This window comes from Leclercia sp. Marseille-Q4284 (assembly GCF_916618945.1).
Classification (GTDB): Bacteria; Pseudomonadota; Gammaproteobacteria; order Enterobacterales; family Enterobacteriaceae; genus Enterobacter; species Enterobacter tamurae.
The window spans coordinates 1,954,145-2,410,341 of record NZ_CAKAKG010000001.1; the positions used below are offsets into that span (position 1 = coordinate 1,954,145).

The window sequence follows — 456,197 nt, forward strand, 5'->3', positions numbered from 1 at the left end:
GTGGCAACCAGCGCAGCGCCTGGTGCCTCCGTTGCCGGTGTGGGCCGTTTCTTTGAAACCCAGACCACCAAAGGCGGCCGTTACAGCGTTACCCTCAACGACGGCACTAAAATTGAAGAGCTGAACAACGCCACTGCTGCGCAGATGGTGCCGTTCGACAGCATCAAGTTCACCGGTAACTACGGCAACATGACCGAAATCTCCTACCAGGTGGCGAAGCGTGCGGCGAAGAAAGGGGCCAAGTATTACCACATCACCCGCCAGTGGCAGGAACGCGGTAATAACATCACCATCAGCGCCGATCTGTACAAATAAGTCATCAGATACCCGAAGGCGGCGTATGCCGCCTTTTTTTTGGCTTTTTAAGCACAATTCAGCCCTTCCTCATTGCATGCCTTCGTGACACTCCGTAAAATCCCGCGCCTTAGTGTGATCCACCATTTTTATGCGCTTCGACGAAATAATTATTCTGGATCTGACCCTTTTTAAAAAGGAAGCCAATGGAAAAGAAACTTGGCCTGAGCGCTTTAACTGCGCTTGTTTTAAGCTCCATGCTCGGTGCAGGTGTATTCAGTCTGCCGCAGAATATGGCAGCCGTTGCCAGCCCGTCCGCGCTGCTTATCGGCTGGGGGATCACCGGTGTCGGGATCCTGCTGCTGGCCTTCGCCATGCTGCTGCTGACGCGCATCCGTCCCGATCTCGACGGCGGCATTTTCACCTACGCCCGTGAAGGCTTTGGTGAGCTGGTGGGCTTCTGTTCCGCATGGGGTTACTGGCTGTGCGCGGTGATCGCCAACGTCTCTTATCTGGTGATCGTCTTCTCTGCGCTGAGTTTCTTTACCGATACGCCTGAACTGCGCCTGTTTGGCGATGGCAATACCTGGCAGTCCATCGTCGGCTCCTCGGTACTGCTGTGGTTCGTCCATTTCCTGGTGCTGCGCGGCGTGCAGACCGCTGCGAGCATCAACCTGGTCGCGACCCTGGCGAAGCTGGTGCCGCTGGGGCTGTTTGTGGTGCTGGCGTTTATCGCGTTTCGTCTCGATGTGTTCAGCATGGACTTTTCCGGCGTGGCGCTGGGCGTCCCGGTCTGGGAGCAGGTGAAAAACACCATGCTCATCACCCTGTGGGTGTTTATCGGGGTGGAAGGCGCGGTGGTGGTGTCGGCCCGGGCGCGCAATAAGCAGGATGTTGGCCGCGCCACGCTGCTGGCGGTGCTGGCTGCGCTGACCGTTTATCTGCTGGTTACCCTGCTCTCCCTGGGCGTGGTCGCCCGCCCTGAGCTGGCGGAGATGCGTAACCCGTCGATGGCGGGCCTGATGGTCAACATGATGGGTTCCTGGGGCGAAGTGGTGATTGCCGCCGGGCTGATCGTGTCGGTCTGCGGGGCCTATCTGAGCTGGACCATTATGGCGGCCGAAGTGCCGTTCCTGGCCGCGACGCATAAAGCGTTTCCCCGTCTGTTTGCCCGTCAGAACAAAAACAGTGCCCCTTCCGCCTCGCTGTGGCTGACCAACATCAGCGTGCAGGTTTGTCTGGTGCTGATCTGGCTCACAGGTTCGGACTATAACACGCTGTTAACCATCGCCTCAGAGATGATTCTGGTACCCTATTTCCTGGTGGGCGCATATTTGTTAAAAATAGCGACCCGCCCAATGCACACCGTCGTGGGAATGGGAGCCTGTATTTATGGCTTATGGCTGCTGTATGCCTCTGGTCCGATGCATCTGCTGCTCTCCGTGGTACTTTATGCGCCTGGGCTGCTGGTGTTTATTTACGCCCGACGTACGCATCAGCTGCAACACGCGCTTAAACGCCGTGAAATGGTGTTGATTGGAATGTTACTGGTTGCCGCATTACCGGCAACGTGGATGCTGATGGGATAAGCGACTTTTCCCATCGTCGAACGGATAAGGAGAATACGATGGGACACGCAAAGCCGCTCCCGATCCTGATTACTGGCGGAGGCCGTCGCATCGGCCTCGCGCTTGCCCACCACTTTCTGAATCTTCATCAGCCGGTGATCGTCAGCTATCGGACGAAATATCCCGCGATTGCCACCCTGTGCGAGGCGGGCGCGACCTGCATTCAGGCCGATTTTTCCACTGACGAGGGAATTCTGGCCTTTGCCGAGCGCGTGAAAGCCGAAACCCCGGCGTTACGCGGTATCATTCATAACGCCAGCGCATGGATGTCGGAAACTCCGGGGACCTCGCTCAGCGAAACCCTCTCCTGCATGCTGCAGATCCACGTTCACGCCCCCTACCTGCTGAACCATGCCCTGCAGGATCTGCTTCGCGGTCATGGCCATGCTGCCAGCGACATCATCCACTTCACCGACTACGTGGTGGAACGGGGCAGCGACAAGCATATTGCCTATGCCGCCAGCAAAGCCGCGCTGGATAACATGACCCGCTCGTTTGCCCGCAAGCTGGCGCCGGAGGTGAAGGTCAACGCTATCGCCCCGTCGCTAATCCTGTTTAACGAGCACGACGATGCCGACTATCGCCAGCAGGCGCTGAATAAATCGCTGATGAAGATCGCCCCCGGTGAAAAAGAGGTGATCGACTTAATCGACTACATTCTGACCAGCTGCTATGTGACCGGCCGGTCGTTCGGTGTCGATGGCGGGCGGCCGTTACGCTAGTGAAAACGGCTCCAGCAGAAGATTAACACCCAGGCGCTGAGGCACCAGCAGACCACTGCCCCGCCCAGCGCCAGGGGCAGACGCATCACGCCGATGAAGTACCACAGCGACAGCAGATAGAGGAAGTACGGAATAATTGCCCACATGCCAAAGATAATGGTGGTGCGCAGCGCCTCGATGCCGCGCTCGGAGGCGACAATATAGTGCGCAATCAGGGCAAAAGTCGGGAACAGCGGCAGCAACCCGGCGATGTAATAATTTTTCGTTTTTGCCAGTAAGCCAATCAGTAAAACCACCAGCGCGCCGATGGCCGCTTTTATCACCAGTCCCATCCCTTTTCCCTTAACAACTGAATAACAATTCTGGGCAGCATAGCGGAACGGCAACTATTTGCGAATGATTAATGTAAGGTTAAGGTTATGCGGTGTATGTTGGTTTTTTTCGCAGACGCAGACTGGCTATGAACAAGATCGTATACGTTGAAGATGAACCCGAAGTCGGCCAGTTGATAGCCGCGTATCTGGCTAAACATGATATGGACGTTATCGTCGAACCGCGCGGGGATCGTGCCGAAGAGCTAGTGGCGAGCGAAAAACCCGATCTGGTGCTGCTGGATATTATGTTACCCGGTAAAGACGGTATGACCCTGTGCCGGGATCTGCGTGCCCGCTGGCAAGGCCCGATTGTGCTGCTGACCTCCCTCGACAGCGACATGAACCATATTTTGTCCCTCGAGATGGGGGCCAACGACTATATTCTAAAAACCACCCCACCGGCAGTGCTGCTCGCACGCCTGCGCCTGCATCTGCGCCAGCACGTTGCGGCCTCCAGTGATGCCCCCGCCCCGCTGTTAACCCCGCATAAAGCCCTGAGATTTGGCACGCTGTCCATCGATCCGGTGAATCGTCAGGTTCTGCTGTCCGGTCAGCAGGTGGCGCTGTCGACGGCGGATTTCGATCTGCTGTGGGAGCTGGCGACCCATGCCGGACAGATCATGGACCGGGACGCGCTGCTGAAAAACCTGCGCGGCGTCAGCTACGATGGCATGGACCGCAGCGTGGACGTGGCGATCTCACGCCTGCGCAAAAAACTGCTGGATAACGCCACCGAACCCTTCCGGATTAAAACCGTGCGTAATAAAGGCTATCTTTTCGCGCCGCACGCCTGGGATATCTGACTCTCTCCTGCTGATTAATCTTTTGCGCCCGCCCGCATAATATGTATTATGTTATAACATAACAATTATGAGGATGGGATTGTGGTAATCAAAAAGATGGTGCTGGCGTCGGTTCTGGCAACCTTCGCGCATTCGGTTATTGCGGCACCGGTTTATCCGCTGACGATAGAAAACTGCGGGATCAAAGAGACCTTTACGCACGCCCCGCAGCGGGTGGTGACTGTCGGGCAGCACGAGACGGAGCTCCTGCTGGCGCTGGGGCTTGAAAAGAAGATCAGCGCCACGTCAGTCTGGTTTGGTCCACTCCCCGATACGCTGGCGGAGCGCGGTAAGGGAATAAAAAAACTGGCAGATAACGCCCCATCCTTTGAAGCGGTGACTGCACAAAATCCCGATCTGGTGCTGGCGCAATATCACTGGCATATCGGGCCGCAGGGTGAAACAGGCACCCGTGAGCAGTTTGCCACGCTGGGTATTCCGACCTGGATTTCCCCCGCCGACTGCATCGGCAAAAGCGTCACCGACAGCTCGAATGCCGACGGCGCCCGCAGCACACCGTTCTCCATCGCGGAAATCGAACGTGAAATCGATGAGCTGGCTACCCTTTTCGATGTCCAGACGCAGGGAAAAAAACTCAACGAGGCGCTGAACCTGCGTATTCAGAAGGCACAGACGCGCGTTGCTTCTCAGCACGTCAAACCGTTGAAAGTGGTGTTCTGGTTCTCCAGCAGCCGTCTGAAAGGCGACCCCTGGGTGGCGGGCGATTATGGCGCGCCGGGCTGGATCAGCCACACCCTGGGACTGAAGAACATTATTGATTCCCGTGATGAATGGCCCGCCGTGACCTGGGAACACATTGTCCAGGCGCAGCCTGACGTGATCGTGATTGCAGAGATGTCCCGGCGGCTTTACCCGGCTGATGATGTGGCTGTTAAAAAAGCCTTTTTGTACGATGATCCGGTAACCAGAAACTTACCCGCCGTGAAAAAAGGGCACATTATTGTCGTGCCTGCGATGTCCCTGAATCCATCATTGCGCAATGTCGATGCCGTCGAGGCGATCAGTGAAAAACTGGCGGCGTTTCAGGCTGAACGATGAACATAGTGACTCTCCGTGTTCCCTTTATCGCGCCGCGCTGGCGACAGCCTGGCCTGATGGCTGTTGGGTTACTGACGCTGCCGTTAATGCTGGTTTTCGCCGCGACCGTGGGTGATATGCCGGTTTCGTATACCACTGCGGGCAAAGCCATCCTCAACGGTCTGGGGCTGGGCACCTGGCCTCTGCCGCAGGTTGAGGAAGGCATTGTCTGGCAGTACCGCATGAGCCGGGCCCTGATGGCGGCCTGCAGCGGAGGGGGGCTGGCACTGTGCGGTCTGGTGATGCAGGCGATCCTGCGTAACCCGCTGGCCGAGCCCTATCTGCTGGGGATCTCCTCGGGGGCGTCGCTGGGCGCGGTCTGCGTCATGTTGCTGGGGTTGGGTGGCAGTACGCTGGGTATCAGTGGGGGTGCCTTTCTGGGTGCCTGCTGCGCCTTTGGGCTTATCATGCTGATCACCCACGGCATGACCGACAGCCCACCACGCATCTTGCTGGCGGGCATTGCCGGCACGCAGCTGTTCAACGCCATGACCGCGTACATTGTCAGCACCTCCGCAAATGCGGAGCAGTCGCGCAGCGTGATGTTCTGGCTGCTGGGGAGTCTGAGCGGCGTTCGCTGGCCGGATGCCCTGCTGGCTCTGGCGGTGGTGTTGGCCGGATTTACGGTGATATTCACCTTTTCGCGTTCGCTGGATACCTTCACCTTTGGGGATGATGTTTCGACCACGCTGGGCGTGCCGGTAGCCCTCATGCGCATGATGCTGCTCCTCACCTGTGCGCTGGTGACCGCAGTGATGGTCAGTATCATTGGTGCGGTAGGGTTTGTCGGGCTGGTGATCCCGCATATTACCCGGATGCTGTGCGGTCCCGGGCATCGCCGCGCCATTCCCCTGACCTTCCTGATCGGCAGTCATTTTATGATCCTCGCCGATGTGGTTTCCCGGACGCTTATTACTCATCAGGTGCTGCCCATTGGCGTGGTGACCGCGCTGGTGGGCGCGCCCGCTTTTGTGGTCCTGCTGTATCGCAGCCGGGAGAAAAGAGTATGACTATTTCATTACGCGGACTACAGGTAACCCTGCAGTCGCGAAAAATCCTGCACGATATCGACCTGGATCTGGCGACGGGTGAAGTTGTTGGCCTGCTGGGGCCGAATGGCTCGGGTAAATCCACGCTGCTGCGCTGTCTGGCCGGGTTATTGCCGCGTCATGCCCACCACATCCGGCTCGACGGTACCCCACTCAACGAGATCCCCCTGCGGGAGCGGGCCAAACGGCTGGCGTTTGTGCCTCAGCACGCTGAGGTCGACGGCGAGCTTTGCGTTGAGCAGATTGTTCGTCTGGGACGCACCCCGCACCGCAGGGGACTTTTTGGCTGGAACGAAACCGACGACATCGCGGTTGAGAACGCGATCCGGCTGATGAAACTCTCCGGTCTGCGTCACCGGCTGTGGCGGCAACTCTCCGGCGGGGAGCGGCAGCGGACGCAAATCGCCCGCGCCCTGGCCCAGCAGCCGGGGCTACTGATCCTCGACGAGCCCACTAACCACCTGGATATTGAGTATCAGCTGGAGCTGATGACGTTGATAACGCAGCTGCCCGTCACGGTGGTGGTGGCGCTGCACGATCTTAATCTCGCCGCCAACTACTGCCAGCGGCTGGTCCTGCTGAAATCAGGTACAGTGATGGCCAGCGGGCCGCCTGATGCCGTGTTGACTCCGGATCTGATCGAGAATGCCTGGCATGTCAAAGCGAACGTCATTACGCAAGGCGCTACGTTAAATATTCGCTATGCCATGAGGCAGCCGATTGCGTAAAGTGTGCCATGTCCCTTCCTGTGGCGGGGCAGCATCATTAACGCGTTGTAGTTGGGTGATATGTAATGAAAAAACTGTTCGTGCAGTTTTACCTCCTGCTGTTTGTCTGCTTCCTGGTGATGACCATGCTGGTCGGGCTGGTCTACAAGTTCACCGCCGAGCGCGCAGGCAGGCAGTCGCTGGATGATTTGATGAAAAGCTCGCTCTATCTGATGCGCAGCGAACTGCGTGAGATCCCCCCTCACGACTGGGCGCGCACCATCAAAGAGCTGGATCTGAATCTCTCCTTCAAGCTGCGCATCGAGCCGCTGAAGAAGTACAGCCTGGATGCCCCGACCATGCAGCGCCTGCGCAGCGGTGACATCGTGGCGCTGGACGATCAATACACCTTCATCCAGCGTATCCCGCGCAGCCACTACGTGCTGGCGGTTGGTCCGGTGCCCTACCTCTACTTCCTGCACCAGATGCGCCTGCTGGATATCGCCCTGCTGGCCTTTATCGCCATTTCGCTGGCCTTCCCGGTGTTTATCTGGATGCGGCCTCACTGGCAGGACATGCTGCGCCTCGAGGCCGCCGCCCAGCGCTTTGGCGACGGACATCTGACCGAGCGGATCCATTTCGACAGCGGGTCCAGCTTTGAGCGCCTCGGGGTGGCCTTTAACCAGATGGCCGACAACATTAATGCTTTGATCGCCAGTAAAAAACAGCTGATCGACGGTATCGCCCACGAGCTGCGCACTCCCCTGGTGCGGCTGCGCTACCGGCTGGAGATGAGTGAAAACCTGACCGCGGCGGAGTCGCAGGCGCTGAACCGTGATATCGGCCAGCTTGAAGCGTTGATAGAGGAGCTGCTGACCTATGCCCGCCTCGACCGTCCACAGAATGAACTAAAGCTCACCACCCCGGACCTGCCCGGCTGGCTGCGCAGCTACGTTGAGGACGTCCAGAGCGTCAACCCCCAGCGCAGGCTGCTGATCGACAGCATGAACGGGGACTATGGCGCGCTGGATATGCGTTTGATGGAGCGGGTGCTGGATAACCTGGTCAATAACGCCCTGCGCTACAGCGATAACACCCTGCGGATTACGCTGCAGTTGAACGGCAGTCGCGCCACGCTGTCGGTGGAAGATGATGGCCCCGGTATCGCGCCAGAGGCTCGCCAGCAGGTGTTTGAGCCTTTTGTTCGTCTCGACCCGAGCCGGGACCGCGCCACCGGTGGCTGCGGCCTCGGGCTGGCGATCGTCCACTCTATTGCCCAGGCGCTGGGGGGCGACGTCAGCTGTGACGCGAGCGATCTCGGCGGAGCCCGGTTCTGCTTTACCTGGCCCGTCTGGCACCACATCGCCCTGCCAATCCCTGACTGACCCAAACCGCACGCTGGCCTGAGCCGGCGTGCTGTGCTATAAATTGAGTATGTTGTAACTAATGTGGTGTGCTATGGCAACTTACGATCTGCTCGAACGCTTAAACTCAACCTTCCGCCAGATGGAGCATGAGCTGGCACAACTCACGGACGATCTGCAGTCATGCCGCTTACTGGCGGGCCGCGTCTTTTCCCTGCCTGACGTCGCCAAAGGCGCCGAGCACGATCCGCTCAACGCCATCGCGGTGAAGCAGCACATCGGCAAGGAGGCGCTGGCGATGGCGCTGCAACATTACCGCCACCTGTTTATTCAGCAGCAGTCGGAAACCCGCAGCAGCAAGGCCGCCGTGCGCCTGCCGGGGGTGATCTGCCTGCAGAGCGATGCCGCCCACAGGGCGCAGCTGACGGACCAGATCGCGAGCATTAACGCCCTGAAGGCGGAATTTGAAAAAATCGTCACCGAGGAGTCGGGACTGGCCCCTGCCGCCCGCTTTGAGTGGGTGCATCATCAGTTGCCGGGGTTGATTACTCTCAACGCCTACCGCACGTTAACGGTCATCAACCACCCCGCCACCCTGCGCTTCGGCTGGGCCAATAAGCACATCATCAAAAACTTCACCCGCGATGAAGTGCTGGCGATGCTGGAGAAAAGCCTCAAGTCCCCGCGCGCCGTGGCGCCCTGGTCCCGGGATCAGTGGGTGGAGCGACTGGAGGCGGAGTACACCGCCATTCATTCCCTGCCGGCGGAGGCGCGGCTGAAGATCAAACGGCCGGTGAAGGTGCAACCCATCGCCCGGGTCTGGTATGCCGGACAGCAGAAGCAGGTCCAGTACGCCTGCCCGACGCCGCTGATCGCCCTGTACGACGCTGACCAGGGGGCGGTGATCCCGGATATTGGTGAACTGCTGAATTACGATGCTGATAACGTTCAGCACCGCTATAAACCGCAGGCACAGCCGCTGCGCTTGATCATCCCGCGGCTGCACCTGTACGTTGCGGAGTAACTATTTCAGGCTGCCGACCATCTCTTCCGGGCGAACCCAGCTGTCGAACTCGGCCTCGGTGAGATACCCCAGCGCCAGGGCGGCGGCTTTCAGGGTCAGCCCCTCTTTGTGCGCTTTTTTAGCAATTTCTGCCGCCTTGTCGTAGCCGATATGGGTATTGAGCGCGGTCACCAGCATTAGCGACTCATTGAGCAGCTGGCTGATGCGCTCGCGGTTCGGCTCAATGCCCACCGCGCAGTGCTCGTTGAAGCTCTCCATGCCATCCGCCAGCAGTCGCACCGACTGCAGGAAATTATGGATCACCATCGGGCGATAGACGTTCAGCTCAAAGTTGCCCGAGGCACCGCCCATGTTCACCGCCACGTCGTTGCCCATCACCTGACAGCAGAGCATGGTCATGGCTTCGCACTGGGTCGGGTTAACCTTGCCCGGCATGATGGAGCTGCCCGGCTCGTTCTCAGGAATGCTGATCTCGCCGATGCCGCAGCGCGGCCCGGAGGCCAGCCAGCGCACGTCGTTGGCGATTTTCATCAGCGAGGCCGCCAGCCCTTTCAGCGCCCCGTGGGCATGGACCAGCGCATCGCAGGTGGCCAGCGCTTCGAACTTGTTCGGCGCGGTGACAAACGGCTGGCCGGTGATGGTCGCCAGCTCTTCCGCCACGCGCACCGCGTACTCAGGATGGGTATTGAGCCCGGTCCCCACCGCGGTACCGCCCAGCGCCAGCTCCGCCAGGTGCGGCAGGCTATGGTCGATATGGCGCAGGTTGTGGTCGAGCATCGCTACCCAGCCAGAGATCTCCTGGCCGAGGGTCAGGGGCGTGGCATCCTGCAGATGAGTACGGCCAATTTTGACGATATCGGCAAAGGCCCGGGCTTTGTCGTCGAGGGTCTGTTTAAGCACGTTCAACTGGGGGATCAGCTGTTCGCGCAGGGCAATCAGCGCCGCCACGTGCATCGCCGTCGGGAAAACGTCGTTGGAACTCTGGCTTTTGTTGACGTCATCGTTGGGGTGGATCTTGCGCTCCATACCGCGCACGCCGCCGAGCAGTTCGCTCCCGCGGTTGGCCAGCACCTCGTTCATGTTCATGTTGCTCTGGGTGCCAGAGCCGGTCTGCCAGATGGCGAGCGGGAATTCATCGGGATGCTTGCCGGCAAGCACTTCATCGGCAGCGTTGATAATAGCGGTGGCTTTTTCCGCCGCCAGCAGGCCTAAATCCTGGTTTACTTTGGCGGCTGCACGTTTGGTCAGCGCCAGAGCCTGGATCAGCGAAACCGGCATTTTTTCAGTGGAAATGCGGAAATGTTCCAGCGAACGCTGGGTTTGCGCGCCCCAGAGTTTGTTCTGCGGGACGTCGATGGCACCCATCGAATCTTTCTCACTGCGTGAGGTGGTCATTACTTTCTCCTTGATAACACTGAAGTGGATTGCTCACAGCTCAAAGAAACAAGTATTGATGAGAACGGGGAAAGGGTATGGCGCTTTGTGCGCTCTTTTTGTTGCCGGGTGGCGCAGCGCCACCCGGCGGGTTTTCAAACTACTTCACACAGGCCGCACACTGAGAGGACTGGATCTGTTTGAAGAAGTCGTTGCCTTTGTCATCCACGAGGATAAAGGCCGGGAAATCTTCTACTTCAATTTTCCAGATTGCTTCCATCCCCAGCTCCGGGTACTCCACGCACTCGAGGCTCTTGATGCTGCCCTGCGCCAGCACCGCGGCCGGGCCGCCGATGCTGCCGAGGTAGAAGCCGCCGTGTTTGTGGCAGGCGTCGGTCACCTGCTGGCTGCGGTTGCCCTTCGCCAGCATGATCATGCTCCCGCCGTTGGCCTGGAGCTGATCCACGTAGGAGTCCATGCGTCCGGCGGTGGTTGGGCCCAGGGAGCCAGAGGCATAGCCGTCCGGCGTTTTCGCCGGGCCTGCGTAGTAGATCGGGTGATCTTTAACGTACTGCGGCAGCCCTTCGCCGTTATCCAGACGCTCCTGCAGCTTGGCATGCGCGATGTCGCGACCGACGATAATGGTGCCGTTCAGCGACAGGCGGGTGGAGACCGGGTACTGGGACAGCTGGGCGAGGATCTCGCTCATCGGACGGTTAAGGTCAACGTGGACCGCTTCGCCCTCGCCCGCTTTACGCAGTTCTTCCGGGATGTACTTGCCTGGGTTGTTTTCCAGTTTTTCGATCCAGATACCGTCGCGGTTGATTTTGGCCTTGATGTTGCGGTCTGCAGAACACGACACGCCCATTCCGACCGGGCAGGATGCGCCGTGACGCGGGAGGCGGATCACGCGGATATCGTGGGCAAAATATTTGCCGCCAAACTGCGCGCCGAGGCCGAGGTTCTGCGCTTCCACCAGCAGCTCCTGCTCAAGCTGGATGTCGCGGAACGCCTGACCGTGCTCGTTACCTTCGGTTGGCAGGCCGTCGTAGTATTTGGTGGAGGCCAGCTTGACGGTTTTCAGGGTGCTTTCTGCCGAGGTGCCGCCGATGACAAACGCGATATGGTACGGCGGGCAAGCCGCGGTGCCGAGGGTGCGCATCTTCTCCACCAGGTAGTTTTTCAGCTTGCCCGGAGAGAGCAGCGCCTTGGTTTCCTGATAAAGATAGGTTTTGTTGGCTGAACCGCCGCCTTTGGCGATGCAGAGGAATTTGTATTCGTCGCCGTCGACGCTGTAGATGTCGATCTGCGCCGGCAGGTTGGTGCCGGTATTCACCTCTTTGTACATATCCAGCGCGGCGTTTTGCGAGTAGCGCAGGTTGTCTTCGATGTAGGTGTTGTATACGCCATGCGCCAGAGCCGCTTCGTCGCCGCCGCCGGTCCAGACGCGCTGGCCTTTTTTACCGGTGATGATGGCGGTGCCGGTGTCCTGACAGGTCGGCAGAATGCCTTTCGCGGCGATATCGGAGTTACGCAGGAACTGCAGGGCGACGTATTTGTCGTTCTCACTGGCCTGCGGGTCGCTGAGGATATCCGCCACCTGCTGCTGATGCGCCGGGCGCAGCATGAAGGAGGCATCGTGGAAGGCGTGTTGCGCCAGTAAGGTCAGCGCCTGCGGGTCAACCTTCAGGATCTCCTGTCCTTCAAACTCAGAGACAGAGACGTGGTCGCGGGTTAACAGGTAATACTCGGTCTGATCCTTTGCCAGCGGGAAAGGATCCTGATAATGGAAGGGTTTATTCGACATTGATCTCTCACTTACGACATTGCTGATTATGGTTCAGGCAGATGTTCCGTTTGCCCTGCTTAAAAGCGAGTTGGCTTATCCTACACAATTTTTTAACAAAAACTGAGACTAGTACGACTTTTTCCGTGCGCAGGTTACTTCCGGACGGTTTATTGCTTTAATACGGGCAGTTAATTCCACATTTGAAACAGGGCTTGATAATGCAAAAACTCATCAACTCAGTGCAGAACTACGCCTGGGGAAGTAAAACTGCGTTAACGGATCTCTACGGTATCGCCAACCCGGACAATCTGCCGATGGCAGAGTTGTGGATGGGCGCGCATCCGAAGAGCAGCTCAAAAATTTCCGATGCCCGTGGGGTGCGTTCCCTGCGCGAGGTCATCGACGCAGATAAAACCACGCTGCTGGGCAGTAAAGTCGCCGATCGTTTTGGCGAACTGCCGTTCCTCTTTAAGGTGCTGTGCGCCGATCAGCCGCTCTCCATTCAGGTTCACCCGAACAAGCAGGCCTCCGAAGTGGGCTTTGCCAAAGAGAATGCGGCGGGTATTCCCCTAGATGCCGCCGAGCGTAACTATAAAGACCCGAACCACAAACCAGAGCTGGTGTTTGCCTTAACGCCGTTCCTGGCGATGAACGCCTTCCGCGAATTCTCTGAAATTGTCTCCCTGCTGCAGCCGGTGGCCGGGGCGCACAGCGCCATTGCTCACTTCCTCGAAAAGCCGGATGCCGATCGCCTGAGCCACCTCTTTGCCAGCCTGCTGAATATGCAGGGCGACGAAAAATCCCGCGCGCTGGGGGTGCTGAAAGCGGCGCTTAACAGCCAGCAGGGTGAGCCGTGGCAGACCATCCGCGTCATTTCTGAATTCTACCCGGACGACAGCGGCCTGTTCTCGCCGCTGCTGCTGAACGTGGTCAAACTGGAGCCGGGTGAAGCGATGTTCCTGTTCGCCGAAACGCCGCACGCCTATCTCAAGGGCGTGGCGCTGGAGGTGATGGCCAACTCCGATAACGTGCTGCGTGCGGGCCTGACGCCGAAATACATCGATATTCCTGAGCTGGTGGCTAACGTTAAATTTGTCGCCAAACCGGCGGCAGAGCTGCTGACCCAGCCGGTGAAAAATGGCCCGGAGCTGGACTTCCCGATCCCGGTGGAGGATTTTGCCTTCTCACTGCACGACCTCAGCAGCGCCGAAGCTGAGATTGCCCAGCAGAGCGCGGCAATCCTCTTCTGCGTCGAGGGCGAAGCGGTGGTCAGCAAAGGCGACGAGCGTCTGGTGCTGAAGCCGGGCGAGTCGGCGTTTATTGCCGCCAGTGACTCGCCGGTCAGCGTCGGCGGCGTGGGCCGTCTGGCTCGGGTTTTCAACAAGCTCTAGTGGTCTACTGAATTTTTTAACAATTGTTGCTAAGCTATTGGTAATCTTATGACCTCACCGGGCGGTTTTTACCGCTCGGTTTCATTTTAGGGATAATCACGATGAAGAAATCGGTTATAGCTGCAGGCGTTATTGTTGCATTAGGGGTGGTCTGGACAGGTGCGGCCTGGTATACCGGGAAACAGCTGGAGAGCCATCTGGCAGAGATGGTGGCGCAGGCCAATAGCGAACTGAAGCGTACCGCACCGGAAGCCGGTCTGGAGCTGGGCTATCAGGATTACCAGCGCGGGCTGTTCAAAAGCCATCTGCAGCTGGTGCTGAAACCAGCCGCTGGCACGCAAAGTCCATGGCTGCAGCCAGGGCAGAGCCTGATCCTGAACGAAGTGGTTGATCACGGCCCCTTCCCGCTTGCCCAGCTGAAGCATTTTAACCTTATCCCGTCCATGGCCTCGGTAAAATCGACGCTGGTGAATAACGAAGCCTCTAAGCCGCTGTTCGATCTGGCGAAGAATGAATCCCCGTTCGAGGCCAATACCCGCATCAGCTATTCCGGTGATACAAGCTCCGACATCGCGCTGAAAGCGCTGAATTACGAGAATGGTGATGAAAAAGTGGCCTTCAGCGGCGGCAATTTCCAGCTGGATGCCGATCGTGATGGCAAGGCCTTCTCCCTGAAAGGTGAAGCGGCAAGCGGCCTGGTGAATGCCGTCAATGAGTACGGCCAGAAAGTGCAGCTTACCTTCAACAACCTGAAAACCGAGGGCAACAGCCATCTGACCGACTTTAACGAGCGGATCGGCGATCAGAAAGTGACTCTCGATAAGCTGGCTATCGCCATTGAAGGCAAAGAGATGGCGGTGCTTGAAGGGACAGATCTGAACGGTAAGGCTGAGCTGTCGAAAGACGGTAAGAGCGTCAACAGCCAGCTGGATTACAGCCTGAAGAGCCTGAAAGTGCAGAACCAGGATCTGGGTACTGGCAAGCTGACGTTGAAAATCGGCAATATCGACGGCCAGGCGTGGCATCAGTTCAGCCAGCAGTATCGTACCCAGAGCCAGGCGTTGATGGCAGATAAAACGCTGATGGAAAACCCGGCCCTGTATCAGCAGAAAGCGACAGAAGTCTTCTTCAGCAGCCTGCCGATCCTGCTGAAAGGCGAACCAGTGGTGACCCTGGCGCCGCTGAGCTGGAAAAACAGCAAAGGCGAGACCAACTTCAACCTGTCGCTGTTCCTGAAAGATCCGGCCACCGCTACGGGTGAAGCCCAGACCCTGACTCAGGAAGTGGATCGCAGCGTGAAATCGCTGGAGAGCAAGCTGACCATCCCGATGGACATGGCGACCGAGTTCATGACCCAGATTGCGAAGCTGGAAGGTTATAACGAAGATGACGCTGGCAAGCTGGCCAGCCAGCAGGTTAAAGGCCTGGCGGCGATGGGTCAGATGTTCCGCATCACCACCGTGGAAGATAACGTGATCAGCACCAGCCTGCAGTACAGCAACGGTCAGGTCACCCTGAACGGTCAGAAAATGCCGCTGGAAGAGTTTGTCGGCATGTTTGGCGTTCCGACGCTGAACCTGGGCGTACCGGGCGCACCTGCCGCGCCAGCGGTTCCGGCACCACCGGCCGCACCGGTTGTACCGCAGCAGTAAGCGTATAAAACCCCTCTTCGAGGGGTTTTTTATTGCGGGTCATCCTTTCCAGCCGGTGAGGAAGTCCATCAGCAGGGCGTTCACTTTCTCCGGCTGTTCCTCCTGCGGCAGATGGCCGCACTCTTCAATGGCATAAGCCCTGAGATCGTCCGCCATTTCTGCCCAGACGCTCTGCATATCGAACAGTTTCCCTACGGCGTGAAAATCATTGCCCCACAGCGACATCACCGCGCAGGCAATTTTCACCTCCGCATCGGCCAGATCCTGCGCTACATCCTCGGCGTTGGCACGATAGTCCGCCATCGCTCCGCGAACGGCACCGGGCGCCTGATACGCCCGTACGTAGGTATCAAATGCCTCACCGCTGATGGTGGCGGGATCGTAGGTCCAGTCCGAGAAGAAATGGCGTAACCAGATATGCTCCCGACCGGCAATCAGGGCTTCCGGCAGATCGGGCACCAGATGGAACAGGAAGAACCAGTAGGCGCGGGCGATAGAGGCGTTGAGATCTCGCGCCACGATACGCGTCGGCACGTTATCCATCACCACCAGACGGTCCACCAGCTCAGGGTAATCTTTCGCAAAGCGTGTCGCGACGCGCGCCCCGCGGTCGTGCCCCACCAGCACCACTTTCTCCAGACCCAGGGCGCGCATCAGCTCCCGGATATCCCGCGCCATGTTGCGTTTATCGTAGCCGGAGGCCGGTTTATCGGTCTCCCCGTAGCCGCGCAAATCCGGGGCAATAACCCGGTAATGTTTTGCCAGGACGGGAATTTGATAGCGCCAGGCGTAGTGGGTTTCCGGAAAACCGTGGAGCAGGATCACCGGGGCGCCTTCTCCCTCTTCAACCACGAACTGACGAATGCCATTAGCCGTTACGGTGTAACTTTTCATGATGTTTTCCTCGTCTTATTTCAGCAGGGGCACGTCGGCCGCACGTTGATAAGGGCCATATATTGCCGGGTTCCAGCTGTAACCCTGGGCACTGGTGGTGATATGCCCGATGCCCGGGAAGGCCAGGTGTGCCGCCGCCATCCACTCCCCATCTTTTGCCAGGGCGTTAAACTCCTGCCCCCGGGAGACGGTGGCTTTTTTGCCATCCACATCAAAGCGAATCGACACTTCCGGGTGCGGGAACTGCACGGCCGGGGCGTGGATCAGATCCCCGATAAAGTTGATAGCCTTCCCTTCAGAGGCAAAGCGATACACTGTGCTGCCAGGGGTATGGCCAACTGCATAGGCGGTCTGAACTTCAGGAATGGGTGAGGCTGGCGGAACGAAGGTTTTCAGATGTCCGGTCGCTTTATAGGCTGCCAGGGCATGCTGTGCGATAGCGAAATACTCCTTCGCATTGGCGGGCGCGCTGGCCTCTTTCGCCGGATCCAGCCAGTAATCGGCTTCACCCTGCGGCACATAAACGGTGGCATTGGGGAACAGCGCCTTACCCGAGGCATCGCTCAGGCCGCAGACGTGGTCCAGATGGAGGTGGGTCAGGAAGATGGTATCCACCTGCTCAGGGCGATATCCGGAGGCCTCCATATTGGGAATCAGTTGCCCGGCGGTTTGCGGCACGCAGTGGCCCGCCCCGCTATCAATCATCACCAGATGTTTCCCGGTATTCACCAGAAAGGCGTTAAACGAGGTGGGCATGCGTTCGGCATCGATCTTATGCTGCGCCAGCAGATCGCGAATTTTGTCGGCCGCGAGCCCTTTCAACAGCGACGGCGAGAGATCGTTATAGCCATCGAACAGCGCCGTCACCTCATTTTGCCCCACCGCCAGGCGGTAATACCCCGGCACCTGCTGACGCACCTGAGCGGGGGCATCTGCCCATGTTGAGCCCATCAGAAACAGGCTGCTGAGGGCCAGAACCGCTGTCATCTTTTTCATTGTCACTCCGAATTCACTGTTTATCAGGATGTGGAGAGACTATGGCGCTATAACGATAATTAGTGTAGATGTGTAATTTGATAGGTCAGTATAACGGGATGCGAGATAATGAGACTGGACGATGTGGAAGTCTTCGTTGAAGCGATAAAAGCGGGCAGCCTGGCGGGTGCCGCGCGTCGACTGTCGATGAGCGCTATGGCGGCGTCGCGCTGCCTCAATAACCTGGAAGCCGAGCTGGGAGTCCGACTGGTGCATCGCACCACGCGATCCCTGTCGCCGACCAGCGATGGCGACGTCTTTTTACCCCACGCCCAGGCGCTGCTGGAAGATAAAACCAATGCCCTGGCCGACCTGTTTCCCGATGGCGTCCACCTTTCCGGGCGGCTGCGCATCACCGCCTCGGCGGCGTTTGGCCGCAAGATCATCGCCCCGATGCTGCCCGACTTTATGCGCCAGCATCCGGCCCTGCAGGTCGATCTGCTCGCCACCGACGAGCAGGTGGATATTGTCGGGAAAGGGATCGACGTGGCGTTGCGTATCGCCCCGCTGCGGGACAACCGGCTGGTTGCCCATCGGCTGTGTGACAATCCCCGCGACCTGTGCGCCAGTGTCGATTACCTGGCGGCGAACGGCTATCCGCAAACGCTCAACGATCTGGCGGCGCACAGCTGCTTAACCACCTCTGACACTACCCACTGGTCGTTCGACCAGGCCGGGCAGCGGAGCAGGCAAAAAGTGTCGGGGCGGTTTTCGGCGAACTCGATTGAGGCGATCTTTGAAGCCTGCGCGGGGGGAATGGGGATCGCTAACTTATCCCGCTGGTACGTTGCCCCCGCTCTGGCGCAAGGCCAGCTGGAGCGGATCGTTCTGCAGGATGCCGAGCCGGAAGCGCTGGCCGTCTGGGCCGTTTACCCTACGTCGCGGCTGATCCCTGCGAAAGTGCGAAAATTTGTCGAGGCGCTGGAGGCGCGGCTGGTGCTGAACCCGCTCACGCCATAACCCTGAGGCTACTTCACCGTCACCAGCCGGGCCGACACAATCTGGTGCCCGGCCGGCACGTCGGATTTCTCAATTCGCTGCATCATGCGGTCCGCCAGGGTATAGCCCATCTCCCGCGCCGGAGTCGTCGCCCAGACGATAGGCAGATCGTCCAGCGCATTTTCTGATACATCCGCAAAGGCACCCAGCGCCACCTGATGGCCAAAGAAAGTTTCCACTCCGCCGTCCCCGCTCTGGCGTCCGGCGCGGATCAGGCCAAACCAGGCCCCCATGGCGATGACGTCGTTGTAGCAAATCACGGCGCTAATGGTGGGGCTGGCACGCAGTAACGTGCCGATCGCCTCTGCCGCCTGCTTCTGGCTGGAACCACACTCCACCACCCACTCGCTGTGAAACGGCAGGCCATATTTGATCAGCGTCGAGCAGTAGCCGCCCACCCGTTCGGCGCGGGTCAGCGACGAGCTTTGCCCACCCAGCCAGGCAATTCGTTGATGGCCGCGACGAATAAGATGTTCGGTCAGCATTTGTGCTGCCTGCATGTTGTCCGGACGCAGGGTGTCGGCTTCGTCCAGATAGCTGGCGCGAGAGGCGAACACCAGCGGCACGCCCTTCTCCGCCGCCCGCTCGCACAGTTCATTGCTCGCCCCGGAGGCACCGGCAACGATCACGCCGTCCACTCCCTGGGTCAGGAGCATATCGAGGCGCTGAAGCAGCTGATCGGCTTCACGCCCGCCGTGGAGCAAAAAGACCATCCGCCCCTGGGCTTCCAGCGCTTCGGTCAGGCCCACCGTCAGTTCAGCATAGAACGGCGAGGTCAGGTCGCGGACGATCAGGCCAATCACCCCGCTCTGCCCACCGCGCAGCGCCGAGGCCTGGCGATTGCGCACAAATCCCAGCTGTTCAACCGCATCGTTGACGCGCTGTCCCGTCGCGGAGGAGATCCGCCCTTTCCCGCTCAGCACCAGCGAAACGGTGCTAACGGAAACGCCCGCCGCCAGGGCGACGTCATTGATGGTGATCTTTTTCGCTACAGCCATGTGGTGGCGTGACTCCCTGATAATGAGATCGGTAAAACGTTTTATCAATACGTTATCTTTATACTCTCTGCCAAAGCCTGAGAATGTGATTTAGCGCGCACTAAACTTTGATAAAACGTTTTATCTTCTCGCAGCACTGAGGCAGGTAAATCTATTTTAACAATAAAGGAGTCGTTTTATGACGGCGAAAGCAGCACAAAAAATCTCGCTATGGGAGTTTTTCCAGCAACTGGGTAAAACCTTTATGCTGCCCGTGGCACTGCTCTCCTTCTGCGGGATCATGCTGGGGATCGGCAGCTCGCTCAGCAGCCACGATGTCGTTACGCTGATCCCGTTCCTCGGCAATCCTGTGCTGCAGGCGATCTTTATCTGGATGAGCAAGGTCGGCTCCTTTGCCTTTAGCTTCCTGCCGGTGATGTTCTGTATCGCTATCCCGCTGGGGCTGGCCCGCGAAAACAAAGGCGTGGCGGCGTTTGCCGGTTTCGTTGGCTATGCGGTGATGAACCTGGCGGTTAACTTCTGGCTGACCGCGAAAGGCATCCTGCCGACCACCGACGCGGCGGTGCTGAAAGCTAACAACATTCAGAGCGTGATCGGGATTCAGTCTATTGATACCGGGATCCTCGGGGCGGTGATCGCCGGGGTGATCATCTGGATGCTGCACGAGCGTTTCCACAATATCCGCCTGCCGGACGCGCTGGCCTTCTTCGGGGGTACCCGCTTTGTGCCGATCATCACCCTGGTGGTGATGGGGCTGTTTGGTCTGATCATTCCGCTGGTCTGGCCGGTCTTTGCCATGGGCATTACCGGCATTGGCCGTATCATTAACAGTGCCGGTGACTTTGGCCCGATGATCTTCGGTACCGGCGAACGCCTGCTGCTGCCGTTTGGACTCCAGCATATCCTCGTGGCGCTGATCCGCTTCACGGAAGCAGGCGGCACCATGGACGTCTGCGGGCACGATGTCAGCGGCGCGCTGACCATCTTCCAGGCGCAGCTGAGCTGCCCGACCACCCACGGCTTCTCTGAGAGCGCCACCCGCTTCCTGTCTCAGGGTAAGATGCCGGCCTTCCTCGGCGGCCTGCCGGGTGCCGCGCTGGCGATGTACCACTGCGCTCGTCCGGAAAACCGTCATAAGATTAAAGGATTGCTGATCTCCGGCGTGATTGCCTGCGTGGTGGGCGGCACCACTGAACCGATCGAGTTCCTGTTCCTGTTCGTCGCGCCGGTGCTGTACCTCATTCACGCCGTACTGACCGGTCTGGGCTTTACCACCATGGCGGTGCTGGGCGTGACCATCGGTAACACCGACGGCAACGTGATCGACTTTGTGGTGTTCGGGATCCTGCACGGTCTGTCGACCAAGTGGTATCTGGTCCCGGTAGTGGCGGCGATCTGGTTCGCGGTGTACTACGGCATCTTCCGCTTCGCCATCACCCGCTTTAATCTGAAAACGCCGGGTCGCGATACTGATACGGCCACCAGCGTTGAACAGGCTGTGGTGGGTACGGTGGGTAAATCTGGCTATAACACCCCTGCCATTCTGGCGGCGCTGGGTGGTACGGATAACATTACCTCGCTGGATAACTGCATCACCCGTCTGCGCCTGTCGGTGGCGGATATGTCCAAAGTGGATACCAACGCCCTGAAGGCCAACCGCGCTATCGGCGTGGTACAGTTGAATCAGCATAATTTGCAGGTGGTCATCGGCCCACAGGTGCAGTCAGTGAAAGACGAGCTGGCGACCCTGATGCGAACAGTAGAAGCCTGATGCCGCAGCCCCCTCGTCATGAGGGGGTTTTATTTTAAGGACCAACGTCATGTTTGATTTTTCTGCCGTCGTGGATCGTCACGGCACCTGGTGTACCCAGTGGGACTATATTGCTGACCGCTTCGGCGCCGCCGATCTGCTGCCTTTTACCATCTCAGATATGGATTTTGCCACCGCCCCCTGCATCATCGACGCCCTGCAGACCCGCATCGGCCACGGGGTGTTTGGTTACAGCCGCTGGAAGAACGACGAATTCCTCGCCGCGGTGGCCCACTGGTTCCGCCAGCGCTTTAACAGCGAGATTGATACCCGCGCTCTGGTGTATGGCCCCTCGGTGATCTACATGGTCTCTGAGCTTATTCGTCAGTGGTCCGACGCTGGCGATGGGGTGGTGATCCACACTCCCGCCTACGACGCGTTTTACCATGCCATTGCAGGCAATAACCGTCAGGTTGTCTCCGTCGGCCTGCACAAAGCAGCGGAAGGCTGGCAGTGCGATATGGCCGAACTGGAAGCGGTGCTGGCCCAGCCACAGAACAACATTTTATTACTTTGTAGCCCGCACAACCCGACCGGCAAGGTCTGGACCCGGGCCGAGTTAACGACCATGGCTGAACTCTGCGCCCGCCACAACGTGGCGGTGATCAGCGATGAGATCCATATGGACATGGTGTGGGGCAATCATAAACATACGCCATGGTGCGACGTGGCGCAGGGCAAATGGGCGCTGCTGACCTCCGGCTCCAAGAGCTTTAACATTCCGGCCCTCACCGGGGCATATGGCCTGATCGGGGATGAGGCCAGCCGCACGGCGTATCTGCAGGCGCTGAAAGGACGCGACGGACTCTCCTCACCCTCGGTGCTGGCATTGGTGGCACATATCGCCGCCTACCAGCAGGGTGAAGCCTGGCTGGATGAACTGCGCGCGTATCTGGAGGCCAATTTACGCTATGTGGCCGACAGGCTGAATGCCGCTTTCCCGACGTTAAACTGGCAGCCGCCGGAGGCGACCTATCTGGCATGGATCGATCTTCGTCCGCTCAATATTGACGATAATGCGCTGCAAAAGGTGCTGATTGAGCAGGAGAAGGTAGCGATCATGCCGGGATATACCTATGGCGACGAAGGTAACGGCTTTATCCGCCTCAACGCCGGTTGTCCGCGCAGCAAGCTTGAGGAAGGGGTTAAGCGACTGATTGCCGGGATCACCGCCCTGGTGTAATTTACTTGCGCAACGGAATTATCCATTGCGCAAATAGCTTTTTACTCCGTTTTGTTTTTATAATGGCCCGCACTTCTACTTATAAAGAGTGCGACCATGATTGATACCACCCTCCCGCTAACTGACGTTCATCGCCACCTTGATGGCAACATCCGCGCCCAGACCATCCTTGACCTCGGTCGTCAGTATAATTTAACCCTGCCCGCACAAAGCCTTGAGACACTGATCCCGCACGTGCAGGTCACGGAGAACGAGCCGGATCTGGTCAGCTTCCTGAGCAAACTCGACTGGGGGGTAAAAGTGCTGGCCTCGCTGGATGCCTGCCGTCGCGTCGCCTTCGAGAATATTGAAGATGCCGCGCGCAACGGTCTGCACTACGTCGAGCTGCGTTTCTCCCCGGGCTACATGGCGATGACCCATCAGCTGCCGGTCGCGGGTGTGGTAGAAGCGGTGATCGCCGGCGTGCGCGAAGGCTGCAAGACCTTCAACGTGGAAGCGCGCCTGATTGGCATCATGAGCCGCACCTTCGGGGAAGATGCCTGCCTGCAGGAGCTTGAAGCCCTGCTGGCCCACCGGGACCATATCACCGCCGTGGATCTGGCGGGCGACGAGCTGGGCTTCCCGGGCAGTCTGTTCCTCTCCCACTTCAACCGCGCCCGCGATGCAGGCTGGCACATTACCGTCCATGCCGGTGAAGCGGCAGGTCCGGAGAGCATCTGGCAGGCCATTCGTGAGCTGGGAGCCGAACGTATTGGTCATGGGGTAAAGGCGGTCGAAGACCCGGCCCTGATGGACTTCCTGGCGGAACAGCGCATCGGGATTGAATCCTGTCTGACCTCAAACATTCAGACCAGCACCGTGGCGACGCTGGCGCAGCATCCCCTGAAAACCTTCCTTGAGCACGGGGTGATGGCCTCGCTGAACACCGACGATCCGGCGGTTCAGGGTGTGGATATTATTCACGAGTATACGGTTGCCGCCTCGCTGGCTGGGCTCAGCCAGGCGCAGATCCGTCAGGCGCAGATCAACGGTCTGGAGATGGCCTTCCTGACCCCTGCCGAGAAGCAGGCGTTGCGCGATAAGGTCGCACACGGATAACAAAAAGCCCGGCAATGTTGCCGGGCTCTGTTTTTACGCGAGGCACAAGGTCGCGCGATGCTTCGCGGACTCTATCCCCAGCTCGATCAGTTCCATAATCTGGATCGCCTGGCTTGCCGGGACCGGGTTTTCCCCGTTGCCGTTCAGCGCATCGCGGATCCCGGCATAATAGGCCGGATAGTTGCCCGGCAGCGTCAGCCAGGTTTCTTCCACACGCTCTTCCCCTTCAACGCGGGTCAGCACGCCGTCACGCATGTCATAGCCCCAGTCTTCCTGCGGCAGACGCTCGCCGTTCTTGAGACGATCTTCCTGCGGGTCGAGCCCAAACTTCACGTAGCTGCCGCGGGTGCCGTGCACGATATAGCGGGCCGATTCCGCTGCGGCCATCATGGTGCCATGCAGCACCACGCGACGCTGCGGATAGCTCAGGACGGCATGGAAGTAGTCGGTTGCCTGCGCGCCTGGGCGCAGCTGGGCCAGATCGACGTTGAGGCTCACCGGCAGACCGAACAGGTTAACGGCCTGGTCAAGCAGATGCGGGGCCAGATCGTACCAGATGCCGCTGCCCGGGCCCGCCTGCTCACGCCAGCGGTTACGCACCTGGGGACGGAAGCGATCGAAGTGAGATTCAAAGAAAGCCACTTCCCCGAGGGAACCGTCGGCAATCAACGCCTTCACGGTCAGGAAGTCGCTGTCCCAACGGCGGTTATGGAAGACGGAAAGCAGTTTGCCAAGGCTTTTTGCCAGCGCGTCCAGCTCTCGGGCCTGTGACAGTGTCACGGTAAAAGGCTTATCCACCACCACATGTTTGCCCGCCTCCAGCGCCGCTTTCGCCAGCGGGAAGTGAGTGTCATTCGGGGTCGGGATAACAATCAAATCGATATCAGGATCGTTAAACAGATGCTTCGGCTCGGAAACCACCGGAACCGTCGGCCAGTCGGCATGCACTTTTGTTGCATCGCTGCTGGAAATTGCCGCCAGCTCCATCCCCGGGGTGCCGTCAATCAGCGGGGCATGAAACGTTTTACTCGCATAACCATAACCTATTAATCCAACACGGATTTTATCGCTCATGAAGTCGCCTCTCATCTTTTGACACCTATATTTCACACCATCTCTTATCTGGTCACAATAGATTAATCCGGGGTTTCGCGCCTTACGGCGACACATGCAATCAGTAATTTCTGATTAACAATTATAACTCGCTGAATACAATCGCAAAACATCGCTGCAAAGCGCTTGCCCGACCGCATTGCGCACTGTAAAATTCTTAATCTGTATTTATGGATAAAACAAAATAACGAATCATGACGACAATTATTAATCGAATTATTGAGTTAGCCGGTTGGATTGTGTTGGGGGTGTCAGTGATATTGCTGGGAGTCGCCAGCCATATTGACAACTATCAGCCGCCGGAGCCGGTCAACAGCGTCACTCACGCTAAGCCGCATGCACTACTCAAAAATAGTGACATATGATGTCAGTTGCGTATTGCCAGCCGTCATGAACAGCGTTAACCTTCATCGCCAGGCGTCGACCGACGCCTGATTTCACCAGTAAAGAAAATTCTTATTTTTGCCGATGCGCTTTGGCAGCTGTTTACGTCTTTTTTGAACCGTTTATTATTCGCTCGAATTACTCCTTTGGTATCACTCCTCTTATATGGAAAATTATTAATATGACTGTTCAGGACTACTTATTAAAATTTCGCAAAATTAATTCCCTCGAAAGTCTGGAAAAATTGTTTGATCATCTGAACTACAGCCTGAGCGATAACCAGGAGATTATCAGCATGTACCGTGCCGCGGATCATCGCCGCGCTGAGCTGGTCTCTGGCGGACGTTTGTTCAACATTGGCGAAGTGCCTAAGTCCGTGTGGCGTTACGTGCTCTAAGAGGGTAGTCATTCCCCGGAAATGTTATATACTCTCGCCCCTGCAAATTTGCAGTTTGCGCTGTTACTGAATTGGGAGAGAACATGACCACAATGGCTGGAGAAAGAATTAGCGGCTGGTTACTGGCTCCGCTTGCCTGGCTGCTGGTAGCATTATTAAGCGCCTCGCTGGCGTTGGTCCTTTACTCCACGGCATTAATTACGCCACATGCGTTAAAAACGCTGGGCGCGCAAAATACCGTTAATATTGTCATGTGGTTTATTTCTTTCGCCTTCGCGATTGCGATGTGGTACTACACGCTCTGGCTGACCATTGCGTTTTTCAAACGCCGTCGCAGCGTGCCTAAACACTATATTATCTGGCTGCTGGTTTCCGTATTACTGGCCGTGAAAGCCTTTGCGTTCTCGCCCGTCTCCGATGCGCTGGCGGTGCGTCAGTTACTCTTCCCTCTGCTGGTGACCGCGCTGTTTGTGCCCTACTTTAAGCGTTCGGCACGCGTGAAGAACACCTTTGTGAACCCGTAATAACCTTACAGTTAACCTGTTGTCGCCTGCGGTGGTTTGTCCGATAATAGGCGGCTTTTTTATTTCAGGCTGAATAATGACCGATTACTTACTGCTCTTTGTCGGCACGGTGCTGGTAAACAACTTCGTCCTCGTGAAGTTCCTCGGCCTGTGCCCGTTTATGGGCGTGTCCAAAAAGCTGGAAACAGCGATGGGGATGGGGCTGGCGACCACCTTCGTGATGACCCTTGCCTCGATCAGCGCCTGGTTGATTGACACCTGGATCCTGATCCCCCTCGGCCTGATCTATCTGCGCACGCTGGCCTTTATTCTGGTTATCGCGGTGGTAGTGCAGTTCACCGAAATGGTGGTGCGTAAAACCAGCCCGGCGTTATACCGCCTGCTCGGCATCTTCCTGCCGCTGATCACCACCAACTGTGCGGTGCTTGGCGTGGCGCTGCTCAACATTAACCTTGGGCACAATTTCCTGCAGTCGGCGCTGTACGGCTTTTCGGCTGCGGTCGGCTTCTCGCTGGTAATGGTGCTGTTTGCGGCGATCCGCGAACGCCTGGTTGCCGCCGATATCCCGGCACCGTTCCGCGGTAACGCCATCGCGCTTGTTACCGCCGGTCTTATGTCTCTGGCCTTTATGGGCTTTAGTGGTCTGGTGAAGTTGTAATGAATGCAATCTGGATCGCCATCGCAGCCATCAGCGTACTGGGGCTGCTTTTTGGCATCATACTCGGTTACGCCTCACGCCGCTTCGCGGTTGAGGACGATCCGATCGTTGAAAAAATTGATGAGCTGCTGCCGCAAAGCCAGTGCGGGCAGTGCGGCTTTCCTGGCTGTCGCCCCTACGCCGAGGCGGTGGGCAACGGCGGGGAGAAAATTAACCGCTGTGCCCCCGGTGGCGAAGCGGTAATGCTGAAGATTGCCGCGCTGCTGAACGTCGACCCACAACCGGTCGATGGCGATGAGAGCGCGCAGGAGCCGGTTCGCATGCTGGCGGTGATCGATGAACCCAACTGCATCGGCTGTACCAAATGTATTCAGGCCTGTCCGGTGGATGCCATTGTCGGCGCGACGCGCGCCATGCACACCGTGATTGAGGATCTCTGTACCGGCTGCAACCTCTGCGTTGCCCCCTGCCCGACGCAGTGCATTGAGTTACGCCCGGTAGCGACGACGACAGACAGCTGGAAGTGGGATCTTCAGACCATTCCAGTGCGCAATATTCCTGTGGAACAACATGCTTAAGTTATTTTCTGCCTTCAGAAAAGAGAAGATCTGGGATTTCGACGGTGGTATTCATCCGCCGGAGATGAAAACCCAGTCCAGCGGCACGCCGCTGCGCCAGATCCCACTGGCTAACCGTTTTGTTATCCCGCTCAAGCAGCACATCGGTGCTGAGGGCGAGCTGTGCGTTAAGGTCGGTGATCGGGTATTACGCGGTCAGCCGCTGACCTTTGGCCGCGGGCGTATGCTGCCGGTGCATGCCCCAACCTCCGGCACCGTCGTGGCGATTACCCCGCACACCGTGGCCCACCCTTCTGCCCTCTCCGAGCTGTGCGTGGTGATTGACGCCGATGGCGAAGACCGCTGGATCGAACGCGACGGCTGGAGCGATTTCCGCAGCCGCAGCCGGGAAGAGCTGATTACCCGCATCCACCAGTCTGGTGTCGCCGGTCTGGGCGGCGCGGGCTTCCCGACCGGCAATAAACTGCAGGGCGGTGGCGACAAGATCCAGACCCTGATTATTAACGCCGCCGAGTGTGAGCCGTACATCACCGCCGACGATCGTCTGATGCAGGACTGCGCCGCGCAGATCGTCGAGGGTATTCGTATCCTCGCCCATGTTCTGCAGCCGAAGGAAGTGCTGATCGGCATTGAAGACAACAAGCCGCAGGCGATCTCCATGCTGCGTGCGGTGCTGGCGGGCAGCCACGATATCAGCCTGCGGGTGGTCCCGACCAAATACCCCTCCGGCGGCGCCAAGCAGTTGACCCAGATTTTAACCGGCAAGCAGGTTCCGCACGGCGGACGTTCCTCGGATATCGGCGTGCTGATGCAGAACGTCGGCACCGCCTATGCGGTGAAACGCGCCGTTATTGACGGCGAGCCGCTGACCGAGCGCGTCGTCACCCTGACCGGGGAAGCCGTCAGCCGCCCTGGCAACGTCTGGGCGCGCCTGGGCACGCCGGTTCGGCATCTGCTGGACCAGGCCGGGTTCTGCCCGAGCGCCGAACAGATGGTGATCATGGGCGGGCCGCTGATGGGCTTTACCCTGCCGTGGCTGGACGTTCCGGTGGTAAAAATCACTAACTGCCTGCTGGCCCCGTCCGCCAGCGAGATGGGCGAAGAGCAGGAAGAGAAAGGCTGCATTCGCTGCAGCGCCTGCGCCGATGCCTGTCCGGCGGATCTGCTGCCCCAGCAGTTGTACTGGTTCAGCAAAGGACAGATCCACGACAAAGCGAAAGCCCATAACCTGGCCGACTGCATTGAGTGCGGCGCCTGCGCCTGGGTCTGCCCAAGCAATATCCCGCTGGTGCAATATTTCCGCGTCGAGAAGGCCGAAATTTACGCCATCGCTCAGGAAGAGAAACGCGCTGCCGAGGCCAAAGCACGCTTTGAAGCCCGCCAGCAGCGTCTGGAGCGTGAAAAAGCCGCCCGCGAAGAGCGCCATAAGAAAGCCACGGTTCAGCCTGCGGCCAAAGATCAGGATGCGATCGCTGCCGCCCTGGCCCGCGTGCGTGAGAAGAACGCCACCGCCGCCCAGGATGTGGTGATCCCGGCCGGGGTTCGTCCGGACAACAGCGAGGTTATTGCTGCCCGCGAGGCACGTAAAGCCGAGGCCCGCGCCCGTCAGGCCGAGAAAGCCCAGACTACCGCCGCGCAGCCAGAAGCCGATCCGCGTAAAGCCGCCGTCGAGGCCGCTATCGCCCGGGCGAAGGCCCGTAAAGCAGCCCAGCCGGACGAGATTCAGTTAGCACCGACCCCGGTGGACCCGCGTAAAGCGGCCGTCGAAGCGGCGATTGCCCGGGCGAAGGCCCGCAAAGCGGCGCAGACGGACGAGACAAAGGCAGAACCGACTCCCGTCGATCCGCGTAAAGCCGCGGTCGAAGCCGCCATTGCTCGTGCGAAAGCACGTAAAGCGGCACAACAAGAAGAAGAACCTGCGGCCAATGACGATCCGCGCAAGGCGGCAGTCGCTGCTGCTATCGCGCGCGTTCAGGCGAAGAAAGCCGCACAGAAGGCAGTCAACGAGGATTAAATGGTTTTCAGAATCGCAAGCTCCCCTTATACCCACAACCAGCGCCAGACATCGCGCATTATGATGCTGGTCTGTCTGGCCGCGCTGCCGGGCATCGCCGTGCAGGTCTGGTTCTTTGGCTGGGGTACGCTGCTGCAGATCCTTCTCGGCTGTGTGAGCGCGCTGGCGGCTGAAGCCCTGGTCCTCAAACTGCGTAAGATGACGGTAAGCAAGATCCTGGCGGATAACTCTGCCCTGCTCACCGGCCTGCTGCTGGCGATCAGTATTCCGCCGTTCGCCCCCTGGTGGATGGTGGTGCTCGGCACCGTCTTCGCGGTGATCATCGCTAAACAGCTCTACGGCGGTCTCGGGCATAACCCCTTTAACCCGGCGATGATTGGCTACGTGGTGCTGCTGATCTCGTTCCCGGTGCAGATGACCAGCTGGCTCCCGCCGCACGACATCGCCGCAACGGTGCCGGGCTTTATGGATGCCCTGCAGGTAATCTTCTCCGGCCATACCGCCAGCGGCGCGGATATGAACACCTTGCGCATGGGCGTGGACGGTGTCAGCCAGGCCACCCCGCTCGATACCTTTAAAACCTCTCTGCACGCCGGTCACAGCGTGGAGCAGATCCTTAATTACCCGATTTACAGCGGCGTGCTGGCCGGTGCGGGCTGGCAGTGGGTTAACCTGGCGTATCTGGCCGGGGGGCTGTTCCTGCTGTGGCAGAAAACGATCCGCTGGCATATTCCGGTGAGCTTCCTGGTTACTCTCGCAATCTGTTCCGGTCTGGGCTGGGCATTCTCACCGGAATCGCTGGCGTCGCCGCAAATTCATCTGCTTTCCGGCGCGACTATGCTGGGGGCGTTCTTTATTCTGACCGATCCGGTGACGGCTTCGACTACCAACCGGGGTCGCCTGATTTTCGGTACGCTGGCCGGTCTGCTGGTATGGCTGATCCGCAGCTTTGGTGGCTATCCGGATGGCGTGGCCTTCGCCGTGCTGCTGGCGAACATCACCGTACCGTTAATCGACTACTACACGCGTCCGCGCGTGTACGGCCATCGCTAAGGGACTCGCCATGTTAAAAACGATGCAAAAACACGGCGTGACGCTGGCGCTGTTTGCCGCGGTACTGACCGGTCTGACCGCCCTGGTCAACGGCTTAACCAAATCCACCATCGACGAGCAGGCGGCCCTTCAGCAAAAGGCGCTGTTCGATCAGGTGATCCCGGCGGAGCTCTACGATAACGACCTGCAAAAAAGCTGTTATCTTGTCGAGGCTGCGCCGTTAGGCAAAGGGACCCACCGTATCTTTATCGCCCGGAAAGGGGATGCCCCGGTGGGCGCGGTGATGGAAACGACCGCCCCGGACGGCTATTCCGGCGCCATCCAGCTGCTGGTGGGTACCGACTTCTCTGGCACCGTGCTGGGGACCCGCGTCACTGAGCATCACGAGACGCCAGGGCTTGGGGACAAAATCGAAACCCGTCTTAGCGACTGGATTTTGCATTTTGCCGGTAAAACCATTCACGGCAGTAACGATCCGGCGTTTGCGGTGAAGAAAGACGGCGGTGAAATCGATCAGTTTACCGGGGCGACCATCACCCCGCGTGCGGTGGTGAATGCCGTTAAACGTGCGGGCGTCTATGCCCAAACGCTGCCGTCGCAACTTAACAATCTGCCCGCCTGTGAGGAGTGATCATGAGCCAGGTTAAAGAGGTTATCGTCCAGGGGCTGTGGAAGAACAACTCCGCCCTGGTGCAGCTGCTGGGGATGTGTCCCCTGCTGGCCGTCACGTCGACCGCCACCAACGCGCTGGGTTTGGGTCTGGCCACTACCCTGGTACTGACCCTGACCAACCTGTCGATCTCTGCCCTGCGTCGCTGGACGCCGTCAGAAATTCGTATTCCGATCTACGTGATGATCATCGCTTCGGTGGTGAGCGTCGTGCAGATGCTGATTAACGCCTACGCCTTTGGCCTCTATCAGTCGCTGGGGATCTTTATCCCGCTGATCGTGACCAACTGCATCGTGGTGGGCCGCGCCGAAGCCTTTGCGGTGAAGAACGATCCGCTGATTTCGGCCCTCGATGGTTTTGCCATCGGCATGGGGGCCACCGGGGCAATGTTCGTGCTGGGCTCGATGCGTGAAATCCTCGGCAACGGCACCCTGTTCGACGGCGCAGACGCGCTGCTGGGCGGCTGGGCGAAATCGCTGCGCATTGAGGTGTTCCACACCGATACCCCGTTCCTGCTGGCGATGCTGCCGCCGGGCGCGTTTATCGGCCTCGGCATGATGCTGGCGGTAAAATACCTGATTGATGAGAAACGTAAGCGCCGCGCTGCTGCACGCAGCGTAGAGGAAGGGATCCCTGAGAAGGCCTCATGAATAAAGAGAAGCGTTTAACCATTTTGCAGCGCCTGCGGAATAACAACCCGCACCCGACCACCGAGTTGAACTTTACCTCGCCGTTTGAACTGTTGATAGCGGTCCTGCTCTCTGCGCAGGCCACCGACGTGAGCGTGAATAAAGCCACTGCGAAGCTCTATCCCGTCGCCAACACCCCGCAGGCGATGCTGGAGCTGGGCGTAGAGGGTGTGAAGTCGTATATCAAGACCATCGGCCTGTTTAACAGTAAAGCCGAGAACGTGATCAAGACCTGCCGCATGCTGCTGGAGCTGCACGGTGGCGAGGTGCCGGAAGATCGTGCTGCGCTGGAAGCCCTGCCCGGCGTCGGGCGTAAAACCGCTAACGTGGTGCTGAATACCGCCTTCGGCTGGCCGACCATCGCCGTGGATACCCATATCTTCCGCGTCTGTAACCGCACCAACTTCGCCCCCGGCAAGAATGTCGAACTGGTGGAAGAGAAGCTGCTGAAGGTGGTTCCGGCGGAGTTTAAGGTCGACTGCCATCACTGGCTGATCCTCCACGGGCGCTACACCTGTATCGCGCGTAAACCGCGCTGCGGCTCCTGTATCATTGAAGATCTCTGTGAATATAAAGAGAAAACTGACCTCTGAAACCGTCTTACGACGGTTTTTTTATGCGCTATATTCCTTACGCAAAGTATGACTTCCTGCTGATAACACCTTTTACAGCCATTCCCCCTGAGCCACACTCCCTTCCTTGCGGATTGTTCGGCTATATAACAATCAAACAGGTTAATTGTTTTTTCGTCAGCGAAATTTTCTATATAAATGTGATCGAGATCACCCTGTTCACACGGTGTTAATTTTATGTATCGCAAATGCCGATAAAGCCTTATTGCATTGAGAAATCAACCCTGATAACCCGAAGATATGACCGGATATATTTCAGAACTTAGCCCATATCACTGCATAACACCTTTTACAGCAGAACATATCGCCACCTGCGCACTTTTTCGGCTAACGGATAGTGAAAAAAACCAGTTTCAACGCAACGGTGAAATTTAACGCTAAATAACATTTAGGTTTCTGGCGCATTATAGCGCTGGAGTTATATGTAACAGAGTATTACAAATGCCTTGCCAGACGGGTCAGGATAGTGAACATTACCCGCCGTTTCCCCTCCCACTATAACTATAAAGCGGATGGACTACGGTCATCACGCTATGAACACCCCCGTTAATATGGGATGTAAAAAAAGAGGTATATGTGTCTACTGCAAACAATAAACCAGCTGAGGAAAGCGTAAGTCTTAACGCTTTCAAACAACCGAAATCGTTCTATCTCATTTTCTCCATTGAGCTGTGGGAACGTTTTGGTTACTACGGTCTGCAAGGGATCATGGCGGTTTACCTGGTTAAACAACTGGGTATGTCCGAAGCTGATTCCATCACGCTGTTCTCTTCTTTCAGTGCTCTGGTGTACGGTCTGGTCGCAATCGGCGGCTGGCTGGGCGATAAAGTGCTGGGGACCAAACGTGTTATTCTGCTGGGCGCCATCGTTCTGGCGATCGGTTACGGTCTGGTTGCCTGGTCTGGTCATGATGCCGGCGTGGTGTATATGGGTATGGCGACCATCGCGGTCGGTAACGGCCTGTTCAAGGCGAACCCATCGTCCCTGCTCTCGACCTGCTACAACAAAGATGACCCACGTCTTGATGGCGCATTCACCATGTACTACATGGCCATCAACATCGGTTCCTTCTTCTCTATGCTGGCGACCCCGTGGCTGGCAGCGAAATTCGGCTGGAGCGTGGCGTTTGCCCTGAGCTTCGTCGGGATGCTGATCACCGTGGTGAACTTCCTGTTCTGCCGCGGCTGGGTGAAAGACTACGGTTCCAGGCCTGACTTTGCCCCGGTACAGATGGGCAAACTGCTGGCGACCATCGTCGGTGTTGTCATTCTGGTTGCCGTTGCCACCTGGCTGCTGCACAACCAGGGTATCGCCCGTGCGGTGCTGGGCGTGGTTGCGCTGGGTATCGTCTGCATCTTCGCGAAAGAAGCTTTCGCTATGCATGGCGCAGCGCGTCGTAAAATGATTGTTGCCTTCATCCTGATGGTTCAGGCAATTGTCTTCTTCGTTCTGTACAGCCAGATGCCAACCTCGCTGAACTTCTTCGCCATCCGTAACGTTGAGCACTCTATCCTCGGTATCGCGTTCGAACCGGAGCAGTTCCAGGCCCTGAATCCGTTCTGGATCATGATTGGTAGCCCGATTCTGGCCGCTATCTACAACAAGATGGGCGACCGTCTGCCAATGCCGCACAAGTTCGCGGTGGGTATGGTGCTGTGCTCAGGCGCCTTCCTGGTGCTGCCGCTGGGTGCGGAATTCGCCAGCGACGCCGGTATCGTCTCCGTCAACTGGCTGATCCTGAGCTACGCTCTGCAGTCCATCGGTGAACTGATGATCTCCGGTCTGGGTCTGGCAATGGTTGCGCAGCTGGTTCCACAGCGTCTGATGGGCTTCATCATGGGTAGCTGGTTCCTGACCACTGCCGGTGCCGCCATCATCGCCGGTAAGATCGCGAACCTGATGGCCGTGCCGTCCGACGTGACCGATCCGCTGCAGTCTCTACATGTTTACGGCGACGTATTCCTGCAGATTGGTATCGCCACCGCGGTTATCGCCGTGCTGATGATGCTGATCGCACCGAAACTGAATCGCATGACTCAGGACGACGACATCGACGCCAAAGCGAAAACCGCGACCGCGTAATGTCATCGGGAAACGACTGAATTGAAGCCGCTAACTGTGCGTTAGCGGCTTTTTTTTTATTCTGTGCCGCACTACCATAGAGTAAACCTACGTAAACAGGAGTGACCGATGAAACTGTTCTATAAACCAGGCGCCTGCTCTCTTGCCTCCCATATTACGCTGCGCGAGAGCGGTAAAGACTTCACCCTCAACGGGGTGGATCTGATGAAGAAGCGTCTGGAAAACGGCGATGATTTTTTCGCGGTGAATCCTAAAGGCCAGGTCCCGGCCCTGCTGCTGGAAGACGGCACCCTGCTGACCGAAGGGGTGGCGATCATGCAATACCTGGCGGATGGCGTCGCCGATCGCCAGCTGCTGGCCCCGACCGGCAGCATCGCGCGCTATAAAACCCTCGAATGGATGAACTACATCGCCACCGAGCTGCACAAAGGCTTCACCCCGCTGTTCCGTCCGGATACGCCGGAAGAGTACAAGCCGACCGTTCGCGCCCTGCTGGAGAAAAAGCTGCAGTATGTGAACGAGTCCCTGAAAGACGAGCAGTGGATTTGCGGTCAACGCTTTACCATTGCCGATGCCTATCTGTTTACCGTTCTGCGCTGGGCTAAAGCCGTGAAGCTGAATATGGAAGGGTTGAGCCATATCGATGCGTACATGCAACGTATGGCGGAGCGTCCTGCCGTGGCGGCAGCGCTGGAAGCGGAAGGGTTGAAGTAAGTTTTTGCCGGGTGGCGCTGACGCTTACCCGGCCTACGGTTTTCCAGGCCCGAGCAAGCGCAGCGCCGCCGGGCATTATGATGCTAAAGCTGGGTCGCGCTAAAGAGGTGCTCCGGCTTCGCAATCTGGTCCTGAGCGGCCACCACCTGCAGCTCATACTCCTGCATATTTTTCGTGGCGATCATAATCTCATACACCGCTGCCGTGACGTGCTCCAGCGCATCACGCACCGTTGCCCCCTGCAGCAGTTTCACCAGCAGCAGGCCGCTGGTCACATCCCCGACACCCACCGGCTGACGGCTGCCGAAATCCACCAGCGGACGGCTGATGTGCCAGGCTTCGTCTTTCGTCACCAGCAGCATCTCAAAGCGGTCCGGGCTGATCCCGGCGCGGGCCAGGTGCTTCACCAGTACGATCTCCGGGCCCTGAGCAATCAGTTCCCGTGACGCCGCAATAGCCTCTTCCACGCTGTTGACCGGATGCTCGCAGAGGATCTCCAGCTCAATAAGATTCGGGGCGATGATGTCGCTGGCCGGTAAGGCATGACGAACATGAAACTCCGCAACGCCGGGGGCCACGATGCAGCCCTTTTCCGGGTGACCCATCACCGGATCGCAGAAGTATTTAGCCGCCGGATTGGCCGCCTTCACCTGTCGAACAATGCCCAGAATATGCTCGCCCTGCTCGGCTGAACCCAGATAGCCACTCAGCACGGCGTCACAGGTTTTGAGTTTGTCGATCTCCGCGATGCCCTGGACAATCTCTGTCAGATGAGCAGGCGGCATCACGCAACCGGTCCACTTACCGTATTGCGTATGGTTGGAGAACTGAACGGTATTTAATGGCCAGACGTTGGCCCCGAGACGACGCATCGGAAATTCCGCGGCGCTGTTGCCAGCATGCCCAAACACGACGTGGGACTGGATGGCGAGGATATTCTTCATTTTCTTACCACAACCCTGAAAAAATAAAGGGGCATGGTTTCCCATGCCCCTGTGCTTTTATGATGACTTCCAGCAGATCAGACAGTAATTCTTTTTGCCGCGACGCAGTAAGGTGTAGCGGCCAAACAGGCGATCGCTCTCCACGAAGGTATACTCCTCGTTGGACTGTTTTTCGCCATTGATGGTGATTGCGTTCGAGGCGATAGTTTTACGCGCCTGACCACGGGACGGCTGCAGCCCGGAGTCCACCAGCGCCTGCATCAGGTCTGCCCCTTTCTCCATCTCAACCATCGGCACGCCATCCTGCGCCAGCTGTTCGAAGTCAGCTTCGCTCAGATCGCTCAGGGTACCGTTGAACAGGCTGGCGGTAATGCGCTTCGCGGCCGCCAGGCCCTCTTCACCGTGCACCAGCTTCGTGACCTGCTCCGCCAGCACGTACTGGGCGCGCGGGGCTTTGCCGCTGTTCTTGTCTTCTTCTTCCAGGGCGTTGATCTCTTCCAGATCCATAAAGGTGAAGAACTTCAGGAAGCGATAGACGTCAGCATCTGCGGTGTTGATCCAGAACTGGTAGAACTTGTACGGGCTGGTTTTCTTCGGATCGAGCCATACCGCGCCGCCTTCGGTTTTACCGAATTTGGTGCCGTCAGCTTTGGTGATCAGCGGTACGGTCAGACCGAAGACCTGGTTCTGGTGCAGACGACGGGTCAGGTCGATACCGGAGGTGATGTTACCCCACTGATCGGAGCCGCCAATCTGCAGCGACACGCCGTGCAGGTTGTTCAGGCAGGCGAAGTCATAACCCTGCAGCAGGTTGTAAGAGAACTCGGTGAACGAGATCCCCTGGTCGTCACGGTTCAGGCGCTGTTTCACCGCTTCTTTGTTGATCATCTGATTAACGGAGAAGTGCTTGCCGATATCACGCAGGAAGGTCAGCACGTTCATGCCGCCAAACCAGTCGTAGTTGTTGGCAGCGATCGCGGAGTTTTCACCACAGTCGAAATCGAGGAACGGGGCAACCTGTTTGCGGATCTTATCCACCCACTCCTGCACGGTGTCTGCCGTATTCAGTTTACGCTCAGCGGCTTTAAAGCTCGGATCGCCAATCAGACCCGTTGCGCCGCCCACCAGCGCCACAGGTTTATGACCTGCCAGCTGGAAGCGTTTCAGGCATAACAATGGAACAAGATGCCCCAAATGCAAGCTGTCGGCGGTAGGATCGAAGCCGCAATAGAGCGCGATCGGGCCTTGCGCCAGTCGCTCTGCTAACGCTTCCTCGTCCGTCACCTGGGCTACCAGCCCCCGCTCTTGCAATTGTTTAATCAAGTTACTGCTTGCCATCAAATTCTCCATGTATAAAACGACTGCACCTCTGCCGGTACACGACTTTTCGCCAGACGCGAAAGGTACATAGAATAAAGCGCTGACACCCGTTGTACCAGCGCTTAAAAGAACAAATTTAGGGGATTAAGGGGCCAGACGATCGATTTTCCACGCGCTGTTCTCGCGCTGGTATAAAAAGCGGTCGTGAAGGCGGTGCTCACCGCCCTGCCAGAACTCCATCTGTTGGACAGAGACACGGAAACCGCCCCAGAAACTCGGCAGGGGCACTTCGCCCTGCTGGAACTTCTGTTTCAGCTCGAGGAATTTGCTCTCCAGCACGCCGCGGGCCGAAATGCGGCTCGACTGCTTCGAGACCCAGGCCCCAATCTGGCTGTCGCGCGGACGGCTGTGGAAATACTTCACCACTTCCAGGGTGGAGAGGCGCTCAACGGTGCCGGTGACCATCACCTGACGCTCCAGCATATGCCAGGGGAAGAGCAGACTGATGCGCGGGTTGTTTTCGAGGTGGTGCGCTTTGCGGCTGCCGAGGTTGGTGTAAAACACCAGCCCTTTCTCATCGTAGTGCTTGAGCAGCACAATGCGCTGGTAAGGTTGACCCTGTTCGTCGACCGTCGCCACCACCATCGCGGTGGGATCGGCCAGCCGGGCGTCACAGGCCTGTTTCAGCCAGTGCTCAAACAGCACCAGCGGCTCGGCGGGGAGATCCTGGCGACGCAGGCCGCCTTTGGTGTATTCGCGCCTGAGGTGCGCGATGTTCTGCAATTCGTCGTTATCTGACATGGCGTTAGCTGACATTGACAATGGGTGACGCTATTGTGCGCCGCCCCCTGCAAAATCTCAACGCTTCGGATTTTCGATCTGACAATTGTTCAGCACAACGCGATCGCGCTTGTAGACCGTCGCGCTGTCGCCCTTCGACCAGAACACATAGACGCCGTCGCTGTAGCGGGTGCCGGAGGCAGACATCCCCTGCTTAAGCGTCAGCAGCTTGTTGTCATAGACGAAACTGACTTCCTGACGGGGATTGTTGAGCTTCACGGTGAGCGGCTTTTCGTCGCACTGGTACGCCAGGGAGTCGGTTTGCATGCGCTCAACAAACTGGTTGTAGACGCTACAGCTCGCCAGCAGGAAGGGGGTTAAAGCAAGAAGCAGTTTTTTCATGGGTGAGTTCCGAAGACTTTCCTGGTCCCGGAGGGCGCGAACGCCCTCCCGTTTTTTCGTGTCATTCTACCCAGTGCGCCTTTAAGCGAAATTCGGTTAACTCTGATTTTGCCGCGGATTGGCTGGAAAAACAGCACCTAACACGCTGGCTTCCCGCGCGCCGGTCACGGAAGGGAGATTTCCCGGCAGACCCGCCACCGTTCGCCACGCCAGCCAGGCGAAGGCCAGCGCTTCCATATCATCGCCGCTGATCCCGGCCTTGTCGGTGCTGCTTACCTCCGTGCCCGGCAGCAGTCCGGCCAGCCGCGCCATCAGCAGCGGATTACGGCTACCGCCCCCGCACACCAGCAGCCGATCGCAGCCGCCACTCAGCAATACCTGTTCGGATACGGAGACGGCGGTGAGCTCTGCCAGCGTGGCCTGCACGTCCTGCGGCGCCAGGCCCGGGAAGTTCGCCAGCTGGCGTTCCAGCCAGCCGTAATTGAAATACTCGCGGCCGGTGCTTTTTGGTGCCGGAGCGGCAAAATAGGGATCACACAGCATGCTTTGCAGCAGGGGGATAATAACCTTGCCGCTGCAGGCCCACTGAGCATCTTTATCATAGGGTTTGCCCGACTGACGCCAGATCCAGGCATCCATCAGCATATTTCCCGGCCCGGTGTCGAACCCGCGTACCGGCTGCCCGGGGATCAATAAGGAGAGATTGGCGATCCCGCCAATGTTAAGCACCATGCGGCGCTCCGTCGGATGCGCAAGCAGCGCCTGGTGGAAGGCTGGCACCAGCGGCGCGCCCTGCCCGCCAAGGGCCATATCCCGGCGGCGGAAGTCACCTACCACCGTCACCCCGGTTTTGGCCACAATCTGGTTGTTATCCCCAATCTGCAGAGTATGAGGCGCATCGCCCACCGGCTCATGCCAGACGGTTTGCCCGTGACAGCCAATCGCCACCACATCCTGAGGGCGCAGATCTTCCTGTTTCATCAGCGCCAGCACGGCATCAGCGAACAGACGGCCCAGCTGCGTATCCAGCTGACCCAGCTGCGACAGCGTCAGCTGTTGTCCCTGGCAGATATTCAGGATCGCTTGTTTGGTTTGCTGGGGAATGGGCCAGCTCAGGCTTGCCTGCTGCGCCACCATATTCTCGTCGATAGCTGCGAGAACAACATCCACGCCATCCAGACTGGTTCCTGACATTACGCCAATATAGCGACCCGATTTCATCCGTTTTCCTTACTCCGCTGGGTTGATGGCCCACTCCACCATAAACCCGGCATCAATTCCATGACGCGATAATACTTTTTAACAATACCTGGACGTAACGGTCATTCCAGGAATTATCCTCATCAGCTGTGGGGTGAACTCAGAGCCTGTTTATATCTGGTTAAGCCAGAATCAAGTACTATTCTCCTATTGTTTAGGCGAAGATAGGATCTATGGCACCTGATGCCATATAATTTAGCCATAACGGATGCTCACAGAGCGTTTTTTGGTGAACAGGAGATTCAAATGATTTTACGTGTACTGGCCGTTTCGCTGGTTGGATTCACTCTGGCTGGCTGTGTTAATGATAGCTCCCTCTCCGGGGATGTTTACAGTGCATCTGAGGCGAAGCAGGTACAGCAAGTCACCTACGGCACCATTGTGAACACGCGCCCGGTGCAGATTCAGGGTGGTGATGAGAACAACGTGATCGGTGCTCTTGGCGGTGCGGTACTGGGTGGCTTCCTCGGTAACACCGTGGGCGGCGGTACGGGCCGTTCCCTGGCAACTGCGGCAGGTGCCGTCGCCGGTGGCGTTGCCGGTCAGGGCGTTCAGGGTTCGATGAACAAATCCCAGGGCGTTGAGTTAGAAATCCGCAAAGACGACGGCAACACCATTATGGTGGTGCAGAAACAGGGCAACACCAAATTTGCCGCTGGTCAACGTGTCGTGCTGGCAAGCAATGGCAGCCAGGTTACCGTCTCCCCGCGTTAATGACATTATGGGCGTGGTCCTATGACCACGTCCATTTACAATATATAACACTGCACTGAATATATTTACACAATACATTCAGCAAACATATAATTAACATCCGCTTCTCTTGCTCCTGCGCAAAGTATTCCCCCTGTGTTCATGAGACTATTCGCAAACCCTCTTTTTCTATTTATTACTAACACACAACATCCAGGGTTTCGATGAGCCGTTATATAAAGAATAACTACGTCCAGTTTTGGCTGGGATGCATTATTGTTATCGGAATTTTACATTTTCTGTTTACCGGACTGGAAGACAAGGCCACCTCATTTTCACCGCTTTTATTTCCGATGCTGACCATATTTTTACTGGTCTTTCATCTCTTTATTGCCTGCTTTATGGTTATGAAATACTGGTGTGACAGGCAGCGCTTATATCTGCTCGCGTTTGCTTTCGCCTATGTCGGTTCCGCCATGCTGATGGTAGGGACGCTCTCCAGCTACCCGGCATGGCTGGACCAGCATCAGTTCAACGTTGTGAACTACAACGACGCGATGATCTTCTTTACGTTTCGTCATCTGTTAATGGCGGTAATGTTTATTGCTTCGGCCCTGCTCTATTTTATACGTAACAGACCGCTCACCCGGACGTTTCATGTGTCCGTTATTGTTGGGGCAGCTATTTATACTGCCGTGATAGTGATCCTGGCCTGGCTATATTCCAGCTATTCGCCTTTGTTATCATTAGATCTGGTGGATAATGAAACCCGGCAATATATGCTGCTGTGGAAAGAGGCGATAAGCGTTGCCTTACTCCTCGTCTGGATTGTTTCATTAGCTACCCTGATGATTATTACCCGCGTGCGCAATATGTTCTGGGTCGGGGGTAATTTTATATGCGTCTGCTATATCGTGACGCTGGCGATGCTGTTTCTGGGCGGTCACGCGGAAGATATTACCTGGTATCGCGCCCGGTTATTTGAAACCGTCGCCACTCTGCTGATTATTTTCGTCCTGCTGTATGACGTATTTAATCTGTATCGCAACTCGCATCTGAAGTACCAGCAGTCTTACCAGAATTCGATTCGCGATCCCCTGACCCGCCTCTACAATCGTAGCTATTTTTACGACGCGTTGAACCAGTCGCTGCGCACGGCCAGTGATAACCACCCGGTCTCGGTTATCGTCAGCGATCTCGATCGGTTTAAGCGTATTAACGACAACTATGGGCATCTACAGGGGGACAAAGTGCTGCAGTTTGTCTCCCAGCTGCTGATGGATTCGGTACGCCCCCAGGACATTGCGGCGCGTATTGGCGGGGAGGAGTTTGTCCTGATGTTAACCCATACCTCTTCCGACGCAGCCCGCCAGGTTGCAGAGCGGATACGGTTAAAACTGAGCAGCGTTGACAAAGCCAGCTCAGAAGGACAACTCCCCGAGCCTGTTACCATCAGTATGGGCGTGTTTACCGCCACCTCGCCGGAAACCAGCGCGGAAGCGTGCGTCGAATGCGCAGATAAGGCGATGTACGAGGCGAAAGAGACCGGGCGTAACCGGGTAGTGGTGTTTCAGTAAAGAAAAAGCCTTGCATTCGCAAGGCTTTTTTAGAGGTTAGTCACGGGATTGTAGCTCGTGGATATTGCTTTCAAGCCGGGCGACCAGCGAGATCAGCAGTTCCAGTTCAGCCGGGCTGATCCCGGCGAGGATTTCACCGCGCGTTTTGCAGATCACGGCTTCCATCTCAGTGATAATCGGCGTGGCTTTCTCGGTAAGTTTAATCCGCTTGGCGCGACGATCGCTGGCGCAGGTCTGACGCGAAATCAGCCCCTTCTCTTCCAGTTGGTCGAGCGTGCGTACCAGTGATGGCTGCTCAATGCCAATCGCTTTTGCCAGTTGGATCTGTGACTGGTCGGGTGGCAGCTGATGGATATTATGCAGCGTGACCCAATGCGTCTGTGTCAACTCCAGAGGTTTCAGGCGATGGTCAATCAGAGCACGCCAGATGCGTACTAACCTTGCCAGATCAGAACCTAGTGGCGATTCCAATTTCATCTCCTTATAATTAGCTTGCTAAGTTATTATACTGATTTTAGAATAGTGTGCAGCATTTATATTGCCAAAACAAATGCAATACTGGATAAAAACAAAATGACTCTCTGCTTTACATTGAGTTAAGACGCCCCCGGGCGATATGCGGCTACTTTTAGTCACTTCCCCCAATGCAAAGGAACCGGCTCGTGAATTTCACGTTTAACGCCACGGGGTTACCGCTTCAGGATCTGATTGTCGGCGCCTCGGTTTACTTTCCTCCCTTATTCAAGGCGGTAATGCTGGGTTTTCTAATCTGGCTTGTCACCCACCGCTTGTTGCGCGACTGGATCTATTCCGGTGAAATCTGGCACCCGATGTTGATGGATCTCTCGCTGTTTGTGCTCGCGGTGTGCCTGAGTCTGGCTCTGTTGATTGTGTGGTGACGATACCTGTGAAAACCATTAAATATTTCTCATCCTTACTCGTTCTGTCCCTGGCGGTGATCGCGGGCTGGTGGCTATGGAACTATTATATGCAGTCGCCCTGGACCCGTGACGGCAAGGTACGCGCCGAGCAGGTTAGCGTGACGCCGCAGGTGTCCGGCACCATTACCCGGCTGCAGGTCAAAGACAACCAGTTCGTTCATGCCGGTGACGTGCTGTTTTATATCGATGAGACCCCCTATCACATCGCGGTCCTCAATGCTGAAGCGCAGCTGGCGAAATCCCAGTCCGATCTGGCGAAAGCCAATAACGAAGCCAACCGCCGCCGCCATCTTTCCCGGAACTATATCTCTGCAGAAGATCTAGATACCGCCAATATCAACGTCAAAGCGATGCAGGCCAGCGTGGCCGTGGCCGAAGCCACCCTCAAGCAGGCCCAGTGGCAGTTGACCCAGACGGTGGTCAAAGCCCCGGTTGATGGCTGGGTCACCAATCTTTCTACCCGCCCGGGCGATTACGCGTCTACCGGTCAGCCAGTTTTCGCCCTCGTCGACAGCCATTCATTCTATGTGGTGGGCTATTTTGAGGAGACCAAACTCCGGCATATCCGCGAGGGCGCCCCGGCGCAGATCGTACTCTACAGCAGCTCGAAAAGGTTACAGGGGCATGTGTCCAGTATCGGACGCGCCATCTATGATCAGAGCGTGGAGACCGATTCAGGACTGGTTCCCGACGTTAAACCCAACATTCCCTGGGTGCGGCTGGCGCAGCGTATCCCGGTGCGCATCGCCTTTGACCAGCTGCCGACGGACCTGACGCTGGTCTCCGGCACCACCTGCACCGTCTCCATCGGACGCGCCCGGTGAGTGTGCCCGCATTATCCTGGCGCAACCTGCCGTGGCTCAAGGCGACCCCGGCGCAGTGGCGCTATGCCCTGCGCAACGGGATTGCGATGTGCCTGGCGCTCACCGTCGCCTATTGTCTCAACCTGGATGAACCCTACTGGGCGATGACCTCGGCGGCGGTGGTCAGCTTCCCCACCGTCGGAGGGGTGATCAGTAAAAGCCTGGGCCGGGTGGCGGGCAGCCTGCTGGGGGCCACCGCGGCACTGATCATTGCCGGACATACGCTTAACGACCCGTGGCTGTTTCTGTTCAGTATGGCGGCCTGGCTGGCGATCTGCACCTGGGCCTGCGCCCATTTCAGCAATAACGTCGCCTACGCCTTTCAGCTGGCCGGTTACACCGCGGCGATCATCGCCTTCCCGGTGATCGATATTGTCGACATGACCCAGCTGTGGGATATCGCCCAGGCGCGCGTGTGTGAAGTCATTATCGGCATCCTGAGCGGCGGGGTGATGATGATGATCCTGCCCAGCACTTCCGACGGTACCGCCCTTATCAGCGCCCTGAAAGCGATGCACGCCCGGCTGCTGGAGCACGCCAGCCTGCTGTGGCAGCCCGACAGCAACGATGCCATTCGTCTGGCCCATGAGAAGGTCATCGCCCAGATCCTGACCATGAACCTGCTGCGAATTCAGGCCTTCTGGAGTCACTACCGTTTCCGTCGGCAAAATGCCCTGCTCAACTATCTGCTCCACCAGCAGCTGCGGATGACCAGCGCTATCTCCAGCCTGCGCCGTATGCTGCTGAACTGGCCTGACCCACCGGCACAGACCCGGGAGGTCATCGACGAGCTGCTGGCCGCCCTCGCCCGGCCCGATGCCGATTTCTATACCCTGGCCCGCATCATCGCTCCGCTCAACCCGGGTGCTGAGGGCGACTATCGCCATCGTGCCGTCTGGCAGCGGCTGCGCTATTTCTGCCGCCTCTATTTGCGCAGCAGCCGCTGGATAACGGCAGTTGAAACGGCCACCCCGGTAACGGAGTTCGCCGTCCCGCGCAGCCCGGCACTGGCCCGGCATACCGATAACCTGGAGGCGCTGTGGAGCGGCTTTCGCACCTTTTGCGCTCTGAGCCTGGTAGGTGCCTGGACCATTACCGCCCAGTGGGACGCCGGGGGAGCAGCCCTGACGCTGGCGGCGATCAGCAGCGTGTTGTACTCGGTGGCGGCCTCGCCCTTCAACTCCCTGACACTGCTGCTGCGCACCCTGATCCTGCTCTCGCTGTTCAGCTTTGTGGTCAAATTCGGCCTGATGGTGCAGATCTCCGATCTGTGGCTGTTCCTGCTGTTCCTGTTCCCGTTGCTGACCACCATGCAGCTGCTGAAGCTGCAGATGCCCGCCCTCGCCGGACTGTGGGGACAGCTGATAGTCTTTATGGGATCGTTTATTTCAGTAACCAACCCACCGGTGTATGACTTTGCCGATTTCCTGAATGACGATCTGGCAAAAATTCTTGGCGTGGGGCTGACGTGGCTGGCCTTTGCGGTATTACGCCCAGGCTCGGATGAACGGAAGAGCCGCCGTCACATCCGCGAGCTGAGGCGGGGATTTGTCGATCAGCTCAGTCGTAAACCGCAGCTGAGTGAAAATGGTTATGAATCGCTGGTCTATCACCATGTGAGCCAGCTCAACAGCAGTCAGGATGCGCTCTCGCGCCGCTGGCTGTTGCGCTGGGGCGTGGTCCTGCTCAACTGCAGCCACGTGGTGTGGCAGCTGCGCGGCTGGGAGACTCGCTCCGATCCACTGGCACAGGTGCGGGATGTCGCGGTGTCGTTGCTGCGCGATATCATGAGCGAACGCGGGGTACAGCAGCGGCCGCTGGCCGCCACTCTTGATGAGCTACAGCGCATCTGCGATGTCCTTGGGCGTCATTCGCAACCGGCCGGTCAGGAGCTGGCGGCCCTGATCTGGCGCCTGCACTGCTCGCTGTCCCAGCTGGAACAGGCGCCCGCTCCGGGCACCTTAAGCGATCAAATTACGCCGCAGGCGTAACGCGCCCCACCACCGCCAAGCGGTTTAGGGTGATCGGACATGTTGTCGCCGCCAACGTGGATCATCAGTGCTTTACCTTTGACCTCATCCAGCTTTTTCAGGCGCGGCGCCACCACCGGGTCGGTGGCTTTTCCGTCGTTATTGACCACCAGCGCGGGGAGATCGCCGAGGTGGCCCATGCCTTCCGGCCCTTCATGCTTGCCGGTGTTCTGGGGATCGAGGTGCCCGCCCGCAGCCTCAGCGGCGGAAGGTTTACCCTCTTTCATGGCGGGTTCGCAGGAGCCTTTGGCGTGGACGTGATAACCGTGTTCGCCCGGCGGGAGGGCTTTGAGATCGGGGGAAAACTCCAGGCCTTTATCCGTTTCGGTAATTTTCACCGTCCCGATAGACTGGCCAATCCCCCCAGAGGTGACGAGGTTCATTTTGACTTCTTCACTGGCAGCCTGCGCACCTGCGCAGACCACCAGCGTCAACGCTGCCAGAGTAAAACGCTTCATATGACCTCCTTCGGTTATTTTTTGCCCCTTAAGTTTATACCAGGGGCAAGAATTTCACCGGAAAGTCAGATAAATACGGAATTACGGCACGTCGTAACCCAGCGCGGCTTTCCGGATGCGGAACCACTGCTGGCGCGTCATCTGCAGCTGCTCTGCCGCCAGGGCTGAACGCACCCGTTCGATTTTACCGGAACCGATAATCGGCAGCGGCTGCGACGGCAGACGTAAAATCCAGGCGTACACCACCTGCTCGATGGTTTCGGCATTCAGCTCCTGGGCGACCTGAGCGAGTTCATCGCGCAGCGGCTGGAAGGATTCGTCATTAAACAGACGACCGCCGCCAAGGCAGGACCAGGCCATCGGCCGGATGCGCAGCTGCTGGAGCTGATCGAGAGTCCCGTCCAGCAGCAGTGGCTGGTATACCGGCGAGATTTCGACCTGGTTGGTCGCCAGGGTGAACGGCAGACGCGACTGGAGCAGGGCAAACTGCGCCGGGGTAAAGTTGGACACGCCGAAATGGCGCACCTTGCCGCTCTGGTGCAGGGCGAGGAAGGCTTCAGCAACCTCGTCGGCATCCATCAGCGGATCCGGGCGATGGATCAGCAGCAGGTCAAGATAATCGGTTGCCAGATTGGTAAGGGACTGCTCTGCACTGCTGATGATGTGGTCGCGGTCGGTAATGTAATGACCGAGGGCATGCTCTGGTTTGGCCGTGGTGGCAATGCCGCATTTGGTGACGATCTCCATCCGCTGACGCAGCGCGGGAGAGAGCTTCATGGCTTCACCGAAGGCCGCTTCACACTGGTAGCCGCCGTAGATATCGGCATGGTCTACGGTGGTGATCCCCAGATCAAGATGTTGTTCAATAAAGCTGACCAGCTGTTGGGCGGACATGTTCCAGTCCATCAGACGCCAGTAACCCATCACAAAACGAGAAAACTCAGGGCCCTGCGGGGCAAGGGTAATACGCTGAACCATAGCAATTTCCTTAAAAAAAGTCTGGGGAGAGTATACGCATTCGCGGCGCTAAAAAAGTGAGGGTTGCTGCGGTTCTTCGCTTTCGGGGACTTTGTTTGCGCGTAATTTACGCAACAGACGCTGACGGCACAGGCGCAGGACCTCCTGCTTCTGGGCATCGCTAAAGGATTGCCAGTTAAAACGCTCTTCCCGACTGCGCATGCAGCCGCGACAGAATCCCCGCTCGTCAGACTGGCAGATACCCCGGCAGGGACTCTGGACGGGAAAGAACTCCAGTTGTTCAGCCACACGACCCTCCCGACACCCAAGATTTAGTAAAGTGAAGACCTTAAGCCGGGGTAACGCAAGGCGTCAATCACAGAATTGTGGCATTAAGGTTTCACTAATCTTCGCTCCCTATACTCGCCTCATCAATACGATGCAGGCTTAATGATGATGATCACCTTAAAAAAGTTACAGTGTAATGATACAAGATTCACGCTGGGCTGTGCCCTCTTATTTACGCTGTTAAATGCCCTGTTTATTCATCGCAGCTGGCAGGTGATCTCCCCCGCCCGACTGCATGACGTGCTCTTCGCCCTCACCGTGCCGCTGGTGCTGTTCTGCGGCTGGGTGATTGTATTCAGCATTCTGAATATCCCGCTGATCCGCAAACCGTTGCTGGTGCTGCTAACCCTCGGCTGCGCGGCAGCGACCTGGTTTATGTTTACCTACGGCGCGGTAATCGACCAGAACATGATGGTCAACGTTTTTGAGACCAACTCCCAGGAAGCCACGGCGCTGGTCACCCCGCAGCTGGTGCTGTGGCTGGTTGTCGCCGGGCTGGTACCTGCCAGCGTGCTGGCAATGATCCGTATCCGCCCCGGTAAGTGGTGGCAAATCCTGTTAATGCGTCTCGCGGCCATTCTCGGAAGCACAGTAGTGATTATTCTGGTAGCGGCGGTCTTTTATAAGGACTACGCCTCGCTGTTCCGCAACAACAAAGGCATCGTCAAAATGGTCACGCCGGCTAATTACGTCAGCGCCATCGCCAAATACAGCAAGGCCCGCTGGTTCGCCGGCGATCAGACCTTAATCCGCCTCGGTGAAGATGCCCGTAAAGGCCCGGTGCTGCTGGCGGAGCAGAAAAAGACCGTGCTGGTGCTGGTGCTCGGGGAAGCCTCCCGGGCGGAGAACTACTCCCTGAACGGTTACCACCGTGAGACCAACCCTGAGCTGAAAAAAGAGAATGTGATTAACTTCCCGCAGGCCTCCTCCTGCGGCACCGAAACCGCCGTCTCGGTGCCATGCATGTTTTCGGGAATGCCGCGGAAAAAATATGATGCCGACCTGGCGCATCATCAGGAAGGGTTAATGGATGTGCTGAATCACGCCGGGATCAACCTGCTGTGGCGGGATAACGATGGGGGCTGTAAAGGCGCATGCAACCGCATTCCCCACACCGACATGACCCAGTGGAAGCTGGATCAGTTCTGTAAGGATAAATCCTGCATCGATGACGTGGACCTTTACCGCCTGAATGAGACGCTGGATGGCCTGAAACAGGATACAGTTCTGGTTATCCACCTGATGGGCAGCCACGGCCCGGCCTATTATCAACGTTATCCGGCGCAGTACCGTCGCTTTACCCCAACCTGCGACACCAATGAGATCCAGGACTGCGATCATCAGGCGCTGATGAATACCTACGACAATACCATTCTGTATACCGACAGCGTAGTGAGCAGAACCATCGATGCCCTGAAAGCTCGTCAGGGAACGATGAACACGGCGCTGGTCTATCTCTCGGATCATGGCGAATCGCTGGGGGAAAATGGCCTGTATCTGCACGGCACGCCGTACCTGCTGGCACCGGAGCAGCAGACCCATATTCCGTTTATGTTCTGGCTGTCCAGGAACTACCAACAGAGCTTCGGCGTTGACGAGCAGTGTCTGCGCGACCAGGCGGCAAAAGAGACGGTCTCGCAGGACAATTTGTTCTCCACGATGCTGGGAATGATGAACATCCAGACGTCGGTCTATCAGCCGGAAATGGATCTGCTCAGCCACTGCCGTCGAACATAAGCTTGCATTAGACCGATTGGTCTACTACATTGACGACATGAATAAGCATACTGAACACGATACACGCGAACACCTTCTGGCAACCGGGGAGCGGCTCTGCATGCACCGCGGGTTTACCGGAATGGGGCTGAGCGAGCTGCTGAAAACCGCCGATGTGCCGAAGGGGTCGTTCTATCACTACTTCCGCTCTAAAGAGGCGTTTGGCGTGGCGCTGCTGGAGCGCCACTATGCGGGTTACCATCAGCGCCTGGCGGCGCATTTCGCCAGCGGCGAGGGTAACTGTCGGGATCGTGTTCTGGCTTATTATCAGGAGACGCTGGCCCAGTTTTGTGCCCAGGGCATTATCAGCGGCTGTCTGACGGTAAAACTCTCTGCCGAGGTCTGCGATCTCTCCGAAGATATGCGCACCGCGATGGATAAAGGGGCCACGGGTGTGATCACCCTGCTGGCACAGGCGCTGGCGAAAGGTCGGGATGAGAAGTCACTCGCTTTCACTGGCGAACCGCTCACTCAGGCGCAGGTGCTCTACTCCCTGTGGCTGGGCGCCAATCTGCAGGCCAAAATGTCCCGCAGTGCGCTGCCGCTGGAGAGCGCGCTGGACCATGTTAAAAACATCATTGCTACGCCTGGCGTTTAACAGGCGTTTTTATTTCACGAATTACTAGACGACCGGTCTACTCAGGAGCCACTATGTCAGCCGAAAAACTCTTCACCCCGCTTAAAGTGGGCGCGATCGTTGCACCAAACCGTGTCTTTATGGCACCGCTTACGCGTCTGCGCAGCATTGAGCCGGGCGATATCCCCACCCCACTGATGGGCGAATACTATCGCCAGCGCGTCAGCTCGGGTCTGATCATCTCTGAAGCCACTCAGATCTCCGCCCAGGCCAAAGGCTATGCCGGCGCACCTGGCCTGCACAGCCCGGAGCAGATCGCGGCGTGGAAGAAGATCACCGACGGCGTGCACGCCGAAGATGGCCGCATCGCGGTCCAGCTGTGGCACACCGGCCGCATCTCGCACAGCAGCATCCAGCCTGGCGGCGAGGCACCGGTTTCGGCCTCTGCCCTCAACGCGGGAACCCGCACCTCCCTGCGCGATGAAAATGGCCACGCGATCCGCGTTGATACCACCACGCCGCGCGCGCTGGAGCTGGACGAGATCCCCGGCATCGTCAACGACTTCCGCCAGGCCGTCGCCAATGCCCGTGAAGCCGGTTTCGACCTGGTCGAGCTGCACGGTGCCCACGGCTATCTGCTGCACCAGTTCCTGTCCCCGTCTTCTAACCAGCGTACCGATCAGTACGGCGGCAGCGTAGAAAACCGCGCCCGTCTGGTGCTGGAAGTGATTGATGCTGTTTCAAAAGAGTGGAGCGCCGATCGCATCGGGATCCGCGTCTCGCCAATCGGCTCCTTCCAGAACGTCGATAACGGCCCGAACGAAGAAGCGGACGCGCTGTATCTGATCGAAGAGCTGGCTAAACGCGGCATCGCCTACCTGCACATGTCCGAGCCAGACTGGGCGGGTGGTGAGCCATACACCGACGCCTTCCGCCAGAAAGTGCGCGACCGCTTCCCGGGCGTGATCATCGGTGCAGGCGCGTATACGCCGGAAAAAGCAGAAGATCTGATCAACAAGGGGCTGATTGATGCCGTGGCCTTTGGCCGCGCCTACATCGCCAACCCGGATCTGGTGGCACGCCTGGAGCGTAAAGCCGAGCTGAACCCGCAGCGTCCGGAGAGCTTCTACGGCGGCGGCGCGGAAGGTTATACCGATTACCCTTCTTTATAATCCCTTCATTGATAGCGGCGACGATTCGCCGCTATACTAAAACATCGTTTCTGTTCAAGATGATAAAAAGCTAAGAGGATACTATGCGCCTACTTCACACCATGCTGCGCGTTGGCGACCTGCAACGTTCTATCGAGTTCTACACCAACGTACTGGGCATGACCCTGCTGCGCACCAGCGAAAACCCGGAGTACAAATACTCTCTGGCGTTTGTCGGTTACGGTCCTGAGAGTGACGAAGCCGTTATCGAACTCACCTATAACTGGGGCGTTGAGAGCTACGACCTGGGCAACGCTTACGGCCATATCGCGCTGGAAGTGGATAACGCGGCCGAAGCCTGCGAGCGTATCCGCAGCAACGGCGGTAACGTCACCCGCGAAGCGGGTCCGGTTAAAGGCGGCACTACGGTGATCGCGTTTGTTGAAGATCCAGACGGTTACAAAATCGAACTGATCGAAGCCAAAGACGCGGGTCGCGGTCTGGGCAACTGATCCCTGCGGGCGCGCCATGCGCCCGTTGTTTTACTGCATCTCATAGCAAAATTTGCCATAATGCCCACTGCTTTTTTCCCCTTGTAAGAGATCCAGATGTCCGATAACGCTCAACTTACCGGTCTGTGCGACCGTTTTCGTGGTTTTTATCCTGTAGTCATTGATGTCGAAACCGCTGGATTTAATGCCAAAACCGATGCGCTGCTGGAGATTGCCGCCATCACGTTGAAAATGGATGAACAGGGCGATTTGCTGCCGGACTCCACGCTGCACTTTCACGTTGAACCCTTTGAAGGGGCCAATCTGCAGCCTGAGGCGCTGGCGTTTAACGGCATTGATCCGCATAACCCGCTGCGTGGGGCGGTCAGCGAATATGAAGCGCTGCATGCCATTTTCAAAATGGTGCGCAAGGGCATGAAAGACCAGAACTGTAACCGGGCCATTATGGTGGCGCATAACGCGACCTTCGATCACAGCTTTATGATGGCCGCCGCCGAACGTGCGTCACTGAAGCGGAACCCGTTCCACCCGTTTGTCACCTTCGATACCGCCGCATTAAGCGGGCTGGCGCTGGGACAAACCGTACTGTCGAAAGCCTGCATTACCGCCGGGATTGAGTTTGACGGCACCCAGGCGCACTCTGCCCTCTACGATACCGAGCGGACCACTGAACTGTTCTGTGAAATTGTGAACCGCTGGAAACGCCTTGGCGGCTGGCCGCTGCCGGAAGCCGACAACAACGCATAAAAAAAGCGACCATAAGGTCGCTTTTTTATTTACCGGGCGCGGTGGATCACTCGGCGCCTGGCTCTTCTGATTTGTATTTTGCAGCCGTCTCTTTGATCAGCTGTTGCAGTTCGCCACGCTGATACATCTCAATCAGGATGTCGCAGCCGCCAACCAGTTCGCCGTCAACCCACAACTGCGGGAAGGTCGGCCAGTTCGCGTATTTTGGCAGCTCAGCGCGGATATCCGGGTTCTGCAGAATATCAACGTAAGCAAAACGTTCGCCACAGGCCGACAGCGCCTGGACCGCCTGAGCGGAGAAACCACAGCTTGGCAGCTTCGGAGAACCTTTCATGTACAGCAGGATCGGGTTTTCAGCAATCTGCTGCTGAATTTTTTCAATAGTAGTGCTCATGTTTTGCTTCCTTTAACTTCTGTTACGGCAATCGTCTGACATTGTAGCGTTTCAGACCGACAACGGAAAATAACATTTTTGTCACTTATATGATTTTACCGCGCGTCCCTTAAAGTTGCATTCACAACCTAACTTATCGCGCGATTACCGGCGCTTTTGTTCAGGTAATGCACAAATCGCCCCAATGAAATTCTGATTTTTTGCACTCGCTAACGAAACACAGTTTTAGATGCAAAAAGTTTATTAACGCCGGGCCTTTTTATAGATTAGAATCGACGAGTTTTGTAAATCATAAGCCGGTTTATTTATAACCTGCAATTACCAGAGGATTGCCCAGTGGCGCGAATAAATACATTCTCGATCACGCTCTGTGCTTTGCTGTTTACTTCTCTCACATTCACGCCGATGGCTAACGCCTCAGAGCAGGCGCGGCCTTCTGCCGCGCATAAAACGCATCTGGCGAAAGCGACCGAACCCAAGAAAAAAAGCAGTACCAGCAAAACCGCAAAAAAAGAGAGCACCAGTAAAAAGAGCAGCACCAAAAAAAGCCTCGCTAAAACACAGTCAACGAATTCCAGTAAAAAAAGCCGAACCACCTCCCGCAGCGCCAGCCGAACCACGCAAACCGCCTCCCGCGTTGTGACAGAAAAATGCACTGCCCGCAAAGGGCGTAAAGCGCATTGCGTTAAAAGCAGCAAAACCACCACCCTTGCCGAAGCGCATAAAGTCCGGGTGCAAAAAGCCCAGAAGACGGCAATGAATAAACTGATGGGTCAGATTGGTAAACCTTATCGCTGGGGTGGCAGTTCGCCGCGTACTGGCTTCGACTGCAGCGGTCTGGTCTATTACGCCTATAAAGATCTGGTTAAATTCCGCATTCCGCGCACCGCCAACGAAATGTACCACCTGCGTGACGCCTCTCCGGTCGATCGCGGTGAGCTCGAGAGCGGCGACCTGGTGTTCTTCCGCACCCAGGGTCGCGGCACCGCCGATCACGTCGGCGTCTACGTTGGCAATGGCAAATTTATTCAGTCGCCACGCACCGGCCAGGACATTCAGATCACCTCCCTGAGCGAAGACTACTGGCAACGTCATTACGTTGGCGCACGTCGCGTGATGAAGGCCAATACCCTCCGTTAATCCCCTGCCCCGCTGGCGTCTCAGCGGGGTAAGTTCCTCTTTTGCATACGCTTTCAATTTGCTACTCTACCCCTTCATTCAATAGGGTTATTGAATGGATCACTATAATAAGGAGAGAAGCAATGTCGTTTGAATTACCTGCATTACCGTATGCAAAAGACGCCCTGGCCCCGCATATCTCGGCGGAGACCCTGGAATACCACTACGGCAAACACCATCAGACCTACGTCACTAACCTGAACAACCTGATCGGCGGTACCGCCTTCGAAGGGAAAACCCTGGAAGAGATCGTGCGCACGTCCGACGGCGGCGTATTCAACAATGCTGCTCAGGTGTGGAACCACACCTTCTACTGGCACTGCCTGGCACCCAATGCAGGCGGCGAACCGACGGGCGAACTGGCTGCGGCCATCGCTGCTGCATTCGGCAGCTTCGCGGAATTTAAAGCGAAGTTTACCGATGCCGCGGTGAAAAACTTTGGCGCAGGCTGGACCTGGCTGGTTAAAGAGGCCGACGGCAAGCTGGCCATCGTCTCTACGTCTAACGCGGGAACGCCGTTAACCACCAGCGCTACCCCGCTGCTGACCGTCGACGTCTGGGAACATGCGTATTACATCGATTACCGTAATGCGCGCCCGAACTACCTTGAGCACTTCTGGGCGCTGGTAAACTGGGAATTTGTGGCGAAGAACTTCGCGGCATAATGAAAACGCCGAAGGGAACTCCTTCGGCGTTATTTTTATTCGGTGGCGCAAACCGGCTCGGGTTGTTTTCGCCCGGAGGCAAAGACCAGAATAAGTCCCAGGGCTGCAATAATCGCCCCCATCACCGGGACAAAGCTGTAACCCATCCCGCTGGAAATAACTGCCCCACCGGCAGCCGCCCCCAGCGCATTCCCCAGGTTAAAAGCACCGATATTTACCGACGACGATAAGCCTGGCGCATCGCTGGCCACGCGCATAACGCGCATCTGCAGCGGCGGAACCACCGCAAAGGTCGCCATACCCCATATCACCATCGCCACGGCCGCGCCCACTTCATTACGCGCCAGCCACGGAATAGCCAGCATGATCACGATCAGCAGGAGTAAAAAGCCTTTCAGGGTGCCGCTCACAGACTTGTCCGCCAGTTTGCCGCCGAGATAGTTGCCGATGGAGAAACCAACGCCAATCAGCACCAGCATGGCGGTGATAAAGGCCGGAGTCGCCTGGTTGATATCATGCAGCACCGGGGCAATGTAGGTGTAGAGCGTAAACATCGCGCCAGCCCCGAGGACGGTAGTCAGCAAGGCAGATAACACCTGCGGACGCAGCAGGACCGCCAGCTCTTTGCGCACCTCCGGCTTTTCACCCGCCCCGCCCGCTGGCAGGGAGAAGAACAGCGCGATCATCGAGACCACGCCCAGCAGCGCGGTGGCCAGGAAGGACATCCGCCAGCCAATCACTTCACCCATCCAGGTTGCGGCCGGCACGCCGCCGATATTGGCGATGGTCAGGCCCATAAACATGGTGGCGACGGCGCTGGCCTGCTTGTGCTTCGGCACTACGCTGGCAGCGACCACCGACCCGAGGCCAAAGAAGGCGCCGTGGTTCAGGCTGGTCAGAATTCGGGACAGCATCAGGGTGGTGTAATCCGGGGAGAGCGCCGACAGCACGTTACCGACGGTAAAGATCGCCATCAGGAAGATCAGCGCGTTACGGCGACCGCGATGGGACAGCAGCAGGGTCATCAGCGGCGCACCCACCATCACGCCGATGGCGTAGGCGCTGATCAGCATGCCCGCAGCGGGAATTGAGACATCCACGCCCCGGGCGATAACCGGCAGCAGGCCCATCGGGGAAAATTCGGTTGTGCCGATACCAAAGGCGCCAATGGCCAGGGCCAGCAGCGGAAAATTGATTCTCATACTTCAACTCCAGACACCGTGTCGTCAGGCGACACAGAACAATGAAGGCGAAAGCATGACACCAATCACAAAAAATGAGAAGTTAACAATTTGGCAAAAGATTTTTGCCGGGCGCGTAACAATCAGCGCAGGAACGAGGGAGAGCGGAACTCTCCCGCATCAATCAGTGCAGTGCCGCAGTCAGACCGCTGGCAACAATCAGACTCAGAACAATAATGGTGGTAATCAGCGAAAACTTAAGATCGGTACTCATCAATTTTTCTCCTTTTAATCACCCTATGAAGAGTGAGCCTGCTCATTTTTACACAGTTCCGGGTAAAAATCTTGCTGGATTTAGATTGATATCGGTTTTTGCTCTTCCCCTTTTGGCCAAGATAAGACAAAATTCCACGCTAAATTTATTAGCGTACCGGCCATTGACCCCCTCCTGACGTCCTGTGTCGTTTTCCCGGCGTACCGCAATTCAAATTGCGCAATTAGGGCGAGTGAAGGCAAACGTTTACCTATTGGTTTTTCAGGAGCTTAGATATGGTCTGGAGTGACATCTGATGGCAACAATTAAAGACGTGGCGAAACGCGCAAACGTTTCCACTACAACCGTATCACATGTTATTAACAAAACCCGCTTTGTCGCGGAAGAGACCCGTAACAACGTCTGGGCGGCCATTAAAGAGCTGCACTACTCTCCCAGCGCCGTAGCCCGCAGTCTGAAGGTTAATCACACCAAATCGATCGGCCTGCTGGCGACCAGCAGCGAAGCGCCCTATTTTGCGGAAATTATTGAAGCAGTTGAGAAGAACTGCTTCCAGAAGGGCTACACCCTGATCCTCGGCAACGCCTGGAACAGCCAGGAAAAACAGCGCGCCTATCTGTCGATGATGGCGCAGAAGCGCGTCGACGGCCTGATGGTGATGTGTTCCGAATACCCGGAATCCTTGCTGTCGATGCTGGAAGAGTATCGCAATATTCCGATGGTGGTGATGGACTGGGGCGAAGCGAAGGCCGACTTTACCGACTCGGTGATCGATAACGCCTTTGAGGGCGGCTACATGGCCGGACGTTATCTGATTGAACGCGGTCACCGCGAAATCGGGGTGATCCCGGGAGCGCTGGAGCGCAACACCGGTGCCGGACGTCTGGCGGGCTTCATGAAAGCGATGGAAGAGGCCTTAATCACGGTCCCGGAAAACTGGATTGTGCAGGGCGACTTTGAACCGGAGTCCGGCTACCGCGCCATGCAGCAGATCCTCTCCCAGAGTCCGCGCCCGACCGCCATCTTCTGTGGCGGAGACATTATGGCAATGGGTGCGCTCTGTGCTGCCGATGAGATGGGCCTGCGCGTTCCGCAGGACGTTTCGCTGATCGGGTATGATAACGTGCGCAACGCCCGCTTCTTTACCCCGGCGCTGACCACCATCCACCAGCCAAAAGATTCGCTGGGGGAGACCGCCTTCAACATGCTGCTGGACCGTATCGTCAATAAGCGCGAAGAGTCCCAGTCAATTGAGGTGCATCCGCGCCTGATCGAACGCCGTTCCGTGGCGGATGGCCCGTTCCGCGACTACCGCCGTTAATCCTCTCCGGGAGCCAGCACCTCTGGCTCCCGCAGCCACTCCCGGTTCATCGTTTCACTGTCTCCCAGATACTCCAGCAGCCAGGCCAGGGCCGGTGACATATCGTTTTGTTGCCAGGTCAGGCAGCAGGCCGCATCCGGGAAGGGATTTTCCAGCGTCAGCTCGACCCACTTCCCGCTGTCGATCCACGGCCGGGCAAAATGCACCGGCACCATCCCCACGCACAGACCAGCCGAGAGGCAGGTGGCGGACGATTCCCAGTCCGGGGTGACGATCCGCCGCTGGTTATCCAGCAGCCAGGTGATGCGTTTCGGCAGCGAGCGGGAGGTGTCCTCGCGCACCAGCGAGGGCCAGTTGCGCAGGGTATCATCGCTGAGCGGTCCTTCCATGGCGGCCAGCGGATGATGGCTGGCGACCACGCAGATCCAGCTCAGGGTGCCCATATCACGAAACGCATAGCGTCCCCCGACCGGGATCGCCTGGGTGGCGCCGATCGCCATCTCTACCCTGCCGTCCGCCAGCGCATCCCAGACGCCGTTGAAGACCTCCTGCGAGACCCGCAGCTCGACGTCGGAAAAGTGGCGGTAAAAATCGACAATCATCTGCCGGGTGCGCTCGGGGCGCACGATATTATCCACCGCAATGGAGATATGGCTCCGCCAGCCGTTGGCGATCTGCTGGCACTGTTCGCGGGTGATCTGCATTTTTTTGATAACAGACCGCCCCTCTTTGAGAAACCACGTCCCGGCAGGCGTGAGTTCCACGTCCCGGTGACGCCGCTCAAACAGCGGTACTGCCAGCCACTCCTCCAGCTGACGCACGGTGTAGCTGATGGCGGACGGGACGCGATGCAGTTCCTGCGCTGCTCCGCTGAAGCTGCCGTTACGCGCCACGGCATCCACCACTTCAAGAGAATATTCTGACCACATTTTCTGCCTGCAAAATTTTTGAATGCAACCGCCAAATATTAGCGTTTCACAAGCGGGTTTGCACTCCCTACACTCAGCGGCTACCCAAACCTGCGCCCAAACGGAGTAATAAAATAATGACACCCGGGAAAGGATTTTTAGTCTGGCTCGGCGGCTTAAGCGTGCTGGGCTTTCTCGCCACCGATATGTACCTGCCTGCCTTCGCGATCATGCAGGAAGATCTGCAAACCCCGGCGGCGGCCATCAGCGCCAGCCTGAGCCTGTTCCTGGCGGGCTTTGCCTTTGCTCAGCTGCTGTGGGGACCGATGTCCGACCGCTTCGGCCGTAAGCCGGTTTTACTGGCGGGCTTAGCCATTTTCGCTCTCGGCTGCCTCGGTATGCTGTGGGTTCGCGATGCCACCTGGCTGCTGGTGCTGCGCTTCATCCAGGCGGTGGGGGTTTGTGCCGCAGCGGTCACCTGGCAGGCGCTGGTGACCGACTACTACCCGGCCTCGCGCACTAACCGTATTTTTGCCACCATCATGCCGCTGGTCGGACTCTCTCCGGCGCTGGCCCCGTTGCTCGGCAGCTGGATCCTCGCCCATTTCAGCTGGCAGGCGATTTTTGCGGTGCTGTTTGTTATCACCCTGGTGCTGATGATCCCGGCCTTTAGCCTGAAGCCAGCGGCAGTGAAAAATGAACAACCTAAACAACGCGTCACCTTTTTATCGCTGTTGCGCTCGCGTACCTATCGCGGCAACGTCCTGATTTATGCCGCCTGCTCTGCGAGCTTCTTCGCCTGGCTGACCGGCTCGCCATTTATCCTCAGCGACATGGGCTACAGCCCGGCAGCGATCGGCCTGAGCTACGTCCCGCAGACCATCGCCTTCCTGATTGGTGGCTATGGCTGCCGTGCCGCGCTACAGAAATGGCAGGGTCATCAGATGCTGCCGTGGCTGCTGGGCCTGTTTGCCGTCAGCGTGATCGGCACCTGGGCGGTCGGGTTTATCCCGGGCGTGGGTCTGACTGAGCTGCTGATCCCCTTCTGTCTGATGGCGGTGGCGAACGGTGCGATCTACCCAATTGTGGTGGCCCAGGCCCTGCGTCCTTTCCCACAGGCGACCGGCAGCGCCGCCGCGCTGCAGAACACCCTGCAGTTGGGTCTCTGCTTCCTGGCGAGCCTGCTGGTGTCGTGGCTGATTGCCACCCCGCTGCTGACCACTACCAGCGTGATGGTGGCGACTGTGGTGCTGGCGGCGCTGGGCTATCGGATGCAGTACATCCCCGCCAGCCAGCGGGATGACAGCCTGCAGGCCGAATCGTCACGCGCCTGACAGGATATGTAGTTAGCTTGCTAACGATATCCTGTTGAATCACTGCGATATCAGTCCTATACTCACTGAAGCGTTCTGATAAATACTACAAATATTAAGTGTTAACGGGAGCCGGAGCGCTCCCGTTTTACCATGGATGGCCTTTCGGCAAGGGTCCTCTCCCTTCCTCTGTTCTACGTCGGATATTAGCCTCACGGGTCACTCCCGTGAAATTTCTCACTGTCCATAAAGAGCGTCTACGCTGTTTATGGGTTCTGATCACATCAGGTGATGGAGAAGCTATGAGTTCATCGTGTATAGAAGAAGTCAGCATCCGAAATGATGACTGGTTCCGGATCGTCAACGAATTGCTGAGCCGCGCGGGTATCACCATCAACGGCCCGGCATCCTCCGATCTACAAATTAAACACCCCGATTTTTTTAAACGCGTCCTGCAGCAGGGCTCGCTGGGTCTTGGCGAGAGCTATATGGACGGCTGGTGGGAGTGCGAGCGACTGGATATCTTTTTCAACAACGTCCTGCGGGCGGGCCTGGAAACACAGCTTCCCAGCCACCTGAAGGATACGCTACGGATCGCCACTGCCCGCCTGTTCAACCTGCAGAGTAAAAAACGTGCCTGGATCGTGGGTAAAGAGCATTACGATCTCGGGAACGACCTGTTCAGCCGCATGCTCGACCCCACCATGCAGTACTCCTGCGGTTACTGGAAAGAGGCGACCACCCTCGAGCAGGCCCAGCAGGATAAATTACGTCTGATCTGTGAAAAACTGCAGCTGAAACCCGGCATGCGGGTGCTCGATATCGGCTGTGGCTGGGGTGGGCTGGCGCACTTTATGGCGCATCACTATGGCGTCAGCGTGGTGGGCGTGACCATCTCCGCTGAACAGCAAAAAATGGCTCAGGCGCGCTGTGAGGGGCTTGATGTCACCATCCTGTTGCAGGATTACCGCGACCTGCGCGACCAGTTCGATCGTATTGTTTCTGTAGGGATGTTTGAACATGTCGGGCCGAAGAACTACCGCACCTATTTTGAGGTGGTGGATCGCAACCTCAAGCCGGATGGTCTGTTTCTGCTGCACACCATAGGTTCACAAAAAACCGATCATCACGTCGACCCGTGGATCGATAAATACATCTTTCCGAATGGCTGTTTACCCTCAGTTCGCCAGATTGCCAATGCCAGCGAAGCCCATTTTGTGATGGAAGACTGGCATAATTTTGGTGCTGATTACGATACGACCCTGATGGCATGGCATGAACGTTTCCTCGCCGCCTGGCCGGAGATCGCAGACAACTATTCCGAACGATTTAAACGGATGTTCAGTTATTACCTGAATGCCTGCGCCGGGGCGTTTCGCGCCCGTGATATTCATCTGTGGCAGGTGGTGTTCAGCCGCGGCGTGGAGAACGGTTTGCGGGTGGCCCGCTAAACAAAACACCCCGGCTTGCCGGGGTGTTTTTTATCACGCGTCGTTGAGCGTCTGTTGGATGGCGGCTGCCTCTTTGGCCGCCAGTACGCGCTCCACGGTATCGACCACCGCCTGGGTTTGCGGATCGATTTCAATATTGACCCGATGGCCCAGCTTTTTATTGCCGAGGGTGGTGCGCTGCAGGGTCTCCGGGATCAGGTGCACGCAGAAACGGGTTGGGGTTACTTCCCCCACCGTCAGGCTGATGCCGTCCACGCCAATAAATCCTTTATAAAGGATGTATTTCATTAATGACGGATCCTGAACTTTAAACCAGATCTGGCGGTTATTTTCTGAGGTCAGGATTTTAGAAATTTCCGCCGTGGTCATAATATGGCCCGACATTAAATGTCCGCCGATTTCATCGCTGAATTTCGCCGCGCGCTCAACGTTAACGATATCGCCTTCAGCCAGTTCACCCAGGTTGGTGATGCGCAGCGTTTCCTTCATTAAATCGAAACTGATCAGGTTCCCGTTGATCTCGGTGACCGTCAGACAACAACCGTTATGCGCAACCGATGCCCCGGTCTCCAGCCCATCGAGCATCTCATCCGGCAGGGCCACAACATGGGTTCGGAAGTTGGGTTTTTCATCAATGGACACCAGTTTCGCGGTGCCCTGCACAATACCAGTAAACATGCTTACAACTCCTGTTTGTTCCTTCGGTGATGACACCGTTTAATCTCACCACAATAACAGTTGAAAATAGAGGTTGCCAGTACCCCCCCTTTTCTGGCGATTTTTTCACTAGATAATTAGCTTATCCCCGCTACAATAGCTGGAATTCCCCTCATCTTTTTCTTGCTGCATTTCGCAGCGGCTTTTTCTTTATCAAATAACAACAATATCAAAGGTGTTCACGTGCAGAAGTACTTGATTGAAGCGCGTCAGTTATTAGCCCTGGCGATCCCGGTAATACTTGCGCAAATTGCCCAGACCTCGATGGGATTCGTCGATACCGTAATGGCGGGCGGTTACAGCGCCACTGATATGGCCGCGGTCGCCATCGGCACCTCTATCTGGCTGCCGGCTATTTTATTCGGTCACGGCCTGCTGCTGGCGTTAACCCCTACTGTTGCCCAGCTCAACGGCTCCGGACGTCGGGAACGTATCGCCCATCAGATCCGCCAGGGCTTCTGGCTGGCGGGTTTTGTCTCGGTGCTGATCATGATTGTCCTCTGGAACGCGGGCTATATTATTCACGCCATGCGCAATATTGATCCGGCCCTGGCAGATAAAGCCGTCGGCTATTTACGCGCCCTGCTCTGGGGGACGCCAGGTTATTTATTCTTCCAGGTGGCGCGTAACCAGTGCGAAGGCCTGGCGAAGACCAAACCGGGCATGGTGATGGGATTCATTGGCCTGCTGGTGAATATTCCGGTGAACTACATTTTTATTTACGGTCATTTCGGCATGCCGGAACTGGGTGGCGTCGGCTGCGGCGTGGCGACAGCGGCGGTGTACTGGGTCATGTTCTTCGGCATGCTCTCATACGTGAAGCGCGCCCGTTCCATGCGCGATATTCGCTACGAAGCCGGTTTCAGCAAACCGGACATGGCGGTGGTGAAACGTCTGATGCAGCTGGGCCTGCCCATCGCCCTGGCGCTGTTCTTCGAAGTGACGCTGTTCGCGGTGGTTGCCCTGCTGGTCTCCCCGCTGGGGATTGTCGACGTGGCCGGTCACCAGATCGCCCTTAACTTCAGCTCGCTGATGTTCGTTCTACCGCTGTCCCTCGCTGCCTCCGTGACCATTCGCGTCGGCTATCGCCTCGGCCAGGGCTCAACGCTGGAGGCGCAAACCGCGGCCCGCACCGGAATTGGCGTTGGGGTTTGTATGGCGGTCTGCACCGCGCTGTTTACCGTTACGCTGCGGGAGCAGATCGCCCTGCTGTATAACGACAATCCGGAAGTGGTGATCCTCGCCTCCCAGTTGATGCTGCTGGCGGCGGTGTATCAGATCTCCGACTCGATTCAGGTGATCGGCAGCGGCGTGCTGCGTGGCTATAAGGATACCCGCTCGATCTTCTTTATTACCTTTATCGCCTACTGGGTGCTGGGGCTGCCGAGCGGTTATATTCTGGCCCTCACCGACCTGGTGGTGGATCGGATGGGCCCCGCCGGCTTCTGGATGGGCTTTATTATCGGCTTAACCTCTGCCGCGATCATGATGATGCTGCGCATGCGCTTCCTGCAGCGTCAGCCATCAAGCGTGATTTTGCAACGCGCTGCACGCTAACTGCGCACCAGCCGCCTGCGGGCGGCTACTTTCTCTTCGTTTTGCGCGGGAATACAGCAATCGCGTGAAATATGGAAGAAATTTGCAGTTTTCCTCTTGCCTGATGCCCGCACTGCCGCTAATATTCGTCCCCGTTGTCACACACAACAATGCGTTCATAGCTCAGTTGGTTAGAGCACCACCTTGACATGGTGGGGGTCGTTGGTTCGAGTCCAATTGAACGCACCATTCTCTACAGTGCGTCCGTAGCTCAGTTGGTTAGAGCACCACCTTGACATGGTGGGGGTCGGTGGTTCGAGTCCACTCGGACGCACCATTTCAGTCAGTCCTCAGCAGTTCCTTTTTTACTTTCTCGCTAATCAAACACCGTTTAAACATCTTACTTATGCTTCCCGCATACCGTACTGATGCCGCTGACACACCGCGCAGCGTTCCTTTTCCGTATCAAAGGTATAAAACGCCCGCTGGCAGCAATGGCAGGATTTTTGTATCCAGCTAAAGCACTGCACCCTGTTTTCACTTAACTGTTTTTCAATGCGAACCGCCTTCACGGGACAGACCACCGCACAGCTGTTGCAGCCGGTACAGGATGACGACGAGAACGTCAGCGCCCCCTCGCTCAGGCTCAGCGCCCTCTCTCCACAGACCCTGGCGCAGGCGCCGCAAACCGTACACTGCCCCTGATCCAGCGACAGCTGATATTCGCTGATCGCAGAAAAAGCCTGACGACGGGCCCGAAGCCCGATGCTCACGGTGGCAGACTGTACGTCCGTTTCGCTGGCCTTGATAAAGTGTCGCCGCCCGGTGTTGATCGCTTTTGGCGGTGGGGGGAGGATCTGCCAGACCGGGGCATTCAGCGCCCGGAGCCGGATATTCAGTGTCGCAACGGCGCGCACCCAGCCGGGAAAGGCGTCCATTTCCATCTCCACCGCGCGGATCCCGTGCTGCTGATGCCACATCAGTAACTCCTCAACGGACGGCTCCAGCGTGGAAAAAGGCGCCACCAGCGTCGATGCGGTATAGCGACGGGTTTCAGGTCGAATGTTTTGCAGCGCATCCGCCGGACAGACAAACAGGCAGCGGCCGCATTGCAGGCAATCCAGCTCGTTAATGGTCGGCGTGCTGGACGTTGCGGTGATAGCCTGCACCGGACATGCCGCCACGCAGGCCCGGCAGTCGTGGCGGGGAAATTGCTTGCGCAAGCAGGACTCCCCCACGCCGGGCGGCGCGGGGGGCTGCGTCAGGCGAAATAGCGCCATCAGTTAATGCAGAAGAACATAAAGCGGAATAACACTTCAGACAGCACCAGCAGCAGGCTGCCGACCATCAACCCGAGCTTACCCTGACGCCAGGCGCTTATTGCAAACAGCAGCGCGCCGACCACGGATAAGGTCCAGCTAAACAGTCGCAGACCGCTGAGCTGGTTGAAGATCGCCATCGGCTGGTGCGGCAGCGTCACCACTCCGCTCAGGCTGGCGTTGGCCAGATACGCGATATAGTCCGGCTGCGCCAGCAGACGGATGGCGACAATCGCCACCACCATCGCCGCCGCGAAGCGCATCACCGACTGCCGCTCCCGGGCAACGGACCGGGCTTTCAGCATTGGCAGCCATGCCAGCGCCACCGCGCCCAGCACGCCAACGGCGCCGTAAAACATCAGCCAGGTGTTGAAATGGCTCCAGGTAATGACCGACGTATGGGCATAGATCGCGCTCATGCACCAGACATCGATCAGCCCCAGCACCGCGGCAACGGGCAGTAACAGCGGGATCAGCTGCTTTCTGACCAGCATCACCAGCGTGCAAAGCCCTAACGCCGCCAGATACAGGCTGGCGAAGACGATCTCACGACTCAGCCATGAGCTGGCGACGTGGCGCAGAGCGTTAAACGCGTTCAGCGGATAGCCGAGGTGCAGAGTAGAAACCACCAGCCCCAGGCCCCCTGCCACGCAGGCGATCAGCATCCCCGGCAACAGCTGGGGTTTCACCTCCGGCACGCGCGAACCCGCCCGGGCGGACAAGGCCAGGAAGAGGGTCATGCCCACCGAGCCCTGAACCAGCAGGGTAAAGATCAGAAGCGGTAACTCATGCATGCGGCTGTTCCTCTTTTTCTGCACCCTGATGCGCTTTAATCACCAGGTTAGGCCTGGTAATGGACGAATCCGGCAGGCCTTGCACGTCACAGAGGTTGCCGTACTTCGCACGCAGCTCCTCGATCGGCCCGAACTGGATCGCCCCCAGTGGACAGGTGGCAACACAAATCGGCTGTTCGCCTTTGGCCTGCAAATCCACGCAAAAATCGCATTTTGACATCTGCCCGGCCTCCTCATTCATCTGCGGCGCGCCGTAAGGACAGGACCAGGCGCAGTACCCGCAGCCGACGCATTTATTGGTATCGACGCGCACAATGCCGTCCCCCGGGCGTTTATGCATCGCCGTGGTCGGGCAGTTTTTGGTGCAAATCGGATCCGCGCAGTGGTTGCAGGAGATCGACAGGGTGAAGGCATAGACGTTATTGGTATAGCCGCCCTGCCCGGTCGGGATAAACCCGCCGCCCTTCACCTCATAGACGCGCCGGAAACGGCGTCCCACCTCAAGGTTATGCTTGTCCTTACAGGCCACCTGGCAGGCTTTACACCCGGAGCAACGTGACGAGTCAATGAAAAAGCCAAGCTGCTTATCGCTGACCGGTGGGTATTCCTTATACTGCTGACTCATACTTTGCGACCTCCACAAGCATGGTTTGATGAGAATTGCCTTTCGCAAGCGGAGTAATGCGTGCGGAGCTCAGGACGTTGGCACATCCGCCGTGGTCAACGCCCTCGGCATCCGGCTGCCACCAGGCCCCGGCCTGCATGGCGACTACCCCAGGCATAATGCGCTGGGTGACTTCTGCCGGGACTTGGCAGACACCGCGCTGGTTGTGAATACGCACGCTATCCCCCTGACGGATCCCGCGCTTCCGGGCATCCTCCGGGTTGATCCACAGTTTCTGGACCTGCACTTCCTGCAGCCAGGGGTTGGCATACTGCGTGGAGTTGGCGCGGTTTTTCCCTTTCCAGGTGATCAGCTGGAGTGGGAACTGCTTCGCGAGCGCATCTTCCGGGCCTTCGTGCGCCGGAACGTAATGCGACAGCGCCGGGATCTCCGGATTATTCATGTCGTACAGACGCTTCGAGAAGATCTCAATTTTCCCGGACGGCGTCGGGAAGGGATGATTCTGCGGATCGCGGATGTTGTCTTCAAAGGCGATATGCGGCTTGCTTTTAAACAGATGCTGACGTTTTTCCCGCAGCTCGGCGAACGTCGGCAGATGTTCATCCGGCATGGAGAGACGGGTCTGCTCCCAGATATGCTCAATCCACGCCTGCTCGGTGCGGCCTTCGCTGAACCGCGGCTCAATCCCCAGCTTAGCGGCCACTTCACGCTGCCAGTCATAGTCAGAGCGGCGTTCAAACTCCGGCTCAATCAGCTTCTCTGACAGGATCAGATAGCTTGCGGTCCCCCAGGTTTCCCCGATGTTCCAACGTTCCATAAAGCTGGTTTCCGGCAACAGCAGATCCGCATAGCGGGCGCTCGGGGTCATATAGAGGTCGCTGGCGACGATAAACTCGATCTTCGACTCATCCTCCAGCACCTTCACCGCCTGATGCAGATCCGGGTTCTGGTTCGCCAGGTAGTTGCCCGCCAGCGAGAAGAGGATCCGGATATTGCTCTGGAGCTTATCCCCGCCTTTCAGCCCCTGCTCTGCCGTCACCTTGCTGGCATCGTCGGCGGCCTGCACCCAGTTCATGATCGAGATGCTCTCTTTGACCGGGTTATCTGGCATCTCCGGGCCTGCGGCGAATTTACGGTTGCTGCTGCCGCCATAGCCTGCTGCCCAGCCGCCCTTAATGCCGACGTTACCGGTAAGGGTTGCCAGCAGCGTCGACCCGCGGGCAGTGCGCTCGCCGCAGTTGTGGCGCTGCGGACCCCAGCCCTGAATCAGGGCCGCCGGTTTGGTGTTGGCGTAATCCCGCGCCAGCTGGCGAATCGTCTGGGCCGGAACCCGGGTGATCTTTTCCGCCCACTCGGGGGTTTTAACCTGACCGTCTTTATCCCCCATCAGGTAGGCCACCAGCGATTCGTTGGCGGGCACCCCTTCCGGCATGGAGGCCTCGTCAAAGCCCAGGGTATAGCGATCGATAAAGGCTTTATCGTGCAGATTTTCGCTGACGATGACGTACATCATCGCGTCCATCAGGGCATTGTCGGTAGCGGGCAGCAGCGGGATCCACTCATCGGCCAGCGACGCCACGGTATCGGAGTAGCGCGGATCGACGACGATAAAGCGGGTGCCGTTCTGTTTCATCTGCTGAAAATAGTGGTTGGTATGGCCGAAGATGGTTTCGGTCGGGTTGTGCCCCCACAAAATCACCAGCTTTGTATCGGCGAGCGTATCCAGCGAATTACCGCTGGCGGCCGTGCCGTAGGTATAAGGCGTGGCGGCGGCGGTGTTGCCCATACTCACCGAGTGGTAGTACTCCAGATAGCCCCCGGTGAGATTGAGCAGACGACGCATCATCTTATCGCCGGAGAAGGTGCCCCCGCTGGTGGCGGTATTGTTGTGCACAAAGCGGCACGCCGGGCCATATTTGGCGGTAATGCGTTGCAGGTTGTCGGCAATCAGCGTGGTGGTTTCTTCCCAGGAGATGCGCTCAAACTTCCCCTCGCCCCGTTTGCCGACGCGCTTCATCGGATATTTCAGGCGATCCGGGTGGTAGACAAACTTGCGATAGCTGCGACCGCGCACGCAGGCGCGCATCACCGGCATCTCTGGATCAAGCGCGCTGTCCGGGCGAGTGGTGATCTGGGTGACCACGCCGTCGGCGACGTGGGCGCGGATATCGCATTTACCACCGCAGTCAAAGGTGCTGCAGGTCTGGACGACGCGTTCCGCAGTGCCAGCGGCTTCGGATGCCGTTCCGGCTTCGCTTTTGGCGGCAAAGGCCTTGCCGGACATCACAAAGGGCAGCGTCACCAGCGCTGAGCTGGCCTTGAGCAGTCCCCGGCGCGTGATTTCGGGAAAAAGCGCGTCCCTTTTTTCTTTGCGTTCTGACATGTTGTTCCCTCTCAAAAAAGAGGTGCATTCTTCCCTATAACCCCAATTTGGTATTTGATATGAATCAATTGAGAAAATGTGCTCTGTACTACACACGTTATTTTTATTTTATTTAGCTAAAACAATTGAGTATGCGAATGCTATTTTTCATATACATTCACAAAACTAATGAGTCAGGAGTATGCCTGAGCTACTGATTTGCTCATTTTGCGTTTTCAACCACACTTATTTTTCATGGATTAATAACGCGCGTGCCTGAGACGATTGTCAGGCAGGCAAAAAAAGGGTGAGCATTGATGAAAAGGATCGCCATTATCGGCGCAGGGCCGACCGGCATTTATACGTTTTTTTCACTACTGAACCATCGGACGCCGCTTTGCATCACTGTTTATGAGCAGGCTGAAAAAGCCGGGGTTGGCATGCCCTACAGCGACGAAGACAACTCAAGACTGATGCTGGCCAACATCGCCAGCATTGAAATCCCGCCCATCTTTTCCACCTATATTGACTGGCTGCGTACCCAGGACGATGCCCATCTGGCGCGCTACGGTGTGGAGAAATCGACCCTGCACGTGCGCCAGTTCCTGCCGCGTATCCTGCTGGGGGAATATTTCCGCGATCAGTTTGTACAGCTGGTCGAGGAGGCGAAAAAAGCGGACTTTGAAGTGGAAGTGCGCGAGTCCTGCCAGGTCACCGACGTGGAGGCCACGCCTGAGGGGGTTAATCTCTGGGCCGAAGGTGAGCCCACGCCGAAGCAGTTCGATCTGGCGGTAATTGCCACCGGGCACGTCTGGCCGGATGAGGAGGCCGCATCGCGATCCTTCTTCCCGAGTCCGTGGTCCGGGCTGATGGAGGCCAGAATCCCCGCCTGCGACGTCGGCATTATGGGCACCTCGCTGAGCGGGCTGGATGCGGCGATGGCGGTGGCCGTTCAGCACGGCACATTTATTGAATCCGAAGATGAACAGATCCAGTTCCGGCTGGATGAGGGCAGCGAGGCGCTGAAGATTGTGCTGATGTCCCGCTCGGGGATCCTGCCCGAAGCCGACTTTTACTGCCCGATCCCCTACGAGCCGCTGACCATCGCCACGGAAGCGGCAATAGATGCCGCTATCGAACAGGGCTCAGAGGGATTACTGGACCGCATCTTTGACCTCATTGTGGCCGAGCTGCAGCACGCCGACCCGCAGTGGAGCAAGGCGGTGGCGTTAGAGACCCTGACGGCTGACACCATCCGCGAGGCCTGGTTTGCCGACCGGGAAAAACACGGCCCGTTCCGCTGGGCGGTCTCTAACCTTGATGAAGTGGAACGCAACAAGCGCGACAAACGCACGGTGCCGTGGCGCTACACCATCCTGCGCCTGCACGAGGCCGTGGAGAAGATTGTTCCCCATCTGACTGAAGAGGACAGAGAGCGTTTCAAGGTCGGTCTGGCGCGTATTTTCATCGACAACTATGCGGCGATCCCGTCCCAGTCGATCCGCCGTCTGCTGGCCCTGCGCGAAGCGGGCGTTATCAGCATCCTTACCCTGGGGGCTGATTATGAGCTGGCGTTGAAAGAGGATCGGACGGTGATCCATGTCGAGGGCGAAGCCTGGTATTTCGATGTGTTTATTGACGCGCGCGGGCAGCAACCGCTCAAAACCAAAGACCTGCCGTTTCCGGTCCTGCGCCACCAGCTGGAGTCCGCCGGAGAGGATATTCCCGACGTCGGGGACGATTACACCCTGCTGGCCCCCGACTACCTGCGCGGGAAAATTGCTTTCGGCGCCCTGCCGTACCTGATGCACGATCGCCCCTTTGTGCAGGGGCTGGTGGTGTGCGCCGAGATCGGCGAGGCGATGGCCAAAGCCGCCGTGCAACCCGCCTCGCGCGTGCGCAAATGGCTGCGGTTTACTCCAGACTGAAGGCGGTTTCGCAGGCGGCGGCCAGCGCCAGTAAGGAGTATTCATCTCCGGCACAGGAGAGTATTTCGAGCCCTACGGGGAAGCCGGTTTGCGTGCGACCGCAGGGAAGCGTGATGGCGGCACACCCGCTGATGGCCGCCAGTTCGGGGCCGCAGCCGGGGGGCATTTTCTCAAGGCTGTCGGCAATCCGGCTCACCGTTGGGTAGAGAAAACCGTCGAGCCGCCCCTGCTCTGCTACCTGCCCCAGGGCCTGTTGCAGCCGACGCCGCAGCTGCCGTCCGGCAAACCACTCCGGCGTTTTTAACCTCTCGCTGGCGAGCATCCGGGTCAGGAGCGGCATAAACTCAGGCAAAAACTGCCCGGAGGTCACAATCCCCCGGAGCCCCGCAGGCGCGCCGGGCTGCTGCTGTAACCAGACGTCAAACCCCACGCGAAACTCATACAGGCTCAGACAGGTCGCTTTTGCCAGTTCAGGCAGGATCGGCAGGTCAATCTCCACGATCGTCGCGCCGTGCCGCCTCAAGGTGGCGATGGCGTCATGCCAGACGGCCAGTTGCTGAGGATCACGCCCTTCCAGGGCTCGGATAACGCCTAACCGCACGCCTTTCAGCGACAGAGGTTGAACAGTGTCAGGCGTCTGGCCATGGATAATCGCGTGCAGCAGAGCCGCGTCCTGGACGCTGTGCACCATCGGCCCTACCGTGTCTTTACTCAGGGAGAGCGGCGCGATGCCCTGCATTTGCGCCCTGCGTACCCGCGGCCTCAACCCCACCAGTCCGGTATAGCTGCACGGGATCCGGATCGAGCCGCCGGTATCGGTGCCGAGCGCACCTTCCGCCATCCCGGCCGCCACCGCCGCCGCGCTTCCCCCGCTGGAGCCGCCTGCGGTGATACCCGGAAACTGCGGGTGATGCACATCCCCGCCCAGCGTGCTGCGGGAGCGGACGTCGAAGGCAAACTCAGACATATTCGCCCGGGCGAGAATAATCGCTCCGGCCTGGCGCAGCCGACGCACCACCAGGGCATCGGTGGTGGCCCGTAGCTGCGCCAGCGCGGCGCAACCTAATGTCAGGGGCAGCCCGGCGCAGGCGATATTATCTTTGACGATCAGCGGCACACCGTGCAGCGGGCCTAACAGATTACCATCACGCCGCTGCCTCTGGCGCTCAGCGGCCTCAGCAAGGGCATTCGGGTTGATCCCGAGAATGGCGTTCAGCTGCGGGTTCGCATCAATAGTCGCCAGCCGTCGGGTTATCTCCGCCACACAATCCGCGGGGGGGATCAGCCGTTGTTTTTTCATAGCATCCTTTAGCCTGCCGGAGGCCAGGCTCGCGCCCGACCTCCTGTCGCCTTTAGTCGCGCAGCCCGGAGGTGATGGCATCCAGTGCCTCTGGACGCAGACGGATCTCCGCCGCACGACGGTGGCCCTGCATCCCCTCGGTACGGCTCTGGCGGATCGCCGGTTCGGCAATGGCGGCGATACCCTGCTCGTCGATCCACTGATGGGTACAGATCTTAACGTAAGCCCCTACCCACAGCCCGCCGGTATAGCGCGCCGCCGCCATGGTCGGCAGAGTATGGTTGGTGCCGCAGCATTTATCCGAGAACACCACACTGGCATTCTGGCCGATAAACAGCGAGCCGTAATTGCGGATTTTCGCCGCCGTGCCGTGCGGATCCCGGGTATGGACCTGCAGATGCTCGGTGGCCATGTAGTCTGCGAAGGCGATTAGTTGCTCCTCGCTGTCACAGACCACAATTTCACCCTGACGACGCCAGGCCTCGCCCGCCGTAGCGGCGGTAGGCAGGTTTTTCAGCTGGCGTTCAATCTCTGCCAGCGTGCCTTCGGCAATCGCCCGGCTGGTGGTCGCCAGCCCGACGCGAGTATGGACATCATGCTCGGCCTGGGCCAGCAGGTCGGCGGCAATAATGCGCGCATCGGCGCTGTCGTCGGCGATGGTGAAGATCTCGCTCGGTCCGGCCAGGGCGTCGATCCCCACCTTGCCGAACACCTGGCGCTTGGCCTCGTTCACAAAGGCGTTGCCCGGCCCGACAATTTTATCCACCGCCGGGACGCTTTCGGTTCCCCAGGCCATGGCCGCGATGGCCTGCGCCCCGCCGATTTTAAAGATCCGATGCGCCCCGGCGAGGTGACAGACCGCAATCATCGCCGGGTGCGCCGCGGGCGGCAGACAGGCAATGATCTGCTCACATCCGGCCACCGTCGCCGGCACGATGGACATCACCGGCGCGGAGAGGATCGGGTAGCGGCCCCCCGGGACGTAACAGCCCACCGTCTGGACGGGGATAATGCGGTGCCCCAGATGGACGCCGGGCAGGGTTTCCACCTCCAGCGGCTGCATGGTGGCGAGCTGGGCCTCGGCAAAGCGGCGCACCTGCTGGATGGCAAACTCGCTGTCGCGGCGGGTCTGGGGATCCATCTCCCTGAGCGCGGTTTCGATCTCCTGAGCGCTGACTTCAAACTGCGCCGGCACCACCTTATCAAACTGCTGAGAATAGCTTCTCAGGGCCGCGTCGCCGTCAGCTTTTACGCGCTCAATAATGGCGCTCACCGTGTCGGTTAACGACCTGTCGGCCTGCGCATCCTGCCCCTGGGGACGTTTAATCCAGCTCACCTGGTCAACAATTGACTGTACAGACATTACGCTTCCTCCATTTGACCCAGTTTGATTTGCGCCAGCAGCGCCAGGTGATCGTAAACCACCCACTCGTCGACGATTTTGCCGTTAATAATGTGGTAGTGAGACATGCCCATCACGAACAGGCGTTCACCGGTCGGTTTACCCAGCTCGCCGTAGCCCAGATGATGTCCCTCAATAATCCAGCGCACCGCCACCTTGGTGCCGCCCTCCTCGCACGGGTTGGAGCAGATATGCTGCGGCAGCCAGGCGCCGTCCGGGATCATGCCGATCAGGGCCAGGGTCTGATGGGTGACCGACGCCGTGCCGTACAGCTCTTTCATCAGCGGGCCGTGCCACTGGACGTTCGGGGCGTAGACCTCTTTGATCTTGCCCAGCATCCGGCGGTTGTAGATTTCGTGCAGCCAGCGCAGGCATTGCTCTTCGGTGTCGGTGTGGGCAATGGAGACGTCGCAGACCATTTCCGGCGGATACTGCCCCAGCATGCGGCCGTTTTCGCCGATGTCGGTGACGCGAAAGCCCTTGTCGAACTGCTCTTTCGCCATGTTAAAGGCGATCTCGTCGGTATTGAGCCCGAGCTGTTTCATCAGGGACATGTTGTCGCTCACCACCCACTCCCGGTAGATTTTGTTCTCGTGGATCATGCAGTCGGCCACGGTGCGGGTGACGAAGGTGCGGTTGGTCGGCTTGCCCAGATGGCTGAACTGGGTATGACGTCCGCTGCCGGTCACCAGGTGCGAGGTATAGAAACCGTCCACGTCGTTACCATTCCAGATCACCTGGGTAGCCATGCCGCGGCGCTCCGGGAAGGCCACCAGACGCTGGAGGGTATCCTGCACCACCTGCTCGCGGGTATAGAGCGTGCCCAGCGCGTTATATAACACGCAGTTGTGGGTATAGTGGGTGTAAATTAATCCCACGTCGCGTTCATCCCATATTTTATGGGTACAGCGAACGATGTAATCGACAATATCGGTATAACACTCATCGAATCCACGTAATGATTGTACGCGCGGACGTTTCTCCGGGACTAAATCAATAAAGTCCCGGCGTTCAATTTGTAATACCGGTTCGTCGCGGGTAAGTTTACTGTTTTTTTCGGGTACGGCTGGCGCTTTATTTGTTGCTTCGGTTGAAGACATATAAACTCCTGCATCTATTTTCAGACAATACGATCCCGCACCCGGAATGGATGGAGAAGAGAGCCGCAACAGGTATTGCGGCAGAATTAAAAACGTTTTTTAGATAACGGTATTTCGCTTAATTAACGAGTTGTGACCAGATAGCTAATTCATCAATGCCTAAATATTCGCGAATAATTAACCCATCGCGTAATTCCAGCTGGCTGATACCGGTAATAGAGACCGGTTTACGGGTCGGTACGCCAAATTTTCCGTAGCCGTCGTGCCAGGTCAGCAGCGACCAGCGCAGGGAAATGCGCACCGGCTCGTTGGGGTCCCGACGCACGATCAGGTGGTGCAACTGCACTTCGCTGTCAGCAAAGGATGCCCGGTAGCCCGACAGCAGCGCGGCGATCTCCTGCTCGCCGGTACCGATGCAGTGCCCCGGCGCATAGAGCGTTGCGGCTGGATGGTACAGGCCCGGCACGGTGCCGCTGTTGCCCCCCGCCCACATCGTCAGATAGCGTTCCACCACGCCGGCAATCGGCCCGTCGACATCGTCGCCTTCAGGCCCACCCGCCCAGCGCGCGTCGAGGGTTTCCGCGCTTTCGCGCACCATTCCCAGCTGATCCTGCATCACGCCCAGGTTGCGCGCGAACGCCTGCACGTTGAGTCCTAACTGGGCCACAATCGCCGCCCGGTCCTGCAGGAGCCACTCCTGGCGCACAGCGCCCTCGGCGCAAATCCGGTCGGCCCAGGTACGCACCCAGACGGTTTTCCCGGTTGGCGGGCCGAAGAAGCCCTCCCCCTGATGGCGGATGCAGGCAATTGTGCGCTGAGCAGCGTAATGCTCATCCCCGGGGTTTTGCGTCACCAGAATATCTTCCGTCAGCACGGTACGCTGGGGGAAGCTGTGCATCGCCTCCAGGGTCAGGCGCATAAACTGCGAGAGATCGTTAAGCTGCTTCTCCGGGGTGATAAACACCACCGGCGTGGCGTAAAAGTCGGCCAGTTGGCCAATGTCCTTCTGCTCCCAGACCACATGCGTCAGGGTGAGAATAAACTGCTGGATAGAGTCGAACTGGGGGCTGAATCCCGGCAATCTGCTCATTTGTCCTCCTGGGTCTGGAACACGTAATTACCCTCTGCATCAATAGTGCCCGTATGCGGGCGGCGTGCAGAGTGGCGTACCACCAGCCTGCCCGGGACGATGACCTGTTCAGGTTCGATGGTGCCGCTGTCGATCTGCTTCATCAGTAGTTCCACAGTGGCGGCAACCATCGCCTCTACCGGCTGCGAGGCAGAGGTTAAGGCGTAGGATGCCCAGCCGGACGGGCCAATATCGTCGTAGCCAATAATCGAGACGTCCTCCGGGATGCGCAGGCCAAACTCGTACCGCGCCACATCCATTACGATGACGGCCATATGATCGTTGGCGACGAAAATGGCATCCGGCGCGGGCGTGGCAGAGAAGAGCGCGTATGCCGCGCGGGCAGTCTGCTGCGCATCGTAATTACCGTTAACCACCCGGACGTCGTCAGCCCCCTGCTCCTGCAGCGCCGCCAGATACCCGTGCTGGCGAGCTATGTTGACGGACGAGTCCGCCACGCCGCCCACGTAAGCAAAGCGCTGATGACCAGCGGCCAGTAAAAATTCAGCAATCTGGCGGGCAGCCGCCTCGTTATTGCTGTTGACGCTGGAGGCCATGCCGCTCTCTTCGCTGCGGTTAAACAGCACCACCGGGATCCCGGCAGCGAGACACTCCTCGGAGAGATCCAGCGACAGCGTCACCGAAGCCAGCACGATGCCGTCCACGCGGTACTGCATAATCTGGTCGAAAATCCGATCCACGTTCCCCTCGCGATCGCCGACAAACAGCAGCAGGTGGTAGTTGAGGGTGTCCAGCTTTTGCGCCAGCGCCTCCAGCACCTGGGGGTAAAACTGATTATCAAAATAGGAGATCACCACCCCGATGATCCGCGACCGGGCGGTGTTAAGCGAACGCGCAATGGCGTTCGGCCGATAGCCCAGCTCCCGCGCCGCCTTGAGCACTTTTTCACGCGTGGCCGGCGAGATGCTGGCCCCCGGCGTGAAAGTGCGCGACACCGCCGACTGTGATACGCCCGCCAGCTGCGCCACCTGCTGAGAGGTCACCGCTGTAAAAGTCTTACGTTTCATTGCCCTGAGTCCTTATCCCTTTCGCTTCCCCATTCTGGCACAGATTCAAGGCGTTAAGCCGATCACCTGCGATGTTCCCCCGCAAAACTGTGCCTCAGGAAGCGGGTACTTTTTAGTCTTACACCATCTTTGCATGCGTATGCAACAACCTAAATTATTTTTTTCACAATGGTGACAAACGACCTTTACAAAATTGAAACCTTTTCGTAACTTCAATTTTTGAATACGTATGCAGCGCAGTTTTCACACCGTCAATGGTACCGGGCAGATTGGGCAGTCACCAAAAGGAGTGAGCCGGTAAAAGTTGTACTTGACTGGTTTTAACCCATTACGTTTTAAGAGGTTCACAACCATGTTTCGAGCACTGTTACGCCGACCGGAAGCCCGGCTGTTCTTTATCATCAGCGTGTTGTTTTTTATCTGTATTCATAGCATCGATGCGTTTCTGGCCCCGATGATGATTAATCAGGGGATGGAGCCGCAGGTGATGGGGATCATCATGGGGGCCAGCGGGCTGGCGACCCTGCTGATCCGCTTCCCGCTGGGGATTGTCTCCGACGTGGTGAAGAGTCGGAAAATCTTTATCCAGTTCGCGCTGGTCCTGCCGATCATCGCCTGGCCGCTGGCCTGGCTGGAGCCGAATGCCATTACCCTGTATCTGGCGAAAGCGGCGGACGGGGTGACTGCCGCCACCTGGGTGCTCTACAACATCCTGTTTATTCGCTACTTTGATCGCAAAGAGGCCCCCGCTGCCGTGGCGCTGCTGGCGCTGGCCGGGCCGGTGGGGGTGTTTCTCGGCAACTGCATCGGCGGCCTGTTGATTCACTATTTTGATAACAACATCGCCTTCTTCGTCTCCTGCGTGTCGGCGCTGGTGGCGCTGTATCTCACCACCCGCATTCGCGATGTCCACGACCCGGTCAAAGCCCCGACGCTGAAAGCCTGTATCGCCGGAGCCCGCCTGCAGCTGGCCGACCGTTCGGTGTGGCTGATCGGCATTCTGGCGACCCTCGTCATCCTGGTGCCTTTTGCCACCCGCGATACCCTGACGCCGATCTACGCCGAGCAACTGGGCGGGCGGGCCGGAATTTTAACCCTGCTGAGCAACATCCATCTGATCTTCTACGCTCTCGCCATTGCCCTGTGCAGCAGCGTGTTCTACCAGCGCCTGGGCCTGATGAAGACCGCGGTGCTGGGCATTGTGCTGCAGGTGGTGTCGACCTTTGGCATCCCCTTCACCAGCAATCTGTATCTGATCTATCTCTTGCAGGCGCTGGCCGGCTTCTCCTTCGGGATGGCGTTCGCGGCCTTTATGTCCCTGAGCGTGGTTAACACTACCTCCGATGAGCAGTCGACGCGGATGGGGCTGTTCCAGACCATTTATTCCTGCGGCATGTTTGCCGGGCCGGTGATCATGGGGGTGATGATGCAGCACATTAATCTGTCGTCCGGGTATCTGTTTATCGCCGCCCTGTCGATTGTCGCGGCAATTGCCACCCCGCTTTCGGTGCGCTGGGTCTATTCCCGTAAAACACCGGCCACGGCTGAATTATCTCTTAACAGTTCCCTCGCGCCCGCGCGCGACCAGTAATTTTTATTGCCGATAAATTTATCCCGGCCCGCCGGGCGGGTACCCCTCATCATAAATAGAGAAGGAAGATAGTGTGGCTTATATACTTAAAACCAGTAAACCGGTTCAGGAACGTCAGGATGCGCAGCGACAAATAAGGGAAACGGTAGAGCTTATCCTTGCGGATATTGAAAAGCGCGGCAATAAAGCCATTCGCGAATTATCCGTTAAGTTCGATCGCTATGACCGGCAGGATTATCGCCTGACCGATGCAGAAATTAATGCCTGTATCAAAAAATTAAGCCGTCAGGATATTCACGATATCGAATTCGCCCAGGAGCAGGTCTTTAATTTTGCTCGCGCGCAAAAAGCATGTCTGCTTGACCTGGAAATTGAGACCCGCCCCGGGGTGATCCTCGGCCATAAAAATATTCCGATTAACGCGGTGGGCTGTTATGTCCCGGGCGGAAAATATCCGCTGCTGGCCTCGGCGCACATGTCGATTATTACCGCCAACGTGGCGGGCTGCTCCCGCATCGTCAGCTGCGCCCCGCCGTTCGGCGGCGAGCCTGCCCCGGCGATCGTGGCGGCGCAGAAAATGGCCGGCGCCACCGAGATCTACGCCCTCGGCGGCATTCAGGCGATTGGCGCGATGGCGCTTGGCACCGATTCCCTGGCCCCGGTGGATATGCTGGTCGGGCCGGGTAACGCCTTTGTCGCAGAAGCCAAACGCCAGCTGTTTGGTCGGGTTGGCATTGATCTCTTCGCTGGACCCACCGAAACCCTGGTGATTGCCGACGACACCGTCGACGCCGAGATCTGCGCCACCGACCTGCTGGGACAGGCCGAACACGGGGTTACAACACCTGCGATCCTGCTGACCAATTCGATGACCCTGGCCAAAGAGACGCTGCGGGAGATCGACCGCCTGCTGGAAAAACTGCCCACCGCCGACATCGCCCGCCAGGCCTGGCACGACTACGGGGAGATCATCGTCTGCGACAGCTACGACGAAATGCTCGCCGAAGCGGACCGCATCGCCTCTGAACATGTCCAGGTGATGACCGACCGCGACGACTGGTTCCTTGCGAACCTGACCAACTTCGGCGCCCTGTTCCTCGGCCCGCGTACCAACGTTGCCTATGGCGACAAGGTTATCGGCACTAACCACACCCTGCCGACGCAAAAGGCGGCGCGTTACACCGGCGGCCTGTGGGTCGGCAAGTTTATGAAAACCTGCACCTGGCAGAAGGTGCTCAGCGATGAGGCCACCACGGAGATCGGCAGCTACTGCTCGCGGCTGTCGCTGCTGGAGGGCTTTGCTGGTCACGCCGAGCAGGCCAACGTTCGCGTGCGCCGCTACGGTCAGGTGGAGGTGCCTTACGCCACTCCGGCCCCGGTCAGAGAGAAGGTATAACCCATGACCTTTCCTGAGATGCCCTCCTTTGGCCTGCACGGCAAGCGCGCCCTGGTGACGGGCGGCTCCAGAGGGCTGGGGTTCGCCTGCGCCGTCGCCCTGGCCCACGCCGGGGCAGAGGTGTGGATCGCTGCCCGGGATCGCCAGGGGCTCGACGGTGCCGCCACCCTCGCCTCTCAGCACGACCTGGTGCTGCACCCGGTGGCGCTGGATATCACCGACGTGTCGCAGGTCGAGTCGGCGCTCGCCGGGCTGCCCGCATTCGACATTCTGGTGAACAGCGCCGGGCTGGCGCGCCACGAAGCATTTCTTACCGTCAGTGAGGAGAATTTCGATGCGGTAATGGCAATTAACCTGCGGGCGACCTTCTTTATCAGCCAGCGGGTGGCGGCGCGGATGCGCGACCAGCAGATCGCCGGGTCGATCGTTCACCTCTCCTCGCAGATGGGGCACGTCGGCGGTCCGCGGCGCAGCGTCTACTGCGCCTCCAAATTCGCCCTGGAGGGGCTCACGAAAGCCATGGCGCTGGAGCTGGGCGAGGACGGGATCCGGGTCAACACCCTGTGTCCGACCTTTATCGAGACCGCGCTCTCGGCGCCGTCGCTGGCCGACCCCGATTTTCGCCGCTACGTGCTGGACAACATCAAGCTGCCCCGGCTGGGCAAGGTGGAAGACGTCATGGGGCCGGTGGTGTTTCTGGCCTCCGATGCTGCAGGAATGATCACCGGCAGCGCGCTGATGGTCGACGGCGGCTGGACCGCAACGTGAGGACGGAGATGGAGACAGATAATCACGCCCTGCCGCTGGTGCTGCTCGGCGGCACGCTGTGTAACGCCCGGCTCTGGCAGCCCGTTCTGGCCCGGCTCAATCTGTCGGCCGTGATCTGCCCCCGGCTGACGGCGGACACCTCGGCGGAGCAGGCCTCGCAGCGGCTGCTCGAACAGCTGCCACCGCGCTTTCTGCTGGCCGGATTTTCGCTGGGGGCGATTGTGGCGCTGCAGATGGTCGCCGACGCACCCGGGCGCATTGCCGGGCTGGCGCTGCTGTCGGTCAACCCGCTTGCCGATAGACCGGAAAATGGCGCCTTGCGGCGCGAGGCGGTGCGCGACGCGCAGGAGCAGGGGCTGACGACGTGGCTGTCCGCCAGCCTGTGGCCGAAGTTCGTTGCGCCGTCGCGTGTGGACGACCAGGCCTTACAGGACCTTATCTGCCGGATGGCAGAGGAGAGTGGCCTCGATAGCTTAGTGACGCAGACCGAGATCGCCATTACCCGGCGGGATAATCGCGGGGCGCTGGCCGCCCTTGCCTGCCCGATCATTATTATCAACGGCGTGCACGACCCAATCTGCACGCCCCACCACCACCAGCTGGCTGCACAGAGCGCCCCGCAGGCGAGATGCGTTACCCTCGCCGCGGCCGGGCACTTCACCCTTCTCGAAGTACCCGATGAGGTCGCGCCCCCGCTAGGCCAGTGGATTCAGGAGTGTTCAAATGCGCAAGAATAAACTCAGGGCGGTGCAGGAAAACGCCGCCATTATCAACGGCTGGCTGGCGATCCCCTCCGGCTACAGCGCCGAAATCCTCGGCCATCAGGGCTATGACGCGGTGACCGTCGATCTCCAGCACGGGATGATCGACTTCGCCAGCGCGCTCGCCATGTTACAGGCCCTCTCCGCCACCCCGGCGGTACCGCTGGTGCGGGTGGCCGATAACGATCCGGCGCAGATCATGCGCATGCTGGATGCCGGTGCCTACGGCATTATCTGCCCGATGATCTCCACCCCGGAAGAGGCCCGACGCTTTGTCGCCGCCTGCCGCTATCCGCCGCTGGGCAATCGCTCTTTTGGCCCGGCCCGGGGCTTGCTGTACGGCGGGGCCGATTACCCTCAGCACGCCAATGATGAAATTCTGACCCTGGCGATGATCGAAACCCGCGAAGGGCTGGCGAACCTTGATGCCATTCTGGCCACCGAGGGGCTGGACGGAGTGTTTATCGGCCCTAACGATCTCTCCCTCACCCTGACCGGCAGCGCCAGCGCCGAATCCCGTCACCCGCAGATGCTGGCGGCCATTGAGCTGGTGGTCAGCCGCTGTCGTCAGCAGCAAAAAATCGCCGGGATCTTTTGTACCTCCGGCGAGGCCGCTGCCCGCCGTATCAGCGAAGGCTTCCAGTTTGTCACCCCCGCCAACGATGTCATGCAACTTGGCCGCGCCTCACGTGAAGCCGTCGCCCAGGCGCGCGGCAACGCGATCCCCACCACCGGCGCATCAGGCTATTAACAGGAGAGAATAATGAAAGCACGTCACATTACCCCGGAACAGGCCAGAAGCCGTCTGGTTGCCCCCGAAGATATGGTCTCCTGCAATCTGGCGTTTATTGATTGCAAACTTCCCGGCTCGCACCTGAAGCAGAACTACTCCTTTATTGGTCCGGGCGTAACCCAGTCCTCGGCCCAGGTGGTGAATATCCCGGAACCGCACGGCTTTAACATTGGTGCCGCGGCGATGCCCAAAGGGGTGACCAATAATCTGCACCTGCATTTCACCGCCGAAGTGTTTTTGATCCATGAGGGGACCTGGCGATTCCGCTGGGGAGCTAACGGCGAAAACGAAGCCGAGTTCAGCGCCCCGGCCATTCTCTCCATTCCGACCTGGATCTTCCGCGGCTTTACCAACGTCAGCAAAGAAGAGACGTCCGGCATGGTCTATACGGTGCTGGGCGGCAACCATACCGGGGGGATCATCTGGCATCCGTCGATTCTGAACGCCGCCAGCGAGTACGGCCTCTATCTGAGCAAAGAGAACATGCTGATCGACGTCAACGCGGGGGATACCCTGCCGGAACCGGCGGGGCTGCTGGCCCCGCTGCCTCCGGAAGAGATAGCCGCCCTGCGCCACTACTCTGTCGACGAGATGCGCCAGCGGGCGGTCACCGGTGAGGATCGCCGCTGGTCTGCGGCGGGGTTACTTGATTCGGTGCTGCCGGGCCACGGGGGGGAGATTGCCCCGGTGATTGGCTTCGGCATCAGCCAGGATAAACACGCCGGGCCCGCCATCGTCAATCCGCACGGCTTCTCGGTGGAGTGGCTGCGCCTGAAATCCGATCATGTGGTCGGCCGCCACTTGTGCCCGGACGTGCAGGTGATCATGGTCTTTAAGGGCACCCTGGAGGTGACCTGGAACCTGGAGGGCGAAGAGGTGAGCATTATCGCCCCGGAACGCTCGGTGATTTCGGTCCCGGAGAACAGCTGGCGGCGTTATCGCGCTCTGGACGGCGACATGGAGTGCATTCTCACCACCCAGGGCGATCAACGTAAGCGGGTTTACTGGGATGAGACGATCCTGGAGCAGGCCAGAGCGGCCAATCGCTGCCTCGATCCGGATGGCTACGTGACGGCGGTGGAGCTGCTGCCGGAAACGGCGAAGCGGGCGGGTCTGAGACTGGAAGTGATGCCTTAAACGGATGCAGGGCGGGAGATCCCGCCCTGCGCGCTGACAATTACTCGAAGTAAACGCCAGGATTGTCTGACAGAGAGACGAAGGATTTTGACTCTTTATCCAGGGCGAGGATTGCCCCGCTTTCAATATCGTAAACCCAGCCGTGCAGGCGGATAGCGTTGTTACGCAGGCCGACCGCCACCGAAGGGTGAGTTTTGATGTTGCTCAGCTGGGCGAAGACGTTTTCCTGCACCATGGCATTCACTTTGTCAGTCGGGTTATCCCAGGTTTTATTCTCGACAACTGCTTTCGCCGCATCGGAGTAACGCAGCCAGTGGGATACCGCCGGCATCGGATCGAGGTTGGCGTTGTCGGCAATGGCCTTCATCGCGCCGCAGTTAGAGTGGCCGCAGATCACGATGTCGGTAACGCCCAGTGCCACCACCGCGTATTCGATAGTTGCGGAGACGCCGCCTGGCTCAGGCCCAAACGGCGGCACGATGTTGCCAGCATTACGAATGACAAAGAGCTGTCCCGGATCCTGCTGGGTCACTAACTCCGGCACCAGACGGCTGTCGGAACAGGAGATGAAAAGCGCTTTGGGATTCTGGCTGGAGGCCAGACTGCGGAAGAGGTCTTTACGTTGCGGAAAAACTTCTTTTTGAAAGCTGAGGAAACCTTCAATGATATGTTGCATAGCAATGTCTCATTTTATTGTGATTGTACAGGCATGATCGAGATCACGGTTTTTTGAGTTTACCCACCGTCCCCGAGTTCAGACAAGCAATATATTTCTGGACCGACCCCATGACAATCTCCCGCGCATTGGTGGAAATGTTCTGCCCTTCAAAGGCGCCGTAGAGCCGTTCAAAGCGTACATTCTCCAGACGCGCGGCGATCGCGCTTACCTCATCTGCCGGCAACGGAAGCATATTCGGGTAGCTCCACATAAAGGAGACCGCGTCTTTTCCGGGGGTCACCTGCAGGATATCCCCCGCCAGCAATACGCCCCCCTCGACATTCCAGTGCAGCACCGTCCCACCCGCAAAGTGACCGCCCAGCCGCATGAGCGTAACGCCAGAGGCGATCTCGAGGGAATCCCCCTCCCAGAAGCGCAGGGCGGGACTGTCCCGCATCACCCACTGCCGATCGCTGGCATGCAGATACACCGGGGCATTAAAGGCCGCGGCCCACTCCTGCATGGTGGTGTAGTAGTGCGGATGGGAGATGGCGATAGCGTCAATCCCGCCCAGCGCCGACACCAGGGCATGGGTGGCGGGATCGAGGTTGGCGATGCAGTCCCAGAGCACATTGCCCTGCGGGGTACGTAGCAGGATCGCCCGCTGGCTGATGGCAAACGCCGGGACGGTTTTGATGCTCAGAAGGTTGGCCTCAAGCTGTTGCCACTTATTGGTGTGGGTGGTGGTCAGGGTGGCGAAATCGACCCATTCCTGCCCCGTCGCGGGCACGTACTGGCGTTCATCCTCGCAAATGGCGCACTGTTGCGGTTCGAGGTCATAAGACGTGCCGCAGGTTTTACAGATGGCGATCATGACTCCTCCTTTGTCGGATAAGTGATGAGTATGGCAAGGATTATCCTTATGTGCGCTGGGGTGCCTCAGGCTATGGTTTTGCTCTATAATACGACCTGGAACAAAAATCGAACAAAGCAGGTAAATGATGGAAATTGATCTCAACAATCTGGTGTTTGACGGGCTGGATGAAGCGGAAGAACGTAACGCAGAACGCCTTGAAGATGCGGATAAAAAAGCCCAGGCGATTGTAGCGGACGATGACTGCGGCGACGCCTGCAAGATCTGATGTAAAAAGCCGGGTGGCGGCTGCCGCCTTACCCGGCCTACAACATCTGTAGCAATTAATTATTACGACGTAGTCATACTGTCGATTGCTTGCTGGGCGCAGGCTTCATCCAGATGCCCACCCGGCGCGCCGCCAATCCCGATAGCCCCGATCACTTCATCCCCTTCCTTAACCGGTAAACCACCCGCCAGCAGCAGCAGGCCCGGGATATCACGCAGGTTCTGTGCCCCCGCATTGCTTTGCGCGGACTCCATCACTTTGCCCGAGGCATTTTTGGTGCTGAGCGCGGTAAAGGCTTTCATCTCACTGGCTTTCAGGGTGTGCGGACCGGCGTTGTCGGTGCGCTGAACCGCTTTAACCACCCCGGCACGATCCACCACCGTGACGCTGACCTGATAATTTTTGGTCGTACAGGCCTGAATGGCCGCGCTGGCTAAAGCGTTCGCCTGGGTCAGGGAGAGACTTTTTTGCGTCACGGACTGGGCGTGCGCCGATACGCTGACCATCCCGGCTACACACACTGCTGCCATCATTAACTTTTTCATCGCACATCCTCGGGTAAGTGGAAACAGATGCAGCGTACCGATATGCGTACTGAAATGTTATTCGGTCGATTACGCAGTTACCCTGGTAGTTCTACGGATTGCAATTTGTCGTATTCCCGAATGGCCTGCACCAGGCTGGAGACCCCCAGCTTGACGAACACCGCGGCGCGGTGCGCCTCCACCGTTCGGGGCGAGAGGTTCAGCCGGGCGGCGACCTCTTTATTACTGCTCCCTTCCATCAGGGCCAGCAGCACCTCGTGTTCCCGGGCGGTAAGCTGCTCAAACAGCGCTCTGACCCGTCTGGCCTCCTGCCAGCGCCCCACCCGCTGCTGGCTCTCGGCCAGCGCGGAGGTAATGGATTCGATCAGCTTGTCAGCATCCAGCGGCTTGGTGAAAAACTCAAACACCCCGTTATGAAACGCCCGCCGACAGGCATCGATAGTGCCGTGGCCGGTCATCAGGATCACCGGCAGCAGCGGCCAGAGCCAGGCCCCCTCCTCCAGCCAGGCCAGACCGCCTTTGCCCGGCATACGCATGTCCAGCAGCAGGCAGCCGGTCAGGGCCTTTTCGTCGCCGTGGGCGGCGGTAAAAGCCGCAATACTCTCGTAAGGTTCAACGCGCCAGTGCATCCCGGAGAGCAGAAAAACCAGCGACTCCCTGACCGAGGCATCATCGTCAATTAACCAGATGACGTTATCCATTTTCCTGACTCCCGTGATAAGCAAACTGCAACCGGACCCTGGCCCCGCCCTGCGGGGCATTATCCAGGGTCAGGGTGCCATTCATTCTGGTGACTAATGACTCGGTTAAGGTCATGCCCAGGCCGATGCCGCCCTGCCGCCCGCTGTAAAAGGGCATAAAGGCGTTGAGTAAGGCCTCCGGGGTAAAGCCCGGCCCGCCGTCAGTGATCTCTATCCTGATAAATTCGCCGCTGCGCTGGCTGTGGATATGCACCCAGCCCGCCACCCGCTCCTGCTGCGCCTGGATGGCGTTGCCGAGGAGGTTGTGCAGCACCTGCTCCAGCCACAGCCGATCGGCGCAGAGCGTGCGGGCATCGGGGGCGAAATCATGGGTGAGACGAATATGACGGGCGGAGCGCTCGTGCTCCAGCAAGTTGCCAACCTGCTGCCAGCAGCTGGCCAGATCCACCTCGCCCAGGTCTACTCTCTCCTCGGTGACATGTTCGCGAAAGCGGGTCAGCAGCTCGGCTATCCGCTGGGTCTGTACCAGCGCCGAGCCGAGGGCCTGGGATACCGCATCGGGATTGCCCTGATGCAACTGGCGCTGAGCCCCCTGGATCCAGGTCTGCACCGCCGTCAGGGGCTGGTTAATCTCGTGCACGATCCCGGCGGTGATCTCCCCCAGGGTATTGAGCCGGACATGCTGATAGTAGCGGGCGCGCTGGTCGGCGTTCTGGCGCTGCTTACGCTGCCAGAGGATCACCCCACCCGCCGCAATCACCCCGGCCCATCCCAGCCACAGCAGCATAAACGGCATCGGGGCAACATTCAGCCACGCCGGTCGGGCCTCGGCCCGCAGGATAAAGGGCTGAGTGTGCTGGGAGAACTGCCGCTGCCAGTGCCAGAAGGCCTCTTCGGAGGGGGGCGATGCGTCGCCGCGCAGATCCAGACTGAGGCGGGTAAAGTGCGGCCAGGCACCGATCACCGACCGGGTATCGATCAGCACCCGGATCTGACGCCAGGGGTTATAGAGCCAGTATTGCGTGTCGCCCACGGGTTCAACCCGCGCGGCGTCGAGGGCGCGCCCCTGGGTCTTTTGCAGGTCGCGTATTTGCGGGAATTTTTTACGCAGCGCGGCCAGATCTTCATCGCCATTCAACAGGGGCAGCACCGACTCATTCTGGGTGAGGACCGCTCCGGTTTCAGCAAAGGCGGTGGCAAACGCCCGGTCCAGATCCCAGAACTGACGGCGGATCTGTTCAGCATACAGCAGCACGCTGCTCAGCAGACAGGCAATCAGCCAGATCAGAAGCCCACGTTTTAAAAATTTTCGGCTGTTCATTTAGTTAACTGGCGCTGGTAAAGGACGCCAGAGACCTTAGCAGGAAGCTAAGCCGGGGACAAAACTTGCGGAGATTTTTGGATGTTAGCGTCCAGAATGACGGGGCGTGCGCGGAAGAACGCACACCTCATTCCAGTAGGTTTCCCGCACATGGCGGTGCTCAGCGTTGCGTTTGCTCATGGAACCACTCCGGATCGATATTGGCGATGTCCACGCCATACAGGCTGGCAACCGGCAAAATGGATTCAATAATACGCTGCGCGCTGTTCTCTTCCGGTTTTGCGGCAAAAAACCGCCGTAACGTACTCATCAATTTGCCCATTGCCTGTTCCTCATCTGTTCAGCCTGAATGCAGTAAACCAGCAATCTGCCCGCGGTGGAAATGCCGATTCCGGCAATAGTAAAGACGATATTGGCATTTGGCGGTCGGGGTCGGTTATGGGAGCGTAACAGGACAAAACAAAAAACAGACTCAGAGGAACTTATGGCAATACAGACAAAACTGGCGCTGGCACTTAGTTTGTTGGCCGCAGGCGGGATCGTTTCTGGTCAGGCGCAGGCAGATCAACTGGCCGATATCAAGGCGGCGGGGGTGGTGAAAGTTGCCACCTTCGATGCCAACCCGCCGTTTGGCTCGGTGGATGCCAAAAGCCACGAGATCGTCGGCTACGACGTGGATTTCGCTAAAGCATTAGCCAAAACGCTCGGGGTCAAGCTGGAGCTGGTCGCCACCAACCCGGCGAACCGCATCCCGCTGCTGCAGTCGGGCAAGGCGGATCTGATCGTGGCGGATATCACCATCACCCCGGAGCGCGCGCAGGTGATCGATTTTTCCACCCCCTACTTCGTGACCGGGCAGCAGTTCCTGGTTCCGGCAAAAGGGGCAGATACTCTGGATGCGTACAGCAAGGCGCGGATCGGGGCGGTAAAGGGCACCACCGGGGAGCAGGCGCTGCATCAGCGTTTCCCGCAGTCCCGGGTGCTCTCCTATGATGATATCCCGCTGGCGCTGACGGCGTTGCGCAACGGCAACGTGCAGGCCATCACCCAGGACAGCACCATTCTGGCGGGGCTGCTGGCCCAGGCGCCGGACAAAGCGAACTTTAAAATTCTTCCTGACCTGCTGAGTAAGGAGGAGATCGGCGTCGGGGTGAAGAAGGGCGAAACCGCGCTGCTGAAAGTGGTGAACGACGAGCTGGTGAAGCTGGAGAGCAACGGCGAGGCGGCGAAGATCTACGATGTCTGGTTTGGACCGCAGACCCCCTCCCCGCAGCTTCGCGCCTTTATAATAGAAGCCCAGTAAGATGTCAGGTTTATTCTCACGCTCCGCGGCACCTGCCGCGGATTTTTCACATCTGGCGCAGGCCAGCGTCACCTTTTCAGAGGTGGCAAAACGCTACGGCGATCGTCCGGTGCTGAAGGGCATCAACCTCAGCGTCACGCCCGGTGAAGTGGTGGCGATCCTCGGCCCTTCGGGTTCCGGTAAATCGACGCTGATCCGCCTTATCAATCAGCTGGAAACCCTGACCTCCGGCGACATCCTGATCGACGGCAAATCGACGCGTCAGCTCTCCCGCCAGGCGTTGCGGCAGTTGCGCAGCCGGGTCGGGTTTGTCTTTCAGCAATTCAATCTCTACAGCCATCTGACGGCGCGGCAAAACATCGCCCTGGCGCTGAAGCACGTGCACGGCTGGCGGCCCGCCGAGGCCGACACCCGCGCCGAAGCGCTGCTGGCGCAGGTGGGCCTGGCGGACAAAGCCGACCACTATCCGGAGGCGCTGTCCGGGGGACAGCAGCAGCGGGTGGCGATCGCCCGGGCGCTGGCCTCCTCCCCGCAGATCATCCTGTTTGATGAGCCCACCTCGGCTCTCGATCCCGAGATGATTGGCGAAGTGCTGCTGGTGATGAAAGCCCTCGCCCACAGCGGGATCACCATGATTGTCGTCACCCATGAGATGCAGTTTGCCCGGGAGATTGCCGACCGGGTGGTGTTCATCGACGGCGGACACATTCTGGAGGTGGCCCCGCCGGAGCAGTTCTTTCAGCATCCGTCCCATCCGCGCACCCAGCGTTTTCTGCAGAAGGTGCTCAACCCGCTGCATCCGGGTGCGGTGTGATGCCGGCCCTCGACTGGCAAGGGGTGCTGACCGGCCAGCCCTTGCAGTGGATCCTGTCCGGTTTTCTCACCACCCTGTGGGTGACCCTGGCGGGAATGGTGGTCGCCAGCCTCATCACCCTCGCCTGCCTGGGATTGCGTCTCGCCGGGGGCCGCATCGGCGCAAACATCGTGGTCCTGTGGGTCTCGCTGTTTCGCAACACCCCTCTGCTGGTGCAGCTCCTGTTCTGGTATTTCGCCGCATGGAGCGGACTGCCTCAGGATTTTCGCACCTTCGTGATGGATGAGCATGCCTGGGCGCTGCTGCCGGGCCAGGTCTGGTGGTTTACACCCGAATTTCTCTGCTCTGCCTGGGGGCTGGGGGTCTTTACCTCGGCCTTTCTGACCGAAGAGATCGCCGCCGGATTACGCGCCGTCTCTGCCGGACAGCGGGAAGCCGCTCTGGCACAGGGTTTTTCCGCCTGGCCGCTGCTGCGCTACATCCTCCTGCCGCAGGGGCTGGCCAACGCCTGGCAACCGGTGGTGGGTCAGTATCTCAACCTGATGAAGCTCTCGTCGCTGGCAAGCGGAATTGGCTTTGCGGAACTGACCTATCAGGTGCGGCAGATAGAGAGCTATAACGCCCACGCGCTGGAAGCGTTCAGCGTCGGCACGGTGCTGTATCTGCTCACCGGCGTGGCGATGGGCGTACTGTTGACGAAACTGGGTCCCACAACTGAACGGCGTAAAAAAGTCGCCCTTACCACCCGGAGTGAAGAGAAATGTTGGCCGGACTGACCGTAATTACCGATAACCTGGATTATCTGCTGTGGGGGCGGGCCGCAGCCGGTCAGCCCGGCGGCGTGCTGCTGACGCTGCTGATGGCCTTCGGCGCGGCGGCACTGGCATTACCCGCCGGGATTGGGCTGGCGGGTCTGGCGTGGCGATTTCCGGGGGCAATCCGCAAGGCGCTGTTCCTGTGGGCTGAGATTATCCGCGGGATCCCGCTGATATTTGTTATTTTCTGGCTGTGGTATCTGCTGCCACTCATTACCGGGGGCGACCTGCCGGGGGCGCTGACCGTCACCCTGGCGCTGGCGTGGTTTACCGCGGCGGCGGTGATGCACTCGGTGCTGGCCGGACTGCGGGCGTTGCCCGGCGGGCAAACTGAAGCGGCGCAGGCGCAGGGATTTAGCGCGCTGCAAACCCTGGGGTGGGTGCTGCTGCCGCAGACGTTGCGCAACATCTTGCCGTCGCTGGTGGGAATTTTTATCAGCCTGCTGAAAGATACCTCGCTGGCCTTTATCGTCAACGTGCCGGAGCTGACCACCGTCGCAGGCCAGGTGAACAACCGGGTGCAGATCTACCCGGGGGCGATTTTTGTCTTTACGGGGGTGGTCTATTACCTGCTGTGCTGCGGGATTGAACAGCTGGTAAAACGCTGGCAGTTTAACCGGCCAGCGCTTTAACCACGGTTTCCATCGCCTGGGTCGTCAATTCACTGCGCTTTACCCGCTGGTTCGCCAGCGAGGTACGCAGGACCCCGGCGATGACAATATGCTTTGGCTCCTGCCCGAGATCGCGCATCTCCAGAACGACTTTGCCTACCACGCGACACATCTCCTGATACAGCGCTTCGTCTTTGGTTACATTGCCCATGATCTTCACTCCATTGCCTGAAAACGTCAGCTTAAAGCATTCATAAGCCTTATACAAAAAAGAAGCCCGGCGAGAGACTCACCGGGCTTTTTAAAAGCAGAATCAGGGGATTAGTTGTTAACCGGGATCACCGCGCCTTTGTATTTGGTGCGGATCCAGTCCTGAATTTCTTTAGAGTGCAGCACGTCCACCAGCGCCACGATATCCTTCTTCTTCTCATCGCCACGGTGCACGGTGATGATGTTGGCGTACGGGTTGTTTTCACCGCTCTCTACCGCGATCGGGTCGTGAACCGGATCCAGACCGGCGTCGATGGCGTAGTTGGCATTAATCACCACCGCCGCGCCTTCGTCATTGTTGTACATCTGCGGCAGCAGAGAGGCTTCAACGTTCGGGGTGAACTGCAGTTTTTTCGGGTTCTCAACGATATCGCTGATGCGCGCGGTCACTTTGTCGATGCCCGGCTTCAGCTTGATCACACCCTCTTTCTCGAAGATAGAGAGGATACGGCCCTCTTCAGAGACGGCATCACGCATGATGATTTTGCCGCCTTCCGGCAGATCTTTCAGCGACTTGTATTTTTTGGAGTAGATACCGATCGGCTCGATATGGATCGCCCCGGCACTGACGAAATCATACTCTTTATCCCCGGCGTGATCTTTCAGTACGCTGTTCAGGTACGGAATGTGCTGGAAGTAGTTGGCGTCGATGTCACGGCCGGCCAGAGCGGTGTTCGGCAGGATGTAATCCTGGAAGGGTTTGATCTCCAGGTCGATACCCTGCTTCGCCAGAATCGGCTTCGCCTGCTCCAGAATTTCCGCATGCGGGGTGTTGGACGCGCCCACGGTCAGGGTGTCAGCCCAGGAGGCGAAGCTCAGGGCGCTGAGGGTTGCTGCGGCGATCAACGTCAGTGTCTTTTTCATGATGATGGTTCCTGTATATGTATTATTAGCGTTTATCTAACAGTGAAGTAATGATGTCGCCGCAGAACTGGATAATGAAAACGATGATCAAAATGGTCACCGTTGCCACCAGCGTGACGTCACCATGGTTGCGCTGGAATCCTTCCAGATAAGCCAGATTTCCCAGACCACCGGCACCAATCACCCCCGCCATTGCGCTGTAACTGACCAGCGCAATCAGCGTCACCGTGATCCCTGAGACCAGAGCGGGTGATGATTCCGGCAGTAAAACCCGAAAAATTAAGGTGCTCAGTCGGGCACCCATTGAGCGCGTCGCCTCGATCACCCCTTTGTCCACTTCACGCAGGGCAATCTCCACCAGACGGGCATAGAACGGCGCGGCGCCAACAATCAGCGCGGGCAGCGCGGCATTCGCCCCGAGGATGGTTCCCACCACGGTTTTGGTGAAGGGGATCAACAGTACAATCAGGATGATGAACGGGATCGAGCGGAACACGTTCACCACAATCGAAATCACGCTGTAGACCGTACGGTTGTGGAACATGCCACCCCGGGCGGTTAAAAACAGCGCCAGGCCGAGAACCAGCCCGAGGACAAAGGTTGCGACGCCGGAGAGTGCCGTCATGTACAGCGTCTCCAGGGTGGCGGCCCAGAGCTGGTCCCATTTCAGGTGCGGGAAGAGATTCTCAGCCATGTTTAATTACCTCGCCTTCAATATCACTGTGCTGCAAATCGGCGAGGATATTGTTCAGTTGTTCTTCTGTTGCCACCACGTGCAGCCAGAGCTGGCCGAACACGCCGTGGGCGGTTTGCGTCATTTTGCCGTGCAGGATGTTGAACGGCAGGCCGTAGCGCAGGGTAAGCTCCCCGACAATCGGCTTGTGGGTACTGTGTCCGGTAAAGGTCAGCTTGATGACGGTGCCTTCCAGCTCGTTCGCCAGCTCGGTGTTAAAGGTCTCCTCTTCGGCGTACTGGCTCACCTGACGGACAAACTGTTGCGTAATCGGCTGCTGCGGATGGGTAAAGACCTGCAGCACTTCACCCTCTTCCACCACTTTGCCGTTTTCCATCACCGCCACGCGGTCACAGATTTTGCGCACCACGTGCATTTCATGGGTGATAAGAACGATGGTCAGCTTGAAGCGACGGTTAATGTCGAGGAGCAGATCGAGGATCTGATCGGTGGTCTGGGGGTCCAGCGCCGAGGTGGCCTCGTCGCAGAGCAGCACATCCGGGTTATTAGCCAGCGCGCGGGCAATGCCGACGCGCTGCTTCTGCCCACCGCTGAGCTGGGACGGGTAGGCCTGTTCGCGGCCCTTCAGCCCCACCAGCTCCACCAGTTCCGCCACGCGGGCGTTAATTTTGGCTTTTGGCACCCCGGCGATCTGCATCGAGAAGGCGATGTTCTCGTTCACAGTGCGGGACCACAGCAGGTTGAAGTGCTGAAACACCATACTGATCTTCAGCCGCGCCTGGCGCAGGGCCTCGCCTTTCGCCGCGGAGATATCCTGGCCGTTAATCGTCACGCTGCCGGTGGTCGGTTTTTCCAGACCATTCAGCAGACGAATTAAGGTACTTTTACCTGCGCCGCTGTAGCCAATAATTCCATAAATCTGTCCCTGCTCTATCGCCAGGTTTACGTTGTCAACGGCGGTCAGCGCCACTTTTCCGTTGTCAAAAATCTTCGAAATATTCCTGAGTACTATCATTCTTAGAGTAATCCGTTCGCCTGTGGCGGTTTAGCAGTATGGATGTCCAAACGATAGTAAACAGCCGTTATTAGCTTTTAAACGACTGAAAAGGAATATCTTATAACTTACAGCGATATACCCCGTGCGCACTGGTAATAACCGTAAAGCGAATTTTCGGCAATCAATAGTTACGGAATGAATATGTGGACTCGCCCAAACACTTTGCGGCGTTTGACGTAAGGATTTCTACTGGCGCAACATCCTGAGGGGGAACCTTAACGCATTGATAACAATCTATTGTGAAACGCCATATAAAATTTTTGAAACGCTGTTTTTCTTTCCCTTTTGCGCATCTTTCAGCGTATAATGCGCGCCTAATCCCTGATGAATGGTTTCAGCGCTTGGACTACAAAAAACAACGCAATCAACTTTCCCTCTCTCCCTGGGCTGAACCACAGGCACACATTCTTCTGCACGCTCATTTGATGTCTCCTATCCTTAGTGCGTGTCACAAAAAATTTCGCAACACAGGTTTGACTCTGAGGCCCTGCGCCCCCGGAGCGATATTTCCATATCCTTCTCAACTTAAAGACTAAGACTGTCATGAAAAAGACGAAAATTGTTTGCACCATCGGCCCGAAAACCGAATCTGAAGAGATGCTGACCAAAATGCTGGAAGCCGGCATGAACGTTATGCGTCTGAACTTCTCTCACGGTGACTATGCTGAACACGGTCAGCGCATCCAGAACCTGCGCAACGTGATGAGCAAGACCGGTAAAAAAGCAGCAATCCTGCTGGATACCAAAGGTCCAGAAATTCGTACCATCAAACTGGAAGGCGGTAATGACGTTTCGCTGAAAGCGGGACAGACCTTCACCTTCACCACTGACAAGTCCGTTGTCGGCAACAGCGACATCGTTGCTGTAACCTATGAAGGCTTCACCAGCGACCTCTCCGTTGGCAACACCGTACTGGTGGACGACGGCCTGATCGGTATGGAAGTCACCGCTATCGAAGGCAAAAACGTTGTTTGTAAAGTGCTGAACAACGGCGACCTGGGTGAAAACAAAGGCGTTAACCTGCCAGGCGTTTCCATTGCCCTGCCTGCGCTGGCAGAGAAAGACAAACAGGACCTGATCTTCGGTTGCGAGCAAGGCGTTGACTTCGTTGCTGCCTCCTTCATCCGTAAACGTTCTGACGTGGTTGAAATCCGTGAGCACCTGAAAGCGCACGGCGGCGAGCACATCCAGATCATCTCCAAAATCGAAAACCAGGAAGGCCTGAACAACTTCGACGAGATCCTCGAAGCGTCTGACGGCATCATGGTTGCACGTGGTGACCTGGGCGTTGAAATCCCGGTTGAAGAAGTGATCTTCGCGCAGAAGATGATGATCGAGAAGTGCGTTCGCGCACGTAAAGTGGTTATCACCGCGACCCAGATGCTGGACTCGATGATCAAAAACCCACGTCCGACCCGCGCTGAAGCCGGCGACGTGGCGAACGCCATCCTCGACGGTACCGATGCAGTAATGCTGTCCGGTGAGTCCGCGAAGGGTAAATACCCGCTGGAAGCTGTTTCCATCATGGCCACCATCTGCGAGCGTACCGACCGCGTGATGCCAAGCCGTCTTGATAACAACAACGACAGCCGTAAACTGCGTATCACCGAAGCGGTGTGCCGTGGCGCGGTAGAAACTGCCGAGAAACTGGAAGCACCACTGATCGTGGTTGCCACCCAGGGCGGTAAATCTGCGAAAGCCGTGCGTAAATACTTCCCGAACGCGACCATCCTGGCTCTGACCACTAACGAGATCACTGCTCGTCAGCTGGTACTGAGCAAAGGCGTGGTGCCACACCTGGTGAAAGAGATCGCCTCTACGGATGATTTCTACCGTCTGGGTAAAGAAGTTGCCCTGCAGCTGGTTGAGCGTGGCCTGGCGCAGAAAGGTGACGTTGTGGTGATGGTTTCCGGTGCGCTGGTACCAAGCGGCACCACTAATACCGCATCTGTTCACGTCCTGTAATAATACCGAACGAATTAATTTGTATAAAAAGCGTCCTTCGGGGCGCTTTTTTTATTTCCGCTATCAACCAAACTTATTAAAAAAGCAAATCGGGTTTTTCTATTTAACGGGCACGTAATCTAAGATGAATCCGATGAAAATTGTCTGTTTTTGCACAATATTTTTCACGAAATAGTCAAAACAGGTGTTTCTTTGAGCGAACGATCAAAAATAGGCATATTCCCATCAAAAAAATATTCTCAACCTAAAAAACTTTGTGTAATACTTGTAACGCTACATGGAGATTAACTCAATCTAGAGGGTATTAATAATGAATCGTACTAAACTGGTACTGGGCGCGGTAATCCTGGCTTCTACTATGCTGGCTGGTTGTTCTAGCAATGCTAAAATCGACCAACTGTCTTCTGACGTTCAGACTCTGAACGCTAAAGTTGACCAGCTGAGCAACGACGTGAACGCAATGCGTTCTGACGTTCAGGCTGCTAAAGACGACGCAGCACGCGCTAACCAGCGTCTGGACAACCAGGCTACTAAATACCGTAAGTAATAGTACCTGTGTTAATAAAATGGCGCACATTGTGCGCCATTTTTTTTTGCCCCGTATTTCGCTTTACTGAATCGCCTGTTCATGCCCGCCTTCCGGCAAGCGACTGTTCTGCGCTGACAAGCTACCGCTCTGTACCTGCGACTCGCCACCTGCCGAGACCACCACCGGGATCCCCGCCCGACGCGCCAGGGCTTTATTCACCAGCTGTTTATCGCTTCCGTCCTGCGTGATAAACGAGCTTAGCCCGGCAGATTGCGCGATGGTCAGGGTTTGTGGGTTTTCCCCCTCCGCCGTCGCCAGCGGACGATGCACTTCAACATAGCGCTTACCGTCCGGCTCCACCGAGAACTTCACCGGCTCATTGATGATCTGCACCCGTGTACCCACCGACGCCTGGGCGAATAGCGCCTTGATATCCGCGGCATTCATACGCATACAGCCGGAGCTGACGCGCAGCCCGACGCTATCCGGTGCGCTGGTGCCGTGAATGAGGTATTCGCCGTTACCCACGCCCAGACGCATTGCAAAGCGCCCTAACGGGTTATTGGGCCCTGCCGGCACCACCGGGGGCAGTTTGATGCCCTGCTCCAGCGAGCGCGCTCTGATGCCCGCTGTGGGGGTCCAGGTTGGATTGGGGATTTTCTGGCTGATGCGGGTGACGGTGACCGGTGTATCCAGCCCCAGTTGACCAATGCCCAGCGGATAGACCTGGACGCTGTTTTCACCCGGCGGATAGTAGTAAAGCCGCAGTTCTGCCAGATTCACCACAATCCCTTCACGTGGGGTGTCCGGGAGCAACATTTGCGAGGGAATAGTGATTACCGTGCCCGGGGCCGGGTAGACCGGGGCGATGGTATTATTGGTTTCGAGTATTAAGTGCGCAGCGGTATTAAACCGGCGCGCAATGGCCTGCAGGTTATTATCCCCTTCCTGAATGACATACGTCTGGTTTTGCCCGATAAGCCGACTGCCCGCCGGTGGCAAGGGATAATCCATCGCCAGGGCGCTATTAATCGCGCTGAGCGAACCAAAGAAAATGAGAGAGACCAGGGACGCGCGCTTCATACTGAGATTCCTTATTCACTGACTGAACGTCAGAAAGCTGAAAAACCCACGAGGCGGGAACCGCCTCGTGAAACAGAATGATAGCTGTCTGGTAAGTTTAGCTAATGTTGGCGGCTTTGGTGCGGATTGCGCGGATCATTGCCTCAAGCCCCTGAGAGCGGGAAGGCGTTAAATGCTGGGCCAGCGCCATTTTTTCAAACCACGGGCGCACATCAAAGGCGACAATATCCTGAGGGGACATCTGCTGATATAAAATAAACACGACAGCAATAAGGCCTTTCACTATTGCCGCATCACTGTCGCCCGCTAATTCAATCATTCCGGCGTCATTCTGGTGCATTATTATCCACACCTGGCTCTGACAGCCCTGAATACTGTTTTCCGGGCTGTGCGCCTCCTGGCTCAACTCAGGCAGACGCTGCCCCAGCTCAATAATGTAGAGGTATTTCTCTTCCCAGTTTGCGCAACGCGTAAAGTTACGCAGCAATTTGTCTCTGTCTGGCAACGCAGCCATCTTTTCCCCTCTTTCAGCCCAGCAGATGGTGGATACGTTTCAGCCCTGCCACCAGTCTGTCGACCTCTTCCATTGTGTTGTACATCACCAGCGATGCGCGGCACATCGCCGGTACCTGATAGAACGCCATCAGCGGCATGGCGCAGTGGTGTCCGGTGCGCACCGCCACCCCGTAGTTATCGAGAAAACTGCCGACGTCATAGGCGTGGTGTTTCCCCAGATTAAAGGCGATCACCCCCTGACGATTTGCGGGGCCATACAGGGTCAGATCCGGCACGCTGGCCAACTCTGCCAGCGCGTAGTGCATCAGCGTCTGCTCATATTCGGCAATGGCATCCAGGCCAATGGACGAGACATACTCTATCGCCGCCCCGAGGCCGATAATCCCCCCGGTGTTGGGCGTCCCGGCTTCAAAACGCCAGGGCGCCCGGGCGTAGGTGGTGCCTTCGCTCAGGCTGACGGTAGCGATCATCGATCCGCCCCCTTCCCACGGTGGCATCTTCTGCAGGATGTCGTCTTTAACGTACAGCACGCCGATCCCGGTCGGGCCGTACAGTTTGTGCCCGGAGAAAACGTAGAAATCGCAGTCCAGCGCCTGCACGTCCACGGTGTGGTGCATCACCGCCTGGGCCCCGTCCACCAGCACTTTTGCGCCGACCTGGTGCGCTTTAGCAATGATCTCCGCCACCGGGTTTTCGGTACCCAGCACGTTGGAGATTTGGGTGAGGGTCACCAGCCGGGTGCGCTCGTCCAGCAGCGTTTCCAGCCGTTCGAGCTGGAGCGTGCCGTCCTGATTGAGCGGGATCACCCGCAGTTCGGCTCCGACGCGTTCGCACAGCATCTGCCACGGGACGATATTAGCGTGGTGCTCCATCTGGGTGATGATGATGTTATCCCCCGCATGGACCTCGGCACTGCCCCAGCTGTTGGCCACCAGGTTGATCCCTTCGGTGGTGCCGCGGACAAACACCAGCTCTTCCGGGGAGCGGGCATTCAAAAACGCCGCCGCCCGGGTACGGACGTTCTCCATCCGCTGCGTGGCTTCGGCGCTGAGGGTGTGGATCCCCCGGTGCACCGCGGCATAACCGTGCCGGTAAAACTCTGCCTCGGCCTCGATCACCTGCGCGGGCTTTTGCGCGCTGGCGGCGCTGTCGAGATAGGCAAGCGGCAGACCGTTCACTTCACGGGTCAGGACCGGAAAATCCGCCCGCACTCTCTCTACAGGAAAACTCATGCCACACCTCCAGGCAGACGCTGACCGATACGCGCCAACACCTGCTGTCTTAAGGTTTCATCCCAGAGCGCTTCGGTCAGCTCGGCGGCAAAGGCGTAGATGATCATCTTCTCTGCCGCCTGCTTGTCGATCCCGCGGGAGCGCAGATAGAACATCTGCTCGTCATCAATCCGTCCCACCGTTGCCCCGTGGCTGCACTTCACATCATCGGCATAGATCTCCAGCTGCGGTTTGGTGTCCACCTCCGCCAGCCGACCCATCAGCAGATTGTTGTTGGTCATCTGCCCGTCGGTTTTGATGGCATGCTGCGCCACGTTAATCAACCCGTTAAAGACCGCCCGGCCCTTATCGCTGACGATGGTTTTGTGCAGCTGACGGCTGTTGCAGTAGCCCTTGTTGTGCTCGAGCCAGGTGCGAGTGTCGCACACTTCGGTTTTCACCGGCATCGCCAGGCTGTTAATACGCAGCGTGGTGTTTTCGCCGTTCAGCTGGGTGCTGGTGTTATGGCGCAGTACCGCCCCACCCAGCAGGAAGCTGTGGCTGTAGGCCGCCGCATCGGCGGCAAGCAGCAGATCGTTATGGGCGAAGTGATGGCTTGCCGCATTCTCAAACGCCAGCTTGATATGGTGCAGCTGAGCGTTGGCCGCCACGTTCATGGTCAGGCGCGAGCCGGTGAAGTGCCGTGCCGGGGTCAGGCTGGCGTAGTGTTCCACAACCGTCGCCTCCGCCCCTTCGCCCAGTTCCAGATGGTGACGATAGTGGGCGGTGTTGATCTCCTCCCCGTCGAGCCCCTGGGTGATATGCATCAGCAGCAGCGGCTTCGCCGGGCGTGTATTCCGCTTCACGCGGATATGGGTCACGCTCTGGGCCAGGCTCTCGGTGAGGTGCAGAAACAGCTCCGGCTGCACCGGTGCCGCCAGGCTCTGACGCTCATCATTAATAATGACCTCAAACCCGCTATCGTCAGGGCTGTCGCTCAGTTCGGGGCTAAAGCGCCCGTCCACAAACACCAGCCGGGTGGCATCAAGGCTCAGCGCCAGTGCATCCCGATCGGCGGAGGTTACGCTGGCAGGCCGGGTAACGAACTCGCCGTTGAGCAGCCCGTCCAGCGGGGTGTATTTCCAGTTCTCATGCTTACGCGTCGGCAAGCCGAGGCGCAGCATCTGCTGCAGGTGCTGCTGGGCTTGCTCAGAGCGCGTCCCGCCCTGGGCCTCAAACAGACGGTGCCACTGCTGCAGCGCGTTACTGCTGTTCGCTAAGCCAGCCATAGCCCTGCTCCTCCAGCTGTTTCACCAGCGTGAAATCACCGGATTTCACAATCCGCCCCTGATAGAGCACATGCACGTAGTCCGGCTTGATGTAATCGAGAATACGCTGGTAGTGAGTGACGATGATGAATGACCGCTTGCCGTCACGCAGGGCGTTGACGCCGTCGGCGACAATCTTCAGGGCGTCGATATCCAGCCCGGAGTCAGTTTCATCGAGAATGCACAGCTCCGGCTCCAGCACCGCCATCTGCAAAATGTCGTTACGCTTCTTCTCCCCGCCGGAGAAACCAACGTTGACCGAGCGGGTGAGCAGGTCTTCTGGCATCTTCAGCAGCTGGATCTTCTCTTCCATCAGATCCTGAAAATCAAAGCGATCCAGCTCCTCTTCGCTGCGGTATTTGCGCACCGCATTCAGCGCGGTCTGCAGGAAGAACTGGTTGCTGACGCCCGGGATCTCCACCGGATACTGGAAGGCCATAAAAATGCCTTCCCCCGCACGGTCTTCCGGTGACATCTCCAGCAGATCTTTACCCTTAAAGTCTACCGAGCCGCCCACCACTTCGTAATCTTCGCGCCCGGCAAGGGTCGCCGAGAGCGTACTTTTCCCTGAGCCGTTCGGCCCCATAATGGCGTGGACTTCGCCCGGACGAACCTCCAGGCTCAGGCCGCGCAGGATCGCTTTATCTTCCACACTGACCTGCAAATCTTTAATGCTTAACATGTGCTTTCCTTAATCCTTAACCGACGCTGTGTTCAAGGCTAATCGCCAGTAATTTCTGCGCTTCAACGGCAAATTCCAGCGGCAGTTCAGAGAACACATCCTTACAGAAGCCGTTCACGATCATTGAAATCGCATCCTCTTCGCTGATGCCGCGCTGCAGGCAGTAGAAGAGTTGATCTTCCCCGATCCGCGAGGTGGTTGCTTCGTGCTCCAACTGGGCGCTGTTGTTCCGGCACTCGACGTACGGGAAGGTATGCGCCCCGCAGTCCGGGCCAATCAGCATTGAGTCACACTGGGTAAAGTTGCGCGCGTTAGTCGCCGTCGGCATGATCTTGACCAGTCCGCGGTAGCTGTTCTGGCTTTTACCCGCCGAGATCCCTTTCGAGATGATGGTCGATTTAGTGTTCTTGCCGATGTGGATCATCTTGGTGCCGGTGTCGGCCTGCTGATGTCCGCTGGTAAGCGCCACCGAGTAGAACTCGCCGATGGAGTTATCCCCGCGCAGAATGCAGCTTGGGTATTTCCAGGTGATGGCCGAGCCGGTTTCCGACTGGGTCCAGGACATCTTGCTGTTTTCGCCTTCGCACAGGGCGCGCTTGGTGACGAAGTTCAGAATGCCGCCGGTATTGTTATCCCCCGGGAACCAGTTCTGCACCGTCGAGTATTTTACCTCGGCGTCTTTATGGATGATCACTTCCACAACCGCCGCGTGCAGCTGATAGCTGTCGCGAACCGGGGCGGAACAACCCTCGATATAGCTGACGTAGCTGCCCTCATCCGCCACCAGAATGGTGCGTTCAAACTGACCGGTCTTCTCGGCGTTAATGCGGAAATAGGTTGAAAGCTCCATCGGGCAGCGCACGCCCTTCGGCACATAGATAAAGGTGCCGTCGGAAGCCACCGCCGCGTTGAGCGCCGCAAAGAAGTTATCGTTGCTGGGCACCACGGTGCCGATGTACTTCTTCACCAGTTCCGGGTGGTCGTGGATGGCTTCGCCAAAGGAGCAGAAGATGATCCCCTGCTCGCCCAGCTTTTCCCGGTAGGTGGTGGCCACCGAGACGGAGTCGAAGATGGCATCTACCGCCACCTCACGCCCTTCCCGCACCGGCACGCCGAGCTGCTCGAAGGCCTCTTCCACCTCTTTGCTTAAATAGGCGTTGGCCCCGGTCTGCTGCACCGCACCCGGTTCCGAGGCGCAGGTGTCGTCGCAGTTGCCGCACGACGGCGCCGAGTAGTAGCTGTAATCCTGATAGTTCAGCTTGTCGTAGTGCGCCTTCAGCCAGTGGGGCTCTTCCATCTCCAGCCAGGCTTTAAAGGCATTGAGACGGAACTCCAGCATCCAGTCAGGTTCATTACGTTTTGCAGAAATGGCGCGGATGACCTCTTCATTGATCCCTTTTGCCAGCTCATCGGTCTGCAATTGGGTGAAGAAGCCCTCTTTGTAATTAATGTGGCCGCCGGACCAGGTGTTGACGTCGTCACTTGCTTCAGTATGTCGAGACATAATACCGCCTATACCCCAAAACTTTCGCCGCAGCCGCATTCGTTCTGGGCTTTCGGGTTATTGAATTTGAATAACTGGTTTAAGCCTTCGCGCACGTAGTCCACTTCGGTACCGTCAATAAACGGCATCGCCTGCAAGGGGACATAGAGTCGGGCGCCGTCCTGCTCAAAAAGCAGATCGTCCTTAGCCGGTTCGCTGACGGTATCCAGAACATAACCAAAACCGGCGCACCCGGTCGTCTTAACGCCTAACCGCACGCCCAGCATGCCCGCCTGCTTGCTCACCAGCTCGCGAATATGCGCCGCTGCGGCAGGTGTAAGCGACAATCCACGCCACGCAAATTCCGTCGGATCAAATGTTTCTGAATGCTGTTGCATATATTCACCTCTTGTAGTGCGCCCCCAGGGCATAACACCATGTTAGTGATAATGATTATCACTTCAACCCCTCAGTTGCAGGGGCATTCGGCTTAACCGCCCTTTTTGGCTACTTTCATTAAGCATAGACCCTGCTACGGGGGTTAACAGGGTTGATCACATTTACTTAAACGACTGATAAAAAGCGTTATTTCCCCGTTATTCGCGGCTGAATGGGATAAATGCAAAATATGTATAGAAAATGCCTATTTTTGAGATAGGGAGTTGGCCGACGCGGCTGCTCATACCTGTAAGCGTATTCTGAAAGGGCCGGGGCACTGGCGATGGATGGCCTTCGGGTGCGCTATCCTTGCCTTACAGGACCAGCATCAGGAGGGGATATGCTTACTGCACTATTGATAGTCGCCATCCTTACCGTGGTCATTACGGGTCTGGTTATTGTGTCTGCCATGCAGGATGTAAGAGACGATTACTGAAGGGAAAAGATCGCGAGTGGGGTGCACAAAAAAGAAAGCCCTTAAGACTACCGGAGGTAATCTTCAGGGCTTCTTGCTCCATCCGGCGCTTATCTCCGGCACTCATACTGGCTTAGCTCTTGAAGGAGCATAGGAATAGTCTCATAAACTTTGAGGCGCGAATTAACATAAATTGCTGCCCGCCAGGAAGCGCTGCAATTTCAACAAGATAGAAAGAGAAAAAAGGCCGCTGTCGCGGCCTTTCGTTTTATACCACCGCGGTGGTCAGCCGCGACGAGCAGCACAGACGCTGCTGTTCATCGAAGATGTCAATCTGCCACACCTGATGCCGCCCGCCGGTATGCAGCGCGCGACAGACACCACGTACCCGCCCGCTGCGCACGGAACGGATGTGGTTGGCATTCACCTCCAGCCCCACCACCTTCTGCTCCCCTTCGGTACAGAGATAGCCTGCCACCGAGCCCAGGGTTTCGACCAGCACTACTGACGCGCCGCCGTGCAGCAGGCCAAAGGGCTGATGGGTACGGCTGTCCACCGGCATGGTCGCCTCCAGCTCATCCTCGCCGATGCGGGTAAACTGAATGTCCAGCAGCCCCACCATGTTCCCGTCGCTCATGGCGTTTAGCGCCTGCAGGGTCACCGCACGTTTCCAGATCATCCCATAATCTCCAGTAAGGCCTGCAATGGATGGCGCACGCCGCTACCCTCGACGCGCTTGACCTGGCTGCGACACGAATAGCCGGTCGCCAGACAGCGATTGCGCGGCAGGCGCTGCATCGCCTGGTGCCAGGAGAGCTCATAGATCCCCAGCGAGTTTTTATGATTCACCACCTCATGGCCGTAGGTTCCGGCCATGCCGCAGCAGCCGACGCTCACGCTCTCGAGCTTCGCGCCAAAGCGAGCAAAGATCGTCGCCCACTGGGCAGGCGCGCCCGGCAGCGCGGTCACTTCGGTGCAGTGGCCGAACAGATACCAGGATTCGCCGCTGGTCTCCTGGGCAGTTTGCGTTTCGACAATCGTCGGGAGCCACTCATGCACCAGCATCACGTGGAATTCGCCACGCTTGTCGCCGAGGGTCTGCTTGTACTCGTCGCGGTAGCAGAGCACCAGCGCCGGATCGACCCCGACCATCGGCATTCCCAGCAGCGCCACCCGGCTGAGGAAGTCAGAGGTTTTTTGCGCCGTTTTGGCGAAACGATTGAGGAATCCTTTGATGTGCTGGGCTTTGCCGTTCGGTGAGAATGGCAGGAGTACCGGCTGATAGCCTAACCGCTCGACCAGGCGAATAAAGTCAGCCACCACCTGCGCATCGTAATAGCTGGTAAAGGGATCCTGCACCACCAGCACAGTTTTCGCTTTTTTCTCCGGACTCAGGGCTTCCAGTTGCTCCAGAGTCAGATTGGCGGAGCGGTGGCCCACCAGCTGACGCTGCAGGGACGGGGTGGAGAGCAGCGGCAGGTCAATCATGCCGATATGCTTCTCGGACAGCTTGCGCACCAGCGGCTGGTTGATAAAGAAGTTGAAGGTCTTCGGTGCGCGGGCCATCAGCGGGGCATAGCTCTCAACCGTCGCCACCAGGTGATCGCGCACCGGGCGCAGGTAACGGCTGTGATAGAGCTGCAGGAAACGCGAGCGGAACTCCGGCACGTCGATCTTAATCGGGCACTGGGTGGAGCAGGCTTTACAGGCGAGACAGCCCGACATCGCCTCTTTCACTTCGTGGGAGAAATCGTACTCCCCTTTGCGCGCATGCCAGCTGTTGCGGGTGCGTTCGACAAGGGTGCGCAGGCTGGCGCGTTTTTCCGGCAACTCTTTCTCCAGCGCCAGGGGATCCACGCCGCGGTCGGCCAGCAGACGCAGCCACTCGCGCACCAGCGTCGCACGCCCTTTCGGGGAGTGGATACGGTTGCTGGTGATCTTCATTGACGGGCACATCGGGCTTTTGGCATCGAAGTTAAAGCACAGGCCGTTGCCGTTACACTCCATCGCGCCGCGCCAGGAGGCGCGCACCGCAATCGGGATCTGACGATCGAAGGTGCCGCGTTTAACCGCGTCCACCTGCATCATCGGGGCATCGACGCCCGCTGGCGGGCAGATTTTACCCGGATTAAGGCGGTTGTCCGGATCGAAGGCCGCCTTGATTTTGCGCAGCTCGCCAAACAGCGCCTCGCCAAAGAAGGCCGGGCTGTACTCTGCGCGGAACCCTTTCCCGTGCTCGCCCCACAGCAGACCGCCGTACTTCGCGGTGAGCGCGACGACCTCATCGGAAATCCGCTTCATCAGCATCTCCTGCTGCGGATCGCACATGTCCAGCGCCGGACGAACGTGTAGCACCCCGGCGTCGACATGGCCGAACATGCCGTAGCTCAGGCCGTGGCTGTCCAGCAGGGCGCGGAATTCCACAATGTAGTCGGCAAGGTGTTCCGGCGGAACGCAGGTATCCTCGGCAAAGGGGATCGGCTTGGCTGCGCCTTTGGCGTTACCCAGCAGGCCCACCGCTTTTTTACGCATCGCATAGATACGCTCGATACCGGCCAGCTCGTTGCACAGTTGCCAGCCAATCACTCCGCCCTCGCCCCGGGCGATCAGCTCGTCCAGCCGCTGGCACAGGGCATCGACCTGGCTTTCGATAAGCGCAGCGTCATCACCGGCAAACTCAACGATATTCAGGCCCAGCATCTCTTTGTCGGGCACGTCGGTAATCAGCTCGCTGACCGAGTGCCAGACGATATCTTCCCGCGCCAGGTTGAGCACTTTCGAGTCGACGGTTTCAACCGACAGCGCGCGGGCATCCACCATAAAGGGAGCGTTGCGCAGCGCGGAATCAAAGGAGTTGTACTTGACGTTCACCAGGCGGCGCACTTTTGGCAGTCGGGTGATGTCGAGACGCGCTTCGGTGATAAAGGCCAGTGTGCCTTCGGAACCGGTCAGGATGCGGGTCAGATCGAACTGGCTCAGGTCGTCATTAAAGACGTGGCGCAGATCGTAGCCGGTCAGGAAGCGGTTCAGTTTCGGGAATTTATCGATAATCAGCTGACGGTTATCACGGCAGCTCTCCAGCACGGTGCGGTAGATGCGTCCGGCGGTGGTGTTGTCCTTGCCGAGCGTCTCGGCCAGTTCGACCGGCACGGGCTGGGTATCAAGGATATCGCCCCCCAGCAGCACCGCCCGCACGCCAAGGACGTGATCGGAGGTTTTGCCATACACCAGCGAGCCCTGACCCGAGGCGTCGGTGTTGATCATCCCGCCGAGGGTGGCGCGGTTACTGGTCGAGAGCTCCGGGGCAAAGAAGTAGCCGTAGGGCTTCAGATACTGGTTGAGCTGATCCTTGATCACCCCGGCTTCTACCCGCACCCACCCCTCTTCCGGGTTGATCTCGATGATGCGGTTCATATAGCGGGACATATCGACAACGATGCCGGTGTTCAGCGCCTGGCCGTTGGTGCCGGTGCCGCCACCGCGGGGGGTAAAGATCAGCGAAGCGAAACGCTCCTGGGAGGCCAGACGGGCCAGCAGGGCCACATCAGCGGTAGAACGGGGAAACACGACGGCATCGGGAAGTAGCTGGTAGATACTGTTGTCGGTCGCCATAGTCAGCCTGTCGGCATAACTGGTGGCGGTATCGCCGGTAAAACCCTGTTGCTCCAAAGCCTGCAAAAAATTGACCACCAGCTGAACGACGCCAGGTGCCTGAGAAATTTGTGGGATCATTACTGTCGACCCTGCCCCATCTGAATTGTTGTAGATAATCGTTTGCGTTGTATCTCACATTTTGTATCACATTTTATTCATATGCGCCCGACAGAATTACAGGCAGAATCAGCCTGTTAAAAATCGCTGAAATCACTAATGATTAGAGTGATGCGGTTTCCTGTTCTCACCGGCCTTTCCGGTGTATTTCAAAGGTAAATTTCAACTATGGTCAATCGACACCAGCCCAGGGACGTTGCACAAGTTTTGCTGTCGGTGCTGTTTCTGGCAATCATGATTATTGCGTGTCTGTGGATTGTTCAACCCTTCATTCTTGGCTTCGCCTGGGCGGGGACGGTGGTTATCGCCACCTGGCCGCTTTTTCTCCGGCTGGAGCGTTTGCTGTTTGGTCGCCGTGCGCTGGCCGTGCTGGTAATGACGCTGCTGCTGGTGCTGCTGTTTGTTATTCCTGTCGCCTTACTCGTTAACAGCCTGGTGGACGGCAGCGGTCCGCTGATCGCTAACTTCACCAGCGGGGAGATGACGCTCCCGACGCTGGACTGGCTGAACGACATTCCGCTGATTGGCGATAAGCTCTATGCAGGCTGGCATAACCTGCTGGACATGGGCGGCAGCGCGATCATGGCAAAAGTGCGGCCCTACATTGGCGCAACCACCACCTGGTTTGTCGGTACCGCCGCACACCTGGGCCGCTTTGTGGTCCACTGCGTGTTGATGCTGCTGTTCAGCGCCCTGCTCTACTGGCGCGGCGAGCAGGTGGCGCTCGGGGTTCGTCATTTTGCGACACGTCTGGCGTCGGCCCGTGGCGATGCGGCGATGCTGCTGGCGGCGCAGGCCGTGCGCGCGGTGGCGTTAGGCGTGGTGGTAACGGCGCTGGTGCAGTCGGTGCTGGGAGGGATTGGTCTGGCGATCGCCGGCGTGCCGTACGCCACCCTGTTTACGGTGCTGATGCTGTTAACCTGTCTGATGCAGCTGGGTCCATTGCTGGTACTGGTCCCGGCGATTGTCTGGCTCTACTGGAGCGGTGATACCACCTGGGGCACGGTGCTGCTGGTCTGGAGCTGCGTGGTGGGTACGATGGATAACGTCATTCGCCCAATCCTGATCAAGATGGGTGCCGACCTGCCGTTAATCCTGATCCTCTCCGGCGTTATTGGCGGCTTGATTGCCTTCGGGATGATCGGTCTGTTTATCGGGCCGGTGCTGCTGGCGGTCTCCTGGCGGCTGTTCTCCGCATGGGTGCAGGAAGTGCCGCTCCCGCCAACTGACCCGGATGTCCTGCTCCAGAGGCTTCAGGACGAGCGAGAGCTGAGAAAGTAATTTCCCTCGTTCTGGTGGGTTCGCCCACCAGAATGTTAAGCGCCACTTATCATTTGGATTTCCCTTAAGCGCGGCTTAACCCGCTTTTATCTGCAATTGCCTCATTCCCCTCATAAAATCTTCACTTTCTTTAAACTATTGAGACGAATCTGATCGACGCAAAAATTCACCATGCCTACTATTAGGTCACGGTTATGAATCAACAACACCTTGATTTATAAGCATGGAAATCCCCTGAGTGAAACAACGAATTGCTGTGTGTAGTCTTTGCCCGCCTCCCACGGTGGGCTTTTTTTTATCCAGAATTCGGCAACTATAAAGAAAAACTCGTCATTACAGCGGGTTAGTGCGCTCTGAATAAAAAAGGCGAGGACCGAAGTCCTCGCCTTTATGCGTTGCAGAAACGTGACGTTACTTGTTCAGTTCCGCCAGGCTCAGCCAGGTCTGCACCACGGTGTCCGGGTTCAGGGACAGACTGTCGATCCCCTCTTCCATCAGCCAGGCTGCAAAGTCTTCATGGTCGGAAGGTCCCTGACCGCAGATGCCAACGTATTTACCCTGTTTCTTCGCCGCGCGGATGGCCATCGACAGCAGCGCTTTCACCGCTTCGTTACGCTCATCAAACAGCGCAGAGACTACGCCAGAGTCACGGTCCAGACCCAGCGCCAGCTGCGTCATATCGTTGGAGCCGATAGAGAAGCCGTCGAAGTGTTCCAGGAACTGATCGGCCAACAGGGCGTTGGACGGGATCTCACACATCATGATGATTTTGAGCCCGTTCTCGCCGCGCTTCAGCCCCTGACGGGCCAGCTCGTCGACAACCGCTTTCGCCTGATCGACGGTACGCACAAACGGCACCATGATCTCGACGTTGGTCAGCCCCATGTCGTTGCGCACGCGTTTCACCGCCTCGCACTCCAGCGCAAAGCAGTCGCGGAAGCTGTCAGAGACATAGCGACCGGCGCCGCGGAAGCCCAGCATCGGGTTCTCTTCTTCCGGCTCGTAACGCTCGCCGCCTACCAGGTTGGCATATTCGTTAGATTTGAAGTCGGAAAGACGCACAATGACGCGTTTCGGGTAGAAGGCTGCGCCCAGAGTGGCGATCCCTTCGGTCAGACGGCCAACGTAGAACTCTTTCGGCGAGTCGTAACCCTTCATCATCTCGCGGATCTCTTTCTGCAGCTTCGGATCCTGGTCGTCAAACTCCAGCAGCGCGCGCGGGTGAACCCCGATCATGCGGTTGATGATGAACTCCAGACGCGCCAGGCCAACGCCTTCGTTTGGCAGACAGGCGAAGTCAAAGGCGCGGTCCGGGTTACCGACGTTCATCATGATCTTCAGCGGCAGATCCGGCATGGTGTCCACGCTGGAGCTCTTCACGCTAAAGTCGAGGATCTCGGCGTAGACGTAGCCGGTATCGCCTTCGGCACAGGAGACGGTCACGTTCTGATCGTCCTTCATGCGCTCGGTGGCGTCACCGCAGCCCACCACGGCCGGGATACCCAGCTCGCGGGCGATGATCGCTGCGTGACAGGTACGCCCGCCACGGTTGGTGACAATCGCCGCCGCCTTTTTCATGATCGGTTCCCAGTCCGGGTCGGTCATGTCGGTCACCAGCACGTCGCCCGGCTGGATACGGTTCATTTCGCTGATGTCATGGATGACTTTCACCGGGCCAGCGCCGATGCGGTGGCCGATGGCGCGGCCTTCCGCGATGATGTTGCCCTGGGCATGCAGCGTATAACGCTCCATCACCTGACCGCGGGAACGCACGGTTTCAGGTCGCGCCTGGACGATAAACAGTTTGCCGGTGTTGCCATCTTTGGCCCACTCGATATCCATCGGACGGCCATAGTGCTTCTCGATCTGCACTGCCTGCTTCGCCAGCTCCTGCACTTCGGCATCGGTCAGCGAGAAGCGGTCGCACTGCTCCTGCGGCACATCTTCAATCCGCACCTGCTTGCCATGCTCCTGAGTCGGAGCATAGATCATGCGGATTTTTTTCGAGCCCATGGTGCGACGCACGATAGCCGGGCGATCCGCTGCCAGGGTTGGCTTGTGAACGTAGAACTCGTCCGGGTTAACGGCACCCTGCACCACCATCTCGCCCAGACCCCAGGCGGAGGTGATAAAGACCACCTGATCGAAGCCCGACTCGGTATCAATAGAGAACATCACGCCTGACGAGGCCAGATCCGAACGCACCATGCGCTGCACGCCAGCCGACAGCGCCACGCCGCGGTGGTCATAACCCTGATGCACGCGGTAGGAGATCGCGCGGTCGTTAAACAGGGAGGCAAACACATGTTTTACTGCCACCAGCACGGCATCGTAGCCCTGCACGTTGAGGAAGGTCTCCTGCTGCCCGGCGAACGAGGCGTCCGGCATATCTTCTGCGGTAGCAGAGGAGCGCACGGCAAAGGAGGCCTGCGCATCATCAGCAGAGAGCTGGTTGTAGGCGTCGTGAATGGCTTGTTCCAGTTCAGGCTGGAAAGGTGTATCGATGATCCACTGACGGATTTGGGTCCCGGCCTTTGCAAGCTCAGAGACATCATCAATGTCCGTGTTATCCAGTAGTTCGTAAATGCGCTGGTTTACGCCGCTTTGGTCCAGAAAATAGTTAAAGGCATCGGCGGTAGTCGCAAATCCATTCGGTACGGAGACACCCATACTGGACAGATTCGTAATCATTTCACCCAGGGAGGCATTTTTGCCTCCAACTCTGTCTACATCATTCATGCCGAGTTGGTTATACCAAAGCACCAGCGGTGACGAGCCATTGTTGGACATCGAAACAATCCTTTTGTGATATATGAACGGGTTTTAAGAAACTCCTTACTGCGTATTTATACTGTCATATTTATTCGCGCTAAAAAAACGGTGAATCGTGTAAGCACTTTTATTTTTTAGCTTTTCAGACTGTTCCCGCTTAAATCCTAACCTGATGATTCTTATGGAATCCCACAAAAAAACTCAGACTTTAGGGTGATTTTGAAAAATGAAACACCCCTTTCATTAAAAATAAAAATAGCGTTTCATTTTTAATTTCCGTCCGGCGTTGACTGTTGTATTTTACTTTTTTAATTTATGCTTTCAGTCAATTACATCTGATATACAGAGTGTGCAAAATGGATAATGCTGTCGATCGCCACGTTTTTTATATTTCCGATGGTACGGCAATCACCGCCGAAGTGTTGGGCCATGCGGTGATGTCGCAATTCCCGGTTTCTATCAACAGCATCACGCTGCCGTTCGTGGAAAACGAGAGCCGTGCCCGAGCGGTGAAAGATCAAATTGACGCCATTTTCCAGCAGACCGGTGAACGTCCGCTGGTGTTCTACTCGATCGTGATCCCGGAAATCCGCAATATCATTCTGCAAAGTGAAGGCTTCTGTCAGGACATTGTCCAGGCGCTGGTGGCCCCATTGCAGGAGGAGCTGAAGCTGGATCCGACCCCGGTGGCACACCGTACCCACGGCCTGAACCCGGCGAATATCATCAAGTATGACGCCCGTATCGCCGCCATTGATTACACCCTCGCCCACGATGACGGTATCTCAATGCGTAATCTCGATCAGGCCCAGGTCATTCTGCTCGGCGTTTCGCGCTGCGGTAAAACCCCCACCAGCCTCTATCTGGCGCTTCAGTTCGGGATCCGCGCGGCGAACTACCCCTTTATTGCCGACGACATGGACAATCTCGTCCTCCCGGCAGCGCTGAAACCCCTGCAGCATAAGCTCTTCGGCCTGACCATTAACCCGGAACGGCTGGCGGCGATTCGCGAAGAGCGCCGGGAGAACAGCCGCTACGCCTCAATGCGCCAGTGCCGTCTGGAAGTCGCCGAAGTCGAAGCCCTGTACCGCAAGAACAACATTCCGTGGCTGAACAGTACTAACTATTCGGTAGAAGAGATCGCCACCAAAATCCTCGACATTATGGGCCTCAACCGCCGCATGTACTAACAGGCTAGTACACAAGTCCATAATCCTTTATACTCCCACTCCATCACAGGGCACGCAGGTGCCCTGCACTTGAATTCAGCGGGGATTGGTTTAAGGTGATGCCCATCACTTCCCGGTAAGCTACCGATGAAGCACTACATTCTGAGAAATACCATGAATAAAACCGATGAACTCCGCACAGCGCGTATCGATAGTCTGGTCACGCCAGCTGAACTGGCCCAGCGGTACCCTGTTTCTGCGGCAGTGGCAGAAAACGTGACAACGTCACGCAAACGTATTGAAAAAATCCTTAACGGGGAAGATCGCCGCCTGCTGGTGATTGTTGGCCCCTGCTCTATTCACGACCTTGATGCCGCAATGGACTACGCCCAGCGCCTGAAGGGACTGCGGGATAAACACCACTCCCGTCTGGAAATCGTGATGCGCACTTACTTCGAGAAGCCGCGCACCGTGGTGGGCTGGAAAGGGCTGATCTCCGATCCCGATCTGAACGGCAGCTACCGGGTGAATCACGGCATTCAGCTGGCGCGCAAGCTGCTGCTGCAGGTCAACGAGCTGGGCGTGCCTACCGCCACCGAATTCCTCGATATGGTGACCGGACAGTTTATCGCCGATCTGATTAGCTGGGGGGCCATTGGCGCCCGCACCACCGAAAGCCAGATCCACCGTGAAATGGCCTCGGCGCTCTCCTGCCCGGTGGGCTTTAAAAACGGTACCGACGGTAATACCCGTATCGCGGTGGACGCCATCCGCGCCGCGCGGGCCAGCCATATGTTCCTGTCTCCGGACAAGACCGGTCAGATGACTATCTATCAGACCAGCGGCAACCCTTACGGGCACATCATCATGCGCGGCGGCAAACAGCCGAATTATCACTCTCAGGATCTGGCGGAAGCCTGCGATACCCTGCGTGAGTTCGACCTACCCGAGCAGCTGGTGGTGGATTTCAGCCACGGCAACTGCCAGAAACAGCACCGCCGTCAGCTGGACGTCTGCGATGAGATTTGCCAGCAGATCCGCAACGGCTCAACCGCTATCGCCGGGATCATGGCCGAAAGCTTCCTGCGCGAAGGCACGCAAAAAGTGGTGGTCGGTCAGCCCATCACCTACGGTCAGTCGATTACCGACCCTTGCCTGAGCTGGGAAGATACCGAGGTGTTGCTGGATAAACTTGCCTCTGCAGTTGATAGTCGTTTTTAAAAACCATGCCGGGTGGCGTTGTGCTTACCCGGCTTTTTCCCAGGCCGCACCATTCCCACCTCATTGTTTTTTCATAAAACGCTTGCCGTCAAAATCGATTTGTTGATAATGATTATCATTGTTACATTGATTGCTATTTTGAAAAACATTATGTCACGTATGGATAACACTGCAGCAACGCTCACTCGTCCTGAAGACAAAACACAGCCTGCCCCAGGCGCAACCGACCGTCGCATCGACAGTAAACAGCTGTTGGGCGAGGAAGGCCGCGTCATAATTGAGCATGACGGCCAGCACTACCTGCTGCGTCAGACACATGCCGGAAAATTGATCCTCACAAAATAAGTTCCCCCCGCCAGCCACCCAGGTTCCCCCAGGCAGCCAGCGCTTTTCACTTTTAAATGGAGAGTGGCTCATGCCATACCTGAATACCGCGTCTTTAGGCCCGTCGCTGCTGGCGCTGGCGATTGTCAGTGCCCTGCCAGGAGTAGCGGTTGCCGCCACCGACGACATGACCGTTACCGCCACCGGCAATGCCCGCAGCGCCTTTGAAGCCCCGATGATGGTCAGCGTCATTGATGCTACCGACCCGGAAAATCAAACCGCCAGCTCCGCCGCCGATCTGCTGCGCCACGTGCCCGGCCTGACTCTGGACGGCACCGGGCGCACCAACGGCCAGGACGTCAATCTGCGCGGATACGATCGTCGCGGCGTACTGGTGCTGGTGGACGGCGTGCGTCAGGGCACCGATACCGGTCACCTGAACAGTACCTTCCTCGACCCGGCGCTGATCAAGCGTATCGAGATCGTGCGCGGACCCTCGGCGCTGCTGTACGGCAGCGGCGCGATGGGCGGGGTGATCGCCTATGACACCGCCGACGCGAAAGATCTGCACCAGGCCGGACAAACCAGCGGCTACCGCGTATTTGGTACCGCCGCCACCGGCGATCACAGCCTCGGCATGGGGGCCAGCGCCTTTGGCCGTACCGACACCCTCGACGGTCTGGTGGCCTGGTCAAGCCGGGATCGCGGAGATATCCGCCAGGGCGGCGGCGGCACCGCGCCGAATGACGAATCGATCAACAATATGCTGGCGAAAGGCAGCTGGCAGATGGATCAGGCCCAGTCCCTGAGCGGCTCGCTGCGTTACTACAACAACGCCGCACAGGAGCCAAAAAACCCGCAGACCATCGAGGCGGATGACAGCAGCAACCCGATGACCGACCGCTCCACCATTCAGCGGGACGTGCAGCTCGGGTATCACCTCGCCCCGGCAGGCAACGACTGGCTGAACGCCGATGCCCGCCTTTACTGGTCTGAAGCGCGTATCAATGCCCAGAATATCGACGGCAGCGGCGAATTCCGCCAGCAGACCACCAAAGGCGGCAAAGTGGAGAACCGCACCCGCCTGTTCGCCGACTCCTTCGCCTCGCACCTGCTGACCTACGGCGGGGAGTATTACCGTCAGGAGCAGGAGCCGTCCGGTGCCACTACCGGCTTCCCGGATGCGAGCATCGATTTCAGCTCCGGCTGGATCCAGGATGAGATCACCCTGCGCGATCTGCCGATCACCCTGCTGGGCGGTACCCGCTACGATAACTACCGCGGCAGCAGCGATGGCTATGACGATGTGGACGCCGATAAATGGTCCTCGCGCGCCGGGATCACCGTCTCCCCCGCGGACTGGCTGATGCTATTCGGCTCTTATGCCCAGGCCTTCCGCGCCCCGACGATGGGCGAAATGTATAACGACGCCAAACACTTCTCCATTGGCCGGTTCTACACCAACTACTGGGTGCCGAACCCGAACCTGCGCCCGGAAACTAACGAAACCCAGGAGTACGGGTTTGGTCTGCGCTTTGACGATCTACTGCTGGCAAACGATGCACTGGAGTTCAAAGCCAGCTACTTTGATACCCATGCCAAAGATTACATCTCCACCACCGTCGATTTTGCCGCTGCGACCACCATGTCGTACAACGTGCCGAACGCCAAAATCTGGGGCTGGGACCTGATGGCGAAATACTCCGCCAGCCTGTTCAACCTCGACCTGGCCTATAACCGCACCCGCGGCAAAGACAGCGACACCGGCGAGTACATCTCCAGCATCAGCCCGGACACCGTCTCCAGCAAGCTGGATGTCCCGCTGGCGCAAAGCGGCTTTAGCGTCGGCTGGATCGGTACCTTCGCCGATCGTTCCACCCACGTGAGCAGCAGCTACAGCCACCAGCCGGGCTACGCGGTGAATGATTTCTACGTCAGCTATCAGGGGCAGCAGGCGCTGAAAGGTGTGACCACCACCCTGGTACTCGGCAACGCTTTCGACAAAGAGTACTGGTCTCCGCAGGGCATCCCGCAGGATGGCCGCAACGGCAAGATTTTTGTGAGTTATCAGTGGTAATTACCCTGCCCCGGTTCGGCCGGGGCATTTATCCCGAAGGAAGAGACAATGAATCACTACACACGCTGGCTTGAACTAAAAGAACAGAATCCCGGGAAATACGCGCGTGATATCGCTGCCCTGATGAACATCAGCGAAGCCGAACTGACCTGGGCCCGGGTAGGCCACAATGCGTGGCGTCTGCACGGCGAAATCCGCGAGATCCTCGGCGCGCTGGAAGCCGTGGGTGAAACCAAATGCATCTGCCGCAACCAATACGCGGTCCACGAGCAGGTAGGCACCTTTACCCATCAGCACCTGAACGGCCACGCCGGACTGATACTCAACCCGCGCGCCCTCGATCTGCGTCTGTTCCTCCACCAGTGGGCGAGCGCGTTTCATATCACCGAGACCAACGCCCGTGGCGAACGTCAGAGTATCCAGTTTTTCGACCATCAGGGCGACGCCCTGCTGAAGGTCTACACCACCGATAACACCGACGTCTCAGCCTGGGGCGACGTGCTGTCGCGCTTTATCTTTGCCGATAACCCGCCGCTGGCGCTGAAAGCTGCCGATCCGGCAGTCAACGTGGCCAGCGCTGATGCGCTAACGGTGGACAGCGAGTGGCGCGCCATGACTGACGTGCATCAGTTCTTTGGCCTGCTGAAGCGCCACAGTCTGACCCGTCAGCAGGCGTTCCGTCTGGTGGGTGACGATCTGGCCTGTCAGGTGGATAACAGCGCCCTGTCCCAGCTGCTGAACAGCGCCCGTGAGGATGGCAACGAGATCATGATTTTCGTCGGCAACCGCGGCTGCGTGCAGATCTTCACCGGCGCGGTCGAGAAAGTGGTGCCGATGAAGGGCTGGCTGAACATCTTCAACCCGGCTTTTACCCTGCATCTGCTGGAGGAGACCATCGCCGAAAGCTGGGTGACGCGCAAACCCACCGCCGATGGCCATGTCACCAGCCTCGAACTCTTTGCCGCCGACGGAACCCAGATCGCCCAGCTGTACGGTCAGCGCACGGAAGGCGAGCCTGAACAGAGCCAGTGGCGTTCGCAGATCGACGCCCTGACGGTAAAAGGGCTGGCCGCATGAGAAAACTGCTCGCCGTCCTTGTCGCGCTCCCGCTGGCCGCCTTTGGCGCCGCGCAGGAGAAGATCGTTGCCCTCGGCGGCGACGTGACGGAGATTGTCTACGCCCTGGGGGCCGAAGGTTCGCTGGTGGCGCGCGACAGCACCAGCCAGTGGCCGGAGCAGGTCACCGCCCTGCCGGACGTGGGCTACCTGCGCCAGCTCAATGCCGAGGGGATCCTGGCGATGCGCCCGACGCTGGTGTTAGCCAGCGCCCAGGCGCAGCCGTCTCTGGCCCTGAAACAGGTCGGGCAGAGTCAGGTTAATGTGGTGACGGTGCCGGGCAGTAACGCCCTCAGCGTAATCGACGAGAAAGTGCGGGTGGTGGCCCAGGCGACGCACCGCGTTGCACAAGGGGAAGCCTTGCGCCAGCGCCTGCAGCAGGAGCTGGCCGCACTGCCCACCTCACCGATCAATAAGCGGGTGCTGTTTATCCTCAACCACGGCGGGATGACCGCTATGGCCGCCGGGCAGGATACCGGTGCTGATGCGGCGATCCGCGCGGCCGGTCTACAAAACGCCATGCAGGGGTTCTCCCGCTATCAGCCGCTCTCCCAGGAAGGGGTGATTGCCAGCCAGCCCGATCTGGTGGTGATTTCACAGGATGGCGTAAAGGCGATGGGCGGAGAAGCGAATCTGTGGAAGCTGCCAGGTCTGGCGCAAACCCCGGCCGGGCGTAATAAACAGGTGTTGCAGATTGACGATATGGCGCTGCTCGGGTTTAGCGTGCGCACCCCGCAGGCCATCGGGCAGCTGCGCAGCAAAGCCGGGCAGTTGCCCTGATGCCTCGCCGGATCGGCTATTCCCTGTGGGGACTGGCAATGGCGCTGGCGATGATGACGCTGCTGGCCACCGGTTTTGGCGCGTTGCGCCTGCCGGTGACTTTGCTGTGGAGCAACAGTGACGAGGCGCTGCGCCAGATCTGGCTCACCATTCGCCTGCCCCGGGTGCTGCTGGCGCTGGTGATTGGCGGCTCGCTGGCGCTGGCGGGCTGTGTGATGCAGGGGCTGTTCCGCAACCCCCTCGCCGATCCTGGATTGCTGGGGATCAGCAGCGGTGCCGCCTGCGCCGTCGCCCTGTGGGTGGTGTTGCCAATAACCCTCCCCGCCCTGCTGATGCTTTACGCCCCGATGCTGGCGGCCTTTCTCGGCGCGCTGGCGGCAACAATCGTGATCTTCCTGCTCAGCCAGCAGCGGGAGAGTTCGCTCTCGCGGCTGCTGCTGGTGGGGATCGCCATCAACGCCCTGTGCGGCGCGGCGGTGGGCGTGCTCTCCTGGGTCAGTAACGACGCCCAGCTGCGCCAGCTCTCACTGTGGGGAATGGGCAGCCTCGGCCAGGCCCAGTGGTCCACTCTGCTGGCGGTCACCTCGCTGATGATCCCCACCGTGCTGGTGATCTGGCGGCTGGCATCGGCCCTTAATCTGCTGCAACTGGGCGAGGAGGAAGCGCACTATCTGGGTATTGACGTGCGGCTCGTTCAGCGTGTGTTGCTTCTGTGCAGCGCCCTGCTGGTGGCCGCTGCGGTGGCGGTCAGCGGAGTGATCGGTTTTATTGGCCTGGTGGTGCCGCACCTGATGCGGATGTGGCTGGGCTCCGATCACCGGGCGGTGATCCCCGGTTCGGTGCTGGCGGGTGCGTTTCTGCTGCTGATCGCCGATACCGCCGCGCGGACGCTGGTCGCCCCGGCGGAGATGCCGGTAGGATTACTGACCAGCATTCTTGGTGCCCCCTGGTTCCTGTGGTTAATTTTCCGCCGTGGAGGTCAGCATGGGTGAATCCTTTATTGCTAAAGGCTTGTCTTATCGCGTCGCAGGCCGGGCAGTGGTGCGGGACGTCACCCTGTCCCTCGCGCCAGGCGAGCTGGTGGCGCTGATCGGCCCCAACGGCGCGGGGAAATCGACCCTGCTACGCCTGTTAACCGGCTTTCTTAAGCCGGATGCCGGGCGCTGTCTGCTGGACGGAAAGCCGCTGACGGGGTGGAGCACCCAGGCGCTATCGCGCCAGCGGGCCGTGATGCGCCAGCAAACTCAGCTGGGCTTTGACTGGCCGGTAGAAGCGGTGATCGGGATGGGACGTTCTCCCTGGACGAGTCAGCCTGAGCCGCAGATCGTCAGCGAGGTGATGCAGCTTACCGGCTGTGAGCCGCTGGCCGGTCGTCAGTATGGGGCCCTGTCGGGGGGAGAGCAGCAGCGCGTTCAGCTCGCCCGGGCACTGGCACAGCTGTGGTGCCACGGCGCACCGCGGGGCTGGTTGTTTCTCGATGAGCCGACCTCGGCATTGGATCTTTACCACCAGCAGCATCTGCTGCGGCTGCTGAAGGCGTTGACTGCGCAAAGGAATTTGCACGTCTGCGTAGTGCTGCACGATCTCAATCTGGCCGCCTTATGGGCCGACCGGATTGTGCTCCTGCATGAGGGGGAAATTGTCTCTCAGGGAACGCCAGCGTCGGTGCTGCAGGCCGATGACCTGGCACGCTGGTACGGGGCGCAGGTGCATGTGGGGCAGCATCCGTTGAACGCTACCCCCCAGGTGTTTCTCGCGCCCTAACTCGAGCAACTCACTTCCAGCCGCTTACCCCAGTCGGGTGGGCGGCTGACATAATCATCGCTGCGATCGGCAAACGGTGTCCGCAGGGCTTCGTGTAACCGGTGCAGCTCGGCGTAATCCCCTTTCTCCGCCTGCTCAATCGCCCGCTGCGCCAGCCAGTTGCGCAGCACCATTGCCGGGTTAACGGCATTCATCTGCGCCTGACGCTCATCATCGGCGATGTTCTCCTGCTGGAGACGCGTGCGATAAGTCGCAAACCAGTCATCAAAGGCCTGCCGGTCGATAAACTCGTCACGCAACGGTGAGTCGGCGCTGTGCTGCTCGGTTTGCCCCAGCATACGGAAGGTGCGAGTGTAGTCGCTGCCTTCCCGCGCCATCAGCGCAAACAGGGTATTCAGAAGCTCGTTGTCGCCTTTCTCCTGAGTCATCAGCCCCAGCTTGCGGCGCATCAGTTTGCCGTACTGCTGCAGCAGGACCTCCTGATAGCCATCCAGCGCGTCATTGAGGGCGTCAACATCGATAAACGGCGACAGGGACTGCGCCAGACGCTGCAGGTTCCAGATGCCCACTGCCGGCTGGTTATCAAAGCTGTAGCGACCCTGATAGTCCGAGTGGTTACAGATATAGCCCGGCTGGTAGTCGTCAAGGAAACCGTACGGGCCGTAATCCATCGTCAGACCGAGGATCGACATGTTATCGGTGTTCATCACCCCGTGAGCAAAGCCGACCGTCTGCCAGCTGGCGATCAGGGCGGCAGTTCGCGCCACCACATCCCGGAACCAGAGGATGTATTTATCGGCATCGTCCTGCAACTGCGGCCAGTGATGCTTGATGACAAAATCCGCCAGCTGGCGAACTTTTTCCGGCTCGCGGCGATAGTAGAAGTGCTCGAAATGACCGAAGCGGGCGTGGCTCTGAGCGGTGCGGATCAGCATCGCCCCCTGCTCCATAGTCTCACGCGCCACCGGCGTGTCGCTGGTGACGATCGACAGCGCGCGGGTGGTGGGGATCCCGAGATAGTGCATGGCTTCTGAGGCCAGGCTTTCGCGGATAGTCGAGCGCAGCACGGCGCGCCCGTCGCCCATCCGTGAATAAGGGGTTAGTCCGGCCCCTTTCAGGTGCCAGTCCATCGTTTGCCCGTTGGCCAGCTGCTGTTCGCCGAGCAGGATCCCCCGCCCGTCCCCCAGCTGTCCGGCCCAGACGCCGAACTGATGGCCGCTGTAGACCTGGGCCAGCGGCTGCATGCCCGGCAGCAGGGTTTCGCCGCCAAAGACGCCAGCGCCCTGCCCGGGGCTAAACAACGAGTTCGGGATCGCCAGTTCGGCGGCCAGCGCCGTGTTATGCCAGATCAGGCGAGCATTATTCAGGGGAGTGGGTTTCAGAGCCGTATAAAAACCGGGTAATTCGTCATGCCAGTGCGCGGTAAAAGACAGGGTCATAGGTCCTCCTGCTTTTAGTGTAGTGGGTTTATCAGATGTTAAACACCAGGCAAGAAAAGGGTTATCCCTGCACCAGGGTGGTAATGCGTTCAAGGGGAACGGCAGGCCATAACCCGCCCTGCATGGCGCTAAAGCCAAATGCCGACAGGCGCTGCAGGACAAGCTCATCGTCCACGCCCGCCACCATTAACGACTGACAGTAAGGCGAAACCTGAGTCATGATCGCCCGTAATAACAGTTCGAATGTATTATCATTTAAATGCTGTTGAATGAAGTTTTTATCCAGCGCCACACGTTTAAACATGCCATCAAAAATGGCTTTAGTGGAGGCATCCCCGGCGCCAAAATTGCCCAGCACCAGAGGAAAACGCAGGGCAAAGTCCATCAAGGCAGTATTCATATTGCCTTTATTCAGATCCGGATAATTCTCATTAATGCAGAACTCCAGCCACGGATGTTGCTCACCTATTGCAACCCCGTTTTCTTCCGTTAACAGGTATTCAACAATGATCGGAGAGATATTTATCCATGCCGTCAGCTGTTGCTGAATAAAAAAGAGTTTGCAGCTGTCGAGCATTGCCAGTTGTTCCTGAAACAGCGCCAGCTCTTGCGCGGGAGACAGGTACGGGCGCACCAGCTCCGTTGGAATACGGACCTGATTATCCACCCCGACAAAGTTCACGACTATTTCAAGGCCGGTAAGCGCCCCGGAATCATGTCGCGCAGGGAGTAATAACAATTCAGACTGATAAGCAATATCCAGCATCACAATCATGGCGTCCGACCCGGTTTAAAAACGATACAAGACATCCTGAAACATATGCTGAAGCAATTCAACTTTATGGATTTTAATAAGATTAATTTCATTCGTTCCATTAAATATTCGGATTTTCCTTAGTCCTGAAATAATCTTATCCTGGATACTGCTTAATAGCCAGTTGTCGTTAAGAACAAGAATTGCATCAAATTAATTCAGCGGCTAACTATTTCTACACAATTAAGGCCGGCTAATGAATTTCATTTTCAGATGAAAGAAAATGTCGCGCCAGGGGGCGCGACAGGACTAAATACGTCGGGCTTGCCAGAAGTTTTTGCGCCAGTAGACGTTATTAAGAGAGGAACGCATCACCCCCCGGCTGGTGGAGGCATGAATAAACTGGTTATCGGTGTCGTAAATCCCGACGTGCAGCCCGCTTTCGCCAGAACCGGTTTTAAAGAATACCAGGTCGCCCGGGAGCAGGTCGTCTTTATCAATTTCGGTGCCGATAGTTGCCTGCTGGCGCGTTTCGCGCGGCAGCTTGAGCGCAAACCGATCGCGGAAAGTCAGCAGCACAAAACCCGAACAATCAATTCCACCACGCGACATGCCGCCGTAGCGATAAGGGGTGCCGCCCCAGTTATGCAGCTGATCGTTCAGGCCTGCAATCACGGCGATAGAATCAGACAGCCGCGCATTCGGCGGCGGTGCGCGATGGCTGCTGCATCCTGCAAGAAATAGCGCGGCCACAAGGAGAAAACAGAATCGCATTCCTGACGAATCCTCTGATTTTTTGTGCTTTCTGTAATTTAGCCTGTGAATATGTCGCTCTGCAACAAGCGGTTATTCCTGCGACGTCGAAATGATCATTCTGTGACCTTCGATATCCAGCCGACGGAAGGACATGTCGTAGGCTTTGGCCAGATTCGGCGGCGTCAACACGCTGTCGCGCGTGCCGCTGGCGATCAGCTGACCCCGCTTCAGCAGCCAGACACGATGGGCGTGGCGCAGCGTGTGGTTCAGATCGTGGCTGCTCATCACTACCGCAATGCCCTGGCGGGACAGCGCGCTTAACAGCCGGTCGAGCGCCACCTGCTGGGCGACGTCGAGACTGTTCATCGGCTCGTCCAGTAGCAACAGCTGGCCGTGCGGGTTGCCGCTTGGGTGAACTTGCAGGATCACCGCAGCCAGCCGCACGCGCTGCCACTCCCCGCCGGAGAGCTGGCTGACGTGTCGCGACAGCTTATCCTCAATCCCCAGCGCCGCTGCTACCTCGCTTAACAGCGTTTTTTGCTGACTGTCGTACTGATGCAGCGTCAGATAGTGCCAGACCGGCATGGCAAAGGGCGCAGTTTGCTGCTGCGCCAGATAAGCCCTGCGGCTGGCCAGCGACGCGGAGGACCACCGGGGAAGGGATTCCCCCTGCAACAGGATTTCGCCCTGCCCGGCGCTCAGCCCGGCCATACGCGAAAGCAATGTGCTTTTGCCTGCTCCGTTCGGGCCGACCAGGTGCAGGATCTCTCCCGCATTCACCTGGGCGGAAAGCGGCTGCAGACGCCCGTGTTCCGCCACGCCATTGAGCTGCATCAGAATCGACATTACTTCGCGAGTGCCAGCTTAATCGCTTCCATCAGGATCGGGTCCTCAGGCGTCATATCCGGCGCAAAACGCTGGACCACTTCCCCATCGCGGCCAATCAGGAATTTTTCGAAATTCCATAAGATGTCATCCGGATAGAGCGGCGCGCGACCTTTGCTCGCCAGACGCTCATAAAAACCGCTGCTTTCAGGCGCGACAGCCACCGGTGCGGCGGCAATCAGTTTTTGATACAGCGGATGGCGCGCTTCGCCGTTGACCTCGACTTTGCTGAACATCGGGAAGGTGATGCCATAGGTGGTGCTGCAGAAGGTTTTGATCTCCTCTTCGCTACCTGGCTCCTGGCCGAGGAACTGGTTGCAAGGGAAACCGAGCACGGTAAAGCCATCCTTTGCCCAGGCTTTGTGGATGTTTTCGAGCTGCTCATACTGCGGCGTCAGGCCGCATTTCGATGCCACGTTCACTACCAGCAGTACCTGGCCTTTGAACTCTTCCAGGGTGGTGGTTTTGCCATCAATGGTCGTTACTTCAGTGTTCAGAATATCGTTCGGCATAGCATTCTCTCAGGTTGTGGTTCAGATGGGCTGTACTTAACGTCCGGCTTTTAAGAGTAGCCAGATAAACACGGGTGCGCCCAGCGTTGCGGTCACTACCCCAATGGGCAGCTCCGCGGCGTTGAGTGCCAGGCGCGCAATAATATCAGCGCAAAGCAGCGTTGCACCCCCTGTCACCGCCGCAGCGGGCAGCAACAGCCGGTGATCGGTAATACCACACAAACGCAGCATATGGGGGATGACAAGACCAATAAATCCAATCGCGCCAGCCAGGGCCACGCTCACCCCCACCATCCAGCCGATGGCGACCACCAGCGTGTTGCGCCAGAAGGTGAGCGGCAGGCCGAGCTGGCGGGCGGAAATCTCCCCCAGCACCAGAATGTTCAGCGGCGCGGCCTGAAAGCAGGCCCATACGATAGCCGGTGCCAGCAGCAGCATCAGCCAGCCCTGCCCCCAGTCCACGCCGCCGAAGCCGCCCATCATCCAGTACATCAGCTGACGGAGATCGAAGGCGGTGGAGAAATAGACCGCCCAGGTCATCAGGGCGCTACAGATGATCCCCAGCGCCACCCCGGCAAGCAGCAGGCGGCTCACGGAGAGATGGCGACGGGCAAAACGCAGCAAAATAAGGGTAATGATCAGCGCCCCGGCGATAGCGCAGAGGCTTAAACTCCAGCCCGATAGCGCTCCGCCACCGAGCATCACGGCGGCAATCAGCCCGACCCCGGCACCGTTCGAGACGCCTAATAATCCTGGCTCTGCCAGCGGATTATCGAACAGGGCCTGCATGATGGTGCCGCTAAGCGCCAGCGCCGCGCCTACCAGCACCACGGCCAGGGTGCGCGGGAGGCGGATTTGCCAGATAAACAGCTCCCCCCGGGGAGTAAACCATGCCTCAGGCCCGATCCACCGATCGCCGGCGCATAGGCTCACGCCCAGCGCGATCACCAGCGCCAGCAACAAAAAGAGCAATTTACGCAGATCGGAGCGGTACTGCTGACGGGCAAATTCGGGCATTGGAGTCATTTTGCGGGTGAATGATGTAATTGATTTTACGGTGGGTTTACAGCAGCGCAAAGAAAAAAGGCCGCATCAGCGGCCTTTTTGGTTAGATCATATCACTCTGCTTTGGGTGAAGCGTTTTCGACACGGCTTTTTAACTTCTGGCCGGGTCTGAAGGTCACCACGCGGCGGGCTGTAATGGGAATATCCTCACCCGTCTTCGGGTTACGACCCGGACGTTGATTCTTGTCGCGCAAATCAAAGTTACCAAAGCCGGAGAGTTTTACCTGCTCACCATTTTCCAGAGCGCGACGGATCTCTTCGAAAAACAGCTCAACCAGCTCTTTGGCATCCCGTTTGCTAAGCCCAAGCTTATCAAACAGATATTCGGACATTTCAGCTTTTGTAAGCGCCATAGGTTCAATCCCTCAATGATGCCTGGAATCGCTCTTTTAATGCCTCTACACATTTGGCGACGGTAGCGGCAATCTCCTCTTCTTCGAGTGTACGGCTGGTATCCTGAAGGATCAGGCTGATAGCCAGGCTCTTAAAGCCCTCTGCTACGCCCTTGCCGCGGTACACGTCAAATAAGTTTACGCCAACTACCTGATTTACGCCAACTTTCTTACATTCGGCCAAAATATCTGCGGCAGGCACATTTTCGGCCACCACAACCGCGATATCACGACGGTTCGCCGGGAAGCGAGAAATGTCCTGAGCCTGAGGAATGACGCGGTCTGCGACCTTGTTCCACTCCAGTTCGAACGCCAGCGTACGGCCATTAAGATCCAGCTTGCGCTCCAGCTCCGGGTGCACAACACCAATGAAACCAACGCGTTCACCTTTCAGATAAATCGCGGCGCTCTGGCCCGGATGCAGGGCTGGAATAGCTTCAGCACGGAACTCAATTTCAGACAATTTACCGGTCAGATCGAGCACCGATTCCAGATCGCCCTTCAGGTCATAAAAATCAACGCTGTTTTTGCTCAGATCCCAGTGCTCTTCATAGCGGTTGCCGCAGATAGCGCCTGCCAGCATCAGATCCTGACGGATGCCCAGATTGGCCTGCGTATCCGGCACAAAGCGCAGACCGCTCTCGAAGATGCGCACGCGGCTCTGCTGACGGTTCTGGTTGTAGACGATGGTGTTCAGCAGGCCGGTCAGCAGGGACAGACGCATGGCGGACATTTCGCTGGAGATTGGGCTTGGCAGGATCAAGGCATCCTGGCCCGGGTGGATCAGCTGCTGCACCTTTGGATCAACGAAGCTGTAAGTGATCACTTCCTGATAGCCTTTGTCGTTCAGCATGGTTTTCACACGCTTCAGAGAGAGGTCGGCTTCACGATGTGAACCCATCACCAGGCCAGCCTGCACCGGCTCATCAGGAATGTTGTTGTAGCCGTAAACACGGGCAACTTCTTCCACCAGATCTTCTTCGATCTCCATATCGAAACGCCAGCTTGGCGCCACGGCAGTCCACTGGTCCTGTCCTTCGGTTACTTCACAGCCCAGACGGCGCAGAATGTCGCTCACCTGCGCATCGGCAATGTGATGGCCAATCAGGCGATCAAGCTTGCTGCGACGCAGAGTGATGGTCGCAGGCTTCGGCAGATGGGCTTCGCTGGTGACATCAATCACCGGACCGGCTTCGCCGCCGCAGATGTCGATCAGCAGGCGGGTGGCACGTTCCATCGCTTTGTACTGCAGGGCCGGATCCACGCCACGCTCATAGCGGTGTGACGCATCGGTATGCAGACCATGACGGCGTGCGCGGCCGGTAATGGACAGCGGGCTGAAGAAGGCACACTCCAGCAGTACGTTCCGGGTTTCATCATTCACGCCGGAGTGGTCGCCGCCGAAGATACCGCCCATCGCCAGGGCTTTGCCGTGATCGGCAATGACCAGGGTGTCGGCATTCAGTTTGGCTTCGCTGCCGTCCAGCAGGACCAGCGTTTCACCCTCTTTCGCCATGCGCACGACGATCCCGCCTTCGATACGATCTTTATCGAACGCGTGCATCGGCTGACCCAGCTCCAGCAGGACATAGTTGGTCACGTCAACCACCGCATCGATAGAACGGATGCCGCAGCGACGCAGCTTCTCTTTCATCCACAGCGGCGTTGGCGCCTTAACGTTGATACCCTTCACTACACGGCCCAGGTAGCGCGGACAGGCGTCAGCGGCTTCAACCTGAATTGGCAGGGTGTCGGCGATAGTGGACGCAACAGGGGCGATCTCAGGCGCGTTCAGTGCGGTCTGGTTCAGTACCGCCACGTCGCGGGCCACACCGATAATGCCTAAGCAGTCGGCACGGTTCGGGGTGACGCTGATCTCGATAGTATTGTCGTCGAGCTTCAGGTATTCGCGCAGGTCGGTGCCAATTGGCGCATCTGCTGGCAGCTCAATGATGCCGGAGTGATCGTCGGAAATACCCAGCTCGGAGAAGGAGCACAGCATGCCTTCAGACGGCTCGCCACGCAGTTTCGCCGCTTTGATTTTAAAATCGCCCGGCAACACCGCACCAACGGTGGCCACGGCCACTTTCAGGCCCTGACGGCAGTTTGCCGCGCCGCAGACGATATCCAGCAGGCGTTCGCCGCCCACGTTAACTTTGGTGACACGCAGTTTGTCTGCGTTCGGGTGCTGGCCGCACTCCACGACTTCACCGACAACCACGCCGTTAAAGGCGCCGGCAACCGGCTCAACGCCGTCCACTTCCAGGCCTGCCATGGTGATCTGGTTAGAGAGCGACTCGCTGTCGAGTTCGGTGTTCACCCATTCGCGTAACCACAGTTCACTGAATTTCATTGTTCTGTCCTGCCCTTATTTAAACTGTTTGAGGAAACGCAGATCGTTTTCGAAGAAAGCGCGTAAGTCGGTCACGCCATAACGCAGCATGGTCAGACGCTCCATCCCCATACCGAACGCAAAGCCGGAGTACACTTCCGGGTCAATGCCGACGTTACGCAGGACGTTCGGGTGCACCATGCCGCAGCCCAGCACTTCCAGCCATTTACCGTTTTTACCCATCACGTCAACTTCTGCGGACGGTTCGGTGAACGGGAAATAGGACGGGCGGAAACGAACCTGCAGATCTTCCTCAAAGAAGTTGTTCAGGAAATCGTGCAGCGTGCCCTTCAGGTTGGTGAAGCTGATGTTTTTATCAACGATCAGGCCTTCCATCTGATGGAACATTGGGGTGTGGGTCTGATCGTAGTCGTTACGATAGACACGGCCCGGGGCGATGATGCGGATCGGCGGTTCCTGCTCCTTCATGGTACGGATCTGCACGCCAGAGGTCTGGGTACGCAGCAGGCGGGTGGCATCAAACCAGAAAGTGTCGTGGTCAGCACGTGCCGGGTGGTGGCCTGGGATATTCAGGGCATCGAAGTTATGGTAATCGTCTTCGATTTCCGGGCCAGTCGCCACGGTAAAGCCGAGCTCACCGAAGAAACTTTCAATACGGTCGATAGTGCGGGTGACCGGGTGGAGACCACCGTTCTCAATACGACGCCCTGGCAGGGAGACATCGATGGTTTCGGCAGCGAGACGTGCGTTCAGCGCGGCGCTTTCCAGCGCGTTTTTACGCTCGTTCAGTACCTGCTGAACCTGCTCTTTGGCTTCGTTAATCACCGCACCTGCAGCCGGGCGCTCTTCTGGCGGCAACTCACGCAGGGTAGTCATTTGAAGGGTCAGGTGCCCTTTCTTGCCCAGATATTCGACGCGGACGTTGTCTAACGCGGCAACATCTGAGGCCTGGTTAATGGCGGCCGTTGCACTAGCAACCAGCTCTGCGAGATGTGACATGGTTTTCCTCGTTATGTAGCGATATTTACAAGCGGCAGATACGAAAAAAGCCTCCATCAGGAGGCTTTCTGGCGCTGTTTTCCGTTTCGTCTTTCACGCGCTAGCCCCCTGATATCAGGTGCTAAAGTAAAAGAAGAAGCGGAAAATAGCAGCATTCATGCTTGCATTACCTTGTGTGGTAAGAGACCTAACGCCTTATTGAAAAGGGTCGGCGAAAAATTGTCAACGTTTTGATGCTGTTGAAACGAAAAGAGGGAGCAGAGCTCCCTCTTCAACTGGCTTATGCCAGAGCTGCTTTCGCTTTTTCGACCAGCGCGGTGAACGCTAACTTGTCGAATACTGCGATGTCAGCCAGGATCTTACGGTCGATTTCAACAGAGGCTTTTTTCAGGCCGTTGATGAATTTGCTGTAAGAAATACCGTTCTGACGTGCTGCTGCGTTGATACGCGCAATCCACAGTTGACGGAACTGACGTTTACGTTGACGACGGTCACGGTAAGCGTACTGACCAGCTTTGATAACTGCCTGGAAGGCAACGCGGTATACGCGTGAACGCGCACCGTAGTAGCCTTTGGCTTGTTTCAAAATTTTCTTGTGACGTGCACGGGCAACTACACCACGTTTTACGCGAGCCATATGTGCTCTCCTGTATCTATTCTAATTAAAAAGTTAAAAAACGTTAACGACTTATGCGTACGGAAGGCACGCGATTACCAGGCCCAGATCGCCTTTAGAAACAAGGCCTTTTGGACGCAGGTGACGTTTACGCTTAGTAGATTTTTTGGTCAGAATATGACGCAGGTTTGCGTGCTTACGCTTAAATCCACCACCACCGGTTTTTTTGAAGCGCTTAGCAGCACCGCGTACGGTCTTAATTTTTGGCATTTTAATAACTTCCACTTCGCATTGTTAATAAACGAAACAAAGGCGAACAAAATCTGTGAAGCCTTTCGGCTCCACAGAAATTGCTACTTGAAGGCCTACTGTTTCTTCTTAGGAGCAAGCACCATGATCATCTGGCGGCCTTCGATCTTCGTAGGGAAGGATTCGACTACAGCCAGTTCACTCAGATCGTCGCGGACGCGGTTAAGCACTTCCATGCCGATCTGTTGGTGGGCCATCTCACGACCGCGGAAACGCAGTGTGATCTTGGCCTTATCGCCCTCTTCGAGAAAGCGTATCAGGCTGCGGAGTTTTACCTGATAATCGCCATCGTCGGTACCAGGACGGAATTTGATTTCCTTAACCTGGATAACTTTTTGTTTCTTCTTCTGTTCCTTAGAAGACTTACTCTTTTCATAAAGGAACTTGCCGTAGTCCATGATACGACAAACTGGCGGTTCGGCGTTAGGGCTGATTTCAACTAAATCTACTCCAGCTTCTTCAGCCTTTTCGATCGCTTCTCTCAGACTCACAATCCCCAGTGGCTCACCTTCCAGATCTGTTAAGCGAACTTCCTGGGCGCGAATCTCGCCATTGATACGATTCGGACGTGCCGTTTGAACTCGTTTTCCGCCTTTAATACCTTATTCCTCCAGTTGTTGAAGACTGCGGCTGCGAATCTCTTGTTGCAGCTTCTCAATCACTTCATTTACGTCCAGGCTGCCCAGGTCTTTACCACGGCGGGTGCGAACGGCAACTTTGCCTGCTTCCACCTCTTTATCACCACAGACCAACATATACGGGACACGACGTAAAGTGTGCTCGCGGATTTTAAAGCCAATCTTCTCATTTCTCAAGTCTGCTTTTACGCGAATGCCCGCATTTTGTAGTTTCTGCGTCAATTCTTTAACGTAATCAGCCTGAGAATCAGTAATGTTCATCACTACCACCTGCACTGGCGCAAGCCAGGTTGGGAAGAAGCCCGCGAACTCTTCGGTCAGGATGCCGATGAAGCGCTCCAGTGAACCGAGGATAGCACGGTGAATCATTACCGGCACCTGACGCTCGTTATCTTCGCCAACATAAGAGGCGCTTAAACGCTGCGGCAGGGAGAAGTCCAGCTGTACAGTACCGCACTGCCATGCACGATCGAGACAGTCATACAGGGTAAATTCAATTTTCGGACCGTAGAATGCGCCCTCGCCCAGCTGGTATTCGAACGGGATACCGTTCTCTTCCAGCGCCACGGCGAGATCCGCCTCAGCACGATCCCAGGTCTCATCGCTACCGATACGTTTTTCCGGACGCGTTGAGAGTTTGACCACGATCTTCTCGAAGCCAAAGGTGCTATACATATCGTAGACCATACGAATACAGGCGTTAACTTCATCACGTACCTGATCTTCAGTACAGAAGATATGAGCATCATCTTGCGTAAAGCCACGAACACGCATCAGACCATGCAGTGCGCCTGATGGTTCATTACGGTGGCAGCTACCGAACTCTGCCATACGCAGCGGCAGATCGCGATAGGATTTCAGACCCTGGTTAAAGATCTGAACGTGCCCCGGGCAGTTCATTGGCTTGATGCAGTATTCACGGTTCTCAGAGGAGGTGGTGAACATCGCATCTTTGTAGTTGTCCCAGTGGCCGGTTTTTTCCCACAGCACACGGTCCATCATGAACGGGCCTTTCACTTCCTGATACTGGTATGCTTTCAGCTTGGAACGCACGAAAGTTTCCAGTTCACGGAAGATAGTCCAGCCATCGTTGTGCCAGAAGACCATACCCGGCGCCTCTTCCTGCATATGATACAGGTCGAGCTGTTTACCGATTTTACGGTGGTCACGCTTCGCCGCTTCTTCCAGGCGCTGCAGATACGCGTTCAGGGCTTTTTTGTCAGCCCAGGCGGTACCGTAGATACGCTGCAACATTTTATTGTTGCTGTCGCCACGCCAGTAAGCGCCTGCGGTTTTCATCAGTTTGAAGTGATGGCAGAAGCGCATGTTCGGCACGTGCGGTCCACGGCACATGTCGATGTATTCTTCGTGATGATACAAGCCAGGCTTGTCATCATGAGCAATGTTCTCGTCAAGAATAGTGACTTTGTAGTTTTCGCCACGCTTCACGAAGGTTTCACGCGCTTCGTGCCAGCTGACAGTCTTCTTGATGACGTCGTAGTTGCTCTCAGCCAGCTCGTGCATACGCTTTTCGAGGGCTTCGATATCTTCCTGGGTCAGCGTGTGGTCAAGGTCAACGTCATAGTAGAAACCGTTGTCGATAACCGGGCCGATAGCCATTTTGGTGTTAGGCCACAGCTGCTTGATCGCATGACCGAGCAGGTGAGCGCACGAGTGACGAATGATCTCCAGACCTTCTTCGTCTTTCGCGGTGATGATCGACAGCTTCGCATCGTTTTCAATTAAATCGGAAGCATCAACCAGCGCACCGTCTACGCGGCCAGCAATAGTGGCTTTCGCCAGACCCGGGCCGATATCCAGCGCAACATCCATTGGGCTGACGGCGCGGTCGAAATGGCGTTGGCTGCCATCAGGAAGAGTAATTACAGGCATTTTATGTCCTTATTTGCAGTGATGCCCCACACATAAGAGCATATGCAAAGAAAATAATCTTTAATTTACAGTGAATTGCAAAGCCATCTGACCAACAATCGTCAAATTGGCCCGCAATCATGCACAGGATCGAAATCAGAAAAATGGCAATTTACGATCAGCCTGTTGATGGTAACACTAACGCCAGGGTGAAAACACCCTTACGGGCAGATTGAACGCGTTAGTACTTTTGCATGAGTTTAACGTTGAAATTCAAACAGCTTCTCGCAATACCGGGGGGCTGGGCTATTCTTGAACAGGTCCTTCAACACGCTATGGGGCATATTATGAACGTATCCAGCAGAACAGTCGTTATCCTCAACATTCTTTCTGCCACCGCATTACTCGTGATTCTGGCAGATAAGTTTCACTGGTTTTGAAGCTCATAGTTGCAAGCGCCTGACGCTTTGACATCCCGGCGAAGCGCAATTATTTTTGCTCTTTGGTAAACTACCGCCACCAAAGAACAAGGATGATTTGATGCCGACGAAACGCTTTTCAAAAAAATACTGGAAGATGGTGATTGTGTTAATCACCCTTTGTGCTGCCCTGATGTTATTCCGTTGGGCAGCCATGCTTTGGGGTTAATCTCATCTTCCCTCTTCTGTAAGTTAACGTTGTTACGCTTTTTTGCGTAATCCCAACGAATATAAACTTACGTTTTAATTATCTTTACACAAAATACAGAAATAAAAAAACCGGTACATCAGAATCCGGTTTTTTTTAGCGGCAATAACAGCCAGCAAATGAATTTATCGTGTTTGACGAATCAATCAGGACCATTCACCGGCAACCAGTTTATGCACGTCGAACGCGTCATCCATGGATTGCCCGGTAGATTGCGAGCCCGGGGCGATGTTCGATCCGGCTTCTACATCAGAGGCTTTCGTGATGCCAATTTGTGTAGACGTGTTACTGGCAGCGTTATATGCAGAATCAGCGGCAAATGCGCCGAACGACAGTGCAGAAAGCACTATTGCTGCAGAAGCAGTTGTGATTTTATTCATGATATTTTTCTCTTACTGAATTAATACAGACCAACTTAGAGCAATATCTAACTTGTCCTCATAGTTTAGATCTGGATCACACTTTTGCATAGTCAAAATATTTATCAATTCGTGTCAAATAAACTGAATGTTAACAAAGCGGGGAATTATGGAGAAAATATGGAGATATCGGCTGCGGCTATATTTTAAAACACTGTTTATTATTTATCAGCACAAAAATTAAAAACGGGCCAATATATTATTGGCCCGCTGCGATTACATCTTGTAGCCCAGAGAGACGGTAGTTCTGCGATCGGTATGTTCCGGTGCAGAGGCGGGTGGCTCAGAGTTCCAGGTCACATTGTAGGCAACCTTCAGCCCGAAATGGGCGTTAATCGCCACGTTCAGCGCAGTCTCAGAGTTGACGGTAGTGTCGTCAGCGCCAAAGACCGAGACGCCCTGGGTAAATTTGGCGTTATCAGTCATCTGCCAGGCATAGGTCCCGGACGCATAGCCCAGCGGCTGGGTTTCGGTGTCGCCGTCGGTATATTCGTCGTAACGCACACCCGGACCAAATTCAAAGCGGAAGCTGTGTACCGGACCGTTCAGGAACTGACGACCATAACCGGCCGTTGCCACGTCACGCTGACGATAGCCGTTGTAGCGGTCGGTCAACCAGCTTGCCTGGCCGAAGAGGTAGTCAACGTCAGTCATGTTGTAACGGCTACGCCCACCCACCGCATATTTCTCGGAAGAGCGCTCATCGTTAGATGAGGTATTGCTGGCGTTACCCCACAGCGACCAGGCGGTGCTGGTGCCGTACCAGGTCATAGTGGTGTCAGCGGTCAGGGAGGAGCTTTTGGTATTGCCTGATTGCGCCAGATAACCTGCGTTCAGGTTGCCTTCAAAAGGTTTCTGTGCAGTGGAGGGATCGTCCATGACAGTAAAAACGGAATCATCGGCTGTTGCATGCATTGACGCAAACAGGCCTCCCGCTACCATCATTGCAGCGGGTACTGTCTTTAAAAGCTTCATTTATAAAGAGTCCGTACAACAAAAAAAGAGACCATTACGGTCCCGGAAACTTTCTTGCGGATCAATGCCATGAGATCCCACGAAAGGTAACAAATTATAAAAAGGCTCAAATAACATAGCAATGATTTCTTGTTTCATTTTTGGAATAAGAACGATCTCAAACCAGCCGGTTATTTATAAATAAACGTCAGGGTACGTAACGATATTCATATTTAAAATCATATTGTTATTTACTTTCCCTTCCGCGGGTTAGGTGCCAGGCTTAAGGCTATCCTCATTCAAAGGAGATCAGCATGGATCGTATCTTTACGTTGACGCTCTCCCCTTCTCTGGACAGCGCAACCCTGACGGCACAACTCTATCCTGAAGGTAAACTCCGCTGCAGCGCGCCGGTATTTGAACCCGGCGGCGGTGGGATTAACGTGGCGCGCGCCATTGTGCACCTCGGCGGAAAAGCCACTGCCATTTTTCCCGCGGGCGGCGCAACAGGCGAGCATCTGGTCTCGCTTCTGGCTGACGAACAGGTCGCCGTGGACACGATTGAATCCCACGACTGGACCCGGCAAAACCTGCACGTGCATGTTGAATCCACCCACGAGCAGTACCGCTTTGTGATGCCCGGTGCGACGCTGAGCGACGATGAGTTTCGCCAGCTGGAAGAGAAAGTGCTGGCCATCGAGAGCGGCGCGCTGCTGGTTATCAGCGGCAGTCTGCCTCCCGGGGTCAAAACCGAACGGCTGACGCAGTTGATCCGCGCTGCGCAACAGAACGGTATCCGCTGCATCGTTGACAGCTCCGGGGAGGCCCTCAGCGCTGCGCTGACCCTCGGTAATATCGAGCTGGTGAAACCCAATCAGAAAGAGCTGAGTGCGCTGGTCAATCGCGATCTCAGCCAGCCGGATGACGTGCGCCGCGCCGCTGAAGAGCTGGTGAAGAGCGGCAAAGCCCGGCGAGTTGTGGTGTCGCTCGGCCCACAAGGTGCGCTGGCCGTGGATGAGACCGGTTCAGTGCAGGTTGTACCGCCGCCGATGAAAAGCCAGAGCACCGTCGGCGCGGGTGATAGCATGGTGGGGGCCATGACCCTGAAGCTGGCGCAGGGTGCCTCCTTACGGGAGATGACCCAATACGGCGTGGCGGCAGGCAGCGCGGCGACCATCAATCACGGTACCCGGCTCTGTTCACTGGATGACACGCAGAAAATATTCACTTACCTGACCAATGCGTAATCATGGCCCTCCCGGTGACCCGGCGAGGGCGACAAATGGCATGAATCGTCTATGCTAAAAAAACTTTCGTGATAACAACGAGGTGAATTATGAGCAGTGGAGAGATCGCTCGCTACGTGGTAACCGTCAAAATTCATGAAGACTCGCTGACAGAACTCAATGAAATCAACAACCATCTTACCCGCGGCGGTTTTTTACTAACCATGACCGACGAGGATGGCACGCTGCACGAGCTGGGGACCCATACCTACGGACTGATTAGCGCGTTGAGTGAAGACGAGGTAAAAGCGCTGACCACGGGTCTGGTAGAGAGCGCCACCGGTAAAGCGCCCCAGGTTGAGGTGACGAGCTGGGAAAACTGGCACCAGCAGCAACAATAAATGCCATAGGGTCAACCAAACGGCCCAGATGTGCGTTAGTTCGTGTTTTTTGACCATAGTTTCACGCTAACTTTATGATCTGGCAGACAACATGGGAGAGATATCATGTGGCAGGCTATCAGTCATCTTTTAAGTGAACAACTGGGCGAAGGTGAAATTGAACTGCGTAACGAGCTGCCAGGGGGCGAGATCCACGCCGCATGGCATCTTCGCTATGCTGGACGCGACCTCTTCGTAAAATGTGATGAACGCGAGCTATTACCCATCTTCACCGCGGAAGCTGACCAGCTGGAACTGCTCTCCCGCAGCAAAACCGTCTCTGTCCCCCAGGTCTGGGCCGTCGGCAGCGATCGCGACTACAGTTTTCTGGTGATGGACTACCTCCCTGCCCGTCCCCTCGATGCGCACAACGCTTTTATTCTGGGGCAACAGATTGCCCGCCTGCATCAGTGGAGCGAGCAGCCGCAGTTCGGTCTCGATTTTGACAACGACCTCTCCACCACGCCGCAACCTAACGCCTGGCAACGACGCTGGGCGACCTTCTTTGCTGAACAACGGATCGGCTGGCAGCTGGAGCTGGCGGCAGAAAAAGGGCTGGAGTTCGGCAACATCGATGCCATTGTCGATCATATTCAGCAGCGTCTGGCCTCGCACCAACCGCAGCCTTCGCTGCTGCACGGCGATTTATGGTCAGATAACTGCGCGCTGGGCCCGAACGGTCCTTATATCTTCGATCCGGCCTGCTACTGGGGAGACAGGGAGTGCGACCTGGCTATGCTACCGCTACATCCTGAGCAACCGCCGCAGATTTACGACGGCTATCAGTCGATCTCGCCGTTACCGGCCGGTTTTCTGCAAAGACAGCCGGTGTATCAGCTCTATACCCTGATGAACCGCGCCATTCTGTTTGGCGGCGAGCATCTGGTGACTGCGCAGAGGGCGCTCGAGCGGGTGCTGGCAGCGTAACGCACAGACTGCCGGGCAGCACTGCCCGGCAACGAATGCTTATACCAGGCCGAGGAGGGAGAACAGGAAGTACCCGGCAACGATCATCAGCACCGGCAGTACATAGAGCGTGAAAATTTGCAGGAAAATGGTGTGATTCGGTACCACGATACGTGATTCGATCTGCTCGCGGCTTAACCCCTCTTCTCCTTTCGCATTCTCCAGAATCAGCTGTGCCTCCAGTCCTTCGCGAATCATACGGGTTTGTCGGCGCATCCGCGCCCCTGAAGCCTGCAGCGCCAGGGCAATAAAGATCAGGGCAAAAATAATCCAGAACGCGATATTCATCCCCTGCCGGAAATCGGGCGTCGGAGAGTTGTACCAGAAGAAATTCAGAAACGGCGTGTTAAAGCGCATCATCTCGATCATGACGTGGGCAAAATCCAGCATCACGGCATTGATCCCGGCCTGCTTTTCGCTGTGGTCATAGATAAATTTCAGGACGGAAATAATGGTTGAGATCACTGCCGGGATAAAAATTATCCATCCGGCGATGATCTTCAGTATCGCTACACGTCCAGCTTGTTGATATGTCATCGGTTCCTCGTTTTTAAAATACATCCTTTGAGGCTAAGTCTACCTGCTGGTTGTCATTTTCGCCCGTTCTTTGCAGGCGATATGGTAAATTGCCAGGGTTAGGTAGCCTTTACCTCTGATCAACACCCACGAAAGGAGAAGTTGCATGTCGACGCCGCGTCAAATTCTTGCAGCCATTTTTGATATGGATGGATTACTGATTGATTCCGAGCCGCTCTGGGATCGTGCTGAACTGGATGTGATGGCCAGCCTGGGCGTGGATATCACCCGCCGTCACGAACTGCCGGACACCCTCGGCCTGCGCATCGATATGGTGGTTGAACTCTGGTATGCCCACCAGCCGTGGGTGGGACCGGGCCGTGACGAGGTAACCGACCGCATTATCAACCGGGCCCTGACGCTGGTGGAAGAGAACCGCCCGCTGCTGAAAGGGGCCCGTGAAGCTGTGGCCCTGTGCAAAGCGCAAGGGCTGAAGGTGGGTCTCGCCTCCGCTTCGCCGCTGCATATGCTGGAAAAAGTGCTGATTATGTTTGATCTGCACGACAGCTTTGATGCGCTGGCCTCGGCAGAAAAACTGCCTTACAGCAAGCCGCACCCGCAGGTGTATATGGACTGCGCCGCGAAGCTGGGCGTCGATCCAACCAGCTGCGTGGCGCTGGAAGACTCCGTTAACGGCATGATTGCCAGCAAAGCGGCGCGGATGCGCGCTATCGTCGTTCCCGCTGAAGAGAACCAGCATGATGCCCGTTACGCGCTGGCGGACGTCAAACTGGACTCACTGCAGGCGCTCACCGCAGCCCATCTTCGCGGATAATTAGCGACCGCGGGCAACGCCCTGTTGCCCGCAAATATGATCCATCTAATATTTTTAAAACATCATTTCATTTCCATTTGATATTCCATTCTGCTGCTTCTATGCTTATCTCAGAACAACTATACCCCCCTACTTTCTGAGGTCTGTATGATATTGGATGCCTTTAATCTTTCAGGAAAAGTTGCCATCGTTACCGGCTGTGATACCGGCCTCGGCCAGGGCATGGCGCTGGGTCTGGCTCAGGCAGGCTGCGACATCGTGAGCGTTAATCGCCGTGTCCCGAAAGAGACCGCCGCAGGCGTGAAGGCCCTGGGGCGTCGGTTTTTGGCCATTCAGGCCGATCTCAGCAAGCAGGATGGTATTGACGATATTGTCGGGCAGACGGTCGCCGGGATGGGACAGATCGATATTCTGGTCAATAACGCCGGCACCATCCGTCGGGAAGATGCCCTCTCCTTCAGTGAGAAGGACTGGGATGATGTGATGAACCTCAACCTGAAATCGGTCTTTTTCCTCTCCCAGGCGGTGGCCCGCCAGTTTATCGCCCAGGGGCAAGGGGGCAAAATTATTAATATCGCCTCGATGCTGTCGTTCCAGGGTGGGATCCGCGTTCCTTCCTATACCGCGTCGAAAAGTGGCGTGCTGGGGATCACCCGCCTGCTGGCTAACGAGTGGGCGCAACATGGCATTAACGTCAACGCCATCGCACCGGGCTATATGGCAACCAACAACACCCAGCAGTTACGCGACGACGAGCAGCGCAGCAAAGCGATCCTCGATCGCATTCCGGCAGGTCGTTGGGGTAAGCCGGAAGACTTACAGGGCCCGGCGGTGTTTCTGGCTTCGTCAGCCTCGGACTATATCAACGGCTATACCATCGCCGTGGATGGTGGCTGGCTCGCCCGTTAACAGGTTTGTGACAAAGAGTTACACCGTCACCGCTTCCGTCTACTGTATAAAAACCCTATACTGGATGCATCGACAGTTTAGTGGGTTTTATCATGACGGCGGAAGGTCATCTGCTCTTTTCTCTCGCCTGCGCAGTGTTTGCCAAAAACGCTGAGCTTACACCTGTGCTGGCGCAGGGTGACTGGTGGCATATCGTGCCATCGGCAGTGTTGACCTGCCTGTTGCCTGATATCGATCACCCCAAGTCGCTGCTCGGCCAGCGGCTGAAGTGGATCTCCAAACCCATTGCCCGCGCCTGCGGCCATCGCGGCTTTACCCATAGCCTGCTGGCGGTATTTGGCGTCCTCACCCTGTTCTATTTAAAAGTCCCGGATAGCTGGCTGATCCCGGCGGATGCCATTCAGGGGATGGTGCTGGGTTATCTGAGCCATATTCTGGCGGACATGCTGACGCCGGCAGGCGTTCCCCTGCTGTGGCCCTGCCGCTGGCGTTTTCGTCTGCCAATCCTCAGACCGCAAAAAGGTAACCAGCTGGAGCGCGTCCTGTGCATGGCTCTCTTCGCCTGGGCGGTGTGGATGCCACAGACGGTGCCGGAAAACGGGGCCGTGCGCTGGTCGTCGCACATGATCAATTCCCTGCAGTTTCAGTTCAACCGCTTTATTCATCATCAAAGTGAACAGTAACTGGCCAAATTTAGCCGTTTTGGCATAACCCATTCCATTTGGATATAAGCGACCAGATCACACTTCTGATAATCTTGCGCCAATAAGGTCGGACCTAATACCGATCTGCAATTTAATCAGGAGAACGGGGATGAACTTTCCATTAATCGCGAACATCGTGGTGTTCGTCGGCTTACTGCTGTTGCTGGCGCAGTCGCGTCACAAACAGTGGAGCCTGGCAAAAAAAGTACTGGTCGGTCTGGTGATGGGTGTGGTCTTTGGCCTCGCGCTGCAGGCCATTTACGGTGCCAGCAGCCCGGTGCTGAAAGAGTCTATCCAGTGGTTTAACGTGGTGGGTAACGGCTACGTCCAGCTGCTGCAGATGATTGTTATGCCGCTGGTATTTGCCTCTATTCTGAGCGCAGTGGCCCGTCTGCATAACGCTTCCCAGCTGGGTAAAATCAGCGTTCTGACCATCGGCACGCTGCTGTTTACCACTTTGATCTCTGCCCTGGTGGGTGTGCTGGTCACCAACCTGTTTGGCCTGAGCGCAGAAGGTCTGGTGCAGGGCACCGCGGAAACCGCGCGCCTGACCGCCATCGAGACCAACTATGCGGGTAAAGTTGCGGATCTCTCCGTACCGCAAATGCTGCTCTCCTTTATCCCGAAAAACCCGTTTGCCGATCTGACCGGGGCCAACCCGACGTCAATCATCAGCGTGGTGATTTTCGCTGCCTTCCTCGGCGTGGCGGCACTGAAGCTGCTGAAAGATGATGCTCCGAAAGGCCAGCGCGTGCTGACCGCCATCGACACCCTGCAGAGCTGGGTGATGAAGCTGGTGCGTCTGGTGATGCAGCTGACCCCATACGGCGTTCTGGCGCTGATGACCAAAGTGGTGGCAGGCTCTAACCTGCAGGACATCATCAAGCTGGGCAGCTTCGTGGTCGCTTCATACCTCGGTCTGGGCATCATGTTTGTGGTCCACGGCATTCTGCTCGGCGTGAACGGCGTCAGCCCGCTGAAATACTTCCGTAAAGTATGGCCGGTACTGACCTTCGCCTTTACCAGCCGCTCCAGCGCGGCATCTATTCCACTGAACGTGGAAGCGCAGACCCGTCGTCTGGGCGTGCCGGAATCGATCGCCAGCTTCTCCGCCTCCTTTGGCGCGACTATCGGTCAGAACGGTTGTGCCGGTCTTTATCCGGCGATGCTGGCGGTGATGGTAGCGCCAACGGTGGGCATTAACCCGCTGGATCCGGTCTGGATTGCGACCCTGGTCGGGATTGTGACCGTGAGCTCTGCCGGTGTGGCCGGTGTGGGCGGCGGCGCGACCTTCGCTGCGCTGATCGTACTGCCTGCGCTGGGTCTGCCGGTAACGCTGGTGGCACTGCTGATCTCCGTTGAACCGCTGATCGACATGGGCCGAACCGCGCTGAACGTCAGCGGCTCCATGACCGCCGGTACGCTCACCAGCCAGTGGCTGAAGCAGACCGACAAAGCGGTGCTGGACAGCGATGAACATGCAGAGCTGGCGCACCGTTAAGCACCTCCCCTGCTAAAAAAACCGCCTTCAGTGATGAAGGCGGTTTTTTATTGTCTGTTAATCCTCAACGTCTTCTTCCTGGCGGACCTGCGTCGCCCAGCGTTGAGCCGACTCAGGCACGGTAAACGTCGGTGAACGGCGAAAATGCTCGCCAATCAGCACAAAAGCCACATATTTGCCGCGTAATAACCAGACGTCACGAAAGCCATCCATTTTGCTGGCATGTTCTGGCGGCGCGGGTTCAACGCGGGGCTGGTAACTGATAACAGGACGATTTTGTTGGCGAAGAGGTTTCATAAGCAGCGGGTTCACTAAAGCAAACTCAAAAATCAGTAAATTCCTATGATAGCCGATTGCCCCTCCTGCGTCGCGCCCCATGTGCTATCCCAGCGTAAGCGGTAGGCAGGAATCGGGTTATCACCCGGCGCTCGCCCCGTAATGTTCTATAGTTATTGAGTTTTAACGCAAATATGACCGCGTTTCGGTAATAAAAACAGGAGACGAGTGCAATGTCGCAAAATGATAAGACTCACCACCCGCAGCAATCCCCGGTCCATGACGAAAATGAAGCCAAACCCGGGCTGGACTCGCTGGCCCCCGACGATGGTTCCCACCTCGCCAGCCCGGTGCCTACCCCGCCAGGCCAGAAGCCAACCGCGCCCGGCAGCCTGAAAGCCCCGCATACCGGCAATGAAAAGCTGAACGCACTGGAGGCGGTACGCAAGGGCGGCGAAAACTTCCCGCTCACCACCAACCAGGGTGTGCGCATCGCTGACGATCAAAACTCGCTGCGCGCCGGGACGCGCGGCCCGACCCTGCTGGAAGATTTCATCCTGCGGGAGAAAATCACCCATTTCGACCATGAGCGCATCCCGGAGCGTATTGTCCACGCCCGCGGATCAGCCGCGCATGGCTATTTTCAGCCTTACAAAAACCTGAGCGATATCACCAAAGCCGCCTTCCTCTCCGATCCGGATAAAATCACCCCGGTGTTTGTCCGCTTCTCCACGGTGCAGGGCGGCGCCGGCTCTGCCGACACCGTGCGCGACATCCGCGGGTTCGCCACCAAGTTCTATACCGAAGAAGGGATTTTTGACCTGGTGGGCAACAACACGCCGATCTTCTTCATCCAGGATGCCCACAAGTTCCCCGATTTTGTCCATGCGGTTAAGCCGGAGCCTCACTGGGCGATCCCCCAGGGCCAGAGCGCGCACGATACCTTCTGGGATTACGTCTCACTGCAGCCTGAAACCCTGCACAACGTGATGTGGGCGATGTCCGACCGCGGCATTCCCCGCAGCTACCGCACCATGGAAGGCTTTGGCATCCATACCTTCCGCTTGATCAATGCCGAAGGCAAAGGCACCTTCGTGCGTTTCCACTGGAAACCGGTGGCCGGTAAAGCCTCACTGGTGTGGGATGAAGCGCAGAAGCTCACCGGGCGCGATCCGGACTTCCATCGTCGCGATCTCTGGGAGTCCATCGAAGCCGGCGACTTCCCGGAATATGAGCTCGGTTTCCAGCTGATCCCGGAAGAGGACGAATTCAAATTTGATTTTGACCTTCTCGACCCGACCAAGCTGATCCCCGAGGAGCTGGTGCCGGTGCAACTGGTGGGCAAAATGGTGCTCAACCGTAACCCGGATAACTTCTTTGCCGAGAACGAACAGGCCGCCTTCCATCCAGGGCACATCGTCCCGGGGATGGACTTCACCAACGACCCGCTGCTGCAGGGGCGTCTGTTCTCCTACACCGACACGCAGATCAGCCGTCTCGGCGGGCCGAACTTCCACGAAATCCCGATCAACAAGCCAACCTGTCCGTACCATAACTTCCAGCGCGACGGGATGCACCGGATGGAGATCGACACCAACCCGGCCAACTACGAGCCGAACTCGATCAACGACAACTGGCCGCGCGAGACCCCGCCGGGGCCAAAACGCGGTGGTTTTGAGTCGTATCAGGAGCGCGTGGAAGGGACCAAAATCCGCGAGCGCAGCCCCTCTTTCGCCGAGTATTACGCCCATCCGCGCCTGTTCTGGCAGAGCCAGACGCCTGTTGAGCAGGAGCACATTATTGGCGCCTTCAGCTTTGAGCTGAGCAAAGTGGTGCGTACCTATATCCGCGAGCGGGTGGTCGATCAGCTGGCACGCATTGACATCACTCTGGCCCAGGGCGTGGCAGACAATCTGGGGCTCACCCTCACCGACGAGCAACGCAATCTGGCGCCACCGCAGGATGTCTGCGGCCTGAAAAAGGATCCGTCCCTGAGCCTGTATGCCGTGCCTGGTGGTGATATCAAAGGCCGGATCGTGGCGGTATTGCTCAACGATAACCCTCGGGCCAGCGACGTGCTCGCGGTGCTGCAGGCGCTGAAGGCCAAAGGGGTACACGCGAAGCTGCTCTACTCCCGGATGGGTGAAGTGACCGCCGATGATGGCTCGGTGCTGCCGGTGGCGGCGACCTTTGCCGGATCGCCGTCATTGACCGTCGATGCGGTGGTGGTGCCCTGCGGTGATATCCAGAGTCTGCTGACCAATGGCGATGCTGCCTATTATCTGCTGGAAGCCTATAAGCACCTCAAGCCGATCGCACTGGCAGGCGATGCCCGTCAGTTCAAACCGCTGTTGAAGGTGGCGGATCAGGGCGAGGAAGGTATTATCGAAGGCGATACCGCGGCAGGCGCGTTTATGGACGAGCTGGTCGTGCAGATGGCGGCGCACCGGGTCTGGTCGCGTCGCAGTAAAATCGCCAGCATTCCGGCGTAAAAAAAACCGGGTGGCGACGTGCCACCCGGCAGTATCCTGGGCCGGGTAAGGCGAAGCCGCCACCCGGCATTTCCTCACAGATCCCCGAACGTCCCCAGACGATACCCGCGCTCGGCAATCGCATATTTCAGCGACGTCGAGGTGAGCACATCCAGCTCCGTCAGACGCGGCCAGCAGTAGGCGCTTTTACGGATAGTGTTATCAATGAAGGCCGGATGCGCCATCACCTCCAGGGAGCGTTCGCCCTGCTGCACGGAATGATCCAGCACGCTCAGGAATAACGCCTCACTGATCTCCTCGCCATAAAACGCGCTGCTGAAACCGTCAGTGGTTGGCGGCAGTTCAGCACTCTGTTCCCCGAGCCCGTCGACCTGACGATCCACCCGCAGCGCCACCCCTTTGCGGCGGGCAAACTCGGCCACCACCGGGAAGATGGCCGGGATCATATGCACATGGTGATGGCTGTCGATATGGGTCGGCTCGCGGCCAAAGAGATCGACGAAGCGGTTGAACTGACAGTCCAGCTCGCGGGCAATCTCCTCCAGCGGCAACGTCCCCTGCCCGGCCATCTCCCAGATCCATTTCCCCAGCAGCCCTTCCCGCGTCAGCCCCGGCATCGGCGTCAGCGGCATGCTGAGGGTCAACACGAAGTGCATCCCGACGCCCAGTTCTGGCAGATCCCGGCTGAGCGCGGCGGCGTGCTCAATGGCATCGCCGTTGACCATCGCGGTGGTCGAGGTCACCACGCCGTGTCGACAGGCTTCCACGATGCCGTAGTTCTGCCCTTTTGAGAGGCCAAAATCATCGGCGTTGACGATCAGCAGATATTCCATTGGGCCCCCTCTCAGTGCTGCTCGCTTTTGAGTTTATCGATAGCGGCGGCAAAATTCGGCAGCCATTTTTCGTGGGCCAGAATCAGGTCGCGCGCCAGCTTCTCGGCATCGCGATCGGACTGCACCAGCGGGCTCAGGTTCAGGGCCAGCAGCACGTCGTTCAGCTCGCCGCTGAGTGCCGCCTGGCTTGCCGCTACTTCAAAGCCCTTGATGGTGTGGATCAGCCCCATCACCTTGTCATCGAAATGGGTCAGACGCGGATGCGGCTTCGCGCCCTCACGGCCGAGGATGCAGGTCATCTCTACCGCCCAGTCGGCCGGGATATTATCAATGTGGCCATGGTGCGGCACGTTGACGTAGTGCTCCGCCTGCTTGTCGTTGTAAATGGCGTTGATCACTTCGCAGGCGGCGTCGGAGTAGTAAGCCCCGCCACGCTGCTCCAGCTCTTTCGGCTTCACGTTCAGCTCCGGATCCTTGTAGAGATCGAAGAGCTGTTTTTCCACCTTCTGCACCACCTGCGCCCGGGCGCCGCCTTTGTAGTACTCGCCCATCTCGATGGCCAGCATCTCTTTCAGCTTGAAGTAGTAGAGCAGATAGGAGCACGGCAGCAAATTGAGCGAGCGGATCAGCCCTTCGCTGAACGGCAGGTCGAAGATATTCTTCACCGAGCTGGCTTTCAGGGTGCCGGATGCCACGCCGTCCAGCAGTTCGGCAAAGCGTGACTCGCCGTTGACCAGCACATCTTTGATAAAGACCATGTGGTTCAGGCCGAACAGGTCGATAGAGAGTTCGTCGTTGTCGGTCAACGCCAGCACATCGCGGATAAACATCTTCATGCCGATCGGAATATTGCACACCCCGATAAAGCGTTTGAAATCGGTGTGGCGGTAGACCGCTTCGGTCACCATCCCGGCCGGGTTGGTAAAGTTGATCACCCACGCCTGAGGGCAGATCTCCTGCACGTCTTTGATGATATCGAATACTACCGGAATGGTTCGCAGCCCTTTGAACAGGCCGCCAGCGCCGTTAGTCTCCTGCCCCAGATAGCCGTAGCTCAGCGGAATGCGCTCATCCAGCTCGCGCGCCTTCAGCTGGCCGACGCGCAGCTGAGTGGTGACGAAATCGGCGTCTTTCAGCGCCTGGCGACGATCAAGGGTTTTATGCACGGTCATCGGTACGCCCGCTTTTTTCACCATCCGCTGGCAGAGGTCGAAAATAATGTCGAGCTTCTCCTGCCCTTCAGCCACATCCACCAGCCACAGTTCGCTGACCGGCAGTTCATGATAACGCTTGAGGAACCCTTCCAGTAATTCCGGGGTATAGCTGCTTCCGCCGCCGATGGTCACTACTTTCAGTTTCTTTTGCATAATATTCTCCCTGGGAGATCGACCATTTGAGTATAGCGATCCCGTCCCACTTATTTGGGCAAGTATTGAAGTCGATATTTCCGGCGGCAATTCCGCCGGACGTTAATTAATAACCGTGATATTTTTCCGGTAGCTGTTAGGTGTAAATGAGGTCAATTTCTTAAAGGTCTTAATAAACAGGCTCGGACTGCTGTAACCGGATTCGTAAGCAATATCCGTCACCGAATAGTTGGTGATCTCCAGCTGTTTTCTGGCGAAATTGATCCGTATTTCATTAATAATTTGCACCGGCGTTTTCTGATAATAACGCTGGGTCGCCCGGGTCAGGTACTCTTGCGATTTACCCGACAGCGCCACCATATTCTCCAGCGCGTTTTCACCAAAGCGCAGTTTATCGTGCATCATTTCAACGGTAGTGCGCAGCCATTGCGGAATATCGTCCGTCGCCTGCTGCTCTTCACGATAGTGGCGTAAGCGGTTGACGACGTAGAAGGTCACCGTTTCGATGAATTCATCAAATTCATTGTCACGAAAGTTAAGCGAGGCAATAACGGTGTCGATCCAGTTCAGAAATTCACTTTTGACGTGATAGACCTGCGAGGCGACAAAGCAGAACGGCAGCAGCGGCGCGTAGTGGGTTTCGAAGAAGCGTTTACTGATGCCCACGTTGAGAATGCGCGTGGCGCCGAAGTCGTAAAAGCTCTGATGGTGCGATCCCATCGGGATAAAGACGAAGTCCCCGCGCTCCAGCAGCACCCGTTTGCCGTTGATCTCCTGGAAATAGCGGCCGGTCAGCACAATGGTGAACTCATAGTAGTCATGCTGATGCAGACCGCTGATGCTCTCCATCTTGTTGTAGATAAACACATGAAAATTTTTACCATTGAACAGCTGTTGTTCCCGGGCGGTAGTGATTTCCATGGCGCTGACCTCCTGCTATCAGTCTGACTTACTGCATTTTCTCGTGAAGTTCGATGAGTTCCGCCACCAGCTCACGGGCCAGCATGGAGGTCATCAGATGGTCCTGGGCGTGTACCAGCACCAGGCTCACCTTCATCTTACCTTCACCCTGATCGCTTTCGATCAGTTTTGTTTGCACCAGGTGCGCTTCGTTCAGCGCGGTGCGCGACTGGGCCATCATCTCTTGCGCACTGTCGAAATCGCCCTGCTTGGCTTTTTTCAGGGCCCCATACGCCAGACTACGGGCCTGTCCTGAGTTGATGATAAGCCCCATCACCACTTCTTCAAGGTCGTTCTCTGCAACCTCTTCTGCTTCTGCAACAACATTCTCTAAATCAAACATCTCGGTTTCTCCTGTACTGACGCGGGTTGCCCCGCGTCATACGACATCAGAATTTCAGTGCGAGGGCGATCTCTTCTTCGCTCTCTTCTTCATCGATAGTGGTCTGGGCCTTGTTGGCGATGGCAACGAACGGCATGTAGAGCAGGGTTGCCACCCCAAGGTTAAATATCGCCAGCAGGAAGGCCGCTACGCTGCCGTTGGTGTTGAAGAAGGCTCCCAGGCCAGCGGGCATGGTCCACGGCGCGATGTTGGTTACCGGTGGGATAATCCCCAGGTAGTAGGCGGTCAGGGTAATAGCGGCCAGCAATGGCTGCACCAGGATGAACGGAATGAACATCACCGGGTTCATGATAATCGGCAGACCGAAGAGGATAGGCTCGTTAATCTGGAAGATGCCTGATGGCAGCGCCAGCTTGGCCACCTGACGGTGATCCGCCCGACGGGAGGTGATAAACACCGCGATGATCAGACCCAGCGTCGCCCCGGTACCGCCCAGGAAGATATAGGAGTCGAGCATCGGTTTGGCCCACACGTGGAAGGTTTTACCGGCCGCCAGCGCCGCGTCAACGGAGCCGTACTGCTGATAAAGTGCCACGTTTTCCAGCGCCCACGGGGTCATGATGCCGCTGTCCAGCGCTGCCAGCGCCAGCGAGCCGTGCACACCGAAGAACCACAGCAGAGAGGTGAAAATCACGTAAGCCCAGCCCACGACGCCACCCATGGAGGCCAGCGGTGTAGAGATGGTGTCCATGATGATCTGGTGGAAGTTGGTGCCCCAGTGAGAAAGCGCCCAGGCGAGAGTCCCCATGATGGAGAGGATAATGAAGCCTGGGATCAGCGCCGAGAAGGAGCGGGACACTGATTCTGGCACGCTGTCAGGTAAACGAATCACCCAGTTGCGACGAATAATAAAGGTAAACATCTCCGCCACGACCAGGCCGATCACGATACCGGAGATGATGTTTGCCCCGCCCAGCCAGTTGGCCCCAACCGCGTAGGCTTCACCAACGCTGTAAGGGGTCACGGTCATAAAGGCCGCGACAGATAATAAACCGGCGGCCAGCGAGTCGACTTTACGCTCTTCTGCCAGCGCCATCCCAATAAAGAAAGGTGCCATCAGCGACATGATACCCAGCGTACCGTTGTATACATTGCCGCCGATGGCCTTGAAACCATTTAACGTTTCAATAGTTGAGGGATCTAAACGCACACCTAATGAATAGAAGAAGGAACCATCACCGAAGCTAAGAAAAACGTTATTAATTAAAACGAACATGGCCCCGGCCAGGGTTAACGGCATTACCTTAATAAAACCGTTTTTAATGGCGTTGACATGCGGTTGCTTTCCTATTTTAACTGCAAAAGGAAGGAGTACCTTTTCAAGCGCAGCAATAAATCTACTCATAGAAAATGCCCTTAAATGCCGCAATAATATTGCGGCGTAAGTGTGTGTGAAATTGCTCTTTGACGGGAAAAATAAAAAAATAAATTAATTAGCAGCTTTTTTAATCGCCGCTACAGCAGCTTTAAGAACACCCAAACCATCCACTTTGCCATACAGCGCAGAGTCGATCACTTCCACCGGTTTATTCGGTAACAGACGTTGAATTTCCGGCAACATATAGGCAATTTGCGGCCCTAACAGCACCACATCCGCATTGATACCCTTCTCACCTGCCAGGGTTTCCGGGAAGGCTTCGATCACAACGGGTACTTCGTACTTTTCTGCCTGCGCGCGCATCTTAGACACCAGCAGTGACGTTGACATGCCCGCTGAGCAAAACAGATAGATATATTTCTTTTCCATAGCAATTTCCCTCTTATGTGCTCACCGCTTGCGCCGCGATATCCCCGCCTTGACCGACCGGAATCCCTCGCTGGCGTATCTGATAGATGGAGTATACGGCAACTGATTTCCCAGGGATAATTCGAAAGGGAGCGCAATTGTCTCTCCTTGACCTGTCGTTATGACACTCTTCACATTTTAGGTAAATAATTCGCGGTGAGAATTAAGATGGGTGGTGACGTAAAAAAACCGGCCTGCTGGCCGGTTTGTCTCTTTGCTCAGGAAAAGGTGTTATCAGGCCTTAGGTGCCTGCGGATCAGTATCGTATTCCGCACAGGTCTGGTAGCCGGAGTTAATTACGTGGCCAGTATCGTCGAGGGCCACAAAGTAAGTTTCTGTTTTACCATCGCGTTGACCCAGGATATAGGTCTGGCAAGTACCACGGGCGTGGATCATCGTCACCTCAGATGACGGCTTACCGGCAAGCTGCTGTACCTGTGCACGGCTCATGCCTTTTTTAACGTCTTTTACGACAGGCTCTTTAAACTGGTCCGTCGTACGGTCATACGCAGTACACCCTGCCAGTAAAGTCATTACAGCCGCTGCGCCTAACATTCCTGCTAAATTCTTGTTCATATTCCGTCCTCTTGTTTATCAGCGTGTTAAGTAAGCCTGGAATAGAAAACCATATTTTTCAACCCTAAGCGTGACGGCAAAGTTTTTTCGGAAAATTCCTGTAAAACAAGCATAAGCTGCTAAATCGGCCTGGTTCGCCCAATTCAAATCTGTGATCCTTGTCGTTTTCCGCATGACGAGTTAGCTTTAACAGAACATTCATCAGGCAAATTTGTGTAACGGAGGGGCTAAATGGCTCTGCAACAAGAAATTATCCAGGCGCTGGGTGCCAAACCCACCATCAATGCGGAAGAAGAGATCCGCCGCAGCGTGGATTTTTTGAAATCCTATTTAACCCGCTTCCCGTTTCTGAAGACGCTGGTGCTGGGCATCAGCGGCGGTCAGGACTCCACTCTCGCCGGGAAGCTCGCCCAGATGGCCATCAGCGAACTGCGTGCCGAAACGGGTAACGAATCCCTGCAGTTTATCGCGGTGCGCCTGCCCTTTGGCGTGCAGTTCGACGAACAGGATTGCCAGGATGCCCTCGAGTTTATTCAGGCGGATCGCGTCCTGACCGTGAACATTAAAGAAGCGGTGCTGGCCAGCGAAAAAGCGTTGCGCGACGCGGGCATTGAGCTGAGTGACTTCGTGCGCGGCAACGAAAAGGCCCGCGAGCGGATGAAAGCCCAGTACAGCATCGCCGGGATGACCAGCGGCGTGGTGGTGGGCACTGACCATGCGGCAGAGGCACTGACCGGGTTCTTCACCAAATATGGCGATGGCGGCACCGACATTAACCCGCTGTTCCGTCTCAACAAGCGCCAGGGCAAACAGCTGCTGGCCGCGCTGGGCTGCCCGGAGCATCTGTATAAGAAAGCCCCGACTGCGGATCTGGAAGACGATCGCCCTTCCCTGCCGGATGAAGCCGCGCTGGGCGTGACCTATGAAAACATTGACGATTATCTGGAAGGCAAGACGCTGGACGAAGGCACCGCCCGCATTATTGAAGGCTGGTATCTGAAGACCGAACACAAACGTCGCCCGCCGATCACGGTATTCGACGACTTCTGGAAACAATAATTCTGACGGGGCGGCATCTGCCGCCTCTTTTTTAACCACACCGCAGCTGCTACACTGTATGCCTGAACAGTATCAGGAGTACGTTGTGAGCAGGCGTCAATCGGCACCGCGGCTTGAATTCGAAGCAGCCGCTATCTATGAATATCCCGAACATCTGCGTCCGTGGCTTGAGGCACTGCCTAAGCAGCCTGGCGTCTATTTCTTTCATGGCGACAGCGATGCCATGCCCCTTTATATCGGCAAAAGCGTCAATATTCGCAGCCGGGTCCTGTCGCATCTGCGCACCCCGGACGAGGCCGCCATGCTGCGCCAGTCCCGGCGTATTACATGGATCCAGACCGCAGGTGAACTGGGCGCTCTGCTGCTTGAGGCGCGTTTAATTAAAGAGCAGCAGCCGCTGTTCAATAAACGCTTACGCCGCAATCGCCAGCTCTGCTCCCTGCAGATCACCGAGGGCAAACCGCAGATCGTCTATGCCCGCGAGGTCGATTTTTCGCACACCCCGAATCTGTTTGGCCTCTTCGCCAACCGCCGGGCTGCGCTGCAAACCCTGCAGACGCTGGCCGACGAGCGGCAGCTCTGTTATGGCCTGCTGGGGCTGGAGTCGTTAACTCTCGGGCGGGGTTGTTTCCGTTCCGCCCTGAAGCGTTGCGCGGGGGCATGCTGCGGGAAAGAGAGCGTGGAGGATCATCAGCAGCGATTAGTCGAGGGGTTGCAGGCCATTGGGGTTACCTGCTGGCCGTGGGACAGTGCCGTGGCGCTGAAAGAGTCGCGCCCGGACATGACCCACTACCATATCATTCACAACTGGCTATGGCTGGGCGCGGTCGACAGCCTGGACGAGGCGGCGGACCTGCTACGCACGCCCGCCGGTTTTGATCAGGATGGGTATAAAATTCTCTGTAAGCCGCTGCTGACCGGCAACTATGAGATCATTCCCCTCAGTGTCCCGGAAGCCAGAAAATCTCGCTGAACAGCAATGTTCCCTCTTCCTTCAGCAGCCGCAGCGTATGGTCGCCCTCATGCCACCATGCGCCCTGATCGGCGGTGAGTAGCTTCTCGCCCAGCTGCCACGCGCCGCTCAGCACAAACACCACCCCGCCGCGTGATGCAAAGGTAGTGAAGGTGCGATCCGCCACCCGCACCTTCGCCCGGCAGCGGTCCCGGCGGGTCATAATGTTGAAATCCATCGACATTTGCCCCTCCATCAGCTGCGCCTTAACCGGCAGATCGCCGGCAAAGCTGAATGGCTGATGACGCTGCAGCGTATGGGTAAACGCCTTCCCGCCATCCAGATGCACTTCTCCCCCCTCCAGCAGGGTGATCACCCGATCGATGCCGGGGGAGACCGAAAAGTCGCCGTTGCTGGCCAGAGAGGCGATACTGGCACGCCAGTTAAATTCCCGGGTTGCAGGGGGAAAACAACATATTTCGCGCGTCTCCCCGGCCCCGTTGCGCCAGAGGCTGATCGGCATTTTGCGGATATCAAAGAATTCCATCACCACTCCAGATGGCGCAATAGGCGCCAGAGCGTCCCGCACAGGGCGGTCGCGTGTTGTTTGTTATCGTTAGATCATCACTGTGTAGTATCGGCAGATGTGCACCACGGCCTTAGCCTGACGACGAAAAAATCCGTAACGCCAGACATTTCAAACACATTGTGCAAATCAATAACAGGAGAATACCGGGATGGCGGCGGCTGGCAAGAGGCGGGAAAAGAAAAAACCGCCGGACCTGTCCACAGCGTATTCGCTTGGGTGAACAGGACTCCGGCGGTCTTGAATGGCTTAACCGATTATTCGGCTGGTGGGGTCATTTTACCTTCCGGCGCGGAACGTTCTGTCAGACGCTTCTCAAAATTGGCATCAAACTGCTTTTTCTGTTCCGGGGTCAGAATGTTGTAAATTTTGTTCTGGGTTTCCATGTGCGCCAGCATGCGGGCCTTGTTCTGCTCAGCCATTTTGTCGACCTGCGCCTGAGCTTTCGCTTTATCGAAGCTGTCGCTGGCGATGATGTCGTGCATTGCACGGCGCTCTTCCACTGGCGGACGCTTCATCTGGTCACGCTGGCTTTTCATGATGTCGCGGATCTGGGTTTTCTGTGCATCCGTCAGGTTCAGATCTTTAAACATCATGTCGTGATGCATACCCGGCTTGCCTTTGTGGTGCATCATTTTGCTTTCGGCCGGCGCTGCGGTGGTGGTAGCGGTATCCGCAGCGAACGCCGCGCCGGTAGCGCCCAGAGCCAGGGTAGAGGCAACAAACAGTGCAGTTAATTTACGCATAATTTTGTCCTTCCTTTTCAGTTATTCTTCGGCGCTATGCCGTGTTGACGATATTCACTTTACGGGGATTATCGTCAATTAATCAGAGCAACAGTAAAACAATGAAAGTGTAAAAAACAAATTATCGTCAAATATGGAGAAAATAAGGATAAAGCGTGGAGAGTTGAAACAAGAATATTCATCTGGCTGATTTTAAAGAGATTATGAAGGAGTATACCGGCAAGAAGATTAATAATAAAGCAAACAGCCAGGAATAATCTGTAATAAAACGCCAGATATTAGAAACGACTGAGAAAATAAACGACCCCACCGCGTTACGCTGATGGGGTCGCAGGGTTTTCAGGTGATTTTTTCCAGCATCAGCCCGGCGCGCAACCCAAAGGCCACGGCGGGATTGGGGAACAGAACATACTCGGTCGGCTTTTGTACCTGGTAGCGTTCATCGCCATCCTCTGCCAGCAACACGCCCTGGCGGAACGGGGTGAAGTTCAGGGTATGCGCCGCCATGTGCAGCACGAAGGCTTCGCTGCGGCGGGTGATCTGCTGCACCACCCGATACTGCTCGACCTGAGCCACGTGCGGCTCTGGTGCCTCACCGCTCAGCAAGGCATACAGCGCTTGATGGGTAGCGGCGAAGCGGGCCAGATCGTTATGGCCGAACGGCAGCGCCTTGCCCAGCTCCAGCGTACAGGCCAGGGCGCCAAAACGTTCGCAGCTGAAATGGGTGAAGGTCCCGCCTGGCGCCTGATGAAAGACCAGCGCCTCCAGGCCGGCATCTCCCAGCCATTGAAGAAAGGCCGCATCCCACGGCTGATTGCGCTGGGGCAGCACGCCAAAACGTTCATGATACGAGGCGCGGATGGCAGTATGCAGATCCAGATGCCAGCGATCGGCCCCCGCCTGCTGGTAAAACGCCGCTACCCGTTCCTCCAGCAACGTCGCCCGGGCGGTCTCGTCGCAGGCCGGAAACTGCGCCCCGCGCCCGCTGAACAGGCGATTGATATCGCAGGTCAGGTAGCGCTTGCCGGCCCTCAGCGCCGGAGGATTACCGAAGATAATCAGCAGACGACAGCGCAGCGTCAGTTCGCCCCGAAACAGCGCCCGCACCAGCAGGTCAACGATCTCTACCGGGGCGGTTTCGTTGCCGTGGATCCCGGCCGACAGCACCAGCGAGCGCGTGCTCGCGACTTCCGGGGTCAGCTCCAGCACACCGCAGGCCAGCCAGCGCCAGTCAAACGACGCCCCTCTGCCCTCAAGGTTGGGAGGCGTCTCGTCGGCCATCGTCAGCGCCAGAAAGTTTTCCATCACGCCTCCTTTATTGCTGGAACGGGTAGACAGACCCGAGCTGCAGAATCTGGCTCAGGGCATCCAGCGCCTCGCGCCCTTCGCGCAACAGCTGCGGATCCACCAGGTCGGCCTGGACCAGACGGTCACGGTAGTAGCGGTCCACCCAGTCATTGAGGGTGTTGAACAGGGTCTCGTTCATCATCACCGCCGGGTTGACCGCCCGCTGCTCCTCAGGGGTCAGCACCACGCGCAGGCGCAGACACGCCGGGCCGCCGCCGTTAGCCATGCTCTCGCGGAGGTCGAATACCCGCAGTTCGCTGATGGGGTTATCCTCCGCCACCAGACCGCTCAGATAGCGCCAGACGCCCGGATGCGCCTGCGACTCCTGGGGCAGGACCAGCATCATGCTGCCGTCGTCCCGGCTCAGCAGCTGGCTGTTAAACAGGTAGGTGGCAACGGCATCCTTAACCGAGACCGCCTCGGTCGGCACCTCGATGGGCATAAAGCCGGGGACGCGATCGCGCAGGGTCTGGAGCAGCGCGGGCTGGTCGACAAATGCCTGCTCGTGGCAGAACAGCACCTGACGGTTCGACACGGCGATGACGTCGTTATGGAATACCCCCTGGTCAATCACCAGCGGGTTTTGCTGGGCGAAGAGGATCTGGCCGGGGTTGACCTGGTTCAGCCGGGCAACCGCCTGGCTCGCGGCCAGGGTCTGTCGGGCCGGGTAGCGGGCCGGCGCCTCATTGCCTCCCTCTTCACGGCCATAGACAAACAGCTGCAGGCCCGGCTCGCCGTAGTCGCCGCCGAGGCGATTATGGTTGGCCGCCCCTTCATCACCGAACATCGCCACCTGCGGCAGCGCCGTATGGACACTGAAGCGGGCCTCGTCGCGGAAAATGGCGCGCAGCACCTTCTCGGTGGTGCCAGCTTCACTGGCACGGTGGAACTTGTTGTTCAGGTTGGCAACGGTGAAATGCACTTTTCCGTCGAGGGTGTCCGCCGACGGGGCCACCGTCGCGGCATTGGCGACCCACATCGAGGAGGCCGAACTGGCGGCAGAGAGCAGCTGCGGCTGCTGGGTGCCCGCTTTCTCCACCACCTGCTCATCGGTGCCGGTAAAGCCGAGCTGGCGCAGCACGCCGACGTTAGGCCGCTCCTGAGGCGGGATCACCGCCTGGGGAAAGCCCGCATCCGCCAGCACCTTCATCTTCAGCAGCCCCTGCTTCGCCGCCAGCCGTGGGTTGGAGATCTGAAAACGGTGTTTGGTCGAGGCCTCATTGCCAAACGACAGCCCGGCATAGTGGTGGGTTAACCCCACCAGCCCGTCAAAATTGACTTCACGCGCTTTCATGACGTTTCCCCTGAATAAAATCGAGGCCCGGGCTCAGTTGCTCCGGCAGGACGATGGCCGGGGTTTCGAGGCTCGCCATGGGCCAGGCGCAGTAATCCGCCGCATACCAGGCGCTGGCGCGATGGTTCCCGGAGGCACCCACTCCACCGAACGGTGCGGTACTGGCCGCGCCGGTAAGCGGTTTGTTCCAGTTAACGATCCCGGCACGCGCCTCCAGCAACAGTTGATCGAATTTCTGGCGATCCGGGGAGATCAGTCCGCACGACAGGCCGTAGCGGGTAGCGTTGGCCATGGCGATGGCCTGGTCGAAATCGTCATAGCGCCAGACGCAGAGCAGCGGGCCAAAGACCTCTTCATCCGGCACATCGCGCACGCCGGTCATCTCGACAATTCCCGGGGTTAATAACGAGGTGCCCGCCCGGACCAGACGCGGATCGAGCAGCGACTTGCCGCCGCGGGCAACGTGCTCCCGCCAGACGTGCCAGACGTTTTTCGCCGCCTGCTCGGAGATCAGCCCGCCGATAAACGGCTGGTCGTTGTCATCCCACGCGCCCGGCAGCAGATGGCCGCTCACCTCCACCAGACGGGCGAGGAAAGCGTCACCTTCGGCACCGTTTTTCACCAGCAGACGTCGGGCGCAGGTGCAGCGCTGTCCGGCGGTGATAAAGGCCGACTGAATGGTCAGGTGGACCGCGGCGTCGATATACGCCGGATCGTCAACGATCAGGGCGTTGTTGCCGCCCATCTCGAGGGCCAGAATTTTCTCCGGCTGTCCGGCCAGCTGTCGGTGCAGCTGATAGCCGGTCCCGGCGCTGCCGGTAAACAGCAGGCCATCGATATCGTTTAGCGCACTCAGCACCTGACCGGTTTCGCGCCCGCCCTGGACGAGATTGAGCACCCCCGGCGGCAGCCCGGCCTGCTCCCACAGTTTGACGACTGCCTCGCCGCTCCACGGCGTCAGCTCGCTCGGCTTGAAGATCACGGTGTTACCCGCCAGCAGCGCCGGCACGATATGGCCGTTCGGCAGATGGCCGGGGAAGTTATAGGGGCCAAATACCGCCAGCACGCCGTGCGGACGGTGGCGCAGGCTGGCGGCCCCGTCGGCCATCTCAGTATGCTGCTCGCCGGTGCGGGTATGGTAAGCCTTCACCGAAATGGCGATTTTATTGATCATCGCGGTAATTTCGGTTGCCGCTTCCCAGCGCGGTTTGCCGGTTTCGCTGGCAATCACGCGAGTCAGTTCCTGCTTGTTGGCCTCCAGCAGGGCAGCAAATTTCTCCACGATGGCCTGACGGGTGCTGAACGGCAGTTTCGCCCAGCCTGGGAAGGCCGCGCGTGCCGCCCGGCAGGCCTGCTCAACCTGTGCGGCGCTGGCGTCAGCACCCTGCCATAACACCTCCTGACCCACCGGATTGTGTTTGGTGCGGGGTTCAGCTTCGCCGGTTACCCAGTCGCCGTTAATCCATAAATTCATGCTTTTTTCTCCTCAGCGCACAGGCGCACCATGCGAATACGATCGCCGGCGCGGCATTTCAGGGCATCCAGTTGGGCTGGGGTCAGCACCAGACGTTCACAATCGGGATCCACGCGGATCAGCGTGGCGCGGAACTGGTCATACTGTTCATTAGCGACCAGACAGGCAGGCCACTCGCCCGGCGCAGGCTGGCCTTCGGCCACCTCCACCAGACGGCTTTTGCGGATCGCCCGCACCCGGTCGATATCGCACTCCAGCGTCGGGCCGCCGTCAAAGATGTCGACATAGTTGCGGTAGCGGAAGCCCTCTTTTTCCAGCACCGCACGCGCCGGGGCGGTTTGCGGATGGACTTCGCCAATCACCGCCTGCGCCTCGGAGCTGAGGAAATGGGTATAGATAGGATGTTTCGGCATCAGCTCGGCAATAAAGGCTTTCTGCCCGGTGCCGCACAGGTAGTCGGCCTTGCTGAACTCCATCGAGAAGAAGCGTTCGCCGAGGCTTTTCCAGAACGGCGAGAAGCCGGTTTCGTCGATCACGCCGCGCATCTCAGCCACCACTTTTTCGTTAAAGCGATCGCGGAAGGCGGCCATAAACAGAAAGCGCGATTTCGAGAGCAGATAGCCGTTGCCCTCTTTGCGCCAGTCGGGATCGAGAAACAGGCTACAGAGTTCGCTGCTGCCGGTGTGATCGTTACTGAGAAACAGCGTCGGCAGCGCGTTGTAAACGTTGAGCTCTTTTGAGGCGTGCACCAGGGTGCCGACACGGTAGTTATACCAGGGATCGTTCAGACCCACCGCCACCTCAATGGCGCAGATCCCGGCCACGGTGCCGGTAGTGGACTCTTCCAGCACAAACACGTAACCCTGTTCGCCTTTCGGCAGCGTCCCTTGCCAGGTCTCCAGCGAGCGCTCGATGCGCGCCGAGAGAGTATGTTCATCAACCGGAAGCGAGGTCAGCCCGCCTCCTGTTTTACCGGCAAGCTGCATGAGGGCGGATAAATCCCCGCGCTCAATGGGACGGATGACCATCATGATGACACCCCGGACTTCACACGTTCACAGGCCAGCGCAAAGCGATCTAACCCGGTCTGCACCTCTTCCTCGCTGACAATCAGCGCAGGCGCAAAGCGCACCACGTTAGCCCCGGCGATCAACACCATCACACCCGCTTTTGCCGCTTCCTGAGAAATAAGTTTAGCTTTTCCGGCGAACTCATCCGTGAGCACGCAGCCAATCAGCAGCCCCAGACCGCGAATTTCTTTGAACAGGCCGGTTTTACCGTTAATGGCCTGCAGGCGTTCGACAAACCACTCATGACGCTGCCTCACGCCGGTCAGCACTTCCGGGGTGTTGATGATATCCAGCACCTGACTTGCCACCGCCGACGCCAGCGGGTTGCCGCCGTAGGTGGTGCCGTGGGTGCCGACGGTCATTACCCGGGCAAATTTGTCGGTGGTCAGCATCGCTCCCACCGGGAAGCCACCGCCGAGCGCCTTGGCGGTGGAGAGCACATCGGGTGTCACGCCGTAGTGCATATAGGCATACAGCTCGCCGGTACGGCCAACGCCGGTCTGGACTTCATCAAAAATCAGCACCGCGTTGTGGCGGTCGCACAGCTCGCGCAGCCCCTGCAGGAAGGCTTTGTCCGCAGGCACTACGCCGCCCTCGCCTTGCATCGGCTCGACGATCACCGCGCAGGTGCTGTCGTCGATCAGCTCGCTGGCCGACTGCAGGTCGTTATAGACCGCGTGGCGGATATCCGGCGGCAGCGGGGCAAAGTCCTGAGAATATGACGGCTGGCCGCCCGCGCTGACGGTAAACAGGGTGCGACCGTGGAAGGCATTTTTGAATGCGACGATGCCGCTTTTCTGGCTACCAAAATTATCGTGGGCATATTTACGCGCCAGCTTCAGCGCTGCTTCGTTAGCTTCAGCCCCGGAGTTACAGAAGAACACTTTTTCGGCAAAGGTGGCGTCGATCAGTTTTTTAGCCAGCCGCAGCACCGGCTCGTTGGTGAAGCCATTCCCGGTATGCCAGAATTTCGCCGCCTGGTCGTTGAGCGCCTGACGCAGCGCCGGATGGGCATGGCCCAGGGCGTTAACCGCAATACCCCCGGCAAAGTCGATATACTCTTTACCCTGTTGATCCCACAGGCGTGAGCCCTCTCCCCGTACCGGAATAAAAGCCGCCGGGGCGTAAACCGGCATCATCCATTCATCAAAGTTTTCACGCGTAATTGACAGAGACATAGCGACCTCATCCGGGTAAATAAAAGGTTGATTAAATGTTAAATATTTTAGTGTTTGCGCTGTAAATGTAGATTGCAGCGATCGTGCCAGCCAGCGATAAAAATGCATAAACGGGATGGGGTAACGTAATATCAACAGGTTACGACATGGTGTTATTCACTGTTATTGCATATAAAGTGAATATTTTTACAACAAGCGCGGCTTTGCCGGATGAAAAACAGCTGTTTTATGCAGAAGCCAAATATAATTCTGGAATTGTGATCGCTGGCGAAATTTGTGGTCCCTTTACGCGCCATTGAAGGGCGCCATGCGCCGGATCGGTGCAAATATTGCACTGTCGGCGCGATCTGTCGCAGTAATTGGTGGAACATACGCAGCGGCGGCAGTCAGCCTGGCGAAATTCTGCTACCATCCCTGCACTATTCACCTTGCACTGGCAGCGACTATGAAATTTGTCTCTTTTAATATCAACGGCCTGCGCGCCCGTCCTCATCAACTGCAAGCTATCGTCGACCAACATCAGCCTGACGTCATTGGCCTGCAGGAGACAAAAGTCCACGACGATATGTTCCCTCTCGAAGAGGTGGCAAAGCTGGGTTACAACGTCTTTTATCACGGCCAGAAAGGCCATTACGGTGTGGCCCTGCTGACCAAAGAGACGCCAGTCTCGGTGCGTCGCGGCTTCCCGGGCGATAATGAAGAGTCCCAGCGTCGTATCATCATGGCGGAAATTCCCTCTTCGCTGGGCAACATCACGGTGATCAACGGTTACTTCCCACAAGGCGAGAGCCGCGACCATCCGCTGAAATTCCCGGCCAAAGAGAAGTTCTATCAGGATCTGCAGTCGTACCTCGAAACCGAGCTGAAAAAAGAGAACCCGGTGCTGATCATGGGCGACATGAACATCAGCCATACCGATCTGGATATTGGCATCGGCGAGGAGAGCCGCAAACGCTGGCTGCGCACCGGGAAGTGCTCCTTCCTGCCGGAAGAGCGCGAGTGGATGGCCCGTCTGATGGACTGGGGTCTGGTGGATACTTTCCGCAGCGCCAACCCGGAGGCCCAGGATCGCTTCTCGTGGTTTGATTATCGCTCCAAAGGCTTCGATGATAACCGCGGCCTGCGCATCGACCTGCTGCTGGCAAGCCCAGTGCTGGCAGAGCGCTGCATCGAAACCGGGATCGACTACGAGATCCGCAGCATGGAAAAACCGTCCGACCACGCCCCGGTATGGGCGACCTTCGACGTAAAATAAGTGGCTGCGAATAGTCGCAAAATCCTGCTTCTGTGCGCCCTTGTGGGCGCATTTGTCGTTATTTATACCCAACTTCCCGCCGGCGTTTTAACGCTGGAAAATCTTCAGGCCCGGCATCAGGCACTGCTGCATTACTGCCAGCAGGCGCCACTGCAAAGCGCCGCTCTCTTTTTCACTCTCTACGTGCTGGTCACCACCCTGTCGCTGCCGGGCGCTGCGCTGCTGACCCTGCTCGGCGGGGCGCTTTTTGGTCTGTGGCCGGGGATTGTGCTGGTGTCGTTTGCCGCCACGCTGGGTGCGACGCTGGCGATGCTGGTCAGCCGCTATCTGCTGCGCGACTGGGTCCAGCGCCGCTTTGCCGGGCCGATGCGCACCGTCAATGACGGAGTCGCCCGCGACGGGGTGTTTTATCTGTTTGCCCTGCGCCTGATGCCGCTGTTTCCTTTCTTTGTGGTCAACCTGCTGGCCGGTTTAACCAGCATCAGGGTGGGCCGCTACTGGTGGGTCAGCCAGCTCGGGATGCTGCCCGGGGCGGTGGTGTATCTCAACGCTGGCCACCAGTTAGGGCAGATCGCCTCGCTGCGTGATATCCTCTCGCCGGGCGTGGTTTTCGCCTTTACCCTGCTGGGCCTGCTGCCGCTCGTCACCCGCTAGCTGTTCGCCCGCTTTTCCCGAACGTCTTCATAACAGGGGGCATTATGCGCCGTGTGCGTTTGTGCATGTTTCTGACTGGCCTGCTGATCGCAGGGCACGCGCTGGCTGATGACAGCTGGCAGAAAGTGAAAGAGGAGGCCCGGGGCCAGACCGTCTGGTTTAATGCCTGGGGCGGCGATGAGGCGGTGAACCGCTATCTGGACTGGGTGAGCGGCGAGATGAAAAGCCACTATGCCATTACCCTGAAGATTGTCCGTCTGGCGGATGCCGCCGATGCGGTGAAACGCATCCAGACCGAGGCCAGCGCCGGGCGCAACACCAACGGTTCCGTCGACCTGCTGTGGGTCAACGGCGAGAACTTCCGCACCCTGAAAACCGCAGGGCTGTTGCAGACCGGATGGGCGCAAACCCTGCCCAACTGGCGCTATGTCGACACCACCAAACCGGTAACGGAAGATTTTGCCATCCCGACCGAGGGGGCAGAGTCGCCATGGGGCAGCGCACAGCTCACCTTTATCGCCAGCCGCCAGACCTTGCCTGAACCGCTGGCAGATCCGCAGGCGCTGCTGGCCTGGGCCGCTCAACATCCCGGCACCGTCACCTACCCGCGCCCGCCCGACTTTACCGGCACCGCATTCCTGGAACAGCTCCTGCTGACGCAAACCACCCAGGCGGAGGCCCTCAAACAGCCGCCGGACAGCGCCACCTTTGCCGCAGTCACCGCCCCGCTGTGGGCGTATCTGGATAAACTGCATCCCCACCTGTGGCGCGAGGGCAAAGATTTCCCGCCGTCACCGGCGCGGATGGATGCCCTGCTGGCCAGCGGCAATTTAGGCCTGTCGATCACCTTTAACCCGGCCCACGCCCGACAAAAGGTGAACAGCAACGAGCTGCCCGCTGACAGCTACAGCTTTGGTTTTCAGCAGGGGATGATTGGCAACGTGCACTTTGTGGCGATCCCGGCCAACAGCTCTGCCAGCGCGGGTGCGAAAGTCGTCGCTAACTTTTTACTCTCGCCGCAGGCGCAGATCCGCAAGGCCGATCCGGCCCACTGGGGCGATCCGAGCGTGCTGGATCCACAGACTTTGCCTGCCGCTGAGGCCGCCGCACTGCGTCAGTTTATTCCGGCAGAACTCCCGGCGACGCTCGGGGAACCTCACGCCGCCTGGGTTAACGCGCTGGAGCAGGAATGGCTGCGTCGCTACGGCACCCATTAAGCGGCCTGGCCTGGCTGCTGATGGCGGTGGTGTATCTGCCGCTGCTCCCCGCCGTCGTCCTGCTGTTACCGCCTCTGTTCTCCCTGGAGAACTGGCGGGCGCTGGCGGCCGATCCTCAAATACCCCAGGCGCTGATCGCCACCCTGATTTCCACCCTGATTGCCGCCGCCGGGGCGCTGCTGCTGGCCCTGGCGGTGATGGCCGCGCTGTGGCCCGGCAGCCGCTGGCGACGGCTTTGCAATCACCTGCCCTGGCTGCTGGCGATCCCGCACGTGGCCTTTGCCGTCAGCGTGCTGCTGATTTTTGCCGAAGGCGGCGAGCTCTACCGCCTCTGTTCGATCTGCTCCCCGGCGCTGGATCGCTACGGGATCGGTCTGGGCCTGACCCTCGCCGTTAAGGAGAGCGCGTTTGTTCTCTGGGCGATTTACGCCTCGCTGCCGGAAAAAGATCTGGCGCAAAAAGTGACCGTGCTGCGATCCCTGGGCTATGGCCGCTGGCAGGCGCTGCGCTGGCTGATCCTCCCCGCCATTGCGCCCGCGCTGGGGGCGGTGATGCTGGCGACGATCGCCTGGACGCTGTCGGTGGTGGATGTGGCCCTGATCCTCGGGCCGGGTAATCCTCCCACCCTGGCGGTGCTGGCCTGGCAGTGGCTCTCGCAGGGCGATGCGCAGCAGCAGGCCAAAGGGATGCTGGTCTGTGTGATCCTGCTGGTCATCCTGGAGCTGATCGCCGTCGCGCTGTTTCTCGGCTGGCGACGCTGGCGGCGTACTATTCCGGACGTCTCCGGGGAGCGCCCGACGCCGCGCCCGCTGCGGGTGGGACGCGCCTGCGCCCTGCTGTTGCCGTTGGCGGGCATCGTCAGCGTGGCGGTTCTGGTGCTGGTGGCAGGCAACGCCAGCGTCTCCCGGGAGACGGCGGGTGTGAGCCTGGCGCTGGGGCTCGCCTCGGCGGCGCTTGCGCTGGGGATGATCCTGCTCTGGCTGGAGTGGGGCCCGCAGCGCGGAGCCTTCTGGGTCTGGCTGCCGCTGGCGCTTCCTGCCCTGCCGCTGGTGGCCGGGCAGTATCAGCTGGCGTTATTGTTGCAGCTCGACGGACAGTGGATTGCCGTCCTGTGGGGGCATCTGCTGTGGGTGCTGCCGTGGATGCTGCTGGTGATGCAGCCGGCCTGGCGCCGACTCGATCCGCGCCAGATCCTGATTGCCCGCACCCTCGGCTGGGGATCGTTTAAAATATTCTGGCTGATCAAATGCCCGCAGATGATCCGCCCGGCGCTCACCGCCTTTGCGGTCGGGTTTTCCGTCAGTATGGCGCAGTATCTACCTACCCTGTGGCTGGGCAGCGGCCGGTTCGCCACCCTGACCACCGACGCCGTGGCGCTCAGCAGCGGCGGCAGTAGCGCCGTGCTGGCCGCCCAGGCGCTGTGGCAGTTGCTGCTGCCGATGCTGGTTTTCGCCTCCTGCATCTTGCTCTCCCGGCTGGTTGGCCGCTTTCGACAGGGGTTACGTTAATGCTGATGGTCAAGGATGTTTCGCTCTCGCTGCGCCAGACGACACTGCTGCACAATGTCAACTTCACCGTGCCGCCCGGCGACATTCTCACCCTGATGGGCCCCTCCGGCAGCGGTAAATCGTCGCTGTTTGCCTGGATGGTGGGCGCCTTGCCTGGCGATTTTCGCGCCGCGGGGGAGCTGTGGATCAACGCCCGGCGCTGCGACCTCCTCCCCACCGAGCAGCGGGGAGTGGGCCTGCTGTTTCAGGATGCGTTGCTCTTCGATCACTTCAGCGTCGGGCAGAATCTGCTCCTGGCGCTCCCGGCCGCCATTAAAGGCGACCAGCGTAAACAAAAGGTGATTGCCGCCCTGGACGCCGCCGATCTGAGCGGTTTCTTTCCTCGCGATCCCGCCACGCTCTCCGGCGGCCAGCGCGCCCGGGTGAGCCTGCTCCGCGCCCTGCTGGCCCAGCCCCAGGCGCTGCTGCTTGATGAGCCCTTCAGCCGTCTGGATAAAAATCTGCGCGACCAGTTTCGCCGCTGGGTGTTCGCCGAAGTGCGCGCCCGGCAGATCCCGGTGGTGCAGGTGACCCACGATGAGGACGATATTCCTCCGAATGGGCAGGTGCTGCCGATGGCAGGCTGGCAATGAATCCCGTGACATCCTGCGCAAACGCAACGTTTTTTGCCGGGCAGGTTGCCACAATGTCGGCTCAATTTTTTACGATCGGGCATTTCGATGAAACGTGTTTCTCAATTGGCCGCGCTGACCGCCGCTTTAGGTCTCGCCTCTTTCTCCACCTTCGCTGCTAACATGGCACATTCCCTGACGCTGACGGAGCTTCAGCAGCAACAAGGTTCGATTATTGATACCCGCGCCAGCGCCTTTTACAACGGCTGGCCGCAGACCCTGAACGGCCCTTCCGGCCACGAGCCTGCCGCCCTTAATCTCTCCGCCAGCTGGCTCGGGGCGATGAACGCGTCCCAGTTGAAAGCCTGGGCGTCGCAGCATCAGCTGACGCCGACCACGCCGGTGGCCTTATACGGTAGCGACAGCGATAACCAGGCCGTCAAGGCACGGCTTGCTCAGGCGGGCTTCAGCCAGGTCACGCTGTTAAGCGATGCCCTGAAAACCCCGGATCGTCTCCAGCGCCTCGCCCACTTTGAGCAGCTGGTCTACCCGCAGTGGCTACACCAGCTCCAGCAGGGTAAGCCGGTGACTGCCGCTCCCGCCGGGGAGTGGAAAGTGATTGAAGCCGCCTGGGGCGCACCGAAATTTTATCTGCTGAGCCATATTCCCGGCGCGGGCTATATCGACACCAACGAAGTGGAAAGCGAGCCGCTGTGGAATAAGGTCTCTGATGCCGATCTGAAGGCGATGCTGGCGAAACATGGCATCCGCCATGACACCACGGTGATCCTCTATGGCCGCGACGTGTACGCCGCAGCGCGCGTGGCGCAGATCATGCTGTATGCCGGGGTGAAAGATGTTCGCCTGCTGGACGGGGGCTGGAAAGCCTGGGACGCGGCAAAACTGCCGGTCAAGCGCGGGACGCCGGATAAGGTCACGCCAGCCGCCGATTTTGGCGCGCCGATCCCCGGTCAGCCGCAGCTGATGCTGAATACTGACCAGGCCCGGGGCCTGCTGCATCGTAAAGATGCCTCGCTGGTGAGCATCCGCTCGTGGCCGGAGTTTACCGGCGTGACCAGCGGCTACAGCTACATCAAACCAAAAGGTGAAATCGCAGGCGCCCGCTGGGGCCATGCCGGAAGCGATTCGACCCACATGGAAGATTTTCATAATCCGGATGGCACCATGCGTACCGCAGACGACATCGCCGCCATGTGGAAGCAGTGGAACATTCTGCCGGATCAGCAGGTAGCGTTTTACTGCGGCACCGGCTGGCGGGCATCAGAGACCTTTATGTATGCCCGGGCGATGGGCTGGAAAAATGTCGGCGTTTACGACGGGGGCTGGTACGAATGGAGCAGCAACCCGCAGAACCCGGTTGCGACCGGTGAACGCGGGCCAGAGAGTTCACTCTGAACCTGGCTGACGCTGAACCTCTTTCAGCGTCAGATAGCCACTCCAGATGCGCGTTGCGGTGGTGAGCCAGCACAACGCGCCAAACACCCACGCCAGCCACGCAAAGTGCGCCGGGAACAGACAACAGAGCACAAACAGCAGAATGGTTTCGGTGCCTTCCGTCAGCCCTCCGATGTAATAAAACGATTTATGGGCATAACCCGGATTGTCGATGTCATGCTTCGCCGCCAGCGCGGCAAACGCCAGAAAGCTACTCCCGGTGCCGATAAAGGCGAACAGCAGCCAGGCGGCAGGCAGCGCATTCATTGCCGGATTGGCCAGCGCAAAGCCAAAGGGCACCAGGGCATAAAACAGAAAATCGAGGGCGATATCGAGAAAGCCCCCGGCATCGCTCAGCTCGCGCCGCCGCGCCAGCGCCCCATCGAGCCCGTCCAGCAGCCGGTTCAGCACAATCACCACCAGCGCCGCCAGATACCAGCCCAGGGCCAGAAACGGCAGGGCCAGCACCCCAATGGCAAAGCCGATCAGCGTAATGCCGTCCGGGGTGATCCCCGGTTTATCCAGCTTCATCACCAGCCGATTGAGCAGCGGTTTCAGGCGTGGGTGAAGATGACGGTCAAGCATCGGGTTTCTCTCCGGGCATGGCGCATAGCCCCTGGGAAGGGATCTCCAGCGCGGCATTGAAGCGCGCCGACAGGTTCTGAAAAGCGAGCAGCGCGGTCATCTCGGTGATCGCCTCCTCACTGAAGTGGCGGCGCAACGCCGTTTTGATGACATCGTCAACCGCAGGCGGCGTGGCAGTCACCGCCTCGGCATAGGCCAGCGCGGCGCGCTCTTCGTCGCTGAACAGCGCGCTGTCACGCCATGTCGCGACGGCCTGCACCTTCTCCAGCCCGCCGCTGCGTTCCGCCAGGCGTAGCGCATTGGCGTCGATGCAGAACGCGCAGTGGCACACCTGCGAGACGCGGGTCATCAGCAGCGAACGCAGCACCGGATTTAACGGGGATTTTTTACGCTCCAGAAAGCCGACAAACAGCGCCACCAGCCAGAACAACCGGGGCATTCTTCCCCACCAGCGCAGCGGATTGAGTACCGCGCCATAATGTTTTTTCTGCATCCTGGCGATTGGCGTTAAACTGGCGGGGATGGATTCGATGGGTTTAACCCAGACGGGTGGTAACTCTTTCACAGGAGGCTCCCTGGTCGCTGATAAGTACGCCGATCCTAACGCTTTCTCTCTCAACCATTATTGACGATCATGCTAAAAACACTCGATGTTGTCTGCGCTATTCTCGAACGGGATGGCAAAATTTTACTGGCGCAGCGTCCGGCGCACGCCGATCAGCCGGGAATGTGGGAATTTGCTGGCGGCAAAGTGGAGGCCGGAGAGACGCAGCCCGCGGCGTTGATCCGCGAGTTGCGTGAAGAGCTGGGCATTGAGGCCCGCCCCGGGCAGTATATCGCCAGCCACCAGCGTGAGGTGTCCCGGCGGCTGATCAATCTGCACGCCTGGCACGTCCCGGCGTTTACCGGCACGCCCGCAACGCACTACCACACCCAGCTGGTGTGGTGCACGCCGCGCGAGGCGCTACGCTACGATCTCGCCCCGGCGGATATCCCTCTGCTGGAAGCCTTTATTCTCTTACGCGACGCCAAACCAGCGGATTGGTGCTGATCGCCTGCGGGTCGCGTTGACACTGCAACAACACGCCCTCGGCTTTTACCACCGATCCTTCTGAATAGTTCTGATCCTGATAGATGCAGCACTGGTTGCACGGCGGCGGGCGCTGGCCGCTGGAGCTGAAGATCTCCGGCGGGATATTCACATCCACACCCCCGGTACTAAATCGCTGGTCGGCCTGACTGCCGGCCGCGAAAACCCCAAGCAAAACAGCCATCACAATACGCTTCATCGACGCCTCTTCCTGTTGTGTCCTGATATTCACTATAACGGTAAACCTGCCGACAAACTTTAATCCCACCGATCATCGTTTTTTGTTATGACCCGAGGCGTTTAATGAATTTAACTTGAGGGCGAAATTTAGCTTGCGTCACAAAGTGCATCGGGTGGTATAGTCGAAAAACACAACAACATGCATCTTTTTGTTACAAATAAAATAATCCCAATATATTAGAGGAACTTATAGTTATGGACCAGGCGTGCTCTCTTGAATCCTTTCTGAATCGTGTTCAACAGCGTGACCCGCATCAGAGCGAATTTGCTCAGGCCGTACGTGAAGTGATGACCACGCTGTGGCCATTCCTGGAACAAAACCCCCGCTATCGTCAGATGTCCCTGCTTGAACGCCTGGTTGAGCCCGAGCGCGTGATCCAGTTCCGCGTGGTGTGGGTGGATGACCGCAATCAGGTGCAGGTCAACCGCGCCTGGCGTGTTCAATTCAGCTCGGCGATTGGCCCGTTCAAAGGCGGGATGCGCTTCCACCCGTCGGTTAACCTGTCGATCCTGAAGTTCCTCGGCTTTGAGCAAACCTTTAAAAACGCCCTGACCACCCTGCCAATGGGCGGCGGCAAAGGCGGCAGCGATTTTGATCCGAAAGGTAAGAGTGAAGGCGAAGTGATGCGTTTCTGCCAGGCGCTGATGACCGAACTCTATCGCCACCTGGGCGCGGATACCGACGTACCGGCCGGGGATATCGGCGTGGGCGGTCGCGAAGTGGGCTTTATGGCCGGGATGATGAAAAAACTCTCCAACAACAGCGCCTGCGTCTTCACCGGGAAAGGTCTCTCCTTCGGCGGGAGTCTGATCCGCCCGGAAGCCACCGGTTACGGTCTGGTCTACTTCACGGAAGCGATGCTGAAGCGTCACGGGATGAGCTTTGACGGTATGCGCGTCGCGGTGTCCGGCTCCGGCAACGTGGCCCAGTACGCTATCGAGAAAGCAATGGAACTGGGTGCCCGGGTGATCACTGCCTCTGACTCCAGCGGCACCGTGGTGGATGAAGCGGGCTTCACCACCGAAAAACTGGCGCGCCTGTGCGAAATCAAAGCCAGCCGCGACGGTCGCGTGGCCGATTACGCCCGCGAGTTCGGTCTGACCTACCTGGAAGGCAAACAGCCGTGGGCTGTCCCGGTCGATATCGCCCTGCCGTGCGCCACCCAGAACGAACTGGACGTGGATGCCGCGCACCAGCTGATCGCCAACGGCGTGAAAGCGGTTGCGGAAGGGGCCAACATGCCAACCACCATCGAAGCTACCGACCTGTTCCTGCAGGCTGGCGTGCTGTTCGCACCGGGTAAAGCGGCGAACGCCGGCGGTGTGGCAACTTCAGGCCTGGAGATGGCGCAGAACGCCGCGCGTATGGGCTGGAAAGCTGAGAAAGTGGATGCGCGTCTGCATCACATCATGCTGGATATTCACCACGCCTGCGTCGAGTACGGCGGGGAAGAGAAGCAGACCAACTATGTCCGCGGGGCGAACATTGCCGGGTTTGTGAAGGTAGCGGATGCGATGCTGGGTCAGGGTGTGATCTGATTCTGTGTGGTGCGGGCTGATGCCCTCACCCCGGCCCTCTCCCACGGGGAGAGGGAGAAAACATTAAAAAAGGCAACGCAAGTTGCCTTTTTGCTTTTACCTCGTAGCCGCCACCCGGCAATTCCTCAGGCCGCACTCTTCTTCTTAAACTTTTTCTTCTTGTCGCCACCCGGCGCAACCATGCCGCGAAAATCCCTGACCGAGGTGTTCCGCGCCTGGTTAATCAGATCGAATAACGTGCCCACCAGCGGCTGCATAAAATCCTGATAACGACACTGCTTTTCGCTGATCTGGGTCAGGACCGACTCCCAGTGCGCGGTCATGTCCGGTCGTGCGGCCATCTCCGGCAGGGAGTGGATCAATGCCTTCCCGGCGTCCGTCGCGTGAATGTAGCGCCCTTTCTTATGCAGAAAACCGCGCTTAAACAGCAGCTCGATGATCCCGGCGCGGGTCGCTTCCGTTCCCAGTCCGTCAGTGGCGCGCAGGATCTTCTTCAGATCTTTATCCTGCACGAAGCGGGCGATACCGGTCATGGCCGAGAGGATGGTGGCATCGGTGAAGTGGCGCGGCGGCTGGGTCTGTCGCTCCACCACTTCGCCCTTCTCGCACAGCAACTCGTCATCTTTTTTCACCACCGGCAGCGGCGTACCGTCGTTCTCCTCATCACGCTCTTTATTGCCCAGCAGCGTGCGCCAGCCCGCTTCGGCGAGGAAACGCGCTTTGGCGATAAACTTGCCTTTGGCGATCTCCAGCTCAATGACGCACTTGCGGAACAGGGCATCCGGGCAGAACTGCATCAGATACTGGCGGGCGACGAGGTTATAGACCTTCGCTTCGTTCTCGGTCAGATTGACTTTGCTGCTACGCGCCGTCGGGATAATGGCGTGGTGGGCATCCACCTTTTTATCGTCCCAGCAGCGGTTGCGGGTGTCCGGATTGACCACCGGCTGCGGCATTAAATCGGGCGCGTGGGCGGCAATGGCGTTCAGCACCGCATGGCGTCCGGCGAAATGCTCTTCCGGCAGATAGCGGCTGTCGGAACGCGGATAGGTGATCAGCTTGTGCGTCTCATACAGCTTCTGACAGATATCAAGCACGTTTTGCGCGCTCAGGCCGTAGCGTTTTGCCGCCTCGATCTGCAACGCCGACAGGGAAAATGGCAGCGGTGCAGGTTCTGATTCTCGTTTATCGTTATAGCTGGTGACGACGGCGGGCTGGCCCTGAATACGGGTAACCACGTGGTCGGCCAGGGAACGATGCAACAAACGCCCCTCTTCATCCTGATACGGCTCGCAGGCCTCGCTCGGCTGCCAGATGGCGGTAAAACGCTCCTCCTTCGGGGTGACGATATGGGCTTTCACTTCGAAGAAGTCTTTGGCGACAAAGTTCTCGATCTCTTCATCGCGGCGCACCACCAGCCCCAGCACCGGAGTCTGCACGCGGCCCACCGAGAGCACCCCCTGATAACCCGCGTTACGCCCGAGAATGGTGTAGGCGCGGGTCATGTTGATGCCGTAAAGCCAGTCTGCGCGGGCGCGGGCCAGGGCCGAGACGCACAGCGGGACAAACTCGCTGTTGGATCGCAGACGCGAGATGGCGCGCTCTACCGCCTGTGGGTTGAGATCGTTGATCAGACAGCGCTGCACCAGCTTGCGCTTTTCTGGCGCAAGGCTCAGGTAGTCCAGCACCTCGTCCACCAGCAACTGGCCTTCGCGGTCCGGGTCACCAGCGTGGATCACTTCCGCGGCGTCTTTCAGCAGACGCTTAATGACGTTGAGCTGTTTGGTCACCGACGGGCGCGGCTGTAGCTGCCACTTTTCCGGCACGATGGGGAGATCGTTGAGATTCCAGCGCGCGTAGCGGCTGTCGTAGGCGTCCGGCTGGGCCTGCTCCAGCAGGTGACCGATACACCAGGTGACCACCTGCCCGTTCCCGCACTCGATATAGCCATCGCCTTTGCGGTGCGGTTTAGGCAGCACATCGGCGATAGCGCGCGCCAGGCTCGGTTTTTCGGCAATAAATAACCGCATTGAGTTAACGGATCTCAATCATCGGACGACCGCCACGGGCCCGCACCAGCTCGCCAATGGCGGTCAGGGTGATCCCGAACTCAGCGGCAGTCGCCTGGACGTCGGCTTCCGCCTCCGGGGTCACCGCCAGCAGCAGGCCGCCGGAGGTCTGGGGATCGCACAGCAGATCGCGCCACTCGGCAGGCATCTCGCCCATCAGATGACCGTAGCTGGCAAAGTTACGCTGCGTACCACCCGGGACAGCGCCCTGAGCAATATAGGCTTCAACGCCCGGCAGCTTCGGCACGTCCTGGTACCAGACCTGAGCCTGCACGCCCGCCCCCTGGCACACTTCGCTCAGGTGACCCAGCAGACCAAAGCCGGTGACGTCGGTCATCGCCTTCACGCCGTCGATGTTGGCGAAGGCGGCCCCGGCGAGGTTCATCTGGCACATCACCTCTGTCGCCAGCCCTTTGTGTTCCGGCAGCAGCAGGGATTTTTTCTCGGCGGTCGTGAGCACGCCAATGCCCAGCGGCTTGGTGAGGAACAGCTTGCAGCCCGCTTCAGCGGTGCTGTTGCGTTTGACGCGTTCGGTTGGCACCACGCCGGTGACTGCCAGGCCAAAGATGGGCTCCGGCGCATCGATGGAGTGACCGCCCGCCAGCGCAATCCCCGCCTGCTGACAGGCAAAGCGTCCGCCCTCGATCACCTCGCGGGCGATCTCCGGGGCCAGGGTATTGATCGGCCAGCCGAGGATCGCAATCGCCATGATCGGCTTGCCGCCCATGGCAAAAATATCGCTGATGGCGTTGGTGGCGGCAATGCGCCCGAAGTCGTACGGATTGTCGACGATCGGCATAAAGAAATCGGTGGTGCTGATAATGCTGGTCCCGTTACCTAAATCGTAGACGGCGGCATCGTCGCGGGTTTCGTTACCCACAAGCAGGTTCGGATCGACAAACTTCGCCTGCTCGCTATGCAGAATGGTTTCCAGCACTTTGGGGGAAATTTTACAACCGCAACCGGCTCCATGGCTGTATTGCGTTAAACGAATGGCTTGCTCGCTCATGACAATCTCCTTTCATTACAATTGCACTATGTTAGCGCTCATTCCATTAAGTGATAAGTATGACTGTCTGAATTCTGCTGCAGTTGTTCAGGATCCAGACAGTTTTTGCGCAGGGAGATCAGAAACGGGTGACAAACGGCGTGGTGTCGGGCACGGAGACGGTGGTCGACGCTTTCAGCTGCGGGGTGCCCAGATAGAGGAAACCGACGATTTTATCGTCTGCGCCGCAGTTCAGTCCTTCGCGGACCACCGGGCTATCGGTTAACGCGCCGCTGCGCCAGATCCCGTTATACCCCTGGGCGACGGCCGCCATCTGCATGGCCATCACCGCACAGCCAGCCGACATCTCCTGCTCCCACACCGGCACCTTGTGCTGCGGCTGGCATTTGGCGACCACGGCGATAATCATCGGCGCACGGAACGGGGCATTGCGGGCTTTTTCAATCGCCTTCTCATCCTGCCCGGCGGCCACGGCCCCCTTCTCCAGCAGGGCGCTGAAGCGATCGCGTCCTTCACCTTCTATGATAAAGAAGTGCCACGGCTGCAAGGTGCCGTGATCCGGGGCGCGCATCCCGGCGCGGAGAATGTTGTCCAGCTGTTCGCCTGCCGGGGCGGGCTCCGCCAGGCGCGACGCGCTACGACGGTTAACGAGCAGTTCGAGTGCATCCATGGGGTTACTCCTGTCTTGAAATTTACTCAAAATTAACACGACGGCAGATTTTGTTACAGCGTGGCAGGCGATTCCTGCTGACAAGTGGCGGTCGGGTCATTACGATAGCCCGACAACACCGTCCAGTGGCGACGGGAAGGTAATTATCTGGACAGGGAGAATACATGCGAACCCTCTGGCGACTGTTTGCCGGCTTTTTTAAATGGACGTGGCGACTGCTGAATTTCGTCCGCAATCTGGTGATGAACATCTTCTTCATCCTTATTCTGATGGTGTGCGTGGGTGTCTGGATGCACATCAGTTCCACCAGCCAGGCCCAGAATGCCGGGCGCGGCGCGCTGCTGCTCGACATCGCCGGTGTGGTGGTGGATAAACCCTCCACCAGCAACCGTCTGGGCGTGCTGGGCCGCCAGCTGTTTGGCGCCAGCAGCGATCGTCTGCAGGAAAACTCGCTGTTCGATATCGTTGATGCTATTCGTCAGGCAAAAGACGATCGCAATATCACCGGCATTGTGCTGGATCTGAAGAACTTCGCCGGGGCGGATCAGCCTTCGATGCAGTACATCGGTAAAGCACTGCGTGAGTTCCGCGACAGCGGTAAACCGGTGATTGCGGTGGGCGATAACTACAGCCAGGGGCAGTACTATCTGGCGAGCTTTGCCAATAAAGTGTGGCTCTCACCGCAGGGCACCGTCGATCTGCACGGTTTCGCCACCAATGGCCTCTATTACAAATCCCTGCTCGATAAGCTGAAAGTCACGACCCACGTGTTCCGCGTCGGGACCTATAAATCGGCCGTTGAGCCGTTTATCCGCGACGACATGTCCCCTGCCGCCCGGGAAGCGGACAGCCGCTGGATCGGTGAGCTGTGGAAAAACTATCTTGGCACCGTGGCCGCCAACCGTCAGATCACCCCGGAGCAGGTCTTCCCGGGTGCGCAGGCGGTGCTGGACGGGCTGCGTAACGTCGATGGCGACACGGCGAAGTATGCCCTGAACAGCAAGCTGGTGGATGCCCTGGGCTCCAGCGCCGAGATTGAAAAGTCCCTGACCAAGCAGTTCGGCTGGAGTAAAGAGGAGAAGAATTACAGCGCGATCAGCTTCTATGATTATCAGGCGAAAAAACCGGCTGATACCGGCGACAGCATTGCCGTGGTCTTCGCTAACGGCGCGATCATGGATGGCGAAGAGACGCCGGGCAACGTGGGTGGCGATACCACCGCCTCACAGATCCGCGACGCGCGTCTCGACCCGAAAGTGAAAGCCATCGTCCTGCGGGTGAACAGCCCGGGCGGTAGCGTCAGCGCCTCGGAAGTGATCCGCGCGGAACTGTCAGCGGCCCGCGCCGCCGGTAAACCGGTGGTGGTCTCCATGGGCGGAATGGCGGCATCCGGTGGGTACTGGATCTCGACCCCGGCGAACTACATCGTGGCGAACCCAAGCACCCTGACCGGTTCCATCGGCATCTTCGGCGTGATTAACACCGTGGAGAACAGCCTCGACTATCTGGGCGTGCATACTGACGGTGTGGCGACCTCGCCGCTGGCGGATATCGCCATCACCAAAGCCTTACCGCCGGAAGTGTCGCAGATGATGCAGCTCAGCATTGAGAACGGCTATAAGCGCTTTATCACCCTGGTGGCCGACTCCCGTAAGCAGACCCCGGCGCAGATCGACCAGATTGCCCAGGGCCATGTCTGGACCGGCCAGGATGCGAAGAGCAACGGGCTGGTGGATAATCTGGGCGATTTCGATGACGCCGTGGCGAAAGCCGCCGAACTGGCGAAGCTGAAGCAGTGGCATATCGACTTCTATCAGGATGAGCCGACCTTCGTTGATCTGGTGATGGACAGCTTCTCCGGCTCGGTGAAAGCCATGCTGCCGGACGCGCTGCAGGCGTATCTGCCGGCACCGGTCGCCTCGGCGGCTAAGGCAGTCAAAGCGGAGGGCGACAAACTGGCCGCCTTTAACGATCCGCAAAACCGCTACGCGTTCTGCCTCACCTGCGCTAACGTGCGTTAATCCCCATCCCCTCTTCTGCGAAGAGGGGATTTTTCTTTGAAGCCCAAGAAAACATTACATCATGCAAAAGAAATCAATCTATGTGGCCTACACCGGCGGTACCATCGGTATGCAGCGCTCGGAAAATGGCTATATCCCGGTTTCGGGTCATCTGCAGCGCCAGCTGGCGTTGATGCCTGAGTTCCATCGCCCGGAGATGCCGGACTTTACCATCCACGAGTATGACCCGCTGATGGATTCGTCCGACATGACGCCGGAGGACTGGCAACATATCGCCGACGACATCAAGGCGCACTACGATCAGTATGATGGCTTCGTGATCCTGCATGGCACGGACACCATGGCGTTTACCGCTTCGGCGCTCTCCTTCATGCTGGAAAACCTCAGCAAACCGGTGATCGTTACCGGCTCGCAGATCCCGCTGGCGGAGCTGCGTTCTGACGGGCAGATCAACCTGCTCAACTCGCTGTACGTGGCGGCCAACTTCCCGATTAGCGAAGTGAGCCTGTTCTTCAACAACCGCCTGTATCGCGGCAACCGCACCACCAAAGCGCATGCGGACGGCTTTGATGCCTTTGCCTCCCCGAACCTCTCTCCGCTGCTGGAAGCCGGGATCCATATCCGCCGCCTCGGTACGCCGCCTGCCCCCCATACGACGGGCGAGCTGGTGGTGCATCCGATTACCCCGCAGCCAATTGGAGTGGTGACTATCTATCCAGGGATCTCCGCCGATGTGGTACGAAACTTCCTGCGCCAGCCGGTAAAAGCGCTGATCCTGCGCTCCTATGGCGTGGGCAACGCCCCGCAAAACGGTGAGTTCCTGAAGGAGCTTCAGGAGGCGAGCAGCCGTGGGATCGTGGTGGTCAACCTCACCCAGTGCATGTCCGGCAAAGTGAATATGGGCGGCTATGCCACCGGTAATGCCCTAGCACAAGCGGGGGTGATTAGCGGTTTTGATATGACGGTGGAAGCCACCCTGACTAAACTTCACTACTTACTGAGTCAGGATCTGGATGTGCAGTCGATTCGCACCGCGATGATGCAAAACCTGCGTGGCGAACTGACGCCAGACGAATAAGGAGTCCGCATGAAACAACGAGCCCTGTTACTGGTCGATTTACAGAATGACTTCTGCGCTGGCGGCGCGCTGGCGGTGGCCGAAGGCGACAGCACGGTGGACATCGCCAACGCGCTGATTGAGTGGTGTAAAGCCCGCGGCGAAGCGGTAGTGGCCAGCCAGGACTGGCATCCGGCAGATCACGGCAGCTTTGCCAGCCAGCATAACGTCGAGCCCTTCACCCAGGGCGAGCTGGATGGCCTGCCGCAAACTTTCTGGCCCGATCACTGTGTGCAGCAGACTGAAGGCGCAGAGCTGCATCCCCTGCTGAACAGCAAGGCCATCGACGCGATCTTCCAGAAAGGGGAAAACCCGAACATCGACAGCTACAGCGCCTTCTTTGATAACGGCCATCGACAGAAAACCGGGCTGGATCAGTGGCTGCGCCATCATGAAATCGTTGAGCTGATTGTGATGGGCCTGGCGACCGATTACTGCGTCAAATTTACCGTACTGGATGCGTTGCAGCTGGGCTACCAGGTTAACGTCATCACCGACGGCTGCCGCGGGGTCAACATTCAGCATCAGGACAGCGCCCAGGCGTTTATGGATATGGCGTCAGAAGGCGCCACGCTGTACACGCTGGCGGACTGGCAGGAAACTCAGGCCTGATAGCCTTGTGCCGGGTGGCGCTGACGCTTACCCGGCCTACAAAACCCGCAGGCACGCGCAAGCGTAGCGCCGCCGGGCAAAAGCCCGCCACCCGTAGGCCCGTGCAAGCGCAGCGCCGCCGGGCAAAATTCCCCTTAAGTCGCATAAAGTGAACTGCCTCGCACTCTCAGCGAGACGGCAATGCTATTCTTTTTTGGCACTTTTTTCGCCACGCCCTTACGTGGCGTGCTTGTTTTTTTACCGTCAAAATTGAAGAGGAATTGCTATGAAACTTTTGCCCTTGTTGGCAGCCTTACCCCTGCTTTGCGCGTCCGTTGTTTCCGCCAGCTCCCTGATGTCGGTGGGCTATTTTAACGGGGGTGGCGACGTCACCGCCGGACCGGGCGGGGATATCAATAAACTCGATGTTCGCCAGATCACCCACCTGAACTACTCCTTCGGTCTGATCTATAACGACGAAAAAGACGAAACTAACCCGGCGCTAAAAGAGCCGGGCAAACTGCACCAGATTTGGCTCTCGCCGAAAGTGGCTGCCGACCTGGCTTTGCTCCCTGTCCTGCGCAAACAAAACCCTGACCTCAAGGTCCTGCTCTCCGTGGGTGGCTGGGGCGCGCGTGGTTTCTCGGGGGCGGCATCCAGCCCGGAGACCCGGGCGGTATTCATCCGCTCCGCGCAGGCGATCGTGGAAAAATACGGTCTTGACGGGATCGACCTCGACTGGGAATTCCCGGTTAACGGCGCATGGGGACTGGTCGCCAGCACTCCAGCGGATCGGGACAACTTTACCGCCCTGCTGAAAGAGCTGCGTAACGCGTTTGGCAATAAAAAACTGGTAACCATCGCCGTCGGCGCCAATGCAGAAAGTCCGAAAAGTTGGATCGACGTGAAGGCGATTGCACCGTTACTCGATTACATCAACCTGATGACCTACGACATGGCGTACGGCACTCAGTACTTCAACGCCAACCTGTATGACTCCAGCGCCTGGCCGACCGTGGCCGCGGCGGATAAATACAGCGTCGATTTCGTGGTGAATAACTATCTTGCCGCCGGGCTGAAGCCACAGCAGATGAACCTCGGCATCGGCTTCTATGGCCGCGTGCCGAAACGCGCCGTGGAGCCTGGCATCGACTGGAGCAAGCCGGATGCACAGAAAAACCCGGCAACCCAGCCTTATTTCAGCGCGCAACAGATCGACCTGTTCAAATCGCTGGGCTATGACCTGACCAAAGACACCTACGTGAAGTACAACGATATCGTGAAGACGTTTTTAAACGATCCGCAGAAACGCTTTACCGAGCAGTGGGACGATCGGGCCAAAGTGCCGTGGCTGTCGGTGAAAGGGGATGAGGGTAAGGCGCTGTTTGCCCTCTCTTATGAGAACCCGCGGTCGGTGGCGATCAAAGCGGAGTACATCAAAGAGAAAGGCCTCGCCGGGGCGATGTTCTGGGAGTACGGCGCGGATGACAACAACCAGCTGGCGAAGCAGCTGGCGGAGTCGCTGGGGATTAAGTAAAACATAAGCCCTCTCCCCAGAGGAGAGGGCTTCAACCCGCAGGATTACTTCATTTTCAGGGTCGCAATCGATTTTGGCGCGATGCCGAAATCCTCTTTCAGCTGCTGCTTACTCTTCATCACCATCTGCCCTTGGGTGTCGATGGTCATGTGCTGCGCGTCAGTGTTATTGCGCGCCTGCCAGAGCATGACTAACTGGAGGCAATTCTCTTTCTGCTCCGCGGTCAGCGCCACGCCATCGGCCCATTTTCCCAGCTCAACTGCCGTGACCAGACGCTGATAAACATCCGGCGTCATGCCGTTAATCATCTCTTCAATATTCATGTTAAATCGGGCTCCGAAGGAATAATTTGCTGAATCGATTTTTCAGCCTTTCGTCTGGTCGCCGTTCTGGTCGTCAGTGAAGCTTAATGAGGCGGAATTGACGCAAAAACGCTCCCCTGTCGGCTGAGGGCCGTCCGGGAAGACGTGACCGAGATGGGCGTCACAGTTTCCACAGCGAATCTCAATGCGCTCCATACCGTGGCTGATGTCCTTGAGATAGTGAATGGCCTCTTCACTCACCGGTTCATAGAAGCTCGGCCAGCCGCAGCCAGAATCGTATTTGCTTTGGGAGTTAAACAGTGCAGCGTCACACACCAGGCAGTGGTAGACACCATCGCGCTTGTTATGCAGCAGACGCCCGGTAAACGGCGGTTCCGTACCGTGGTTTTGCGTCACGTAGAACTGCATTTCTGTGAGGTTTTTTTTCAGTTCATCGGGGTTTTGTTGATTCGACATAGGCTTACATCTCGCAGTTGAAACAGACAACTTTTACCCTCGATTCTAACAAAACATTAACACTGAAGTATGAACTTTTGATCTAAACTTACTCGTTGCGCAGAGGCACTCAGACAAATGTGATCTACTCCACGTTTTTATGTGGTCAGCCCTTTAAAATTCCGTGCGCAGGCCCCATATGGGTGCTAGCTCCGAGGGAATGTGAGGTGAGTCAATCGAGCAAAGGTAATGCGAAGGATTGATTTGTCGCAATGATTGACACGATTCCGCTTGACGCTGCGTAAGGTTTTTGTAATTTTACACGCAACCTTTTATTCACTAACAAATAGCTGGTGGAATATATGACTATCAAAGTAGGTATCAACGGTTTTGGCCGTATCGGCCGTATTGTTTTCCGTGCTGCTCAGGAACGTTCTGACATCGAAATCGTTGGTATCAACGATCTGTTAGACGCTGAATACATGGCGTACATGCTGAAGTACGACTCAACTCACGGTCGTTTCAACGGCACCGTTGAAGTGAAAGACGGCCACCTGGTTGTCAACGGCAAAACCATCCGTGTTACTGCTGAAAAAGATCCAGCTAACCTGAAGTGGAACGAAATCGGTGTTGACGTTGTTGCTGAAGCAACCGGTATCTTCCTGACCGACGAAACTGCGCGTAAGCACATCACCGCTGGCGCGAAAAAAGTTGTTCTGACTGGTCCATCCAAAGACAACACCCCAATGTTCGTTAAAGGCGCTAACTTCGAGAAGTATGCTGGCCAGGACATCGTTTCTAACGCATCCTGCACCACCAACTGCCTGGCGCCACTGGCTAAAGTTATCAACGACAACTTCGGTATCGTTGAAGGCCTGATGACCACCGTTCACGCTACCACCGCTACTCAGAAAACCGTTGATGGCCCGTCTCACAAAGACTGGCGCGGCGGCCGCGGCGCAGCTCAGAACATCATCCCATCTTCTACCGGTGCTGCTAAAGCTGTAGGCGTTGTTCTGCCAGAGCTGAACGGTAAACTGACTGGTATGGCGTTCCGCGTTCCAACTCCTAACGTATCTGTAGTTGACCTGACCGTTCGTCTGGAAAAAGCTGCTTCTTATGAAGAAATTAAGAAAGCAATCAAAGCTGCTTCCGAAGGCGCAATGAAAGGCGTTCTGGGTTACACCGAAGACGACGTTGTTTCTACCGATTTCAACGGCGAAATCTGTACTTCTGTGTTCGATGCTAAAGCAGGTATCGCACTGAACGACAACTTCGTGAAACTGGTTTCCTGGTACGACAACGAAACCGGTTACTCTAACAAAGTTCTGGACCTGATCGCTCACATCTCCAAATAAGTTGAGATGAGAATCTGATCCAAAAAGGCGACCTCGGTCGCCTTTTTTTATGGCATTAAAGACAGAGGATTGCGTAATGATTAAAACAATTTTTGCACTTCCGGTAGTCGAACAACTTACCCCTGTGCTCTCCCGCCGCCAGATCGATGACGTTGAAGTGATTGTGGTCGAACATCCGCAGGTTCAGGCTTCTGTTGCCCTGCAGGGCGCCCACCTGCTCTCCTGGCAGCCCGAAGGCGAAGTGGAAGCGCTGTGGCTGAGCGACATCACCTCCTTTAAAAAAGGGGCGGCGATCCGCGGCGGCGTGCCAATCTGCTGGCCGTGGTTTGGCCCGGCTACCGAGCAAGGCCTGCCGTCACACGGTTTTGCCCGCAACCTTCCGTGGACGCTGAAGGCGCACAACGAGGATGAATCCGGCGTGGTGTTGACCTTTGAACTGCAAAGCGATGACGAGACCCGCAAACTGTGGCCGCACGACTTCACTCTGTACGCCCGCTTCAAGCTGGGTAAAACCTGTGAGATTGAACTGGAAGCGCACGGTGAATTTGAAACCACCTCTGCCCTGCATACCTATTTCAACGTCGGCGATATCGCTGCCGTCACGGTGAATGGCCTGGGTGATAGCTTTATCGACAAAGTGGATAATGCGAAAGAGGGCAAACTGAACGACGGTTCACAGACCTTCCCGGACCGTACCGACCGCGTCTACCTGAACCCGGAAGCCTGCAGCGTCATCGAAGATACCGCGCTGAATCGCGCTATCGAAGTTATCCATCATCATCACAGCAACGTGGTGGGCTGGAACCCGGGCCCGGCGCTCTCAGTCAGCATGGGTGACGTTCCGGATGACGGCTATAAGACGTTTGTCTGCGTGGAAACCGCCTGCGTCAGCGAACCGCAAACCGCATCGGAAGAGAAACCTTCCCGTCTGGGGCAGACCATTCACATTGTGAAGCGTTAATCCCCTGCCCTTGCCCTCTCCACGCTGAGAGGGCATGACGCTCACTTCACACCACATCCAACGCTGTTTTCTGTTTCGGCGCCGGGAAGGCCGCATCCAGCTGCGTTAACGCCTCCGCAGACAGGGAAATATTCAGCGCGCCTGCATTCTCTTCCACATGCTGAACGGATGATGCTTTCGGGATCGCCATGACCCCGCGGTGACGTATCACCCATGCCAGCAGAACCTGCGCCGCCGTGACGTTGTACTCTTTCGCTACCGCATTCACTACCGGATGATTAAACAGCCCGGAACGTAGCCGCCCGGCCTGCGCCAGCGGGCAGTAAGCCATCACCGGCATCGACTGCTGCTGACACCACGGGAGCAGATCGTATTCGATACCGCGCGAGGCGAGATGGTACAGCACCTGATTGGCGGCACAGGCCTGGCCGCCCGGCACCTGCCACAGCGCCTGCATATCCACATAATCGAGGTTCGACACGCCCCAGCGGCCAATTTTGCCCTGCTGTTGCAATGTCTCCATCAGCCGGACGGTCTCATCGAGGGAATAATTCCCGCGCCAGTGCAGCAGATAGAGGTCGATATACTCGGTGCCAAGACGGCGCAGGCTGGCTTCACAGGCGGCGATACCTTTTTGCCCGCCGGCGTTCCATGGGTAGACCTTGGAGACGAGGAACACCTCGTCGCGCAGGCCTTTAATGGCTTCACCGACCACCTCTTCTGCACCGCCGTCGGCATACATCTCGGCGGTATCTATCAGCGTCAGTCCGCGTTCAATGCCCGCCCGCAGGGCGTCCACTTCCTGGCGGCGCTGAGCCGCTTTTTCACCCATATACCAGGTGCCCTGCCCGATGGCCGGCAGCACGATATTGTTGCCAACGTTAACGGTTTTTTCGCTCATCACACTCTCCTGTTTATCTGGACCACCCTAAAAAAAAACGGAGCGCAAGCGCTCCGTTGTAATGCACAAATTGCACAGTAAAGATGCACAATCAGAAACTGTAGGTCAGCCCCACCGACATCAGCCCGGTCCAGGACTTGTCGACCATCGGGCTGTCTTTCACCTCATCGCTGAGGCGGTTATAGCGACCGGTGGCGTAGACGTTCCAGTCAGGCGCAAACTTATAGCTCGCGGTCAGCTCCAGGTACGGGTTCCAGCCATCATCTGCATCATAGCTGTTGAGGCCGCTGCGACGGGACTCTTTATGGGACACGCCATAATAGTAGTCGTTGTAGTTATCACTGTGGTATTCCACACCGATACCCGGGGTGAGCGTCAGCCCGCCGTTGGTGTAACGGTACAACCACGCCAGATCCCAGATATAGCCGTTACTGTTATCGAGCGTGTCACCCGCCAGGGCGGTGCGCAGGAAACCGTATTCGGTGTTATGGACCCAGGAAACCCCCGCCATCATGGTGCTCTTACGTTTATCGAGCTGGCGAAGCTGATAGTTGTCGCTGTCGCCTGGCTTGAAGTGCGTCGGGTCGTAATAGGCCATGATGGAGAGTTTGTCGGTCTGGTCGTTCCACAGATAGTAGCCACCGCCCAGCCCGCGGAACCAGAAATTATCCCCTTCATAGGTGATAACCGGTACCGGATAGATATCACGGTCATATTGTTTATAAGGGCTATTGATTACGCCGACACCAGCACCAACTGACCACTGATTCTCCGCGTATGCTGTACTCACTGAGGTGGCAACGATAATCCCCAGTGCCAGAAGTTTGAGTTTGGTCACAATCCATTCTTTCCTGTAGTCAAATAATCAGCGGGTGAAGTGTAACCGTCATTCCCCCCATTTCTCAAAATTTTTTGTCAACTAATCAATTTGATTAACCCCTTATTTTGTGTGCGACAAATGACGGAACGCTGTCAGTCAGATTACCGTTCAGTGAAGGAAGGAGGTTTATCTAAAAATATTTGGCTGAATTTCTGGATGAGTTATTGATATGTCATTGAAATTAGATTTTGCGTGCAGGCAAGTTTTGCAAATGCCATCTACGCTTAATTTTAAGAAGCTGAATACCGGATCACCCCGCGGTTTTAGCGCCCGACCTGGCACACGGGTTGCTGCTCTTGCAGTGAGGTGCAACGGGTCCCGCTTCCGGGAGCCTCTACTATTCATATGAACGGCTCTCTTCCTGTGCTAAAAAACGAAAGGACGGCATGCCATGAATATATTCGATCACTATCGCCAGCGATATGAAGCTGCCAAGGACGAAGAGTTCACACTGCAGGAATTTCTTGCCATCTGTCGGCAAGATCGCAGTGCCTATGCCAATGCGGCAGAACGACTATTGATGGCTATTGGTGAGCCGAATATGGTTGATACTGCCCAGGAGCCACGGCTTTCCCGTCTGTTTTCGAATCGGGTCGTCGCCCGATATCCTGCGTTTGAAGAATTTTACGGCATGGAAGATGCCATCGAGCAGATTGTTTCCTACCTGAAACACGCTGCTCAGGGTCTGGAAGAGAAGAAACAGATCCTGTATCTGCTGGGTCCCGTCGGCGGCGGTAAATCCTCCCTGGCTGAACGGCTGAAAGCGTTGATGCAGCGCGTGCCGATTTACGTGCTGAGCGCCAACGGCGAACGCAGCCCGGTCAACGACCATCCGCTGTGTCTGTTCAACCCGCAGGAAGATGCGCAGATCCTGGATAAAGAGTACGGTATTCCCCGTCGCTATCTCGGCACCATCATGTCGCCGTGGGCGGCGAAACGCCTGCATGAGTTTGGCGGTGACATTACCAAATTCCGCGTGGTGAAAGCCTGGCCATCGATTCTGGAACAGATCGCGATCGCTAAAACCGAACCAGGTGATGAGAACAACCAGGATATCTCTGCGCTGGTGGGTAAAGTGGATATCCGTAAACTGGAAAACCACGCGCAAAACGATCCTGATGCTTATGGTTATTCCGGTGCGCTGTGCCGCGCCAACCAGGGGATTATGGAGTTCGTCGAGATGTTTAAAGCGCCGATCAAGGTGCTGCATCCGCTGCTGACCGCCACCCAGGAAGGTAACTACAACGGTACCGAAGGGATCTCCGCCCTGCCGTTCAACGGTATTATTCTGGCGCACTCGAACGAATCTGAGTGGGTCACTTTCCGTAACAACAAAAACAACGAGGCCTTCCTTGACCGTGTTTACATCGTCAAAGTGCCTTACTGCCTGCGGATCTCCGAAGAGATCAAGATTTATGAAAAACTGCTGAACCACAGTGAGCTGGTTCATGCCCCATGCGCCCCGGGGACCCTGGAAACGCTGTCGCGCTTCTCGATCCTGTCGCGCCTGAAAGAGCCAGAAAACTCGAGCATCTACTCGAAAATGCGCGTCTACGACGGTGAAAGCCTGAAAGATACCGATCCGAAAGCGAAATCCTACCAGGAGTATCGTGACTACGCCGGTGTCGACGAAGGGATGAACGGTCTTTCCACGCGCTTTGCGTTCAAAATCCTCTCCCGCGTGTTCAACTTTGACCATGCTGAAGTGGCCGCTAACCCGGTACACCTGTTCTACGTCCTGGAGCAGCAGATTGAGCGTGAACAGTTCCCGCAGGAGCAGGCTGAACGTTACCTGGAGTTCCTCAAAGGCTATCTGATCCCGAAATACGCCGAGTTTATCGGCAAAGAGATCCAGACCGCCTATCTGGAATCTTACTCCGAGTACGGGCAGAACATCTTTGACCGCTACGTCACCTATGCTGACTTCTGGATCCAGGATCAGGAGTATCGCGACCCGGATACCGGCCAGCTATTTGACCGCGAGTCACTGAATGCGGAACTGGAAAAAATCGAGAAGCCTGCCGGGATCAGTAATCCGAAAGACTTCCGCAATGAGATCGTCAACTTCGTGCTGCGCGCCAGAGCGAACTTCAGCGGACGCAATCCGAACTGGACCAGCTATGAAAAACTGCGCACGGTTATTGAGAAGAAAATGTTCTCCAATACCGAAGAGCTGTTGCCGGTCATCTCCTTTAATGCCAAAACCTCAACCGACGAGCAGAAAAAACACGACGATTTTGTCGATCGCATGATGGAGAAAGGCTACACCCGCAAACAGGTTCGCCTGCTCTGCGAGTGGTACCTGCGCGTGCGTAAATCGTCTTAATAGCCCGAAAAGCCCGGCGGCGCGTTGCTTGCCGGGCCTACTACAATGTTCCGTAGGCCGGATAAGCCTCAGCGCCATCCGGCACTTACGGGCACTGAAAGTTGGCAAATGCAGTACGGGGGGCATATGACCTGGTTTATTGACCGGCGTCTTAACGGCAAAAACAAGAGCACGGTGAATCGCCAGCGCTTCTTGCGTCGTTATAAAGCGCAAATCAAACAGTCGATCTCCGAGGCCATTAACAAGCGTTCGGTCACCGACGTAGACAGTGGGGAGTCCGTTTCCATTCCGACGGACGACATTAGCGAACCGATGTTCCATCAGGGACGCGGCGGTTTGCGCCATCGCGTTCATCCAGGTAACGACCACTTTATCCAGAATGACCGTATCGAACGTCCGCAAGGCGGGGGCGGCGGCGGTGGCGGGAGTGGTCAGGGCCAGGCCAGCCCGGACGGGGAAGGTCAGGACGAGTTTGTGTTTCAGATCTCCAAGGATGAGTATCTGGATCTGCTGTTTGAGGATTTGGCCCTGCCGAATCTGAAGAAAAATCAGCATCGTCAATTGAATGAGTATAAAACGCACCGCGCCGGTTTTACCGCCAACGGCGTACCGGCCAACATCAGCGTGGTGCGTTCCTTGCAGAACTCGCTGGCGCGCCGCACGGCGATGACGGCGGGGAAAAAGCGTGAACTTCGCGAGCTGGAAGCCAGTCTGGAGACCGTGGCAAACAGCGAGCCCGCGCAGCTGCTGGAAGAGGAGCGTCTGCGCAAAGAGATCGCCGAACTGCGCGCCAAAATTGAGCGCGTGCCCTTTATCGACACTTTTGACCTGCGTTACAAGAACTACGAAAAACGAGCGGAACCCTCAAGCCAGGCGGTGATGTTCTGCCTGATGGACGTCTCCGGCTCGATGGATCAGGCCACCAAAGATATGGCCAAGCGCTTTTATATTCTGCTCTATCTGTTCCTGAGCCGAACCTATAAGAACGTGGATGTGGTCTATATTCGCCATCACACCCAGGCGAAAGAGGTGGATGAGCATGAGTTCTTCTACTCGCAGGAGACGGGCGGGACCATTGTTTCCAGCGCCCTGAAGCTGATGGATGAGGTGGTGAAGGAGCGTTATGACCCGGCGCAGTGGAACATCTATGCGGCGCAGGCCTCGGATGGCGATAACTGGGCAGATGATTCGCCGCTGTGCCATGAAATTCTGGCGAAAAAACTGCTACCGGTCGTGCGTTACTACAGCTATATCGAGATCACCCGCCGCGCCCACCAGACGCTGTGGCGTGAATATGAACATCTGCAATCCATGTTTGATAACTTCGCGATGCAGCACATTCGCGATCAGGACGACATCTATCCGGTCTTCCGGGAGCTGTTCCACAAGCAATCAGCCACCAGCAACAGTTAACTCCACCGCCGGTCACTGACCGGCGGTGTTACGATCGCCTCAGAAGGTCACATTCATTTTCGCCCAGACGGTGCGGCCAGGCTCATTCACCGGCGTATCGGATGAATAACCAAAGCTGCTGTTCCCCGCCAGGTTAAGATGTTCGCTGTAGCTCTTGTCCAGCAGGTTATCGACACCGCTGCTCAGCTTCAGGAACTTATTCACTTTATATGCCGCGTTAGCAGAGAGGATCGCGAACCCGGCGCTCTGATCGAAATCTTTCCCAACCACGTTACCTTCGTTCATCGCCACCCGGTGTTGCGGGCTGACCATGCGCAGCAGGCCGGTTGAACTCCAGTCGCCCTGCTCCCACGTCAGGCCAAGACGTGCCTCCAGCGGCGGCATTTGCGGCAGCGGCTGGTGATCGTCGGTGTTCTGACCCCAGGAGTAGTTAAGGGTGGCGTCGGTTTTCCACTGGTCGCTCAGCTGATACGAGGCCCCCATCTCGCCGCCCATGATGGTAGCGTCCACGTTGTCGGCCTGGCTGACGTGGCTGTCGTTCGGATCGTAGCTAAACAGGATGAAGTCGTTGATGCGCCCGACGTAGGCGGAGATCCACCCGGTGGTACGCTCGCCTTTGTACTGAGCGCCAATGTCGAGCTGGGTGGTTTTCTCCGGCTTCAGATTATCAAACACGTCCGGGGTACCATCCGGCCCGTAGGTCGGGGAAAACAGCTCCCAGTAGTCCGGGAATCTTTCGGTATAGCCCAGCCCGGCGTAGACCATGGCCGGCATCGTGCCCAGGTTATGCTCCACGCGCAGGAAGCCCGCCGGGAGGGTATCTTCCCGGCTGTCGCTGCCGATGCCGGTATAGTTATCCACCTCGACCTTATCCAGACGCGCGCCGCCGATAACTTTGCTCAGATCGGTGGCATTCCACGTCAGCTCGCCAAAGGCGCCGTAATCGTGGAAACGAGCATCTTCCTGCCAGCCCTGGTTCTCGTCATCTTCATTGCTGCGGTGGGTGTTGGTCTGCATGTCCATCCCGCTTTGCAGCTGGAAATCAGACCACAGCCAGGTGCCCATCATTCTGCCGCCGACGGTACGACGATCGACCTGTTTCTCCATCGGCATCGACATGTCCATCGAGCCCATGGACATACCACCCCCCATGGTGCCCGCAGAGCGCATGGAGTAGTTATCCATGATGTGGTTGGCATAGTTGTAGTAGATGCTCATGTCCAGCGAGTCGAAGATTTCGCCGATATGCTCTTTCTTAAAGCGCAGGCCCAGGCTTTCGCGTTTGAACTGGGAGCCATCCATACCGCGCCCGGCGTAGCTGGCGTCCCCGTTACCCTGCCCGGCGGTCAGCTCCAGCAGCGTGTCGGCGTCTGGCGTCCAGCCGATGGCGAGATCGGTGTTCCACTTGTCCCACTTCGAGGCCACGCGATCGCCATTGCCATCTTTGTAATCGCCGGATTTCGATTTATTGCCGTTCAGGCGGACATAGCCCTGGTCATTACCAAAGCTGACGTCGGTGTTCTCATCGAAGCGATCGTTGGAGGCGGCGAGGAAACTGGCATCGCCCTTGACGCCCGCGCTGTCAAAGCGTGGCGGTTCCCGGTCGAAGCGCACCGTCCCGGCGGAGTTGCCCGGCCCCCAGAGCACGGTTTCCGGCCCTTTGGTCACGGTCAGCAGATCGTAGCTTTCTGGCGAGATGTACGAACTCGGGGCATCCATTCGGGACGGACACGCCCCGAGCATCTCGCTGTCGTTGGTCAGCAGGCGCAGACGGGAGCCGAACATGCCGCGAAACACCGGGTCGCCGTTGCTGCCGCCGTTACGGATCTGGCTGAAGCCGGGAATGGTTTTCAGGTAATCGGAACCATCGCTGGCCGGAACCGGCTGACGCGGCGTTTTTGGCGAGGTTACGATCTCCAGCGGCGAGAGAACCGGGGCGGTCACGGTGATCACATCGCCATCATTAAGCTGCGGCGCGGCGTTTTGCTCGGCGCCAAAGGCAGTACAGGAGAGCGCGACCAGCAACGACCACGCCAGCGGATGAGGTGAAAATCTTACTTTATTCATTACGGTACCTGGCTAAAAGTGTCGGTGTGTACCGCTACAAAGAACGAATCCCTTTGTTCAGAGAATTACCGTAACGAGCAGGCACATGAGTCAGGCCGAAATTCTGCCGGGGTGTGCCATGTGGAACAACGTTTACTGAAGAGAATAAGAAGTGCAGAAAGGGGTTGAAAAATCATACAGCCAGTGAATAGCACCCTGGCAGTACCGCACCCGATTACCGTTTTTTTGCGAGATAAGCCTTTTTACCCGCCGGTAACCGCGTAAAGTAAGCAGGCTAACTTTTTTGCAAGGATAACAATATGATTGACCCAACTCTGCTCATTCTTCTGGGGCTCGCTGCGCTGGGCTTTGTCAGCCATAACACCACCGTCGCCATTTCCATTCTGGTGCTGATCATCGTGCGGGTTACGCCGCTCAACACCTTTTTCCCGTGGATTGAAAAGCAAGGCCTGACCGTCGGGATTATCATCCTCACCATCGGCGTGATGGCGCCGATCGCCAGCGGCACCCTGCCCGCCTCGACGCTGATCCACGCCTTTATGAACTGGAAATCATTGATTGCCATCGCCGTGGGGGTGTTTGTGTCGTGGCTGGGCGGGCGCGGCGTCACGCTGATGAGTTCCCAGCCGACGCTGGTAGCCGGACTGCTGGTGGGCACGGTACTGGGAGTGGCGCTGTTCCGTGGCGTGCCGGTCGGCCCGCTGATTGCCGCCGGGCTGGTGTCGCTGTTTATCGGGAAGTCGTAGCCAGACTGGCGATATACCGCGCCGGAGTCTGACCCAGTCCTTTTTTGAACATGGTGATAAACGCAGTGGTGGAGTCATAGCCCAGATCCTGGGCCACCTGCTGCACCGACTGGCCGCGGATCAATCCCTGCAGGGCCACAATCAGCTGGAGCTGATGCCGCCAGCGGCGAAAGCTGAGCCCGGTTTCACTCACCACCAGCCGGGCAAGGTTGCGCTCACTCATCGCGAAATGGCGCGCCCACTGCTGCAACGTCTGCCATTGCGCCGGGGAGGCAGCCATGGTCTCACTCATCAGGCGGATTTTAGGGTGCGGAGAGACCGGGAGCTGGAGCTGCTCTTCGGGCTGGCGGGGCAGTTCATCAAACAGCACCTCCACCAGCCGCCGGGTGGCGGGCTCCTGCTTTTCAGGGCTGCGCGCCGCCAGGGTCAGGATCAACTCCCGCACCAGCGGCGAAATTTTTAGCGTGCAGCAGCGGTCCGGGAGCGTTACGGCGCCGGGCTCGATAAACAAAAAGCAGAGCCGGGCGCTGGGGGTGGCTCTGTTGCTGTGCGGCAGTTGGCCGGGGATCCAGACCGCAAACTGCGGCGGCACCATCCACATGGCGTTCTCCACCTCACAGGTGATCGCCCCATGCAGGGCCAGGATCAGCTGCCCTTTGCGGTGCTGATGTCGGGGAATACGCTGCTCGTCCGCCACCACGCGCACGTGAAACGCCACCGCGGCGTCATGCTGGCTGTCGGGATCGTACCCTTCAAGGCCCAGACCGATCATAATCTTGTCCGATATTAGCGATAATCTGTCATTTTAGCTTGATTTCAACCGTGCTGAAAATGCGTATCCTGTAGCCTCATTTCGACGTAAGAGATAAAAATGACCACAGCCCTTCCGACTACCGGCAAGCAGCGGGCGCTGCTGATTGCTGGGATCCTGCTGATTGCCACCTCGCTGCGGGTGACCTTTACCGGCGCTGCGCCGCTGCTGGACGCTATCCGCGCCGATTATGGCCTGACTACCGCCCAGACCGGACTGCTCACTACGCTCCCCCTGCTGGCCTTTGCGCTGATCTCGCCCCTGGCGGCTGGTCTCGCCCGCCGCATCGGCATGGAGCGCAGCCTGTTTATCGCCCTGCTGCTGATCGTCGCCGGGATCGCCCTGCGCTCCCTGCCCTCCGCAATGCTGCTGGTTGGCGGCACGGCGGTGATTGGCTGCGGTATTGCGCTCGGCAACGTGCTGCTGCCGGGGCTGATTAAACGTGATTTCCCCGGCCAGGTGGCGAAACTGACCGGGGCGTACTCCCTGACGATGGGGGCCGCGGCGGCGCTCGGTTCAGCACTGGTAGTGCCCGTCGCCCTGAGCGGTGCAGGCTGGCACGGTGCGCTGTTGATGCTGATGGTGTTTCCCCTGCTGGCGCTGCTCCTGTGGCTGCCGCAGTGGCGCCAGCGCCCTGTGGGGTCGCTGAGCGGTGCGCGGGCGCTGCATAGCCGGGGCATCTGGCGCTCAACGCTGGCCTGGCAGGTGACGCTGTTCCTCGGGATCAACTCGCTTATCTACTATGTAATTATTGGCTGGCTGCCGGCGATCCTGCAGAGCCACGGCTACAGCGAAACCGAAGCCGGGTCCCTGCACGGGCTGTTACAGCTGGCAACCGCCGCGCCGGGGATTGTGGTGCCGCTGATCCTGCTTCGGCTGAAGGATCAACGTGGCGTGGCCGGACTGTCGGCAATGATGTGTGCGGTGAGTGCCGCGGGGCTGTGGTTTATGCCGGATCTGGCGGTGATGTGGACGCTGATTTTTGGCTTCGGTTCCGGGGCCACGATGATCCTCGGCCTGACCTTTATTGGCCTGCGCGCCAGCTCGGCGCATCAGGCCGCGGCCCTTTCCGGGATGGCGCAATCGGTCGGCTATCTGTTGGCTGCCTGTGGCCCCCCGCTGATGGGGAAAATCCACGATGCCAACGGCGACTGGCGGATCCCGCTGCTGGCCTGTGCGCTGGTTTCAGTGGTGATGGCCCTCTGCGGGATGCTGGCCGGGCGTGACCGGGAGATCACGTCCGGCTAAGTCAGCCTTCAGTAATTCTGTGCTGCGCGAAGCAGAGCATGCACCAGCGGGGCCGGTCGGCCTGCCAGCGCGGCGCGCTCATGCTGGAACAGCGTGGCGATAAAGAACGGGTGCGTCACCAGCTCTACGGCACGGATCTCACCCTGCGCGTCCCAGCCGGTGACACGCATATCGCCCTTCTCCAGCTCCTGCGCGAACTCAGGCGAAACACCGTAATTGCAATGATAACCCTCTTCGATCTCTTCCAGGCCATAGGCTTTGGCAATCAGGGTATTGGCGCGTAGTTCAATGGTGTCGCTTTGCTCAACCAGCGAGCAGGTCAGCGGGGCAATCACCATCCGGCCTTCGGTATCCGTCTCAGCGTGGGCCGCATCCTGCCAGCCCAGGACGTTGCGGGCATATTCAATCAATGCATGCTGGAAGCCGCCGCAGGTGCCAAGAAACGGGACGCTGTTTTCACGGGCGTAGCGGGCGGCAATAAACGCCGCTTGCGCATTTATATAGGGGCTTGCCGGCACCAGCCAGATAGCGTCGTAGCCGACCAGATCTTCCGGGCTGGTTAATTCGGTGGTCGCCAGCCAGTCGTAGTCGGCGGTGATGTCCAGCACCGCTGCGGCATCGTCAATGGCCAACGGGATCGCCTGGTGAGCCAGAACGTCAGGATTGTAGTCGCCAACCAGTGCAATTCGGAGGGTATTTTTTACCGCGGAGAGTTCCATAGAGTAATCCTTATGCCAGACAAATATCAGATAACATAAGGAACCTCAGACTACCGATCTTTCGTTGATATCACAATACCTTAAAATACGTGGGCAGAATGTGATAGCGTTGACGCGCTATAGCGTGGCAGGGAGAAGGAGCAAAAAAATGATTCAGTGCAAACGTCTGTATGATGAGGCCAGTAAAGAGGATGGCTACCGGATCCTGGTGGACCGGCTCTGGCCGCGGGGGATGAAAAAGCAGGCGCTACTGTACGATGAGTGGTGTAAAACGCTGACCCCATCCAATGATCTGCGCAAGGCGTTTCACAGCGAGACGATCGACTTTGCCAGTTTCAGCCAGGCCTATCGTCAGGAGCTGGCGCAGCATCAGGAGGAGGGGCTGCGGATTGCCCGCCTGGCGGACCAGCAGACCGTGACGCTGCTGTATGGGGCGAAAGACCGGCAACAGAATCACGCTCTGGTGTTAGCCGACTGGCTGCGTCAGCTTTAAATCAATCCAGCATCAGGGCGTCGAGGGTTTCCGGCGCCTGTTCAGGGGTGATCGGCATCAGATGTTCCGGGCGCACAAACGCAAACCCCATCTGATTATCAAACGAAAACACGTCGCCGGTCACCAGCCACAGGGCACGTTCTGCACCCGGCGGCAGTTCTGTCACGATCCCGTTGACGGGGTTCAGAAAACGCTGCCCCGGCTGGCAGAGGCTGAATAACTCAACGGATTTTCCGATATTGCGACGCCCTGCTGGCGTGCGGGCACCGATAATCATCGCCAGGTTGCCCGGGTTTAACTGAAACATATTTCCTCGAATTTGGCTGCTGAATACTTAGGAATAATCTTAGTGCAAAGTGTATCTCAGCCAACGAGCCCTGTCACCAGGGTGAAGGGGTGATCTGTTCTCCATGATTTCTTCATCATGGTGACAAGTTTCCTTGCTAGAGTGGCGCTGTTCTCACTTGACCAGAGAACATCATTCCGTAATCAAGATCTATTTTCCCCGGCGCGTGCCGGGGATTTTTTTATCCGTCAGAATTTACTGTTCCACGCCAGAATATATGAAATGTCGTCAATTCATGTTCTACTACCCGCAGTCGAATCTTTCAGCAAAACAGACAGGTACAGAGGTCTTCTGTAGGGGAGTTGAGCAGCGTCATGTCGGATATTATTCTTGCCCGTGTTTCAGAAACGCTTAGCACTGAGCAATCACTTGAGAGCCTGGTGCGTCAGCTGCTCGAAATGCTTGAAGTGGTCACCGACATGGAGTCGACCTATCTCACCAAAATCGATATTAATGCCCGCCTGCAGCATATTCTTTACGCCCGAAACAGCAAACAGATGCAGATCCCGGAAGGGCTGAGCGTTCCCTGGGGCGAGACCCTGTGCAAGCGGGCGATCGATTCTGACTGCTTCTTCAGCAATAACGTGGCCGAGCACTGGGGTGACTGTGATGCGGCAAAATCGCTGGGCATCACCACCTACATGAGCATACCGATTCATCTGACGGATGGTTCCCTGTACGGCACCCTGTGCGCCGCCAGCTCCAGCAAACATCCTCTCAGCGAACGCGGCGAGCACGTCCTGAAACTCTTCGCCGGGCTTATCGCCCAGAACATCGAGAAAGAGTCGCTGGTCAGGCAGCTGCGCGAAGCCAATGCCGCCCTGATCGCTTACTCCTATACCGATGCCCTGACCGGTCTGCCAAACCGCCGCGCCATCTTTGAAAATCTCACCACCCTCTTCTCGCTGGCGCGCCATCTGAACCGTAACGCCATTATCGCCTACATCGATCTGGATGATTTTAAGTTGATTAACGATCGCTTTGGTCATGAGGCGGGCGACCAGTTTCTGGTTGAGGTGGGCAAGCGCCTGAACGACGGGCGCGGCGACGATGAGATCGTGGGCCGGCTCGGTGGGGACGAATTCCTGGTCGCCTGCCTCTGTCAGGATCGCGAGAGCGGCGAGCAAACCTCATTAAGCCTGGTGAAAACGCAGCTGAGCGCGCAAGTTGCTGGTGAATACTGGCTGGGGGATGTGCACCTTGTCTATCCGGGTGCCAGCCTCGGGGTAATTGAGGTGGATCCTGCTGAACTTGATGCCGACAGCGCGCTGCGGGCAGCCGATGCTGCCATGTACAGCGATAAGAAAGGCAAACTTAAAACGCCCTTTCTCAATATCGACTAACCCCGTAAACTCGACGGGTTTTGCATTTACTGACAGGTGGTAGCATGCGGCTTGGTATTCTGTTCCCGATCGTGATTTTTATCACGGCGGTCATCTTTTTAACGTGGTTTTTTGTCGGCGGTTACGCTGCGCCCGGGGGATAAGTGAGAAAAACGACCATTATTATGCTGATTGTCGCCATCGCGGCCGTTGCCGGTAGCCAACTGGGCTGGTGGTAAGAGATGCAAAAAGACCGCCGATAATGGCGGTCTTTTTGTCTGAAGCGTCGGTTTAGCTTCTCACTTTACGGTAGATAAACAGCACTACCAGTGCGCCAACCACCGCTACCATGAAGCTACCGAAGTTGAAGCCATCGACTCTGCCGAAACCGAAAAGGGTACTGATCCAGCCCCCAACGACGGCACCGATGATCCCTAGTATGACCGTAACGATGAATCCACCGCCATCTTTGCCCGGCATGATCCACTTAGCCAGAATACCCGCGATAAGCCCAAAGATAATCCAGGATATGATTCCCATAGCTGCTTTCCTCTCTGTATGGTTTTTGTCGTCAAATCAAATACACACAAAGCTTAGCACAGGATTCAGAATTGCAAGTTTGTGATTACCATCACGTGAGAAATTTAAGAAAAAAGCGATAAACCGACGTTCCGCACAAACTTTGGGGTTGTAATCCTTAATGAGAAATATTATCTTTCTCAATACTGAATAGTTGAGCAAATCACTCAGGTATTCAGTACGACATTGCTCACATTGCTTCCAGTATTTCTTGCCCACGTTACGTGGGCTTTTTTTTGCCCTGCCCGCGTGATTTGATCGTTCCGCTATTTGCTATTACGCTTATCAGCACAATTCATTCATAGCCAGAATGGTGTTGATAACATGAACGTAACCAGTCGATTCGTGATCTGTATTAACCTTGTTTGTGCCAGTTCGTTGTTGTTGATTCTTTCTGACAAATTTAACTGGTTTTAATGTGAGCAGGCCCGGCACCCCGCCGGGTTCTTCGCCTTAATCATCCCCTTCGATCAAGAATCCCGCGCGACGTATCGCCTCCTTGCAGTCTGTGACGCCTGCGGCGTATCCGGCTTCGATATCGCACACCGGGCTGGCGCTGGTATAAGGGAGCTTCACTTCTGTGGCGAGCTGTTGTTTCAGCCTGGCGTTCTCCTGGCGAAGGGAGAGCAGTTCGGCGGCAAGATCTGCAAGAGTGGCAGGCGTTGGTGCGGAGATGTCGCCTGTAGTGAGGCGATGAAGCCATGTGTCGTCAATCATGGTCCCTCCTCCTGGATATTAGCGTCACTAAACGCAGAATGGGTTCCAGAGACGGAACCCACCGCGGCGTAGGGCAGATCTTGTACGGAAGTGAAGAAGAATAGAGTGGGTAGCCTAGTGGCGTTCCGGTTCACACCAGGCATTCATTAACTGCCGCAACACGTAGATAAGCCCCGACACAATCAGAAGCGCGGATAAGGCTGCCAGCAACGCAATTGTCATAAGAAACTCCATGTTCTCAGGTTTGTTTCTTGAAAATCTTAGAACGTATTTTTCATTTGTCATCTTTTATTGATTTAAGAATGACGCAACCGCGCTGGAGAACCGTTCTGGCTGATCGAGCATGACAAAATGAAAACTGTCATCGATACGCGTGAAATGGATTTCGGATGCAGCGGCATAGGCTTGACGGTACATCGTCTCCACGCTGGCTGCAGGTATGCCGAATAAAGGGTCATACGCATACACAATCTCAATCGGCGCCCGAATGCGGCCAAGCTCGGGACGCAAATCAGTAACCATCAGTTCATACACTGCATCCGCAACGGTTTTGCGATCAGAATTGATCCCCGCCGCCACCAGAGCAGGTCTCACCGCCTCGGTCCTGGCTAAACGGGCAATGGAGGTATTCTGAAACGCTACGAATTGCTCCGCCGACTGGGACAGTAGCCAGTCCCGCATGGCGGTTGCATGCGGGACCGCCGTTTCGCTGGTCGCCGCAGGGTTAATCGTCAACGTATAGAACGGCAACGCATCGACGATCATCAAGCGACCGACCAGGTCGGGATAACGGGCCCCCAGCATCAAGGCGATCTCCCCTCCAAGAGAGTGGCCAATGATCACAGGGGCTTTGATGTGCTGGGTGTTGATATATTCCGCGATGGCATCAACTGCCGGAGCGATGATCTTCCCGTCCGGGTTGGAAATAGCAGGTGTACCCGCAAATCCCGCAAGTTCGACAAGATGAATGCGGTGGCTCGTACGTAAACCTGAGGCTAAACCGGCCCAAACGTCGCGAGACGACGCCAGCCCCGGAATCAATATGACATCCGTTCCTGTGCCTTCGGTCTGTACAGAGATATGCTGCGAGTTTGGTTGTTCTGAAGCCCTGGTGGGAGACTGAGCGGCGGACGCCGGGACTAAGATTGACATCAGTAAAAGAGTTCCTCCGATCATTGCACGGATATTTGCGGTACGCATTAGATGACCCTGTTTAAAATATTTTCGAACCCATCGTCCCTGAAGCTATCTTGATGTTGATAACCGTTTGAGGGCTATGAATAAAAAAAACGGGAGCCCATCGGCTCCCGTTTTCATATAACCCGAGATTCAGATTACATGTTCGCGATGATCGCGTCACCAAACTCTGAACATTTCAGCAGCTTAGCGCCTTCCATCAGACGTTCGAAATCGTAAGTTACGGTTTTGGCGTTAATCGCGCCTTCCATACCTTTAACGATCAGGTCTGCGGCTTCGAACCACTCCATGTGACGCAGCAGTAGTTCCACGCAATCATTATAAGCCATTACTTTCTATAAGAATGGTAACACAAAATCAGATTTTATGGCTTGTTTGACCTGCTTTATAACTCCTTGTTTTTGCCATAATTGCTTAGAGTTTTGATAACCACTTTTAAAGGCTAAAAGTGACTTACCCTCTCAAAACTATTTTTGCCGGGGCGAGTTGAGATAGGCATCGTAACGCCATGCTGCGGGCGTTAATCCCATTCTTTTTTTGAAGAGCCTGGTGAACTGGCTAATGTTCGCAAAACCGCACTCTTCAGCCACCTCTTTCAGTGATTTCGTTTTCTGTGCCAGTAAGTGGCAGGCATAGTCTGTTCTCAGATGTACGATGGTCTGCTTGACGGTTCTGCCCGTCTCGCGGATCATCATTAAATCAAGGGTTCGCCTGTTTAACCCGAAGCGCGACGCGATGGCATCCGCCTCAAGGCGCGTGGCCAGATTATTTTTTAAAAACTGAAGAGTTGATGTAACCTCTGTGGACATGGAAGAAGTAAGGGCTCGGGCATCATTATGTTCACCCTCATTCATGAATTTCGCAGTGCTGAATTTTTTTATTTCGCTGATTCTTTCTAGTCTTCTTTGCGCAATTAGCTCGGCTATCTTTGAAGCAGCATACCCTCCCGAACAAAGCCATATATCGCCTTTGGTAAAAACACCGGTATGAGTTGGAACGGATTCAGATGAGTAATGCTCACCTGAACGCCGGGTAGCATTAAAAGTAGCTAGGGTATGCTCACTGATGAAATCATTTTTTGCAAAGTGAAAAGCGGCGTGGTCAATACCTGCGACGACCATTCCCTTTTTGAGTGCCTTATCGATAACTGGTTTCAGATAGAACGCGGGCTGTTCATTATCGTGACCGGACCTGCTGCCGAAAATGATTAAGTAATGGTTAATACCCGATACCAGTTCCTGTGACTTCAGAGTCAGGCTGGTTTTAACTTGCGTACCACAGGCTGAGGTTACAGGCTCATTATCAGGTGCAACTAAATCCCAGCCAAAGGTGAGAGACGTTTCTCCGTCACCAAGGGATTGCAATGAAAGCACGTGCTCCAGAAAAACTCCCATGGACAGTAATGAAAACCCCGGAAGTAAGAGCAGTTTGAGAGATAGTTTTGTGTGGTTTTTTCCGTGTGGTGCCAATGCTCAGCTATCCGTTATCAGATTATGTTTACCATATGATACTGGAAAAAACCTTAAAGAAATCATCTTATTCACTTCACATTCTTTCTGAATGAATATTTCCCGGATGAAACTTTAATTATTTTTTTGATCATCGTGGCGGCTTGTCTATACCACTTGTTTAGGCCATCGTCTTCTGCGTGGCGCAGGAAAGATGGAGCGTGTGGTTAGCCGGGTCCCGCACACAGAACATAACGCACCGTGTGGCAGATTTTGCACGGGATCGAAGGAGGTGAAAAAGAACCGGTTACTTCTGCATACAGGACAGATAAATTTCATAACAGGTATGACCCTCACGCCGTTGGCTGAACTGATATCATACACGGTTTCGTTTTAAATAAAGGAGCAATGGTTAACATTTCTTAATGTTCCTGTAGCCAGACTTAAAAAGACTGACTCACAAACATTACCAGATGCAATAAACCAGCAGCACTCGCATTTTATGGCAGGGCCACAGGTCATCCTGAACGATTCAATGATGCTCCGGACCGCACCAGATATTTAATAACGCTCTAGAAAGACCGATAAGGCCCGACACAATAAGCACAAAAAAACCGGCTAAAAACGCAACATTCGCCATCAGAGACTCCTTATTAACGTCGTAAAAAAAAGCCTGCCGATTACGCAGGCAAATGAAATTAGCACACACCAACAGCTTACTCTGATACACGTGCCGGGTGCTTCCCGGTGATTCGTTGCCAGTTATACGAGCCGCAAGCATATTTGCAGGTACCTAAACTGGATTGCCCCGCCGCACAGGGGGATTCAACTTCATTAAATTTAGATGATTTTAAACGAAGCGCTAAGGCCTCCTATCTAAAGTAATGGCTAATGCTGCCGATATGTCAACTACCTGCGTCCTGAGAGCGGGATTGATAACAAAACTAAGGTATTTGTGCCCGTTCCCGTACGGGCTTTTTTCTCTCATCAAAGAGATCGTAATTCCAGTTGATGATAATTACTGCTGATCAAACTCATGCCGTTACGCTTTCAGCGCCTGAACTTCAGCCTGCAGCTGCGCGACCTGCGTGTTTAGTGCCTCGATTTTGGCAATCGCGTGATGCAGCGCCAGCGCCGTATCCATCTGGATAACGTTATTATCAAGAGCCAGGGTGTCGTCTTTATCACAACGATTACCATCCTCGTCGAACTCAGGCGCAGCAGGAACCAGCTTCACATACTCGCGGTCAATATCCCGCAAAGCGTCCTGGGCAATGATCCCCCGGCGCACACGCTCTAAGTAATCGCCGTTATACACGAACGTGCAGGGTTTCAGCTTCCTGATGTTTTCGTAAGAGGCTTTTCCGTCGTCATATGCAATATCGTGTTTTAACGTAGCATCTGAGGTTGCGGCCTTCTGATACGTATAGTTCCCAGCAAAACCCCCATCGCCGCCAGCGGAGGTGACGATATCTCCGTTCACTGGGGTGAAGTACCAGTAGCGGACCTTAGCACCGCTGTCCCCAAATTGAGTGAGAGCGGTGTTAGCCCAACCTACCGTGCCATTTCCCACATTGCCCCACATGGAGCGAAGCGGATATCCATTACTGTGTTGATATCCCCAGGAAAGGCCAGCTATAGCCCCGTTACCCGGAGAGTCCATGGCGGTGTCCGCGTAATAGGCGGCATAGTGGGGCTGTGCTGAGTTCCACCACGAGTTCACAGCCGGACTGCCCATAAACAAACGTCCCGGAATTTGCACGTTGCCGTTGGACATGAAGTCGAAGTAGTTGTTCTGCGCGGAGTCGGTACCACCCGCTCCTTGCATCACCGTCAGTCTGGCAATGGAGTAGTTCCATTCGATACGTTTCACGACCTGGAACTGGGCATACATCTTCTCAACGCCATTTACGGCGTACTGCGACTTCATGTATCCGCCGTAAACCGTGCTACCTACCCCCGGTAGAGACGCATCATTGATGGTGGATGTCCAGGCGCTGATGGCCCTGTTTAATTCAACACTATCTATTCTGTTTGCCATTTTTTATCTCCTTATGCCCATACCCGGTACGGGCTGTCAGGGAAGACTGCGAAGGCGTCTAACGATGCCAGTTCCAGCGAATCGTCTGTCACGCGCAAATTGACGTGAAACCCGGGGAGGTTGGCGTATTGGATAGTTTCGTTTTCTTCCCCAGCATTTTGAATTTCTGTGGCGACGGTAATCGCGCCGATTACATCCAGGCTGATATCGGGGTGATATAAACCACCCTGCCCCTCATCATCCACAAACCCCGCCGCGGTTAATTGCGTGCGCATTTCGTCGGCGTCATTAAAGCGCAGATATAAGTCTCTCATTAGCGGAGTCCATTAATTTGATTAGGGGTTAACAGTCGATGCCAGATACGGAAGTTGCGAATGTGAAAAACAACATTCGGGTTGCTCTGAATATCAATACTGGTTGGTTTAGAGGCCGGGTTTGTTGGTGCCTGTTTTCTGTTGCTGGTCTTCCCATCAAAATACATGCTGTTTGTATTATCAACATCAATGGATTGCACATAGACTTTACTGGCAAATGGGTAGGTTATAGGTACAGATGGCCCACTCCCGCCAATATATGAGTTAATGGTGGCTGACACCGCCCTGAATATAATATCGTTGTTGGAACCCGCCACCCTGACAAGATCAGCGTAACCAACATTTGGTGTAACATACCTATTAACAGCAATCTCAAATGCCAGCGTCCTGCTAAATGCGTCACCTATTGCCTGATATCCAATATTGCCAGACGGTTGCAATGTAGCTTTTTCACCCGCTCTGGTCACAACCGCCGAGCCGGTAGGAATATAGCTGGTAGGAACTGCGTTTTTCTCCAGTTGCGGCGTCTGTACATAAAACTCGGAGCCAACTGGGATCACCGTGTCACCTGTTGCAGGCTGGGCCATAATGCGCGCAGTATGCGTTCCTGCCGCTTTCGCTGGCATGGTGGCTTGAATACTAACGTATCCATCACTTCCGAGGCTTGCAACCAGAGTCACGCCTGCCGGGGGGGAGATAGGAACCCCCGTAACTGCGTTAACTGCCAGGGCGTACTGAGTGCTTGCCTCCAGCGATAAAACAATACGAATATAGCCATAACTCCCTTTAGCGCGACACGAAATAGAAATCATATCCCCCGCAGCTAATGTCAAATCACTGGACACATTGAATGTAGGAAAGTTTTGCTCTGCGTTCATCACCCCTTTCATTGTGACAGCCTGCGCAATTCCATCGCTCGCCAAAACGGTTTTAGTCACAGACGCGCTGGTATTCCATTTAGTCGGGTCGTCACTATTTAAAATATAGTTAGTGCTCTGCCCCTCCATCAATAAGCCCTCGCGTTCAAAACGCGGTTCATTAATAGCGGCGTATTGCAGAACGCCGGATTTATCGTAATACGTTGCCGTCGTAGAACGGGTAATGACCGAGGATTTTGTCGGTAACTCCAGCACCTGCCCCGAAATCGTGAGCTTGTCATAGGGCGCGAACCCGGCCAGCAGGCGCATATCATCATTGAACGGCACCCATACATCCGGGAACGGGGGAGCCTCGTAGGGTACAGACGTGAGCAGCTGCGCGGCGGCCAGCGATGCTGCAGCACTGCTGGCGCTGACCGCTGCGTTGATTTCTGACGTTTTGGCATTTGTCTCAGACGTTTTCGCGTTGGTTTCTGAGGTCTTGGCGGCATTCTTCGATGCGAGTGCGTTACCCTCAGACGTTGCCGCGTTCGTGGCGCTGGTTGCTGCGGCGTTTTTAGAAGCTAGGGCGTTTGTTTCACTGGTTTTGGCGGCGGCGGCGCTGGTCCCTGCCGCGTTCGCAGCGGTGATCAGCTTCGACCAGCTTGGCCCCGTTTTTTTCGAACCGTCTGCAAGGGTTACGGTGACGTCACCGGTGCCCGATAAAATCAGGTCCTGGTTGACGATATCAATTTGCGCCTGGCGAAAACCTTCCGTGACAGATTTAGCTAAATCGTCATCAATCGTGGCCATTCGTAATGTCCTTAAAATGAAAAACCCAGCCGGAGCTGGGTTAGATGGTCTGAGGTTATGAGGATCAGGAGAAGGAGCCGGTGCCCCGGGTAATGGTCAGTGTCGGAGCGGCAATGCGCTTACTGGCCGTGCCAGTACCAACAACGGTGATGGTCCCGGTAATCACGCTGGTCGTAAGATTGCGGACAGCATGACGAACGGTAACCCAGAGCCCTCCCGTGCCGGCAGGCACGCTTATAGAGCCCATATCACGAACATTTCCGTTAATGTTAAGGGTGATGCTCACTGTCGTTGAACCTGAGGTAGAGGAGACGTACACCATCGCCTCAAGCAGGGCCGATTTATCCAGTGATGATGAAGAGGAGTCAGTAAACGTAATCGAACTCGAAGCTGTGCCAGCGCCTGATACAACAGCGTCCGACGCTATGCCCACGTTCGCCACATCCCCAATGAAAGATGTGGCCTCTACTGTTCCCCTGAAACTCCCGCTGGTTGCCTCGATTCTTCCTCTAAAACTCCCGTCGGTGGCATAGATCGTCCCGCGAACGGTCACACCGTTAAACGTGGCATACCCGGATTTATTGATATGCCAGCCGACATTACCGGTCCCGTCCCAGTTGCTGGACTGGATGTAATTGCCGATCTTGCCGTTATCGATGGAACCATCCTGGATGAACACCGATCGCAGGAATGTCTGCCCTCCAGTGGCCGCAAACACCAGTTCCTGACCGGTGGTCGTCGGGTTATAAACCGCAAACGTGTCGGCGCTGACGAGGAAGTTAGAGGAGCCTGCGGCATCAATGCCCAGCTGGATACCGGCGATGCGTTTAACACCGTTCGCCTCCACCTGGACTTTTACGCCCCACTGCGCGCTCAGCTTACCGTTGATATCAGCAACAGCCTGGCTGGTCGTCTGGACGTTGGCATTGGTTTTCCCGATAGACGCCGTCACCTGCTCAATACTGGTTGCAGTGGCGCTCTCCAGATCCGTAACGGCTTTATCAATGCGCGTAATGGCTGCAGCGTTGGTCTGCCCGTTTTGCTCTACCGTGGCCTTAAGTGTGGTGACCTGCTCCGCCACTGCGCTGGTTGCATCCGCCGCGGTTTTCCGGACATCGGTGATCTCGGCCATCGTTTTCGTTTCGCCAACGGCAAACGTCACGCGCTGATCCGAGAACGCTGTGAAGTTGGCGAGCGCATTGGTGACGTTCCCAACAATACCGGCGTCCCGGCTGGCCGTGTTACCGTCCACGTCAACTTTCAAGCTGTCGATACGGCGTCCCAGCGCGCTGTCACCATCCGTACGGGCCGTGCTTTCCGTGCTGATATCCGCCGTATTTTTGTCGGTTGTGGCCTTAACCGCAGCCAGGGCGGTGGTCTGCGCCTGGTTGTTATCAGAAACGGCTTTATCAATGCGCGTTACCGCAGCGGTGTTTTTGCCAACCGCGGTCGTCAGTCCCGAAAGCGTGGTGGCCTGGGCCTCCTGCTCAGTTGTCAGCGTCGCCAGCTCCTGCGTTACAGATGCCTGGTTAGTGTTAACGGTCGATTCCAGTTTCTTCCGCTCTGTCACCTCCGCTTCCTGCGCCGTGATGCGCGCCTGGCGTTCGGTGTACAGCAGACCCGATGCCAGTTTTGACGGGTCGTCACCGGCATAGCCGCCCCGGATCTGCGTCGCCAGCGTCTCGCGCGCCGTGGCTTCCGCCTGGTCGCCAGTGACACGGGCTGTCGTCTCCTGCTGCAGCGCTGCCATACCTGCGCCTGGCGTTGGCCGTCCGACCGCCACCCAGTCAATCAGGTAATAGTTCGTCGCGTCCTGTTTAGTGGACAGGTCCAGTCTGAACTGATTCATCGTGGTTTCGGTCAGCCACGGGATATTGTCGAACTCCACCGTAGCGATACCGTTGGCATCATAGGCAGGCTCGGCGACGGTGAGCATGTTGGTGTCGTTGAAACCACCCGTACCACGCCACCGCAGCTGCCCCGTCCAGCCCGGCGCACCGAATTTCCTGATGCGGAGTTTAACGAAGCGATAGGATGAGGAGTTGATAGCCAGTGATCCCGGCGATGCCACCCACGGATCGGTGGCATGGTTCGCAGGTCGTATCCAGCCGTCAACGATGGTCGGGGTCCCGTTCCCGGTCCAGCCCTCCACTGTCGAATCGAAGTACCAGATTTTTGCCGGGTCGAACTGCGAACCGGTGCCAGCAGAAACCTGCCCAATCTGCTGCGCCAGTGACTCGGTGGTGGTCTGGATCGTCTGATTGACGTTGCTGATACCAGTTTTCGCGGTACGCGGGTATCTTTCGACACGACTGCCACGCTGCGGCTGACGGCCCGGTTTGCCACGCGGTTAACGGCCTGTGCCGACGCACGCGGAACAGCCGTTTTGCTGATGCTGTTGAGATTCTCTATCGCCTGCTCAAGGCCTTTAATGGACATGCAGCCTCCTTAACGACGGCGGGTACCGGCGGGCGGGCTCCCGTTACCCAGCCAGATATGGCAGGATCCACAATCGTCAGGGCCAATTCGCTCAACCCAGAAAGCTCGCCCGTTAATCATCAGGGTGTCCATGCGTTCCAGCTGCTGAACAGTGGCGGTTTCCACAAACAGAGTCGGACTGGTACCTTCAACCCGAATCCCCACGCCGGCATAACCAATATTCTCCGGATCATCGAAAACGCCCATCAGGGTGACACCTGACAAAGCGCCTGACATCACCTTTGCCTCTGTGCCCATCACACTGCGGATAGCGCCATCCGCTCGCGACATGGCCTCGTCAAAGAGATTATCGAAATCAGCCATGCGGTCCCCTTCAGACTTCTCTGGCCAGCCCCTTTGCGATCAGCTCGTCTGCATCCTGTTCGGATACGCGAATGATCACACCGGGCTCAACGATGGAGACCGGTTCGTTACGCGTGGCATGCAGCGCGTCAATATGCAGGGTTGCCAGCGTTTCTACTGTTACCCGGTCATCGGCTGTGGTCGCTGTCGTTTTTTCTTTCGCCGCGTCAGCAATATCACCGTCAGTGCTGCCGATGCTGCCGATGCTGCCGGTGCTGCCGGTGCTGCCGGTGCTGCCGGTGCTGCCGGTGCTGCCGGTGCTGCCGGTGCTGCCGGAAGCATTCTCCTCTCCATTTTCACCGTCAACCGAACCGGCATCTCCATCCAGCTCCTCTTCAAGCTCAGCAATACGCATCGACAGCTCCTGGATGGTGCCGCTGGTATTTACGTCACGGCCAAGCATTTTGCCCAGCTCTTTCAGCCGGGCGATGAGTGTCTCTTTTTCAGTCATGGAAGCTACTCCGAAAAATTGGCCCCGAAGGGCCACCGGGTGGAAGTTACGCGAGTTTGACGGACACAAACTCGTCCGCGTCTGCCAGCAGCATCAGCGGCGCGGACTGGATCATGGTGAATTCACGGGCCGGGTCACCGGTCTGCACCCAGTTTTTTGGATAGCGAGCAGAGGCGTTAATGCCCTCGCGCTGCGCGTCCACATCCTGGATACAGCCATAGGTCCGCAGACCGCGCGCCTGTGTGTTACCCAGTACCATGGTGTTATCCGGCAGGTAATTCTTCTGCACACCCCCTTCAACGTACTGACCGGCATACACGACAATTGCCACATCGCCATACATACCCTTGTAGGAAACCGCCTGACCGAGATCCTTGAGTGCGGTTTCCAGCTCAGAGTTAGAGCCGCGGCGGGTATCCAGCTTGTCTTTGACGGCCTTGAAGGAGCGGAACAGTGACCAGCCCTTTGGATCGAACACGATGATGTTGACCACGCCACTGGCATTCACCGCATACGTCTCGATGTCATCGGTCGGATCATAGGTTTCTTTGTCCCGGGCGGACCAGGCCGCAGCACCCGCCTGAACAATGTTGTTTCTGGCGCTGCGTTGCATATCCACCTCCACCGGCTCAAACGCCTCCCCGGTCATGGTATATTTACCGCTGAGCACGGCGGATACGGCCTGCATTTCTTCTACCTGTGCAATCGCCAGCTCTTCATCTTTCATGTTCTGCAGAATGATGCGGCGGCGGCGATAGGCAGGATCAGCCAGGTTCTGTGGATCTTCATCCGGCAGGCGACGCAGGGTCATCTGCGGGTTTACTTCATGCTTTGGCTTGACATAGCCAGGCGTAAATTCTGAGGTTGTGCCACCGCGGGAGCGGATGACCTTGCCGGAAATAACAGGCGAGACATAGAGTGCCATGTTCACCAGGCCCGGGATTTGCGACAGGTACACTTTTTCAGTGCTGAAGGGATAGCTTTCGCGGAAGAAGATGCGAAGGAAAAGCGGATCGAACTTAAATTTCTTCTGATTGACCGCCAGCAACTGGGCAGTAGTATAAATCGACATAGATTTTTCCCGTAAAAAAAGCCGCGCAGGCGGCTTTTATGGATGAATGTGAGTGATAAGAAAGGATTCAGATGATGCTGACGGCCGTGCCGGTGAACGCGTTACGTTTGATATGCTCATCGGTCACAGCTGAAGGCCAGAGAACATCTTCAATGCGGAATGAGCCGGATTTATAAAATGCCAGTTCCACGCTGCTCTGGTCTGCCGCTACGGCCAGAATACCGCATGCCGCGCCAGCGTGAGTACCGTCCCAGACCGTTAACTTGCCCGTAGCGGCATCCAGCATGAGTGGGGTCATTGCCGGGGTGGATGCTGTCAGTTCACCAGGTGCATATGCAGTATGTGCCGGATCACTGTTGCCCAGCGGCTGTTGATGGGTAAAAACTTCAGTCGTTGCCATAAGAGCCTCTTAAATGGGGGTGTTTAACAAATCTTCACCTGCTTCAGCAGATGCATTACCTGAGGACAACGCACCAGGTGCTGTTTCCATCAGGCGATCCAGTGCCGTATCGGAACGCGCCTGGGCACTTTGCGGTGCAGCGGCCAGAATGCGCTGTGCGCTTTCGACCGTCATACCCGGCGTTTCGGCCAGTGCACGCGCCTGTGACTCACGTCCTTTCGCCTCTTCGCAGTTCAGGATCCCCATAATTCGGCCATTTTCGGCACTCACCGCTGCGGCGACCCGGGCACTGACCTCTGCCGGTGAAGCAACAACTGCAGCAGCGGTTTCGACGGTATTTGTCTGTTCTGCTGACGCGGTGGCCTGAATTGCATCCGCAGCTGATGCGGTGGTTACTTTTTCCATATTTCCTCCAGGGGAGATTGTTTTTCGTTTCTTAAGTGACTCGCGCATCACGTTCAGCGCGTCAGTGTTATTGACCAGCTCTTCAGCCAGACCGGCATCCACCGATTCCTGACCGGAAAATACAGCCGCTTCGGTATCCATCACGGCCTGCACGGACATGCCGGTATAAGCAGCAACCTTTTCGGCAAACATCCGGCGGGTGGCGTCAATCCGCGTCTGAAAATCATCGCGAACGTCTTTCGGTAGTTTTTCGTAAGGGTTGCCATCAACCTTGTGATCGCCGCTGTAAATCAGGGTCACCTCGACGCCCTGCGTTTTCAGGGCAGCCCCGTAGTTGCTGTGCGCCATCATCACGCCGATTGAGCCCGTACGCGCGGTCTGGGTGACCAGACGGCGGGAAGCGGCGCTGGCGATAAGCTGCCCGGCGCTGCAGTTCATATCGTTTGCCAGCGCCCAGACGGGCTTGATATCGCGCATCCGCGCAATAATGTCGGCGCAGTCGAATGCCCCGGACACCATCCCGCCAGGCGTATCCATATCGAGGAGAATGCCGTCGACGCCGGGATCGCTCATGGCCTGCTGCAGGCGGGCAATGATCCCGTTGTATCCCGTCATGCCGGAATAAGGCTGCAGCGACCGGGTTTTACTGACCAGCGTGCCGGAAACAGGCAGCACCGCGATGCCGTTCGTTATCTGGTAACTGCGCGCTGTCCGGGGTCCCATTTCCTCATCATCACCAAATAGCGCCAGCGGCTCGGCAATCTGCTCGGCACCGAGCGTTGCGCCCGACACCGTATCCGTCAGTCGGGTGATCCCCAGCTGACCTGCCAGTGCGCAAAAGAAAACCCGCGCATAGGCGGGTTCAAGCATCAGCGGCTCATTAAAGGCCATGCTGGCAATATGCGGGAGATTACGCAGCTCTGGCGTCATCTTTATCCTCCTCGTTTGATTTTTTCAGCCCGGATTCAAAAGCGGCTGCCGCCCAGGCCGGAGGTTTTAGGCCCGCACTCCGGCGCTCCATAGTTTCACGTACCTGCTGAGAAAATATTTCCTGATAGTCATCCCCGCGTTTGGCGCACTCCTTCTCATAGGTACTGAGACCGGCCTCGATCAGCATTACAGCCTCCTGCACCTCCTTCAGGCCATCAATAGCCATACGCCCCGAACCGATCCAGTTTGCGTTGCCCCATGAGGTTCTCGCTTCATGGAAGCTGAACCTGGCTTTGGATGGGAGCGTGACAACCCGGCGCGCAATCGCCTCTTCCAGCCAGCAGACAAACATCTGACAGGCCTGCCGGGCTGCGACGAACTTGCGGCGACCCATAAAGAACGCCCAGGATTCATTGGCGCTGGCGCGTGCGGTGGAGTAACTCATCTGGGAATAGTTACGCGAGAGCTGCTCGTATGACACCCCCAGCCCGGCGGCGATATAGCGCAGCAGTGACTGTTCAAAGGTTGAATAACCGTTATCCGTATCCTGTGCTGACTGCAGATTCAGTGAATCACCAGGCATCAGGTGCGGGACTTTGGCACCACCGAGCCGAACCGGCGCCGCGGTGTAATACGATGCCATCTCACCGAGCCACCCTGTCATTTTGCTTTGCTGGTCTTTACTGTCAGAGCCGAGGATAAAGTCCATTGCCGCCTGCGTATCCAGTTCGCTTTCGATGGTGGCTGCATACATCGCTTTCACGATCGCACTCTGCAGCTGCGTGTTTTGCAGGGTGTCGAGCATCTTCATCTGCTCCATCACGCTGTAAAACACGTTAGCGCCGCGGGTTTGCCCGTCTTCGAGCGGCTCGAACACATGGATAAACGATGGTCTGCCCCCGGGCAGTTCCCGGGGAATATACGTCCATTTCTGTGCCATCCAGCCCGGGTAACCGTCCTCACTCACGTAATAGCCCAGCGCTGCACCAGCATCGTTTATGCTGACACCGGCACGGCAGTTCCGGGTGTCCCCCATGTTATTCGGGTTGCTCACGCGCTTCGGGCTGACCATTTTGAATTGCGTGCGGAAAAGCCGCGTTGAATCACTGTCCCAGGTGGGCTGCACGCACAACTCACCGTTGAATGCATGCGTCGCGACCCCCTCACGGATCATCATCGTAAACGTTCGCTTGCGCTCGGCATCAATTCCGCAAAAGTCATCTTCAGCATACTCATACCAAGCGGCTTCCACCTCCCTGGCAAACGCGCGGCTCTCCTCTTCTTTAATGCCAAGATAACGCCAGCTCGGGCAGTAACTCAGTCTGAAAAATGACCCGACTATGTGATCCTGGTGAAGTTGCACGGCGTTTGCTGCGTAGCCGTTATTTCGTACAAGATCGTCAGCACGGGCATTTCCACGTAAGAAATTAGGCAGGAGCGCCGCATCAGCACTTTCGATGGGCGGATTCCAGGATCGCAACTGGCCGCCAAAGCCGCCGCCACCGCCGTGATACCCGGCATATTCGCGCAGGGATGTTCTACCGTCCGGCCCCACTAAAGCTGGTAATTTCATACATAAAACCCTGCCGGTCCCCGGCGCCGTGAAGTGGAGCCAACCTGAGATTCAAGGTCAGCAATGTATTTTCTCAGCTCGCTGACTGAGGTAGCTGTAAATTCCACCCTTCGACCATCTTTCTGTACCGTTGCCACCCGTTTACCCATCATGAGGTCATGTAATGCAGCGCGTGCTGCCTCCAGGTCAGCCTGTGTCGCCATTATTCTTCTCCGGATAATGCCCGGGCGTAATCCGCCAGGGTTTTGTGATTTTTACGCCCGCTGTCTTCCTCCAGCAGACTTGCCAGAAGAGAATCGAGATTAAGCTGCCATCGCGAAATGCTGATCCGCAGGGCTGCAAGTGCGTAGACAAAGCAGTCGAGCGCCTCATTTCGTCGCTTTTTGCTGTCCCAGACGATCTTTTTCTTACCGTCCACCCACTTTTCGACCTGCTCCTCAGCTGTCAGCTGCTGGGCTTCAGCTAAATCATAGATTTCAGGGTTATTCGGGAAATGCACTGCCCCGGCGAGGGGTTCACCGGCCTCTGGCACGAGGGTGAAACGGTTATAGATTTGCTCTTTTGCCGTATCGGTTCCCACTTCCGTGAGATAAACACCGTTTTTGTTGCGTTTGCGCGGCATGCTGGCAACGGGTTTACCGTAGACAGATGCCCCTTTAATGGGTATCAGGCGGAACAGGCCATGCTTTTTCGAGCGGTTGTAAACGATGGTCGGGTCGATACCGCCGATATCCCAGCAGATGCGTGAAACCGACATTTGCACCCCATTTTCCCGGGTGTATGTCCGGTTGATAGCCTCATCAACCCTGAGCAGAGTGGCTTCATCGTCATGACGGCCCATGATGATCTGCCTGTCGATAAGCCAGCTTTCTTCGCCGGGCCCCCAGCCCCAGACCCGCATTTCATAACGGTCAAGCTGGGAGTCGATACCGGCAGTCAGGTAGGCCACCCGGTCCGGTACCGCGGCGCCAAAGTGCTCCTTACGTTCGGCCATTACGTCAGCATCGGGACGGTCGCCAATTTTCGGCTCCCATGTCTCACCAAGCGTGGTGTTCACGAAAGTCTTGCGCTTGCCGGTGTCCCCTTTGGTCTTGATCCAGTCTTTGACGATTTGCACCCACGTCGTGAAGGGACTGTAGGCGGTCCAGATATGAAAAGTGACGCTGTCAGGTGGATCAATTTCGGTACCGGATGATGAAAACCAGCACAGGCCGTCCCGCGTCCAGATCCCCGTCTCCCCGCAAAGGTAACGGGCCTGCGCAAAATCGAGCTCCTGCTGCTTAATCACACAGGCGTTATGCTCGCAAAGGTAAAACACACTGGCAGGCTCACCCGGCGTCCACTTGAAGCCGAACGGCGTCTCTTTATCGCCGAATTTCAGGTACTGCTCTTCCCCGCAATGCGGGCAGGGAACGTGGAACCGCAAAAAGTGCTGCGACTCTTTCGCGGCACGCTCAATCTGGCAGGTGCCCCTGACTTTTGGCGTGGATCCGCGGATGGACTTGGGCCAGACCGAGCCCTCAATACGCTTATCACCCAGAAAGGTCGGGGAGCCCTCTTTCTCGATATCTTCATCAAAGGCGGCCAGTTCGTCATAGCCCGCCACATCGACGGATTTCTCGCGATAGTTTTTTGCGGCCTTTCCCCCCAGACACCAGAATCCACGCCCGTTTGAAAAACGCTTCATACTGAGGGTATTGTCCCGGTGTTTTTTGCCATACCAGGGAGCCAGCGCCAGCAAGGTGGGAATATCACGGATTGTCGGCTCGACATGCGACTTCATAAAGTTTTCGGCATCACCGTCAGTCGGCAACCAGATAAGGGAGTTTCGCTGCTTATGCTGGATGAAATACGCATACACCCCGAGCAGCATCTTTGAGTAGCCAACACGGGCAGATTTCACGACATTTACTTCACGGATATAGTCGTTGCCCATGGCATTCATGATCGCACGCTGGAAGGGTAAGGTTTCCCAGCGCCCTTCCTGATAAGCAGACTCTTTCGGGAGGTAATAGTTATCGTCTGCCCACTCAACAGCTGTCTGCGGCTCGGGCCGGAAAAGCGAACGGAGTCCCGCACTCACAGAGTGCTGCAACCCCTTAGCCTGACTGTTCGATATATTCACTCAGCAACCCCGGTATCATTTCATCCAGCGCAGCTGCTTTGTTCATGGCCTTAATGACGTCCTTCTTGAGGAAATCAATATGTCGGTTTTCCAGTTCCGGGAAGCGCCGCTGAACCGACAGAGGCACTCCATCGAGAATACTGGCAATTTCTCCGGCTATCCGCGACAGCACGAACGTGCAGAATGCGGTCTCCACCACCTCAGCGGACTCTTTTGCATTTTTAAGTTCCTGAGCGTCAGCCTGTGCTCGGGTGAGACGGTACCGCTCATATTCAATCGTTCCTGGCTGAAGGTCAGACTCTGAAGCAATCCGCAGGTCTTCGACCTCCTTCCGTAATTTTTCATTTTCAATCGCAGTGTCACGCGCTGAATACCATTCGATAACGGCGGCGGAATTATACAGCACCTCATTTCCCTTCCCGCCTCCACGCGCTACCGGCATCCCCTGATCCTGCCAGTTCTGAATCGTGCGAACGCTGACGCCGAAAATCTCGGATAAGATTTTTTTGTTAACCTCCATTGCTCACTCCTTGCATAAAACAGAGAAAGGAAACGACAGACGCCAAATCACCATTTCCTGGGCTTCACCATTTCCTTTCCTTTGAAGGGGTGTTTTCAGTAAAAACAGCGAGATAGCCAGAAGAAGAACGGAAACGGCAAATACCTGAAAATTTTCATAAATAGCGAGAATCTGCGAGGTCGCCGCCCCGTACCAAGCCGATATGCCGGAAAGGACCCGCAAACGATAATAAATATCAATTGCATTGATGCGCGTACGATGCACAATAAAAAAGGCCGCTATTGCGACCTTGTCTTTAGAAGGTGAGGTTATAGAAGTTTAATTTTTACGTCATAGCCTTCCAGGCCTGTCATCGTTTCGCGAGCAACAAATTGAATTTCAGTAATTTCTTTTCCAGTTTTTTTTTGTAGTTCTGAAATTTTCTTGGCTATCAGAGCGGCAATGTCTTCTTCTGCCTTTTGCGTCAGCGCTTCAATTTTCATTTTTACCTCTTCTGATTCATTTACTGTTTCCATTTTCAAGCAAGGTGACAATTTCTGATTAACAGTCCTTACCCATAACTGGATATAAATTATAGACTATCAATATTGCATACGCTGAATACGTAGAGAATTTGCTTTCAAATTCTTTGACATAGCCCCCCACTAAGTTAGTTCTGCTCACGTTGATGACGATAAAAAGCCCCTGTATTTCTACAAGGGCTTTGGGCATATGGTGCCGGGTGCCTCCCGGTGAGCCTTTGGGTCAACCACCCGTGACTCGCTGCTTCAGTCTTTCACGATGAGCGCCAGTGAAGAAGAGCCATCAGGTTACTTAGCCCCGCCGCTGAGGGGGATCCACCATAATCTTTAAATTGTGAATTCTAAAATCATCTCACTTATCGATAAACTGAAAATGACCATTGATGCCGCTTACGTACAGTTCAAAGGTATTTATTCACTGCACTTATTACTTCTTCTTTGTTAAGCTCCCGATCAGAAGCAACAAAAATATCGATGTGATCGCCTGTTAATGAATGTATTTCAGTAAGCATTACTTTTAACGATACTTCATCACCATTTGGGTAATTCCGTATAATAGATGTTACTGGTTTAAGCACATTTATGACTTCTACCTGTTGCGAGTTGAAGAAAACCAAAACTTTTTTCATCGATTTGCCTCAATCCATATGCGTCTGTTTTCAGGCAATTGTCATTTTGTCTTCAAAGAAACGCTGATACTTTTAAAAAAACCATGCTGCTACATGATCTCAATTAGCACTGCTTATATTCCAGCCCGTATTACTCCGGGGCCGCTAGGCGAAATACGATTCATAAATAAGCAATACACCTTTCTCATAACCATTTCAGGAGTGGTGAGTTGAGTCTATACATAAAAAAAAGTTAAGCATCCTTTAAAAAGAAAAGGTGTCGAATGTGTTGACTTATAGCATACATTAACGCAATAAACCTACTAAAGCAGCGAAATCAACTGGTTTCACACCATAATCCCTCGTAAAATCTTTATCGTTTTTCATCATCAGGTGTGCTCTGTAATGGCAACCATACTCATGCATTCGCCGCGCTCGCCTAGCGGATTCTTCGCTCTGTGGTCATGCACAGCCAGCTCGGAATTGGCGCTCTCAGTAATGCTTTTCTCATCAACCTTTACCAGAGGCTAAGCTGGCTCTCTAATGAGAGAACCGTTAGAAGGCCATTGCTCTGCGTTTGCCGCCATACAGCTGCTGCGAACTAGCGCTTTGAGTGTTTTGTTCGTTTGACCTTAGGCTGACATATCGATCCTATTATCCGCTACTGGGGATACTTTCTAGTAAGGCATAAGTCAGCGGAATAGATAAAAGTTGCAAATAAATTGCAATTTCTAACGAAAGTGTTATTGTCCCCGCGCTATGAAAGCAAGAAGCACATAAGAAGAAAAATAGTTTGACTCAAAGTTGCCCCACACCGGGGCTTTTTTTTTTGTTTTTAGCGTCGTATCCCGCCTAACTAGCGTAACCGGCTAACATTTTAGCCTTTCTTTTTTAAACGAACTTTAATCCGTTTGCATTGATTAATGTTACCACTTACCTGTCGGGGTATGAAGCACCTTCTCTTCCAGGACTATTCCTATAAAGATATTCCAGCGAAATAATTATGGTAATAAAGTAACGATATGCATTTGCATGCCCTTATAAGCAGACCGAATTTCCTGCTTATAAGGGTTTTCTTTTGTGAACTTCATATGGGATATAGTTTCAAGCAGCTACTTCAGGCACTGTGTAATAATAAATTCCTGCAGGTAATCTACCTGCTTTGTTACAGTGGCTATTCGCTCCCTGAGGGTGAAATAATTCCGCTCAGCGGAGCCTGTAAGTCGGGGGCCGGAAGCATCGCCCAGGCTGCTGGTTGAGGACGCTCCGTCCGCGGGACAGGTTGCGTAGAGTTGCAACCGGCGCTTACCAGTAGCAACATCGCGTTGAAGCTGATCAATATTTTCCCGGGCATCTGCCAGTTCCTTCGTGTATTTCGCATCAAGAGCTGCAACGTCGCGCTGGCGCTTCTGCAGATCACTTATTGTGTCTTTCGCAAGCTTCAGGTTGTGTTCGGCAGTGTCGGCGCGCTGACGCTCATCTTCAGCTTTGCCGAAGAACCAGAACGCAAGCCCACCGAATACCATTATAACAACCAGTAAAAGCAAAGGCTTCCAGTCAAAGGTCATTGCTGCTCTCCGCCAGGCACATGGATCGCTCCATCTCTCGTCGGTTCTGAAGACCTTTCCACTTCATACCACCAGCGTAAACCCAGCGACGCATTTCTTCGCACGCTCCGTCGTGATCACCTTTGTTCAGCTTGCGCAGCAGCGTTGACTTCGAGAACGCGTCAGAGCCAACGTTAAAGACGAAGCTGTAGAGCGCGGCGCGCTGATACTCGCCCAGCGGCACCTTAACCAGATTGTCTACCGTACGCTTGGCTGGCTGGAGGTCTTTCCATAGCAGGCTGTCACATTCGCGATCGGTATATTTCTTCCCTCTCACGATATCCCGTCCAGTATGGCCATCGCAGACAGTCCACACCCCGACGACGTCTTTATACGCTTCGTACTTACGCCCTTCTACGCCATCCTGCCCACCGAGAAACAGCGAGGCGATAAGCATTACACCGCCACCAGCAGCGGCGATGAGTTTGTTACGCAGGCTACTGGTCATTGGCATCTAATCATCTCCGACTTTGACAGCAGGTCCGTACTTCTCCAGCGCCTTTACCTGCGCATTTGCAACTTTACGTTTGAAGTACCAGTTAATGAGCCCGGTAATGATTATCCCGGCAATGCCAGCCAGTACGCCGATGGCGCTCCATTCGTCAGGGCTCAGTTTTGTGAGGACGCCGTTCAGGATGGTTCCTCCTGAGGTGCCAAGGGCGACTCCGGTGACAAGTTTGCTCATACGGGACATTTCTCTCACCTCGCTGGGATGCGGGTGCTATTTGGTAAGGGATCAGGCTCTCCGAATGAATTACCGACAAAGTGAATGCTCGGTTCCGGGAGACTAAGATAAAAAAGGCCCGCGTTTTCAGCGGGCCCAACTGAGTTTAAATCTAAGTAGGTAGGCATGTTGCCTAGCCACCATCCGTATTGCAGCTGTGTCGAGCAGCGTTACTGACCGGTCAGGATATAAGGTTAATGGCTATGGCTTGGTTCACGATTAAATAATAGCACTACTAACGAAGCGCATATAAAAAAGCCTGCTTTTGCAAGCAGGCAATATTAAACCCAGGTATTGATACTAAGACAGGTGCCGGGTGCCTCCCGGTGACTCGTTACCAGTTATACGAGCCGCAAGCACACTTACATATATTTCAACTGGATTGCCCCACCGCACAGGGGGATTCACCGCTTAAAAGTCTATACCATATATTGAAGCGCACCGGTGTTTATTTCAAATATGTGGTGGCCTTAACGGTCCTGCTAAAATTTCAGCCTCTCCGTCATCACAAATATCATCGCCCTGTGTGAGATGCCAGATACCTGTAATGATTCTGCCTATTTCAGGGTCTTCAATTTCGACGTCAGTGTAATAAGCAATCTGAACCCTGCCGCCGTACTGTATCCAGTAAAAACCTGGTTCCATAATGATCGCCCTCTTCAAGCTCTGACAGAACTTATCAAGACGACAGTATCTGATATGTTAACCGGAATCCATGCGGGATGTGGGCGGCAAAGCCTATATCAGAACCGTGCAAAGAAGCTCATTATTGAGTGTGATGCCGGGTGCCTCCCGGTGACGCTGCGCCAGACCGCAGAATCGCGCTACTCACTTGCCATGTCTAGTCGCCCCGCCGCATAGGGGGATTCATCACAGGCACAGCCTAGTCCTCTTCCTGCCATAAAGCTATTTTTATCTGTGTATTTATTCAGTATAACCAAAAAGACCAGCGGTGCTGTGCTGGCTAAAGTCATATAAAACAAAAAGGCCGCCAATCGGCAGCCTTAGAAATCTGTGGTAATTGGACTGTAGTGCCGGGTGCCTCCCGGTGACTCTATGCTAGATCACAGAATCGCGTCATTCACCTCCAAGTCTAGTCGCCCCACCGCATAGGGGGATTCACCACAGGCGCAGCCTAATCGCCTTTCTTCAACAAAGCTAACTTTATTTACTCAGTATGAAAAAGAAAAAGGCCAGCGGTGTTAAGCAGTCCAGAATCATGTAAAACAAAAAGGCCGCCAATCGGCAGCCTTAGATATAGATGATACTGAGGTTGTGGTGCCGGGTGCCTCCCGGTGACCCTGCGCTAGACCACAGAACCGCGTTCTTCAAACCCGACTCGTTTTGCCTAGCCGCCCCACCGCTGAGGGGGATTCACCACCCGCGCACTGTACGTGGCTTGCATCTTTAAAGATACATATCATTTGCTATTTATTAATAATAAAAAAACCCCGCCGGAGCGAGGTTTCGTAATTTGTTTGATAAGAGCTTTTCGACGCTGCCATCGTGGCGCAGCTCTGCCAAGCATGAATGAATTATTCATCTTTCTGGCCCGTTTTCAACATAAATTGAAATATTTTTTAAGAGGCCTCTCAGTTTTGCTCCGTTTTCATCTGCCGGCACACGGTCAGAAACACCTTTGCCTGGAAGATTTCAAGGCACCACCGCACGCGCTTACGCGCTTCGCCGTCAGTGAGCCAGGGGGCCACGTGCTGCAACTCCCGCGTGATGTCGGACATCTTCTTGCGGGTGGTATAGAACTGCCGGCCAACCAGATACACCGGGTCGTGCAGGTCGAAGGTGTTCAGCATGATCTGCTCGATAAAGTCAGCATCATCGCGGCGCTCGCTCTCTTCGATCAGCGCTGACAGGGTCACCGGCCACAGAATGGACCGGGCACGCAGCGCTGCCTGAACGCCACGGAACCCCTCTTCCCTCGCCTGACCCAGCGCCTCAGTGATGCGCGACAGCTGAGTGTCCGACCACTCCGATTGCTTAACCTCAGACCAGAACTGGCTGAAATTCTCCAGACGGTATTGCGCGCGGGTTTTACCGCCGACGCATTCGCCCCAGACCGTCAGCAAGGATTTGATCCATGCAGACTGAACACTCTTAAGAGGCGTGAACTTCCCGAGGTAACTTTTTCTCGGTGCAGCAGCTGCTTTACCCAGACCTTCGATATGAATGCGGCGTTGACGTGGTGTCATCCTGTACTGCTCCTTAAGCCAGAACGCCGAGCGCAAATGCCCGGTCCAGCACTCTGATTATCATTTCCGGCTGAGTACCGTGCTTACGCTCGAATTTCACCGGATCGTCATGTAGTTCGGTATGGTGCTGGCGGCACAGGGGGATCACGAGACTGTCGTGCGCCTTCGTTCCCATGCCACCCTGGCCCCAGCCGATTAGATGGTGTGGATCATCTGACGGTCTGCCGCAGCACTCGCAGGGCTGCGTCTTAACCCATGCCAGATATTTGGGTTTGTCCCAGCGGGTCCGCTTTGGCCGCTTCATCAGGGTCTGAGGGGATTCGGGATCCACAAGTACGCTCACTACTGGCTTAATGGCTCGAACTTCAGGTAGCGCGCGGGCCTTGTCGGCGATGATGCTGGTGGCCGGTACCGACGGCACTATCTCGCTCTCGCGGTACGTTTGTGTCTCCGCTGGCAGGCGCAATGCCTCACGGGCAACGGATTCAGGCAGCGCATCAGTGACGCCGACACGAACAGCCCACCAGCACAACTCAGGCAGGGATATCTCGCGGGTCTTCTCGATCGCCAGCGCCGACCGCGCAGTGTCCAGCACCCAGTCGATGACGTTCTGCCGCGCCAGCTCCGCCAGACGTTCGGTGAATTGCTCGCGCAGCTGGTTGTCGCAGTGACCGCAGAGGCGGATTGCGCCGGGCTTGTGTCGCATGGTCGTCAGTTCGTGGTAGTGGTAATTGCTGTGCTGGTACTGGCAGGTGCCGCCGCCGTGGCGCAGCAACCAGTATTCCAGGCCAGCCAGCCCACCAGCAGCGGTGATCACCTTTTCGTGGAGGAAGAACGGACGCAGCGCCGGGTTGGCCGCCAGCGGCTGGCGAAGATCAGGCACCCGCCCAGTCTCAAAGCTGGCCATACTGGCAGGCTGGCTCTCCACCAGCACGCGCCCTGCAGTGAACATGGGCATCAGCTCGCTGCCGGGTTTCAGCAGAACAACACCCAGTTCGCGGGCGATAACAGGTTTCAGCAATGCGCGCATCAGGCGATCTCCCCGATAGTGATCTGCCCTTCTTCACCCCAACGCTTCGTAACGCGAGAATCCCAGATATGGGCATCATCCGCATAGATGGCATCCATCAGGGCTTTCTCCAGGTTATCTTTGTCGGGCTTCTGCTGGTGAGGTTTCCCCGTCATCTCCTGGCGCTTCTTCTGGCTCCAGCTCGGGGGCATCGGGAGGATAAACGTAATGTGTGCGCCTGCTTCCGGCAGTTCGACGCCCAGCAGCCGAACGAGATCGCAGAACGCGCGGTATCGGAGAACCTCCGGCCGCTTTTTCCACTTATCCGCCCTGGTCATCCTGGGTTTGCCCATCGGGGTGATGTTGTAGGTCTTCACGCTTCCCTCCAGAGCTTTTGCTGGAAGGTCTTATCCTGGCGCGGGGCTCTGTTTGCCTCGGGAAGATAAGCGGTAAGCGTCCAGTGGATGAGATCGAAATCAAGGCTGCGCACAGTCCGCACGTCATTAGCACGGTAGCGGGCCTCAAGCTCGTCCACTTCTTTCGTCGTGAGCTGGGTGTGGATGAAGCTTGATTTCTTCATGCCGTCACCAGTAAGTGCGCAGGCAAAAAGAAATCGCTGATTCCGAAAGGAACCAATTTAAGTGCTTGTTCGGATGGTTTTTGCGCCATGGTATCTCTCCAGTGGCGCAGCAGGTATAGGTTGTTCAGGCCTATGACGGGAGTTTAACAGAATTAAGCGAAACACGGTAACCTGCCCGCTCCAGCATCTGCGTAAAGAGAGTTGGCGACCCTACAATCTCATCATCCAGAAGCGGCGTAAACGACACCACATCACCTCGCCTGTACATCAGCGCACGGTCACATTCAGGAAATGAGTGCAGTCGTGCAACGATAACCCCATCGTGACATCTGATGACTGCATAACCCTTTTTTGGAAATTCTTCTTTTTGTTTCACCAAACCTCCCCTTCCACCCAGGAAACTAATTACATGCTGAATTAATAAAACCAGTCGTCAGCGCTTTCCCAGGTCTACTGGAAGATCTTTTCTACCTTCTTCTTCGCGTCCTTTTCACCGCCCAGAACACTTAACCCATCTGAGCCTGTTCGTCGTATAACCAGGGTGCAATCGCCTACCTGATCCTGCAGTCGTGTTAACAGTTCTTTTTCCAGAGCCGGGACAGCGCCCTTAGGAAGTTCTTTAGTTCTATCAATGCTTAACTCAACTCTCATAATAGCCTCCGCTGCATTAACTGTATGAATATACAGTATACCTATGGGCCGTTTTGATCAATGCTTTAGGCACACAAAATGCCGATAAGAATTATGAAAAATGAGAGCATAAGCCCGCTTGCCGCACTGTGTGCAAAGCGCTCGTTTAAGTCTGTAAAGTTCAATACGCCCCAACAGAGTCCCGCTTACAAGGGAAGAGTAACTTCCGTTTTGTGCCAAAAGCGGAAGTTGAGCATTAGTAAGTGCTAATGGATATTTGTCATGGATGAGGAACGTCGGATCGTTACCAATAGACAAACCTCCACCCCAGGAATTATTTTATAAGAAAGAAATATTAATCCAAAAGGACCTGGTCAATAAATGCGCCGTAAAAATGTGAACGATTATCAAGCTTTTATCGCCGTGGCCCGAGAAAAAAGCTTCACTAAAGCGGCCGCTCAGTTAGGTGTCTCACAGTCGGCGCTGAGCTACACGGTGAGGACTCTAGAAGCTGACCTTGGTCTTCGTCTTCTTACCCGTACCACGCGTAGCGTTTCTGTGACTGAAGCTGGCGAGCGGCTACTTTCCCGTATAGGACCCCATTTTGACGAAATTGAAAGTGAGATAGCTGCGCTGAGCGGACTACGAGAAAAACCAGCCGGTACTGTGCGCATTACTGCCGTTGAACACGCCGCCGATACAATTCTCTGGCCTAAACTTGCCCCGGTGATGCTTGAGTATCCCGATATCAACATTGAAATTATCAGCGAGTACGGACTCAAAGATATTGTCGCTGAGCGTTTTGATGCCGGAGTTCGTTTGGGCGAACAGGTTGATATGGATATGATTTCCCTGCCCCTTGCCAGGGACTTCCGTTTTGCGGTGGTCGGAGCGCCCTCTTATTTCATGGGGAAGACCTACCCAGGAACGCCTCGTGATTTAAACGACCATAGCTGTATCAGATTACGCCTGCCCACTCATGGCGGATTTTATACCTGGGAGTTTCGCAAGGATGAGACTGAAATTAAGGTCCGTATCGATGGACGAGCGACTTTCAGCACAATAAATATGATGAGGCAGGCCGCCCTTGATGGACTGGGACTTGCTTATCTGCCGCTGGATATCGTGGAGAATTATCTTGAAAACGGGATATTAGTCCAGGTGCTGACAGACTGGTGTCCACCGCGTCCCCCCTATCATCTTTACTACCCCAGCCGTCTACAGCATTCTCCGGCATTTGCACTTGTGCTCGAAGCACTCCGCGCCCCATAACCTTTAAGCGCTGTTTGTCCTGGTCCATATGGAACTCAGTTTCTTATAACCCTATTAATAAAACCTCCTTCTAAGCCCATGCGAAATTAAGCATCTAATTTCTCAATACTAAAGAGATTAAGATGACGGCTGAAACTATCTGTGTTCTTTCAGCGGCCAGGGCCGTCATCGTGTAAATGAAGGAGTCTTGCAATGAGTAAAAAAGCAGGCGGGTTAAGCCGCCGAAATTTTATCCTGACGAGTTCAGTGGCTTCAGCAGGATTATTGATGGCGGGTCATGCTTCAGCCCTGCTCTCACCAACACCTCGTACATCTGGCACCACGACACACGTAGATGGCGTCACAGTCAGCAGTGTCCTGTTCCGGAACAATGAAATAATGATGTCCGGAAACGTATATGTACCCCCGGACTTCAGCGAAAACCGTCAATACGCTGCTATTGTCGTTGTCCACCCTGGTGGTGGCGTTAAGGAACAGACTGCGGGACTTTATGCCCTCAAACTGGCTAAAGACGGATTTGTCACCCTGGCGTTTGATGCCTCTCATCAGGGGGCAAGTGGCGGATTACCACGCTTTATTGATGATCCCATGAAGCGAGTCGTCGATTTCTATAGCGCAGTCGATTACCTGACCACTCTTCCTTATGTCGATAATAATCGTATCGGCGCATTAGGCGTTTGTGCAGGCAGTGGTATCACGGTTAAAGCGTCGATGACGGAACGTCGAATCAAAGCGCTGGCAACAGTCAGTGCTGTGGATGTCGGAGCCGCAACCCGTAAGGGTTGGGAGGGAACAACATCAGAATCTGAACTCATTCCAACTCTGGATGCGGTTGCTAAACAGCGCACAGTCGAAGCAGCAGGCGGCGCACCGGTTTATGTCAACTATGTGCCTAAATTGGGTGATGCCAGTGCTCCAAAAGATCTTCAGGAAGCTGCGGACTACTATCTGACCGAACGCGGAAAATATCCGACTTCTACCAATCAAATGCTGATGACAAGTATCAGTACGCTGGCGTCTTTCACCGGATTTGAAGGGGCTGATGTCTATTTAACACAACCACTACTGATTGTAGCCGGTAGTAAAGCAGGATCGCTCTGGCACAGCCAGGAATTACACAACACTGCGGCCTCTGTCCAAAAAACGCTGCATATCATTCCGGGTGCAACACATATGGACCTCTATGATGGTCAGGGTGCAACGGTTGCAGCGAGTAAGCTGGCTCCTTTCTTCAAGAAAAATCTCGCATAGGTATGACTTTCCATGAAACAAAATCCACTACTTGAAAGATTTCCACTTGGAAAAGGTGTGACGCTGCGCAACCGTATTGTGATGGCCCCGATGACGACCTGGTCGGGTAATGATGACGGCACGGTATCTTATGAGGAAGAAGCATATTATCGTCGACGCGTTCAGGACATCGGGCTGGTCATTACTGGCTGTACACATGTTCAGGAAAACGGCATTGGGTTTACGGGAGAGTTTGCTGCGTATGACGACAAATTTATTCCCGGTTTAAAGCGCCTTGCTATTGCTGCTAAAAGCGGTGGAGCACCGGCAATCTTACAAATATTCCATGCAGGTGTGAAAACCAGCCCTGAACTGGTTTCGGATATTGTAGCTGCAAGCGCTATTCCCGGTGACGCCGGTCCTTTCGCACCGTCCGTTACCCCTCGTGAACTGACATGCACTGAAGTCGAAACTGTTATTCAGGATTTCGGGGAAGCAACTCGTCGTGCAATAGAAGCAGGATTTGATGGTGTTGAGTTACATGGTGCTCATGGTTTTTTACTTCAGAACTTTTTCTCACCTCATTCCAACCGTAGAGAAGATCAATGGGGCGGCTCCCTTAAAAACCGTATGCGTTTCCCGCTCAGCGTCATTGAGAGTGTGCGTAAAACGATTGCTGAGCATGCAACCGATCCCTTCCTGATGGGATACCGCATTTCACTGGATGAGCATTACGAAGATGGGTTGCGCATTGATGAGTCGCTTCAGCTGGTTGACCGCCTGGTCGATGAGGGTATTGATTATCTTCATGTATCACTCGGTAATGCACTTGAAGCCAGACCAGTTGATGCACCGAATGGCTCCAAAGTCATCGAAATCGTGCGCGATCACCTTGCTGGACGTATACCTCTGATTGTTGCCGGGCAGTTGCGAACGCCAGAGCAGGCCGAGGATGCTGTAAAAGCAGGGGTATCTTTGACGGCAGTAGGTCAGGGTATGGTGATGAACCCAGACTGGGTTAAATTCGTTGATGGCAAAGCTGAAGGAAAAATTGCTCTCAGTATTGCTGCATCAGACGTAGAGCAACTTGCTATACCCCAGAAACTCTGGCGTGTAATTGAGGAAACGACTGGCTGGTTTAACATCCGTTAAATACGGCCTGCCCGTAATATGACAATTAGAATCAACTTGCCTTCATAACCTGGAAAGTTCTTACATGGCCGGATTTCGGGATTAACTGGGTGACGGCCATGTAAATTTTATCTTATTCCTTTAAATCCTCTTCACACTAAAGGAACATTATTTCAGGCATAACATCCGCTTTTCGCTTATAGCCGCCCTAAAAATCCTTTCCGGGCGGCTTGGTGATAGTTAATTCTCAATCTTTAGTTTCATTTCGCCGTCATACGATTGGTGTAACGCTCCATGTCAAAGTCAATAACTGCCCGCTGGTCGCGGAAGACGCCGCAGCGTCCGTGGCGGATAAGATGGCCCTGCTTCACGGCAGCCCGAATGTATTTCTCGGCAGTAGTACGGTGCAGGCCGAACATGGCGACGACATCATTGGTCGTAGCGTGGCCATGCTTTTTCACCATCTCGATAATCCAGCTGATGAACAGGGTGCGTTCCCTGTGTGTTTTTGGTCTTGGCATCAGTCAGGCCCTCCCCGCCTGGCGCAGGCACTCTTTACGGCGTTTGGCGATCCAGGCAACCTCCACAGAGCTGCAGGCAATGCCGAACATGTCCGAATAAACCGCTGCAGCGCGGCGCCACAGTCCTTTTTCTTCCAGCGCTTTTGCCTTCTGCTCAGCAGCCTGCATCTTGATCGGGTCGCTTTTTTCCTCCATGCACGGAAGGATCACATCCGGAATATCGGCATGCGGCACCGCCGTGTAGGTGTACTGAACGATGTTGCGGGATCGGGTGATCACCCCATCGTCACTCAGCTCGCGAAGCAGTTTGCCTGCTGTTGCACCTGACATATCCAGCGCTTCGGAAACGTCGCCGACGGCGCAGTTCGGCTGGTAGCGCACAAAAATCGCCACTTGGTCTTTCTGGGTTAATGCTTTGGTCATTGGTCATCACTCGATTTAGTTGGTTAAACCTGCCGCTTTGCGGCGTTTGTACTCTTCCATCAGCAGCTGCGCCGGAGTTGGCCCTGCCGGGTGCTGCGGTGCTGCAAGCTGGCGGCGAATCGGCGGTACCGACAGGCCGTTACTGACATGCTTACTCCATTTCGTTAACAGCTTCTCTGCCAGTTTTTTCAGTTCCCCCTCTGTCATCTGCCGCTCCACGCCCGTTCTGCGCATCTCGATGCAGATGTGGTACAGCACTGGCTGCGGCCATGGATATTTATCGCTACCTGAGTATCGGTAGGACTCGTTACGCCAGCGGCGATACTCACCCATGACACTGTCGGACGTCAGGCCAAAGTGGTTGGCGCCGCTCTCTGAAACGAGCGATACAAACTCAGCAAGATCAGGCGGCCATGTGTTTCCTGCTGCGCAGCGCTCCATGCACTGTTGGCAAACCAGACTGATTTGCTGTTCACTCATCGAGCCGATCTGGGCTATCCAGAGCGCCGAAGGCTCGGCCCCATTCTTCTGCGTCCAACGGTTCGAGAATATTTCCCCCATGACCTGCCACAGGCGCCACGCCGTTTCCGTTGCCATCAAGTCCATTGCGACGTCTCCACTCTGCGTGGGCTGACTGAATCTGCTGAACAGCCCTGGATGCTGTAGGCTCTCCCCGAACTCCTGCATTGTCCTTACCTCCGGTTTCCGGTTGTTTTTTGGATCTCACCAGCACGATGTGCCGTGCGAATTTCTGTTCCCACTGGACCTGCGTGAATACTTTCCCTTCGGATTCCCAGTACGACGCGAACTCTGCGAGCTCTGTCGGGAGGTAAACAGGTTCAGGCAATGCAATCCCCCACATCGCAGCACGCTGGCGAAAATCTCTGGATGGCAGCCATGCGCTGGTCATGGTGAACTTACCGATCGGCTCATCCAGCCCTTCGAGATATCTCGACTTTTGAGGTTCGTCCTGATGAGGCTGAACCGGACTTTTTGCTTCGCGCTCGCTAAGAGAGGGGTTTATTCCTTTCCCTTCCGTCTCCGTATCCGTATCCGTATCCGTATCCGTCAGTGAGCCATCATTGATAACTCCATGAGGGCTCACTGAGCCCTCACTGATTCCACCCTCGTTTTTCACTTCGGCCTCAGTGAGTGAGAGTGGCGAGGGTATTTTTGTGGCTGAAGGACGATTAATTTTCTGATGCTTGGAAAAGCCCTTAATGCACAGGTAATCGCTACCACTCACTGAATACTCAATGAGTAATCCATGAGTGATCAGCTCACAGATGAGCGGCTCACAGTCGATACTGTCTGCCGGGAATATCTGCATCTTGATGCGCTTTGGTGATCGTTCCAGGCAGCCCAGGTCATTAGCGAAATTGAACAACCCGATGAACAGTAAGCGTGCTGGAATTGAACACTCCACCACCTTTTCATCTGTCCAGTATTCAGGTTTCACTGTTCTGATACGGGCCATCTAAATCCTCGTATTACCAGCCGAGCTGGTGGTCATTGGTCAAAACTCGATTACGTAAAAAGTGGAGCCAGGGCCTGAAGGTGGGCGATCATCACGCCGGCAAGCTCTCCGGGTAACAATGCAGCGTTGGCAAGTAGGTTTTCAAAACCCTCCTTCGCTTGCTTCGCGTTCGGCAGGCCCAGCAACTTTGCCTGGTGATGCTCGCCGGTCTCTTTTATTGCATCGGCCACCAGCTCAGTATCGGTTTTACCCTGTCGAAGGCCATGCTTTCTGGCGATCTCAATGGGCATTGCCAAACCGATCGCGTTTGCGAGCTGCATGACGTGAGCCGTGTACTTGCTGGAGTTGGTTTCGTTTTTCAGGTAGCGATAGAGGTTCTGCTTGTTCACTGTTATCCCTCTGCCACCCTCCCGGGCCCACTGTTCGGCCACCAGCTGCGTAATAACGTCCTGCGCCTGCCCGGGAAGAGTGAGCTCCCATTCACGAACAGCTGCCAAGATAGACTGGCGTCGTAAGCTGTCTCTGCGGCGAGGTTCATAATGATTTTTCGATTTCAGCGGAGCGGCATTCTGCTGGTTAATATGTTGAAAAGTTACCGAGTGCATGGTCAGGCATCCTTTTGAGGTAAACCATCGGTGGGGTTTGGATACAGATCAGGGCGCAACTCGTGAGGAGTTACTTTGAAATCCACTACCTCGCTCACTTTGAGAACCAGTTCTCCAGGGATTTTATTTTTAAACCAGCCGTTTACTGTCTGGGCCCTTCTCTTCATCCGGCGCCCAAGTTCAGCCTGGCTGCAGACGCTTAAGAGCTTTTTTTGAATTGATGTCTTCATTGGTTCATCTCTGTTGGTATCGATGAAGGCTAATAAATCAAATTTAATCGATAACGTCAAATTATTTCGATAAGAGAGACTACAGAAAAAATCTGTATAATTGTTTTTAAGTATCTGAATGGATAAAGAGATGAACTTCGGAAAGAGATTACAAAAAGCGATTAATGATCTCGGGATGTCCCAATCTGAGCTGGCACGCAGGCTTGGCGTTAAAGCTCAATCTGTTAATGGTTGGTGTAACTCCGACATATTGCCTCGCTCTGAAATTTTAAACCGCCTTCCCGCTGCAACGGGGTATCCGCTTTCATGGTTCTTTATGGAAGATAACGAGCCTAAAGAGGACCTTGATCCATGGGCGCCAAAGCCTTCACTTAAACCGGCGACTGAGTTGCAATCCAAACTTCTCGAGGTTTTTGAAGAACTTCCTACCGACGATGAAAAAGAAAAAATAATCAGGATGATAGAGCTTCGCCTTAAGGAACTTGATGATTTCGCAACCTCTTATTTACAAAAAAGAAATCTGATCCCTCCAGCTAAGTAATCCTTCAACGCTCCTCTGTTCCGCTGTAGTAGGCTAATTCTGACCTACCGCTTTTTTACGTCCCTACCTATCAATTTAATTTGACTATTATCGATTACTTCGATAATAATTCTCCTATCCCAACACGTCATCCAGGCAGGACGCCCACGTAGTAGCTGTCGGCGGCATACGAAACACCGGATGAGATGACCAGAGAATGTGCTTTGCGGTGAACCAGCTATTTGCTGAGTTTATCGAGTTTTTCAGGCGGAGAAGCGACTGACCACCGCAGCTGGGGCACCAGCAAAGCACATACAAACAATGCGCAGCAGATAGTACCGTTCCGCTTGCCAGCGTTACAGGCTGATATAGGAGTAAGAATTGTGGATTACATGGACATCAGAAAGAGTGAGCTTTATGCACATTGCAAAGGCTCACTCTGGAGAAATGGGTCTGGCTGGAAAGCATATAACCCTATTTCCATTCGTCTTCTGCGAGCTTCTGGTTAAGAAAGACTTCGAATTTTACATAGAGTTTTTCAATCTCTTCAACAGGATCGTGTTGGTCTGAAAGATTTCGACCGGATGAGATTTGAGCAGAACGGTGGGAGTTATATGTATCAACCGCCAGGCGAGTTAAATACAAGACCTTCTCTTCTTTTTCCACAGTTAATTCCCTCGTTACAGTATGGGAATTACCACAATAGCACTGAAGTTAGGGCCGCGATACGACAGGCAAAATTAAACAGGAGATAACCATGATCGACTACGCACGTAATCCCGTTAAACAGCAGGCTATTCGCCTCAACATTGTTGAAGTCCTGATCCGCAAGTTCTGCTACTTCATGGCGCAAAAAGGCAATCCAGAGCTCAACGCATGAACTCGCTTTTCGCCTTAATCGTTAACGTCTGCGCCCTCACCGGGGAATGCTCAGACATCATGCTCGGGGTTTATAAGACCGAGGCGGTTTGTGAAGCAGCTGCCGCAGAGCAGCACGTTAAAGGACAGTGTTACCCGTACAAACCGGCTGACGACCAACAGCCAGCGTTACATTTTTAATCGAGTTTTGACCAATGGCCTGACTGGCCCTGAAGGGATCCATTATGGAATTTGGAATGAAACGAGTGATGGCATCTGTACAGGCTGTTGCGGTTCTGGAAAGAATCTACTGCGGCAAGCCAGTACCCCTCGCCACACTGAGTAAAGAATCGAAGCTCTCAGTTTCCTACCTGGAGCAAATTTTTAAGCGGCTGCGCAGCGGCAAGCTGGTCACCTCACACAGAGGACCGGGCGGCGGATATAGCCTTCGTGAAGGTGATATCTCAGTTTCAGTAGTCATCCGCGCAGTCAGCAAGATCCCGTCGAATACCACGTTCGACCCGGTTCTTGTTGCACTTGACGGAGTGCTTATCTCTCAGCTGGCGAACAAGCCCAGCGCCCAATAAGCACAAAACCCGCGCAAGGCGGGTTCAGTACCCGGTCAGCCGACCAAAGCTTTCCGGAATCGAGTTTTGACCAATGACCACTACCTAAGCAGCGCTCATTAGCTGTTGGGTATCTTACACCCAAACGAGGCTCCACCATGGAATTTTTTTATCATATTAAGGCGACTCAGAAATCCGGCAAACCTGACGGTGTTATCTGGTTCAGTGCCAATACGGCGTCACGCGCTGCGCTGCAGCTGGACGTCGCGCTGGAAGATGTAGGTATCGAAACTGGCCGCGGTAAGGACTACGCCAAGCCTGTTCGTACCGACATGCCTGTTGTTGACGATCTACCTGAAGAAGGCGTGATTGATTACACCTGGTGCAAATGCTACGAACTGGCTGACGACCAGCGAACCTGGAATGTGATTGCCGGCACTGCGCAGCAACCTCATCCAGACGGAAAAGTTGTTGAGGGTACCGACACCACTATCGTCGATAGCGTGGATATCGAAACTGGCGAAAGCATTGTTGATGCAGATGGTACCGAAACGGTTTGTGATGCGGTAAGAGAGTTCCGCGAGCGCAAACTTCCGGTATTGACGACCGTCGCCACCCTGCCTTTCCGTCAGCGTCTTCTGGCGCAGTTCATCGCGGACAAACATTATCTCTACCACGTCGACGAAGAGCAGAAGAAGGCCATACTGGAGCTTGAGCTGGATGTGGACAACAGCTACGTGCAGAACCTTATTCTGGCCGCCGAAAATGTTGAGGGCTTCAAGAAAGCACATGAGCCCGACATCTGGAAAGTGGTCAGTGCTCTGAAAACCATCTTCCCAGTTGATGGAAAACGCACAGAGCTGTCTGTCGTCATCCAGTTCTTCAAAGCGTGGTTCAACACCGGACACATTGACCGCGGGATCCTGACGCGAGAGTGGGCCGCCGGCAATCGCATTAACCTCGTGCAGCGCACTGACTCAGGGACCAATGCTGATGGTGGATACGTAACCGACCGCGGCACTGACACACAACATACCCTGGACACCCTTGATCTGGAAATAGCCTGCGCCCTGCTGCCGATGGACTTCAACCATCGTGAAATCCCGGGCAGCATTGCGCGCCGCGCCAAAGAGATTATCGCGAACAAAGAAGAGCCGTGGAAATCGTGGAGCAAGATCCTGCGCAACCAGCCTGGCGTTCTGGCAGTGAACCGCGCGGCGATCTTCAACCTGGTGCGCATCGCGCCGGAGGATATCCACCTGAACCCGGTTGCGCATCTGGAGTTCGTTAACCAGACGATGACAGCTGAATTCAATGCTGCAACTGAGTTGCTGCCGCTGCCTGCGCCAGCTGCTGAACCTGAGGTGCCAGCAGCACAGCCGGGCGGCGGCGGAAAAACCGATCGCAACCCTAACTACAAACCCGACTTTGACGGGCTCGATACTGAGATTGCGTTGGCAACGCTGTCAGCAGATTTCAATATTTACGACATTCCAAGTGATGTTTTCCGCCAGGCGAAGGCTATCGTCGCTGCGAATGACAGTCCGTTTAAAGAATGGTCTGAAGCTTTGCGCGCAACGCCCGGTATTCTGGGTTACTCCCGCGCTGCAATTTTTGCGCTGATCCGTAGCGCTTTTAAAGGGATTCATTTCGAGCCTAAGCATATTCGCGGACACATCCACGCAAACCTGACCGAAACCGACCACGAGAATCCTACAGCGGAAGTGCTGGCGGCGGCTCGCCACACCCCAGAGGTTAGCTGGGAAAAAGAAATTAACGAGAAGATTGAAGCGGAAAAAGCAGAGTTAGCCAGTCAGCCGCAGGTCGCGAACCTCGGCGGCGGCATGTTCTCCATCGAAGGCCTGATGAACGAAAAACAAACAGAAAATGATGACCGTTCACCGGTTAATGAGGAGACCACCAGCGATGTGCAGATGGAAGAGACTAACCCGGCGGAAGGAGAAAATAGTGATGCGGTTTCACCAGACGAAGGCGCTGATGCAGCTGCTGCGCAAACAGATGCCGTAGCGGGAACCATCTGCACTGGCTGTGGTACCGAAGGTGGCGGCGGTTGCCCTGACTGTGGTGCCGTGGCTGGCGATGCAACCTATGCGGTAATGGAGGGGGGCCTGAAAGAGGAACTGGAGGCACTGGGGGCAGATACCTCAAAATCGGAAACCATGTTCACGCACCTGATGGTGGATCTCGAGACAATGGGTAAAAAACCGGGCGCGCCGCTCGTTTCTGTGGGGGCAGTATTCTTTGACCCGGCCAGCGGGAAAACCGGTGCTGAATACTATCAGGTGATTAGCCTGGAATCGTCGATGTCATTCGGGGCCAGGCCAGATGCCAGCACCATCCTCTGGTGGTTGAAGCAATCGCCGGAAGCACGATCTGCAATCGTGGTGGATGATACGGTCGGCCTGGTGGAAGCGTTGGAGCAATTCCTCGACTTCATTGCTGAAAACGCGGCTAACGACTCGAAGAATGTGCAGCTCTGGGGGAATGGTAGCTCTTTCGATTGCCCACTTCTGGAAGCAGCTTTCGAACTGGCCGACACGCCCTTCCCGATCCCGCACTGGAACTATCGGGATGTTCGTACTGTTGTCGAACTGGGCAAAGCTGTTGGGCTGAACTCGCGCTACGACATCCCTTTTGAAGGCGATCAGCATAATGCCCTGGCCGACGCCCGCCACCAGGTCAAATACGTATCAGCTATCTGGCAGCGCCTGACAGCAATCTGATTTCAGTTTTTCAGCCAATGGCCCGTTTCTGGGCCATTATGAGGTAAAGCATATGATCCAGATGTTAACTCTTGAAGAGTGGGCCGCTGAAAAATACAGAAGCAACCCTCCAAGCTTGTCGACACTTCGACGATATGCAAAACAGAATCAGTTCTCTCCACCAGCAATGAAGCAGGGCCGCTTATGGCGTGTTCGTGAAGATGCTGAACTGGTAGGTGAACTGACCGCGCCGGTAGTTAAGAAGAACGACTCCATATTGCTGCAAAGGATTTTGAACGATGGCTGCCAGACCACGTAAAAACAATGTATCTGTTCCGAACCTTTACCCCCTCTACAGCAGGAAGGTGAATAAGGTTTACTGGCGTTACAAACATCCAATCACTGGCAAATTCCATGCGTTAGGCACTGATGAGGCCGAAGCTGTAGCGATCGCCACGGAAGCAAACGAGCGCCTGGCAGAACAGAGGACCCGGCAAATTCTGGCGATCAGCGACAGGATCGCCACCAGTAAAGGTAAGGCGATCACGGTATCAACATGGCTCGACCGATACTGGAAAATTCAGGAAGAGCGTCTGGCTACTGGCGATATCAAACTGAACACGTTCAAACAGAAAAACAAACCGGTTTCGTTATTGCGAGAACGTGTCGGAATGAAGTTGCTGCCATCAGTGGATGTCCGGGATATTGCCCAATTGCTCGATGAGTATGTCACAGCCGGCCAGCCGCGAATGGCCCAAGTAGTTCGGACGGTCTTAGTTGATATTTTTAAAGAAGCGCAGCATGCGGGTGAGGTTCCTCCGGGTTACGATCCTGCCTCAGCGACCAAAAAACCCCGCCGAAAAATCACCCGCCAGCGCCTTAGCCTGGAGGAATGGCAGCGGATTTTCGATATTGCAGACAGCACCCATCAATATATGGGGAATGCAATGCTGCTGGCATTGGTGACGGGCCAGCGCCTCGGTGATATTTCCAATATGAAGTTTAGCGATGTCTGGGATGATCACCTGCACGTACTTCAGGAAAAGACAGGGAGCAAAATTGCCATCCCTCTATCGCTTCGTCTCAACGCAATAAACTGGAGTTTGCGGGATATAATTTCTCGTTGCAGGGATTATGCCGTCAGTCCTTATCTGGTTCATTTTTTCAGAGCCACCTCTCAAGCGGAACGTGGCTCGCAGGTTAGATCCAATACGCTGACAACTAATTTCAGCAAGGCCCGTGACAAAGCAGAGATACCACTGGAAGAAGGCAAGACGCCGTCTACTTTTCACGAGCAGCGTTCTTTAGCGGAAAGATTATATAAAGCGCAGGGTGTGAACACGAAAGAGCTTCTTGGGCATAGGTCCCAGCAGCAGACTGATGGCTATCATGATGACCGTGGGAAGGATTGGACGACAATCGCGATATAGGATTTTGGGGTGGGGTTTTGATAACTTGTTTTGATAAACTTTTGATAACCGTTCGAAAGCTAATAATAAAAAACGGGAACCATAAGGCTCCCGTTCGCATATAACCCAGAATCTGGATTACATGTTTTCGATGATCGCGTCACCAAACTCTGAACATTTCAGCAGCTTAGCGCCTTCCATCAGACGTTCGAAATCGTAGGTTACGGTTTTGGCGTTAATCGCGCCTTCCATACCTTTCACGATCAGGTCTGCGGCTTCGAACCATTCCATGTGACGCAGCATCATTTCTGCGGACAGGATGATGGAACCTGGGTTCACTTTATCCTGACCAGCGTACTTAGGCGCTGTACCGTGGGTTGCTTCGAACAGGGCGCACTCGTCACCGATGTTGGCGCCTGGTGCGATACCGATACCGCCAACCTGCGCCGCCAGGGCGTCGGAGATGTAGTCACCGTTCAGGTTCATACAGGCGATAACGTCGTACTCAGCCGGACGCAGCAGGATCTGCTGCAGGAACGCATCGGCGATCACATCTTTAATGATGATCTCTTTGCCGGTGTTCGGGTTCTTGATCTTCTGCCACGGGCCGCCGTCGATCGGTGAGCCACCGAACTCTTCCGCCGCCAACTGGTAACCCCAGTCTTTGAACGCGCCTTCGGTGAACTTCATGATGTTGCCTTTGTGAACGATAGTCACAGAGTCACGGTCGTTGGTGATCGCGTATTCAATCGCTGCACGAACCAGGCGCTTGGTGCCGTCTTCGGAGCATGGCTTGATACCGATACCGCAATGTTCAGGGAAGCGAATTTTCTTCACGCCCATCTCATCGCGCAGGAATTTGATCACTTTCTCTGCGTCGGCAGAGTCAGCTTTCCACTCGATGCCCGCGTAGATATCTTCGGAGTTCTCACGGAAGATAACCATGTCGGTCAGCTCAGGATGTTTAACCGGGCTTGGGGTGCCCTGGTAGTAACGCACCGGGCGCAGGCAGACGTACAGGTCGAGTTCCTGACGCAGAGCAACGTTCAGGGAGCGAATACCGCCACCGACTGGCGTGGTCAGTGGGCCTTTGATGGCAACGCGGTAGTCACGGATCAGATCCAGCGTCTCAGCTGGCAGCCAGACGTCCTGGCCGTAAACGTGGGTAGATTTTTCACCGGTGTAAATTTCCATCCAGGAAATTTTACGCTCGCCTTTATAGGCTTTCTCAACAGCGGCATCCACCACTTTCAGCATTGCTGGGGTTACGTCAACACCGATACCGTCACCTTCGATGAACGGGATAATCGGATTGTGTGGGACGTTCAGCTTGCCGTCTTGCAGGGTGATCTTTTTACCTTCCGCCGGAACTACTACTTTGCTTTCCATTAACCTCTCCTTCGGGCGCTTCTGGTTGTTACTGATCTTATGTTAATAATTTGTAATGAGCCCTTCGATAGTACCTGAATGTCTGGCGCCATGAAAGGCATTCGTTATTAGGCTATAATGCGGCAATTGATAACGTCTGAAAATACCATGCAGAAAACTTCTTTTAGAAATCACCGGGTTGAACGATTCAGCACACGACAAGCCGCCAGGCCGCGCAAACCGCGCGAGGCGACACGCGTCATAGTGTTCAATAAACCCTACGATGTGCTGCCGCAGTTTACCGACGAAGCCGGGCGCACTACGTTGAAGGATTACATCCCCATTCAGGGGGTTTATGCCGCAGGCCGACTCGATCGCGACAGCGAAGGGCTGATGGTGCTCACCAACGACGGCGAGCTGCAGGCCAGGCTCACCCAGCCCGGGAAACGCACCGGCAAAATCTACTACGTGCAGGTTGAGGGCATTCCGGATGACGACGCGCTGGCCGCATTGCGTAACGGCGTCACGCTGAATGACGGCCCTACCCTGCCCGCGGGCATTGAGCTGGTCAGCGAGCCTGAGTGGCTCTGGCCGCGCAATCCCCCCATCCGTGAACGCAAATCGATTCCCGTTTCGTGGATAAAAGTCACCCTGTATGAAGGCCGCAACCGCCAGGTGCGTCGCATGACGGCCCATGTCGGGCATCCGACATTACGTCTGATTCGCTACGCGATGGGCAGTTACACGCTGGATAGCCTCGCCAACGGTGAGTGGCGGGACGTTACCGAACAAGGAGAACATCATGTTTAAGCCGCACGTCACGGTGGCCACGATTGTCCACGCCGAGGGCAAATTTTTAGTGGTGGAAGAGACCATTAATGGCAAAGCGCTGTGGAATCAGCCTGCGGGCCACCTTGAAGCCGACGAGACGCTGGTTCAGGCCGCGCGTCGTGAACTATGGGAAGAGACCGGTATTCATGCCGAACCGCAGCACTTCATCCGCTTACATCAGTGGATCGCCCCGGATAAGACCCCGTTTTTGCGCTTCCTGTTTGCCATGGAGCTTAGCGAAATGTGCGCCACTGAGCCGCACGACAGCGACATCGATCGCTGCCTGTGGGTGGATGCCGACACGATCCTGACCGCCACCAATCTGCGTTCGCCGCTGGTTGCGGAGAGTATTCGCAGCTACCTCACCGGCAATCGTCTGCCGCTGGAGACGATTGGCGAATTTAACTGGCCGTTTACAGAGGGTGTCAATGCCGGGGGCGCGTGATAGAATACGCCGCCTTGAAGTTCAATGTCGTGAGTATTCCAATGTCTGAAAGCCAAAAAAAAGTGATCGTCGGCATGTCCGGCGGCGTCGATTCTTCCGTCTCTGCCTGGCTGTTGCTGCAACAGGGCTATAAGGTTGAAGGCCTGTTCATGAAGAACTGGGAAGAGGACGATGGCGAGGAATACTGTACCGCGGCTGAAGATCTGGCTGATGCGCAGGCGGTCTGCGACAAGCTCGGCATTGAACTGCACACCGTCAACTTTGCGGCAGAGTACTGGGATAACGTGTTCGAGCATTTCCTGGCTGAATACAAAGCCGGCCGCACGCCGAACCCGGACATCCTCTGCAACAAAGAGATCAAATTCAAAGCCTTCCTCGAATTCGCTGCTGAAGATCTGGGTGCTGACTACATCGCGACCGGCCACTACGTGCGCCGTGCCGATGTCGACGGCAAAAGCCAGCTGCTGCGCGGTCTCGACGGCAACAAAGATCAGAGCTACTTCCTCTATACCCTCGGCCACGAACAGATTGCCCAAAGCCTGTTCCCGGTGGGCGAACTGGAAAAACCGGAAGTGCGTAAAATCGCTGAAGAGCTGGATCTGATCACCGCCAAGAAAAAAGACTCTACCGGTATCTGCTTTATCGGTGAGCGCAAATTCCGTGAATTCCTTGGCCGCTATCTGCCTGCCCAGCCGGGCAAAATCGTCACCGTGGATGGCGACGTGATTGGCGAACACCAGGGATTGATGTACCACACCTTAGGCCAGCGTAAAGGGCTGGGGATCGGCGGCACCAAAGAGGGGAGCGAAGATCCGTGGTACGTCGTCGATAAAGACGTAGAAAACAATATCCTGATTGTGGCCCAGGGCCATGACCATCCGCGTCTGATGTCCATCGGCCTGATTGCTCAACAGCTGCACTGGGTCGATCGCCAGCCGCTGAAAGGCACGCTGCGCTGCACGGTGAAAACCCGTTATCGTCAAACCGATATTCCCTGCACTATTACCGCGCTGGACGACGAACGCATTGACGTGCGTTTTGACGAGCCGGTTTCTGCCGTAACCCCGGGCCAGTCTGCCGTCTTCTACAGCGGTGAGATCTGCCTCGGCGGCGGTATTATCGAACAACGCCTGCCGCTGACTGCGGTTTAATGCGATTACACACAGAAAGGAGCCAGTGTGGCGAAGAACTTTTATGACATCACCCTGGCGCTGGCGGGAATTTGCCAGTCTGCCCGTCTGGTGCAACAGCTGGCGCATCAGGGTCATTGCGATGCTGACGCGCTGCACGTTTCGCTAAACAGCGTCGTGGATCTGAACCCCAGTTCAACTCTCGGCGTCTTTGGTGGTAGCGAAGCGAATCTTCGCCTCGGTCTGGAAACCTTACTCGGTGTGTTAAATGCCAGCAACCGTCAGGGGCTGAATGCGGAACTGACGCGTTACACCCTCAGCATGATGGTGCTGGAGCGCAAACTGAACGCTGCCAAAGGGGCGATGGATACCCTGGGCGATCGTATTGCAGGTCTTCAGCGTCAGCTCGATCATTTTGATTTGCAGTCAGAAACGTTACTCAGCGCCATGGCCGGTATTTATGTGGATGTTATCAGTCCACTGGGGCCGCGGATCCAGGTCACCGGATCCCCTGCCGTCCTGCAAAGCCCGCAGGTACAGGCCAAAGTGCGTGCCTCGCTGCTGGCCGGTATTCGTGCCGCAGTGCTGTGGCAACAGGTCGGCGGTGGCCGCCTGCAGTTAATGTTTTATCGTAATCGCCTGACGACTCAGGCAAAACAAATTCTTGCTCATTGTTAACCTCCCGGAGTTGCGAACTATGGAATTATCCTCACTGACCGCCGTTTCCCCTGTCGATGGACGCTACGGCGATAAAGTCAGCGCGCTGCGCGGGATCTTCAGCGAATATGGTCTGCTGAAATTCCGTGTCCAGGTTGAAGTACGCTGGCTGCAAAAGCTGGCCGCGCAGGCAGCGATCGCGGAAGTTCCTGCTTTTGACAGCCAGGCAAACGATTACCTTGATAAAATCGTTGCGGAATTCAACGAAGAAGACGCCGCGCGCATTAAAACCATCGAGCGCACCACCAACCACGACGTGAAAGCGGTTGAGTATTTCCTGAAAGAGAAAGTGGCCAGCGTCCCGGCGCTGCACGCGGTATCTGAATTTATTCACTTTGCCTGTACCTCTGAAGATATTAACAACCTTTCCCACGCGCTGATGCTCTCTACCGCGCGTGAGGAAGTGGTTCTGCCGTACTGGCGCAAAATCATCGACGCGGTGAAAGCCCTGGCGGTGGAGTATCGCGATATCCCGCTGCTCTCCCGTACCCATGGTCAGCCAGCCACCCCGTCCACCATCGGTAAAGAGATGGCTAACGTCGCCTACCGTATGGAGCGTCAGTACCGCCAGCTGGAGCAGGTGGAGATCCTCGGCAAAATCAACGGTGCGGTCGGTAACTATAACGCCCACATCGTCGCCTACCCGGAAGTGGACTGGCACCAGTTCAGCGAAGAGTTTGTTACCTCTCTGGGCATCCAGTGGAATCCGTACACCACGCAGATCGAGCCGCACGACTATATCGCCGAGCTGTTTGACTGCATCGCGCGCTTCAACACCATCCTGATCGACTTCGACCGTGATGTATGGGGCTACATCGCCCTGAACCACTTCAAGCAGAAGACCATCGCCGGTGAAATCGGTTCTTCCACCATGCCGCACAAGGTTAACCCAATCGACTTCGAAAACTCCGAAGGCAACCTGGGTCTGGCCAACGCTATGCTGCAACACATGGCCAGCAAACTGCCGGTATCACGCTGGCAGCGCGACCTGACCGACTCCACCGTGCTGCGTAACCTCGGCGTGGGCATTGGCTATGCGCTGATTGCGTATCAGTCTACCCTGAAGGGTGTGAGCAAGCTGGAAGTGAACCGCGAGCGCCTGCTCGACGAACTGGATCACAACTGGGAAGTGCTGGCGGAGCCGATCCAGACCGTGATGCGCCGCTATGGCATCGAAAAGCCGTACGAAAAACTGAAAGAGCTGACCCGCGGCAAGCGCGTTGACGCCGAAGGCATGAAGCAGTTTATCGACGGACTGGAACTGCCAGAAGACGAGAAAACCCGCCTGAAAGCGATGACCCCGGCCAACTACATCGGCCGCGCCATTGCGATGGTTGATGAGCTGAAATAACGCTTTTTACCCTCTTTCCGCCCGGAAAGAGGGTTCCCTCCCCTCCGGTTTACGAAATGTTTATCCCTGTCGCAACATAATCAGCTTAAACTATTCAGACCATTCATATTAGGGAGAAGCGATGATGCGCGTACTGGTTGTTGAGGATAATGCGTTGCTACGTCATCACCTGAAGGTTCAGCTTCAGGAAATGGGGCATCAGGTGGACGATGCCGAAGATGCCAAAGAAGCCGACTACTATCTCAATGAACATCTGCCCGATATCGCCATCGTTGATCTCGGTCTGCCTGATGAAGATGGCCTGTCGCTGATCCGCCGCTGGCGCAGCCACGACGTCTCCCTGCCGGTGCTGGTCCTGACCGCCCGCGAAGGCTGGCAGGATAAGGTTGAAGTGCTGAGCGCCGGCGCGGATGACTACGTCACCAAACCGTTCCATATCGAAGAGGTCGCCGCCCGCATGCAGGCGTTGATGCGCCGCAACAGCGGTCTGGCCTCACAGGTGATCTCCATTCCACCGTTTCAGGTGGATCTCTCCCGCCGCGAACTGGCCATTCATGATGAGGTGATCAAGCTTACCGCTTTTGAATACACCATCATGGAAACGTTGATCCGCAACAGCGGCAAAGTAGTGAGCAAAGATTCCCTGATGCTCCAGCTCTACCCCGATGCCGAGCTGCGCGAAAGCCATACCATTGATGTGCTGATGGGGCGTCTGCGTAAGAAAATTCAGGCGCAGTATCCGGAGGATGTCATTACCACCGTGCGCGGTCAGGGCTATCTGTTCGAATTACGCTAAATGAAAAAACTCTTTCGTCACTTTCTGCCTCTGTCGCTGCGGTTTCGTTTTCTGCTGGCCACGGCGGTGGTGGTGCTGGTGCTCTCGCTGGCCTACGGGATGGTGGCCCTGGTGGGCTACAGCGTCAGCTTCGACAAAACCACCTTCCGGCTGCTGCGCGGGGAGAGCAATCTGTTCTATACCCTCGCAAAATGGGAAGACAATAAGATCACCATCGATATGCCAGAGCATCTGGATCGCCAGAGCCCGACCATGTCGCTGATTTACGATGAGAAAGGCAAGCTGCTGTGGGCCCAGCGCGATGTCCCCTGGCTGATAAAAACTATTCGCCCGGAGTGGTTAAAATCCAACGGTTTTCACGAGCTGGAAGCGGATGTGGATGCCACCAGCCTGCTGGTGGGTAACGACCGGAACATGCAGAAAGAGCTGGCCGAGATCCGCGAGGACGACGACGACAGCGAGTTGACCCACTCGGTGGCGGTCAATATCTACCCCGCCACCATGCAGATGCCGCAGCTGACCATTGTGGTCATCGATACCATTCCGGTGGAGTTGAAACGCTCTTATACGGTGTGGAACTGGTTCGTGTATGTGCTGGCCGCCAACCTGCTGCTGGTGATCCCCCTCCTGTGGCTGGCCGCCTGGTGGAGCCTGCGGCCCATCGAGTCGCTGGCGAAAGAGGTGCGTGAGCTGGAAGAGCATCATCGCGAGAAACTCGACCCCAACACCACCCGGGAGCTTACCAGTCTGGTGCGCAACCTGAACCGGCTGCTGAAAAGCGAGCGTGAACGTTACGACAAATACCGCACCACCCTGACGGATCTGACGCACAGCCTGAAAACGCCGCTGGCGGTGATGCAAAGCACGATGCGATCCCTGCGCAGCGCGAAACTGAGCGCCGATGAGGCAGAGCCGGTGATGCTGGAGCAGATCAGCCGTATCTCCCAGCAGATCGGATACTACCTGCACCGCGCCAGCATGCGAACCGGCAGCACCCTGCTGAGCCGGGAGCTGCACCCCGTCGCCCCGCTGCTGGACAGCCTGACCTCGGCCCTGAATAAGGTTTATCAGCGCAAAGGGGTGAACATCACCCTCGATATCTCGCCGGAAATCAGTTTCGTCGGTGAAAAGAACGACTTTATGGAAGTGATGGGCAATCTGCTCGATAACGCCTGTAAATACTGCCTGGAGTTCGTCGAAGTCTCCGCCCGCCAGGGTGAAAATGAGCTGCATATTATCGTTGAGGACGACGGCCCGGGGATCCCGCAGGGCAAGCGTGACCAGGTGTTCGATCGCGGGCAGCGTGCCGACACCTTACGCCCCGGTCAGGGGGTTGGCCTGTCGGTTGCGCGCGATATTGTTGAGCAGTACGACGGCCGGATCGACACTGGCGACAGTCTGCTGGGTGGCGCGCGCATGGAGGCAATTTTTGCCCGCCAGCATCTGACAAGCGACGAGAGTAAAGCGTCCGGGTGAAAAAAGCGTGATTCTCACACGCAGGCGCTGAGCTTCCGTTATAATCCGAGTCAGTAAAAGCCTGCGGAATATAAATATGGATTATCAATTAGCCCTTAACTGGCCCGACTTTATCGAACGCTACTGGCAGAAACGCCCGGTAGTTCTGAAACGCGGCATCACCAATTTCGTCGATCCGATCTCTCCCGATGAGCTGGCCGGCCTGGCCATGGAGAGCGAAGTCGACAGCCGCCTCGTCAGCCATAACGAGGGAAAATGGCAGGTCAGCCACGGCCCGTTTGAAAGCTTCGATCACCTGGGCGAGAGCAACTGGTCCCTGCTGGTGCAGGCGGTCAATCACTGGCACCAGCCCGCCGCAGCCCTGATGCAACCGTTCCGCGCCCTGCCCGACTGGCGGATGGACGATCTGATGATCTCCTTCTCCGTGCCTGGCGGCGGCGTTGGCCCGCATCTGGATCAGTACGACGTGTTTATCATTCAGGGTACCGGTCGCCGCCGCTGGCGCGTGGGTGAGAAGGTGCCGATGAAGCAGCACTGCCCGCACCCTGACCTGCTGCAGGTAGATCCTTTCCTCGGCATCATCGACGAAGAGCTGGAGCCGGGCGATATTCTCTACATTCCGCCGGGCTTCCCGCACGAGGGTTATTCCCTTGAAAACTCGATGAACTATTCGGTGGGCTTCCGGGCCCCAAGCGGTCGCGAGATGATCAGCGGATTTGCCGATTACGTTCTGCAGCGCGAGCTGGGCAGCCATCGCTTCAGCGATCCGGACGTGCCAGCCCGCGAGCACCCGGCCGATATCCTGCCCGAGGAGTTGGATAAGCTGCGCGGGATGATGCTGGAGATGATCAACCAGCCGCAGCATTTCAACCAGTGGTTTGGGGAGTTTATCAGCCAGTCCCGCCACGAGCTGGACGTCTCCCTGCCGGAGCCACCGTATCAGCCGGATGAGATTTACGATGCGCTGCAGCAGGGTGACAAGCTGGCGCGACTGGGTGGGTTACGCGTGTTGCGCATTGGCGAAGAGGTGTATGTCAACGGCGAGCAGCTGGACTCCCCGCACCGTCCGGCGCTGGAAGCGCTGGCCAGCCATACGGTGCTGACCGCGGCGCTGTTCGGTGATGCGCTGGAAGATCCATCCTTCCTCGCCATGCTGGCGGCGCTGGTCAACAGCGGATACTGGTTCTTCGAGGACTGAGTCGGTTGTCGATTGCCGGGTGGCGGCTGCGCCTTACCCGGCCTACGGTAAAGTATGTAGGCCGGGCAAACGCAGTGCCGCCCGGCGTTTCTTAACGGCGCTCCCCAGCGTCAAAATCCTCTATTTCTCCCGCCCAATCCTCCGGGTATACCCCTTCCCGCACGTCACGATGAAAGGTGGAATAGGGCCACTCTTTAACGCGCGTCACATAGCCATGTTTCAATGGGTTGATATGGATGTAATCCGTATGCCGCCGCAGGTCGTTTTCGTCCCGAATGGTATGTTCCCAGAACCGCGGCTGCCAGATGCCTGACATCCCGAGCGTCCGGGTGAAGGTTTTTTTGATGTCCCGCCAGCGGCCGGAGTAGTCAGTATCGTTTTCGGGCAAGGTCCAGATGCAGTGCATATGTTCCGGCAGGATCACCCAGGCGTTAATCAAAAAGGGTTTTGTACGTTTTACGCATTGGGTCGCCATGCGGAGCGTATCGATATGGCGCGTCAGCAGATCGCTGCGCCGGTTTTGCAGGTTAACGGTGAAAAACCAGGTGCCGCCCGGTACGTAGTGACGACGGTAGTTTGACATATGAGGTTCCCTCCCCATGTGTGGAAATGCCGGGCGACACGCTGTGTGCCCGGCCTGGGTGTAGGCCCGGTAAGCGTAGCGCCACCGGGCAATTACTTCTGCTTCGCGGTGAGCTCCGCAATCCGTACGATTACCTGCACCGCTTTCTCCATTCCCTCGAGCGTCACGAACTCGTGCTTGCCGTGGTAGTTGTAGCCACCGGTAAACAGATTCGGGCACGGCAATCCCATAAAGGAGAGCTGGGCGCCGTCGGTGCCGCCGCGGATCGGTTTGAGCTGCGGTTCGATACCGCATTCGCGCATCGCCTGCTGCGCTACCTCCAGAATGTACGGATGCTCGATCACCTTTTCATGCATATTGTAATAGCTGTCTTCAATGATCAGCTCAATGTAGCAATCCGGGTGCAGCCCTTTACCCACCTTTTTGGCGATATCCATCATTTTGCGTTTACGCGCCTCAAACCCGTCGCGGTTAAAGTCGCGGATGATGTAGTGCATGTCCGCCCGATCAACCGTCCCTTTGATGCTGGTGAGGTGATAGAAGCCCTCATAGCCTTCGGTCTTTTCCGGGCTCTCGTCTGCCGGAACCTCGGCATGAATGCGCGCCGCCAGCGACAGTGCATTCACCATCACCCCTTTCGCCGTGCCCGGGTGGACGTTGTTGCCGACGATGCGGATATTCACCGACGCCGCATTGAAGTTTTCGAACTCCAGCTCACCCACGCCGCCGCCGTCAACGGTATAGGCCCAGCGGGCATCGAACGCCTCAACGTCGAAATGCTTCGCCCCTTTGCCCACCTCTTCATCCGGGGTAAAGGCGACGCGGATATCCCCGTGCGGCACCTTGTTGTGCTTCAGTACCGCCAGCGCGGTCATGATCTCTGCCACCCCGGCTTTATCATCGGCCCCGAGCAGCGTTTTGCCATCGGTGGTGATCAGCGTCTGGCCGAGCAGCTGGTGTAACACCGGGAACATCACCGGGGACAATATTTCGTCGCCCACACCCAGCGCAATGTCGCCGCCGCGATAGTTCTCAACAATCTGCGGATTCACGTTTTTACCGCTAAAATCCGGTGAGGTATCAACATGGGAAATAAAACCAATGGCCGGAATATCGCCGCTCACACTGGCGGGGAGCGTCCCCATCACCGTCCCTTTTTCACTTAACGTGACGTTGACCAGCCCCAACTCTTCCAGTTGCGTCTTTAACAGCTGTAACAGTTTCCATTGTCCTTCGGTGCTCGGTACCTGACGGACACCCGGTTTAGATTGGGTATCCAGCGATACGTACTGTAAAAAACGCTCAAGTAATTTATCCATGCAGTCACCCTCACTTTTCGTGACAACATTATCAGTAAGCATCAAAACCCAAATATTGCGCCAGGTCACTTTTATCCCGTAAACGAGAATATTTCCGTTTTTCGCCGCTTTCGATAATAAATGTAGCTTATCAATGGGTAACAAGGATTGGCGATTACAGCGTATTCCCGTAGAATGTCCGCCCTCATTACGTATTACCAAGGTGGCTAACCACAAACCCCGCTGCGATAAGCATTTGCAGCGTCGATATGGGACTGAATCAAAAATTGAATACACAACCAGCTTCACTGTCACCGTTGGTGCAACTGGCCGGAATTGGTAAAAGCTTTGACGGAAAAACCGTCATTTCCGACCTCGATTTGACTATCAACAACGGCGAATTTCTTACGCTGCTTGGCCCATCGGGCTGCGGTAAAACGACAGTGCTTCGCCTTATCGCCGGGCTGGAAAACGTCGATCACGGCCATATTCATCTTGAAGATCAGGACATCACGCAGGTTCCTGCTGAACACCGACACGTCAATACCGTCTTTCAAAGCTATGCCCTTTTCCCGCACATGACGGTTTTCGAAAACGTCGCCTTTGGCCTGCGGATGCAAAAAACCCCGGCCAGTGAGATCACGCCCCGCGTCACCGATGCCCTGCGCATGGTGCAGCTGGAGACGTTCGCCCAGCGTAAGCCGCACCAGCTGTCGGGTGGACAGCAGCAGCGCGTCGCCATCGCCCGCGCGGTGGTCAATAAGCCGCGCCTGCTGCTGCTGGATGAGTCCCTGTCCGCCCTGGATTACAAGCTGCGCAAGCAGATGCAGAACGAGTTAAAGGCGCTGCAGCGTAAGCTCGGGATCACCTTTGTGTTTGTCACCCACGATCAGGAAGAGGCTCTGACCATGTCCGATCGCATCGTGGTGATGCGCGACGGCAAAATCGAGCAGGATGGCACCCCGCGAGAAATCTACGAAGAGCCAAAAAACCTGTTTGTCGCCAGCTTTATTGGCGAAATCAATATCTTCAGTGCTACGGTTATTGAACGCCTCGATGACCAGCGGGTGTTAGCTAACGTCGAAGGCCGCGCCTGCAATATCTTCGTTAACTTTACCGTGGAGCCAGGACAGCAGCTCAACGTCTTGTTGCGCCCGGAAGATCTGCGCGTCGATGAGATCCACGACGAGACCGAAGCAGAAGGGTTGATCGGCTATATCCGCGAGCGCAACTACAAAGGGATGACGCTCGAATCGGTGGTCGAACTGGAAAACGGCAAAATGGTGATCGTCAGCGAGTTCTTTAACGAGGACGATCCTGACTTCGACCACTCGCTCAATCAGAAAATGGTCATTAACTGGGTAGAGAGCTGGGAGGTTGTGCTGGCTGATGAAGAACACAAGTAAGTTCCAGAATGTGGTGATCGCCACTATCGTCGGTTGGCTTGTGTTATTTGTCTTTTTACCCAACCTGATGATCATTGCCACCAGCTTTTTGACCCGCGACGATGTGCATTTCGTCTCGCTGGTCTTTACGCTGGATAACTATGCGCGCCTGCTCGATCCGCTCTATTTCCAGGTGCTACTCCATTCGCTCAATATGGCGCTGATCGCCACCGTCGCCTGTCTGGTGCTCGGCTACCCTTTCGCCTGGTTTCTGGCGAAGCTGCCGTCGAAGGTGCGTCCGCTGCTGCTGTTTCTGCTGATTGTGCCCTTCTGGACCAACTCCCTGATCCGCATCTACGGCCTGAAGATCTTCCTCAGCACCAAAGGCTACCTGAACGCGTTTCTGCTCTGGATCGGGGTGATAGACACCCCGATCCGCATTATGTTTACACCCGGGGCGGTGATCGTCGGGCTGGTCTATATCCTGCTGCCGTTTATGGTCATGCCGCTCTACTCCAGCATCGAAAAGCTGGATAAACCCCTGCTGGAAGCGGCGCGAGATTTGGGTGCCAGCAAGCTGCAGACCTTTATCCGCATCATCATCCCGCTGACCATGCCGGGGATCATTGCTGGCTGTCTGCTGGTGATGCTGCCGGCGATGGGGCTGTTCTACGTCTCCGACCTGATGGGCGGCGCAAAGAACCTGCTGATCGGTAACGTCATCAAGAGCCAGTTCCTGAACATTCGCGACTGGCCGTTCGGCTCGGCGACCAGCATCACCCTGACGGTGGTGATGGGCCTGATGCTGCTGGTCTACTGGCGTGCCTCGCGCTTGCTTAACAATAAGGGTGAACTCGGATGATTGGTCGACTGCTTCGCGGCGGTTTTATGACCGCCATCTATGCGTATCTCTACATTCCGATCATTATTTTGATCGTCAATTCATTCAACAGCTCGCGCTTTGGCATCAACTGGCAGGGGTTCACCACCCAGTGGTACAGCCTGCTGATGAATAACGACAGCCTGCTACAGGCGGCGCAACACTCGCTGACGATGGCCATCTTCTCGGCCACCTTCGCCACCCTGATTGGCTCTCTGACCGCGGTGGCGCTCTACCGCTACCGTTTTCGCGGCAAGCCCTTCGTCAGCGGGATGCTGTTTGTGGTGATGATGTCCCCGGACATCGTGATGGCCATTTCGCTGCTGGTGCTGTTTATGCTGCTGGGGGTACAACTGGGCTTCTGGTCGCTGCTGTTCTCGCACATCACCTTCTGCCTGCCGTTTGTAGTGGTGACGGTCTACTCCCGTCTGAAGGGCTTTGATGTGCGGATGCTGGAAGCGGCAAAAGATCTGGGTGCCAGCGAGATGATCATCCTGCGCAAAATTATCCTGCCGCTGGCGATGCCCGCCGTGGCCGCAGGATGGCTGCTCAGCTTTACCCTGTCGATGGATGACGTGGTGGTGTCGTCGTTTGTCACCGGCCCGAGCTATGAAATTCTGCCGTTGAAGATCTATTCAATGGTGAAAGTCGGCGTCTCACCAGAGGTGAACGCGCTGGCGACCATTCTGTTGATGTTATCGCTGGTTCTGGTGATCGCCAGCCAGCTTATTGCTCGTGATAAAACAAAATCTCAGGGGACGTATTAATGAAAAAATGGTCACGCCACCTGCTCGCGGCAGGCGCTCTCGCAATGGGTATGGGCGCTGCGCACGCGGACGACAGTAAAACGCTCTACTTCTACAACTGGACCGAGTATGTGCCGCCGGGCCTGCTGGAGCAGTTCACCAAAGAGACGGGCATCAAGGTTATCTATTCCACCTACGAGTCGAATGAAACCATGTACGCCAAGCTCAAAACCTATAAAGATGGCGCCTACGATCTGGTGGTCCCGTCGACCTATTTTGTCGACAAGATGCGCAAAGAGGGGATGATCCAGAAGATCGACAAATCGAAGCTAACCAATTTTTCAAACCTCGATCCGGAGATGCTCAACAAGCCGTTTGACCCAAATAACGATTACTCAATTCCGTACATCTGGGGCGCGACGGCGATCGGGATCAATACCGAGGCAATGGATCCTAAAGCGGTGACCCGCTGGGCGGATCTGTGGAAGCCGGAATACAAAGGTGGACTGCTGCTGACCGACGACGCGCGCGAAGTGTTCCAGGTGGCGCTGCGTAAGCTGGGCTACTCCGGCAACACCACCGATCCGAAAGAGATTGAAGCGGCGTATCACGAGCTGCAAAAGCTGATGCCAAACGTCGCGGCGTTCAACTCCGATAACCCGGCTAACCCGTATATGGAAGGGGAAGTCAACGTGGGGATGGTGTGGAACGGTTCGGCGTACGTGGCGCGCCAGGCCGGTACGCCGCTGGAAGTGGTGTGGCCTGAGGAGGGTGGGATCTTCTGGATGGACAGCCTGTCAATTCCGGCCAATGCCAAAAATGTGGAGGGTGCAATGCAGCTGATTAACTTCCTGCTGCGCCCGGATGTGGCAAAACAGGTGGCGGAAACTATCGGCTATCCGACGCCAAATCTGGCCGCCCGCAAACTGCTGAGCCCGGAGGTAGCGAACGACAAGTCGCTCTACCCGGATGCGGCAACCGTCAGCAAAGGCGAGTGGCAGAACGACGTGGGCGACGCCAGCCGCCTGTATGAAGAGTATTACCAGAAGTTGAAGGCAGGTCGTTAAGTCCGGCAACAACGGCCGGTGGCGCTTCGCTTACCGGGCCTACGACGGCGTAAACCGTAGGCCGGGCAAACGCAGTGCCGCCCGGCATTTTTTCTACAAACCTTTCAAAAGTTTATCCACAAACTCCGGCACCACTTCGCTCGCCAGTCCGTAGGTTTTCTCTTCAAACTCGCTGCCTACCTGGCTCGGCTCAAGGTTCAGTTCCACCGTGTGCGCCCCGTGCAGCTTCGCCTCGTGGACGAATCCCGCCGCCGGATAGACATGCCCGGAGGTGCCAATGGCGATAAACACATCCGCCATCGCCAGGGCGCTGTAGATCTCATCCATTCCCAGCGGCATTTCGCCGAACCAGACCACGTGCGGACGCAGCGGAGACGGGAACTGGCAGCAGTGGCATTTATCATCGAGAGTGACATCGCCCGGCCAGTTGAATACCTGCCCGCTGCCGGAACAGCGCACCTTCAGCAGTTCGCCGTGCATATGGATCACGTTCTTGTTGCCTGCGCGCTCGTGCAGGTTGTCGATGTTCTGGGTCACCAGCAGAAAACGATCCCCCAGCGCCTCTTCCAGCCTGGCCAGCGCCAGATGCGCCGCGTTAGGGGCTATCTCCGGCGACTGCAGCTGACGGCGACGGGCGTTGTAGAACTCCTGCACCAGCTGCGGATTCCGGGCGAAGCCTTCCGGCGTCGCCACATCTTCTACGCGATGCTCTTCCCACAACCCGTCGGTAGCGCGGAAGGTTCGAATGCCCGACTCGGCGGAGATCCCCGCCCCGGTCAGGACTAACACTCTTGGCTTTTCCATCAATTCTGGCAGCGCCCCATCCTGAAAGAAAATTCGCTGGCGTAAGCGTTCACGCAAGCGGCGTTTGTTTTTACGAAAACGGCTGAGTCGATGTGACCGGCGCGACAGCATAGTAACCTCGTATGACTAGCGGGTGAGATGGAGGAACGCGGCACCGCGCATCCCCCCGGCGTCGCCATGGCGTGCGCGCTCAATGCGCGGCACGCGGGCGACCGGCAACAGATGACGCGGCAACCGACCGGATAACCGCTCGGCGATGGCCGTAAAGTTCGATAATCCCCCGCCGATCACCAGCAGGTCAGGATCGACAATGGTCAGGATGTTGCCCAGACACACGGCAAGCAGATCGAGATAGCGTTCCACGTGCTCAATGGCCTGTTCATCACCCTGCTCCCACAGCGTAATGATTTCTGGCGCCTGTCGTTTTTGATGATAGAAGTGTTCATAAAGCCACGCAAATCCGCCGCCCGAGAGGTAATTCTCAATGCAGCCGTGCTGGCCGCAGCCGCAGCGAAGGAGCGGGAAATCGCGTCCGACCACCTCCAGGGCATCCACCGGCAGACGAATATGGCCGAACTCACCGGTGATATAGCTGCGCCCGGTAACCGGTTTGCCGTCAACAACGATCCCGCCACCGACGCCGGTGCCGAGGATCAACCCCATCACCAGCGGATACTGCTGGAACTCGTCATCCCAGGCTTCGGAGAGGGCAAAACAGTTGGCGTCGTTGTCGAGGCGCACGTCGCGTTCGAGGAGTCTGGTCAGGTCGGCGCGCAGCGGCTTACCGCTGGCGGCAGGGACGTTGGCGGCATACAGCGTACCGTCGTCGGTTTCCGGCATCCCCGGAATGCCAATGCCCACCGAGCCCTTCACGCCGAAGCGTTCATCGGCCTGAGCCACCAGCGCGGCAATGGCGGTTAAGAATTCATCGTAGCTTTCGCGCGGAGTGGGAACCCGGGTTTCCCACTGCAATTTCAGGTGGGTATCAAATACGCCCAGCGCAATTTTGGTGCCGCCAATATCAAATCCATAATACATAACGCATTCCTCTGTTGATTTGGCGGCAAACACCGCTAAATCATGACGTAATTACTGGCCACTTAATACCCTCGCCGGATCAATTCGGCTTGCGCGACGCGCCGGATACCAGCTTGCCAGCAGACTCAGTAAAAGTGCTGTAACCAGCACATAAAAAACATCCAGCCAGTGTAATTCTGATGGCAGGAAGTCAATAAAATAGATATCGCCCGACAGGAACTGATGGCCAATAAGCGTCTCGATGCCGTTGATAATCGGCGTCAGCTGTAGCGACACCACCACGCCGATGACCACGCCGCACAGGCTGCCAAACAGCCCTGCCAGCAGACCATACCAGACGAAAATGGCACGAATAAGACCGTCTTTAGCCCCGAGGGTACGCAGCACCGCGATGTCGCCGCTCTTGTCTTTTACCGCCATCACCAGGGTGGAGACGATGTTGAAGCAGGCCACGCCGATCACCAGCACCATCGCCAGATACATGATGGCGCGGATCATCTGAATATCACGGTACATATAGCCGTAGGTGCCGATCCAGCTCTTGATGTAGACATAGCTGTCGGTCACTTCCCCGGCATCGCGCACCAGCTTGTTGGCGTTAAAGACGTCGTTAACCTTAAGGGCGATCCCGCTGACGCTGCTGCCCATATCGAGATACTGACGCGCATCTTCCAGCGGCACCATGGCAAAGCTGTGATCCAGCTGGCCACTGAGCTGCAGAATACCGGTCACGTGCAGACGCACGCGCTTCGGCTGCTGCAGCTTATGATCGGCGCTGGCGTTGGGGATCATGATCGACACCCAGTCGCCCTGCTTCACTTTCAGCGCATCGGCCACGCCCTTGCCGATAATGATCTGCTGATCCCCGGCTTTAAAGTTGGCCCAGGCATCCTTCTGAATAAACTGCGGCAGCGCGCTGAGTTTCTCTTCCTGACGGGGATTAACGCCTTTCACCTGGATGGCGCGCAGGTTCGCCCCGCTCTCCACCAGCCCGGTAAAGTTGATGTATGGCGCAGCGGCGGCAATGCCCGGCACCTTTTCCACTTTATTCAGCGCGTCGGTCCAGTTATTCCACGGCTGGTTCACCGGCTCAATTTCACCGTGCGGCACCACCGCCAGAATGCGGTTATTCAGCTCACGCTCAAAGCCGTTCATGGCGCTGAGGCCGACGATCAGCACCGCCACCCCCAGTGCAATACCGATAGTGGAGATAACAGAGATCAGCGACACCATGCCGCCGCGACGACGACCGCGGCTAAAACGCAGGCCGATGAGTAACGATAACGGTGAAGCCATCAATCCGCTCCCATCAGCGTCAGCTCGGTATTCAGGTGACCGTCACGCATCTCCAGCTGGCGGGACATGCGTTTCGCCAGCTGCAGGTCGTGGGTCACCACCAGAAACGCGGTGCCCTGAGAGGCGTTCAGCTCCCCGAGGAGCTGGAAGATGCTGTCGGCGTTACGGGCGTCGAGGTTGCCGGTCGGTTCATCCGCCAGCACCAGGCGCGGGTTGTTGACCAGCGCACGGGCAATCGCCACACGCTGACGCTCGCCGCCGGAGAGTTCGGATGGGCGATGATTACCGCGATGGCCGAGACCCACCGCTTTCAGCATATCGCTGGCACGGGCGTTAATTTCAGCCGGTTTCTTTTTGCCGATCAGCAGCGGCATCGCCACGTTTTCCAGCGCCGTAAAGTCCGGCAGCAGGTGGTGGAACTGGTAGATAAAGCCCAGGGAGCGGTTACGCAGATCGGCCTTGGCGCTTGAGGACATCGAACTCAGCGGCGTGCCAGAGAAGATCACATCCCCGGAGGTCGGCGTATCCAGCCCGCCGAGCAGGTGCAGTAAGGTACTTTTCCCGGAGCCGGAGGTGCCGACGATAGCCATCATCTCCCCTTCCCCGACGCTGAAGCTGACATTGTGCAGGACGTCCGTCTGCACCGTGCCTTCCTGATAGCGTTTGCACAGGTTGTCGCATTGCAACAGGATCTTATTCATAACGTAAAGCCTCAGCGGGTTGGGTGGCGGCAGCGCGCCATGAAGGATAAAGCGTAGAGAGTAAGGCAATGACCATCGCCACCAGGGCGATACCCACCACCTGCAGCGGCTCAATGGCCACCGGCAGCGCCGCACCGTCAAGCAATGCGCCAATGATCGGCATCAGGTTGTTCAACTGGCTGGCGAGCAAGGTGCCGAGCACCGCCCCGAGCAGCGCGCCGACAATCCCGGCGCTGGCGCCCTGGACCATAAACACTGCCATGATCTGCCGCGGCGTCAGGCCCTGGGTTTGCAGGATCGCCACTTCGCCCTGCTTCTCCATCACCATCAGGCCCAGGGAGGTAATAATGTTAAACGCGGCGACCGCCACGATCAGGCTCAGCAGCAGGCCCATCATGTTCTTTTCCATGCGCACGGCCTGGAACAGCTCGCCCTTACGTTCGCGCCAGTCCTGCCACTTGGTGCCTTCCGGCAGGGTTTGCTGGCTCAGGACATCCACCTTCAGCGGCTCGTTGAGCCACAGACGCCAGCCGGTGATATTGCCGAGCGGGTAGCGCATCAGGCGCGATGCGTCCTGGATATTGACCAGCATCTGGTAGCCGTCCACTTCGCTGTTGGCGGCGAAGGTGCCGATAACGTTAAACAGGCGCTGGCTTGGCAGACGCCCCATCGGGGTGAACTGGCTGGCGGAAGGAACCATCACCCGCAGCTGATCGCCGCGGTTAACGCCGAGCTGGCCGGCAAGCTGTTCGCCGAGGATCACGTTGTACTGACCGGGAGCCAGATCGCTTTGCTTGACGTTAACCAGGAATGGCGTGAGGGGATCTTTTTGTGCCGGGTCGATGCCGAGCATCACCCCGACCGCCACGCTGCGCGCGCTCTGCAGCACCACGTCACCGGAGGTGATCGGCGCCACGCGGCTCACGCCCTGCAGCTTAACGGCGCTTTCGGGCAGCTGCTGCAGATTGACCGACCCGTTGCTGGAGGAAAGAATGGCCTGGGGCATCAGCCCCAGAATGTTATTTTGCAACTCGCGCTCGAAGCCGTTCATGACGGATAACACCGTCACCAGCGCCATCACGCCTAGCGTGATGCCAATGGTTGAAAGCCAGGAGACAAAGCGACCGAAACGGTCCGCGGCGCGCCCACGCATATAACGTAAGCCTATGAATAGTGCGACAGGTTGGTACATGAAATCCGTCTGTTTGCTGGTAGCAGACCCACGAGTATATAAGCGAATCCGCTAAGGGTAAATGACTGATACCCGAAGCTTTGCTAATCAATTATCCGAAAAAACAGGTTAAATCAAGGCAGTACCCGCTGACTGACCCCTCCCTTCAATACCGCGTCCTTTGCAGTTTTTCTGAAAATCATCCGCTTACAGACTCTTACCCGTTACATCCTGTCAGCCGCTCAACACACTTACCCGCTCGATGACGTTAAAAACAGAGGACCCGGTAAGCGATGAAACAAAAAGCACTATGGATTAACCAGATAAAAGGGCTGTGCATCTGCCTGGTGGTGATCTACCACTCGGTGATCACCTTTTATCCCCACCTTGAGGCGCTGCACGCTCCGCTTTCGGTGCTGCTCGCTAAATGCTGGGTGACGTTCAATCTTTATCTCGCCCCGTTCCGCATGCCGGTGTTCTTCTTTATTTCGGGGTATCTGGTCCGGCGCTATATTGATGAGGTGGACTGGAAAACCTGCCTCGACAAACGGCTCTGGAGCATCATCTGGGTGCTGGCGCTGTGGGGCGTATTGCAGTGGCAGGCGCTAACCCATCTCAATGCCTGGCTGGCACCGGAGCGGGATCTGAATACCGCCTCGAACGCCGCCTATGCCGATTCGCTGACCGGCTTTATCACCGGGATGCTCACCGCCAGCACCAGCCTGTGGTATCTCTACGCCCTGGTGGTCTATTTCACTCTCTGCAAGCTGCTGAGCCGCTGGAAGCTGCCGCTCATCGGGCTGCTGGCCCTGGTCAGCATTGCGATCAACTTCCTGCCGCTGCCGTGGTGGGGGATGAACAGCGTGGTGCGCAATATGATCTATTACAGCCTCGGGGCCTGGTACGGGGTGCAGCTGATGGCGTGGATGCAGACCCGGGTTTGGCGCCGCGACGCGCTGGCGGTGGCGGCGTTCGGGGTGGTCTCCGTCGTGCTGTGGTTCGTGGGCGTTCCCTTGCCGCTGTCGCTGCTGTCGATTCTGCTGATCATGGCCCTGTTCTACCGCCTTGAGCAGCGTTTCACCGTGGGGCCTGACAACCTGCTGAACGTGGTGGGCTCGAACACCATTGCCATCTACACCACCCACCGCATCCTGATCGAAGGGGTCAGCCTGGTTATGATCCACCAGCTGAACAGCGGAACCTGGCCGGTGTGGGCAGAGCTGACCCTGGTGCTGATCTACCCGTTTGCCAGCCTGCTGGTCTGCACCCTGGTAGGACTGGGGGCGCGTAAACTCTCCACTGCGCTGACCGGGGATTTCTTCTTTACGCCGCCTGCCCGTCTGACCCCGGCTCAGGCCACGCGCTAGCGCCCCTGAAGGGGCTTTTCACGCTGTGTGCGGTTACGATTTGCTAATGTAAAACGATCAAGGATAATAAAGACATTGTGTATCAGTGATATGCCCAATAAGAGATCCTGACAAAGCCATGCCTGAACAATATCGTTTTTCCCTGCCCGGCAAAGCGGGCGACCAACGCCAGTTGGGTGAACTGACCGGGGCAGCCTGCGCCACGCTGGTTGCAGAGATCGCAGAGCGCCATCAGGGACCGGTGGTGCTGGTCGCGCCGGACATGCAAAACGCCCTGCGCCTGCATGATGAGATCCGCCAGTTTACCGATCAGCTGGTCACCAGTCTTGCCGACTGGGAGACCCTGCCCTACGACAGCTTCTCGCCGCACCAGGAGATTATCTCCTCGCGCCTCTCGACGCTCTATCAGCTGCCCACCATGCAGCGCGGCGTGCTGATTGTGCCGGTGAATACCCTGATGCAGCGCGTCTGCCCGCATAGCTATCTGCACGGGCATGCGCTGGTGATGAAAAAGGGCCAGCGCCTGTCGCGGGATGCCCTGCGCGTCCAGCTCGACAGCGCCGGCTATCGCCATGTGGATCAGGTGATGGAGCACGGGGAGTACGCCACCCGCGGTGCCCTGCTGGATCTCTTCCCGATGGGCAGTGCGCTGCCGTACCGTCTCGATTTCTTCGATGACGAAATCGACAGCCTGCGCCTGTTTGACGCCGACACCCAGCGCACGCTGGAGGAAGTGGAGGCCATCAACCTGCTGCCGGCGCACGAGTTCCCGACCGACAAAACCGCCATTGAGCTGTTCCGCAGCCAGTGGCGCGATAAGTTTGAGGTTAAACGCGACGCGGAGCATATCTACCAGCAGGTGAGCAAAGGCACCCTGCCGACGGGAATCGAATACTGGCAGCCGCTGTTCTTCAGCGAGCCACTGCCTCCTCTGTTCAGCTACTTCCCGGCCAATACCCTGGTGCTCAACACCGGCGATCTGGAAGCTAGCGCTAACCGTTTTGAGAGTGAAACCCGAGCGCGCTTTGAGAACCGTGGCGTGGATCCGATGCGTCCCCTGCTGGAGCCTGAGCTGCTGTGGCTGCGCACCGACGAGCTGTTCAGCGAGCTGAAACGCTGGCCGCGGGTGCAGCTGAAAACTGACAACCTGCCGGACAAAGCTGCCAATACCAATCTGGCGTATCAGGCGCTGCCGGACCTCGCGGTACAGGCGCAGAATAAATCTCCGCTGGATAACCTGCGTAAGTTCCTCGAGGCCTTTACCGGGCCGGTGATCTTCTCGGTGGAAAGCGAAGGCCGCCGTGAGGCGCTGGGCGAGCTGCTCAGCCGCATCAAAGTGGCACCGAAGCGCATCCTGCGTCTGGACGAGGCCAGCCGTAACGGGCGCTATCTGATGATCGGCGCCGCCGAGCATGGCTTTATTGATACGCTCAATAACCTGGCGCTGATCTGCGAAAGCGATCTGCTGGGGGAGCGCGTGGCGCGCCGTCGTCAGGACAGCCGCCGCACCATCAACCCGGATACGCTGATCCGCAACCTGGCAGAGCTGCACCCCGGCCAGCCGATTGTCCATCTCGAGCATGGCGTGGGCCGTTACGCAGGGATGACCACCCTGGAAGCGGGCGGCATCAAGGGCGAATACCTGATGCTGATGTACGCCAACGACGCCAAACTCTACGTGCCGGTGTCGTCTCTGCACCTGATCAGCCGCTACGCGGGCGGTGCGGAAGAGAATGCGCCCCTGCATAAACTGGGTGGCGACGCCTGGGCGCGGGCGCGGCAGAAAGCGGCGGAAAAAGTACGCGACGTGGCGGCGGAGCTGCTGGACATCTACGCCCAGCGCGCGGCGAAGACCGGCTATGCCTTTAAACACGATAAAGAGCAGTACCAGCTGTTCTGCGACAGCTTCCCGTTTGAAACCACGCCGGATCAGGCTCAGGCGATCAATGCCGTGCTCAGCGACATGTGTCAGCCCCTGGCGATGGACCGACTGGTGTGCGGCGACGTGGGCTTCGGCAAAACCGAAGTGGCGATGCGCGCCACCTTCCTCGCGGTAGAAAACCACAAACAGGTGGCGGTGCTGGTGCCCACTACCCTGCTGGCGCAGCAGCACTACGATAACTTCCGCGACCGCTTTGCCAACTGGCCGGTGCGCATTGAGATGCTGTCCCGTTTCCGCAGCGCCAAAGAACAGGCGCAGATCCTCGAGGAGGCCAGCGAGGGTAAAATCGACATTCTGATCGGCACCCACAAGCTGCTGCAGAGCGACGTGAAGTGGAAAGATCTCGGCCTGTTGATTGTCGACGAAGAGCACCGCTTTGGCGTGCGTCATAAGGAGCGGATTAAAGCGATGCGCGCCGATGTCGATATCCTGACCCTCACCGCCACGCCGATCCCGCGTACGCTAAACATGGCGATGAGCGGCATGCGCGATCTGTCGATTATCGCTACTCCACCGGCCCGTCGTCTGGCGGTGAAAACCTTCGTGCGCGAATACGATAACCTGGTGGTGCGCGAGGCGATCCTGCGTGAAGTCCTGCGCGGCGGCCAGGTCTATTATCTCTACAACGACGTGGAGAATATTCAGAAAGCGGCCGACCGGCTGGCGGAGCTGGTGCCGGAAGCACGCATCGCCATCGGCCACGGGCAGATGCGCGAGCGCGAGCTGGAACGGGTGATGAACGATTTCCACCACCAGCGCTTTAACGTGCTGGTCTGCACCACGATCATCGAAACCGGGATCGATATTCCTACCGCCAATACCATCATTATTGAGCGGGCGGATCACTTCGGCCTGGCCCAGCTTCACCAGCTTCGCGGTCGCGTCGGGCGTTCACACCATCAGGCCTATGCCTGGCTGATGACCCCGCATCCGAAAGCGATGACCACCGATGCGCAAAAACGTCTTGAAGCCATCGCCTCGCTGGAAGATCTGGGTGCCGGCTTTGCGCTGGCGACCCACGACCTTGAGATCCGCGGTGCGGGCGAGCTGCTCGGGGAAGATCAGAGCGGCTCGATGGAGACCATCGGTTTCCAGCTGTATATGGAGCTGCTGGAAAACGCCGTCGATGCCCTGAAGGCAGGGCGCGAGCCGTCGCTGGAAGATCTCACCAACCAGCAAACGGAGGTGGAACTGCGGATGCCTGCCCTGCTGCCGGATGACTTTATCCCGGATGTGAATACGCGTCTGTCATTCTATAAACGCATTGCCAGCGCTAAAGATGAAGCCAGCCTCGACGAGATTAAGGTGGAGCTGATTGACCGCTTTGGTTTACTGCCGGATCCGGCGCGCAACCTGCTGGATATTGCCCGCTTACGCCAGCAGGCGCAGAAGCTGGGGATCCGCAAGCTGGAAGGGAATGACAAAGGCGGCATGATTGAGTTTGCTGAGAAGAACCATGTTGATCCGATGTGGCTGATCGGCCTGCTGCAGAAACAGCCTCAGCATTATCGCCTGGACGGCCCGACGCGTCTGAAATTCACCCAGGACCTGGCGGAACGGAAAATCCGTATGGACTGGGTGCGTAATTTTATGCGACAGCTGGAAGAGAACGCCGTCGCCTGACCCCTCCCGGGCGATCCTGCGATCGCCCGGCCTTATTTCCCGCGCAATTTACAACTCTTTGCAATCCGCCTGGATTTCCCGACACGACTATTCGCCATAATTATCGATTAACTTTCAGATAACAATAATCTTTATTGCTATGGATTCTGGTGATGATGACGACTTCGCGTTTTACCCGTTGGATATCGATGGTTGCGCTGCTCTCGGCCCTGGCGCTTGCTCTGCCTGTGCAGGCCAATACCTGGCCCCTGCCCCCGGCGGGCAGCCGGTTGGTGGGCGAAAACCGCTTTCATGTGGTGGAAAATGACGGCGGCTCGCTGGAAGCGATTGCCAAAAAATATAACGTCGGCTTTCTGGCGCTGCTGCAGGCTAACCCCGGCGTGGATCCCTATGTACCCCGCGCGGGCAGCGTGCTGACCATTCCGCTGCAGACCCTGCTTCCCGATGCGCCGCGGGAAGGACTTGTGATTAACCTTGCCGAGCTGCGTCTCTACTATTACCCGCCGGGTAAAAATGAGGTCACGGTTTACCCCATCGGCATTGGCCAACTGGGGGGCGATACGCTGACGCCAACCATGGTGACCACGGTGTCGGATAAACGCGCTAACCCCACCTGGACCCCGACCGCCAATATCCGTGCCCGCTATAAAGCCCAGGGCATTGACCTGCCTGCGGTAGTGCCTGCCGGGCCGGAAAACCCGATGGGGCATCATGCGATCCGCCTTGCGGCCTACGGTGGCGTTTATCTCCTGCACGGCACCAACGCCGATTTTGGCATTGGCATGCGCGTCAGCTCCGGCTGTATTCGCCTGCGTGACAATGACATCGAGACACTGTTCCGCGTTATTCAGCCCGGCACCAAAGTGAATATCATGAATACGCCGATCAAGGTGTCGGAAGAGCCCGGCGGCGTGCGGCTGGTGGAGGTACATCAACCTCTGTCAAAGCAGCTGAATGACGATCCGCAGACCTTGCCGATTGTGTTGAATGGTGCCCAGCAGGGCTTTAAAGCCAGCGCAGACGAAACGGTGATGGAGCGTGCGATGGAAGCCCGCTCGGGAATGCCGGTGGATGTTACCCGCCATTCGGAGGTTCAGGCTCTGTAAGCCTTAGAGATAAAAAAAGCTCTGCAATCGCAGAGCTTTTTTTCGCAGTGGCATTAATGAGGGTTAAGCCATGCTTATTTGTAGATCACCGCAGTACCGTGCAGGGTGTTCGGGCCGGTAACAGAGGTGATACGGTAAGATTTAGCACCCATCTCTTCAGCTTTTTGCGCTAACTGGCTTTCCAGAGAGCCAAGGTTAGTCCCACCATTCGCGGAAATCGTACCCACTTTTTGTTGATCGGCAGGGGTAGACTGAACCTGTACAGCGGCGAAGCTGGCAAACGAGAGTGAGCTTAGTACGGCAGCGGCGATCAGTGTTTTTACGTTTTTCATGATAAGAACCTTATGCAAGTGATAGGATGTCGTAAGCATTAACTTAACGATCGATAACTAAATGATAAATGTGATCTGCATCACGGTCAAATTCTTTTTATAACGATCGTTAAAATAAATTTAAAAGCTTTAAAATTGATATTGATATAATGAAATTAATTTTATGAATTCAGCGCTGGCTGCAAAGAGGGATTATTTTTATAATGGTCGTTCAACAAACCAACAGAGGTACAACGGCTCATGACAACCGATGACACGCGTTGCGCAAAGAAAAGCCGTGGCCGACCAAAAGTGTTCGACAGGGAAGCGGCGCTGGATAAGGCCATGACGCTGTTCTGGCAGCATGGGTATGAAGCCACATCGCTGGCCGACCTGGTCGCAGCGACCGGGGCTAAAGCGCCTACGCTGTATGCAGAATTTACCAATAAAGAGGGGCTGTTCCGCGCGGTGCTGGATCGCTATATCAGCCGTTTCGCCGCCCGCCATGAAGCGCAGCTGTTCTGCGAAGAGAAGCGTGTCGAAGATGCGCTGGAAGACTACTTCACCGCGGTGGCGACCTGCTTTACCAGCAAAGAGACGCCCGCAGGCTGCTTTATGATTAACACGTCAGCCACGCTGGCGGCGTCATCAGAAGAGATTGCCCACACGGTTAAATCGCGCCATGCGATGCAGGAGGAGACGCTGTGCCGGTTCCTCGAACAGCGCCAGCAGCGCGGTGAGATCCCCGCCCATTGCGATCCGCAAAAACTGGCCCAGTACCTGAGCTGCATTTTGCAGGGAATGTCGATCAGCGCTCGGGAAGGTGCCAGCCTGGAAAAACTGCAGACCATCACGCAGATCACCCTGCGCCTGTGGCCTGAACTCCTGAAAGCTTGATCCGCAGGGCGGTTTTCCGCCCTGCTCCCGCCCCACTTTCAGACAAATCTGCTTAAAGATAGGTAAAATCTATCACCGCATCTCTGCCGCTTGCTATCCTTAACGGGTGATTATTGATGTGCTAATGGTTAGGCGCATAGGTCATGACGGAGCTGTTCTGGCTATTCACATTCAGAAGGAGAATAAAAATGATTTTGCTATTACCATTTTTCAAGGTGTTAATGGTGATCACATTGTTATTCGGTCTCTGGGTCTTATGTGGTGGGTCAGTTTTATTTGCTTTCTTGTCTGTCCTGATAACAGGATTTTTATTACTGAGACAGTATAACGAGTTTGACCTGTAACCCCTGTAGCCCAGTCACTACCCCGGAAAGACCTTATTCCTGCCGTGAGTCGCGCGGCTGCTAAGGTCTTTTTTATGCGCAAAAAAAGCTCCCCAGCCTGAGCGAATGGGGAGCTAAACGCAGAGAACAGATTTTTTTATGCTTTGTTATTCAGTACCAGCTGACCATCACTGTTAAGGGGGATTTGCGTGCCGGGATCTTTATCCATACGGATCTTGCCCTGCTGATCGCCAATTTTGTACGTCACATCGTAGCCGAGCATTTTTTCTGACTTGTCATACACCGTTTTACAACGCTGCTGCGTCGAGGTGTAAGTATCACGCTCCTGCAGTGCGCCCTGCGCCTGATTGCCGGCATAACCACCGCCCAGCGCGCCCACCACCGTGGCGACATCTTTGCCGCGTCCGCCACCAAACTGATGACCAATCACGCCGCCCGCTACCGCACCCAGTACGGAACCCGCGATGCGGTTTTCATCCTGCACCGGACGACGGTGCGTCACGGTCACGTTCCGGCACTCCTGACGGGGTGTTTTAACCGTCTCTTTAATCGGTGTTGCCGAAACGACCTGCGCATACTGTGGGCCACGTTCAAAGACATTGAGACTGGCAACTGCCGCCACGCCTAACGCGGCAGCCACGCCAATCCCTATACCTGCCACCATGGATTTATTCATGGGACAACCTCCTTTTTATTGCTATTGGTAACAATTCTGCAACCAAAGCAGGTCGTTAGCAAATCAGATAAGGGAGTAAAAATGTGGGAAGAAGCGGGAAAACAGCCTGATTAGGAGAACTCTTAGGCTTCTGAGGGGGAATTAGCAGTGTGATATGCTGAAAAAGCCCCTCCGGCGAGCGCGGAGGGGCTTGGTTCTTAGTGCAGTTTCAGACGCGGTCGGATCACGCGGTTGATGCTGCCAACCAGCATCATCAGCCCGGTTTTGAAGTAACCGTGCAGCGCAACCTGGTGCATACGGTACAGCGAGATATAGACGAAGCGTGCGATACGCCCTTCTACCATCATCGAACCGCGCATCAGGTTGCCCATAAGACTGCCGACGGTGGAGAAGTTAGAGAGCGACACCAGGGAACCGTGGTCTTTGTAGACGTAGTTCTTCAGGGTTTTGCCTTTCGCCTGCGCCAGAATATTATGCAGCGCCAGGCTGGCCATCTGGTGAGCGGCCTGGGCGCGCGGTGGTACGAACCCGCCTTCCGGACGCGCGCAGGAGGCGCAGTCACCGATGGCGTAAATGTCCGGATCGCGGGTGGTTTGCAGCGTCGGCTCAACCACCAGCTGGTTAATGCGGTTGGTTTCCAGACCGCCAATCTCTTTCATGAAATCAGGTGCCTTGATGCCCGCGGCCCAGACCATCAGATCGGCTTTGATGTGTTCGCCATCTTTGGTATGCAGACCCTGCTCATCGGCGCTGGTGACCATGGTCTGGGTCAGAACGCGTACGCCCATCTTGGTCAGCTCGCTGTGAGCTGCGCCGGAGATGCGCGGCGGCAGTGCAGGCAGAATACGTTCACCGGCTTCCACCAGCGTCACGTTCAGCGCGTCGTTGGTTAACCCTTTGTAGCCGTAGCTGTGCAGCTGTTTGACCGCGTTATGCAGCTCCGCAGAGAGCTCCACGCCGGTCGCCCCGCCGCCAACGATGGCGATGTTCACCTTGCCGTTTGCGCCAAGGTTATTGGAGTATTTCAGGAACAGGTTGAGCATCTCCTGATGGAAACGACGCGCCTGGTGTGGGTTATCGAGGAAGATGCAGTGCTCTTTCACGCCCGGGGTGTTGAAGTCGTTAGAGGTACTGCCCAGCGCCATCACCAGCGTGTCATACGCCAGCTTGCGCTCCGGTACCAGCAGCTCGCCCTTCTCATCGCGCAGCTCAGCCAGGGTAATGGTTTTGCTTTCACGGTTGATATCCATCACCGAGCCCAGCTGGAACTGGAAGCCGTGGTTGCGTGCATGCGCCAGATAGCTCAGCGCGTCAACGCCCTCATCCAGTGAACCGGTAGCCACTTCGTGCAGCAGCGGTTTCCACAGGTGGCTGTGGTTGCGATCGACCAGCGTAACCTTGGCTTTTTTACCGCGTCCAAGCTTCTTACCTAACTGCGTAGCCAGTTCCAGACCGCCAGCACCACCACCCACAATCACTATCTTTTTCAATGGCGTAGTCAACGTGACCCCCTAAATTATTAACCAATTGTTAATTAAAAGTTATGAAAATAACCTTTAATTAACAACAAGTTACATCACTGAAACCATTCAACCGTCATGAGAATAACATGTTCGGTGCATTGGTCATACCAAAATTGATGTGCATCAAGTTTTGCCGCTTAAAATTCACTCAAGCTTAGCAAAAAGAGAGCCCGGCTCACGTTACGTGGCCGGGCTTGAGGTGAAATCAGGAATTAACCTAAGGTCTTGAACGCTTTGATGCGCTGCAGATGGGGGGCAATATTCTTGAACTTATGCGTCTGCTCTTCATCCCAGACAATTTCGTAGTAAGGGTGCAGCAGTTCCGCGGCACGCGGGCTATTCAGCGCCTCATCGTTGCGGGAGAGGATCACCAGACAGCGATCGCGGTTCTTCTCGCGAAAGTTGCTGACACACTTGGTGGCGATATCGACATACTCTTCCGGCCTGTCGATCTTGCCTTCCATGTTCTCGTTCGGGAACAGGTTTGGATTGAACACCACCTGGCGAATATCACACAAGAACCCAATCCGCTCCGCCCAGTATCCTCCCAGGCCGACGCCGCAGATCAACGGACGCTCGTCGATATTCAGCTGCAACATTTTGTCCACTTCCTTCAGCAGATGTTGCATATCATGCTTCGGATGACGCGTGCTGTAGCTAATCAGCCGCACATCCGGGTCGATAAACTGCAACTGCAGGACCTTCTCGTGATTACCGGGACTGTTCGAATCAAAACCGTGCAAATAGATGATCATCGTATCCTCGCCACACTACGCTTGCCAGGAGGGGTTATTGCCCCGCTTTATGCGCTTGCCAGCGCTCATGAAGCGCCTCAAGCTGCGCATTCACCGATTTCCAGCGTGCTGTATCCCGCAGCTCCTGACGGCTAAAAGAACCTTTATGATACAATTGTGTAACACGTTCAGCCTTGATCGGCGACAGGTTATCTAACACGCTCACGGCGCCTTTACGATTATTGCAGACCAGGATCATATCGCAACCCGCATCCAGCGACGCCTGACCGCGTTCCGCATAGCTGCCCATGATCGCCGCCCCTTCCATGGACAGATCGTCAGAAAAAATCACGCCGTTGAAGCCCAGCTCCTGACGCAGGACGGTTTTCAGCCAGTGCGATGAACCGCTGGCCGGACGCGGATCGACATCGGTGTAGATCACATGCGCAGGCATGATGGCGTCGAGCTTGTTGTCTGTGATCAGCGATTTGAAAATCGACATGTCCCGGGCGCGGATCTCCGCCTCTGGGCGCGGGTCGCGCGGGGTCTCTTTATGAGAATCCGCCGTAACGGCACCATGACCCGGGAAGTGTTTGCCGGTGGTTTTCATACCAGCCTCGTGCATCCCGTCGATAAAGCGGGTGGCGACCTGCAACGCTTTCTGCGGCTCCTCGTGGTAAGCACGCTCCCCGATGGCGGCGCTGATATGACCCACGTCCAGTACCGGGGCGAAGCTGATATCAATATCCATGGCGATCATCTCGCTGGCCATCAGCCAGCCGGCCTCCTGCGCCAGTTTGCCGCCCTCTTCCAGGCCGAGCAACGCTGCAAAGGACTGGGCTGCGGGCAGACGGGTAAACCCGTCGCGAAAACGCTGTACGCGGCCTCCTTCCTGATCCACCGCCACCACCAGACGGTGATGAGAAGCCTCGCGGATCTGGCGTACCAGCTCCCGCAGCTGCGCCGGATCGTGATAATTGCGCGTAAACAGGATCAGGCCACCCACCAGCGGATGCGCCAGAATCTCGCGCTCCTCCGCATCCAGCTCATAACCTTCCACATCCAACATGACCGGACCCACACAAACCTCTCTTATTCTGTCGTTTCAAGCTGGCGCCAGATCTCATCGGCCAGCGTAATAAATTGTTTGTCTTGTGATTGTTGCCAGCGCAGCTCAAACCAGCCTGCCATCAGCATCAGCACCCAGGGGCGCCAGCGATTCACCTGGCGTTGCAGCCGGGAGAGATCAAGCCGCGCGATCTCGCTGTAGGCGGCGAGCAGCTGCTGACGCTGGGCGTCACTCTCTGTCCAGACGCTGGCCAGCTCCAGGGCAACGTCGCCGTCTCCGGCATATTCCCAGTCCAGCAGCCGACTGCCGTTGGCCATATGCACGATATTACCTGCATGAACGTCCATATGCAGCGGTGCCAGTCGCAGCGGACGGGGCTCACCCCGTTTACGCAGCCGCTTATGCCATCGTAGCCATAACGGCGTGCGTCGGGACGGCGAGGCCTGCAGCCAGTACTGCTCCAGCAGCGGGGCCAGAGTGATTCGCCATCCGAATCGGCGCTGTTGATGCAGATGATACAGCATCGCAGCCAACGGGGATGCGGCGGGCAACCTGGTTTTGATCTCACCGGTCAGATAATCGACCGCGATCCAGCCAGGACTGTAAAAGCGCGGCTGAGGGGCAATGTCGGCGGGAAGATGGCGGAGCGCATGGTACTGGCGGCGAAAATGGGCTGGCGTGGCCAGCGCGGCATGATACTGACGCAGCACCAGGCGTTGTCCGGCGTGCTCAATAATGCAACTCGCGCCGCTCAACCCGGCGTGGGTCTGCGGCGCGATAAGGCGATACTGCGGGAAAAAGCGCGACAGCAGTGTGTCGCGCGTCAGATTACTGTTGCTGAACTGCACCTTTACCCGACCAGATAATTTCACCTGTCTGAACCAGCATCAGCTGCATCTGCAGCGCTGGCGAGTTGACGTTGCCGGTCGCGCTTGAGTAGAGGACATATTGCGCCCCTACGTTGCGGGCAATGCCGATGGCTTTACTGCGCGAGCCCAGGCTGTCCTGCGGAGAAAGGCCTAACTGCTGCTTGGCCACCGCCAGCTGCTGCGCGGATACCAGGGTAAATTTGCCGTTGTTCGCCAGCGCATTGCGCAGCGTTTCGGTAGCTTCCCCGGCATTCAGGCTGCCGTTGGTACGGTTGTTGACGCTGTCCACCAGCAGCACGCTGCCAGCGTTGACGCCCTGGGCCTGCAACATCTTACCGACCATCGGCTGCATCGCCCCGTTCCAGTCGTAATGACGCTCACGCGGTGCAGGCTGAGCGGGTTCCTGATGCTCGATCGGGCCTGGTTGCTCAGGAACGGACGGCACGGTAGGTACGGTTGGCACAGGCTGGGTCGGTTGAACCGGCTGCTCAACGCCCGGTTTCACCTCTTCTACCGGTGCAGGTGGTTGCTCAGTGCGGCTGATACAGCCCGACAGGAACAGTGCAAAAGCCGTGACAAGCGTGTAACGACTGATGTTTTTAATCAAAATTCACCCCTTAGAGATATAGATAAAGTCTGACCTTATGCGCGCCAAGATAGTTTGCGCTGCCGTAAAGTTTGACCGACGAATTCGCCGGGATTGTCACGCTGCGCGGTGCCTCAAGTGGATGCATTTCCAGGCCACGGGCGTCATACCAGAAAAAACGGTAATGGACGGTAATCGCCTCATCTCTTTCATTGAACAGCACAGAGGAAGCGGATGGTTGAATTTCACTGATCGTTAGCGAAGGCTTGTCGGCAGTAATTCCTGCCGCCAGCACTGATGATTCCATTACCAGCGTTTGCTCATCATTGACAGGGATCGCTGGCTGAGATTTACATCCCACCAGAGCCATCACCATGAACAGCATCGCAATCCGTCCTGCAGGCATGTTAAAGACCTTTATGCGCCAGCATCGGTCCCAGCGGGCGACCGCCGAGCAGATGCATATGAATATGATAAACTTCCTGACCACCGTGGCGGTTGCAGTTCATGATCAAACGATAACCGTCTTCTGCCACGCCTTCCTGCTCAGCAATTTTCGCGGCTACTGTCAGCATACGGCCTAAAGCCAGTTCATGCTCAGTTTTCACGTCATTTACCGTCGGAATCAGAATATTAGGAATAATGAGGATGTGGGTGGGTGCCTGGGGAGAAATATCGCGAAAAGCGGTAACCAGTTCATCCTGATAGACGATATCCGCCGGGATCTCGCGACGGATAATTTTACTGAAAATGGTTTCTTCAGCCATGAGATTTTCCTTGTTCATTTAATCTGGCGACGTGCCCGGAGACAACACCCTCGGCGCAGGCGCAATATTATGTGACGCGACTTAAGAGTATGAGCGACTTTCTCTAATCCTTTCAACCTTATCCCTCGAATTCTTTCCTTATAGTGCAATTTATACGCTGCCGCTCGCCGCGCCCTCCCCTTAAATCTTAAAACATAATTTCAGATACGCCTGAAACGTCTGTTTACAGGTTTAATCACAATGCGTATATTTCGCATTTGCATTTACATGCGCATTTTATACATAGAAAACGACCTCAGACTGTGCTTACGGATCTGGGGCATCACATTCACACTTCACTCAGAAAGGTTTGTTGATGTCTTTCATGAATTATACCAGGGACGGGCAACGCCAGCCTGTCGCTAAACCCTCGCTGCTGGCAGCCTGTATTGCTTTCGCGTTGACTCCTGTTGCCAGTTTTGCCGCGCCGGCTGAAGAGACCGTTATTGTTGACGGTTCCACGCCGTCGGGTACCGCTGACGAAAGCCAGGACTACAGCGTAAAAACCACCACCGCGGGCACCAAAATGCAGATGGTGCAGCGTGATATTCCGCAGTCGGTCACGATCGTCAGCGAACAACGCATGGAAGACCAACAGCTGCAGACCCTGGGCGACGTGATGGATAACACGATGGGGATCAGCAAAAGCACCACGGACTCCGATCGCAGCAATTTTTACTCCCGTGGGTTCGAAATCGACAACTACATGGTCGACGGCATCCCGACCTATTTCGAATCACGCTGGAATCTGGGTGATTCTCAGTCTGACACCGCGCTGTTTGAGCGGGTGGAAGTGGTACGCGGCGCCAACGGTCTGATGACCGGCACAGGCAACCCGTCCGCAGCCATCAATATGGTGCGTAAGCATGCCACCAGCCGCGAATTTAAGGCCAATCTGTCGGCAGAATATGGCAGCTGGAACAAACAACGTTACGTCATGGATATGCAAAGCCCGCTAACGGAAGACGGCAATCTGCGCAGCCGCATCGTGGCGGGTTATCAGGACAGCGACTCCTGGCTCGATAACTACAATCAGAAGCGCACCTTCTTCTCCGGTATTCTGGACGCCGACCTGGGCACCAGCACCTCGCTGTCCGCTGGTTACGAATATCAGCGTATCGACATCAATAACCAGACCTGGGGTGGTTTGCCGCGCTGGAACACCGATGGCAGCACCAAACATTACGATCGCGCGCACAGCACGTCTCCAGACTGGGCTTACAACGACAAAGAGTTCAATAAGGTCTTCTTCACCCTGAAGCAGCGCTTTGCCGACGACTGGCAGGCCACTCTGAATGCGACCCATACTGAAGCGAAATTCGACAGCAAAGCGATGTATATCGATGCCTTTGTGAATAAGAGCACCGGCATGCTGGAAGGCCCTTATTCGAACTATGGTGCAGGTTATGATTACATTGGCGGCACCGGCTGGAACAGCGGCAAACGTAAAGTCGATGCGGTAGACCTGTTTGCTGATGGCGGTTACGAGCTGCTGGGTCGCCAGCACACCATGATGATTGGCGGCAGCTTCAGTCGTCAGACCAACCGTTACACCAACTCATGGGCTAACGTCTACCCGGATGAGTTCGGTAGCTTCTACGACTATAACGGTTACTTCCCGGAAACCAACTGGGGATCGCAGTCGCTGGCTCAGGATGACACCACCAATATGAAATCGCTGTATGCCGCGACGCGCATTTCACTGGCCGATCCTTTGCATTTGATCCTTGGCGCCCGTTATACCAACTGGAGCGTTGACACCCTGACCTACGGTATGGAGAAAAACCACACCACGCCTTATGCGGGTCTGGTTTACGACATCAATGACAACTGGTCTGCCTACGCCAGCTATACCTCAATCTTCCAGCCGCAGAACTACCGCGACAGCTCGGGCAAGTATCTTGATCCGATCACCGGGAATAACTACGAAGCGGGCCTGAAATCCGACTGGATGAACAGCCGTCTGACCACCACGCTGTCCGTATTCCGCATTGAGCAGGATAATCTGGGACAAAGCACCGGCCGGACCATTCAGGGCTCCACGGATGTGGCTTACGAGAGCGTAGACGGTACCGTGAGTAAAGGCGTTGAGTTTGAAATCAACGGCGCGCTGACGGATAACTGGCAGATGACCTTTGGTGCAACGCGTTATGTTGCGGAAGATAACAACGGCAAGGCGGTAAACCCGCAGCTGCCGCGCACTACCGTAAAACTGTTTACCAGCTACCGTCTGCCGGCAATGCCTGAGCTGACCGTTGGCGGTGGGGTTAACTGGCAGAACAGCGTCTATACCTACCAGGACACGCCTTACGGTACCTGGCGTGCCTCGCAGGGCAGCTACGCGCTGGTGGATCTATTCACTCGTTACCAGGTCACGAAGAACTTCTCCCTGCAGGGTAATCTGAATAACCTCTTCGATAAGACCTACGACACCAACGTTGAAGGCGAAATTGTGTATGGCGAACCGCGTAACGTGAGCCTGACTGCAAGCTATCAGTTCTGATCAATCATCAGACGTCTAAGGGAGCCAAATGGCTCCCTTTTTTGTGCCGGGTGGCGCTACGCTTACCCGGCCTACGGTCTGAGCTTTTGTAGGCCGGGTAAGGCGCAGCCGCCACCCGGCATTTCCCCAACCACAGGCAATAAAAAAGGCAGCCATTCGGCTGCCTTAGTCTCCCCAGGTCACAACTTAGTTGCCGCGGATGTACTCATCCATTTCGGTTTTCAGGTTATCCGATTTAGTACCGAAGATAGCCTGTACACCGGAACCTGCAACAACTACGCCCGCTGCGCCCAGTTTTTTCAGACCCGGCTGGTCAACTTTCGCGATATCAGCAACGCTCACACGCAGACGAGTGATACACGCGTCCAGGTTAGTGATGTTCTCTTTACCGCCGAACGCTGCAACCAGTGCCGGAGCCATTTCGCTGGTGCCGGTCGCTTTTACGTCGTCAGATGCATCTTCACGACCTGGTGTTTTCAGGTCCAGTGCTTTGATCAGCACGCGGAAGATGGTGTAGTACGCCACCGCATAGCACGCACCCACGATTGGGAACAGCCACAGTTTGCTGCTGTTACCGGACAGAACGATAAAGTCGATCAGACCGTGCGAGAAGGAGGTACCGTCACGCATACCCAGCAGGATACAGATTGGGAACGCCAGGCCAGCCAGCACCGCGTGGATGATGTACAGGATCGGCGCAACGAACATGAAGGAGAACTCGATCGGCTCGGTGATACCGGTCAGGAACGAGGTCAGCGCGGCGGAGATCATGATACCGCCCACTTTTGCACGGTTCTCTGGTTTAGCAGAGTGCCAGATTGCAATCGCAGCAGCCGGCAGGCCGTACATTTTGAACAGGAAGCCGCCAGACAGTTTGCCTGCAGTTGGGTCGCCTGCCATGTAGCGAGGGATATCGCCGTGGAAGACCTGACCTGCTGCGTTGGTGTATTCGCCTATCTGCATCTGGAAAGGAACGTTCCAGATGTGGTGCAGACCAAATGGCACCAGGCAACGCTCAATGAAGCCGTAGATACCGAACGCCACAACCGGGTTCTGGTACGCAGCCCACTGGGAGAAGGTCTGGATTGCGGAACCAATCGGTGGCCAGATGAAGGAGAGGATCACACCAGTGAAGATCGCCGCCAGACCAGAGATGATTGGAACGAAACGCTTGCCTGCAAAGAAGCCCAGGTACTCAGGCAGCTTGATGCGATAGAAGCGGTTAAACATATATGCCGCAATAGCACCCGAGATAATACCGCCCAGAACACCGGTGTCAGCCAGGTGTTTTGACGCGATCTCTTCAGGTGGCAAGTGCAGAACCAGAGGTGCAACCACAGCCATGGTCTTAACCATGATGCCGTATGCAACTACAGCGGCCAGCGCAGATACGCCGTCGTTATTGGTGAAGCCAAGCGCAACGCCGATGGCGAAGATCAGTGGCATATTAGCAAAAACAGAACCGCCTGCTTCGGCCATCACATGAGAAACTACGGCTGGCAGCCAGCTGAAGTTTGCAGAACCGACGCCCAGCAGGATACCTGCGATAGGCAGTACGGATACCGGCAGCATCAGCGATTTACCGACCTTCTGCAGGTTAGCAAATGCATTCTTAAACATAATTGAGAGTGCTCCTGAGTATTTGTGCTTTTTTTACGTTTTCACGCATTGGCCCGGGGGGAGAACCGTGCCGTGGACAGGACATCTAAGCGCCCTTTATTTATTACACAGAGTAAAATAAATCCGCGTATCTTTGTTTGACGGCTATCACGTTTCAGCGCAGGGTAGCTGAAAAACTTTCAGATTTTTACAAAATTAATTGCCAATTGTTTCCAAAAAGCTCTTCACCGCCCCCACATGGGCGGTGAACTTTACTCGTTTTGGCTATTAATTACGAGCCATAAAAAAATAGATTAATCAGGCAGATTGCAGGCGGGAGGGATCGATGTGAAACAGGCTGGCAAAGTTATCAGTGGTAATGCGTGCCAGTTCTTCAACCTCGACGCCTTTCAAAACGGCCATATACTCGGCCACGTCCCGTGTCATCGCGGGTTGGTTCTCTTTGCCGCGATGCGGTACCGGAGCCAGATAAGGGGAATCTGTTTCCACCAGCATGCGATCGAGCGGCACGTAGCGCGCAGCATCACGAAGCTGCTCGGCGTTACGGAACGTCACGATCCCGGAAAACGAGATATAAAAACCCAAATCCAGCAGCTTACCCGCTGTTTCTCTGTCTTCAGTGAAACAGTGTAGTACGCCGCCGCAATCCGTCACCTTTTCTTCGTACAGGATCGCCAGCGTATCGGCGCGCGCGTCGCGGGTGTGGACAATCACCGGTTTGTTCAGCTCCCGGCCAATGCGGATATGGTCGCGGAACGATTCCTGCTGGCGGGCTTTGGTTTCCGGGGTGTAGAAATAATCCAGCCCGGTTTCACCCATCGCCACCACGCCCTCTTCCGCCGCCAGACGGCGCAGATCTTCAACGTCGTACGCCTCATCCTGATTCAGAGGATGCACGCCGCAGGAGAAGACTACGTTGTCGCGCACGCCCACCAGCTCGCGCATGGATTTGTAACCAGGTAACGTCGTGGCGACCGCCAGACAAAATTTCACATCGCGGGCGGCGGCTTTCGCCAGCACGTCATCAACGTTTTTATGCAGGGATTGATAATCCAGGCCATCAAGATGGCAGTGCGAGTCGACTAAAAACATAATGTGTCTCTCAGAGAGGGGATACAGGCAGCGTCGTGCCCGGTTGCAGGTAATGCTCGATAGTGAGTAACAGGTCGGTCAGGACAAGCTCCCGATTCAGCCCCGTCACGCTGAGTAGTTGTTCACGGCACTGGCAGACATCATGAAGAATAGCCCGCAATGCCACACCCGGCAGGCGCTGCGCCAGGCTACTGACGAGCGGCCAGGCATCGGCATTAGTAAGCAGAGTTGCTCCCTGCTGAATTTTAAGGGCATCCAGCAGCAGAGCCGCCAGCCAGTGCAGGCGATCCGGAGCCTGCTCATGGTTCAGGATCGGCAGCAGGCTCAGCCAGTCGCTGCTGTCCGGCACCGCGCCGAGGGCCTGGCAGAGTTGTTGCCGTTGCGTCTGGACGTTGGGCTGCAACAGGGCCAGCGCCGCAGCAGGTGCCCCGCCGCACAGCCGCAGCGCGGTTAGCGCCGCTTCTTGTGACGTTGTCACTTCCCGCGCAAGCCAGCTGATAGCCCAGGCTTCCTGCGGCACGCTGAGAAGATGCAGGCGACAGCGGCTACGCAGGGTCGCCAGCAGTCGTCCAGGTTCACGGCAGGCCATCAGGAACCAGGTATTTTCCGGCGGCTCTTCGAGGGTCTTTAACAGCGCGTTGGCCGCGGCCTCGGTAAGCTGGGCGGCATCCTTCAGCCAGACAACCTTTGCCCCACCAAGACGGGCACGTTCGTAGAGCTTTTCGCTAACCGCGCGCACCGCATCGATGCCCAGCGTGGTCTTGCCCTTCTCCGGCTCCAGCGCGTAATAATCCGGGTGCGTTTCCGCCTGCATCAGCTGACAGCTGCGGCACTGGCCGCAGCTTTTATGCCCCTGGGGCTGCTGGCACATCAGAAAACGGGTGATGGCGTAGATCAGCGCCTCGTCGCCCATGCCCGGCAGCGACTGGATCAGTAACGCATGATGCCCCCGACCGGACTGATAGCTGTTCACCAGCTGTTCAAAGTGCGGGCGCAACCATGGGTACCATTTCATGCCTGTTGTTCCTTCAGCCAGTCAGTGACCGTTGTGCGAATGTCGTTCATCACCTCCTCCAGCGACTGGGTCGCATCGATGGTGCGGATTGAGCTGTCCTGAGCGGCCAGCTCGCGGTAACGAGCGCGGGTGCGATTAAAGAAGTCCAGCGACTCCTGCTCGATACGATCCAGTTCGCCGCGGGCGCGGGCGCGTTTCAGACCCACTTCAGGTGTCACGTCGAGATAGAGCGTCAGGTTCGGACGGAAATCACCCAGTACCGCGTCGCGCAGCGTGCCGAGCATCTGCTGGTCAATACCGCGTCCACCGCCCTGATAGGCCTGGGTAGAGAGATCGTGACGATCGCCAATCACCCAGCATCCCCGCGCCAGCGCAGGTTTGATCACGGTTTCCACCAGCTGAACGCGCGCGGCGTAGAACATCATCACTTCGGCTTTATCGGTAATAACTTCATCCCCGACCGATTTGATGTCCAGAACCAGGCTGCGCAGTTTTTCAGCCAGCTGGGTGCCGCCCGGTTCACGGGTGAAGATCATCTCTTCGATGCCACACTGTTTGAGCGTCTCGACCACTACGTCACGTGCGGTCGTTTTCCCGGCGCCTTCCAGCCCCTCAATGACGATGTAATTACTGCGCATTTTTTTCCTTAAGTGCCTTCAGATAGTCCTGGACCGAACGATTATGACTGGCAAGATTGGTGTTAAAAGTATGTCCACCCTTTCCGTCGGCGACGAAATAGAGATACGGCGTTTTTGCCGGATGCGCGGCGGCATTCAGCGATGCCTGACCCGGCGTGGCAATTGGCCCCGGGGGTAAGCCGCTAATGACATAGGTATTATAATCGGTTGGGGTTTCCAGGTCTTTACGTGAAATCTTGCCCTTGTAATTCTCACCCATACCGTAAATCACCGTCGGGTCGGTCTGCAGACGCATACCGATGCGCAGGCGATTGATAAATACCGAGGCAACCTGATCCCGCTCACTCGCCACCGCCGTCTCTTTCTCAACGATCGAGGCCATGGTGACGAACTGGTTTTGATCTTTATACGGCAGGTTTTCCATCCGCCCTTCCCAGGCTTTATCCACTGCTTGGACCATTTTTTTATGCGCGCGCTGGAGCAATGCCACATCGGTGGTGCCTGCGGTGTACATCCAGGTATCCGGCCAGAACCAGCCCTCTACCCACTCGGGATACTCAAACTTCAGCACCTGAGCGACGGTGGCATAGCTGTCGTCTTTCAGGGTGTGCTTGATGTAAGGGGCATCGCGCAGCTGTTTCAGGTAGTCGCTCAGGCGCATCCCTTCCACGAAACGCAGCGGGAACTGCGCCTCTTTGCCGCTCTCAAGCAGCTCCAGCATCTCTTTGACGGTCATCCCCGGCGTAAAGCGGTATGTACCGGCTTTGAAATGGGACAGCTCGGGCTGCACGCGTAATAACCACTGGAACACCCGCGGACGGTTAATCACCTTCTCGCTATACAGCTGCTCGCCCAGCGCAAGTCGTCCGGTGCCCGGTTTCAGAGTAAAGATCGTCTCTTCAGCGATCAGAATTTGACTGCTCGCCAGCTGGCGAACCTTCCACATCCCCACACCAGCGGCAATGCCCAGCACGACAAGGATGAGGAGAATAAAGCGCAACATTTTCTTCATGACTATCTGGTTTGCTCACACAGAGGGGCTAAAAATGCGTACAACTCACGCGATGAAAAACGTTGAGAACCATACTGACGAACCGGCACGACGGGCATCAGCGCATTGCAGACCACCATCTCGTCGACCTCAGCCAGCGCGGCCTCGCGGGCATGCACGTCGACAACGCGATACCCGGAGTGTGCCAGTTGCTGGAGGCAAAACTGGCGCATCAGGCCGTTGACGCCAGCCTGATCCAGCCGGGGGGTAAAAACGTCCTTCCCCTGACGCCAGAATAAATTCGCCGCACAGCATTCCGTAATGAACCCTTCGCTGTCAAGAACCAGCGCCTCGTCGGCATCGGTCTGTTCAAGATGGGTACGGATCAGCACTTGTTCAAGCCGGTTAAGGTGCTTGATCCCGGCCAGCTGCGGGTTACGCCCCAGCCGCACCGGGCTTAATTCAAGGGTAATCCCCTCACGACGCCAGCCATCGTAATGAACAGGCCAGGCCGATACTGAAAGAAGTCGTGTCGGATGCAGGCAGTTCGCCGCGCTGTATCCTCTGCCGCCGCTTCCCCGGCTGATAATGACCTTCAGCACGCCACGATCGTTCCCGCGGGCGAGCTCAACCATTTCACGCTGTAACGCTGCCCACTCAACAAAGGGAATGAGCAGTTTTTCACAGGCTTGCTGCAAGCGTTGCAGGTGAGCATCCAGCAGACAGACCTGGCCCGCCACAATGCGTGCCGTTGTGAAGCAGCCGTCACCAAACTGAATAGCCCTGTCGCTCGCCGGGAGCGTTTCCTGCGGTATGCCATTGATCAAGAACATGATGGCTCCTTATGAATGGTCGAATAGTCTGGCAGGAAGGTGGGCCGCGGACAAGGGAATAAAACCGAATAAAAAAGGCCCGACAAGCGGACCTTTTTTATTGATGTGCCGGGAAGGTAATTATCCGCCCCGGCAATCAGCCTCAGACCTTTTTGAAGATCAGAGAGCCGTTAGTGCCGCCAAAGCCGAAGGAGTTACACAGGGTGTACTCCAGACCGCTGACCTGGCGCGCTTCGTGTGGAACGAAGTCCAGATCGCAACCGTCATCCGGGTTATCCAGGTTGATGGTCGGCGGAACAGCCTGATCGCGCAGCGCAAGGATGGAGTAGATGGATTCTACTGCACCCGCCGCACCTAAAAGGTGTCCGGTCATGGATTTGGTCGAGCTCACCATCACGCGACGGGCTGCATCGCCAAAGACAGACTTAACGGCCTGCGTTTCAGCTTTATCGCCTGCTGGCGTGGAAGTACCGTGCGCATTCACATAGCCAATCTGGCCTGGTTCGATACCCGCATCGCGGATCGCGTTAACCATTGCCAGCGCAGCACCTGCCCCGTCTTCCGGCGGAGAGGTCATGTGGTAAGCGTCGCTGCTCATGCCGAAACCGATAATTTCTGCATAGATTTTCGCGCCGCGTTTCTTCGCATGCTCGTACTCTTCCAGCACGACCATACCGGCACCGTCACCCAGCACAAAACCATCACGGTCTTTATCCCACGGACGGCTTGCCGCCTGCGGGTTATCGTTGCGGGTAGACAGGGCACGCGCTGCGCCGAAACCGCCCACACCCAGCGGGGTACTGGCTTTTTCTGCACCGCCTGCAACCATTGCATCGGCATCGCCATAAGCGATGATACGCGCCGCCTGGCCGATGTTATGCACACCGGAGGTACAGGCAGTAGCAATCGAGATGCTTGGGCCACGCAGGCCAAACATGATGGTCAGGTGACCCGCCACCATGTTAACAATCGTTGACGGAACAAAGAACGGGCTAATCTTACGTGGACCACCATTTACCAGAGAGGTATGGTTTTCCTCGATCAGGCCAAGACCACCAATCCCGGAACCGATAGCGGCGCCGATACGGGTTGCGTTCTCTTCCGTAATTTCAAGGCCAGAATCCTGCATGGCCTGAACGCCAGCGACAATTCCATATTGAATGAAGGCATCCATCTTGCGCTGTTCTTTGCGCGAGATGATCTCTTCACAGTTAAAATCCTTTACTAAGCCAGCAAATTTCGTTGCATAGGCGCTAGTATCGAAATGGTCGATTAGGCTGATGCCACTCTGACCGGCAAGGAGAGCGTTCCAGGTAGACTCTACGGTATTGCCGACAGGAGATAACATGCCAAGTCCGGTCACAACTACACGACGCTTAGACACGCTTGTCCTCCAGGGAGGGATAAAAAAAGAAAATCGAGGGACTACAAAAGAAAAAACACAGGCGGTCGAATGACCGCCTGGAGATGCTCACTTACGCCTGGTGACCGTTGATGTAATCAATGGCAGCCTGAACGGTGGTGATTTTCTCAGCTTCTTCGTCCGGAATCTCAGTATCAAACTCTTCTTCCAGAGCCATTACCAGCTCAACGGTGTCAAGAGAATCTGCGCCCAGGTCTTCAACGAAGGAAGCGGAGTTCACAACTTCTTCCTGCTTAACGCCCAGCTGCTCGCCGATAATTTTCTTAACGCGTTCTTCGATAGTGCTCATACTCTTAAATTTCCTATCAAAACTCGCTTTCGCGATGGTTTTCGTAGTGTATAAAATGTTGAAAAATTTGCAACTAAATCCCGGCAGGTCTTACCACGATTTTACGTTATTTTGAGGCCATTGGCCCTAATAACGCAAATATTTTCTAACGTGATTAAACCATATACATCCCGCCATTGACGTGGAGAGTTTCACCAGTGATGTAACTCGCTTCGTCAGAGGCTAAAAATGCAACCGCGCTGGCGATTTCTTTAGGGTCGCCTAAACGACCCGCTGGAACTGCCGCCAGCGTACCCGCACGCTGCTCATCGGTCAGCGCACGCGTCATGTCCGTTTCAATAAAGCCCGGAGCAACAACGTTTACAGTAATCCCGCGGGACGCAACTTCGCGTGCCAGCGACTTACTGAAACCGATCAGACCTGCTTTCGCCGCAGCGTAGTTAGCCTGACCAGCATTTCCCATGGTACCAACCACAGAACCGATAGTGATAATACGCCCATGACGCTTCTTCATCATAGCTCGCATTACCGCTTTTGACAGACGGAACACAGATGACAGGTTGGTTTCGAGAATATCGCTCCACTCGTCATCTTTCATTCGCATCAGTAAGTTGTCGCGAGTGATTCCGGCATTATTGACCAGAATATCCACTTCGCCAAATTCTGCGCGAATATTTCCCAGAACAGATTCGATAGATGCAGGATCGGTCACATTCAACATCAGACCTTTACCGTTCGCACCCAGGTACTCGCTGATCGCCTGCGCGCCGCTTTCGCTGGTCGCGGTGCCGATCACTTTCGCGCCACGCGCGACGAGGGTTTCAGCGATAGCACGGCCAATACCGCGGCTTGCACCGGTGACCAGTGCGATTTTTCCTTCAAAACTCATGGTATTCCTCTTTCTTACTGCGCGAGTGCCGCTGACAGTGCTTCCGGCTCATTAATGGCCGACGCGGTCAGGGTATCAACAATACGTTTAGTCAGACCGGTGAGGACTTTGCCCGGGCCCACTTCATACAGGTGCTCAACGCCCTGTGACGCCATAAACTCAACGGTTTTGGTCCACTGAACCGGGCTGTACAGCTGACGAACCAGCGCATGGCGGATCGCCTCTGGCGCGGTTTCACACTGCACATCAACGTTATTCACAACCGGAATGGCTGGAGCATTGAAAGTGATTTTTTCCAGCTCAACCGCCAGCTTGTCCGCAGCAGGCTTCATCAGCGCGCAATGCGACGGTACGCTCACCGGCAGCGGCAGCGCACGTTTGGCGCCTGCGGCTTTACAGGCTGCGCCAGCACGCTCAACAGCTTCTTTATGACCGGCGATAACCACCTGGCCCGGCGAGTTGAAGTTTACCGGAGAAACCACCTGACCTTCTGCAGATTCGTCGCAGGCCTTTGCAATGGACGCATCATCCAGACCAATAATGGCCGACATGCCGCCCGTGCCTTCCGGCACCGCTTCCTGCATAAATTTGCCGCGCAGTTCGACCAGACGCACGGCATCCGCAAACGCAATCACCCCGGCGCAAACCAGCGCTGAGTACTCACCCAGGCTATGACCGGCCAGCAGTGCTGGCGTTTTACCGCCCTGCTGCTGCCAGACGCGCCACAGTGCGACCGATGCGGTCAGCAGTGCAGGCTGGGTCTGCCAGGTTTTATTCAGCTCTTCGGCTGGCCCTTGCTGTGTCAGCGCCCAAAGATCGTAGCCCAGGGCATCCGACGCTTCACGGAAGGTCTCTTCGATGACCGGATACTGCTCCGCTAAGCCGGACAACATTCCAACGGCCTGAGAACCCTGACCGGGGAACACAAAAGCAAATTGCGTCATTTTTTTATCCTTATACTAGAAACGAACCAGCGCAGAACCCCAGGTGAAACCGCCGCCGAAGGCTTCGAGCAAGACCAGTTGGCCTCGCTGAATTCGTCCATCGCGCACCGCTTCGTCAAACGCGCAGGGCACTGATGCTGCAGACGTATTGCCATGACGATCCAGCGTCACCACAACGTTATCCATAGACATGCCGAGTTTCTTAGCCGTGGCGCTGATAATGCGCAGGTTCGCCTGATGCGGCACCAGCCAGTCGAGAGCAGAACGCTCCAGATTGTTCGCTGCCAGCGTCTCGTCAACGATGTGTGCCAGCTCGGTCACCGCCACTTTAAAGACTTCGTTACCGGCCATGGTCAGATAGATAGCATTGTCCGGATTAACCCGATCGGCGTTTGGCAGCGTCAACAGCTCACCGTAGCTACCGTCCGCATGCAAATGCGTCGAGATGATGCCCGGCTCTTCAGATTGTCCTAACAGGACAGCTCCTGCACCATCACCAAAAATAATGATCGTCCCGCGATCGGCAGGATCGCAGGTACGCGCCAGCACGTCAGCACCGATCACCAGCGCGTGCTTAACGGCGCCAGATTTCACGTATTGATCGGCAATGCTCAGCGCATAGGTGAAACCTGCGCAGGCAGCAGCAACGTCAAACGCCGGGCAGCCTTTAATGCCCAGCATGTTCTGAACCTGGCACGCTGCGCTCGGGAAGGCATGCGTCGCAGAGGTGGTGGCAACGATAATCAGGCCGATGTCGTCTTTATCAACACCCGCCATCTCCAGCGCGCGTTGTGCGGCTTCGTAGCCCATGGTGGAAACTGTTTCATCTGGCGCGGCAATACGACGTTCGCGGATACCTGTACGCGTGACGATCCACTCGTCAGAGGTATCGACCATTTTTTCCAGATCGGCGTTGGTTCGCACTTGCTTTGGCAGATAGCTGCCGGTACCTAAAATCTTCGTATACATGTACGCTCAGTCACTTTTTGCTAATACAGATCCCAGGCGAGCGGCAATCCGCTGTGGGACTTGTCGCTGCACCGCCTGCACTGCCTGTTCAATCGCGACGGTAAAGGCTCGCTGATTGGCCGCACCGTGACTCTTAATCACAATGCCGCGCAATCCTAACAGACAGGCGCCATTATACTGGTCGGGGTTGAGGTGACTGAATCGCCGCGCCAGGCTCTTTTGTAACCAACGCTTCAATATAATCAGCCACCAGGACCGTTTTTTCCCCTCTCCCTGCGATTTAAGCAGAGAAAGAAACATTCTCACCACCCCTTCCATGGTTTTTAATGTAACGTTTCCTGTAAACCCGTCACACACCAGTACATCCGTTTTTCCGGTCAATAATTCGTTGGCTTCGAGATATCCAATATAGTTGATGGACGGCTCATTTTTTAGCCGCTCGGCCGCCTCACGGATGCTGTCGAGACCTTTAGTCTCTTCCTCACCGATATTCAGCAAGGCCACGCGGGGATGAGAGATCCCCACCACTTCCTCTGCCAGCACCGAGCCCATTACGGCAAACTGCGCCAGCATAACACTGTCGCAGTCGACGTTGGCGCCTAAATCCAGCACCACCGTTTTGCCCTTTTGCTGGTGCGGCAGTACCGTGACCAGCGCCGGGCGCTCAATCCCTTCAAGGGGTTTGAGCAGTAATTTTGCCAGCCCCATCAGCGCACCGGTATTGCCGGCGCTGACGCAGGCCTGGGCGCGTCCTTCTTTTACCAGCTCCAGCGCAATGCGCATTGAGCTTCCGCGACTGCTGCGGATCGCCTGCGAGGCGCGGACATCACTGGCAATAACTGACTGGGCAGGAACAATCTGCAGACGTGAACGTTGTTCGAAGTCAGCTTTTGCAAGTAATGGCGTGATAGTGTCGGGATTGCCGACTAAAAGGAGAGTGAGTTGCGAATTAGAGTTCAGTGCCTGCAATGCTGCAGGCACTGTCACGGAAGGGCCAAAATCTCCCCCCATGACATCTAACGCCAGGGTTAGACGTGTCAAGGTATCGTCGCAGCCTGGTTCGGTATATCCCCGTTTGCACGGGGAAACCCTCACTAAGCCTAATCACGCTGACGCGTGATTACTTAGTGATAACCTTGCGGCCGCGGTAGAAACCGTCAGCGGTGATGTGGTGACGCAGGTGTTGTTCACCAGAAGTCTTGTCTACAGACAGGCTGGTAACTGCAGTCAGCGCGTCATGGGAACGACGCATGCCACGTTTGGAACGGGTTGGTTTATTCTGTTGTACGGCCATGGACCTTACTCCTTAATTACTTACGCTTTAAACTGGCTAATACGGCAAATGGGTTTGGTTTTTGCGCTTCATCAGGCAGTTCCCCAAAGACCATGTCCGCCTCGGACACTTCACAGTGTTCAGAATCATGCACCGGAACCACAGGCAAGGTGAGGATGATTTCATCTTCAACCAGCGCCAGCAGATCGATTTCACCGAATTCGTTAACCTCAATCGGCTCATACGCTTCCGGGAGTGCTTCAGCCTGCTCGTCTGAACGAACCGGACTAAAACAATATGTTGTGTGAACATGAAGTGGGAACGGTTTCCCGCAACGCTGACACTCGAGCGTGACCGACACCTTTGCATCACCGGTAATCACGGCAAGGCGCTGGGGATCGATATCGAACGACATGGTGCATTCCACATCACTGTCCACACTGACTACGGATTCGGCGATACGCTCAGCCTGATCACGAGTATAGATACCTTCGTAATCAAGGCGTTTTTGAGCCGTACGAACCGGATCAAGAGTCAGGGGTAATTTTACCTTTTGCATAGGGCGCGCATATTAACTTTGTAACGTCATAGAGTCAAAGAAAAAGGCAACCTCAGGCTGCCTTTTGCCAATTATTCGCACACATTGCGGCCTGTAGTTTAAAATGGCTGGCATCGATACGCTATATCTGGTGAAAAAAATATGCCAAATCTCATTCTCGCCTCTACGTCACCCTACCGCCGCGTGTTGCTGGAAAAGCTGGGCCTACCCTTCGAATGTGCCGCGCCGAACGTGGATGAAAGCCCACAGCCCGGTGAATCGCCACGCCATCTGGTCGTCCGTCTGGCTCAGGAAAAAGCGAAAAGTCTGGCAGCGCGATTCCCCGATCATTTGATTATAGGTTCCGATCAGGTTTGCGTCCTGGATGGGATGATCACCGGTAAACCGCACACCGAAGAGAATGCCCGCCAGCAACTACTGAAAGCACGCGGCAATATCGTCACCTTCTATACCGGCCTGGCCCTCTATAATTCATCTACGGGCCATTTGCAGACCGAATGCGAGCCTTTTGACGTTCACTTCCGCCATCTCAGCGAACAGGAAATTGACGACTACGTGCGAAAAGAGCGGCCATTAAACTGCGCGGGCAGTTTTAAGAGCGAGGGGCTGGGGATTGCATTATTTGACAAGCTGGACGGGCGTGACCCGAACACGCTGGTGGGATTACCGCTGATTGCGCTGTGCCAGATGCTGCGCCGGGAGCATTATAACCCGCTGATGGCGTAGCCATTTGCTTCGCCCGGCGGCGCTACGCTTGCACGGGCCTACGGTTTTGTAGGCCGGGTAAGCGCAGCGCACCCGGCATTAATTTCCGCGCAGAACTTTAAGACAGCGCTTCAGCTGTTCGTCCAGCGGGGCCTCAATGCGCATCACCTCGCCGGTACCCGGATGGGTAAACTTCAGCGCGGCGGCATGCAGGAACAGGCGAGACAAGCCCGTTCCTGCCAGCTGTTTATCAAACTCACGGTCACCATAGCGATCGTCGAAGGCAATAGGATGGCCCGCATGCAGCGTGTGAACGCGGATCTGGTGGGTACGTCCGGTCACCGGGCTGCAGCGCACCAGGGTGGCAAATTCATAACGCTCTTCCACCTTGAATCGGGTTTCTGAGGGTTTGCCTTCCTGACTGACGCGAACGATACGCTCACCGCTTTGCAGAATGTTTTTCAGCAGCGGCGCCTGCACCACTTTGACATGGGACTGCCACTGCCCGCGCACCAGCGCGAGGTAATCTTTCTGCATACCTTTCTCACGCAGCTGCTCGTGCAGCGAACGTAGCGCCGAACGCTTTTTAGCGACCAGCAGCACGCCGGAGGTATCGCGGTCGAGACGATGAACCAGCTCAAGGAAGCGGGCTTCCGGGCGCAGCGCGCGCAGACCTTCAATCACCCCGAAGCTTAACCCGCTGCCGCCGTGTACCGCCGTACCCGAGGGTTTGTTCAGCACCAGAATATGATCGTCTTCATATAAAATCACATTCGTCAGCGCGGCAACTTTATTCAGATGCGGCGACACCGCCTCTTCTTCGCGCTCGGCTACGCGCACGGGCGGGATGCGCACTTCATCACCCGCTTCAAGTTTGTATTCAGGTTTGATGCGCTTCTTATTTACCCGCACCTCACCCTTACGCAGGATGCGATAAATCATACTCTTTGGCACGCCCTTCAGTTGGGTGCGCAAAAAGTTGTCAATACGTTGCCCCGCTTCATCTTCGGTAATGGCAACCATTTTTACGGCTGGAGTCTCTGTTTTCATGGTGGGCGATTCTAATTATCGTCAGCCATTAGCGCCACTCATTTTTCTATGCTTATATTTACCTCTACCCGGTCAGGGTTTCGTGCACGCAATCGATTTGGTGGTTATTAAACCAATCATTCGAAAGAAGTGAAGAAACTGTGAGTAACCGGGTGATAATTGGTAAAAGTCATCTTGCTATAACCCGGCTAGCAATGGAATAATGCTGTTGTTTTCCGCGTTAAATCCGGGTTTTGTAAGGATGTCGACGGAATGACCAATTTTGTCTGACCGATCATCCACGCAGCAATGGCGTAAGACGTATTGATCTTTCAGACAGTTAGCGGGCTGCGGGTTGCAGTACTTACCGGTAAATGGAATCTTCTCTGGAGAGTTTTACCCAGGCTATTCCCCTGATAATCGCGCTGTATTTCCGTATGAAATACAGGCAACCGACACTTTGCGCCTCTTAAGCGAGCGACAACCGTGAGGTTGGCGACGTGAATAGACACGAGGCCATCGGTTCATACCCCGGAAAGCGTCACCTTGCCCGCAGCTTAGTCGTCAATGTAAGAATAATGAGTAAGTTACGATGAAAAGAATGTTAATCAACGCAACTCAGCAAGAAGAGTTGCGTGTCGCCCTTGTGGATGGGCAGCGTCTGTACGATCTGGATATCGAAAGTCCTGGACACGAACAGAAAAAAGCGAACATTTACAAAGGCAAAATCACCCGCATTGAACCGAGCCTTGAAGCCGCATTTGTCGATTACGGTGCTGAGCGTCATGGTTTCCTCCCCCTGAAAGAGATCGCTCGCGAATACTTCCCTTCCAACTATAACGCCCATGGCCGTCCGAACATCAAAGATGTGCTGCGTGAAGGTCAGGAAGTTATCGTTCAGATCGATAAAGAAGAGCGTGGCAACAAAGGTGCCGCACTGACCACCTTTATCAGTCTGGCGGGTAGCTATCTGGTGCTGATGCCAAACAACCCGCGTGCGGGTGGTATCTCTCGCCGGATTGAAGGCGATGATCGTACCGAGCTGAAAGAAGCGCTGGCCAGTCTTGAACTGCCAGACGGCATGGGCCTGATTGTCCGTACCGCAGGCGTAGGCAAATCTGCCGAAGCGCTGCAGTGGGACCTCGGCTTCCGCCTGAAGCACTGGGAAGCGATTAAGAAAGCCGCTGAAAGCCGCCCTGCTCCATTCCTGATCCACCAGGAAAGCAACGTCATCGTGCGTGCCTTCCGTGACTACCTGCGTCAGGACATCGGTGAAATTCTGATTGATAACCCGAAAGTGCTTGAGCTGGCTCGCCAGCATATTGCCGCGCTGGGTCGTCCTGATTTCACCAGCAAAATCAAACTGTACACCGGTGAGATCCCGCTGTTTAGCCACTACCAGATCGAATCGCAGATTGAATCCGCCTTCCAGCGTGAAGTCCGTCTGCCGTCCGGTGGCTCTATTGTTATCGACAGCACTGAGGCGCTGACCGCTATCGACATCAACTCCGCACGTGCAACCCGCGGCGGCGATATCGAAGAAACGGCGTTCAACACCAACCTCGAAGCGGCCGATGAGATTGCGCGTCAGCTGCGTCTGCGTGACCTGGGCGGCCTGATCGTTATCGACTTCATCGACATGACGCCAGTACGTCACCAGCGCGCGGTTGAAAACCGCCTGCGTGAAGCGGTGCGTCAGGATCGTGCGCGTATCCAGATCAGCCATATCTCCCGTTTTGGTCTGCTGGAGATGTCCCGTCAGCGTCTGAGCCCGTCCCTCGGTGAATCCAGCCACCACGTCTGCCCACGCTGTAGCGGCACCGGCACCGTGCGTGACAACGAATCTCTGGCGCTCTCTATCCTGCGTCTCATCGAAGAAGAAGCGCTGAAAGAGAACACCAAAGAAGTACACGCCATTGTGCCTGTACCGGTCGCCTCCTACCTGCTGAACGAAAAACGTGCGGCGGTAACGGCTATCGAATCCCGTCTGAGCGGCGTACGCTGCGTGATCGTGCCTAACGACCAGATGCAAACCCCGCACTACTCCGTACTGCGCGTGCGCAAAGGTGAAGAGACCTCCACCCTCAGCTACATGCTGCCTAAGCTGCATGAAGAGGAGATGGCTCTGCCGTCCGAAGAAGAGTACGCCGAGCGTAAACTTCCGGAGCAACCAGCCCTGGCAGCATTTGTGATGCCAGAAGCGCCACCTGCGCCAGCGCAAGAGAGCGTGGTAGCTCAACCCGCAGCAGCTAAACCGGCGGCAGAAGTCAGCCAACCTGCTGAACAGCCTGGTCTGCTGAGCCGCTTCTTCAGCGCGCTGAAGAAAATGTTTGCCGGCGAAGAGCCACAGCCAGCTCCGGCCCCGGTTGAGAAGAAAGAAGAGAAGCAGGAACGTTCACCGGATCGTCGTAAGCGTCAGAACAACCGTCGCGATCGTAACGAGCGCCGCGACAACCGTTCCGAGAATAACGAAGGTCGTGAAGGCAGCGAAGGCCGTGACAATCGCGATAACCGTGAGAGTCGCGACAACCGCGAAGGCCGTGGTGAACGCCGCGAAGGACGTGACGATAACCGTCGCAACCGCCGCGAGAAGCCGCAGCAGAACACGGAAGATCGTGAAATTCGTCAGCCGGTCAGCGAAGACGCCGACAAAGGCAGACAGCGTGATGAACAGCAGCCACGCCGCGAGCGCAACCGTCGTCGTAATGATGACAAGCGTCAGGCGCAGCAGGAAGTTAAAGTTCTGAATCGCGAAGAAGAGACCGTGCAGGATGCGGATCAAGAAGAACGTGTTCAGGTCATGCCGCGTCGTAAGCAGCGTCAGCTCAACCAGAAAGTGCGTTTCGAGTCTCAGACCGAAGAAGCGGCTGTTGAAGCGGTAGCGCCTCAGGCTGAACCCGTCCAGAGCACCGAACTGGCGAAAGTCGACCTGCCTGCGGTAATCGAAAATGCCCCTGAGCAGGAAGAGACCGGCGAAGGCCGTGACAACGCAGGCATGCCGCGTCGTTCACGTCGCTCTCCGCGTCACCTGCGCGTGAGCGGTCAGCGTCGTCGCCGTTACCGTGATGAGCGTTATCCGCTGCAGTCACCAATGCCGCTGGCTATCGCCTGTGCGTCACCAGAGATGGCCTCCGGCAAAGCCTGGATTCGTTACCCGGTTGCCCGTCCTCAGGAGCAGCAGTTTGACGAGCAGAACGTTGCTGTTGACGCGGTTGCCCCTGTCGCGCCAGTTGTTGATGAGGTTATCACCGAGGCGGCGGCAGTGGTTATCCCTGAGCCGCAGGTTGCTGAAGTCGAAACTTCACATCCGGAAGTGATTGCCGCGCCTGTGACAGAACAGCCGCAGATTATCGCGTCTGAAGATGTGGTTGTCGCAGAGCAGGTAGTTGAAGAAGCGAAGGCTGCCGAGCCGGTTGAAATCACCGAGGAAGTCGCTGAGCCACAACCGGTCGTGGAAGTTGAAGTGGAAACTGACGTTCAACCTGAGGTTGAAATTGAGGTTGAACCTGTTGCTGACGTGAAACCTGAAGTCGCTGAAGTGAAACCTGCAGTGGCTGAAGTTAAATCTGACGACGTGGAAGTCAATGCGCCGGAAGTGAAGCCAGCGCCAGCCGCTCAGATTAATGTTGACCTTCACCACGCCACTGCGCCTATGACCCGCGCCCCGGCACCGGAATACGTTCCGGAAGCACCGCGTCACAGCGACTGGGTACGTCCGGCGTTTGATTTTGACGGCAAAGGTTCTGCTGGTGGTCACAGCGCAACGCACCAGGCCACAGCGCCTGCCACGCGTCCACAGTCGGCTGAATAAGCCTGCTTAAGCGCAAAAGCCGACCTTCGGGTCGGCTTTTTTATTGCCTCTGTTCAGGCCTGCGCATGCCGGCGATTTCAGGCATCACCTCTCGCATCATCTCCAGAAAGCGGCGCAGACGTGCCGGGTAATACCGTGACCACGGATAGACCAGATGCACCGGCAACGCGGCCGGCTGCCAGGCAGGCAACAGATGTACCAGCCTGCCCTCACGAATGTCGGCTTCCACTGTCCAGCTTGATACTACCGCTACCCCCAGCCCGGTTAATGCGCTTTTACGCGCCACGTACAGGCTGTCGGTACTCAGCCGCGGTGAAATAGCCACCCGCAGCGGTTGTGGCGCTCCCGCGTGGAACAGCTCTACGTGCTGACGATAAAAGGTATTGAGTGCCACCCAGGGCAGCGCAGAGAGATCTTCTGGCTTATCAACCGGAGCATGACGTGCGAGCAGTTCCGGCGAGGCCACAATACTGCGCGGAACCTCGGCCAGTAATACCGACACCGTACCCGGGTCGATCTCCGCCCCTACCCGGATGGCACAGTCGATATTGTCACTCAGGAAATCGGCCGAGCGGTCATTGAGCATCCACTCCACGTTCAACCGCGGATAGCGCAGCAGAAACGCCGTTAACGGCTCCAGCAGCTGCTCCTGCCCGAAGGCATGCGGGGCGCGAACGCGAAGCACCCCCACCGGTTCATCTTCTGTCTGCCCGACTTCATCCTCCAGCGCATGCCAGCTGTCAATCACCCGCCGGGCATGCTGATAGCAGCGTTCGCCATCATCGGTCAGCTTCATGGCATGGGTGGTGCGCAGGATCAGACGTACGCCGAGCAGCGTCTCCAGCGATTGCAGGCGACGGCTCACGGTGGCCTGGGTCGTTGCCATCTGCACGGCGGCGGCAGAAAGGGAGCCTGTCTCAATGATGCGCACGAAGGTTCGCATCAGTTCGACCCTGTCTATACGCTCTGAACGTTTCATGATTTATCCGGTTATACGTTACACGTATAAGTGTTTTAGCACTGCGCCGGCTACCACCGCAAGTTGGGCTGGTAAAGAATAGCGACACACCCGAAATGAGGAACTGCATATGAACTCCAGCACCTTAACCCCAGCTGTCAGCCGTTGGGTCATTTTTATCCTCGCCATCGGCGCAGGCTTCAGCGTCGCTTCCATCTACTATGCTCAGCCGCTGCTGCCGCTGATGGGGGCCGATCTGCATCTCAGCATTGAAGGGATGGGGATGGTGCCAACGCTTACCCAGGCAGGCTACGCGCTGGGGATCCTTTTTCTGCTGCCGCTGGGCGATCGCTATGACCGTCGCACACTGATAGTGATAAAAAGCATAGCCCTGGCGGGGCTGCTGCTGGCCTGTAGCCTGACAGGGCAGATCCACTCCCTGCTGCTGGTCAGCCTGCTGATTGGGATGGCGGCCACCATGGCGCAGGATATCGTTCCGGCGGCCGCTATTCTGGCCCCGGCTGGCAAACAGGGCAAAACTGTCGGAACAGTGATGACCGGCCTGTTGCTGGGGATCCTGCTCTCCCGTACGGTGAGCGGCGTGGTGGGTGAAGCCTTTGGCTGGCGCGTCATGTATCAGCTGGCTGCGGGCAGCATTGCGATCCTTGCCGCCGTGATGTGGTTGATTTTGCCTCGCTTCGCGGTGCCGTCGAATCTGCGTTATCCGGAACTGATGCGCTCCATGGCGCACCTGTGGCGTCGCTACCCGGCGCTGCGTCGTGCCGCGCTGGCCCAGGGCTTCCTCTCTATTGCCTTCAGCGCCTTCTGGTCTACGCTGGCGGTGATGCTGATGGAACACTATCAGCTGGGCAGTGCGGTCGCCGGTGGATACGGTATTGCCGGTGCCGCAGGCGCGCTTGCAGCGCCACTGGCAGGTGGTCTGGCCGATAAACTCGGTGCCGGTAAAGTTACCCAGCTCGGTGCCGCGCTGGTAACCGTCTCCTTCGCCCTGATGTTCCTGATGCCCGCCCTCGGCGTACACGGCCAGTTGATCCTGATTGCTGTCTCCGCCATAGGCTTTGATCTCGGTCTGCAGTCAAGCCTGGTCGCCCATCAGAACCTGGTTTATGGCCTTGAGCCGCAGGCACGTGGTCGCCTGAACGCCCTGCTCTTCACCGGCGTGTTTATCGGGATGGCGCTGGGTTCGGCGCTGGGTAGTCAGCTGTATACGATGGCAGGCTGGCCAGGTGTGGTTGCCCTGGCGACGGTGACCGCAGGCATAGCGCTGGCTATCCGTCTGGCAGAAAGCGCCCGCACCAGCAGCTCGGTAATGCAAAATTCCTGAAAAAAAAAGCCCAATCCGCGAGAACGGATTGGGCACACAGAACATAACCAGTTTCAAGTCATGTCCAAAGGTCAAAACTGTTATCTGTTAAGCTGGAACAGAGACATACCCTGCATATCGCTGAACGCTTTATAGGACGCCTGAAGGGCCGCCTGCTGCATGGTGTATGAGGAGATCGCCGCGTTCCAGTCAACGTCAATGAGATCGCTCATCTGCTGGGTCTGACTTAACGTACGGTCTTCCCCCAGTGAATCTAAATTATCCAGCTCTTTCAGCTTGGTACCCACATCAGCCACCACGGTCAGAATGTTATTCTGCGTGTTTTTGATGCTCACACCGGCAGTGGTCAGGGCATCGGTCAGGGCTTGTGCCGCGACAGGGTCATCATCAACCGGGGCTTTCATTGCCGCGATAGCCGTATCCAGCGTTTTGAACAAATTGGTCTGCCCATAGCCTCCGCCCGGGACTTCTTCAGCATTACTGGTAATGCTTTCGAACACCTGCTTACCGGTATGGCTAATCATCATGTTTCTGGCGGAATCCACCTGCTGGTAGATCGGGACATCCCCGCCCAGGTAGTCACCCGTCTCCGCATCAAAAGCCGGAGATTCGGTCTTATACCCGGCGAAAATAGAACGTCCATTGCCGTCGGTCGAGTTAGCCAGGTTCATGAGCTGATCGCGAATACCCTTCAGGTCAGCGGCAAGTGACATACGGTCGTCGTCACTGAGCGTGCCGTTACCCGCATAAACCATTTTTTCCTGTACGGAAGCGATGGCCGTCGTCACCTGACTTAACACGCTGTCTTCAAGAGAGGCTTTCTGGGTGGCAAAAGAGCGGGCCAGCTTGAACTGGCTGTTCTCCGACTGCGCCTGGGACAGTACTACGGCCTGAGACGCAGCAATTGGATCGTCAGAAGGACGGTTTACACGTTTACCGGTGGACATCTGCTCACCGTAACTCAGCCACTTGCTCTGGGAATCGGTGATCCCACGCATGTTCTGCTGATACATCATCTGGGTGCTAATACGCATCGTTGACCTCGGCCTTAGCGAATATTAATTAACGCGTCGAAGAGCGTGCTGGCGGTTTGCAGCACCTGGGCATTGGCCAGATAGTACTGCTGGAAACGCTGCAGGTTGCCGTACTCTTCATCGAGGTTAACCCCGGAGATCGACTGCTGCTGGTTGCTCAGCTGCGTCGTCACGTTTGCCTGAGTGGTACTGCTGGTTTTCAGCGTCGCGGTTTTGCTGCCGACGGTACTCACCAGAGAGGCGTAGGCATCGTTAAAGGTTTTGTTGCCGCCAACCTCTTTGCTCTTCTGCAGATCCAGCAGCGCCTGACCATTACGGTTATCACTTTCACCACCGGTTGGGTCAGAGGCCAGCGCCAGTTTTGACTCATCGCTGATCGCCAGATCCATATTGACGATGGCATTGGCGACAGGCTTCACGATAAAGCTGTCTTTATTGTTTGCCGCGCCCGATACGTTAACCGTCAGGCCATCGAAGGATAAGTTGCCGTTACCGTCATTGGTGGCATTGACCGTGGTTTTATCAGACAGACGGGTGATTTTCCAGCTGGAGCCATCAAACTCCATCTTGTAGTCGGTGGCCTGCACCTTAGCGCTTTCTGCAGGGTTTACCGTCGCGGTGACGGCGGCCGAACCGCTATTTTTGCTGTTGCCCAGCACCGCTGGCGCACCGATATCAAATAATTTACCGCCGGCATCACCTTCTGTGTCAAAGCCCTTTGCGTGCTGGGTGTTCATCGCGTTAGCGAAGGAGAGTGCCAGCTGGTTAAGGGTGTTGCGCGCAGTGTCGAGCTCTTCGGTACGGAAGGTTAACATCCCGCCCAGTGAGCCGTTGGTCAGCAGTTTTTCCGGGATCTCCACCGGGCCCGAGGTGCCGTCAACAAACGCCACCGTGGTACGGGACGGATCGGCGCTGGATTTCACCGCCGCCAGCTGGTTGGAGGTGCTGCCCTGAACCAGGTTATAGCCATTGCCAAAGGAGACGTTATAGGTGCCGCCATCCTGGACCGCGACTTCAACACCCACAATCTGGTTCAGCTCGCTCACCAGTTGGTCACGCTGATCGAGCAGGTTGTTCGGGGACGCCCCGGCACCCACGCCGGTCAGACGGGAGATCTGATCGTTCAGGTTAGCAATCTGTTTGGCGTAGTTGTTGATCTGCTCAACGCTGGTGCCGATGGCGATATTGATCTGCTTATCCTGATCGCGCAGGTACTGATCGTTAACCTTGAACTGGTTCACCAGGCCAGCGGCCTTGCCCAGCACCGTCTGGCGCGCTGCCGGATCTTCGGCGTTGCTGACCAGGGTCTGCAGGCTGCCGAAGAAGTCCTGCAGGGTGGTCGCCAGGCTGTTGGTGCTACCGGACAGTACGTCGTCAATTTTAGACATCTGCTGGTAGCGGGTGGTCAGGGCACTGCTCTGGTTCTGCGCGGCGCGCAGCTGGTTGGTAATGAATGAGTCATATTCGCGCTGTACCCCGGAGACATACACGCCGTTGCCAACCCAACCGCCGCCTGTCAGGGTGCTGTTTGAGGCGCTCAGCACCGTGGTCTGACGGGTATAACCCGCCACGTTGTAGCTTGAAATGTTATTACTGGCGGTATTCAGCGCAGCCTGTGCCGCGCTGAGGCCACTCATGGCGCTGTTGATCAAACTGGACATGGGGGTTCCTTTTATACTTTCAGACACGAGTCCTGCTGGAGATTATCGGCAGCCCCCAGCCGGACTTGAGAACTTTCAGAACAGATTTTCGATATCGTTGCTGTAGGCTTTGCTGACTTTCTCACCCATCGCTTTTAGCTGCTGGATCATGCTGGTCAGCTTGCGGGCGTACTGCGGATCGGTGGCGTAGCCCGCGTTCTGCAACGCCTGCGCGCCCTGCTCTGCCGTTGCGGCCTGGGTCACTGCCGCATAGCGTGGGTTACGGCTCAGCACCCCGACATAGTCTGAAAGCGCCTCCAGATACGAGCTGTAGACGCGGAACTTCGCTTTGATTTTCTTCGCTTCACCGTTTTCATATTCGGTGGTGGTGATCTCGGTGGTTGGTCCTTTCCAGCTTCCCGTGGCCTTCACGCCAAAGATGTTGAAGCTTGGCTCGCCGTTCTCACGCCGGATCTGCCGTTGCCCCCAGCCGGATTCCAGCGCCGCCTGGGCCAGAATCAGATGATGCGGCACCCCGCTCTGCTGGCTGGCGAGACGCGCCGGCAGCGAGAGCTGGGCCAGGAAGTCTTTGCTGTCCCCGGTGAGCGGTTCGTCGTTACTTTCTGGCGCTTTCGGCACGGCTTTGCGCACCATCTGCGTCAGGGCCTGGTTTTGATAGCTGGTCACCTTTTCCAGATCGAACTTCATCGGCACCTGCTGCGGGGCCTCTTCCGGCGGCACGCCCTGAGCGGCCGCCATCTGCTTCACGATCACATCCGCCAGCCCGAGTCCTTTACCGGAGGTCATCTGCTGCGCAATCTGCTGGTCATACATGCTGGTGTACAGACGCGATGAATCGCTGCTAAAGATGCCGTCTTTCGGCAGCGCCTCACGCATGCTTTTCAGCATCATCTGGACAAACATCCCCTCCACCTGGCGGGCCACCGGGCGGATATTACCCGCCGGATCTTTGCCCGCTTTGGCTTTCAGGTCGTTGAGCGACTGGGTATCCCAGGCCGCGCTGCTCAGCAGTTTGCTATCGGTCAGCATCAGATAATTTCCACTTTGGCGCGCAGGCAGCCTGCACTCTGCATGGATTGCAGAATCGACATCAGATCGATTGGAGTTGCGCCCAGCGCATTCAGCGCACGCACCACGTTGTTCAGGTTGGCGCTGGAGCGCACGCTCTGCAGTGAGCCACCACTCTGACGCATATCAATCTGGGTCTGCGGCGTGACTACGGTTTCACCGCCGCCAAACGGCGTATCCGGCTGGCTGACGTTAGCCGAGCGGTTAACGGTGACCGAAAGGTTGCCCTGCGCCACGGCACAGTTGTCCAGGGTCACTTCACGGTTCATCACCACCGAGCCGGTACGGGAGTTGATGATCACTTTGGCATCCTGCGGCGTAACGTTGACTTCCATGTTCTGGATGTCCGCCAGCAGGCGCACCTGGTTGCTGCCGCCGCTGGAGACGCGGATCTGCACGGTGCGGGCATCCAGCGCCGTGGCGCTGCCATAGCCGCGACCGCGGTTAATGGTGTCCGCGATCTGCTGCGCCATGGTGAAATCGTCGTCGTTCAGCTGCAGGTTGATGGTGTTCCCGGCCCCGAACTGGGTCGGCAGTTCACGCTCAATGATCGCCCCGTTGGTGATACGGCCACCGTTAAGCTGGTTAACCTGCACGCTGCTGCCGCCTGCGGACGCACCTGCCCCGCCGACCAGAATATTACCCTGGGCGAGAGCATACACCTGGCTGTCCACCCCTTTCAGCGGGGTCATCAGCAGCGTACCGCCACGCAGGCTTTTCGCGTTACCCATGGAGGAAACCACCACGTCGATGGTTTGCCCCTGGCGGGAAAAGGCCGGGTAGGAGGCGGTAACCATAACGGCCGCCACGTTTTTCAGCTGCATGTTGGTCCCGGCCGGCACCGTGATGCCGAGCTGGGAGAGCATGTTGTTCAGACTCTGGGTGGTGAACGGAGTCTGGGTCGTCTGGTCACCCGTACCGTCCAGCCCGACCACCAGGCCGTAACCGATCAGTGAGTTTTCCCGCACGCCCTGGACGCTTGTGAGATCGCGGATACGGTCGGCGTGGACAACGGTTGCCACCAGCACCAACAGGATCCCGAAGAGGGATTTAAACATAGGTCACCTCGCTTACATCGGCGATAAATTAAGGAAGAAACGCTGCAACCAGCCCATATTCTGCGCTTCATTGATGTAGCCGTTGCCGACGTACTCAATGCGCGCATCGGCCACCTGAGTGGACGGTACGGTGTTGGAGCCGCTGATGGTGCGAGGGTTAACCACACCGGAGAAGCGAATGAACTCAGTGCCCTGATTGATGGCGATCTGTTTTTCACCCACGACATGTAAATTGCCGTTCGCCAGCACCTGATCCACGGTCACCGTCAGGGTGCCGCTAAAGGTGTTGCTGGCATTGGCGCCGCCTTTACCGTTAAAGGAGTTGCCGCCAGAGGTCTCGACATCGGCACGGGCATTACCGAAGAGCCCTTCGAGGTAACGCGGCACGGTGTCAAAGCCAAAATTGGTTTTCCCGTCGCGGCTGGCATTCGCTGAAGAGCTCTTGCTGGCGCTGACGTTTTCCTGCAGCTGAATGGTCAGCGTATCGCCGATATTACGTGGGCGACGGTCTTCAAACATCGGCTGATAACCGTAGTTAATCGGCTGCGCTGTCTGGAAAATAGAGCCATTCGCGACCGGCGTCGGGCCAGGAATGGGTTGGGCGGAAGTCGCACCCTGCACCAGAGGTTGAGACGGAACCCAGGCGCAACCGGTCAGGGTAACGGCCAGGAGGGTCACTATCGGATAACGAATCGCCGCGAGTTTTTGCATTGCCTTCATCTTCGAAAACAGGGAGCCGGTGCAGCGCAAACCGCACCGGACTACACCTTAGAGTTGCGTCAGTTTCTGCAGCATCTGGTCGGTCGTCGACACTGCTTTACTGTTAATTTCGTACGCGCGCTGAACCTGGATCATATTCACCAGCTCTTCCGCGACGTTGACGTTTGAGGTTTCCACATACCCCTGATACAGCAGACCTGAACCGTTCAGCCCTGGCGTGCTCTCATTCGGCGCACCGGAGGACTGGGTTTCGATGTACAGGTTCTCACCGATGCTTTCCAGACCGGTGTCGTTCATGAAGGTGGTCAGGTTAAGCTGGCCGACCTGCACCGGAGCGGCCTGACCCTGCTGGGTCACGCTCACGATCCCGTCACGCCCGATGGTGATGCTCAGGGCATTCGCCGGAATGGTGATCGCTGGCTGCACCTGGAAACCGCCCGCCGTTACCAGCTGGCCGTTCTGATCCACCTGGAATGAGCCGTCACGGGTGTAAGCCGAGGTTCCGTCCGGCAGCTGCACCTGGAAGAAGCCCTGGCCTTTGATCGCCACGTCTTTGCTGTTGTTGGTCTGGGACAGGTTGCCCTGACTGTGCAGACGTTCGGTCGCGACAGGACGAACACCGGTACCGATCTGCAGGCCGGATGGCAGCGTGGTCTGTTCAGACGACTGGGCACCTGGCTGGCGGATGGTCTGGTAAAGCAAATCTTCGAAAACCGCACGCTGACGTTTAAACCCATTGGTGCTCACGTTCGCCAGGTTGTTGGCGATGACATCCATATTGGTTTGCTGTGCGTCGAGGCCGGTTTTCGCGATCCATAAAGAACTGATCATAAGGTGTCCTGTTAACTCATTGACAGCAGCTGGTTGGCGCGACCGGCGTTTTCATCAACGCTGGAGATCACCTTCATCTGCATTTCAAAACGGCGCGCGCTGGCGATCATGTCGGTCATCGCCGCGACCGGCTTAACGTTGCTGCCTTCCAGCACGCCAGACATGACGCGAATGGTCGGGTCAGCTTGTAAGGTGGCGCCACGGGTGGCCTGCGCCGCCTGGGTCAGACGGAACATACCGTCGTCGCCACGCTGCACTTCAAAACCTTCGGCTTTGACCAGCTTCAGGCGGCCAACCGGTGCCACGGTGTTCGGCGGATCGCCAGGGTTCAGGGCCGAGATGGTCCCGTCTGCCGCGATGGTGATCTCCGAGCCTTCCGGCACGGCGATCGGGCCGCCTTCACCGATAACCGGATGTCCCTGGATGGTCAGTTGCCCGACCGCATCCACCTGGATATTCCCGTTACGGGTGTAGCCTTCGCTGCCGTCGGCGGTTTGAACTGCCAGCCAGCCGTCCTGCTGCAGCGCCACGTCGAGCGGGCGCGAGGTATAGTCCATCTGCCCTGGCGTCATGTCGGCGCCCGGCGTCGATGCCGTTACCAGCGTACGCGTCGGCAGGGTAAGGCCTTCCACCGGGACGGCGCGCATGGCATTGAGCTGCGCACGGAAACCCGGCGTCGAGGCGTTCGCCAGGTTACTGGCGGTGACTGCCTGCTGATTGAGCGTCTGACTGGCAGCGCCCATCGCGGTATATATTGCGTGATCCATTAAGCTATCCCGTCAGCCACTTAGCGGAGGTTAACCAGCGTGTTGAGGATCTGATCCTGGGTTTTGATGGTCTGCGCGTTCGACTGATAGTTACGCTGCGCGACGATCATATTGACCAGCTCTTTACTCAGGTCGACGTTGGAGGCTTCCAGCGCGCCGTTGGTCAGGGTACCGAAGTTACCGGAACCTGCGGTGCCCAGCAGCGCCACGCCCGAAGACTGGGTAGCAGACCAGACGTTGTTCCCTTCAGACTGCAGGCCTTCGTTGTTGGCGAAGTTCGCCATCACGATCTGACCCAGCACCTGGCTTTGTTCGTTGGAGTAGTTGCCGACCACGGTACCGTCATCGTTGATCTGATAGCTCACCAGGTCGCCCGGCTTGTAGCCGTTCTGGTTGGTTGCCACGATGTTGTTCGCCCCGGTGTTCTGCTGCATGGAGTTCAGGAAGCTCAGGGAGAAGGTCACCGGCAGCGCGCCGCTCAGCGGATCGGTGGTCACGTTGATAGAGGCGTTAGCATTTGGGGTGGCGCTCAGCACGCCGGCAGCATTGTAGTTATAGACACCTTGCAGATTACCGCTAGGGTCGAAGCTCATCTGTGCAGACTTGGTGATCTTACCGTTGGTGACGCTGCCGTCCTGGGTATAGAGATCCCACTTGTTGTCTGCCGTTTTCACGTAGTAGACATACATGTTGTGGGCGTTACCCTGGTCGTCGTAAACGGTGATGGTGCCTTTCTTGTTGAAGCTGTCTGAATCCGGGTTGGCGTTGGTCGCGTCAAACGCGATGCTCGGCACGCTGTCAGTGGAGTTCAGGTTGATCTGCTGCGCCGCGGTGCTGGTGGCTTTGGCGGACATCAGGTCATTAGGAATGGTGATCGGCTGCGGGTTGGCACCGGTCTGCACCGTCGGCGGGCTACCTGCTGCCGGGAAGCCGGTCAGCTGCAGGCCCTGCATGTTCACCAGGTTACGGTTTTCGTCCAGGCTGAACTGGCCGTTACGGCTGTAATAGACCGAACCGTTGCTGTCGAGCATACGGAAGAAACCGTTCTGGCTGATGGCCACATCCAGGCCGCGGCCGGTGTTGGTGGTGGTACCGTCTGAAAAGTCCTGGGTGATCCCGGCGACTTTTACGCCCAGACCGACTTTGGAACCGGCGAACATATCCGCAAATGACGCGCTACCGGACTTAAAGCCGTAGGTCGCGGAGTTGGCAATGTTGTTACCAATGACGTCGAGGTTAGTGGCTGCAGCATTCAGGCCGCTGACCGCTTGTGAAAAGGCCATGAGTTACTCCTGGTAAATGTTAGGGCTTAAATAATCTGCCGAACTTCGTCGAGCGTGGTGGTACCGTAAGTCCCGAGATCCAGCGTGTTACCGCCGCCGCTGCGGATCACACCCTGCACCAGCGCAAACTGCAGTGGCTGTGCCACCAGCTGCGTGCTGCCGCTGCTGGCGGAAATCGCGACGTTGTAAGAGCCGTTTGGCGCCGTGCTGCCATCGGTTACCGTCCCGTCCCAGGTAAAGGTATGGACGCCCGCTTTCAGCTCGCCAATGTCAATGGTGCGTACCACAGCACCGGTCTTATCGGTGATGGTGGCGGTCACTTTGTCCGCGCTCTGCTGCAACTCAACACCAAACGGGGTGGTTGAGGTGGTGGTCGAGCCTTCGGCACCGCTGGTGCCTGCCAGAACGGTAGAGCCCGGGATCATCACGCCATGGCCAATCAGCGTGCTGGCCTGCATCGACTGGCTGTTGTCGATCTGCCCGGAAATAGAGCCCAGCGTGGTGTTAAGTTTCTCGATGCCGCTCACCGTACTGATCTGCGCAAGCTGCGTGGTCAGTTCGTTGTTCTGCATCGGGTTAGTCGGGTCCTGGTTTTTCAGCTGTGCCACCAGCAGGGTCAGAAAGCTGCCCTGCAGATCGGAAGCATTGCTGCCGGTGAGGGAGCTGTTGCCGGTGGTGCCGCTGACGCCAGTGGTAGCCGTCCTGTCATTTACATTGACTGCAATGGACATTGATCTCTCCTTTACTGGCCCAGGGTGAGCGTTTTAAGCATCATGCTCTTCACGGTATTCAGGACTTCTACGTTGGCCTGGTAGCTGCGGGAGGCCGACATGGTGTTGACCATCTCGCCAACCACATCCACGTTCGGCATTTTGACGTAGCCGCTGGCGTCGGCCAGCGGGTTGCCTGGCTCGTACACCAGTTTGTCCGGCGCCTGGCTCTCGATCACGTTGGCCACTTTTACCCCGCCGGTTTGCGCACCCGGCGCAGCATCCACCTGGAATACCACCTGCTTGGCGCGGTAGGGTTGACCGTCCGGGCCCGTTACGCTGTCGGCGTTCGCCATGTTACTGGCGGCAACGTTCAGACGCTGGGATTGCGCGGTCAGCGCGGAACCTGCGATATCAAAGATATTGAGTAAGGCCATTATTAGTTGCCTCCCTGCAGAACACTCATCATGCCTTTAATCTGCCCGCCGAGAACGGTCAGCCCCATCTGGTACTTGAGGCTGTTATCGGCGAACTGCGTACGCTCCCGGTCCATATCGACGGTATTACCGTCCAGGGATGGCTGATCCGGGATGCGATAAAGTAAATCGGTATTCGGGGTGGTGACGGTCTCTGCGGGAATATGACGTGCAGAGGTCAGCGCAAGGGCAACACCGCTGTTCTCGGCCCGGCCACGCTCCATCACTTTCTTTAATTCACTGGAAAAATCGATATCACGCGCCTGAAACCCGGGGGTATCGGCGTTGGCGATATTGGCGGCCAGAATCTCCTGACGCTGGGCACGCAAGTTGAGCGCTTCTTGCTGAAAACGTAGCGCGGCGTCGAGTTTATCGAGCATGTCTCCTCCGCTGATGGCAAAATTTCAGTGGATAGCTTAAATCTCAACCCGTCTCCGTCATCGACGGAATAAGCGCAAAATGCGTCGCTATTTATTGCGTTGATGCCCACCCGCTACAGGTAGAATCCTGCTCATTCTGTAATCCGACGGTAACGGGCGATATGACATTCAAACGTGGAGTGACCGCAACCCTGCTCCTCTGGAGCTCCCTCTCTCAGGCGCAGGATCTGAATGGTCAGCTGACGGCGTTTTTTGCCCAGCGACTGGCAGGATTCAGCGATGAGGTGTCGGTTCAGGTCCGCACGCCAGCCAGCATGCTCCCTGGCTGCGAAACGCCTCAGTTCAGCGTCCCTGGCAACACCCGACAGTGGGGCAACGTGAGCGTGACGGCACGCTGTGACAATGAAAAACGGTTTATACAGGTTGCAGTTCAGGCGACGGGCGATTATGTTGTCGCGTCCCAAAACATCCCCCGGGGTGGGGCGTTGCAGCCGGGAAGCGTGACGCTGAAACGCGGCAGACTGGATCAGCTTCCGCCGCGCACGATTCTGGATATCAACCAGGTGCAGAACGCCGTAAGCTTGCGCGATCTGGTGCCCGGGCAACCTCTGCAACTGTCGATGCTGCGCCAGTCATGGCGGATCAAAGCCGGACAGCGGGTGATGGTGATCGCCACTGGCGAGGGCTTTAGCGTTAACAGCCAGGGCCAGGCCCTGAACAATGCGGCCGTTGCGCAAAACGCCCGCGTCAGGATGACCTCAGGCCAGGTTGTGAGCGGTACCGTCGATTCTGATGGGAATATTCTGATTAACCTATAATCTTTTTAAAGATTATGCGGCGACTGCCGATAAATCATTAACAAATGATAATGTCAGGCGCTTACGCCGCCAACCCTCGATGAGGACACCACAATGAGCATTGATCGTACATCGCCCCTGAAGCCGGTTAGCACTGTACAGCCTCGCGAAATGAATGAGACTGCAACGCCAAAAACGCGCCTGCAAAAATCAGCAGCGGCCGACAGCACCAGCGTTACGCTGAGCGATGCCCAGGCGAAACTGATGCAGCCGGGCAGCAACGATATCAACATGGAACGTGTTGAAGCGCTGAAAACCGCGATCCGTAACGGTGAGCTGAAAATGGATACCAGTAAAATCGCTGACGCGCTGATCCAGGATGCGCAAAGTTTCTTAGAGTAATCGCCGTATGAGTCGTCTGACGGAAATAATGGATCACATGACGGTCGTCCTGAACGACCTGAAAACGGTAATGGATGCCGAGCAACAGCAGCTCTCTGCCGGGAATGTGAACGGCAGCGCGCTGCAGCGCATTACCGAAGATAAAAGCTCCCTGCTGGCCACGCTGGATTATCTGGAGCAGCAGCGGCGCACCGAGCAGTCCGCGCGCCAGAGTGCCAATGATGATGTCGCCGAACGCTGGCAAACGATTACTGAAAAAACTCAGCATCTGCGCGACCTCAATCAGCACAACGGCTGGCTACTTGAAGGGCAAATCACCCGCAACCAGCAGGCGCTGGAGGTGCTGAAGCCGCATCAGGAGCCGGCACTGTATGGCGCCAATGGCCAGACATCCAGCTCACGCAGCGGCGGGAAGAAGTTTTCGATCTGATTGTCCGGATGAGACAGACAGAGAACGGGGAGCACCGACAGGCGCTCCCCTTTTTGCGTTACGCCGTACGGCGGGCGAACTCTTTCACTTTGAAGCCCAGCACCGCGAGAGTCGCGAAGTACGCCACAACACCCACCACCACTACGGCCATCAGGCGCAGCAGACGATAAGGCATGGTGCCCAGCGCCCAGTCCGGCATCACGTAAAGCATGCCCACCAGCGCCGCAGCCATTACCAGCACCGCAATCACCAGCCGTAACAGGAAGCTCGTCCAGCCTGGCTGCGGGGTGAAAATCTGCTGCTTTCTCAGCTGCCAGTAGAGCAGCCCGGCATTCAGACAGGCTGCCAGACCGATGGACAGGGACAGACCGGCATGCTTCAGCGGGCCGATAAAGGCCAGGTTCATCACCTGGGTCATGATCAGGGTCACGATGGCGATCTTCACCGGGGTCTTGATGTCCTGACGCGAGTAGAAGCCCGGGGCCAGCACTTTCACCACAATCAACCCCATCAGGCCGACAGAGTAAGCCACCAGCGCCCGCTGGGTCATCAGCGCATCGAAGGCGCTGAATTTCCCGTACTGGAACAGGGACACCACCAGCGGTTTGGCGAGGATCCCCAGCGCCACCGCACTCGGCAGCGCCAGCAGGAAGCAGAGGCGTAACCCCCAGTCCATCAGTCGGCAGTACTCATCCTGGTTGCCGCTGGCAAAACTGCGGGAGAGTGACGGCAGCAGGATCGTGCCCAGCGCCACCCCCAGTACCCCGGACGGGAACTCCATCAGTCGGTCGGCGTAGTACATCCAGGAGACGGAACCGGAGACCAGGAACGAGGCGAAGATGGTGTTGATGATCAGCGAAATCTGGCTCACCGAGACGCCAAGAATGGCCGGCCCCATCTGCTTCACCACCCGCATCGCCCCTGCATCGCGCAGGTTAATGCGCGGCAGCACCAGCATGCCGATCTTCTTCAGGTGCGGCAGCTGATACGCCAGCTGCAGTACCCCGCCCACCGTCACCGCCCAGGCCAGGGCCAGCACCGGCGGATGGAAGTGCGGCGCGGCAAACAGCGCAAAGCCGATCATGCTGACGTTGAGGAACGTTGGCGCAAACGCCGGGACCGAGAAGCGGTTCCAGGTGTTAAGGATCGCCCCCGCCAGCGACGCCAGCGAGATCAGCAGAATATAGGGGAAGGTAATGCGCAGCAGCTGCGAGGTCAGGGCAAATTTATCGGCGGTATCGGCAAAGCCGGGCGCGGTGACCATGATCACCCAGGGTGCCGCCAGCATGCCGATCACCGTGACGATCGCCAGGGCGAGGGTCAGCAATCCCGAGACGTAGGAGACAAATACCTTCGTCGCGTCTTCCCCCTGCTTGCTTTTGTATTCCGCCAGAATGGGGACAAAAGCCTGGGAGAACGCGCCTTCGGCAAAGATACGGCGCAGCAGGTTAGGCAGTTTAAACGCAACAAAAAAGGCGTCAGTCGCCATCCCTGCGCCAAAGACCCTTGCCACAATGGCGTCGCGCGCAAAACCCAGCACGCGCGAAAACATGGTCATCGAGCTGACGGCAGCCAGCGATTTTAATAGGTTCATTAACGTGAATTTCCACTACCAGACGGCAAAACGCCTGCAAAGCAGGCGTGATTCTCGCCGGGTGGCGCTGCGCTTACCCGGCCTACAAGACAATAAACGCGCCTAGTCTACTCGTAAAAACGCGAATTGCTATGGGCAGATGTTACCGCAGGTTATTCGCTCATGGCCTCGCGCCAGAGCTTCTCCACGATGCGCTGGGCGCGGATCGCCTGTTCGCCTGCGGTTTCAGGAACCGTCTGATTTTGCACGCATTCGATGAAGTGACGCGCGCAGCCCGCAAAGCCGCGCTGCTCAAGGGTGCTTTGCCAGCCCGGGATGGCCGGCGTAACGACGCCACTCCCCCGCTCCTCGCGCCACTCGCGCATATCGGTAATGTCCAGCAATGCGCCGTCCGTCACCGCCTGGATCCACTCCCGCTGGCTGCCCGCCCGGCGGTGCATAGAGGTAGTGATCTGCAGATTGCCGGCGCTGAAATGGTGCTCGGCATAGACCATCGCCCCGTTCTCGTTGGTCTGCAGCGTACCGCCGGTAAGCCGGGCATCATTGCCCGCCAGCCACAGGGCGGTGTCCACCACGTGCAGATAATCATCCAGCAGGGTAAAGCGCAGATCGTTGGGCCCGATGCTGTCAGCGCGGTGTTTATCCATCCGCAGGGATGCCGCACCGTTCAGCTGGGTTTTCAGCTGCTGATAGAGCGGCGCGAAGCGGCGGTTAAAGCCGACCATCAGGGTGAGCTTCTTCTGGGCAGCGAGATCAATCAGCCGCTCGGCGTCGGCCAGGTTATCGGCCAGCGGTTTATCGACGCAGACATGCACGCCCGCCTGCAGCAGCTCGCTGACCACCTGATAGTGGGTGACGGTGGAGGTGTGGACAAAGACCACATCACACGCGCGGGCCAGATCCTGTAACGACGCATAATAAGGCATGCGCAGGGACTCGCAGATCCGCAGCGCCTTATCCCGCGACGGCGACCAGGCCCCCTGCAACGTCCAGTCTGTTGCGGCGCTCAGCACCGGCAGCCAGGCTTTCTGGGCGATCCCGCCCAGCCCTACAACGCCTACACGTAATTTTGTCACCGTTAATCTCCCAGATGTGCCAGCAGCGAATCGAGTCGCTGTTTCAATTCTACGACTTCATTTTCCAGCGCCTCAACACGGGCCAGTAAGGTCTCATCCGCGACCGGGGCCGCAGCCTCGGCTGTCGTGACGGCGGTATCAACCTCACCGCTGAAGAGGTGCATATAGCGGCTTTCGCGCTTACCCGGCTCGCGGGCCAGACGCAGGACAAAAGGCCCATCTTCCCGGGCGGCAAGGCCCTCGAGCGCCTGCTCCACCTCCTGCATATCCGCGAACTCGTGCATACGCGCGGCCCGGGTGCGTAGCTCGCCCGGGGTCTGCGCGCCGCGCAGCAGCAGGGTGGCGACGAGCGCCACTTCGGCCGGGTTCAGCTTAAGGGCACCAAACTCGGAGTTGCAAAAACGCTGTTCATATTTGGTGACGCGATTGCCAAAGCCGCTGACGGTGCGCAGATAGTGGCGCTTAACCAGCGCATCAAGCTGATCCTGCACCTCATGCTCGGCGAGGTTCATCACCGGCTCACGGTTGGTTTTCTGATTGCAGGCCAGGGTGACCGCATTGACCGAGAGCGGATACTGTTCCGGGGTGGTGACCTGTTTTTCCAGCAGGCAGCCGATAACGCGCGCTTCTGTGGCGGTTAACTGATATTTCATCTCTGTTCCTTAGCGCCCCGCGCTCCACTCTTTGGTTGTCAGCGCCGTCAGGACATGATCGCGCCATTCGCCGTTAATCAGCAGGTACTCTTTGGCATAGCCCTCTTTTTCAAACCCGAGGCGTGCCAGCAGATCGCCGCTGCGCTGATTGTGCGGCATGTAGTTGGCCATAATGCGGTGCATATGCTGGGTCCGCTGCATATAGCGGATAGCGGTGGTCAAGGCCTCAAACATCAGCCCCTGCCCCTGCCATTTTTGCCCGATGGAGTAGCCCAGGTAGCAGGCGTGAAAAGATCCCCGCACCACGTTAGAAAAGTTGGCGATCCCGACGATCTCTTTCTCTTCCGGATCGAGCAGGGCAAAATAGAACGCCGAGCCCTGCTTGTGGAACTCGGCAATCATGCTCAGCCGGGCCTGCCAGCCGGAAGGATAGCAGTGGCTTTCATCCCGCACGGGTTCCCAGGGTTTTAAAAACTGACGATTCTCAGCGTAGTAGTCCGCCAGACGCCAGGCATCACGCTCGTGCACCAGACGCACCACCAGCCGGTCGGTCGTCAGGCGAACTTTCGGCACATTACTGCGATAGCCAAACATGGATACAACTCCTTCATGTTACAACCTTGACCCGTTAGCTTTACTATACCTGCGCCGTTGCCATTCGGGAAAACAGTGACATAGCATTTTGATGTCTTTTCACATTTTTCGATGAAAAGCCTCAATCAAAGTCCCCTTTTGATAAAAAAATATTGTCGCCTGCGCGGTGGGAAAAACGCCGGCGAAACCGCAGAATATTAGCGCGCTCATCATCTTTGTTCCCCTGGAGGGGAAATGTCCCGTATCTCACAGGCCCGGCGTCTGGGCAAATGTTTCCTGCTTGTCGATAACATGCTGGTTGTCCTCGGCTTTTTCGTCGTTTTCCCGCTGATTTCGATTCGCTTTGTCGATCAGATGGGCTGGGCGGCGCTGATGGTCGGTATTGCGCTGGGTCTGCGCCAGTTTGTTCAGCAGGGGCTGGGGGTGTTTGGCGGCGCCATTGCCGACCGCTTCGGGGCCAAACCGATGATCGTCACCGGCATGCTGCTGCGGGCCGCGGGATTTGCCACCATGGCTATCGCCCATGAGCCCTGGCTGCTGTGGGTTTCCTGCATTATCTCCGGTCTGGGGGGCACGCTGTTCGACCCGCCGCGCACGGCGTTAGTGGTCAAACTGATCCGGCCTCAGCATCGCGGACGCTTTTTCTCTCTGCTGATGATGCAGGACAGCGCCGGCGCGGTGGTGGGCGCGCTATTGGGCAGCTGGCTGCTGCAGTATGATTTTCGTCTGGTCTGCGCCACGGGCGCAGTGCTGTTTATCCTCTGCGCGGCCTTCAACGCCTGGCTGTTACCGGCATGGAAACTCTCCACCGTCAAAGCGCCGGTGCGCGAAGGGCTGGGCAGGGTCTGGCACGACAAACGCTTTATCACCTATGTGCTGACCCTGGCGGGTTATTACATGCTGGGCGTGCAGGTAATGCTGATGCTGCCGATCATGGTCAACGATGTGGCGGGTTCCCCGGCGGCTGTGAAGTGGATGTACGCCATTGAGGCCTGTCTCTCCCTCTCCCTGCTCTACCCGATTGCCCGCTGGAGCGAAAAACGCTTCCGCCTTGAGCACCGTCTGATGGCGGGCCTGCTGCTGATGTCCCTGAGCATGCTGCCCATTGGGATGGTGGGCTCCTTGCAGCAGCTGTTTATGCTGATCTGCACCTTCTATATCGGCTCGATTATTGCCGAACCGGCCCGCGAAACCCTGAGCGCCGAGCTGGCCGACCCGCGTGCGCGGGGCAGCTATATGGGCTTCAGCCGTCTCGGGCTGGCGATTGGTGGTGCGCTGGGGTATGCCGGTGGCGGATGGTTGTTTGATGCCGGGAAAGCCTTCAATCAGCCGGAGTTACCGTGGGTGATGCTGGCCTTAATCGGAGTGATCACCTGCTTCGCGCTGGGCTGGCAGTTCAGCCACAAACGTCGCCTGCCCGGCATCCTCGAGCCTGGCGCCTGATCGCACAGATATCAGTTTTTTCTGCTGGTCTGACACACTCTCCCCTGACATACTGGCGCGTCAGGATTGAAGCGCTGACATTATGTCGAGGAAAACCATGAAAAAATTCGTTATTGCCACTGCGTTGATCGTCAGCGGCCTGCTGGTTGGTTGTAATCAGCTCACCCAGTACACCGTCAGTGAGCAGGAGATCAACCAGGCCCTGCAAAAGCGCAATAACTTTGCGAAAGATATCGGCGTTCCGGGCGTGGCCGATGCGCATATCGTCCTGACCAACCTTGCCAGCCAGATTGGCCGCGAAGAGCCGAACAAAGTGATGCTCTCCGGGGATGCCAGCCTGGACATGAACTCGCTGTTCGGCAGCCAGAAAGCCAATATCAAACTGAAATTAAAAGCGCTGCCGGTCTTCAATAAAGATCAGGGCGCCATCTATCTGCAGCAGATGGAGATCACCGACGCGGTGGTGTCGCCGGACAAAATGAAACCGGTCCTGCAAACCCTGATGCCATACCTGAATCAGTCGCTGCAAAACTACTTCAACCAGCAACCGGCCTACATCCTGCGCGAAGATAACAGCAAGGGTGAAGCCCTGGCGAAAAAGTACGCTAAAGGAATCGAAGTGAAACCGGGTGAGATTGTTATCCCCTTCGTCGATTAACCTCTGAGGCGCTTCGGCGCCTTTTTTTTGTGGAAAAGAGTGCAAACGAAAACGTTTCCCTCTATTCTTTGTGTCCGGCAAAAATCATCTCACTCAGCCGGAGCCTATCCATGACTGCACCATCCCAGGTTTTGAAAATTCGCCGCCCAGACGACTGGCATATCCATCTTCGCGATGGCGATATGCTCAACACCGTCGTGCCGTATACCAGTGAAATTTATGGCCGCGCGATTGTCATGCCAAACCTGGTGCCGCCCGTCACCACGGTCGACGCGGCGATTGCCTATCGCCAGCGCATTCTTGCTGCCGTGCCTGCCGGACACGATTTTACCCCGCTGATGACCTGTTATCTGACCGACACGCTCGATCCCAACGAGATCGAACGCGGCTTTAACGAAGGGGTCTTCACCGCCGCCAAGCTCTACCCGGCCAACGCCACCACCAACTCCAGCCATGGCGTAACCAGCATTGATGCGATTATGCCGGTGCTGGAGCGCATGGAGAAACTGGGGATGCCGCTGCTGGTGCATGGCGAAGTAACCCATGCCGAGATCGATATTTTCGACCGCGAAGCGCGTTTTATCGACACCGTGATGGAGCCGCTGCGTCAGCGCCTGCCTGGTCTGAAAGTGGTGTTTGAACATATCACCACCAAAGATGCGGCCGAGTACGTGCGCGATGGTAACGAGCTTCTGGCCGCCACCATTACCCCGCAGCACCTGATGTTCAACCGCAACCACATGCTGGTGGGCGGCGTGCGCCCTCACCTCTATTGCCTGCCAATCCTCAAGCGTAATATCCACCAGCAGGCGCTGCGTGAACTGGTTGCCAGCGGCTTTGAGCGTGCCTTCCTCGGCACCGACTCTGCGCCGCACGCCCGTCACCGCAAAGAAGCCAGCTGCGGCTGTGCAGGTTGCTTTAACGCGCCTACCGCGCTGGCCAGCTATGCCCAGGTGTTTGAAGAGATGAACGCCCTGCAGCACTTTGAGGCCTTCTGCTCCCTGAATGGCCCTCGCTTCTACGGCTTGCCGGTCAATGAGACCTTCGTTGAACTGGTTCGGGAAGAGAGCAGCGTGGTGGAATCCATAGCCCTGACGGATGACACCCTGATCCCGTTCCTCGCGGGTGAAACCGTACACTGGACGGTAAAACGCTAAAAATTGTTGGCCCCCTGTTGTAAGTTCGACAATATGACTGTATAAATAAACAGTATATTACACAGGGGGCAACTATGCGTATCGAAGTGACCATTGCCAGAACAACTACTTTGCCTGCCGGGGCGCTGGACGCACTGGCGGGTGAATTATCCCGCCGTATTAATGACTCCTTTCCCGAACGCGATGGTGCTGTCACCGTGCGTTATGCCAGTTCAAATAATCTGTCGGTGATCGGCGGCGCCAAAGAAGATAAACAGCGCATCAGCGAAATTTTACAGGAAACCTGGGAGAGCGCTGACGACTGGTTTATTACCGATTAATTTTATGCCTCATTGTTTTTTTTTGCCGGGTCGCCCCGGCTTTTTTTCGTCTGTTTAACGTAACTGCGAATAATCTGACTGACTCCGTCAAAAATCATCAGCAAGATGATGTTTTAATGTTCAAACAATCCTAAAAGGCACAAATTTGTTGTGCTGCCTGTTTCTTTTTCCCTTCAGAAGCCTTATTTATTGATATACTGAAATTGCTTCAGAAAAACACGCATTGAACCTCACAGTCGTTGTCATTTAACACGTATTCAGGGGGTTATGATGGAAAAGAATAATGAAGTCATCCAGACACATCCACTTGTTGGCTGGGATATCAGCACTGTAGATAGCTACGACGCACTGATGCTGCGTTTGCATTACCAGACCCCGAACCACCCTGACACCGATGAAGCGGAAGTTGGGCAGACGCTATGGTTAACAACCGACGTCGCACGTCAGTTTATTTCTATTTTAGAAGCCGGCATTGCAAAAATAGAATCCAGTGACTACCAGGCAAATGAGTACCAGCGACATTAATGTAATGTCTCAATCTCACCCAAAAAGGCACCTTACGGTGCCTCATTTATTTCGCCCTTGTATAACCGTCCCGTCTTAATTACCCTGCTAAGCAACGAAACGCGTAAAGAGAATCTGATGAAATACGATCTAATTATTATTGGCAGCGGATCTGTCGGTGCAGCGGCAGGTTATTACGCAACCCGGGCCGGTCAAAACGTGCTGATGATTGATGCCCATATGCCGCCCCACACCGAAGGGAGCCACCACGGTGACACCCGTCTGATGCGTCACGCTTATGGGGAGGGCGAGCGCTATGTGCCGCTGGTGTTACGGGCGCAGGCGCTGTGGGATGAGCTGGCCGACATCAGCGGTGAGCCGGTCTTTGAACGCACGGGCGTCGTCAATCTCGGGCCGTCCGGGTCGTCATTCCTGGCAAACGTTGAGCAGAGCGCCCGCCAGTTCAATCTCAACCTTGAGCGCCTGGATGCGGCGGCGGTGATGAAACGCTGGCCTGAAATTCAGGTTCCCGAGGGTTATATCGGTCTGTTTGAGGCTGAGTCCGGCGTCCTGCGCAGCGAGCTGGCGATTAAAACCTGGATTGCGCTGGCGAAAGAAGCCGGCTGCGCGCAGCTGTTTAACTGCCCGGTCACTGCGATTTCCCATCAGGACGACGGCGTCACCGTCGAGACCCCGGAAGGCCCGTACCGCGCAGATCGTCTGCTGGTAAGCGCCGGCACCTGGGTCTCGCGTCTGGTGCCAGACCTGCCGATTCAGCCGGTGCGTAAGGTCTTCTCCTGGTTCCAGGCCGACGGCCGCTACAGCCATCAGAACCACTTCCCGGCCTTTACCGGCGAACTGCCTGATGGGGATCAGTTCTACGGCTTCCCATCCGAGAAAGATGCGCTGAAGATCGGTAAACACAACGGCGGCCAGGTCATATCTTCTCCGGAAGAGCGCAAGCCGTTTGGGGCTTATCCTGGGGACGGCTCTGAAGCCTTCAAATTCCTGCGCAACGTGCTGCCAGGCATCGGCGGCCTGTTACACGGGGCAGCCTGCACCTATGACAACACGCCGGACGAAGACTTCATCATCGACACCCTGCCGGGCCATGACAATACGCTGCTGATCACCGGCCTGAGCGGCCATGGATTCAAATTCGCCAGCGTGCTGGGGGAGATTGCCGCGCAATTCTCCCGGCAGATCGCCCCGCCGTTTGATCTCACGCCTTTCTCCCTGTCGCGCTTTAGCCGATAATGCTGTCAGGCTTCGGGTTGCCGAAGCCTTTCATTTCTTCCATTACCGGTACCCTCATGCGTCGTATTGTGAATTATGTGGTCAATAATATTCGCGAGCATCTGATGCTCTATATTGTGCTGTGGTCGCTCCTCGCGCTGCTCGATATTCTGTACATTGTATTTTTCTGATGAAAAATATTGACATAAATTGACGATTCTTAAGATAAATATAATTTCAAAATAAATTATTTGAACATCATAAAATCGTCATAACCCGCCTGTAATCAGCGCCGATCGCATATTACTAACAATCACATTGACCATTATTGCCAACTGTTATTCAAAATAACTGAAAGAATAAAATTAATAATGAATATCTGTAAATATCATTTGCATTAATGTTTCACCCACGCCATTTTTAGCGCTTGCGAATTAATAACGGTATTCACAATGCAGGTGCGTAATTCCCCCACACGCTATGGCGTTATTTCCATGAGTTTACACTGGCTGATGGCTATTGCGGTGTATGGCATGTTTGGCCTTGGATTATGGATGGTAACACTCAGCTATTACGATGGCTGGTATCACCAGGCACCCGAGCTACACAAAAGCATCGGCTTTATGCTGATGATGGCCCTGGTGGTACGTCTGCTGTGGCGCCATTTCTCCCCGGTGCCTTCGGCGCTGAAAAGCCAGTCGCGCGCCACGCGCCTTATCGCCACTGCGGCGCATATTGCGCTGTATGCGCTGCTGTTCGCCATTCTTATCAGCGGCTATTTAATTTCCACCGCCGACGGCAAGCCGATCAGCGTCTTCGGTCTGTTTGACGTCCCTGCCCTGTTGGCAGATGCCGGAGCGCAGGCCGATCTGGCCGGAACCATTCATCTGTGGCTGGCCTGGGGCGTCGTCATACTTTCTGTCCTGCATGGTCTTGCGGCCTTCAAACACCACTTTATCGACAAAGATGCCACCCTGACACGTATGTTGGGCAAAGCGTCACCTGACTCTGGAGCATAAAATGAAAAAAAGCCTGCTGGGATTAACCTTAGGTTCTCTGCTGTTCACCACCGGCGCCGCGGTGGCAGCCGACTACAAAATTGATAAGCAAGGTCAGCACGCCTTTGTGAACTTCCGTATCCAGCATCTGGGCTACAGCTGGCTGTACGGCACCTTCAAGGATTTCGACGGTTCCTTCACTTTCGATGAGAGCAATCCGGCGGCCGATAAAGTCAATGTGACCCTGAATACCAACAGTCTGGATACCAACCACGCCGAGCGTGACAAGCACCTGCGCAGCGCCGATTTCCTCAACGTGGCTAAATTCCCGCAGGCCACCTTCACCTCCACCGAAGTGAAAAAGGACGGTGACGGCCTGGATATTACCGGTAATCTGACGCTGAACGGCGTGACCAAGCCCGTTAAGCTGGATGCAAAACTGATTGGTCAGGGTGATGACCCGTGGGGCGGCAAACGCGCAGGGTTTGAAGCGACAGGCAAAATCCACCTGAAAGACTTTAACATCACCACCGATCTGGGCCCGGCGTCGCAGGACGTGGAGCTGATTATTTCGGTGGAAGGGGTTCAGCAGAAGTAATGCCCTCGCCCGGTCAGCATCACGCGACCGGGCAAGGTTTCAGGGTTATTCCGGATCGGGAATACCCAGGCGGGTGTTCAGACGTCCACGCGATTTATTGAAGATCTTATTGCCGTTCTCGCGACCCGCACGACGGCGGCGCTGCTCCTCTTCCGGCAACATACTCTCCTCGCTACACAGCTCGCTGCAGCAGCCGTTGAACTTTTCGGCGCAGGCCGGGCACTGAATAAACAGCAGATGACAACCGTCGTTTTTGCAGTTGGTATGGGTGTCGCAGGCGGTGCCGCACTGATGGCAATGCGCGATCACATCGTCAGAGATACGCTCCCCCATCCGCTCGTCAAAGACAAAGTTCTTGCCGATAAAGCGCACCGGCAGGCCCTGTTCGCGCGCGCGACGGGCATACTCAATGATCCCGCCCTCGATATGCCAGACCTTGTTGAAGCCCTGGTGCTTCATGTACGCGCTGGCTTTTTCACAGCGGATGCCCCCGGTGCAGTACATGACAATTTTCTTGTCCTTATGCTCCTGCATCATCTCAACCGCTTTTGGCAGCTGCTCACGGAAGGTGTCCGCCGGAATTTCAAGCGCGTTTTCGAAATGGCCCACTTCATATTCGTAGTGGTTACGCATATCGATAAACACGGCGTCGGGATCGTCGAGCATGGCGTTAACATCGGCCGCTTTCAGGTATTCGCCCACGTCGCTGGCGTTAAAGGTCGGATCGTCGATGCCGTCGGCCACGATACGTTCGCGCACTTTCAGGCGCAGCACCCAGAATGATTTGCCGTCATCGTCGAGGGCAACGTTCAGACGCAGGCCGTCCAGCGCCGGATCAAAAGCGTAGAGGAATTCACGCAGGGCGTCGACATTGCTTTCCGGCACGCTGATCTGGGCGTTGATGCCCTCGTGCGCCAGATAGATACGGCCAAAGACGTTCAGGGCGGTTAAGGCTTTATACAGCGCGTCGCGCGTGGCCTTTGGGTTAACAATGGTGAAGTACTTATAGAACGAGATCGTCGTGCGCGGCTCGGTTTCAGCCAACATGCGCGCTTTCAGCTCTTCGTTCGAAATGAGGTTGTGTAACACTGGCATGGTGTACGGTTCCTGCAATCGTAGTGAGAATGAAAATCGGGCGGCATCATATAGCAAACAATGAGAATTTACATCCCTTCATTTTGCGCTACATTTCTCACCCTGAAATGCCGGGGCTATAACATTTGCTGTTTTCATGAACATTTCGACGCCGTGCGTTTTGGATATGAAACGAATAATGCGACAATCTGCCGACAGGACGTATCATAAACAGGAATGACATGACTCAATTACCTAAATTTTCCACTGCGCTATTACATCCTCGTTACTGGCTGACCTGGGCTGGCATCGGTTTATTGTGGTTACTGGTGCATCTTCCCTACCCGCTGATCTACCGCCTTGGCTGCGGCATGGGTCGACTGGCGATGCGCTTTATGTCCCGCCGCGCATACATTGCCCGCCGCAATCTGGAACTTTGTTTTCCAGAAATGAGCCAGCAAGAGCGTCACGAGATGGTGGTCAAAAATTTTGAATCCGTCGGCATGGGGCTGATGGAGACCGGGATGGCCTGGTTCTGGTCCGACAAACGCATGGCGCGCTGGACCGAAGTGACCGGCACCGGCATGGCGCCCGTGCATCAGCTCCAGGCGCAGAAAACCGGCGTACTGCTGATTGGCGTCCATTTTCTGACGCTGGAGATCGGCGCGCGGATGTTCGGCATGCAGGCGCCCGGCATTGGTGTCTATCGCCCGAACGACAATCCGGTGATCGACTGGCTGCAGACCTGGGGCCGGATGCGCTCCAACAAAAGCATGATCGACCGTAAAGACCTCAAAGGGATGATCCGGGCCCTGAAATCCGGCGAAGTGATCTGGTATGCACCGGACCATGACTATGGCCCTGGCGCCAGCGTCTTTGTACCCTTCTTTGCCGTCGATGACGCGGCCACCACTTCCGGCACCTGGACGCTGGCCCGTCTGTCACAGGCGGCGATTGTGCCCTTCGTACCGCGCCGGAAAGCCAATGGCAAGGGCTATGAACTGATGATGCTGGAACCTGAGTGTTCCCCCCCGCTGGACGATGCGAAAACCACCGCCGCGTGGATGAATGAGGTGGTTGAGAAGTGCATCCTGCTAGCGCCGGATCAGTATATGTGGCTGCATCGCCGCTTTAAAACCCGCCCTGAAGGCGTGCCTTCCCGCTATTAATCTCCTGTACTGCGGCCTCTCCGGCCGCACCGCCCTTTTGACTTATCATGCCCTCCGCCATTGCAGCAATCATCACCCAGGCGCATAATTAGCAGGCTTATTACCTTCTTTAAATGATGATGCCGCCGCGCATCATAACGCGGATAGCTATGTCTCCCTCAGAAACGCCAATTAACTGGAAGCGGAACCTCACGGTGGCCTGGCTGGGCTGCTTTCTTACGGGTGCCGCCTTTAGCCTGGTGATGCCTTTCCTGCCGCTGTATGTCGAGCAGTTGGGCGTCAGCGGCCACAGCGCCCTGAACATGTGGTCGGGGCTGGTGTTCAGCATCACCTTTCTCTTCTCTGCCATTGCATCTCCGTTCTGGGGCGGGCTGGCCGATCGTAAGGGGCGTAAAATTATGCTCCTGCGTTCCGCGCTGGGCATGTCGGTAATTATGGTGCTGATGGGGATGGCGCAAAACATCTGGCAGTTTCTGATCTTACGCGCCGTGCTGGGGCTGCTGGGTGGGTTTGTGCCCAATGCCAACGCGCTGATCGCCACGCAAATTCCCCGTCATAAAAGCGGCTGGGCGTTGGGCACGCTCTCTACCGGTGCGGTGAGCGGCGCCCTGCTTGGCCCGCTGGCCGGCGGATTGCTGGCGGACAGCTACGGCCTGCGTCCGGTCTTTTTCATCACCGCGGGCGTCCTGTTTGCCTGCTTCCTGCTGACCTTTTTCTGTATTCGGGAAAACTTCACCCCGGTGCCCAAAAAAGAGATGCTCCATGCCCGTCAGGTGTTCGCCTCGCTGAAAAACCCTAAACTGGTACTCAGCCTGTTTGTCACCACGATGATCATTCAGGTGGCGACCGGCTCCATCGCGCCGATCCTGACCCTGTACGTGCGCGACCTCGCGGGCCACGTGAGCAACATCGCCTTTATCAGCGGCTTAATCGCTTCGGTCCCCGGCGTGGCCGCGCTGATCAGCGCCCCACGGCTGGGAAAACTGGGGGATCGCATCGGCCCGGAAAGGATCCTGATTGTCGCTCTGGTGATCTCCGTCCTGCTGCTTATCCCGATGTCCTTCGTGCAATCGCCGTGGCAGCTGGGCGTGCTGCGCTTTTTACTCGGGGCCGCCGATGGCGCCCTGCTGCCTGCGGTTCAGACCCTGCTGGTCTATAACTCCACCAACCAGATCGCCGGGCGTATCTTCAGCTACAACCAGTCGTTTCGTGATATCGGCAACGTCACCGGCCCACTTCTTGGGGCCGGGATAGCCGCCAGCTACGGTTTTCGCGCGGTGTTTATTGTGACCGCCTGCGTAGTGATGTTTAACGCCTTTTACTCCTGGATCAGCCTGTCGCGCGCCGTTCGTCGACCGCAGCCAGATAAGACACCTGCGCCTGATTAAGACAACTCCGTGAAGGCTTTTGCCGCTTTCATACTTGCAATTATGGAGAATCAGCTATTCTTTCCCTGAACACCATGTCAAAACACAGGGAGACGCCGATGACTATGTTTGCCACTCTAGAGGAAGCGATTGATGCCGCGCGCGAGGAGTTCCTCGTTGACAATCCCGGCATTGAGGAAGAGGACGCGAATATTGAGCAACTCAATATTCAGAAGTATGTCATGCAGGATGGGGACATTATGTGGCAGGCCGAATTTTTTGCCGATGATGGCGAAGACGGCGAATGCCTGCCGGTGCTTAGCGGTGAAGCGGCCCAGGCAGTGTTTGATGGCGATTATGACGAGATTGAATTGCGTCAGGAGTGGCTGGAAGAGAACACCCTGCATGAATGGGATGAGGGCGAATTTCAACTCGAGCCGCCGCTGGATACCGAAGAGGGGCAAACCGCAGCGGATGAGTGGGATGAGCGTTAATTACTCATAGGGCCCGTGCTGAGCGTCGATGGGTAGCAGAAGGGTATCGAACACCAGCGAGAATGGCAGATCCAGAACCGTCAGGTAACGCCATGCAGAATCGCGAACGTCCCACTGCACACCCGGGTAGTATTGATTGCCATGTCCCTGCCCTGGGATAGTCCGGCTGATAATACTTCCGCAGCCGCTCAGTAATAACGCCATCGTAATGACGATCAAAAATCGCATCCAGTAGTACCTCTGATAAAAAAATACCGGCCCTGGAGCCGGTATTTATTTGCCCTTCGGGGCATTACTTCGCTTTCAACGCCTGCGGGTTCATCTTCAACGTCTCATAATGGCTCACCCAGGAAGAGTATCTCTCCGGGGCAGACCAGACACGATGATGCAGACGCGACATGGTGACCGGGTCGCTCAGCAGTACCAGACGACGATCGCGGTTCAGCTTCTCCGGGGTCTCGTTCAGCGCCTGCTCAACGTGACGATCGCGGGCAATCTCCAGCACGTTGCTCGCCCGGTGACGGGCTGTCGCCATTGCGGTCGCCAGGGCGTTGAATGACGGATTAAACACGGCGTGCATAAACCCATCGTCCAGCGAACGGCTGCGATTGAGCTCCAGATAGTTGTCGGTATCCACCAGCACCTGCGGCGGGGAATACTCTTCCGGGATCAGGAACAGCTTCCAGCGTTTGGTGCGTAATCCCAGCGTTGACCGGCTGGAGAACACCGACACAAACGGCGACAGGATCAGGGAGAAGACAATCGGCGCCAGCCAGAACAGGAAGCGCAGATCCAGCCACGCCATGCCAACCGCCCACACCAGGCCCAGCAGCATCTGCGAGCCGTGACGCATAAAGGCTTCACTCCATGGGGTGGAGTCATCGTCACGCTGCGGCGAGTTCCAGACCACTTCCCAGCCGAGGAAGGCGCTGACCACGAAGACGGTGTGGAACAGCATACGTACCGGGGCCAGCAGCACGGAGAACAGCACTTCCAGCAGCAGGGAGAGCGTTACGCGGAAGAAACCGCCGTACTCTTTCGAGCCTTTACACCAGATCAGCACGATACTCAGCAGCTTCGGCAGGAACAGCAGCACCATCGTCGAGGCAAAGAGCGCAATCGCCAGCTCAGGACGCCACTGCGGCCACACCGGGAACAGCTGGCGCGGTTGCAGGAAGTACTGCGGCTCGGTCAGGGCATGCACCACCTGCAGCGCGGTCGACAGGGCCAGGAACATAAACCACAGCGGCGCGGAGAGATAGGACATCACGCCGGTCAGGAACACGGCACGGTGTACCGGGTGCATCCCTTTGACGAGGAACAGGCGGAAGTTCATCAGGTTACCGTGGCACCAGCGACGGTCACGCTTCAGTTCATCCAGCAGGTTAGGCGGCAGCTCTTCATAGGAGCCCGGCAGGTCGTAGGCAATCCACACCCCCCAACCGGCACGACGCATCAGCGCGGCTTCCACGAAGTCATGGGACAGGATCGAGCCCGCAAAGGAGCCTTCACCCGGCAGCGGTGCCAGGGCACAGTGCTCGATGAACGGCTTCACGCGGATGATGGCGTTATGCCCCCAGTAGTGCGATTCACCCAGCTGCCAGAAGTGCAGACCGGCGGTGAACAGCGGCCCGTACACGCGGGTCGCAAACTGCTGGCAGCGCGCATACAGCGTGTCCATGCCCGACGCTTTTGGCGAAGACTGGATGATCCCGGCATTCGGGTTGGCTTCCATCAGGCGCACAAGGCCCGACAGGCAGTCACCGGTCATCACCGAGTCCGCATCCAGCACCACCATATAGCTGTACTGGTTGCCCCAGCGACGGCAGAAGTCATCGATATTACCGCTTTTACGCTTCACGCGACGACGGCGGCGACGGTAGAAGATCTGCCCTTCACCCTGCACTTCGGCGATCAGCTCCATCCAGGCTTTCTGTTCCGCCACGCAAATGTCGGGGTTGTAGCTGTCACTCAGGATGTAAACGTCGAAGTGTTCGCCGTTACCGGTGGCTTTCACCGACTCCCAGGTGGCACGCAGGCCGGCGAAGACGCGATCCACGTCTTCGTTACAGATGGGCATGATCAGCGCCGTACGGTGCTCAGGGTTGAGGGGTTCATCCCCCACCGTAGAGTGCGAAATGCTGTATTTGTCCCGGCCAATCAACAGCTGCAGGAAGCCCATCAACGCGGTCCAGAAACCGGCCGAGACCCAGCAGAAGAGAATGGCGAACAGCAGCAGGATGCCGCTTTGCAGAATATACGGCAGCAGCTGCATAAACGAGACCAGCAGATCCTGGCCGAGCATATCGGCCGGATTGATCAGCGCCCAGCCCTGGTAAGGCAGAATGGTCTTCATATACCAGGTGGCGACGACGGTCTGCGCGATGGTCAGCAGCAGCAGGATGTAGCGGCGAATACTGCCGACGGTACGCCATTTCTCTTCGCTGGCCTGTTGCTCTTTGGTCAGGCGAGAGAGATAGCGCGGGGTCACATCGCGGCCACGCAGGCGATCCCAGAAACGGCCCACCGGGTTGGTGCGCCAGGGATCCGGGAACATTGAGGAGCGCGTCGCTTTCGGCATCGCTTCAAGCTGGGTGCGCCCTTCGTCATCGCGAATCAGCTGGCCTTCGGCCAGTGAGTCGGGCCAGGCCTGCTCGAGACGGCTTTTAACCGAGCCCAGCGGGGTATCATCTTCACGGGTAAACGGATGATGATCGGCATCCAGCGCGGTATGCACCGCAGTGATGTCACCCTTCGGCAGTGCCGCCTTCTCGATATCGGTCAGCGGCATGGCATCGATATACTCAGTTGTCTTATTCATTGGCAGGTAGCTGATAGCTCCAGGTTTCACTCAACGGCTGGTCAGCGTTCACCAGAGCGGCACGCATCTCAGTCGGTTGTTTCGCATCTTTCAGTTTCACACGCAGGGTTAAACGCCAGCCTTTGGTGACCGGGTTATAACGCACGTTGTTTTCCACGATTTCACCGTTATCACCAATGCTCGTCTGGGCGGTGACCGGGGTTTCCGGTGCCAGTTTACTCATCTCCTGACCGGTGAAGTCCACCACGAAGGCGATGGTGCCATCAGGCTGACGGATCAGATTCGACTGTTTCACATCTCCGGTGGAACGGCGGGTCTGCAGTACATACGCGTTTTCTGGCGCATGCAGCTTGTCTTCATCGCGGCTCATGGTGATGGAGTAGTTGAAGTTCATCTCTTTCCCGGCTTCCGGCAGCTGATCCGGCGTCCAGTAGGCGACGATGTTGTCGTTGGTTTCGTCGTTGGTCGGGATCTCTACCAGCTCAACTTTGCCTTTGCCCCACTCGCCTTTCGGGGTGATCCAGGCGCTTGGGCGCAGATCGTAACGATCGTCCAGATCTTCAAAGCGAGAGAAATCACGGCCACGTTGCAGCAGGCCAAACCCTTGTGGGTTTTCCATGCTGAAGCTGCTTACCGCCAGGTGTTTCGGGTTGTTCAGCGGACGCCAGATCCATTCGCCGTTCCCGGCCAGAATCGACAGACCGTTAGAGTCATGCAGTTCCGGGCGGAAGTTGGTAGCTGACGACGGCTGGTTAGGTCCGAACAGGAACATACTGGTCAGCGGCGCTACGCCCAGTTTGCCGACTTTATCGCGCAGATAGACTTTAGACTGCACGTCAACCACGGTGTCGCGGCCCGGAATAATGACAAAGCGATAGGCACCGGTGGCACGCGGGGAGTCCAGCAGCGCATAGATGGTCAGGCGTTTGTCGGTCGGTTTAGGACGTTCAATCCAGAACTCACGGAAACGGGGGAACTCTTCCCCGGAAGGCAGGGCGGTATCGATCGCCAGACCACGTGCAGAGAGGCCGTACACCTGGCCACCGCCGATCACGCGGAAATAGCTGGCGCCCAGCATGCTGACAATTTCGTCGTTCTTATCTTTACTGTTGATCGGGTAAAGCACTTTAAAGCCCGCGAAGCCCAGATCTTTCACGGTGTCTTTATCGTGTTGCACATTGCCGAAATTAAAATAGTCCGGGCTGTACTTGATTTTACGTACCGCGTTGGATGTCACTTCATTAATGGTGACAGGCGTGTCGAAGTACATCCCCTGATGATAAAACTCAAGCTTGAAAGGGGTTTTAATCTTATTCCAGTACGCTTTATCGTGATTAAACTGGATCTGCTGATAGTCCGCGTATTTCATGTCGCGGAAAACGGAGGGCAAGTTACTTTTTGGCGCTTCGTACCCCTTACCTGCCATCGATTTTGCCTGTTTTGCGACATCGTCGATAGTAAAGGCCAGGGCCGATGAGGTATACAGAGACAACAAGACGGCTGCCCCTACCCAACGCATTTTCATCATATGTGGTGTATGTTTCATAATAAGTAAGCACTTCCCCCTTTGTGTGCTTATATCGATCCGATCCATTTTAATGGAAAATCAGGCATTCCGACAACATAATCACCGCTTTGTTCAGCGTGCTGGCTCATGGAATAAGCAAATGAAAGTAACCCGTTTTCACTTTGCGTGCTTATCCTGGAGACAGTATGTCGGACTTCGTGTAGGGTTGGCTCCGAATGTAACCACTATTGCTCTTAGGGATAAGGCGATAAGTCTGAGAATGCACAAGGCTATATGAGTACCGTACCCACACAACGCGAATACTTCCTTGATTCTATTCGGGCCTGGCTGATGCTGCTGGGGATCCCGTTTCACATCTCCTTGATCTATTCGAGCCACGTCTGGCACGTCAATAGTGCCGAGTCCTCATGGTGGCTGACGCTGTTTAACGATTTCATCCACTCGTTCCGGATGCAGGTCTTTTTCGTTATTTCGGGCTATTTTTCCTACATGCTTTTTCTGCGCTACCCGCTTAAGCGCTGGTGGAAAGTGCGCGTGGAGCGGGTCGGGATCCCGATGCTCACCGCCATCCCCCTGCTCACGCTGCCGCAATTCATCATGCTGCAGTATGTAAAAGGCAAAGCGGACACCTGGCACAACCTGTCGCTGTACGAAAAATACAATACGCTTGCCTGGGAGCTGGTATCGCACCTGTGGTTCCTGCTGGTGCTGGTGGTGATGACCACGGTCAGCCTGTGGCTGTTCAGCCGTATGCGCCGCCGTCTGAGTACAGGTTCACAGACGTTTTTCGCTGATATCAGCTGGGGCAAACTGTCGGTTCTGTTTTTACTGCTGGGCATTGCTTATGCTGCGCTGCGCCGCACGTTGCTCATCGTTTATTCACCGATCCTCAGCGACGGCCTGTTCAACTTTGTGGTGATGCAGACCCTCTTCTATCTGCCTTTCTTTATTATTGGCGCGCTGGCGTTTGTCCATCCCCAACTGAAAGCCCTGTTTACCACCCCGTCGCGCGGCTGCAACCTCGGAGCAGCCCTGGCGTTTGTCGCCTATCTGCTGAATCAGCGTTATGGCAGCGGCGATGCGTGGATGTATGAAACCGAAAGCGTGATCACCATGCTGCTGGGACTGTGGATGGTGAATGTGGTCTTTGCCCTGGGGCACCGCCTGCTGAACTTTAAATCCGCGCGCGTCACCTATTTCGTTAACGCTTCGCTGTTCATCTATCTGGTGCACCATCCGTTGACGCTGTTTTTCGGCGCTTACATCACGCCGCATATCAGTTCAAACCTGCTGGGCTTTATCGCCGGACTGGTGTTTGTGGTCGGGATTGCGATTGTGCTGTATGAAATCCATCTGCGTATTCCGCTCCTGCGCTTCCTGTTTTCCGGTAAACCGGCCAGCAAACCTAATAATACCCCGCAGGCCACCAGCTAATCCGTTGCGCGCCGGTCATTGCACCGGCGCAACTTCACAGCAGCCACTCTACCGGCAACCAGTAGGCCAGCCGCACCTGCATCCGCTGCCAGAAACGGGTTTTAGGCTCCTTTTTGTGGACGATCTCCTCCCCGTCCTTGCGCTCAATCCAGTTCACACGCCCCAGTTTGTCCAGCTTTAACTGCCAGGCCTCGTGGCGCTGACTGCGTACAAACCGCGTATGGATCAGTCGCGCCAGCACCTCGCTTTCGATGACGAAGCCCATCTCGGTGTTGAGCATCGTTGATCGGGGATCAAAATTAAGCGAACCAATAAATACCTTTTCCCCGTCGATGCTGAACGTTTTGGCGTGCAGGCTGGAACCGGAGTTCCCGGTAATGCCGCGGTCGTGTACTACCGGCACGCCATCCTGGGTCGGCTTGAGCTCGTAGAGTTCAATGCCATGGCGCAACAGCTTCTTGCGCCAGCGGGCATAACCGGCATGCACTACGGCGACATCGTTGGCCGCCAGGGAATTGGTCATGATGGCGACCTTAACCCCCTTGCGCACCATCTGCAGCAGCAGCGCCACCCCCGCCCGGGTGGGAACAAAATAGGCCGAAATAATCGCAATTTGCTCAACCGGCGAGCCCATCACGTCCAGCAAGCGCTGCGGCAGCAGGGAATGGCGTTTTGCCCGCCCCTGCCCTTTACGGGGATCGTCGCTAAGCAACCGGGTTTTCGCCCAGATCAAGGGTAAATCACCCGCTTCCAGGCGGGTAATAAACTCGCTGGACTGGAGTTTATCCAGATAGCGGCGGGTAATATCGTCCCGATACCACTCTTCAGGCGGGTGAATTTTATCTTCGATTTCGGTCTCAGACAGTTCCAGCACCTGCTGGAGCGTGGAGACCGAGGCGCAGTTCCAGTAACGTTCAAAGTCATCGGCCACGTCCTGGACCACCGGGCCTGTCGCCATCACATCCAGATCGGAGAACAGCGGCTCCTCGCCCGCGCCAAAATAGGCATCCCCGATGTTTCTGCCGCCGACGATGGTGACCTCCCCGTCCACGGTAAAACTCTTGTTATGCATCCGCCGGTTGAGGCGGGCAAAATCGGTGAGGTAGCCCAGGGCACGCAGGGAGCGAAACGAGAAAGGATTAAACAGACGAACCGAGAAATTGGGGTGCGCGTCCAGCAGGCGCAGGATGGCGTCGAGCCCCTGGGTATTGTTGTCATCCAGCAGCAGACGGACGCGCACGCCGCGCATGGCGGCGGAGAGCAGCACGGAAAACAGCAGTCTTCCGGACATGTCGTCTTCCCAGATGTAGTACTGCACATCGAGGGTCTTTTCCGCCATCTCCGCCAGCCGGTAGCGGCAGGCGAAGGCGTCCAGACTGTTATCAAGGGGGAGAAGGCCACAAAGGCCAGGATGTGCGGAACTGACCGGCGCAATAGCACGCCCGAGTCGGGTGTTATGCGTCGGTTTCCTGTCCTCGCTGGGTAAGCAGTCGCTTGTATAGTCGGGCATTTTCTTCATCATAGCAGACAAAGTATACCCGCTCCGGCAGAGGCTTGCGGGTGAGATAATCCGAAACCGTGTTAACGGCGATTTCTGCCGCTGCCGCGCGAGGATAACCGTAGATCCCGGTGCTGATCGCCGGGAATGCGAGGGAGTGATAGCCGTTGGCTGCCGCCAGGTTCAGGCTGTTGCGGTAGGCTTCTTCCAGGATTCGGGCTTCATGATGCTCGCCCCCATGCCAGACGGGACCCACAGTGTGGATCACCGCTTTGGCAGGCAGATCGCCTGCCAGAGTAATCACCGCCTGGCCCGGGGCGCACTCACCCTGCTGCTGACGCACCACCCGGCAGGCCTCCAGCAGGGCTGGCCCCGCCGCACGGTGGATGGCGCCATCCACGCCGCCCCCGCCCATTAACGAGGGGTTGGCGGCATTGACGACCACATCAACATGCAGGGTGGTGATATCACCCAGAAAAACTTCAATACGCGAGTTCATAAGCAACCTCTGCTGACGCTTTTTTCTTAAGTGTATCGCAGAGGATGGGGTGTGTAAGCCCGGTAATCAGAAAACCGCCCCGCCTCAGTGATAATCCACCTGAACGATAGCCAGCGACTTTTCAGGATTAATGTACTTCATACTGATGGTCGCACGATCCGTTACCGCAGCTCCATATAAGGCATCTGAATAGCTCACCTGTTGAGTGTGCATTTTTGATTCTTGCGGACAGGATACCGAAAGAGTACGTGATGTCGGTGAGATGACGCAGGGACCTTCAACAATCTGTCCGATAAAATGGATAACATTACTGGCGTAAGCCGGTGTGAACGTAGCCGCCAGCACGAGCGCGGCGGCAAGTTTGATGCGGGACGAGACCATCGGTGCGATCCTTAATGAAAATCGTCCCTGATAATGAAACAACAGGTCCCGGACCGGGCTGTCGACCAGCATCGACGATGCCAGTAACATCAGCATAATCACATAACAACATTTCCGCTACATTAATCAATACATTGATTTCATGAATGTTTTTACCCATTACGCTTTTGACGGCGGCCACTGTTGTGAAAGATGCAGTGACTTGCCATCCGACACGGTGACAATGACATTGACCTTATCGTCAGGGCCTGAGTTTAGTGTCATGCGGGGCAGGTTGACCGTTTTATTGGCCGGTAACGAAAGCGTATTTTGCTGTCGCGAGGTGCTTTGCCCACCGGGACCGCTGCGCGAGGTGAGGATCTGCACCTGACACAGACAGGGTTCCGTCACCGTTACCTGAGGAATAATGGTCAACATCTCGCCCTCTGTGGTGGTCTGAAAAGTGATCTGGCTGGTCAGCGCGGCAAGCAGTAACAGTGTATTCATGATCTTCTCCCAAAAAAAAACAGGGCCTCAGCCCTGTTTTTTCATCGTTCGGACGTCAGCGTTAGTACTGACCAGCTGTAACGGTGTTGCCAAAGCCAACCTGAGTGATGTTAGCGGTAGCGCCGTTAGAGGTTTGGTTCAGACTAACTTCGTTACGGCCACCAGACTGACGAACGTTAGCGGTCAGGTCACGACCACTCCACTGGCTGATGGTCGCTTCGTTACCCTGGCCACGCTGGTTCAGATCGATTTCGCTGTTATCAGCGCCCTGTGACAGGTCAGCATCGTTACCGAAACCGTTCTGGGTTACGGTGATTTCAGACCCACGAGCGTCGCTCTGCAAAGCGTCTACGTTGTTACGACCACCGTACTGATAAACAGTCAGCGTTTCTGGGCTAACGTTATTACCACCATTGTTGCCGCCGCCATGATTATTGCCCCATTGTGGAACGGAGCCAGCCATAGCACTGCCAGAAACCACGATTGCTGCAATTACTGCCACTTTTAAAAGTTTCATTGTAAAGCCCCCATCGGATTGATTTAGTTCGTCATTAAATAGCTAGCGTTGGATAACGCGAATGGCCATTTGTGACTGTCTCTGCACTACAACTGCCGTTTTTTGCGTACCGTACTGCGTAATATTCGCTTTATTACCAGAACCTTTCTGAATAATCATGGCGGTATTACCATATGCACCTTGATTAATACTCGCACTGTTCGAGTTCCCTTTTTGATCAATCCAGGCAAGGTTATAACTGCCTGATTGTTCAATGTTCGCCCGATTATTTCCGCCTTCCTGGGAAACTACAGATAACAATTTCGAGCCCTGCTGGAGAACAGTCGCGTTATTATTAACGCCCTGTTGTCCAATAATAGCGGCCTGGTTATAGGATGATTTACTCAATTCATTCACCGCAAAATTGTATTCTGAAGCTGCCAAATCAGGGGTGGCGAAAACAAATCCAGGTGCACCCAGTAATGTAAACATCAATAACAAACTGTTCTTCATGTCATCACCCTGGACCTGGTGGTAAAATAACTTGCGTTAACAAAGCGAAATATTTTGTTAACCCGGCGTTACGATGAAGAGTATGTCTGCCGAAACAATTTTAATATCTCACCCGCCAGTTGTATTTTTATTCTCCCTTTCACCCCAAAGTATTAAAAAAAATTAAACACTGTGGCGATACAGCGATTTAACAGGCCTTTTTAAAAGGGCATATGCCCATTTTGGAAATGGATAGCGACGAAAATGCTGATTTGCCGTTTCGCCTGCCTTGCAGGGGGGCGATCACGATATATCCATGAATGCGTGACAAAGTGCGTGATTTCTTAAGACGTTTACACAGTGTAAAAATAGACTTAGCGTTTTGACCCGGCTCATACCTGACTGACAATAACACCTAAAATAAATTAACCTTAAAAATCAATAATATAATATAATTTGTATGATTTTTAAAATGTGTGCATCAATATCTTTGTGTACAACTTTATGATGAATCCTCATCAATTCATGAACTCAATTTTTACAAGTTAATATTGATTTTTACATCTTGTTACACGTTTAACACTTGCTTTAAAAATCGTAATAGCTAGATTGAAAACAGAAGTTCGCTATTGTTATTTTATTTTCCCTTACTTGAAGGGATATGGTCTTTCTTCTACACACAGCAGTGCAACATCTGTCAGTACTTCTGGAGCCCCCAATAATATTATTGGGGGCAACTGCCAGGTGTTTCAAAAAAGGGGTTTCATCATGTTTAATGAAGTCCAAAGTTTTCATGGTCAGACATTATTGTTAGTGACCAAACCTTCTTTGCAGGCGACAGCCTTACTACAGCATTTAAAGCAAAGTCTGACCTTGAGCGGAAAATTGCATAGCATTCAACGCTCTTTTGATGACATTGCCCCTGGCAGCATTATTCTTTTCGATATGATGGAAGCGGATAAAAAACTTATCCAATACTGGCAAGATATTTTAAGCAGAAAAAACAACAATATCCGTGTGTTGTTGTTGAATACGCCCGAAGAGTATCCATTCAGAGATATTGAAAGCTGGCCGCATATCAATGGTGTCTTTTATGTCAACGAGGACGAGACACGCGTGGTTGAGGGCCTGCAGGGCATTCTGCGTGGGGAATGCTATTTTTCGCAAAAACTTGCCAGCTACCTCATAACGCATTCCGGAAATTATCGCTATAACAGTTCAGAGTCTGCGTTGCTGACCCATCGCGAAAAAGAGATTCTGAATAAATTACGCATCGGAGCTTCAAATATTGAAATCGCCCGTTCGTTATTTATCAGCGAAAATACGGTCAAGACCCATCTTTATAATCTTTTCAAGAAGATAGCTGTTAAAAATCGGACGCAGGCGGTTTCATGGGCAAATGATAACCTCAGGCGTTAACAGTATGAAACGCACAATGAGTTGGATTGCCGCAGCAGGTTTATGGCTTGCTGCCGGGAATCTGCATGCGGTTGAAGTAGAGATCCCAGGATTGTTAACTGACCACACGGTCTCGGCTGTCGGTCATGCTTTTTATCGCGAGTTCAGCGACAAATGGGAAAGTGACTATCCTGGGAACTTAACGATCAATGAACGGCCCAGTGCGCGATGGGGGAGTTGGATCACGATAACGGTCAATCAGGACGTTATTTTCCAGACGTTTTTATTCCCAACGAAAAGAGACCTGGATCAAAACGTGGTCTTCGCTCTGGCTCAAACCGAAGAAGCATTAAATCGTCTGCAGATCGATAAGGCTCTGCTCAGTACCGGCGATTTAGCGCAAGACGAGTTTTAATTCGGAGGCATTCATGCGTGTTGTCTATGCAGTTATCGCTTTACTGCTCATTCCATCGTTGAGCTGGGCCGGAAATATGACTTTTCAGTTCCGTAATCCTAACTTCGGGGGCAACCCCAATAATGGCTCTTTTCTTTTAAACTCAGCCCAGGCGCAAAACTCCTACAGGGATCCGAGCGCCGACGATGACTTCGGTATTGAGACCCCAAGCGCTCTGGATAACTTTACCCAGGCAATCCAGGCCCAGGTTCTGGGCGGATTATTGACCAACATCAACACCGGTAAACCGGGCCGGATGGTGACCAGCGACTTTATTGTCGACATCGCCAATGCGGACGGACAAATGCAGTTAAATGTCACAGACCGGAAAACGGGGAGAACTTCCACCATTCAGGTCGCTGGCTTGCAAAGTAATTCCACCGACTTTTAGACATAGTCGAGATAAGGACAATAATCATGCAGCGCTTTCTCATACTTGTTGCAGTGTGCTTATTGAGCGGTTGTTTAACTGCTCCGCCCAATCAGGCAGCAAAACCGACATTAATGCCTCGCGCCCAAAGCTATCGTGATTTAACCCAATTACCACTGCCAACGGGTAAGATCTACGTGTCGGTTTACAATATTCAGGATGAAACGGGTCAATTTAAACCTTATCCGGCAAGTAACTTCTCTACCGCTGTTCCGCAAAGCGCCACCGCAATGCTGGTCACGGCGTTGAAAGATTCTCGCTGGTTTATTCCTCTGGAACGTCAGGGGCTGCAAAACCTGCTCAACGAACGCAAAATCATTCGTGCGGCGCAGGATAACGGCACCGTGGCGATGAATAACCGTATTCCATTGCACTCTCTCACGGCGGCAAACGTCATGGTTGAAGGCTCGATTATCGGTTACGAAAGTAATGTGAAATCGGGGGGTGTTGGAGCGCGCTACTTCGGTATCGGCGGTAATACGCAGTACCAGCTTGATCAGATTGCAGTGAACCTGCGTGTGGTCAACGTGAGTACCGGGGAGATCTTATCCTCCGTCACCACCAGCAAAACCATTCTCTCGTACGAGGTTCAGGCCGGGGTGTTCCGCTTTATCGACTATCAGCGACTGCTGGAAGGCGAAATCGGTTATACCTCTAACGAACCGGTGATGCTCTGCCTGATGTCCGCTCTTGAAACCGGGGTGATCTTCCTGATTAACGACGGTATCGATCGCGGCCTGTGGGATCTGCAAAACAAGAACGAAGTGAAAAACGATGTTCTGGTGAAATACCGCGAGATGTCAACGCCGCCAGAATCCTGACAGAAAGCGCATTAAAAAGGCGAGACTCTGGTCTCGCCTTTTTTTATTTGCTTAACGCCGTCACGCTTCGCGCCCTGTCTCTGCGCGCCGCCAGCCAGAGTCCGCTGTTTTTCATCGCGTAACCAAACACCAGCCCTAACGCCAGCGAAGGCACCACCAGCCGCCAGTCCCCCTGCCCTGCAAAAGTGGCGCAGGCCCCCATAAAGGTGCCTGGTACAAAAGAGAGCAGCAGATGTTTTGCCTGGATGCACATTAAAAACGCCACTACGCCGGTCATGACGTAGCCGACAATCTCCAGATGAGGCGTCAGCGCGCTGCCGTGGATGATGATCATCGCCCACGCCACGCCGCTCATCAGCGTACAGGCCGAGATAAACAGCCCCTTCACGCCACCCTGCGGGCAGGCGAAATAGGCTGTGCAGCCCAGAAAGCCCGCCCAACTCAGGAGTCCAAGAGAGACAGCAACCCAACCCCATATCCCGGAGAGGATGCCAGTTGTGATTGCAATAGAAAGTAATATGTTCATGGCGCGCATCTTAGCAGATACGCGGCCATGAAATGAGATCAGAAACACATAATATGCAAATTGAGATTTGCTGTTACATTAAGAAAGTGATCCATATCACTCTTCGTTCTCTTCCTGCAGCTCGTCCCACATAGCGGCAACGGCGTCACGGGTCAGCGGGGCCATGGTACGCCAGAATGGCGAGGTGGCATGCGCCTCGACCTTACCGAGAAACGCGCCACACCAGGGTAAAATGTACTCCCCGAAGAGGGTTTCCAGCGCCGCGTTTTCATCTTCTGCCGCGTGATCTTCAATCCACGAGGCCGCCAGCAACAGCGTACCGATATGGTCGGCAGGGGTATCGGTCAGGGGCATACCCCGTGTGGAGAGAAACGCACGCACTTCGGCTTCGGTCGCCCCCTCTTCCCAGGCAGAGCGGTAAGGCGACACGCGACACTCTTCTCCCACAAACAGTGCGTTGTAATCCGCTGAAATCTGCTGCATGTCACAGCTGTTTTGCAGACGTTGCAGCAGCTCATCCTGCTCAAGAGGCCAGCTATTCGCCAGCTTGCCTTCGCGGATCAGGGTAAACAGCGGCACCAGCAGCGGATCCTGCGGCTGGCGATAATAGATAGAACCCAGTACGCGGCAGAGGATGGAAAACTCGTTCATTTATTTAGTCCATTACACAGTTAAAATTCAGCAAATTCGGCAATCGGTGCCATACCGCGTGACGCCAGGAAATCGAGTAACCGGCGTGGCGTCACGTTCAGAATGCGATCTTCAGGGAAGTCCACCGCATCGAGGATCTTGCGGCACTCGCTAAAATCACCCAGCGTAAACGCGGTGTGGGAATCGGAGCCCAGCGCCACATAGCCACCAGCGTCACGCACCGCCGCCGCAACGTCACGGCAGTTCGCCTCGCTGCCTTTACGGGAGTGAATAAAGGAGGAGTTGTTGATCTCCAGCGCCACGTGATGTTCAGCCGCAGCCCGGGCGACAGCCTGAATGTCGATAGGGTATTTCGGGTTACCCGGATGGCTGATGATATGCACGTTGCCGCTGGCAATGGTGGCGATCATCGCCTCGGTGTTGGTGGCTTTGTCCTGCGGGGGAAATACCGGCTCATGAAAACCGGCGAGGATCAGATCCAGAGAGGTCAGCATCGGGCCGGTACAGTCAATCTCACCCTGGGTGTTTTTGATGTTAGCCTCAATGCCGCGCAGGATCCCCACCCCGTCCACCACCCGCGGCCAGATACGCATATTCACAAAGTGCCAGTAGTGCGGGGCATCCGCCATATCCGGACCATGATCGGTGATCGCAAAGAGTTTTATGTTCTTTACCTTCGCCTGGGCGATATAGTCATGAAGATTGCTGTAGGCGTGAGTGCTGGCGACGGTGTGCATATGCAGGTCAACGGGGTACATCGTTTTCTCCTCTCGTGTTTCCCAAAGGATAGCAGTTATCCCAGGCGTTTATTAGCAAAAACCCGGCGATGGCCGGGTTTGACTCAGTATCCGCGCTGCCTGTCGACCTGCCCGGTGACCGGCTCGCCTTTTTCCAGATGGGTGATGGTGCGGGCGATATAGGCCACGGCTTCTGCCGGACGCGTCACCGCCGCCACGTGCGGGGTCATGGCCACGCGCGGGTGGGCCCATAATGGGTTCTCAGCAGGTAATGGCTCTTTACTGTAGACATCCAGCATCGCCCCTTTCAGCTTGCCACGCTCCAGCGCCGCCAGCAGATCGGCCTCAATCACGTGAACGCCGCGCGCCAGGTTCATCAGATAGCTGTTATCCGCCAGCTGATTCAGCAGGTCGCTATTAATGATCCCAACCGTCTCCGCGGTATTCGGAAGGAGATTAATCAGCACCCGGGTGCCCTGTAAAAATTGCGGAAGCTCCTCCATCCCGGCAAAGCTGGTGACGCCAGGATAGTCCTTGCGGGTGCGGCTCCAGCAGCGCAGCGGGAAGCCCCAGGGTGCCAGCGCTTCGGCCACCTTAGCACCCAGCACCCCTGCCCCGAGGATACCGATGGTAAAATCTTCGCGCTGATAATCGGCCAGTGGCTCCCAACGGGCCTGCTGTTTTAAGGCCTGATAGTCATCAAAGCGGCGGAACCAGTGCAGCACCTGGCTTACGGCATACTCCTGCATCTGCTGCCCCATGCCGGTATCTTCAAGACGGAACAGGGGAATACTTTCCGCCAGCATCTCCGGGTGCGCTTTGAGTTTGCTGAGGATCGAGTCCACGCCTGCACCGAGGGCAAACACCGCCTTCAGATTGCGCCCCTGCAGCATCTCTACCGGGGGATGCCACACCAGGGCATAATCCGCCGGTTCATTATCGCCGCGTTTCCACTCGCGAACCCGTGCGCCCGGCAGCGCCGCCGAAAGCGTTTTAATCCAGTAAGCGTTATCAAATGTTGGGTGGTAAAAAATGATGTCCATTGCGATTGCCTTCTGTTGCGCTGTTTTACGTTCATTTTCAACTGCATCGCAGCATAACAAATTTTGCGCCCAGGGTGGTTGTAGATAAAAGAGGCACATTCAGCACAATTCGAAATCATGTTGGTTGAAGTTTGTCTCAACGCGCTAATTTACTGAAAAAGTTGATTGACGTAAGTAAGGCTTTTCCTTACATTAGCGCCCGTCCCGGCAACAACGGGATGACAATATGGTGAGGTGTCCGAGTGGCTGAAGGAGCACGCCTGGAAAGTGTGTATACGGCAACGTATCGAGGGTTCGAATCCCTCCCTCACCGCCATATTTAAAGAAGAGCTCGTACGAAAGTACGGGCTTTTTTCTTTTATATTCTCCCGAGAGGGAGGGATGAGAACCCCCGACTGGGGGTTCGACAACTGGCGACAGCCAGTTGGACAGCCTGAGAGCGCAGCGAACAGGCTGCCCGCAGGGCGAGCGCAGCGAGTCAATCCCTCCCGATGCCAAATATAATACTGTGCAGCCTGTATGTCGGGTGGCGCTTCGGTATGAACCGGAAACATGGGTAACACTTTAGACCGGATACATGGGTAACAGTTATAACTGGCATAGAAGAGGAGACTCGCTATGCCCTGGACTGAGACCCGACCCATGCAACGCCTTGATTTTATCCGTGCCTGCCACGCAGGCACGGACTCCTTTTCCGCCCTCTGTCGGCTCTTCGGCATCAGCCGCAAGACCGGCTATAAATGGCTTCAACGCTTCGACCCGGATGACCTCTCATCCCTCTCTGACCGCTCCCGTGCCCCGCACTCGCACTCCCGGTCCGTGCCGGACGGTATCGCGGCTTACCTGACGGCCCTGCGGCAAAAGCACCCTGACTGGGGGCCCAAAAAACTGCGGATGTGGTGCCTCAATCATCATGTCGGTTTTACCGTGCCTGCCGCCAGTACCATCGGTGATATCCTTAAACGGGAGGGCCTGGTTCCGGATAAAAAGCGGAAACGCCGGACGCCGGGCAACCGCCAGCCCCTGACCGCCATCAGTGAGAACAATCAGGTCTGGAGCGCGGACTTTAAGGGCAGGTTCAGGCTGCTGAGCAGGGAATACTGCCACCCCTTCACCCTGACCGATAACCACAGCCGGTATCTGCTGAGCTGCCGGGGAACGGACCGGGAGAGCGAGCCCTTCGTCAGACAGTGCCTGACTGATGCGTTCCTGGAGTACGGGCTCCCGGAGGTGCTCAGAACCGACAACGGTCAGCCCTTTGCGGGGACAGGTATCGCCGGGTTAAGCCGTCTTGCGGTCTGGCTGATAAAGCTGGGCGTCAGGCCGGTACGTATCCGGCTGGGTCATCCGGAGGAAAACGGGCGGCACGAACGCATGCACCGTTCCCTGAAAAGCGCGCTGAAACATGGCAATACCTTCATGACGATGGAGGAGCAGCAGGTCTGGTTCAGCCATTACCGGAAGGAATTTAATCATGAAAGGCCCCATGAAGCGCTGAACGGGGCAACACCCGGAACCGTCTGGACACCCTCCGGACGGCGCTGGGATGGCAGGGTTCCGGAGTTCACCTATCCGGCAGGAGCCCGGCTGCATAAGGTGATGTCGAAAGGGGCACTTTATATGGGAAAAATGGTGTTCCTGAGTGAAGCGTTGATCGGGGAGTTCGTCATGCTGGAAGAGCAGGATGATGGCCTTGAGGCCATCATCTTCAATGGAATAACGCTTGCGTACTATGACCGGAAAACCCAGAGTGTGATCCGGATAGACTAGAAAAGTGTTACCTGTGTTCCCGGTCTGATGTGTCACCTGTGTATCCGGTCATACACTTCGCTTACCCGACCTACAAAACCCAAACCCACTCACTCCTCCACCATCCTCGCATACTCCCCGGTCAAAAAATCCACCAGCGTTCTGACGGACGGCAGCAGCCCACGCCGCGAAGGATAGACCGCATGGATCACCTCCCGGCGCGGCTCCCATGCCTCAAGCACTTTTACCAGCGCCCCAGAGGCCAGCTGGTCTTTGACCATCAACATCGGCAACTGCACCAGGCCCACCCCTGCCATCGCCGCTTCCCGCAGCGCCAGCATGTCGGTAGTGATCAACCGCGGTTGAAAATGGATCTCCGCCCTCGCCCCTTCCGGCCCGCTCAGCGCCCACTTATGAACCTGTTTCCCCTCCCCCATACTCAGACCGGGCCAGACGCTGAGTTCGGACGGCACCCCCGGCGTTCCCAGCCGGGCGATCAACGCTGGCGCCGCCACCAGGCAGTGGCCCCTGTCGGCCAGCACCCGCAGGACCAGATCGCTGTCATCGAACGGACGCGGACGCACGCGGATCGCCACATCAATACCTTCCGCCACCAGATCCACCCGTCGGTTGGTCGCCTCAAGCTGCAGATTAATGCCCGGGTAGCGCGCCATAAACCTCGCCAGCATCGGCCCGACGTGAACATGCAGCAGCGTAACCGGACAGGTGATCCTCACCATGCCGCGCGGCTCAGCCTGCAACGCGGCGACCGCCTCCTCCGCCGCCTCGGCCTCCACCAGCATCGCCTTACAGTGTTGATAGAAGGTGTGCCCCACCTCCGTCACCGTAAACTGCCGGGTGGTGCGCTGGATCAAGCGTACGCCGAGCCGCGTCTCCAGCTGGGCAATCCGACGACTGAGTTTGGATTTAGGCTGGTCAAGCGCCCGGCCCGCCGCTGCGAAGCCCCCGTGCTCCACCACCTTCACAAACCATACGAAATCATTCAGATCCTGCATATCGCCCTCATCGTTCCATTTAAGGAACAGTGAATGTCATTTTTGCTATCTACCGGGATATTAAACCTGAATATAAGCTAATTACATCAACAGAACATCAGGAGAAGAGGATGAAAAACGTAACAGGCATTTATACCGCACCCCGCCAGCACTGGGTTGGCGACGGTTTCCCGGTGCGTTCGATGTTTTCTTACCAGACTCACGGCGAGCCGCTGAGCCCGTTTTTACTGCTGGATTATGCCGGGCCGCACAGCTTCCCGGCGGATGGCGCAAAACGCGGCGTGGGTGAGCATCCCCACCGGGGCTTTGAGACAGTCACCATCGTCTATTCCGGCGAAGTGGAGCACCGCGACTCAACGGGAAAAGGTGGCGTGATTGGCCCGGGGGACGTGCAGTGGATGACGGCCGGGTCCGGCAACCTGCATGAGGAGTTCCACTCCAGCGCCTTTGCGCAGCAGGGTGGCGAGTTAAAAATGCTGCAACTGTGGGTCAACCTGCCGGCGAAAGACAAGATGGCGACGCCGGGCTACCAGAGCATCACCAGCAGCCAGATCCCGGTGGTGGCGTTGCCCGATAACAGCGGCACGCTGCGGGTGATCGCCGGGCGCTATGAGGATGTATCCGGTCCGGCGCACACCTACTCCCCGCTGAACGTCTGGGATATCGCCCTGCGCCAGGACAGTCATCTGACGCTCGCTCAGCCTGAAGGCTGGAGCACCGCGCTGGTGGTGCTGGAAGGCAGCGTGACGGTGAACGGTTCCGCCGGGGCGGGTGAAGCCCAGCTTGTGGTGCTGAGCCAGCAAGGAGAAAAGCTGCACCTGGAAGCCAGCAGCGACGCCAAAGTGCTGCTGATGGCCGGGGAGCCGCTGAATGAACCGATCGTCGGCTACGGGCCGTTCGTGATGAACACTAAAACCGAAATCGCAGAAGCCATTCGTGATTTCAACTCCGGCCGCTTCGGCCAGATCTGAACCTGATAAAGGAGAGAATGATGTCTACCCCAGCTAACTTTAACGGTGCGCGTCCGGTCATTGATGTGAATGATGCGGTGATGCTGCTGATCGATCACCAGAGCGGCCTGTTCCAGACCGTCGGTGACATGCCGATGCCGGAGCTGCGTGCTCGCGCTGCGGCGCTGGCAAAAATTGCCAGCCTGGCGAATATCCCGGTGATCACCACTGCCTCCGTGCCGCAAGGGCCAAACGGCCCGCTGATCCCGGAGATCCACGCTAACGCGCCGCATGCGCAATACGTGGCGCGCAAAGGCGAGATCAACGCCTGGGATAACCCTGAGTTCGTGGCCGCCGTGAAAGCAACCGGTCGCAAAACGCTGATTATCGCCGGGACCATCACCAGCGTCTGCATGGCCTTCCCGTCGATCAGCGCAGTGGCTGACGGGTACAAAGTGTTTGCGGTGATTGATGCCTCTGGCACCTACAGCAAAATGGCGCAGGAGATCACCCTGGCGCGGGTGGTGCAGGCGGGCGTAGTGCCAATGGATACCGCCGCGGTCGCCTCGGAGATCCAGCGCACCTGGAATCGTGAGGATGCGGCGCAGTGGGCAGAAGTCTACACCCACATTTTCCCGGCCTATCAGCTGCTGATGGAAAGCTACGGCAAGGCGCAAGAGGTGGTGAAGAACAGCGAAGTGCTCGATTCACAGCGTTAATGATTCGCTCCACGGTATAAAAACCGTGGAGCTGATTATTGCTTAACCTAACGCGCGTTAAAGCGGAAAATCTGCTTGACCGATTTAGCCTGACTCCCTATAGTAGCGCCCCGTTGCCCCCGAGAGGATCGGCAGCAAAACAATACGGTGAGGTGTCCGAGTGGCTGAAGGAGCACGCCTGGAAAGTGTGTATACGGCAACGTATCGAGGGTTCGAACCCCTCTCTCACCGCCACATTTGAGAAAGAGCTCGTACGCAAGTACGGGCTTTTTTTTATATTCTCCCGGTGCTTAATGCGACCCTGTGCGGTCTGGGCCCCTCACCCTAACCCTCTCCCCAGGGGAGAGGGAACAAAGCGGCCGCACAAACAACAAAGCCCGGTTTCCCGGGCTCTGCACACAGTAACAGACTCAATAGTAGGCGTTCAGTGTCCGCTGGCACAGGGCCGAGCGCACGCAGTCATCTTTGGTAAACTGCACTATCCCTACCATCTCATCTTCCTCGAAACGTGCCAGCGCATCGCTCAGACCCGATTTGACGCCGGCCGGCAGGTCGCACTGGGTGATATCCCCGTTCACGATTACCGTCACGTTTTCCCCGAGGCGCGTTAAAAACATCTTCATTTGCGCAGCAGTTACGTTCTGAGCCTCGTCGAGAATCACAACTGCATTTTCAAATGTACGTCCGCGCATATAGGCGAACGGCGCAATTTCTACCTTGCCGATTTCCGGGCGCAGGCAGTACTGCATAAAAGATGCGCCCAACCGCTTCACCAGCACGTCATAAACGGGCCGGAAGTACGGCGCAAACTTCTCCGAAATATCACCGGGCAAGAAGCCGAGATCTTCATCGGCCTGCAATACCGGGCGAGTGACAATGATCTTATCGACGTCTTTATGAATCAAAGCCTCTGCCGCTTTGGCTGCACTTATCCAGGTTTTCCCACACCCGGCTTCACCGGTGGCGAAAATCAGCGACTTATTCTCAATAGCATTCAGGTACTGCGCCTGAGCGTCATTGCGTGCCACAACTGGCGTCATATCCCGGCTGTCCCGCGCCATGCCAATTGCTTCTACGCCACTCATCTGCACAAGCGAGGTGACCGACTCTTCTTCACGCTGTTTATGGCTACGTGAATCCCGTCTCAGCACACGTTTTGCTTCACGACGAGCTTTGATCACTGCTTTTTGTCTTCCCATGGATAGCACCTTGAGTTGTTGGTATTCATCACTCGTACCGGCATCGGTACGATTAGGCGAACAAACATCTGAGGGTTGGCTTCCTTCTAAGCCAGAGCTTACTTGGTTAAATGACCCAGCCGGATCGCTATGCTCACCAAACGGCGGGTCGGAAAAATCAGGATTTGCTGTGGAGGGGGAGAATTTTTCGGTGAAGAGATCGCTGCCGGAGTGTGGGCCTCCGCGCCGGGTGCTGCGGTTGTTGCGTTTACCATGTCCACTTGAGGACTCAACCATTCGCGATCTCCAGAGTGATGCATATTCACTGTAAGGTTTACCGCTTTCTTAATGTAAGTACATCAGGATTTAGCATGAATGCAACATTATTTTTACCTGAATGCAACTTTAAGAATCGCCTGACAACGTCACTTAATCTGCCTGGGGAATATTACAGAAGTATAACAACGGGATAGCGGAACATAAAAAAATCGTCCCGCTTAAAGGGTAAGCGGGACGGGATTCAGGCCGTGAGCAGCCCCTGAGCAAGCCAGCCGTTTTTATCACGCACGCCTGGCAGAGCAAAGAAGTAGCCCCCACCTACCGGCTTGATGTACTCCTCCAGCGCTTCGCCGTTCAGACGCTTCTGCACGGTCAAAAAGCCCTGCTCCAGATCGTGCTGGAAGCAGACAAACAGCAGGCCCATATCCAGCTGGCCAGAGTTGGTCACCCCCAGCGAGTAGCTGTAGCCCCGGCGCATCATCAGGTTAGATTCGGTCTCTTTCGTTCGCGGGTTGGCAAGGCGGATGTGGCTGTCGAGCGCAATGATCTCGCCGTCAGGATCGCTGGCGTAATCTGGCACGTCATGCTCTTTTTTCATCCCCAGCGGCGCGCCGCTGTGCTTGTCCCGGCCAAAAATGGTCTGCTGCTCTTTGAGCGGCGTGCGATCCCAGAACTCCACGTGGAACTGGATAATACGCACCGCCTGATAGCTGCCGCCCACCGCCCAGGCCGGTTCACCCTGATCGGCCGTCACCCATACCACGCTCTCCATCAGGGGCACATCCTGGCTGTTGGGGTTGGCGGTGCCATCCTTAAAGCCGAGCAGGTTCACCGGCGTCTCTTTGCCTTTGCTGCGCGCGGCGTGGTTAGAGATAAACCCTTCCCGCTTCCAGCGCACACTCAGCAGATCCGGGGTGTGCTTGATCAGATCCCGCAGGGCATGAATCACCGTGTCCTGGGTGTTGGCGCAAATCTGGATCAGCAGATCCCCGTGGCACAGGGCCGCATCCAGGGAGTCATTCGGGAAGCGCACCATCTTCTGCAACGATTTTGGTTTCTGTGGGGCCAGCCCAAAGCGATCGTCAAACAGCGAGGCCCCCAGCGACACCGTCATGGTCAGGTTATCCGGGGCGATAAAGGCCCCTAAAATCCCCGAATCCATTGGCGGCAGACGCGGATTCGGCGTGTCGGGCGCCGGGCCGCCGGTGGTCAGGAAATCGATACGCTGGGTCAGGAGACGGAACAGACGCTCCAGCTCGCTTTTGTCGCTGGCCAGCACGTCAAAGGCCACCAGCATCATCGACGCCTGCTGCGGGGTTAAAATCCCGGCCTGATGCGGGCCGTAGAACGGCTGGGTCTCCATCCGCGCATCCGGGGAGAGCGTGCCCGGCGCGCTCTGCGGTTTTGCCGCATGCGCCACCGGGCAGCCGCCCGCCAGGGCAAGGGCGCCACCAAGCGCCCCGACCCCTTTTAACAACCGACGCCGTGAAGGTTCCACAACGTCGTACTCATCATGCTTGTTCATCAACTTAGTCCAGACCCAGTACGCCACGCAGCTGCGCCAGATCTTCTGCCAGGGTGGTGATCGGCCCTTTCAGGGCGTTACGGTCGGCATCGGTCAGCTTGTCGTAGGTTTCAAACCCGTCTTTGGTGCGGTATTTCGCCAGAATAGTGGTCACCTTCTTAAAGTTGGCATCCACTTTCGCCAGCAGTTCGCTGTTATCTTTCTGCAGCTGAGGACGCAGCAGGTCAACGATCTTCTGCGCGCCTTCGACGTTAGCCTGGAAGTCCCACAGGTCGGTATGGCTGTAGCGGTCTTCTTCCCCGCTGATTTTGCTGGCCGCCACTTCTTCAATCAGCCCTGCCGCACCGCCCACCACTTTTGACGGCGGGAAGGCCAGCTCACTGATGCGTTTTTGCAGATCCAGCACGTCGCTGTTCAACTGCGTCGCGTACTGCTCCATCCCTTTGGTGGAGTTGTCGCCAAACAGGGCTTTCTCCAGACGGTGGAAGCCGGTGAATTTTGGATCGGCAGCTTTCTGCTCGTAGTCATCTTCACGGGCATCGATGCTGCCATCCAGGTCCGAGAACAGCTCGGCGATAGGCTCGATGCGCTCATAGTGCTGACGGGTTGGCGCGTACAGGGATTTGGCTTTTTCGATATCGCCCGCTTTCACCGCGTCGGTAAATGCTTTGGTGCCGGCCACCAGGTCCGCCGTCTCTTTGGTGACGTAAGCTTTATATGCGGTAATGGCCTCGCCGAGGCTCAGCAGCGCGTCGCCTTTGGCGGCGTCGGCGGTGGCAGCACCTTTGACGATCAGCTTACCTTTCGGGTTGGTCAGCAGGCCGCAGGTCATGTCATATTCACCCGGCTGCAGGTTGGCGGTCATCTTCTGAGTGAAGCCCGGAGCGATGTTCTCGCGCTCTTCCACCACCATCACCCCTTTGAGGATCTCCCACTCCAGCGCTTTCTGGCTGTGGTTCTGGATGATGAACTGGGTTTTACCGCTGTTGACCGTAATGGTCATCGGCTCACACTGTTTATCATTGACGGTGACTTTTACCTGCGGAACATCTGCTGCCTGAACATAAAACGCGGAGGTAAGCAGCGCGGCAATACCCGCCTGCAAAGCGGTGCGACGAAGTTGAATAGTCATAACCTTTCCCTTTTAAAAGTATGTTGTAACTACAGTGAGCACTTCAGGGCGCGGTATGCGACGGCTGCGTGCCCGGCCGCGATGGCATAAAGAACAGCGCCAGCGCCGGAATGAGATAGATAAAGTACACCGCCACTTCACTGACGCTCGGCGCTTCCTGATAGCCGAAGATCCCTTCCAGCAGGGTGCCGGTCAGCGAATGGGTGGACAGGACATTACTGAGATCGAACGCCACATCCTGGAAGTGGTTCCACAGGCCCGCCTCATGGAAGGCGCGGATCGCCCCCGCGGCCAGCCCGGCGGCCACCAGCAGAATAAACAGGCTGGTCCACTTGAAGAAGACGCCGAGGTTGAGGCGGATCCCGCCCCAGTAGAGCAGGAAACCGAGCACCACCGCAGTGGCCAGACCCAGCACCGCACCCAGCGGCGGCCAGATGCCGACATCCTGCTGGAAGGCGGCCAGCAGGAAGAAGACCGACTCCAGCCCTTCACGCGCCACGGCGAAAAAGACCATCATGATCAGCGCCCAGCCGTGGTGATTGCCTTTCGCCAGGGCGCTGTCCACCGCCTGCTCCAGCTGAACCTTGACGTTACGCGACACTTTACGCATCCAGAACACCATCCAGGTGAGGATCACCACCGCAATCAGCGCCACGAGGCCTTCAAACAGCTCCTGCTCTTTTTGCGGGAATTCACCGGTGGTTTCGTTGATCGCAATGCCCAGACCCAGGCAGAGGGCGGCAGCCAGGAAAACGCCGATCCACATCACGCCGATCCAGCGGCCGCGCTGGGTACGTTTCAGATAGCTGGCGATCAGGCTGACAATAAGGGCCGCTTCGAGGCCTTCACGTAACATAATGAGAAATGGAACAAACATGCCGACACCTTAAATGTTATTCACGGTCAACTGATGCAAAGAAAGGTAAATTCTTGTGATAGTGATTATCATTACGGCAATAAGAAATACAAGCGAAATATGCTGCGTTTTGATGACAGGATGTAAAACCATAAGCAGAAAATAATCACTCAGGTGACTAAAGGGTTCATAAGTTATGTCGTAAAAGTTCATTTACGGTTACAGCGGGCTGTGGCTAAATAAGCGCCTCATTAATCTGCTGAAAATCAACTATGTATCAATTCCTGCACTTCCTGCTGGCGCTGGTGGTAATCCTTGCGCTGGCCTGGCTGGTCAGCTTTGACCGCCGCAACATTCGCATTCGCTACATTATCCAACTTATTGTGATTGAGATTGCGCTGGCATTCTTTTTCCTCCACGCCGAAAGTGGCCTGTTTGTTATTCAGTACGTCTCAGGCTTCTTCGAGTCATTACTGAAATATGCCGCCGAAGGGACCAACTTTGTATTTGGCGGAATGGGTGAAAAGGGGCTGGCCTTTATTTTCCTCGGCGTGCTGTGTCCGATTATCTTTATTTCCGCGCTGATCGGGATTCTGCAGCACTGGCGTATTCTGCCGGTGATCATCCGCGTTGTCGGCACCCTGCTGTCGAAGGTTAACGGCATGGGCAAGCTCGAATCCTTTAACGCCATCAGCTCTCTGACGCTTGGCCAGTCGGAAAACTTCATTGCTTACAAAGGGGTGCTGGGGGATCTCTCGTCGCGTCGTCTGTTCACCATGGCGGCTACCGCGATGTCGACGGTTTCACTGTCGATTGTCGGAGCCTATATGACCATGCTGGAGGCAAAATATGTGGTGGCGGCGCTGATCCTGAATATGTTCAGCACCTTTATTATCCTGACGGTGATTAACCCGACTCGCCCGGAAGCGGAGCCGGAAATTAAGCTGGAGAAGATGCATGAGTCCCAGAGCTTCTTCGAGATGCTGGGAGAATATATTCTGGCTGGCTTTAAGGTGGCGATGATTATTCTGGCGATGCTGATTGGCTTTATTGCCCTGATCAGCGCCGTTAACGCCCTCTTCTCCAGCGTCTTTGGCCTGAGCTTCCAGCAGATTCTGGGTTATGTCTTCTATCCCCTGGCGTGGCTGGTGGGCATTCCGCTGAGTGATGCTCTGCATGCGGGCGGGATTATGGCAACCAAGCTGGTGGCAAACGAGTTTGTGGCGATGATCGAGCTGCAAAAAATCGCGGCACAGATGACCCCGCGCGGGCTGGGCATTCTGTCGGTGTTCCTGGTCTCCTTCGCCAACTTTGCCTCAATCGGCATTGTGGCCGGGGCGATTAAGGGGCTGAACGAGCAGCAGGGCAACGTGGTGTCGCGCTTTGGCCTGCGCCTGGTGTACGGCGCAACGCTGGTAAGCCTGTTATCGGCGAGCTTTGCGGGATTAGTGTTGTAATTTATTGCCCGGCGGCGCTGCGCTTGCACGGGCCTACGGGTTTCGTAGGCCGGGTAAGCGCTAGCGCCACCCGGCAGATTTTATCAAAACTGCACGCACACCGGCTGGTCGACGCGCATCACTGACTCCTGGGCGAAGCGCTGCTTATAGATCCCCCGCAGCGTCTCGATATTGCTCTCGCTCTGTGCATCTTTTCCGTGGATCAGCATCAACGCCTTGCTTGATTCGCGCGCCACTTTCCCGTCATTTCCCAGCCACTGCCCACGCGCATCAAACACCGTTAAGCCATCGCGAAAACGCGGGGTCACGTCCTGATCGACAAACTGCTGCCACTCCTGGCCGGTGATCGCCTCCCCTGCCGGACGGTTCAGGCCAAAATAGAGGGTGGTTTGCTGCATCTGATTATCGGCTTTGCAGGTGTTATCCGCGGTGCTGTGGGATGGGGCGTTGCAGCCGGCCAGGAGTAATATTGCGCCAGCCATGAGCCCTGTTTTGAATGTCATTGTTCGCTATCCTCATTATTTTTTTAGCACAGCGATATGACCGTAAGTTGCAGAAATTAGCAATAAAAAAAGCCGGGCATGCCCGGCTTAGAGTGTGTTTTAAATTTACTCAGCCTGTAACTTCGTTGGCGGTGCGGAGTGGTAATGCGCATCTGCGTCAGCAAAGCGTTTCTGCATGGTGGCAGACGGGGCTTTACCCAGCAGACTGAAGACCACAATCCCGATACTGCCGAAGATAAAGCCTGGAATGATTTCGTACAGCCCCAGCCACGCGAACTGCTTCCAGACGATCACGGTGACCGCACCGATAATCATCCCCGCCAGCGCGCCGTTGCGGGTCATGCGGGACCACAGCACCGAGAACAGCACCACCGGACCAAAAGCAGCACCGAAGCCTGCCCAGGCGTAGCTCACCAGACCCAGCACGCGGTTTTCCGGGTTTGCCGCCAGGGCGATGGAGACCAGGGCCACCACCAGCACCATAAAGCGCCCGACCCACACCAGCTCTTTCTGGCTGGCGTTCTTACGCAGGAAAGCTTTGTAGAGATCTTCCGTGATGGCACTGGAGCAGACCAGCAGCTGGCAGCTCAGGGTGGACATTACCGCCGCCAGAATGGCAGAGAGCAGAATACCGGCGATCCACGGGTTGAAGAGGATCTGCGCCAGCTCGATAAACACGCGTTCGGCGTTCTGGTTCACCGCACCCGCCAGGGACGGGTTGTTGTTGAAGTAGGCAATCCCGAAGAAGCCCACCGCACAGGCCCCGCCCAGACAGAGGATCATCCACGCCATGCTGATACGACGGGCATGAACGATGGTGTGGTGCGAGTCCGCCGCCATAAAGCGCGCCAGGATGTGCGGCTGACCGAAGTAACCCAGCCCCCAGCCCATCAGGGAGACAATCGCCACGAAGTTCAGCCCTTTCAGCATGTCGACGTTTTCGATGCTCTTCTGCTGGATCACTGCCAGAGAATCCCCCAGGCCGCCCACGGAGAGGATCACAATCACCGGGGTCAGGATCAGGGCAAAAATCATCAGGCTGGCCTGCACGGTGTCGGTCCAGCTGACGGCGAGGAACCCGCCCACGAAGGTGTAGATGATGGTTGCCGCGGCACCTGCCCACAGCGCCGTTTCATAGCTCATGCCGAAGGTGCTTTCGAACAGACGCGCCCCGGCCACGATGCCGGAGGCACAGTAGATGGTGAAGAACAGCAGAATAACCAGCGCAGAGATAATACGCAGGATGCGGCTCTTATCTTCGAAACGGCCAGTGAAGTAGTCCGGCAGGGTCAGGGCGTTGTTGTTGGCTTCGGTGTGTACGCGCAGACGCCCGGCCACCAGCTTCCAGTTAATCCATGCGCCCAGCGTCAGGCCGATGGCGATCCAGCTTTCGGAGATCCCCGAGAGGAAGATGGCACCCGGCAGGCCCATCAGCAGCCAGCCGCTCATATCCGATGCACCCGCAGAGAGTGCAGTCACGAACGGCCCTAAACTGCGTCCGCCCAGAATGTAGTCATCAAAGTTTTTGGTAGAACGCCATGCAAGGAACCCTATCAGGATCATGCCAAAAATATAGATAAGAAATGTCACCAGCATCGGTGTGCTAATTGCCATTTAAATACTCCGCAAAGATGTTCGACAGCCTTCCCGGCTGTCTTTATTCCACCCCCGGAACGAGGGGGTGATGATGTGTGTTTCTGTTGGCCGCGCGTATCCTGCCGTATGCGTTGCCATGACACAAACGATTTAACACTGCATTTACATCAATTTCATCCCCGGTTTCACACCAGTTTGCTGGAGGTTGCACTCGCTCACGTTTTTCGCGGTTGCACCTTCAAAAAGTGTTAAGCGCCGCATGAAACCAGGGTTGACAGCGAAAATCCATATCTTTTTTATGGTTAACCATGACGTAACAATCTATTCATTTTCCAGCTTGCAAACCGGGTCACATTTAACGAGGTTGCACAAAGTTGCAACATAGTGGATATTTCACGTTAACTACACTAGCGCTACTGAATCACAGGAGTTTTTGGCATGGGCATGACCACCATGGGGGTTAAGCTGGATGACGCGACCCGCGAACGGATTAAATCGGCAGCTACGCGAATTGACCGCACGCCGCACTGGTTAATTAAGCAGGCCATCTTTAACTATCTGGAAAAGCTGGAGAGCGACGACGCCCTGCCAGAGCTGCCAGCCCTGCTGTCCGGTGCCGCCAATGAGAGCGACGAGCAGAGCGACGCTGTCGAAGAGATCCACCAGCCGTTCCTCGAATTTGCCGAGCAGATCCTGCCTCAGTCGGTAACCCGCGCGGCCATCACCGCTGCGTACCGCCGCGCAGAGACCGACGCCGTGCCGATGCTGCTGGAGCAGGCGCGCCTGCCGGAGCCGATTGCCTCCCAGGCCCACAGCCTGGCGTATACGCTTGCCGAAAAACTGCGCAGCCAGAAAAACGCCACCGGCCGTGCCGGAATGGTGCAGAGCCTGCTGCAGGAGTTCTCTCTTTCCTCGCAGGAGGGCGTGGCCCTGATGTGTCTGGCGGAAGCGCTGCTGCGTATCCCGGACAAAGCCACCCGCGACGCGCTGATCCGCGACAAGATCAGCAACGGCAACTGGCATTCCCACATTGGCCGCAGCCCGTCGCTGTTCGTTAACGCCGCCACCTGGGGTCTGCTGTTCACCGGCCGCCTGGTCTCCACCCACAACGAAGCCAGCCTCTCCCGCTCCCTGAACCGCATTATCGGCAAGAGCGGCGAGCCTTTAATCCGCAAAGGCGTGGACATGGCGATGCGCCTGATGGGCGAGCAGTTCGTGACCGGGGAGACCATCGCCGAAGCGCTGGCCAACGCCCGCAAGCTGGAAGATAAAGGCTTCCGCTACTCCTATGACATGCTGGGGGAAGCGGCGCTCACCGCCGCCGACGCACAGGCCTATCTGGTCTCTTACCAGCAGGCGATCCACGCCATCGGTAAAGCCTCCAACGGCCGCGGCATTTATGAAGGCCCGGGGATCTCCATTAAGCTCTCCGCCCTGCATCCGCGCTACAGCCGCGCCCAGTACGATCGGGTGATGGAAGAGCTCTACCCGCGCCTGAAGTCCCTGACCCTGCTGGCCCGCCAGTATGACATCGGGCTCAACATCGACGCCGAAGAGGCCGACCGTCTGGAGATCTCCCTCGATCTGCTGGAAAAACTGTGCTTCGAACCGGAGCTGGCGGGCTGGAACGGGATTGGCTTTGTTATTCAGGCTTACCAGAAACGCTGTCCGTTCGTGATTGACTACCTGATCGACCTCGCCACCCGCAGCCGTCGCCGCCTGATGATCCGTCTGGTGAAGGGCGCCTACTGGGACAGCGAGATCAAACGCGCCCAGATGGAGGGCCTGGAGGGCTATCCGGTCTATACCCGCAAGGTCTACACCGACGTCTCCTACCTCGCCTGCGCCAAAAAGCTGCTCGGCGTGCCGAACCTGATCTACCCGCAGTTCGCTACCCACAACGCCCACACTCTGGCAGCGATCTATCAGCTGGCCGGTCAGAACTACTATCCGGGCCAGTACGAGTTCCAGTGCCTGCACGGCATGGGGGAACCGCTGTACGAGCAGGTCACCGGTAAAGTGGCGGATGGCAAACTGAACCGTCCGTGCCGTATTTATGCTCCGGTTGGCACCCATGAAACCCTGCTGGCGTATCTGGTGCGCCGTCTGCTGGAGAACGGGGCTAACACCTCCTTCGTGAACCGCATCGCCGACGCCACCCTGCCGCTGGATGAGCTGGTGGCCGATCCGGTGCAGGCCGTCGAGAAGATGGCAGCCCAGGAGGGTCAGGTTGGTCTGCCGCATCCGAAGATTGCCCTGCCGCGCGAGCTGTACGGCGCAGGCCGCATCAACTCCTCCGGCCTGGATCTGGCCAACGAACACCGTCTGGCGTCGCTCTCCTCGTCGCTGCTCAACAGCGCCCTGCAGAAATGGCAGGCCAAACCGATCCTCGAGCAGCCGGTGAGCAACGGCGAAATGCAGCCGGTGATCAACCCGGCCGAGCCGAAAGATATCGTTGGCTTTGCCCGGGAAGCGACCGAACAGGAAGTGGATCTGGCCCTCGACAGCGCGGTAAACAACGCGCCGATCTGGTTCGCCACCCCGCCGCAGGAACGCGCGGCCATCCTCGAACGTGCTGCGGTGTTGATGGAAGATCAGATGCAGCAGCTGATTGGCATTCTGGTGCGCGAAGCGGGGAAAACCTTCAGCAACGCCATCGCCGAAGTGCGCGAAGCCGTTGACTTCCTGCACTACTATGCCGGTCAGGTCCGTGACGACTTTGACAACGAAACCCATCGCCCGCTGGGGCCGGTGGTCTGTATCAGCCCGTGGAACTTCCCGCTGGCGATCTTCACCGGCCAGATTGCTGCCGCCCTTGCCGCCGGTAACAGCGTGCTGGCGAAACCGGCCGAGCAGACGCCGCTGATCGCCGCCCAGGGGATCAACATCCTGCTGGAAGCCGGTGTCCCGGCTGGCGTGGTGCAACTCCTGCCAGGCCGCGGCGAGACCGTGGGTGCCAAGCTGACCGCCGACAACCGCGTGCGCGGGGTGATGTTCACCGGCTCCACCGAAGTGGCTTCCCTGCTGCAACGCAATATCGCCACCCGTCTGGATGCCCAGGGCCGTCCGACTCCGCTGATCGCCGAGACCGGCGGCATGAACGCGATGATCGTCGATTCGTCCGCCCTCACCGAGCAGGTGGTGGTGGATGTGGTGGCTTCGGCTTTCGACAGTGCCGGACAGCGCTGCTCCGCCCTGCGCGTGCTCTGCCTGCAGGATGATATCGCCGACCACACCCTGAAAATGCTGCGTGGCGCGATGGGCGAGTGCCGGATGGGCAACCCTGGCCGTCTGACTACCGACATTGGGCCGGTGATTGATGCCGAAGCCAAAGCCAACATCGAGAATCACATTCAGGCGATGCGGGCCAAAGGCCGCCCGGTGTTCCAGGCGGTGCGTGAGAACAGCGAAGATGCCCGCGAATGGCAGACCGGCACCTTCGTGGCGCCAACCCTGATCGAGCTGGCAAGCTTCGACGAACTGAAAAAAGAGGTCTTCGGCCCGGTGCTGCACGTGGTGCGTTACAACCGTAACAATCTCGATCAGCTTATCGAGCAGATCAACGCTTCCGGCTACGGCCTGACCCTGGGCGTGCATACCCGTATCGACGAAACCATCGCTCAGGTGACCGGCAGCGCGAAGGTCGGCAACCTGTACGTGAACCGTAATATGGTCGGTGCGGTCGTGGGCGTGCAGCCGTTCGGCGGCGAAGGGCTGTCGGGCACCGGTCCGAAAGCGGGGGGGCCAATGTACCTCTACCGCCTGCTGGCGAACCGTCCGGCCAACGCCCTCGGCGTGACCCTGGGTCGTCAGGATGCACAATACCCGGTGGATACGCAGGTGAAAGCGGTCCTGACGCAGCCGCTGGAAGCGCTGGCGAGCTGGGCAGAGAAACGCCCTGAACTGCGCGCCCTGTGCCAGCAGTATGGCGAGCTGGCGCAGGCCGGGACCCAGCGCGTGCTGCCTGGCCCGACCGGCGAGCGCAACACCTGGACCCTGATGCCGCGCGAGCGCGTGCTCTGCGTGGCGGATAACGAGCAGGATGCGCTGGTTCAGCTGGCGGCAGCATTAGCCACCGGGTGTGAAGTGCTGTGGCCGGAAGATGGCCTGCACCGCGACCTGGCGAAGCAGCTGCCGAAGGCGGTGACCGACCGTATTCGCTTTGCCAAAGCAGATGTGCTGACCAGTCAGCCGTTTGATGCGGTGATCTACCACGGGGATTCCGACCAGCTGCGCGAGCTGTGCGAGCTGGTGGCAGCCCGTAGCGGCGCGATTGTGTCGGTGCAGGGCTTCGCCCGCGGCGAAGACAATCTGCAGCTGGAACGTCTGTACGTGGAGCGCTCCCTCAGCGTCAACACCGCCGCCGCAGGCGGTAACGCCAGCCTGATGACCATCGGCTAAGCGTGCAACCTCTCCCCGGTGGCGCTACGCTTACCGGGGCTACGGTTTTGATGTTCCAGGCCGGGTAAGGCGAAGCCGCCACCCGGCTTTTTTATACGGAGGGAGTCATGAAACGAGCTTTGATCGCAGGTGCCGCGTTACTGCTGAGCACCAGCGCCCTGGCGGATGAGTGCGCCAACGCCAGCACCCAACTGGACCTGAACACCTGCACCGCGCAGCAATACCAGGCGGCGGATAAAACCCTGAACCAGACTTACCAGGCTGTGATGAAGCGCGCCGCCGCACCCCAGCGCGATCTGTTGAAAAAGGCGCAACAGGCGTGGATCGCCCTGCGCGATGCCGACTGCGCCGTTATCGGCTCGGGCACCGCTGGCGGCTCCGTCCAGCCAATGATCGTCAACCAGTGCATGACGGAAAAAACCAGCGAGCGCGAAGCCTTTCTGGCCTCGCTGATGCAGTGCGAAGAGGGCGATTTAAGCTGCCCTCTCCCACCTGCCAGTTAACGCACCCGAACCCCTTCGATAATCATCCGCTGCACGTTATCCACCGTGCTGTGGAAGAAGTCGTCATCCTTGAGCGACTTGCCGGTCACCGCCTCTACCTGCGCGGAAAAGTCGGCGTAGTGCTGGGTGGCGGCCCAGATCATAAATATCAGATGATGCGGGTCCACCGGCGCCAGTTTGCCGGTGGCAACCCATCCGGCAATGATCGCCGACTTCTCATCCACCAGCGATTTCATATCCCCGCTTAGCACCGTTTTCAGCAGCGGTGCCCCCTGCAGCATCTCCAGACAGAACAGCCTTGACGCCTGGGGATAGTCCCGGGAGACCTCCAGCTTGAGGCGGATATACTGCTGGATCGCCACCAGCGGGGTGAGCTCCTCACGAAACGCCTTCAACGGCGCCAGCCAGATATCAAGGATCTGTTGCAGGACGGAAACGTACAGCGCCTCTTTCGACGGGAAGTAGTAGAGCAGATTGGTTTTTGACACCCCCGCCAGCTCGGCCACCTGCTCCAGCCGCGTGCCGTGAATGCCAAACTGCGAGAAGGTCTCCAGCGCCGCCGAGAGGATCGCCTGTTTTTTCGCGCTCACCGCCTGCGAACGTTTACCGGTTGTTTTCACTGCGCCTTGTGCCATGGGCTCACTCCTTGTTGATCTGCTCCCAGCATAGCAAAAACCCTGCTGTTACCACGACAATCTGCACCGCCACCGCGCACGACTGCCTGCTTTGTGTGCAACTATTTTGACCAGACAGTCCACTTTCGCCACCTGCATTTCATCAACCAATCGTTAACACGTTAATAACATTAGCAATTTCAAACCTGGCATCGCCTTTGCAAAACAGGCTTACGCGGCTGAACAGGAGATGCAGGATGCAGCGCCACGTCTGACTTTCACCCCCACGCTGTGATGAAGAGAGGTTCGTGATGAAAATTGGCGTATTCGTTCCCATTGGCAATAACGGCTGGTTGATCTCCACCCACGCGCCGCAGTACCTGCCGACCTTCGAGCTGAACAAGGCCATCGTGCAAAAAGCGGAGCACTATCACTTCGACTTTGCCCTGTCGATGATCAAGCTGCGCGGCTTCGGCGGTAAAACCGAATTCTGGGATCACAACCTGGAGTCCTTCACCCTGATGGCCGGGCTGGCGGCGGTCACCTCGCGGATCCAGATCTACGCTACCGCCGCCACCCTTACCCTGCCTCCGGCCATCGTGGCGCGGATGGCCTCGACCATCGACACCATCTCCGGCGGCCGCTTTGGCGTTAACCTCGTCACCGGCTGGCAGAAGCCGGAGTACGAGCAGATGGGCCTCTGGCCGGGGGATGAGTACTTCTCGAAGCGCTACGACTATCTGACCGAGTATGTCCAGGTTCTGCGGGATCTGTGGGGCACCGGCAAGAGCGATTTCAAAGGGGAGTTCTTCACCATGAACGACTGCCGCGTCAGCCCGCAGCCCTCGGTGCCGATGAAGGTGATCTGCGCCGGGCAGAGCGATGCGGGGATGGAGTTCTCGGCGAAATACGCCGACTTCAACTTCTGCTTCGGTAAAGGGGTTAACACCCCGGCGGCCTTTGCACCAACCGCGGCCCGGATGAAAGAGGCGGCAGAGAAAACCGGGCGCGATGTCGGCTCCTACGTGCTGTTTATGGTCATCGCCGATGAAACCGACGAGGCGGCGCGGGCCAAATGGGAACACTACAAAGCCGGGGCCGACGAGGAAGCCCTGAGCTGGCTCAGCGAGCAGAGTCAAAAAGACACCCGCTCCGGGGCGGATACCAACGTGCGGCAGATGGCCGACCCGACCTCGGCGGTGAATATCAATATGGGCACCCTGGTGGGATCCTATGCCAGCGTGGCGCGGATGCTCGATGAGGTCGCCAGCGTGCCGGGTGCCGAGGGCGTGCTCCTGACCTTCGATGATTTTCTGACCGGGATTGAAACCTTCGGCGAGCGCATTCAGCCTCTGATGCAGTGCCGATCTCATATTCCTGCGTTAACGAAGGAGGTGGCGTAATGACAACATTATCCGCACGCCCTGAAGCCATCACCTTCGACCCGCAGCACAGCGCCCTGATCGTGGTGGATATGCAGAACGCCTACGCCAGCCCCGGGGGCTATCTCGATCTGGCCGGGTTTGACGTCTCCGCCACCCGGCCGGTGATTGAGAACATTAAAACCGCCGTCGCCGCCGCGCGCGCCGCCGGGATCCAGATTATCTGGTTCCAGAACGGCTGGGATGAACAGTATGTAGAGGCGGGCGGCCCCGGCTCGCCCAACTTCCATAAATCAAATGCGCTGAAAACCATGCGCCAGCGCCCGGAACTGCAGGGCAAGCTGCTGGCGAAAGGCGGCTGGGATTACCAATTGGTGAACGAGCTGGTGCCGGAGCCGGGGGATATCGTGCTGCCGAAACCACGCTACAGCGGCTTCTTTAATACCCCGCTGGACAGCCTGCTGCGCAGCCGCGGCATTCGCCATCTGATCTTTACCGGCATCGCCACTAACGTCTGCGTGGAATCGACCCTGCGCGACGGCTTCTTCCTCGAGTATTTCGGCGTGGTGCTGGAAGACGCCACGCATCAGGCCGGGCCGGCGTTTGCCCAGCAGGCCGCGCTGTTTAACATCGAAACCTTTTTTGGCTGGGTCAGCGACGTCGCCACCTTCTGCGATGCCCTTTCCCCCGCCGCTTATGCCCGTATCGCCTGAGGAGCTCAACCATGCCGAAATCTGTGATTATTCCCCCGGGCACCAGCACCCCGATTGCCCCCTTCGTCCCCGGCACCCTGGCGGACGGGGTGGTCTACGTCTCGGGCACCCTGCCGTTCGACGCCCACAACAACGTGGTGTTTCCCGATGACCCAAAGGCGCAAACCCGTCACGTGCTACAGACCATCCAGCGCGTTATCGAAACGGCGGGCGGGACGATGGCGGACGTGACCTTCAACAGCATCTTTATTACCGACTGGAAAAACTACGCCGCGATTAACGAGATCTACGCCGAGTTTTTCCCCGGCGATAAACCGGCGCGGTTCTGCATTCAGTGTGGGCTGGTGAAACCCGAGGCGCTGGTGGAGATCGCCACCATCGCCCACATTGGCCGATGAGGTTGCCATGAATCTTTCCCTTTCTCCCCCACCCTTTGACGGCGCACCGGTGGTGGTGCTGATCGCCGGGCTGGGGGGCAGCGGCAGCTACTGGCTGCCCCAGTTGGCTGACCTGGAGCTGGAGTATCAGGTGGTCTGCTATGACCAGCGCGGCACCGGCAACAATTCCGGCGAACTGCCGGAGGCCTACAGCCTGGCGCAGATGGCCGATGAGCTGTGGCAGGCGCTGGAGACCGCCGGGATAACGCGCTTTTGCGTGGTGGGCCATGCGCTGGGCGCGCTGATCGGCCTGCAGCTGGCGGTAGATCGTCCCGCGGCCATCCGGGCGCTGGTGTCCGTCAACGGCTGGCTGATGCTGCATCCCCATACCCGGCGCTGTTTCCAGGTGCGCGAGCGGCTGCTGCATGCCGGTGGCGCCCAGGCGTGGGTGGAGGCTCAGCCGCTGTTTCTCTATCCCGCCGACTGGATGGCCGCCCGTCAGCCGCGCATGGAGGCCGAAGAGGCCCTGGCGCTGGCCCATTTCCAGGGCAAAACCACCCTGCTGCGCAGGCTGAATGCCCTGAAGCGGGCCGACTTCAGTCGTCAGACAACGCATATCCGCTGCCCGGTGCAGATTATCTGTTCCGCCGACGATCTGCTGGTGCCTGCCGTCTGTTCATCCCAGCTGCACGCCGCCCTGCCCGACAGCGTTATCACGGTGATGCCCCGGGGCGGCCACGCCTGCAACGTCACCGAGCCGGAGGTGTTCAACGCCCTGCTACAAAACGGGCTCGCCAGCCTGCTGCACCGCCACGAACGTTTATCGAAGGAGCTGCCATGAGTGAAGCCATCACCCCGACCGCCCAGCACGCGCTGTTTACCGACGCGCGCACCCATAACGGCTGGCTGGACCGCCCGGTCAGCGACGAGACGCTGCGCGAAATTTACGATCTCATGAAGTGGGGGCCGACCTCCGCCAACTGCTCCCCGGCGCGGATGGTGTTTATCCGCACCCCGGAAGGCAAAGAGAAGCTGCGCCCGGCGCTTTCCAGCGGCAACCTGCAAAAGACCCTCACCGCCCCGGTGACGGCCATCGTCGCCTGGGACAGCCAGTTTTACGACCGTCTGCCGGAGCTGTTTCCCCACGGCGATGCACGGAGCTGGTTCACCGCCAGCCCACAGCTCGCGGAGGAGACCGCCTTTCGCAACAGCACGATGCAGGCCGCGTATCTGATTGTTGCCTGTCGGGCACTGGGGCTCGATACCGGGCCGCTGTCCGGCTTCGACCGGGAGAAGGTCGATGCAGCCTTCTTCACCGGCAGCAACCTGAGAAGCAATCTGCTGATCAACATTGGCTACGGCGACACCAGTAAGCTGTTCGGCCGACTGCCGCGCCTGAGTTTTGACGACGCCTGCGGGCTGCTATAAGGAGCGAAGATGAACCTTGATAAACAAGACTTCCGGGATGCGATGGCCTGTCTGGGAGCGGCGGTAAACATCATCACCACCGACGGCCCGGCCGGCGAGGCGGGCTTTACCGCCAGCGCGGTGTGCAGCGTCACCGATTCGCCGCCGACATTGCTGGTATGCCTCAATCGCGGGGCCTCGGTGTGGACAGTGTTTAACGACAACCGCACCCTGTGCGTTAACACCCTCAGCGCCGGGCAGGAGTCGCTGTCGAATCTGTTCGGGGGTAAAACCCCGATGGCCGATCGTTTTGCCGCCGCCCAGTGGCAGATCGGGGCCACCGGCTGTCCGCGCCTGGCGGACGCGCTGGCCTCGTTCGACTGCCGGATTAGCCAGGTGGTGAGCGTGGGCACCCACGACATTCTGTTTTGCGAGATCGTTGCAATTACCCGCCACCCGGTGCCGCAGGGCCTGGTGTGGTTTGACCGCGGCTACCACGCCCTGATGCGACCCGCCTGTTAATCCTCCTTAAGGAGCAGCTGATGGCACTATTCGGTTTTCCTCACTGGCAGTTGAAATCGACCTCAGATGAACGCGGCGTGGTCGCGCCGGATGAACGTCTCCCGCTGGCGCAAACCGCGGTAATGGGGGTGCAGCACGCGGTGGCGATGTTTGGTGCCACGGTGCTGATGCCCATTCTGATGGGGCTGGATCCCAACCTGTCGATACTGATGTCGGGCATCGGTACCCTGCTGTTCTTCTTCATTACCGGCGGACGGGTGCCAAGCTATCTCGGCTCCAGCGCGGCCTTTGTCGGGGTGGTGATTGCCGCGACGGGCTTTAGCGGTCAGGGGATCAACCCGCAGTTAAGCGTCGCCCTGGGCGGGATCATCGCCTGCGGGGCGATCTACACGGTGATTGGCCTGGTGGTGATGAAACTGGGTACCCGCTGGATCGAACGGCTGATGCCACCAGTGGTCACCGGGGCGGTGGTAATGGCGATTGGCCTGAACCTGGCCCCCATCGCCGTGAAAGGCGTTTCCGGCTCGGCGTTTGACAGCTGGATGGCAGTGGTGACGGTGCTATGTATCGGCCTGGTCGCGGTGTTTACCCGGGGAATGATCCAGCGGCTGCTGATCCTGGTCGGGCTGATCCTCGCCTGTCTGATCTACGCCCTGCTGACCAGCGTTTTCGGGCTCGGCAAACCGGTCGATTTTGCCCTCGTCCAACAGGCGGCGTGGTTCGGCCTGCCGCAGCTGACCTCGCCGACCTTTAACGGCCAGGCGATGATGCTGATCGCCCCGGTGGCGGTGATCCTGGTGGCGGAAAACCTCGGCCACCTGAAGGCGGTGGCCGGGATGACCGGGCGTAATATGGACCCGTATATGGGGCGGGCCTTTGTCGGTGACGGGCTGGCTACCATGCTCTCCGGCTCGGTGGGCGGCAGCGGCGTGACCACCTACGCCGAGAATATCGGCGTGATGGCGGTGACCAAAGTCTACTCGACGCTGGTGTTCGTGGCGGCGGCAGTCATCGCTATCCTGCTCGGCTTTTCACCTAAATTTGGCGCGCTGATCCACACCATCCCGGCGGCGGTGATAGGCGGAGCGTCGATTGTGGTGTTTGGCCTGATTGCGGTGGCCGGGGCGCGGATCTGGGTGCAGAACCGGGTCGATCTCAGTCAGAACGGCAACCTGATTATGGTCGCCGTGACCCTGGTGCTGGGCGCCGGTGATTTCGCCCTCTCCCTCGGGGGCTTTACCCTGGGCGGGATCGGCACCGCCACCTTTGGCGCGATTGCGCTCAACGCCCTGCTCAGCCGCCGGATGGCGGGGGTAGCTCAGGGCGATGTCGTGACTCAGGAGCCTTGATCCAGCGTGGCGCTGTCGGCCTCCGCCAGCGCCTTTTTCTTTCTTTTCAGCTTCAGCTCGCTCACCAGCACGCCGGCAATGATAAAGGCCGCCCCCACCAGGGCGAGCAGCGGCAGGCGCTCCCCCGCCAGACGGCCAAAGATCCCCGCCCACACCGGCTCCCCGGTATAGATCACCGTCGCCCGGGTCGGGGAGACGCTGCGCTGGGCCCAGTTCATCGTCACCTGAATGATGGCGCTAAAAATCCCCAGCCCAAGGGCGACAATCACCAGCCCGGATGAGATCGGCGGGACGGACTCCCCGGCCGGGATCATAGCCAGAAACGCCACCAGCGAGGCGGTCGCCAGCTGCACGACGGTGACGCGCTTAACGTCCACCTTCCCGGCCCAGGCGCTGATCAAGATAATCTCCGCGGCAATCGCCACCGCGCCCACCAGGGTGATTATCTCCCCCTTGCCGAGTGCCAGCAGGTTATCGTCGGGCCCCGCCAGCAGGATCAGGCCGATAAAGGCCAGCACGATGCCGATGCAGGACATCACGCCAGGCATCCGGCGCAGGCAGAGCCACTGTAACAGCGGCACCAGCGGGACATACATGGCGGTGATAAACGCCGACTTACTGCTGGGAATACTTTGTAATCCCCAGGTTTGCAGGCTGTAGCCCATCGCAATAGAGACGCCGATTGCCAGACCGGCTTTCAGCTCGGTCATGGTCAGCCCAGGCAGGGTTTTCAACGAGATGATCGCCACCGCGATGGCCGCCGTGGCGAAACGCAGGCCGACAAAAAAGAAGGGATCGCTGAGCGTGACCGCGTACTGCACGGCAAGAAATGTCCCACCCCAGAACATGGTGATAAGGATCAGGATCGCTTCCTGCGGTTTGATCGAAAAGGCATAGCGGGAGGAGGACATGGGACACCAGCAAAAAGAGTTAATCCGCTAGTGTGAAAGGAATTTGATAACACTTCAATAACAGGCATAAAAAAACCGCCGGGGATCCCGGCGGCGGGGGGTGCCTGTGGTCATGAGACCCATACTTCAGTTGGCTACAACTTAACTGCTCTTGTTGCCGCCATGGCTATTTTTGCCCCCTTTTTTGCCAGCTTCGGATGCGCGTTGAGGATCATTCTTGAAGTTCCCCCCGCTTTGCTGGCCACCTTTACGTCCTGCTTCTGATGCTCTTTCACGGTCTTCTGCAAAATTACCTGACCCACCACGATGGTTTGCCATGTCGGACCTCCAGAGTTATAAAACATAAGACTTAATACTGCTTTCAGTGAAGGCTATTCTTTCACCTGGCGACGCTAAAAAAGTCTCTTTATCTGCGCCACGTGAACCTAAGCTTAGTGGAGTATGCGCATTCATCCAGCTAACCGTAATATTCTGCAATATGAAATCAGCCTTTCGCATGACGCTCGTCGAAACGGAACCATAAGCCTTTCTTATCATTCCAGAAATCCTCAATAGCGAAAATGTGTCATTTTGCTACGAAGGAGGAGGTGCCCGGTTTTATGTTGCAAATCAAATAAATGGCGTCCAGATTTGCAGTCTCGCTGTCACGTCATATCTTTAAAAGAGGGCAGCATGCCGCTGCCTTAAAAATCATGCGAGGAGTGAAGCGAAATGACGAGAATTCTGGTGCTCTACTATTCCATGTACGGACACATCGAAACCATGGCTCATGCAGTGGCGGACGGCGCCAGGAAAGTCGAGGGTGTTGAGGTGGTGATTAAACGCGTACCGGAAACCATGCCGGCAGACGCCTTTGCCAAAGCCGGGGGAAAAGCGCAGGATGCCCCTGAGGCATCACCCCAGGAGCTGGGCGATTATGACGCCATCATTTTTGGCACCCCAACGCGCTTCGGCAATATGGCTGGACAGATGCGCACCTTCCTCGACCAGACGGGCGGGCTGTGGGTGAAGAATGCCTTACACGGCAAGATCGCCAGCGTGTTCAGCTCCACCGGCACCGGTGGCGGTCAGGAACAGACCATCACCTCAACCTGGACCACCCTCGCCCATCACGGTATGGTAATTGTGCCGATCGGCTACGGAACACCGGAGCTGTTTGATATTTCTCAGACGCGCGGCGGCACGCCTTATGGGGCGACGACGATTGCCGGTGGCGACGGCTCGCGCCAGCCGTCGGAAGCGGAACTGAATATTGCCCGCTATCAGGGTGAACACGTTGCCGGTCTGGCTGCTAAACTGAAGGGTTAACTCTCAACTGGAGGATCGCTATGCCTACTCAAGAAGCTAAAGCACATCGCGTCGGAGAATTCGCGCGTTTACGTAATACGTCACCGGAGATCGCCGAGGCGATTTTTGAAGTCGCGAAATATGACGAAATACTGGCCGAGAAAATCTGGGAAGAAGGCAGCGATGAAGTGCTGGTGATCGCCTTCGACAAAACCGACAAAGACTCGCTGTTCTGGGGCGAGCAGACCATTGAGCGCAAAAACGTCTGATTGTTTCCCCCTCTCCCCGGTGGGGAGAGGGTTACACCTACTTCGCCGCCGTGTTCAACACCGTATTAAATGTCTCTACCGGACAGAATCCATCCGCATCCACCGGACAGCCGTTCAGCTCCAGCGTGACGCGCTGCGCAGGCGCTTTTAAGCTCAGCACCTGGGCATTACGCAGCTGCTCCGTACTCTGATAAACATACTCAATTTTCATCAAATCACGGTTGCCGGTCTTGTCGTGCCAGCGCTGGAAGACGATCTTGCCACCAATCGGCGTGCGTTCGTACTGCCCCGGCAGCTGATAAGGTTTGAAGTCGAGGGCTTTCAGCAGCGAGGCGATGTTGGAGTCATGCCCCACCAGCAGCGTGACCTTCGGCGCTTTCGCCTGGTCGGTGACCAGCGCGTTGTCGATGTACTTGACCAGCGGTTTTGCCACATTGCGCGCCACTTCCGCCGAGGTGAACAGCGAGTCCTGATAACCATTTTTCAACTGGGACAGCACCCGCCACTGCTGGTCGGTTTTGATCTCGCCCCACGCCACCTGATCCAGTGGGAAGCCTTCGTAATACTGCAGGGTGAACGCATCCACCAGCGAGTTACCCACCTTCAGCGGGCCGGAGACGCCTGGCTCTTTCTGGTACTCGGCGCTGTAAGTGTCTTTCGCCTCGGTCAGGGAGCAGACCTGTTTCTCTTTGCAGGATGGCGAATCTTTATAGTCGGTCATCTGCTCCAGAAGTTTATAGCTTTCCTCAAGCTTCATCCCCTGACGCTCGGTGTTCATCGCCTGCAGGGCTTTCTCGCGGAATTCCGGGGAGTTATCGGTGATCACCGGGTTAAAGGTTGGGTCCATGGTGCCCATCTGTTCCTGATGGTGCACCGGCACATCGCAGCCCGGGAAGGCCCCGGTGATAAAGAACTGCGCCGTTGCCACCGTGCGCTGCAGGCTGTTGGCATAGGCATAGACGCTGTTTGCCGTCGGGCACTCCCCGGCGGTCACCACGCCTTCCTCCGCCAGCCACTCACGCATGTAGTGGCCCATGTAGACCTCCAGCACCCCGCCTTTGGTGGTAAGCTGCCCGCCCGGCACATCCCACTCCGGCCATTTTTCCGGGGTCGACTGCTCCAGCACGCTGCCGTTATTGGCCAGCGGCGCGCGCAGGTTATGACGGCTCATAATCAGAACCTGTTCCAGCTGATACCCTTCTGGCGCGGTTTGCGCCTGGACGCCGCCCGACAGGCCGATGCTGCCCGCTAAGGCGACAGCGATTAGTGCTTTTCTCATCCCTAATTCCTCATTCTGTTTTATCGTCGTAAACAGTGTGACAGATTTGTGACGGATTACCTGGAGCCCACCCGCAAAGTGACGGCTTACTTTGTACGCCGGGCCAGAATGGTTTTATAATAAAACTCACTACTGATAAGGAGCCGCCGTGAAACGTACCCGCCTGGAAGAGAGTCCCTGCCCTGTTGCCCGCTCGCTGGATATTATCGGCGACTGGTGGTCACTGCTGATTGTGCGCGATGCCCTGAGCGGAGTGACGCGATTTGGCGAGTTCCAGAAGAGCCTCGGGATTGCGAAAAATATGTTGGCAACCCGGCTGAAACTGCTGGTGGACGAAGGGATCCTCGTACTGCAACCCGCCTCTGACGGGAGTGCGTGGCAGGAGTATGTTCTGACCGAAAAGGGCCGCGCCCTGCAAACCGTGCTGGTGGCGCTCTCCCAGTGGGGGAATGCGCATCTGTTTGCGGAAGGGGATGTCGGGACGGTGCTGGTGGATGCTCGCGATCGTAAGCCGCTGCAGAAGCTGGCGATGGTGGCGAGTGACGGGCGGGAGCTGGGGCCGGAAGAGGTTGTGCCGAAGTATCCGCTGGCAGAGGAATGACAGGGCATCGTCCCTTCACTTTACAGCGTGAAGCAGATTCGCGATTTAACCGTTTCTGATTTTCCCATCGATACCCGGCTGAGGCTTGCCAAACAGATAGCCTTGCGCGAGATCGCAGCCCAGCGCCTGTAAGTTTTCCAGCTGTTCCTGGGTTTCAACCCCCTCCGCAACCGTCTTCATATTCAGGGACTTCGCCATACCCGTGATGAGTTTGATTATCGTCAGGGCATCCTCCTGAGTAGAGATCGAATGCACGAAGGACTTGTCGATTTTGATTTTATCGAAGGCAAGCTTGCTCAGCCGGGAGAGAGAAGAGTATCCGGTACCAAAATCATCGATGGAGATTTTCACGCCCAGGGCCCGGAGTTTGTTAAGCGTATTTACCGGCGTACTGCTCCCGGCAAAGAGAGAAGATTCCGTCACTTCCAGTTCAAGACGGTCGGCCTGAAGGCCGGTCTCTTTGAGGATGGACAACACTATTCCGGCAAAGGCTTTGCTGCTTAGCTGAACAGGAGAGACATTCACTGAAATTTTTGCCGGAACCGCCCAGGACGCCGCTTCCCTGCAGGCCATTTCCAGCACAGATTTGCCCATCTCATTAATCATGCCTGTTTTTTCTGCTACCGGAATAAAGCTATCCGGCGACAGAAGCCCCTTCAGAGGATGCACCCAACGAATAAGAGCTTCATAGCTGTAAATATCCTGGGTGAACGAATCGACGATCGGCTGATAATAGACCACAAACTCTTTATTCACTAACGCCATGGCCATATCGTGTTCAAGGGTTCGGCTTTCCAGCAGCTTTTGTAGCATGCGTTGGCGGAAGACTTTTATCTGACCGGAGCCCTCTTTTTTAGCTTCATACAGCGCCAGATCGGCAAATTTATACAGATAGTCGGCGCGGCGTTCAGTCTCTGAAATAACAATACCGACACAGGTGGCGATATTCACAATCGTATTATCAATCGTGTAGGGCTGGTTGATAGCCTCACATATTTTTTGGGCCCGCAGGACAGCGCTGCTCTCGGTCAGGCCAGACGAAAGACAGGCAAACTCATCCCCACCTAAGCGATAAAGCGTTTCTGAAGTCAGACCTATTGACGTCAGACGGTCGGATATCTGGCGTAACAGCATATCGCCGGCATCATGACCCCAGGTATCATTAATCTCTTTAAACCGATCTAAATCAAATAACATCACCGTTACAGCTTTATTATTTCTTTCAGCAATCTCGATGACTTTTTTTAGATTATCCCAGAAAAATTGGCGGTTATTCATCCCGGTAAGGGAATCGTGATAGACGTCATATTCCAGCTGCGCATTCTGGATTTGTAGTTTCTCTTTTGATGTCTGAAGCTCTTCAGCAAGGCTCTTTACCTGAAGATGCGCCTGAAGAATATTTCTGTTCTGATAGAATATCAGCGTACCTAATATGGCACTCAGTATGATCAGCAGAACAGAGGTCGTTGAATAAATATAATACAGCGTTTGAATTTTGAGGTTAGCACTGTTAATCGAGGTAACATCCTTATCCAATGCACTGGATGAAAGATGGCTTAATGGCGCATCAAGCGTGTGCATTGTTTTCAGGTATGTTTCGAGTTCTGAACGGGTCATTTTTTCAAGATGAACATCCAGATATTTAAGTGTCTTTTCGAGGTGGAGAGCCAGTTCCTGATGCGCTTTATTGCTCTCAATATAGCGCCCTAAATCACCTTCTTTCGTTAAATCACTCTGGCTGAGCATAATGTCGAGACGCAGGCGGACATCATCGATCGACAGCGTGTCATCGATAGTGTAAAGCCCCAGCACGGATTCAAATCGGTAATATTCTGATACCAGCTGCGCAGCAGACCATGAATCGGTGTAGTGGGTCAGTTTTTGTAACTCTTGTTGCCTTTCATGCACCAGGAAAGAGATATATCCGGTGGAGATAAAGAGGAAAAAAATGATGCCCGCCAGTATCCTGTTCATGATGCTCTCCTGAACGCCTATTCAATCGTCATTTTGCTGACCTGCCAGGCAGATCTTGAATAGTAAATCTGATTGTTCAGTTCAGGTATGCTGTCATAAGGATACACGATGAATAATGGGCCTTTATCACGGATACGCATATATTCTCCGTTAATTTTCAAGGCCAGGATAACGTTGTATTTTTTGAAATCATTGAGAGGGATAATGGTGGTGTAGTCATTAAGCGCGGTGACCTTAACGACAGTCCCCTTCGCCCCGACATAATCCATCAGCTTTTGCACGGGAACACCCGTAAAGGTAGGGCGCCCATCGTACCAGGGAGAAGTGGTCTGGAAACTGACCATGCCCAGTTTCTCAAGGCTGGCGATATCAAAAACGGCTTTTCCGTCTTCATTTGTATTTTGTATATTACCGGACATCGTTAAAAGTACTTTACCGGCAGGTTTGGAAAGCTCACCAGCCCAGGCCTGGGTGGATATCACAAAGCTTAACAACAAGACAATTAACCGCATTCTAGCCTCACCTTTCCGTCGTATGTACAGAAGTATAATTTAGTTATAATGCTATTAATATATGTCACCAGGGCATTATGGATTCAATAAATTCCATTAAAAATTTAATACATTAAAATCAATGAGTTAGCGACCATGGCTTTTCCTGAACTGGATTAAGGAAGGTCTGAATTGTTATTTGGGGCAGGTTAAACCCTATTCTGCTTGTGCAAAAAACAAGCCAGCGGGTTATTCGATACCAATAAACACACACAAATACAGAGGTTTAATTTGTTTGTGCAGCCCCAGGATAGGGTTGTTTCTACGGTTGGTAGGATCGTTGAATACTGCCATCTATTTTTGATGTCTGCCCCCTCGTCCGCCTAATCACCGCAAGATATCTGACGCGGATCCGTGCATACAGCTCGCATCTTCCTGCGCTGGACCCGCGGCTGCACTTTCGCTTCACCAGTTCCGGGTGCATTTCTGCACCAGACGCTCAATTAATCAGTCCAGTGCAGAGATGAATGCGATTCATTGATTGGTCTGTTGCTGTTGGGATGCAGGCTTAGACCATGCGTCGGTATATTTAATCACCCCATCCAGGTAATACCATTCGATACTGTTATAGCGCAATCCTATGGTTTCAATCATATTGTGGCTGTTGGATCCCGGTATATAGGTGTGATTGGCATTGACAGATACAATCACAACGCCTTCCATTGTGACCCGGTAGATTTCCCGCTCAATGCCTGCCTCGTTGGTTTCATAATATTTCATCTCGGCTTTTTTTAGCCGCCGACCTTCACAAATACAATTGGCGAGAAAGGGGGATAATTTATTCACCTGCTTATGGATAACATAGGGTGCGTGCTGCCGCGTTCCGCCCATTCGCCCGGTGTGAGGATCAACCGGCTGGCTGAGGCCGTAGCTGCTGCTCATAACCTCGACCGCGCCTTCGCGACCCAGCGCCAGGCTTCCACCGTTTAATAACATTCCGTTTTCATCATAAAGAAATAAATAGGCAGGTAATGACATGGTTAGTATCTCCGTAAGTCGATAACAGTATCTTCATTATCAATAATGAAAGCGTATTTATAGTTCTTATCGTTAAGTGTATAGCTCACCGCATAACGCACCCCTTTTTCTAAATTAACCTTAAAACAAGTGTCAGGATAGGTCAGGTGAACGAAATCATTAACCAGAATACGTTTATATTTCTTGCCGTTAATGGATAATCCATAACGGCTTAACACCTCATTTTTATCAATAGTGAAGCAGACTCGATTGCCGTCAATATAGATTGCTCGATTTACCCCTAATTCCTCACCTTCGTATCCTCTGCGTGGGCATCCCGTCAATAGAACTAGCATCATGAACAATATGATTTGTTTCATCCAGGAAAATCCCCTAATACCTTTTCGTATTGGCGCAATAATCTTAATGTAGGTTCAGATGGATCATAATCCTTGTATTTATAAAGGTGGCTATTTCCCCAAAACCCATAGTGTTTTAATAACCAGTAGTCGCTGACGATAGAAGCCTGCTGCTCCATACCGTACTCATTCAGGTTTGCTTTATCCAGACTATAATTATAATCCGCCATCCACGAAAACGCGCCACGAGTGCGCACCCACATTCCGCGCTGATGCTGCCAGACGTGCATCATTTCATATAAGAAAACATGTTGGGCGCCCGGAGTATCTTCCTTTCCCGGCATAGAAAAATCATCCTCATATGTTCCGGCCCGAAACCACATTTCGCCATTAGGCGCCATTGCCTGCCCAGGATTCTGCAGATTGAAAGGGAGGTAACTATCACGATGGACCCAGACTTTATGGTAATAAATACTGTAACCGTAAAGCGTGCTGGCTAAATTTATTTCGCCGAGCCTTAATCGTCTTAATCCCCCCTCTTCAGTAGGTGGCCATTTAACAGAATTAAGGTAATACATCTCTTAATGCCTCTGAGTGTTAGACTGAAGAAAAACCCTATATAACTTCATTCTAAACATCCGGGATATCCCCTGCGTAAAAGCAAAAATCAGAATTAATTCAGTTAAGTTATCCATATCATATATTTTCATATACGCTTTATATTTATTATCACGCTTCATTATGATTTGCCGCATATGATGTTATCCGCTCAACAAGGAAAATAAGCCATGCCCACCCCACCGCTCGAAACCGAACGCTTACTGCTGAAACCTCTCTCCCCCGAAGATGCCCCCCAGATCCAGCGCATCTTCCCCCGCTGGGAAATTGTCCGTTACCTGGTCGCCAGCGTCCCCTGGCCCTATCCCGATAACGGGGCGCAGCACTATGTTGAAAACGTGGCGTTGCCAGCAAGCAAAGAAGGTAAAGGTTGGTTCTGGACGCTACGCCGGAAAGCGGAGCCGCAGGAGGTCATCGGCGTTATTTGCCTGATGGATACGCAGGACAATAACCGCGGCTTCTGGCTGGTCCCGGAATATCAGGGTCAGGGATACATGACCGAAGCCTGCCAGGCGGTAACCCGCTTCTGGTTTACCGACCTGGATCGCGAGGTGTTGCGCGCCCCGAAAGCCGCCATTAATAGCCGGTCCAGAAGCTTATCCGAGCGCAGCGGCATGCGGTTAGTGCGTGTAGAAAAAGGGCAATACGTGGCCGGTGAGCTGGACACGGAGTTGTGGGAAATCACCCGCGAGGAGTGGCGGCGGTTAAATCCGTAACCCGGGTCGCCACGTGACATGAACCTTCCCCACTGCGGAGCGTCGCCTCACGATCATAACCCCTCTTCCGACAGCATCCGCCCCTGACTGAAGCTCAAGTCATCGGCGGCCTGATGTGGCGGATCCTCACCACAGGTTGTCAGTTTTGCGCCAGTACCCTGCCCCCTTTTTCGCCAGGATAACAACACAACATCAACTGGAGAAAAACCATGCTGCCTAATCCCTCGCAGAAGTACGCCGCCTTTGCCCCGATTGCTTTACCCGACCGCCAGTGGCCGGACAAGATCCTGACCCAGGCCCCGCGCTGGCTTTCCACCGACCTGCGCGATGGCAACCAGGCCCTGGCCGAGCCGATGGATATCCCGCGCAAGCTGCGCTTCTGGGAGCGGTTGCTGAAGTGCGGATTTAAGGAGATCGAGGTCGCATTTCCCTCCGCCTCAGAGACGGATTTTCAGTTTGTCCGTCAGCTGATTGAAGAGCAGCGCATCCCGGATGAGGTGACCATTCAGGTGCTGACCCAGGCGCGCAGCGATCTGATTGAGCGCACCTTTGCCTCGCTGGAGGGGGCTAAACGCGCCACGGTGCATCTCTATAACGCCACCGCGCCGCTGTTCCGCCAGCTGGTTTTTCGCCAGAGCAAAGAAGAAATTATCCAGCTCGCCGTCAGCGCCACGCGCCAGATCCGCGCCCTGTGCGAAGCCAACCCGCAGACGCACTGGAACTACGAATACTCCCCGGAGACCTTCTGCTTTACCGAGCCGGAATTTGCCCTGCAAATCTGTGAGGCGGTGGCGGATGTCTGGGAGCCCTCTTCCGCACGGCCGATGATTGTTAACCTGCCCGCCACGGTCGAGGTCAACACCCCCAACGTCTATGCCGATCAGATTGAGTACTTCTGCCGTCACTTCTCCCGCCGACGTGAGGTCTGCATCAGCGTGCATCCTCATAACGATCGCGGCAGCGGCGTTGCCAGCGCCGAGCTGGCCCTGCTTGCCGGAGCCGACCGGGTGGAAGGTTGTCTGTTTGGCAACGGGGAGCGCACCGGGAACGTCTGTCTGGTGACGCTGGCGATGAACCTCTATAGCCAGGGAGTTTCGCCCCAGCTCGATTTCAGCGACATGAAGCAGGTGGTGGAGCTGGTGGAGCAGTGCAACCAGTTGCCGGTGCATCCGCGCCATCCTTACGCCGGCAAGCTGGCGTTTACCGCCTTCTCCGGCTCGCATCAGGACGCGATCAAGAAAGGTTTTCACGCCCGGGAACAGTCAGCCTCCCCGCGGTGGGAGATGCCCTATCTGCCGGTCGACCCGAACGATATCGGCTGCAGCTATGAGGCGGTGATCCGCGTCAACAGCCAGTCCGGCAAAAGCGGCGCGGCCTGGATGCTGGAGCAAAATCATGGTCTGGTACTGCCCCGGGCATTGCAGCAGGACTTCAGCCGCCACGTCCAGGCGCACACTGACCGGGAAGGGAGCGAGATGACGCTGAGTGCGTTGTGGCAGCTCTATCGCGAGCTGTATGGCCCGCATCAGCTCGCCCCGCGCCAGCTGCTGGACTACCGGACCGAAAGCCAGGCGGACGGTGGGCTGGCCCTGTGGGCCCGTGTGCAGACCGCCGACGGGATTGTGACCTTAGAGGGGAAAGGCAACGGGCTGCTCTCGGCCGCCGCCGGTGCGATAAAGAGCTGCTTTAACCTGACGTTTGCGATCGAGGATTATCACGAGCATACGCTCGGCAGATGCAGCGAAAGCCGGTCCGCGGCCTATATCCGCTGCAGCTTTAAGCAGGGCGTAAGCCGCTGGGGAACCGGCATCGACAACGATGTTTCCCGGGCGTCGCTTCAGGCGCTGTTGAACGCGTTGCCGGAGAGCGATTCGGGCTGGAAGTAGTCGCTCGGGGCCACGCCGAGGGTGCGGCGGAACATGGCGCTGAAGGCACTGTGACTCTCATAGCCGAGGTCCAGCGCCACCCGGAGCACGGACTGCCCCTGGGCGAGGCGGTTAAGTGCCTCCATCAGCCGCGCCCGGCGCAGCCATTCACTGAACGCCAGCCCGGTCTGCTGGCGAAAGTGCCGCAGCAGGGTACGCTCGCTGATGTTGAGCTGGCTGGCGGCCAGCGCCGTGGTCCAGCGGGTGCCCGGCTCGGCCTGAATCAGACGGCACAGTGCCAGCAACGCAGGTGCCTCGGGTTCGGGCAGATTGAACGGCAGCACGCTTATCCCGCGAATTTCATCGAGTATCAGCTCATAAATACGCTCCGCCCGGCTGCCCGCCGCATAGCGTTCCGGCAACTGCAGCGAGGCGATGATCAGCTCGCGCAGCAGGGTGGAAATCTGTACCACCTGGCAAACCGACGGTAAATCCGCCCGGGCAAAGGGATCGATAAACAGCGTCCGGGCCGCCACGTTGCCGGTGATCAGCAGGCGATGCTGCGTCCCGGCGGGCAGCCAGACCCCCCGCCCCGGCGGCACAATCCAGAACCCCTGCACCGTCTCCACGCGCACCACCCCGCTGAGGGTATGCAGAAGCTGGGCACAGATGTGGCTATGCCAGGGCTCCGTTTCGCCATGGGTGTAATCATGGGCAAAGGGCACCAGCGGGCGGGTGGCAAAGCTGAACTGCTGTTGGGTTGTCATAGGTTATTTATTTTTCGTATTCTGCGAGATGATAAAATCTAAAAAACTTCCGCGGCGTCTCTGGCGGAAGAAATATCTTTGACGAAATCGCCACATAATTATCGTTCATCATAGGGATAAAAATAAAACCCTCTTACTGCGTTATTACGCCCTGTCCAATCCTATCTTATCAGTGCCTTTGGCAGAAGCCGCTGTTTTTGGGGTATGACATAAAAAGCAAAAAAGCAAAAATATATCCAAAAGAAGAATAGTCTGAATTATGCCTCCCGGAAATGTGTGTCACGTCACAGTGGCTATTATTTATATTCAATAACTAAGGAGGCCGGGATGACATCAGGAAACAACACTTCAAAACACTACCCATGTCCACCGTTTGTGGAGCAGCCACAACAAATGCCTGGACTGGCATCAGAAATGAAGCCAATCCCCGATCATGGCGAGACGAGTTATATCGGTTCAGGCAAACTTGCAGGTAAAAAAGCCCTTATTACCGGCGGCGACTCCGGAATTGGACGTGCAGTAGCGATCGCTTACGCCCGTGAAGGTGCCGATGTGGCCATTGGTTATTTGCCCGAAGAAGAGTCTGATGCTGCGGCCGTTATCGCGCTTATTCAGGCGGAAGGACGTAAAGCTGTCGCCATCCCGGGTGATATTCGGGTGGAATCGTTTTGCGATACCCTGGTTGAACGGGCGGTGAGTGAACTGGGCGGCCTCGATATTCTGGTTAACAATGCCGGGAGACAGCAGTATTGCGAGTCCATTGAGGAGCTCACGACCGCGGCTTTCGACGCGACCTTTAAAACCAACGTCTATGCCCCCTTCTGGATTACGCGTGCCGCGCTGCGCCACCTCTCTGAAGGCGCGGCCATCATTAACACCTCCTCGGTTCAGGCCTTCAAACCCAGCGAAATCTTGCTGGATTATGCCCAGACCAAAGCCTGCAACGTGGCCTTCACCAAATCCCTGGCCAAACAGCTTGGCCCGAAAGGTATTCGGGTAAATGCGGTGGCCCCGGGCCCATACTGGACACCACTGCAGTCCAGCGGCGGTCAGCCTCAGGAAAAAGTGCAGCAGTTTGGTGCAGATACCCCGCTGGGAAGACCTGGTCAGCCGGTTGAGATCGCCCCCTTGTATGTTCTGCTGGCGTCTGACAGCAGCTCTTATGCCTCCGGTCAGGTCTGGTGCTCAGACGGTGGTACCGGCGTCGCGTAAGGGTTTATTAAATCTGGCGCGCCTGATGAAGAGTAAGGAATATTATAAAATCCGTTATCTTAAGCGGTAACGGATTTTTAATGAGCGCAGTACACTCCTGAAATATTATTGCAGGCGGAAAGCCTGTGCAGGAAATTTGTGTTTCACGCGTCATCGCTGCCGTTACGCTTATTTCTTTGTAGCAAAACGTGCCCGGAGCAAAATTATCAACTATCCTAAGATCATTGAATAGATGTCTATATTCACTTTTCAGCTGTTTTATTTTCTGTAACGTTTAGCGATCGCCTCGTTATAAGGTGTATAGATCGGTCCTGAAAGCGGTTCAATGTTGAAGATGGATAGGTTTCCTGTTTTTTCAATCAGTTCCTGGTACTGAACGCAAACAACAGACCTGCGTTCCGGCGTAAGATTATTTAAAGGACAACAGCTATGACTCACATTCACGATCATTCCACGGTTAACACGCAGTATCCTGATCCGCGTCTGCCTGAAACCGTCGCGAGCAGCACCACCAGTGCCGTATCATGGGGCGCCATCTTTGCGGGCGCGGCGGCAGCGGCATCCTTGTCGTTAATTCTGCTAATGCTGGGCGCCGGATTAGGCCTGACGTCCGTGTCGCCATGGGAAAATGACGGACTTGAAGCCGGTACGGTAGGTATTGCGGCGATAGGCTGGCTGACGTTCACGCAAATCGTGGCGTCAGGTATGGGGGGCTATCTGGCCGGACGCCTGCGTACCAAATGGGTCGGTACCCATACCAATGAAGTTTACTTCCGCGATACCGCCCACGGGTTTTTAGCCTGGGCTGTTGCTGCCCTGGTCTCGGCAATGTTGTTAACCTCAACCGTGAGTTCCATTGTGGGTGGAAGTGCTAAAGTGGTGGGTTCCGTTGCAGGCGGCGCTGCCGCAGCGACGGTAGGTGGCGCAGCGGGTATGGCTAACGCCTCCTCTGAAGGTTCAGGTTCGCCAATGGACTACTTCGTTAATTCGATGTTCCGTCCAGGTACACCTGCTGCCGCACCAGCTACCCCAGCATCGCCAGATGCGCCAGCAGCAGCACCCGCTGCCCCGGCACCTCAGCAGGATCTCACTCCAGCACAGTTGAATGAAGTTACCGGTATTTTCACCAACAGCATCACCACCGGTCAGTTACCGCCGGAAGATCGTCAGTATGTCGCGCAGCTGATTGCTCAACGTACGGGTATCAGCCAGCAAGAGGCTGAACAACGCGTACAAACCACCTATGACAAAGCTCAGGCTAAATTAAAAGAAACGAAAGAGAAAGCTCAGCAAGTGGCTGATACTGCACGTAAAACCACAAGCTATCTTATGCTCTGGACATTCATCTCTCTGCTGGCCGGTGCTTTCGTAGCCAGCCTGTGTGCGACCTTCGGTGGCCGTCAACGCGATCTTTAATACTTACTATTCCAGGAGGTTTATATGCGCTCATTACTGCTGTTCTTTTTAGGCGTCCCGATCCCAATCATTATCCTGATTGCGCTGTTCTGGCACTAACCGGTATCTGACAGGATACATTCAGTCAAAACATAAATGCCCGAAAGGGCATTTATGTTTTTTGGCATAACAGTCAGTGATACAGTGGCTTGCAGACATATCAGAGGATTATCAGAAATGACGATTGTATTTGTTCCTGCCCTGATCGCCGTGCTGGTGGCTAAAGAACGCGAAATGGGACATGAGTTGACCCAGGAAGAGGTTGAATTGATACGCGACAGCGCCACGGCCATTGAGCTACCTGAAGAGATTGCTGAAGATATGGCCAAAGAGCGTGGCTACCCTGACATAGATCCGGAGAATGTCTGGAGCGAGTGGCTGGCGTACAAAGCAACGCGCTCGGCATAACAGTAAAATGATTTAACGTTTCTCCCTACCCGGCGGCCAACATCCTGCCGGGTCTTCACCTCCTCCCCACCGCAAAGATCAAAAATTCTGTCGACATTGGTTGCATTATAAAACCAAATGACGCAGGTTTTATTTTGAAACCAATTAACGTCTTTTGAGGTGTCACAATGAGTACACAACGTTCAACGGCTTTGATTACTGGTGCATCTTCCGGGATTGGCGCGGTCTACGCCGACCGTCTCGCCGCCCGCGGTTACGATCTGGTGCTGGTCGCCCGCCGGGAAGCGCGTCTGCTGACGCTGGCGGAACAGCTGAAGCAGCGCTATGGCGTGAAGGTCACCACCCTGACGGCGGATCTTACCGATGAAACCGGGATCCGCGCCGTGGAGGAGATCCTGCGCAGCAACACCGCTATCGACACGCTGATCAACAACGCCGGGACCGCCCAGATGGCCCCCTTCCTCGCGGGGGATGTGGCGCAGCATCAGGCGATCAACATGCTCAACACCACCGCCCTGATGCGCCTGACGTATGCCCTGCTACCGCGTCTGGCACAGAACAATCGCGGCACGCTGATTAATATCGCCTCGGTGCTGTCGATCCATGCCCGGGCGGGCAGCGCACTCTACAGCGCCACCAAAGCCTGGGTGCTGAATTTTACGCGTGGGCTGCAGGAGGAGTTTGCCGACAGCCAGGTGCGGATCCAGGCGGTATTACCGGCAGCCACCGCCACTGAGATCTGGGAGTTGTCCGGCATCACCGCAGACGACCTGCCCGCCGGGTCGGTCATGACCACCGACAACATGGTGGATGCGGCGCTGGCCGGGCTGGATCAGGGGGAGCTGATCACCATTCCGCCGATGCACGATGAAGCCTTGTGGACACGCTACGAAGAGGCCCGGCTGGCGCTGTTTGCCAGCGCCCGCACCGGCGAACCGGCCCCGCGCTACCTGCCGCGCTGAGGATTACTGCTTAAGCTGGTCGCCGTACTCGTTCATCCAGGCGGCCAGCGTGGACGCTGATCTCAACCCTGCGACATCGCTGTCGCGGGGTTGCGATCTCTCTGGCATAGTGAGGCAGACGCAACCTGCTGAAAGGAAGGAAACTATGCTCGAACTTCGCCCGAACTGTGAATGGTGTGACCGTGACCTGCCCCCTGACGCTCAGGACGCCCGGATCTGCTCCTTTGAGTGCACCTTCTGCGCCGACTGCGTAGAAACCCATCTCAACCATCGCTGCCCCAACTGTCAGGGAGAACTGGTGCGCCGCCCGGTGCGCCCGGCCAATAAACTGATCAACTCGCCTGCCTCCACCGTGCGGGTGCATGCGCAAAAAAGTTCCTGACGCTCCCCGCTTTCTGATGATGAGGTAAATGATGATCCAGCTGCAGACCATCCCTGCACCGCGTAATTTTACGGCTGTGGCCCCGGTGTTGCTCACCGATGCGACGATGCTTGAGCGTAAAAATAAGGTGCTGACCCGCATGAGCGAGGCGGGCTTTGACGCCCTCGTGATTTATGCTGATAAGGAGCACGGGGGGAACTTTGAGTACCTGACCGGCTTTGTCCCGCGCTTCGAAGAAGGTCTGCTGATCCTTGATAAATCGGGCGCGGCGACGGCGATTCTGGGCAATGAAAACCTGAAGATGGCGCAGCATTCCAGGCTCCCGGTTACGTTAAAGCACTGCCCCTATTTTTCGCTGCCGAATCAGCCGATGGAGAATGAGGCTTCGCTGGAGACGCTGTTCAGCGATATCGGCCTTCACAAGCTGGATAAAATCGGGCTGGTTGGCTGGAAAATGTTTACCTCCGCCGGGGCGGATAATACGCAACTGTTCGACCTGCCGTACTTTATCGTCGAGGCGCTGAAAAACAGCACTGGCGCGAAGCTTAAGAACGCCGCACATCTGTTTATTCGCGGCGATAACGGCGCCCGCGTGACTAACAATGCGAACGAAATCGCCCATTATGAATATGGCGCTAACCTCGCCTCCGGCTGCATGCTGAATGCCATGAACGCGGTAGAGCCGGGGATCCGCGAAACCGAACTGGGGGCGCTGCTCGCGGCGGAAGGCCAGTATCAGACGGTAGTCACCATCGCCGCCGCCGGACAGCGTTTTGAGAAGGCGAACTTCTATCCCACCTATAAAAAGCTGGAGCGCGGCCAGCCGCTGTCGATGACCACCGGGTTTAAAGGCGGGCTATCGAGCCGGACCGGATTTGTGATTGCCGATGAGAGCGAGCTGCCTGAAGCGCAAAAATATTATCTGGATCGGGTGGCAAAACCCTATTTTGCGGCGGTCGCCAGCTGGCTTGAGACTATCCATATCGGGATGCAGGGTGGCGAGATGTATGCCCATATCGAAAAGGTGCTCAATAAAGCGGAGTACGGCTGGCACCTCAATCCGGGGCATCTCAGCGCCGATGAGGAGTGGATGTCCTCCCCAATTTATCCTCACTCCACCGAGACGCTGAAAAGCGGGATGATCCTGCAGATTGATATTATCCCCTCGGTGCCGGGCTACACCGGGGTGAGCGCTGAGGAGAGTATCGCCCTGGCGGACCAGGCATTGCAGGAGAAACTTCAGGCGGCGTATCCTGATGTATGGGCGCGGATTGTGACTCGCCGAACCTACATCCGCGACGTGCTGAAGATTAATCTCGCGGATGAGGTGATCCCGCTGTCGAATACCGTGGCCTATCTGCGCCCGTTCCTGCTGGCGAAGGATAAGGCATTCACCTGCTGAGCCCACTTTGCCCGGCGGCGCGGCGCTTGCACGGGCCTACAGGTTTTGTAGGCCCCCTGAATTTACTGCAACGCTTCCAGAATGTGATACGCCGCCTTCACCCGTTCCGGGTTGGGGTAATTTTTATTCGCCAGCATCACAATGCCGAGCTGCTTCTCGGGGATAAAGGCGATGTAGCTACCAAACCCGCCGGTCGCCCCGGTCTTATGCACCCACGAGGCCTTTACCGGCGGCTGTGCCGGGGTGATGGCCCTGGCATCGCGTGCCGCCAGAGCGTACTTATTATCCGCCCCCGCCTCCAGTGTTTGGGAGGTGACCGGCCAGTTCAGCATTTCCCAGCCCAGGCCCTGATACATATCGCCCACCTGCCAGTACCGTGATTGCGCGAGATCCATCCCCTGTTTTAGCGACGCGTCCCGGATGCCCTCCGGCTGGATGTTGGCCTGCAGCCAGCCTGCCATATCGACGATAGAGGTTTTCACCCCGTATGCTTCGGCATCGAGCATACCCGGCGAGACGTGGACGGCCTTGCCGTCCCGGTAGCCCCAGGCATAGTTCGTCTGCTCGCTGGCCGGGACGGTGACCCAGGTATGGGTGAGGTTGAGCGGTTGCAGCACCCGGCGGGTGAGCGCCTGCTCGAAATTCAGCGTCGAGGGTTTCACCGCCAGGGCGCCAAACAGGCCAATACTGGCGTTGGCATACTGGCGCTTCGTGCCCGGGGCCCACTCCGGGTGCCAGGTCTGGTAGTATTTTTCCAGCGATGCGGCATCGGTGACGTTGTCCGGCACCTGCAGCGGCAGGCCGCCCGCGGTATAAGTCGCCAGATGCAGAAGCGTGATCCCTTCCCACTGCTTGCCTGATAACGCCGACCAGTACTTGCTGGCAGGATCGCTGAGCGCAATCTCCCCGCGCGCCACCGCATCGCCCCCCAGCACCCCGGTAAAGGTTTTGCTCACCGAGCCAAGCTCAAACAGCGTCTGGCGGGTGACGGGCTTGTTCCCGGCCACGTCCGCCTGCCCCCAGGTGAAGAAGTACGGCTTGCCCTGATAAACCACCGCCACCGCCATACCCGGAATTGCCTGCGCCTTCATCAGCGCCGTAATGGTGGGGTTCACCACCTTTGCGATCTGCGCCTCTTCGGTTGTCGCAAAGGCGGAGCCGGACATAAGAGCAAGGAGCGCGCACAGCAGGGATTTTTTCATCAGGAGTATCTTTTGCGAAAAGTGAGGGGGCTATTTTGCAGGCATGACGGCGGAATGTAAAACGGACCAGGGAGCCTGCATGGCCCCCCGATTAAGCCCGGCCGAAAAGCAGTCGTTCGCCCATACTCATCCCCACTTTGCGTAAATACTTGCCGCGGAAAATTTGCTCCCGTTCCCACTCAGACAGGGCTTTGTCCGTGTCATCAGGCCAGGCTTGCAGGGCATCGCTTAAGGCCAGGGCATTGGCGGCCGCTTTTGAGGTGCTCGCCGCGGTATGAGGCCGGGGGATAGAGGCGGCATCGCCCAGTAAGATCACCCTGCCCTTCACCATCTTATCGACCGCGAGATCGCGGATCGCCTGGGCAAAGGGTTCCTTTGTTGCCTGCACAATGTCGCGGAAGCCGGGCGGGAGGAGTGTTTGTGCTTCAGTATCAAGATGCGCCTTCCAGCGTGCGGCCAGCAGCCCTTCAGGCACGGAATAACGTCGCGCCACACCGTCGGTCCCCGTCATGATCGCTTCCCGCTGCGCGTCATCAACGACCCGATACCAGACCCAGTTGTAAAAGCGGTGGCCTGGCCGTAAATCGTTATCCGCACCCGGCACCAGATAGCCCAGAATGTGCGACCCCAGGTTGCTGGCGAAAGCAAAATCGCCATGAAGCTGCTGTCTGGCCCGTTCGGGCATGGCGTTTTCCGGCACCAGCCCGCGCCAGGCGATATACCCCGCGTAGTCTGGCGTGTCGTTCCACAGCAGTTTGCGCACAAACGAACCGTTACCGTCAGCCCCGATAAGCAGATCCCCGGTCTCCCTTGCGCCCCCTTCAAAGTGGGCGGTGACGTGATGATCATCAGGAAACGTGATATCCGTAAGGAGACGATTTTTATGGTAATGAATATCGCTAATCGTCGAGCGCATCAGGGAGTAGATCAATGACCACGAGGTCTGCACCTGGGGGGCATACTGTTTGTGCTCCACCGAGCCGTCCGGGCGAAACACCACTCTGTGCGCTGAGCGCACCCCCAGATTGTCCCAGTCGCGTTCGATGCCGCTGCGACGGATTAACGCCACCACTTCGGGTTGCAGCACGATGCCGCCGCCCCGGCTGTCGAGATCCTGAGCCGAGCGCTCAAAAATATCGACGTCCCAGCCCGCCTGCTGCAGCATGTTCCCTGCAAATAATCCCCCTAACGAGCCGCCGATAATCAAGGCCCGCTTTCTCGGGTGCATTTCACCGTTCATATTCCGCTCCTTCCCCTTTAAGCCGGTCGCGATAAGCATCCATGATGTAATAGCGGAGCTGATCCACCGGAACGGCGCCCGTCAGCTTGATACCGGCAATATCAAAGGTGGGTACGCTGTTGATATCGCCCTGCCGCGCCAGATCCTCCAGCTGGATCACCTCCGCTTCTCCCGCGGTACTCAGCAGATATTGGCGCGCAGCCTCTTTATCCATCCCACACTCGCCAGCCACATCCACCAGCACATTGAGGTCGCCAATATCTCTTCCCTCCTCGAAATACGCCTGAAACAGACGCTTAACCAGCAGGGTTCGGGCCTTTCCGACAGCCGCAAACCGCGTCAATCGATGGGCCGCAAAGGTGTTAGGCACGCGCTGAATGGCCGGGTAGTTAAAGGTGACATCGTCCGTTTTCCCCTTCTCCACGGTGTGCTCATCCAGCTGATGTGAATATTCCCAGCTGCCGAATTTAGCCCGGCGATAGGCGACACGCTCCATGCCCTCCAGCGGCATGCCCGGGTTGAGCTCCATGGGCAGCCAGTCAACCTCAACCTCGACGTCGTCGGGTAACGCCTGCAGCACCTTCTCTAGCCGGGCATCCGCAATCCGGCACCAGGGACAAATAAAATCTGACGTAACGGTAATGGATATTTTCATGTTTCACCTCTCACTGTGGAGAAGGCTAACACTGTTACTTAATGGTGATAATATAGTTAAAACAGCTAACAGAGTTGCGCCATCCGCAACGATTCGGGGAGAATAAAATGGATATGCTGGCATCGCTTGAAGCCTTTATTACGGTCGTCGAAGAGGGCGGGTTCGCGCCGGCAGGCAGAAAATTAGCGCTGGCGACCTCTTCGGTGACGCGTCAGATCGACGGGCTGGAAAAGGTGCTGGGTACGCAGCTGCTGACCCGCTCGACCCGCAGCGTGGTGCTGACGGCGGCCGGGCATGTCTATTTTGAACACGCGGTGAGGATCCTCAACGACCTGGAATACGCCAATCAGGAAGTGCGGGACCAGACCGGGGAGCCCAGGGGGGTGTTACGGATCAGCCTCCCGGTCTCGTTTTCCAGGCTGCATATCGCCCCGTTGCTGGCCCCCTTCTCCCGCCGCTATCCGTTAATCTCCCTGGATCTGACCTTTACCGATGAGGTCGTCGATCTGGTGGAAAAGCGGCTAGACTTGACTGTCCGCCTGGGTAAGGTCGACTCCCCTAACCTGATCGCGCGTAAGTTACTTTCCCAGCGTCGGTGCGTCTGCGCCAGCCCGGACTATCTGAAAGCGAATGGCTATCCTGAGGTGCCTGGAGATCTGAAGAATCACAACTGCCTGATCTTTTCCTATTCGTCCGGAAAAACGAAGTGGTATTTCAATGGGGAGAGTCAGATCGCCATTGATGTGAAAGGCACGCTGAAGTGCAACAACTCAGAAATTTTGCGCGAAGCGGTGTTAAGTGGCTATGGCATTGCGCTCCTGCCTGACTGGCTGATCGGCAAGGATATTCAGGACGGGAAGCTGATCAGGTTACTGCCACAATGGCGCGCGGAAGTTAACGACGGTGAGGATGATTCCGCGATTTATGCCATCTACCATCCCACCCGCAGGAACACTAAAAAAGTGAAGGTGTTTGTCGATTTTCTGATGGCGCATCTTTCCCCGGAGTCGGAAAGTGAATAGTGCAAATTCAACAGCGTTGCGTCTGACGCAACGTACTTTTGCGTAAACGTGAGGTTCTGTTATCGCTGGCTGTGCGGTATGTTGATGAATATTCAGGTATAAAAATCGCCACAACCCATTTCTAACGCTGCAATCTGGAGTGACATGTATGTCTAAACCCAAGCTGTTTACACCGTTACGTATCCGCAATCTTGAACTCGAAAACCGTATCGTGATCGCCCCGATGTGCCAGTACTCCGCCGAAGAGGGCTGCATGACCGACTGGCACACGCTCCATCTGGGGCAACTGGCCCAGTCTGGCGCGGGCCTGCTCACCATTGAGGCGGCAGCCGTTTCCCCTGAAGGCCGGATTACCTACGCTGACGTCGGGCTCTATGATGACAAGACAGAAGAAGCGATGGGTCGGGTGCTTGCCACTATCCGTAAGTGGTCAGATATTCCTGTTGGCATCCAGCTGGCCCATGCGGGCCGTAAAGCCTCAACCTATAAACCCTGGGATAAGCACGGTCAAATCCCACCCGATCAGGAGGGTGGCTGGCAGACCTTAGCCCCTTCTGCGGTACCCTACAGCGAAGGTTATACCCTCCCCACCGCTCTCGACAGCAATGGCCTGGCCGAAATCCGCAACCAGTTCGCCGAGGCTGCCAAACGTGCCGCCCGACTGAATATCGACCTGATCCAGATCCACGCCGCGCATGGCTATCTGTTACATCAGTTCTTATCCCCGCTCTCTAACCAGCGCACGGATAATTACGGCGGCTCGCTGGAAAATCGCGCCCGCTTCCCGCTGGAGATCGTCGACGCGGTGCGGGAAGCCTTCCCTGCCGATAAAGCCATCAGCGTGCGTATCTCCGCAACCGACTGGGTCGAGGGCGGATTTAATCTCGAAGAGGCCGTGGAATTCTCGAAAATGCTGGAAGCCCGCGGAGTGGATGCGATTCACGTCTCCAGCGGCGGTCTGCACCCCGATCAGCAGATTGAGGTCTACCCTGGTTATCAGGTGCCGCTGGCACGCGCGGTAAAAGCTGCCGTCAATATTCCGGTGGTGGCGGTAGGGTTGATTACCGATCCTGAACATGCGGAGTCCATCGTCGCCAGCGGGGATGCGGATATCATCGGTATTGCCCGAGGCGCGCTCTACAATCCGCGCTGGCCATGGCATGCGGCGGCGGAGCTGGGTGCCCAGGTGCATGCGCCGGACCAGTATCTGCGCTGCCAGCCGCACACGCTGAAGAATTTGTTCAAGTCCTGATCGTTTTGCAGAGAGAAACCCGTGGCCGCAGCGGACCTCAGCCAGGGGATATCCAGTGACGCACAGTTATCCTGCCGTAGTCGGCAGGATAACTGTTTTACCGGGATGACGGCTTTCTGGTGCTGGCGCGAACCTGCAAAGTTGAGGGTAATTCAATGGCGTTATCTGTCGATTTGCCATCCAGTAGATCAAGCAATGTTTTTCCGGCGACAGTCCCCGTTTCACTCCAGGGAAATTCGACCGCAGTCAGCGCCGGTGAGCAAACGGCGGCAAGGGTGCCCCCACTCAAACTAGCCAGTGCCAGCGCGTCAGGCACTTTTTGCCCCGCACCGTGGCAGGCCATAATGCAGCCGCAGGCAATTTCATCAGACGTACAAATCAGCGCATCCAGCTCAGGCCAGGTGATACGAATATCCCCCAGCAGGTTTAAACCGGTCGTAATCCCTGCTGCCAGGTGAGACGTCACCACGCGATGCGGAGAGTGATTAACCGAAAGCATAGCGCTGTTCCAGCCGCTCAGTACCTGGCGAAACATAATGTTATTGGAAGCAGTGCAAAGCAGGCCGATATTTTTATATCCGGCCTGGACAAGCGATGTGACCAGCTTTTTGATGGCTGCAGCGTAGTCAACGCCAATGCTGACCCAGCTTGCATCACGATTGATGGCACCAATCTCAATTACCGGTACGCCGGTGTTACTGATCATTTGCGAACAACTGCTGATGTTATCGATATTGAACTGAACAATCGCCGCCGGGTTGTAGGCGAGCATTTGCGCAAACGCTTTTTCTTCACTCTGCCCCCCCTGTCCGGACTCGATAAACATCATGCTGTAGCCCTGGGTCGCGAGTACGGTCTGCAGCGTTTCAGAGACGGCAAGAAAGCCCGGAGAGGAAAAAGAGGGGACGACGCCCATCACCAGGCTGGAGTCAGCGGAGGCGAGGCTGCGGGCCTGCAGGTTTGGCACATAGCCCAGCTCGCTCACCGCCGCTTCAATACGGGTGCGCAGTTCAGGATTCACTTTTTCAGGCATACGTAACGCGCGTGACACGGTCATCGTGCTAACGCCCACCAGTTTTGCAACTTCAGCGAGCGTAATTTTACCGGTGTTTTTCCTGCGTTTTTCTCTCGCGCTATCGTCCGCATCTAACGTCTGCACTGATCTCCTCCTTTCGCCTGACTGGGCAGCCATTGTAAATGATGTTTGGCGTTTTGCGCATTGCCCAACTGCAAAGTAATGAGCAGTATCGTTAATAAAGTTAGCGGTAACAAGAATTTTAACATTATTGCCATGTTAGCGCTAACTTTGAGAGGAAGATCACGGTAAGCCATAAAGTCATTCCACTATAGTAAACTCACTTTCAACGCTATCGGGGTATTTATGATTACGACCTGGTTACCTGCAGAAAATATCCAGATTGTGGATTCAGTCAGCGACTGGAAACAGGCCATTAGGTTATCGGCCCAGCCCTTACTGGCGAAAGAGACGATTACTGAAGAATATATTGAAGCCATTTTTAACAGCCATCAGGAACTGGGCCCTTATTATGTTTTAGCCCCTGGTCTGGCGATGCCTCATGCTCGCCCGGAGCAAGGCGCAATTAAAAATGGATTATCGCTTTTACATATTAAACAAGGCGTTTCTTTTGACGCAGAAGAGAACGACCCTGTTTACGTTGTGATTATGTTATGTGCGCTTTCAGGTGATGAGCACATCAATATGATTACCGCCCTGGCAGACATTTTTAGCGATGATGAACGACTCTCAGCGTTGCTGAAAGCATCATCAATTGAATCAATTCAACGCGTTATCAAGGGATAGTGAGGTAGAGATGAAAAAGGTTCTGATTGTTTGTGGTAACGGTTTAGGCAGCAGCTTTATCGTCGAAATGAACGTAAAAAAAATCATTAAAGAGTTGAATAAAGAAGCAGAGGTTTCCCATACCGATCTGACGTCGGCAAAAAGCGAAACCGCCGATATTATTCTTAGCGCCAGGGATATTGCTGAACATCTGACCAGCCATTCTGCACAGGTATTTGGTTTATCTAACCTGCTGGATAACAATAAAATCAAAGAAATTCTCTCCGAAAATCTTTGATTAATTATTTGCGGCCCTACGGAGTCCTTCTATGCTGCAGTTTATTATTCATGATGTGTTAGGCACACCAGCAATACTGGTCGGTCTGTTTTCCCTCATCGGCTTATTATTGCAGAAAAAAGCCTTTTCCGATGTTATTTCCGGAACCCTTAAAACTATTATGGGTTTTGTGATATTAACCTCCGGGGCGGCGATTGTCGCCACTACGTTAACGACGTTTAGCCAGCTGTTTGAGCATTCATTCCATATTCAGGGGGTTGTACCCAATACTGACGCCATGGCGGCACTGGCGCAGAAAAACTACGGTACCGCGACGGCAATGATTATGGTGCTGGGGATGTTGTTTAACATTGTCCTGGCCCGTATTACGCCGTTGAAGTACATCTTCCTGACGGGACACCACACGCTCTATATGTCGGCGATGCTGGCTGTCATCCTCTCTGTCGGCGGTCTGTCGCCATTCTGGGTGGTACTGGTGGGGGCGGTGATCCTCGGCATCATGATGGTGGTATCTCCGGCTATTCTGCAGCCCTTCACCCGCAAAATAACCGGTACTGATGACCTGGCGCTGGGCCACTTTGGTTCAACCGGCTATCTACTGTCGGCGCTGGTGGGTAAATTGATCGGCAAAGGCAGCCCGTCGATTGAAGCGCTGAAGGTGCCGAAATCACTCAACTTTCTGCGTGACTCCTCGGTCGCCATCTCACTGACGATGATGATCCTGTTCGTGATTCTGGTCCTGGTGGCAGGCAAAGAGTTTGTTGAGACCAGCATCAGCGGTGGTCAGAACTTTATCATCTTCGCCATTATCCAGTCGCTGACCTTCGCGGCAGGCGTGTGGATCATCCTTGCGGGTGTGCGCATGATTATTGCCGAAATTGTCCCGGCCTTTAAAGGCATCGCCGACAAGCTGGTGAAAGATGCCAAACCGGCGCTCGACTGCCCTACCGTCTTTCCGTTCGCCCCGAACGCGGTGATTGTTGGATTTCTGTCAAGCTTTGCCGCCGGTCTGGTGAGTATGTTCCTGTGCCCACTGTTTGGTTTAAGCGTCATCGTTCCTGGCCTGGTGCCGCACTTCTTCTGCGGCGCAACGGCGGGCGTTTACGGCAACATCTGCGGCGGTCGTCGCGGCGCGGTGGTGGGTGCCTTCGCTCACGGTCTGCTGATCTCATTTTTACCTGCGATTTTGCTGCCTATGATGGGCGACCTTGGCTTTGCGTCCACCACCTTCGGCGATGCGGACTTCGGCGTCGTTGGCATCATTCTCGGGCATGTCGTGTCACTGTTTAACTAATTAATGCTATTGGAGGTGCAGTATGGCGGCTAAATTTTCGCCCTCGTTAATGTGTATGGATTTAACGCAGTTCAGAGAACAAATTACGGCAATGAACGATCGGGCTGATTTTTATCACGTCGATATTATGGACGGTAGTTATGTGAAGAACATTACGCTATCACCGTTCTTTATCGAAAACCTGAAGAAAATTACCGATGTGCCGATTGACGTGCATCTGATGGTGAATCATCCGGAAGATATTATTCCGATGTGCATTGATGCAGGGGCCGATATTATCAGCTTCCATCCGGAGACGGCGAATAACAAAATCTTCCGTCTGCTGAATCAGATTAAAGATGCGGGTCGTCGCTGTGGCGTAGTTTTAAACCCGGCAACCCCGGCGGATGCGATTAAAGAGTATGCCCATCTGCTGGATAAAGTGACCGTTATGTCGGTTGATCCAGGCTATGCGGGGCAGAAATTTATTCCAGAATCGCTGAATAAAATTAAACAGCTGATTGCGATGCGTGAAGCGCAGGGTTACCACTACCTGACTGAGATTGACGGCTCCTGCAACGAGAAAACCTTTAATGTCATCTCCCGATCCGGCGTTGACGTGTTTATTGTCGGAACCTCGGGGCTGTTCTCCCTGGCAGATGATGTCAGTGATGCCTGGGATAAAATGGTCGATATCTACCAGCGCGAAGTCGCCGCCTGAAACTTGCAGCGCGCTCAGCCGTATTGAGCCATCGCGCAGGGCACAGAGTCTATTTAACCGGTCTGTCTCTTTGCCCTCGTTGTTGATTTGTACGGTTGAGCGTGCTGTAACCCTCTTATATTAATGAAGGTGCGTTATGAATATTTCGAATGTGCTTAATATAAATAATATTAAGTTAAATATGATGGCTAAGAGTAAAGAAGAAGCCATTGAAGAATTAACGGATTTATTGGTACGGGATGGCTCTGTTATCAATAAAGATGATTTTCTGAAAGATGTCTGGCTGCGCGAGGAGCAAGGGTCCACTGGATTCGAAAATCATATTGCGATCCCGCATGGTAAATCCTCAGGCGTAGTCCGTACGGCGCTGGCTATTGGACGAACCCAATATGAAATCCCCTGGGAAACGATGGATGGTAGCGATGTCCGCTGCATTATTTTATTCGCAGTTTGTCTGGTGGATCAAAATGCGACTCACATCCGATTACTAGCCCAGGTGTCAGGTTCGCTGGCAGACGAGGAAATAATAGAACAGTTACTGCAGGAAAACGACCCCCAGAAAATTATTGACCTTTTGAACGCTGAAAATGAAGGCGCTAACGCTTAATGTAATTACCACCTCGACCCTGGCATGGCAATAGATTAAACCCTGGAGAAATATCATGAATATCGTTGGAATTACCGCCTGTACTGTCGGTATTGCACACACCTATATTGCGCAGAAGAAAATTGAAATAGCAGCAAAAAAAGCCGGGCACAATGTCAAAATCGAAACGCAAGGCACTATAGGTATCGAGAACGCATTAACCGCGGATGAGATTGCACAAGCCGACATCGTCCTGTTAGCCGCTGATGTAAAAGTTTCTGGTGAAGAACGATTTGCAGGAAAGAAAGTCGTCAAAGTACCAACAGAAATGGCCGTTAAGTCTCCAAATAAGCTAATTGAAAAACTCAGCGAATTAGTCAATTCATAACTTTTATCTGTACGTATCCTATATAAATTCAAGGGCGTAACTTATGAATATAAAAGAAATATGGCAAGCAGCTAACCCTAAGGGCCATCTGCTGACGGCTATCTCATTCCTGATCCCCATTGTCTGTGGGGCTGGATTTATTATTGCCATCGGAATGGGTCTTGGGGGTACGGTGCAGGACGCATTAGTCCCAGGTCAGTTTGATCTGTGGCAGGCCTTAGCCACTATGGGGGCTAAGGCTCTTGGACTTTTACCCGTCGTGATTGCCATCGGCATTTCTGGCTCGATCGCAGGCAAGCCCGGTATTGCACCAGGTTTTGTCGTCGGTCTGGCAGCTAACACCATTGGTGCGGGTTTCATCGGGGGCATGATCGGGGGCTACATATCCGGGTATATTGCTCTGGCAATTATAAAAAATGTCAAGGTTCCGGGCTGGGCTCGGGGTTTGATGCCTACATTGATTGTTCCATTTTTTGCATCCATTAGCAGTGCACTGATAATGGTCTACATCATCGGTACGCCTATTGGTATATTTACTGACGCGCTAACATCCTTCCTGAGAAGTATGGGGACGTCATCTAATTTACTCCTGGGTGCTGTTATTGGGGCGTTGTGTATCATTGACTTTGGCGGACCGATCAATAAAACCTGCTTCGCATTCGTCTTAACGCTCCAGGCGCAGGGTATAAATGAGCCTATTACTGCCCTTCAGTTAGTTAATACGGCCACACCTATCGGTTTAGGACTTGCATTTTTTATTGCCAAACTTCTTCGCAAAAACATCTATAACCACGAAGAGATCGAAATGTTAAAGTCGGCGGTTCCTATGGGAGTCGTCAATATTGTTGAAGGATCGATACCTATCGTTATGAATGATATCGTGCGCGGTATTACTGCGGCGGCCATCGGGGGCGCTTGTGGGGGTGCGGTCACCATGGTTTATGGTGCGGATGCAACAGTACCTTTTGGTGGTGTTTTGATGATCCCTACCATGTCACATCCTATGGCGGGTGTTATGGCATTGCTGGTAAATATCGTGGTAACAGCAACTGTCTATGCCGTCATCAAAAAAGACGTTCCTCGTGATGTTGTTATAAACAATGAGCAGGAAGAGGAAGATATCAACCTGGATGACATCAAAATAAGCTAAGTATCCAGGTCACGACGGGGGATAGCGGGCAAAAAGCAAAAAACCCTGCGATATTGCTATCGCAGGGTTTTTCAAATTTGGCGGAAGCGTAGAGATTCGAACTCTAGAACCCTTTCGGGTCGCCGGTTTTCAAGACCGGTGCCTTCAACCGCTCGGCCACGCTTCCAAAGTGAGGCGCACTATAAACATCTCTGCGCGCTATGTAAAGGGGGGAATTGAAGAATTTGATAATGTTCCGGTTTTGCACCCTGCGCACTTTTTTGCACATATGTGCAAATTTTTAGCAAAAATGTAACATTGCGTCGATATATTCCTGACTGTCTTTCACAGCCAGGGATAAACCAGTGTCTTACCCATCTGATATCCACCCACGCCACGGCGCGTGGCAAAAGCTCCGCCATACTCTGTCGATTATCAGTCATGAGCCTGCCAACCTGCTGGCAGTACTGCTGCTCGGTCTGTTCAGCTGGATAATCCTGGCCCCGGTCGTTTCCGTGTTAATTAATGCGCTGCTGGTGCAGAGCGGAGATGAAGGCCGCACCGGCGCAACAGAAGGGGCATTTACCGCGTACTACCTCCTGCGCACGCTGACATCGCGCATGTCCGATCTTCTGCTCTGGACCCCATTACTCAACACCCTCGCGGTGGCGCTGAGCACCGTCGCCATCGCCCTGGTGGTTGGCATCGTGCTGGCGTGGCTGGTGAATCGTACCGATATCGCGGGCCGCAAGTGGTTTGCCACCCTGCTTATCGTGCCCTTCATGCTGCCCTCCTGGACCTTCGCCCTGGCGTGGAGCACCCTTTTCAAGAACCACGCCATCGGCGGGCAGCCGGGATGGCTGGAGGCGATGGGGATCCAGACCCCGAACTGGATGGCCTACGGCTATTTCCCGATTGTGACCATTATGGTGCTGCACTACGCCCCGCTGGTGATCCTGATTGTTGGTAACGCCCTGAAGCGCATGGACAGCCAGATGGAGGAGTGCGCCCAGGTCCTCGGCGCGTCCCGCCGGGTTATCGCCTTTAAAATTATTATCCCGCTGGTCCGCCCGGCGCTACTCTCCGCCGCCCTGCTGATTTTCGCGGACTGTATCGGCGAGTTCGCCCTGCCCTATATTCTCGGCCTGCCGGTGCATTTCGATACGCTCTCTACCGGGCTGTACCGGGCCATCGGCACGCGCCAGTCCGGCGTGGCGGCAGTGATTGCGGCGGTGATCATGCTGATGGGCATGCTGACCCTGCTGCTGGATATGAAAATGCTGCGCGAGGCGAAACGCTTCGTGACCCTGGGCGGAAAAGGGGTGATGGAGCGCCGTCGCAGCCTGGGACGCTGGCGCAGCGCAGCGACCGCCCTGCCGCTGGTATTCGTCCTGCTGGGGGTCGCGATCCCGCTCCTGACCCTGTTTCTGTCGACGGTGATGATCCTTCCGGGCCGCTTCAGCGCCGATAACTTCACCCTCGATTACTGGATTGGTCGCAACCTCGATACCGTGGCCCTGCACAACGGGATCCTGCTGAGCGGCGAATTCTGGCACACGGTGTGGAACACCCTGGTCATTGTTGGCTCGGCCTCCCTCGCCTGCGGCGTGCTGGGGCTGCTGGTGGGTTACGCGGTGCTGCGCTGCCACTTCCGCTGGGTCGCCGCCTGCCTGCGCCAGCTGACCTTCCTGCCCTACCTGGTGCCGGGTATCGCCTTCGCCGCCGCCTTTCTGTCGCTGTTTGCCGTGGCCCGCGGGCCGGTTCCGGCGCTGTACGGCACCCCGCTGATTCTGATCCTCGCGCTAATTGCCGAAAAAATGCCCTATGCCAGCCGCTCCGGCATCGCGGCGATGACCCAACTCGGGAAAGAGGCCGAAGAAGCCGCGCGGATTGCCGGTGCTGGCTGGTTCGCCCGCCTCCGCCGTATTGTCATCCCGATCCAGGCCGCGCCGCTGGCAACCGGGATCCTGCTGCCGTTTATCTCAGGGATTAAAGGGGTCAGCCTGTTCGTTATCCTCGCCACCCCCGCCACGGACGTGCTGACCACCTGGTCCCTGCGCCTGATTGACTACAACTACCAGCAGGCGGCCAATGCCGTGGTGCTGATGATTGCCCTCATTTCATGGGCCGGGACGGTGATGATCCAGAAGATCACCGGCACCGGTCTGGCTGATGGTCTGGAGAAATAAGATGCCCACTATCCACTTAACGAATCTCAGCAAAACCTACCCTGGCAACGATGCTCCGGCGGTTAATAACATCAACCTGACGGTGAAAGATGGCGAGTTTATGTGTTTGCTGGGGCCGTCCGGCTGCGGCAAGACCACCATCCTGCGGATGATTGCCGGTATCGAACACGCCAGCGGCGGGGAGATAAGCATTGGCGACAGGGTTGTCGACTCCATCGCCCGGGGCACTTACGTACCGCCGGAAAAACGCGGCATCGGGCTGGTCTTTCAGAGCTATGCGCTCTGGCCGCATATGACCGTCGAGCAGAACGTCGATTTCGGCCTGCGGTTGCAGAAAGTGCCGACCAAAGCGCGTATCGCCCGCTGCCAGGACGTGATGGAAAAACTGCGCATCGCCGATTACGCCAAACGCTATCCGGCGCAGCTCTCCGGCGGGCAGCAGCAGCGCGTGGCCCTGGCCCGCATGCTGGCGATTAATCCTGGCGTACTGCTGCTGGACGAGCCGCTCTCGAACCTCGACGCCACCCTGCGCCTGGAGATGCGCGCCGAGCTGCGTCGCCTGCATGAAACCTTTGGCACCACCATTGTGTTTGTCAGCCACGACCAGTGGGAGGCGATGACCCTTGCCACCACCATTGCGGTGATGAGCGCCGGGCAGATGCAGCAGGTAGGCACCCCGGATGAGATTTACGCCACCCCGGCCAACCGCTTTGTCGCGGAATTTATTGGCACCCCGCGCCTGAACATGATCCCGCTTCATCAGCCCTGTAGCGAGCTGGCGCAGCATCTGCAGCGGCGCTTTACCCTGCACGATCAGACCCAGCTCTGCGGCATTCGCCCGGAAGAGATCGTCCTGAGCGCCGAGTCGTGCAGCAACGCCGTTCCGATGACCATCGATAACATTATGCCCACCGGCGGAAGCTGGGTGATTGAGCTGGTGGCGGGCGAAGACCGGCTGTTCCATTCCACCCAGCTGAGACCGCGCTGGCAGGCGCGTCAGCAGGTGCATTGCCAGCTCCCAACCTCGTCCCTGCACTTTTTTAACCGCAACGGACTGCGTCACGACGTGACCGCGAATTAACCTCAATTGACTCTTAAGGAAATCCCATGAAGCGCAAGTTGTCCGCCGTCCTTATCGCCACAGCCCTGCTGAGCAGCGCCATCGCTCAGGCTGAAACCTTCGATCTGCAGAAGCTGATCGCTGCCGCAAAACAGGAGCAGCCGATTACCGTTTACGCCTCGACAGGTAAAATCGTGCAGCAGGCAAAAGCCTTTAGCGAGCAGTACGGATTACAGGCCGTGGGGGTTAAGGCCGATGCGCCGCAGATCATCGAGATCATGAGCCGGGAAGCGCAGGCCAAAAACGTCCGCGCCGATGTCGCTATCGTTGAAGATGCCCCTGCCGGGATGACGCAGTTACTCAAAAAAGGCTATGTTCAGAGCTGGGTTCCGGACGATCTGAAAGGCGACATTGCCCCCCGCTATCAGGATCCCCTCACCGTCGTGCTGGCCCCGAACGTGTTCGCCTATAACACCGATCATCACGCCACCTGTCCGGTGACCAATCTCTGGCAGTTGACCGAGCCGAAATGGCGGGGCCGCGTCGCGATGCAGGATCCCACCAGCAAACCGGCCTATACCGACTGGTTCAGCCAGATGGAAACCCACTATGACCAGCAGGTTCGCGATGCCTATCAGCAGGCGTTTGGCAAGCCGCTGCAAACCGACGAGAAGTCTGCCACTGCGGCCTTTGTGAAGGCGCTGGCGGCCAACGGTGTGCTGCTCACCCACTCCGATAACGATGCCGCATCCGCTATCGGCGCGCCGGACAGCAAAACTGACTTTGTCGGCCTGGTGTCGACCGCCAAGTTCCGCGACAACAAGCAGGGGATGAAGCTGGGTCTGTGCAGCGGCCTGAAGCCGTTTATCGGCTGGAATTACCCGAGCCTCGGCGTGGTGGCGACCGGCAGTAAAAGTCCGAACACCGCGAAGCTCTTTGCCCACTATCTGCTGACCGCCGAAGGCATTGCGCCTCAGGGGGTGGACGGCAAAATGTCCACTAACCAGAAGGTGAACCTCCCCGCCGATGAAGCCTCCGGGATTGAGAAGCATCGCGGCGAGCTGATGGAATACCTGACCGCCACCGCCCAGGGGGACTGGGAAAGCCGCCAGGACTGGCAGGACATCTGGAGCCTGAACTACAGAAAGTAGTTTTCAGCGTACATTTTCATTCTGAACAGGCAGCACACTTTGACTACTCATGATATTGAACAGCGGGAAGCCGCCCTGAAGCGCATTATCGTTGACGCCGGGGATACCGCCCTGCGCTTCTTCCAGTCGCGCAAAGCGGGCGAGTATGCGCTGAAGGGCCATCAGGATATCCTGACCGAGGCCGATACTTTCGTTGAGAAGCAGGTTCTTGAAGCCCTTGCCGGGGCGTTCCCGGACGATCTGATCCTTGGCGAAGAGTCCGCCAGCCAGCCTGCCAGCGCGGAGAGCCTGTGGGTGGTGGATCCCATCGACGGCACCGCCAACTTCGCCCGCGGCATCCCCCATTTTTGCGTCTGTATGGCGTGGGTTCGCCAGGGCGTGACCGAGCTGGGGGCGGTTTACAACCCAGTCAGCCATGAGCTCTATCTGGCCCGTCGCGGCCATTACGCCCTGAAAAACGGTCAGCCGCTGCGCTGCACCGCCATTATCGACCCGCAGCGGGCCGCCGTTGAGCTGGGCTGGTCTGCCCGTCACGGCCAGAATCACTATCTGAAGGTGCTGGGCTCGTTGCTCAGTCTGGGGACCAGTGTGCGCCGGGGCGGCTCCGGGGCGCTGGCGCTGGCCTGGGTGGCGGAAGGTCGTACCGACGGGTATCTCGAAATCCATATGAACGCTTGGGATTGCCTGGCGGGGCTGCTGCTGGTGCGTGAAGCGGGCGGCCTGACGGGGGTGGTTCCTGAAAGTGCCGAGGGTATTTTCAACGGCCTGCCGGTGCTGGCCGCCGCGCCGGGCATTGCTGCTGACCTTGCGGCTGCGGCGGGTATTCCCCTGACCATCGAAACAGAAGCGAAGCCCGAGGCAGGCCACTACCCTCGCCCGCCCATCAGCCTGATCGCCGAGGATTTTCCCGGCTGGGACGTGGATATTTATATCGGCGGATCCAGCGGGGTAAGCGATGCGGCCCTGCTGGCTGAACATGGTATCGGGATCGTGATTAACTGCGCGGTAAACCTCGATATCGACTGGGTGACGCATCCGGAAGCTGGCGCGCCTGTACAACTGCGTGCTCATGGTGCAGGCCCGGTCCGCTATTACAAGCTGGGGCTGGTGGACGGCGAAGGCAATGCTCCCGAGATGCTGCACGCCGGCTATCAGCTGATGCGTTCCGCTCTGCTCCAGCAGATCCCGGATAAAGCCTCTTACCGAAACCGTAAACGCGGCAATATCCTCGTCAACTGTCGCGGCGGACGCAGTCGCTCTGTCGCCCTGGTGGCGCTGTTTATGCATCTGGAGTGCCCGGAACGCTTCCCGACGCTCGATGCGGCCATCGATCTTATCCGCGACCGACGCCAGCTCCACCCGGACGAGTGGTATGAAACGCCGAAGCCGTCGCTGATCCGCCTGGCCGAACATGCCATTATCCGCGAACGAGCCCTCGCCGGAGTGGAACAGCGTCATGAGCAATAACAGTCTGAGGAAAAATCCCGGCTTCGCCAGCGCCACCGAGGTGGCGCGCCTGGCGGGGGTTTCCCGTTCTGCGGTATCGAGAACCTTTACGCCGGGCCGCAGCGTGTCTGAGGATACCCGGCGGAAGGTACTGGCCGCCGCTGAGGCGCTGAATTATCACGTCAATCATCTGGCGCGGGGGCTCTCCCGGGAGGAGAGCCGCCCGGTCTGTATTCTTGGCGGCAATCTGTCGTACCCCTGGCAGTCGAGCCTGCTTGACCACCTGACCCGCCGCCTGCACCTGGCCGGACGCGCGGTGATGGTGATCAACACCGACGACGACGAAGCGAGCGCCAGAGAGGCACTGCAGCAAACCCTGAACTATCGTTCAACCGCCACCATCGTGCTGTCGGGCAAACCGCCCGCATCCCTGATAGAGCTGTGCCTGCAGAGCGGACAGCAGGTGATCGCGATTAACCGCATGGGGCAGTTCCCCAGCGCGGACAATATTGATATCGACTACAGCTCGACGATGCAGGAGGCCTGTGACCACCTGATAGCCGCACATTGCCGCCGCCTGGCGGTTGTCTCCTCCTCCACCCGCTCCCCGAGCATGATTACCCGCGAAACGCGCTTTCTGGAGGCCGCTGCCGAAACGGGCACCGAGGTCACGCTAATCCGCCCCGGCAGCGCCAGCTATCAGACCGGCGTCCTCGCCGCCCGGGAATTGCTCGGCCAGGCCTCACCGCCGGACGGTGTCTTCTGCGTCACTGACTTAATCGCCTGCGGATTTATCGATGCCGCACGCCACGAGTTTGGCCTGCGCATTCCAGAGGAGATCAGTGTTATTGGTTTTGATGACATCGAACAGGCCAGCTGGCTGGGGTATCAGCTGACGACTTTCGCCCAGCCGCTGGCAGAGATGGCGGAGGCGGCCTGTGAGATGCTGCTCGCCGCGGATGCCGAACAACCCGTCAGCCGGGTGTTTACGGCGCGTCTGGTGGAACGGAGGACTACGGGTTCTGCCCGGCGGCGCTGCGCTTGCACGGGCCTACAAAAACCGTAGGCCGGGTAAGCGAAGCGCCACCCGGCGCAGCAAGATGCGGTGCGGTCTGATGCCCTCACCCCGACCCTCTCCCACGGGGAGAGGGCGCAAACACCAAAAACGGCAACGTTGCGTTGCCGTTTTGCTTTTACCTAGAACCACGCCTCCCACATCGCGCCGACGTTGAAGTCGTCGAGCGTTTCGTCCCGGGTATTGTTCACGCGCGCGGTGCGCTCGTTATCCACCTGGCCGCCGGTGACGTAGAAGCGCAGCATCGGACGGAATTCCGGGCCCATGGCGATAGAGATGTTCTGCGACAGGGTCAGCTTCCAGCCCTTGTTATCCCCGCCGTTGTCGTAATCCACATGCTGCCAGCCCGCTTCCAGCCAGGTGGAGTGCACGTCGTTCCACCAGTGCATCGGACGCACGATGGCGTTGTAGTTTTTGCGGTTGTCGGTGCTGTCCCGGCTGTTGTCGTAGTCGTGGAAGGCCAGAATGTACTCCACCTGGGTCGCCTGGGTGAACTTGTGCAGCCCTTCGAAGCTGGCGTACACCGTGGTCAGATCCTCGGTTTTGTTGAACACGCTGTTGTCCGAGTTATCGGAGTAGCGGGCGATCACCTTGTTGACGCCGCTGTCGTTGGTGTGGCTCAGCACCACGCCGCCCTGCCAGGCGTTCATCCGCTCGTCGGTGTCGATGCCTTTCGAGTCAAAGCCGTAGTTGGCGTACAGCTCCAGGTCGACCGGGCCGAGCTTCATGCCGTGAATTTTGGAGGTGGCGGCGTAGTTGCCTTTGTCGCCGGTGCCGGAGCCGCCGGTACAGGTGATGCGCGACGGGTTGGCTTCGTCATCCATCACTTCCGGGCTACAGGATTCCACCGCTGCCACGGTGGCCACGTCAAACTGCACGCCGCCGATGTCGAAGTTTTTCACCCCGGCGCCCTGACCGTCGTGGTTCATCCAGAAGTAGTCGTTGATGCCCTGCTGCGGACGCTGGTGGAAGTCACGACCTGCCCAGAGATAGGCGTTCGAATTGGATTCCAGAATGTTGGTCACCCCCGCGTAGGCCTTTTTCAGGTTAACCTCGTCGCCCCAGTGGTCGATCATCACGTTGACGTCCCAGATGGCCCCGTTTTCGCCCCTGAAGGCTTTGGAGAGCTGGAATTCGCCGCCGTTGCTTTCGTTACCCAGACGACCAATCGCCGAGGCGCCGTTGTAGGAGCCGTCCACGGCGACGTATTTCTGATCGGCGGCCTGGAAGTGCGCGCCGTAGCGGGCATAGCCGGTAAATTTAATCCCGAACGGGATCGCCATATCCGGGGACTGGGCGGCGCTCTGGGGTTCGTTAATGACGTCGGCTTTTTTCGCCACCGCGGCATCCATTTTCGCCTGGCGATCGGCCAGGGCTTTATCCACCGCTTTGGCCACAATGGCGTCGATTTGCTCCTGCGTAAATTCCTGCGCGAGGACAGAAATTGGGCAAAGCGCGGCGAGAACCGCCATTGTTAATGGAAGTTTTTTAATCATATTCATGGTTATCTCAATATATTTAAATTTTATTCAGACAATAACCACCCCGTTCCGGACTGACAGAATATGTCGCTATCATCAGAACAAGTTGATTTTTATTTTTTAGGGGCCAGAGGATTCACACTATTATCGTAAGGCTATCTCCTTCACTCAAATTTATTATTCAAAGCGCGCTTGTACCAACCGCGGAATGCGGCAAATAATCGACAGGGACATACCCTCCATTTTCCATGCCGCTTGCTCAATTACGTTATTTCACTATCAGAGTAAGATAATGCTCAAACGTGAACCTCGTCGCAAAAATACCCTTATGCCTCGACGATCACAGAAATAAAAAAACATAATTACTTAATTTAAAAACGTAATGGATTCTCCCGTGCCACCTGTGTCAGAAAGAGCCTAACATTCATAAAACAAATCGGAGATCGGATTAGAATGAGTAAAACGATAATGCAAAGCCGGCATGATGAATATCATAAATTATCTCGCGGGGAGCGCATTGGTTACGGGATGGGAGACTTTGCGCAAAACCTGGTATTTGGCACGATCGGGGGTTTTCTGGCGCTTCACATGCTGACGGTAAATACTATCGGGACAGCCACGGCGGGATTCATATTTCTTTTTGTCCGCATCATCAATGTGTTTTGGGATCCGATGGTAGGAACCTATGTTGACAAAAGAAGTTCAAAGGCCGGAAAGTATCGTCCCTGGATTTTAAGGGCGGGCGTGCCGCTGGTTATTCTTTCCGCTTTACTTTTCGCGCCTATTCCTGGCGTCAAAGGTTCCGTTCCCTTTGCATTTATCGTTTATCTGGCCCTGGATCTCGTTTATTCCGTTGTGAATATTCCTTATGGTTCACTGAATGCCTCCTTAACGAGAGATCCTGAATCTATTGATAAACTGACCAGTACGCGCATGATGCTGGCAAACAGTGCCAATCTTCTGGTCTATACCCTCTTTCCGATGTTTGTCCAGATGGCCTCGCCAAAAGATCGTAGCCTCAAGGATACGGGGTTTTTTGGGCTTGAACTCAATATGGGGAATTACACCGATCCCTCAGCGAATTACGCCTGGTTTGGTGTTTACTCGATTTATATGATAATCGGAGCGGCTGCACTTTTCATTTGCTACAAATTTACCAAAGAACGCGTTGTTGCCTCTGCTGAGCAAACGGCGAACGTTAAAACGACAGATTTATTCCTCGAACTCAAAAATAATCGTCCCCTGGTTATTCTCGGACTCTTTTTCATGCTGGCCTTTACATTCATGTTCTTTATGAACACGGTAAATGGCTTTTTCAATCAATATGTTGTCGGTCATTCTGAATGGATGGGTGCCGTTGGCCTTGTTGCTTCAATTCCGGGCATTCTGTTCCCCATTTTCTGGCCAAAGCTTAAGAAAATTTTTGGCAAAAAAGGGTTCTTCCACATTTTCCTGGGCATGTTTATTGTGGGGGAATTATTAACTTACGTTTGGTCACGCGAGGGTATGCATGATGCACTCTGGCTGGCTTATATCGCTACGTTTATTAAACAATGGGGCTTAACCTCGGCGACCGGATTTATGTGGGCACTGGTCCCTGAAGTCATTGCTTATGGTGAACTTAAATCAGGCAAGCGCAATGCTGCCATCATCAATGCCATTATGGGTCTCTTTTTCAAAATTGGTTTTACTATCGGCGGCGCGATTCCACTGTGGTTACTGGCTGTTTATGGCTTTAACGAAACAGGTGCGCAGCAAAGTGCGACTGCTATCGACGGTATAATTATCACCGCGGTCTGGATCCCTATCGTTTTAGCCTTTATCTCGATGATCGTTATCCATCTTTATCCAATCTCAGATAAACATGTCACAGATATTAATCGTCAGCTTGATGAGATCCGCGTCTGATTATATTTTCATTGAAAAGCCTCAGAACACGATAAGTCAGTAAAATTTAAAAGGTAGAATGCTATGTCTCTTATTCAGAACCCTGTACTCCCTGGTTTTAACCCGGACCCAAGCATTATCCGTGTTGAAGACACTTACTATATCGCAAACTCAACATTTGAGTGGTTTCCTGGCGTTCGTTTACATGAATCAAAAGACCTGCAAAACTGGAATCTGCTGCCCAGTCCACTCTCTACAACAGCGCTTTTAGATATGCGAGGCAATCCTTCGTCCGGGGGGATTTGGGCACCGGCACTCTCTTATGCCGATGGTAAATTCTGGTTGGTTTACACCGATGTAAAAATCACTGAAGGTGCTTTTAAGGACATGAAGAATTACCTGACCACCGCCACCGATATTCGTGGCCCCTGGTCAGATCCCATTAAACTTAACGGCGTCGGATTTGATGCGTCGCTCTTCCATGACGACGATGGGCGTAAGTATTTAGTTCAACAAACCTGGGATCATCGCGAATACCATCATCCCTTTAATGGCATCACCTTAACGGAGCTGGATACCCGCACGTTAAAATTAAAACCGGAGACCGCGCGGACTATTTATCGCGGCACTGCCGTTGCCCTTGTTGAGGGGCCGCATCTCTATAAACTGAACGGCTATTACTATCTTTTCGCCGCCCAGGGCGGGACTGTCTTTACCCACCAGGAAGTGGTGGCACGTTCAAAAACCTTAGAGGCCAACAGCTTCGAAACCGAGCCAGGCGACGTATTCTTAACTAACGTCGATACGCCAGATAGCTATATTCAGAAGCAGGGACATGGCGCGTTAGTTTCGACTCCGAGCGGGGAATGGTATTACGCCTCGCTTTGCGCACGTCCGTGGAATCGCCCAGGTGAATCAGTCTATGATCCGCGGGGCTGGTCAACACTTGGCCGGGAAACGTCTATTCAGAAAGTCTACTGGGATAACGATGGCTGGCCACGTATTGAAGGAGGTCATGGCGGTAAAACCTTTGTCGAAGGGCCATCCGATGCCATTTTTACCGAAAGCGCAAAAGATCATAGCCAGCATGACGATTTCAACACTGCGACACTGGATATTAACTGGAATACGCTTCGTGTCCCGTTCACCGAAAAAATGGGGACCACGGGCGATGGAAAGCTGACGTTAAATGGACAAGGTTCTTTGGCCAATACCCATGACCTTTCGTTGATCGCCCGACGCTGGCAAGCCTTTTATTTTGATGCGCAGGTTAAAGTCAAATTTAACCCGTTTAATTATCAACAGATGGCAGGTTTGACGAATTATTATAATGACCGCCACTGGAGTTTCGTATTCATCACCTGGAATGAAATCAATGGTTCGGTGATCGAAATAGGTGAAAATAACCGTGGTAAATACACCTCTTATTTGAAAGATAACGCGATTAAGATCCCCGCAGGGACAGAATACGTCTGGTTCCGCACCAAAGTTCGCAAGGAGAGTTATACCTATGAATACAGCTTTGATGGCGTCTCTTTCACTGAGATCCCTGTCAAACTGGATGCCGCGGTTCTCTCAGATGACTATGTCCTGCAAAGCTATGGTGGGTTCTTTACCGGGGCCTTCGTTGGCCTCGCGGTGGTCGATTACTCGGGTTACGATGCCAGCGCAGATTTTTATGACTTCGTCTATCAGGAGCTGGGCGACAGGTTGACGGCGGATGATGCCTGGAGCTGGGAAGCGAGCGAATCGCGGTTTGATTAAATAAAAGAAAAAGCCCTGCGATATTGCTATCGCAGGGCTTTCAAATTTGGCGGAAGCGTAGAGATTCGAACTCTAGAACCCTTTCGGGTCGCCGGTTTTCAAGACCGGTGCCTTCAACCGCTCGGCCACGCTTCCTAAGTGAGGCGAACTATAAACACCTCAGTGTACGCTGTAAAGTATGAGCCCAATCGTTCGCCTGAAAAATAGCCAAAATGCGTTTAATCGGTTGAATAGACGACATTCTGGCCATTTTATCAGCACCAAATCTTACCGCCGACCCTTAGTGCTTTTTGATGTACATCTCTTTGGTGTAGTAGTACCCCAGCTTATCCGGCGTAAAGCCCCCTACCCACGGCTTCACCAGGTGGGTACGAACGTAGTGATAGACCGGGATCGCCGGTACGTCCCGGGCGAGCAGATCTTCAGCCTGCTGGTAGAAGGTGCCGCGCTCGGCGGTAGTCTTCGCTTTTGCCGCATTGACCAGCGCCTCGTCATAGGCCGGGTTGCTGTACTGGCTGGTGTTCTGACTGTCGCCGGTACGGAAGTTATTCAGGAAGGTGGCCGCATCGTCGTAGTCGGCGATCCAGGCATAGCGCACCGCGTCAAAGTTGTGGGTATGCATGGTGTCCAGCATCGTTTTCCACTCCTGGTTTTGCAGCTTCGCCTCCACGCCGAGGTTTTTCTTCCACATCGAGCTGGCGGCGATGGCAATCCGCTGGTGCGATTCCGAGGTGTTATACAGCAGCTTAAAGCTCAGCGGATGGCTGTCGTTATAGCCCGCCTCGTTCAGCAGCTTCTTCGCTTCGGCAATGCGTTTCTCCAGCGGCCAGCTGGCGTAGTCCGGGTTGTGTAGTTTAACGCCGCCGATATCGGGCTGGCTGATAACCCACGCAGGACGTTGCCCCTGCCCTAATACCTTCCCGGCGATAATGTCTTTATCCAGCGCCAGATTCAGCGCCTGACGCACGCGCGGGTCGTTAAACGGCGGACGGGTGGTGTTGAATTCGTAGTAGTAGGTTGCCAGCTGCGGAGAGACGTCCAGCTCGCTACCCATCGTTTTTTGCAGCTGGGCAAACTGGTTGATCGGCACGGTGTAGACAATATCAATTTCGTCCGCCTTGTAGCGGTTCACGTCGGCGGCTTCGGAGGTGATCGGCAGGTACGTCACCTTGTTGATCACCGTATGGGCGTTATCCCAGTAGCGCGGGTTACGCTCGGCAACGATCCGCTCGTTGACCACCCACTGGCTGAGGGTATAGGCCCCGCTGCTGACAAAGTGCTCCGGCTTGGTCCACTTATCGCCATAGCGGCCAATCAGCACCTTATCGACCGGCACCAGCGACGGGTGCGCCAGCATGGCAAGGAAGGCCGCGTTAGGCTGGGTCAGCGTCACTTCCAGGGTGGTATCGTTCAGGGCTTTAACCCCCAGAGTGTCGGGGTTTTTTTTGCCCTCAGCGATATCGGTGGCGTTCACCAGAAGCATGCTGCCGAGGTAGCTGGCGTACGGCGAGGCGGTTTTTGTATCCACCAGCCGCTGCCAGCTCCAGACGACATCCTGAGCGGTGATGGCGGTGCCGTCGCTCCAGGTGATGCCCGGGCGAAGATGGAACGTCCAGACGGTGTTGTCTTTGTTCTCCCATTTTTCCGCCAGTCGCGGCTGGATCTCGCCATTCGGGGAGACGCTGACCAGCCCGTCGAATAAATCGCTGATAATATTGAATTCGACATCGCTTTCGACTTTATGTGGATCGAGCGACGCCGGTTCATTGCCATTATTCCTGACCAGTTCCTGCTTCTCTGCCAGCTCAGTGCCTGCCGGTACGCTGGCGGCAAAGGCCGTTGCGCTTGCGCAAAGGATGCCTGCCGTCAGCAAAGAGAGGGTAAATGTAGCGCGTGATGATGATTTCATGTCCTTCGCCTTATAGTGTAGTTGTGACGATGCAAAATAACTCTTAGCGTTGCGACGGGAATAAGGCAATATATTTCAGTGACCTATAAGAGCTTGATCTGATTAATCCCAACAAACCGCGGTTCGTTCTGCATAGTGGACGTTGTGGAACATTTCATGCTGGCTCTGACCCTAAGACGCTGAGTAAAGATGGGTAAAACCACTTTGTAACCGGCGCGTCGTTTCCTATTCTTGCCGTTAATTACATCTGTCATAAGAGAGTGACTCATGGATCGTATTATTAGTTCTTCACGCGACCGCACATCGCTACTCAGCACCCACAAGGTGCTGCGCAATACTTACTTTATGCTCAGCCTGACGCTGGCCTTCTCCGCGCTGACGGCAACCGCCAGCACCGTGTTGATGCTGCCGTCTCCGGGGCTGATCCTGACGCTGGTCGGTATGTACGGTCTGATGTTCCTGACCTACAAAACTGCTGACAAGCCGGTGGGTATTTTGTCCGCGTTCGCCTTCACCGGCTTCCTGGGCTACATCCTGGGGCCAATGCTTAACACTTACCTGTCTGCCGGGATGGGCGATCTGATCGCTCTGGCGCTGGGCGGCACGGCGCTGGTGTTCTTCTGCTGTTCTGCCTACGTGCTGACTACCCGCAAAGATATGTCTTTCCTCGGCGGTATGCTGATGGCAGGCATCGTGGTGGTGCTGATCGGTATGGTGGCGAACATCTTCCTGCAGCTGCCGGCTCTGCACCTGGCTATCAGCGCAGTGTTCATCCTGATCTCCTCCGGGGCGATCCTGATGGAAACCAGCAACATCATTCATGGCGGCGAGACCAACTACATCCGCGCTACCGTGAGCCTGTATGTGTCGCTGTACAACATCTTCGTCAGCCTGTTGAGTATCCTGGGCTTCGCCAGCCGCGATTAACCGACAGTGCTGTATAAAAAGCCCCGCTTATGCGGGGCTTTCTTTTTTGGTAAACTGCCGCGGTTTTCGATAAACCTGTGATGATTATGCTGAACTTTGACGGTAAAGAGATTGAGACCGATAGCGAAGGCTATCTGAAAGAGACCAGCCAGTGGAGCGAAGGCCTGGCGGCTATTATTGCCGAAAAAGAGTCGATTGCCCTGACGCCGGAGCACTGGGAAGTGGTGCGGTTCGTGCGCGATTTCTATCTGGAATTTAATACTTCCCCCGCCATCCGCATGCTGGTAAAAGCGATGGCCAATAAGTACGGCGAGGAGAAAGGCAACAGTCGCTACCTGTACCGTCTGTTTCCGAAAGGCCCGGCAAAACAGGCGACCAAGATCGCCGGCCTGCCTAAACCCGTAAAATGCATTTAATAGCGAATACCGAAATTAACGTAGTCCCGGTCGGGTTGATGCGGCTCTGACAGAACCTTTTCAACCCGGGCGATGCGCGGCCCGCCCGCCTTAAGCCAGGCGAGCAGTTTTTCGACCTGTTCCGCCTCGCCGCAGGCTACTACCTCGACGCTCCCGTCATCCATATTGCGCGCGTACCCGGTCAACCCCAGATCGGTAGCTTCACGCTGCGTGCTGTAACGAAAGCCAACTCCCTGAACCGTGCCGTGCACCCACGCGATTGTGCAGACTTTTGCCATTTTCCTTCCCCTTATTCGTGCCTGACCCTGAACAGAAGAATAGCAAATTATGGCCGGGCGATTAGCGTAAGGTTTTGGGTAAGCAACCGTAATGCTGGCGGAAACGGGCGGTAAAGCGCGAACTGGAAAGGTACCCGCACTGCAAGGCAATCTCCCCGACAGGCAGGCGGGTTGACTGTAACTGAGACAGCGCAACTGCCATGCGCACCTCCTCCACAATCTGGCGAAAGCTGTGGGACTCTTCGCGCAGTCGTCGGCGCAGGGTAGGCACGCTGACCGCCAGGCGACTGGCAACGTCCTGCGCGGTCCATGCCCGGGCGGGGGACATCATGATAAACTGCCGCACCTGCTCCGTAAGATTGACGTTGCGCTCAATAAGTAGCGGCCCAGCCACCCCGTCATGCAGTAACGCCAGCAGCAGCCCAAAGGCCTGATGCTTTTGCAGTTCATCGGAAAAATTATGCCGCACCGCATGCAACAGATTGCCCCACATAAAGGCCAGCCCTTTGCTGAGCGGCGCACAGAGCGAGTCTGTTTTGCTCCGCGGCCAGGACTGCAGATAGCGGGTCTTAAACTCCGCAATAATCTCCGGTGACAACAGCAGCAAATCCGAATGAAAAATGCCCTGCGCAGGCTGATTAATGATCTCCATCGGCGTATTCGCCGGGATGATGATTAACGCATCGGGCGTGGCCACCAGACGGCTATCCTCATGAATAATCACCTTGCTGCCGTGCGTAATATGACAGATGGCAGGATAAAAAAGCTTAACCTGATGCAGGCGATGCATTTTGCTGGCACTGACTTCAGCCGCAGTCAGATGTTTATGTTGCAAATGAAAATCCTGCACCGGGCCACCTCTATCTTGCGTATGTAGCGGTTAATTGCGCTTTCGCCAGCGCGTGGCTGTTGAGCATGAAGCCGACCAGTGCGCCGCTGGCGCTCTTATCGATGGGCAGCGTATCTACATCCAGCGCCCAGACGGTAATCTGGTACGGGTGAGGCTTGTCCCCTTGTGGTGGACACGCACCGCCAAAGCCAGAGTAACCGAAATCATTACGTCCCTGCACTGCCCCCGCAGGTAATTTCTGGTTATTCTGGTTTCCGGCACCGGCAGGGAGTTCCCGCGTTTGTGATGGAATGTTTACCACCGTCCAGTGCCACCAGCCGCTGCCGGTAGGCGCCGCGGGGTCATACACCGTGACGGCAAAACTTTTGGTGCCCTGTGGCTGATTTTTCCATGTCAGCTGCGGCGATTCGTTGCCGCCATGACAGCCAAACCCGTCGAAGACCTGATTCTGCGTTAATTGCTTTTCGCCAGAGATATCCTGGCTGCTGATACTGAAAGGTAATGCCGCTGAAACCGTAAAACTTATCCCCGCCAGAGTGGCGGCTGCGATTGCACTGTGCTTTTTCATTAGAGTTTCCCTTTGCTGGACTGGAAACACCAATGTAAAACCCGCAGCGAATGCGTAATGTGCCTGAGCGATTTTAATTTGTGCCGAAACGCTCAACAGTGTCCGCAGATGATTGCCCCCAACCATCTGTGCTACTCTACGCGCCATTTCCCTGGAATCGACAGAAAAGTAAATTATGAGTGTACGTTTAGTGTTAACCAAAGGGCGCGAGAAATCTTTGTTGCGCCGCCATCCCTGGGTCTTCTCCGGCGCGGTTGCGCGTATGGAAGGCAAAGCCAACCTCGGTGAAACTATCGATATCGTTGACCATCAGGGTAAATGGTTAGCGCGCGGCGCATACTCGCCGGCGTCCCAGATCCGCGCGCGCGTCTGGACCTTCGATAAAGATGAAATCATCGACATCGATTTCTTCGTTCGTCGTCTGCAGCAGGCGCAGCAGTGGCGCGACTGGCTGGCAAAACGCGACGGGCTGGACAGCTATCGTCTGATCGCCGGTGAATCCGACGGTCTGCCAGGCGTGACCATCGACCGTTTCGGTAACTTCCTGGTGCTGCAGCTGTTAAGCGCAGGCGCAGAGTATCAGCGTGCAGCGTTAATCAGCGCCCTGCAGACCCTGTATCCAGAGTGCGCCATTTACGATCGCAGCGACGTTGCGGTGCGTAAAAAAGAGGGCATGGAACTGACCCAGGGTACAGTGACGGGCGAACTACCACCTGCCCTGCTGCCGATTGAAGAGCACGGCATGAAATTGCTGGTGGATATTCAGGGTGGCCATAAAACCGGTTACTACCTCGATCAGCGTGACAGCCGTTTGGCGACCCGCCAGTACGTTGCCGATAAACGCGTGCTGAACTGCTTCTCCTACACCGGCGGTTTTGCGGTCTCGGCCCTGATGGGCGGTTGCAGCCAGGTAGTGAGCGTCGATACCTCTCAGGAAGCGCTGGATGTGGCCAGGCAGAACGTTGAGCTGAACAAGCTCGATCTGAGCAAAGCCGAATTTGTTCGCGACGATGTCTTCAAGCTGCTGCGCAAATACCGCGATCAGGGCGAGAAGTTTGACGTGATCGTGATGGACCCGCCGAAGTTCGTCGAAAACAAAAGCCAGCTGATGGGCGCCTGTCGTGGGTATAAAGACATCAATATGCTGGCGATCCAGCTTCTTAACCCTGGCGGCGTGCTGCTGACCTTCTCCTGTTCCGGCCTGATGACTACCGAATTGTTCCAGAAAATTGTCGCAGATGCCGCTGTAGATGCCGGGCGTGATGTACAATTTATAGAGCAGTTCCGTCAGGCGGCCGATCATCCGGTGATCGCTACCTATCCGGAAGGGCTGTATCTGAAAGGATTTGCCTGTCGCATCATGTAACTTGAAAAGTGGAATGTTGCCCACACCTATAGTGTAAGTAACGTTTCCCGGGAGGTGACTATGATTGCCAGCAAATTCGGTATCGGCCAGCAGGTCCGCCACTCCCTGTTAGGATACCTGGGCGTGGTCGTGGATATCGACCCGGAATATTCTCTCGATGAACCGTCAGTGGATGAACTGGCGGTCAACGCAGAACTCCGCGCCGCCCCCTGGTACCACGTGGTGATGGAAGACGACGAAGGCCAGGCCGTGCACACCTATCTTGCCGAAGCCCAGCTAAGTGGCGAGCAGCAGGATGAACACCCTGAACAGCCTTCCATGGATGAACTGGCGCAAACGATCCGCAGACAGTTACAGGCCCCGCGCCTGCGTAACTAACAAGAACCCGGTAGCCGATGGCTGACCGGGTTTTTTATTACTTCGCCATTCCCAGGCGTGGGATCTCAATCGCCGGACAGCGATCCATCACCACATTCATCCCGGCGTCACGCGCCAGCACCGCCGCCTGTTCATTAATCACCCCAAGCTGTAACCACAGGGTTTTCGCTCCAACCGCAATGGCTTCCTGCGCGACACCCCAGGCGGCTTCGGAATTACGGAACACATCCACCATATCGATTTTTTCCGGTACCTCCGCCAGGGTGCCGTACCCCTGCTGGCCTAACAAGGTTTTGCCTGCCACTTTTGGCGAGACCGGGATCACGTGATAACCCTGATCGAGCAGATATTTCATGACCCGATAACTCGGACGATCGGGCTTGTCGCTCGCCCCCACCAGCGCGATGGTTCGGGTGGTGGAAAGGATCTCAGCAATATCATTCTGTTTCATGAATTTCCTCCTGGCGTGTTCAACATCAATACCAATACAGTGAGCGCAATTTGGCATCCCATACGTCTGCATGAGGGCAAATTGCCCAACGATGTCTATATGTTAGTAAATATGATTAAAGAAAAATTTTGATACATTCTTCGTGGCGTGTGTCTTTTAAGAGGGCTTTTTATGAAAACCGGCATTGCCTGGAGTCTGTTTGCGCTGCTCATGCCGGTTTGCGTTTTTGCCACTACGCTGCGGCTCTCTACGGACATCGACCTGCTGGTGCTGGACGGAAAAAAAGTCTCAAGTTCACTGCTGCGCGGTGCGGACAGTATAGAGCTCGACAACGGCCCCCATCAGATTGTGTTTCGGGTCGAGAAGACCATTCGCATCGGCAATCATGAAGAACGGGTCTATATCTCTCCTCCGCTGGTCGCCAGCTTTAACACCCAACGTATCAGTCAGGTTAATTTTAGCCTTCCCCGGCTGGAAACAGAAAAAGAGTCGCAACTTTTTGATCATTCACCGCATATTGAACTGCTGGATGGCGATGCGACGCCGATTCCGGTGAAGCTGGATATTCTGGCGATCACCGATACCCCGTCGGGCGTCAACTATGAATACGATACCGAGCGTTATAACAAAGCTGGCCAGAGCGCCTCGATACCGCAATTTTCCACCACCATGGCCGATGACAGCACGCTGTTATCCGGCGTGTCCGAGCTGGATATGCCGCCACCGCAGTCGCAGAATCTGACCGAGCAGCGGCTCAAGTACTGGTTTGCCCAGGCCGATCCCGAAACCCGTAACCGTTTTCTGCAGTGGGCGAAGCAACAACCCTCGTCCTGAGCCGCATTTTTTAGCCCTTTCTCTTGCAGCGTCAGGTGCTTCCAGTAATCTGTAACCAGTTAACTAACGGATAGAGATTATGGAACTCACAACTCGCACCCTGCCGGACCGCAAACATATCGCGCTGGTGGCGCACGATCACTGCAAACAGATGCTGCTCAACTGGGTTCAGCGTCACAAATCCCTACTGGAAAAACACCGGCTGTCCGCCACCGGGACCACCGGTAACTTGATCCAGCGCGAAACCGGGCTTGAGGTCAATGCTATGCTGAGCGGCCCACTGGGCGGCGATCAGCAGGTGGGCGCCCAGATTTCGGAAGGGAAGATTGATGTGCTGATCTTCTTCTGGGATCCCCTGAATGCGGTCCCGCACGACCCGGACGTCAAAGCGCTGCTGCGCCTGGCGACGGTATGGAATATCCCGGTCGCCACCAACCTGTCTACGGCGGACTTTATTATTGCCTCGCCGCAGTTCAACGACCAGGTGGAGATCCTGATCCCGGATTATCCACGCTATCTGGCCGAGCGTCTTAAGTAAGGGTTTCCTGCCGGGGGGCGGCTTCGCCTTACCCGGCCTACGGTTTCCGCGCTACCGGCACATCGATGTTTTTCAAAATGTCCACAAAGCGCGAAGGCTGCTCTTTGTTAAACAGCAGCCAGACGCGGTGACGGGCGCGGGTGATCGCCACATACAGCAACCGGCGCTCCTCGGCATCGGGAAAATCTTCCACCGCAGGCAGCAACGCCTGTTCCATCACCGATTCGCGCGCAGGGGCCGGGAAACCATCGCTTCCTTCCTGCAACCCCACCACGATCACATAATCCGCTTGCTGCCCCTTGCTGGCATGAATGGTCATAAAATCCAGCTGCAGTTTCGGCCAGCGGGTGGCAGCTTTCTCAAGGCTGGCAGGCTTAAGATGGTGATAGCGCGCCAGCACCAGAATGCGCTCCTCCGGTCTGGCATAACCGCTCAGTTTATCCAGCAGAGCATCAAGCTGATCCTCTGCCAGCAGCGTGACCGCTTTTTTGTCACCGGCCGACAGGCTGTTCAACGGTTTTGCCAGCTGATGCGGGTTCTGCTGGATAAACCGGTTGGCGATCTCACCGATCCGGTTATTGAAGCGGTAGGTGGTGTCGAGGTCGCAGCGATCGCCTTCGCCAAAGTAGTGGTGGAACGCGGTCGTCAGTGACAGCTGGGCACCGCTAAAGCGGTAGATCGCCTGCCAGTCATCCCCCACGGCAAAGAGAGTAGTGTGTTTATTCTGCGCCCGCAGCGCCGCCAGCAGGGCCGCGCGCTGAGGAGAGATATCCTGAAACTCATCCACCAGAATGTGCTTCCACGGGCTGATAAAGCGGCCTTTCTCGAGAATAACGATCGCCTGATGGATCAACCCGGAAAAGTCGACGGCATTTTCATCCTTGAGGGCGGTTTTCCACGCTTTTAACAGCGGGGCCATCAGCTTCACCCGCTTAGAAAACAGGGCCCGGACCTCTTCGGGCGCCCCGGCAATCATCTCGGCCTGCGCGCCACCGTGCATCCGCATCAGGCTCACCCAGCGATCGAGCCGCGGAGCCAGTCGGCGGGCCAGCTTTTCGTTTTGCCAGAAACTGCCTTCCGGCACGCTCCAGTCGAGCTCCTCTTCCAGCCACTGGCGCCAGCCTTTGGCCTGCGCTTTTTTCTCGCTGCACTGCTGTTGCCAGGCCTCGATAAAAATCTGTTGCCGCGCCACGGTGTCATTCTCCATCTGGCTGACGACCGGCACCTTTTTGCTCCCCTGCTGAATGATGTGCAGGGCCAGGGAGTGGAAGGTTCTGGCGGTAATGTCGCGGGTGTGCAGCCGGGCCTCGATCCGCTCATCCATCTCCTGGGCTGCCTTGCGACCAAACGCCAGGAGCAAAATTTGCTCGGGAGCGGCTTCATTGCGGGTGAGAAGCCAGCCTGCCCGCGCCACCAGGACTGAAGTTTTGCCGCTACCGGCCCCCGCCAGCACCAGCAGCGACTGCTCGCCGTTTACCACTGCCCGGGCCTGGGCCGGGTTCAGGGGAGATGACTCAATACCGGCAAAAAAGTCGGCGTACTGGCTGAGCATGGCCGTGGTCCAGGCCTGGTTATGCGCCAGCCGGCTCTGGTCAATATCCTCCAGCCAGGCCTGGCACCGACGCCAGGCATCCCGACAGTTATCAAACTCGTCAAGCCGCGAGACCGACAGCGGGAGCGCCTCTAGCGCCTGGGTGATTTTTTGCTGCAGGCCCAGCGTTTTCTCCCGGGTCAGCCAGCTGTTTTGCGCGTTGCTGGTGGCAATATCATTCAGCGCATTTTGCAGCACCTGCGCCGCCACCTCGCTCATTTCAGCACTCCATTGCTGCCAGAGCGTATTCAGATGGTGGTGAAAACGCTGGGTTTCCGCCCACTCCGTCCCGTGCAGGCGCACCACTTTCTCTTCGGGCAGGACAAACTCCAGCTCGCCCCAGACCAGGCCGCGCTTACAGTGAATGGCCAGCAGTTGGTTGAAGGGAATGAGATACTCGTGGCGTTCGCCGGAGACTTTCACCCCGGCGTTAAGCAGAACGACTTTGTCGTACGGATGTTGTGCCAGGCGTTTGCCTAACGAAGTTGCTTTCAGTTCCATGTCCAGCCCGATCCACGACGTGAATAATTGCCTGATAGTTTAACTGCCAGTTTTCAGGTGCTCCAGCGCAAAAAAACGTTACAATCAGCAGGGCTTCAACATTATGGAAAGAATTGAGGTTTTATGCGTACCGTTCTGAATATTTTGAATTTTGTGCTGGGTGGTTTTGCCACCACGCTCTCATGGCTGCTGGCGACGCTGATCAGCGTGGTGCTGATCTTCACCCTGCCGCTGACGCGCTCCTGCTGGGAGATCACCAAACTTTCGCTGGTCCCGTACGGTAATGAAGCGGTTCACGTGGATGAGCTGGAGCCTGGCAGCAAAAACGCGCTGTTGAATACCGGCGGGACGCTGCTCAATATTGTGTGGCTGATCTTCTTCGGCTGGTGGCTGTGTCTGATGCACATTGCGGCGGGGATCGCCCAGTGTCTGACGCTTATCGGGATCCCGGTCGGGCTCGCCAATTTCAAAATTGCCGCCATCGCCCTGTGGCCTGTCGGACGCCGGGTCGTCCCGGTGGAAGTGGCCCGCGCCGCGCGGGAAGCTAATGCCCGCCGTCGTTTTCCGTAACAAGGATCCCGAGCGCTCATGCTAAGCCCGCTGCTTCGTCGCTACACTCTCAACAGCGCCTGGCTGTATAACGTCAGGATCTTTATTGCCCTGTGTGGCAGCACCGCCCTGCCCTGGTGGCTGGGCGACGTAAAGCTGACCATTCCGCTGACGCTGGGCGTCGTGGCCGGGGCGCTGGCCGATCTGGATGACCGTCTCGCCGGTCGGCTGCGCAATCTGGTCATCACGCTGATCTGCTTTTTTATCGCCTCGGCGTCGGTGGAGCTGCTCTTCCCGTGGCCGTGGCTTTTTGCCCTCGGGCTGATGCTCTCCACCAGCGTCTTTATCCTGCTGGGTGGACTGGGACAGCGTTACGCCACCATCGCCTTTGGCGCGCTGCTGATTGCTATCTATACCATGCTGGGGGTGTCGCTTTACGACCAGTGGTATCAGCAGCCGGTGCTCCTGTTGCTGGGAGCGGTCTGGTATAACCTGCTCACTCTGGCCGGGCATCTGATCTTCCCCATTCGTCCGCTGCAGGACAATCTGGCCCGCAGCTATGGGCAGCTGGCGCATTATCTGGAGCTAAAATCCCGGCTCTTTGACCCGGATATTGAAGATGACGGTCAGGCGCCGCTGTACGATCTGGCGCTGGCGAACGGCCAGCTGGTGACCACGCTGAACCAGACCAAAACCTCGCTGCTCACCCGTTTACGCGGCGATCGCGGGCAGCGCGGCACCCGCCGAACGTTGCACTACTACTTTGTGGCACAGGATATCCACGAGCGCGCCAGCTCCTCGCATATTCAGTACGCCGATCTGCGAGAGAAGTTTCGCTATAGCGACGTGATGTTTCGCTTCCAGCGCCTCCTGTCCATGCAGTCGCAGGCCTGCCAGCAGCTGTCGCGGTCCATCCTGCTGCGCATCCCCTATCAGCACGATCCGCGTTTTGAGCGGGCCTTCACGCACCTGGATGCGGCTCTCGATCGCGTCCAGGCCAGTGGGACCTCTGCTGAACAGATGAAAGCGCTGGGTTTTCTGCTGAATAACCTGCGCGCCATTGATGCCCAGCTCGCCACCATCGAATCCGAGCAAGCGCTCGCCATGCCCCGCAATGATGTGGAAAACCAGCTGGCCGACGACAGCCTGCACGGTTTCAGCGATATGTGGCTGCGCTTAAGCCGCAACTTTTCGCCGGAATCGGCCCTGTTCCGCCATGCGGTGCGAATGTCGGTGGTACTCTGCATTGGCTATGCCTTTATACAGATAACCGGGCTTAACCATGGCTACTGGATTTTGCTGACCAGTCTGTTTGTCTGCCAGCCCAACTACAATGCTACCCGCCATCGGCTGGCGCTGCGTATTATCGGCACGCTGGTGGGGGTCGCCATCGGGCTGCCCATCCTCTACTTCGTCCCCTCTCTGGAAGGCCAGCTGATCTTAATTGTGATCACCGGGGTACTGTTTTTTGCGTTTCGCAATGTGCAGTACGCGCACGCCACCATGTTTATTACCCTGCTGGTGTTGCTCTGTTTCAACCTCCTCGGGGAAGGTTTTGAAGTGGCTCTGCCGCGCGTCATCGATACCCTGATCGGCTGTGCCATTGCCTGGGCCGCGGTGAGCTTTATCTGGCCGGACTGGCGCTTCCGTAATCTGCCCCGGGTGCTGGATCAGGCGATGAATGCCAACTGCCGGTATCTGGATGCCATTCTTGAGCAGTATCATCAGGGTCGCGATAACCGTCTGGCGTATCGCATAGCCCGGCGTGACGCTTACAACCGCGATGCGGAGCTGGCGTCGGTGGTCTCGAACATGTCCACGGAGCCGCGGGCGACAGCGGAAACGCGCGAAGCCGCATTTCGCCTGTTGTGCCTGAACCACACCTTTACCAGCTACATATCGGCCCTGGGCGCACACCGCGAGCGGCTGACCAGTCCGGCTATCCTGGCGTTACTTGATGACGCCGTTTGCTATGTCGATGATGCGCTTCATCAACGTCCAGCGGATGAACCTCGTGTTCAGCAGGCCTTGTCCGAACTGGCGCAACGCATTTCGCATATTGAACCGGGTGCTGAGAGCAAAGCTCCGTTAGTGCTGCAGCAAATCGGTCTGCTTATCGCGTTGCTACCAGAAATTTGTCGATTACAGCAGCATGTTAATCAACTACCGGAGTGAGGGCTGTTCTCCACGGGCAGCCTTTTGTACCACTCTACCAGCTCCTGGCGTCTGATCTCCGGGAGCGCCGCTTCGTGCAGCCCGACGATGGCCCCCTCCAGCGCAAACAGCACCTTGTAGCTCAGATGCCTGTTAAGTTCTCTTATCTTCAGCCAGCACTGCTCGGCGCCGAGGGCGCGTAACGCCTCTTCATCGGTGATGCCCGCTTCGTTCAGCAGGATCTCAAGCTGAAAGTTGAGATTGGGTAAATCTTTCAGCCTGTCGCGCTTGTACCGCTCGCGCCGCTCCCGTCGTGCGGCTTCGAGGGCAAAGGAGGAGAGCTGCAGAAGCTTATCCTGATCCTGCCAGAGCGCCTCATCCACGCGGTAGTAATTCAGCAAAATCGGGCGCCCCCTTTTAACCAGCGTTAAGTAAGAGGAGGTATTTTTGACGCAATACTGTGCGCTCTCTTCACAGGCGCGCAGGTATAACTCACCGTCTGATACCATCGCAAAGACCGCGTCATCCACCGCCAGGGTGTACCCGCCAAACAGCGCGCGATGCTGGACTTCACCAAGGGGTGAAAGATATTTCGTAGATTGATAGATCCGTTCATAAGATAACTTTTTCATGATATTTCCCTTTTAAATCATGCAGTAATAGTGAAGTTATTGGTTAACGGATCCGTTAGTCAAAAAATAGGTAACTTATGATCGAACGGCAAGATGATTTTTCAATCCGCCTGAATAACAACCCAAATTTGCGAGGAGCTTTCCGAAATTGAGGTTGATCTTTAGACGTACAGGGGTTACTGTATATCCATACAGTAACTACAGGGCTGGATTGATTATGTACTCTTCAGGCTATGCAAAGCGTTCCACAACTTTCTCTTCTTCCGCCGGTAAAAGTGCACGGAGTTCCGCTGCTTACATGTCTACCGGGTTGATCAGTGAAGTGCTTTACCGTGAAGACCAGCCCATGATGACGCAGCTGTTATTGCTGCCGCTATTGCAGCAGCTTGGTCAACAGTCTCGCTGGCAGCTGTGGCTCACGCCGCAGCAGAAATTGAGTCGGGAATGGGTGCAATCCGCAGGTTTACCGCTCACTAAAGTGATGCAGGTTAGCCAGATGGATCCCTGCCATACTGTAGAATCTATGGTGAGGGCATTGCGTACCGGCAATTACAGCGTGGTGATTGGCTGGTTTACGGAAGAGTTAACCGAAATGGAACAACATCGCCTGGCCGAAGCGGCAGAAGAAGGTAACGCATTGGGCTTTATTATGCGCCCCGTTCGGATGAATGCTCTGGGCAACGGACACCTATCTGGGCTAAAAATTCACTCAAATTTGTATCACTAAGTAAAAATAAGAGTTTTCCTGGAATTTTTTTTGCAAGCGCTGTACGCCGTTGGTTCCATTTCTAAAAGCCGCGACAAGTCTTGTCTGCCGCGGCTTCCTCCAGTTTAGCACGCCTAAAACTTCGCCCTAAATGTTAAATATTGTGTATACAAAACTTTTTTTTTCATATGCCTGACGGAGTTCACACTTGTAAGTTTTCAGGTACGTTGTAGACTTTACATCGCCAGGGGTGCTCGGCCTAAGCCGAAGATATCGGTAGCTTTACTCTTTGTCCCCGCCCCCCGGTGAAGGATTTAACCGTGACTCTCATTGAGATTCTCATGGCGATTTTTGGATGATAACGAGGCGCAAAAAATGAAAAAGACAGCTATCGCGATTGCAGTGGCACTGGCAGGTTTCGCTACCGTAGCGCAGGCCGCTCCGAAAGATAATACCTGGTATGCAGGTGGCAAACTGGGCTGGTCTCAGTTCCATGACACTGGCTGGTATAACAGTGACCTGAACAACGACGGCCCAACTCACGAAAGCCAGCTGGGCGCAGGCGCGTTCGGTGGTTATCAGGTTAACCCGTACGTTGGTTTCGAAATGGGTTACGACTGGCTGGGCCGCATGCCTTACAAAGGTGACAACGTTAACGGTGCTTTCAAAGCACAGGGCGTTCAGCTGACTGCTAAACTGGGCTACCCAGTAAATGACGCTGTAGACATCTACACCCGTCTGGGCGGCATGGTATGGCGTGCAGACTCCAGCAACAGCATCGCTGGCGACGACCATGACACTGGCGTATCTCCAGTATTCGCAGGTGGCGTTGAGTGGGCAATGACCCGTGACGTTGCTACCCGTCTGGAATACCAGTGGGTTAACAACATCGGCGACGGCAACACCGTTGGTGTTCGTCCAGACAACGGCATGCTGAGCGTAGGTGTTTCTTACCGTTTCGGCCAGCAGGAAGAAGCAGCGCCAATCGTTGCTCCAGCTCCAGCTCCAGCGCCAGAAGTACAGACCAAGCACTTCACTCTGAAGTCTGACGTTCTGTTCAACTTCAACAAATCAACTCTGAAACCAGAAGGCCAGCAGGCTCTGGATCAGCTGTACACCCAGCTGAGCAACCTGGATCCTAAAGACGGTTCCGTAGTTGTTCTGGGTTACACCGACCGTATCGGTTCTGACGCCTACAACCAGGGTCTGTCCGAGAAACGTGCTCAGTCTGTTGTTGATTACCTGATCTCTAAAGGTATCCCAGCTAACAAGATCTCCCCACGTGGTATGGGCGAATCTAACCCAGTTACCGGTGCTACCTGTGACAACGTGAAACCTCGCGCTGCACTGATCGACTGCCTGGCACCAGATCGTCGCGTAGAGATCGAAGTTAAAGGCATCAAAGACGTTGTAACTCAGCCAGCGGCATAAGTTATCGTCTGACAAAAAACCCCGCCATGTTGCGGGGTTTTTTATTGCCTGAAGGAAAGTAAAACGCTACTTCTTACTGGAGAGCAGCGCCTGGAGATCGGTTTTCAGGGTTGACATCTGACTGGCGTACTTCTCTTTATGTTCCGCATCTTCAATCAGCTGGACGATGGTTTCTGACAGAGTTTTTCCGCGGCGCTGGGCCAGCCCGGCCAGACGTTGCCAGACCATAAACTCCAGATCGATCGACTTCTTCCGCGTATGCTGGTGCTCAGCATTGAAATGCCGTTTTCGCCGCGCACGGATAGTCTGCTTCATGCGGTTCAGTAGCGCCGGATTGATGTGTTTATCTATCCAGCCGTTGACCAGAATGGGTTCGTTTTCGAGGGTCAGCAATAAATCTACAGCTTCTTTTGCAGCACTGGCTTCGAGGTAGCACGTGATCAATTCCCCTTCACGGTGTTTTTTGACCAGATACTTCCATTTCCAGCCGCTTTCGAGATTTTCCAGTTGTTGGTATTTCATTGCGATCTCAGTGTGACCGTGTAACTGTGTTCAGAATATCAGTTTTTTGGCAATCTGCTGAAAAGAAATCATATCCTGTGATACGTGGCGATGCATTCATCTCCGGAAACGCCCATTCCCTCATGGGCAGAGCCTGCGCCTTACGGTATACTCCATCGTTTTACTTCTGACTAAAAAACATCAACTTTGACCATTACGAAACTTGCATGGCGTGACCTGGTTCCGGATACCGAAAGCTATCAGGAACTGTTTGCACAGCCAGATCTCGCGAAAGAACACGAATACATCCTCAGTGACACACAGCCCCGTTTGCATTACGCACTGGAGCAGGTGTTGAGCCCGTGGGCAACCTCACCGTTCATGTTGTTGAAAGCGCCAGACGAAGCGGAGTACCTGAATCTTCTGGCGGATGCCATGCGGCAGCTGCAACCAGAAACCGGGACGGTCTTTGGGGGTGAATACCGCATCAGCGGACACACTGTCACCTTTGAACCGGCGACCGTACCCGATGGCCGTTTTGCGGTCACAGGCAACATCGTCCCGGCGGGCTGGACAGAAGCAGAACAACTGTTCGGTTGCCTGCGCCAGTTTAACGGCGAGTTGACCCTGCATCCTGGCCTGGTGCATCAGGCTAACGGCGGCGTGCTGCTCATCTCGCTGCGCACCCTTCTGGCCCAGCCTCTGCTGTGGATGCGCCTGAAAAACAGCGTCAGCCAGCAGCGCTTCGACTGGGTGGCGTATGATGAGTCGCGCCCTCTTCCGGTCGCAGTGCCTTCTATGCCGCTCTCCCTGAAAGTGGTGCTGATTGGCGATCGCGAAGCACTGGCCGATTTCCAGGAGATGGAACCCGAGCTGGCCGATCAGGTGGTGTACAGCGAGTTTGAAGACAGCACGCAGATCGCGGATGCCGAAGATATGCTGCAATGGCTCCAGTGGGTGCATGCCGTTTGCGAACGCGCGCAGTTGCCAACCCCGGCAGCCGATGCCTGGCCGGTGCTGATCCGCGAAGCGGTGCGCTACACCGGCGACCAGGAGACCCTGCCGCTTTGTCCTCTCTGGCTTGGCAAGCAGTTGCGTGAAGCCGCAGCCATGACGGAAGACGACACCATTACCGGCGAACAGCTCTCCCAGATGCTGGTGCAGCGAGAGTGGCGTGAAGGCTACCTTGCCGATCGCATGCAGGACGAGATCCTGCTGGAGCAGATCCTGGTCGAAACCGAAGGTGAACGCGTCGGACAGATCAACGCCCTGTCGGTGATTGAGTTCCCAGGTCATCCGCGCGCCTTTGGCGAGCCGTCCCGTATCAGCTGCGTTGTACACATCGGTGACGGTGAATTTATCGATGTGGAACGTAAAGCCGAGCTGGGCGGGAACATTCACGCCAAGGGCATGATGATCATGCAGGCTTATCTGATGTCGGAACTGCAGCTTGAGCAGCAGATCCCCTTCACCGCCTCGTTGACCTTCGAGCAGTCCTACAGCGAAGTCGATGGCGACAGCGCCTCGATGGCTGAACTGTGCGCGTTAATCAGTGCCCTGGCCGATGTACCGGTGAATCAGAGCATTGCCATCACCGGTTCGGTGGATCAGTTTGGTCGCGCGCAGCCGGTCGGCGGTCTGAACGAGAAGATTGAAGGCTTCTTCACCGTTTGCCAGCAGCGCGGGTTGAGCGGTAAACAGGGCGTTATTATTCCCCTGCCGAACGTGCGTCACCTCAGCCTCAGTCAGGAACTGCTGACCGCGGTAGAGGAGGAACAATTCAGCCTCTGGGCGATCGAAGATATCGCAGATGCGCTACCCTTACTGACAAACCTGGAGTGGGATGCCGAAGGGCAGAACACGCTGATGCACAGCATCCAGGAGCGTATTGCGCAGGCAACACAGCAGGAAGCACGCCATCGTTATCCCTGGCCGTTACGCTGGTTGAACTGGTTCACGCCGAACTGATCGGACTTGTTCAGCGTACACGTGTTAGCTATCCTGCGTCCTTCACTAAAATAAGGCATACTGAGAACATGGTAGATAAACGCGAATCCTATACAAAAGAAGATCTTCTTGCCTCTGGTCGCGGTGAACTGTTTGGTGCTAAAGGCCCGCAGTTACCGGCCCCGAACATGCTGATGATGGACCGTGTCGTTAAGATGACGGAAACCGGCGGCAACTTCGATAAGGGTTACGTAGAAGCAGAGCTCGATATCAACCCGGACCTGTGGTTCTTTGGTTGCCACTTTATTGGCGATCCAGTGATGCCAGGCTGCCTGGGTCTGGACGCGATGTGGCAGCTGGTTGGTTTCTACCTCGGCTGGCTGGGTGGCGAAGGCAAAGGCCGCGCCCTGGGCGTTGGCGAAGTGAAATTCACCGGTCAGGTTCTGCCGACCGCGAAAAAAGTGACCTACCGTATTCACTTCAAACGCATTGTTAACCGTCGCCTGATCATGGGCCTGGCGGATGGCGAAGTGCTGGTTGACGGCCGTCTGATCTACACGGCGAATGACCTGAAAGTGGGTCTGTTCCAGGACACTTCCGCATTCTGATTTTTGCTTTTACCAAAGCATAAAACGGCGAAACCTCCGCACTGCGGAGGTTTCTTTTTTTAAAGAGACGCTATCAAGCAAGTACTGCCCTGTCTCCGATGGCTTCTCGCCAGCCCCCTAACCATTGCGACCTTTGATTGATGGTCTGATAGGGACACATTTCTTTAGAACGTCCGGCGATGCCAGCCTGATAACCACGTTGATGAGCCCTTTCAAGGCGATCTCGTTTCTGTCTCTTCATGCCTCGTTTCCCTCATTATTTGATCTGGTGGAAAAGAAAACAGTGATTACAAAACGTGCAACCACAGATAACGAATACCCTGATTCCCGCTTAGCGTCAATGCGCAAAATTCACGCCAGTGTCATATTTGTGACCTGGTCAGAAGTTCATTTGTACAAAAACTGTGACGCGGCACAAGTAACGGCCTGAGCATAAAACAAAAAAAAGCCGCAATTAGCGTGACGCTAAGTGCGGCCTGAGGCGATGAATTTTACTTATGGCAGACGAGAAATCTCTCTGGCAATACTGGCGGACTCCTGCGCCCACCCCTGTGCCAGCACTTTCACCATCTCATCATAACCATCCTTTTGCTGGGTCAACTCCAGATGGAAAGGCCGCTTTATCAGCTGGCCCTGGTGATTCAGCAACCATTCACCACTGACAATCACCTTGCCATCATAGCGGCCATGGAAGTTGGTCACGTTGACGTTGAGCGTATCCTGGTCGCTACCCAGCGGCTGCGACGCCACCACCCATCCCGGCAGCTGGCTGCTGAGATTGGCAACCAGCGTGTTGCGCAGCTGCTGATCCAGCGGGCTGGCCCACAGGTTGTTGTTGGCGATGACATACTGCACATCGCTGGTTTGATAAACCACACCATTACCGGCCAGGTAATCCGGTACCGCCACCTGCTCTACCCACAGCAGGCGGTTCCCCTGGCTGGCGATACTTTGCCCGCCCGCCTGCGCGGCCACAGGCAGCTGGTAATAGCTCTTGTTCTCTGCTGAGCTACAGGCGGTCAGGAGCGCCACTGCGGTAATCATTAGCCACTTTTTCATTATTTAGCCCCCTTCGGCTCAGGGTCCTTTTTGTCTTTCGCTTCGAATACCAGTGCGTTGCTCTTGGTGTTCAGCGTCTTCAGCACCGGCTGCAGTTCACGCAGAACCTGATCGAGGCGCTGCATATCCGCCACCATCTTGTTGTACGCCGCTGAACCCGGCTGGAAGCCCTGCATACTGCGGTTCAGTTCACGCAGCGTTTTCTGCATGTCCTGAGGCAGCTGCTGCATCGACTGGCTGGCGGTCAGCTTGTTGAGATTATCCAGCGTGGCCTGCAGACGGCGCATCGTCGCCTGGCTCTCGCTAAGCGTATTGGTGGCCTGTTGAATCATCGGATTGAGCGGCAAGCTGTTGATCTTATCCAGCGTCTCCATCAGACGCTGCTGGATCTGTGCCAGTCCATTGCTCACGGTCGGGATGATTTTGTAGCCCGAGAACTCGCGGATCTCTTTCACCGGCGGCTCTTTCGGGAAGAAGTCCATATCCACATACAGCGCCCCGGTCACCAGATTACCGGTTTTGAGAGAACCGCGTAGGCCACGCTTCATCAACCCTTCAATGTGCTGAGCGATATCAGGCGTATCGCCAATCTGGTTAATCAGACGCTCCGGCTCGATGCGGATTAGCACCGGAATACGGAAATCGTCATCCAGCATCTGACGCATCCCCGGCGCGAAGAACGGCACCTTGCCGACGGTACCCAGACGGATGCCGCGGAATTCAACCGGCGCTCCCGGCTGCAGGCCACGGACCGAATCCTTGAAGAACATCAGATAGTCGATATGGTCGGTATAGAGCGAATCCTGAATGCTTTTCTGGTCGTCATACAGTCTGAAGGCGGTCTTTTGCGCCACCGGCTGCCCCTGATCCATCCCTTCCGGCACATCAAAGCTGACTCCGCCGCCAAACAGGGTGGAGAGCGAGCCCATCTCAACGCGCATTCCCGCTGAGGTTAAGTCGACGGCAATACCGCTGTCTTTCCAGAAGCGGACGTTACCCGTGACCAGACGATCGTTCGGCGCGTTGATAAACAGCTGATAGCTGATGGTGCGTTTTTGCGTGTCAAAGGTACTGGTTTCCACAGAACCGACGCGATAGCCGCGGAACAGCACCGGATCGCCCGGGCTCAGCTGACCGGCTTTTTTACTGTCGAGGATCACGCGGATCCCCTTCGCATCCGGCGGTGCCAGCGGCGGAGAATCCAGCAGTTGATACTGCTCCGGTTGAGATCCCTGTTTCCCCGGCTGCAGTTCAATATAAGCCCCGGATAACAGCGTCCCCAGGCCGCTAATACCTTCGCGACCCACCTGCGGTTTCACCACCCAAAACACCGAGTCGCCATGCAGCAGCTTCTCCATACCGGCGTTAAGGCGGGCGGTAATTTCTACGTGCGTCAGGTCATCGGTCAGGGTTGCGCTCTCGACTACCCCCACATCCACGCTGCGGCTCTTGATGGTCGTTTTACCGCCCTCAATCCCCTCGGCGTTAGTGGTGATCAGCGTCACGACCGGGCCCTGATGGCTGTAATGATAAAACAGGATCCAGGCACCGATCAGCGCGGTCACGATGGGGAAGATCCACACCGGCGACCAGTTTCTGACCTTCTGCACTTTCGCCTCTCCACTCTTATTTTCCATGCTTTTATTCATCCTCATGGCTCGGCTCTGGCTCACGATCCCACGATAAACGCGGATCGAAGGTCATGGCCGCAAACATGGTCATAATAACGACCAATGCAAACATTAGCGCCCCAATGGCTGGGTAAATACTCATTAGCCCCCCTATCCGCACCAGGGCAGACAGAACGGCAATCACGAATACGTCAATCATTGACCAGCGTCCAACAAACTCAACGACTTCATAAATAAAATGCATTCGCTCGCTATCCCGCTTGCCGTGTCCTTTGGCATCCCAGCAGAGCCAGGCAATGGCAATCATTTTGAGCGTAGGCACCATGATACTGGCGATAAAAATAACTAAGGCTACCGGGTAGGACCCTTCCCCCCACAGCAGGACCACCCCGGCCATGATGGTCGAGGGCATCTCATCCCCCAGCAGATTCGTGATCATAATCGGCAGGATGTTGGCAGGGAGATAAAGCATGATCGAAGTGACGAGCAGCGCCATCGTCCACTGAAGACTGTTTTTACGCCGCACGTGCCCTTTGCTTTCGCAACGCGGACAGACTTCCTGGTCGACCGGGAGGATCGCCGTACAGCAGGAACAGAGGCGCAGATTCTGGTGGATCCCCGGGACGCCGACCTTCAGCTTTTGCGACAGCACCGGCGCCGGGGCGATATCGTCCCATGCCCAGCGGCGGTCCACACACTGGAACGCGCGCAGCTGCAATACGCAATAGAGACACCAGGGAATAAAGCTGCTGCCAACGCCCACGTCGCCGTAGGCCATCAGCTTGACAAAGCTCACCAGGATCCCGGCAAGAAAAATCTCCGCCATTCCCCAGCTTTTTAACTGGAACAGGATCCGCGCCAGCCTGATTTTCAGTGCCCTGGGCATCTGCACGCGGTTCACGAGCAGCAGGATAACCACCAGACAAAACGCCGGCACGATCTGGACGAAGAGCATAAAGAAGGTGCCCAGACTGGCGTAATCTTCCGAGAACATCACGCCGGGTATCTCCAGCAAATGCACTTCGCTGGTGATACCCCCCACTTTCATATAGATAAAGGGAAACAGGTTGGAAAGGAACAGCATGAACAGCGCAGCAATAGCATAAGCAGTGGGACGCTGCCGCGGCGCATCCCACTTCGTTGTCAGCGTTGTCCCGCATCGCGGGCATGCCGCTTTGTGTCCATGCTCGAGCGCGGGTAGCGCCACGAGCATATCGCACTGGGAGCATAAAATATGCCGATCGGCATGGTGATGTTCACACATACTGGCTCCATGTTTAACTTATGCGCCGTTTTTCAGAGCCTCAAGATATTCCCAGCGTTCAAATGCCTCTTCCAGCGCCCGCTCAGCCTGGGCCATATCGGCCAGCACTTTTTGCGTATGGTCATGCGGCTGGCTAAAGAATGACGCGTCGGCCACCTGAGCCTGCAAACTTTCCAGACTGGCTTCCAGCTCTTCCAGACGCTGCGGCAAGCTTTCCAGTTCGCGTTGGAGGTTATAGCTTAGTTTGTTACTGCCACGTTTGACCGTTTCTGCTTTGGTTACAGCAACTTCCGCTTCGCTCTTCGCTTTTGACTGCTTTGTCGCCAGCGACTGCGCCTGCTGTCCGCGGGCATCGTGGTAGCCGCCCACATAGCGTCCGATACGGCCCTGACCTTCGAAGATCCAGCATTCGGTCACGGTATTGTCCACGAACTGACGATCGTGGCTCACCAGCATCACCGTTCCCTGATAACTATCAATCAGTTCTTCAAGAAGTTCCAGCGTTTCCACATCAAGATCGTTCGTTGGTTCATCGAGAATCAGCAGGTTGCTGGGTTTCAGGAACAAACGTGCCAGTAACAGGCGGTTACGCTCCCCACCGGAGAGGGCACGAACCGGGGTCATGGCCCGTTTTGGATGGAACAGGAAGTCCTGCAGATAGCCCAGCACATGGCGCGGTTTCCCGTTCACCATCACTTCCTGCTTACCTTCTGCGAGGTTGTCCATCACCGTTCTGTCCGGGTCCAGTTCGGCACGGTGCTGGTCGAAGTAGGCCACTTCCAGCTTGGTCCCGCAATGGATGCGACCGCTATCGGCTTTCAGTTGATCCAGCATCAGCTTCAGCAGCGTGGTTTTACCGCAGCCATTCGGGCCGATAAGGGCAATTTTATCCCCGCGCTGCACCTGGGCAGAGAAATCTCTCACCAGCACTTTGCCGTCAACCTGGTAGTTAACGTTTTCCATCTCAAAGACGATTTTGCCGGAGCGGCTCGCCTCTTCGACCTGCATCTTCGCGCTGCCCATCACTTCACGGCGCTCGCTACGCTCACGACGCATCGCTTTCAGGGCACGGACGCGGCCTTCGTTACGGGTACGGCGGGCTTTGATGCCCTGACGGATCCACACCTCTTCCTGGGCCAGCTTGCGGTCGAACTCGGCGTTTTGCAGCTCTTCTACGCGCAGGTTTTCCTCTTTTTCCAGCAGGTAGGTGTCGTAATCGCCCGGATAGGTCACCAGCTTGCCGCGGTCGAGATCGACAATGCGGGTCGCCATATTGCGAATAAACGAACGGTCATGCGAGATAAAGATAATGGTACCGCCGAAGGTTTTCAGGAAGCCTTCCAGCCAGTCGATAGTTTCGATATCCAGGTGGTTCGTCGGTTCATCGAGCAGCAGCACTTTCGGCCCGCTGACCAGCGCCCGGCCCAGGGCAGCTTTACGCAGCCAGCCACCGGAAAGAGAGGCCAGCGGCATGTCGGCTTCCAGACCTAACTGCGCCAGCACTTCGTTGATGCGGTTTTCCAGCTGCCACAGGCCGTGGTGGTCCAGCAGCTCCTGCAGACGCGCCATCTCGTTGAGGTTTTTAGTGCTCGGGTCGGTCATCACCAGGTGCGAGATCTCGTGGTAACCCTTCAGGTACTCCGCCTGCTCGGCGATCCCTTCGGCCACAAAATCATAGACGCTGCCCTGCACGTTACGCGGCGGATCCTGCTGCAGACGCGCCACCACCAGGTCCTGCTCGTAAACGATACGCCCGTCATCCAGCCCCTGCTCGCGATTCAGGATCTTCATCAGGGTCGATTTACCGGCGCCATTGCGGCCTACCAGACAGACACGTTCGTTATCTTCGATATGCAATTCTGCGTTATCGAGAAGGGGTGAGTCGCTGAATGACAGCCACGCGCCATGCATACTAATTAATGACATTTACTTTTCCTTTCAGGCGGCGGTGATGAGCCAGCAGTTGTGGATCTGACGGTTACGGGCAAAATCCTGGGACAAGGTTTTTTGACTGATCTCTTGTGCTTTCAGCCCCAGTTCAGCTAACCCGTCATGATCCATGCGGAAACCGCGCTTGTTGTTCGAGAACATGATGGTGCCGCCTTTACGCAGCATCCGTTTGAGGTCTTTCATCAGCGCCAGATGGTCGCGCTGCACATCAAAAGACTCTTCCATGCGTTTGGAGTTGGAGAAGGTCGGCGGATCGATAAAGATCAGATCGAACTGTTCATCCGATTCGCGCAGCCAGCCCAGCACGTCGGCCTGCAGCAGACGGTGCGCCCGGCCGGTCAGGCCGTTGAGACGCAGGTTGCGCTCTGCCCATTCCAGATAGGTGCGGGACATATCCACGGTGGTGGTGGTACGTGCGCCACCCAGACCCGCATGGACGCTGGCGCTGCCGGTATAGGAGAAGAGGTTCAGGAAGTCTTTACCTTTGCTCATCTGGCCCAGCATACGACGGGCAATACGGTGGTCGAGGAACAGGCCGGTATCGAGGTAGTCGGTCAGGTTAACCCACAGGCGCGCGTTGTATTCGCCCACTTCGATAAACTCGCCCTTGCTGTTCATCTTCTCGTACTGATTTTTACCCTTCTGACGCTCACGGGTCTTGAGGATCAGCTTGTTCGGAGCGATGTTCAGCACGTTGATGGTGGCAGCGATGATATCCAGCATACGCTGACGCGCTTTCTGCGGATCGACGGTTTTTGGCGGAGCATACTCCTGCACCACCACCCACTCGCCGTAGCGGTCGACCGCCACGTTGTATTCCGGCAGATCGGCGTCATAGAGGCGATAGCACTCAATACCCTCCTGCTTCGCCCATTTTTCAAATTTCTTCAGGTTCTTACGCAGACGGTTGGCATAATCTTCCGCGATGCTGGCCGGTTTACTGTCGGCTTCTTTCTCGGCCAGGTGATAGTTTTTCTGCACGCAGTCCAGCGGGCCGTTTTTGGCTTTGAACTGACGCTCGGCGCGCAGCTGCAGGCAGCTCAGCAGCTCCGGCGAGGCGCTGAACAGGGAGAGATTCCAGCCGCCAAACAGATCTTTCATGGTGCGGCCCAGCAGGCTGTGCAGAGCAATCAGCGCCGGCTCGCTGTCCAGACGTTCGCCGTAAGGCGGGTTGCTGATCACCGTCCCGTACGGGCCTTTCGGCAACGGGTTGGTGAGCCGGGAGACGTCTTTCACCTCAAAGGTGACCAGATCGCCAATCCCGGCGCGACGGGCGTTGCTGCGCGCGCGTTCAATCACGCGGCTATCGCTGTCAGAGCCGTAGAAATGGGATTCATAAGCCGCCAGCCCTGCGCGGGCGCGGGTCTGGGCTTCGGCTTTCACCTCCTGCCAGACCGCCTCGTCGTGCTGAGCCCAGCCCGTAAAGCCCCACTGGCCGCGATGCAGCCCCGGTGCACGGTCGGTCGCCAGCATAGCCGCTTCAATCAGCAGCGTGCCGGAACCGCACATTGGATCGAGCATTGGCGTACCCGGCTGCCAGCCGGAACGCATCACAATGGCTGCGGCCAGGTTCTCTTTGATCGGGGCGATACCCGCCCGATCGCGGTAGCCGCGCTGGTGCAGGCCCTCACCACACAGATCAAGTGCGATGCTGGCGATCTCTTTATTCAGACGCACGTTGATACGCAGATCCGGGTTTTCGCGATCGACGTTCGGGCGTTCCAGATTTTTACGGGTAAAGCTGTCGACGATGGCATCTTTGACCTTCAACGCGCCGTACTGGCTGTTGCGGATCTCATCGTTCAGGCCGCTGAAGTGCACCGCAAAGGTGGCACCCGGGGCAAAAATCTCTGTCCAGTTAATCGTCTGCACGCCCAGATAAAGATCGAGATCGCTGTAAACCTTGCACTCTCTCATCGGCAACATGATGCGTGAGGCCAGGCGACTCCACATCAGGCTCTGGTAAATAAGCCGCGTGTCGCCCTGAAAATGGACACCACCCTGAACCACCTGGCACTCTTGCGCGCCCAGGCTTTCCAGTTCAGTTTTTAACAGCTCTTCCAGCCCACGGGCCGTACTGGCAAACAGAGAATTCATATCGTCACTTTTACTCTAAGAAAATTGCTGCGCATTATAGCCAATCTGGGCTCTATGTCATAAAGTTGAGGGCTTATTTTCATTTGAGGGGACGGTGCCGTGGCAACGTTATCCAGGCTTTTCATTCATCCGGTCAAATCCATGCGCGGTATTGGGCTGACGCATGCCTTCGCAGACGTTAGCGGTTTTGCCTACGATCGCATTTTTATGGTCACCGAACCGGATGGCACCTTCATCACCGCCCGCCAGTTCCCACAGATGGTTCGCTTCACCCCGGCCCCGGTTCAGGATGGTCTGCATCTCACCGCGCCGGACGGTTCCAGTAGTATCGTTCGCTTCAGCGATTTTGCGCCAGCGGATGCGCCTACCGAAGTATGGGGCAACCACTTTACCGCCCGTATCGCTCCGGACGCGATCAACCGCTGGATGAGCGAATTCTTTTCGCGCCCGGTGCAGCTCCGCTGGGTCGGGCCCGAACTGACGCGACGCGTCAAAGATTTCGCCGCGGTGCCACTGTCGTTTGCCGACGGCTTCCCGTTCCTGCTCACCAACGACGCTTCACTGCGCGACCTGCAAAAGCGCTGCCCGGCGAGCGTACAGATGGAGCAGTTCCGCCCTAATCTGGTGGTCACCGGCGCAACGGCCTGGGAAGAAGACACCTGGAAAGTGATCCGCATCGGCGACGTGATCTTTGACGTGGTGAAACCCTGCAGCCGCTGCATCTTTACCACCGTCAGCCCGGAAAAGGGGCAGAAGCACCCTGCCGGTGAGCCACTCAAAACCCTGCAATCTTTCCGCACCGCGCAGGATAACGGCGATGTGGATTTCGGTCAGAACCTGATCCCGCGCACCAGCGGTGTGATCCGCGTGGGCGACGAGGTGGAGATCCTCTCCACCGGACCAGGCCGGATCTACGGCGCAGGCGCTGAAGAAGAGGCGACAGAGGTGGAGACACAACCCGCCACGGCGGTCACTATCCAGTGGCAGGGTCAGACGATCCGCGGAAACAATCAGCAGGTGTTACTGGAACAGCTTGAACAGGCCGGTATTCGCGTGCCCTATTCCTGTCGGGCGGGGATCTGCGGATGCTGTCGCATCACGCTGGTAGAAGGCGAAGTGAGTGCGCTGAAGAAATCGGCTATCGGCAGTGACGGCACAATTCTGTGCTGCAGCTGCGTACCGAAAACCTCGTTACAGCTGGAAGCCTAAACGGCCTGCTCGAGGCTGAAGGTGACCGGCTGTGGTTTCAGTCGGTCATTCATCACTTTAATCGGGTCGCCCAACTGCATGGTGCGCCCGGCAATGGACACCGTCGGCTGCGCCAGTAAACAGAGCGCGGCATTATCGCCCGGCTCCACCACCAGCAGATTCACCTGCTCTGCACTCTCGCTCAGGCTGACGCACGCCGCATCACCGGTGACCGGCGACCAGCGCTCATTGTGGGCAAGAAAGTGCCAGCTTTTCGGCATTTGAGGTTTGAGGAAGCGGATCGCCACCAGCGCATTGAGCACCAGCTCGGCGCGTTGTTCTTTCGACAGGTCGAGGTCGCGGCATTTTTCTTCAAAGGAGAAGTAGAGTGCGGCATCATCGACGCAAAAACCGGTGTCGGCAAAGGCGTCCGGGGTTAACATCCGGCGGGCAAAACGCGAACGAAACAACATACCATTGGCCAGATCGAGCATCATGCGATCGTGCTCGTCACAGAAATACCAGCGCCAGTTATCGTCAGGTTTAATTCGCATCTGTCTCTCCCGTTCCCGAAACGTCCTGTCCTAAGAAAGTCCTTATTGCCGCTTCGCTTTTTTAACTGCAATAATCAAAGACTACAATGTCTAATAAAGCAACAGTCCGGGAATATAAAACAACCAGAGCTGGAAATAAAGCCCTGGTTGCCAGTCATGCTAAAAGATTAGATATGATTAACGATTTCTTTAATCAGCGGCGGGCCTTTGAAAATAAAGCCTGAATATATCTGCACCAGCGAAGCGCCAGCCGCCATTTTCTCGCGCGCGGCCATGACTGAATCTATACCGCCTACGCCAATAATCGGCAGGCGACCCTTTAATTCTTCTGACAGACGACGAATAATTTCGGTGCTTTTTAACTGCACCGGACGCCCGCTCAGGCCCCCCATTTCGTCGCAATATTTCATTCCCTGAACCAGAGAGCGATCGAGGGTGGTATTGGTGGCAATAACACCATCAATATTATGACGAACTAAACTGTCGGCGACCTGCACCAGCTCTTCTACGGTCAGATCCGGAGCAATTTTAACGGCCACCGGCACATATTTATGGTGCTTCGCCTGGAGTTCATTTTGCTTATTCTTGATGGCGAGTAATAAATCGTCGAGCGCTTCACCGTATTGCAGGGTGCGCAGGCCCGGGGTGTTAGGTGAAGAGATATTCACCGCAATATACCCGGCGTAGGCGTAGACTTTTTCCATACAAATCAGGTAGTCATCTTTGCCCTGCTCGACCGGCGTATCTTTATTTTTACCGATATTAATGCCCAGAACCCCATCGAAATGGGCTTTCTTCACATTTTCAACCAGATGATCGACGCCGAGGTTATTAAAGCCCATGCGATTGATCAGCCCTTCGGCCTCCACCAGGCGGAACAGGCGCGGCTTGTCGTTACCCGGCTGCGGACGTGGCGTGACGGTGCCAATTTCGATAGAGCCAAAGCCCATCGCACCCAGTGCATCGATGCACTCGCCGTTTTTATCCAGCCCTGCCGCCAGACCCAGTGGGTTCTTAAAGGTTAAACCCATGCAGGTGACCGGCTTCTCCGTCACTCTCTGGCGCACCAGCGCTTCAAGCGGGGTTCCCGTAATACGGCGTAACTGCTGGAATGTAAATTCATGAGCGCGCTCAGGATCGAGCTGGAAAAGGGCTTTACGAACGAAGGGGTAGTACATGAACTCTCCTGGATTCCCGGTGTGCAAACCGGGGCCGAATTATCAGCGATCGCAGCCGGAAAGGGAATTGACCTGCGGCAAAAAAACGTCACCAGACGCAATCGTTTACTTTTTACCCCTCCTTTATTCATTTTTTTGCATTTATTCTGCGGATAAATCATTTAGTGGAATAAGTCAGCGATGCGACACTGCCAACAAATGTTATCAATGTTAGATAAAAGCAAATAATTGGTTATAAGGAGCATCTATGCGCGTCATTACGTTGGCCGGCAGTCCGCGATTTCCTTCCCGCTCCAGCGCGTTGCTGGAGTATGCCCGGGAGCAACTCACCTCTCTGGATGTCGAAGTGTTCCACTGGAATCTGCATAACTTTGCTCCGGAAGATCTTCTCTATGCCCGCTTCGACAGTCCGGCGCTGAAAACCCTCAATGAGCAGCTTAAAGACGCCGACGGGCTGATCGTCGCCACGCCGGTGTATAAGGCCTCGTTTTCCGGTGCCCTGAAAACCCTGCTCGATCTGCTGCCGGAGCGCGCGCTGGAGAACAAAATCGTATTGCCGCTGGCGACCGGCGGCACCGTCGCTCACCTGCTGGCGGTGGATTACGCCCTGAAGCCGGTGCTCAGCGCCCTGAAGGCCCAGGAGATCCTGCACGGCGTGTTTGCCGACGACTCGCAGGTGATTGACTATCAGCACAAGCCGCACTTTACCCCTAACCTGCAAACCCGCCTCGACAGCGCCCTGGAGACCTTCTGGCAGGCGCTGCATCGACGCGACGTTCAGGTTCCTGCCTTTGGTCTTCAGAAAGGAGTCGCCCATGTTTAAATCCCTTGCACGCCTGAGCCTGGCCGGTCTGGTGGCCCTCTCCGGCCTGGCGCATGCCGCCGATCCTGTCCCCGAGAGCCTGCGTATTGGCTACCAGAAAGGCAGCGTCAGCATGGTGCTGGCGAAAAGCCATCAGCTGCTGGAAAAACGCTACCCGGACACCAAATTCTCCTGGGTGGAGTTCCCGGCAGGCCCACAGATGCTGGAGGCGCTGAACGTCGGCAGTATCGATCTCGGCAGCACCGGCGATATCCCGCCTATCTTCGCCCAGGCCGCCGGGGCAGACCTGGTTTACGTCGGCGTGGAGCCGCCAAAACCGAAAGCCGAAGTGATTCTGGTCCCTGAAAACAGCCCGATTAAAACCGTGGCGGATCTTAAAGGCCATAAGGTGGCTTTCCAGAAAGGGTCCAGCTCACACAATCTGCTATTGCGCGCCCTACAGCAGGCGGGTCTGACTTTTAAAGATATTCAGCCAGTTTATCTTTCCCCGGCAGATGCCCGCGCCGCCTTCCAGCAAAACAACGTCGATGCCTGGGCAATCTGGGACCCCTACTACTCCGCGGCCCTGCTGCAGGGTGGTGTAAAGGTGCTGAAAGACGGTGAAAGCCTGAAACAGACCGGCTCCTTCTACCTTGCCGCTCGCCCTTATGCAGAGAAAAACGGTGAATTCGTTCAGGGCGTACTGAATACCTTTAGCGAGGCGGATGCCCTTACCCAGAGTCAGCGTCAGGCCAGTATCGCCCTGCTGGCTAAAACGATGGGTCTTCCGGAGCCGGTCATTGCCACCTACCTTGACCATCGCCCGCCTACCGTCATCAAACCGGTTGATGCCCATACCGCCGTGTTACAGCAGCAAACCGCGGATCTCTTCTATGACAATCGCCTGGTGCCGAAAAAAATCGATATTCGCGACCGTATCTGGCAACCGACCGCGCAAAAAGGAGCTAAATCATGAGTCTGAATCTGTTCTGGTTTTTACCTACCCACGGTGATGGACACTATCTGGGCACCGACGAGGGCGCGCGCCCGGTGGATCACGCTTATCTCCAGCAGATTGCCCAGGCCGCCGATCGAATTGGCTTTACCGGGGTACTGATCCCGACCGGACGCTCCTGCGAAGATGCATGGCTGGTGGCGGCGTCGATGATCCCGGTGACCCAGCGCCTGAAGTTCCTCGTGGCCCTGCGCCCGAGCGTGACTTCTCCGACAGTGGCCGCCCGCCAGGCCGCGACCCTTGACCGTCTGTCGAACGGACGCGCGCTGTTTAACCTGGTGACCGGTAGCGATCCGCAGGAGCTGGCCGGGGACGGCGTCTTCCTGGATCACACCGAGCGTTATGAAGCCTCCTCTGAGTTCACCCACGTCTGGCGTCGTCTGCTGGAGGGCGAGAATGTGACCTTCGAGGGCAAACATATTCATGTTCGTGATGCCAAACTCTTCTTCCCGCCGATCCAGCAGCCGCGTCCGCCGCTCTATTTTGGCGGTTCGTCGGACGTCGCCCAGGATCTGGCCGCCGAGCAGGTGGATTTGTATCTCACCTGGGGCGAGCCGCCGGAACTGGTGAAAGAGAAGATCGAGCAGGTGCGTGCTAAAGCCGCGGCCCACGGTCGTAAGGTGCGCTTCGGGATCCGTCTGCACGTGATTGTCCGCGAAACCACTGAAGAGGCGTGGCAGGCCGCCGACCGCCTGATCGCCCATCTGGACGATGACACTATTGCCAAAGCCCAGGCCGCCTTCGCCCGCACCGACTCCGTCGGGCAGCACCGGATGGCCTCCCTGCACAACGGCAAGCGGGAGAATCTGGAGATCAGCCCGAACCTGTGGGCTGGCGTGGGGCTGGTGCGCGGCGGGGCGGGTACGGCGTTAGTAGGTGATGGCCCAACCGTGGCGGCGCGGATTAATGAATACGCCGACCTCGGCATCGACAGCTTTATTCTGTCCGGTTATCCGCATCTGGAAGAGGCGTACAAGGTGGGTGAGCTGCTGTTCCCGCATCTGGATGTGGCTATTCCGCAGATCCCGCAGCCGCAGCCTCTGCTGCAGCAGGGTGAAGCGGTCGCCAACGAATTTATCCCGCGTAAAGTCGCCCAGAGCTAAGGAGAACGCATGGCTAACCCATCCCAAAAATGGCTGCTGCGCATTGCGCCCTGGCTGCTCCCTGTGGGGATTGTCCTGATCTGGCAGCTGGCATCCTCCGTGGGTTGGCTGTCGAGCCGCATTCTGCCCTCTCCGGAGGGCGTGGTGGAGGCCTTCTGGTCCCTGAGCGCCAGCGGTGAGCTGTGGCAGCATCTGGCGATCAGCTCCTGGCGCGCGGTGATTGGTTTTTCGATCGGCGGGTCGATTGGCCTGACGCTGGGTCTGATCAGCGGCCTGTCCCGCTGGGGCGAGCGTCTGCTGGACACCTCCATCCAGATGCTGCGCAACGTGCCGCACCTGGCGCTGATCCCGCTGGTGATCCTGTGGTTTGGTATCGACGAGACGGCGAAGATTTTCCTCGTCGCTCTCGGAACGCTGTTCCCAATCTACATCAACACCTGGCACGGCATTCGTAACATCGACCGCGGGCTGGTGGAGATGGCGCGGAGCTACGGTTTGTCCGGCTTCGCCCTGTTTACGCATGTCATTCTGCCGGGCGCCCTGCCCTCCATTATGGTCGGCGTGCGTTTTGCCCTCGGCCTGATGTGGCTGACGCTGATCGTGGCGGAAACTATCTCCGCTAACTCCGGGATTGGCTACCTGGCGATGAACGCCCGCGAATTCCTGCAGACCGACGTGGTAGTGGTGGCGATCGTTCTCTACGCCCTGCTCGGCAAACTGGCAGATGTCAGCGCCCAGTGGCTTGAACGCCGCTGGCTGCGCTGGAATCCGGCCTACGCGATAAAGGAGGCACACGCATGAATACCGCTCGCTTAAATCAGGGGACGCCGCTGCTGCTTAACGGCGTGACCAAACGCTACGGCGAAAACACCATTCTGAACGAACTGGAGCTGCACATCCCGGCCGGGCAATTCGTGGCGGTGGTGGGCCGCAGCGGCGGCGGTAAAAGCACCCTGCTGCGCCTGCTGGCCGGACTGGAAGCGCCTAACGGTGGTAAGCTGCTGGCCGGGAATACCCCGCTGGCGGAGATCCAGGACGATACCCGGATGATGTTCCAGGATGCGCGTCTGCTGCCGTGGAAAACGGTGATTGATAACGTCGGTCTGGGGTTGAAAGGCAACTGGAAAGCGCAGGCGTTACAAGCTCTGGCCGCTGTCGGGCTGGACAATCGCGCGGGTGAATGGCCTGCCGCCCTCTCCGGGGGACAAAAACAGCGTGTGGCGCTGGCCAGAGCGCTGATCCATCGCCCGGGGCTGTTGCTGCTGGATGAACCCCTGGGGGCACTGGATGCGCTGACGCGGATCGAGATGCAGGATCTGATCGTATCGCTATGGCAGGAGCACGGCTTTACGGTGCTGCTGGTCACTCACGATGTGAGTGAAGCCGTGGCCATGGCGGACCGGGTGCTGCTGATTGAGGAGGGCAAGATTGGGCTGGATCTGACGGTTGACCTTCCACGTCCTCGCCGGGTGGGTTCAGTGCGACTGGCGGAGCTGGAAGCGGAGGTGTTGGATCGGGTGATGAAGCGTGGGGTAACGGAGCGGCAGTTAATTACGGCTAATGCCTGATGCCCTCACCCTGGCCCTCTCCCACGGGGAGAGGGTACAAACAATAAAAACGGCAACCTCTGGTTGCCGTTTTGCCTTTACCTTGCCACCGGGCATTTCTTTTAGGCTAAAGCCTTACTGATCTTCTCGTACAGATCCCCGGACAGATTCTCCAGCCCTTTCAGCTGCTCCAGCGCCGCACGCATCTTCGCCTGACGCGTGGCATCGTAGCGTTTCAGACGGATCAGCGGCTCAATCAGACGTGACGCCACCTGCGGGTTACGGCTGTTAAGCTCGGTCAGCATCTCCACCATAAACTGGTAGCCGCTGCCATCTTCCGCATGGAAGGCGGCCGGGTTGCTGCTGGCAAAGGCACCGATCAGGGAGCGGACGCGGTTCGGGTTGCTCAGGGTGAATGAGCGGTGCTCAAGCAGGCTGCGCACCTTGTTCACCACGTCGGCGGCCGGGCTGGTGGACTGCAGAATGAACCACTTGTCCATCACCAGACCGTCCTGATGCCACTTATCGTCATACTCCTGCATCAGGGCATCACGGCACGGCAGCTCTGCGGCTACGCTTGCGGCCAGCGCGGCCAGGGCGTCGGTCATGTTGTCGGCAGTGTGATACTGCTGGCTGACCAGCTCGTTGGCGAGCGCGGTTTCGCCAAACGCCAGATAGCGCAGGCAGGTGTTACGCAGCGCGCGCTTGCCAATATCGGCATGCTCAACGCGGTACGCATCCAGCTTGTGGTGGTTGTAGATGGCGAGGAACTCATCCGCCAGCTCGGTCGCCAGGGTACGGGTCAGGGCTTCACGCACCGCCACGATCGCAATCGGGTCGATAATCTCAAACAGCTCGGCGATTTCAGTCGCGGACGGCAGGGTCAGAATTTCAGCCGCCAGCGCCGGGTCGATCGTTTCATCCAGCAGGATCGCGCGGAAGGCGTCGGCCACGTGGACCGGCAGAGAGAGCGGCTGGCCCTGCTGGTGACGATTGACGTTAAGCTTGATGTAGGTTGCCAGCAGGCTCTGCGCGGCATCCCAGCGGGAGAAGTCGTTACGCGCGTGACGCATCAGGAAGGTCAGCTGCTGATCGCTCCACTTGTATTCCAGCTTAACTGGCGCGGAGAATTCGCACAGCAGCGCAGGCACCGGCTGGAAGTAGACGTTGTCAAACACGAAGGTCTGCTCAGCCTGGGTCACGTTCAGCACGTTATGCACCGGATGACCGCCCTTCTGCAGCGGGATCACTTTGCCTTCGTTATCGTACAGCTCAATGGCGAACGGGATATGCAGCGGGTGCTTCTCTTCCTGCTCGGCCGTCGGCGGCGTGCGCTGGCTGATGGTCAGGGTGTACTGCTCGGTTTCCGGATTGTAGTCGTCTTTGACGGTCACAATCGGCGTACCGGCCTGGTTGTACCAGCGGCGGAAGTGGGACAGATCGACGTTAGAGGCATCTTCCATCGCCTGCACGAAATCGTCGCAGGTGGCCGCGCTGCCGTCGTGACGCTCGAAATAGAGCTGCATCCCTTTCTGGAAATTCACTTCACCCAGCAGAGTGTGGATCATGCGGATGATTTCAGAACCCTTCTCATACACCGTCAGGGTGTAGAAGTTGTTCATCTCGATTACTTTATCCGGACGGATCGGGTGCGCCATCGGGCTGGCGTCTTCGGCAAACTGTAGGCCGCGCATGGTGCGCACGTTGTTGATGCGGTTAACCGCGCGCGATCCGAGGTCGGAGCTGAATTCCTGATCGCGGAAGACGGTTAAGCCCTCTTTCAGGCTCAGCTGGAACCAGTCGCGGCAGGTCACACGGTTACCGGTCCAGTTATGGAAATATTCGTGGCCAATAACGCGCTCGATATCGAGGTAGTCTTTGTCGGTGGCGGTGTCGGTACGCGCCAGCACATATTTGGAGTTAAAGACGTTGAGGCCTTTGTTCTCCATCGCGCCCATATTAAAGAAGTCGACAGCGACGATCATATAGATATCGAGGTCATACTCGAGGCCGAAACGCTCTTCGTCCCACTTCATGGAGTTGATGAGCGAGGTCATCGCCCACGGTGCGCGATCGAGGTTGCCGCGATCGACAAACAGCTCCAGCGCCACTTCACGGCCGGAACGGGTGGTGAAAGTGTCACGCAGGACGTCAAAATCCCCCGCCACCAGCGCAAACAGGTAACACGGTTTCGGGAACGGATCCTGCCACTGCACCCAGTGACGACCGTTTTCCAGATCGCCTTCACCGACGCGGTTACCGTTGGAGAGCAGGAACGGATAGGTGGCTTTATCGGCAATGATTTTGGTGGTGAAGCGGGCCAGTACATCCGGGCGATCCAGGTACCAGGTAATGTGACGGAAACCTTCGGCTTCACACTGGGTACAGAGCGCGACACCCGACTGGTATAACCCCTCCAGCGCGGTGTTGGACGCCGGGCTGATTTCGTTGACGATGCGTAAGGTAAAACGCTCCGGCAGGTTGTCGAGCACCAACTGGTTGTTTTCTTCTTTATAGTCAGTCCATGCGGTGTCGTTAACGTGCACCGACACCAGGGTCAGATCTTCGCCATCAAGACGCAGCGGCACCGCCGTGGCGTTATGGCGTGTTACCTGGCTGACCGCCGTGACAACGGTTTTGGTGGCATCCAGGTCAAAAGTCAGGTCGATATCGCTAATCAGGTAATCGGGCGCACGGTAGTCGTGGCGGTATTTGGCTTGAGGCTGTTGTGTCATAGAAAACCTTTTGCATCGTTTGTCGAATAACGAACCAGTCTATTCCTGTTGTGTAAAACGCGCTATGCAGAATGTTCATCTTTTCAGTCACAAACACTCTATTTGCTACATTTATATAACATGCGGCACGAAATGCACTCGACCCTGGTCCAGGCTTATGGTGTGATCGGGGTTCAATAAATCGCTAAACAGGGTATACTCCAGCGGTTTCAATAGTTGTTTATTGTACTAAACGCTCCCGTGAGAGGATGCTATTGCGCGCCTATGACTCGATTCGCTTCACCTGTTCTGCATACGCTGCTGGATACCGACGCGTATAAACTGCATATGCAGCAAGCCGTATTTCACCACTACCACGACGTACAGGTCGCGGCCGAGTTTCGCTGCCGTGGTGATGATTTGCTTGGGATCTACGCCGATGCCATTCGTGAGCAAGTCGACGCTATGCAGCATCTTCATCTGCAGGATGATGAATTCCAGTGGCTGTCCGGCCTGCCTTTCTTTAAAGAAGACTACCTCCAGTGGCTGCGGAATTTCCGCTACGATCCGACCCAGGTGCAGATCAGCAATGATAACGGCAAGCTGCATATTCGCCTTGAAGGGCCGTGGCGGGAAGTGATCATGTGGGAAGTACCGCTGCTGGCGGTGATCAGCGAGCTGGTGCACCGCTTCCGTTCCCCGGAGGCCAGCGTTGAGCAGGCATTGGCCACGCTGGAAAACAAGCTGGTTGATTTTGCTCAGTTGACCGAATCGCTGGATATGTCGCGTTTCCGCCTGATGGATTTTGGCACCCGCCGCCGTTTCTCCCGCGAGGTGCAGCAGGCCATCGTTGAGCGACTGCAGCAGGAGCCGTGGTTTGTTGGTACCAGCAATTACGATCTGGCCCGCCGTCTGAGCCTCACCCCGATGGGCACCCAGGCCCATGAGTGGTTCCAGGCGCACCAGCAGATCAGCCCGGAACTGGCGACCAGCCAGCGTGCGGCGCTGGCGGCCTGGCTTGACGAGTACCCGGACCAGCTTGGGATCGCCTTAACCGACTGTATTACCATGGACGCCTTCCTGCGCGATTTCGGCCCGGAGTTTGCCACGGCCTATCAGGGGTTGCGCCATGACTCCGGCGATCCGCTGGAGTGGGGTGAGAAAGCGATCGCCCATTATCAAAAGCTGGGCATCGACCCAATGAGTAAAGTGCTGGTCTTCTCCGATAATCTCGACCTGCCAAAAGCGGTAGGCCTGTACCGGCACTTCTCCTCGCGCATCAATCTGGGCTTTGGCATTGGTACCCGTTTAACCTGCGATATTCCCCAGGTAAAACCGCTGAATATCGTCATTAAACTGGTGGAATGTAACGGCAAGCCGGTGGCGAAACTCTCCGACAGCCCGGGCAAAACCATTTGCCATGACAAAGCCTTTGTCCGTGCCCTGCGTAAAGCGTTCGACCTGCCGCACGTTAAAATCGCCAGCTAATCCTTTCAGGGAGCCCACCGGGCTCCCTTCCCGCATTTATTTCTTATTTCTTCCCTTATCATTGCGAAATCTACTTGTCTGATGGCGGATGCCAGGTAACATAGATATCCCCCCATTGAAGGGGATACAGATTTTATTATTGGACTACATAGAGAGATTATTATGAGCGTTGTGCCTGTAGCCGACGTACTCCAGGGCCGCGTAGCCGTTGACAGCGAAGTCACCGTGCGCGGATGGGTGCGTACCCGCCGAGATTCAAAAGCTGGCTTTTCTTTCCTCGCCGTTTATGACGGTTCCTGCTTTGATCCTGTACAGGCCGTTATTAATAATTCTCTGCCCAATTACAATCAGGAAGTGCTGCGTCTGACCACCGGTTGTTCCGTAGTGGTCACCGGCAAAATCGTGGCCTCTCAGGGCCAGGGTCAGAGCTATGAACTGCAGGCCACCTCGATTGAAGTGACCGGCTGGGTTGAAGATCCGGATACCTACCCGATGGCGGCAAAACGCCACAGCATCGAATATCTGCGTGAAGTGGCTCACCTGCGCCCGCGTACCAACATGATTGGTGCCGTGGCCCGTGTTCGTCACACTCTGGCGCAGGCGCTGCACCGTTTCTTTGACGAGCAGGGCTACTTCTGGGTCTCCACCCCGCTGATCACCGCCTCCGACACCGAAGGCGCTGGCGAGATGTTCCGCGTCTCCACCCTGGACATGGAAAACCTGCCGCGCACGCCGGAAGGCAAAGTGGACTACGACAAAGATTTCTTTGGCAAAGAGTCCTTCCTGACCGTATCTGGCCAGCTGAACGGCGAAACCTACGCCTGTGCACTGTCTAAAATCTACACCTTCGGCCCAACCTTCCGTGCTGAAAACTCCAACACCAGCCGCCACCTGGCGGAGTTCTGGATGCTGGAGCCGGAAGTGGCCTTCGCCAACCTCGACGACGTGGCTGGCCTGGCGGAAGCGATGCTGAAGTACGTCTTTAACGCGGTACTGACCGAGCGCGCAGATGACATGAAGTTCTTCGCCGAGCGCGTGGACAGCGATGCGATCTCCCGTCTGGAGCGTTTCGTCTCTGCTGACTTCGCACAGGTGGATTACACTGATGCGGTGACCATCCTCGAAAACTGCGGTCAGAAGTTTGAAAACCCGGTGTACTGGGGTGTTGATCTCTCCTCCGAACACGAACGCTACCTGGCCGAGAAACACTTCAAAGCGCCGGTGGTCGTGAAAAACTATCCGAAAGACATCAAGGCGTTCTATATGCGCCTTAACGAAGACGGTAAAACCGTCGCCGCGATGGACGTTCTTGCCCCAGGCATCGGTGAAATCATCGGTGGTTCACAGCGTGAAGAGCGTCTGGATGTGCTGGATGCGCGTATGGCTGAGATGGGCCTCAACAAAGAGGACTACTGGTGGTACCGCGATTTACGCCGTTACGGCACCGTTCCGCACTCCGGTTTTGGGCTCGGCTTCGAACGTCTGATCGCTTACGTGACCGGTGTTCAGAACGTCCGTGATGTGATTCCATTCCCGCGTACTCCGCGCAGCGCCACATTCTGATTCAATAACACTCAATGGCCAGCCTCTGCTGGCCATTATTTTATTCTGCACTGTCAAATTTTGTCAGCTGAAAGTCATTCTCCTTAAAGAGCAACCCCGCCAGATCCTCTGCAATGTTACGCTTTATTTCCATGAAACATCTTTGCACATAAAATAAACCGTAGTCTTATTGCGCCTAATACTTATCTCAAGCATTAGCACACTTTTCGTGCAAAAATTCAGCTATCCAGACGTCCATCGTTAGGGATAAGAAAAATAGTTTGCTAATGCTTCGGATCATAAAAAAAGTCATTATCTAAAATTAAGATAAGCAATTCATATAGATAGAATTAGTGAAGCTTTATTTTTCGCCACTCAACTCTGAAGTTTGAGATGCCTCACAAAGTTCCTTAAAATACACGTTTTGTTACACATATTTTCTTCTTGTAACTGATTCTTTAGGTTTGTAGCACTTTCAGGCTAGCGAAACGTTTATTTGAATGGAAAGATGCCTGTCAGACACATAAAGACACCAAACTCTCATCAATAGTTCCGGAAATATTTATTGACAGAATTTATTGACGGCAGTGGCGAGTGTCATAAAAAAACCAATGAGGGTAATAAATAATGATGAAGCGCAATATCCTGGCAGTGGTTATCCCTGCCCTGCTGGCAGCCGGTGCAGCTAACGCAGCAGAAATCTATAACAAAAACGCTAACAAGCTGGACTTCTACGGCAAAGCAGTTGGTGAGCATATCTGGACCACCAACGGTGACACCAACAACGGTGATACCACTTATGCGCGTATCGGCTTTAAAGGCGAAACTCAGATTAATGACCAGCTGGCCGGTTACGGTCAGTGGGAATACAACATGGACGCCTCTTCTCAGGAAGGTGCTCAGGGTACTAAAACCCGTCTGGCATTCGCAGGCCTGAAAACCGGTGATTATGGTTCATTCGATTACGGTCGTAACTACGGCGTGTTCTACGATGCGCTGGCTTCTACCGATATGTTCGTCATCTGGGGCGGCGACTCCCTGGCTGCTACTGACAACTTCATGACTGCACGTAGCACCGGTCTGGCTACCTACCGTAACTCTGACTTCTTCGGTCTGGTTGACGGCCTGTCACTGGGTCTGCAGTACCAGGGTAAAAACGAATCTGGCCACACCACCTCACGTCAGAACGGCGACGGCGGCAGCTACTCTCTGGGTTATGACTTCGCTGAAGGCTTCAACGTAACGGCAGCCTACTCCAACTCTGACCGCTCTACTGCGCAGAGTGTTGACGGTAAAGGCGAACGTGCTGAAGGCTGGGCAACCTCCGTTAAATATGACGCAAACAACCTGTACGCAGCGGTAATGTACGGCGAATCTCAGAACATGACTCGTGAAAGCGACGACCAGTTCGCTAACAAAACCCAGAACGTTGAAGCTGTGGTTCAGTACCAGTTCGACTTCGGTCTGCGTCCGTCCGTGGGCTACGTTCAGTCCAAAGGTAAAGATCTGACCGCGCGTAACGGTTTCTCCGGTGGCGATGCTGACCTGGTGAAATACGTAGAAGTGGGTACCTGGTACTACTTCAACAAGAACATGAACGTGTACGCTGCGTACCGCTTCAACCTGCTGGATGACAACAACTACACCGAAGCAACTGGCCTGTCTACCGACGACCAGGCGGGCGTGGGTATCGTTTACCAGTTCTAATCAGTACACCACTTTGTTATATGTCTAAAAAACAGGGCTTCGGCCCTGTTTTTTTATGCCCGAAAGCTAAAAATGGCGACTTTTGAAAAGCCGCACGCTTTTTGTAGCAAACGGTTGGCATTTTGTAGAACTATCGTTAACCTGATAGCGGATTTCACTTCCGTAACCACAATGGAACTTCGTCATGTTTGAGAACATTACCGCCGCCCCTGCCGACCCGATTCTGGGCCTGGCCGATCTGTTTCGTGCCGATGACCGCCCTGGAAAAATCAACCTGGGTATTGGTGTCTATAAAGATGAGACCGGCAAGACCCCGGTACTGACCAGCGTTAAAAAAGCTGAGCAGTATCTGCTGGAGAACGAAAATACCAAAAACTACCTCGGCATCGACGGTATTCCGGAATTTGGTCGTTGCACTCAGGAGCTGCTGTTCGGCAAAGGCAACGCGATTATCAGTGATAAACGCGCCCGCACCGCACAGACCCCTGGCGGTACTGGCGCCCTGCGCGTGGCAGCGGATTTCCTCGCCAAAAATACCAGCGTAAAAACCGTCTGGGTGAGCAATCCAAGCTGGCCTAACCATAAGAGCGTCTTCAACTCTGCGGGCCTGGAAGTGCGTGAATATGCTTACTATGACGCGGCCAACCACACTCTCGACTTTGACGGTCTGCTGGCCAGCCTGAGCGAAGCGCAGGCGGGTGATGTGGTGCTGTTCCACGGCTGCTGCCACAACCCAACTGGCATCGATCCAACGCTGGAGCAGTGGGAACAGCTGGCGAAACTGTCGGTTGAAAAAGGCTGGCTGCCGCTGTTCGACTTCGCTTATCAGGGCTTTGCCCGTGGTCTGGAAGAAGATGCTGAAGGCCTGCGTGCGTTCGCTGCGCTGCATAAAGAGCTGATTGTTGCCAGCTCCTATTCCAAGAACTTCGGTCTGTACAATGAGCGCGTAGGTGCCTGTACGCTGGTGGCTGCCGATGAGCAGACCGTCGATCGTGCGTTCAGCCAGATGAAATCCGTTATTCGTGCTAACTACTCCAACCCACCGGCTCACGGTGCGTCAGTCGTTGCGACTATTCTCAGCAATGACGCCCTGCGCGCTATCTGGGAACAGGAACTGAACGACATGCGTCAGCGTATTCAGCGCATGCGTCTGCTGTTCGTGAACACCCTGGCGGAAAAAGGCGCGGATCGCGACTTCAGCTTCATCATTAAGCAGAATGGCATGTTCTCCTTCAGCGGCCTGACCAAAGAGCAGGTCCTGCGTCTGCGTGAAGAATTTGGCGTGTACGCAGTGGCTTCAGGTCGTGTTAACGTGGCGGGTATGACGCCGGATAACATGGCGCCGCTGTGCGAAGCGATTGTGGCTGTGCTGTAAAACGTTAAGCCGGGCGGCACTGCGTTTGCCCGGCCTACAAAAGCCCGGTCGCCGGGCAAAAAAAAGCCTGCTTTAAGCAGGCTTTTTTAATTCGTCATTACCAGACAGGCATTTCATCCTGCAGGAACGGGTTGTGCAGCCGTTCGTAGCCCAGCGTCGACATCGGGCCGTGGCCGGAGATAAAGGTCACATCATCCCCCAGCGGCAATAACTTCTCTTTAATTGAGCGAATCAGCTGACCGTGATCGCCACGTGGGAAATCACTGCGCCCTACTCCGCCTTTAAAGATCACGTCGCCGGAAATCAACAGACGCGACTGGTCATCAAAGAAGACAATGTGGCCTGGCGTATGGCCCGGGCAATGCAACACCTGTAAAGTCACATTGCCGACGCTGACGCTCTCACCTTCGTTCAGCCAGCGATCTGGCGTCAACGGCAGACACTCATCCAGACCGAACATCCGGCTCTGTGACGGCAAGCCCTGCAGCCAGAACTCATCTTCTTTTTCCGGACCTACAATCGGCACACCGTAGTGTTGCGCCAGCTCGGCCGCAGCGCCCACGTGATCGAGATGACCGTGGGTGAGTAAAATCTGCATTAAGGTCACGCCAGCGGCAGCGACTTCCTGTTTGATCTTCTCTGCATCACCACCGGGATCGACCAGGGCGGCCAGTTTGGTTTGTTCGCACCAGATAATCGAACAGTTCTGGGAGAACGCAGTGACCGGAATAATACGATAGTTCATACTGCTCCTGATTTCGTTATTACCAGTGCCGCAGTGGCCCGGTATCAATATGCACAAAGTTGCTACGTGGGTAATATCCTACACCACCTGCGCGCATAGATAACGCAGCTTTGCGAACATTGGCTAACGAAACGCCTTCAATATGAAAATCCATCGCCTGCCCTTTGGTATGATAACTTTTTTTAGCGACCCCACGGCTGCGGGCGCGTAGTTCGTTATTGGTATCAAGGGAGCGGTAACCAGAGATGAGCTGGACCGGTTTGCGGGTGCCCAGCAGGCCCTGCAGGCGGAAAAGCTGATCGAATAATCCCGGATCGATGGCTTTAATCTTATTTGCGCGGAAATCTCGGAAAAAATGATTAAGCTTTGCTAATTCATCCTGAATATAGCCCCGGCCATCAAAAAACTCGGCTTTTATTGACTCACCTGTATGCAGGTTATTAAGCGTCAAAATGCGTGGTCGAGGGGTAGAGAGCGTAGCAAATGATGGCGTCGGTAAGATGGCAGCGCCCAGCGCAATGCCCCCTAACGCCAGCAACTTACGGCGATTAGCGTCGAATTTATCCATGGTAATCAGGTCTACAGGTCAGTGTTATCGTATAAATGCAATACAGCGCACGAAGGGCACATTACCGGGCAAACCTGTCAGCGTCAAGGCAGCAAAACCAGGAAATACGGGGCTTGCAGCCGCAAACCCCGTATCTTTTCCTGACTCAGGCTACCAGAATTTTCCGAACTTCTTCATTTACCTGATCAATTGCTCTGCCTTGGGCAGAATCTGAGTGTTCGACCGGGCAATCTCATCATAATTGTAAATATCTGTACGATACTGGGTCCGACCATCCTTGCCGACGAACGCGGTCAGATAGTACAGATTAACCGGAATATTTTGGCGGATATTCACATACCTCGTGTCGCCCTGCTTCAGCGCGTCGGAGATACGTGTGTCGTTCCAGCCTGCATCCTGTAACAGCATGTTAGCCAGTTCTGACGCCTTGTTTACACGCACGCAGCCGGAGCTTAGCGCACGAGCGTCTTTCTGGAACAGGTTGTGGTTAGGCGTATCGTGCAGATAGATAGCGTCCGAGCTTGGCATATTGAACTTATAGCGCCCAAGCGAGTTATGCGCGCCAGGAGCCTGCTGGAAGCGGAACGGCAGATTAGAAGGCGTGATGGTCGCCCAGTCTACCCGCCACGGATCGATAGCCTCTTTACTGTTCCAGCCCCGCAGCACGGTATAGTTGTGGCGTTCGAGGTATCCCGGGTCATTCCAGAGTTTCGGCAGAATATCATTGCGTGCCAGCGTCGGCGGCACGTTCCACGGCGGGTTGACCACCACGTTATTCAGGGCGCTGCTCATCATCGGCGTTTTACGATCCGGACGGCCAACAATGACTCGCGATGCCAGCACCTCATTACCGTTCTGATAATAAACCAGCGAGAAAGCCGGAATATTCACCATAATTCCGGTGGAGAGCGTGGCCGGCAGCAGGCGCAGACGCTGAATATTCAGCGCCAGCACGCCGGCACGCTGGGCTGGTGTGAGATTCAGCGCGTCACGCGTTCCCTGGCCAATCACGCCGTCGGCGCCCAGACCCTGGGTGGTCTGGAAGGCTTTGACCGCTTCAACAAGGCTGCGGTCATAGGAGGCCGGCTTGCTGGAGGCTGGCTTCTTTTTCTTCTCAACCGGTGGGGCTGACGGACTGACAACCACGCTTTGCGGATCGTCACCCGGCAGGGCAATTTTTGGCCCGCCGTCGATCACGCCGGAGCGTTTCAAAATTTCACGCAGGGCCGGAACATCGCTGCTCCACTGCCCCGGGCTCAGTTTGGTGGTGCTCTGCAGTTGAGGCCAGGGTTGCGTATCGGCCACCAGCTCCAGCAGCGACTGATGCATCACCGAATACTGCGGATGCATCGGCGCAAGTCCGGCAATGAAATGCGGCACCGTCCCGTTATCCAGCGCCAGCTGCCACTGGTTAATCACCGACAGCGGCGGTGTCGCCATCTTGTAAGGTTTGGTGCTATAGAGCCAGCGGTTACCGTTGACCGGGATCCCTGCCACAAACTGCAGATAGCCCATCATCGCATCCGACAGGATCACGTCCCGCGCCATTCCGGTTATCTCAGGCTGGGTCAGCAGTTCCACCCAGGCGGTAAATTGCGGCTGGAAACCGGCGATAGCGACTTCGGCAAGCTGTTGCTGGAACGCCCGCACACCATCGCGATCGTCCCACATGGGTTTCATGTCACGTGCGGCATACAGCAGCGTAAGCTGATTAAGATAGACCGGGGAGTAACCCGCAGGCAGAGCCGAGAGCAGCTGCTCGCGACGTTGTTCCGCACTGACATCGGCAGGCAGCGGACGGATACCGGCCATCATGGCGGTGGCTGGCGATTGCTCCAGCGGTTGTGACAGCGACGTAGGCTGCGCGCCCATCGTGGCGGAGCTATCGACCGGGACCAGTTCGGGCTCATCGGCCCGGGCAGAAAACAGTGGAGCCACTACTACCGTCAGGCACAAACTGAGTGCTGACAGCTGACGACCGTACATTTTATTCAGCAACATCCCTTGCCCCCTGTTTGCTTTACGTCGCGCCCTCATCACCGGGGCTTCAATTCATTATAGGAAGACAGACCGGCAGCAGCCTTGCCTTATGTAAAGAAGTTTAAAGTTAACGCAGCCGCCAGTACAAGCTCAAGGAATAAAAAAAGGCGGCCAGGAGGCCGCCATGGGTAACTTTCAGAATCGTCAGGAGGCGTCAGCCGTTCCTGGCAGCGATTCCGGCGGTTGCGGGGCAAAGCCGCGCAGACCGACAACGTGAACGTGCTCGCTGTTCTGGTAGACCTTACGCACCAGTTTATAGGTGGTGCCTTTCTCCGGACTGATGTTCTCCGGCGCCGCGATAATCAGCTGCATATCCAGACGGTCGCACAGTTCAAACAGCGTGGCGATGGAACGGGCATCCAGACGCGCGGCTTCATCGAGGAACAGCAGGCGGCATGGCGAGATATCCTTGCCGCGCAGGCGACGGGATTCATCTTCCCAACTCTGCACCACCATCACCAGAATCGACATCCCGGTACCGATCGCTTCCCCGGTCGACAGGGCGCCGGATTCCGCACGCAGCCAGCCGTCGGAGCCACGGTTAACTTCCACTTCCATCTCGAGATAGTTGCGGTAGTCCAGCAACTCCTCGCCGATGGTTTGCGGCGTGCGCTGGCCCATATCAATCTGCGGGTTCAGACGCTGATACAGCTTCGCCAGCGCTTCGGAGAAGGTCAGGCGGTTGCTGTTGAACAGATCCTGATGCTGCTCGTGCTGTTCAGCCAGCACGTCCAGCAACGTGGCGTGGGCTTCACGCACGTTGACGTTCAGTCGCACGCTGTTGACCTGGCCGAAGGAGACGCTCTGCAGGCCCTGGTTCAGCTGACGAATACGGTTCTGCTCGCGCTGGATCGTTTTACGGATGATGTTGGCCACGCTGCGGGAGCTGATCGCCAGCTTCTGCTCGCGGGAGGTGAGCTCTTCCGTCAGACGGCCCAGCTCGATCTCCATCTGTTCAATGGCTTCAACCGGGTCATCGGTACGGATGATATCCTGGCGAATACGCTCGCGCAGGTGCTGATACACCGCCACGAAAAACTGAATTTTGCGTTCAGGGCGTTTTGGATCTTCCGACATGCGCAGCACATCGCGCAGGTGTTCGTTATCCGCCACCGCCAGACGCAGCGCACCGAGCGCCTTATCCGACATAGAGCGCAGCTCATCCCCGGAGAGGTAGGCCAGCTCGCGGCGGTGCAGACGACGTTCAACGCCATTGTCTTTCACCATCCGCATCACGGCACACCAGCCCGCTTTGGCAGTAACGACCTGCTCGCGCTTCTCGTGGTAATCGCGTTCCAGTTTGCGCAGACGACGGGTGAGGTTATCCATCTCCGCCTCGCAGAAGGTCAGCGCTTTTTCCAGCTGATTGCGGCGGGCACGGTTGTTGCTGAGCTGGGCATGCAGTTCGTCGCGACGAATACGCGCCCGCTCCTCTGCCCCGCTGTCGGCCCGCACACCGATATCCTGCAGCTCTTTGTGCAGGTCGGTCAGCAACTCTTTCTTGGTATCAAAGGAGCTTTTCAGCGACGCCAGCACCTGGCTGTACTGGCTCAGCTGCGCGGCGTGGCTACGCATCGCCTCACGAGCGCGGGTACGTTCCGTTTCCGCCTGCTCCAGACGGTGGCGCAGCTTCTCGTTCAGATCGCTGTTGCCGTTCAGCATTTCCGCCGAGTCGGAATAGCTGAAGTGCGCCCGACGCTGGGCCACTTCGGTCAGGGCAAATGCCTGCTGACGGGCTTCGCGCTGAACCTTCTGGGACCAGGCATAATCTTCTTTCAGCTGTTCAAACTGTTCCGGATCGCTCTGCAGAACGGAGAGCATCGGCTCCAGCTTCGCCAGCTGGTTGCCGTGCTGCTGCACAAAGCGCGCGGCTTCCTGCGCGTCGTCGAGGCGCTCCTGGATCTCATCCACGCGATCGGCGAGGGTGTCATCCGCCAGCAGGTTGAGGCGCGGCAGGATGCGGTTAAGCGCCGCGACGCCCTCTTTGGCCTGTTCGAACTGCACCCGGCTCTGCTGGTTGTCATTCTCGTGGTTAGAGATGGCGCGTTCCAGTTCACCACGGCGGGTGGTGAGTTTGCGGATCTCCGCTTCCGGATCGGCATCAAAGGCTACTGCCAGATGGCTGCCGATAAAGCGGCTGAACGCCTGGTGCAGACGCTGGGTTTTTTGCACATCAAACGACAGCGTGGCGAAGCGTTCTGACAGCGTTTCACGCTCGGCGTGCAGGCTCTCAATGCGGCTTTCACGCGCGGCGCGGCCAAACAGCGGCAGGGTCGGGAAGCGCGAATAACGCCACTGGCGATCGGCGATTTTCACCACCACCGCTTTTTCCAGCTCGTCGACGCCAAAGACGCTGTCATCGAACGACTGCGGATCCCCTTCGATCAGATAGAGATCTTCCGGGCAATCTTCCAGACCTTCGAGCTGGTCGGCGATCAGCGACAGATCCGGCACCACGATAGCGTGGCGGGACGGACCGTACAGCGCCGAGTAGTACGGTGCATCTTCGAGGCTGACGTCGTCGTAGATTTCGGACAGCAGCACGCCGCCAAAACGTTCTGCCAGGGTGTTCAGGCGTGCATCTTCTGCCCCGCCCGGCTGGCTCAGGCGCTCAATTTCTTCGTCGACGGCACGTTTGCGCGCGCCCACTTCATCACGCTCAACGATGGCTTCGCGTTCACGCTCCAGCAGCTGCTGAAGGTACTCTGTCACGTCCTGACTGGATTCGAACTCCTCGCCGCACTGCTCGCTGAGCTGGCTCAGGCTGCTCTGGGCTGCCAGCCAGATCGGGGCGCGCTGCATCAGAGTCTGAATGCGTGACTGCAGCTGCTCCAGCTCCTGGCGCAGCTGCATACGCTGCTCGCTGGCGCTGGAGACGCTGTCAGACAGCGACGCGATACGGGCTTCCAGCTCCTGATGCAGGGCTTCCAGATCCTCGATATCAATCCGTTTGCCCTGGCGCTTACAGAATTCAGCCAGCAGGCGTTCCGCCTCCTGCTGTTCCCGCAGACGCTGTTCCAGCTCGTTCAGACGCATACGCAGCGGCTGAACCTGTTCCGCCATATGACGCTGGTTGACACCATCACGCAGCAGCTCACGAGCCACGCTCCAGGCTTCACTGCGCGCCAGCGGGCCGTTAATCGCCGCCACCAGCTGGTACGCCTGTTCAAACTGGCTGTGCGCGGTTTGCGCCACGCTCATTTTCTGGTCGAGATTCAGCAGCTTCTCGGTAGCTTCCTGCTCTTTCGCCTGGAAGGTTTCCAGCCACTGATCGGCGCTCTCCGGGGTCAGATCCGGCAGATGGCAGAGATCTTTCGCGCGCTGCAGGGCCTGCAGGGCCTGGTTGTACTGAATGGCGCGGGTTTGCTGAACGTCCAGCGCCTGCTGATAGTCGGCAAGCTGGCTTTTCAGCTCATCCACTTCCAGCTCGGCGGCTTCGGCGCGGCCTTCGTTCTCTTCCTGCTTGTCGGCGGCTTCGGCCACCACTTCGTTCTGCTCTTCCAGACGAATTTGCAGTTCATCGAGATCCGCTTCGTAGCGCTCAATTTTTTCCTGCTGACGCAGCGCGGTTTGCACCAGGTTCAGGTGATCGCTGGCAGCCTGATAATCGGCCTCCAGATCCCCTTCTGCCCCGTTATGCTCGGACAGCTCGCGGGCCATCTCGACGTGCTTATACTGCTCGGACGCCAGCTGCTGGCGCGAGGTAAACAGCTCGCGGCGATACTCAAGGGCCTGATCCAGATGAATGCGGCGCTCGTTGGCATGGCGCATATAGTCAGCAGCCACATAGTTGGTCGCTTCGCTGATCAGATGCTTGAACAGGTCGCGGTCCGACTGGGTGACGCGAATGGCTTCCAGCGTCATACGGTTTTCACGCAGCGCCGCTTCCATGTCCTGGAAGGCTTTGCGTACGCCGCTGTTCTCCGGCAACAGGTAGTCGCGCAGGGAGCGGGTAATGGCGCTGGAGATCCCGCCGTACAGCGAGGCCTCAATCAGGCGATAGTATTTACTACGATCCGAGGCCGAACGCAGACGACGCGCCACTACGCCCAGATCGAACATCAGGGAGTGGTATTCAGTGATCGAGTTGAACTGCTTAAACTGCACGCCTTCGATGGCTTCCAGCTTGTCCTTCAGCTCCTGAAGCGTCAGCACGCGCGCCTGGCGGTCGTTCAGGGTTTCCGTTAACAGCGAGGTCGGCTGAACGGACGTTGGCAGACCCTGAATGGCGAACGGCTTGATGTCTACTTTACGGTCGCGCCCGGCGACCTGCTGCAGACGTACGCCGACGACCACGCGCTGGTGGCGGGAGTTGATCACGTCCAGCACCGAATAACAGACACCCGCCTTCAGCTTACCGTGCAGACCCTTATCGCGGGAGCCGCTGGTCGCACCAGCTTCGGTGGTGTTACGGAAGTGCAGCAGCGTCAGATCCGGGATCAGGGCGGTGACGAATGCCGCCATGGTGGTGGATTTCCCGGCCCCGTTCCCGCCCGAGAGCGTGGTTACCAGCTCATCGAGATCAAAGGTGCGGGCAAAGAAACCGTTCCAGTTAATCAGCGTCAGTGAGCGAAATTTACCGCGTTCAATCATTACTCTTCCTCCCCGCTATCCGGCTGATTGTCTTCATGCTCATCATTGAGCTGCAGGTGGTTTTCCACCGGCATCGCTTCGCCATCGCGGATCATGCGCAGCTGCGCTTCACGGGCGTCATCGCCCACGCGCACGTCGGCGCCAAAGCGGAATACCGATTCCGTGATGCGGAATTTACTGCTGTCGTGGCCCATAAACCACACCATCCCCAGACGGCGCAGACGGTTCAGGGAGGAGCGAACTTTTTCCTGTAACTTCTGACGGTCAACGTCGGAACCGGTGGAGCGGTTGTTCACCAGCTTCAGCAGTTTGCCTTCGTCTGCCAGCGTCATCAGCTCGTCATAGAGCTCCTGCTGGGTGAAGATGCCTTCATTAGCCAGACGCTCCGGGCTGAGATAGAGGTAGCAGAGAATTTTGCCGACCATCATGTCCAGCTCGGACAGCACCGAACGCGGAATAAGCGTGGTAGAGCGCGGGCGAAGGTAGAAGAAACCTTCCGGGGCGCGGATCAGCTCCACGTTATAGCGGGCATAAAACTCTTCCAGATATTCCTGGAAATCCATCAAAAAGGCGTGATTATCCAGCTCGTCGAGACCAATGTGACGACCGGCACGCAGTTGGCTGTCCAGCGCCGGAAAGATCGGATTTGCCAGCGCCAGTGCCAGCTTAGCGGGCATCACGTGTTCAATATTTGTCAATGACATGCGCCTGTACCTTGGCTCCGTAATCGTTAATCGGCTGCCACTTCGGCGGCAGGCCGGTGAAATCTGCTTGCGCGACGCCCAGGCGTACCGCCTGATCGACCACGATGCGGGCGATATCAAAATGGCGCGCACGTGGGTATTGTGCGAGGTAGTCGCGCACCACCAGACCGAGATCCAGCGGGGTGTTTTTGGCTTTGAAGATCGCCAGCTGTTCCTCGATCATCGCGGCAAGCTGTTCCCGTATTTCGTTAAACTCTTCATATTCCAGGTCTGCCGGCAGTTCACCGGTCACCTCTTCGTCCCGCAGGCTCATCTCTTCGTCACGCATATCGAGCAGACGGTCGGCGCTGGCGTAGGTCAGCGCCCATGGCGCATCGAAGTAGGTCTGGACCGACTGGCGCAGACGCTGGGCAAAGACGCGGTTTTTATCCATATCGATGGCGGTACGGATAAATTTATGCACGTGGCGGTCATAGCCGATCCACAGGTCGATCGCCTGCTGACCCCAGCTGATAATACGGTCGAGTTTGCTCTGCAGGTCGAAGACCAGCCGATCGACAAAATGCAGGTTGTCATGGGCCAGGGTGGCATCCTGGATGCGCAGCAGGTTGGCCTGCAGCTTGTCGCCCGCGGCTTCCAGCGTATCCTGCAGTTCACGCAGGGTGCCGGAGGTTTCTGACAGCAACATTTCACAGCTGGAGATCGCCGCCCGCCAGTCTTTGTTCAGCAGCTGGGCGATGTCGTCCTTCACCAGCTGCTGCTGCTCATCCATAATGCGCTGGGTCAGATCGATGCTGTCGAAAATTTCGGCCACCGAGTATTTCAGCGGCGCGTAGACGTTGCGGTGCCAGTGGAACTCGTCGCCGTTTTCATCAGCGGCATCCGCCGCACGCTTCAGTTCGCCCGCCACAATGGAGAGCTGCATCGAGAGGCGCAGGGTCGAGAATTCACGCTGGCGAATGTAATAGTCGGTGATGCCAATGCCCAGTGGCGTCAGGCGATAGATGGCGTTCCCTTCCGCCAGTTCGCTGGTAAAGCGGTTCAGCAGACGTTGACGCACCATATCGTTAATGGCGTTATTGGCACGCACATTAATGGTTTCGCTGGTTTGCTCAAACGCATCACTGACATGGCGGAACGCATCCACCAGTTCGCCCTCGCTCATTTCTCCATCCAGCCGTTCGCCGTTCAGCGTGGCAACCGCCAGCAGAAAAGAGAGTCTGTCTACCGGCAGCGAGAGGGAGAAATCGTTTTTTCGGGCCCAGGCAACCAGCTCGGGGACTGTCTGGGAAAATTCACTCATAAGTTATCCTTGCTCTGCGGCTTGTACGCGGTGACGTGTATGTAGCGGCCAAGGCTGATCCAGGGCTCCTGGCGACAGTACCGCGTCTCTAATTCTGTCAGGGCGTCAAAACACTCATGCTGCTTTTGTTTATCACGCAGATAGTCGTGAAACACCCTGATGCCGGTTTTCCCGGCGATCTCCCAGCCCATCGCTTCCAGCCAGCCGTAGACCTGCTGCGGATCGCGCGGAAAGTCCGGTGAAAGCGTGCGCCGTTTCTTTTTGTACATGCCCTGCTGCACATAGCCAAAATTACCCACCAGCACGTTACGCATCAGCAGGCCGTTGGCGTTGTAAAACATCAGCGACAACGCGCCGCCGGGGTGCAGTATCGACCACAGCGTCTGCAACAGCGCCTGGGGGTCGGCCACCCATTCCAGCACCGCATGAGACAATATCAGATCAACCGGGCTTTCCAAATGTTGAGCGATGTCCTGAGCGGCGCAATGTATAAATTGCATGTTATCGCTCACACCTTTCTCCATCGCCGCGCTTTCAGCCCGGGCGATCATCTCTGCTGACAGGTCGCAGAGGATGACGTGGTGTCCACGCTCGGCCATTTTTATCGCCGTCTGACCTTCACCGCCGCCGGCATCGAGAACGCGCAATTTTTTCGCCCCAAAGCGGGCGAGCAGGATGTCCAGATCCTGCCAGAGGATCGTTTGACGCAGCTGGCCCTTGGTCGTGCCATAAATATTGCGGGCAAACTTTTCCGCGATGTCATCAAAATTGCGATCCCGCATTGGGAGAACTCCACCCGCTCACTGCAAAACCGCTATTTTGTCACAGCCGGGCAGAGAATGAACCTCTCTGGTGTAATATCGCTAACAATCCTCAGCTGTATGGTCAAAAAAGGAGCCAGAAAGGATGCTTTTTACCCTAAAAAAATATATTGGCGGCATGATGCTTCCCCTCCCTCTTATTCTGCTGTGTATTGCGCTGGGCCTGGGGTTGCTGTGGTTCAGCCGCTTTCAGAGAACCGGTAAAATTATTACCACGGCAGGCTGGCTGGTGCTCCTGCTGCTGAGCCTGCAGCCGGTGGCGGACGGGTTGTTACGTCCGGTGGAAAATAAGTACCCGACCTGGCAAGGAAATCAAAAAGTTGAGTACATCGTGGTACTCGGCGGGGGTTACACCTGGGATCCGGACTGGGCGCCCAGCTCTAATCTGATTAACAACAGCCTGCCGCGACTCAATGAAGGGATGCGCCTGTGGCTGGCGAATCCCGGCTCGAAGATGATCTTCACCGGGGCGGCAGCGCAAAACAACCCGGTGAGTACCGCTGAAGCCGGGGCGCGCGTAGCGCAGTCGCTGGGGGTACCGCGCGAGGAGATCATCACCCTCGACAACCCGAAAGATACCGAAGAAGAAGCCGCAGCGGTGAAGCAGGCGATCGGCGATGCCCCGTTCCTGCTGGTGACCTCCGCCTCGCATCTGCCGCGGGCGATGATCTTTTTTGAACAGCAGGGATTACATCCCCTGCCCGCCCCGGCTAACCAGCTGGCAATTAGCGCGCCGCTCAACCTCTGGGAACGGATTATTCCGTCCCCGGTCTGGCTGATGCACAGCGATCGCGTGGGTTATGAGGCGCTCGGACGCGTCTGGCAGTGGCTTAAAGCCCCGTCAGGCGAGCCAGGGGAGCAGTGATTTCGACGCCAGGTCGAAGTTGGCGCGGTTAAAGCGCCCGGTATTGACCAGCTGCGCCACTTCGTCCCACAGCAGATACAGCCAGCGCCGCCAGAGGAATGACTCTGAGACCGGCGCGCGCTGCAGATAGTGCCAGAGCAGATCTTCTGCCTGCCCGCCCTCACTCAGCCGAAACAGTTCAAACTCCCGCGGGGCCCACAGCATCACCCCCGGCCCGACCATCGCCAGCAGCTGATCGCTGCGCGGATCCTTAAGCATACTGCGCAGGGTAAAGTTGCCGTGGATCAGCACGCTGTTGTCGTTGAAGCCTTTAAACAGGTCGGGCAGGCATTCCCGGGTCCGAAACAGGATCCGTTTGTCCTGCATGGTCAGGCCGGTGTTGCAGTACTGGTTTAGCGTTCCCCACAGGACCTCAACCCGCTGGCGATACCAGAGCGGCCAGAGGTTCTCCTGGGTGCTGTCCACCGCCCCGACCAGCCCCCCGCTGTCCATCCGGTGCCAGGCCAGCAGCGCCTCGACAATCTGATCCTTAAGCTGTTCCCAGCGTTCTGGGGTGCGGGCCGGCGCTTCAACCGGCACGCCGCGCAGGCGTTCGAGCAGCAACACGTCAGGCCCCGGATGTTCTTCGTGGGTCATCACGCCATAGACGGTCGGCATTCTGACCGTACCGCTGCGGGCCAGCATGGAGATTTTCCACGCCAGCTGTCGGGCAACATCCGGTGAAGAGAAGCTTAGCGCCAGTAACGGCATGGGGTTTCCCTGACTGTCATACAACGACCACAGCGTGGTATCCGCCTTTTCATGCACGCATTCCACACGGCTCAGTTTTTCACCCAGCAGATGGCTGAGTTCGGCACGTAGCTGTTCCATTTCAGATTACCCCCATTAAGACTACTGCTTTTATAATGAGCGTCTGACGGGCGGATGTCACTCTTATGAGGCGATTCTGAGAAGAAATAGCAAAGATAAAACATCCCCTCAGGCGAGGGGATGGCGGGGATTAACGCATCTCAGCGCGAACGCGGGCGAGATCCTCTGGCGTATCAACGCCTGTACCCGGAACTTCCTGCGCCACGGCAACATGGATCTTCTCGCCGTACCACAGCACGCGCAGCTGCTCGAGCATTTCGATGTTTTCCAGCGGGCTCGGCTGCCAGGTTACGTAACGGCGAATAAAGCCGGCGCGATAGCCATAAATGCCCAGATGACGCAGGATGTTGTCGCCAATTACTTCCCGGGACTCAGCAAAACGGTCGCGATCCCAGGGGATAGTCGCGCGGGAGAAATAGAGCGCGTAGCCTTCGGCGTCCAGTACCACTTTCACAGCGTTCGGGTTGAACGCCTCTTCGGCACTGTGCACCGGCACGGCCAGCGTTGCCATACCCACCTGACGCTGGGCGAGGTTTTCTGCCACCTGGCGAATAATGACCGCCGGGATCATTGGCTCATCGCCCTGCACGTTAACAATCACCGTGTCGTCGCTGAAACCGCATTTTTCCACCACTTCCGCCAGACGTTCGGTACCGGACTGGTGATCGGCGCGAGTCATGCACACTTCGCCGCCCGCCGCTTCAACCGCACGCGCCACCTCTTCGTGATCGGTGGCGACAATAATGCGGTCTGCGCCGGACTCACGCGCGCGTTCCAGCACGTGGACAATCATCGGCTTACCGTTGATGTCGACCAGCGGTTTGCCCGGCAGGCGCGTGGAGGCGAAACGCGCCGGGATAATGACAACAAAACTCATGGTTTGCTCTCTTCTGCCGCCAGCGAACGGGCTTCGGTCTCCAGCAGGACGGGAATGCCGTCGCGCAGGGGGAAGGCAAGGTTGTCCAGTTTGCAGATTAACTCTTGCTTATCCTGGCTGTAGTAAAGTTTGCCGTTGCACACCGGGCAGGCAATAATTTCCAGTAAACGGTGATCCATAGTTCCTCCGTATCAATGATCGGTAAAGCTTACCATATTCCTTTTTCAGACCGCGTCTATTTCCCAGCCACGTCGACAGGCAGCAAAAAGTCCGTCAGGAAGATGGCCCAGTGCGATCCGTGTTGCCCCCTGCCAG

General features: G+C 56.5%; 459 protein-coding genes, 6 tRNA genes, 1 other RNA gene, 2 pseudogenes and 1 other annotated feature (2 of these 469 running past the window's edge). Of the genes and pseudogenes, 219 read left to right on the plus strand and 249 right to left on the minus strand.

Annotated features, from left to right (window positions below):
* The 3 genes from ydgH to folM all read left to right on the plus strand — a co-directional run.
* A protein-coding gene (gene ydgH / locus LG383_RS09105) for a DUF1471 family protein YdgH (RefSeq protein ID WP_225758930.1) crosses the window boundary here: on the plus strand, positions 1-315 show its final stretch. The gene continues 639 nt to the left of window position 1, outside the view; 315 of the gene's 954 nt are visible here — the last part of the coding sequence; the start codon falls outside the window, past its left edge; it ends in the stop codon at positions 313-315.
* A gap of 185 nt (positions 316-500) precedes the next feature.
* The gene (locus tag LG383_RS09110; RefSeq protein WP_106993755.1) at positions 501-1,883 is read left to right on the plus strand and encodes an amino acid permease; all 1,383 of its coding nucleotides are present in this window, start codon (positions 501-503) and stop codon (positions 1,881-1,883) included.
* 38 nt (positions 1,884-1,921) lie between these two features.
* Positions 1,922-2,644, plus strand: a complete 723-nt coding sequence (gene folM, locus LG383_RS09115) for a dihydromonapterin reductase (protein WP_106993754.1) — start codon at positions 1,922-1,924, stop codon at positions 2,642-2,644.
* On the opposite strand, the gene LG383_RS09120 is transcribed toward folM, so the two are convergent.
* Positions 2,641-2,976: a GlpM family protein gene (locus LG383_RS09120; RefSeq protein ID WP_225758931.1), complete on the minus strand. Its 336-nt coding sequence runs from the start codon at positions 2,974-2,976 to the stop codon at positions 2,641-2,643. The genes folM and LG383_RS09120 overlap by 4 nt on opposite strands.
* 128 nt (positions 2,977-3,104) lie before the next feature.
* On the opposite strand from LG383_RS09120, the gene rstA reads away from it, so the two are divergent.
* The 6 genes from rstA (at position 3,105) to tus (ending at position 9,102) form a co-directional block, all read left to right on the plus strand.
* A complete protein-coding gene (gene rstA / locus LG383_RS09125) occupies positions 3,105-3,821 on the plus strand; it encodes a two-component system response regulator RstA (RefSeq protein ID WP_225758932.1) in 717 nt (238 codons plus the stop codon).
* A gap of 96 nt (positions 3,822-3,917) precedes the next feature.
* Positions 3,918-4,919 (plus strand): ABC transporter substrate-binding protein, encoded by a 1,002-nt coding sequence (locus LG383_RS09130; protein ID WP_370635164.1) that lies wholly within the window; start codon positions 3,918-3,920, stop codon positions 4,917-4,919.
* The gene (locus LG383_RS09135) at positions 4,916-5,968 is read left to right on the plus strand and encodes an iron ABC transporter permease (protein ID WP_225758934.1); all 1,053 of its coding nucleotides are present in this window, start codon (positions 4,916-4,918) and stop codon (positions 5,966-5,968) included. The genes LG383_RS09130 and LG383_RS09135 overlap by 4 nt, the downstream gene beginning before the upstream one ends.
* Positions 5,965-6,735 carry an ABC transporter ATP-binding protein gene (locus LG383_RS09140; protein ID WP_225758935.1) on the plus strand — a complete coding sequence of 257 codons (771 nt, stop codon included), beginning with the start codon at positions 5,965-5,967 and terminating at the stop codon, positions 6,733-6,735. The genes LG383_RS09135 and LG383_RS09140 overlap by 4 nt, the downstream gene beginning before the upstream one ends.
* Positions 6,736-6,800: 65 nt before the next feature.
* Positions 6,801-8,099 carry a two-component system sensor histidine kinase RstB gene (rstB, locus tag LG383_RS09145; protein ID WP_225758936.1) on the plus strand — a complete coding sequence of 433 codons (1,299 nt, stop codon included), beginning with the start codon at positions 6,801-6,803 and terminating at the stop codon, positions 8,097-8,099.
* Between the two features lie 73 nt (positions 8,100-8,172).
* Positions 8,173-9,102, plus strand: coding sequence for a DNA replication terminus site-binding protein (gene tus / locus LG383_RS09150; RefSeq protein WP_166182309.1), 930 nt, complete (start codon positions 8,173-8,175; stop codon positions 9,100-9,102).
* On the opposite strand, the gene fumC is transcribed toward tus, so the two are convergent.
* Complete coding sequence (gene fumC, locus LG383_RS09155) at positions 9,103-10,497, minus strand: class II fumarate hydratase (protein WP_225758937.1); 1,395 nt, start codon at positions 10,495-10,497, stop codon at positions 9,103-9,105.
* 139 nt (positions 10,498-10,636) lie between these two features.
* On the minus strand, positions 10,637-12,283 hold the full coding sequence (fumA, locus tag LG383_RS09160) for a class I fumarate hydratase FumA (protein ID WP_106993746.1): 1,647 nt from the start codon (positions 12,281-12,283) through the stop codon (positions 10,637-10,639).
* Between the two features lie 200 nt (positions 12,284-12,483).
* Here fumA and manA point away from each other — a divergent pair, with 200 nt between their 5' ends.
* Positions 12,484-13,656: a mannose-6-phosphate isomerase gene (manA, locus tag LG383_RS09165; protein WP_225758938.1), complete on the plus strand. Its 1,173-nt coding sequence runs from the start codon at positions 12,484-12,486 to the stop codon at positions 13,654-13,656.
* A gap of 101 nt (positions 13,657-13,757) precedes the next feature.
* Positions 13,758-15,308, plus strand: coding sequence for a YdgA family protein (locus LG383_RS09170; RefSeq protein ID WP_106993744.1), 1,551 nt, complete (start codon positions 13,758-13,760; stop codon positions 15,306-15,308).
* A gap of 39 nt (positions 15,309-15,347) precedes the next feature.
* Here the strand turns inward: LG383_RS09170 and LG383_RS09175 are convergent, their stop codons facing one another.
* Positions 15,348-16,202, minus strand: coding sequence for an alpha/beta fold hydrolase (locus tag LG383_RS09175; RefSeq protein ID WP_225758939.1), 855 nt, complete (start codon positions 16,200-16,202; stop codon positions 15,348-15,350).
* Positions 16,203-16,217: 15 nt separating this feature from the next.
* On the minus strand, positions 16,218-17,198 hold the full coding sequence (locus LG383_RS09180) for an MBL fold metallo-hydrolase (protein WP_225758940.1): 981 nt from the start codon (positions 17,196-17,198) through the stop codon (positions 16,218-16,220).
* A gap of 108 nt (positions 17,199-17,306) precedes the next feature.
* Between LG383_RS09180 and LG383_RS09185 the strand changes: the two genes are divergently transcribed.
* Positions 17,307-18,197 (plus strand): LysR family transcriptional regulator, encoded by an 891-nt coding sequence (locus LG383_RS09185; RefSeq protein WP_225758941.1) that lies wholly within the window; start codon positions 17,307-17,309, stop codon positions 18,195-18,197.
* Between the two features lie 8 nt (positions 18,198-18,205).
* On the opposite strand, the gene LG383_RS09190 is transcribed toward LG383_RS09185, so the two are convergent.
* Positions 18,206-19,234 (minus strand): Mal regulon transcriptional regulator MalI, encoded by a 1,029-nt coding sequence (locus LG383_RS09190; RefSeq protein WP_166182304.1) that lies wholly within the window; start codon positions 19,232-19,234, stop codon positions 18,206-18,208.
* Between the two features lie 178 nt (positions 19,235-19,412).
* On the opposite strand from LG383_RS09190, the gene malX reads away from it, so the two are divergent.
* The 3 genes from malX (at position 19,413) to add (ending at position 23,325) form a co-directional block, all read left to right on the plus strand.
* Positions 19,413-21,005, plus strand: coding sequence for a maltose/glucose-specific PTS transporter subunit IIBC (gene malX / locus LG383_RS09195; RefSeq protein WP_225758942.1), 1,593 nt, complete (start codon positions 19,413-19,415; stop codon positions 21,003-21,005).
* A 49-nt stretch (positions 21,006-21,054) separates the two neighbouring features.
* Positions 21,055-22,227, plus strand: coding sequence for a MalY/PatB family protein (locus LG383_RS09200; protein WP_225758943.1), 1,173 nt, complete (start codon positions 21,055-21,057; stop codon positions 22,225-22,227).
* 96 nt (positions 22,228-22,323) lie between these two features.
* Entirely contained in the window at positions 22,324-23,325 is a 1,002-nt protein-coding gene (add, locus tag LG383_RS09205; protein WP_225758944.1) for an adenosine deaminase, read from the plus strand.
* 33 nt (positions 23,326-23,358) lie between these two features.
* Here add and LG383_RS09210 read toward each other — a convergent pair whose 3' ends face one another.
* The gene (locus tag LG383_RS09210) at positions 23,359-24,399 is read right to left on the minus strand and encodes an oxidoreductase (protein WP_106993723.1); all 1,041 of its coding nucleotides are present in this window, start codon (positions 24,397-24,399) and stop codon (positions 23,359-23,361) included.
* 245 nt (positions 24,400-24,644) lie between these two features.
* On the opposite strand from LG383_RS09210, the gene blr reads away from it, so the two are divergent.
* The 12 genes from blr to gstA all read left to right on the plus strand — a co-directional run bounded on the left by blr (position 24,645) and on the right by gstA (position 34,833).
* On the plus strand, positions 24,645-24,803 hold the full coding sequence (gene blr / locus LG383_RS09215; RefSeq protein ID WP_181247264.1) for a division septum protein Blr: 159 nt from the start codon (positions 24,645-24,647) through the stop codon (positions 24,801-24,803).
* Positions 24,804-25,003: 200 nt separating this feature from the next.
* Positions 25,004-25,219, plus strand: coding sequence for a transcription modulator YdgT (ydgT, locus tag LG383_RS09220; RefSeq protein WP_032617854.1), 216 nt, complete (start codon positions 25,004-25,006; stop codon positions 25,217-25,219).
* 83 nt (positions 25,220-25,302) lie between these two features.
* Positions 25,303-25,743, plus strand: coding sequence for a DUF2569 domain-containing protein (locus LG383_RS09225; RefSeq protein WP_106993721.1), 441 nt, complete (start codon positions 25,303-25,305; stop codon positions 25,741-25,743).
* A gap of 76 nt (positions 25,744-25,819) precedes the next feature.
* Positions 25,820-26,401 (plus strand): electron transport complex subunit RsxA, encoded by a 582-nt coding sequence (gene rsxA / locus LG383_RS09230; protein ID WP_106993720.1) that lies wholly within the window; start codon positions 25,820-25,822, stop codon positions 26,399-26,401.
* Positions 26,401-26,979 (plus strand): electron transport complex subunit RsxB, encoded by a 579-nt coding sequence (gene rsxB, locus LG383_RS09235; RefSeq protein ID WP_106993719.1) that lies wholly within the window; start codon positions 26,401-26,403, stop codon positions 26,977-26,979. Before rsxA ends, rsxB begins: the two co-directional genes overlap by 1 nt.
* Positions 26,972-28,993: an electron transport complex subunit RsxC gene (gene rsxC, locus LG383_RS09240; RefSeq protein ID WP_225758945.1), complete on the plus strand. Its 2,022-nt coding sequence runs from the start codon at positions 26,972-26,974 to the stop codon at positions 28,991-28,993. The genes rsxB and rsxC overlap by 8 nt, the downstream gene beginning before the upstream one ends.
* Entirely contained in the window at positions 28,994-30,046 is a 1,053-nt protein-coding gene (gene rsxD, locus LG383_RS09245; protein WP_225758946.1) for an electron transport complex subunit RsxD, read from the plus strand.
* Positions 30,047-30,056: 10 nt separating this feature from the next.
* Positions 30,057-30,677: an electron transport complex subunit RsxG gene (gene rsxG / locus LG383_RS09250; protein WP_166182298.1), complete on the plus strand. Its 621-nt coding sequence runs from the start codon at positions 30,057-30,059 to the stop codon at positions 30,675-30,677.
* Between the two features lie 2 nt (positions 30,678-30,679).
* Positions 30,680-31,366 (plus strand): electron transport complex subunit E, encoded by a 687-nt coding sequence (locus tag LG383_RS09255; RefSeq protein WP_032617845.1) that lies wholly within the window; start codon positions 30,680-30,682, stop codon positions 31,364-31,366.
* On the plus strand, positions 31,363-31,998 hold the full coding sequence (gene nth, locus LG383_RS09260) for an endonuclease III (protein ID WP_225758947.1): 636 nt from the start codon (positions 31,363-31,365) through the stop codon (positions 31,996-31,998). The genes LG383_RS09255 and nth overlap by 4 nt, the downstream gene beginning before the upstream one ends.
* Before the next feature lie 615 nt (positions 31,999-32,613).
* Positions 32,614-34,119 carry a dipeptide/tripeptide permease DtpA gene (gene dtpA / locus LG383_RS09265; protein ID WP_225758948.1) on the plus strand — a complete coding sequence of 502 codons (1,506 nt, stop codon included), beginning with the start codon at positions 32,614-32,616 and terminating at the stop codon, positions 34,117-34,119.
* A gap of 108 nt (positions 34,120-34,227) precedes the next feature.
* The gene (gene gstA, locus LG383_RS09270; RefSeq protein ID WP_106993712.1) at positions 34,228-34,833 is read left to right on the plus strand and encodes a glutathione transferase GstA; all 606 of its coding nucleotides are present in this window, start codon (positions 34,228-34,230) and stop codon (positions 34,831-34,833) included.
* An 83-nt stretch (positions 34,834-34,916) separates the two neighbouring features.
* On the opposite strand, the gene pdxY is transcribed toward gstA, so the two are convergent.
* From pdxY to anmK, 5 genes are all read right to left on the minus strand, one after another.
* Complete coding sequence (gene pdxY / locus LG383_RS09275) at positions 34,917-35,777, minus strand: pyridoxal kinase PdxY (protein WP_225758949.1); 861 nt, start codon at positions 35,775-35,777, stop codon at positions 34,917-34,919.
* A 57-nt stretch (positions 35,778-35,834) separates the two neighbouring features.
* Positions 35,835-37,115, minus strand: coding sequence for a tyrosine--tRNA ligase (gene tyrS / locus LG383_RS09280; RefSeq protein ID WP_225758950.1), 1,281 nt, complete (start codon positions 37,113-37,115; stop codon positions 35,835-35,837).
* A gap of 126 nt (positions 37,116-37,241) precedes the next feature.
* Positions 37,242-37,898, minus strand: a complete 657-nt coding sequence (gene pdxH, locus LG383_RS09285; RefSeq protein ID WP_106993889.1) for a pyridoxamine 5'-phosphate oxidase — start codon at positions 37,896-37,898, stop codon at positions 37,242-37,244.
* 57 nt (positions 37,899-37,955) lie between these two features.
* Positions 37,956-38,279, minus strand: coding sequence for a C-type lysozyme inhibitor (gene mliC / locus LG383_RS09290; protein ID WP_106993709.1), 324 nt, complete (start codon positions 38,277-38,279; stop codon positions 37,956-37,958).
* Between the two features lie 96 nt (positions 38,280-38,375).
* Positions 38,376-39,500: an anhydro-N-acetylmuramic acid kinase gene (gene anmK / locus LG383_RS09295; RefSeq protein WP_106993708.1), complete on the minus strand. Its 1,125-nt coding sequence runs from the start codon at positions 39,498-39,500 to the stop codon at positions 38,376-38,378.
* 285 nt (positions 39,501-39,785) lie between these two features.
* Between anmK and slyB the strand changes: the two genes are divergently transcribed.
* Positions 39,786-40,253 (plus strand): outer membrane lipoprotein SlyB, encoded by a 468-nt coding sequence (slyB, locus tag LG383_RS09300; RefSeq protein ID WP_106993707.1) that lies wholly within the window; start codon positions 39,786-39,788, stop codon positions 40,251-40,253.
* 203 nt (positions 40,254-40,456) lie between these two features.
* Positions 40,457-41,809 carry a GGDEF domain-containing protein gene (locus LG383_RS09305; protein WP_225758951.1) on the plus strand — a complete coding sequence of 451 codons (1,353 nt, stop codon included), beginning with the start codon at positions 40,457-40,459 and terminating at the stop codon, positions 41,807-41,809.
* 36 nt (positions 41,810-41,845) lie between these two features.
* Here LG383_RS09305 and slyA read toward each other — a convergent pair whose 3' ends face one another.
* Positions 41,846-42,286, minus strand: a complete 441-nt coding sequence (gene slyA, locus LG383_RS09310; protein ID WP_106993705.1) for a transcriptional regulator SlyA — start codon at positions 42,284-42,286, stop codon at positions 41,846-41,848.
* Positions 42,287-42,453: 167 nt separating this feature from the next.
* On the opposite strand from slyA, the gene LG383_RS09315 reads away from it, so the two are divergent.
* The 3 genes from LG383_RS09315 to LG383_RS09325 are packed head-to-tail and all read left to right on the plus strand — an operon-like array spanning position 42,454 to position 45,604.
* Positions 42,454-42,708 carry a DUF1656 domain-containing protein gene (locus LG383_RS09315; RefSeq protein WP_181247259.1) on the plus strand — a complete coding sequence of 85 codons (255 nt, stop codon included), beginning with the start codon at positions 42,454-42,456 and terminating at the stop codon, positions 42,706-42,708.
* Positions 42,709-42,710: 2 nt separating this feature from the next.
* Positions 42,711-43,574, plus strand: a complete 864-nt coding sequence (locus LG383_RS09320) for an HlyD family secretion protein (protein ID WP_225759522.1) — start codon at positions 42,711-42,713, stop codon at positions 43,572-43,574.
* Positions 43,571-45,604, plus strand: a complete 2,034-nt coding sequence (locus LG383_RS09325; protein WP_225758952.1) for an FUSC family protein — start codon at positions 43,571-43,573, stop codon at positions 45,602-45,604. Before LG383_RS09320 ends, LG383_RS09325 begins: the two co-directional genes overlap by 4 nt.
* On the opposite strand, the gene sodC is transcribed toward LG383_RS09325, so the two are convergent.
* From sodC to LG383_RS09340, 3 genes are all read right to left on the minus strand, one after another.
* Positions 45,583-46,101: a superoxide dismutase [Cu-Zn] SodC gene (gene sodC, locus LG383_RS09330; protein WP_106993702.1), complete on the minus strand. Its 519-nt coding sequence runs from the start codon at positions 46,099-46,101 to the stop codon at positions 45,583-45,585. The two genes, LG383_RS09325 and sodC, sit on opposite strands and share 22 nt — an antisense overlap.
* An 81-nt stretch (positions 46,102-46,182) precedes the next feature.
* Positions 46,183-47,079: an aldo/keto reductase family oxidoreductase gene (locus tag LG383_RS09335; RefSeq protein ID WP_225758953.1), complete on the minus strand. Its 897-nt coding sequence runs from the start codon at positions 47,077-47,079 to the stop codon at positions 46,183-46,185.
* A 48-nt stretch (positions 47,080-47,127) separates the two neighbouring features.
* Positions 47,128-47,367, minus strand: a complete 240-nt coding sequence (locus LG383_RS09340; RefSeq protein WP_225758954.1) for a DUF1289 domain-containing protein — start codon at positions 47,365-47,367, stop codon at positions 47,128-47,130.
* A 147-nt stretch (positions 47,368-47,514) separates the two neighbouring features.
* On the opposite strand from LG383_RS09340, the gene eptA reads away from it, so the two are divergent.
* From eptA to rnt, 5 genes are all read left to right on the plus strand, one after another.
* Positions 47,515-49,143 (plus strand): phosphoethanolamine transferase EptA, encoded by a 1,629-nt coding sequence (eptA, locus tag LG383_RS09345; protein WP_225759523.1) that lies wholly within the window; start codon positions 47,515-47,517, stop codon positions 49,141-49,143.
* 37 nt (positions 49,144-49,180) lie between these two features.
* Positions 49,181-49,780, plus strand: a complete 600-nt coding sequence (locus LG383_RS09350; protein ID WP_225758955.1) for a TetR/AcrR family transcriptional regulator — start codon at positions 49,181-49,183, stop codon at positions 49,778-49,780.
* A 53-nt stretch (positions 49,781-49,833) separates the two neighbouring features.
* Positions 49,834-50,931: an alkene reductase gene (locus tag LG383_RS09355; RefSeq protein WP_225758956.1), complete on the plus strand. Its 1,098-nt coding sequence runs from the start codon at positions 49,834-49,836 to the stop codon at positions 50,929-50,931.
* Positions 50,932-51,014: 83 nt separating this feature from the next.
* Complete coding sequence (gloA, locus tag LG383_RS09360) at positions 51,015-51,422, plus strand: lactoylglutathione lyase (RefSeq protein WP_106993697.1); 408 nt, start codon at positions 51,015-51,017, stop codon at positions 51,420-51,422.
* 96 nt (positions 51,423-51,518) lie between these two features.
* Positions 51,519-52,169 (plus strand): ribonuclease T, encoded by a 651-nt coding sequence (gene rnt, locus LG383_RS09365; RefSeq protein WP_166182289.1) that lies wholly within the window; start codon positions 51,519-51,521, stop codon positions 52,167-52,169.
* Between the two features lie 46 nt (positions 52,170-52,215).
* Here the strand turns inward: rnt and grxD are convergent, their stop codons facing one another.
* The gene (grxD, locus tag LG383_RS09370; protein ID WP_032617810.1) at positions 52,216-52,563 is read right to left on the minus strand and encodes a monothiol glutaredoxin 4; all 348 of its coding nucleotides are present in this window, start codon (positions 52,561-52,563) and stop codon (positions 52,216-52,218) included.
* Between the two features lie 336 nt (positions 52,564-52,899).
* On the opposite strand from grxD, the gene LG383_RS09375 reads away from it, so the two are divergent.
* Positions 52,900-53,703 (plus strand): C40 family peptidase, encoded by an 804-nt coding sequence (locus tag LG383_RS09375; protein ID WP_166182288.1) that lies wholly within the window; start codon positions 52,900-52,902, stop codon positions 53,701-53,703.
* Positions 53,704-53,825: 122 nt separating this feature from the next.
* The gene (sodB, locus tag LG383_RS09380) at positions 53,826-54,407 is read left to right on the plus strand and encodes a superoxide dismutase [Fe] (RefSeq protein WP_225758957.1); all 582 of its coding nucleotides are present in this window, start codon (positions 53,826-53,828) and stop codon (positions 54,405-54,407) included.
* 35 nt (positions 54,408-54,442) lie between these two features.
* Here sodB and LG383_RS09385 read toward each other — a convergent pair whose 3' ends face one another.
* Both LG383_RS09385 and LG383_RS09390 read right to left on the minus strand, forming a co-directional pair.
* Positions 54,443-55,609: an MFS transporter gene (locus tag LG383_RS09385; protein WP_225758958.1), complete on the minus strand. Its 1,167-nt coding sequence runs from the start codon at positions 55,607-55,609 to the stop codon at positions 54,443-54,445.
* A 163-nt stretch (positions 55,610-55,772) separates the two neighbouring features.
* Positions 55,773-55,862, minus strand: coding sequence for a YnhF family membrane protein (locus LG383_RS09390; protein ID WP_106993692.1), 90 nt, complete (start codon positions 55,860-55,862; stop codon positions 55,773-55,775).
* A gap of 295 nt (positions 55,863-56,157) precedes the next feature.
* Here LG383_RS09390 and purR point away from each other — a divergent pair, with 295 nt between their 5' ends.
* A complete protein-coding gene (gene purR / locus LG383_RS09395; protein ID WP_106993691.1) occupies positions 56,158-57,183 on the plus strand; it encodes an HTH-type transcriptional repressor PurR in 1,026 nt (341 codons plus the stop codon).
* Here purR and punR read toward each other — a convergent pair.
* Positions 57,180-58,112 carry a DNA-binding transcriptional activator PunR gene (gene punR / locus LG383_RS09400; RefSeq protein ID WP_106993690.1) on the minus strand — a complete coding sequence of 311 codons (933 nt, stop codon included), beginning with the start codon at positions 58,110-58,112 and terminating at the stop codon, positions 57,180-57,182. The two genes, purR and punR, sit on opposite strands and share 4 nt — an antisense overlap.
* A 116-nt stretch (positions 58,113-58,228) precedes the next feature.
* Here punR and punC point away from each other — a divergent pair, with 116 nt between their 5' ends.
* Both punC and cfa read left to right on the plus strand, forming a co-directional pair.
* Positions 58,229-59,425: a purine nucleoside transporter PunC gene (punC, locus tag LG383_RS09405; protein ID WP_225758959.1), complete on the plus strand. Its 1,197-nt coding sequence runs from the start codon at positions 58,229-58,231 to the stop codon at positions 59,423-59,425.
* A gap of 281 nt (positions 59,426-59,706) precedes the next feature.
* Complete coding sequence (gene cfa, locus LG383_RS09410) at positions 59,707-60,855, plus strand: cyclopropane fatty acyl phospholipid synthase (RefSeq protein ID WP_225758960.1); 1,149 nt, start codon at positions 59,707-59,709, stop codon at positions 60,853-60,855.
* Between the two features lie 33 nt (positions 60,856-60,888).
* Here the strand turns inward: cfa and LG383_RS09415 are convergent, their stop codons facing one another.
* Complete coding sequence (locus LG383_RS09415) at positions 60,889-61,533, minus strand: riboflavin synthase subunit alpha (RefSeq protein WP_106993687.1); 645 nt, start codon at positions 61,531-61,533, stop codon at positions 60,889-60,891.
* A 222-nt stretch (positions 61,534-61,755) separates the two neighbouring features.
* On the opposite strand from LG383_RS09415, the gene mdtK reads away from it, so the two are divergent.
* The 3 genes from mdtK to LG383_RS09430 all read left to right on the plus strand — a co-directional run bounded on the left by mdtK (position 61,756) and on the right by LG383_RS09430 (position 63,445).
* The gene (mdtK, locus tag LG383_RS09420; protein WP_225758961.1) at positions 61,756-63,129 is read left to right on the plus strand and encodes an MdtK family multidrug efflux MATE transporter; all 1,374 of its coding nucleotides are present in this window, start codon (positions 61,756-61,758) and stop codon (positions 63,127-63,129) included.
* Positions 63,130-63,280: 151 nt separating this feature from the next.
* Positions 63,281-63,357: transfer RNA gene (locus LG383_RS09425), tRNA-Val, on the plus strand.
* 11 nt (positions 63,358-63,368) lie between these two features.
* Positions 63,369-63,445, plus strand: a tRNA-Val gene (locus LG383_RS09430).
* A 67-nt stretch (positions 63,446-63,512) separates the two neighbouring features.
* On the opposite strand, the gene LG383_RS09435 is transcribed toward LG383_RS09430, so the two are convergent.
* The 4 genes from LG383_RS09435 to LG383_RS09450 are packed head-to-tail and all read right to left on the minus strand — an operon-like array spanning position 63,513 to position 68,229.
* The gene (locus LG383_RS09435) at positions 63,513-64,331 is read right to left on the minus strand and encodes a 4Fe-4S binding protein (protein WP_225758962.1); all 819 of its coding nucleotides are present in this window, start codon (positions 64,329-64,331) and stop codon (positions 63,513-63,515) included.
* 56 nt (positions 64,332-64,387) lie between these two features.
* The gene (locus LG383_RS09440; RefSeq protein WP_225758963.1) at positions 64,388-65,221 is read right to left on the minus strand and encodes a DmsC/YnfH family molybdoenzyme membrane anchor subunit; all 834 of its coding nucleotides are present in this window, start codon (positions 65,219-65,221) and stop codon (positions 64,388-64,390) included.
* Complete coding sequence (locus tag LG383_RS09445) at positions 65,214-65,846, minus strand: DMSO/selenate family reductase complex B subunit (protein ID WP_225758964.1); 633 nt, start codon at positions 65,844-65,846, stop codon at positions 65,214-65,216. Before LG383_RS09445 ends, LG383_RS09440 begins: the two co-directional genes overlap by 8 nt.
* Entirely contained in the window at positions 65,830-68,229 is a 2,400-nt protein-coding gene (locus tag LG383_RS09450; RefSeq protein WP_225758965.1) for a DMSO/selenate family reductase complex A subunit, read from the minus strand. The genes LG383_RS09445 and LG383_RS09450 overlap by 17 nt, the downstream gene beginning before the upstream one ends.
* A 296-nt stretch (positions 68,230-68,525) precedes the next feature.
* On the opposite strand from LG383_RS09450, the gene LG383_RS09455 reads away from it, so the two are divergent.
* The gene (locus LG383_RS09455) at positions 68,526-70,136 is read left to right on the plus strand and encodes an FAD-NAD(P)-binding protein (RefSeq protein ID WP_225758966.1); all 1,611 of its coding nucleotides are present in this window, start codon (positions 68,526-68,528) and stop codon (positions 70,134-70,136) included.
* Here the strand turns inward: LG383_RS09455 and LG383_RS09460 are convergent.
* From LG383_RS09460 to LG383_RS09480, 5 genes are all read right to left on the minus strand, one after another.
* Positions 70,123-71,436, minus strand: coding sequence for an amidase (locus LG383_RS09460; RefSeq protein WP_225758967.1), 1,314 nt, complete (start codon positions 71,434-71,436; stop codon positions 70,123-70,125). The genes LG383_RS09455 and LG383_RS09460 overlap by 14 nt on opposite strands.
* A gap of 52 nt (positions 71,437-71,488) precedes the next feature.
* Positions 71,489-72,799 carry a histidinol dehydrogenase gene (gene hisD, locus LG383_RS09465; protein ID WP_225758968.1) on the minus strand — a complete coding sequence of 437 codons (1,311 nt, stop codon included), beginning with the start codon at positions 72,797-72,799 and terminating at the stop codon, positions 71,489-71,491.
* Positions 72,799-73,938, minus strand: coding sequence for an ester cyclase (locus tag LG383_RS09470; protein ID WP_225758969.1), 1,140 nt, complete (start codon positions 73,936-73,938; stop codon positions 72,799-72,801). Before LG383_RS09470 ends, hisD (LG383_RS09465) begins: the two co-directional genes overlap by 1 nt.
* Before the next feature lie 118 nt (positions 73,939-74,056).
* Complete coding sequence (locus tag LG383_RS09475) at positions 74,057-75,028, minus strand: nuclear transport factor 2 family protein (RefSeq protein WP_106993679.1); 972 nt, start codon at positions 75,026-75,028, stop codon at positions 74,057-74,059.
* Positions 75,025-76,095, minus strand: coding sequence for a LacI family DNA-binding transcriptional regulator (locus tag LG383_RS09480; RefSeq protein ID WP_225758970.1), 1,071 nt, complete (start codon positions 76,093-76,095; stop codon positions 75,025-75,027). Before LG383_RS09480 ends, LG383_RS09475 begins: the two co-directional genes overlap by 4 nt.
* A gap of 352 nt (positions 76,096-76,447) precedes the next feature.
* On the opposite strand from LG383_RS09480, the gene LG383_RS09485 reads away from it, so the two are divergent.
* The 6 genes from LG383_RS09485 to LG383_RS09510 all read left to right on the plus strand — a co-directional run bounded on the left by LG383_RS09485 (position 76,448) and on the right by LG383_RS09510 (position 82,541).
* Positions 76,448-77,686, plus strand: a complete 1,239-nt coding sequence (locus LG383_RS09485) for an MFS transporter (protein WP_106993677.1) — start codon at positions 76,448-76,450, stop codon at positions 77,684-77,686.
* Between the two features lie 73 nt (positions 77,687-77,759).
* A complete protein-coding gene (hisD, locus tag LG383_RS09490; RefSeq protein ID WP_225758971.1) occupies positions 77,760-79,082 on the plus strand; it encodes a histidinol dehydrogenase in 1,323 nt (440 codons plus the stop codon).
* 3 nt (positions 79,083-79,085) lie between these two features.
* A complete protein-coding gene (locus tag LG383_RS09495) occupies positions 79,086-79,850 on the plus strand; it encodes an SDR family NAD(P)-dependent oxidoreductase (RefSeq protein ID WP_225758972.1) in 765 nt (254 codons plus the stop codon).
* Between the two features lie 8 nt (positions 79,851-79,858).
* Positions 79,859-80,587 (plus strand): alpha/beta fold hydrolase, encoded by a 729-nt coding sequence (locus tag LG383_RS09500; protein ID WP_225758973.1) that lies wholly within the window; start codon positions 79,859-79,861, stop codon positions 80,585-80,587.
* A complete protein-coding gene (locus LG383_RS09505) occupies positions 80,574-81,362 on the plus strand; it encodes an HpcH/HpaI aldolase/citrate lyase family protein (protein ID WP_225758974.1) in 789 nt (262 codons plus the stop codon). The genes LG383_RS09500 and LG383_RS09505 overlap by 14 nt, the downstream gene beginning before the upstream one ends.
* Positions 81,363-81,374: 12 nt before the next feature.
* Positions 81,375-82,541, plus strand: a complete 1,167-nt coding sequence (locus tag LG383_RS09510) for a cupin (protein ID WP_225758975.1) — start codon at positions 81,375-81,377, stop codon at positions 82,539-82,541.
* A gap of 40 nt (positions 82,542-82,581) precedes the next feature.
* Here LG383_RS09510 and LG383_RS09515 read toward each other — a convergent pair whose 3' ends face one another.
* Both LG383_RS09515 and LG383_RS09520 read right to left on the minus strand, forming a co-directional pair.
* Positions 82,582-83,217 (minus strand): carbonic anhydrase, encoded by a 636-nt coding sequence (locus tag LG383_RS09515; RefSeq protein ID WP_225758976.1) that lies wholly within the window; start codon positions 83,215-83,217, stop codon positions 82,582-82,584.
* A gap of 43 nt (positions 83,218-83,260) precedes the next feature.
* On the minus strand, positions 83,261-84,073 hold the full coding sequence (locus LG383_RS09520; RefSeq protein WP_225758977.1) for an MBL fold metallo-hydrolase: 813 nt from the start codon (positions 84,071-84,073) through the stop codon (positions 83,261-83,263).
* Positions 84,074-84,200: 127 nt separating this feature from the next.
* On the opposite strand from LG383_RS09520, the gene LG383_RS09525 reads away from it, so the two are divergent.
* Positions 84,201-84,341 (plus strand): hypothetical protein, encoded by a 141-nt coding sequence (locus LG383_RS09525; RefSeq protein WP_032617828.1) that lies wholly within the window; start codon positions 84,201-84,203, stop codon positions 84,339-84,341.
* A gap of 62 nt (positions 84,342-84,403) precedes the next feature.
* Here the strand turns inward: LG383_RS09525 and LG383_RS09530 are convergent, their stop codons facing one another.
* From LG383_RS09530 to LG383_RS09545, 4 genes are all read right to left on the minus strand, one after another.
* Positions 84,404-84,886, minus strand: coding sequence for a heme-binding protein (locus LG383_RS09530; RefSeq protein WP_225758978.1), 483 nt, complete (start codon positions 84,884-84,886; stop codon positions 84,404-84,406).
* A gap of 77 nt (positions 84,887-84,963) precedes the next feature.
* Positions 84,964-85,587, minus strand: coding sequence for a response regulator transcription factor (locus LG383_RS09535; RefSeq protein ID WP_225758979.1), 624 nt, complete (start codon positions 85,585-85,587; stop codon positions 84,964-84,966).
* Positions 85,580-86,908: a sensor histidine kinase gene (locus LG383_RS09540; protein ID WP_225758980.1), complete on the minus strand. Its 1,329-nt coding sequence runs from the start codon at positions 86,906-86,908 to the stop codon at positions 85,580-85,582. Before LG383_RS09540 ends, LG383_RS09535 begins: the two co-directional genes overlap by 8 nt.
* A gap of 160 nt (positions 86,909-87,068) precedes the next feature.
* The gene (locus LG383_RS09545; protein WP_166182259.1) at positions 87,069-87,230 is read right to left on the minus strand and encodes a hypothetical protein; all 162 of its coding nucleotides are present in this window, start codon (positions 87,228-87,230) and stop codon (positions 87,069-87,071) included.
* Between the two features lie 162 nt (positions 87,231-87,392).
* Here LG383_RS09545 and LG383_RS09550 point away from each other — a divergent pair, with 162 nt between their 5' ends.
* Genes LG383_RS09550 through LG383_RS09565 form a run of 4 tightly spaced genes read left to right on the plus strand, consistent with a single transcriptional unit; the run spans position 87,393 to position 90,472 of the window.
* Positions 87,393-88,211: an ABC transporter substrate-binding protein gene (locus LG383_RS09550; protein WP_225758981.1), complete on the plus strand. Its 819-nt coding sequence runs from the start codon at positions 87,393-87,395 to the stop codon at positions 88,209-88,211.
* A gap of 1 nt (position 88,212) precedes the next feature.
* Positions 88,213-89,025, plus strand: a complete 813-nt coding sequence (locus LG383_RS09555) for an amino acid ABC transporter ATP-binding protein (RefSeq protein ID WP_166182257.1) — start codon at positions 88,213-88,215, stop codon at positions 89,023-89,025.
* Positions 89,025-89,801 (plus strand): amino acid ABC transporter permease, encoded by a 777-nt coding sequence (locus LG383_RS09560; RefSeq protein WP_225758982.1) that lies wholly within the window; start codon positions 89,025-89,027, stop codon positions 89,799-89,801. Before LG383_RS09555 ends, LG383_RS09560 begins: the two co-directional genes overlap by 1 nt.
* Positions 89,786-90,472, plus strand: a complete 687-nt coding sequence (locus tag LG383_RS09565) for an amino acid ABC transporter permease (protein ID WP_225758983.1) — start codon at positions 89,786-89,788, stop codon at positions 90,470-90,472. The genes LG383_RS09560 and LG383_RS09565 overlap by 16 nt, the downstream gene beginning before the upstream one ends.
* Here the strand turns inward: LG383_RS09565 and fumD are convergent.
* The 4 genes from fumD to LG383_RS09585 form a co-directional block, all read right to left on the minus strand.
* Positions 90,453-90,662, minus strand: a complete 210-nt coding sequence (gene fumD / locus LG383_RS09570) for a fumarate hydratase FumD (RefSeq protein ID WP_032617775.1) — start codon at positions 90,660-90,662, stop codon at positions 90,453-90,455. The two genes, LG383_RS09565 and fumD, sit on opposite strands and share 20 nt — an antisense overlap.
* Positions 90,663-90,772: 110 nt before the next feature.
* Positions 90,773-91,585 carry a MetQ/NlpA family ABC transporter substrate-binding protein gene (locus LG383_RS09575; RefSeq protein ID WP_039029111.1) on the minus strand — a complete coding sequence of 271 codons (813 nt, stop codon included), beginning with the start codon at positions 91,583-91,585 and terminating at the stop codon, positions 90,773-90,775.
* Between the two features lie 25 nt (positions 91,586-91,610).
* Positions 91,611-92,279 carry a methionine ABC transporter permease gene (locus LG383_RS09580; protein WP_032617773.1) on the minus strand — a complete coding sequence of 223 codons (669 nt, stop codon included), beginning with the start codon at positions 92,277-92,279 and terminating at the stop codon, positions 91,611-91,613.
* Positions 92,272-93,294, minus strand: coding sequence for a methionine ABC transporter ATP-binding protein (locus tag LG383_RS09585; RefSeq protein WP_225758984.1), 1,023 nt, complete (start codon positions 93,292-93,294; stop codon positions 92,272-92,274). The genes LG383_RS09580 and LG383_RS09585 overlap by 8 nt, the downstream gene beginning before the upstream one ends.
* Positions 93,295-93,879: 585 nt before the next feature.
* Here LG383_RS09585 and pykF point away from each other — a divergent pair.
* Both pykF and LG383_RS09595 read left to right on the plus strand, forming a co-directional pair.
* Positions 93,880-95,301, plus strand: a complete 1,422-nt coding sequence (pykF, locus tag LG383_RS09590; RefSeq protein ID WP_106993661.1) for a pyruvate kinase PykF — start codon at positions 93,880-93,882, stop codon at positions 95,299-95,301.
* Positions 95,302-95,611: 310 nt separating this feature from the next.
* Complete coding sequence (locus tag LG383_RS09595) at positions 95,612-95,848, plus strand: major outer membrane lipoprotein (RefSeq protein ID WP_012017161.1); 237 nt, start codon at positions 95,612-95,614, stop codon at positions 95,846-95,848.
* A 63-nt stretch (positions 95,849-95,911) separates the two neighbouring features.
* On the opposite strand, the gene LG383_RS09600 is transcribed toward LG383_RS09595, so the two are convergent.
* The 9 genes from LG383_RS09600 to LG383_RS09640 form a co-directional block, all read right to left on the minus strand.
* Positions 95,912-96,913 (minus strand): L,D-transpeptidase family protein, encoded by a 1,002-nt coding sequence (locus LG383_RS09600; protein ID WP_225758985.1) that lies wholly within the window; start codon positions 96,911-96,913, stop codon positions 95,912-95,914.
* Between the two features lie 97 nt (positions 96,914-97,010).
* Positions 97,011-97,427, minus strand: coding sequence for a cysteine desulfuration protein SufE (sufE, locus tag LG383_RS09605; protein WP_166182252.1), 417 nt, complete (start codon positions 97,425-97,427; stop codon positions 97,011-97,013).
* 13 nt (positions 97,428-97,440) lie between these two features.
* Entirely contained in the window at positions 97,441-98,661 is a 1,221-nt protein-coding gene (gene sufS, locus LG383_RS09610; RefSeq protein WP_225758986.1) for a cysteine desulfurase SufS, read from the minus strand.
* The gene (gene sufD, locus LG383_RS09615; protein ID WP_225758987.1) at positions 98,658-99,929 is read right to left on the minus strand and encodes a Fe-S cluster assembly protein SufD; all 1,272 of its coding nucleotides are present in this window, start codon (positions 99,927-99,929) and stop codon (positions 98,658-98,660) included. Before sufD ends, sufS begins: the two co-directional genes overlap by 4 nt.
* Positions 99,904-100,650 (minus strand): Fe-S cluster assembly ATPase SufC, encoded by a 747-nt coding sequence (gene sufC, locus LG383_RS09620; RefSeq protein ID WP_106993656.1) that lies wholly within the window; start codon positions 100,648-100,650, stop codon positions 99,904-99,906. The genes sufD and sufC overlap by 26 nt, the downstream gene beginning before the upstream one ends.
* 16 nt (positions 100,651-100,666) lie before the next feature.
* Positions 100,667-102,154: a Fe-S cluster assembly protein SufB gene (gene sufB, locus LG383_RS09625; RefSeq protein WP_225758988.1), complete on the minus strand. Its 1,488-nt coding sequence runs from the start codon at positions 102,152-102,154 to the stop codon at positions 100,667-100,669.
* Between the two features lie 8 nt (positions 102,155-102,162).
* On the minus strand, positions 102,163-102,531 hold the full coding sequence (gene sufA, locus LG383_RS09630; RefSeq protein ID WP_106993654.1) for a Fe-S cluster assembly scaffold SufA: 369 nt from the start codon (positions 102,529-102,531) through the stop codon (positions 102,163-102,165).
* A 723-nt stretch (positions 102,532-103,254) separates the two neighbouring features.
* On the minus strand, positions 103,255-103,665 hold the full coding sequence (menI, locus tag LG383_RS09635; RefSeq protein WP_225758989.1) for a 1,4-dihydroxy-2-naphthoyl-CoA hydrolase: 411 nt from the start codon (positions 103,663-103,665) through the stop codon (positions 103,255-103,257).
* Positions 103,662-106,718: an FAD-binding and (Fe-S)-binding domain-containing protein gene (locus tag LG383_RS09640; protein ID WP_225758990.1), complete on the minus strand. Its 3,057-nt coding sequence runs from the start codon at positions 106,716-106,718 to the stop codon at positions 103,662-103,664. The genes menI and LG383_RS09640 overlap by 4 nt, the downstream gene beginning before the upstream one ends.
* Positions 106,719-106,925: 207 nt before the next feature.
* Between LG383_RS09640 and ydiK the strand changes: the two genes are divergently transcribed.
* Together ydiK and rprA are read left to right on the plus strand one after the other, a co-directional pair.
* Positions 106,926-108,038: an AI-2E family transporter YdiK gene (gene ydiK / locus LG383_RS09645; protein WP_225758991.1), complete on the plus strand. Its 1,113-nt coding sequence runs from the start codon at positions 106,926-106,928 to the stop codon at positions 108,036-108,038.
* Positions 108,039-108,226: 188 nt separating this feature from the next.
* Positions 108,227-108,337, plus strand: an RNA gene (gene rprA, locus LG383_RS09650) — antisense sRNA RprA.
* A gap of 112 nt (positions 108,338-108,449) precedes the next feature.
* Here rprA and ppsA read toward each other — a convergent pair.
* Positions 108,450-110,828 (minus strand): phosphoenolpyruvate synthase, encoded by a 2,379-nt coding sequence (gene ppsA / locus LG383_RS09655; protein ID WP_225758992.1) that lies wholly within the window; start codon positions 110,826-110,828, stop codon positions 108,450-108,452.
* 338 nt (positions 110,829-111,166) lie between these two features.
* Between ppsA and LG383_RS09660 the strand changes: the two genes are divergently transcribed.
* The 8 genes from LG383_RS09660 to LG383_RS09695 all read left to right on the plus strand — a co-directional run bounded on the left by LG383_RS09660 (position 111,167) and on the right by LG383_RS09695 (position 119,260).
* Positions 111,167-112,000, plus strand: coding sequence for a pyruvate, water dikinase regulatory protein (locus LG383_RS09660; protein WP_106993648.1), 834 nt, complete (start codon positions 111,167-111,169; stop codon positions 111,998-112,000).
* 153 nt (positions 112,001-112,153) lie between these two features.
* Complete coding sequence (aroH, locus tag LG383_RS09665; RefSeq protein WP_106993882.1) at positions 112,154-113,200, plus strand: 3-deoxy-7-phosphoheptulonate synthase AroH; 1,047 nt, start codon at positions 112,154-112,156, stop codon at positions 113,198-113,200.
* 108 nt (positions 113,201-113,308) lie between these two features.
* Complete coding sequence (gene hemP / locus LG383_RS09670; protein WP_181247255.1) at positions 113,309-113,545, plus strand: hemin uptake protein HemP; 237 nt, start codon at positions 113,309-113,311, stop codon at positions 113,543-113,545.
* 70 nt (positions 113,546-113,615) lie between these two features.
* On the plus strand, positions 113,616-115,601 hold the full coding sequence (locus LG383_RS09675) for a TonB-dependent hemoglobin/transferrin/lactoferrin family receptor (protein WP_225758993.1): 1,986 nt from the start codon (positions 113,616-113,618) through the stop codon (positions 115,599-115,601).
* 48 nt (positions 115,602-115,649) lie between these two features.
* Complete coding sequence (chuS, locus tag LG383_RS09680) at positions 115,650-116,678, plus strand: hemin-degrading factor (protein ID WP_225758994.1); 1,029 nt, start codon at positions 115,650-115,652, stop codon at positions 116,676-116,678.
* Positions 116,675-117,496, plus strand: a complete 822-nt coding sequence (locus LG383_RS09685; protein ID WP_166182240.1) for a hemin ABC transporter substrate-binding protein — start codon at positions 116,675-116,677, stop codon at positions 117,494-117,496. The genes chuS and LG383_RS09685 overlap by 4 nt, the downstream gene beginning before the upstream one ends.
* Complete coding sequence (locus LG383_RS09690) at positions 117,496-118,488, plus strand: iron ABC transporter permease (RefSeq protein ID WP_225758995.1); 993 nt, start codon at positions 117,496-117,498, stop codon at positions 118,486-118,488. The genes LG383_RS09685 and LG383_RS09690 overlap by 1 nt, the downstream gene beginning before the upstream one ends.
* The gene (locus tag LG383_RS09695; RefSeq protein ID WP_225758996.1) at positions 118,481-119,260 is read left to right on the plus strand and encodes a heme ABC transporter ATP-binding protein; all 780 of its coding nucleotides are present in this window, start codon (positions 118,481-118,483) and stop codon (positions 119,258-119,260) included. Before LG383_RS09690 ends, LG383_RS09695 begins: the two co-directional genes overlap by 8 nt.
* On the opposite strand, the gene selO is transcribed toward LG383_RS09695, so the two are convergent.
* From selO to thrS, 14 genes are all read right to left on the minus strand, one after another.
* Positions 119,257-120,699, minus strand: a complete 1,443-nt coding sequence (gene selO, locus LG383_RS09700) for a protein adenylyltransferase SelO (RefSeq protein WP_225758997.1) — start codon at positions 120,697-120,699, stop codon at positions 119,257-119,259. The two genes, LG383_RS09695 and selO, sit on opposite strands and share 4 nt — an antisense overlap.
* A 61-nt stretch (positions 120,700-120,760) precedes the next feature.
* Entirely contained in the window at positions 120,761-121,474 is a 714-nt protein-coding gene (locus LG383_RS09705; protein ID WP_225758998.1) for an EAL domain-containing protein, read from the minus strand.
* Positions 121,475-121,762: 288 nt separating this feature from the next.
* Positions 121,763-122,227, minus strand: coding sequence for an NlpC/P60 family protein (locus tag LG383_RS09710; RefSeq protein WP_106993640.1), 465 nt, complete (start codon positions 122,225-122,227; stop codon positions 121,763-121,765).
* Between the two features lie 72 nt (positions 122,228-122,299).
* Positions 122,300-123,055 (minus strand): vitamin B12 ABC transporter ATP-binding protein BtuD, encoded by a 756-nt coding sequence (gene btuD / locus LG383_RS09715; RefSeq protein ID WP_225758999.1) that lies wholly within the window; start codon positions 123,053-123,055, stop codon positions 122,300-122,302.
* A complete protein-coding gene (locus LG383_RS09720; RefSeq protein WP_106993638.1) occupies positions 123,055-123,606 on the minus strand; it encodes a glutathione peroxidase in 552 nt (183 codons plus the stop codon). The genes btuD and LG383_RS09720 overlap by 1 nt, the downstream gene beginning before the upstream one ends.
* Before the next feature lie 36 nt (positions 123,607-123,642).
* Entirely contained in the window at positions 123,643-124,623 is a 981-nt protein-coding gene (gene btuC / locus LG383_RS09725; protein ID WP_225759000.1) for a vitamin B12 ABC transporter permease BtuC, read from the minus strand.
* Between the two features lie 101 nt (positions 124,624-124,724).
* Complete coding sequence (ihfA, locus tag LG383_RS09730) at positions 124,725-125,024, minus strand: integration host factor subunit alpha (RefSeq protein ID WP_006820203.1); 300 nt, start codon at positions 125,022-125,024, stop codon at positions 124,725-124,727.
* A 4-nt stretch (positions 125,025-125,028) separates the two neighbouring features.
* The gene (gene pheT / locus LG383_RS09735; protein WP_225759001.1) at positions 125,029-127,416 is read right to left on the minus strand and encodes a phenylalanine--tRNA ligase subunit beta; all 2,388 of its coding nucleotides are present in this window, start codon (positions 127,414-127,416) and stop codon (positions 125,029-125,031) included.
* 15 nt (positions 127,417-127,431) lie between these two features.
* Positions 127,432-128,415, minus strand: coding sequence for a phenylalanine--tRNA ligase subunit alpha (gene pheS / locus LG383_RS09740; RefSeq protein WP_106993635.1), 984 nt, complete (start codon positions 128,413-128,415; stop codon positions 127,432-127,434).
* Between the two features lie 40 nt (positions 128,416-128,455).
* Positions 128,456-128,579: a sequence feature (Phe leader region), on the minus strand.
* A complete protein-coding gene (gene pheM / locus LG383_RS09745; RefSeq protein WP_001386830.1) occupies positions 128,530-128,574 on the minus strand; it encodes a pheST operon leader peptide PheM in 45 nt (14 codons plus the stop codon). Its footprint overlaps the feature before it by 45 nt.
* Before the next feature lie 116 nt (positions 128,580-128,695).
* On the minus strand, positions 128,696-129,052 hold the full coding sequence (gene rplT, locus LG383_RS09750) for a 50S ribosomal protein L20 (RefSeq protein WP_012017122.1): 357 nt from the start codon (positions 129,050-129,052) through the stop codon (positions 128,696-128,698).
* 51 nt (positions 129,053-129,103) lie between these two features.
* A complete protein-coding gene (rpmI, locus tag LG383_RS09755) occupies positions 129,104-129,301 on the minus strand; it encodes a 50S ribosomal protein L35 (RefSeq protein WP_003030583.1) in 198 nt (65 codons plus the stop codon).
* Positions 129,302-129,396: 95 nt separating this feature from the next.
* Positions 129,397-129,939, minus strand: coding sequence for a translation initiation factor IF-3 (infC, locus tag LG383_RS09760; RefSeq protein ID WP_106993634.1), 543 nt, complete (start codon positions 129,937-129,939; stop codon positions 129,397-129,399).
* Between the two features lie 3 nt (positions 129,940-129,942).
* The gene (gene thrS, locus LG383_RS09765) at positions 129,943-131,871 is read right to left on the minus strand and encodes a threonine--tRNA ligase (protein WP_106993633.1); all 1,929 of its coding nucleotides are present in this window, start codon (positions 131,869-131,871) and stop codon (positions 129,943-129,945) included.
* A gap of 326 nt (positions 131,872-132,197) precedes the next feature.
* On the opposite strand from thrS, the gene yncL reads away from it, so the two are divergent.
* A complete protein-coding gene (gene yncL, locus LG383_RS09770; RefSeq protein WP_072036629.1) occupies positions 132,198-132,290 on the plus strand; it encodes a stress response membrane protein YncL in 93 nt (30 codons plus the stop codon).
* Between the two features lie 100 nt (positions 132,291-132,390).
* Positions 132,391-132,498: a small membrane protein YniD gene (yniD, locus tag LG383_RS09775; RefSeq protein WP_225759002.1), complete on the plus strand. Its 108-nt coding sequence runs from the start codon at positions 132,391-132,393 to the stop codon at positions 132,496-132,498.
* A 185-nt stretch (positions 132,499-132,683) separates the two neighbouring features.
* Here yniD and LG383_RS09780 read toward each other — a convergent pair whose 3' ends face one another.
* Both LG383_RS09780 and LG383_RS09785 read right to left on the minus strand, forming a co-directional pair.
* Positions 132,684-132,917 (minus strand): hypothetical protein, encoded by a 234-nt coding sequence (locus LG383_RS09780; protein WP_225759003.1) that lies wholly within the window; start codon positions 132,915-132,917, stop codon positions 132,684-132,686.
* A gap of 255 nt (positions 132,918-133,172) precedes the next feature.
* A complete protein-coding gene (locus tag LG383_RS09785) occupies positions 133,173-133,931 on the minus strand; it encodes a YdiY family protein (protein WP_106993631.1) in 759 nt (252 codons plus the stop codon).
* 293 nt (positions 133,932-134,224) lie between these two features.
* On the opposite strand from LG383_RS09785, the gene pfkB reads away from it, so the two are divergent.
* From pfkB to LG383_RS09800, 3 genes are all read left to right on the plus strand, one after another.
* Entirely contained in the window at positions 134,225-135,157 is a 933-nt protein-coding gene (gene pfkB / locus LG383_RS09790; RefSeq protein ID WP_106993630.1) for a 6-phosphofructokinase II, read from the plus strand.
* An 89-nt stretch (positions 135,158-135,246) separates the two neighbouring features.
* Positions 135,247-135,537 carry a type V toxin-antitoxin system endoribonuclease antitoxin GhoS gene (gene ghoS, locus LG383_RS09795; RefSeq protein WP_106993629.1) on the plus strand — a complete coding sequence of 97 codons (291 nt, stop codon included), beginning with the start codon at positions 135,247-135,249 and terminating at the stop codon, positions 135,535-135,537.
* Between the two features lie 105 nt (positions 135,538-135,642).
* Positions 135,643-136,503, plus strand: a complete 861-nt coding sequence (locus LG383_RS09800) for a fructosamine kinase family protein (protein ID WP_106993628.1) — start codon at positions 135,643-135,645, stop codon at positions 136,501-136,503.
* A 39-nt stretch (positions 136,504-136,542) separates the two neighbouring features.
* Here the strand turns inward: LG383_RS09800 and LG383_RS09805 are convergent, their stop codons facing one another.
* The gene (locus tag LG383_RS09805) at positions 136,543-137,079 is read right to left on the minus strand and encodes a YniB family protein (RefSeq protein ID WP_106993880.1); all 537 of its coding nucleotides are present in this window, start codon (positions 137,077-137,079) and stop codon (positions 136,543-136,545) included.
* 145 nt (positions 137,080-137,224) lie between these two features.
* Between LG383_RS09805 and hxpB the strand changes: the two genes are divergently transcribed.
* From hxpB to LG383_RS09825, 4 genes are all read left to right on the plus strand, one after another.
* The gene (gene hxpB, locus LG383_RS09810) at positions 137,225-137,893 is read left to right on the plus strand and encodes a hexitol phosphatase HxpB (RefSeq protein ID WP_106993627.1); all 669 of its coding nucleotides are present in this window, start codon (positions 137,225-137,227) and stop codon (positions 137,891-137,893) included.
* 147 nt (positions 137,894-138,040) lie between these two features.
* Complete coding sequence (kduD, locus tag LG383_RS09815; RefSeq protein WP_225759004.1) at positions 138,041-138,802, plus strand: 2-dehydro-3-deoxy-D-gluconate 5-dehydrogenase KduD; 762 nt, start codon at positions 138,041-138,043, stop codon at positions 138,800-138,802.
* 92 nt (positions 138,803-138,894) lie between these two features.
* Entirely contained in the window at positions 138,895-139,485 is a 591-nt protein-coding gene (locus tag LG383_RS09820; RefSeq protein ID WP_106993625.1) for a metal-dependent hydrolase, read from the plus strand.
* Positions 139,486-139,615: 130 nt separating this feature from the next.
* Positions 139,616-141,007 (plus strand): L-cystine transporter, encoded by a 1,392-nt coding sequence (locus tag LG383_RS09825; protein WP_106993624.1) that lies wholly within the window; start codon positions 139,616-139,618, stop codon positions 141,005-141,007.
* Between the two features lie 57 nt (positions 141,008-141,064).
* On the opposite strand, the gene cedA is transcribed toward LG383_RS09825, so the two are convergent.
* Positions 141,065-141,319: a cell division activator CedA gene (gene cedA / locus LG383_RS09830; protein ID WP_225759524.1), complete on the minus strand. Its 255-nt coding sequence runs from the start codon at positions 141,317-141,319 to the stop codon at positions 141,065-141,067.
* 197 nt (positions 141,320-141,516) lie between these two features.
* Between cedA and katE the strand changes: the two genes are divergently transcribed.
* A complete protein-coding gene (katE, locus tag LG383_RS09835; protein WP_225759005.1) occupies positions 141,517-143,775 on the plus strand; it encodes a catalase HPII in 2,259 nt (752 codons plus the stop codon).
* 74 nt (positions 143,776-143,849) lie between these two features.
* On the opposite strand, the gene chbG is transcribed toward katE, so the two are convergent.
* The 7 genes from chbG to osmE all read right to left on the minus strand — a co-directional run bounded on the left by chbG (position 143,850) and on the right by osmE (position 149,700).
* The gene (chbG, locus tag LG383_RS09840; protein WP_225759006.1) at positions 143,850-144,608 is read right to left on the minus strand and encodes a chitin disaccharide deacetylase; all 759 of its coding nucleotides are present in this window, start codon (positions 144,606-144,608) and stop codon (positions 143,850-143,852) included.
* Positions 144,609-144,619: 11 nt separating this feature from the next.
* Positions 144,620-145,975, minus strand: a complete 1,356-nt coding sequence (locus tag LG383_RS09845) for a 6-phospho-beta-glucosidase (RefSeq protein WP_106993620.1) — start codon at positions 145,973-145,975, stop codon at positions 144,620-144,622.
* 102 nt (positions 145,976-146,077) lie between these two features.
* Positions 146,078-146,896 (minus strand): transcriptional regulator ChbR, encoded by an 819-nt coding sequence (gene chbR / locus LG383_RS09850; protein ID WP_225759007.1) that lies wholly within the window; start codon positions 146,894-146,896, stop codon positions 146,078-146,080.
* Between the two features lie 28 nt (positions 146,897-146,924).
* Positions 146,925-147,278, minus strand: coding sequence for a PTS N,N'-diacetylchitobiose transporter subunit IIA (chbA, locus tag LG383_RS09855; RefSeq protein WP_106993618.1), 354 nt, complete (start codon positions 147,276-147,278; stop codon positions 146,925-146,927).
* 46 nt (positions 147,279-147,324) lie between these two features.
* Entirely contained in the window at positions 147,325-148,683 is a 1,359-nt protein-coding gene (gene chbC / locus LG383_RS09860; protein ID WP_106993617.1) for a PTS N,N'-diacetylchitobiose transporter subunit IIC, read from the minus strand.
* Between the two features lie 84 nt (positions 148,684-148,767).
* Positions 148,768-149,085 carry a PTS N,N'-diacetylchitobiose transporter subunit IIB gene (chbB, locus tag LG383_RS09865; protein ID WP_106993616.1) on the minus strand — a complete coding sequence of 106 codons (318 nt, stop codon included), beginning with the start codon at positions 149,083-149,085 and terminating at the stop codon, positions 148,768-148,770.
* Between the two features lie 273 nt (positions 149,086-149,358).
* Complete coding sequence (gene osmE / locus LG383_RS09870) at positions 149,359-149,700, minus strand: osmotically-inducible lipoprotein OsmE (protein ID WP_106993615.1); 342 nt, start codon at positions 149,698-149,700, stop codon at positions 149,359-149,361.
* A 231-nt stretch (positions 149,701-149,931) separates the two neighbouring features.
* Here osmE and nadE point away from each other — a divergent pair, with 231 nt between their 5' ends.
* Together nadE and cho are read left to right on the plus strand one after the other, a co-directional pair.
* Complete coding sequence (gene nadE / locus LG383_RS09875) at positions 149,932-150,759, plus strand: ammonia-dependent NAD(+) synthetase (RefSeq protein ID WP_142489164.1); 828 nt, start codon at positions 149,932-149,934, stop codon at positions 150,757-150,759.
* Between the two features lie 85 nt (positions 150,760-150,844).
* Positions 150,845-151,732, plus strand: coding sequence for an excinuclease Cho (gene cho, locus LG383_RS09880; protein ID WP_166182222.1), 888 nt, complete (start codon positions 150,845-150,847; stop codon positions 151,730-151,732).
* On the opposite strand, the gene ves is transcribed toward cho, so the two are convergent.
* The 7 genes from ves to LG383_RS09915 form a co-directional block, all read right to left on the minus strand.
* Entirely contained in the window at positions 151,701-152,258 is a 558-nt protein-coding gene (gene ves / locus LG383_RS09885) for an environmental stress-induced protein Ves (protein ID WP_106993612.1), read from the minus strand. The genes cho and ves overlap by 32 nt on opposite strands.
* Before the next feature lie 296 nt (positions 152,259-152,554).
* Positions 152,555-153,043 (minus strand): ATP-independent periplasmic protein-refolding chaperone Spy, encoded by a 489-nt coding sequence (spy, locus tag LG383_RS09890; RefSeq protein ID WP_106993611.1) that lies wholly within the window; start codon positions 153,041-153,043, stop codon positions 152,555-152,557.
* A gap of 339 nt (positions 153,044-153,382) precedes the next feature.
* Positions 153,383-154,348, minus strand: coding sequence for a succinylglutamate desuccinylase (gene astE / locus LG383_RS09895; RefSeq protein ID WP_225759008.1), 966 nt, complete (start codon positions 154,346-154,348; stop codon positions 153,383-153,385).
* 10 nt (positions 154,349-154,358) lie between these two features.
* Positions 154,359-155,684, minus strand: coding sequence for an N-succinylarginine dihydrolase (gene astB / locus LG383_RS09900; protein ID WP_225759009.1), 1,326 nt, complete (start codon positions 155,682-155,684; stop codon positions 154,359-154,361).
* Complete coding sequence (gene astD, locus LG383_RS09905) at positions 155,671-157,158, minus strand: succinylglutamate-semialdehyde dehydrogenase (RefSeq protein ID WP_225759010.1); 1,488 nt, start codon at positions 157,156-157,158, stop codon at positions 155,671-155,673. Before astD ends, astB begins: the two co-directional genes overlap by 14 nt.
* The gene (astA, locus tag LG383_RS09910; protein ID WP_225759011.1) at positions 157,155-158,189 is read right to left on the minus strand and encodes an arginine N-succinyltransferase; all 1,035 of its coding nucleotides are present in this window, start codon (positions 158,187-158,189) and stop codon (positions 157,155-157,157) included. The genes astD and astA overlap by 4 nt, the downstream gene beginning before the upstream one ends.
* Complete coding sequence (locus LG383_RS09915; RefSeq protein ID WP_225759012.1) at positions 158,186-159,406, minus strand: aspartate aminotransferase family protein; 1,221 nt, start codon at positions 159,404-159,406, stop codon at positions 158,186-158,188. Before LG383_RS09915 ends, astA begins: the two co-directional genes overlap by 4 nt.
* Before the next feature lie 146 nt (positions 159,407-159,552).
* Between LG383_RS09915 and LG383_RS09920 the strand changes: the two genes are divergently transcribed.
* From LG383_RS09920 to LG383_RS09950, 7 genes are all read left to right on the plus strand, one after another.
* The gene (locus tag LG383_RS09920; RefSeq protein ID WP_225759013.1) at positions 159,553-159,705 is read left to right on the plus strand and encodes a hypothetical protein; all 153 of its coding nucleotides are present in this window, start codon (positions 159,553-159,555) and stop codon (positions 159,703-159,705) included.
* A gap of 146 nt (positions 159,706-159,851) precedes the next feature.
* Entirely contained in the window at positions 159,852-160,661 is an 810-nt protein-coding gene (gene xthA, locus LG383_RS09925) for an exodeoxyribonuclease III (protein WP_225759014.1), read from the plus strand.
* Positions 160,662-161,315 (plus strand): TVP38/TMEM64 family protein, encoded by a 654-nt coding sequence (locus LG383_RS09930; RefSeq protein WP_225759015.1) that lies wholly within the window; start codon positions 160,662-160,664, stop codon positions 161,313-161,315.
* Positions 161,316-161,368: 53 nt separating this feature from the next.
* Positions 161,369-162,532, plus strand: coding sequence for an ABC transporter substrate-binding protein (locus LG383_RS09935; protein ID WP_370635165.1), 1,164 nt, complete (start codon positions 161,369-161,371; stop codon positions 162,530-162,532).
* Entirely contained in the window at positions 162,505-164,040 is a 1,536-nt protein-coding gene (locus LG383_RS09940) for an ABC transporter permease subunit (RefSeq protein WP_225759016.1), read from the plus strand. Before LG383_RS09935 ends, LG383_RS09940 begins: the two co-directional genes overlap by 28 nt.
* Positions 164,040-164,672, plus strand: a complete 633-nt coding sequence (locus LG383_RS09945; RefSeq protein ID WP_225759017.1) for an ATP-binding cassette domain-containing protein — start codon at positions 164,040-164,042, stop codon at positions 164,670-164,672. Before LG383_RS09940 ends, LG383_RS09945 begins: the two co-directional genes overlap by 1 nt.
* Before the next feature lie 87 nt (positions 164,673-164,759).
* On the plus strand, positions 164,760-166,067 hold the full coding sequence (locus LG383_RS09950; protein WP_225759018.1) for a rhodanese-like domain-containing protein: 1,308 nt from the start codon (positions 164,760-164,762) through the stop codon (positions 166,065-166,067).
* On the opposite strand, the gene LG383_RS09955 is transcribed toward LG383_RS09950, so the two are convergent.
* Together LG383_RS09955 and LG383_RS09960 are read right to left on the minus strand one after the other, a co-directional pair.
* Positions 166,059-166,691 carry a CDP-alcohol phosphatidyltransferase family protein gene (locus tag LG383_RS09955; RefSeq protein ID WP_225759019.1) on the minus strand — a complete coding sequence of 211 codons (633 nt, stop codon included), beginning with the start codon at positions 166,689-166,691 and terminating at the stop codon, positions 166,059-166,061. The genes LG383_RS09950 and LG383_RS09955 overlap by 9 nt on opposite strands.
* Positions 166,684-167,256, minus strand: coding sequence for a carboxymuconolactone decarboxylase family protein (locus tag LG383_RS09960; protein ID WP_370635148.1), 573 nt, complete (start codon positions 167,254-167,256; stop codon positions 166,684-166,686). Before LG383_RS09960 ends, LG383_RS09955 begins: the two co-directional genes overlap by 8 nt.
* A 69-nt stretch (positions 167,257-167,325) precedes the next feature.
* Here LG383_RS09960 and LG383_RS09965 point away from each other — a divergent pair, with 69 nt between their 5' ends.
* The gene (locus tag LG383_RS09965; RefSeq protein WP_225759020.1) at positions 167,326-167,742 is read left to right on the plus strand and encodes a pyrimidine (deoxy)nucleoside triphosphate diphosphatase; all 417 of its coding nucleotides are present in this window, start codon (positions 167,326-167,328) and stop codon (positions 167,740-167,742) included.
* Here LG383_RS09965 and LG383_RS09970 read toward each other — a convergent pair.
* Positions 167,702-167,980 carry a YnjH family protein gene (locus tag LG383_RS09970; RefSeq protein ID WP_142489146.1) on the minus strand — a complete coding sequence of 93 codons (279 nt, stop codon included), beginning with the start codon at positions 167,978-167,980 and terminating at the stop codon, positions 167,702-167,704. The genes LG383_RS09965 and LG383_RS09970 overlap by 41 nt on opposite strands.
* A 236-nt stretch (positions 167,981-168,216) precedes the next feature.
* Between LG383_RS09970 and gdhA the strand changes: the two genes are divergently transcribed.
* Positions 168,217-169,560 carry an NADP-specific glutamate dehydrogenase gene (gdhA, locus tag LG383_RS09975; protein WP_106993597.1) on the plus strand — a complete coding sequence of 448 codons (1,344 nt, stop codon included), beginning with the start codon at positions 168,217-168,219 and terminating at the stop codon, positions 169,558-169,560.
* 125 nt (positions 169,561-169,685) lie between these two features.
* Here the strand turns inward: gdhA and LG383_RS09980 are convergent, their stop codons facing one another.
* The 3 genes from LG383_RS09980 to LG383_RS09990 all read right to left on the minus strand — a co-directional run bounded on the left by LG383_RS09980 (position 169,686) and on the right by LG383_RS09990 (position 173,308).
* The gene (locus tag LG383_RS09980) at positions 169,686-171,590 is read right to left on the minus strand and encodes a DNA topoisomerase III (RefSeq protein ID WP_106993596.1); all 1,905 of its coding nucleotides are present in this window, start codon (positions 171,588-171,590) and stop codon (positions 169,686-169,688) included.
* A gap of 4 nt (positions 171,591-171,594) precedes the next feature.
* Positions 171,595-172,638: a selenide, water dikinase SelD gene (selD, locus tag LG383_RS09985; protein ID WP_225759021.1), complete on the minus strand. Its 1,044-nt coding sequence runs from the start codon at positions 172,636-172,638 to the stop codon at positions 171,595-171,597.
* Between the two features lie 118 nt (positions 172,639-172,756).
* Entirely contained in the window at positions 172,757-173,308 is a 552-nt protein-coding gene (locus LG383_RS09990; protein ID WP_106993594.1) for an NAD(P)H nitroreductase, read from the minus strand.
* Between the two features lie 164 nt (positions 173,309-173,472).
* Here LG383_RS09990 and sppA point away from each other — a divergent pair, with 164 nt between their 5' ends.
* The 4 genes from sppA to LG383_RS10010 all read left to right on the plus strand — a co-directional run bounded on the left by sppA (position 173,473) and on the right by LG383_RS10010 (position 178,574).
* Complete coding sequence (gene sppA / locus LG383_RS09995) at positions 173,473-175,329, plus strand: signal peptide peptidase SppA (protein WP_166182207.1); 1,857 nt, start codon at positions 173,473-173,475, stop codon at positions 175,327-175,329.
* A 61-nt stretch (positions 175,330-175,390) separates the two neighbouring features.
* Positions 175,391-176,407 (plus strand): asparaginase, encoded by a 1,017-nt coding sequence (gene ansA, locus LG383_RS10000; protein ID WP_166182206.1) that lies wholly within the window; start codon positions 175,391-175,393, stop codon positions 176,405-176,407.
* A 9-nt stretch (positions 176,408-176,416) separates the two neighbouring features.
* Positions 176,417-177,058, plus strand: coding sequence for a bifunctional nicotinamidase/pyrazinamidase (pncA, locus tag LG383_RS10005; protein WP_166182205.1), 642 nt, complete (start codon positions 176,417-176,419; stop codon positions 177,056-177,058).
* Between the two features lie 265 nt (positions 177,059-177,323).
* The gene (locus tag LG383_RS10010) at positions 177,324-178,574 is read left to right on the plus strand and encodes a glycoside hydrolase family 18 protein (protein ID WP_225759022.1); all 1,251 of its coding nucleotides are present in this window, start codon (positions 177,324-177,326) and stop codon (positions 178,572-178,574) included.
* 44 nt (positions 178,575-178,618) lie between these two features.
* Here LG383_RS10010 and LG383_RS10015 read toward each other — a convergent pair whose 3' ends face one another.
* Both LG383_RS10015 and msrB read right to left on the minus strand, forming a co-directional pair.
* Positions 178,619-178,897: a YeaC family protein gene (locus LG383_RS10015; protein ID WP_225759023.1), complete on the minus strand. Its 279-nt coding sequence runs from the start codon at positions 178,895-178,897 to the stop codon at positions 178,619-178,621.
* A 42-nt stretch (positions 178,898-178,939) separates the two neighbouring features.
* Complete coding sequence (gene msrB, locus LG383_RS10020; protein ID WP_106993588.1) at positions 178,940-179,353, minus strand: peptide-methionine (R)-S-oxide reductase MsrB; 414 nt, start codon at positions 179,351-179,353, stop codon at positions 178,940-178,942.
* A gap of 341 nt (positions 179,354-179,694) precedes the next feature.
* On the opposite strand from msrB, the gene gapA reads away from it, so the two are divergent.
* Together gapA and LG383_RS10030 are read left to right on the plus strand one after the other, a co-directional pair.
* Entirely contained in the window at positions 179,695-180,690 is a 996-nt protein-coding gene (gene gapA, locus LG383_RS10025; protein WP_119934614.1) for a glyceraldehyde-3-phosphate dehydrogenase, read from the plus strand.
* Between the two features lie 76 nt (positions 180,691-180,766).
* The gene (locus LG383_RS10030; protein WP_106993587.1) at positions 180,767-181,651 is read left to right on the plus strand and encodes a D-hexose-6-phosphate mutarotase; all 885 of its coding nucleotides are present in this window, start codon (positions 180,767-180,769) and stop codon (positions 181,649-181,651) included.
* Positions 181,652-181,697: 46 nt separating this feature from the next.
* Here the strand turns inward: LG383_RS10030 and LG383_RS10035 are convergent, their stop codons facing one another.
* Together LG383_RS10035 and LG383_RS10040 are read right to left on the minus strand one after the other, a co-directional pair.
* Positions 181,698-182,552, minus strand: coding sequence for an aldo/keto reductase (locus tag LG383_RS10035; RefSeq protein ID WP_225759024.1), 855 nt, complete (start codon positions 182,550-182,552; stop codon positions 181,698-181,700).
* A gap of 91 nt (positions 182,553-182,643) precedes the next feature.
* Positions 182,644-183,390, minus strand: a complete 747-nt coding sequence (locus LG383_RS10040; RefSeq protein ID WP_106993585.1) for a MipA/OmpV family protein — start codon at positions 183,388-183,390, stop codon at positions 182,644-182,646.
* 433 nt (positions 183,391-183,823) lie between these two features.
* On the opposite strand from LG383_RS10040, the gene yeaG reads away from it, so the two are divergent.
* Together yeaG and LG383_RS10050 are read left to right on the plus strand one after the other, a co-directional pair.
* On the plus strand, positions 183,824-185,758 hold the full coding sequence (yeaG, locus tag LG383_RS10045; RefSeq protein ID WP_106993584.1) for a protein kinase YeaG: 1,935 nt from the start codon (positions 183,824-183,826) through the stop codon (positions 185,756-185,758).
* 126 nt (positions 185,759-185,884) lie between these two features.
* Positions 185,885-187,171: a YeaH/YhbH family protein gene (locus LG383_RS10050; protein WP_106993877.1), complete on the plus strand. Its 1,287-nt coding sequence runs from the start codon at positions 185,885-185,887 to the stop codon at positions 187,169-187,171.
* A 39-nt stretch (positions 187,172-187,210) separates the two neighbouring features.
* On the opposite strand, the gene LG383_RS10055 is transcribed toward LG383_RS10050, so the two are convergent.
* Positions 187,211-189,238: a TonB-dependent copper receptor gene (locus LG383_RS10055; RefSeq protein WP_225759025.1), complete on the minus strand. Its 2,028-nt coding sequence runs from the start codon at positions 189,236-189,238 to the stop codon at positions 187,211-187,213.
* Positions 189,239-189,537: 299 nt separating this feature from the next.
* Between LG383_RS10055 and LG383_RS10060 the strand changes: the two genes are divergently transcribed.
* On the plus strand, positions 189,538-189,984 hold the full coding sequence (locus LG383_RS10060; protein ID WP_106993582.1) for a DUF441 domain-containing protein: 447 nt from the start codon (positions 189,538-189,540) through the stop codon (positions 189,982-189,984).
* On the opposite strand, the gene LG383_RS10065 is transcribed toward LG383_RS10060, so the two are convergent.
* Positions 189,968-190,756 (minus strand): helix-turn-helix transcriptional regulator, encoded by a 789-nt coding sequence (locus tag LG383_RS10065; protein ID WP_106993581.1) that lies wholly within the window; start codon positions 190,754-190,756, stop codon positions 189,968-189,970. The genes LG383_RS10060 and LG383_RS10065 overlap by 17 nt on opposite strands.
* 99 nt (positions 190,757-190,855) lie before the next feature.
* On the opposite strand from LG383_RS10065, the gene LG383_RS10070 reads away from it, so the two are divergent.
* Entirely contained in the window at positions 190,856-192,043 is a 1,188-nt protein-coding gene (locus LG383_RS10070; protein ID WP_225759026.1) for a CynX/NimT family MFS transporter, read from the plus strand.
* 8 nt (positions 192,044-192,051) lie between these two features.
* Here the strand turns inward: LG383_RS10070 and LG383_RS10075 are convergent, their stop codons facing one another.
* Entirely contained in the window at positions 192,052-192,762 is a 711-nt protein-coding gene (locus LG383_RS10075; protein ID WP_225759027.1) for a CTP synthase, read from the minus strand.
* A 148-nt stretch (positions 192,763-192,910) separates the two neighbouring features.
* Between LG383_RS10075 and LG383_RS10080 the strand changes: the two genes are divergently transcribed.
* Positions 192,911-193,255 carry a DUF488 domain-containing protein gene (locus LG383_RS10080; protein ID WP_225759028.1) on the plus strand — a complete coding sequence of 115 codons (345 nt, stop codon included), beginning with the start codon at positions 192,911-192,913 and terminating at the stop codon, positions 193,253-193,255.
* Position 193,256: 1 nt separating this feature from the next.
* On the opposite strand, the gene LG383_RS10085 is transcribed toward LG383_RS10080, so the two are convergent.
* Positions 193,257-193,562, minus strand: coding sequence for a hypothetical protein (locus LG383_RS10085; RefSeq protein ID WP_106993577.1), 306 nt, complete (start codon positions 193,560-193,562; stop codon positions 193,257-193,259).
* Between the two features lie 353 nt (positions 193,563-193,915).
* On the opposite strand from LG383_RS10085, the gene LG383_RS10090 reads away from it, so the two are divergent.
* Positions 193,916-194,944: a sensor domain-containing diguanylate cyclase gene (locus tag LG383_RS10090; protein WP_225759029.1), complete on the plus strand. Its 1,029-nt coding sequence runs from the start codon at positions 193,916-193,918 to the stop codon at positions 194,942-194,944.
* Positions 194,945-194,988: 44 nt separating this feature from the next.
* Entirely contained in the window at positions 194,989-195,087 is a 99-nt protein-coding gene (locus LG383_RS10095; RefSeq protein ID WP_032617670.1) for a YoaK family small membrane protein, read from the plus strand.
* 127 nt (positions 195,088-195,214) lie between these two features.
* Here the strand turns inward: LG383_RS10095 and LG383_RS10100 are convergent, their stop codons facing one another.
* The 9 genes and pseudogenes from LG383_RS10100 to LG383_RS10140 all read right to left on the minus strand — a co-directional run bounded on the left by LG383_RS10100 (position 195,215) and on the right by LG383_RS10140 (position 204,825).
* Positions 195,215-195,463, minus strand: a complete 249-nt coding sequence (locus LG383_RS10100; RefSeq protein WP_106993575.1) for a GlsB/YeaQ/YmgE family stress response membrane protein — start codon at positions 195,461-195,463, stop codon at positions 195,215-195,217.
* Positions 195,464-195,955: 492 nt separating this feature from the next.
* Complete coding sequence (locus LG383_RS10105) at positions 195,956-196,219, minus strand: hypothetical protein (protein ID WP_106993573.1); 264 nt, start codon at positions 196,217-196,219, stop codon at positions 195,956-195,958.
* 288 nt (positions 196,220-196,507) lie between these two features.
* Positions 196,508-197,419 (minus strand): alpha/beta fold hydrolase, encoded by a 912-nt coding sequence (locus LG383_RS10110; protein ID WP_225759030.1) that lies wholly within the window; start codon positions 197,417-197,419, stop codon positions 196,508-196,510.
* A 134-nt stretch (positions 197,420-197,553) separates the two neighbouring features.
* Positions 197,554-197,724 (minus strand): annotated as a pseudogene (locus LG383_RS10115) (isocitrate/isopropylmalate family dehydrogenase); the annotation flags it as partial.
* Positions 197,725-197,883: 159 nt separating this feature from the next.
* On the minus strand, positions 197,884-198,789 hold the full coding sequence (locus LG383_RS10120; RefSeq protein ID WP_225759031.1) for a helix-turn-helix domain-containing protein: 906 nt from the start codon (positions 198,787-198,789) through the stop codon (positions 197,884-197,886).
* 1,117 nt (positions 198,790-199,906) lie between these two features.
* Positions 199,907-200,905: a tail fiber domain-containing protein gene (locus tag LG383_RS10125; RefSeq protein ID WP_225759032.1), complete on the minus strand. Its 999-nt coding sequence runs from the start codon at positions 200,903-200,905 to the stop codon at positions 199,907-199,909.
* Positions 200,906-200,916: 11 nt separating this feature from the next.
* Positions 200,917-201,219 (minus strand): hypothetical protein, encoded by a 303-nt coding sequence (locus LG383_RS10130; protein ID WP_225759033.1) that lies wholly within the window; start codon positions 201,217-201,219, stop codon positions 200,917-200,919.
* Positions 201,219-202,889: a hypothetical protein gene (locus LG383_RS10135; protein ID WP_225759034.1), complete on the minus strand. Its 1,671-nt coding sequence runs from the start codon at positions 202,887-202,889 to the stop codon at positions 201,219-201,221. Before LG383_RS10135 ends, LG383_RS10130 begins: the two co-directional genes overlap by 1 nt.
* Positions 202,890-202,953: 64 nt before the next feature.
* A complete protein-coding gene (locus tag LG383_RS10140; RefSeq protein WP_225759035.1) occupies positions 202,954-204,825 on the minus strand; it encodes a DUF1983 domain-containing protein in 1,872 nt (623 codons plus the stop codon).
* 106 nt (positions 204,826-204,931) lie between these two features.
* Here LG383_RS10140 and LG383_RS10145 point away from each other — a divergent pair, with 106 nt between their 5' ends.
* Positions 204,932-205,150 carry a hypothetical protein gene (locus LG383_RS10145; RefSeq protein ID WP_225759544.1) on the plus strand — a complete coding sequence of 73 codons (219 nt, stop codon included), beginning with the start codon at positions 204,932-204,934 and terminating at the stop codon, positions 205,148-205,150.
* Positions 205,151-205,162: 12 nt separating this feature from the next.
* On the opposite strand, the pseudogene LG383_RS10150 reads toward LG383_RS10145, so the two are convergent.
* The 23 genes and pseudogenes from LG383_RS10150 to LG383_RS10260 all read right to left on the minus strand — a co-directional run.
* Positions 205,163-205,328 (minus strand): annotated as a pseudogene (locus LG383_RS10150) (phage tail protein); the annotation flags it as partial.
* 9 nt (positions 205,329-205,337) lie between these two features.
* Positions 205,338-205,691, minus strand: coding sequence for a head-tail joining protein (locus LG383_RS10155; RefSeq protein ID WP_225759036.1), 354 nt, complete (start codon positions 205,689-205,691; stop codon positions 205,338-205,340).
* Positions 205,692-205,701: 10 nt separating this feature from the next.
* Positions 205,702-206,181, minus strand: a complete 480-nt coding sequence (gpFI, locus tag LG383_RS10160) for a DNA-packaging protein FI (protein WP_225759037.1) — start codon at positions 206,179-206,181, stop codon at positions 205,702-205,704.
* Between the two features lie 46 nt (positions 206,182-206,227).
* Entirely contained in the window at positions 206,228-207,253 is a 1,026-nt protein-coding gene (locus tag LG383_RS10165) for a major capsid protein (protein WP_103179215.1), read from the minus strand.
* Positions 207,254-207,320: 67 nt separating this feature from the next.
* On the minus strand, positions 207,321-207,653 hold the full coding sequence (locus LG383_RS10170; protein ID WP_103179214.1) for a head decoration protein: 333 nt from the start codon (positions 207,651-207,653) through the stop codon (positions 207,321-207,323).
* Between the two features lie 9 nt (positions 207,654-207,662).
* A complete protein-coding gene (locus LG383_RS10175; protein ID WP_225759038.1) occupies positions 207,663-208,988 on the minus strand; it encodes a S49 family peptidase in 1,326 nt (441 codons plus the stop codon).
* Positions 208,969-210,561 carry a phage portal protein gene (locus tag LG383_RS10180; protein WP_225759039.1) on the minus strand — a complete coding sequence of 531 codons (1,593 nt, stop codon included), beginning with the start codon at positions 210,559-210,561 and terminating at the stop codon, positions 208,969-208,971. The genes LG383_RS10175 and LG383_RS10180 overlap by 20 nt, the downstream gene beginning before the upstream one ends.
* Complete coding sequence (locus LG383_RS10185) at positions 210,558-210,764, minus strand: phage head-tail joining protein (RefSeq protein ID WP_103179211.1); 207 nt, start codon at positions 210,762-210,764, stop codon at positions 210,558-210,560. Before LG383_RS10185 ends, LG383_RS10180 begins: the two co-directional genes overlap by 4 nt.
* A complete protein-coding gene (locus LG383_RS10190; protein ID WP_225759040.1) occupies positions 210,764-212,686 on the minus strand; it encodes a phage terminase large subunit family protein in 1,923 nt (640 codons plus the stop codon). The genes LG383_RS10185 and LG383_RS10190 overlap by 1 nt, the downstream gene beginning before the upstream one ends.
* Positions 212,661-213,206: a terminase small subunit gene (locus LG383_RS10195; protein ID WP_225759041.1), complete on the minus strand. Its 546-nt coding sequence runs from the start codon at positions 213,204-213,206 to the stop codon at positions 212,661-212,663. Before LG383_RS10195 ends, LG383_RS10190 begins: the two co-directional genes overlap by 26 nt.
* A 3-nt stretch (positions 213,207-213,209) precedes the next feature.
* Complete coding sequence (locus LG383_RS10200; RefSeq protein ID WP_225759042.1) at positions 213,210-213,470, minus strand: hypothetical protein; 261 nt, start codon at positions 213,468-213,470, stop codon at positions 213,210-213,212.
* Positions 213,471-213,514: 44 nt separating this feature from the next.
* Positions 213,515-213,688, minus strand: a complete 174-nt coding sequence (locus LG383_RS10205) for a GnsA/GnsB family addiction module toxin (RefSeq protein ID WP_166182179.1) — start codon at positions 213,686-213,688, stop codon at positions 213,515-213,517.
* A gap of 440 nt (positions 213,689-214,128) precedes the next feature.
* The gene (locus tag LG383_RS10210) at positions 214,129-214,356 is read right to left on the minus strand and encodes a hypothetical protein (RefSeq protein WP_166182178.1); all 228 of its coding nucleotides are present in this window, start codon (positions 214,354-214,356) and stop codon (positions 214,129-214,131) included.
* 1,091 nt (positions 214,357-215,447) lie between these two features.
* The gene (locus LG383_RS10215) at positions 215,448-215,903 is read right to left on the minus strand and encodes a lysis protein (RefSeq protein ID WP_106992790.1); all 456 of its coding nucleotides are present in this window, start codon (positions 215,901-215,903) and stop codon (positions 215,448-215,450) included.
* Positions 215,893-216,390: a lysozyme gene (locus tag LG383_RS10220; RefSeq protein ID WP_166185172.1), complete on the minus strand. Its 498-nt coding sequence runs from the start codon at positions 216,388-216,390 to the stop codon at positions 215,893-215,895. Before LG383_RS10220 ends, LG383_RS10215 begins: the two co-directional genes overlap by 11 nt.
* A 6-nt stretch (positions 216,391-216,396) precedes the next feature.
* Positions 216,397-216,627 carry a class II holin family protein gene (locus LG383_RS10225; RefSeq protein WP_166182177.1) on the minus strand — a complete coding sequence of 77 codons (231 nt, stop codon included), beginning with the start codon at positions 216,625-216,627 and terminating at the stop codon, positions 216,397-216,399.
* A 492-nt stretch (positions 216,628-217,119) separates the two neighbouring features.
* A complete protein-coding gene (locus LG383_RS10230; protein WP_106992788.1) occupies positions 217,120-217,311 on the minus strand; it encodes a hypothetical protein in 192 nt (63 codons plus the stop codon).
* A 947-nt stretch (positions 217,312-218,258) separates the two neighbouring features.
* Positions 218,259-218,873 (minus strand): hypothetical protein, encoded by a 615-nt coding sequence (locus LG383_RS10235; protein WP_106992787.1) that lies wholly within the window; start codon positions 218,871-218,873, stop codon positions 218,259-218,261.
* 13 nt (positions 218,874-218,886) lie between these two features.
* Positions 218,887-219,903 carry a DUF968 domain-containing protein gene (locus tag LG383_RS10240; RefSeq protein WP_225759043.1) on the minus strand — a complete coding sequence of 339 codons (1,017 nt, stop codon included), beginning with the start codon at positions 219,901-219,903 and terminating at the stop codon, positions 218,887-218,889.
* Positions 219,903-220,259, minus strand: coding sequence for a RusA family crossover junction endodeoxyribonuclease (locus tag LG383_RS10245; RefSeq protein WP_225759044.1), 357 nt, complete (start codon positions 220,257-220,259; stop codon positions 219,903-219,905). The genes LG383_RS10240 and LG383_RS10245 overlap by 1 nt, the downstream gene beginning before the upstream one ends.
* Complete coding sequence (locus LG383_RS10250) at positions 220,256-220,462, minus strand: hypothetical protein (RefSeq protein ID WP_225759045.1); 207 nt, start codon at positions 220,460-220,462, stop codon at positions 220,256-220,258. The genes LG383_RS10245 and LG383_RS10250 overlap by 4 nt, the downstream gene beginning before the upstream one ends.
* A 130-nt stretch (positions 220,463-220,592) precedes the next feature.
* On the minus strand, positions 220,593-220,838 hold the full coding sequence (locus LG383_RS10255) for a hypothetical protein (protein ID WP_072010775.1): 246 nt from the start codon (positions 220,836-220,838) through the stop codon (positions 220,593-220,595).
* 74 nt (positions 220,839-220,912) lie between these two features.
* On the minus strand, positions 220,913-221,113 hold the full coding sequence (locus LG383_RS10260; protein WP_106992785.1) for a DinI-like family protein: 201 nt from the start codon (positions 221,111-221,113) through the stop codon (positions 220,913-220,915).
* Positions 221,114-221,473: 360 nt separating this feature from the next.
* On the opposite strand from LG383_RS10260, the gene LG383_RS10265 reads away from it, so the two are divergent.
* The 3 genes from LG383_RS10265 (at position 221,474) to LG383_RS10275 (ending at position 224,746) form a co-directional block, all read left to right on the plus strand.
* Complete coding sequence (locus LG383_RS10265; RefSeq protein ID WP_106992784.1) at positions 221,474-222,364, plus strand: LysR family transcriptional regulator; 891 nt, start codon at positions 221,474-221,476, stop codon at positions 222,362-222,364.
* Between the two features lie 192 nt (positions 222,365-222,556).
* Entirely contained in the window at positions 222,557-223,615 is a 1,059-nt protein-coding gene (locus tag LG383_RS10270) for an alpha/beta hydrolase (RefSeq protein WP_225759046.1), read from the plus strand.
* Between the two features lie 12 nt (positions 223,616-223,627).
* The gene (locus LG383_RS10275) at positions 223,628-224,746 is read left to right on the plus strand and encodes an NADH-dependent flavin oxidoreductase (RefSeq protein WP_225759047.1); all 1,119 of its coding nucleotides are present in this window, start codon (positions 223,628-223,630) and stop codon (positions 224,744-224,746) included.
* Positions 224,747-224,985: 239 nt separating this feature from the next.
* Here the strand turns inward: LG383_RS10275 and LG383_RS10280 are convergent, their stop codons facing one another.
* The 6 genes from LG383_RS10280 to LG383_RS10305 are packed head-to-tail and all read right to left on the minus strand — an operon-like array spanning position 224,986 to position 227,981.
* The gene (locus LG383_RS10280; protein WP_106992783.1) at positions 224,986-225,246 is read right to left on the minus strand and encodes a DUF977 family protein; all 261 of its coding nucleotides are present in this window, start codon (positions 225,244-225,246) and stop codon (positions 224,986-224,988) included.
* A 3-nt stretch (positions 225,247-225,249) separates the two neighbouring features.
* The gene (locus LG383_RS10285; protein WP_225759048.1) at positions 225,250-225,669 is read right to left on the minus strand and encodes a PerC family transcriptional regulator; all 420 of its coding nucleotides are present in this window, start codon (positions 225,667-225,669) and stop codon (positions 225,250-225,252) included.
* Between the two features lie 15 nt (positions 225,670-225,684).
* Complete coding sequence (locus LG383_RS10290; RefSeq protein WP_225759049.1) at positions 225,685-226,230, minus strand: replication protein P; 546 nt, start codon at positions 226,228-226,230, stop codon at positions 225,685-225,687.
* Positions 226,142-227,146 carry a DnaT-like ssDNA-binding domain-containing protein gene (locus tag LG383_RS10295; protein WP_225759050.1) on the minus strand — a complete coding sequence of 335 codons (1,005 nt, stop codon included), beginning with the start codon at positions 227,144-227,146 and terminating at the stop codon, positions 226,142-226,144. The genes LG383_RS10290 and LG383_RS10295 overlap by 89 nt, the downstream gene beginning before the upstream one ends.
* A gap of 50 nt (positions 227,147-227,196) precedes the next feature.
* Positions 227,197-227,751: a toxin YdaT family protein gene (locus LG383_RS10300; protein WP_225759051.1), complete on the minus strand. Its 555-nt coding sequence runs from the start codon at positions 227,749-227,751 to the stop codon at positions 227,197-227,199.
* 2 nt (positions 227,752-227,753) lie between these two features.
* Entirely contained in the window at positions 227,754-227,981 is a 228-nt protein-coding gene (locus LG383_RS10305; RefSeq protein WP_159339128.1) for a YdaS family helix-turn-helix protein, read from the minus strand.
* A gap of 118 nt (positions 227,982-228,099) precedes the next feature.
* Between LG383_RS10305 and LG383_RS10310 the strand changes: the two genes are divergently transcribed.
* On the plus strand, positions 228,100-228,522 hold the full coding sequence (locus LG383_RS10310) for a helix-turn-helix domain-containing protein (RefSeq protein ID WP_225759052.1): 423 nt from the start codon (positions 228,100-228,102) through the stop codon (positions 228,520-228,522).
* 453 nt (positions 228,523-228,975) lie between these two features.
* Here the strand turns inward: LG383_RS10310 and LG383_RS10315 are convergent, their stop codons facing one another.
* Positions 228,976-229,167: a hypothetical protein gene (locus LG383_RS10315; protein WP_225759053.1), complete on the minus strand. Its 192-nt coding sequence runs from the start codon at positions 229,165-229,167 to the stop codon at positions 228,976-228,978.
* 91 nt (positions 229,168-229,258) lie between these two features.
* On the opposite strand from LG383_RS10315, the gene LG383_RS22935 reads away from it, so the two are divergent.
* The 6 genes from LG383_RS22935 to LG383_RS10340 all read left to right on the plus strand — a co-directional run bounded on the left by LG383_RS22935 (position 229,259) and on the right by LG383_RS10340 (position 234,078).
* The gene (locus LG383_RS22935) at positions 229,259-229,381 is read left to right on the plus strand and encodes a hypothetical protein (protein ID WP_255474660.1); all 123 of its coding nucleotides are present in this window, start codon (positions 229,259-229,261) and stop codon (positions 229,379-229,381) included.
* Positions 229,378-229,560 (plus strand): DUF1482 family protein, encoded by a 183-nt coding sequence (locus tag LG383_RS10320; RefSeq protein ID WP_166182175.1) that lies wholly within the window; start codon positions 229,378-229,380, stop codon positions 229,558-229,560. The genes LG383_RS22935 and LG383_RS10320 overlap by 4 nt, the downstream gene beginning before the upstream one ends.
* Positions 229,561-229,604: 44 nt before the next feature.
* On the plus strand, positions 229,605-229,946 hold the full coding sequence (locus tag LG383_RS10325) for an Rrf2 family transcriptional regulator (protein WP_225759054.1): 342 nt from the start codon (positions 229,605-229,607) through the stop codon (positions 229,944-229,946).
* Between the two features lie 137 nt (positions 229,947-230,083).
* Complete coding sequence (locus LG383_RS10330; protein WP_225759055.1) at positions 230,084-232,669, plus strand: exonuclease; 2,586 nt, start codon at positions 230,084-230,086, stop codon at positions 232,667-232,669.
* Positions 232,670-232,721: 52 nt separating this feature from the next.
* Positions 232,722-232,967: an excisionase gene (locus LG383_RS10335; RefSeq protein ID WP_106992778.1), complete on the plus strand. Its 246-nt coding sequence runs from the start codon at positions 232,722-232,724 to the stop codon at positions 232,965-232,967.
* Positions 232,948-234,078 carry a phage integrase Arm DNA-binding domain-containing protein gene (locus LG383_RS10340; RefSeq protein WP_106992777.1) on the plus strand — a complete coding sequence of 377 codons (1,131 nt, stop codon included), beginning with the start codon at positions 232,948-232,950 and terminating at the stop codon, positions 234,076-234,078. Before LG383_RS10335 ends, LG383_RS10340 begins: the two co-directional genes overlap by 20 nt.
* 117 nt (positions 234,079-234,195) lie before the next feature.
* On the opposite strand, the gene icd is transcribed toward LG383_RS10340, so the two are convergent.
* Positions 234,196-235,446 carry an NADP-dependent isocitrate dehydrogenase gene (gene icd, locus LG383_RS10345; RefSeq protein ID WP_106992776.1) on the minus strand — a complete coding sequence of 417 codons (1,251 nt, stop codon included), beginning with the start codon at positions 235,444-235,446 and terminating at the stop codon, positions 234,196-234,198.
* Positions 235,447-235,563: 117 nt separating this feature from the next.
* On the opposite strand from icd, the gene rluE reads away from it, so the two are divergent.
* From rluE to LG383_RS10385, 8 genes are all read left to right on the plus strand, one after another.
* A complete protein-coding gene (gene rluE, locus LG383_RS10350; RefSeq protein WP_106992775.1) occupies positions 235,564-236,235 on the plus strand; it encodes a 23S rRNA pseudouridine(2457) synthase RluE in 672 nt (223 codons plus the stop codon).
* Positions 236,228-236,701 (plus strand): NUDIX hydrolase, encoded by a 474-nt coding sequence (locus tag LG383_RS10355; RefSeq protein ID WP_225759056.1) that lies wholly within the window; start codon positions 236,228-236,230, stop codon positions 236,699-236,701. The genes rluE and LG383_RS10355 overlap by 8 nt, the downstream gene beginning before the upstream one ends.
* 41 nt (positions 236,702-236,742) lie before the next feature.
* Entirely contained in the window at positions 236,743-237,852 is a 1,110-nt protein-coding gene (gene mnmA / locus LG383_RS10360; protein WP_146145499.1) for a tRNA 2-thiouridine(34) synthase MnmA, read from the plus strand.
* Between the two features lie 27 nt (positions 237,853-237,879).
* The gene (hflD, locus tag LG383_RS10365) at positions 237,880-238,509 is read left to right on the plus strand and encodes a high frequency lysogenization protein HflD (protein WP_106992772.1); all 630 of its coding nucleotides are present in this window, start codon (positions 237,880-237,882) and stop codon (positions 238,507-238,509) included.
* Positions 238,510-238,528: 19 nt separating this feature from the next.
* A complete protein-coding gene (gene purB / locus LG383_RS10370) occupies positions 238,529-239,899 on the plus strand; it encodes an adenylosuccinate lyase (RefSeq protein ID WP_106992771.1) in 1,371 nt (456 codons plus the stop codon).
* A gap of 124 nt (positions 239,900-240,023) precedes the next feature.
* Positions 240,024-240,695, plus strand: coding sequence for a two-component system response regulator PhoP (gene phoP / locus LG383_RS10375; RefSeq protein ID WP_032617646.1), 672 nt, complete (start codon positions 240,024-240,026; stop codon positions 240,693-240,695).
* Positions 240,696-242,171 (plus strand): two-component system sensor histidine kinase PhoQ, encoded by a 1,476-nt coding sequence (gene phoQ / locus LG383_RS10380; RefSeq protein WP_106992770.1) that lies wholly within the window; start codon positions 240,696-240,698, stop codon positions 242,169-242,171.
* 76 nt (positions 242,172-242,247) lie between these two features.
* Complete coding sequence (locus LG383_RS10385) at positions 242,248-243,369, plus strand: cupin domain-containing protein (protein ID WP_225759057.1); 1,122 nt, start codon at positions 242,248-242,250, stop codon at positions 243,367-243,369.
* Positions 243,370-243,460: 91 nt separating this feature from the next.
* On the opposite strand, the gene LG383_RS10390 is transcribed toward LG383_RS10385, so the two are convergent.
* On the minus strand, positions 243,461-243,952 hold the full coding sequence (locus tag LG383_RS10390) for a transposase (protein WP_225759058.1): 492 nt from the start codon (positions 243,950-243,952) through the stop codon (positions 243,461-243,463).
* A gap of 92 nt (positions 243,953-244,044) precedes the next feature.
* Positions 244,045-245,271, minus strand: coding sequence for a peptidase T (gene pepT / locus LG383_RS10395; protein WP_225759059.1), 1,227 nt, complete (start codon positions 245,269-245,271; stop codon positions 244,045-244,047).
* Between the two features lie 248 nt (positions 245,272-245,519).
* Here pepT and potA point away from each other — a divergent pair, with 248 nt between their 5' ends.
* Genes potA through potD form a run of 4 tightly spaced genes read left to right on the plus strand, consistent with a single transcriptional unit; the run spans position 245,520 to position 249,328 of the window.
* Complete coding sequence (gene potA / locus LG383_RS10400; RefSeq protein ID WP_225759060.1) at positions 245,520-246,656, plus strand: spermidine/putrescine ABC transporter ATP-binding protein PotA; 1,137 nt, start codon at positions 245,520-245,522, stop codon at positions 246,654-246,656.
* The gene (gene potB / locus LG383_RS10405; protein ID WP_166182165.1) at positions 246,640-247,497 is read left to right on the plus strand and encodes a spermidine/putrescine ABC transporter permease PotB; all 858 of its coding nucleotides are present in this window, start codon (positions 246,640-246,642) and stop codon (positions 247,495-247,497) included. The genes potA and potB overlap by 17 nt, the downstream gene beginning before the upstream one ends.
* Positions 247,494-248,282: a spermidine/putrescine ABC transporter permease PotC gene (gene potC / locus LG383_RS10410; RefSeq protein WP_106992765.1), complete on the plus strand. Its 789-nt coding sequence runs from the start codon at positions 247,494-247,496 to the stop codon at positions 248,280-248,282. Before potB ends, potC begins: the two co-directional genes overlap by 4 nt.
* Positions 248,282-249,328, plus strand: a complete 1,047-nt coding sequence (potD, locus tag LG383_RS10415) for a spermidine/putrescine ABC transporter substrate-binding protein PotD (RefSeq protein ID WP_166182164.1) — start codon at positions 248,282-248,284, stop codon at positions 249,326-249,328. Before potC ends, potD begins: the two co-directional genes overlap by 1 nt.
* Before the next feature lie 93 nt (positions 249,329-249,421).
* Here the strand turns inward: potD and cobB are convergent, their stop codons facing one another.
* The 5 genes from cobB to lolC are packed head-to-tail and all read right to left on the minus strand — an operon-like array spanning position 249,422 to position 254,359.
* Complete coding sequence (gene cobB, locus LG383_RS10420; protein WP_106992763.1) at positions 249,422-250,243, minus strand: Sir2 family NAD+-dependent deacetylase; 822 nt, start codon at positions 250,241-250,243, stop codon at positions 249,422-249,424.
* Between the two features lie 15 nt (positions 250,244-250,258).
* Complete coding sequence (nagK, locus tag LG383_RS10425) at positions 250,259-251,170, minus strand: N-acetylglucosamine kinase (RefSeq protein ID WP_106992762.1); 912 nt, start codon at positions 251,168-251,170, stop codon at positions 250,259-250,261.
* 51 nt (positions 251,171-251,221) lie between these two features.
* Positions 251,222-252,466 carry a lipoprotein-releasing ABC transporter permease subunit LolE gene (gene lolE, locus LG383_RS10430; RefSeq protein WP_225759061.1) on the minus strand — a complete coding sequence of 415 codons (1,245 nt, stop codon included), beginning with the start codon at positions 252,464-252,466 and terminating at the stop codon, positions 251,222-251,224.
* Positions 252,466-253,167 (minus strand): lipoprotein-releasing ABC transporter ATP-binding protein LolD, encoded by a 702-nt coding sequence (gene lolD / locus LG383_RS10435; protein WP_106992760.1) that lies wholly within the window; start codon positions 253,165-253,167, stop codon positions 252,466-252,468. The genes lolE and lolD overlap by 1 nt, the downstream gene beginning before the upstream one ends.
* The gene (lolC, locus tag LG383_RS10440; RefSeq protein ID WP_106992759.1) at positions 253,160-254,359 is read right to left on the minus strand and encodes a lipoprotein-releasing ABC transporter permease subunit LolC; all 1,200 of its coding nucleotides are present in this window, start codon (positions 254,357-254,359) and stop codon (positions 253,160-253,162) included. Before lolC ends, lolD begins: the two co-directional genes overlap by 8 nt.
* Positions 254,360-254,631: 272 nt before the next feature.
* On the opposite strand from lolC, the gene LG383_RS10445 reads away from it, so the two are divergent.
* The 3 genes from LG383_RS10445 to LG383_RS10455 all read left to right on the plus strand — a co-directional run bounded on the left by LG383_RS10445 (position 254,632) and on the right by LG383_RS10455 (position 260,376).
* Complete coding sequence (locus LG383_RS10445) at positions 254,632-255,705, plus strand: acyltransferase family protein (RefSeq protein ID WP_106992758.1); 1,074 nt, start codon at positions 254,632-254,634, stop codon at positions 255,703-255,705.
* Between the two features lie 118 nt (positions 255,706-255,823).
* Positions 255,824-259,270 carry a transcription-repair coupling factor gene (gene mfd, locus LG383_RS10450; RefSeq protein ID WP_225759062.1) on the plus strand — a complete coding sequence of 1,149 codons (3,447 nt, stop codon included), beginning with the start codon at positions 255,824-255,826 and terminating at the stop codon, positions 259,268-259,270.
* A 152-nt stretch (positions 259,271-259,422) separates the two neighbouring features.
* Entirely contained in the window at positions 259,423-260,376 is a 954-nt protein-coding gene (locus LG383_RS10455) for a L,D-transpeptidase family protein (protein ID WP_225759063.1), read from the plus strand.
* A gap of 74 nt (positions 260,377-260,450) precedes the next feature.
* On the opposite strand, the gene bhsA is transcribed toward LG383_RS10455, so the two are convergent.
* On the minus strand, positions 260,451-260,708 hold the full coding sequence (bhsA, locus tag LG383_RS10460) for a multiple stress resistance protein BhsA (RefSeq protein WP_106992755.1): 258 nt from the start codon (positions 260,706-260,708) through the stop codon (positions 260,451-260,453).
* Positions 260,709-260,948: 240 nt separating this feature from the next.
* On the opposite strand from bhsA, the gene LG383_RS10465 reads away from it, so the two are divergent.
* Entirely contained in the window at positions 260,949-261,584 is a 636-nt protein-coding gene (locus tag LG383_RS10465) for a TetR/AcrR family transcriptional regulator (RefSeq protein WP_225759064.1), read from the plus strand.
* 480 nt (positions 261,585-262,064) lie between these two features.
* Here the strand turns inward: LG383_RS10465 and LG383_RS10470 are convergent, their stop codons facing one another.
* The 8 genes from LG383_RS10470 to hinT all read right to left on the minus strand — a co-directional run bounded on the left by LG383_RS10470 (position 262,065) and on the right by hinT (position 268,152).
* Positions 262,065-262,604: a glycine zipper 2TM domain-containing protein gene (locus LG383_RS10470; RefSeq protein WP_106992753.1), complete on the minus strand. Its 540-nt coding sequence runs from the start codon at positions 262,602-262,604 to the stop codon at positions 262,065-262,067.
* Between the two features lie 197 nt (positions 262,605-262,801).
* A complete protein-coding gene (locus LG383_RS10475; RefSeq protein ID WP_166182157.1) occupies positions 262,802-264,106 on the minus strand; it encodes an NAD(P)/FAD-dependent oxidoreductase in 1,305 nt (434 codons plus the stop codon).
* 233 nt (positions 264,107-264,339) lie between these two features.
* Positions 264,340-264,882, minus strand: a complete 543-nt coding sequence (gene ycfP, locus LG383_RS10480; RefSeq protein ID WP_106992751.1) for an alpha/beta hydrolase YcfP — start codon at positions 264,880-264,882, stop codon at positions 264,340-264,342.
* A 34-nt stretch (positions 264,883-264,916) separates the two neighbouring features.
* Positions 264,917-265,942 carry a beta-N-acetylhexosaminidase gene (nagZ, locus tag LG383_RS10485; protein WP_106992750.1) on the minus strand — a complete coding sequence of 342 codons (1,026 nt, stop codon included), beginning with the start codon at positions 265,940-265,942 and terminating at the stop codon, positions 264,917-264,919.
* Between the two features lie 11 nt (positions 265,943-265,953).
* On the minus strand, positions 265,954-266,778 hold the full coding sequence (gene thiK / locus LG383_RS10490) for a thiamine kinase (RefSeq protein WP_225759527.1): 825 nt from the start codon (positions 266,776-266,778) through the stop codon (positions 265,954-265,956).
* Complete coding sequence (gene lpoB, locus LG383_RS10495; protein WP_106992748.1) at positions 266,759-267,406, minus strand: penicillin-binding protein activator LpoB; 648 nt, start codon at positions 267,404-267,406, stop codon at positions 266,759-266,761. The genes thiK and lpoB overlap by 20 nt, the downstream gene beginning before the upstream one ends.
* 10 nt (positions 267,407-267,416) lie before the next feature.
* Positions 267,417-267,791 carry a YcfL family protein gene (locus LG383_RS10500; RefSeq protein WP_106992747.1) on the minus strand — a complete coding sequence of 125 codons (375 nt, stop codon included), beginning with the start codon at positions 267,789-267,791 and terminating at the stop codon, positions 267,417-267,419.
* Between the two features lies 1 nt (position 267,792).
* The gene (hinT, locus tag LG383_RS10505) at positions 267,793-268,152 is read right to left on the minus strand and encodes a purine nucleoside phosphoramidase (RefSeq protein ID WP_146145498.1); all 360 of its coding nucleotides are present in this window, start codon (positions 268,150-268,152) and stop codon (positions 267,793-267,795) included.
* Positions 268,153-268,507: 355 nt separating this feature from the next.
* Between hinT and fhuE the strand changes: the two genes are divergently transcribed.
* Positions 268,508-270,694, plus strand: a complete 2,187-nt coding sequence (gene fhuE / locus LG383_RS10510; RefSeq protein ID WP_225759065.1) for a ferric-rhodotorulic acid/ferric-coprogen receptor FhuE — start codon at positions 268,508-268,510, stop codon at positions 270,692-270,694.
* 186 nt (positions 270,695-270,880) lie between these two features.
* On the opposite strand, the gene ptsG is transcribed toward fhuE, so the two are convergent.
* The 14 genes from ptsG to yceD all read right to left on the minus strand — a co-directional run bounded on the left by ptsG (position 270,881) and on the right by yceD (position 283,229).
* Positions 270,881-272,314, minus strand: a complete 1,434-nt coding sequence (ptsG, locus tag LG383_RS10515; protein ID WP_106992744.1) for a PTS glucose transporter subunit IIBC — start codon at positions 272,312-272,314, stop codon at positions 270,881-270,883.
* A 297-nt stretch (positions 272,315-272,611) separates the two neighbouring features.
* Positions 272,612-273,406 (minus strand): metal-dependent hydrolase, encoded by a 795-nt coding sequence (locus LG383_RS10520; protein ID WP_106992743.1) that lies wholly within the window; start codon positions 273,404-273,406, stop codon positions 272,612-272,614.
* 10 nt (positions 273,407-273,416) lie between these two features.
* Positions 273,417-274,421: a DNA polymerase III subunit delta' gene (gene holB, locus LG383_RS10525; RefSeq protein ID WP_225759066.1), complete on the minus strand. Its 1,005-nt coding sequence runs from the start codon at positions 274,419-274,421 to the stop codon at positions 273,417-273,419.
* The gene (tmk, locus tag LG383_RS10530) at positions 274,418-275,059 is read right to left on the minus strand and encodes a dTMP kinase (RefSeq protein WP_106992741.1); all 642 of its coding nucleotides are present in this window, start codon (positions 275,057-275,059) and stop codon (positions 274,418-274,420) included. Before tmk ends, holB begins: the two co-directional genes overlap by 4 nt.
* Positions 275,049-276,071: a cell division protein YceG gene (yceG, locus tag LG383_RS10535; RefSeq protein ID WP_225759067.1), complete on the minus strand. Its 1,023-nt coding sequence runs from the start codon at positions 276,069-276,071 to the stop codon at positions 275,049-275,051. The genes tmk and yceG overlap by 11 nt, the downstream gene beginning before the upstream one ends.
* Positions 276,072-276,073: 2 nt before the next feature.
* The gene (gene pabC, locus LG383_RS10540; RefSeq protein WP_225759068.1) at positions 276,074-276,883 is read right to left on the minus strand and encodes an aminodeoxychorismate lyase; all 810 of its coding nucleotides are present in this window, start codon (positions 276,881-276,883) and stop codon (positions 276,074-276,076) included.
* A gap of 142 nt (positions 276,884-277,025) precedes the next feature.
* On the minus strand, positions 277,026-278,267 hold the full coding sequence (gene fabF, locus LG383_RS10545; protein ID WP_106992738.1) for a beta-ketoacyl-ACP synthase II: 1,242 nt from the start codon (positions 278,265-278,267) through the stop codon (positions 277,026-277,028).
* 91 nt (positions 278,268-278,358) lie between these two features.
* Complete coding sequence (gene acpP / locus LG383_RS10550; RefSeq protein ID WP_003857954.1) at positions 278,359-278,595, minus strand: acyl carrier protein; 237 nt, start codon at positions 278,593-278,595, stop codon at positions 278,359-278,361.
* Positions 278,596-278,749: 154 nt separating this feature from the next.
* Positions 278,750-279,484, minus strand: coding sequence for a 3-oxoacyl-ACP reductase FabG (fabG, locus tag LG383_RS10555; RefSeq protein WP_032617552.1), 735 nt, complete (start codon positions 279,482-279,484; stop codon positions 278,750-278,752).
* Between the two features lie 14 nt (positions 279,485-279,498).
* On the minus strand, positions 279,499-280,428 hold the full coding sequence (gene fabD / locus LG383_RS10560) for an ACP S-malonyltransferase (RefSeq protein ID WP_225759069.1): 930 nt from the start codon (positions 280,426-280,428) through the stop codon (positions 279,499-279,501).
* Positions 280,429-280,443: 15 nt separating this feature from the next.
* On the minus strand, positions 280,444-281,397 hold the full coding sequence (locus tag LG383_RS10565; protein WP_106992736.1) for a beta-ketoacyl-ACP synthase III: 954 nt from the start codon (positions 281,395-281,397) through the stop codon (positions 280,444-280,446).
* Between the two features lie 6 nt (positions 281,398-281,403).
* Positions 281,404-282,438: a phosphate acyltransferase PlsX gene (gene plsX, locus LG383_RS10570; RefSeq protein WP_225759070.1), complete on the minus strand. Its 1,035-nt coding sequence runs from the start codon at positions 282,436-282,438 to the stop codon at positions 281,404-281,406.
* A 79-nt stretch (positions 282,439-282,517) separates the two neighbouring features.
* Positions 282,518-282,691, minus strand: coding sequence for a 50S ribosomal protein L32 (rpmF, locus tag LG383_RS10575; protein WP_106992734.1), 174 nt, complete (start codon positions 282,689-282,691; stop codon positions 282,518-282,520).
* A 16-nt stretch (positions 282,692-282,707) separates the two neighbouring features.
* Positions 282,708-283,229, minus strand: a complete 522-nt coding sequence (gene yceD, locus LG383_RS10580) for a 23S rRNA accumulation protein YceD (RefSeq protein ID WP_106992733.1) — start codon at positions 283,227-283,229, stop codon at positions 282,708-282,710.
* A gap of 141 nt (positions 283,230-283,370) precedes the next feature.
* Between yceD and LG383_RS10585 the strand changes: the two genes are divergently transcribed.
* Positions 283,371-283,955: a nucleoside triphosphate pyrophosphatase gene (locus LG383_RS10585; protein WP_106992732.1), complete on the plus strand. Its 585-nt coding sequence runs from the start codon at positions 283,371-283,373 to the stop codon at positions 283,953-283,955.
* Positions 283,956-284,033: 78 nt separating this feature from the next.
* Here LG383_RS10585 and rluC read toward each other — a convergent pair whose 3' ends face one another.
* Positions 284,034-284,984, minus strand: coding sequence for a 23S rRNA pseudouridine(955/2504/2580) synthase RluC (gene rluC, locus LG383_RS10590; RefSeq protein ID WP_106992731.1), 951 nt, complete (start codon positions 284,982-284,984; stop codon positions 284,034-284,036).
* 571 nt (positions 284,985-285,555) lie between these two features.
* Here rluC and rne point away from each other — a divergent pair.
* Positions 285,556-288,774: a ribonuclease E gene (gene rne / locus LG383_RS10595; protein WP_225759071.1), complete on the plus strand. Its 3,219-nt coding sequence runs from the start codon at positions 285,556-285,558 to the stop codon at positions 288,772-288,774.
* Positions 288,775-288,814: 40 nt separating this feature from the next.
* On the opposite strand, the gene LG383_RS10600 is transcribed toward rne, so the two are convergent.
* A complete protein-coding gene (locus LG383_RS10600) occupies positions 288,815-289,753 on the minus strand; it encodes a LysR family transcriptional regulator (protein WP_225759072.1) in 939 nt (312 codons plus the stop codon).
* A gap of 109 nt (positions 289,754-289,862) precedes the next feature.
* On the opposite strand from LG383_RS10600, the gene LG383_RS10605 reads away from it, so the two are divergent.
* Positions 289,863-291,077 carry an MFS transporter gene (locus LG383_RS10605; protein ID WP_225759073.1) on the plus strand — a complete coding sequence of 405 codons (1,215 nt, stop codon included), beginning with the start codon at positions 289,863-289,865 and terminating at the stop codon, positions 291,075-291,077.
* Positions 291,078-291,157: 80 nt separating this feature from the next.
* Here LG383_RS10605 and flgL read toward each other — a convergent pair whose 3' ends face one another.
* The 11 genes from flgL to flgB form a co-directional block, all read right to left on the minus strand.
* A complete protein-coding gene (gene flgL / locus LG383_RS10610; RefSeq protein ID WP_106992727.1) occupies positions 291,158-292,111 on the minus strand; it encodes a flagellar hook-associated protein FlgL in 954 nt (317 codons plus the stop codon).
* Positions 292,112-292,125: 14 nt separating this feature from the next.
* Positions 292,126-293,772: a flagellar hook-associated protein FlgK gene (flgK, locus tag LG383_RS10615; protein WP_166182141.1), complete on the minus strand. Its 1,647-nt coding sequence runs from the start codon at positions 293,770-293,772 to the stop codon at positions 292,126-292,128.
* Positions 293,773-293,847: 75 nt separating this feature from the next.
* The gene (gene flgJ, locus LG383_RS10620) at positions 293,848-294,801 is read right to left on the minus strand and encodes a flagellar assembly peptidoglycan hydrolase FlgJ (protein WP_225759074.1); all 954 of its coding nucleotides are present in this window, start codon (positions 294,799-294,801) and stop codon (positions 293,848-293,850) included.
* Positions 294,801-295,898 carry a flagellar basal body P-ring protein FlgI gene (locus tag LG383_RS10625; RefSeq protein ID WP_106992724.1) on the minus strand — a complete coding sequence of 366 codons (1,098 nt, stop codon included), beginning with the start codon at positions 295,896-295,898 and terminating at the stop codon, positions 294,801-294,803. The genes flgJ and LG383_RS10625 overlap by 1 nt, the downstream gene beginning before the upstream one ends.
* A 12-nt stretch (positions 295,899-295,910) precedes the next feature.
* Entirely contained in the window at positions 295,911-296,609 is a 699-nt protein-coding gene (gene flgH / locus LG383_RS10630) for a flagellar basal body L-ring protein FlgH (RefSeq protein WP_106992723.1), read from the minus strand.
* 57 nt (positions 296,610-296,666) lie between these two features.
* Positions 296,667-297,449 carry a flagellar basal-body rod protein FlgG gene (gene flgG / locus LG383_RS10635; protein ID WP_032617536.1) on the minus strand — a complete coding sequence of 261 codons (783 nt, stop codon included), beginning with the start codon at positions 297,447-297,449 and terminating at the stop codon, positions 296,667-296,669.
* An 11-nt stretch (positions 297,450-297,460) separates the two neighbouring features.
* Entirely contained in the window at positions 297,461-298,216 is a 756-nt protein-coding gene (locus LG383_RS10640; protein WP_106992722.1) for a flagellar basal body rod protein FlgF, read from the minus strand.
* Positions 298,217-298,236: 20 nt separating this feature from the next.
* On the minus strand, positions 298,237-299,499 hold the full coding sequence (gene flgE / locus LG383_RS10645) for a flagellar hook protein FlgE (protein WP_106992721.1): 1,263 nt from the start codon (positions 299,497-299,499) through the stop codon (positions 298,237-298,239).
* Between the two features lie 26 nt (positions 299,500-299,525).
* Positions 299,526-300,230 carry a flagellar hook assembly protein FlgD gene (gene flgD / locus LG383_RS10650; protein WP_106992720.1) on the minus strand — a complete coding sequence of 235 codons (705 nt, stop codon included), beginning with the start codon at positions 300,228-300,230 and terminating at the stop codon, positions 299,526-299,528.
* An 11-nt stretch (positions 300,231-300,241) separates the two neighbouring features.
* Positions 300,242-300,646, minus strand: coding sequence for a flagellar basal body rod protein FlgC (gene flgC / locus LG383_RS10655; RefSeq protein WP_106992719.1), 405 nt, complete (start codon positions 300,644-300,646; stop codon positions 300,242-300,244).
* A gap of 2 nt (positions 300,647-300,648) precedes the next feature.
* On the minus strand, positions 300,649-301,065 hold the full coding sequence (gene flgB / locus LG383_RS10660) for a flagellar basal body rod protein FlgB (protein WP_032617531.1): 417 nt from the start codon (positions 301,063-301,065) through the stop codon (positions 300,649-300,651).
* Between the two features lie 161 nt (positions 301,066-301,226).
* Here flgB and flgA point away from each other — a divergent pair, with 161 nt between their 5' ends.
* From flgA to flgN, 3 genes are all read left to right on the plus strand, one after another.
* On the plus strand, positions 301,227-301,883 hold the full coding sequence (flgA, locus tag LG383_RS10665) for a flagellar basal body P-ring formation chaperone FlgA (protein ID WP_225759075.1): 657 nt from the start codon (positions 301,227-301,229) through the stop codon (positions 301,881-301,883).
* 93 nt (positions 301,884-301,976) lie between these two features.
* Positions 301,977-302,264 carry a flagellar biosynthesis anti-sigma factor FlgM gene (flgM, locus tag LG383_RS10670; RefSeq protein WP_166182135.1) on the plus strand — a complete coding sequence of 96 codons (288 nt, stop codon included), beginning with the start codon at positions 301,977-301,979 and terminating at the stop codon, positions 302,262-302,264.
* 7 nt (positions 302,265-302,271) lie between these two features.
* The gene (flgN, locus tag LG383_RS10675; protein WP_106992716.1) at positions 302,272-302,694 is read left to right on the plus strand and encodes a flagella biosynthesis chaperone FlgN; all 423 of its coding nucleotides are present in this window, start codon (positions 302,272-302,274) and stop codon (positions 302,692-302,694) included.
* Between the two features lie 58 nt (positions 302,695-302,752).
* On the opposite strand, the gene murJ is transcribed toward flgN, so the two are convergent.
* From murJ to rimJ, 4 genes are all read right to left on the minus strand, one after another.
* Positions 302,753-304,288, minus strand: coding sequence for a murein biosynthesis integral membrane protein MurJ (gene murJ, locus LG383_RS10680; RefSeq protein WP_225759076.1), 1,536 nt, complete (start codon positions 304,286-304,288; stop codon positions 302,753-302,755).
* 152 nt (positions 304,289-304,440) lie between these two features.
* A complete protein-coding gene (locus LG383_RS10685) occupies positions 304,441-305,364 on the minus strand; it encodes a Gfo/Idh/MocA family protein (protein WP_225759077.1) in 924 nt (307 codons plus the stop codon).
* A 2-nt stretch (positions 305,365-305,366) separates the two neighbouring features.
* The gene (locus tag LG383_RS10690; protein WP_225759078.1) at positions 305,367-306,017 is read right to left on the minus strand and encodes a YceH family protein; all 651 of its coding nucleotides are present in this window, start codon (positions 306,015-306,017) and stop codon (positions 305,367-305,369) included.
* A 9-nt stretch (positions 306,018-306,026) separates the two neighbouring features.
* Positions 306,027-306,611: a ribosomal protein S5-alanine N-acetyltransferase gene (gene rimJ / locus LG383_RS10695; RefSeq protein ID WP_106992712.1), complete on the minus strand. Its 585-nt coding sequence runs from the start codon at positions 306,609-306,611 to the stop codon at positions 306,027-306,029.
* Between the two features lie 234 nt (positions 306,612-306,845).
* Between rimJ and mdtH the strand changes: the two genes are divergently transcribed.
* From mdtH to LG383_RS10740, 9 genes are all read left to right on the plus strand, one after another.
* Positions 306,846-308,054, plus strand: coding sequence for a multidrug efflux MFS transporter MdtH (gene mdtH / locus LG383_RS10700; RefSeq protein WP_225759079.1), 1,209 nt, complete (start codon positions 306,846-306,848; stop codon positions 308,052-308,054).
* 97 nt (positions 308,055-308,151) lie between these two features.
* A complete protein-coding gene (locus LG383_RS10705; protein WP_106992710.1) occupies positions 308,152-308,712 on the plus strand; it encodes a lipoprotein in 561 nt (186 codons plus the stop codon).
* 110 nt (positions 308,713-308,822) lie between these two features.
* Entirely contained in the window at positions 308,823-309,869 is a 1,047-nt protein-coding gene (gene pyrC, locus LG383_RS10710) for a dihydroorotase (RefSeq protein ID WP_225759080.1), read from the plus strand.
* A gap of 74 nt (positions 309,870-309,943) precedes the next feature.
* Positions 309,944-310,189, plus strand: a complete 246-nt coding sequence (gene dinI, locus LG383_RS10715; RefSeq protein WP_166182129.1) for a DNA damage-inducible protein I — start codon at positions 309,944-309,946, stop codon at positions 310,187-310,189.
* 270 nt (positions 310,190-310,459) lie between these two features.
* Complete coding sequence (gene bssS, locus LG383_RS10720) at positions 310,460-310,714, plus strand: biofilm formation regulator BssS (protein ID WP_106992707.1); 255 nt, start codon at positions 310,460-310,462, stop codon at positions 310,712-310,714.
* 117 nt (positions 310,715-310,831) lie between these two features.
* Complete coding sequence (gene solA, locus LG383_RS10725) at positions 310,832-311,950, plus strand: N-methyl-L-tryptophan oxidase (RefSeq protein WP_225759081.1); 1,119 nt, start codon at positions 310,832-310,834, stop codon at positions 311,948-311,950.
* Positions 311,951-312,006: 56 nt separating this feature from the next.
* Positions 312,007-312,120 carry a YceO family protein gene (locus LG383_RS10730; RefSeq protein ID WP_106992824.1) on the plus strand — a complete coding sequence of 38 codons (114 nt, stop codon included), beginning with the start codon at positions 312,007-312,009 and terminating at the stop codon, positions 312,118-312,120.
* 261 nt (positions 312,121-312,381) lie between these two features.
* Positions 312,382-312,948, plus strand: a complete 567-nt coding sequence (locus LG383_RS10735; RefSeq protein ID WP_166182127.1) for a cytochrome b — start codon at positions 312,382-312,384, stop codon at positions 312,946-312,948.
* Position 312,949: 1 nt separating this feature from the next.
* Entirely contained in the window at positions 312,950-313,525 is a 576-nt protein-coding gene (locus LG383_RS10740; protein WP_106992705.1) for a YceI family protein, read from the plus strand.
* Between the two features lie 45 nt (positions 313,526-313,570).
* On the opposite strand, the gene LG383_RS10745 is transcribed toward LG383_RS10740, so the two are convergent.
* A complete protein-coding gene (locus LG383_RS10745; protein ID WP_225759082.1) occupies positions 313,571-314,620 on the minus strand; it encodes a rhodanese-related sulfurtransferase in 1,050 nt (349 codons plus the stop codon).
* Positions 314,621-314,841: 221 nt separating this feature from the next.
* Here LG383_RS10745 and LG383_RS10750 point away from each other — a divergent pair, with 221 nt between their 5' ends.
* The 3 genes from LG383_RS10750 (at position 314,842) to LG383_RS10760 (ending at position 317,629) form a co-directional block, all read left to right on the plus strand.
* On the plus strand, positions 314,842-315,768 hold the full coding sequence (locus LG383_RS10750) for a Kdo(2)-lipid IV(A) acyltransferase (protein ID WP_106992703.1): 927 nt from the start codon (positions 314,842-314,844) through the stop codon (positions 315,766-315,768).
* A 149-nt stretch (positions 315,769-315,917) separates the two neighbouring features.
* A complete protein-coding gene (mdtG, locus tag LG383_RS10755; RefSeq protein WP_225759083.1) occupies positions 315,918-317,156 on the plus strand; it encodes a multidrug efflux MFS transporter MdtG in 1,239 nt (412 codons plus the stop codon).
* A 98-nt stretch (positions 317,157-317,254) separates the two neighbouring features.
* Positions 317,255-317,629: a MysB family protein gene (locus tag LG383_RS10760; protein WP_106992701.1), complete on the plus strand. Its 375-nt coding sequence runs from the start codon at positions 317,255-317,257 to the stop codon at positions 317,627-317,629.
* Here LG383_RS10760 and LG383_RS10765 read toward each other — a convergent pair whose 3' ends face one another.
* The 3 genes from LG383_RS10765 to mdoG all read right to left on the minus strand — a co-directional run bounded on the left by LG383_RS10765 (position 317,630) and on the right by mdoG (position 321,978).
* Positions 317,630-317,857 (minus strand): YceK/YidQ family lipoprotein, encoded by a 228-nt coding sequence (locus tag LG383_RS10765; RefSeq protein WP_106992700.1) that lies wholly within the window; start codon positions 317,855-317,857, stop codon positions 317,630-317,632.
* Between the two features lie 64 nt (positions 317,858-317,921).
* Positions 317,922-320,450, minus strand: coding sequence for a glucans biosynthesis glucosyltransferase MdoH (gene mdoH, locus LG383_RS10770; RefSeq protein ID WP_225759084.1), 2,529 nt, complete (start codon positions 320,448-320,450; stop codon positions 317,922-317,924).
* Positions 320,443-321,978: a glucans biosynthesis protein MdoG gene (mdoG, locus tag LG383_RS10775; protein ID WP_106992698.1), complete on the minus strand. Its 1,536-nt coding sequence runs from the start codon at positions 321,976-321,978 to the stop codon at positions 320,443-320,445. Before mdoG ends, mdoH begins: the two co-directional genes overlap by 8 nt.
* A gap of 273 nt (positions 321,979-322,251) precedes the next feature.
* Between mdoG and mdoC the strand changes: the two genes are divergently transcribed.
* Positions 322,252-323,412, plus strand: a complete 1,161-nt coding sequence (gene mdoC, locus LG383_RS10780) for a glucans biosynthesis protein MdoC (RefSeq protein WP_225759085.1) — start codon at positions 322,252-322,254, stop codon at positions 323,410-323,412.
* Between the two features lie 34 nt (positions 323,413-323,446).
* Here mdoC and LG383_RS10785 read toward each other — a convergent pair whose 3' ends face one another.
* The 6 genes from LG383_RS10785 to csgB form a co-directional block, all read right to left on the minus strand.
* On the minus strand, positions 323,447-324,931 hold the full coding sequence (locus LG383_RS10785) for a phospholipase D family protein (RefSeq protein ID WP_166185161.1): 1,485 nt from the start codon (positions 324,929-324,931) through the stop codon (positions 323,447-323,449).
* Positions 324,867-325,409 carry an O-acetyl-ADP-ribose deacetylase gene (gene ymdB, locus LG383_RS10790; RefSeq protein WP_106992694.1) on the minus strand — a complete coding sequence of 181 codons (543 nt, stop codon included), beginning with the start codon at positions 325,407-325,409 and terminating at the stop codon, positions 324,867-324,869. Before ymdB ends, LG383_RS10785 begins: the two co-directional genes overlap by 65 nt.
* Positions 325,410-325,493: 84 nt before the next feature.
* The gene (locus LG383_RS10795) at positions 325,494-325,862 is read right to left on the minus strand and encodes a type 1 fimbrial protein (protein ID WP_225759086.1); all 369 of its coding nucleotides are present in this window, start codon (positions 325,860-325,862) and stop codon (positions 325,494-325,496) included.
* A gap of 87 nt (positions 325,863-325,949) precedes the next feature.
* Positions 325,950-326,276 (minus strand): curli assembly chaperone CsgC, encoded by a 327-nt coding sequence (gene csgC / locus LG383_RS10800; RefSeq protein WP_225759087.1) that lies wholly within the window; start codon positions 326,274-326,276, stop codon positions 325,950-325,952.
* Positions 326,277-326,337: 61 nt separating this feature from the next.
* Positions 326,338-326,793: a curli major subunit CsgA gene (gene csgA, locus LG383_RS10805; protein WP_106992691.1), complete on the minus strand. Its 456-nt coding sequence runs from the start codon at positions 326,791-326,793 to the stop codon at positions 326,338-326,340.
* A 42-nt stretch (positions 326,794-326,835) separates the two neighbouring features.
* Complete coding sequence (gene csgB, locus LG383_RS10810) at positions 326,836-327,285, minus strand: curli minor subunit CsgB (RefSeq protein WP_106992690.1); 450 nt, start codon at positions 327,283-327,285, stop codon at positions 326,836-326,838.
* Positions 327,286-328,032: 747 nt separating this feature from the next.
* Here csgB and csgD point away from each other — a divergent pair.
* From csgD to csgG, 4 genes are read left to right on the plus strand one after another with little or no spacing between them, the layout of a single operon-like run.
* On the plus strand, positions 328,033-328,683 hold the full coding sequence (gene csgD / locus LG383_RS10815; RefSeq protein ID WP_106992689.1) for a biofilm master transcriptional regulator CsgD: 651 nt from the start codon (positions 328,033-328,035) through the stop codon (positions 328,681-328,683).
* 4 nt (positions 328,684-328,687) lie between these two features.
* Positions 328,688-329,077, plus strand: coding sequence for a curli production assembly/transport protein CsgE (csgE, locus tag LG383_RS10820; protein WP_106992688.1), 390 nt, complete (start codon positions 328,688-328,690; stop codon positions 329,075-329,077).
* A 13-nt stretch (positions 329,078-329,090) separates the two neighbouring features.
* Positions 329,091-329,507 (plus strand): curli production assembly/transport protein CsgF, encoded by a 417-nt coding sequence (gene csgF, locus LG383_RS10825; protein WP_106992687.1) that lies wholly within the window; start codon positions 329,091-329,093, stop codon positions 329,505-329,507.
* A gap of 26 nt (positions 329,508-329,533) precedes the next feature.
* Complete coding sequence (gene csgG, locus LG383_RS10830) at positions 329,534-330,367, plus strand: curli production assembly/transport protein CsgG (protein ID WP_106992686.1); 834 nt, start codon at positions 329,534-329,536, stop codon at positions 330,365-330,367.
* Between the two features lie 43 nt (positions 330,368-330,410).
* Here csgG and LG383_RS10835 read toward each other — a convergent pair whose 3' ends face one another.
* The 4 genes from LG383_RS10835 to ghrA all read right to left on the minus strand — a co-directional run bounded on the left by LG383_RS10835 (position 330,411) and on the right by ghrA (position 333,324).
* Complete coding sequence (locus tag LG383_RS10835; protein ID WP_207630103.1) at positions 330,411-330,893, minus strand: DUF1097 domain-containing protein; 483 nt, start codon at positions 330,891-330,893, stop codon at positions 330,411-330,413.
* A 96-nt stretch (positions 330,894-330,989) separates the two neighbouring features.
* Positions 330,990-331,544, minus strand: coding sequence for a molecular chaperone (locus LG383_RS10840; RefSeq protein ID WP_225759088.1), 555 nt, complete (start codon positions 331,542-331,544; stop codon positions 330,990-330,992).
* Positions 331,545-331,564: 20 nt separating this feature from the next.
* Entirely contained in the window at positions 331,565-332,302 is a 738-nt protein-coding gene (locus tag LG383_RS10845) for a phosphatase (protein WP_166182103.1), read from the minus strand.
* An 83-nt stretch (positions 332,303-332,385) separates the two neighbouring features.
* Positions 332,386-333,324 carry a glyoxylate/hydroxypyruvate reductase GhrA gene (ghrA, locus tag LG383_RS10850; protein WP_225759089.1) on the minus strand — a complete coding sequence of 313 codons (939 nt, stop codon included), beginning with the start codon at positions 333,322-333,324 and terminating at the stop codon, positions 332,386-332,388.
* A 228-nt stretch (positions 333,325-333,552) separates the two neighbouring features.
* Between ghrA and LG383_RS10855 the strand changes: the two genes are divergently transcribed.
* Both LG383_RS10855 and LG383_RS10860 read left to right on the plus strand, forming a co-directional pair.
* Positions 333,553-333,640, plus strand: a tRNA-Ser gene (locus LG383_RS10855).
* 302 nt (positions 333,641-333,942) lie between these two features.
* Positions 333,943-335,094 carry an integrase core domain-containing protein gene (locus tag LG383_RS10860; RefSeq protein WP_225759090.1) on the plus strand — a complete coding sequence of 384 codons (1,152 nt, stop codon included), beginning with the start codon at positions 333,943-333,945 and terminating at the stop codon, positions 335,092-335,094.
* An 89-nt stretch (positions 335,095-335,183) separates the two neighbouring features.
* Here LG383_RS10860 and LG383_RS10865 read toward each other — a convergent pair whose 3' ends face one another.
* A complete protein-coding gene (locus tag LG383_RS10865) occupies positions 335,184-336,089 on the minus strand; it encodes a LysR family transcriptional regulator (protein ID WP_225759091.1) in 906 nt (301 codons plus the stop codon).
* A gap of 110 nt (positions 336,090-336,199) precedes the next feature.
* Between LG383_RS10865 and LG383_RS10870 the strand changes: the two genes are divergently transcribed.
* The 3 genes from LG383_RS10870 (at position 336,200) to LG383_RS10880 (ending at position 337,992) form a co-directional block, all read left to right on the plus strand.
* Complete coding sequence (locus tag LG383_RS10870; RefSeq protein ID WP_225759092.1) at positions 336,200-337,060, plus strand: pirin family protein; 861 nt, start codon at positions 336,200-336,202, stop codon at positions 337,058-337,060.
* A 20-nt stretch (positions 337,061-337,080) separates the two neighbouring features.
* Positions 337,081-337,758 carry an isochorismatase family protein gene (locus LG383_RS10875; RefSeq protein ID WP_106992680.1) on the plus strand — a complete coding sequence of 226 codons (678 nt, stop codon included), beginning with the start codon at positions 337,081-337,083 and terminating at the stop codon, positions 337,756-337,758.
* 146 nt (positions 337,759-337,904) lie between these two features.
* Positions 337,905-337,992: transfer RNA gene (locus tag LG383_RS10880), tRNA-Ser, on the plus strand.
* 176 nt (positions 337,993-338,168) lie between these two features.
* Here the strand turns inward: LG383_RS10880 and phoH are convergent.
* From phoH to efeU, 4 genes are all read right to left on the minus strand, one after another.
* Positions 338,169-338,957 (minus strand): phosphate starvation-inducible protein PhoH, encoded by a 789-nt coding sequence (gene phoH, locus LG383_RS10885; RefSeq protein WP_181247219.1) that lies wholly within the window; start codon positions 338,955-338,957, stop codon positions 338,169-338,171.
* Positions 338,958-339,456: 499 nt separating this feature from the next.
* Positions 339,457-340,740: an iron uptake transporter deferrochelatase/peroxidase subunit gene (efeB, locus tag LG383_RS10890; protein WP_225759093.1), complete on the minus strand. Its 1,284-nt coding sequence runs from the start codon at positions 340,738-340,740 to the stop codon at positions 339,457-339,459.
* A gap of 4 nt (positions 340,741-340,744) precedes the next feature.
* A complete protein-coding gene (gene efeO, locus LG383_RS10895; protein WP_225759094.1) occupies positions 340,745-341,872 on the minus strand; it encodes an iron uptake system protein EfeO in 1,128 nt (375 codons plus the stop codon).
* Between the two features lie 43 nt (positions 341,873-341,915).
* On the minus strand, positions 341,916-342,749 hold the full coding sequence (gene efeU, locus LG383_RS10900) for an iron uptake transporter permease EfeU (RefSeq protein WP_106992676.1): 834 nt from the start codon (positions 342,747-342,749) through the stop codon (positions 341,916-341,918).
* A 251-nt stretch (positions 342,750-343,000) separates the two neighbouring features.
* On the opposite strand from efeU, the gene LG383_RS10905 reads away from it, so the two are divergent.
* Positions 343,001-344,185: a NupC/NupG family nucleoside CNT transporter gene (locus LG383_RS10905; protein ID WP_225759095.1), complete on the plus strand. Its 1,185-nt coding sequence runs from the start codon at positions 343,001-343,003 to the stop codon at positions 344,183-344,185.
* An 83-nt stretch (positions 344,186-344,268) separates the two neighbouring features.
* Here the strand turns inward: LG383_RS10905 and LG383_RS10910 are convergent, their stop codons facing one another.
* Both LG383_RS10910 and putP read right to left on the minus strand, forming a co-directional pair.
* On the minus strand, positions 344,269-344,688 hold the full coding sequence (locus tag LG383_RS10910) for a DUF3574 domain-containing protein (RefSeq protein ID WP_106992674.1): 420 nt from the start codon (positions 344,686-344,688) through the stop codon (positions 344,269-344,271).
* Positions 344,689-344,793: 105 nt separating this feature from the next.
* A complete protein-coding gene (putP, locus tag LG383_RS10915) occupies positions 344,794-346,302 on the minus strand; it encodes a sodium/proline symporter PutP (protein ID WP_106992673.1) in 1,509 nt (502 codons plus the stop codon).
* A gap of 420 nt (positions 346,303-346,722) precedes the next feature.
* Between putP and putA the strand changes: the two genes are divergently transcribed.
* Both putA and LG383_RS10925 read left to right on the plus strand, forming a co-directional pair.
* Complete coding sequence (gene putA, locus LG383_RS10920) at positions 346,723-350,685, plus strand: trifunctional transcriptional regulator/proline dehydrogenase/L-glutamate gamma-semialdehyde dehydrogenase (RefSeq protein ID WP_225759096.1); 3,963 nt, start codon at positions 346,723-346,725, stop codon at positions 350,683-350,685.
* A gap of 107 nt (positions 350,686-350,792) precedes the next feature.
* Positions 350,793-351,188, plus strand: a complete 396-nt coding sequence (locus LG383_RS10925) for a lysozyme inhibitor LprI family protein (protein WP_166182092.1) — start codon at positions 350,793-350,795, stop codon at positions 351,186-351,188.
* Here the strand turns inward: LG383_RS10925 and rutR are convergent.
* On the minus strand, positions 351,185-351,823 hold the full coding sequence (gene rutR, locus LG383_RS10930) for an HTH-type transcriptional regulator RutR (RefSeq protein ID WP_106992670.1): 639 nt from the start codon (positions 351,821-351,823) through the stop codon (positions 351,185-351,187). The genes LG383_RS10925 and rutR overlap by 4 nt on opposite strands.
* A 290-nt stretch (positions 351,824-352,113) precedes the next feature.
* Here rutR and rutA point away from each other — a divergent pair, with 290 nt between their 5' ends.
* Genes rutA through rutG form a run of 7 tightly spaced genes read left to right on the plus strand, consistent with a single transcriptional unit; the run spans position 352,114 to position 357,552 of the window.
* Entirely contained in the window at positions 352,114-353,205 is a 1,092-nt protein-coding gene (gene rutA / locus LG383_RS10935) for a pyrimidine utilization protein A (protein ID WP_106992669.1), read from the plus strand.
* Positions 353,205-353,897, plus strand: coding sequence for a pyrimidine utilization protein B (gene rutB, locus LG383_RS10940; protein ID WP_225759097.1), 693 nt, complete (start codon positions 353,205-353,207; stop codon positions 353,895-353,897). Before rutA ends, rutB begins: the two co-directional genes overlap by 1 nt.
* Positions 353,898-353,908: 11 nt before the next feature.
* Positions 353,909-354,295: a pyrimidine utilization protein C gene (rutC, locus tag LG383_RS10945; RefSeq protein ID WP_106992667.1), complete on the plus strand. Its 387-nt coding sequence runs from the start codon at positions 353,909-353,911 to the stop codon at positions 354,293-354,295.
* Between the two features lie 7 nt (positions 354,296-354,302).
* Complete coding sequence (gene rutD, locus LG383_RS10950) at positions 354,303-355,115, plus strand: pyrimidine utilization protein D (protein ID WP_225759098.1); 813 nt, start codon at positions 354,303-354,305, stop codon at positions 355,113-355,115.
* On the plus strand, positions 355,112-355,702 hold the full coding sequence (locus LG383_RS10955) for a malonic semialdehyde reductase (RefSeq protein WP_225759099.1): 591 nt from the start codon (positions 355,112-355,114) through the stop codon (positions 355,700-355,702). The genes rutD and LG383_RS10955 overlap by 4 nt, the downstream gene beginning before the upstream one ends.
* Positions 355,703-355,711: 9 nt before the next feature.
* Positions 355,712-356,203, plus strand: coding sequence for an NADH-dependent FMN reductase RutF (gene rutF / locus LG383_RS10960; RefSeq protein ID WP_225759100.1), 492 nt, complete (start codon positions 355,712-355,714; stop codon positions 356,201-356,203).
* A 20-nt stretch (positions 356,204-356,223) separates the two neighbouring features.
* The gene (gene rutG / locus LG383_RS10965; protein WP_166182088.1) at positions 356,224-357,552 is read left to right on the plus strand and encodes a pyrimidine utilization transport protein G; all 1,329 of its coding nucleotides are present in this window, start codon (positions 356,224-356,226) and stop codon (positions 357,550-357,552) included.
* Here the strand turns inward: rutG and LG383_RS10970 are convergent.
* Together LG383_RS10970 and LG383_RS10975 are read right to left on the minus strand one after the other, a co-directional pair.
* On the minus strand, positions 357,540-358,463 hold the full coding sequence (locus LG383_RS10970; protein ID WP_225759101.1) for a DMT family transporter: 924 nt from the start codon (positions 358,461-358,463) through the stop codon (positions 357,540-357,542). The genes rutG and LG383_RS10970 overlap by 13 nt on opposite strands.
* A gap of 141 nt (positions 358,464-358,604) precedes the next feature.
* Positions 358,605-358,781: a general stress protein gene (locus LG383_RS10975; protein WP_032617468.1), complete on the minus strand. Its 177-nt coding sequence runs from the start codon at positions 358,779-358,781 to the stop codon at positions 358,605-358,607.
* Positions 358,782-359,174: 393 nt separating this feature from the next.
* Here LG383_RS10975 and wrbA point away from each other — a divergent pair, with 393 nt between their 5' ends.
* Both wrbA and LG383_RS10985 read left to right on the plus strand, forming a co-directional pair.
* A complete protein-coding gene (wrbA, locus tag LG383_RS10980; protein WP_106992662.1) occupies positions 359,175-359,771 on the plus strand; it encodes an NAD(P)H:quinone oxidoreductase in 597 nt (198 codons plus the stop codon).
* Between the two features lie 20 nt (positions 359,772-359,791).
* Positions 359,792-360,019: a YccJ family protein gene (locus LG383_RS10985; RefSeq protein WP_106992661.1), complete on the plus strand. Its 228-nt coding sequence runs from the start codon at positions 359,792-359,794 to the stop codon at positions 360,017-360,019.
* Positions 360,020-360,056: 37 nt separating this feature from the next.
* On the opposite strand, the gene agp is transcribed toward LG383_RS10985, so the two are convergent.
* Positions 360,057-361,298 carry a bifunctional glucose-1-phosphatase/inositol phosphatase gene (gene agp / locus LG383_RS10990; protein WP_225759102.1) on the minus strand — a complete coding sequence of 414 codons (1,242 nt, stop codon included), beginning with the start codon at positions 361,296-361,298 and terminating at the stop codon, positions 360,057-360,059.
* A 148-nt stretch (positions 361,299-361,446) separates the two neighbouring features.
* Between agp and LG383_RS10995 the strand changes: the two genes are divergently transcribed.
* A complete protein-coding gene (locus LG383_RS10995; RefSeq protein ID WP_225759103.1) occupies positions 361,447-361,899 on the plus strand; it encodes a helix-turn-helix domain-containing protein in 453 nt (150 codons plus the stop codon).
* A 45-nt stretch (positions 361,900-361,944) separates the two neighbouring features.
* On the opposite strand, the gene LG383_RS11000 is transcribed toward LG383_RS10995, so the two are convergent.
* The 5 genes from LG383_RS11000 to LG383_RS11020 form a co-directional block, all read right to left on the minus strand.
* Positions 361,945-363,873 carry a bifunctional diguanylate cyclase/phosphodiesterase gene (locus tag LG383_RS11000; protein ID WP_225759104.1) on the minus strand — a complete coding sequence of 643 codons (1,929 nt, stop codon included), beginning with the start codon at positions 363,871-363,873 and terminating at the stop codon, positions 361,945-361,947.
* Positions 363,874-363,890: 17 nt separating this feature from the next.
* On the minus strand, positions 363,891-364,385 hold the full coding sequence (locus LG383_RS11005) for a molybdopterin-dependent oxidoreductase (protein WP_106992658.1): 495 nt from the start codon (positions 364,383-364,385) through the stop codon (positions 363,891-363,893).
* A 513-nt stretch (positions 364,386-364,898) separates the two neighbouring features.
* Positions 364,899-365,402, minus strand: a complete 504-nt coding sequence (locus tag LG383_RS11010) for a type VI secretion system tube protein TssD (protein ID WP_225759105.1) — start codon at positions 365,400-365,402, stop codon at positions 364,899-364,901.
* A gap of 2 nt (positions 365,403-365,404) precedes the next feature.
* Positions 365,405-365,761 carry a putative T6SS immunity periplasmic lipoprotein gene (locus LG383_RS11015; RefSeq protein WP_106992656.1) on the minus strand — a complete coding sequence of 119 codons (357 nt, stop codon included), beginning with the start codon at positions 365,759-365,761 and terminating at the stop codon, positions 365,405-365,407.
* Entirely contained in the window at positions 365,758-366,318 is a 561-nt protein-coding gene (locus LG383_RS11020) for a type IV secretion protein Rhs (RefSeq protein ID WP_225759106.1), read from the minus strand. Before LG383_RS11020 ends, LG383_RS11015 begins: the two co-directional genes overlap by 4 nt.
* Before the next feature lie 210 nt (positions 366,319-366,528).
* On the opposite strand from LG383_RS11020, the gene LG383_RS11025 reads away from it, so the two are divergent.
* Positions 366,529-367,074 (plus strand): GNAT family N-acetyltransferase, encoded by a 546-nt coding sequence (locus LG383_RS11025; RefSeq protein WP_225759107.1) that lies wholly within the window; start codon positions 366,529-366,531, stop codon positions 367,072-367,074.
* Between the two features lie 209 nt (positions 367,075-367,283).
* A complete protein-coding gene (leuA, locus tag LG383_RS11030) occupies positions 367,284-368,960 on the plus strand; it encodes a 2-isopropylmalate synthase (RefSeq protein WP_225759108.1) in 1,677 nt (558 codons plus the stop codon).
* Here the strand turns inward: leuA and LG383_RS11035 are convergent.
* Complete coding sequence (locus LG383_RS11035; protein WP_225759109.1) at positions 368,912-369,706, minus strand: helix-turn-helix domain-containing protein; 795 nt, start codon at positions 369,704-369,706, stop codon at positions 368,912-368,914. The two genes, leuA and LG383_RS11035, sit on opposite strands and share 49 nt — an antisense overlap.
* 327 nt (positions 369,707-370,033) lie before the next feature.
* On the opposite strand from LG383_RS11035, the gene LG383_RS11040 reads away from it, so the two are divergent.
* The 6 genes from LG383_RS11040 (at position 370,034) to LG383_RS11065 (ending at position 375,527) form a co-directional block, all read left to right on the plus strand.
* A complete protein-coding gene (locus LG383_RS11040) occupies positions 370,034-370,918 on the plus strand; it encodes an SDR family oxidoreductase (protein WP_166182073.1) in 885 nt (294 codons plus the stop codon).
* A gap of 429 nt (positions 370,919-371,347) precedes the next feature.
* On the plus strand, positions 371,348-372,334 hold the full coding sequence (locus LG383_RS11045) for a hypothetical protein (protein WP_166182072.1): 987 nt from the start codon (positions 371,348-371,350) through the stop codon (positions 372,332-372,334).
* 216 nt (positions 372,335-372,550) lie between these two features.
* Positions 372,551-372,781 (plus strand): hypothetical protein, encoded by a 231-nt coding sequence (locus LG383_RS11050; RefSeq protein WP_225759110.1) that lies wholly within the window; start codon positions 372,551-372,553, stop codon positions 372,779-372,781.
* A 167-nt stretch (positions 372,782-372,948) separates the two neighbouring features.
* Positions 372,949-373,743, plus strand: coding sequence for an SDR family oxidoreductase (locus LG383_RS11055; protein ID WP_225759111.1), 795 nt, complete (start codon positions 372,949-372,951; stop codon positions 373,741-373,743).
* 145 nt (positions 373,744-373,888) lie between these two features.
* Positions 373,889-374,125, plus strand: a complete 237-nt coding sequence (locus LG383_RS11060) for a DUF1272 domain-containing protein (RefSeq protein WP_106992650.1) — start codon at positions 373,889-373,891, stop codon at positions 374,123-374,125.
* Positions 374,126-374,153: 28 nt separating this feature from the next.
* Entirely contained in the window at positions 374,154-375,527 is a 1,374-nt protein-coding gene (locus tag LG383_RS11065; protein ID WP_225759112.1) for a Xaa-Pro peptidase family protein, read from the plus strand.
* A gap of 62 nt (positions 375,528-375,589) precedes the next feature.
* Here LG383_RS11065 and ampC read toward each other — a convergent pair whose 3' ends face one another.
* The 3 genes from ampC to LG383_RS11080 all read right to left on the minus strand — a co-directional run bounded on the left by ampC (position 375,590) and on the right by LG383_RS11080 (position 378,624).
* On the minus strand, positions 375,590-376,732 hold the full coding sequence (ampC, locus tag LG383_RS11070; protein ID WP_225759528.1) for a CMY2/MIR/ACT/EC family class C beta-lactamase: 1,143 nt from the start codon (positions 376,730-376,732) through the stop codon (positions 375,590-375,592).
* A gap of 88 nt (positions 376,733-376,820) precedes the next feature.
* Positions 376,821-377,969, minus strand: a complete 1,149-nt coding sequence (locus tag LG383_RS11075) for an FAD-dependent monooxygenase (protein WP_225759113.1) — start codon at positions 377,967-377,969, stop codon at positions 376,821-376,823.
* Positions 377,959-378,624, minus strand: coding sequence for a DsbA family oxidoreductase (locus LG383_RS11080; RefSeq protein WP_225759114.1), 666 nt, complete (start codon positions 378,622-378,624; stop codon positions 377,959-377,961). The genes LG383_RS11075 and LG383_RS11080 overlap by 11 nt, the downstream gene beginning before the upstream one ends.
* 107 nt (positions 378,625-378,731) lie before the next feature.
* On the opposite strand from LG383_RS11080, the gene LG383_RS11085 reads away from it, so the two are divergent.
* Together LG383_RS11085 and LG383_RS11090 are read left to right on the plus strand one after the other, a co-directional pair.
* Complete coding sequence (locus tag LG383_RS11085; protein ID WP_106992646.1) at positions 378,732-379,646, plus strand: LysR family transcriptional regulator; 915 nt, start codon at positions 378,732-378,734, stop codon at positions 379,644-379,646.
* A gap of 148 nt (positions 379,647-379,794) precedes the next feature.
* On the plus strand, positions 379,795-380,898 hold the full coding sequence (locus LG383_RS11090) for an NADH:flavin oxidoreductase/NADH oxidase (protein ID WP_225759115.1): 1,104 nt from the start codon (positions 379,795-379,797) through the stop codon (positions 380,896-380,898).
* A gap of 97 nt (positions 380,899-380,995) precedes the next feature.
* On the opposite strand, the gene LG383_RS11095 is transcribed toward LG383_RS11090, so the two are convergent.
* Positions 380,996-382,057: a LacI family DNA-binding transcriptional regulator gene (locus LG383_RS11095; protein WP_225759116.1), complete on the minus strand. Its 1,062-nt coding sequence runs from the start codon at positions 382,055-382,057 to the stop codon at positions 380,996-380,998.
* Positions 382,058-382,279: 222 nt separating this feature from the next.
* Between LG383_RS11095 and LG383_RS11100 the strand changes: the two genes are divergently transcribed.
* The 7 genes from LG383_RS11100 to LG383_RS11130 all read left to right on the plus strand — a co-directional run bounded on the left by LG383_RS11100 (position 382,280) and on the right by LG383_RS11130 (position 387,115).
* The gene (locus LG383_RS11100) at positions 382,280-382,720 is read left to right on the plus strand and encodes a PTS sugar transporter subunit IIA (protein ID WP_225759117.1); all 441 of its coding nucleotides are present in this window, start codon (positions 382,280-382,282) and stop codon (positions 382,718-382,720) included.
* A gap of 10 nt (positions 382,721-382,730) precedes the next feature.
* A complete protein-coding gene (locus LG383_RS11105) occupies positions 382,731-382,997 on the plus strand; it encodes a PTS sugar transporter subunit IIB (protein WP_225759118.1) in 267 nt (88 codons plus the stop codon).
* 31 nt (positions 382,998-383,028) lie between these two features.
* Positions 383,029-384,291, plus strand: a complete 1,263-nt coding sequence (locus LG383_RS11110; RefSeq protein ID WP_225759119.1) for a PTS ascorbate transporter subunit IIC — start codon at positions 383,029-383,031, stop codon at positions 384,289-384,291.
* 22 nt (positions 384,292-384,313) lie between these two features.
* Positions 384,314-384,991 (plus strand): D-allulose 6-phosphate 3-epimerase, encoded by a 678-nt coding sequence (gene alsE / locus LG383_RS11115; protein ID WP_225759120.1) that lies wholly within the window; start codon positions 384,314-384,316, stop codon positions 384,989-384,991.
* Between the two features lie 136 nt (positions 384,992-385,127).
* A complete protein-coding gene (locus tag LG383_RS11120; RefSeq protein ID WP_225759121.1) occupies positions 385,128-385,598 on the plus strand; it encodes a PTS sugar transporter subunit IIA in 471 nt (156 codons plus the stop codon).
* Between the two features lie 55 nt (positions 385,599-385,653).
* Positions 385,654-385,965, plus strand: coding sequence for a PTS fructose transporter subunit IIB (locus LG383_RS11125; RefSeq protein ID WP_225759122.1), 312 nt, complete (start codon positions 385,654-385,656; stop codon positions 385,963-385,965).
* A 43-nt stretch (positions 385,966-386,008) separates the two neighbouring features.
* Entirely contained in the window at positions 386,009-387,115 is a 1,107-nt protein-coding gene (locus LG383_RS11130; RefSeq protein ID WP_225759123.1) for a PTS fructose transporter subunit IIC, read from the plus strand.
* 78 nt (positions 387,116-387,193) lie between these two features.
* On the opposite strand, the gene LG383_RS11135 is transcribed toward LG383_RS11130, so the two are convergent.
* Positions 387,194-387,281 (minus strand) — tRNA-Ser (locus tag LG383_RS11135).
* A gap of 178 nt (positions 387,282-387,459) precedes the next feature.
* On the opposite strand from LG383_RS11135, the gene LG383_RS11140 reads away from it, so the two are divergent.
* Genes LG383_RS11140 through LG383_RS11160 form a run of 5 tightly spaced genes read left to right on the plus strand, consistent with a single transcriptional unit; the run spans position 387,460 to position 394,006 of the window.
* The gene (locus LG383_RS11140; protein WP_225759124.1) at positions 387,460-389,283 is read left to right on the plus strand and encodes an iron ABC transporter permease; all 1,824 of its coding nucleotides are present in this window, start codon (positions 387,460-387,462) and stop codon (positions 389,281-389,283) included.
* Between the two features lies 1 nt (position 389,284).
* Entirely contained in the window at positions 389,285-390,364 is a 1,080-nt protein-coding gene (locus LG383_RS11145) for an ABC transporter ATP-binding protein (RefSeq protein ID WP_225759125.1), read from the plus strand.
* A 26-nt stretch (positions 390,365-390,390) separates the two neighbouring features.
* Positions 390,391-391,494, plus strand: coding sequence for an ABC transporter substrate-binding protein (locus LG383_RS11150; RefSeq protein WP_225759126.1), 1,104 nt, complete (start codon positions 390,391-390,393; stop codon positions 391,492-391,494).
* A gap of 39 nt (positions 391,495-391,533) precedes the next feature.
* On the plus strand, positions 391,534-392,961 hold the full coding sequence (locus LG383_RS11155; protein WP_225759127.1) for an inositol monophosphatase family protein: 1,428 nt from the start codon (positions 391,534-391,536) through the stop codon (positions 392,959-392,961).
* Positions 392,951-394,006, plus strand: coding sequence for a substrate-binding domain-containing protein (locus LG383_RS11160; RefSeq protein ID WP_225759128.1), 1,056 nt, complete (start codon positions 392,951-392,953; stop codon positions 394,004-394,006). The genes LG383_RS11155 and LG383_RS11160 overlap by 11 nt, the downstream gene beginning before the upstream one ends.
* A gap of 131 nt (positions 394,007-394,137) precedes the next feature.
* Here the strand turns inward: LG383_RS11160 and LG383_RS11165 are convergent, their stop codons facing one another.
* On the minus strand, positions 394,138-395,517 hold the full coding sequence (locus tag LG383_RS11165; RefSeq protein WP_225759129.1) for a carbohydrate porin: 1,380 nt from the start codon (positions 395,515-395,517) through the stop codon (positions 394,138-394,140).
* Between the two features lie 447 nt (positions 395,518-395,964).
* Here LG383_RS11165 and LG383_RS11170 point away from each other — a divergent pair, with 447 nt between their 5' ends.
* Both LG383_RS11170 and LG383_RS11175 read left to right on the plus strand, forming a co-directional pair.
* Positions 395,965-397,404, plus strand: a complete 1,440-nt coding sequence (locus LG383_RS11170; protein ID WP_166185153.1) for an MFS transporter — start codon at positions 395,965-395,967, stop codon at positions 397,402-397,404.
* Positions 397,405-397,467: 63 nt separating this feature from the next.
* Positions 397,468-399,147, plus strand: a complete 1,680-nt coding sequence (locus tag LG383_RS11175) for a glycoside hydrolase family 43 protein (protein ID WP_225759130.1) — start codon at positions 397,468-397,470, stop codon at positions 399,145-399,147.
* Between the two features lie 47 nt (positions 399,148-399,194).
* Here the strand turns inward: LG383_RS11175 and LG383_RS11180 are convergent.
* Both LG383_RS11180 and LG383_RS11185 read right to left on the minus strand, forming a co-directional pair.
* Positions 399,195-399,282 (minus strand) — tRNA-Ser (locus tag LG383_RS11180).
* 145 nt (positions 399,283-399,427) lie between these two features.
* Positions 399,428-401,056, minus strand: a complete 1,629-nt coding sequence (locus LG383_RS11185; protein ID WP_225759131.1) for an ABC transporter substrate-binding protein — start codon at positions 401,054-401,056, stop codon at positions 399,428-399,430.
* Between the two features lie 267 nt (positions 401,057-401,323).
* Here LG383_RS11185 and yccA point away from each other — a divergent pair, with 267 nt between their 5' ends.
* Positions 401,324-401,983, plus strand: coding sequence for an FtsH protease modulator YccA (gene yccA, locus LG383_RS11190; protein ID WP_106992635.1), 660 nt, complete (start codon positions 401,324-401,326; stop codon positions 401,981-401,983).
* 86 nt (positions 401,984-402,069) lie between these two features.
* A complete protein-coding gene (gene tusE, locus LG383_RS11195; protein WP_106992820.1) occupies positions 402,070-402,399 on the plus strand; it encodes a sulfurtransferase TusE in 330 nt (109 codons plus the stop codon).
* Here the strand turns inward: tusE and yccX are convergent.
* From yccX to LG383_RS11210, 3 genes are all read right to left on the minus strand, one after another.
* Positions 402,396-402,677 carry an acylphosphatase gene (yccX, locus tag LG383_RS11200; RefSeq protein ID WP_106992634.1) on the minus strand — a complete coding sequence of 94 codons (282 nt, stop codon included), beginning with the start codon at positions 402,675-402,677 and terminating at the stop codon, positions 402,396-402,398. The two genes, tusE and yccX, sit on opposite strands and share 4 nt — an antisense overlap.
* A gap of 61 nt (positions 402,678-402,738) precedes the next feature.
* Positions 402,739-403,467, minus strand: coding sequence for a helix-turn-helix transcriptional regulator (locus LG383_RS11205; protein ID WP_370635166.1), 729 nt, complete (start codon positions 403,465-403,467; stop codon positions 402,739-402,741).
* Between the two features lie 70 nt (positions 403,468-403,537).
* A complete protein-coding gene (locus LG383_RS11210; protein ID WP_225759133.1) occupies positions 403,538-404,095 on the minus strand; it encodes a kinase inhibitor in 558 nt (185 codons plus the stop codon).
* A 175-nt stretch (positions 404,096-404,270) separates the two neighbouring features.
* On the opposite strand from LG383_RS11210, the gene rlmI reads away from it, so the two are divergent.
* Both rlmI and hspQ read left to right on the plus strand, forming a co-directional pair.
* Entirely contained in the window at positions 404,271-405,461 is a 1,191-nt protein-coding gene (gene rlmI, locus LG383_RS11215; protein WP_166182054.1) for a 23S rRNA (cytosine(1962)-C(5))-methyltransferase RlmI, read from the plus strand.
* Positions 405,462-405,521: 60 nt separating this feature from the next.
* Positions 405,522-405,839: a heat shock protein HspQ gene (hspQ, locus tag LG383_RS11220; protein ID WP_106992630.1), complete on the plus strand. Its 318-nt coding sequence runs from the start codon at positions 405,522-405,524 to the stop codon at positions 405,837-405,839.
* A gap of 37 nt (positions 405,840-405,876) precedes the next feature.
* Here hspQ and LG383_RS11225 read toward each other — a convergent pair whose 3' ends face one another.
* Positions 405,877-406,290 carry a CoA-binding protein gene (locus LG383_RS11225; RefSeq protein WP_106992629.1) on the minus strand — a complete coding sequence of 138 codons (414 nt, stop codon included), beginning with the start codon at positions 406,288-406,290 and terminating at the stop codon, positions 405,877-405,879.
* Positions 406,291-406,461: 171 nt separating this feature from the next.
* Here LG383_RS11225 and LG383_RS11230 point away from each other — a divergent pair, with 171 nt between their 5' ends.
* Both LG383_RS11230 and mgsA read left to right on the plus strand, forming a co-directional pair.
* Positions 406,462-407,124, plus strand: a complete 663-nt coding sequence (locus LG383_RS11230) for a DUF2057 family protein (RefSeq protein WP_106992628.1) — start codon at positions 406,462-406,464, stop codon at positions 407,122-407,124.
* 79 nt (positions 407,125-407,203) lie between these two features.
* A complete protein-coding gene (mgsA, locus tag LG383_RS11235) occupies positions 407,204-407,662 on the plus strand; it encodes a methylglyoxal synthase (RefSeq protein WP_106992627.1) in 459 nt (152 codons plus the stop codon).
* Positions 407,663-407,699: 37 nt separating this feature from the next.
* Here mgsA and helD read toward each other — a convergent pair whose 3' ends face one another.
* Positions 407,700-409,754: a DNA helicase IV gene (helD, locus tag LG383_RS11240; protein WP_225759134.1), complete on the minus strand. Its 2,055-nt coding sequence runs from the start codon at positions 409,752-409,754 to the stop codon at positions 407,700-407,702.
* Positions 409,755-409,877: 123 nt separating this feature from the next.
* On the opposite strand from helD, the gene LG383_RS11245 reads away from it, so the two are divergent.
* Entirely contained in the window at positions 409,878-410,324 is a 447-nt protein-coding gene (locus LG383_RS11245; protein ID WP_106992625.1) for a YccF domain-containing protein, read from the plus strand.
* A gap of 18 nt (positions 410,325-410,342) precedes the next feature.
* Positions 410,343-412,478 carry a YccS family putative transporter gene (gene yccS, locus LG383_RS11250; RefSeq protein WP_225759135.1) on the plus strand — a complete coding sequence of 712 codons (2,136 nt, stop codon included), beginning with the start codon at positions 410,343-410,345 and terminating at the stop codon, positions 412,476-412,478.
* Here yccS and LG383_RS11255 read toward each other — a convergent pair.
* Positions 412,463-413,089, minus strand: a complete 627-nt coding sequence (locus LG383_RS11255) for a TfoX/Sxy family DNA transformation protein (protein WP_225759136.1) — start codon at positions 413,087-413,089, stop codon at positions 412,463-412,465. The genes yccS and LG383_RS11255 overlap by 16 nt on opposite strands.
* 217 nt (positions 413,090-413,306) lie before the next feature.
* On the opposite strand from LG383_RS11255, the gene sulA reads away from it, so the two are divergent.
* Entirely contained in the window at positions 413,307-413,816 is a 510-nt protein-coding gene (gene sulA, locus LG383_RS11260; RefSeq protein ID WP_106992622.1) for an SOS-induced cell division inhibitor SulA, read from the plus strand.
* A 354-nt stretch (positions 413,817-414,170) separates the two neighbouring features.
* Complete coding sequence (gene ompA / locus LG383_RS11265) at positions 414,171-415,226, plus strand: porin OmpA (RefSeq protein ID WP_225759137.1); 1,056 nt, start codon at positions 414,171-414,173, stop codon at positions 415,224-415,226.
* A gap of 66 nt (positions 415,227-415,292) precedes the next feature.
* Here ompA and matP read toward each other — a convergent pair whose 3' ends face one another.
* A complete protein-coding gene (matP, locus tag LG383_RS11270) occupies positions 415,293-415,748 on the minus strand; it encodes a macrodomain Ter protein MatP (protein WP_106992620.1) in 456 nt (151 codons plus the stop codon).
* A 186-nt stretch (positions 415,749-415,934) separates the two neighbouring features.
* On the opposite strand from matP, the gene LG383_RS11275 reads away from it, so the two are divergent.
* Together LG383_RS11275 and fabA are read left to right on the plus strand one after the other, a co-directional pair.
* On the plus strand, positions 415,935-417,695 hold the full coding sequence (locus LG383_RS11275; protein ID WP_106992619.1) for a Lon protease family protein: 1,761 nt from the start codon (positions 415,935-415,937) through the stop codon (positions 417,693-417,695).
* A 68-nt stretch (positions 417,696-417,763) separates the two neighbouring features.
* Positions 417,764-418,282 carry a bifunctional 3-hydroxydecanoyl-ACP dehydratase/trans-2-decenoyl-ACP isomerase gene (gene fabA, locus LG383_RS11280; RefSeq protein WP_000227926.1) on the plus strand — a complete coding sequence of 173 codons (519 nt, stop codon included), beginning with the start codon at positions 417,764-417,766 and terminating at the stop codon, positions 418,280-418,282.
* A gap of 73 nt (positions 418,283-418,355) precedes the next feature.
* Here the strand turns inward: fabA and rmf are convergent, their stop codons facing one another.
* The 6 genes from rmf to rlmKL all read right to left on the minus strand — a co-directional run bounded on the left by rmf (position 418,356) and on the right by rlmKL (position 426,283).
* Entirely contained in the window at positions 418,356-418,523 is a 168-nt protein-coding gene (rmf, locus tag LG383_RS11285) for a ribosome modulation factor (RefSeq protein ID WP_032617397.1), read from the minus strand.
* A 254-nt stretch (positions 418,524-418,777) separates the two neighbouring features.
* The gene (pqiC, locus tag LG383_RS11290) at positions 418,778-419,341 is read right to left on the minus strand and encodes a membrane integrity-associated transporter subunit PqiC (RefSeq protein ID WP_225759138.1); all 564 of its coding nucleotides are present in this window, start codon (positions 419,339-419,341) and stop codon (positions 418,778-418,780) included.
* Positions 419,341-420,978: an intermembrane transport protein PqiB gene (gene pqiB / locus LG383_RS11295; protein ID WP_225759139.1), complete on the minus strand. Its 1,638-nt coding sequence runs from the start codon at positions 420,976-420,978 to the stop codon at positions 419,341-419,343. The genes pqiC and pqiB overlap by 1 nt, the downstream gene beginning before the upstream one ends.
* 4 nt (positions 420,979-420,982) lie before the next feature.
* Positions 420,983-422,236 (minus strand): membrane integrity-associated transporter subunit PqiA, encoded by a 1,254-nt coding sequence (pqiA, locus tag LG383_RS11300; RefSeq protein ID WP_225759140.1) that lies wholly within the window; start codon positions 422,234-422,236, stop codon positions 420,983-420,985.
* An 18-nt stretch (positions 422,237-422,254) separates the two neighbouring features.
* Complete coding sequence (locus LG383_RS11305; RefSeq protein ID WP_106992614.1) at positions 422,255-424,162, minus strand: ABC transporter ATP-binding protein; 1,908 nt, start codon at positions 424,160-424,162, stop codon at positions 422,255-422,257.
* 12 nt (positions 424,163-424,174) lie between these two features.
* The gene (gene rlmKL / locus LG383_RS11310) at positions 424,175-426,283 is read right to left on the minus strand and encodes a bifunctional 23S rRNA (guanine(2069)-N(7))-methyltransferase RlmK/23S rRNA (guanine(2445)-N(2))-methyltransferase RlmL (protein ID WP_225759141.1); all 2,109 of its coding nucleotides are present in this window, start codon (positions 426,281-426,283) and stop codon (positions 424,175-424,177) included.
* Between the two features lie 99 nt (positions 426,284-426,382).
* On the opposite strand from rlmKL, the gene LG383_RS11315 reads away from it, so the two are divergent.
* On the plus strand, positions 426,383-427,492 hold the full coding sequence (locus tag LG383_RS11315; protein WP_106992612.1) for a YcbX family protein: 1,110 nt from the start codon (positions 426,383-426,385) through the stop codon (positions 427,490-427,492).
* On the opposite strand, the gene zapC is transcribed toward LG383_RS11315, so the two are convergent.
* Together zapC and pyrD are read right to left on the minus strand one after the other, a co-directional pair.
* Positions 427,489-428,025 carry a cell division protein ZapC gene (gene zapC / locus LG383_RS11320; RefSeq protein ID WP_106992611.1) on the minus strand — a complete coding sequence of 179 codons (537 nt, stop codon included), beginning with the start codon at positions 428,023-428,025 and terminating at the stop codon, positions 427,489-427,491. The genes LG383_RS11315 and zapC overlap by 4 nt on opposite strands.
* Positions 428,026-428,192: 167 nt before the next feature.
* The gene (gene pyrD, locus LG383_RS11325) at positions 428,193-429,203 is read right to left on the minus strand and encodes a quinone-dependent dihydroorotate dehydrogenase (RefSeq protein WP_225759142.1); all 1,011 of its coding nucleotides are present in this window, start codon (positions 429,201-429,203) and stop codon (positions 428,193-428,195) included.
* Between the two features lie 247 nt (positions 429,204-429,450).
* Here pyrD and ssuE point away from each other — a divergent pair, with 247 nt between their 5' ends.
* The 5 genes from ssuE to ssuB are packed head-to-tail and all read left to right on the plus strand — an operon-like array spanning position 429,451 to position 433,691.
* On the plus strand, positions 429,451-430,026 hold the full coding sequence (ssuE, locus tag LG383_RS11330) for an NADPH-dependent FMN reductase (protein WP_106992609.1): 576 nt from the start codon (positions 429,451-429,453) through the stop codon (positions 430,024-430,026).
* Positions 430,019-430,981, plus strand: a complete 963-nt coding sequence (locus tag LG383_RS11335) for a sulfonate ABC transporter substrate-binding protein (RefSeq protein WP_225759143.1) — start codon at positions 430,019-430,021, stop codon at positions 430,979-430,981. Before ssuE ends, LG383_RS11335 begins: the two co-directional genes overlap by 8 nt.
* The gene (gene ssuD, locus LG383_RS11340) at positions 430,978-432,123 is read left to right on the plus strand and encodes an FMNH2-dependent alkanesulfonate monooxygenase (RefSeq protein ID WP_106992607.1); all 1,146 of its coding nucleotides are present in this window, start codon (positions 430,978-430,980) and stop codon (positions 432,121-432,123) included. The genes LG383_RS11335 and ssuD overlap by 4 nt, the downstream gene beginning before the upstream one ends.
* Positions 432,124-432,132: 9 nt before the next feature.
* Entirely contained in the window at positions 432,133-432,924 is a 792-nt protein-coding gene (gene ssuC, locus LG383_RS11345) for an aliphatic sulfonate ABC transporter permease SsuC (protein ID WP_166182039.1), read from the plus strand.
* Positions 432,921-433,691: an aliphatic sulfonates ABC transporter ATP-binding protein gene (gene ssuB, locus LG383_RS11350; RefSeq protein WP_225759144.1), complete on the plus strand. Its 771-nt coding sequence runs from the start codon at positions 432,921-432,923 to the stop codon at positions 433,689-433,691. The genes ssuC and ssuB overlap by 4 nt, the downstream gene beginning before the upstream one ends.
* A 101-nt stretch (positions 433,692-433,792) precedes the next feature.
* On the opposite strand, the gene pepN is transcribed toward ssuB, so the two are convergent.
* A complete protein-coding gene (gene pepN, locus LG383_RS11355; protein WP_225759145.1) occupies positions 433,793-436,405 on the minus strand; it encodes an aminopeptidase N in 2,613 nt (870 codons plus the stop codon).
* A gap of 264 nt (positions 436,406-436,669) precedes the next feature.
* Between pepN and pncB the strand changes: the two genes are divergently transcribed.
* From pncB to aspC, 4 genes are all read left to right on the plus strand, one after another.
* Positions 436,670-437,872: a nicotinate phosphoribosyltransferase gene (pncB, locus tag LG383_RS11360; RefSeq protein ID WP_225759146.1), complete on the plus strand. Its 1,203-nt coding sequence runs from the start codon at positions 436,670-436,672 to the stop codon at positions 437,870-437,872.
* 162 nt (positions 437,873-438,034) lie between these two features.
* Positions 438,035-439,435 carry an asparagine--tRNA ligase gene (gene asnS, locus LG383_RS11365; protein ID WP_106992603.1) on the plus strand — a complete coding sequence of 467 codons (1,401 nt, stop codon included), beginning with the start codon at positions 438,035-438,037 and terminating at the stop codon, positions 439,433-439,435.
* 606 nt (positions 439,436-440,041) lie between these two features.
* Complete coding sequence (locus LG383_RS11370) at positions 440,042-441,121, plus strand: porin (protein ID WP_106992602.1); 1,080 nt, start codon at positions 440,042-440,044, stop codon at positions 441,119-441,121.
* 184 nt (positions 441,122-441,305) lie between these two features.
* Complete coding sequence (gene aspC, locus LG383_RS11375) at positions 441,306-442,496, plus strand: aspartate transaminase (RefSeq protein WP_106992601.1); 1,191 nt, start codon at positions 441,306-441,308, stop codon at positions 442,494-442,496.
* Positions 442,497-442,593: 97 nt separating this feature from the next.
* Here aspC and LG383_RS11380 read toward each other — a convergent pair whose 3' ends face one another.
* From LG383_RS11380 to cmoM, 7 genes are all read right to left on the minus strand, one after another.
* Complete coding sequence (locus LG383_RS11380; protein ID WP_106992600.1) at positions 442,594-443,241, minus strand: MBL fold metallo-hydrolase; 648 nt, start codon at positions 443,239-443,241, stop codon at positions 442,594-442,596.
* Positions 443,242-443,260: 19 nt separating this feature from the next.
* Positions 443,261-443,809 (minus strand): YcbK family protein, encoded by a 549-nt coding sequence (locus tag LG383_RS11385; RefSeq protein ID WP_106992599.1) that lies wholly within the window; start codon positions 443,807-443,809, stop codon positions 443,261-443,263.
* A 177-nt stretch (positions 443,810-443,986) separates the two neighbouring features.
* Positions 443,987-445,810, minus strand: coding sequence for a L,D-transpeptidase (gene ldtD / locus LG383_RS11390; RefSeq protein ID WP_225759147.1), 1,824 nt, complete (start codon positions 445,808-445,810; stop codon positions 443,987-443,989).
* A gap of 183 nt (positions 445,811-445,993) precedes the next feature.
* A complete protein-coding gene (mukB, locus tag LG383_RS11395) occupies positions 445,994-450,442 on the minus strand; it encodes a chromosome partition protein MukB (protein ID WP_225759148.1) in 4,449 nt (1,482 codons plus the stop codon).
* Positions 450,442-451,146 carry a chromosome partition protein MukE gene (gene mukE / locus LG383_RS11400; RefSeq protein WP_106992595.1) on the minus strand — a complete coding sequence of 235 codons (705 nt, stop codon included), beginning with the start codon at positions 451,144-451,146 and terminating at the stop codon, positions 450,442-450,444. The genes mukB and mukE overlap by 1 nt, the downstream gene beginning before the upstream one ends.
* Entirely contained in the window at positions 451,127-452,449 is a 1,323-nt protein-coding gene (gene mukF, locus LG383_RS11405; RefSeq protein ID WP_106992594.1) for a chromosome partition protein MukF, read from the minus strand. The genes mukE and mukF overlap by 20 nt, the downstream gene beginning before the upstream one ends.
* Positions 452,446-453,231, minus strand: coding sequence for a tRNA uridine 5-oxyacetic acid(34) methyltransferase CmoM (gene cmoM, locus LG383_RS11410; protein WP_225759149.1), 786 nt, complete (start codon positions 453,229-453,231; stop codon positions 452,446-452,448). The genes mukF and cmoM overlap by 4 nt, the downstream gene beginning before the upstream one ends.
* A 124-nt stretch (positions 453,232-453,355) precedes the next feature.
* On the opposite strand from cmoM, the gene elyC reads away from it, so the two are divergent.
* A complete protein-coding gene (gene elyC / locus LG383_RS11415; protein WP_225759150.1) occupies positions 453,356-454,135 on the plus strand; it encodes an envelope biogenesis factor ElyC in 780 nt (259 codons plus the stop codon).
* Here the strand turns inward: elyC and LG383_RS11420 are convergent.
* From LG383_RS11420 to LG383_RS11435, 4 genes are all read right to left on the minus strand, one after another.
* A complete protein-coding gene (locus LG383_RS11420) occupies positions 454,112-455,005 on the minus strand; it encodes a YcbJ family phosphotransferase (protein ID WP_225759151.1) in 894 nt (297 codons plus the stop codon). The genes elyC and LG383_RS11420 overlap by 24 nt on opposite strands.
* Before the next feature lie 130 nt (positions 455,006-455,135).
* The gene (kdsB, locus tag LG383_RS11425; RefSeq protein WP_225759152.1) at positions 455,136-455,882 is read right to left on the minus strand and encodes a 3-deoxy-manno-octulosonate cytidylyltransferase; all 747 of its coding nucleotides are present in this window, start codon (positions 455,880-455,882) and stop codon (positions 455,136-455,138) included.
* Positions 455,879-456,061, minus strand: coding sequence for a protein YcaR (ycaR, locus tag LG383_RS11430; protein WP_106992589.1), 183 nt, complete (start codon positions 456,059-456,061; stop codon positions 455,879-455,881). Before ycaR ends, kdsB begins: the two co-directional genes overlap by 4 nt.
* 45 nt (positions 456,062-456,106) lie before the next feature.
* Positions 456,107-456,197, minus strand: the end of a protein-coding gene (locus LG383_RS11435; RefSeq protein WP_225759153.1) for a winged helix-turn-helix domain-containing protein. The gene runs 1,139 nt beyond the window's last position; 91 of the gene's 1,230 nt are visible here — the last part of the coding sequence; its start codon lies beyond the right edge, outside the window; it ends in the stop codon at positions 456,107-456,109.

Bases quoted from the DNA above. Each gene is read 5' to 3' on its own strand.
- LG383_RS09110 (WP_106993755.1), top strand. From the start codon at position 501: ATGGAAAAGAAACTTGGCCTGAGCGCTTTAACTGCGCTTGTTTTAAGC.
- folM (WP_106993754.1), top strand. From the start codon at position 1,922: ATGGGACACGCAAAGCCGCTCCCGATCCTGATTACTGGCGGAGGCCGT.
- LG383_RS09120 (WP_225758931.1), bottom strand. From the start codon at position 2,976: ATGGGACTGGTGATAAAAGCGGCCATCGGCGCGCTGGTGGTTTTACTG.
- rstA (WP_225758932.1), top strand. From the start codon at position 3,105: ATGAACAAGATCGTATACGTTGAAGATGAACCCGAAGTCGGCCAGTTG.
- LG383_RS09130 (WP_370635164.1), top strand. From the start codon at position 3,918: ATGGTGCTGGCGTCGGTTCTGGCAACCTTCGCGCATTCGGTTATTGCG.
- LG383_RS09135 (WP_225758934.1), top strand. From the start codon at position 4,916: ATGAACATAGTGACTCTCCGTGTTCCCTTTATCGCGCCGCGCTGGCGA.
- LG383_RS09140 (WP_225758935.1), top strand. From the start codon at position 5,965: ATGACTATTTCATTACGCGGACTACAGGTAACCCTGCAGTCGCGAAAA.
- rstB (WP_225758936.1), top strand. From the start codon at position 6,801: ATGAAAAAACTGTTCGTGCAGTTTTACCTCCTGCTGTTTGTCTGCTTC.
- tus (WP_166182309.1), top strand. From the start codon at position 8,173: ATGGCAACTTACGATCTGCTCGAACGCTTAAACTCAACCTTCCGCCAG.
- fumC (WP_225758937.1), bottom strand. From the start codon at position 10,497: ATGACCACCTCACGCAGTGAGAAAGATTCGATGGGTGCCATCGACGTC.
- fumA (WP_106993746.1), bottom strand. From the start codon at position 12,283: ATGTCGAATAAACCCTTCCATTATCAGGATCCTTTCCCGCTGGCAAAG.
- manA (WP_225758938.1), top strand. From the start codon at position 12,484: ATGCAAAAACTCATCAACTCAGTGCAGAACTACGCCTGGGGAAGTAAA.
- LG383_RS09170 (WP_106993744.1), top strand. From the start codon at position 13,758: ATGAAGAAATCGGTTATAGCTGCAGGCGTTATTGTTGCATTAGGGGTG.
- LG383_RS09175 (WP_225758939.1), bottom strand. From the start codon at position 16,202: ATGAAAAGTTACACCGTAACGGCTAATGGCATTCGTCAGTTCGTGGTT.
- LG383_RS09180 (WP_225758940.1), bottom strand. From the start codon at position 17,198: ATGAAAAAGATGACAGCGGTTCTGGCCCTCAGCAGCCTGTTTCTGATG.
- LG383_RS09185 (WP_225758941.1), top strand. From the start codon at position 17,307: ATGAGACTGGACGATGTGGAAGTCTTCGTTGAAGCGATAAAAGCGGGC.
- LG383_RS09190 (WP_166182304.1), bottom strand. From the start codon at position 19,234: ATGGCTGTAGCGAAAAAGATCACCATCAATGACGTCGCCCTGGCGGCG.
- malX (WP_225758942.1), top strand. From the start codon at position 19,413: ATGACGGCGAAAGCAGCACAAAAAATCTCGCTATGGGAGTTTTTCCAG.
- LG383_RS09200 (WP_225758943.1), top strand. From the start codon at position 21,055: ATGTTTGATTTTTCTGCCGTCGTGGATCGTCACGGCACCTGGTGTACC.
- add (WP_225758944.1), top strand. From the start codon at position 22,324: ATGATTGATACCACCCTCCCGCTAACTGACGTTCATCGCCACCTTGAT.
- LG383_RS09210 (WP_106993723.1), bottom strand. From the start codon at position 24,399: ATGAGCGATAAAATCCGTGTTGGATTAATAGGTTATGGTTATGCGAGT.
- ydgT (WP_032617854.1), top strand. From the start codon at position 25,004: ATGACTGTTCAGGACTACTTATTAAAATTTCGCAAAATTAATTCCCTC.
- LG383_RS09225 (WP_106993721.1), top strand. From the start codon at position 25,303: ATGACCACAATGGCTGGAGAAAGAATTAGCGGCTGGTTACTGGCTCCG.
- rsxA (WP_106993720.1), top strand. From the start codon at position 25,820: ATGACCGATTACTTACTGCTCTTTGTCGGCACGGTGCTGGTAAACAAC.
- rsxB (WP_106993719.1), top strand. From the start codon at position 26,401: ATGAATGCAATCTGGATCGCCATCGCAGCCATCAGCGTACTGGGGCTG.
- rsxC (WP_225758945.1), top strand. From the start codon at position 26,972: ATGCTTAAGTTATTTTCTGCCTTCAGAAAAGAGAAGATCTGGGATTTC.
- rsxD (WP_225758946.1), top strand. From the start codon at position 28,994: ATGGTTTTCAGAATCGCAAGCTCCCCTTATACCCACAACCAGCGCCAG.
- rsxG (WP_166182298.1), top strand. From the start codon at position 30,057: ATGTTAAAAACGATGCAAAAACACGGCGTGACGCTGGCGCTGTTTGCC.
- LG383_RS09255 (WP_032617845.1), top strand. From the start codon at position 30,680: ATGAGCCAGGTTAAAGAGGTTATCGTCCAGGGGCTGTGGAAGAACAAC.
- nth (WP_225758947.1), top strand. From the start codon at position 31,363: ATGAATAAAGAGAAGCGTTTAACCATTTTGCAGCGCCTGCGGAATAAC.
- gstA (WP_106993712.1), top strand. From the start codon at position 34,228: ATGAAACTGTTCTATAAACCAGGCGCCTGCTCTCTTGCCTCCCATATT.
- pdxY (WP_225758949.1), bottom strand. From the start codon at position 35,777: ATGAAGAATATCCTCGCCATCCAGTCCCACGTCGTGTTTGGGCATGCT.
- tyrS (WP_225758950.1), bottom strand. From the start codon at position 37,115: ATGGCAAGCAGTAACTTGATTAAACAATTGCAAGAGCGGGGGCTGGTA.
- pdxH (WP_106993889.1), bottom strand. From the start codon at position 37,898: ATGTCAGATAACGACGAATTGCAGAACATCGCGCACCTCAGGCGCGAA.
- mliC (WP_106993709.1), bottom strand. From the start codon at position 38,279: ATGAAAAAACTGCTTCTTGCTTTAACCCCCTTCCTGCTGGCGAGCTGT.
- anmK (WP_106993708.1), bottom strand. From the start codon at position 39,500: ATGAAATCGGGTCGCTATATTGGCGTAATGTCAGGAACCAGTCTGGAT.
- slyB (WP_106993707.1), top strand. From the start codon at position 39,786: ATGATTTTACGTGTACTGGCCGTTTCGCTGGTTGGATTCACTCTGGCT.
- LG383_RS09305 (WP_225758951.1), top strand. From the start codon at position 40,457: ATGAGCCGTTATATAAAGAATAACTACGTCCAGTTTTGGCTGGGATGC.
- slyA (WP_106993705.1), bottom strand. From the start codon at position 42,286: ATGAAATTGGAATCGCCACTAGGTTCTGATCTGGCAAGGTTAGTACGC.
- LG383_RS09315 (WP_181247259.1), top strand. From the start codon at position 42,454: ATGCAAAGGAACCGGCTCGTGAATTTCACGTTTAACGCCACGGGGTTA.
- sodC (WP_106993702.1), bottom strand. From the start codon at position 46,101: ATGAAGCGTTTTACTCTGGCAGCGTTGACGCTGGTGGTCTGCGCAGGT.
- LG383_RS09335 (WP_225758953.1), bottom strand. From the start codon at position 47,079: ATGGTTCAGCGTATTACCCTTGCCCCGCAGGGCCCTGAGTTTTCTCGT.
- eptA (WP_225759523.1), top strand. From the start codon at position 47,515: ATGATCACCTTAAAAAAGTTACAGTGTAATGATACAAGATTCACGCTG.
- LG383_RS09350 (WP_225758955.1), top strand. From the start codon at position 49,181: ATGAATAAGCATACTGAACACGATACACGCGAACACCTTCTGGCAACC.
- LG383_RS09355 (WP_225758956.1), top strand. From the start codon at position 49,834: ATGTCAGCCGAAAAACTCTTCACCCCGCTTAAAGTGGGCGCGATCGTT.
- gloA (WP_106993697.1), top strand. From the start codon at position 51,015: ATGCGCCTACTTCACACCATGCTGCGCGTTGGCGACCTGCAACGTTCT.
- rnt (WP_166182289.1), top strand. From the start codon at position 51,519: ATGTCCGATAACGCTCAACTTACCGGTCTGTGCGACCGTTTTCGTGGT.
- grxD (WP_032617810.1), bottom strand. From the start codon at position 52,563: ATGAGCACTACTATTGAAAAAATTCAGCAGCAGATTGCTGAAAACCCG.
- sodB (WP_225758957.1), top strand. From the start codon at position 53,826: ATGTCGTTTGAATTACCTGCATTACCGTATGCAAAAGACGCCCTGGCC.
- LG383_RS09385 (WP_225758958.1), bottom strand. From the start codon at position 55,609: ATGAGAATCAATTTTCCGCTGCTGGCCCTGGCCATTGGCGCCTTTGGT.
- LG383_RS09390 (WP_106993692.1), bottom strand. From the start codon at position 55,862: ATGAGTACCGATCTTAAGTTTTCGCTGATTACCACCATTATTGTTCTG.
- purR (WP_106993691.1), top strand. From the start codon at position 56,158: ATGGCAACAATTAAAGACGTGGCGAAACGCGCAAACGTTTCCACTACA.
- punR (WP_106993690.1), bottom strand. From the start codon at position 58,112: ATGTGGTCAGAATATTCTCTTGAAGTGGTGGATGCCGTGGCGCGTAAC.
- punC (WP_225758959.1), top strand. From the start codon at position 58,229: ATGACACCCGGGAAAGGATTTTTAGTCTGGCTCGGCGGCTTAAGCGTG.
- cfa (WP_225758960.1), top strand. From the start codon at position 59,707: ATGAGTTCATCGTGTATAGAAGAAGTCAGCATCCGAAATGATGACTGG.
- LG383_RS09415 (WP_106993687.1), bottom strand. From the start codon at position 61,533: ATGTTTACTGGTATTGTGCAGGGCACCGCGAAACTGGTGTCCATTGAT.
- LG383_RS09440 (WP_225758963.1), bottom strand. From the start codon at position 65,221: ATGCATGAGTTACCGCTTCTGATCTTTACCCTGCTGGTTCAGGGCTCG.
- LG383_RS09445 (WP_225758964.1), bottom strand. From the start codon at position 65,846: ATGAGTCAGCAGTATAAGGAATACCCACCGGTCAGCGATAAGCAGCTT.
- LG383_RS09450 (WP_225758965.1), bottom strand. From the start codon at position 68,229: ATGTCAGAACGCAAAGAAAAAAGGGACGCGCTTTTTCCCGAAATCACG.
- LG383_RS09455 (WP_225758966.1), top strand. From the start codon at position 68,526: ATGAAAAGGATCGCCATTATCGGCGCAGGGCCGACCGGCATTTATACG.
- LG383_RS09460 (WP_225758967.1), bottom strand. From the start codon at position 71,436: ATGAAAAAACAACGGCTGATCCCCCCCGCGGATTGTGTGGCGGAGATA.
- hisD (WP_225758968.1), bottom strand. From the start codon at position 72,799: ATGTCTGTACAGTCAATTGTTGACCAGGTGAGCTGGATTAAACGTCCC.
- LG383_RS09470 (WP_225758969.1), bottom strand. From the start codon at position 73,938: ATGTCTTCAACCGAAGCAACAAATAAAGCGCCAGCCGTACCCGAAAAA.
- LG383_RS09475 (WP_106993679.1), bottom strand. From the start codon at position 75,028: ATGAGCAGATTGCCGGGATTCAGCCCCCAGTTCGACTCTATCCAGCAG.
- LG383_RS09480 (WP_225758970.1), bottom strand. From the start codon at position 76,095: ATGAAACGTAAGACTTTTACAGCGGTGACCTCTCAGCAGGTGGCGCAG.
- LG383_RS09485 (WP_106993677.1), top strand. From the start codon at position 76,448: ATGTTTCGAGCACTGTTACGCCGACCGGAAGCCCGGCTGTTCTTTATC.
- LG383_RS09495 (WP_225758972.1), top strand. From the start codon at position 79,086: ATGACCTTTCCTGAGATGCCCTCCTTTGGCCTGCACGGCAAGCGCGCC.
- LG383_RS09500 (WP_225758973.1), top strand. From the start codon at position 79,859: ATGGAGACAGATAATCACGCCCTGCCGCTGGTGCTGCTCGGCGGCACG.
- LG383_RS09505 (WP_225758974.1), top strand. From the start codon at position 80,574: ATGCGCAAGAATAAACTCAGGGCGGTGCAGGAAAACGCCGCCATTATC.
- LG383_RS09510 (WP_225758975.1), top strand. From the start codon at position 81,375: ATGAAAGCACGTCACATTACCCCGGAACAGGCCAGAAGCCGTCTGGTT.
- LG383_RS09515 (WP_225758976.1), bottom strand. From the start codon at position 83,217: ATGCAACATATCATTGAAGGTTTCCTCAGCTTTCAAAAAGAAGTTTTT.
- LG383_RS09520 (WP_225758977.1), bottom strand. From the start codon at position 84,073: ATGATCGCCATCTGTAAAACCTGCGGCACGTCTTATGACCTCGAACCG.
- LG383_RS09525 (WP_032617828.1), top strand. From the start codon at position 84,201: ATGGAAATTGATCTCAACAATCTGGTGTTTGACGGGCTGGATGAAGCG.
- LG383_RS09530 (WP_225758978.1), bottom strand. From the start codon at position 84,886: ATGAAAAAGTTAATGATGGCAGCAGTGTGTGTAGCCGGGATGGTCAGC.
- LG383_RS09535 (WP_225758979.1), bottom strand. From the start codon at position 85,587: ATGGATAACGTCATCTGGTTAATTGACGATGATGCCTCGGTCAGGGAG.
- LG383_RS09540 (WP_225758980.1), bottom strand. From the start codon at position 86,908: ATGAACAGCCGAAAATTTTTAAAACGTGGGCTTCTGATCTGGCTGATT.
- LG383_RS09545 (WP_166182259.1), bottom strand. From the start codon at position 87,230: ATGGGCAAATTGATGAGTACGTTACGGCGGTTTTTTGCCGCAAAACCG.
- LG383_RS09550 (WP_225758981.1), top strand. From the start codon at position 87,393: ATGGCAATACAGACAAAACTGGCGCTGGCACTTAGTTTGTTGGCCGCA.
- LG383_RS09555 (WP_166182257.1), top strand. From the start codon at position 88,213: ATGTCAGGTTTATTCTCACGCTCCGCGGCACCTGCCGCGGATTTTTCA.
- LG383_RS09560 (WP_225758982.1), top strand. From the start codon at position 89,025: ATGCCGGCCCTCGACTGGCAAGGGGTGCTGACCGGCCAGCCCTTGCAG.
- LG383_RS09565 (WP_225758983.1), top strand. From the start codon at position 89,786: ATGTTGGCCGGACTGACCGTAATTACCGATAACCTGGATTATCTGCTG.
- fumD (WP_032617775.1), bottom strand. From the start codon at position 90,662: ATGGGCAATGTAACCAAAGACGAAGCGCTGTATCAGGAGATGTGTCGC.
- LG383_RS09575 (WP_039029111.1), bottom strand. From the start codon at position 91,585: ATGAAAAAGACACTGACGTTGATCGCCGCAGCAACCCTCAGCGCCCTG.
- LG383_RS09580 (WP_032617773.1), bottom strand. From the start codon at position 92,279: ATGGCTGAGAATCTCTTCCCGCACCTGAAATGGGACCAGCTCTGGGCC.
- LG383_RS09585 (WP_225758984.1), bottom strand. From the start codon at position 93,294: ATGATAGTACTCAGGAATATTTCGAAGATTTTTGACAACGGAAAAGTG.
- pykF (WP_106993661.1), top strand. From the start codon at position 93,880: ATGAAAAAGACGAAAATTGTTTGCACCATCGGCCCGAAAACCGAATCT.
- LG383_RS09595 (WP_012017161.1), top strand. From the start codon at position 95,612: ATGAATCGTACTAAACTGGTACTGGGCGCGGTAATCCTGGCTTCTACT.
- LG383_RS09600 (WP_225758985.1), bottom strand. From the start codon at position 96,913: ATGAAGCGCGCGTCCCTGGTCTCTCTCATTTTCTTTGGTTCGCTCAGC.
- sufE (WP_166182252.1), bottom strand. From the start codon at position 97,427: ATGGCTGCGTTGCCAGACAGAGACAAATTGCTGCGTAACTTTACGCGT.
- sufS (WP_225758986.1), bottom strand. From the start codon at position 98,661: ATGAGTTTTCCTGTAGAGAGAGTGCGGGCGGATTTTCCGGTCCTGACC.
- sufD (WP_225758987.1), bottom strand. From the start codon at position 99,929: ATGGCTGGCTTAGCGAACAGCAGTAACGCGCTGCAGCAGTGGCACCGT.
- sufC (WP_106993656.1), bottom strand. From the start codon at position 100,650: ATGTTAAGCATTAAAGATTTGCAGGTCAGTGTGGAAGATAAAGCGATC.
- sufB (WP_225758988.1), bottom strand. From the start codon at position 102,154: ATGTCTCGACATACTGAAGCAAGTGACGACGTCAACACCTGGTCCGGC.
- sufA (WP_106993654.1), bottom strand. From the start codon at position 102,531: ATGCAACAGCATTCAGAAACATTTGATCCGACGGAATTTGCGTGGCGT.
- menI (WP_225758989.1), bottom strand. From the start codon at position 103,665: ATGATCTGGAAACGTGCGGTGACCCTGCAGGCGCTAAACGCCATGAGC.
- LG383_RS09640 (WP_225758990.1), bottom strand. From the start codon at position 106,718: ATGATCCCACAAATTTCTCAGGCACCTGGCGTCGTTCAGCTGGTGGTC.
- ydiK (WP_225758991.1), top strand. From the start codon at position 106,926: ATGGTCAATCGACACCAGCCCAGGGACGTTGCACAAGTTTTGCTGTCG.
- ppsA (WP_225758992.1), bottom strand. From the start codon at position 110,828: ATGTCCAACAATGGCTCGTCACCGCTGGTGCTTTGGTATAACCAACTC.
- LG383_RS09660 (WP_106993648.1), top strand. From the start codon at position 111,167: ATGGATAATGCTGTCGATCGCCACGTTTTTTATATTTCCGATGGTACG.
- aroH (WP_106993882.1), top strand. From the start codon at position 112,154: ATGAATAAAACCGATGAACTCCGCACAGCGCGTATCGATAGTCTGGTC.
- hemP (WP_181247255.1), top strand. From the start codon at position 113,309: ATGATTATCATTGTTACATTGATTGCTATTTTGAAAAACATTATGTCA.
- LG383_RS09675 (WP_225758993.1), top strand. From the start codon at position 113,616: ATGCCATACCTGAATACCGCGTCTTTAGGCCCGTCGCTGCTGGCGCTG.
- chuS (WP_225758994.1), top strand. From the start codon at position 115,650: ATGAATCACTACACACGCTGGCTTGAACTAAAAGAACAGAATCCCGGG.
- LG383_RS09685 (WP_166182240.1), top strand. From the start codon at position 116,675: ATGAGAAAACTGCTCGCCGTCCTTGTCGCGCTCCCGCTGGCCGCCTTT.
- LG383_RS09690 (WP_225758995.1), top strand. From the start codon at position 117,496: ATGCCTCGCCGGATCGGCTATTCCCTGTGGGGACTGGCAATGGCGCTG.
- LG383_RS09695 (WP_225758996.1), top strand. From the start codon at position 118,481: ATGGGTGAATCCTTTATTGCTAAAGGCTTGTCTTATCGCGTCGCAGGC.
- selO (WP_225758997.1), bottom strand. From the start codon at position 120,699: ATGACCCTGTCTTTTACCGCGCACTGGCATGACGAATTACCCGGTTTT.
- LG383_RS09705 (WP_225758998.1), bottom strand. From the start codon at position 121,474: ATGATTGTGATGCTGGATATTGCTTATCAGTCTGAATTGTTATTACTC.
- LG383_RS09710 (WP_106993640.1), bottom strand. From the start codon at position 122,227: ATGCGATTCTGTTTTCTCCTTGTGGCCGCGCTATTTCTTGCAGGATGC.
- btuD (WP_225758999.1), bottom strand. From the start codon at position 123,055: ATGTCGATTCTGATGCAGCTCAATGGCGTGGCGGAACACGGGCGTCTG.
- LG383_RS09720 (WP_106993638.1), bottom strand. From the start codon at position 123,606: ATGCCGAACGATATTCTGAACACTGAAGTAACGACCATTGATGGCAAA.
- btuC (WP_225759000.1), bottom strand. From the start codon at position 124,623: ATGCCCGAATTTGCCCGTCAGCAGTACCGCTCCGATCTGCGTAAATTG.
- ihfA (WP_006820203.1), bottom strand. From the start codon at position 125,024: ATGGCGCTTACAAAAGCTGAAATGTCCGAATATCTGTTTGATAAGCTT.
- pheT (WP_225759001.1), bottom strand. From the start codon at position 127,416: ATGAAATTCAGTGAACTGTGGTTACGCGAATGGGTGAACACCGAACTC.
- pheS (WP_106993635.1), bottom strand. From the start codon at position 128,415: ATGTCACATCTCGCAGAGCTGGTTGCTAGTGCAACGGCCGCCATTAAC.
- rplT (WP_012017122.1), bottom strand. From the start codon at position 129,052: ATGGCTCGCGTAAAACGTGGTGTAGTTGCCCGTGCACGTCACAAGAAA.
- rpmI (WP_003030583.1), bottom strand. From the start codon at position 129,301: ATGCCAAAAATTAAGACCGTACGCGGTGCTGCTAAGCGCTTCAAAAAA.
- thrS (WP_106993633.1), bottom strand. From the start codon at position 131,871: ATGCCTGTAATTACTCTTCCTGATGGCAGCCAACGCCATTTCGACCGC.
- yncL (WP_072036629.1), top strand. From the start codon at position 132,198: ATGAACGTATCCAGCAGAACAGTCGTTATCCTCAACATTCTTTCTGCC.
- yniD (WP_225759002.1), top strand. From the start codon at position 132,391: ATGCCGACGAAACGCTTTTCAAAAAAATACTGGAAGATGGTGATTGTG.
- LG383_RS09780 (WP_225759003.1), bottom strand. From the start codon at position 132,917: ATGAATAAAATCACAACTGCTTCTGCAGCAATAGTGCTTTCTGCACTG.
- LG383_RS09785 (WP_106993631.1), bottom strand. From the start codon at position 133,931: ATGAAGCTTTTAAAGACAGTACCCGCTGCAATGATGGTAGCGGGAGGC.
- pfkB (WP_106993630.1), top strand. From the start codon at position 134,225: ATGGATCGTATCTTTACGTTGACGCTCTCCCCTTCTCTGGACAGCGCA.
- ghoS (WP_106993629.1), top strand. From the start codon at position 135,247: ATGAGCAGTGGAGAGATCGCTCGCTACGTGGTAACCGTCAAAATTCAT.
- LG383_RS09800 (WP_106993628.1), top strand. From the start codon at position 135,643: ATGTGGCAGGCTATCAGTCATCTTTTAAGTGAACAACTGGGCGAAGGT.
- LG383_RS09805 (WP_106993880.1), bottom strand. From the start codon at position 137,079: ATGACATATCAACAAGCTGGACGTGTAGCGATACTGAAGATCATCGCC.
- hxpB (WP_106993627.1), top strand. From the start codon at position 137,225: ATGTCGACGCCGCGTCAAATTCTTGCAGCCATTTTTGATATGGATGGA.
- kduD (WP_225759004.1), top strand. From the start codon at position 138,041: ATGATATTGGATGCCTTTAATCTTTCAGGAAAAGTTGCCATCGTTACC.
- LG383_RS09820 (WP_106993625.1), top strand. From the start codon at position 138,895: ATGACGGCGGAAGGTCATCTGCTCTTTTCTCTCGCCTGCGCAGTGTTT.
- LG383_RS09825 (WP_106993624.1), top strand. From the start codon at position 139,616: ATGAACTTTCCATTAATCGCGAACATCGTGGTGTTCGTCGGCTTACTG.
- katE (WP_225759005.1), top strand. From the start codon at position 141,517: ATGTCGCAAAATGATAAGACTCACCACCCGCAGCAATCCCCGGTCCAT.
- chbG (WP_225759006.1), bottom strand. From the start codon at position 144,608: ATGGAATATCTGCTGATCGTCAACGCCGATGATTTTGGCCTCTCAAAA.
- LG383_RS09845 (WP_106993620.1), bottom strand. From the start codon at position 145,975: ATGCAAAAGAAACTGAAAGTAGTGACCATCGGCGGCGGAAGCAGCTAT.
- chbR (WP_225759007.1), bottom strand. From the start codon at position 146,896: ATGGAAATCACTACCGCCCGGGAACAACAGCTGTTCAATGGTAAAAAT.
- chbA (WP_106993618.1), bottom strand. From the start codon at position 147,278: ATGTTTGATTTAGAGAATGTTGTTGCAGAAGCAGAAGAGGTTGCAGAG.
- chbC (WP_106993617.1), bottom strand. From the start codon at position 148,683: ATGAGTAGATTTATTGCTGCGCTTGAAAAGGTACTCCTTCCTTTTGCA.
- chbB (WP_106993616.1), bottom strand. From the start codon at position 149,085: ATGGAAAAGAAATATATCTATCTGTTTTGCTCAGCGGGCATGTCAACG.
- osmE (WP_106993615.1), bottom strand. From the start codon at position 149,700: ATGAACAAGAATTTAGCAGGAATGTTAGGCGCAGCGGCTGTAATGACT.
- nadE (WP_142489164.1), top strand. From the start codon at position 149,932: ATGGCTCTGCAACAAGAAATTATCCAGGCGCTGGGTGCCAAACCCACC.
- ves (WP_106993612.1), bottom strand. From the start codon at position 152,258: ATGGAATTCTTTGATATCCGCAAAATGCCGATCAGCCTCTGGCGCAAC.
- spy (WP_106993611.1), bottom strand. From the start codon at position 153,043: ATGCGTAAATTAACTGCACTGTTTGTTGCCTCTACCCTGGCTCTGGGC.
- astE (WP_225759008.1), bottom strand. From the start codon at position 154,348: ATGGAAAACTTTCTGGCGCTGACGATGGCCGACGAGACGCCTCCCAAC.
- astB (WP_225759009.1), bottom strand. From the start codon at position 155,684: ATGAAAGCGCGTGAAGTCAATTTTGACGGGCTGGTGGGGTTAACCCAC.
- astD (WP_225759010.1), bottom strand. From the start codon at position 157,158: ATGAATTTATGGATTAACGGCGACTGGGTAACCGGCGAAGCTGAACCC.
- astA (WP_225759011.1), bottom strand. From the start codon at position 158,189: ATGATGGTCATCCGTCCCATTGAGCGCGGGGATTTATCCGCCCTCATG.
- LG383_RS09915 (WP_225759012.1), bottom strand. From the start codon at position 159,406: ATGTCTCTGTCAATTACGCGTGAAAACTTTGATGAATGGATGATGCCG.
- LG383_RS09920 (WP_225759013.1), top strand. From the start codon at position 159,553: ATGGTGTTATTCACTGTTATTGCATATAAAGTGAATATTTTTACAACA.
- xthA (WP_225759014.1), top strand. From the start codon at position 159,852: ATGAAATTTGTCTCTTTTAATATCAACGGCCTGCGCGCCCGTCCTCAT.
- LG383_RS09940 (WP_225759016.1), top strand. From the start codon at position 162,505: ATGGCTGCGTCGCTACGGCACCCATTAAGCGGCCTGGCCTGGCTGCTG.
- LG383_RS09945 (WP_225759017.1), top strand. From the start codon at position 164,040: ATGCTGATGGTCAAGGATGTTTCGCTCTCGCTGCGCCAGACGACACTG.
- LG383_RS09950 (WP_225759018.1), top strand. From the start codon at position 164,760: ATGAAACGTGTTTCTCAATTGGCCGCGCTGACCGCCGCTTTAGGTCTC.
- LG383_RS09955 (WP_225759019.1), bottom strand. From the start codon at position 166,691: ATGCTTGACCGTCATCTTCACCCACGCCTGAAACCGCTGCTCAATCGG.
- LG383_RS09965 (WP_225759020.1), top strand. From the start codon at position 167,326: ATGCTAAAAACACTCGATGTTGTCTGCGCTATTCTCGAACGGGATGGC.
- LG383_RS09970 (WP_142489146.1), bottom strand. From the start codon at position 167,980: ATGAAGCGTATTGTGATGGCTGTTTTGCTTGGGGTTTTCGCGGCCGGC.
- gdhA (WP_106993597.1), top strand. From the start codon at position 168,217: ATGGACCAGGCGTGCTCTCTTGAATCCTTTCTGAATCGTGTTCAACAG.
- LG383_RS09980 (WP_106993596.1), bottom strand. From the start codon at position 171,590: ATGCGGTTATTTATTGCCGAAAAACCGAGCCTGGCGCGCGCTATCGCC.
- selD (WP_225759021.1), bottom strand. From the start codon at position 172,638: ATGAGCGAGCAAGCCATTCGTTTAACGCAATACAGCCATGGAGCCGGT.
- LG383_RS09990 (WP_106993594.1), bottom strand. From the start codon at position 173,308: ATGGATGCACTCGAACTGCTCGTTAACCGTCGTAGCGCGTCGCGCCTG.
- sppA (WP_166182207.1), top strand. From the start codon at position 173,473: ATGCGAACCCTCTGGCGACTGTTTGCCGGCTTTTTTAAATGGACGTGG.
- ansA (WP_166182206.1), top strand. From the start codon at position 175,391: ATGCAAAAGAAATCAATCTATGTGGCCTACACCGGCGGTACCATCGGT.
- pncA (WP_166182205.1), top strand. From the start codon at position 176,417: ATGAAACAACGAGCCCTGTTACTGGTCGATTTACAGAATGACTTCTGC.
- LG383_RS10010 (WP_225759022.1), top strand. From the start codon at position 177,324: ATGAAACTTTTGCCCTTGTTGGCAGCCTTACCCCTGCTTTGCGCGTCC.
- LG383_RS10015 (WP_225759023.1), bottom strand. From the start codon at position 178,897: ATGAATATTGAAGAGATGATTAACGGCATGACGCCGGATGTTTATCAG.
- msrB (WP_106993588.1), bottom strand. From the start codon at position 179,353: ATGTCGAATCAACAAAACCCCGATGAACTGAAAAAAAACCTCACAGAA.
- gapA (WP_119934614.1), top strand. From the start codon at position 179,695: ATGACTATCAAAGTAGGTATCAACGGTTTTGGCCGTATCGGCCGTATT.
- LG383_RS10030 (WP_106993587.1), top strand. From the start codon at position 180,767: ATGATTAAAACAATTTTTGCACTTCCGGTAGTCGAACAACTTACCCCT.
- LG383_RS10035 (WP_225759024.1), bottom strand. From the start codon at position 182,552: ATGAGCGAAAAAACCGTTAACGTTGGCAACAATATCGTGCTGCCGGCC.
- yeaG (WP_106993584.1), top strand. From the start codon at position 183,824: ATGAATATATTCGATCACTATCGCCAGCGATATGAAGCTGCCAAGGAC.
- LG383_RS10050 (WP_106993877.1), top strand. From the start codon at position 185,885: ATGACCTGGTTTATTGACCGGCGTCTTAACGGCAAAAACAAGAGCACG.
- LG383_RS10055 (WP_225759025.1), bottom strand. From the start codon at position 189,238: ATGAATAAAGTAAGATTTTCACCTCATCCGCTGGCGTGGTCGTTGCTG.
- LG383_RS10060 (WP_106993582.1), top strand. From the start codon at position 189,538: ATGATTGACCCAACTCTGCTCATTCTTCTGGGGCTCGCTGCGCTGGGC.
- LG383_RS10065 (WP_106993581.1), bottom strand. From the start codon at position 190,756: ATGATCGGTCTGGGCCTTGAAGGGTACGATCCCGACAGCCAGCATGAC.
- LG383_RS10070 (WP_225759026.1), top strand. From the start codon at position 190,856: ATGACCACAGCCCTTCCGACTACCGGCAAGCAGCGGGCGCTGCTGATT.
- LG383_RS10075 (WP_225759027.1), bottom strand. From the start codon at position 192,762: ATGGAACTCTCCGCGGTAAAAAATACCCTCCGAATTGCACTGGTTGGC.
- LG383_RS10080 (WP_225759028.1), top strand. From the start codon at position 192,911: ATGATTCAGTGCAAACGTCTGTATGATGAGGCCAGTAAAGAGGATGGC.
- LG383_RS10085 (WP_106993577.1), bottom strand. From the start codon at position 193,562: ATGTTTCAGTTAAACCCGGGCAACCTGGCGATGATTATCGGTGCCCGC.
- LG383_RS10090 (WP_225759029.1), top strand. From the start codon at position 193,916: ATGTCGGATATTATTCTTGCCCGTGTTTCAGAAACGCTTAGCACTGAG.
- LG383_RS10095 (WP_032617670.1), top strand. From the start codon at position 194,989: ATGCGGCTTGGTATTCTGTTCCCGATCGTGATTTTTATCACGGCGGTC.
- LG383_RS10100 (WP_106993575.1), bottom strand. From the start codon at position 195,463: ATGGGAATCATATCCTGGATTATCTTTGGGCTTATCGCGGGTATTCTG.
- LG383_RS10105 (WP_106993573.1), bottom strand. From the start codon at position 196,219: ATGATTGACGACACATGGCTTCATCGCCTCACTACAGGCGACATCTCC.
- LG383_RS10110 (WP_225759030.1), bottom strand. From the start codon at position 197,419: ATGCGTACCGCAAATATCCGTGCAATGATCGGAGGAACTCTTTTACTG.
- LG383_RS10125 (WP_225759032.1), bottom strand. From the start codon at position 200,905: ATGGCAAACAGAATAGATAGTGTTGAATTAAACAGGGCCATCAGCGCC.
- LG383_RS10130 (WP_225759033.1), bottom strand. From the start codon at position 201,219: ATGAGAGACTTATATCTGCGCTTTAATGACGCCGACGAAATGCGCACG.
- LG383_RS10135 (WP_225759034.1), bottom strand. From the start codon at position 202,889: ATGGCCACGATTGATGACGATTTAGCTAAATCTGTCACGGAAGGTTTT.
- LG383_RS10140 (WP_225759035.1), bottom strand. From the start codon at position 204,825: ATGCTCACCGTCGCCGAGCCTGCCTATGATGCCAACGGTATCGCTACG.
- LG383_RS10155 (WP_225759036.1), bottom strand. From the start codon at position 205,691: ATGGCTGATTTCGATAATCTCTTTGACGAGGCCATGTCGCGAGCGGAT.
- gpFI (WP_225759037.1), bottom strand. From the start codon at position 206,181: ATGACTGAAAAAGAGACACTCATCGCCCGGCTGAAAGAGCTGGGCAAA.
- LG383_RS10165 (WP_103179215.1), bottom strand. From the start codon at position 207,253: ATGTCGATTTATACTACTGCCCAGTTGCTGGCGGTCAATCAGAAGAAA.
- LG383_RS10170 (WP_103179214.1), bottom strand. From the start codon at position 207,653: ATGGCAACGACTGAAGTTTTTACCCATCAACAGCCGCTGGGCAACAGT.
- LG383_RS10175 (WP_225759038.1), bottom strand. From the start codon at position 208,988: ATGACGCCAGAGCTGCGTAATCTCCCGCATATTGCCAGCATGGCCTTT.
- LG383_RS10180 (WP_225759039.1), bottom strand. From the start codon at position 210,561: ATGAAATTACCAGCTTTAGTGGGGCCGGACGGTAGAACATCCCTGCGC.
- LG383_RS10185 (WP_103179211.1), bottom strand. From the start codon at position 210,764: ATGGCGACACAGGCTGACCTGGAGGCAGCACGCGCTGCATTACATGAC.
- LG383_RS10195 (WP_225759041.1), bottom strand. From the start codon at position 213,206: ATGGAGGTTAACAAAAAAATCTTATCCGAGATTTTCGGCGTCAGCGTT.
- LG383_RS10205 (WP_166182179.1), bottom strand. From the start codon at position 213,688: ATGAAAATTGAAGCGCTGACGCAAAAGGCAGAAGAAGACATTGCCGCT.
- LG383_RS10210 (WP_166182178.1), bottom strand. From the start codon at position 214,356: ATGAAAAAAGTTTTGGTTTTCTTCAACTCGCAACAGGTAGAAGTCATA.
- LG383_RS10215 (WP_106992790.1), bottom strand. From the start codon at position 215,903: ATGACCTTTGACTGGAAGCCTTTGCTTTTACTGGTTGTTATAATGGTA.
- LG383_RS10220 (WP_166185172.1), bottom strand. From the start codon at position 216,390: ATGACCAGTAGCCTGCGTAACAAACTCATCGCCGCTGCTGGTGGCGGT.
- LG383_RS10225 (WP_166182177.1), bottom strand. From the start codon at position 216,627: ATGAGCAAACTTGTCACCGGAGTCGCCCTTGGCACCTCAGGAGGAACC.
- LG383_RS10230 (WP_106992788.1), bottom strand. From the start codon at position 217,311: ATGGAACCAGGTTTTTACTGGATACAGTACGGCGGCAGGGTTCAGATT.
- LG383_RS10235 (WP_106992787.1), bottom strand. From the start codon at position 218,873: ATGACACCACGTCAACGCCGCATTCATATCGAAGGTCTGGGTAAAGCA.
- LG383_RS10240 (WP_225759043.1), bottom strand. From the start codon at position 219,903: ATGCGCGCATTGCTGAAACCTGTTATCGCCCGCGAACTGGGTGTTGTT.
- LG383_RS10250 (WP_225759045.1), bottom strand. From the start codon at position 220,462: ATGAAGAAATCAAGCTTCATCCACACCCAGCTCACGACGAAAGAAGTG.
- LG383_RS10260 (WP_106992785.1), bottom strand. From the start codon at position 221,113: ATGAGAGTTGAGTTAAGCATTGATAGAACTAAAGAACTTCCTAAGGGC.
- LG383_RS10265 (WP_106992784.1), top strand. From the start codon at position 221,474: ATGCGCCGTAAAAATGTGAACGATTATCAAGCTTTTATCGCCGTGGCC.
- LG383_RS10270 (WP_225759046.1), top strand. From the start codon at position 222,557: ATGAGTAAAAAAGCAGGCGGGTTAAGCCGCCGAAATTTTATCCTGACG.
- LG383_RS10275 (WP_225759047.1), top strand. From the start codon at position 223,628: ATGAAACAAAATCCACTACTTGAAAGATTTCCACTTGGAAAAGGTGTG.
- LG383_RS10280 (WP_106992783.1), bottom strand. From the start codon at position 225,246: ATGCCAAGACCAAAAACACACAGGGAACGCACCCTGTTCATCAGCTGG.
- LG383_RS10285 (WP_225759048.1), bottom strand. From the start codon at position 225,669: ATGACCAAAGCATTAACCCAGAAAGACCAAGTGGCGATTTTTGTGCGC.
- LG383_RS10290 (WP_225759049.1), bottom strand. From the start codon at position 226,230: ATGGGGGAAATATTCTCGAACCGTTGGACGCAGAAGAATGGGGCCGAG.
- LG383_RS10295 (WP_225759050.1), bottom strand. From the start codon at position 227,146: ATGGCCCGTATCAGAACAGTGAAACCTGAATACTGGACAGATGAAAAG.
- LG383_RS10300 (WP_225759051.1), bottom strand. From the start codon at position 227,751: ATGCACTCGGTAACTTTTCAACATATTAACCAGCAGAATGCCGCTCCG.
- LG383_RS10305 (WP_159339128.1), bottom strand. From the start codon at position 227,981: ATGAAGACATCAATTCAAAAAAAGCTCTTAAGCGTCTGCAGCCAGGCT.
- LG383_RS10310 (WP_225759052.1), top strand. From the start codon at position 228,100: ATGGATAAAGAGATGAACTTCGGAAAGAGATTACAAAAAGCGATTAAT.
- LG383_RS22935 (WP_255474660.1), top strand. From the start codon at position 229,259: ATGATCGACTACGCACGTAATCCCGTTAAACAGCAGGCTATTCGCCTC.
- LG383_RS10320 (WP_166182175.1), top strand. From the start codon at position 229,378: ATGAACTCGCTTTTCGCCTTAATCGTTAACGTCTGCGCCCTCACCGGG.
- LG383_RS10325 (WP_225759054.1), top strand. From the start codon at position 229,605: ATGGAATTTGGAATGAAACGAGTGATGGCATCTGTACAGGCTGTTGCG.
- LG383_RS10330 (WP_225759055.1), top strand. From the start codon at position 230,084: ATGGAATTTTTTTATCATATTAAGGCGACTCAGAAATCCGGCAAACCT.
- LG383_RS10335 (WP_106992778.1), top strand. From the start codon at position 232,722: ATGATCCAGATGTTAACTCTTGAAGAGTGGGCCGCTGAAAAATACAGA.
- LG383_RS10340 (WP_106992777.1), top strand. From the start codon at position 232,948: ATGGCTGCCAGACCACGTAAAAACAATGTATCTGTTCCGAACCTTTAC.
- icd (WP_106992776.1), bottom strand. From the start codon at position 235,446: ATGGAAAGCAAAGTAGTAGTTCCGGCGGAAGGTAAAAAGATCACCCTG.
- rluE (WP_106992775.1), top strand. From the start codon at position 235,564: ATGCGGCAATTGATAACGTCTGAAAATACCATGCAGAAAACTTCTTTT.
- LG383_RS10355 (WP_225759056.1), top strand. From the start codon at position 236,228: ATGTTTAAGCCGCACGTCACGGTGGCCACGATTGTCCACGCCGAGGGC.
- mnmA (WP_146145499.1), top strand. From the start codon at position 236,743: ATGTCTGAAAGCCAAAAAAAAGTGATCGTCGGCATGTCCGGCGGCGTC.
- purB (WP_106992771.1), top strand. From the start codon at position 238,529: ATGGAATTATCCTCACTGACCGCCGTTTCCCCTGTCGATGGACGCTAC.
- phoP (WP_032617646.1), top strand. From the start codon at position 240,024: ATGCGCGTACTGGTTGTTGAGGATAATGCGTTGCTACGTCATCACCTG.
- phoQ (WP_106992770.1), top strand. From the start codon at position 240,696: ATGAAAAAACTCTTTCGTCACTTTCTGCCTCTGTCGCTGCGGTTTCGT.
- LG383_RS10385 (WP_225759057.1), top strand. From the start codon at position 242,248: ATGGATTATCAATTAGCCCTTAACTGGCCCGACTTTATCGAACGCTAC.
- LG383_RS10390 (WP_225759058.1), bottom strand. From the start codon at position 243,952: ATGTCAAACTACCGTCGTCACTACGTACCGGGCGGCACCTGGTTTTTC.
- pepT (WP_225759059.1), bottom strand. From the start codon at position 245,271: ATGGATAAATTACTTGAGCGTTTTTTACAGTACGTATCGCTGGATACC.
- potA (WP_225759060.1), top strand. From the start codon at position 245,520: ATGGGACTGAATCAAAAATTGAATACACAACCAGCTTCACTGTCACCG.
- potB (WP_166182165.1), top strand. From the start codon at position 246,640: ATGAAGAACACAAGTAAGTTCCAGAATGTGGTGATCGCCACTATCGTC.
- potC (WP_106992765.1), top strand. From the start codon at position 247,494: ATGATTGGTCGACTGCTTCGCGGCGGTTTTATGACCGCCATCTATGCG.
- potD (WP_166182164.1), top strand. From the start codon at position 248,282: ATGAAAAAATGGTCACGCCACCTGCTCGCGGCAGGCGCTCTCGCAATG.
- cobB (WP_106992763.1), bottom strand. From the start codon at position 250,243: ATGCTGTCGCGCCGGTCACATCGACTCAGCCGTTTTCGTAAAAACAAA.
- nagK (WP_106992762.1), bottom strand. From the start codon at position 251,170: ATGTATTATGGATTTGATATTGGCGGCACCAAAATTGCGCTGGGCGTA.
- lolE (WP_225759061.1), bottom strand. From the start codon at position 252,466: ATGGCTTCACCGTTATCGTTACTCATCGGCCTGCGTTTTAGCCGCGGT.
- lolD (WP_106992760.1), bottom strand. From the start codon at position 253,167: ATGAATAAGATCCTGTTGCAATGCGACAACCTGTGCAAACGCTATCAG.
- lolC (WP_106992759.1), bottom strand. From the start codon at position 254,359: ATGTACCAACCTGTCGCACTATTCATAGGCTTACGTTATATGCGTGGG.
- LG383_RS10445 (WP_106992758.1), top strand. From the start codon at position 254,632: ATGAAACAAAAAGCACTATGGATTAACCAGATAAAAGGGCTGTGCATC.
- mfd (WP_225759062.1), top strand. From the start codon at position 255,824: ATGCCTGAACAATATCGTTTTTCCCTGCCCGGCAAAGCGGGCGACCAA.
- LG383_RS10455 (WP_225759063.1), top strand. From the start codon at position 259,423: ATGATGACGACTTCGCGTTTTACCCGTTGGATATCGATGGTTGCGCTG.
- bhsA (WP_106992755.1), bottom strand. From the start codon at position 260,708: ATGAAAAACGTAAAAACACTGATCGCCGCTGCCGTACTAAGCTCACTC.
- LG383_RS10465 (WP_225759064.1), top strand. From the start codon at position 260,949: ATGACAACCGATGACACGCGTTGCGCAAAGAAAAGCCGTGGCCGACCA.
- LG383_RS10470 (WP_106992753.1), bottom strand. From the start codon at position 262,604: ATGAATAAATCCATGGTGGCAGGTATAGGGATTGGCGTGGCTGCCGCG.
- ycfP (WP_106992751.1), bottom strand. From the start codon at position 264,882: ATGATCATCTATTTGCACGGTTTTGATTCGAACAGTCCCGGTAATCAC.
- LG383_RS10500 (WP_106992747.1), bottom strand. From the start codon at position 267,791: ATGCCTGCAGGACGGATTGCGATGCTGTTCATGGTGATGGCTCTGGTG.
- hinT (WP_146145498.1), bottom strand. From the start codon at position 268,152: ATGGCTGAAGAAACCATTTTCAGTAAAATTATCCGTCGCGAGATCCCG.
- fhuE (WP_225759065.1), top strand. From the start codon at position 268,508: ATGTCTTTCATGAATTATACCAGGGACGGGCAACGCCAGCCTGTCGCT.
- ptsG (WP_106992744.1), bottom strand. From the start codon at position 272,314: ATGTTTAAGAATGCATTTGCTAACCTGCAGAAGGTCGGTAAATCGCTG.
- LG383_RS10520 (WP_106992743.1), bottom strand. From the start codon at position 273,406: ATGTTTTTAGTCGACTCGCACTGCCATCTTGATGGCCTGGATTATCAA.
- holB (WP_225759066.1), bottom strand. From the start codon at position 274,421: ATGAAATGGTACCCATGGTTGCGCCCGCACTTTGAACAGCTGGTGAAC.
- tmk (WP_106992741.1), bottom strand. From the start codon at position 275,059: ATGCGCAGTAATTACATCGTCATTGAGGGGCTGGAAGGCGCCGGGAAA.
- yceG (WP_225759067.1), bottom strand. From the start codon at position 276,071: ATGAAGAAAATGTTGCGCTTTATTCTCCTCATCCTTGTCGTGCTGGGC.
- pabC (WP_225759068.1), bottom strand. From the start codon at position 276,883: ATGTTCTTGATCAATGGCATACCGCAGGAAACGCTCCCGGCGAGCGAC.
- acpP (WP_003857954.1), bottom strand. From the start codon at position 278,595: ATGAGCACTATCGAAGAACGCGTTAAGAAAATTATCGGCGAGCAGCTG.
- fabG (WP_032617552.1), bottom strand. From the start codon at position 279,484: ATGAGTTTTGAAGGAAAAATCGCACTGGTCACCGGTGCAAGCCGCGGT.
- fabD (WP_225759069.1), bottom strand. From the start codon at position 280,428: ATGACGCAATTTGCTTTTGTGTTCCCCGGTCAGGGTTCTCAGGCCGTT.
- LG383_RS10565 (WP_106992736.1), bottom strand. From the start codon at position 281,397: ATGTATACGAAGATTTTAGGTACCGGCAGCTATCTGCCAAAGCAAGTG.
- rpmF (WP_106992734.1), bottom strand. From the start codon at position 282,691: ATGGCCGTACAACAGAATAAACCAACCCGTTCCAAACGTGGCATGCGT.
- yceD (WP_106992733.1), bottom strand. From the start codon at position 283,229: ATGCAAAAGGTAAAATTACCCCTGACTCTTGATCCGGTTCGTACGGCT.
- LG383_RS10585 (WP_106992732.1), top strand. From the start codon at position 283,371: ATGCCAAATCTCATTCTCGCCTCTACGTCACCCTACCGCCGCGTGTTG.
- rluC (WP_106992731.1), bottom strand. From the start codon at position 284,984: ATGAAAACAGAGACTCCAGCCGTAAAAATGGTTGCCATTACCGAAGAT.
- rne (WP_225759071.1), top strand. From the start codon at position 285,556: ATGAAAAGAATGTTAATCAACGCAACTCAGCAAGAAGAGTTGCGTGTC.
- LG383_RS10600 (WP_225759072.1), bottom strand. From the start codon at position 289,753: ATGAAACGTTCAGAGCGTATAGACAGGGTCGAACTGATGCGAACCTTC.
- LG383_RS10605 (WP_225759073.1), top strand. From the start codon at position 289,863: ATGAACTCCAGCACCTTAACCCCAGCTGTCAGCCGTTGGGTCATTTTT.
- flgL (WP_106992727.1), bottom strand. From the start codon at position 292,111: ATGCGTATTAGCACCCAGATGATGTATCAGCAGAACATGCGTGGGATC.
- flgK (WP_166182141.1), bottom strand. From the start codon at position 293,772: ATGTCCAGTTTGATCAACAGCGCCATGAGTGGCCTCAGCGCGGCACAG.
- flgJ (WP_225759074.1), bottom strand. From the start codon at position 294,801: ATGCTGACCGATAGCAAACTGCTGAGCAGCGCGGCCTGGGATACCCAG.
- LG383_RS10625 (WP_106992724.1), bottom strand. From the start codon at position 295,898: ATGTTTAAATCCCTCTTCGGGATCCTGTTGGTGCTGGTGGCAACCGTT.
- flgH (WP_106992723.1), bottom strand. From the start codon at position 296,609: ATGCAAAAACTCGCGGCGATTCGTTATCCGATAGTGACCCTCCTGGCC.
- flgG (WP_032617536.1), bottom strand. From the start codon at position 297,449: ATGATCAGTTCTTTATGGATCGCGAAAACCGGCCTCGACGCACAGCAA.
- LG383_RS10640 (WP_106992722.1), bottom strand. From the start codon at position 298,216: ATGGATCACGCAATATATACCGCGATGGGCGCTGCCAGTCAGACGCTC.
- flgE (WP_106992721.1), bottom strand. From the start codon at position 299,499: ATGGCCTTTTCACAAGCGGTCAGCGGCCTGAATGCTGCAGCCACTAAC.
- flgD (WP_106992720.1), bottom strand. From the start codon at position 300,230: ATGTCCATTGCAGTCAATGTAAATGACAGGACGGCTACCACTGGCGTC.
- flgC (WP_106992719.1), bottom strand. From the start codon at position 300,646: ATGGCCTTACTCAATATCTTTGATATCGCAGGTTCCGCGCTGACCGCG.
- flgB (WP_032617531.1), bottom strand. From the start codon at position 301,065: ATGCTCGATAAACTCGACGCCGCGCTACGTTTTCAGCAAGAAGCGCTC.
- flgA (WP_225759075.1), top strand. From the start codon at position 301,227: ATGACATTCAAACGTGGAGTGACCGCAACCCTGCTCCTCTGGAGCTCC.
- flgM (WP_166182135.1), top strand. From the start codon at position 301,977: ATGAGCATTGATCGTACATCGCCCCTGAAGCCGGTTAGCACTGTACAG.
- flgN (WP_106992716.1), top strand. From the start codon at position 302,272: ATGAGTCGTCTGACGGAAATAATGGATCACATGACGGTCGTCCTGAAC.
- murJ (WP_225759076.1), bottom strand. From the start codon at position 304,288: ATGAACCTATTAAAATCGCTGGCTGCCGTCAGCTCGATGACCATGTTT.
- LG383_RS10690 (WP_225759078.1), bottom strand. From the start codon at position 306,017: ATGAAATATCAGTTAACCGCCACAGAAGCGCGCGTTATCGGCTGCCTG.
- rimJ (WP_106992712.1), bottom strand. From the start codon at position 306,611: ATGTTTGGCTATCGCAGTAATGTGCCGAAAGTTCGCCTGACGACCGAC.
- mdtH (WP_225759079.1), top strand. From the start codon at position 306,846: ATGTCCCGTATCTCACAGGCCCGGCGTCTGGGCAAATGTTTCCTGCTT.
- LG383_RS10705 (WP_106992710.1), top strand. From the start codon at position 308,152: ATGAAAAAATTCGTTATTGCCACTGCGTTGATCGTCAGCGGCCTGCTG.
- pyrC (WP_225759080.1), top strand. From the start codon at position 308,823: ATGACTGCACCATCCCAGGTTTTGAAAATTCGCCGCCCAGACGACTGG.
- dinI (WP_166182129.1), top strand. From the start codon at position 309,944: ATGCGTATCGAAGTGACCATTGCCAGAACAACTACTTTGCCTGCCGGG.
- bssS (WP_106992707.1), top strand. From the start codon at position 310,460: ATGGAAAAGAATAATGAAGTCATCCAGACACATCCACTTGTTGGCTGG.
- solA (WP_225759081.1), top strand. From the start codon at position 310,832: ATGAAATACGATCTAATTATTATTGGCAGCGGATCTGTCGGTGCAGCG.
- LG383_RS10730 (WP_106992824.1), top strand. From the start codon at position 312,007: ATGCGTCGTATTGTGAATTATGTGGTCAATAATATTCGCGAGCATCTG.
- LG383_RS10735 (WP_166182127.1), top strand. From the start codon at position 312,382: ATGCAGGTGCGTAATTCCCCCACACGCTATGGCGTTATTTCCATGAGT.
- LG383_RS10740 (WP_106992705.1), top strand. From the start codon at position 312,950: ATGAAAAAAAGCCTGCTGGGATTAACCTTAGGTTCTCTGCTGTTCACC.
- LG383_RS10745 (WP_225759082.1), bottom strand. From the start codon at position 314,620: ATGCCAGTGTTACACAACCTCATTTCGAACGAAGAGCTGAAAGCGCGC.
- LG383_RS10750 (WP_106992703.1), top strand. From the start codon at position 314,842: ATGACTCAATTACCTAAATTTTCCACTGCGCTATTACATCCTCGTTAC.
- mdtG (WP_225759083.1), top strand. From the start codon at position 315,918: ATGTCTCCCTCAGAAACGCCAATTAACTGGAAGCGGAACCTCACGGTG.
- LG383_RS10760 (WP_106992701.1), top strand. From the start codon at position 317,255: ATGACTATGTTTGCCACTCTAGAGGAAGCGATTGATGCCGCGCGCGAG.
- LG383_RS10765 (WP_106992700.1), bottom strand. From the start codon at position 317,857: ATGCGATTTTTGATCGTCATTACGATGGCGTTATTACTGAGCGGCTGC.
- mdoH (WP_225759084.1), bottom strand. From the start codon at position 320,450: ATGAATAAGACAACTGAGTATATCGATGCCATGCCGCTGACCGATATC.
- mdoG (WP_106992698.1), bottom strand. From the start codon at position 321,978: ATGATGAAAATGCGTTGGGTAGGGGCAGCCGTCTTGTTGTCTCTGTAT.
- mdoC (WP_225759085.1), top strand. From the start codon at position 322,252: ATGAGTACCGTACCCACACAACGCGAATACTTCCTTGATTCTATTCGG.
- LG383_RS10785 (WP_166185161.1), bottom strand. From the start codon at position 324,931: ATGAAGAAAATGCCCGACTATACAAGCGACTGCTTACCCAGCGAGGAC.
- ymdB (WP_106992694.1), bottom strand. From the start codon at position 325,409: ATGAACTCGCGTATTGAAGTTTTTCTGGGTGATATCACCACCCTGCAT.
- LG383_RS10795 (WP_225759086.1), bottom strand. From the start codon at position 325,862: ATGCTGGTCGACAGCCCGGTCCGGGACCTGTTGTTTCATTATCAGGGA.
- csgC (WP_225759087.1), bottom strand. From the start codon at position 326,276: ATGAATACACTGTTACTGCTTGCCGCGCTGACCAGCCAGATCACTTTT.
- csgA (WP_106992691.1), bottom strand. From the start codon at position 326,793: ATGAAACTTTTAAAAGTGGCAGTAATTGCAGCAATCGTGGTTTCTGGC.
- csgB (WP_106992690.1), bottom strand. From the start codon at position 327,285: ATGAAGAACAGTTTGTTATTGATGTTTACATTACTGGGTGCACCTGGA.
- csgD (WP_106992689.1), top strand. From the start codon at position 328,033: ATGTTTAATGAAGTCCAAAGTTTTCATGGTCAGACATTATTGTTAGTG.
- csgE (WP_106992688.1), top strand. From the start codon at position 328,688: ATGAAACGCACAATGAGTTGGATTGCCGCAGCAGGTTTATGGCTTGCT.
- csgF (WP_106992687.1), top strand. From the start codon at position 329,091: ATGCGTGTTGTCTATGCAGTTATCGCTTTACTGCTCATTCCATCGTTG.
- csgG (WP_106992686.1), top strand. From the start codon at position 329,534: ATGCAGCGCTTTCTCATACTTGTTGCAGTGTGCTTATTGAGCGGTTGT.
- LG383_RS10835 (WP_207630103.1), bottom strand. From the start codon at position 330,893: ATGAACATATTACTTTCTATTGCAATCACAACTGGCATCCTCTCCGGG.
- LG383_RS10840 (WP_225759088.1), bottom strand. From the start codon at position 331,544: ATGAACGAGTTTTCCATCCTCTGCCGCGTACTGGGTTCTATCTATTAT.
- LG383_RS10845 (WP_166182103.1), bottom strand. From the start codon at position 332,302: ATGTACCCCGTTGACCTGCATATGCACACCGTCGCCAGCACTCACGCC.
- ghrA (WP_225759089.1), bottom strand. From the start codon at position 333,324: ATGGACATCATTTTTTACCACCCAACATTTGATAACGCTTACTGGATT.
- LG383_RS10860 (WP_225759090.1), top strand. From the start codon at position 333,943: ATGCCCTGGACTGAGACCCGACCCATGCAACGCCTTGATTTTATCCGT.
- LG383_RS10865 (WP_225759091.1), bottom strand. From the start codon at position 336,089: ATGCAGGATCTGAATGATTTCGTATGGTTTGTGAAGGTGGTGGAGCAC.
- LG383_RS10870 (WP_225759092.1), top strand. From the start codon at position 336,200: ATGAAAAACGTAACAGGCATTTATACCGCACCCCGCCAGCACTGGGTT.
- LG383_RS10875 (WP_106992680.1), top strand. From the start codon at position 337,081: ATGTCTACCCCAGCTAACTTTAACGGTGCGCGTCCGGTCATTGATGTG.
- phoH (WP_181247219.1), bottom strand. From the start codon at position 338,957: ATGGGAAGACAAAAAGCAGTGATCAAAGCTCGTCGTGAAGCAAAACGT.
- efeB (WP_225759093.1), bottom strand. From the start codon at position 340,740: ATGAACAAGCATGATGAGTACGACGTTGTGGAACCTTCACGGCGTCGG.
- efeO (WP_225759094.1), bottom strand. From the start codon at position 341,872: ATGACTATTCAACTTCGTCGCACCGCTTTGCAGGCGGGTATTGCCGCG.
- efeU (WP_106992676.1), bottom strand. From the start codon at position 342,749: ATGTTTGTTCCATTTCTCATTATGTTACGTGAAGGCCTCGAAGCGGCC.
- LG383_RS10905 (WP_225759095.1), top strand. From the start codon at position 343,001: ATGTATCAATTCCTGCACTTCCTGCTGGCGCTGGTGGTAATCCTTGCG.
- LG383_RS10910 (WP_106992674.1), bottom strand. From the start codon at position 344,688: ATGACATTCAAAACAGGGCTCATGGCTGGCGCAATATTACTCCTGGCC.
- putP (WP_106992673.1), bottom strand. From the start codon at position 346,302: ATGGCAATTAGCACACCGATGCTGGTGACATTTCTTATCTATATTTTT.
- putA (WP_225759096.1), top strand. From the start codon at position 346,723: ATGGGCATGACCACCATGGGGGTTAAGCTGGATGACGCGACCCGCGAA.
- LG383_RS10925 (WP_166182092.1), top strand. From the start codon at position 350,793: ATGAAACGAGCTTTGATCGCAGGTGCCGCGTTACTGCTGAGCACCAGC.
- rutR (WP_106992670.1), bottom strand. From the start codon at position 351,823: ATGGCACAAGGCGCAGTGAAAACAACCGGTAAACGTTCGCAGGCGGTG.
- rutA (WP_106992669.1), top strand. From the start codon at position 352,114: ATGAAAATTGGCGTATTCGTTCCCATTGGCAATAACGGCTGGTTGATC.
- rutB (WP_225759097.1), top strand. From the start codon at position 353,205: ATGACAACATTATCCGCACGCCCTGAAGCCATCACCTTCGACCCGCAG.
- rutC (WP_106992667.1), top strand. From the start codon at position 353,909: ATGCCGAAATCTGTGATTATTCCCCCGGGCACCAGCACCCCGATTGCC.
- rutD (WP_225759098.1), top strand. From the start codon at position 354,303: ATGAATCTTTCCCTTTCTCCCCCACCCTTTGACGGCGCACCGGTGGTG.
- LG383_RS10955 (WP_225759099.1), top strand. From the start codon at position 355,112: ATGAGTGAAGCCATCACCCCGACCGCCCAGCACGCGCTGTTTACCGAC.
- rutF (WP_225759100.1), top strand. From the start codon at position 355,712: ATGAACCTTGATAAACAAGACTTCCGGGATGCGATGGCCTGTCTGGGA.
- rutG (WP_166182088.1), top strand. From the start codon at position 356,224: ATGGCACTATTCGGTTTTCCTCACTGGCAGTTGAAATCGACCTCAGAT.
- LG383_RS10970 (WP_225759101.1), bottom strand. From the start codon at position 358,463: ATGTCCTCCTCCCGCTATGCCTTTTCGATCAAACCGCAGGAAGCGATC.
- LG383_RS10975 (WP_032617468.1), bottom strand. From the start codon at position 358,781: ATGGCAAACCATCGTGGTGGGTCAGGTAATTTTGCAGAAGACCGTGAA.
- wrbA (WP_106992662.1), top strand. From the start codon at position 359,175: ATGACGAGAATTCTGGTGCTCTACTATTCCATGTACGGACACATCGAA.
- LG383_RS10985 (WP_106992661.1), top strand. From the start codon at position 359,792: ATGCCTACTCAAGAAGCTAAAGCACATCGCGTCGGAGAATTCGCGCGT.
- agp (WP_225759102.1), bottom strand. From the start codon at position 361,298: ATGAGAAAAGCACTAATCGCTGTCGCCTTAGCGGGCAGCATCGGCCTG.
- LG383_RS11000 (WP_225759104.1), bottom strand. From the start codon at position 363,873: ATGAACAGGATACTGGCGGGCATCATTTTTTTCCTCTTTATCTCCACC.
- LG383_RS11005 (WP_106992658.1), bottom strand. From the start codon at position 364,385: ATGCGGTTAATTGTCTTGTTGTTAAGCTTTGTGATATCCACCCAGGCC.
- LG383_RS11010 (WP_225759105.1), bottom strand. From the start codon at position 365,402: ATGTCATTACCTGCCTATTTATTTCTTTATGATGAAAACGGAATGTTA.
- LG383_RS11015 (WP_106992656.1), bottom strand. From the start codon at position 365,761: ATGAAACAAATCATATTGTTCATGATGCTAGTTCTATTGACGGGATGC.
- LG383_RS11020 (WP_225759106.1), bottom strand. From the start codon at position 366,318: ATGTATTACCTTAATTCTGTTAAATGGCCACCTACTGAAGAGGGGGGA.
- LG383_RS11025 (WP_225759107.1), top strand. From the start codon at position 366,529: ATGCCCACCCCACCGCTCGAAACCGAACGCTTACTGCTGAAACCTCTC.
- leuA (WP_225759108.1), top strand. From the start codon at position 367,284: ATGCTGCCTAATCCCTCGCAGAAGTACGCCGCCTTTGCCCCGATTGCT.
- LG383_RS11035 (WP_225759109.1), bottom strand. From the start codon at position 369,706: ATGACAACCCAACAGCAGTTCAGCTTTGCCACCCGCCCGCTGGTGCCC.
- LG383_RS11040 (WP_166182073.1), top strand. From the start codon at position 370,034: ATGACATCAGGAAACAACACTTCAAAACACTACCCATGTCCACCGTTT.
- LG383_RS11045 (WP_166182072.1), top strand. From the start codon at position 371,348: ATGACTCACATTCACGATCATTCCACGGTTAACACGCAGTATCCTGAT.
- LG383_RS11050 (WP_225759110.1), top strand. From the start codon at position 372,551: ATGACGATTGTATTTGTTCCTGCCCTGATCGCCGTGCTGGTGGCTAAA.
- LG383_RS11055 (WP_225759111.1), top strand. From the start codon at position 372,949: ATGAGTACACAACGTTCAACGGCTTTGATTACTGGTGCATCTTCCGGG.
- LG383_RS11060 (WP_106992650.1), top strand. From the start codon at position 373,889: ATGCTCGAACTTCGCCCGAACTGTGAATGGTGTGACCGTGACCTGCCC.
- LG383_RS11065 (WP_225759112.1), top strand. From the start codon at position 374,154: ATGATGATCCAGCTGCAGACCATCCCTGCACCGCGTAATTTTACGGCT.
- LG383_RS11075 (WP_225759113.1), bottom strand. From the start codon at position 377,969: ATGAACGGTGAAATGCACCCGAGAAAGCGGGCCTTGATTATCGGCGGC.
- LG383_RS11080 (WP_225759114.1), bottom strand. From the start codon at position 378,624: ATGAAAATATCCATTACCGTTACGTCAGATTTTATTTGTCCCTGGTGC.
- LG383_RS11085 (WP_106992646.1), top strand. From the start codon at position 378,732: ATGGATATGCTGGCATCGCTTGAAGCCTTTATTACGGTCGTCGAAGAG.
- LG383_RS11090 (WP_225759115.1), top strand. From the start codon at position 379,795: ATGTCTAAACCCAAGCTGTTTACACCGTTACGTATCCGCAATCTTGAA.
- LG383_RS11100 (WP_225759117.1), top strand. From the start codon at position 382,280: ATGATTACGACCTGGTTACCTGCAGAAAATATCCAGATTGTGGATTCA.
- LG383_RS11105 (WP_225759118.1), top strand. From the start codon at position 382,731: ATGAAAAAGGTTCTGATTGTTTGTGGTAACGGTTTAGGCAGCAGCTTT.
- LG383_RS11110 (WP_225759119.1), top strand. From the start codon at position 383,029: ATGCTGCAGTTTATTATTCATGATGTGTTAGGCACACCAGCAATACTG.
- alsE (WP_225759120.1), top strand. From the start codon at position 384,314: ATGGCGGCTAAATTTTCGCCCTCGTTAATGTGTATGGATTTAACGCAG.
- LG383_RS11120 (WP_225759121.1), top strand. From the start codon at position 385,128: ATGAATATTTCGAATGTGCTTAATATAAATAATATTAAGTTAAATATG.
- LG383_RS11125 (WP_225759122.1), top strand. From the start codon at position 385,654: ATGAATATCGTTGGAATTACCGCCTGTACTGTCGGTATTGCACACACC.
- LG383_RS11130 (WP_225759123.1), top strand. From the start codon at position 386,009: ATGAATATAAAAGAAATATGGCAAGCAGCTAACCCTAAGGGCCATCTG.
- LG383_RS11145 (WP_225759125.1), top strand. From the start codon at position 389,285: ATGCCCACTATCCACTTAACGAATCTCAGCAAAACCTACCCTGGCAAC.
- LG383_RS11150 (WP_225759126.1), top strand. From the start codon at position 390,391: ATGAAGCGCAAGTTGTCCGCCGTCCTTATCGCCACAGCCCTGCTGAGC.
- LG383_RS11160 (WP_225759128.1), top strand. From the start codon at position 392,951: ATGAGCAATAACAGTCTGAGGAAAAATCCCGGCTTCGCCAGCGCCACC.
- LG383_RS11165 (WP_225759129.1), bottom strand. From the start codon at position 395,517: ATGAATATGATTAAAAAACTTCCATTAACAATGGCGGTTCTCGCCGCG.
- LG383_RS11170 (WP_166185153.1), top strand. From the start codon at position 395,965: ATGCAAAGCCGGCATGATGAATATCATAAATTATCTCGCGGGGAGCGC.
- LG383_RS11175 (WP_225759130.1), top strand. From the start codon at position 397,468: ATGTCTCTTATTCAGAACCCTGTACTCCCTGGTTTTAACCCGGACCCA.
- LG383_RS11185 (WP_225759131.1), bottom strand. From the start codon at position 401,056: ATGAAATCATCATCACGCGCTACATTTACCCTCTCTTTGCTGACGGCA.
- yccA (WP_106992635.1), top strand. From the start codon at position 401,324: ATGGATCGTATTATTAGTTCTTCACGCGACCGCACATCGCTACTCAGC.
- tusE (WP_106992820.1), top strand. From the start codon at position 402,070: ATGCTGAACTTTGACGGTAAAGAGATTGAGACCGATAGCGAAGGCTAT.
- yccX (WP_106992634.1), bottom strand. From the start codon at position 402,677: ATGGCAAAAGTCTGCACAATCGCGTGGGTGCACGGCACGGTTCAGGGA.
- LG383_RS11205 (WP_370635166.1), bottom strand. From the start codon at position 403,467: ATGCATCGCCTGCATCAGGTTAAGCTTTTTTATCCTGCCATCTGTCAT.
- LG383_RS11210 (WP_225759133.1), bottom strand. From the start codon at position 404,095: ATGAAAAAGCACAGTGCAATCGCAGCCGCCACTCTGGCGGGGATAAGT.
- rlmI (WP_166182054.1), top strand. From the start codon at position 404,271: ATGAGTGTACGTTTAGTGTTAACCAAAGGGCGCGAGAAATCTTTGTTG.
- hspQ (WP_106992630.1), top strand. From the start codon at position 405,522: ATGATTGCCAGCAAATTCGGTATCGGCCAGCAGGTCCGCCACTCCCTG.
- LG383_RS11225 (WP_106992629.1), bottom strand. From the start codon at position 406,290: ATGAAACAGAATGATATTGCTGAGATCCTTTCCACCACCCGAACCATC.
- LG383_RS11230 (WP_106992628.1), top strand. From the start codon at position 406,462: ATGAAAACCGGCATTGCCTGGAGTCTGTTTGCGCTGCTCATGCCGGTT.
- mgsA (WP_106992627.1), top strand. From the start codon at position 407,204: ATGGAACTCACAACTCGCACCCTGCCGGACCGCAAACATATCGCGCTG.
- helD (WP_225759134.1), bottom strand. From the start codon at position 409,754: ATGGAACTGAAAGCAACTTCGTTAGGCAAACGCCTGGCACAACATCCG.
- LG383_RS11245 (WP_106992625.1), top strand. From the start codon at position 409,878: ATGCGTACCGTTCTGAATATTTTGAATTTTGTGCTGGGTGGTTTTGCC.
- yccS (WP_225759135.1), top strand. From the start codon at position 410,343: ATGCTAAGCCCGCTGCTTCGTCGCTACACTCTCAACAGCGCCTGGCTG.
- LG383_RS11255 (WP_225759136.1), bottom strand. From the start codon at position 413,089: ATGAAAAAGTTATCTTATGAACGGATCTATCAATCTACGAAATATCTT.
- sulA (WP_106992622.1), top strand. From the start codon at position 413,307: ATGTACTCTTCAGGCTATGCAAAGCGTTCCACAACTTTCTCTTCTTCC.
- ompA (WP_225759137.1), top strand. From the start codon at position 414,171: ATGAAAAAGACAGCTATCGCGATTGCAGTGGCACTGGCAGGTTTCGCT.
- matP (WP_106992620.1), bottom strand. From the start codon at position 415,748: ATGAAATACCAACAACTGGAAAATCTCGAAAGCGGCTGGAAATGGAAG.
- fabA (WP_000227926.1), top strand. From the start codon at position 417,764: ATGGTAGATAAACGCGAATCCTATACAAAAGAAGATCTTCTTGCCTCT.
- rmf (WP_032617397.1), bottom strand. From the start codon at position 418,523: ATGAAGAGACAGAAACGAGATCGCCTTGAAAGGGCTCATCAACGTGGT.
- pqiC (WP_225759138.1), bottom strand. From the start codon at position 419,341: ATGAAAAAGTGGCTAATGATTACCGCAGTGGCGCTCCTGACCGCCTGT.
- pqiB (WP_225759139.1), bottom strand. From the start codon at position 420,978: ATGGAAAATAAGAGTGGAGAGGCGAAAGTGCAGAAGGTCAGAAACTGG.
- pqiA (WP_225759140.1), bottom strand. From the start codon at position 422,236: ATGTGTGAACATCACCATGCCGATCGGCATATTTTATGCTCCCAGTGC.
- LG383_RS11305 (WP_106992614.1), bottom strand. From the start codon at position 424,162: ATGTCATTAATTAGTATGCATGGCGCGTGGCTGTCATTCAGCGACTCA.
- rlmKL (WP_225759141.1), bottom strand. From the start codon at position 426,283: ATGAATTCTCTGTTTGCCAGTACGGCCCGTGGGCTGGAAGAGCTGTTA.
- zapC (WP_106992611.1), bottom strand. From the start codon at position 428,025: ATGCGAATTAAACCTGACGATAACTGGCGCTGGTATTTCTGTGACGAG.
- pyrD (WP_225759142.1), bottom strand. From the start codon at position 429,203: ATGTACTACCCCTTCGTTCGTAAAGCCCTTTTCCAGCTCGATCCTGAG.
- ssuE (WP_106992609.1), top strand. From the start codon at position 429,451: ATGCGCGTCATTACGTTGGCCGGCAGTCCGCGATTTCCTTCCCGCTCC.
- LG383_RS11335 (WP_225759143.1), top strand. From the start codon at position 430,019: ATGTTTAAATCCCTTGCACGCCTGAGCCTGGCCGGTCTGGTGGCCCTC.
- ssuD (WP_106992607.1), top strand. From the start codon at position 430,978: ATGAGTCTGAATCTGTTCTGGTTTTTACCTACCCACGGTGATGGACAC.
- ssuC (WP_166182039.1), top strand. From the start codon at position 432,133: ATGGCTAACCCATCCCAAAAATGGCTGCTGCGCATTGCGCCCTGGCTG.
- ssuB (WP_225759144.1), top strand. From the start codon at position 432,921: ATGAATACCGCTCGCTTAAATCAGGGGACGCCGCTGCTGCTTAACGGC.
- pepN (WP_225759145.1), bottom strand. From the start codon at position 436,405: ATGACACAACAGCCTCAAGCCAAATACCGCCACGACTACCGTGCGCCC.
- pncB (WP_225759146.1), top strand. From the start codon at position 436,670: ATGACTCGATTCGCTTCACCTGTTCTGCATACGCTGCTGGATACCGAC.
- asnS (WP_106992603.1), top strand. From the start codon at position 438,035: ATGAGCGTTGTGCCTGTAGCCGACGTACTCCAGGGCCGCGTAGCCGTT.
- LG383_RS11370 (WP_106992602.1), top strand. From the start codon at position 440,042: ATGATGAAGCGCAATATCCTGGCAGTGGTTATCCCTGCCCTGCTGGCA.
- aspC (WP_106992601.1), top strand. From the start codon at position 441,306: ATGTTTGAGAACATTACCGCCGCCCCTGCCGACCCGATTCTGGGCCTG.
- LG383_RS11380 (WP_106992600.1), bottom strand. From the start codon at position 443,241: ATGAACTATCGTATTATTCCGGTCACTGCGTTCTCCCAGAACTGTTCG.
- LG383_RS11385 (WP_106992599.1), bottom strand. From the start codon at position 443,809: ATGGATAAATTCGACGCTAATCGCCGTAAGTTGCTGGCGTTAGGGGGC.
- ldtD (WP_225759147.1), bottom strand. From the start codon at position 445,810: ATGTTGCTGAATAAAATGTACGGTCGTCAGCTGTCAGCACTCAGTTTG.
- mukB (WP_225759148.1), bottom strand. From the start codon at position 450,442: ATGATTGAACGCGGTAAATTTCGCTCACTGACGCTGATTAACTGGAAC.
- mukE (WP_106992595.1), bottom strand. From the start codon at position 451,146: ATGTCATTGACAAATATTGAACACGTGATGCCCGCTAAGCTGGCACTG.
- mukF (WP_106992594.1), bottom strand. From the start codon at position 452,449: ATGAGTGAATTTTCCCAGACAGTCCCCGAGCTGGTTGCCTGGGCCCGA.
- cmoM (WP_225759149.1), bottom strand. From the start codon at position 453,231: ATGCGGGATCGCAATTTTGATGACATCGCGGAAAAGTTTGCCCGCAAT.
- elyC (WP_225759150.1), top strand. From the start codon at position 453,356: ATGCTTTTTACCCTAAAAAAATATATTGGCGGCATGATGCTTCCCCTC.
- LG383_RS11420 (WP_225759151.1), bottom strand. From the start codon at position 455,005: ATGGAACAGCTACGTGCCGAACTCAGCCATCTGCTGGGTGAAAAACTG.
- kdsB (WP_225759152.1), bottom strand. From the start codon at position 455,882: ATGAGTTTTGTTGTCATTATCCCGGCGCGTTTCGCCTCCACGCGCCTG.
- ycaR (WP_106992589.1), bottom strand. From the start codon at position 456,061: ATGGATCACCGTTTACTGGAAATTATTGCCTGCCCGGTGTGCAACGGC.